The organism is Streptomyces sp. NPDC030245, assembly GCF_055572995.1.
In genome coordinates this window covers 1-394,073 of the sequence record NZ_JBVICF010000010.1, presented here as the reverse complement: position 1 = coordinate 394,073, position 394,073 = coordinate 1, and the positions used below count along the sequence as shown (strand labels likewise).

353 protein-coding genes, 9 pseudogenes and 1 riboswitch are annotated in these 394,073 nt (G+C 70.7%); of the genes and pseudogenes, 225 read left to right on the top strand and 137 right to left on the bottom strand.

Translation table 11 applies throughout. The features are described 5' to 3' along the window. The 7 genes from ACZ4Z4_RS27120 to ACZ4Z4_RS27090 form a co-directional block, all read left to right on the top strand. Positions 1-268, top strand: a 268-nt coding sequence (locus tag ACZ4Z4_RS27120) for an adenosylhomocysteinase (protein WP_468332519.1), incomplete at its 5' end; no start/stop codon positions are given. Between the two features lie 211 nt (positions 269-479). After that, positions 480-1,010, top strand: coding sequence for a TetR/AcrR family transcriptional regulator (locus tag ACZ4Z4_RS27115; protein ID WP_468332516.1), 531 nt, complete (start codon positions 480-482; stop codon positions 1,008-1,010). A 206-nt stretch (positions 1,011-1,216) separates the two neighbouring features. Further along, on the top strand, positions 1,217-2,743 hold the full coding sequence (locus ACZ4Z4_RS27110; protein ID WP_468332513.1) for an MFS transporter: 1,527 nt from the start codon (positions 1,217-1,219) through the stop codon (positions 2,741-2,743). 840 nt (positions 2,744-3,583) lie between these two features. Continuing rightward, positions 3,584-4,660, top strand: a complete 1,077-nt coding sequence (gene mvk, locus ACZ4Z4_RS27105) for a mevalonate kinase (RefSeq protein WP_468332510.1) — start codon at positions 3,584-3,586, stop codon at positions 4,658-4,660. A gap of 588 nt (positions 4,661-5,248) precedes the next feature. Further along, positions 5,249-5,476, top strand: coding sequence for a hypothetical protein (locus tag ACZ4Z4_RS27100; protein WP_468332508.1), 228 nt, complete (start codon positions 5,249-5,251; stop codon positions 5,474-5,476). 337 nt (positions 5,477-5,813) lie between these two features. Further along, positions 5,814-8,033 carry an FAD/NAD(P)-binding protein gene (locus ACZ4Z4_RS27095; RefSeq protein ID WP_468332506.1) on the top strand — a complete coding sequence of 740 codons (2,220 nt, stop codon included), beginning with the start codon at positions 5,814-5,816 and terminating at the stop codon, positions 8,031-8,033. Between the two features lie 742 nt (positions 8,034-8,775). Then, positions 8,776-10,191: a nitrosuccinate lyase gene (locus ACZ4Z4_RS27090; RefSeq protein ID WP_468332558.1), complete on the top strand. Its 1,416-nt coding sequence runs from the start codon at positions 8,776-8,778 to the stop codon at positions 10,189-10,191. Positions 10,192-10,458: 267 nt separating this feature from the next. On the opposite strand, the gene ACZ4Z4_RS27085 is transcribed toward ACZ4Z4_RS27090, so the two are convergent. Further along, positions 10,459-11,082: a hypothetical protein gene (locus tag ACZ4Z4_RS27085; RefSeq protein WP_468332504.1), complete on the bottom strand. Its 624-nt coding sequence runs from the start codon at positions 11,080-11,082 to the stop codon at positions 10,459-10,461. A 613-nt stretch (positions 11,083-11,695) separates the two neighbouring features. Here ACZ4Z4_RS27085 and ACZ4Z4_RS27080 point away from each other — a divergent pair. The 12 genes from ACZ4Z4_RS27080 (at position 11,696) to ACZ4Z4_RS27025 (ending at position 27,872) form a co-directional block, all read left to right on the top strand. Then, on the top strand, positions 11,696-12,760 hold the full coding sequence (locus ACZ4Z4_RS27080) for a polyprenyl synthetase family protein (RefSeq protein ID WP_468332555.1): 1,065 nt from the start codon (positions 11,696-11,698) through the stop codon (positions 12,758-12,760). A gap of 914 nt (positions 12,761-13,674) precedes the next feature. Further along, positions 13,675-15,210: an FAD-dependent oxidoreductase gene (locus ACZ4Z4_RS27075; RefSeq protein WP_468332502.1), complete on the top strand. Its 1,536-nt coding sequence runs from the start codon at positions 13,675-13,677 to the stop codon at positions 15,208-15,210. A gap of 416 nt (positions 15,211-15,626) precedes the next feature. Then, complete coding sequence (qcrB, locus tag ACZ4Z4_RS27070) at positions 15,627-17,336, top strand: cytochrome bc1 complex cytochrome b subunit (RefSeq protein WP_468332500.1); 1,710 nt, start codon at positions 15,627-15,629, stop codon at positions 17,334-17,336. Positions 17,337-18,904: 1,568 nt separating this feature from the next. Further along, complete coding sequence (locus ACZ4Z4_RS27065; RefSeq protein WP_468332497.1) at positions 18,905-19,786, top strand: aromatic prenyltransferase; 882 nt, start codon at positions 18,905-18,907, stop codon at positions 19,784-19,786. Positions 19,787-19,841: 55 nt separating this feature from the next. Beyond that, on the top strand, positions 19,842-20,912 hold the full coding sequence (locus ACZ4Z4_RS27060; protein ID WP_468332494.1) for a methyltransferase: 1,071 nt from the start codon (positions 19,842-19,844) through the stop codon (positions 20,910-20,912). A gap of 96 nt (positions 20,913-21,008) precedes the next feature. Then, positions 21,009-21,923: an aromatic prenyltransferase gene (locus ACZ4Z4_RS27055; RefSeq protein ID WP_468332491.1), complete on the top strand. Its 915-nt coding sequence runs from the start codon at positions 21,009-21,011 to the stop codon at positions 21,921-21,923. Between the two features lie 294 nt (positions 21,924-22,217). Continuing rightward, positions 22,218-22,706: a PhzA/PhzB family protein gene (locus ACZ4Z4_RS27050; RefSeq protein WP_362999721.1), complete on the top strand. Its 489-nt coding sequence runs from the start codon at positions 22,218-22,220 to the stop codon at positions 22,704-22,706. A 35-nt stretch (positions 22,707-22,741) separates the two neighbouring features. Next, positions 22,742-23,917, top strand: coding sequence for a 3-deoxy-7-phosphoheptulonate synthase (locus ACZ4Z4_RS27045; RefSeq protein ID WP_468332488.1), 1,176 nt, complete (start codon positions 22,742-22,744; stop codon positions 23,915-23,917). A gap of 51 nt (positions 23,918-23,968) precedes the next feature. Then, entirely contained in the window at positions 23,969-24,592 is a 624-nt protein-coding gene (locus ACZ4Z4_RS27040; RefSeq protein ID WP_468332486.1) for an isochorismatase family protein, read from the top strand. Continuing rightward, positions 24,589-26,541: an anthranilate synthase family protein gene (locus tag ACZ4Z4_RS27035; protein ID WP_468332483.1), complete on the top strand. Its 1,953-nt coding sequence runs from the start codon at positions 24,589-24,591 to the stop codon at positions 26,539-26,541. Before ACZ4Z4_RS27040 ends, ACZ4Z4_RS27035 begins: the two co-directional genes overlap by 4 nt. 87 nt (positions 26,542-26,628) lie before the next feature. Continuing rightward, positions 26,629-27,336: a phenazine biosynthesis FMN-dependent oxidase PhzG gene (gene phzG / locus ACZ4Z4_RS27030; protein WP_468332480.1), complete on the top strand. Its 708-nt coding sequence runs from the start codon at positions 26,629-26,631 to the stop codon at positions 27,334-27,336. An 11-nt stretch (positions 27,337-27,347) separates the two neighbouring features. Further along, positions 27,348-27,872: a PhzA/PhzB family protein gene (locus tag ACZ4Z4_RS27025; RefSeq protein ID WP_468332477.1), complete on the top strand. Its 525-nt coding sequence runs from the start codon at positions 27,348-27,350 to the stop codon at positions 27,870-27,872. Between the two features lie 81 nt (positions 27,873-27,953). On the opposite strand, the gene wrbA is transcribed toward ACZ4Z4_RS27025, so the two are convergent. After that, positions 27,954-28,565 carry an NAD(P)H:quinone oxidoreductase gene (gene wrbA / locus ACZ4Z4_RS27020; protein WP_468332474.1) on the bottom strand — a complete coding sequence of 204 codons (612 nt, stop codon included), beginning with the start codon at positions 28,563-28,565 and terminating at the stop codon, positions 27,954-27,956. A 230-nt stretch (positions 28,566-28,795) separates the two neighbouring features. Between wrbA and sigJ (ACZ4Z4_RS27015) the strand changes: the two genes are divergently transcribed. Beyond that, the gene (gene sigJ / locus ACZ4Z4_RS27015; RefSeq protein ID WP_468332471.1) at positions 28,796-29,728 is read left to right on the top strand and encodes an RNA polymerase sigma factor SigJ; all 933 of its coding nucleotides are present in this window, start codon (positions 28,796-28,798) and stop codon (positions 29,726-29,728) included. A gap of 52 nt (positions 29,729-29,780) precedes the next feature. Here sigJ (ACZ4Z4_RS27015) and ACZ4Z4_RS27010 read toward each other — a convergent pair whose 3' ends face one another. Beyond that, positions 29,781-30,167 carry a nuclear transport factor 2 family protein gene (locus ACZ4Z4_RS27010; protein WP_468332468.1) on the bottom strand — a complete coding sequence of 129 codons (387 nt, stop codon included), beginning with the start codon at positions 30,165-30,167 and terminating at the stop codon, positions 29,781-29,783. A 177-nt stretch (positions 30,168-30,344) separates the two neighbouring features. Between ACZ4Z4_RS27010 and sigJ (ACZ4Z4_RS27005) the strand changes: the two genes are divergently transcribed. After that, a complete protein-coding gene (sigJ, locus tag ACZ4Z4_RS27005; protein WP_468332465.1) occupies positions 30,345-31,277 on the top strand; it encodes an RNA polymerase sigma factor SigJ in 933 nt (310 codons plus the stop codon). Between the two features lie 140 nt (positions 31,278-31,417). Next, positions 31,418-31,891, top strand: coding sequence for a carboxymuconolactone decarboxylase family protein (locus ACZ4Z4_RS27000; RefSeq protein WP_468332462.1), 474 nt, complete (start codon positions 31,418-31,420; stop codon positions 31,889-31,891). Between the two features lie 64 nt (positions 31,892-31,955). On the opposite strand, the gene ACZ4Z4_RS26995 is transcribed toward ACZ4Z4_RS27000, so the two are convergent. Both ACZ4Z4_RS26995 and ACZ4Z4_RS26990 read right to left on the bottom strand, forming a co-directional pair. Continuing rightward, complete coding sequence (locus tag ACZ4Z4_RS26995; protein ID WP_468332459.1) at positions 31,956-33,416, bottom strand: multicopper oxidase family protein; 1,461 nt, start codon at positions 33,414-33,416, stop codon at positions 31,956-31,958. 194 nt (positions 33,417-33,610) lie between these two features. Next, positions 33,611-34,792: an aromatic ring-hydroxylating oxygenase subunit alpha gene (locus ACZ4Z4_RS26990; RefSeq protein WP_468332456.1), complete on the bottom strand. Its 1,182-nt coding sequence runs from the start codon at positions 34,790-34,792 to the stop codon at positions 33,611-33,613. Between the two features lie 188 nt (positions 34,793-34,980). On the opposite strand from ACZ4Z4_RS26990, the gene ACZ4Z4_RS26985 reads away from it, so the two are divergent. Next, positions 34,981-35,466, top strand: a complete 486-nt coding sequence (locus ACZ4Z4_RS26985; RefSeq protein WP_468332453.1) for an AraC family ligand binding domain-containing protein — start codon at positions 34,981-34,983, stop codon at positions 35,464-35,466. 772 nt (positions 35,467-36,238) lie between these two features. Here the strand turns inward: ACZ4Z4_RS26985 and ACZ4Z4_RS26980 are convergent. After that, on the bottom strand, positions 36,239-36,607 hold the full coding sequence (locus ACZ4Z4_RS26980; RefSeq protein WP_468332450.1) for a hypothetical protein: 369 nt from the start codon (positions 36,605-36,607) through the stop codon (positions 36,239-36,241). Between the two features lie 38 nt (positions 36,608-36,645). Beyond that, a complete protein-coding gene (locus ACZ4Z4_RS26975; RefSeq protein ID WP_468332447.1) occupies positions 36,646-36,942 on the bottom strand; it encodes a hypothetical protein in 297 nt (98 codons plus the stop codon). A 244-nt stretch (positions 36,943-37,186) separates the two neighbouring features. On the opposite strand from ACZ4Z4_RS26975, the gene ACZ4Z4_RS26970 reads away from it, so the two are divergent. Next, positions 37,187-38,365, top strand: coding sequence for a PP2C family protein-serine/threonine phosphatase (locus ACZ4Z4_RS26970; RefSeq protein ID WP_468332444.1), 1,179 nt, complete (start codon positions 37,187-37,189; stop codon positions 38,363-38,365). A 4-nt stretch (positions 38,366-38,369) separates the two neighbouring features. Here ACZ4Z4_RS26970 and ACZ4Z4_RS26965 read toward each other — a convergent pair whose 3' ends face one another. The 5 genes from ACZ4Z4_RS26965 to ACZ4Z4_RS26945 form a co-directional block, all read right to left on the bottom strand. Continuing rightward, positions 38,370-38,594: a hypothetical protein gene (locus ACZ4Z4_RS26965; RefSeq protein ID WP_468332441.1), complete on the bottom strand. Its 225-nt coding sequence runs from the start codon at positions 38,592-38,594 to the stop codon at positions 38,370-38,372. A gap of 81 nt (positions 38,595-38,675) precedes the next feature. Next, the gene (locus tag ACZ4Z4_RS26960; RefSeq protein ID WP_468332438.1) at positions 38,676-39,941 is read right to left on the bottom strand and encodes an FUSC family protein; all 1,266 of its coding nucleotides are present in this window, start codon (positions 39,939-39,941) and stop codon (positions 38,676-38,678) included. A gap of 73 nt (positions 39,942-40,014) precedes the next feature. After that, a complete protein-coding gene (locus ACZ4Z4_RS26955) occupies positions 40,015-40,950 on the bottom strand; it encodes an SDR family oxidoreductase (RefSeq protein WP_468332435.1) in 936 nt (311 codons plus the stop codon). 346 nt (positions 40,951-41,296) lie between these two features. Then, positions 41,297-41,707, bottom strand: a complete 411-nt coding sequence (locus tag ACZ4Z4_RS26950; RefSeq protein WP_468332432.1) for a PNPOx family protein — start codon at positions 41,705-41,707, stop codon at positions 41,297-41,299. Positions 41,708-41,861: 154 nt separating this feature from the next. Continuing rightward, positions 41,862-43,367, bottom strand: coding sequence for an SDR family oxidoreductase (locus ACZ4Z4_RS26945; protein WP_468332429.1), 1,506 nt, complete (start codon positions 43,365-43,367; stop codon positions 41,862-41,864). A gap of 181 nt (positions 43,368-43,548) precedes the next feature. On the opposite strand from ACZ4Z4_RS26945, the gene ACZ4Z4_RS26940 reads away from it, so the two are divergent. Genes ACZ4Z4_RS26940 through ACZ4Z4_RS26925 form a run of 4 tightly spaced genes read left to right on the top strand, consistent with a single transcriptional unit; the run spans position 43,549 to position 47,701 of the window. Next, a complete protein-coding gene (locus tag ACZ4Z4_RS26940; RefSeq protein ID WP_468332427.1) occupies positions 43,549-44,046 on the top strand; it encodes an SRPBCC family protein in 498 nt (165 codons plus the stop codon). After that, positions 44,039-45,661 (top strand): phytoene desaturase family protein, encoded by a 1,623-nt coding sequence (locus ACZ4Z4_RS26935; protein WP_468332424.1) that lies wholly within the window; start codon positions 44,039-44,041, stop codon positions 45,659-45,661. Before ACZ4Z4_RS26940 ends, ACZ4Z4_RS26935 begins: the two co-directional genes overlap by 8 nt. Positions 45,662-45,718: 57 nt before the next feature. Further along, positions 45,719-46,606 carry a short-chain dehydrogenase/reductase gene (locus tag ACZ4Z4_RS26930; RefSeq protein ID WP_468332421.1) on the top strand — a complete coding sequence of 296 codons (888 nt, stop codon included), beginning with the start codon at positions 45,719-45,721 and terminating at the stop codon, positions 46,604-46,606. Positions 46,607-46,666: 60 nt separating this feature from the next. After that, positions 46,667-47,701, top strand: a complete 1,035-nt coding sequence (locus tag ACZ4Z4_RS26925; RefSeq protein WP_468332418.1) for a PHP domain-containing protein — start codon at positions 46,667-46,669, stop codon at positions 47,699-47,701. A 24-nt stretch (positions 47,702-47,725) separates the two neighbouring features. On the opposite strand, the gene ACZ4Z4_RS26920 is transcribed toward ACZ4Z4_RS26925, so the two are convergent. The 6 genes from ACZ4Z4_RS26920 to ACZ4Z4_RS26895 all read right to left on the bottom strand — a co-directional run bounded on the left by ACZ4Z4_RS26920 (position 47,726) and on the right by ACZ4Z4_RS26895 (position 54,586). Next, the gene (locus ACZ4Z4_RS26920) at positions 47,726-49,822 is read right to left on the bottom strand and encodes a xanthine dehydrogenase family protein molybdopterin-binding subunit (RefSeq protein ID WP_468332415.1); all 2,097 of its coding nucleotides are present in this window, start codon (positions 49,820-49,822) and stop codon (positions 47,726-47,728) included. A 78-nt stretch (positions 49,823-49,900) separates the two neighbouring features. Further along, the gene (locus ACZ4Z4_RS26915; RefSeq protein WP_468332412.1) at positions 49,901-50,896 is read right to left on the bottom strand and encodes an FAD binding domain-containing protein; all 996 of its coding nucleotides are present in this window, start codon (positions 50,894-50,896) and stop codon (positions 49,901-49,903) included. After that, positions 50,893-51,492 (bottom strand): (2Fe-2S)-binding protein, encoded by a 600-nt coding sequence (locus ACZ4Z4_RS26910; RefSeq protein WP_468332409.1) that lies wholly within the window; start codon positions 51,490-51,492, stop codon positions 50,893-50,895. The genes ACZ4Z4_RS26915 and ACZ4Z4_RS26910 overlap by 4 nt, the downstream gene beginning before the upstream one ends. A 120-nt stretch (positions 51,493-51,612) precedes the next feature. Then, the gene (locus ACZ4Z4_RS26905) at positions 51,613-51,861 is read right to left on the bottom strand and encodes a DUF6332 family protein (protein ID WP_468332406.1); all 249 of its coding nucleotides are present in this window, start codon (positions 51,859-51,861) and stop codon (positions 51,613-51,615) included. Between the two features lie 118 nt (positions 51,862-51,979). Then, complete coding sequence (locus tag ACZ4Z4_RS26900; RefSeq protein ID WP_468332403.1) at positions 51,980-52,747, bottom strand: ANTAR domain-containing protein; 768 nt, start codon at positions 52,745-52,747, stop codon at positions 51,980-51,982. A gap of 303 nt (positions 52,748-53,050) precedes the next feature. Next, complete coding sequence (locus ACZ4Z4_RS26895; RefSeq protein ID WP_468332400.1) at positions 53,051-54,586, bottom strand: diacylglycerol/lipid kinase family protein; 1,536 nt, start codon at positions 54,584-54,586, stop codon at positions 53,051-53,053. 282 nt (positions 54,587-54,868) lie between these two features. Between ACZ4Z4_RS26895 and ACZ4Z4_RS26890 the strand changes: the two genes are divergently transcribed. After that, complete coding sequence (locus ACZ4Z4_RS26890; RefSeq protein ID WP_468332396.1) at positions 54,869-56,188, top strand: phosphatase PAP2 family protein; 1,320 nt, start codon at positions 54,869-54,871, stop codon at positions 56,186-56,188. Positions 56,189-56,391: 203 nt separating this feature from the next. Here the strand turns inward: ACZ4Z4_RS26890 and ACZ4Z4_RS26885 are convergent, their stop codons facing one another. The 4 genes from ACZ4Z4_RS26885 to ACZ4Z4_RS26870 all read right to left on the bottom strand — a co-directional run bounded on the left by ACZ4Z4_RS26885 (position 56,392) and on the right by ACZ4Z4_RS26870 (position 61,247). After that, entirely contained in the window at positions 56,392-56,622 is a 231-nt protein-coding gene (locus ACZ4Z4_RS26885; RefSeq protein WP_468332393.1) for a DUF5133 domain-containing protein, read from the bottom strand. A gap of 185 nt (positions 56,623-56,807) precedes the next feature. After that, a complete protein-coding gene (locus tag ACZ4Z4_RS26880; RefSeq protein ID WP_468332390.1) occupies positions 56,808-59,087 on the bottom strand; it encodes a catalase in 2,280 nt (759 codons plus the stop codon). Positions 59,088-59,418: 331 nt separating this feature from the next. Then, positions 59,419-60,222 carry a hypothetical protein gene (locus tag ACZ4Z4_RS26875; protein ID WP_468332387.1) on the bottom strand — a complete coding sequence of 268 codons (804 nt, stop codon included), beginning with the start codon at positions 60,220-60,222 and terminating at the stop codon, positions 59,419-59,421. Between the two features lie 305 nt (positions 60,223-60,527). Continuing rightward, positions 60,528-61,247, bottom strand: a complete 720-nt coding sequence (locus tag ACZ4Z4_RS26870) for a transglycosylase SLT domain-containing protein (RefSeq protein ID WP_468332384.1) — start codon at positions 61,245-61,247, stop codon at positions 60,528-60,530. A gap of 2 nt (positions 61,248-61,249) precedes the next feature. After that, a riboswitch (cyclic di-AMP (ydaO/yuaA leader) is annotated at positions 61,250-61,404 on the bottom strand. A gap of 755 nt (positions 61,405-62,159) precedes the next feature. Between ACZ4Z4_RS26870 and ACZ4Z4_RS26865 the strand changes: the two genes are divergently transcribed. Further along, positions 62,160-62,594, top strand: coding sequence for a VOC family protein (locus ACZ4Z4_RS26865; RefSeq protein WP_468332381.1), 435 nt, complete (start codon positions 62,160-62,162; stop codon positions 62,592-62,594). Between the two features lie 24 nt (positions 62,595-62,618). Here ACZ4Z4_RS26865 and ACZ4Z4_RS26860 read toward each other — a convergent pair whose 3' ends face one another. The 6 genes from ACZ4Z4_RS26860 to hemG form a co-directional block, all read right to left on the bottom strand. After that, entirely contained in the window at positions 62,619-63,191 is a 573-nt protein-coding gene (locus ACZ4Z4_RS26860; protein ID WP_468332378.1) for a S1 RNA-binding domain-containing protein, read from the bottom strand. A 12-nt stretch (positions 63,192-63,203) separates the two neighbouring features. Continuing rightward, complete coding sequence (locus tag ACZ4Z4_RS26855; protein ID WP_468332376.1) at positions 63,204-63,965, bottom strand: hypothetical protein; 762 nt, start codon at positions 63,963-63,965, stop codon at positions 63,204-63,206. A gap of 224 nt (positions 63,966-64,189) precedes the next feature. Beyond that, on the bottom strand, positions 64,190-64,819 hold the full coding sequence (locus tag ACZ4Z4_RS26850; RefSeq protein WP_468332373.1) for a hypothetical protein: 630 nt from the start codon (positions 64,817-64,819) through the stop codon (positions 64,190-64,192). A 184-nt stretch (positions 64,820-65,003) separates the two neighbouring features. Further along, positions 65,004-65,453, bottom strand: a complete 450-nt coding sequence (locus tag ACZ4Z4_RS26845) for a YdeI/OmpD-associated family protein (RefSeq protein ID WP_468332370.1) — start codon at positions 65,451-65,453, stop codon at positions 65,004-65,006. 180 nt (positions 65,454-65,633) lie between these two features. Beyond that, positions 65,634-66,242 (bottom strand): mycothiol-dependent nitroreductase Rv2466c family protein, encoded by a 609-nt coding sequence (locus ACZ4Z4_RS26840; RefSeq protein ID WP_468332552.1) that lies wholly within the window; start codon positions 66,240-66,242, stop codon positions 65,634-65,636. Positions 66,243-66,299: 57 nt separating this feature from the next. After that, a complete protein-coding gene (gene hemG / locus ACZ4Z4_RS26835; RefSeq protein WP_468332367.1) occupies positions 66,300-67,760 on the bottom strand; it encodes a protoporphyrinogen oxidase in 1,461 nt (486 codons plus the stop codon). A gap of 233 nt (positions 67,761-67,993) precedes the next feature. On the opposite strand from hemG, the gene ACZ4Z4_RS26830 reads away from it, so the two are divergent. Continuing rightward, complete coding sequence (locus tag ACZ4Z4_RS26830) at positions 67,994-68,770, top strand: alpha/beta fold hydrolase (protein ID WP_468332364.1); 777 nt, start codon at positions 67,994-67,996, stop codon at positions 68,768-68,770. Positions 68,771-68,884: 114 nt separating this feature from the next. Here ACZ4Z4_RS26830 and ACZ4Z4_RS26825 read toward each other — a convergent pair whose 3' ends face one another. The 5 genes from ACZ4Z4_RS26825 to ACZ4Z4_RS26805 all read right to left on the bottom strand — a co-directional run bounded on the left by ACZ4Z4_RS26825 (position 68,885) and on the right by ACZ4Z4_RS26805 (position 73,700). Next, a complete protein-coding gene (locus ACZ4Z4_RS26825; protein ID WP_468332361.1) occupies positions 68,885-69,751 on the bottom strand; it encodes an NmrA/HSCARG family protein in 867 nt (288 codons plus the stop codon). Between the two features lie 44 nt (positions 69,752-69,795). After that, positions 69,796-71,574, bottom strand: coding sequence for an FAD-dependent monooxygenase (locus ACZ4Z4_RS26820; protein WP_468332358.1), 1,779 nt, complete (start codon positions 71,572-71,574; stop codon positions 69,796-69,798). 190 nt (positions 71,575-71,764) lie between these two features. Then, entirely contained in the window at positions 71,765-72,493 is a 729-nt protein-coding gene (locus tag ACZ4Z4_RS26815) for a gamma-glutamyl-gamma-aminobutyrate hydrolase family protein (protein WP_468332355.1), read from the bottom strand. Between the two features lie 12 nt (positions 72,494-72,505). Next, positions 72,506-72,841, bottom strand: a complete 336-nt coding sequence (locus ACZ4Z4_RS26810; protein WP_468332352.1) for a Rieske (2Fe-2S) protein — start codon at positions 72,839-72,841, stop codon at positions 72,506-72,508. Positions 72,842-72,971: 130 nt separating this feature from the next. Further along, positions 72,972-73,700, bottom strand: coding sequence for an SDR family oxidoreductase (locus ACZ4Z4_RS26805; protein WP_468332349.1), 729 nt, complete (start codon positions 73,698-73,700; stop codon positions 72,972-72,974). A 286-nt stretch (positions 73,701-73,986) separates the two neighbouring features. Between ACZ4Z4_RS26805 and ACZ4Z4_RS26800 the strand changes: the two genes are divergently transcribed. The 12 genes from ACZ4Z4_RS26800 to ACZ4Z4_RS26745 all read left to right on the top strand — a co-directional run bounded on the left by ACZ4Z4_RS26800 (position 73,987) and on the right by ACZ4Z4_RS26745 (position 87,309). Next, on the top strand, positions 73,987-74,433 hold the full coding sequence (locus tag ACZ4Z4_RS26800; RefSeq protein ID WP_468332346.1) for a carboxymuconolactone decarboxylase family protein: 447 nt from the start codon (positions 73,987-73,989) through the stop codon (positions 74,431-74,433). Between the two features lie 137 nt (positions 74,434-74,570). Beyond that, the gene (locus ACZ4Z4_RS26795) at positions 74,571-75,272 is read left to right on the top strand and encodes a sulfotransferase family protein (protein ID WP_468332343.1); all 702 of its coding nucleotides are present in this window, start codon (positions 74,571-74,573) and stop codon (positions 75,270-75,272) included. Positions 75,273-75,587: 315 nt separating this feature from the next. After that, positions 75,588-77,126: an alpha/beta hydrolase gene (locus ACZ4Z4_RS26790; protein WP_468332341.1), complete on the top strand. Its 1,539-nt coding sequence runs from the start codon at positions 75,588-75,590 to the stop codon at positions 77,124-77,126. 188 nt (positions 77,127-77,314) lie between these two features. Further along, a complete protein-coding gene (locus ACZ4Z4_RS26785) occupies positions 77,315-78,817 on the top strand; it encodes an FAD-dependent monooxygenase (RefSeq protein ID WP_468332339.1) in 1,503 nt (500 codons plus the stop codon). Then, on the top strand, positions 78,814-80,310 hold the full coding sequence (locus ACZ4Z4_RS26780; RefSeq protein ID WP_468332337.1) for an FAD-dependent monooxygenase: 1,497 nt from the start codon (positions 78,814-78,816) through the stop codon (positions 80,308-80,310). Before ACZ4Z4_RS26785 ends, ACZ4Z4_RS26780 begins: the two co-directional genes overlap by 4 nt. Positions 80,311-80,352: 42 nt before the next feature. After that, on the top strand, positions 80,353-80,895 hold the full coding sequence (gene cysC / locus ACZ4Z4_RS26775; RefSeq protein WP_468332335.1) for an adenylyl-sulfate kinase: 543 nt from the start codon (positions 80,353-80,355) through the stop codon (positions 80,893-80,895). After that, the gene (gene cysD / locus ACZ4Z4_RS26770) at positions 80,892-81,839 is read left to right on the top strand and encodes a sulfate adenylyltransferase subunit CysD (protein WP_468332332.1); all 948 of its coding nucleotides are present in this window, start codon (positions 80,892-80,894) and stop codon (positions 81,837-81,839) included. The genes cysC and cysD overlap by 4 nt, the downstream gene beginning before the upstream one ends. Before the next feature lies 1 nt (position 81,840). Further along, positions 81,841-83,169 carry a sulfate adenylyltransferase subunit 1 gene (locus ACZ4Z4_RS26765; protein WP_468332329.1) on the top strand — a complete coding sequence of 443 codons (1,329 nt, stop codon included), beginning with the start codon at positions 81,841-81,843 and terminating at the stop codon, positions 83,167-83,169. A gap of 2 nt (positions 83,170-83,171) precedes the next feature. Beyond that, a complete protein-coding gene (locus ACZ4Z4_RS26760; RefSeq protein ID WP_468332549.1) occupies positions 83,172-84,302 on the top strand; it encodes an ABC transporter substrate-binding protein in 1,131 nt (376 codons plus the stop codon). Between the two features lie 23 nt (positions 84,303-84,325). After that, complete coding sequence (locus ACZ4Z4_RS26755) at positions 84,326-85,114, top strand: ABC transporter ATP-binding protein (RefSeq protein ID WP_468332326.1); 789 nt, start codon at positions 84,326-84,328, stop codon at positions 85,112-85,114. Beyond that, the gene (locus ACZ4Z4_RS26750; RefSeq protein WP_468332323.1) at positions 85,101-85,982 is read left to right on the top strand and encodes an ABC transporter permease; all 882 of its coding nucleotides are present in this window, start codon (positions 85,101-85,103) and stop codon (positions 85,980-85,982) included. The genes ACZ4Z4_RS26755 and ACZ4Z4_RS26750 overlap by 14 nt, the downstream gene beginning before the upstream one ends. Positions 85,983-86,313: 331 nt before the next feature. Next, a complete protein-coding gene (locus tag ACZ4Z4_RS26745; protein WP_468332320.1) occupies positions 86,314-87,309 on the top strand; it encodes a ParB/RepB/Spo0J family partition protein in 996 nt (331 codons plus the stop codon). Positions 87,310-87,353: 44 nt separating this feature from the next. Here ACZ4Z4_RS26745 and ACZ4Z4_RS26740 read toward each other — a convergent pair whose 3' ends face one another. Next, entirely contained in the window at positions 87,354-87,611 is a 258-nt protein-coding gene (locus tag ACZ4Z4_RS26740; protein ID WP_468332317.1) for a DUF6059 family protein, read from the bottom strand. Between the two features lie 186 nt (positions 87,612-87,797). Between ACZ4Z4_RS26740 and ACZ4Z4_RS26735 the strand changes: the two genes are divergently transcribed. Both ACZ4Z4_RS26735 and ACZ4Z4_RS26730 read left to right on the top strand, forming a co-directional pair. Continuing rightward, the gene (locus tag ACZ4Z4_RS26735) at positions 87,798-87,926 is read left to right on the top strand and encodes a hypothetical protein (protein ID WP_468332314.1); all 129 of its coding nucleotides are present in this window, start codon (positions 87,798-87,800) and stop codon (positions 87,924-87,926) included. An 89-nt stretch (positions 87,927-88,015) separates the two neighbouring features. Continuing rightward, positions 88,016-88,432 carry a pyridoxamine 5'-phosphate oxidase family protein gene (locus tag ACZ4Z4_RS26730; RefSeq protein ID WP_468332311.1) on the top strand — a complete coding sequence of 139 codons (417 nt, stop codon included), beginning with the start codon at positions 88,016-88,018 and terminating at the stop codon, positions 88,430-88,432. 32 nt (positions 88,433-88,464) lie between these two features. On the opposite strand, the gene ACZ4Z4_RS26725 is transcribed toward ACZ4Z4_RS26730, so the two are convergent. Continuing rightward, on the bottom strand, positions 88,465-88,932 hold the full coding sequence (locus ACZ4Z4_RS26725) for a nuclear transport factor 2 family protein (protein ID WP_468332308.1): 468 nt from the start codon (positions 88,930-88,932) through the stop codon (positions 88,465-88,467). A gap of 175 nt (positions 88,933-89,107) precedes the next feature. Here ACZ4Z4_RS26725 and ACZ4Z4_RS26720 point away from each other — a divergent pair, with 175 nt between their 5' ends. From ACZ4Z4_RS26720 to ACZ4Z4_RS26670, 11 genes are all read left to right on the top strand, one after another. Next, on the top strand, positions 89,108-90,571 hold the full coding sequence (locus tag ACZ4Z4_RS26720; RefSeq protein ID WP_468332305.1) for an FAD-dependent monooxygenase: 1,464 nt from the start codon (positions 89,108-89,110) through the stop codon (positions 90,569-90,571). Between the two features lie 63 nt (positions 90,572-90,634). After that, a complete protein-coding gene (locus ACZ4Z4_RS26715; RefSeq protein ID WP_468332302.1) occupies positions 90,635-91,330 on the top strand; it encodes an antibiotic biosynthesis monooxygenase family protein in 696 nt (231 codons plus the stop codon). Between the two features lie 157 nt (positions 91,331-91,487). Next, a complete protein-coding gene (locus ACZ4Z4_RS26710) occupies positions 91,488-91,817 on the top strand; it encodes a TcmI family type II polyketide cyclase (RefSeq protein WP_468332299.1) in 330 nt (109 codons plus the stop codon). Then, the gene (locus ACZ4Z4_RS26705) at positions 91,814-93,085 is read left to right on the top strand and encodes a beta-ketoacyl-[acyl-carrier-protein] synthase family protein (protein WP_468332296.1); all 1,272 of its coding nucleotides are present in this window, start codon (positions 91,814-91,816) and stop codon (positions 93,083-93,085) included. Before ACZ4Z4_RS26710 ends, ACZ4Z4_RS26705 begins: the two co-directional genes overlap by 4 nt. Then, positions 93,082-94,293: a ketosynthase chain-length factor gene (locus tag ACZ4Z4_RS26700; protein WP_468332293.1), complete on the top strand. Its 1,212-nt coding sequence runs from the start codon at positions 93,082-93,084 to the stop codon at positions 94,291-94,293. Before ACZ4Z4_RS26705 ends, ACZ4Z4_RS26700 begins: the two co-directional genes overlap by 4 nt. 68 nt (positions 94,294-94,361) lie before the next feature. Beyond that, entirely contained in the window at positions 94,362-94,631 is a 270-nt protein-coding gene (locus ACZ4Z4_RS26695; protein ID WP_468332290.1) for an acyl carrier protein, read from the top strand. Between the two features lie 13 nt (positions 94,632-94,644). Next, positions 94,645-95,430 (top strand): 3-oxoacyl-ACP reductase FabG, encoded by a 786-nt coding sequence (gene fabG, locus ACZ4Z4_RS26690; protein WP_468332287.1) that lies wholly within the window; start codon positions 94,645-94,647, stop codon positions 95,428-95,430. A gap of 30 nt (positions 95,431-95,460) precedes the next feature. After that, on the top strand, positions 95,461-96,405 hold the full coding sequence (locus ACZ4Z4_RS26685; RefSeq protein WP_468332284.1) for an aromatase/cyclase: 945 nt from the start codon (positions 95,461-95,463) through the stop codon (positions 96,403-96,405). Position 96,406: 1 nt separating this feature from the next. Further along, the gene (locus ACZ4Z4_RS26680) at positions 96,407-97,942 is read left to right on the top strand and encodes an FAD-dependent monooxygenase (protein WP_468332281.1); all 1,536 of its coding nucleotides are present in this window, start codon (positions 96,407-96,409) and stop codon (positions 97,940-97,942) included. 45 nt (positions 97,943-97,987) lie between these two features. Then, on the top strand, positions 97,988-99,583 hold the full coding sequence (locus tag ACZ4Z4_RS26675) for an FAD-dependent monooxygenase (RefSeq protein ID WP_468332278.1): 1,596 nt from the start codon (positions 97,988-97,990) through the stop codon (positions 99,581-99,583). Positions 99,584-99,852: 269 nt separating this feature from the next. Continuing rightward, complete coding sequence (locus tag ACZ4Z4_RS26670; protein ID WP_468332547.1) at positions 99,853-100,728, top strand: alpha/beta hydrolase; 876 nt, start codon at positions 99,853-99,855, stop codon at positions 100,726-100,728. Between the two features lie 25 nt (positions 100,729-100,753). Here the strand turns inward: ACZ4Z4_RS26670 and ACZ4Z4_RS26665 are convergent, their stop codons facing one another. Continuing rightward, complete coding sequence (locus ACZ4Z4_RS26665) at positions 100,754-101,623, bottom strand: sigma-70 family RNA polymerase sigma factor (protein WP_468332544.1); 870 nt, start codon at positions 101,621-101,623, stop codon at positions 100,754-100,756. Between the two features lie 241 nt (positions 101,624-101,864). Between ACZ4Z4_RS26665 and ACZ4Z4_RS26660 the strand changes: the two genes are divergently transcribed. After that, positions 101,865-104,024, top strand: a complete 2,160-nt coding sequence (locus ACZ4Z4_RS26660) for an MMPL family transporter (protein ID WP_468332275.1) — start codon at positions 101,865-101,867, stop codon at positions 104,022-104,024. Positions 104,025-104,208: 184 nt separating this feature from the next. Beyond that, positions 104,209-104,661: a carboxymuconolactone decarboxylase family protein gene (locus ACZ4Z4_RS26655; RefSeq protein WP_468332272.1), complete on the top strand. Its 453-nt coding sequence runs from the start codon at positions 104,209-104,211 to the stop codon at positions 104,659-104,661. Between the two features lie 88 nt (positions 104,662-104,749). On the opposite strand, the gene ACZ4Z4_RS26650 is transcribed toward ACZ4Z4_RS26655, so the two are convergent. Continuing rightward, positions 104,750-105,232, bottom strand: a complete 483-nt coding sequence (locus ACZ4Z4_RS26650) for a VOC family protein (protein WP_468332269.1) — start codon at positions 105,230-105,232, stop codon at positions 104,750-104,752. Positions 105,233-105,430: 198 nt separating this feature from the next. On the opposite strand from ACZ4Z4_RS26650, the gene ACZ4Z4_RS26645 reads away from it, so the two are divergent. The 9 genes from ACZ4Z4_RS26645 (at position 105,431) to ACZ4Z4_RS26605 (ending at position 116,278) form a co-directional block, all read left to right on the top strand. Further along, positions 105,431-105,757 carry a 4Fe-4S dicluster-binding protein gene (locus tag ACZ4Z4_RS26645; protein ID WP_468332266.1) on the top strand — a complete coding sequence of 109 codons (327 nt, stop codon included), beginning with the start codon at positions 105,431-105,433 and terminating at the stop codon, positions 105,755-105,757. Continuing rightward, the gene (locus tag ACZ4Z4_RS26640) at positions 105,754-107,688 is read left to right on the top strand and encodes a hypothetical protein (protein ID WP_468332263.1); all 1,935 of its coding nucleotides are present in this window, start codon (positions 105,754-105,756) and stop codon (positions 107,686-107,688) included. Before ACZ4Z4_RS26645 ends, ACZ4Z4_RS26640 begins: the two co-directional genes overlap by 4 nt. Then, positions 107,685-109,085, top strand: a complete 1,401-nt coding sequence (locus ACZ4Z4_RS26635) for an amidase (protein WP_468332260.1) — start codon at positions 107,685-107,687, stop codon at positions 109,083-109,085. Before ACZ4Z4_RS26640 ends, ACZ4Z4_RS26635 begins: the two co-directional genes overlap by 4 nt. 4 nt (positions 109,086-109,089) lie before the next feature. After that, positions 109,090-110,595 (top strand): glutamine synthetase family protein, encoded by a 1,506-nt coding sequence (locus ACZ4Z4_RS26630; RefSeq protein ID WP_468332257.1) that lies wholly within the window; start codon positions 109,090-109,092, stop codon positions 110,593-110,595. A 24-nt stretch (positions 110,596-110,619) separates the two neighbouring features. After that, a complete protein-coding gene (gene purB, locus ACZ4Z4_RS26625; RefSeq protein WP_468332254.1) occupies positions 110,620-111,909 on the top strand; it encodes an adenylosuccinate lyase in 1,290 nt (429 codons plus the stop codon). Continuing rightward, the gene (locus tag ACZ4Z4_RS26620) at positions 111,893-112,330 is read left to right on the top strand and encodes a GNAT family N-acetyltransferase (RefSeq protein ID WP_468332251.1); all 438 of its coding nucleotides are present in this window, start codon (positions 111,893-111,895) and stop codon (positions 112,328-112,330) included. The genes purB and ACZ4Z4_RS26620 overlap by 17 nt, the downstream gene beginning before the upstream one ends. Positions 112,331-112,406: 76 nt before the next feature. Next, positions 112,407-113,168, top strand: a complete 762-nt coding sequence (locus tag ACZ4Z4_RS26615; protein ID WP_468332248.1) for a response regulator — start codon at positions 112,407-112,409, stop codon at positions 113,166-113,168. A 99-nt stretch (positions 113,169-113,267) separates the two neighbouring features. Continuing rightward, complete coding sequence (locus tag ACZ4Z4_RS26610) at positions 113,268-114,728, top strand: multicopper oxidase family protein (protein ID WP_468332245.1); 1,461 nt, start codon at positions 113,268-113,270, stop codon at positions 114,726-114,728. A gap of 26 nt (positions 114,729-114,754) precedes the next feature. Further along, the gene (locus ACZ4Z4_RS26605) at positions 114,755-116,278 is read left to right on the top strand and encodes an MDR family MFS transporter (protein WP_468332242.1); all 1,524 of its coding nucleotides are present in this window, start codon (positions 114,755-114,757) and stop codon (positions 116,276-116,278) included. 75 nt (positions 116,279-116,353) lie between these two features. Here ACZ4Z4_RS26605 and ACZ4Z4_RS26600 read toward each other — a convergent pair whose 3' ends face one another. The 3 genes from ACZ4Z4_RS26600 to ACZ4Z4_RS26590 all read right to left on the bottom strand — a co-directional run bounded on the left by ACZ4Z4_RS26600 (position 116,354) and on the right by ACZ4Z4_RS26590 (position 120,933). Then, positions 116,354-117,439: a methyltransferase gene (locus tag ACZ4Z4_RS26600; protein WP_468332239.1), complete on the bottom strand. Its 1,086-nt coding sequence runs from the start codon at positions 117,437-117,439 to the stop codon at positions 116,354-116,356. 81 nt (positions 117,440-117,520) lie between these two features. Then, positions 117,521-118,951 carry a nitrosuccinate lyase gene (locus tag ACZ4Z4_RS26595; protein ID WP_468332236.1) on the bottom strand — a complete coding sequence of 477 codons (1,431 nt, stop codon included), beginning with the start codon at positions 118,949-118,951 and terminating at the stop codon, positions 117,521-117,523. Beyond that, the gene (locus tag ACZ4Z4_RS26590; protein ID WP_468332233.1) at positions 118,948-120,933 is read right to left on the bottom strand and encodes an FAD/NAD(P)-binding protein; all 1,986 of its coding nucleotides are present in this window, start codon (positions 120,931-120,933) and stop codon (positions 118,948-118,950) included. The genes ACZ4Z4_RS26595 and ACZ4Z4_RS26590 overlap by 4 nt, the downstream gene beginning before the upstream one ends. A gap of 792 nt (positions 120,934-121,725) precedes the next feature. On the opposite strand from ACZ4Z4_RS26590, the gene ACZ4Z4_RS26585 reads away from it, so the two are divergent. After that, positions 121,726-122,547 (top strand): AfsR/SARP family transcriptional regulator, encoded by an 822-nt coding sequence (locus ACZ4Z4_RS26585; protein WP_468332230.1) that lies wholly within the window; start codon positions 121,726-121,728, stop codon positions 122,545-122,547. 250 nt (positions 122,548-122,797) lie between these two features. Here the strand turns inward: ACZ4Z4_RS26585 and ACZ4Z4_RS26580 are convergent, their stop codons facing one another. Beyond that, positions 122,798-123,832: a ParB/RepB/Spo0J family partition protein gene (locus tag ACZ4Z4_RS26580; protein ID WP_468332228.1), complete on the bottom strand. Its 1,035-nt coding sequence runs from the start codon at positions 123,830-123,832 to the stop codon at positions 122,798-122,800. Positions 123,833-124,332: 500 nt separating this feature from the next. Further along, positions 124,333-125,280, bottom strand: a complete 948-nt coding sequence (locus ACZ4Z4_RS26575; protein WP_468332225.1) for a quinone oxidoreductase family protein — start codon at positions 125,278-125,280, stop codon at positions 124,333-124,335. 82 nt (positions 125,281-125,362) lie between these two features. On the opposite strand from ACZ4Z4_RS26575, the gene ACZ4Z4_RS26570 reads away from it, so the two are divergent. From ACZ4Z4_RS26570 to ACZ4Z4_RS26560, 3 genes are all read left to right on the top strand, one after another. Then, on the top strand, positions 125,363-125,836 hold the full coding sequence (locus ACZ4Z4_RS26570) for a MarR family winged helix-turn-helix transcriptional regulator (RefSeq protein ID WP_468332222.1): 474 nt from the start codon (positions 125,363-125,365) through the stop codon (positions 125,834-125,836). 219 nt (positions 125,837-126,055) lie between these two features. Then, on the top strand, positions 126,056-127,102 hold the full coding sequence (locus ACZ4Z4_RS26565) for a methyltransferase (protein WP_468332219.1): 1,047 nt from the start codon (positions 126,056-126,058) through the stop codon (positions 127,100-127,102). A 246-nt stretch (positions 127,103-127,348) separates the two neighbouring features. Further along, positions 127,349-128,209: an NAD(P)H-binding protein gene (locus tag ACZ4Z4_RS26560; RefSeq protein ID WP_468332216.1), complete on the top strand. Its 861-nt coding sequence runs from the start codon at positions 127,349-127,351 to the stop codon at positions 128,207-128,209. A gap of 27 nt (positions 128,210-128,236) precedes the next feature. On the opposite strand, the gene ACZ4Z4_RS26555 is transcribed toward ACZ4Z4_RS26560, so the two are convergent. Further along, a complete protein-coding gene (locus tag ACZ4Z4_RS26555) occupies positions 128,237-129,145 on the bottom strand; it encodes an aldo/keto reductase (RefSeq protein ID WP_468332213.1) in 909 nt (302 codons plus the stop codon). Positions 129,146-129,281: 136 nt separating this feature from the next. Between ACZ4Z4_RS26555 and ACZ4Z4_RS26550 the strand changes: the two genes are divergently transcribed. Further along, positions 129,282-130,211 carry an ArsR/SmtB family transcription factor gene (locus ACZ4Z4_RS26550; RefSeq protein ID WP_468332210.1) on the top strand — a complete coding sequence of 310 codons (930 nt, stop codon included), beginning with the start codon at positions 129,282-129,284 and terminating at the stop codon, positions 130,209-130,211. A 102-nt stretch (positions 130,212-130,313) separates the two neighbouring features. Here ACZ4Z4_RS26550 and ACZ4Z4_RS26545 read toward each other — a convergent pair whose 3' ends face one another. Continuing rightward, on the bottom strand, positions 130,314-130,856 hold the full coding sequence (locus ACZ4Z4_RS26545) for a hypothetical protein (RefSeq protein WP_468332207.1): 543 nt from the start codon (positions 130,854-130,856) through the stop codon (positions 130,314-130,316). A 198-nt stretch (positions 130,857-131,054) separates the two neighbouring features. On the opposite strand from ACZ4Z4_RS26545, the gene ACZ4Z4_RS26540 reads away from it, so the two are divergent. Then, the gene (locus ACZ4Z4_RS26540) at positions 131,055-131,468 is read left to right on the top strand and encodes a VOC family protein (RefSeq protein WP_468332204.1); all 414 of its coding nucleotides are present in this window, start codon (positions 131,055-131,057) and stop codon (positions 131,466-131,468) included. A gap of 76 nt (positions 131,469-131,544) precedes the next feature. On the opposite strand, the gene ACZ4Z4_RS26535 is transcribed toward ACZ4Z4_RS26540, so the two are convergent. Together ACZ4Z4_RS26535 and ACZ4Z4_RS26530 are read right to left on the bottom strand one after the other, a co-directional pair. Beyond that, positions 131,545-132,309: a hypothetical protein gene (locus tag ACZ4Z4_RS26535; protein ID WP_468332202.1), complete on the bottom strand. Its 765-nt coding sequence runs from the start codon at positions 132,307-132,309 to the stop codon at positions 131,545-131,547. 161 nt (positions 132,310-132,470) lie between these two features. Continuing rightward, positions 132,471-133,466, bottom strand: a complete 996-nt coding sequence (locus tag ACZ4Z4_RS26530; protein WP_468332199.1) for an ArsR family transcriptional regulator — start codon at positions 133,464-133,466, stop codon at positions 132,471-132,473. Between the two features lie 229 nt (positions 133,467-133,695). On the opposite strand from ACZ4Z4_RS26530, the gene ACZ4Z4_RS26525 reads away from it, so the two are divergent. After that, a complete protein-coding gene (locus ACZ4Z4_RS26525; RefSeq protein ID WP_468332196.1) occupies positions 133,696-134,091 on the top strand; it encodes a peptidoglycan-binding domain-containing protein in 396 nt (131 codons plus the stop codon). Positions 134,092-134,256: 165 nt separating this feature from the next. Beyond that, positions 134,257-134,703: a glutaredoxin domain-containing protein gene (locus ACZ4Z4_RS26520; protein WP_468332192.1), complete on the top strand. Its 447-nt coding sequence runs from the start codon at positions 134,257-134,259 to the stop codon at positions 134,701-134,703. A gap of 153 nt (positions 134,704-134,856) precedes the next feature. On the opposite strand, the gene ACZ4Z4_RS26515 is transcribed toward ACZ4Z4_RS26520, so the two are convergent. Beyond that, positions 134,857-135,861 carry a helix-turn-helix transcriptional regulator gene (locus tag ACZ4Z4_RS26515; RefSeq protein ID WP_468332190.1) on the bottom strand — a complete coding sequence of 335 codons (1,005 nt, stop codon included), beginning with the start codon at positions 135,859-135,861 and terminating at the stop codon, positions 134,857-134,859. 94 nt (positions 135,862-135,955) lie between these two features. On the opposite strand from ACZ4Z4_RS26515, the gene ACZ4Z4_RS26510 reads away from it, so the two are divergent. The 4 genes from ACZ4Z4_RS26510 to ACZ4Z4_RS26495 all read left to right on the top strand — a co-directional run bounded on the left by ACZ4Z4_RS26510 (position 135,956) and on the right by ACZ4Z4_RS26495 (position 139,290). Then, positions 135,956-136,189 (top strand): hypothetical protein, encoded by a 234-nt coding sequence (locus ACZ4Z4_RS26510; protein ID WP_468332187.1) that lies wholly within the window; start codon positions 135,956-135,958, stop codon positions 136,187-136,189. After that, positions 136,186-136,608 carry a hypothetical protein gene (locus ACZ4Z4_RS26505; RefSeq protein WP_468332184.1) on the top strand — a complete coding sequence of 141 codons (423 nt, stop codon included), beginning with the start codon at positions 136,186-136,188 and terminating at the stop codon, positions 136,606-136,608. The genes ACZ4Z4_RS26510 and ACZ4Z4_RS26505 overlap by 4 nt, the downstream gene beginning before the upstream one ends. A 102-nt stretch (positions 136,609-136,710) precedes the next feature. Then, positions 136,711-137,112 carry an antibiotic biosynthesis monooxygenase family protein gene (locus tag ACZ4Z4_RS26500; RefSeq protein ID WP_468332181.1) on the top strand — a complete coding sequence of 134 codons (402 nt, stop codon included), beginning with the start codon at positions 136,711-136,713 and terminating at the stop codon, positions 137,110-137,112. A 240-nt stretch (positions 137,113-137,352) separates the two neighbouring features. Beyond that, entirely contained in the window at positions 137,353-139,290 is a 1,938-nt protein-coding gene (locus tag ACZ4Z4_RS26495; RefSeq protein WP_468332178.1) for a YncE family protein, read from the top strand. Positions 139,291-139,361: 71 nt separating this feature from the next. Here ACZ4Z4_RS26495 and ACZ4Z4_RS26490 read toward each other — a convergent pair whose 3' ends face one another. Then, positions 139,362-139,745 carry a nuclear transport factor 2 family protein gene (locus ACZ4Z4_RS26490; protein WP_468332175.1) on the bottom strand — a complete coding sequence of 128 codons (384 nt, stop codon included), beginning with the start codon at positions 139,743-139,745 and terminating at the stop codon, positions 139,362-139,364. Positions 139,746-140,020: 275 nt separating this feature from the next. Here ACZ4Z4_RS26490 and ACZ4Z4_RS26485 point away from each other — a divergent pair, with 275 nt between their 5' ends. The 9 genes from ACZ4Z4_RS26485 (at position 140,021) to ACZ4Z4_RS26445 (ending at position 148,643) form a co-directional block, all read left to right on the top strand. Next, positions 140,021-140,629, top strand: coding sequence for a peptidase inhibitor family I36 protein (locus ACZ4Z4_RS26485; protein WP_468332172.1), 609 nt, complete (start codon positions 140,021-140,023; stop codon positions 140,627-140,629). 118 nt (positions 140,630-140,747) lie between these two features. Next, on the top strand, positions 140,748-141,611 hold the full coding sequence (locus ACZ4Z4_RS26480) for a phosphotransferase enzyme family protein (RefSeq protein ID WP_468332169.1): 864 nt from the start codon (positions 140,748-140,750) through the stop codon (positions 141,609-141,611). A 34-nt stretch (positions 141,612-141,645) separates the two neighbouring features. Further along, positions 141,646-142,530 carry a LysR family transcriptional regulator gene (locus ACZ4Z4_RS26475; protein WP_468332167.1) on the top strand — a complete coding sequence of 295 codons (885 nt, stop codon included), beginning with the start codon at positions 141,646-141,648 and terminating at the stop codon, positions 142,528-142,530. Positions 142,531-142,639: 109 nt separating this feature from the next. Next, entirely contained in the window at positions 142,640-143,698 is a 1,059-nt protein-coding gene (locus tag ACZ4Z4_RS26470; RefSeq protein ID WP_468332164.1) for a tartrate dehydrogenase, read from the top strand. A gap of 35 nt (positions 143,699-143,733) precedes the next feature. Further along, on the top strand, positions 143,734-145,125 hold the full coding sequence (gene dctA / locus ACZ4Z4_RS26465) for a C4-dicarboxylate transporter DctA (protein WP_468332161.1): 1,392 nt from the start codon (positions 143,734-143,736) through the stop codon (positions 145,123-145,125). A 247-nt stretch (positions 145,126-145,372) separates the two neighbouring features. After that, positions 145,373-145,768 (top strand): peptidoglycan-binding domain-containing protein, encoded by a 396-nt coding sequence (locus tag ACZ4Z4_RS26460; RefSeq protein WP_468332158.1) that lies wholly within the window; start codon positions 145,373-145,375, stop codon positions 145,766-145,768. 259 nt (positions 145,769-146,027) lie between these two features. Beyond that, positions 146,028-146,393 carry a hypothetical protein gene (locus tag ACZ4Z4_RS26455; protein WP_468332155.1) on the top strand — a complete coding sequence of 122 codons (366 nt, stop codon included), beginning with the start codon at positions 146,028-146,030 and terminating at the stop codon, positions 146,391-146,393. Positions 146,394-146,518: 125 nt separating this feature from the next. Next, a complete protein-coding gene (locus ACZ4Z4_RS26450; protein ID WP_468332152.1) occupies positions 146,519-147,853 on the top strand; it encodes an NAD(P)/FAD-dependent oxidoreductase in 1,335 nt (444 codons plus the stop codon). 91 nt (positions 147,854-147,944) lie between these two features. Next, positions 147,945-148,643, top strand: coding sequence for a TetR/AcrR family transcriptional regulator (locus ACZ4Z4_RS26445; RefSeq protein ID WP_468332149.1), 699 nt, complete (start codon positions 147,945-147,947; stop codon positions 148,641-148,643). 33 nt (positions 148,644-148,676) lie between these two features. On the opposite strand, the gene ACZ4Z4_RS26440 is transcribed toward ACZ4Z4_RS26445, so the two are convergent. Continuing rightward, positions 148,677-149,462: a DUF1963 domain-containing protein gene (locus tag ACZ4Z4_RS26440; protein WP_468332146.1), complete on the bottom strand. Its 786-nt coding sequence runs from the start codon at positions 149,460-149,462 to the stop codon at positions 148,677-148,679. 300 nt (positions 149,463-149,762) lie between these two features. Between ACZ4Z4_RS26440 and ACZ4Z4_RS26435 the strand changes: the two genes are divergently transcribed. Together ACZ4Z4_RS26435 and ACZ4Z4_RS26430 are read left to right on the top strand one after the other, a co-directional pair. Further along, the gene (locus ACZ4Z4_RS26435) at positions 149,763-150,128 is read left to right on the top strand and encodes a hypothetical protein (RefSeq protein ID WP_468332143.1); all 366 of its coding nucleotides are present in this window, start codon (positions 149,763-149,765) and stop codon (positions 150,126-150,128) included. Next, positions 150,125-150,794: pseudogene (locus ACZ4Z4_RS26430) on the top strand (nucleotidyl transferase AbiEii/AbiGii toxin family protein). The gene ACZ4Z4_RS26435 and the pseudogene ACZ4Z4_RS26430 overlap by 4 nt, the downstream one beginning before the upstream one ends. A gap of 829 nt (positions 150,795-151,623) precedes the next feature. Here ACZ4Z4_RS26430 and ACZ4Z4_RS26425 read toward each other — a convergent pair. Together ACZ4Z4_RS26425 and ACZ4Z4_RS26420 are read right to left on the bottom strand one after the other, a co-directional pair. Further along, positions 151,624-152,117 (bottom strand): annotated as a pseudogene (locus tag ACZ4Z4_RS26425) (RHS repeat-associated core domain-containing protein); the annotation flags it as partial. A 210-nt stretch (positions 152,118-152,327) separates the two neighbouring features. Beyond that, positions 152,328-152,954 (bottom strand): DUF6461 domain-containing protein, encoded by a 627-nt coding sequence (locus tag ACZ4Z4_RS26420; RefSeq protein WP_468332140.1) that lies wholly within the window; start codon positions 152,952-152,954, stop codon positions 152,328-152,330. Between the two features lie 213 nt (positions 152,955-153,167). Here ACZ4Z4_RS26420 and ACZ4Z4_RS26415 point away from each other — a divergent pair, with 213 nt between their 5' ends. Then, entirely contained in the window at positions 153,168-154,112 is a 945-nt protein-coding gene (locus tag ACZ4Z4_RS26415; RefSeq protein WP_468332137.1) for a MerR family transcriptional regulator, read from the top strand. Between the two features lie 76 nt (positions 154,113-154,188). On the opposite strand, the gene ACZ4Z4_RS26410 is transcribed toward ACZ4Z4_RS26415, so the two are convergent. Further along, the gene (locus tag ACZ4Z4_RS26410; RefSeq protein WP_468332134.1) at positions 154,189-154,971 is read right to left on the bottom strand and encodes an oxidoreductase; all 783 of its coding nucleotides are present in this window, start codon (positions 154,969-154,971) and stop codon (positions 154,189-154,191) included. A gap of 110 nt (positions 154,972-155,081) precedes the next feature. Further along, positions 155,082-155,660, bottom strand: a complete 579-nt coding sequence (locus tag ACZ4Z4_RS26405; RefSeq protein ID WP_468332131.1) for a TetR/AcrR family transcriptional regulator — start codon at positions 155,658-155,660, stop codon at positions 155,082-155,084. A 180-nt stretch (positions 155,661-155,840) separates the two neighbouring features. Here ACZ4Z4_RS26405 and ACZ4Z4_RS26400 point away from each other — a divergent pair, with 180 nt between their 5' ends. Beyond that, the gene (locus tag ACZ4Z4_RS26400) at positions 155,841-156,662 is read left to right on the top strand and encodes an SDR family NAD(P)-dependent oxidoreductase (protein ID WP_468332128.1); all 822 of its coding nucleotides are present in this window, start codon (positions 155,841-155,843) and stop codon (positions 156,660-156,662) included. Between the two features lie 26 nt (positions 156,663-156,688). On the opposite strand, the gene ACZ4Z4_RS26395 is transcribed toward ACZ4Z4_RS26400, so the two are convergent. Then, complete coding sequence (locus ACZ4Z4_RS26395) at positions 156,689-157,435, bottom strand: formylglycine-generating enzyme family protein (protein WP_468332125.1); 747 nt, start codon at positions 157,433-157,435, stop codon at positions 156,689-156,691. A 175-nt stretch (positions 157,436-157,610) separates the two neighbouring features. Here ACZ4Z4_RS26395 and ACZ4Z4_RS26390 point away from each other — a divergent pair, with 175 nt between their 5' ends. After that, positions 157,611-158,291, top strand: a complete 681-nt coding sequence (locus tag ACZ4Z4_RS26390) for a class I SAM-dependent methyltransferase (protein WP_468332122.1) — start codon at positions 157,611-157,613, stop codon at positions 158,289-158,291. Positions 158,292-158,526: 235 nt separating this feature from the next. Then, the gene (locus ACZ4Z4_RS26385) at positions 158,527-158,961 is read left to right on the top strand and encodes a hypothetical protein (RefSeq protein WP_468332119.1); all 435 of its coding nucleotides are present in this window, start codon (positions 158,527-158,529) and stop codon (positions 158,959-158,961) included. 11 nt (positions 158,962-158,972) lie between these two features. On the opposite strand, the gene ACZ4Z4_RS26380 is transcribed toward ACZ4Z4_RS26385, so the two are convergent. The 5 genes and pseudogenes from ACZ4Z4_RS26380 to ACZ4Z4_RS26360 all read right to left on the bottom strand — a co-directional run bounded on the left by ACZ4Z4_RS26380 (position 158,973) and on the right by ACZ4Z4_RS26360 (position 162,654). Then, positions 158,973-159,425, bottom strand: a complete 453-nt coding sequence (locus ACZ4Z4_RS26380) for a hypothetical protein (protein ID WP_468332116.1) — start codon at positions 159,423-159,425, stop codon at positions 158,973-158,975. Positions 159,426-159,487: 62 nt separating this feature from the next. Further along, positions 159,488-159,707: pseudogene (locus ACZ4Z4_RS26375) on the bottom strand (IS5/IS1182 family transposase); the annotation flags it as partial. 437 nt (positions 159,708-160,144) lie between these two features. Next, complete coding sequence (locus ACZ4Z4_RS26370; protein WP_468332113.1) at positions 160,145-161,371, bottom strand: beta-ketoacyl-[acyl-carrier-protein] synthase family protein; 1,227 nt, start codon at positions 161,369-161,371, stop codon at positions 160,145-160,147. Continuing rightward, positions 161,368-161,625 carry an acyl carrier protein gene (locus tag ACZ4Z4_RS26365; protein ID WP_468332111.1) on the bottom strand — a complete coding sequence of 86 codons (258 nt, stop codon included), beginning with the start codon at positions 161,623-161,625 and terminating at the stop codon, positions 161,368-161,370. Before ACZ4Z4_RS26365 ends, ACZ4Z4_RS26370 begins: the two co-directional genes overlap by 4 nt. Positions 161,626-161,688: 63 nt before the next feature. Beyond that, positions 161,689-162,654, bottom strand: coding sequence for a 3-oxoacyl-ACP synthase III family protein (locus ACZ4Z4_RS26360; protein ID WP_468332108.1), 966 nt, complete (start codon positions 162,652-162,654; stop codon positions 161,689-161,691). Positions 162,655-163,207: 553 nt separating this feature from the next. Here ACZ4Z4_RS26360 and ACZ4Z4_RS26355 point away from each other — a divergent pair. The 11 genes from ACZ4Z4_RS26355 to ACZ4Z4_RS26305 all read left to right on the top strand — a co-directional run bounded on the left by ACZ4Z4_RS26355 (position 163,208) and on the right by ACZ4Z4_RS26305 (position 176,718). Continuing rightward, positions 163,208-164,044: an SDR family oxidoreductase gene (locus ACZ4Z4_RS26355; RefSeq protein ID WP_468332105.1), complete on the top strand. Its 837-nt coding sequence runs from the start codon at positions 163,208-163,210 to the stop codon at positions 164,042-164,044. Positions 164,045-164,183: 139 nt separating this feature from the next. After that, on the top strand, positions 164,184-166,430 hold the full coding sequence (locus ACZ4Z4_RS26350; RefSeq protein WP_468332541.1) for an MMPL family transporter: 2,247 nt from the start codon (positions 164,184-164,186) through the stop codon (positions 166,428-166,430). Continuing rightward, complete coding sequence (locus tag ACZ4Z4_RS26345; RefSeq protein ID WP_468332102.1) at positions 166,427-167,332, top strand: AurF N-oxygenase family protein; 906 nt, start codon at positions 166,427-166,429, stop codon at positions 167,330-167,332. Before ACZ4Z4_RS26350 ends, ACZ4Z4_RS26345 begins: the two co-directional genes overlap by 4 nt. A 197-nt stretch (positions 167,333-167,529) precedes the next feature. Then, positions 167,530-167,667, top strand: a complete 138-nt coding sequence (locus ACZ4Z4_RS26340; RefSeq protein ID WP_468332099.1) for a lasso RiPP family leader peptide-containing protein — start codon at positions 167,530-167,532, stop codon at positions 167,665-167,667. A gap of 97 nt (positions 167,668-167,764) precedes the next feature. Continuing rightward, positions 167,765-169,627, top strand: coding sequence for an asparagine synthase-related protein (locus tag ACZ4Z4_RS26335; RefSeq protein WP_468332096.1), 1,863 nt, complete (start codon positions 167,765-167,767; stop codon positions 169,625-169,627). Further along, the gene (locus tag ACZ4Z4_RS26330; RefSeq protein ID WP_468332093.1) at positions 169,608-169,865 is read left to right on the top strand and encodes a lasso peptide biosynthesis PqqD family chaperone; all 258 of its coding nucleotides are present in this window, start codon (positions 169,608-169,610) and stop codon (positions 169,863-169,865) included. The genes ACZ4Z4_RS26335 and ACZ4Z4_RS26330 overlap by 20 nt, the downstream gene beginning before the upstream one ends. Continuing rightward, positions 169,862-170,323 (top strand): lasso peptide biosynthesis B2 protein, encoded by a 462-nt coding sequence (locus ACZ4Z4_RS26325; RefSeq protein ID WP_468332090.1) that lies wholly within the window; start codon positions 169,862-169,864, stop codon positions 170,321-170,323. The genes ACZ4Z4_RS26330 and ACZ4Z4_RS26325 overlap by 4 nt, the downstream gene beginning before the upstream one ends. A 135-nt stretch (positions 170,324-170,458) precedes the next feature. After that, on the top strand, positions 170,459-171,079 hold the full coding sequence (locus tag ACZ4Z4_RS26320) for an MFS transporter (RefSeq protein ID WP_468332087.1): 621 nt from the start codon (positions 170,459-170,461) through the stop codon (positions 171,077-171,079). An 84-nt stretch (positions 171,080-171,163) separates the two neighbouring features. Further along, entirely contained in the window at positions 171,164-174,397 is a 3,234-nt protein-coding gene (locus tag ACZ4Z4_RS26315; RefSeq protein WP_468332084.1) for an NACHT domain-containing protein, read from the top strand. 134 nt (positions 174,398-174,531) lie between these two features. Then, positions 174,532-175,488 (top strand): DUF4232 domain-containing protein, encoded by a 957-nt coding sequence (locus tag ACZ4Z4_RS26310; protein ID WP_468332081.1) that lies wholly within the window; start codon positions 174,532-174,534, stop codon positions 175,486-175,488. 111 nt (positions 175,489-175,599) lie between these two features. Further along, the gene (locus ACZ4Z4_RS26305; RefSeq protein ID WP_468332078.1) at positions 175,600-176,718 is read left to right on the top strand and encodes an aminotransferase class V-fold PLP-dependent enzyme; all 1,119 of its coding nucleotides are present in this window, start codon (positions 175,600-175,602) and stop codon (positions 176,716-176,718) included. Between the two features lie 108 nt (positions 176,719-176,826). Here ACZ4Z4_RS26305 and ACZ4Z4_RS26300 read toward each other — a convergent pair whose 3' ends face one another. Beyond that, the gene (locus tag ACZ4Z4_RS26300; RefSeq protein ID WP_468332075.1) at positions 176,827-177,825 is read right to left on the bottom strand and encodes a helix-turn-helix transcriptional regulator; all 999 of its coding nucleotides are present in this window, start codon (positions 177,823-177,825) and stop codon (positions 176,827-176,829) included. 484 nt (positions 177,826-178,309) lie between these two features. Beyond that, complete coding sequence (locus ACZ4Z4_RS26295) at positions 178,310-179,635, bottom strand: MFS transporter (RefSeq protein WP_468332072.1); 1,326 nt, start codon at positions 179,633-179,635, stop codon at positions 178,310-178,312. A 1,117-nt stretch (positions 179,636-180,752) separates the two neighbouring features. Between ACZ4Z4_RS26295 and ACZ4Z4_RS26290 the strand changes: the two genes are divergently transcribed. The 11 genes from ACZ4Z4_RS26290 (at position 180,753) to ACZ4Z4_RS26240 (ending at position 193,245) form a co-directional block, all read left to right on the top strand. After that, entirely contained in the window at positions 180,753-180,962 is a 210-nt protein-coding gene (locus ACZ4Z4_RS26290; protein ID WP_468332069.1) for a hypothetical protein, read from the top strand. A 408-nt stretch (positions 180,963-181,370) separates the two neighbouring features. Continuing rightward, positions 181,371-182,099 carry a TauD/TfdA family dioxygenase gene (locus tag ACZ4Z4_RS26285; protein ID WP_468332066.1) on the top strand — a complete coding sequence of 243 codons (729 nt, stop codon included), beginning with the start codon at positions 181,371-181,373 and terminating at the stop codon, positions 182,097-182,099. 102 nt (positions 182,100-182,201) lie between these two features. Continuing rightward, positions 182,202-183,257, top strand: coding sequence for an AurF N-oxygenase family protein (locus tag ACZ4Z4_RS26280; RefSeq protein ID WP_468332063.1), 1,056 nt, complete (start codon positions 182,202-182,204; stop codon positions 183,255-183,257). A 62-nt stretch (positions 183,258-183,319) separates the two neighbouring features. Beyond that, entirely contained in the window at positions 183,320-184,630 is a 1,311-nt protein-coding gene (locus ACZ4Z4_RS26275) for a KamA family radical SAM protein (RefSeq protein ID WP_468332060.1), read from the top strand. Continuing rightward, positions 184,627-186,129, top strand: coding sequence for a GNAT family N-acetyltransferase (locus ACZ4Z4_RS26270; RefSeq protein ID WP_468332057.1), 1,503 nt, complete (start codon positions 184,627-184,629; stop codon positions 186,127-186,129). The genes ACZ4Z4_RS26275 and ACZ4Z4_RS26270 overlap by 4 nt, the downstream gene beginning before the upstream one ends. Next, entirely contained in the window at positions 186,126-187,229 is a 1,104-nt protein-coding gene (locus tag ACZ4Z4_RS26265; RefSeq protein ID WP_468332055.1) for an Ldh family oxidoreductase, read from the top strand. The genes ACZ4Z4_RS26270 and ACZ4Z4_RS26265 overlap by 4 nt, the downstream gene beginning before the upstream one ends. After that, positions 187,226-188,542 (top strand): ATP-grasp domain-containing protein, encoded by a 1,317-nt coding sequence (locus ACZ4Z4_RS26260; RefSeq protein WP_468332053.1) that lies wholly within the window; start codon positions 187,226-187,228, stop codon positions 188,540-188,542. Before ACZ4Z4_RS26265 ends, ACZ4Z4_RS26260 begins: the two co-directional genes overlap by 4 nt. Continuing rightward, entirely contained in the window at positions 188,539-189,861 is a 1,323-nt protein-coding gene (locus ACZ4Z4_RS26255) for a GNAT family N-acetyltransferase (protein WP_468332050.1), read from the top strand. The genes ACZ4Z4_RS26260 and ACZ4Z4_RS26255 overlap by 4 nt, the downstream gene beginning before the upstream one ends. Beyond that, a complete protein-coding gene (locus tag ACZ4Z4_RS26250) occupies positions 189,858-190,778 on the top strand; it encodes a branched-chain amino acid transaminase (protein ID WP_468332047.1) in 921 nt (306 codons plus the stop codon). The genes ACZ4Z4_RS26255 and ACZ4Z4_RS26250 overlap by 4 nt, the downstream gene beginning before the upstream one ends. Before the next feature lie 59 nt (positions 190,779-190,837). After that, positions 190,838-192,094, top strand: a complete 1,257-nt coding sequence (locus ACZ4Z4_RS26245; RefSeq protein WP_468332044.1) for an ATP-grasp domain-containing protein — start codon at positions 190,838-190,840, stop codon at positions 192,092-192,094. Then, positions 192,091-193,245 carry an alpha-hydroxy acid oxidase gene (locus tag ACZ4Z4_RS26240; protein WP_468332041.1) on the top strand — a complete coding sequence of 385 codons (1,155 nt, stop codon included), beginning with the start codon at positions 192,091-192,093 and terminating at the stop codon, positions 193,243-193,245. The genes ACZ4Z4_RS26245 and ACZ4Z4_RS26240 overlap by 4 nt, the downstream gene beginning before the upstream one ends. A gap of 35 nt (positions 193,246-193,280) precedes the next feature. On the opposite strand, the gene ACZ4Z4_RS26235 is transcribed toward ACZ4Z4_RS26240, so the two are convergent. Next, positions 193,281-194,138, bottom strand: a complete 858-nt coding sequence (locus ACZ4Z4_RS26235) for a maleylpyruvate isomerase family mycothiol-dependent enzyme (RefSeq protein WP_468332538.1) — start codon at positions 194,136-194,138, stop codon at positions 193,281-193,283. Positions 194,139-194,987: 849 nt separating this feature from the next. Here ACZ4Z4_RS26235 and ACZ4Z4_RS26230 point away from each other — a divergent pair. The 3 genes and pseudogenes from ACZ4Z4_RS26230 (at position 194,988) to ACZ4Z4_RS26220 (ending at position 196,447) form a co-directional block, all read left to right on the top strand. Then, the gene (locus ACZ4Z4_RS26230) at positions 194,988-195,230 is read left to right on the top strand and encodes a hypothetical protein (protein WP_468332038.1); all 243 of its coding nucleotides are present in this window, start codon (positions 194,988-194,990) and stop codon (positions 195,228-195,230) included. Between the two features lie 44 nt (positions 195,231-195,274). Continuing rightward, positions 195,275-195,884, top strand: a pseudogene (locus tag ACZ4Z4_RS26225) (IS5 family transposase). An 11-nt stretch (positions 195,885-195,895) separates the two neighbouring features. Then, positions 195,896-196,447 carry a hypothetical protein gene (locus tag ACZ4Z4_RS26220; RefSeq protein WP_468332035.1) on the top strand — a complete coding sequence of 184 codons (552 nt, stop codon included), beginning with the start codon at positions 195,896-195,898 and terminating at the stop codon, positions 196,445-196,447. 16 nt (positions 196,448-196,463) lie between these two features. Here ACZ4Z4_RS26220 and ACZ4Z4_RS26215 read toward each other — a convergent pair whose 3' ends face one another. Next, complete coding sequence (locus ACZ4Z4_RS26215) at positions 196,464-196,943, bottom strand: hypothetical protein (protein ID WP_468332032.1); 480 nt, start codon at positions 196,941-196,943, stop codon at positions 196,464-196,466. A 4-nt stretch (positions 196,944-196,947) separates the two neighbouring features. Next, entirely contained in the window at positions 196,948-197,511 is a 564-nt protein-coding gene (locus ACZ4Z4_RS26210; protein WP_468332029.1) for a hypothetical protein, read from the bottom strand. A 401-nt stretch (positions 197,512-197,912) separates the two neighbouring features. Between ACZ4Z4_RS26210 and ACZ4Z4_RS26205 the strand changes: the two genes are divergently transcribed. Further along, a complete protein-coding gene (locus ACZ4Z4_RS26205; protein ID WP_468332027.1) occupies positions 197,913-198,833 on the top strand; it encodes an oxidoreductase in 921 nt (306 codons plus the stop codon). A gap of 55 nt (positions 198,834-198,888) precedes the next feature. Here the strand turns inward: ACZ4Z4_RS26205 and ACZ4Z4_RS26200 are convergent, their stop codons facing one another. The 9 genes from ACZ4Z4_RS26200 to ACZ4Z4_RS26160 all read right to left on the bottom strand — a co-directional run bounded on the left by ACZ4Z4_RS26200 (position 198,889) and on the right by ACZ4Z4_RS26160 (position 214,212). Next, on the bottom strand, positions 198,889-199,929 hold the full coding sequence (locus ACZ4Z4_RS26200; RefSeq protein ID WP_468332024.1) for a carboxymuconolactone decarboxylase family protein: 1,041 nt from the start codon (positions 199,927-199,929) through the stop codon (positions 198,889-198,891). A gap of 340 nt (positions 199,930-200,269) precedes the next feature. Continuing rightward, the gene (locus ACZ4Z4_RS26195) at positions 200,270-201,619 is read right to left on the bottom strand and encodes a cytochrome P450 (protein WP_468332020.1); all 1,350 of its coding nucleotides are present in this window, start codon (positions 201,617-201,619) and stop codon (positions 200,270-200,272) included. After that, positions 201,616-202,164: a flavin reductase family protein gene (locus ACZ4Z4_RS26190; protein WP_468332017.1), complete on the bottom strand. Its 549-nt coding sequence runs from the start codon at positions 202,162-202,164 to the stop codon at positions 201,616-201,618. The genes ACZ4Z4_RS26195 and ACZ4Z4_RS26190 overlap by 4 nt, the downstream gene beginning before the upstream one ends. After that, entirely contained in the window at positions 202,161-208,004 is a 5,844-nt protein-coding gene (locus ACZ4Z4_RS26185; protein ID WP_468332014.1) for a type I polyketide synthase, read from the bottom strand. Before ACZ4Z4_RS26185 ends, ACZ4Z4_RS26190 begins: the two co-directional genes overlap by 4 nt. Beyond that, a complete protein-coding gene (locus tag ACZ4Z4_RS26180; RefSeq protein WP_468332012.1) occupies positions 208,001-209,140 on the bottom strand; it encodes an enediyne biosynthesis protein in 1,140 nt (379 codons plus the stop codon). Before ACZ4Z4_RS26180 ends, ACZ4Z4_RS26185 begins: the two co-directional genes overlap by 4 nt. Further along, entirely contained in the window at positions 209,137-211,065 is a 1,929-nt protein-coding gene (locus ACZ4Z4_RS26175) for a CRTAC1 family protein (RefSeq protein WP_468332009.1), read from the bottom strand. Before ACZ4Z4_RS26175 ends, ACZ4Z4_RS26180 begins: the two co-directional genes overlap by 4 nt. A gap of 12 nt (positions 211,066-211,077) precedes the next feature. After that, entirely contained in the window at positions 211,078-212,046 is a 969-nt protein-coding gene (locus ACZ4Z4_RS26170) for a DUF1702 family protein (RefSeq protein ID WP_468332006.1), read from the bottom strand. Between the two features lie 77 nt (positions 212,047-212,123). Further along, entirely contained in the window at positions 212,124-213,122 is a 999-nt protein-coding gene (locus ACZ4Z4_RS26165) for a DUF1702 family protein (RefSeq protein ID WP_468332003.1), read from the bottom strand. Between the two features lie 130 nt (positions 213,123-213,252). Continuing rightward, positions 213,253-214,212, bottom strand: coding sequence for a hypothetical protein (locus ACZ4Z4_RS26160; protein ID WP_468332000.1), 960 nt, complete (start codon positions 214,210-214,212; stop codon positions 213,253-213,255). Positions 214,213-214,419: 207 nt separating this feature from the next. Between ACZ4Z4_RS26160 and ACZ4Z4_RS26155 the strand changes: the two genes are divergently transcribed. Then, the gene (locus ACZ4Z4_RS26155) at positions 214,420-215,013 is read left to right on the top strand and encodes a carboxymuconolactone decarboxylase family protein (protein WP_468331997.1); all 594 of its coding nucleotides are present in this window, start codon (positions 214,420-214,422) and stop codon (positions 215,011-215,013) included. On the opposite strand, the gene ACZ4Z4_RS26150 is transcribed toward ACZ4Z4_RS26155, so the two are convergent. Beyond that, the gene (locus tag ACZ4Z4_RS26150; protein ID WP_468332536.1) at positions 214,990-215,457 is read right to left on the bottom strand and encodes an acyl-CoA thioesterase; all 468 of its coding nucleotides are present in this window, start codon (positions 215,455-215,457) and stop codon (positions 214,990-214,992) included. The genes ACZ4Z4_RS26155 and ACZ4Z4_RS26150 overlap by 24 nt on opposite strands. 196 nt (positions 215,458-215,653) lie before the next feature. On the opposite strand from ACZ4Z4_RS26150, the gene ACZ4Z4_RS26145 reads away from it, so the two are divergent. Next, positions 215,654-217,555 (top strand): FAD/NAD(P)-binding protein, encoded by a 1,902-nt coding sequence (locus tag ACZ4Z4_RS26145; RefSeq protein ID WP_468331994.1) that lies wholly within the window; start codon positions 215,654-215,656, stop codon positions 217,553-217,555. Further along, a complete protein-coding gene (locus tag ACZ4Z4_RS26140) occupies positions 217,556-218,773 on the top strand; it encodes a putative PEP-binding protein (RefSeq protein WP_468331991.1) in 1,218 nt (405 codons plus the stop codon). A 74-nt stretch (positions 218,774-218,847) separates the two neighbouring features. Here ACZ4Z4_RS26140 and ACZ4Z4_RS26135 read toward each other — a convergent pair whose 3' ends face one another. The 4 genes from ACZ4Z4_RS26135 to ACZ4Z4_RS26120 form a co-directional block, all read right to left on the bottom strand. After that, positions 218,848-220,503 carry an FAD-dependent oxidoreductase gene (locus ACZ4Z4_RS26135; protein WP_468331988.1) on the bottom strand — a complete coding sequence of 552 codons (1,656 nt, stop codon included), beginning with the start codon at positions 220,501-220,503 and terminating at the stop codon, positions 218,848-218,850. Continuing rightward, the gene (locus ACZ4Z4_RS26130) at positions 220,500-221,069 is read right to left on the bottom strand and encodes a DUF5987 family protein (RefSeq protein WP_468331985.1); all 570 of its coding nucleotides are present in this window, start codon (positions 221,067-221,069) and stop codon (positions 220,500-220,502) included. Before ACZ4Z4_RS26130 ends, ACZ4Z4_RS26135 begins: the two co-directional genes overlap by 4 nt. 202 nt (positions 221,070-221,271) lie before the next feature. Beyond that, the gene (locus ACZ4Z4_RS26125; RefSeq protein WP_468331983.1) at positions 221,272-221,925 is read right to left on the bottom strand and encodes a MerR family transcriptional regulator; all 654 of its coding nucleotides are present in this window, start codon (positions 221,923-221,925) and stop codon (positions 221,272-221,274) included. Positions 221,926-221,955: 30 nt separating this feature from the next. Continuing rightward, on the bottom strand, positions 221,956-222,672 hold the full coding sequence (locus ACZ4Z4_RS26120; RefSeq protein WP_468332533.1) for a helix-turn-helix transcriptional regulator: 717 nt from the start codon (positions 222,670-222,672) through the stop codon (positions 221,956-221,958). Positions 222,673-223,107: 435 nt separating this feature from the next. On the opposite strand from ACZ4Z4_RS26120, the gene ACZ4Z4_RS26115 reads away from it, so the two are divergent. Continuing rightward, positions 223,108-223,911 (top strand): TIGR03084 family metal-binding protein, encoded by an 804-nt coding sequence (locus ACZ4Z4_RS26115; RefSeq protein ID WP_468331980.1) that lies wholly within the window; start codon positions 223,108-223,110, stop codon positions 223,909-223,911. A gap of 84 nt (positions 223,912-223,995) precedes the next feature. On the opposite strand, the gene ACZ4Z4_RS26110 is transcribed toward ACZ4Z4_RS26115, so the two are convergent. Both ACZ4Z4_RS26110 and ACZ4Z4_RS26105 read right to left on the bottom strand, forming a co-directional pair. Beyond that, positions 223,996-224,403: an SgcJ/EcaC family oxidoreductase gene (locus tag ACZ4Z4_RS26110; RefSeq protein ID WP_468331977.1), complete on the bottom strand. Its 408-nt coding sequence runs from the start codon at positions 224,401-224,403 to the stop codon at positions 223,996-223,998. Between the two features lie 560 nt (positions 224,404-224,963). Next, the gene (locus tag ACZ4Z4_RS26105) at positions 224,964-226,151 is read right to left on the bottom strand and encodes an acyl-CoA dehydrogenase family protein (protein ID WP_468331974.1); all 1,188 of its coding nucleotides are present in this window, start codon (positions 226,149-226,151) and stop codon (positions 224,964-224,966) included. A gap of 260 nt (positions 226,152-226,411) precedes the next feature. On the opposite strand from ACZ4Z4_RS26105, the gene ACZ4Z4_RS26100 reads away from it, so the two are divergent. Then, complete coding sequence (locus ACZ4Z4_RS26100; protein ID WP_468331971.1) at positions 226,412-227,428, top strand: alcohol dehydrogenase catalytic domain-containing protein; 1,017 nt, start codon at positions 226,412-226,414, stop codon at positions 227,426-227,428. 158 nt (positions 227,429-227,586) lie between these two features. Beyond that, positions 227,587-228,783, top strand: a complete 1,197-nt coding sequence (locus tag ACZ4Z4_RS26095; RefSeq protein WP_468331968.1) for an acyltransferase family protein — start codon at positions 227,587-227,589, stop codon at positions 228,781-228,783. Between the two features lie 58 nt (positions 228,784-228,841). On the opposite strand, the gene ACZ4Z4_RS26090 is transcribed toward ACZ4Z4_RS26095, so the two are convergent. The 3 genes from ACZ4Z4_RS26090 to ACZ4Z4_RS26080 form a co-directional block, all read right to left on the bottom strand. Beyond that, a complete protein-coding gene (locus ACZ4Z4_RS26090) occupies positions 228,842-230,413 on the bottom strand; it encodes an MFS transporter (RefSeq protein ID WP_468331965.1) in 1,572 nt (523 codons plus the stop codon). A gap of 295 nt (positions 230,414-230,708) precedes the next feature. Further along, positions 230,709-231,470, bottom strand: a complete 762-nt coding sequence (locus tag ACZ4Z4_RS26085; protein ID WP_468331962.1) for a DUF2306 domain-containing protein — start codon at positions 231,468-231,470, stop codon at positions 230,709-230,711. A 90-nt stretch (positions 231,471-231,560) separates the two neighbouring features. Continuing rightward, positions 231,561-231,752 carry a hypothetical protein gene (locus ACZ4Z4_RS26080; protein ID WP_468331959.1) on the bottom strand — a complete coding sequence of 64 codons (192 nt, stop codon included), beginning with the start codon at positions 231,750-231,752 and terminating at the stop codon, positions 231,561-231,563. A 76-nt stretch (positions 231,753-231,828) separates the two neighbouring features. On the opposite strand from ACZ4Z4_RS26080, the gene ACZ4Z4_RS26075 reads away from it, so the two are divergent. The 3 genes from ACZ4Z4_RS26075 to ACZ4Z4_RS26065 all read left to right on the top strand — a co-directional run bounded on the left by ACZ4Z4_RS26075 (position 231,829) and on the right by ACZ4Z4_RS26065 (position 234,452). Beyond that, the gene (locus ACZ4Z4_RS26075) at positions 231,829-233,244 is read left to right on the top strand and encodes an FAD-dependent oxidoreductase (RefSeq protein ID WP_468331956.1); all 1,416 of its coding nucleotides are present in this window, start codon (positions 231,829-231,831) and stop codon (positions 233,242-233,244) included. A 66-nt stretch (positions 233,245-233,310) separates the two neighbouring features. After that, entirely contained in the window at positions 233,311-233,565 is a 255-nt protein-coding gene (locus ACZ4Z4_RS26070) for a phosphopantetheine-binding protein (protein ID WP_468331953.1), read from the top strand. A gap of 5 nt (positions 233,566-233,570) precedes the next feature. Next, positions 233,571-234,452, top strand: coding sequence for a phytanoyl-CoA dioxygenase family protein (locus ACZ4Z4_RS26065; protein ID WP_468331950.1), 882 nt, complete (start codon positions 233,571-233,573; stop codon positions 234,450-234,452). 61 nt (positions 234,453-234,513) lie between these two features. On the opposite strand, the gene ACZ4Z4_RS26060 is transcribed toward ACZ4Z4_RS26065, so the two are convergent. After that, positions 234,514-236,019 (bottom strand): FAD-binding oxidoreductase, encoded by a 1,506-nt coding sequence (locus ACZ4Z4_RS26060; protein WP_468331947.1) that lies wholly within the window; start codon positions 236,017-236,019, stop codon positions 234,514-234,516. A 125-nt stretch (positions 236,020-236,144) separates the two neighbouring features. On the opposite strand from ACZ4Z4_RS26060, the gene ACZ4Z4_RS26055 reads away from it, so the two are divergent. From ACZ4Z4_RS26055 to ACZ4Z4_RS26045, 3 genes are all read left to right on the top strand, one after another. After that, on the top strand, positions 236,145-237,467 hold the full coding sequence (locus ACZ4Z4_RS26055; protein WP_468331944.1) for an RNA polymerase sigma factor: 1,323 nt from the start codon (positions 236,145-236,147) through the stop codon (positions 237,465-237,467). Between the two features lie 606 nt (positions 237,468-238,073). Then, positions 238,074-239,420, top strand: coding sequence for an FAD-binding oxidoreductase (locus tag ACZ4Z4_RS26050; RefSeq protein ID WP_468331939.1), 1,347 nt, complete (start codon positions 238,074-238,076; stop codon positions 239,418-239,420). Positions 239,421-239,585: 165 nt separating this feature from the next. Further along, positions 239,586-240,359: an SDR family oxidoreductase gene (locus ACZ4Z4_RS26045; protein WP_468331936.1), complete on the top strand. Its 774-nt coding sequence runs from the start codon at positions 239,586-239,588 to the stop codon at positions 240,357-240,359. A 358-nt stretch (positions 240,360-240,717) separates the two neighbouring features. Here ACZ4Z4_RS26045 and ACZ4Z4_RS26040 read toward each other — a convergent pair whose 3' ends face one another. Both ACZ4Z4_RS26040 and ACZ4Z4_RS26035 read right to left on the bottom strand, forming a co-directional pair. After that, complete coding sequence (locus ACZ4Z4_RS26040; RefSeq protein ID WP_468332530.1) at positions 240,718-241,803, bottom strand: sensor histidine kinase; 1,086 nt, start codon at positions 241,801-241,803, stop codon at positions 240,718-240,720. Beyond that, entirely contained in the window at positions 241,796-242,485 is a 690-nt protein-coding gene (locus ACZ4Z4_RS26035) for a response regulator transcription factor (protein WP_468331933.1), read from the bottom strand. The genes ACZ4Z4_RS26040 and ACZ4Z4_RS26035 overlap by 8 nt, the downstream gene beginning before the upstream one ends. An 87-nt stretch (positions 242,486-242,572) precedes the next feature. Between ACZ4Z4_RS26035 and ACZ4Z4_RS26030 the strand changes: the two genes are divergently transcribed. Both ACZ4Z4_RS26030 and ACZ4Z4_RS26025 read left to right on the top strand, forming a co-directional pair. After that, complete coding sequence (locus tag ACZ4Z4_RS26030; RefSeq protein WP_468331930.1) at positions 242,573-243,718, top strand: lipid II:glycine glycyltransferase FemX; 1,146 nt, start codon at positions 242,573-242,575, stop codon at positions 243,716-243,718. Continuing rightward, positions 243,715-244,170 carry a GNAT family N-acetyltransferase gene (locus ACZ4Z4_RS26025; RefSeq protein WP_468331926.1) on the top strand — a complete coding sequence of 152 codons (456 nt, stop codon included), beginning with the start codon at positions 243,715-243,717 and terminating at the stop codon, positions 244,168-244,170. The genes ACZ4Z4_RS26030 and ACZ4Z4_RS26025 overlap by 4 nt, the downstream gene beginning before the upstream one ends. A 35-nt stretch (positions 244,171-244,205) precedes the next feature. Here ACZ4Z4_RS26025 and ACZ4Z4_RS26020 read toward each other — a convergent pair whose 3' ends face one another. Further along, entirely contained in the window at positions 244,206-245,549 is a 1,344-nt protein-coding gene (locus tag ACZ4Z4_RS26020; protein ID WP_468331923.1) for a UDP-N-acetylmuramoyl-tripeptide--D-alanyl-D-alanine ligase, read from the bottom strand. A 127-nt stretch (positions 245,550-245,676) separates the two neighbouring features. Here ACZ4Z4_RS26020 and ACZ4Z4_RS26015 point away from each other — a divergent pair, with 127 nt between their 5' ends. Genes ACZ4Z4_RS26015 through vanX form a run of 3 tightly spaced genes read left to right on the top strand, consistent with a single transcriptional unit; the run spans position 245,677 to position 248,409 of the window. Continuing rightward, complete coding sequence (locus ACZ4Z4_RS26015) at positions 245,677-246,666, top strand: D-isomer specific 2-hydroxyacid dehydrogenase family protein (protein ID WP_468331921.1); 990 nt, start codon at positions 245,677-245,679, stop codon at positions 246,664-246,666. Continuing rightward, positions 246,659-247,699, top strand: coding sequence for a D-alanine--(R)-lactate ligase (gene vanA / locus ACZ4Z4_RS26010; RefSeq protein WP_468331918.1), 1,041 nt, complete (start codon positions 246,659-246,661; stop codon positions 247,697-247,699). Before ACZ4Z4_RS26015 ends, vanA begins: the two co-directional genes overlap by 8 nt. After that, positions 247,696-248,409, top strand: coding sequence for a D-Ala-D-Ala dipeptidase VanX (vanX, locus tag ACZ4Z4_RS26005; protein WP_468331915.1), 714 nt, complete (start codon positions 247,696-247,698; stop codon positions 248,407-248,409). Before vanA ends, vanX begins: the two co-directional genes overlap by 4 nt. Positions 248,410-248,711: 302 nt before the next feature. Here the strand turns inward: vanX and ACZ4Z4_RS26000 are convergent, their stop codons facing one another. From ACZ4Z4_RS26000 to ACZ4Z4_RS25985, 4 genes are all read right to left on the bottom strand, one after another. Next, positions 248,712-249,968 (bottom strand): acyl-CoA dehydrogenase family protein, encoded by a 1,257-nt coding sequence (locus tag ACZ4Z4_RS26000; RefSeq protein ID WP_468331912.1) that lies wholly within the window; start codon positions 249,966-249,968, stop codon positions 248,712-248,714. Between the two features lie 11 nt (positions 249,969-249,979). Next, positions 249,980-251,314 (bottom strand): condensation domain-containing protein, encoded by a 1,335-nt coding sequence (locus tag ACZ4Z4_RS25995; RefSeq protein ID WP_468331910.1) that lies wholly within the window; start codon positions 251,312-251,314, stop codon positions 249,980-249,982. 318 nt (positions 251,315-251,632) lie between these two features. Further along, entirely contained in the window at positions 251,633-252,475 is an 843-nt protein-coding gene (locus ACZ4Z4_RS25990; protein ID WP_468331907.1) for a class I SAM-dependent methyltransferase, read from the bottom strand. A 209-nt stretch (positions 252,476-252,684) separates the two neighbouring features. Beyond that, positions 252,685-253,062: a YciI family protein gene (locus ACZ4Z4_RS25985; RefSeq protein WP_468331904.1), complete on the bottom strand. Its 378-nt coding sequence runs from the start codon at positions 253,060-253,062 to the stop codon at positions 252,685-252,687. A gap of 351 nt (positions 253,063-253,413) precedes the next feature. Between ACZ4Z4_RS25985 and ACZ4Z4_RS25980 the strand changes: the two genes are divergently transcribed. The 6 genes from ACZ4Z4_RS25980 (at position 253,414) to ACZ4Z4_RS25955 (ending at position 263,270) form a co-directional block, all read left to right on the top strand. Beyond that, positions 253,414-254,646, top strand: coding sequence for a cytochrome P450 family protein (locus ACZ4Z4_RS25980; RefSeq protein ID WP_468331901.1), 1,233 nt, complete (start codon positions 253,414-253,416; stop codon positions 254,644-254,646). 250 nt (positions 254,647-254,896) lie between these two features. Beyond that, positions 254,897-258,055: an AMP-binding protein gene (locus ACZ4Z4_RS25975; RefSeq protein WP_468331898.1), complete on the top strand. Its 3,159-nt coding sequence runs from the start codon at positions 254,897-254,899 to the stop codon at positions 258,053-258,055. After that, positions 258,052-259,671: a tyrosine 2,3-aminomutase gene (gene cmdF, locus ACZ4Z4_RS25970; RefSeq protein WP_468331895.1), complete on the top strand. Its 1,620-nt coding sequence runs from the start codon at positions 258,052-258,054 to the stop codon at positions 259,669-259,671. Before ACZ4Z4_RS25975 ends, cmdF begins: the two co-directional genes overlap by 4 nt. Positions 259,672-259,725: 54 nt before the next feature. Next, positions 259,726-261,255: a 4-hydroxyphenylacetate 3-hydroxylase family protein gene (locus ACZ4Z4_RS25965; protein ID WP_468331892.1), complete on the top strand. Its 1,530-nt coding sequence runs from the start codon at positions 259,726-259,728 to the stop codon at positions 261,253-261,255. Positions 261,256-261,394: 139 nt separating this feature from the next. Next, positions 261,395-261,751, top strand: a complete 357-nt coding sequence (locus ACZ4Z4_RS25960; protein ID WP_468331889.1) for a YciI family protein — start codon at positions 261,395-261,397, stop codon at positions 261,749-261,751. A 154-nt stretch (positions 261,752-261,905) separates the two neighbouring features. Further along, entirely contained in the window at positions 261,906-263,270 is a 1,365-nt protein-coding gene (locus tag ACZ4Z4_RS25955; protein ID WP_468331886.1) for an FAD-binding oxidoreductase, read from the top strand. Positions 263,271-263,358: 88 nt separating this feature from the next. On the opposite strand, the gene ACZ4Z4_RS25950 is transcribed toward ACZ4Z4_RS25955, so the two are convergent. Continuing rightward, the gene (locus ACZ4Z4_RS25950; RefSeq protein ID WP_468331883.1) at positions 263,359-265,488 is read right to left on the bottom strand and encodes a molybdopterin oxidoreductase family protein; all 2,130 of its coding nucleotides are present in this window, start codon (positions 265,486-265,488) and stop codon (positions 263,359-263,361) included. 299 nt (positions 265,489-265,787) lie between these two features. Here ACZ4Z4_RS25950 and ACZ4Z4_RS25945 point away from each other — a divergent pair, with 299 nt between their 5' ends. The 6 genes from ACZ4Z4_RS25945 to ACZ4Z4_RS25920 all read left to right on the top strand — a co-directional run bounded on the left by ACZ4Z4_RS25945 (position 265,788) and on the right by ACZ4Z4_RS25920 (position 270,612). After that, entirely contained in the window at positions 265,788-267,377 is a 1,590-nt protein-coding gene (locus ACZ4Z4_RS25945; RefSeq protein WP_468331880.1) for a methyltransferase domain-containing protein, read from the top strand. 3 nt (positions 267,378-267,380) lie between these two features. Continuing rightward, positions 267,381-268,700 carry an extracellular solute-binding protein gene (locus ACZ4Z4_RS25940; RefSeq protein ID WP_468331877.1) on the top strand — a complete coding sequence of 440 codons (1,320 nt, stop codon included), beginning with the start codon at positions 267,381-267,383 and terminating at the stop codon, positions 268,698-268,700. Positions 268,701-268,819: 119 nt separating this feature from the next. After that, positions 268,820-269,149 carry a PadR family transcriptional regulator gene (locus ACZ4Z4_RS25935; protein ID WP_468331874.1) on the top strand — a complete coding sequence of 110 codons (330 nt, stop codon included), beginning with the start codon at positions 268,820-268,822 and terminating at the stop codon, positions 269,147-269,149. After that, positions 269,146-269,982 (top strand): HD domain-containing protein, encoded by an 837-nt coding sequence (locus ACZ4Z4_RS25930; RefSeq protein WP_468331871.1) that lies wholly within the window; start codon positions 269,146-269,148, stop codon positions 269,980-269,982. Before ACZ4Z4_RS25935 ends, ACZ4Z4_RS25930 begins: the two co-directional genes overlap by 4 nt. Beyond that, on the top strand, positions 269,976-270,254 hold the full coding sequence (locus ACZ4Z4_RS25925) for a hypothetical protein (RefSeq protein ID WP_468331868.1): 279 nt from the start codon (positions 269,976-269,978) through the stop codon (positions 270,252-270,254). Before ACZ4Z4_RS25930 ends, ACZ4Z4_RS25925 begins: the two co-directional genes overlap by 7 nt. 127 nt (positions 270,255-270,381) lie before the next feature. After that, a complete protein-coding gene (locus tag ACZ4Z4_RS25920; RefSeq protein WP_468331865.1) occupies positions 270,382-270,612 on the top strand; it encodes a hypothetical protein in 231 nt (76 codons plus the stop codon). 162 nt (positions 270,613-270,774) lie between these two features. Here ACZ4Z4_RS25920 and ACZ4Z4_RS25915 read toward each other — a convergent pair whose 3' ends face one another. The 6 genes and pseudogenes from ACZ4Z4_RS25915 to ACZ4Z4_RS25890 all read right to left on the bottom strand — a co-directional run bounded on the left by ACZ4Z4_RS25915 (position 270,775) and on the right by ACZ4Z4_RS25890 (position 278,168). Next, complete coding sequence (locus tag ACZ4Z4_RS25915; RefSeq protein WP_468332561.1) at positions 270,775-270,957, bottom strand: hypothetical protein; 183 nt, start codon at positions 270,955-270,957, stop codon at positions 270,775-270,777. 275 nt (positions 270,958-271,232) lie between these two features. Next, entirely contained in the window at positions 271,233-271,847 is a 615-nt protein-coding gene (locus ACZ4Z4_RS25910) for a hypothetical protein (RefSeq protein ID WP_468331862.1), read from the bottom strand. Positions 271,848-272,326: 479 nt separating this feature from the next. After that, positions 272,327-272,806: pseudogene (locus tag ACZ4Z4_RS25905) on the bottom strand (hypothetical protein). Positions 272,807-273,291: 485 nt separating this feature from the next. After that, entirely contained in the window at positions 273,292-273,732 is a 441-nt protein-coding gene (locus ACZ4Z4_RS25900; protein WP_468331859.1) for a hypothetical protein, read from the bottom strand. A 370-nt stretch (positions 273,733-274,102) separates the two neighbouring features. After that, on the bottom strand, positions 274,103-274,351 hold the full coding sequence (locus tag ACZ4Z4_RS25895; protein ID WP_468331856.1) for a hypothetical protein: 249 nt from the start codon (positions 274,349-274,351) through the stop codon (positions 274,103-274,105). A 10-nt stretch (positions 274,352-274,361) separates the two neighbouring features. Further along, the gene (locus ACZ4Z4_RS25890) at positions 274,362-278,168 is read right to left on the bottom strand and encodes an nSTAND1 domain-containing NTPase (RefSeq protein ID WP_468331853.1); all 3,807 of its coding nucleotides are present in this window, start codon (positions 278,166-278,168) and stop codon (positions 274,362-274,364) included. Between the two features lie 305 nt (positions 278,169-278,473). Here ACZ4Z4_RS25890 and ACZ4Z4_RS25885 point away from each other — a divergent pair, with 305 nt between their 5' ends. The 3 genes from ACZ4Z4_RS25885 to ACZ4Z4_RS25875 all read left to right on the top strand — a co-directional run bounded on the left by ACZ4Z4_RS25885 (position 278,474) and on the right by ACZ4Z4_RS25875 (position 280,507). Then, entirely contained in the window at positions 278,474-279,082 is a 609-nt protein-coding gene (locus tag ACZ4Z4_RS25885; protein WP_468331849.1) for an RICIN domain-containing protein, read from the top strand. Beyond that, complete coding sequence (locus ACZ4Z4_RS25880; RefSeq protein WP_468331846.1) at positions 279,034-279,681, top strand: RICIN domain-containing protein; 648 nt, start codon at positions 279,034-279,036, stop codon at positions 279,679-279,681. The genes ACZ4Z4_RS25885 and ACZ4Z4_RS25880 overlap by 49 nt, the downstream gene beginning before the upstream one ends. A 142-nt stretch (positions 279,682-279,823) precedes the next feature. Beyond that, positions 279,824-280,507: a class I SAM-dependent methyltransferase gene (locus tag ACZ4Z4_RS25875; protein ID WP_468331843.1), complete on the top strand. Its 684-nt coding sequence runs from the start codon at positions 279,824-279,826 to the stop codon at positions 280,505-280,507. Between the two features lie 44 nt (positions 280,508-280,551). Here the strand turns inward: ACZ4Z4_RS25875 and ACZ4Z4_RS25870 are convergent, their stop codons facing one another. Further along, positions 280,552-281,262 carry a class I adenylate-forming enzyme family protein gene (locus ACZ4Z4_RS25870; protein WP_468331840.1) on the bottom strand — a complete coding sequence of 237 codons (711 nt, stop codon included), beginning with the start codon at positions 281,260-281,262 and terminating at the stop codon, positions 280,552-280,554. 1,425 nt (positions 281,263-282,687) lie between these two features. On the opposite strand from ACZ4Z4_RS25870, the gene ACZ4Z4_RS25865 reads away from it, so the two are divergent. The 11 genes from ACZ4Z4_RS25865 (at position 282,688) to ACZ4Z4_RS25815 (ending at position 298,711) form a co-directional block, all read left to right on the top strand. Beyond that, on the top strand, positions 282,688-283,239 hold the full coding sequence (locus tag ACZ4Z4_RS25865; RefSeq protein WP_468331837.1) for a hypothetical protein: 552 nt from the start codon (positions 282,688-282,690) through the stop codon (positions 283,237-283,239). Positions 283,240-283,292: 53 nt separating this feature from the next. Then, entirely contained in the window at positions 283,293-285,611 is a 2,319-nt protein-coding gene (locus tag ACZ4Z4_RS25860; RefSeq protein ID WP_468331834.1) for a hypothetical protein, read from the top strand. 37 nt (positions 285,612-285,648) lie between these two features. Next, complete coding sequence (locus tag ACZ4Z4_RS25855; protein WP_468331831.1) at positions 285,649-286,470, top strand: hypothetical protein; 822 nt, start codon at positions 285,649-285,651, stop codon at positions 286,468-286,470. 1,058 nt (positions 286,471-287,528) lie between these two features. Continuing rightward, positions 287,529-290,399: a CRISPR-associated helicase Cas3' gene (gene cas3, locus ACZ4Z4_RS25850; RefSeq protein WP_468331828.1), complete on the top strand. Its 2,871-nt coding sequence runs from the start codon at positions 287,529-287,531 to the stop codon at positions 290,397-290,399. Between the two features lie 649 nt (positions 290,400-291,048). Next, positions 291,049-292,863: a type I-E CRISPR-associated protein Cse1/CasA gene (casA, locus tag ACZ4Z4_RS25845; protein ID WP_468331826.1), complete on the top strand. Its 1,815-nt coding sequence runs from the start codon at positions 291,049-291,051 to the stop codon at positions 292,861-292,863. A 51-nt stretch (positions 292,864-292,914) separates the two neighbouring features. Further along, complete coding sequence (locus ACZ4Z4_RS25840) at positions 292,915-293,583, top strand: type I-E CRISPR-associated protein Cse2/CasB (RefSeq protein ID WP_468331823.1); 669 nt, start codon at positions 292,915-292,917, stop codon at positions 293,581-293,583. A 1-nt stretch (position 293,584) separates the two neighbouring features. Further along, complete coding sequence (gene cas7e, locus ACZ4Z4_RS25835) at positions 293,585-294,793, top strand: type I-E CRISPR-associated protein Cas7/Cse4/CasC (protein WP_468331820.1); 1,209 nt, start codon at positions 293,585-293,587, stop codon at positions 294,791-294,793. Next, complete coding sequence (gene cas5e / locus ACZ4Z4_RS25830; protein ID WP_468331817.1) at positions 294,790-295,623, top strand: type I-E CRISPR-associated protein Cas5/CasD; 834 nt, start codon at positions 294,790-294,792, stop codon at positions 295,621-295,623. The genes cas7e and cas5e overlap by 4 nt, the downstream gene beginning before the upstream one ends. Further along, positions 295,578-296,288: a type I-E CRISPR-associated protein Cas6/Cse3/CasE gene (gene cas6e / locus ACZ4Z4_RS25825; protein WP_468331814.1), complete on the top strand. Its 711-nt coding sequence runs from the start codon at positions 295,578-295,580 to the stop codon at positions 296,286-296,288. Before cas5e ends, cas6e begins: the two co-directional genes overlap by 46 nt. Before the next feature lie 54 nt (positions 296,289-296,342). Next, the gene (locus ACZ4Z4_RS25820) at positions 296,343-297,920 is read left to right on the top strand and encodes a Mu transposase C-terminal domain-containing protein (protein WP_468331811.1); all 1,578 of its coding nucleotides are present in this window, start codon (positions 296,343-296,345) and stop codon (positions 297,918-297,920) included. Beyond that, complete coding sequence (locus ACZ4Z4_RS25815) at positions 297,917-298,711, top strand: AAA family ATPase (protein ID WP_468331808.1); 795 nt, start codon at positions 297,917-297,919, stop codon at positions 298,709-298,711. Before ACZ4Z4_RS25820 ends, ACZ4Z4_RS25815 begins: the two co-directional genes overlap by 4 nt. Positions 298,712-299,407: 696 nt before the next feature. On the opposite strand, the gene ACZ4Z4_RS25810 is transcribed toward ACZ4Z4_RS25815, so the two are convergent. Next, a complete protein-coding gene (locus ACZ4Z4_RS25810) occupies positions 299,408-299,953 on the bottom strand; it encodes an ATP-binding protein (RefSeq protein WP_468331804.1) in 546 nt (181 codons plus the stop codon). Positions 299,954-300,157: 204 nt separating this feature from the next. Here ACZ4Z4_RS25810 and ACZ4Z4_RS25805 point away from each other — a divergent pair, with 204 nt between their 5' ends. After that, positions 300,158-300,394, top strand: coding sequence for a DUF397 domain-containing protein (locus ACZ4Z4_RS25805; protein ID WP_468331801.1), 237 nt, complete (start codon positions 300,158-300,160; stop codon positions 300,392-300,394). An 82-nt stretch (positions 300,395-300,476) separates the two neighbouring features. Further along, on the top strand, positions 300,477-301,379 hold the full coding sequence (locus ACZ4Z4_RS25800) for a helix-turn-helix domain-containing protein (RefSeq protein ID WP_468331799.1): 903 nt from the start codon (positions 300,477-300,479) through the stop codon (positions 301,377-301,379). Positions 301,380-301,441: 62 nt separating this feature from the next. On the opposite strand, the gene ACZ4Z4_RS25795 is transcribed toward ACZ4Z4_RS25800, so the two are convergent. The 4 genes from ACZ4Z4_RS25795 to ACZ4Z4_RS25780 form a co-directional block, all read right to left on the bottom strand. Next, complete coding sequence (locus ACZ4Z4_RS25795; RefSeq protein ID WP_468331796.1) at positions 301,442-302,254, bottom strand: SAM-dependent methyltransferase; 813 nt, start codon at positions 302,252-302,254, stop codon at positions 301,442-301,444. A 190-nt stretch (positions 302,255-302,444) separates the two neighbouring features. Beyond that, the gene (locus ACZ4Z4_RS25790) at positions 302,445-302,975 is read right to left on the bottom strand and encodes a sigma factor-like helix-turn-helix DNA-binding protein (protein ID WP_468331793.1); all 531 of its coding nucleotides are present in this window, start codon (positions 302,973-302,975) and stop codon (positions 302,445-302,447) included. A 20-nt stretch (positions 302,976-302,995) separates the two neighbouring features. Beyond that, entirely contained in the window at positions 302,996-304,093 is a 1,098-nt protein-coding gene (locus ACZ4Z4_RS25785; RefSeq protein WP_468331790.1) for a helix-turn-helix domain-containing protein, read from the bottom strand. Between the two features lie 157 nt (positions 304,094-304,250). Beyond that, positions 304,251-304,517: a hypothetical protein gene (locus ACZ4Z4_RS25780; RefSeq protein WP_468331787.1), complete on the bottom strand. Its 267-nt coding sequence runs from the start codon at positions 304,515-304,517 to the stop codon at positions 304,251-304,253. An 852-nt stretch (positions 304,518-305,369) separates the two neighbouring features. On the opposite strand from ACZ4Z4_RS25780, the gene ACZ4Z4_RS25775 reads away from it, so the two are divergent. The 4 genes from ACZ4Z4_RS25775 to ACZ4Z4_RS25760 all read left to right on the top strand — a co-directional run bounded on the left by ACZ4Z4_RS25775 (position 305,370) and on the right by ACZ4Z4_RS25760 (position 312,332). Then, positions 305,370-306,014 carry a hypothetical protein gene (locus ACZ4Z4_RS25775; protein ID WP_468331784.1) on the top strand — a complete coding sequence of 215 codons (645 nt, stop codon included), beginning with the start codon at positions 305,370-305,372 and terminating at the stop codon, positions 306,012-306,014. A gap of 20 nt (positions 306,015-306,034) precedes the next feature. Next, positions 306,035-307,087: a hypothetical protein gene (locus ACZ4Z4_RS25770; RefSeq protein ID WP_468331781.1), complete on the top strand. Its 1,053-nt coding sequence runs from the start codon at positions 306,035-306,037 to the stop codon at positions 307,085-307,087. 61 nt (positions 307,088-307,148) lie between these two features. Then, positions 307,149-311,762, top strand: a complete 4,614-nt coding sequence (locus tag ACZ4Z4_RS25765) for a DUF6531 domain-containing protein (protein ID WP_468331778.1) — start codon at positions 307,149-307,151, stop codon at positions 311,760-311,762. Positions 311,763-311,792: 30 nt separating this feature from the next. Then, positions 311,793-312,332: an SMI1/KNR4 family protein gene (locus ACZ4Z4_RS25760; RefSeq protein ID WP_468331775.1), complete on the top strand. Its 540-nt coding sequence runs from the start codon at positions 311,793-311,795 to the stop codon at positions 312,330-312,332. 166 nt (positions 312,333-312,498) lie between these two features. Here the strand turns inward: ACZ4Z4_RS25760 and ACZ4Z4_RS25755 are convergent, their stop codons facing one another. After that, complete coding sequence (locus ACZ4Z4_RS25755) at positions 312,499-313,242, bottom strand: hypothetical protein (RefSeq protein ID WP_468331772.1); 744 nt, start codon at positions 313,240-313,242, stop codon at positions 312,499-312,501. A 422-nt stretch (positions 313,243-313,664) separates the two neighbouring features. Here ACZ4Z4_RS25755 and ACZ4Z4_RS25750 point away from each other — a divergent pair, with 422 nt between their 5' ends. From ACZ4Z4_RS25750 to ACZ4Z4_RS25710, 9 genes are all read left to right on the top strand, one after another. Beyond that, the gene (locus ACZ4Z4_RS25750; protein WP_468331769.1) at positions 313,665-313,919 is read left to right on the top strand and encodes a helix-turn-helix transcriptional regulator; all 255 of its coding nucleotides are present in this window, start codon (positions 313,665-313,667) and stop codon (positions 313,917-313,919) included. 176 nt (positions 313,920-314,095) lie between these two features. Next, the gene (locus tag ACZ4Z4_RS25745) at positions 314,096-315,019 is read left to right on the top strand and encodes a DUF6083 domain-containing protein (RefSeq protein WP_468331765.1); all 924 of its coding nucleotides are present in this window, start codon (positions 314,096-314,098) and stop codon (positions 315,017-315,019) included. Positions 315,020-315,167: 148 nt separating this feature from the next. Next, complete coding sequence (locus tag ACZ4Z4_RS25740) at positions 315,168-316,658, top strand: UvrD-helicase domain-containing protein (RefSeq protein WP_468332528.1); 1,491 nt, start codon at positions 315,168-315,170, stop codon at positions 316,656-316,658. Positions 316,659-317,269: 611 nt separating this feature from the next. Continuing rightward, positions 317,270-317,431, top strand: a complete 162-nt coding sequence (locus ACZ4Z4_RS25735) for a hypothetical protein (protein WP_468331762.1) — start codon at positions 317,270-317,272, stop codon at positions 317,429-317,431. Positions 317,432-317,590: 159 nt separating this feature from the next. Continuing rightward, on the top strand, positions 317,591-318,295 hold the full coding sequence (locus tag ACZ4Z4_RS25730) for a hypothetical protein (protein WP_468331759.1): 705 nt from the start codon (positions 317,591-317,593) through the stop codon (positions 318,293-318,295). A 465-nt stretch (positions 318,296-318,760) separates the two neighbouring features. After that, positions 318,761-319,549 carry a hypothetical protein gene (locus tag ACZ4Z4_RS25725; RefSeq protein WP_468331756.1) on the top strand — a complete coding sequence of 263 codons (789 nt, stop codon included), beginning with the start codon at positions 318,761-318,763 and terminating at the stop codon, positions 319,547-319,549. A 121-nt stretch (positions 319,550-319,670) separates the two neighbouring features. Further along, positions 319,671-320,192: a hypothetical protein gene (locus ACZ4Z4_RS25720; protein WP_468331754.1), complete on the top strand. Its 522-nt coding sequence runs from the start codon at positions 319,671-319,673 to the stop codon at positions 320,190-320,192. A gap of 230 nt (positions 320,193-320,422) precedes the next feature. Continuing rightward, entirely contained in the window at positions 320,423-320,578 is a 156-nt protein-coding gene (locus tag ACZ4Z4_RS25715; protein WP_468331751.1) for a hypothetical protein, read from the top strand. A gap of 27 nt (positions 320,579-320,605) precedes the next feature. Next, complete coding sequence (locus ACZ4Z4_RS25710) at positions 320,606-321,289, top strand: hypothetical protein (protein ID WP_468331748.1); 684 nt, start codon at positions 320,606-320,608, stop codon at positions 321,287-321,289. A gap of 70 nt (positions 321,290-321,359) precedes the next feature. On the opposite strand, the gene ACZ4Z4_RS25705 is transcribed toward ACZ4Z4_RS25710, so the two are convergent. After that, on the bottom strand, positions 321,360-321,494 hold the full coding sequence (locus tag ACZ4Z4_RS25705; protein ID WP_468331745.1) for a hypothetical protein: 135 nt from the start codon (positions 321,492-321,494) through the stop codon (positions 321,360-321,362). A gap of 49 nt (positions 321,495-321,543) precedes the next feature. Here ACZ4Z4_RS25705 and ACZ4Z4_RS25700 point away from each other — a divergent pair, with 49 nt between their 5' ends. Together ACZ4Z4_RS25700 and ACZ4Z4_RS25695 are read left to right on the top strand one after the other, a co-directional pair. After that, positions 321,544-322,074, top strand: coding sequence for an SMI1/KNR4 family protein (locus tag ACZ4Z4_RS25700; protein WP_468331742.1), 531 nt, complete (start codon positions 321,544-321,546; stop codon positions 322,072-322,074). 1,118 nt (positions 322,075-323,192) lie between these two features. Beyond that, positions 323,193-324,233 carry a NucA/NucB deoxyribonuclease domain-containing protein gene (locus tag ACZ4Z4_RS25695; protein WP_468331739.1) on the top strand — a complete coding sequence of 347 codons (1,041 nt, stop codon included), beginning with the start codon at positions 323,193-323,195 and terminating at the stop codon, positions 324,231-324,233. A 56-nt stretch (positions 324,234-324,289) separates the two neighbouring features. Here the strand turns inward: ACZ4Z4_RS25695 and ACZ4Z4_RS25690 are convergent, their stop codons facing one another. The 3 genes and pseudogenes from ACZ4Z4_RS25690 to ACZ4Z4_RS25680 form a co-directional block, all read right to left on the bottom strand. Next, positions 324,290-324,733 (bottom strand): hypothetical protein, encoded by a 444-nt coding sequence (locus tag ACZ4Z4_RS25690; RefSeq protein WP_468331737.1) that lies wholly within the window; start codon positions 324,731-324,733, stop codon positions 324,290-324,292. Positions 324,734-324,895: 162 nt separating this feature from the next. Next, positions 324,896-325,157, bottom strand: a pseudogene (locus ACZ4Z4_RS25685) (transposase family protein); the annotation flags it as partial. A 59-nt stretch (positions 325,158-325,216) separates the two neighbouring features. After that, positions 325,217-325,519, bottom strand: coding sequence for a pentapeptide repeat-containing protein (locus ACZ4Z4_RS25680; RefSeq protein ID WP_468331734.1), 303 nt, complete (start codon positions 325,517-325,519; stop codon positions 325,217-325,219). Positions 325,520-327,073: 1,554 nt separating this feature from the next. Here ACZ4Z4_RS25680 and ACZ4Z4_RS25675 point away from each other — a divergent pair. The 3 genes and pseudogenes from ACZ4Z4_RS25675 to ACZ4Z4_RS25665 all read left to right on the top strand — a co-directional run. Then, a complete protein-coding gene (locus ACZ4Z4_RS25675; protein ID WP_468331731.1) occupies positions 327,074-327,619 on the top strand; it encodes an RNA polymerase sigma factor in 546 nt (181 codons plus the stop codon). A gap of 290 nt (positions 327,620-327,909) precedes the next feature. After that, positions 327,910-328,173 carry a cold-shock protein gene (locus ACZ4Z4_RS25670; protein ID WP_468332525.1) on the top strand — a complete coding sequence of 88 codons (264 nt, stop codon included), beginning with the start codon at positions 327,910-327,912 and terminating at the stop codon, positions 328,171-328,173. 512 nt (positions 328,174-328,685) lie between these two features. Further along, positions 328,686-329,029 (top strand): annotated as a pseudogene (locus tag ACZ4Z4_RS25665) (transposase); the annotation flags it as partial. A gap of 12 nt (positions 329,030-329,041) precedes the next feature. On the opposite strand, the gene ACZ4Z4_RS25660 reads toward ACZ4Z4_RS25665, so the two are convergent. From ACZ4Z4_RS25660 to ACZ4Z4_RS25650, 3 genes are read right to left on the bottom strand one after another with little or no spacing between them, the layout of a single operon-like run. Further along, positions 329,042-329,425, bottom strand: coding sequence for a hypothetical protein (locus ACZ4Z4_RS25660; protein WP_468331728.1), 384 nt, complete (start codon positions 329,423-329,425; stop codon positions 329,042-329,044). Continuing rightward, positions 329,386-329,688: a zeta toxin family protein gene (locus tag ACZ4Z4_RS25655; RefSeq protein WP_468331725.1), complete on the bottom strand. Its 303-nt coding sequence runs from the start codon at positions 329,686-329,688 to the stop codon at positions 329,386-329,388. Before ACZ4Z4_RS25655 ends, ACZ4Z4_RS25660 begins: the two co-directional genes overlap by 40 nt. 43 nt (positions 329,689-329,731) lie before the next feature. Continuing rightward, positions 329,732-329,899 (bottom strand): zeta toxin family protein, encoded by a 168-nt coding sequence (locus ACZ4Z4_RS25650; RefSeq protein ID WP_468331722.1) that lies wholly within the window; start codon positions 329,897-329,899, stop codon positions 329,732-329,734. A gap of 210 nt (positions 329,900-330,109) precedes the next feature. Here ACZ4Z4_RS25650 and tap point away from each other — a divergent pair, with 210 nt between their 5' ends. From tap to ACZ4Z4_RS25630, 4 genes are all read left to right on the top strand, one after another. Next, positions 330,110-332,356, top strand: a complete 2,247-nt coding sequence (gene tap / locus ACZ4Z4_RS25645) for a telomere-associated protein Tap (protein ID WP_468331719.1) — start codon at positions 330,110-330,112, stop codon at positions 332,354-332,356. A gap of 12 nt (positions 332,357-332,368) precedes the next feature. Beyond that, positions 332,369-332,926, top strand: a complete 558-nt coding sequence (tpg, locus tag ACZ4Z4_RS25640) for a telomere-protecting terminal protein Tpg (RefSeq protein ID WP_468331716.1) — start codon at positions 332,369-332,371, stop codon at positions 332,924-332,926. 202 nt (positions 332,927-333,128) lie between these two features. Then, a complete protein-coding gene (locus ACZ4Z4_RS25635) occupies positions 333,129-333,344 on the top strand; it encodes a hypothetical protein (RefSeq protein WP_468331713.1) in 216 nt (71 codons plus the stop codon). A 103-nt stretch (positions 333,345-333,447) separates the two neighbouring features. Next, positions 333,448-333,972: an SMI1/KNR4 family protein gene (locus ACZ4Z4_RS25630; RefSeq protein WP_468331710.1), complete on the top strand. Its 525-nt coding sequence runs from the start codon at positions 333,448-333,450 to the stop codon at positions 333,970-333,972. Positions 333,973-333,994: 22 nt separating this feature from the next. Here ACZ4Z4_RS25630 and ACZ4Z4_RS25625 read toward each other — a convergent pair whose 3' ends face one another. Further along, positions 333,995-336,847 (bottom strand): golvesin C-terminal-like domain-containing protein, encoded by a 2,853-nt coding sequence (locus tag ACZ4Z4_RS25625; RefSeq protein ID WP_468331707.1) that lies wholly within the window; start codon positions 336,845-336,847, stop codon positions 333,995-333,997. A gap of 94 nt (positions 336,848-336,941) precedes the next feature. Next, positions 336,942-337,616 (bottom strand): HNH endonuclease family protein, encoded by a 675-nt coding sequence (locus ACZ4Z4_RS25620; RefSeq protein WP_468331704.1) that lies wholly within the window; start codon positions 337,614-337,616, stop codon positions 336,942-336,944. Positions 337,617-337,780: 164 nt separating this feature from the next. Between ACZ4Z4_RS25620 and ACZ4Z4_RS25615 the strand changes: the two genes are divergently transcribed. Continuing rightward, positions 337,781-337,996, top strand: a complete 216-nt coding sequence (locus ACZ4Z4_RS25615) for a hypothetical protein (RefSeq protein WP_468331701.1) — start codon at positions 337,781-337,783, stop codon at positions 337,994-337,996. Between the two features lie 345 nt (positions 337,997-338,341). On the opposite strand, the gene ACZ4Z4_RS25610 is transcribed toward ACZ4Z4_RS25615, so the two are convergent. Next, positions 338,342-339,217 (bottom strand): pentapeptide repeat-containing protein, encoded by an 876-nt coding sequence (locus ACZ4Z4_RS25610; RefSeq protein WP_468331699.1) that lies wholly within the window; start codon positions 339,215-339,217, stop codon positions 338,342-338,344. A gap of 334 nt (positions 339,218-339,551) precedes the next feature. Between ACZ4Z4_RS25610 and ACZ4Z4_RS25605 the strand changes: the two genes are divergently transcribed. Then, positions 339,552-339,851 carry a hypothetical protein gene (locus ACZ4Z4_RS25605; RefSeq protein ID WP_468331696.1) on the top strand — a complete coding sequence of 100 codons (300 nt, stop codon included), beginning with the start codon at positions 339,552-339,554 and terminating at the stop codon, positions 339,849-339,851. Here ACZ4Z4_RS25605 and ACZ4Z4_RS25600 read toward each other — a convergent pair. From ACZ4Z4_RS25600 to ACZ4Z4_RS25590, 3 genes are all read right to left on the bottom strand, one after another. Beyond that, positions 339,774-340,454 (bottom strand): hypothetical protein, encoded by a 681-nt coding sequence (locus ACZ4Z4_RS25600; protein ID WP_468331693.1) that lies wholly within the window; start codon positions 340,452-340,454, stop codon positions 339,774-339,776. The two genes, ACZ4Z4_RS25605 and ACZ4Z4_RS25600, sit on opposite strands and share 78 nt — an antisense overlap. Next, positions 340,451-340,879, bottom strand: coding sequence for a hypothetical protein (locus tag ACZ4Z4_RS25595; RefSeq protein ID WP_468331690.1), 429 nt, complete (start codon positions 340,877-340,879; stop codon positions 340,451-340,453). Before ACZ4Z4_RS25595 ends, ACZ4Z4_RS25600 begins: the two co-directional genes overlap by 4 nt. Before the next feature lie 156 nt (positions 340,880-341,035). After that, on the bottom strand, positions 341,036-341,167 hold the full coding sequence (locus ACZ4Z4_RS25590) for a hypothetical protein (RefSeq protein WP_468331687.1): 132 nt from the start codon (positions 341,165-341,167) through the stop codon (positions 341,036-341,038). A 733-nt stretch (positions 341,168-341,900) separates the two neighbouring features. Here ACZ4Z4_RS25590 and ACZ4Z4_RS25585 point away from each other — a divergent pair. From ACZ4Z4_RS25585 to ACZ4Z4_RS25570, 4 genes are all read left to right on the top strand, one after another. Next, positions 341,901-342,554, top strand: coding sequence for a hydrolase (locus ACZ4Z4_RS25585; protein ID WP_468331684.1), 654 nt, complete (start codon positions 341,901-341,903; stop codon positions 342,552-342,554). Positions 342,555-342,787: 233 nt separating this feature from the next. After that, positions 342,788-343,771: an alpha/beta hydrolase gene (locus ACZ4Z4_RS25580; protein ID WP_468331681.1), complete on the top strand. Its 984-nt coding sequence runs from the start codon at positions 342,788-342,790 to the stop codon at positions 343,769-343,771. A 185-nt stretch (positions 343,772-343,956) separates the two neighbouring features. After that, complete coding sequence (locus tag ACZ4Z4_RS25575) at positions 343,957-344,889, top strand: NADP-dependent oxidoreductase (RefSeq protein WP_468331678.1); 933 nt, start codon at positions 343,957-343,959, stop codon at positions 344,887-344,889. Positions 344,890-345,186: 297 nt separating this feature from the next. Then, positions 345,187-347,946, top strand: coding sequence for a helix-turn-helix transcriptional regulator (locus ACZ4Z4_RS25570; RefSeq protein WP_468331675.1), 2,760 nt, complete (start codon positions 345,187-345,189; stop codon positions 347,944-347,946). Between the two features lie 166 nt (positions 347,947-348,112). Here ACZ4Z4_RS25570 and ACZ4Z4_RS25565 read toward each other — a convergent pair whose 3' ends face one another. The 3 genes from ACZ4Z4_RS25565 to ACZ4Z4_RS25555 form a co-directional block, all read right to left on the bottom strand. Continuing rightward, on the bottom strand, positions 348,113-348,271 hold the full coding sequence (locus ACZ4Z4_RS25565; protein WP_468331671.1) for a hypothetical protein: 159 nt from the start codon (positions 348,269-348,271) through the stop codon (positions 348,113-348,115). A 290-nt stretch (positions 348,272-348,561) separates the two neighbouring features. Beyond that, complete coding sequence (locus ACZ4Z4_RS25560) at positions 348,562-348,777, bottom strand: hypothetical protein (protein WP_468331668.1); 216 nt, start codon at positions 348,775-348,777, stop codon at positions 348,562-348,564. Between the two features lie 278 nt (positions 348,778-349,055). Further along, a complete protein-coding gene (locus ACZ4Z4_RS25555) occupies positions 349,056-349,940 on the bottom strand; it encodes an endonuclease/exonuclease/phosphatase family protein (protein WP_468331665.1) in 885 nt (294 codons plus the stop codon). Positions 349,941-351,376: 1,436 nt separating this feature from the next. Here ACZ4Z4_RS25555 and ACZ4Z4_RS25550 point away from each other — a divergent pair. The 5 genes and pseudogenes from ACZ4Z4_RS25550 (at position 351,377) to ACZ4Z4_RS25530 (ending at position 353,189) form a co-directional block, all read left to right on the top strand. Next, complete coding sequence (locus ACZ4Z4_RS25550) at positions 351,377-351,649, top strand: hypothetical protein (protein ID WP_468331662.1); 273 nt, start codon at positions 351,377-351,379, stop codon at positions 351,647-351,649. Next, on the top strand, positions 351,646-352,239 hold the full coding sequence (locus ACZ4Z4_RS25545) for a hypothetical protein (RefSeq protein ID WP_468331659.1): 594 nt from the start codon (positions 351,646-351,648) through the stop codon (positions 352,237-352,239). Before ACZ4Z4_RS25550 ends, ACZ4Z4_RS25545 begins: the two co-directional genes overlap by 4 nt. Before the next feature lie 50 nt (positions 352,240-352,289). Further along, positions 352,290-352,649 (top strand): DUF6083 domain-containing protein, encoded by a 360-nt coding sequence (locus ACZ4Z4_RS25540; protein ID WP_468331656.1) that lies wholly within the window; start codon positions 352,290-352,292, stop codon positions 352,647-352,649. Next, positions 352,612-352,743, top strand: a pseudogene (locus ACZ4Z4_RS25535) (DUF6083 domain-containing protein); the annotation flags it as partial. The gene ACZ4Z4_RS25540 and the pseudogene ACZ4Z4_RS25535, both read left to right, overlap by 38 nt. 245 nt (positions 352,744-352,988) lie before the next feature. Next, on the top strand, positions 352,989-353,189 hold the full coding sequence (locus ACZ4Z4_RS25530) for a DUF7660 family protein (protein ID WP_468331654.1): 201 nt from the start codon (positions 352,989-352,991) through the stop codon (positions 353,187-353,189). A 166-nt stretch (positions 353,190-353,355) separates the two neighbouring features. Here ACZ4Z4_RS25530 and ACZ4Z4_RS25525 read toward each other — a convergent pair whose 3' ends face one another. Continuing rightward, positions 353,356-353,652: a hypothetical protein gene (locus ACZ4Z4_RS25525; protein WP_468331651.1), complete on the bottom strand. Its 297-nt coding sequence runs from the start codon at positions 353,650-353,652 to the stop codon at positions 353,356-353,358. 366 nt (positions 353,653-354,018) lie between these two features. Further along, the gene (locus ACZ4Z4_RS25520; protein ID WP_468331648.1) at positions 354,019-354,972 is read right to left on the bottom strand and encodes a ribosome-inactivating family protein; all 954 of its coding nucleotides are present in this window, start codon (positions 354,970-354,972) and stop codon (positions 354,019-354,021) included. Positions 354,973-355,533: 561 nt separating this feature from the next. Here ACZ4Z4_RS25520 and ACZ4Z4_RS25515 point away from each other — a divergent pair. Together ACZ4Z4_RS25515 and ACZ4Z4_RS25510 are read left to right on the top strand one after the other, a co-directional pair. Continuing rightward, positions 355,534-356,307 (top strand): relaxase domain-containing protein, encoded by a 774-nt coding sequence (locus ACZ4Z4_RS25515; protein ID WP_468331645.1) that lies wholly within the window; start codon positions 355,534-355,536, stop codon positions 356,305-356,307. A 568-nt stretch (positions 356,308-356,875) separates the two neighbouring features. Further along, positions 356,876-358,129 (top strand): IS110 family RNA-guided transposase, encoded by a 1,254-nt coding sequence (locus ACZ4Z4_RS25510; RefSeq protein WP_468332522.1) that lies wholly within the window; start codon positions 356,876-356,878, stop codon positions 358,127-358,129. Between the two features lie 39 nt (positions 358,130-358,168). Here ACZ4Z4_RS25510 and ACZ4Z4_RS25505 read toward each other — a convergent pair whose 3' ends face one another. After that, positions 358,169-358,720, bottom strand: coding sequence for a hypothetical protein (locus ACZ4Z4_RS25505; RefSeq protein ID WP_468331642.1), 552 nt, complete (start codon positions 358,718-358,720; stop codon positions 358,169-358,171). Positions 358,721-359,001: 281 nt separating this feature from the next. Between ACZ4Z4_RS25505 and ACZ4Z4_RS25500 the strand changes: the two genes are divergently transcribed. Both ACZ4Z4_RS25500 and ACZ4Z4_RS25495 read left to right on the top strand, forming a co-directional pair. Next, positions 359,002-359,418: a hypothetical protein gene (locus ACZ4Z4_RS25500; RefSeq protein WP_468331639.1), complete on the top strand. Its 417-nt coding sequence runs from the start codon at positions 359,002-359,004 to the stop codon at positions 359,416-359,418. 285 nt (positions 359,419-359,703) lie between these two features. Then, positions 359,704-360,729: a hypothetical protein gene (locus ACZ4Z4_RS25495; protein WP_468331637.1), complete on the top strand. Its 1,026-nt coding sequence runs from the start codon at positions 359,704-359,706 to the stop codon at positions 360,727-360,729. A 244-nt stretch (positions 360,730-360,973) separates the two neighbouring features. Here the strand turns inward: ACZ4Z4_RS25495 and ACZ4Z4_RS25490 are convergent, their stop codons facing one another. After that, the gene (locus ACZ4Z4_RS25490) at positions 360,974-361,969 is read right to left on the bottom strand and encodes a hypothetical protein (protein ID WP_468331634.1); all 996 of its coding nucleotides are present in this window, start codon (positions 361,967-361,969) and stop codon (positions 360,974-360,976) included. A gap of 649 nt (positions 361,970-362,618) precedes the next feature. Between ACZ4Z4_RS25490 and ACZ4Z4_RS25485 the strand changes: the two genes are divergently transcribed. Both ACZ4Z4_RS25485 and ACZ4Z4_RS25480 read left to right on the top strand, forming a co-directional pair. Next, positions 362,619-364,256 (top strand): replication-relaxation family protein, encoded by a 1,638-nt coding sequence (locus ACZ4Z4_RS25485; protein ID WP_468331631.1) that lies wholly within the window; start codon positions 362,619-362,621, stop codon positions 364,254-364,256. A 56-nt stretch (positions 364,257-364,312) separates the two neighbouring features. Next, positions 364,313-364,537: a hypothetical protein gene (locus ACZ4Z4_RS25480; protein WP_468331628.1), complete on the top strand. Its 225-nt coding sequence runs from the start codon at positions 364,313-364,315 to the stop codon at positions 364,535-364,537. 49 nt (positions 364,538-364,586) lie between these two features. Here ACZ4Z4_RS25480 and ACZ4Z4_RS25475 read toward each other — a convergent pair whose 3' ends face one another. After that, positions 364,587-364,742 (bottom strand): hypothetical protein, encoded by a 156-nt coding sequence (locus ACZ4Z4_RS25475; RefSeq protein ID WP_468331625.1) that lies wholly within the window; start codon positions 364,740-364,742, stop codon positions 364,587-364,589. 736 nt (positions 364,743-365,478) lie between these two features. Between ACZ4Z4_RS25475 and ACZ4Z4_RS25470 the strand changes: the two genes are divergently transcribed. From ACZ4Z4_RS25470 to ACZ4Z4_RS25455, 4 genes are all read left to right on the top strand, one after another. Then, entirely contained in the window at positions 365,479-366,102 is a 624-nt protein-coding gene (locus ACZ4Z4_RS25470) for a 2'-5' RNA ligase family protein (protein WP_468331622.1), read from the top strand. Next, positions 366,099-366,581, top strand: coding sequence for a hypothetical protein (locus ACZ4Z4_RS25465; RefSeq protein WP_468331619.1), 483 nt, complete (start codon positions 366,099-366,101; stop codon positions 366,579-366,581). The genes ACZ4Z4_RS25470 and ACZ4Z4_RS25465 overlap by 4 nt, the downstream gene beginning before the upstream one ends. 523 nt (positions 366,582-367,104) lie before the next feature. After that, positions 367,105-367,698, top strand: a complete 594-nt coding sequence (locus ACZ4Z4_RS25460; protein ID WP_468331616.1) for an RICIN domain-containing protein — start codon at positions 367,105-367,107, stop codon at positions 367,696-367,698. A 133-nt stretch (positions 367,699-367,831) separates the two neighbouring features. Beyond that, a complete protein-coding gene (locus ACZ4Z4_RS25455) occupies positions 367,832-368,068 on the top strand; it encodes a hypothetical protein (protein WP_468331613.1) in 237 nt (78 codons plus the stop codon). A 148-nt stretch (positions 368,069-368,216) separates the two neighbouring features. Here ACZ4Z4_RS25455 and ACZ4Z4_RS25450 read toward each other — a convergent pair whose 3' ends face one another. The 3 genes from ACZ4Z4_RS25450 to ACZ4Z4_RS25440 all read right to left on the bottom strand — a co-directional run bounded on the left by ACZ4Z4_RS25450 (position 368,217) and on the right by ACZ4Z4_RS25440 (position 369,634). Then, positions 368,217-368,387 (bottom strand): hypothetical protein, encoded by a 171-nt coding sequence (locus tag ACZ4Z4_RS25450; protein ID WP_468331610.1) that lies wholly within the window; start codon positions 368,385-368,387, stop codon positions 368,217-368,219. A gap of 328 nt (positions 368,388-368,715) precedes the next feature. Then, complete coding sequence (locus ACZ4Z4_RS25445; protein WP_468331607.1) at positions 368,716-369,123, bottom strand: restriction endonuclease; 408 nt, start codon at positions 369,121-369,123, stop codon at positions 368,716-368,718. Continuing rightward, positions 369,116-369,634: a hypothetical protein gene (locus tag ACZ4Z4_RS25440; RefSeq protein ID WP_468331604.1), complete on the bottom strand. Its 519-nt coding sequence runs from the start codon at positions 369,632-369,634 to the stop codon at positions 369,116-369,118. Before ACZ4Z4_RS25440 ends, ACZ4Z4_RS25445 begins: the two co-directional genes overlap by 8 nt. Positions 369,635-369,808: 174 nt before the next feature. Here ACZ4Z4_RS25440 and ACZ4Z4_RS25435 point away from each other — a divergent pair, with 174 nt between their 5' ends. The 7 genes from ACZ4Z4_RS25435 to ACZ4Z4_RS25405 all read left to right on the top strand — a co-directional run bounded on the left by ACZ4Z4_RS25435 (position 369,809) and on the right by ACZ4Z4_RS25405 (position 375,958). Continuing rightward, positions 369,809-371,041 carry a hypothetical protein gene (locus ACZ4Z4_RS25435; protein WP_468331601.1) on the top strand — a complete coding sequence of 411 codons (1,233 nt, stop codon included), beginning with the start codon at positions 369,809-369,811 and terminating at the stop codon, positions 371,039-371,041. 7 nt (positions 371,042-371,048) lie between these two features. After that, complete coding sequence (locus tag ACZ4Z4_RS25430; RefSeq protein WP_468331598.1) at positions 371,049-371,615, top strand: GNAT family N-acetyltransferase; 567 nt, start codon at positions 371,049-371,051, stop codon at positions 371,613-371,615. Further along, positions 371,612-372,154, top strand: a complete 543-nt coding sequence (locus ACZ4Z4_RS25425) for a flavoprotein (protein ID WP_468331595.1) — start codon at positions 371,612-371,614, stop codon at positions 372,152-372,154. Before ACZ4Z4_RS25430 ends, ACZ4Z4_RS25425 begins: the two co-directional genes overlap by 4 nt. 791 nt (positions 372,155-372,945) lie before the next feature. After that, positions 372,946-373,728 carry an MEDS domain-containing protein gene (locus ACZ4Z4_RS25420; RefSeq protein WP_468331592.1) on the top strand — a complete coding sequence of 261 codons (783 nt, stop codon included), beginning with the start codon at positions 372,946-372,948 and terminating at the stop codon, positions 373,726-373,728. Beyond that, a complete protein-coding gene (locus ACZ4Z4_RS25415) occupies positions 373,725-374,681 on the top strand; it encodes an anti-sigma factor RsbA family regulatory protein (protein WP_468331589.1) in 957 nt (318 codons plus the stop codon). Before ACZ4Z4_RS25420 ends, ACZ4Z4_RS25415 begins: the two co-directional genes overlap by 4 nt. A 51-nt stretch (positions 374,682-374,732) precedes the next feature. Continuing rightward, a complete protein-coding gene (locus ACZ4Z4_RS25410) occupies positions 374,733-374,957 on the top strand; it encodes a hypothetical protein (RefSeq protein ID WP_468331586.1) in 225 nt (74 codons plus the stop codon). A 23-nt stretch (positions 374,958-374,980) separates the two neighbouring features. Then, the gene (locus tag ACZ4Z4_RS25405; protein ID WP_468331583.1) at positions 374,981-375,958 is read left to right on the top strand and encodes an L-threonylcarbamoyladenylate synthase; all 978 of its coding nucleotides are present in this window, start codon (positions 374,981-374,983) and stop codon (positions 375,956-375,958) included. A gap of 679 nt (positions 375,959-376,637) precedes the next feature. Here ACZ4Z4_RS25405 and ACZ4Z4_RS25400 read toward each other — a convergent pair. Next, positions 376,638-377,477 (bottom strand): endonuclease/exonuclease/phosphatase family protein, encoded by an 840-nt coding sequence (locus ACZ4Z4_RS25400; protein WP_468331580.1) that lies wholly within the window; start codon positions 377,475-377,477, stop codon positions 376,638-376,640. 462 nt (positions 377,478-377,939) lie between these two features. On the opposite strand from ACZ4Z4_RS25400, the gene ACZ4Z4_RS25395 reads away from it, so the two are divergent. The 3 genes from ACZ4Z4_RS25395 to ACZ4Z4_RS25385 all read left to right on the top strand — a co-directional run bounded on the left by ACZ4Z4_RS25395 (position 377,940) and on the right by ACZ4Z4_RS25385 (position 380,113). Further along, entirely contained in the window at positions 377,940-378,305 is a 366-nt protein-coding gene (locus ACZ4Z4_RS25395; RefSeq protein WP_468331577.1) for a DUF6415 family natural product biosynthesis protein, read from the top strand. A gap of 10 nt (positions 378,306-378,315) precedes the next feature. Beyond that, on the top strand, positions 378,316-378,702 hold the full coding sequence (locus ACZ4Z4_RS25390) for a hypothetical protein (protein ID WP_468331574.1): 387 nt from the start codon (positions 378,316-378,318) through the stop codon (positions 378,700-378,702). Between the two features lie 421 nt (positions 378,703-379,123). Then, positions 379,124-380,113, top strand: coding sequence for a DUF4238 domain-containing protein (locus ACZ4Z4_RS25385; RefSeq protein ID WP_468331571.1), 990 nt, complete (start codon positions 379,124-379,126; stop codon positions 380,111-380,113). A 272-nt stretch (positions 380,114-380,385) separates the two neighbouring features. Here the strand turns inward: ACZ4Z4_RS25385 and ACZ4Z4_RS25380 are convergent, their stop codons facing one another. After that, entirely contained in the window at positions 380,386-380,919 is a 534-nt protein-coding gene (locus ACZ4Z4_RS25380) for a hypothetical protein (protein WP_468331568.1), read from the bottom strand. A 544-nt stretch (positions 380,920-381,463) separates the two neighbouring features. On the opposite strand from ACZ4Z4_RS25380, the gene ACZ4Z4_RS25375 reads away from it, so the two are divergent. Continuing rightward, complete coding sequence (locus tag ACZ4Z4_RS25375) at positions 381,464-381,967, top strand: hypothetical protein (protein WP_468331565.1); 504 nt, start codon at positions 381,464-381,466, stop codon at positions 381,965-381,967. Positions 381,968-382,236: 269 nt separating this feature from the next. Here the strand turns inward: ACZ4Z4_RS25375 and ACZ4Z4_RS25370 are convergent, their stop codons facing one another. The 3 genes and pseudogenes from ACZ4Z4_RS25370 to ACZ4Z4_RS25360 form a co-directional block, all read right to left on the bottom strand. Further along, entirely contained in the window at positions 382,237-382,692 is a 456-nt protein-coding gene (locus tag ACZ4Z4_RS25370; RefSeq protein ID WP_468331562.1) for a hypothetical protein, read from the bottom strand. A gap of 244 nt (positions 382,693-382,936) precedes the next feature. After that, entirely contained in the window at positions 382,937-384,526 is a 1,590-nt protein-coding gene (locus tag ACZ4Z4_RS25365) for a helix-turn-helix domain-containing protein (protein WP_468331559.1), read from the bottom strand. Between the two features lie 106 nt (positions 384,527-384,632). Beyond that, positions 384,633-384,944, bottom strand: a pseudogene (locus ACZ4Z4_RS25360) (transposase); the annotation flags it as partial. Here ACZ4Z4_RS25360 and ACZ4Z4_RS25355 point away from each other — a divergent pair. From ACZ4Z4_RS25355 to ACZ4Z4_RS25335, 5 genes are all read left to right on the top strand, one after another. Next, positions 384,937-385,248, top strand: a complete 312-nt coding sequence (locus ACZ4Z4_RS25355) for a hypothetical protein (RefSeq protein ID WP_468331556.1) — start codon at positions 384,937-384,939, stop codon at positions 385,246-385,248. The pseudogene ACZ4Z4_RS25360 and the gene ACZ4Z4_RS25355 overlap by 8 nt on opposite strands. Before the next feature lie 58 nt (positions 385,249-385,306). Then, entirely contained in the window at positions 385,307-385,663 is a 357-nt protein-coding gene (locus ACZ4Z4_RS25350) for a hypothetical protein (protein ID WP_468331553.1), read from the top strand. A 2-nt stretch (positions 385,664-385,665) separates the two neighbouring features. Next, a complete protein-coding gene (locus tag ACZ4Z4_RS25345; protein WP_468331550.1) occupies positions 385,666-385,890 on the top strand; it encodes a hypothetical protein in 225 nt (74 codons plus the stop codon). 513 nt (positions 385,891-386,403) lie between these two features. Then, positions 386,404-386,544, top strand: coding sequence for a hypothetical protein (locus ACZ4Z4_RS25340; RefSeq protein ID WP_468331547.1), 141 nt, complete (start codon positions 386,404-386,406; stop codon positions 386,542-386,544). 568 nt (positions 386,545-387,112) lie between these two features. Next, entirely contained in the window at positions 387,113-388,123 is a 1,011-nt protein-coding gene (locus ACZ4Z4_RS25335) for a hypothetical protein (protein WP_468331544.1), read from the top strand. 63 nt (positions 388,124-388,186) lie between these two features. Here ACZ4Z4_RS25335 and ACZ4Z4_RS25330 read toward each other — a convergent pair whose 3' ends face one another. The 3 genes from ACZ4Z4_RS25330 to ACZ4Z4_RS25320 all read right to left on the bottom strand — a co-directional run bounded on the left by ACZ4Z4_RS25330 (position 388,187) and on the right by ACZ4Z4_RS25320 (position 392,680). Next, positions 388,187-388,426: a hypothetical protein gene (locus ACZ4Z4_RS25330; RefSeq protein ID WP_468331541.1), complete on the bottom strand. Its 240-nt coding sequence runs from the start codon at positions 388,424-388,426 to the stop codon at positions 388,187-388,189. Positions 388,427-389,876: 1,450 nt separating this feature from the next. Beyond that, entirely contained in the window at positions 389,877-390,167 is a 291-nt protein-coding gene (locus tag ACZ4Z4_RS25325; RefSeq protein WP_468331538.1) for a hypothetical protein, read from the bottom strand. After that, complete coding sequence (locus ACZ4Z4_RS25320) at positions 390,167-392,680, bottom strand: helicase associated domain-containing protein (RefSeq protein ID WP_468331535.1); 2,514 nt, start codon at positions 392,678-392,680, stop codon at positions 390,167-390,169. The genes ACZ4Z4_RS25325 and ACZ4Z4_RS25320 overlap by 1 nt, the downstream gene beginning before the upstream one ends. A gap of 357 nt (positions 392,681-393,037) precedes the next feature. Here ACZ4Z4_RS25320 and ACZ4Z4_RS25315 point away from each other — a divergent pair, with 357 nt between their 5' ends. Further along, positions 393,038-393,373, top strand: a complete 336-nt coding sequence (locus ACZ4Z4_RS25315; protein WP_468331532.1) for an NIPSNAP family protein — start codon at positions 393,038-393,040, stop codon at positions 393,371-393,373. The last annotated feature ends 700 nt before the right edge of the window (positions 393,374-394,073 follow it).

Below are 394,073 nucleotides of genomic sequence, written 5' to 3'. Positions count from 1 at the left end.
GCTCAACCTGGGCAACGCCACCGGGCACCCGTCCTTCGTGATGTCCAACTCCTTCGCCGACCAGACGCTGGCCCAGATCGAGCTGTTCACCAAGCCCGAGCAGTACCCCACCGGCGTCTACGTCCTGCCCAAGCACCTGGACGAGAAGGTCGCCCGCCTCCACCTCGACGCCCTCGGGGTGAAGCTGACCACGCTGCGCCCGGAGCAGGCCGCCTACCTCGGCGTCGAGGTCGAAGGCCCCTTCAAGCCCGACCACTACCGCTACTGACGGGCCAACCCGGCCACCGGCCGGTCAGCCCCGCTCCCGCAGGCCCCCGCCCCTACGGCGGGGGCCCCCAACTCCCGCCCCCGCCAACGCCCTTGACCCGCCACCCCGCCCTGTCGTGCCGTGGCGGGCCCGGCGGGGCGGGGCGGTCCACACCAGTCAGACGCGGCCCGCCGCCCCACCCGCCGGCCGCGTCCCCAACGAAGGAGGAGCGATGCCCACAGCCGCAGAAGGCCCCACCGCCGCACAAGGCGCCACACCGGCAGAAGGCCCCACCGTCGCAGAAGGCGCCACGGCCGCAGAGGGCGCCACCGCCCTGAACGACATCGGCGAGGCGCTGGCCCGGGCCGGCGCGGCCTCGCTGAGCGGTGAACGCGCCCAGCTGGCCGAGGGGCTGCTGCGGGCGGCCCTGTCCAAATGGGAGGACCCCGCCACCCGGCCGCAGCTCCTGGCCGCCTTCAGCGCCGTGTTCGCCGGGGAGGAAGGCGCCGCCCGGATGCGGGACTTCATGTCCCAGCAGATCTTCCAGCAGCTGGCCGCCTCCCTCGACGAGCCGCCCAAAGACTTCCAGGAGGTCGCCGCGGCACTCGGCGTACCGCCCCTGAACATCAACGCCGCCCAGGCCCAGGTGTGGGGGGTGGCCGTGCTGCGCTACGTCGTGAAGCTGGAGCCGCTCGCCTCCGCCACGGTCGACGAGGTCGTCGCCCACATCGCCCCCACCATCCAGCGCTACCTGGTGGGCTGAAACCCCCTGCGACAGCCCCCCGTTCCGCTGTGCGGCACACCACTTGGGGCCGCGCCCTCACATTCGGCGGCGCTGTTTCGTCGTACCGGTGGAGACGGACGCCACCCCGCGAACAGCAGGGGGCGGACAACTCACCGGCACGGGCCGCAACGTCCGCGCGGACACCCTGCTTGGGTCGCACTTTATTCGGAGGAAGTAATCAGGCCATGAGTACTCTCGACAAAGAGTCCACGGGCGGGGCGGAAGCCCCCGCTGCCGACCCGCGGCGATGGAAAGCGCTGGCCATTTTGGCGGCGATTCAGTTCATGCTCGTCATGGATGTCACGATCGTGCTCGTCGCTCTTCCCGAGATCGACAAGGATCTGACCTTCAACCCGACGGGCGATCTCGCCTGGGTGATCAACGGCTATGTGCTGACGGCCGGTGGATTCCTGTTGCTGGGCGGCCGGCTGGCCGACATGTACGGCCGCCGCAAGATCTTCATGCTCGGTGTGATCTTCTTCGGTGTCGCCTCGGCCACCTGCGGCGCGGCGATGTCCTCCGGAATGCTGGTCTCCAGCCGCTTCGTCCAGGGCCTGGGCGAGGCCCTGTGCGGCCCGGCCGCGCTCGGCATGATCCCCGTGCTGTTCCCCGACGCCAAGGAGCGGATGAAGGCCCTGGGCGTGTGGGGCGGCACCGCGGCCCTGGGCGGCGTCATCGGCTCGGTCGTCTCCGGCGCCCTGACCGAGTACGTCGACTGGCGCTGGATCTTCTACATCAACATCCCCATCGCGATCGCCGCGCTGATCCTGGTGCCCAAGGTCATGCCCGAGAGCCGCATGGAACGCGAGGGCCGCAGCGTCGACTTCGTCGGCGCGGTCACCATCACCGGCGGCCTCGTCGCGGTCGTGTACGGCCTGATCAAGGCCGCCGATCACGCATGGGGCTCCTCCACCGTCCTCGTCCCGCTGCTCGCCGGCATCGGCGTGCTGCTCCTGGCGGCCCTGTGGGAGACGCGCATCTCCGACCCGATGGTGCCCATCCGCTTCTTCACCAACCGCACCCGGGTCACCTCCAACGTCGTGACCCTGGCCCTGCTGGCCAGCTTCCACTGCTACGCCTTCCTGCTCATCCTCTACATGCAGAAGGTCCTGCTCTACTCCCCGATCAAGTCGGGCATGGCCGTGGTGCCGCTCGCCTTCGCGATGGGTGCCGGCATGGGCGTGGCCTCCGCCCTGATGCCCCGCATCGGCGTCAAGGCGGTCCTGGCCATCGGCTTCTTCGGCGCCGCCGCGGGCCTGGTCGTCGCCTCCACCCTGGAGGCCGACTCCACCTACCTCAACGGCGTCCTGCCCGGCATGATCGTCTTCGGCCTGTTCAGCGCCATGTGCTATCCGGCCCTGGTCAACGGCGCCCTCTACCAGGTCACCGGCAAGGACTCCGGCCTGGCCTCCGGCGTGCAGACCGCCATGCAGCAGATCGGCGGCGCGCTCGGCCTGGCCACCCTGGTCCCGCTCGCCATCCGCTACACCACCGACCACGTCGGTGACGGCGTCCTGCCCACCGTCGCCCAGTCCGACGGCGCCGCGCGCGCCTTCCAGGTGGGCGCCGTCCTGGTGGCCATCGCCGCCGTCCTGGTCATCCTGCTGATGCAGAAGGTGGACGCCACCCCGCGCAACGTCCTGGCCGAGGCCGACGCCGACGCCGACCCCGACGAGGAGGCGGTGGCCCAGCCCACCACCACCGGCGTCTGAGAGCTGCCGGCCACCCCCGAGCCGGCTTGCCGCACCGCCCCCGGGTCCTGCACCGGGGGCGGTGCTGTGTTGTTTTCCGGCTCTGGGCCGGGGGCGGTGCGGGGGTGGCCCCGGGCCCCGGCCCTGGGGCGCTGTGTTGTTCCCGAGCCCTGGTCCGGGGTGGTGCTGTGTTGTTCCCGAACCCCGGTCGGGGGTGGTGTTGTGCTGTTCCCGAGCCCCGGCCCGGGGCGGTGCTGTGTCGTTCGCGGGCCTCTGTTCGGAGGCGGCGCGGGGGTTGTCCCTGGGCCCCGTCCGGGGAGGGGGCGTTGGGGCGTTGTGCTGTCCTCGGGCAGGGCCCGGGGCGGGCTCGCGCGGGTCGCGGCAGACGGCTGACGGAGCGTCACCCTGCCTGCTGCGGCGCCTGGTTGGCGCCCTTTCCGCAGGCCGGTACGGGCGAGTGACCCACACCACTTCGAGGCGCCCTAGGCGCGGAGTCGCCCCGCGTGTCACTATTCCAGTGCATCCACCCTGCCCAAAAGCATGACAGCGGCGGGGGATTGAGGGCCAAAAACCGCAGGGCGCCGGGCGCCCCCCTTCCCGTACGGCGAGACGATTCGATTCCCGCCGCCCCCGGGGGCTGCGAAGGGAGTGCGGGCCGGCATTCTTCGCCCCGCGCGCCGATATCTTTCGCTTCCCTCGCACTCGCCCGGCGAACCCGTGGCGGCATTCACCCGGCGGTATTCATCCGGTGGCATTCACCTGGTGCCGGGCACCGGAAATGGGCCCCGCCCCAACTCCACGGCGCCTTCGCCGCGGTGTCCTGCCTCATTCCGTCCGACATGTCTGGATGATGCGATCTCCATGCAGAAACGACCAGGGCAGCCGAGCACGCCGACACCACCGCCCCCAGCCCCGGCCTCGGCGGTGGCCCCGGCCCCGGCCCCGGTGGAGGCTTCCGTCCGCCGGGCCCGCACCGTCGGCGTCGGCCGCGCCCACGCCAAGACCATCCTGCTGGGGGAGCACGCCGTGGTCTACGGCGCGCCCGCCCTGGCGCTGCCGGTGCCGCAGCTGCCCGTCACGGCCAGCGCCGGCTGGTCCGCGCCCGGCCCGCACGGCGCCGGGGAGGTCTCCTTGACGATGACCGGCTCCCCCTCCCGGCCGGTGGCCACCCAGGCCTCCGACGGGCTGCGCCGGCTGACCGCCGAGTTCCGCACCGTCATGAACATCTCCCGCGACGTGCACCTCGAGGTGATCCTGGACTGCGCCGTCCCGCCCGGCCGCGGCCTGGGCTCCAGCGCCGCCTGCGCGCGGGCCGTGGTCCTGGCGCTGGCCGACCTCTTCGGCCGCGACCTGGGCGAGCAGCTGGCCTTCGACCTGGTGCAGAGCGCCGAGAACGTGGCCCACGGCCGCGCCAGCGGCGTGGACGCCACCGCCGTCGGCGCCCGTGGCCCGCTGCTGTTCCAGCAGGGCCGGTCCGAGGAACTGCCCATCGGCGGCGAGGGGTTGTTCATCGTCGCCGACAGCGGCGAGGTGGGCCGCACCAAGGACGCCGTCGCGCTGCTGCGCGCCGGCTTCCAGCAGCACCCCGGCGCCCAGCAGCGCTTCACCGACCGCGCCACCCACCTGACCGGCCAGGGCGCCCGCGCCCTGTGCACCGGCACCCTGACACACCTGGGCCCGCTGCTGACCGACTATCACCAGCTGCTGAGCGAGGCCCGGTTGAGCACCCCGCGCATCGACGCCCTGGTCCAGGCGGCCCTGACGGCCGGCAGCCTCGGCGCGAAGATCACCGGAGGCGGCCTGGGCGGCTGCATCATCGCACTGACCCCCTCGGAACAGGCCAGCGCCGTCACCCAGCAACTGCACGCCGCCGGCGCCGTCCAGACCTGGGTCCTGCCCCTGAAGACCCGCACCGACCACAACACGCCCCGCCCCTGACCCGGCGCGCCTACCTGACGCAGGGGTTCCTCGCGGACCCGGGGCACGTCGCGGCTCTGCACCGTTGCGCGGCGGGCGGGGCGCGGCGGCTCGCGCAGGACCTCGTCGTACCTACGTCCCGGTCCTGAACCGGCGCCCCTGGCACAGGGGTTCCTCGCGGGCCTGCGGCACGTCGCGGCTCTGCACCGAGGCGCGGGCGGGGCGCGCGGGCGGTGCGCCCCGGTCCTGAACCAGCGCCCTGGCGCGGGGTTCTTTGGGCCTGCGACACGTCCCGGCTCTGCACCGAAGTGCGGGCAGGGCGCAGAGGCTGGCGCAGGACTTGGTCGTACGTTCCGGTCCTGACCCGGCGCCCCCTGGTGCCGGGTTCTTCGCGGGCGGGCCTGCGGCACGTTGCGGCTCTGCACCGTTGCGCGGGCGGGGCGCGGCGGCTCGCGCAGGACCTCGTCGTACGTCCTCGTCCCGGTCCTGCACCGGCATGCCCTTCGCGGGCCCGCGGGCAGGGCCGGCTGTCCGCGCACCACTACGCACCCCACCCACCGACCCACTCACTCGCACCCATCCATCCGCACACCCGAGAGGAGCAGGCACATGAGCGGCAGCGCAGTACCCGGCACGGGCGCCCGTGTGCCGTCCCGCCGACACCGGGGGGATGACGGCACCACCGGCGCGCCGCCCCGCCCCCGCACCGGGGACAGGGACAGCGCCGTACGCAACGGCACCCCGCGCACCGGCAGCCCGCGCCGCAGCGGTCTGCTGCCGGCGGCGGGCCGGCAAGGAGGCGGCATGGCCGCGGGCCCCGCCCAGCTCGCATGGTGAACGGCTACCGCCCGCCCCGCGACAGCGGATGACGGCCGGCGCACGAGGGACACGCGTGAGGCCCGCGTGCCGGATCACCCCGGCCGCCGCCCGCCCCGCCGTCCGCCCGCTCACCCTGCGCGCACCCGCCCCGCGCCCGCCCGGCCGCGCCCTTCGGCGCACCCCGGGCCGGCCGCCGCCCGGTCGAGGACCCTCCCGGTCCTGCGGGGCATGCGCCCGGAGCATCCTGGGCCACCTGCCCGAGACGGTGCTCCCCGGCCGGAGGCAGCCGGCGCCGCCCCCGCGGCCCGCCGCGCACCCGGTCCGCCCCGTTGCGTGACCAGCAGAAACGGTAGACATGACAGCGACACATCGCACGGTGTGCGTGGTAGGCGCCGGACCGCGTGGACTGTCCGTACTCGAGCGCCTGTGCGCCAACGCCCGCTCGCGGCCCCCGCACCACACCGTCCACATCCATGTGATCGACCCCTACCCGCCCGGGCCGGGCAAGGTGTGGCGCACCGACCAGTCCCCGCACCTGCTCATGAACACCGTGGCCGGCCAGATATCGGTGTTCACCGACGCCAGCGTCGACCTGCACGGGCCCCTGGAGCCGGGGCCGAGCCTGCACGAGTGGGCCCGCGCGCTGGCCGCCGGCGAGATCGGCGGCGACCACCCGGCCGAGGTGCGCGAGCAGGCCCGCACGCTGGGCCCCGACACCTACCCCACCCGCGCCTTCTACGGCCACTACCTGCGCTGGGCCTACGACCGCATCGTGGCCGGCGCACCCGCCACCGTGCAGGTCACCGCCCACCGCGCCCTGGCCACCGCCCTGGACGAGGAGGACACCACCGCGCCGGGCGCGGGGGACACCGCCGTCCCGGGCGCGGAGGGCCTCGCCGTCCCGGCCGCGGAGGACACCACCCTGGGCGCGGAGGGCCCCGCCGTCCCGGCCGCGAAGGGCGCCTTCGGTCACGGCCGTCAGCGCGTGACCCTGAGCGATGGCACCGTGCTGCGGGGTCTGGACGCGGTCATCCTGTGCCAGGGCCATCTGCCGGCCCTCGCCGACGGCGCCGAGCGGGACTTCGCCGCCCGGGCCCGCACCGCGGGGCTGCGCCACATCGCGCCGGCCAACCCCGCCGACGTCGACCTGGACGTACTGGCCCCGGGCAGCACCGTGCTGCTGCGCGGTCTGGGGCTGAACTTCTTCGACTACCTGGCCCAGCTCACCGCCGGCCGCGGCGGCACCTTCACCCGCGCCGGCGGCCGCCTGCTGTACCTGGCCTCCGGCCAGGAGCCCCGGCTGTGGGCCGGCTCCCGGCGCGGCATCCCCTACCAGGCCCGCGGCGAGAACGAGAAGGGCCCCCACGGCCGCCACGAACCGCTGCTGCTCACCCCCCGGCGCATCCAGGAACTGCGCGCCGCCCACCCGCACGGCCTGGACTTCAGAGCCGACCTGTGGCCGCTGATTGCCCGGGAGGCCGAGACCGTCTACTACACCAGCCTGCTCAGCTCGCGCGGGGACGCCGGCCGGGCGGCCCGCTTCCGGGCCGACTACCTGGCCGCCGCGGCCGGGCCGGAGCAGACCGACGCCGTCCTGGAGGGCTACGGCATCGGCGACAAGGACCGTCTCGACTGGGACCTTTTGGCCCGCCCCTACCGCCACCGGCAGTTCACCGGCCCGCACGACTTCACCGGCTGGCTCCTGGACCACCTGCGCCAGGACGTCGCCGAAGCCCGCTCCGGCAACGTCAACGGCCCCCTCAAGGCGGCCCTGGACGTCCTGCGGGACCTGCGCAACGAGATCCGCCTGGCGGTCGACCACAACGGCCTGCACGGCGACTCCCACCGCACCGACCTGGACGGCTGGTACACCCCGCTGAACGCGCACCTGTCCATCGGCCCGCCGACCCGCCGCGTCGAGGAGATGATCGCGCTGATCGAGGCCGGCGTGTTGCAGGTCGTCGGACCCGGCCTGCGGGTGGACATCCACCAGGGCCGATACGCCGTCCACTCCCCGCTGGTGCCCGGCTCGGCGCTGCACGTGGAGGCCCTGGTCGAGGCGCGGCTGCCCGCGATCACGCTGCGCCGCACCGGCGACCGGCTGCTGCGGCAGCTGCGCGACAGCGGCCAGTGCACCGCCCACCGCATTCCCGTCCGCGGCCGGGAACCCTACGTGAGCGAGGGCGTGGCCGTCACCCGGCGCCCGTTCCACCTGATCGACGCGGCCGGCCGGGCCCACCCGCGCCGCTTCGCCTTCGGCGTGCCCACCGAGTCGGTGCACTGGGTGACGGCCGCGGGGATCCGCCCCGGCGTCAACTCGGTGACCCTCACCGACGCCGACGCCATCGCCCGCGCCGCCCTGACCACACCGCCCCCACCCCACACCGACACACCCCCACCCCCGGCACCGGGAGCAACAACGCCCCCGCCCCGCACCGACACACCCCCGCCTCCGGCGCCGGGGGCGACACCGCCTCCGCCCCGCACCGACATACCCCCGGCCCCGTCACCGGCACCGGCGCCCGCCCTGGCACCGACCCGGCAAGCAGAGCAAGGAGCCACCCATGCCCACTGACCCCCCGCCCCCCGCGCAGGCAGAGCCCCCCGCGCAGGCAGAGCCCCCCGCGCAGGGGGCGCCCGCCGCGCCGGGGGCGCCCACCACGCGGGGGGTAGCCCCCGCCGAGGCGGGACCCGCTCGGCAGGTGGTACCTCCTGCCGAGGCAGCACCCGTCATGCAGGGGGCGCCCGCCATACGGGCGGTAGCCCCCGCCGAGGCGGCACCCGTCATGCAGGAGGCGCCCGCCATGCAGGCGGTAGCCCCCGCCGAGGCGGCACCCACCACGCAGCCGGCCCCCGCCCACGCCACCCCCGCCCCGCAGGCGGTACCCCCTGCCCAGGCGGCACCCGCCGCGCAGGCGGCCACCCCCTCCCCGGCGGTGTCCCCCGCCGAGGCGGCGCCCGCTACGCAGGCGGTACCCGCCCAAGAGCCCCTCGCCGCGCAGGCGGCCACCCCTTCCCCGGTGCCGCCCGCCGCGCAGGCGGTAGCCCCCGCTCAGGCGACCCCCGCCCAAGCTGCCCCCGCCCCGCAGGCGGTACCCCCTGCCCAGGCGACCCCCGCCCCGCAAGGGGCGCCCCCCGCCGAGGCAGCGGCCCCCGCCACGCAGGCGGTACCCCCTGCCCAGGCGACCCCCGCCCCGCAAGGGGCGCCCCCCGCCGAGGCAGCGGCCCCCGCCACGCAGGCGGCCCCCGCCCAGGCGCCCCCCGCCCCGCAAGGGGCGCCCGCCACCCAGCCGCCCCCCGCCGCGCGGGCAGCCCGGCTGGATTCCGGGCTGCTCGCGCCGGTCTGGGCCGATGCCCCCGTGGCGGACGCCGTGTCCGACGGCGCGTGGCTACAGGCCATGCTGGATGCCGAGGCGGCCCTGAGCCGGGCCCAGGCCCGGCTGGGCACCGTGCCCGCGGCCGCCGCCCAGGTGATCACCGCCGCCGCCCGCGCCGAGCGCCTGGACCTCGCCGCGCTGGCCGTCCAGGCCCGCCAGTCCGCCAACCCGGTGGTCGCCCTGGTGAGGGAGTTCACCGCACTGGTGGCCGCCCAGGACCCGGACGCGGCCGCCTACGTCCACCGCGGCTCCACCAGCCAGGACATCTTCGACACCGCGGCCGTCCTGGTCGCCCACCGGGCACTGCGCCTGATCCGCGCCGACCTGCACCGGCTCCAGGAGGAGCTGGCCGCCCTGGCCCGCACCCACCGCGACACCCTCATGGCCGGCCGCACCCTGGCCCTGCACGCGGTGCCCACCACCTTCGGGCTCAAGGCGGCCGGCTGGCGCCACCTCGTCCTGGACGCGGCGGACCGGCTCACCGCGCTCAGCGCGCACGCGCCGGTCCAGCTCGGCGGGGCCGCCGGCACCCTGGCCGGCTACCTCGCCCACGCCCCGGGCGCCGACCCCGGCGCCTACACCACGGCCCTCACCCAGGCGTTCGCCGACGAACTGGGGCTGTGTGCCCCGCTGCTGCCCTGGCACGTGCTGCGCACCCCTGTGGTGGAGCTGGCCCACGGGGCCGCGTTCACCTGCACCGCCCTGGGCAAGATCGCGGTGGATGTGCTGTCGCTGACCCGCACCGAGGTCGGCGAGGTCCACGAGCCGGCCCCCGCCGGGCGCGGCGCGTCCTCGGCGATGCCGCACAAACGCAACCCCGTCCTGGCCACCGCCATCCGCTCCGCCGCCCTGCAGGCACCGCAGCTGGCGGCGGGCGTGCTGGGCTGCATGCTGAGCGAGGACGAGCGCTCCGCCGGCGCCTGGCACGCCGAATGGGAGCCGCTGCGCGCCCTGCTGCGGCTGGCCGGGGGAGCGGCGCACCAGGCGGTGGAGCTGGCCGGCGACCTGTCGGTGGACGCCGGGCGGATGCGCGCCAACACCGCCCTGACCGCGGGACAGATCGTCTCCGAGCGGATCGCCGCCGCGCTGACCCCGCTGCTGGGCAAGGCCATGGCCCGCGAGGTGCTGGACGCGGCCTCCGCCCGGGCCGCGCGCACCGGCCGGCCGCTGGCCGAGGCCCTGGCCCAGGACGAGCGCGCGGCGCCCGCCCTGAACGCCGCCCGCCACAGCGACCTGTTCGCCCCCCAGGCCTACACCGGGGCCGCGGCCGCGCTGACCGAGCGCGCCCTGTCCCGCACGCCGCTCGCCGCAGGCGAGCCCGCAGGCCCGGCCGCCGCCGGCGAGCACCTCCGGTGAGCCGGGCGGCGGCCGCAGCCCGCCCCCCCCCGGCCCCCGGACGGCAGCCGGCACAGCCGGCACAACGGGCACAGCCGGGGGAGGGGGGTCAGCGCTGGCGCTGGAGAGCGATCTCAGTGAGCTCTTCTATGTCGAATTCTGAGCGCCCTGGGGTGCCGTAGCGGGTTATCTTGCCCCGGCTCACCCACTTGCGGATGGTCGCTTCGGACACGCCCGTGGCCAGAGCGGCCACATTCGTGGGTACGAGCCTGTGGCGCGGGGGGCGGTTCATGCGGCGTCCTTCCGTTGCCGGTCCATGAGGTGTCGGATGGTGAGCAGTTCGCGCATTTCCCATGAATGTCCTGACGTACAGCCGATACTGCCGCGGACGGCCTGCGCGTGCCGCGGCGAGGTATTGATCGTTCCCGGGCAGTTGTCCACGACGCACCCGATGACGGGCACTTCGCGCTCATCGGATTCCGGGTCGATGGCGCGCAGCGATTCCAGCCGCAGACTCTCGACCTCGTCGGCGAATTCAGCCGCCGGCGGCTGGGTGGTGAGCCACTCCAGATGACGGATCAAAAAGCACGCCTGGTCCGGAACCGAACGGCCCGGACAGACCGCACCGAGCTTTTCCGTGACGAAGCCGGACCACGCGTCGAGGATGCCCGAAATATTGTTCCTGGCGTCGAGTGCGGAAATGTTCAGGTGATCCCGCCTGCGGCTTCCCGACACCTTTGTCGGATTCCGCCGCCGGGACGTCGGAAGAATGTGGTGCAGTCCTTCCTGGTGAAGTCCGGGAAGGGTGCGCAGGTGACGTTCCAGCTGCTCGATGCAGGGGGTGCAGAGGACGGAACCGGCGGCGGCGGGGGTTTCCTGAGCATGGTTCCTGGGGCATGAGTGAAACTCCATTGAATCTCCTTCATGAGCTGACGCGCCCCGCAGCCGGCCCGGAGCGCAGGGCTCCGTGCCGGATGCCGTAGTGAATGCTGGATCGATGGTCCCCGGGGGAGGAGGCGCGGCCGGAGCCCCAGAACATGGGCCGCAGAAAGACGCCGCGATACCGCGGGACGGTCTTTTAGGAAATTCCGGCGTACGAAACGGAGCCGACCCCTCGGGTGCAGGCCCTGATGTGCTCTCTGGATATGGCCGTCATGCGCCTTCCATCCCCCCGTTGTTGCCCCGAACCCCACGGCTGCCTAGCCGCAGCCATGGGTGCACTCGGAGAGTTCCATGAGCGGTCGGGGAGTGTCAACGTGCGTCCCGCCGGGAAGAGAGCGGTAATCCGGCGGCGTGTAAATTTTTCATTTCGTAATCGATCTGCCCTAAAGGGGAACTCTAGATTCCTCTTTTCTGGAGGGAAACTCCAGGGGTTCTTCAGACCGCCCGGCCCCGGCGCCCGCCCCGCTCCCGGCGGGCCGCCGCCCGGGCCGCGACCGGACTCGGCGGCGGCCCCCCGGCCCCCGCCGCTGTTACCGCCCACCCCCCCCGTGTCCGACTTCAACGCAAGGAAAAAGCTGTGGCTATGGAAATGGCCTGTATCGGTAGCGACCAGGAATTGGCCGCATCGGCGCGCCGCACCCGCGAGGAACTGCTGGAGCGGATGGAGGACCGTTTGCGGTCCTTCCTCCGCGCCGAGCACGAATTATGGGCGGAGGTGAACGAACGGGCGGTCGGCGCCGTCACGGCGCTCACCGACCTGGTCGCGGCGGGCGGCAAACGCATCCGGCCCGCCTTCTGCATCGCCGGCTACCTCGCCGCCGACGGCGACCCGGACGACCCCGCGGTGGTGTCGGCCGCCGCCGCCCTGGAACTGCTGCACGCCTCGGCCCTCATCCACGACGACGTCATCGACGCCTCCAGCCACCGGCGCGGCCTGCCCACCGTGCACGCCCGGCACTCCGCGCTGCACGGCCGCAACGGCTGGCAGGGCGAGTCCCGCCGCTACGGCGAGGGCGTGGCCATCCTCGTCGGCGACCTGGCGCTGGTCTACTCCGAGCAGCTGATGGCCGCGGCGCCCCCCGCGGTCCTGCCGGTGTGGAGCACCCTGCGCTCGGAGCTGATGATCGGCCAGTACATGGACATGACCGCGGCCGCCGAGTTCCTGGTCGACCCCCGCCTCTCCCGCTGGATCGCCCTGGCCAAGTCCGGCCACTACACCATCCACCGCCCCCTGGTCGTGGGCGCGAGCGCGGCCGGGCGGGCCGATCTGGCCCCCGCCTTCGCCAAGTACGGCGAAGCGGTCGGCGAGGCCTTCCAGCTCCGCGACGACCTGCTGGACGCCTTCGGCGACTTCGCCCAGACCGGCAAACCCGCCGGCCTCGACTTCCGCCAGCACAAGATGACCCTGCTGCTGAGCTGGGCCATGCAGCGCGACGCCCGCATCCACCGCCTGATCACCGAACCCGGCCACACCCCCGACGAGGTGCGCCGCCGCCTCGTGGACACCGGAGTCCCCGACGACGTCGAAAAACACATCGCCGGCCTCGTCGAACAGGGCTGCGAGGCCATCACCGACCTTCCCATCGACCCGGTCTGGCGCACCGAACTGACCACGATGGCCACCCAGGCCGCCTACCGCACCACCTGACCCCCTCCGGCCCGCCACGGCCGGTGCCGAACGGTGCCGGCCGGTGGGCCCCGGCCGGCCGTGGCGGGCCGGGGCCGCCTCGGCCCCGCGTCCGCGCGGGCACGGGGGCAGGCCCGCGGCGCGCCTCGGGGCCTGCCCCCGCCTCCCGGCCCCTCTGCCCGGTTACGGTCAACTGGCGCCCGGCGGCGTACAGTTCGGCGCGACGGGTCCGCCGCGGAGCGGCTGCGGAAGAGCCCCCGCCGCGATGGACACGCCGCCCCATCCCCGGCACCGTCACCGGCCTCGCACCGGCACGGCAGCACCGGCACTGGCACCGGCATCGTCCCCGCCACCGCCACCGCCACCGCCACCGGCACCGGCACCGGCACTGGCACCGGCACTGGCACCGGTACCGGCTCCGCCACCGGCACCGGACCGATGCAGGAACTGGCTCCGGCACCGGAGCCTGCACCCGCATCGCAGGAACCGACACCGACACCGGCTCCGCCGCCAGCCTCGCCCCGGCACCGCATCCGGCACCAGCGTGACCCCGGCTCCGGCTCAGGCACCGGAGCCTGCACCTGCACAGGAGGAGCCGGCGCCGGCACCGGTACCCCCGCGTGCCCCGGAGCCGGCTGGAGCCGGGGTGCTCGATGTGTGGCGGAGGGAGCGTCGCGGGCGCCTTGAGGCGCGCTTGAAGCCGTGGGCCGGTCCGGGCCGGCCCGTGCCGGGCGCCAAGACGCCGGGAGGGGCCGGGGCAGGGGTGCTCACCAGGCAAGTCGGGCCCCGGGCACGGCTGTTGGGGGTATCCGGCGGCCGGACCGCGGGCGGGGACGGCAGCCGCCGCGCGGCACCGCGCAGTTGCGCGAAGCGCACCGCACGGGCCGCCCCGCCCCGCATGATGCAACCACGAACGCACCGGAAGGGCGGCCAAGATGAGTGGGGACGCACGCGGCGTCGACGGGAGCAGCGGCCGCGGCCACGCCGTGGTGATCGGTTCGGGCTTCGCCGGACTCACCGCGGCCCGGGCCCTGGCCAACTCCGTGGACCGGGTCACCGTGATCGAACGCGACCCGCTGGGCCCCGGCCCTGCCCGGCGCCGGGGCGTGGCCCAGGCCCGGCACACCCACACCCTGACCACCGCCGCCCAGCAGGGCCTGGAACAGCTCTTCCCCGGCATCGGCGGCGACCTGCGGCGCGCCGGCGCCGTCGAGGTCGGCCTGCCGAACGACGCCCTGGTGCTGGGCCCGGCCGGCTGGCTGCCCCGCTTCACCTCCGGCCTGACCATGCTCAGCGCCGGCCGCGACCTGATCGACGCGGTGCTGCGCGAACGCCTGCGCGCCGAGCCGGCCGTGCACTTCCTGCCCGGCCACGAAGTACTGGCCCTGCACCCCGACCGCCACGGCACCGTCACCGGCGTATGGGCGCGCGCCCGCAACCGCCACCGCCCCGGCGGCTGGGACACCGAACACCTGATAACCGCCGACTTCGTGGTGGACGCCTCCGGACGCCACTCACGCGCCCCCGCCTGGCTGGCCGCCCTGGGCTACCAGCCGCCGTCCGAGACGGTGGCCGCCACCCGCACCACGTACGTCTCCAGCGTGTTCGCCCCGCCCGTCGGCCATGTCGCCGACTGGCAGAGCCTGCTGCTCATGGCCGGCCCCGACAACCCCCGCCAGGGCATGCTCACCCCCCTCGAAGGCGGCCGCTGGTCGGTGACGCTCACCCTCCCCGAGGGCGAGAAGCCGCCCGCCGACCACGCCCAACTGCTGCACGCCGCGGGCAAGCTGCGCCACCCGCTGCTGCGCGACCTGCTGCGCACCGCCACCCCGCTGGGCCCCGTCTATGCCTGCACCGGCACCGACAACCGCTGGCGCCACTACGAGAAACTGCGCCGCTGGCCCGACCAGTTCCTGGTCATCGGCGACGCCCTGGCCGCCGTGGACCCCGCCCACGGCCAGGGCATGACCCTGGCCGTGCAGGGCGCCCTGGTCCTGGACCACGTCCTGGCCGGCCACGGCACCACCGTCGGCCTGGCCTACCGGCTGCGCCGCGCGCTGGCCCACCGCCTGGCCCCTGCCTGGCAGGCCAGCACCCGCCACCTGACCACCAGCATCGCCCCCCGCCCGCCGCGCGGCCTGCGCGCCCGCCTGGCACGGCGCTACACCGCCCGCCTCGCGGCCCGGGCGGCCACCGACCCGCACGCCGCGACCCGGCTGCTGGCCCGCCTCCAGGCGGCCGGCCCCCTGGCCGCCGTCCCCCGCCCCCACCCGTCCGCCTCCACCGTCGCGGGTACGTCCGGCCGCCCGGCGCCGCCCAGCATCACCCACGGCGCCCACGCCCGGCGCCGCACCGCCCCGGCCGTCCCGCCCGCCATCGGCATCGCCACCGGCTCCGCCCGGCTGCACCCGGCCGGCTCCTCGGCGCAGTGGCCCGCCCCCGCCCCGGCCGGCGAGGGCCGCCACCCCTGAACCCGAGAACCCAGGAATCCGGAAGCCCGGGAACCGGGAGGCGGCCGCAGGCCGTCCGGGGCGCCGACATAGGCTTCGGGCATGACAACAGCGCAGCAACTACCCGCTGTCAACGCCGACTTGAGCGGCCCCAGGGGGGCGCGCGGCACCAACTCCACCCACTTCTCCGCCCTGTTGGGCGCGCCTGAGACCACCGGGCGACGGCGCCACTTGAAACTCGCTCAAGAAACGGTCGAGTTGAGACCGGATTCCGGCTCGAGCTCGGTTGTCGGGCCGCCGCGGGTGTCGATAGCGTTCGACCCGCTTCAGGGCACGGGCCCGTTTGCGCCGCTGCAGGCCGCCCCCGCCACCGGCTGCTCACCGGCCGGCCCGGGTGTGCCTGTGACCACCGAGCGGCGAGGGGAGGGCGCGCGGGCATGAGCATCACCGAAGATGCGCCGCAGCGGGAGCGGACCAAGGCGCCGCAGGGCGAACGCATCGCCGACTGGGCGGACGGCCGGCTCGGGATCTACCAGTGGCGCACCCTGATGCGCAAGGTCTTCCCCGAGCACTGGTCCTTCATGTTCGGCGAGATCGCGCTCTACAGCTTCATCATCCTGATCCTCACCGGCCTGTACCTGACCATGTTCTTCAACCCGAGCATGGCCCACACCGTCTACGAGGGCCCGCACGTCCCGTTGCAGGGCGTGCAGATGTCGGAGGCCTACGCCTCCACCCTGCGCATCAGCTTCGAGGTGCGCGGCGGCCTGTTCATCCGCCAGCTGCACCACTGGGCGGCCCTGACCATGATCGCCGCGACGATGGCGCACACCCTGCGCCACTTCCTCACCGGCTCCTTCCGCAAGCCGCGCGAGCTGAACTGGCTGATCGGCGTGGTCCTGCTGGTCCTGGTCACCCTGGAGGGCTTCCTGGGCTACTCGCTGCCCGACGACCTCCTGTCGGGCACCGGCCTGCGCATCGCCGAGGGCGTCACCCTGGCCATCCCGCTGGTCGGCACCTACCTGACGATGTTCCTGTTCGGCGGCGAATTCCCCGCAACAGACGTCATCCCCCGCTTCTACAGCCTGCACATCCTGCTGCTGCCCGGCATCATGCTGGCCCTGGTCACCCTCCACCTGATCCTGGTCGTCTACCAGAAGCACACCCAGTTCCGCGGCCCGGCCCGCACCGAGAAGAACGTGGTGGGCCAGCCCCTGATGCCGCACTACGCGGCCAAGGCCGGCGGCTTCTTCTTCCTGGTCTCCGGCGTCCTGGCGCTGATGGCCGGCATCGCCCAGATCAACGCCGTGTGGGTGTACGGGCCCTACCGGCCCGACCAGATCTCCCAGGGCTCCCAGCCCGACTGGTACATGGGCTTCCTCGAAGGAGCCCTGCGCGCCTTCCCCGCCTGGGAGTTCGCTGTCGCCGGCTACACCGTCAACATGGGCGTGCTGATCCCGGCCGTCGTCCTGCCCACCCTGCTGATCGGCATCGCCTGCCTGTGGCCGTTCATCGAGGCCTGGATCACCGGCGACAAACGCGAGCACCACCTGCTGGACCGGCCCCGCGAGCAGCCCACCCGCACCGCGTTCGTCTGCTCCCTGGCCGCCTTCTACCTGGTGCTGTTCTTCGGCGGCTCCAACGACATCCTCGCCGAACGCTTCCACCTGTCCATGAACGCGATCACCTGGGCGGTACGCATCGGGGTCTTCGTCGTCCCCGCCCTGACCTACGTCATCACCAAGCGGATCTGCATCGGCCTGCAACTGCGCGACCGCGACAAGCTCCTGCACGGCCGCGAGACCGGTCGCATCAAGCGGCTGCCGCACGGCGAGTTCATCGAGGTCCACGAGCGCCTGGAGCGCGGGCAGGAGTACATGCTGCTCTCCCGCGAGGTGCCCCGGCCGCTGCCCGCCCCGGTGCGCGAGGACCGCGACGGCGTGCCCAACCCGCGCTCGCGCAAGGACATGCTGCGCCACCGGCTCAGCCGCTGGCTGTCCGACGGGCAGCTGCCCAACCCCACCCCGCAGGAGATGCAGCAGGCCCTGGAACACCTCGACCCCGCTTCCTCCAACGGCCACCTGCCCCCGGCCGCCCGGCCCGACGCCGTGGAGGAACGCGAGCCCGAGCGGCAGCAACCGCACTGACCCCACGGCCCCAGGGCCGGACCACGGACAGCGGCGCGGGCGACCAGGGGACGGGTCACCCGCGCCGCCCCCATGCCCCCACCGCCGGCCAGGCCCCCACTCCGGCGGCACCGACGCCCCCCGCCTCGTGCGGGAACCCCCTGCGCCTGCCGCCCGCCCGCCTCATGTTGGGCACACCCTCGTGGGGCCGGGCTGGTGGGGGAGTGCGGGCGGGGCGGGGAGCCGCCCGTCAGCTGTCAACCAGCGCCCTTGTGAAGCGGGTTGAGCCCGCCCCTCGTATCACCGGAGTGCGCTTGCTTCCAGCTCCGGCGTGCGAGCGCGTCCGGGCCGGGCGGCGGGAGTGGGGTGGGGCCGCGTACGGGCGGGTTGGGCCCACTCCTCGTATCACCGAAGTGTCCTAGCCTCTGGCCTCGGCCGTGAGCGTGTCGGGGCCGGGTGGCGGGGTGGGGCGTATGGGCGCGGGAGCCGCCTGCCAGCAGCAACCACCCGCCGCACGAGTCCAGTTGGGCACGTCCTCCTCGTAACACCGGAGTGCCCTTGCCTCCGGCCTCGACGTGCGAGCGTGTCCGGGCGGGGGAGTCACCTGCCAGTAGTAGCCAACCAGCCGCCCGGTTAGGCGAGTTGGGCACACCCTCGTACGTGTCGGGGGCGGGAGCGGGGGAGTCGCCCGCCGGCTGTCAATCACGTGCCCTCCGGGTGAGGTGGGCCCGCCTTCCTCGCCTCGCCCCGCCGGAGTGCCCCCGCCTCCGGCCCAGCCCGCGAGCGTGTCCGGGCCGGGCGGGGGAGTGGGGGTGGGGCGGCGCGCGGGGTTGTCACCCGCGAGCCGTCAACCCGCCGTCTGGCAAGGACGTCAACCCACCGCCTGGCAGGGCGAGTTGCCCCGCTCCGTATCACCGGAGCGCCCGCCCCGCCCCCCTTCCCGCCCCGCCCCCCTTCCCGCCCCGCCCGCGACCGGCGCCGGTGCCGGTCGCCGGGGCGGGGGGAGTGGGGCGCGTGCGGATCCGTTTGGGGTGACCCACGTCACTTTGTAGGGCCCTTGGTGTGCGGCCCGGCCCGTGTCACTATTTCTGCAGACCTCCCCTGCCCAAAAGCCGTGCCCCCTCCCTGTCGGAGTGAGGAGCCCCTGGCCGCCGGGGAGTTGTCGCACCGCACGGGCCCCAGATCTTCTCCCCGCCCCGCCCTGTCCCGTCCCCGCAGGGCTGCTCGGTGACGGGGCCGCGGCCCGTGCCCCCTCTGACACCCCCCTCGCGGGCACACCGGCCGAGGCCGCCGTGTGCCCGCCGCTGCGCGGTGCCTTCGCGGCCCGGTGCCAGGCCCTGCCGCGCCCGCCCCGCCCTGCCCCGGCGCCTCTCGTCGCCCCCAGCTCCACCGCGTCCGCGCGCCCCCACCGCGTCCGTGCGCCCCACCGCGGGCCGCGCACGCGCTTGCAGGACGATCACCGCCCGGCGCACGGACCGCAGCCGCTTCCACCCGGCTCCCGGCTCCCGGTGCGCCGCCCGTACCGTGCCGCCGCTCACCCGGGCGCCGAAGAATTCACCTATGGAGGAATGATGTCGGGAAACGCCGATGTGGCAGGTGTCTACGCTGCCGTCGAGGAATCCGCCGGGCTGCTGGACGTGTCCTGCGCACGCGAGAAGGTGTGGCCCATCCTGGCCGCGTTCGAGGACGTGCTGCCCACCGCCGTGATCGCGTTCCGGGTGGCGACCAACGCCCGCCACGAGGGCGAGTTCGACTGCCGCTTCACCGTGCCCGGCAGCATCGACCCCTATGCCGTCGCCCTGGACAAGGGCCTGACCCAACAGAGCGGCCACCCCATCGAAAAGCTCATCACCGACGTGCAGCAGCACTGCGCGATCGACAGCTACGGCGTCGACTTCGGCGTCGTCGGCGGATTCAAGAAGATCTGGGTGTACTTCCCCGGCGGCCGGCACGAGAGCCTCGCCCACCTGGCCGAGATCCCCTCCATGCCGCCCAGCCTGGTCGCGACCGAGAGCTTCTTCGCCCGCTACGGCCTGGCCGATCAGGTCGACCTGATCGGCATCGACTACGCCAGCAGGACGATGAACGTGTACTTCGCCGCCTCGCCCGAGGTCGTCTCCGCCCCGACCGTCCTGGCGATGCACCGCGAGATCGGCCTGCCCGACCCCAGCGAGCAGATGCTCGACTTCTGCGGCCGGGCCTTCGGCGTCTACGCCACCTTGAACTGGGACTCCCAGAAGGTCGAGCGGATCGCCTACAGCGTCAAGACCGAGGACCCCCTGGAGCTCTCCGCCCGGCTGGGCGCCAAGGTCGAGCAGTTCCTCAAGAGCGTCCCCTACGGCATCGACACCCCCAAGATGGTCTACGCCGCGGTCACCGCCGGCGGCGAGGAGTACTACAAGCTCCAGTCGTACTACCAGTGGCGTACCGACAGCCGGCTGAACCTTTCGTACATCGGCGGCCGTTCCTGACCCGCACACCCCCGCCCCAAGCCCGGCACCACCACTTCGAAAGGGACCAGCCGCAATGACAACTGAAGCCACCCTCGCGCGCTTTCGCGAATACATGGTGGGCCCCTCGCGGTTCATGAGCCTGTTGTCCGTCTTCGAGCTCGGCCTCGTCGACCGGCTGCGCGAGCGGCCCGGCCAGAGCGCGGCCGAGCTCGGCGAGGCCGTCGGCGCCAAGCCCGACGCGGTCGAGCAGCTGATGTTCCTGATGGTCAAGGAGGGCTTCGTCGCCCAGGACGAGGAGACGGGCGGCTACCGCCTGGACGCGCTCGCCGAGGTCGCCGAGAGCGACCTCAAGCGCGCCCTCACCTACATGAACATGATCAAGGTGGTGGCGCTGCGGCAGCTGTTCTACCTCACCGACAGCGTGCGCACCGGCACCATCGTCGGCCTCAAGGAGCTCTACGGCGCCGGCGAGGGCACCCTGTACGACATCGTCGCCGACCACAGCGACCTCAACGACGCCTGGCTGACGCTGATGAACAACGTCACCGCCAACATCGACCCCTGGTTCTTCGCCAACATCGACGTCCCGGCCGGTGCGCAGGTCCTGGACGTGGCCGGCAACACCGGCCTCGGCGCGATCCACACCTACCGGCACAAGGCCTCTCCGGGGCTGAAGGTGACCACCTTCGACCTGCCGGAGAAGGAGAGCACCTGCCTGGAGAACTTCAAGCAGCACGGGGTGGCCGAGCACTGCTCCTTCATCGGCGGCAACGTCTTCGACGAGATCCCCACCGGCTTCGACACCGTCCTGATCAAGCACTTCCTGGACATGTTCGACAAGGACGACGTCTTCACCATCCTCAAGGGCGTGCACCGCTCCCTGGAGCCGGGCGGCCAGGTCCACATCATGGTGCCGGTCTACCCCGAGGACATCCGGGACACCGACAACTACAACGTCGACTTCTTCCCGGCCTTCTTCATCGGCTGCACCATGGGCCAGGGCGGCCCGCAGAAGATCTCCACCTACCAGAGCTGGCTGGAGGAGTGCGGCTTCAAGGTCACCAAGGCCATCACCAAGGACCCCGCCGAGGTGCCCCGCGACGTCATCCCCGTCCAGGCCATCCTGTGCGCCACCAAGGTCTGACCGGCCGAGCTGCTGACCGGCTGACCGGCTGACCGCATCCGCCCCGCCCGCACCGGGCCCCGCTGCGAACCCGCGCCGAGCGCACATGGAGGAGAGATGTCCCCAGACACTGGGATCGAAGAGGTGTACACGGCCATCGCCGCGGCGGCCCGGCTGGCGTCAGTGCCCTGCGCGCGCGAGAAGGTCCACCCCGTGCTGAGCGCCTACGGGCAGGGCCTGGAGCGGGCCGGGGTCGTCTACAGCATCTCCACCAGCCAGAGCGCCCCGGCCGAGCTCGACTACACCGTCACCGTGCCGGCCGCCGGCCCCGACCCCTACGCCACCGCGGTGCGGCACGGCTTCGTCACCCCCGACGGCCACCCGGTCCACTCACTGCTCCCGCACCTGCAAAACCGGTGCGAGATCAGCGAGTACCTCGTCGACGGCGGCGTCGTGGGCGGCTTCAACAAGATCTACGCGCACTTCCCGCAGGACGTGCAGAAGATCTCCCGCCTGGCGGACCTGCCCGGCATGCCGCCCGCCCTGGCCCGCTGCGCCGGCCTGCTCGAACGGCACGGCCTGACCGACGTCGCGATGATCGGCATCGACTACCCGCGCCGCACCCTCAACCTGTACTTCACCGACCTCTCCGACGAGTGCCGGGCCCCGGAGACCCTGCTGTCCCTGCACCGCGAGATCGGGCTGCCCGCCCCCGGCGAGCCGATGCTGGACTTCGCCCGCCGCTCGTTCAGGATCTACACCACCCTGAGCTGGGACAGCGCCGGCATCGAGCGGATCTGCTACGCCCCGCCGCCCGCCCGCGGCTGGGACCCCGATGCGCTGCCCGCCCCCGTCACCGCGCAGGTGCGGGCGTTCGTGGACGGCGCCCCGCGCGCCTACGAGGGCGAGCCCATCGTCATCGCGGCCGTCAAGTGGGCGCCCGAGGGCCACTACCTCAACCTCGGCCCCTACTACCAGCTCTCCCCGCTGATGCGGAAAGTGATCAGCGCGGTCCACAACCAGGAGATCTGACGCCCCGCCACTCGCGCCTTGCCTGAGCCCGGAATGATTCCGGCTCGGGCAATTCGCTTTCCAGCCCGCCCCCTTTTACCGCCCCAGGGGGCATTCCGTGCTGCTGCCACCGGTGCATGCCCCACCATGCCCATATTAAAGTTGAACGTTACACCTATTCAGTAGCGTAACGTCAGAACGGTGTTGATCTGCCCTGCTGGATCAGGCAAGATCACTCACGGCCGACAGGGGGGGAACACTACGCCTGCCGCGTGTCCCCCCAAATTCACTCAGCAAACACAGAAGGGGACACCCATGTCTGATTCCGCCACGGGTCAGGAATTCACCGACGCCGCCGAACTGCGCCGCCGCAACCGCGCCACCGTCGAGCAGTACATGCACACCCGCGGCCAGGACCGGCTGCGCCGGCACGAGCTGTTCACCGAGGACGGCCGCGGTGGCCTGTGGACCACCGACACCGGCTCCCCCGTGGAGACGGTCGGCCGCGACCGCCTGGCCGAGCACGCCGTGTGGTCACTGAAGTGCTTCCCCGACTGGGAGTGGTACAACATCCAGATTTTCGAGACCCAGGACCCCAACCACATCTGGGTGGAATGCGACGGACGCGGAAAGATCTGCTTCGGCGATTACCCCGAGGGCTACTACGAGAACCACTTCCTGCACTCCTTCGAACTGGACAACGGGAAGATCAAGCGTAATCGCGAATTCATGAACCCGTTCCAGCAGCTCCGTGCGCTCGGCATTCCGGTGCCCGAGATCAAGCGCACCGGAATTCCCACCTGAAAAACCACCCCCACACCGCTGGATCGGAGTACGTCATGGAAGACGTTATACGGGAGATTCGTATCCGCGGGGCATTGCAGCAACCCGACTGGAGCGACCTTTCCCAGCTGAACCGGGTGGGCGAGGCCCTTGCCGCCCGCCCCCCGCTCGTCCAGGGCGACGACCTGGCCACCCTGCGCACCCTGCTCGGCAAGGTCGCCCGCGGCCAGGCCATGGTCCTGCAATCCGGCGACTGCGCCGAGGACCCCCAGGAATGCACCCCCCGCCACGTGGCCCGCAAGGCCGCCCTGCTCGACCTGCTCGCCGGCCAGCTCGGGTTGATCACCGGCCAGCCGGTGCTGCGCGTGGGACGGATCGCGGGCCAGTTCGCCAAACCCCGCTCCAAGCCCACCGAAATCATCGACGGCCTCGAACTGCCCGTCTTCCGCGGCCACATGGTCAACGGCCCCGAACCCGACGCCGAAAGCCGCCGCCCCGACCCCCTCAGAATCCTCACCGGCTACATGGCCGCCGGCGACATCCTCGAACACCTGGGCTGGCGCGAACGGGCCGCCGGCCGCGACACCGTCGAACCCCTGGTGTGGACCAGCCACGAAGCACTGCTCCTTGACTACGAGATGCCCATGCTGCGCACCGACGACAAGGGCCGCCTCTTTCTGGGCTCCACCCACTGGCCCTGGATCGGGGAGCGCACCCGGCAGGTCGAGGGCGCCCACGTGGCGCTGCTCGCCGAGGTCAGCAACCCGGTGGCCTGCAAGGTCGGACCCACCATGGAAGTGGCCGAACTGCTGGCGCTGTGCGAGAAGCTGGACCCCTGGCGCGACCCCGGCCGCCTCACCCTCATCGCGCGGATGGGCGCGGATGCGGTCGCCGAGCGGCTGCCGCGCCTGGTGGAAGCGGTCCGCGAGGCCGGCCACCCCGCCATCTGGCTCAGCGACCCGGTGCACGGCAACACCATCACCGCACCCGGCGGCTACAAGACCCGCATGGTCGACACCGTCGCCCGCGAGATCACCGGCTTCGTCCAGGCCGTCCGCGACGGCGGCGGCATCCCCGGCGGCCTGCACCTGGAGACCACCCCCGACGACGTCACCGAGTGCGCGAGCACCGAGGCCGACCTGGAGAAGGTGGGCGAGCGCTACACCTCCTGCTGCGACCCCCGCCTCAACCCCACCCAGGCCCTGCACGCCGTCAACGCCTGGCCCGCCTGACCCCCACCCCCCCCGCATCCCAGCCACGCATCAAGTCCAAGGACTGGAACCATGACCGGCATACCCCCCATCAGCCCCTACCCCCTGCCCGCCGAGGGCGACCTGCCCCCGGCCGCCGTGTCCTGGACCGCCGACGCCGACCGCGCGGTCCTCCTCGTCCACGACATGCAGCGCTACTTCCTCAAGCCCTTCCCCGACGGCCTGCGCCAGGACCTGACCACCAACGCCGCCCAGCTGCGCGACCGCTGCGCCGCCCTGGGCATCCCCGTCGCCTACACCGCCCAGCCCGGCGGCATGAACGACGAACAGCGCGGCCTGCTCAAGGACTTCTGGGGCCCGGGCATGCGCCCCGCCCCCGAGGACCGCCAGGTCGTCGACGCCCTCGCCCCCACCGAACAGGACTGGCTGCTCACCAAGTGGCGCTACAGCGCCTTCTTCAAGACCGACCTGCTCCAGCGGATGCGCGCCGCCGGCCGCGACCAGCTCATCCTGTGCGGCGTCTACGCCCACGTCGGCGTCCTGGCCACCGCCATCGACGCCTTCACCCACGACATCCAGCCGTTCTTCGTCGCGGACGCCACCGCCGACTTCTCCCACGACTACCACCGCTCGGCCCTCACCTACGCCGCCGAGCGCTGCGCCCGGGTCACCACCGTCAAGGGGCTGTTCACATGACACAGACACCACCCACCCCCACCACCCCCGCCCCGCGGGCCGCCGACCTGCTGGACCAGGCGCTGGACGGCCACGCGGAGGCCTTCGCCCTGCTGCACCGGCCCGGCACCACCGGCCCGGGCACCGTGGAGGTGCTGACCGGCACGGTGTCCCTGCCGGCCACCCTGGCCGACATCCCGCTGCCCGACGCCCCCGCCCCCAACGCCGCCCCCCACCACGAAGTCCTGGTCCTCATGCCCTACCGGCAGCTGGCCGAACGCGGCTTCGCCTGCGCCGACGACGGCACCCCACTGGTGGCCATGACCGTCACCGGCCAGCAGCAACTGCCCCTGGACCAGGCCCTGATGCGCCTGCCCGACACCCCCACCCCGCTCTCGGGCGGCGACTTCGACGTGGACGACGCCGCCTACGAAGACGTGGTACGCCGCATCACCAAGGAGATGATCGGCACCGGCGAAGGCGCCAACTTCGTCATCAAGCGCACCTTCGTCGCCGACATCACCGACTACAGCCCCGCCAGCGCCCCGGCCCTCTTCCGCCGGCTGCTGGAACGCGAATCGGGCGCCCACTGGACCTTCCTCATCCACACCGGCAGCCGCATCCTGGTCGGCGCCTCACCCGAGCGCCACGTCAGCCTCCAGGACGGCACCGCCGTCATGAACCCGATCAGCGGCACCTACCGCTACCCGCCCTCGGGCTCCACCCTGGAAGGCGTGCTGGAATTCCTCGGCGACCGCAAGGAGACCGACGAGCTCTACATGGTCCTCGACGAGGAACTGAAGATGATGGCCCGCATCTGCGACACCGGCGGCCGCGTAGTGGGCCCCTACCTCAAGGAAATGGCCCGGGTCGCCCACACCGAGTACTTCATCGAGGGCCAGACCGACCACGACGTGCGCGACATCCTGCGCGAGACGATGTTCGCCCCCACCGTCACCGGCAGCCCCCTGGAAAGCGCCTGCCGCATCATCCACCAGTACGAGCCCGGCGGCCGCGGCTACTACAGCGGCGCCGCCGCCCTGATCGGCCGCGACGCCCGCGGTGAGCGGGTACTGGACTCCGCCATCCTCATCCGCACCGCCGACATCAACGACCAGGGCCGCATCGCCATCGGCGTCGGCGCCACCATCGTGCGCCACTCCGACCCCGCCTCCGAAGCCGCCGAGACCCGCGCCAAGGCCGCCGGACTGGTCGCCGCCCTCAACGGCGACACCACCACCCGCTTCGCCGACCACCCCAGCGTCCGCCGCGCCCTGGAACTGCGCAACGACACCATCGCCGGCTTCTGGCTCTCCGACCTGCACGACCGCGGCGCCGCCCTGCCCCAGCTGGCCGGCCGCCGGGTCCTGGTCGTCGACGCCGAGGACACCTTCACCTCGATGATCGACCAGCAGCTGCGCTCCCTGGGCCTGCACGTCACCGTGCGCCGCTACGACCAGGACTACACCTTCGAGGGCCACGACCTGGTCGTGATGGGCCCCGGCCCCGGCGACCCGCAGGAAGTCGCCCACCCCAAGATGCACCACCTGCACACCGCCGTGGCCACCCTGCTGCGCGAACAGCGCCCCTTCCTGGCCGTCTGCCTCAGCCACCAGGTCCTGGGCCTGCAACTGGGCCTGCCCCTGCGCCGCAGGAGCGTGCCCAACCAGGGCGTCCAAAAGGAGATCGACCTGTTCGGCACCCCCGAACACGTCGGCTACTACAACACCTTCGCGCTGCTGAGCGACGACGAGGAGTTCACCACCCACGGCGTGCCCGGCGTGCCCGACGGACAGCGGGTCCAGGTCAGCCGGGACGCGGCCACCGCGGAGGTGCACGCCCTGCGCGGACCGGGCTTCGCCTCCCTTCAGTTCCACCCCGAATCCGTCCTCACCCGCCAGGGCCCGCGCATCGTGGGCACCGTCCTGGCCGGCCTCCTGGCCCCCGCCCGCACCCCCGACCCGGCCTGAGCGGGCCCACCCCAAGGCCGCCGGGCCGGCGCCCTCCCCCGAGCGCCGGCCCGGCACCCCCGGACCCTTTCTGCGAAGGAATGACCCATGCCTGACCTGTCCCCGCCACCCGCCACCACCCCCGCTCCCGCGCCGGCCAACGGCCGGTCTGCGTCGCGGCGTTCGGAGACGTTGACGGGCACCGTGGAGGTGGACTTCCCCCAGTTCCGCACCCCGCCGCCGGAACCGATGGGCCTGCTCGCCGACTGGCTGGCCGCCGCCACCGCCCACGGGGTGCGCGAGCCGCGCGCGCTGGCCCTGGCCACCGCCGACGTGCGCGGCCGGCCCTCCTCACGCATCCTGGCCGTCAACCAGGTCACCGAGCAGGGCATCGTCTTCATCACCCACGCCGGCAGCCAAAAGGGCCGCGAACTGGCCGCCAACCCCTACGCCTCCGGGGTGCTGTACTGGCGCGAGACCAGCCAGCAGATCACCCTGGCCGGCCCCGTGCGCCAGCTCCCGCGCGCCGAGGCCGAAGCCCTGTGGGCGGCCCGCGCGGTCTTCACCCACCCCATGTCCACCGTCGCCCGCCAGAGCCAACCCCTGCGCGACCTGGAGCACTTCGAGGAAATCCGCGCCCAGGCCCTTGAATTGGGCGCGCTGGAGCGGCCGCTGCCCTGCCCGCAGGAGTTCGTGGGCTTCTGCCTGGAGCCCGACGCGGTGGAGTTCTGGGCCAACGGCACCGACCGGCTGCACGAACGGCTGCGCTACGACCGCACCCCGGCCGGCTGGACCACCACCCGCCTCCAGCCCTGAACGGAGCCCCGATGACCACCCCGCCCCCCGCCCCGACCACCACCGCCGCCGAACCGGCCGCCGGTGGCCCGGTGTTCACCAGCCACCTCGACCTGCGCGCCCGCAACCGGCACGCCGTGGAGCAGTACATGCAGATCGGGCCCACGGCCCGGCTGCGCCGCCACACCCTCTACACCCAGGACGGCACCGCCACCCTGTTCAACACCGACATCGGCCGCCCCATCACCGTGCGGGGCCGCGACAACCTCAAGCGGCACGGCGAGCTGTCCTTGCAGGTCCTGCCGGACTGGGAGTGGTTCGACGTCCAGCTCTACGAGACGCAGGACCCCAACGTGATCTGGGTGGAGTGCGACGGCGAGGGCACCATCCGCTTCCCCGGCTATCCCGAGGGCCGCTACCGCAACCACTTCATCCACGGCTTCACCCTGCACGACGGACTCATCGCCGCCAGCCGCGAATACACCAACCCCATCGAACACATGCGGGCCCTGAGCATCCCCACCCCCCACATCCAACGGGACTGGATCCCCTCCTGAGGGATCCGGGCGCCCGCAGCACACACCTGTGAGGGGCCGCCGGCCTGTTGGCCGGCGGCCCCTCATCTGCGTCCGATGTCCCTACAGGGCGGTGCGGCCGGCTTTGAGGGCGGCGGCGGTGTCCACGACGCGGCGGGCCTGGTGGCGGGCGGCTTGCAGGGCCACCTCGCCCGGTGCGCCGTCGCCGGCCACGTGCGAGGTGCCATACGGGTTGCCGGACTGGAACTGGATGGGGTCGGTGTAGCCGGGGGGCACGATGATGCCGCCCCAGTGGTAGAAGGTGTTGGACAGCGCCAGGATGGTGGACTCCTGGCCGCCGTGGGCGGTGTTGCTGGCGGTGAACGCGGAGAACACCTTGCCCGCGATCTTGCCCTCGAACCAGAGCGGGCCGGTGGTGTCGATGAAGGCCCGCAGCTGGCTTGCGGGGTTCCCGAACCGGCTGGGCGTGCCGAAGATGACCGCGTCCGCCCAGGCCAGGTCGTCATGGGTGGCCTCGGCGATGTCGGTGGTGGCCTCCCGGTGCTGCACCCAGGCCGGATTGGCGTTGATCGCCACCTCCGGAGCGGTCTCGGCCACCTTGCGCAGCCGCACCACCGCACCGGCCTTCTCCGCGCCCTCGGCCACCGCCTGAGCCAACGTGTGCACGTTGCCGGTCGCGCTGTAATAGATGATTGCAACGTTCACAGGTTCCACAGCTGTTTCCTCTTCTTCTGCGTGCGTGTTCTGTTCCGTACGGGTGATGCCGGGGGGAGATGCGGAGATTCCCCGGCCGGGCGACCGGGGGATGGAGCCCGGCCAGGAATTCGATCTCCGCCTGTACGACGACACAGGCCGTTGTAATGTGAGGTGACGCGCGCCACCCTCGGGGCGATGCCTCGTCGAACGGGTGAAGGCAGGGCGCGGCCAAGGGAGTTGGCGACACCATGAGCATGCATTCCCAGCCGGAGGACAGCCGGCTCGAGCCGGGCCTGAGCGCGGTGCTCAGCGAGCGGCGTCAGCTGATCAACCTCGCGTACCGCTTCCTGGGCTCGCTGGCCGACGCCGAGGACGTCGTCCAGGAGACCTACACCCGCTGGTATGCCATGACCGAGCAGCAGCGGGACGCCGTCGCCGCGCCCGGCGGCTGGCTCACCCGGGTCGCCAGCCGCATCTGCCTGGACCTGCTCGGCTCGGCCCGCGCCCGCCGCGAGCGCTATGTGGGCGAGTGGATCCCCGAGCCGCTGCCCGACCGCATGGAGTGGGTCGGCGGCCCTGTCGACGGCGCCGCCGACCCGGCCGACCGCATCACCCTGGACGAGTCGGTCAACATGGCCTTCCTCGTCGTCCTGGACTCCATGACCCCGGCCGAGCGGGTCGCCTTCATCCTCCACGACGTCTTCCACTACTCCTTCGCCGAAGTCGCCGAGATCGTCGGCCGCAGCCCGGCGGCCTGCCGCCAGCTGGCCTCCTCCGCCCGCCGCCGCATCACCCGCGCGCAGGCCCCCACCGCCGCGCCCGCCCAACGCGCCGACCTGGTGCGCGACTTCAAGCAGGCCTGGCAGGCCAAGGACATCGAGGCCCTCATCGGCCTCCTCGACCCCGACGCCACCACGATCGCCGACGGCGGCGGCCTGGTCAGCGCCGAACTGCGCCCGGTCACCGGCGGCGAACAGATCGCCCAAGTCTTCGCCGGCATCGCGGGCAGGGCCCCCGACCTGACGCTCCTGGAGCGCACCGTCAACGGCCAGCCCGGCCTGGTCGCCCAGCAGGGCGGCGTCACCGTCTCGGTGCTCGCCTTCGACGTGGCCGGCGACCGCATCACCCACATCTGGGCGGTGCGCAACCCCGAGAAGCTGCGCTTCTGGACGGCGGGCTGACACCCGGGCGGCGGCCGCCGCCGCCCGCTCTCAGGGCTGCTGCCGCCCGTTCTCAGGGCTGTTGGGGCGGCGCGCCCAGGGGCACCTTGTAGCTCTCCAGGTGGCTGATCGCGTCCCCGGTGAAGGTGAACACGTCGCAGAAGAGGAACTCCGCGGTGGCGCCGGTCGGCAGGGTCAGGGCGGCCCGGCCGGTGGCGACCACGTGGTCGCCCTCCTCGATCAGCCGGTCCACGGTGATGGACGGGCGCTGGACGACGTCCTTGACCACCACGCCGTCCTTGTTGTGGATGACGCCCCGCAGCGCGTCCTTGCCCTGCACCCGCAGCTGGCCCAGGCTCTCCCACACCACGTCGTCGGTGACCAGGGACAGGACCTTCTCGTGGTCGCCGCTGAGGACCCCGTCGCGGTACTGCTCGACGATGACTTTGTGTCTGCTCATGCCAAATGACTATTTGATACGACTAGGAGGGCGCTGGAATACCGCCAGAAGGTCCCCGCCGGCCCCGCCGCACGGCGGCCCCCGGCCGGTGACAACCGAGGGGGGCGCCTCACATTCTGGGCGGCTGTCTCGTCGTATCCCATGACGGCATTTTCGGCCAAAGGAGCACGCGACACGATGAGGACGCAGACCGAGCCAGAAGACGATCAGCTTGACGCGGACCTGGGCGCGGTCCTGAGCGAGCGGCGTCAGCTGATCAACCTCGCGTACCGCTTCCTGGGCTCGCTGGCCGACGCCGAGGACGTCGTGCAGGAGGCCTACGCCCGCTGGTACGCCATGACCCGCGCGCAGCGCGAGGCCGTCGCCTCGCCCGGCGGCTGGCTGACCACCGTGGCCAGCCGCATCTGCCTGGACCTGCTCGGCTCGGCCCGCGCCCGCCGCGAGCGCTATGTGGGCGAGTGGATCCCCGAGCCGCTGCCCGACCACTCGGAGTGGATCAGCGGCCGCTCCGGCGGCACCGCCGACCCGGCCGACCGCATCACCCTGGACGAGTCGGTCAACATGGCCTTCCTCGTCGTCCTGGAGTCGATGACCCCGGCCGAGCGGGTCGCCTTCATCCTCCACGACGTCTTCCGGTACTCCTTCGCCGAAGTGGCCGAAAGTGTCGGCCGCAGCCCGGCGGCCTGCCGCCAGCTGGCCTCCTCCGCCCGCCGCCGACTGCGCAGCGCCCAGCAGGACGGCGTCACCGCCACCGCCCAGCGCGCCGACATCGTCCGCAACTTCAAGCAGGCCTGGGAGGCCAAGGACATCGGCGCCCTCATCAGCCTGCTCGACCCCGACGCCACCGGCCTGGCCGACGGCGGCGGCCTGGTCAACGCCGCGCCCCCCACCGGCGGCAGCGAGCAGATCGCCCGCTACCTGGTCACCATCACCGGCAAGGCACCGGGCCTGACCATCCTGGAGCGCACCGTCAACGGCGAGCCCGGCCTGGTCGTCCAGCAGGGCGGCGTCACCGTCTCGGTGCTCGCCTTCGACTTCGCCGGCGAGCGCATCAAGCACCTGTGGGCGGTGCGCAACCCCGAGAAGCTTCGCCCCTGGACCACCGGCTGACCCGCCGGCCCGCCCGCCGCGCCGCCCGCCGGCGGTGCGGCGGGCGGGCCGGACATGGCAGGTCACATGGGTGACTGTCACATTTTGCCGGGCTGTCTCGTCGGAGCTGTGTACGCACCAGCACGGCAGAGGAGCCCGACATGGACGCACGCTTGAACCTCTTCGACCACCCGGTTGCGGCCGGCTTCCTCAAGCACCTGGCCTCGGCGGGAAAGGTGGCCTCCCAGGCACCGGTCCCGGCGGCGACCCTGGAGCTGGTCCGGCTGCGCGCCAGCCAGATCAACGGCTGCGGCTTCTGCGTCGACATCCACACCAAGGAGGCCGCGCACGCCGGGGAGAGCGCCCAGCGCCTGCACCTGGTCGCCGCCTGGCGCGAGGCCACCGTCTTCACCGACGCCGAGCGCGCGGCCCTGGAACTGACCGAACAGGGCACCCGCACCGCCGACGCGGCCGGCGGCGTCACCGACGCGGCCTGGGCGAACGCCGCCCGGCACTACGACGAGGACCAACTGGCCGCCCTGGTCTGCCAGATCGCCCTCATCAACGCCTTCAACCGCATCAACGTCCTGACCAACAAGCCCGCCGGCGACTACCGGGTCGGCCAGTTCGGCTGACCCGGCCCCCGGGGGGGAGGGGTGGCCGCCCGCGGCCCTCGCACGGGCCGCGGGCGGCTGCGCCTCAGCTGATCCTCATCGTGGCCATCATGCCCATCGCCGAGTGGTCGAGCATGTGGCAGTGGTACACATACGAGCCCCGGTAACTGTCGAACGTCGCCTGCAGCTTGACCGTCTCGCCCGCCGCGACGATCACCGTGTCCTTCAGGCCGCTCTCACCCGGCGCCGGCGGCTTCCCGCCCCGCTCCAGGACCCGGAACTGCACCAGGTGCATGTGGAAGTTGTGCGGCACCCGCGCATTGGTGTTGGTGACCGTCCATATCTCGCTGGCCCCGAACCGGATGTTGGCATCCACCCGCGCGGGGTCGTACATCTTGCCGTCCATGAACCCCTTGGGATGGGCGACCCCCTCCTCCATCTGCATCGTGATGGCACGCTCGTTGGTCGCGGCGGGCAGCGCCGGCAGCGACCGCAGCACCGCGGGCACCGAACTGGGATCATCCGCCGTGCGCACCACGTCGAACCGCATCACCTGCCCGACCTGCTCGGCGTTGCCGGCGAAGATGATGGTGTTCTCCAGCACCACCTTGCGGCCCACCGCGTACCGCGAGAAGTCGATGACCACATCGGCGCGCTCGCCCGGCGAGAGGATGAAGGAGTCGGTGGTGTGCGGGCGCGGCAGCAGACCGCCGTCCGACCCGATCTGGATCATCTCGCCGCCGTCGGCCAGCCGCAGGCCGATGAAGCGCTGGTTGGACATGTTGGCGAACCGCAGCCGGTACTTGCGGGCCGCGACCTGGAAGTAGGGGTAGGGCACCCCGTTCACCAGCAGCGTGCTGCGCTGCTGGTCGTCCATGGTGTAGACGAGCTGCCCCGCGGTGTCGAAGTGCGCGTCGCGGATGGCGACCACCACGTCGTACTCGCCCTTGGGCAGCGGCAGCTTGTCCTCGATGGCGTCGGTCAGCAGATAGCTGCCGTGCAGCCCGCGGTAGACGTTCTCCGACTCCTTGTGGTGGGCGTGGTCGTGGTACCACAGCGAGGCGTGCGGCTGCTTGTTGGGATAGGTGTAGACGCGCTCGCCGCCCGGCGCCAGGGTGTCCATCGGATCCCCGTCGTTGGCCTGGGTCACCGACGCGCCGTGCAGGTGCACCGAGGTGGCCACGTCCAGCTCGTTGCGCTGGCGCACGATGACCGGGCGCCCGGTGCGGGCCTTGATGGTCGCGCCGGGGAAGTGCCCGTTGTAGGTGAGCAGGTCGGTCTGGATGCCCGGCAGGACCTCCCTGCGCACCGCGCGCATGGTGACGTCGTAGTGATCGGCGGTGGAGGTGCGGAAGGTGGGTCTGAGCACCGGCATCAACGGCATGGGCCGGGTGAACAGTTCGGGAGTGGCCGCCGTGGACGAAGTGGCCTTGGCCGGGCTGGCCTTGGCCGGGTCCACGGCGAGCAGGGGGGTGAACGACGCCCCGGTGAGCCCTACGCCCGCGGCGGCGAGTCCTGTGCCGAGCAGACGGCGTCGGGTGACCATGGTGCCCTCCTAAGTGCGTGAGTGAATGGCACCCGCCGGCCGGCCGCGTCCCGATGAGGGGGCGCGCGGCAGCATGCGGCCGTGCGGTGCCAGCCGCATGCTGCATGCGGCCGTGCGGTGCCAGCCGCAGTTCATCAGCAGCACCTCGAGGCGCACTCGTATCCGCTTCGTCCGCTTCGCCCACCACTGGGCGCTCACCGCAGCAGCCGGCCGGCCAGGTAGCGCTGGAACTGCCACAGCGGGCGCTCCAGATGGCAGAACCGGCCGCTGGAGGGCTCCGGAGCGCTCTCCAGGCCCCGCTGCACCCCCCGCACGGCCACCAGGTCCTCACCCTGCAACACCCGCACCGACTCCCGGGCCGCGGCCAGCTGCTCCTCGCCCGGCTCGGCGCCCGGCGGCACCAGCAGCCCGAAACGCGCCGCATGCGTGGCCGGCCCGGTGGGCAGCCAGCGCACCCACACCGCGGAATCCGGCAACAAGGCCAGCACACACTGCGGGAACAGCCCCACCAGCAGCATCCCCTGGGGCGGCCCGGCTTCCGGCGCCTGCGCATAGGGGGTGAACATGGTGAACCAGCGGCCCTCGCACTCGTCCAGCACCGTGGTGCGCCCGGGCAGCACCGGCTCCAGGGTCTGCGCGTGGGTGCCCATGTGGTGGTAGTTCTCCGACCCGTTCTCCACCGCCACCTTCCAGTTGGCGGGCACCTCCTGCCACTCCTCGACGGCCACCGTCCGCCACTCGGCGAGCCCATAGCCGTCCAACCGCTCGCCCAATCCCGCCAGTTGGGGCTCCAGCGGCGGGGCGTCGGGGTCCAGGCACACCAGCACGAAACCCTGCCACTGCGTCACCCGCGCCGCGGGCAGCCGGCACGCCGCCCGCTCACGCGGACCGAAGTCCACCTTGTTCATCAGCGGCGCACCCGCCAACTGCCCCGCATAACGGCCGTCCAGCCGGTAGGTCCAGGTGTGGTACGGACAGGTCAGCCGCGTCAGCCGGCCGCGCTCGGGGGTGGTCTCCGGCGGCAGTACGTCCATGAAGCGGTGCCGGCACACCCGGGACAGGGCGTGCAGCTCACCCTCCTCGTCACGGGTGATCACCAGCGGCCGGCCCGCGACATCCACCCGCAGATAGTCGCCGGGCGCGGCCACCTCGTCGCTGCGCGCCACACACAGCCAGTCCCGCCCGAAGATGTGCTCCCTCTCGCGCTCGTACCAGGCCGGTGAGGTGTACGCCTGGGGCGGCAGCGTCTCGCCCTGCTCCAGGGGCAGCGCGGCCAGCCGCCGCAACTGCGCGAGCAGGGCGAGCTCGCCCGCTTCGGCGGACCCGGTCGGTTGGATGGGCTGGGTGGGTTGGGTGAGTTCGGTCGGTTCGGTCATGACGGCACCGTTTCCTCTCCCGGCCGGTCGGCGACGGCCTGGGAAAAACGCTAGGCGCCCCGTGCACCCGGGCGAATCGTCGCCAAGAGCGACCCGGCTGCTGCACACTTCGGATGACTTCGCCCCGCCCCTTCTCCACCCCTTCTCCACCCCTTCTCCGCCCCTTCTCCGTCCGCAGGGATGTGCCCATGAGTGAGCCCGCCGACGCCGTCCCGTTCGTCGTCGGCCCCGAGCGGACCGGCGCGCCGGGCCCGGGGCAGATCAGCGTGGTGTGGTCGCTGGGCGGCGCCGGACGCGACCTGGACGCCACCGTCGTACGCCTGGCCCCCCGCGCGGACCTGGGCGAGCCCGCCGAGAACGGGTACGGGGTGCTGCTGTGCGTGCTGTCCGGCGACGGCGAGCTGCACGTGCCCGGCCAGGTGCTGGCACTCACGCCCGGCGCGCTGGCCTGGCTGCCCGCCCGCACCCCGCACTCCCTGCGAGCGGGGGAGCACGGCCTCACCTACACCGCCGCCCACCGCCGACCGGCCACCGTCCCCCCGGCGGCCCCCGGCGCCGCCGGGGAGCCCGCCTGCCTGCTGGAACGGGTCTGCGCGCGGTGCGGCCGCTTGGCCGGCGAACCCGATGCCCGCTACTGCGCCCGCTGCGGGACAGCGCTGTCGACTGCCGGATGAGAGCCCCGGGGGGGAGGGAGGGGGGTGGACGGCTGAGGGGCGAGGGCGGGACGGCGGTGCCGGGCAAGGGGCTGGCGGGCAGGGGTAGGCCGGGCGGGCAGGGGTAGCCCCGGGCGGGCAGTGGGCAGGCCGGGCGAGCGGGCAGTGGGTCGGCTGAGCGGGCGGGCAGTGGGCTGGGGTGATGGGCAGGGGACCGGGGGAGCGGCGGACAGCGGGCGTGGCGGGCGGCACGGGTGCACAGGGCGGCACGGGTGCGCCCTCGTCCCCGTGCGCGGTCTTGCCGTTCACCTCATCGGCGGGTGGCGCCTCACCGGCGGCCGGGTCGGCGCCCTATCGGTGGCCGGGTCGGCGCCCTATCGGCGTTCAGTACCTCATCGACGTTCGGCACCTCATCGGTGGCTGGTCCGGCGCCTCTTCGCCGGTCGGCGTCTCAGTAACGACCGGTACTCTTCGGCGGTCGGCGCCTCAGCAACGGCCGGTACCTCTTCGGCGGTCGGCACCTCACCAAAGACCGGTACCTCATCAGCGGTCGGCGCCTCAGCAACGGCTGGCACCCTCATCAACGGCCGGTACCTCTTCGGTGGCCGGTCGGGCGCCTCACCGGCGGGCGGCGCCTCACCAAGACCGGTACCTCGTCAGCGGCCGGCGCCTCATCAACAGCCGGCGCCTCCTCCGCAGGGAGGCGGTCCACCACCCTCCCGCCAAGGCGGCCGCTGCCCCCGGACAGACCCCCGCCCCCACCCGGCGGGCCGGGGCGGGGGCGGGGGTGAGGTCACCGGTTTTCCAGGCGGAGGCTCACGTCCTTTTCCTGGTCGCCCGAGGCGGAGCCTTCCTCGGTGACGGCGAAGGCCGCCGAGAGCACCGTGACGATCTGGTCGACCGCGACATAGCCGCCCTGCACCGCGGCGGTCACCGGGCCGCTCAGCGACGGTGTCCCGCCCGGCCCGCCGCCCGCCGGGCGGGCGGTATCGAAGACGCCGTTCCACACGGTCGGCCCCGACGAGCCCTCCGCGGGCGCCGGACTGCCGTCCCGGTCCGAGGCGTAGACCGCCTCCAGGACACCGAAGACGCTCCCGGCGTCGTCCGCCGCACCGCTCAGTTCCACCGTGACCCGCGCCGGGTTCTCATCCGCATCGCTCACCGTCGTCTTCCTTTCCTCGCGTTCGTGCTGCTGTGCCCTCAACCCGAGGGCTCCTCCGGCACCGGCGACGCGGATGGATCCTCCGCCGCCGGGGAGTTGCCGCGCCGGCCGGTGCCGGCCTCGTCCGTGTCGGGCACGTCCTCACCCGCCCCGCCGCCCGCGCCCCGCTCCCGCTCCTGGTCCTGGTCTTCGTCCTGGGTCCGGTCGCGGTCGTGGTCCTTGCCGTCCTGGAGGTCCCAGGGGTCCTGTCCGCCGTCGGCCTGCTGGTCGGGCAGGTCCCTGGGCACCGGCGTGCTGCCGTCCGCGCCGGGCGAGGCCGGTACCTGTCCACTCACGATGTGTCTCCTCTCCACCGCTCGGCTCCGGCGGGCCACCGGCTCCCTTCGCCGCCGGCCGTTCCGGAGCTGGGGTGCAGGTACCCGCGCAGGGCGGGACAACTCGTACTGATCACCGTGGACCAACCGCGCCGGATCGGCGACACGGGTGAGCCGCCCCCGCGCACCGGGCAGCCACGGCACGGCGATGTGAGACTGCTCGTGTCGCACGACCCGCCGTGGAGCGCTGTGGAAGGGAGACGACGTGCCGACCTCGGAGCCGACCAGTGGACTCGAGGAGTTCCTCGCGGACCCGGACAACGCGGTCCTGGACCTGGCCGCCGCGGTCGCCCGGTGCGCGGCGGCCCTGGACGTGCCCCAGGCCGTGGTCTACCTCGCCGACCTCCAGCAGCGCCGACTGGTCCCGCTGAGCGACGACGCACCGGCCCACGAGGTGGACGACTCACTGGCCGGCTGGGCCTACCGCACCCTGTCCCTGCGCGTGGAGGAGTCCCCGGCCGGCGGCATGACCGCCTGGCTGCCCCTGCTGGACGGCGCCGAACGGCTGGGCGTGGTCGCCGTCCACACCCCCTTCCTGGACCCCGCCCTGCTGCGCCGCAGCAGAGCACTGGCCGCCCTCCTGGCGATGATGATCACCTCGAAGCGCGCCTACAAGGACACCCTGGTGCGGCGTACCCGCTCCGAACCCATGCGCCTGCCCGCGGAGATGCTCCGCGCCTTCCTGCCGCCGCGCACCATCGGCAACACCCACGTCGTCTCGACCGCGGTGCTGGAACCCGCCTACGAGATCGGCGGCGACGCCTTCGACCACAACCTCACCCGAACGGCCCTGCACGCCACGATCGTCGACGCCATGGGCCACAACCTGCTCTCCGGCCTGACCACCGCGGTCGCCCTGGCCGCCTGCCGCAACGGCCGGCGCACCGGAGCGGACCTGCCCGAACTCCTGGAGACCGTGGACGCGGCGCTCGGCCAGTGGCTGCCCGACCAGTTCTGCACCGGCGTACTCACCCGCCTCGACCTGGCCAGCGGGGTGCTGCGCTGGAGCAACTGCGGGCACCCGCCGCCGCTGCTGATCCGCGACAACCGGCTCGTCGACAAAGCCCTGGAACGCGAGGCCGACCCGCCCCTGGGCCTGGCCACGCCCCTGCGCAGCAGCGACCGCCAGGTGCACGAGACCCGGCTGGAGCCCGGCGACCGCGTGCTGCTGTACACCGACGGCGTGACCGAGGCGCGGCTGTCGGACGGCAGCGAGTTCGGGCTCGAACGGTTCGCCGACTCCATCATCCGCGCCTCCGCCGCCGGTGAGGTGGCGGCGGAGGCGCTGCGCCGGCTCATCCACTCGATCCTGGACGCGCAGCCCGCCCGGCTGCGGGACGACGCCACCATCCTCATGTTCGAGTGGCAGCCGCCCACCCGGTGACCTTTCAGTTGTCCTTGTCCCGCTCGCCGGGCCCGGCGTCCTGGTGGATGTCCTCCTGGGCGGTGGGGCTGGGCGTGAGGGTGTCGCCGGCCTCACCGTCCTTGGCGTGCTCGCGCCGCTCATCGGGTACGGGCCGGGTCTCGGCGTCCTCCACCTCCTCGAAGACCTCTTCGGCCGCGGTCTGCGGGGGCCGCTGCGCGGAGTTCTGCTCGCGGTGGCTGTGCTGCATGGGTGATGTCCCTTCCGGTGTCCGTTCCCCGAGCCATGAGCCACATGAGTCATGGGCCGGGGGGTGTGGGTTGTCGGGTGGTCAGTTCTTCTCGGCTTCCTCGGCTTCCTCGGCTTTCTCGGCTTCCTTGGCTTCCTCGGTCTTCTTCGAGCCGTCGGAGGGGCGGCCGTCCGCCACCACCGCCAGGTCGCCCAGCAGCCGCTGGGTGTCCGCGGTCAGGCCGCCCAGCGCGGGGGTGACCTCGTGGTGGCCGTCCGTCAGGAGCTGGACCAGGCGGCCGTGCGCCTCCTGCGCCGCCTCCAGGGCGGCCTGCCGCTCGGCGGTGCGGTCCACGCCGCCCGGCGGGGCGCTGCCGGTCCGCGCGGAGTCCTTCAGGGCGTCGGCGCGGGCCTCGGCGTCGGCGTAGTCGTCCAGCGCGCAGATGTCCCCGGCCGAGCGCAGCAGGTCGGTGAGGATCTGCCGCGCCTCGGTGGGCACGTCGGTCAGCGCCGGCCGGTCCCGGCTCGTCTCGGCCAGTGTCCGCAGCATCACCCGGACCTGGTCGCTGACGCGGTCCCAGGCGAAGTCCCAGTCCGCGGAGGGCAGCAGCGGCTCGGAGCGGCGCAGCTTGCGGCCCGGGTTGAGGCGGTAGCTCTCGTGCGACCAGCGCCGCGCCGTGCGCAGGTCGGTCACCAGGTCGGTCAGCCGCTGCGCCCGGTCGTGCCAGGTGGCGGCCTGCTCCTGGCCGAAGCCCTGCTCCACGCCGTCGGCGACCGCGTACAGCAGGTCGGCGCTCTCCTGGGCGAGGCGGGCCCGCAGATGCCGCACGTCCCGCCCGTGGACGGGGGGCAGCACCGCGGCGTTCACCACGATCCCGATGACGGCGCCGAGCACCGTCTCGAAGAGCCGGTGCAGGATGTCCACGCCCGTGTACGTCCCGTAGGCCAGCACGAACAGGGCGGCGGTGGGGGCGTAGACGCCCTGGGTGCCGAACCGGGCGTAGCCGCTCAGCAGCACCGTCACCGGCAGCACGATCGCCATCGCGGCCAGTGAGTTGTTGCCCGTCACCATCGCGCCGCCCGCCGCCAGCAGAGTGCCGGTGACCACCACCGCGAGCTGTTGCAGCGCCGAGCGCACCGAGCGGTAGACGGTGCTCTGCACGATGAACAGCGCCGTCCACGGCGCCAGCATCGCCATCGGGGCGCTCCACCACCAGCCGGCCAGCGCCCAGGCCAGCACGCCGGCCCCGGCCGCCTTGAGCGACTGGACGGTGGTGTCCCGCTCGGGGCCCGGCGCGGTCACCGCCCGCCGTGCCGCGTTCCAGATGGCCCGTACGTCCCACGCCACCGCGCGCCAGATCTCGCTCACCTTTTCCTCATGCTCCGCAACGCTTCGACATGCCCGCCACCGGGCCCGGGATGTTTCGAGGTGCCCGGGGCGGTCAGGGCAGGGGGGTGCCGCCGGTGGCGTTCATGACCTCGGCGGTGATGAAACTCGCGTGCTCCGAGGCGAGGAAGACATAGGCCGGCGCCATCTCCGCGGGCTGCGCGGGCCGGCCCAGCGGCGCCTGCTTGCCGAACTCGGCGGTGTCCGGCAGCGTCGCGGGGATCAGCGGCGTCCACACCGGGCCCGGCGCCACCGCGTTCACGCGGATCCCGTCCTCGGCCAGCATCTGCGCCAGCCCCTGGGTGAAGGTCACGATGGCGCCCTTGGTCATGGCGTAGTCCAGCAGGTGCGGGCTGGGCTTGTAGGCCTGCACCGACGTGGTGTTGATGATCGAGCCGCCGCGCGGCATGTGCGGCACCGCCATCTTGCACAGCCAGAACATGCCGTACAGGTTGGTGCGCACGACCCGGTCGAACTGCTCGGTGGAGATGTCCTTGATGCCCTCGGGCTGGGACATCTGGTAGGCGGCGTTGTTGACCAGCAGGTCGATCCGCCCGAACTCGGCCACCGCGCGCTCCACGAGCTGGCGGCACTGCTCCTCCTCGCGGATGTCGCACTCCACCGCCACGGCCCGGCGCCCGGCCGCCTCCACCCAGCGCACGGTCTCGCGCGCCTCGTCGGCCTCGGCGGGCAGGTGGGTGAAGACGACGTCGGCCTCCTCGCGGGCGACCGCGATGGCCACCGCCCGCCCGATACCGGAGTCACCCCCGGTGATCAGCGCGGCCCGGTCCCGCAGCAGCCCGGAGCCGCGGTAGGACTCCTCGCCGTGGTCGGGCGGCGGGTCCATCGCGCCGGTCCACCCCGGCACCTGCTGGTCCTGCTGGGGAAAGTCCGGCCGCGGCCCCTTGGTGGTGGGATCCTGCGGTCCCTGACCGCCACCGCGGGCCTCGCCGCCGCCGTTGCCGTTGCTGTTGCCGGGGGAGTCCTTCATGTGCTGCTGCCTTTCTGTGGCGTGCGGCCGGGCGCGGGACCCTGCCGGGCCCCGCCGCGCCTGCTCCTACCTTCCGCAAGTCCGCGGCACCTCACCACCGGAAAACATCTCGCCTGAAGGCCCGGCCGCCGGGTGCCGCTGCGGTCGCGGCCCCGGGTGCCCTGCCCCCCGACCGGCAAAACGCGCACGACAGGACGGCCTTCCGCCGGACGCCGGCAGGCATGTCCCGCCCGATCGGGGAAAGCCGACCCCCATGAAGATCCTTCTCGTTCTCGTGGTCCTCGCCGTCGCCGTCGCCTGGTACATGAACTCCCGCAAGGGCCGCTGAGCCGCGCGCCGGCCCGCCTCAGTCGCGCACCGGGCGCAGCTCGATGAAGTCGAAGGCCTTCACGCGGCGCAGCAGGGGCCGCAGCGGTACCGGCAGGACGCTCAGGCGTTCGTCCACGAACACCCGCGGGTCGGCCAGCCGGATGCGCCGGCCCCGGGTGTGCAGCTCGCACCCGTGGTGGGCCAGGGTGTTGCGCACCCAGTCCGCCTGCGGCCCGTACGGCAGCGATATGACGTAGTACGGGCCGCGGCGGAACACCTTGACCGGGGTGCGGTAGGCGCGCCCCGAGGCGCGCCCGCGGTGCAGCACGGCACCGAAGCCCGGCAGCCGGGTGAGCACCGGGCCGACCAGACGGTTGGCGAACCTGCGGTTGAAACGGGCCAGACGTCTTCGGACGGGCCGGCCGGAGGCGCGGGCGGTACCGGACATCGACAACTCCCTTGATGGGTCGGGTCGTTCGCACGGCGAAGGAACCCGCCGCGCGGGACGTGTCGGATTGTGACAGCCGGCGACACCCCGCGGACCGACCCCGTCGTAAACCCGGGCCCCCCCTTTTTTCACCACGCCGCGGGGGCGGGCGGGGTCAGTCCGGCTCCCTGCGCGCCGCCTCGGCGATGTTGCGGGCCATGCCGCCGAAGACCACGGCGTGAAAGGGCGCCACCGACCACCAGTACAGGTGCCCGAGCAGCCCGCGCGGGTGGAACAGCGCGCGCTGGCGGTAGCGGGTGCGGCCCGCCGCGTCCTGCTCCACGCACATCTCCAGCCAGGCCAGACCCGGCAGCCGCATCTCCGCCCGCAGCCGCAGCAGCCGGCCCGGCAGGATCTCCTCCACCCGCCAGAAGTCCAGCGAGTCCCCCACCCGCAGGCGGTGCGCGTCGCGCCGGCCCCGGCGCAGGCCGACCCCGCCCACCAGCCGGTCCAGCAGCCCCCGCACCGCCCAGGCCAGCGGGAAGGAGTACCAGCCGTGCTCGCCGCCGATCCCCTCCACCACCCGCCACAGCGCCTGCGGGCCGGCGTCCACCACCAGCGTGCGGTGGTCGGTGTAGAGGCTGCCGCCGGCCCAGTCGGGGTCGGTGGGCAGCGGATCGCTGGGCGCCCCGGGCACCGAGGCCGAGGACCACCGGGTGGTGACCTGCGCCTCCTGCACCCGCCGCAGCGCCAGCCGCAGCGCCTGGACGAAGGGCAGCGGCCGGCCAGGACCGTCGGGCACCCACTGCGCGATGTCGTGCTCCTGGCAGACGACCTCATGGCGCAGCGACTGGGCCAGCGGCCGGGCGATGCCGTGCGGCACGGGCGTGACCAGCCCCACCCAGTACCCCGACATCCGGGGCGTCAGCAGCGGCACCGGCACGATCAGCCGGTGCGGAAGCCCGGCCACCTCGGCGTAGGCCCGCATCATGTCCCGGTAGGTCATCACGTCCGGGCCGCCGATGTCGAAGGCGCGGTTCACCCCGGCCGGCAGGCCGGCGCAGGCCACCAGGTAGCGCAGCACGTCGCGCACCGCGATCGGCTGGATGCGGGTGCGCACCCAGCTGGGCGTCACCATCACCGGCAGCCGCTCGGTGAGATGGCGCAGCATCTCGAAGGACGCCGACCCCGAGCCGATGATGACCGCCGCGCGCAGCACCGCGCTGGGCACCCCCGACGCCAGGAAGATCCGGCCCACCTCGGCCCGCGAGCGCAGATGCGGCGACAGTCGTGCCGCGTCCACCCCGGCCGGGGTGAGCCCGCCCAGATACACGATCCGCGCCACCCCGGCCGCCCGCGCCTGCTCGGCGAAGGTGTAGGCCGCCCGCCGGTCGGTGTCCTCGAAACCGGGGCCGGTGTTCAGCGCGTGCACCAGGTAGTACGCCACCTCGATCCCGCGCAGGGCGGCGGCCAGCGAGGCCGCGTCGGTCACATCGGCGCGGACCACTTCCACCCGACCGGCCCAGGGATGGTCGCGCAGCTTGTGCGGGGAGCGGGCCAGGCACCGCACCCGGTGCCCGGCCGCCAGCAGTTCGGGCACCAGCCGGCCCCCGATGTAGCCGCTGGCCCCCGTCACCAGGACGTGCCGGCCACCGCCGGGGGCCTGTTCGCGTTCGCTCACGTGCGCTGCCGCCTCGTTTCGGTGCCGGGGGAGCGGGGCCGCTTCACCCTGGCAGTCTCACCCGCCGCGGCCCGCCCCGCGACACACACGCCCCCGGGCGCGGACGGCCCCGCTCCCGCACGATGTTGAGACGAGCGGTTCGGGGCACTCGGCGATGACGGCGAGTCAGGGAGGCAGACAGATGGCACAGCGTCATCGACTGATCAGGGTGAGTCCGGCCACGGTGTGGAGGGTCCTCGCCGACGGCGAACGCTACGCCCAGTGGGTGGTGGGCACCGCGTCCTCCACCCCGGTGCGCGGCCACTGGCCCGCCGTCGGCGCGGCGATCGAGTATCAGGTGCGCCTGGGCCCCCTGCGGGCCACCAACGAGACGGTCGTACGCCGCTGCGAGGCGGGCTCCGTCCTGGAACTGGAGGCCAAAGCCGGCATCCTGGGCACCGCCCGGATCGCCATCGAGGTACGGCCCTGGGGCGAACACTGCCTGGTCATCGTGGACGAACACCCGCTGCGCGGCATGGGCGGCGCCCTGCACAACGCCGGCGTGGAGGCACTGATCCAGCTGCGCCACCGCGCGATGCTCGCCCGTCTGGCCCAGGTGTGCGAAGCCGAACAGGAGCACCCGCGCCGCGCCCTGGGCACGGTGACCGGCCCCGCGGGAGGCGGCGAGGCCCATGCCTGACGCGGTGGTGATCGGGGCCGGCCCCAACGGACTGGTCGCCGCCAACCTCCTGGCCGACGCCGGGTGGAGCGTGACGGTCCTGGAGGAACAGAGCGAGCCCGGCGGCGCGGTGCGCCACGACCGCGGCGTGCACCCCGACTTCGTCAACGACCTCTTCAGCTCCTTCTACCCGCTGGCCGCCGCCTCCCCGATCCTGCGCCGGCTGCGCCTGGAGGAGTACGGGCTGCGCTGGAGCCACGCCCCCCACGTCCTGGCCCACCCCCTCAGCGACGGCCGCTGCGCCGTCCTGGACCGCCAGGTCGAGGTCACCGCGGCCTCCCTGGAGGCCTTCGCCGCCGGGGACGGCGCGGCCTGGCACCGGCTGCACGACCTGTGGGACGGCGTCCGCCCCGACATCCTGGACGCCCTGTTCACCCCCTTCCCGCCCGTGCGCTCCGCCGCCCGCCTGGCCTGGCGGCTCAAGGCGGCCGGCGCCCTGCACCTGGCCCGCAGCCTGGTGCTGCCGGTGCGGCGCCTGGGCGAGGAGGAGTTCACCGGCGAGGGCGGCCGGCTCCTGCTGGCGGGCAACGCCCTGCACGCCGACCTGGCGCCCGAGGCGGCCGGCAGCGGCGGCTTCGGCTGGCTCATGTCCCTGCTGGGGCAGAGCTACGGCTTTCCTGTCCCGGTCGGCGGCGCCGGCCGGCTCGTCCAGGCACTGGTCGACCGCCTGCACGCACGCGGCGCCACCGTGCAGTGCGGCCGCCACGTCCAGCAGATCCTGGTCCGCGACGGGCGCGCCGTGGCGGTGCGCACCGCGGACGGCGACACCGTGCCCGCCGCCCGCGCCGTCCTGGCCGACGTGTCGGTGCCCGCCCTGTACGGCGAGCTGATCGCCGCCGAGCACCTGCCCGGCCAGCTCCTGGCCGACCTGCGCCGCTTCCAGTGGGACTTCGCCACCTTCAAGGTCGACTGGGCGCTCAAGGGGCCGGTGCCCTGGCAGGCCAAGGAGGCCGCCGGCGCGGGCACCGTGCACCTGGCCGACGGCGTGGACGAACTCACCCGCTTCGCCGCGCAGCTGGCCATGCACCAGGTCCCCGACCGGCCCTTCCTGCTCTTCGGGCAGATGACCACCGCGGACGCCACCCGCTCCCCGCGCGGCACCGAGGCCGCCTGGGCCTACACCCACGTACCGCAGGACATCCGCGCCGACGCCGGCGCCGAGCACCTCACGGGCGCCTGGAGCCCGGCGGAGCAAGAACGCATGGCCGACCGCGTCGAGGCGCAGGTCGAGCGCTTCGCCCCGGGCTTTCGTGCCCTCGTCCGCGCCCGCCGCATCCTGGCCCCCACCACCATGCAGTCCATGGACCGCAACCTGCACGGCGGCGCCCTCAACGGCGGCACCACCTCCCTGCACCAGCAGCTGTTCTTCCGGCCCACCCCGGGCACCGGGCGCCCCGAGACACCCGTGGCCGGCCTCTTCCTCGCCTCGGCCGGCGCCCACCCCGGCGGCGGCGTGCACGGCGCCCCCGGCGCCAACGCGGCCCGCGCCGCGCTGCGCCGCCGGCTGCCCCTGCTGGCGGCCGCCCAGCGCAGACTCACCTCCCGCGACCGCACCGGCAGCAAACACCCCCACTAGACACCCCCGCCCGCCCCCCCCGGGGAAGACGCCCCCGGCCTGCGAAGGGCCCCCGTCATGCGTGACAGCCCCCTGCGTGAGCGCACCGTGGTGGTGACCGGTGCGGCCCGGGGGCTGGGGGCCGCCCTGGCCCGTGAGATGGCGCGCCGCCATGCCCGCATCGCCCTGCTGGGGCACGAGCGGGCCGCCCTGCAACGGGTGGCGGCCGCCCTGGATGTCCCGGCCCTCGCCCTGGCCGTCGACGTCACCGACCCGGACGCCCTGCACACCGCCGCCGAGACCGTCCGCGCCCGCCTGGGCCCGCCCTCCGTCGTCATCGCCAACGCCGGCGTCGCCGAGGCCGGCCCGATCGAGACCGCCGACCCGCCCTCCTGGCGCCGGGTGATCGACGTCAACCTCACCGGCAGCGCCTTCACCGCCCAGGCCTTCCTGCCCGACCTGCTGCACACCCGCGGCTACCACCTGCAAATCGCCTCCACGGCCGCCCTGGGCGCCGTCCCCCTGCTGAGCTCCTACTGCGCCTCCAAAGCCGGCGCCGAGGCCTTCACCCACGCCCTGCGCGCCGAGACGGCCCACCGCGGCGTGGCGGTGGGCATCGCCTACCTCAACTGGCTCGACACCGACATGATCCGCGACATCCACACCCACCCGGCGCTCGCCACCCCCCGCCTCCTCCTGCCGCCCCCCGCCCGCCGCATCCTGCCCACCGACCAGGCCGCCGCCCGCCTGGCCCGGGCCGTGGAACAGCGCCGCACCAGCATCTACGTCCCCGCCTGGGCGCGCCTGGCCCAGGCCGGCCGGGCCGGGCTGCCGCCCCTGGTCACCCGCCTGGCCCGGGCCCGCTTCACACGCCGCGACCCCGCCCTGCCCCGCACCCGCACCGGACTGCTGGGCCCCGGCGGCCTGGCCGACCAGGCCGCCCGCCGCGACACCCCCCGCCCCTAGCGCCAGGCTGGAACACGCAAACACCCGCAGCCGCCCCTCTTGGACCGTACGGAGGCGCCGATGGAGCCCGCCAAGGCCCTGGACCGCATCGCCTTCCTCCTCGAACGCGGCCGCGCCCCCACCTACCGCGTCCGCGCCTTTCGCACCGCCGCCGACGTGATCGGCCGGATCGGCCCGGCCGAGACGGCACGCCGCGCCGCCGACGGCTCCCTGGAATCCCTCAAGGGCATCGGCCCCAAGACCGCGGCGGTCGTCCGCGAGGCACTGGCCGGCACCGTCCCCGGCTACCTGGAGCGCCTGGAGGAGGAGGCCCGCGCCCCGCTGGCCGCCGACGAGGCCGGCGCCGGGCTGCGGGCGCTGCTGCGCGGCGACTGCCATCTGCACTCCGACTGGTCCGACGGCGGCAGCCCCATCGAGGCGATGGGCCTGGCCGCCCGGGAGATCGGCCACGAATGGGCCGTGCTCACCGACCACTCACCGCGGCTGACCATCGCCCGCGGACTGTCCGCCGAACGGCTGCGCGAACAGCTGGAGGTGATCGACGGCCTCAACGCCCGGTGGGCGCCCTTCCGCCTGCTGACCGGCATCGAGTGCGACATCCTGGAGGACGGCTCCCTGGACCAGGAGCCCGGCCTGCTGGACCGGCTCGACGTCGTGGTCGTCTCGGTGCACTCCAAACTGCGCATGGACGCCGCCGCGATGACCCGCCGCATGGTCACCGCCGTGAGCAACCCCCGCGCCGACGTCCTCGGCCACTGCACCGGCCGTCTGGTCACCGGCCGCGGCCGCCCCGAGTCGCAGTTCGACCCGCAGGAGGTGTTCGCCGCCTGTGCCGCCGCCGGCACGGCCGTGGAGATCAACAGCCGCCCCGAACGGCTCGACCCGCCCCGGCGCCTGCTGCGCCGGGCCGTCGCCGCCGGGACGCTGTTCAGCGTGGACACCGACGCCCACGCGCCCGGCCAGCTGGACTGGCAAATCATCGGCTGCGCGCGGGCCGAGGAGTGCGGGGTGCCGGCCGAGCGGGTGGTGAACACCTGGCCGGCCCAGGACGTGCTGGCCTGGACCCGGGCGAGCCGGGCCCGCACCACCGCCTGACCCCCGCACCCCGGGGCGGCCGGGTCACAGGGCGCTGTTGAGCACCCGGTCCGGGGTGAGCGGCAGCTCCCGCAGCCGCACCCCGCAGGCGTGGTGCACCGCGTTGGCGACGGCCGCGGCCGTCCCCACGATGCCGATCTCCCCGATGCCCTTGCTGCCCATCGGATTGAGGTGGGGGTCCTCCTCCTCGATCCAGTGCGCCTCGATCACCGGCACGTCGGCGTGCACGGGCACGTGGTACGAGGCCAGATCGCACTCCGCGAAGTCACCGAAGGCGGCATCCACCGTGCTGTGCTCCGTCAGCGCCATCCCCAGCCCCATCGTCATGGCGCCGACGAACTGCGAGCGGGCAGTACGGGGGTTGAGGATGCGCCCGGCGGCGTAGACGCCGAGCAGCCGGCGCACCCGCACCTCCCCGCTCACCGTGTCCACGCCGACCTCGGCGAAGTGGGCGCCGAAGGCGTGCCGGGCACGGTCGCTGTCCGCGTCGGCGGTGCCCGCCGTGTCGGCCGTGGCCTCCACGCCCTCCGCCGGCAGCGGCCGGCCCTGCTGCTCCGCCAGGCGTCCGGCCAGGCGGGTGCAGGCCTCGTGGACCGCCCACCCCCACGACGCGGTGCCCGAGGAGCCGCCGGCCAGCGGCGCCGCCGGCAGGTCACTGCTGCCGATCTCGGTACGCACCCGCTCCACCGGAACCCCCAGCGCGTCGGCGGCGACCTGGGCGAGCACGGTCCGGGCCCCGGTGCCGATGTCGGTGGCGTTGACCCGGACCACGAAACGCCCCTCGGGGCAGGCGCGGGCACTGGCCCGGCACGGCGCGACGATCACCGGATAGGTGGCCGCGGCGACCCCGCTGCCCACCAGCACCGGCCCCTCGGCCCGCGAGCGGGGCCGCGGATCGCGCCCGGCCCAGCCAAAGCGCCGGGCCCCCTCCCGCAAACACTCGGCCAGGTGCCGGCTGCTGAAGGGCAGGCCGCTGTCGGGTTCGGTGGCGGTGTCGTTGCGCAGCCGCAGCTCGACGGGGTCGATGCCGAGCGCCACGGCCAGCTCGTCCATCGCCGACTCCAGCGCGTACATGCCCGGCGCCTCCCCCGGGGCCCGCATCCACGAAGGGGTCGGCACATCCAGCGGCACCACCTGGTGGGTGGTGCGGCCGTGCGGCGAGGCATACATGACGCGGGTGGCGGCGGCGGCCGTCTCCATGAACTCCTTGACCCGCGAGGTGTGCGCGCTCACCTCGTGGATCACCGAGGTCAGCGTGCCGTCCCGCTCGGCGCCCAGCCGCACCCGCTGCAACGTGGGCGAGCGGTGGCCCACCACGGCCGCCAGCTGCCGCCGCGGCAGGGCCAGTTTCACCGGCCGGCCCGTCGCGCGGGCGGCCATCGCGGCCAGCACCACGTGCGGGCGCGGGGTGCCCTTGCAGCCGAACCCGCCGCCCACATGCTCGGAGACGACCGTGACCTGCTCCGTGGGCAGCCCGAAGAGGTGGGCCAGGGTGTCGCGGACGGTGGTGGCGCCCTGGCTGGAGTCGTACACGTGCAGCTGCCCGTCCTGCCAGTGGGCGGTGGCCGCGTGCGGCTCCATGGGGTGGTTGTGCAGGGGCGGCACCCGGTAGCGGGCATCCACACGCACCGGGGCGGCCGCGAACGCCCCCTCGGCGTCCCCGCGCACGTGCTCGCCCGAGGTGCCGTCGGAGTCCTCGGGCACGTAGGCGTCGGGATGCCCGGTGCGCAGGGTGACGTCGTGGGGCTCCTCGGCGCAGCTGACCCGCACGGCCGCGGCCCCCTCGCGCGCCGCCTCCAGGCTCTCGGCGACCACCAGCGCCACATACCAGCCGCGGTGCGGGACGCGGGCGTTCTGGAGCACGGCCAGGGTCGCGTCGTCCGGCTCGGCCAGGCGCGGCGCGTTGCGGTGGCTGAGGACCGCAAGGACGCCGGGCAGCGCCAGCGCCGCCCGGTCGTCGAGGCCGGTGACCTCGCCGCGCGCCACCGGGGCCGGCACCGGCCAGGCGTAGGCGCACCCCGGGGGCGTGTGCTCGGCGGCGTACCGGGCGCTCCCGCACACCTTGTCGGGGCCTTCCCTGCGCTCCAGGTCCGCCCCGAGCGCGTCGACGGTGTCCGGCATGAAGTTCTCCCTGCTTGAAGGCTGGGGGCGAAGAGGCGAGGGGACGAGGGGCGTGGGGGAGTGCGGGTGGGGTGGGGGTCAGGGGGTGGGGGGTGCGGTGGCCAGGCGGCGCAGGACGTCGCAGGCGAGGTTGCGGGCCAGGCGCACCTTGTACGCGTTGTCCCGCAGCGGCAGCGCCTGCTCGAGCTCCGCCTCCAGGGCCTCGGAGAACGCCTCCGGGCCGGGCGCCGCGCCCCGCAGCGCCTGTTCGGCCCGCCGGGCGCGCCAGGGCCGGTGGGCCAGCGCGCCGAAGGCGATGCGCACCTCGGTCACGGTGGCGTCCCGGACGCCGAGCACCACGGCCACCGAGGCGAGCGCGAAGGCGTAGGAGGCCCGGTCGCGGGCCTTGCGGTAGGCCGAGACGGTGCCCGCGGGCGGGGGCGGCAGCACTACCCCGGTGATGAGCTCGCCGGGCGCGAGTTCGGTGTCCAGCTCCGGGTGGTCGCCCGGCAGCCGGTGGAACTCGGCGGCCGGCAGCGTCCGCGCGCCGCGGGGGCCCTGCACCTCGACCCGGGCGTCCAGGGCGGCGAGCGCGACCGCCATGTCGGAGGGGTGGGTGGCGATGCACTGCGGGGAGTGGCCAAGGACGGCGTGGTCGCGGTGGACGCCCTCGCGCGCCCCGCATCCGGTGCCCGGCTCGCGCTTGTTGCAGGGCTTGTCCAGGTCCTGGAAGTAGGGGCAGCGGGTGCGCTGAAGCAGGTTGCCGCCGGTGGTGGCCATGTTGCGCAGCTGGCCGGAGGCTCCCGCCAAAAGGGCCTGGGACAGCACCGGATAGCGCTCCCGGATCAGCGGGTGGGCGGCCAGGTCGCTGTTGCGCACCGTCGCGCCGGCCCGCACGGAGCCGTCGGGGAGTTCCTCGACCGCGTCCAGCGGCAGCCGGCTGACGTCGATGAGCGTGCGGGGCCGCTCCACGCCCAGCTTCATCAGGTCGACGAGGTTGGTTCCGCCACCCAGGTAACGGGAGGTGGGCCGGCCGGCGTGGGCCGCGGTCGCCTCGTCGACGCTGTGGGCCCGTACGTACATGAACGACTTCACCGCACCCCACCCCCGCCACCCGCACCCGCGCCCGCATCCGCACCGGTGGCTGCGCCGGTCGCGGCGTCCTTGACGTCTTCGACGGCTTCGACGATGCGCGGATAGGCCCCGCAGCGGCACAGGTTGCCGCTGAGCCGCTCGCGGATCTCCTCCCGGGTCAGCGGCACGGGCGCGCCGGGGGCCGCCGCCGGGTCGGTGACGTGCGAGGGGTGGCCCGCCGCGGCCTCGGTGAGGGCGCCGAGGGCCGAACAGATCTGCCCCGGCGTGCAGTAGCCGCACTGGAACGCGTCGCGCTCGACGAAGGCCCGCTGGAGCGGGTGGGGCCGCTCGCCGTCGCGGTCCCGCAGCCCTTCGACGGTGGTGATGTCGCAGCCCTCCAGGGCGACGGCCAGCAGCAGACAGCTGTTGGCGCGGCGCCCGTCGACCAGGACGGTGCAGGCACCGCACTGCCCGTGGTCGCAGCCCTTCTTGGCGCCGGTCAGACCCAGCTGTTCGCGCAGGACGTCCAGCAGGGTGGAGCGGTGGTCGACGACCGGGCCGCACGGCCTGCCGTTCACCTTCATGGGCACTGGTGAATGGAACACATCGGTTCCCATGGCGCTCTGCTCCCTCGTCCCGGCCGTGCTGCGTGACGTCATCGCGTATCCAGCCTGAGTCAGGACACACGTTCCGGCATGCCGAAACCGCGGGCCGCGCCCGCCGGGCGGAGGGTGGGGTCAGGGTTGCCGGGGGCCCGTGCAGCGCCACAGGACGTGCACGACCCGCAGCACCGCGAGGATCCCGCCGAGCACGGCGCCCGCCAGCGGCAGGGCCCGCTCCCAGCCGGCCGGCAGCTGCCAGAGCACGACCGGACCGGCGATCGCCCCGAACACCACGGCGCCCGCGAAACAGGCGCTGAGCAGCGCGTATCCGATCTCGACGGTGATCGCGTCCCGTTCGGCCTGGCTGCGGCGGCTGCTCCCCATGACACCGAGCCTACGCAAGGCGGCCCGGCCGCGGCAGGCGTCTTGGGCGAGCGCCGCGCACGAGCGGACCGGCGGAGCGGGCCCGCCCTCCGGGCGGGCGAGGGGCCCGCCGCAGGTCCTAGCGGCCCGGGGTGAGGGCGAGCCGGTGCAGGTCCTCCAGTGCGTCCAGGAGGATGGTGTCCTGGTGCCACTTGATCCAGGAGCCCATGGCGCGGCCGGTGGCGCCCAGCGCCCGCAGCTGTGTCTGGGTGAAGCCGGCCAGCGGGCGGGCGTGGTGGGAGGAGATGACACCGCGGACGGTGCCCTGGTCGTCCAGGAGGGGGATGCTGTGGACGCCGCGGCAGCCGGAGGTCAGGATCACCCGGCGCGTCTCGTCGTCGAAGCCGGGTGAGGACTCCACTTCCTTGACGGTGACCTGCCGGCTGGCGGCGGCCGCCCGCGAGCAGGCGGTGTTGCCCTCGACGAACGCGAAGTAGTCGGTGAAGTGCCGGGGCAGCCCCGCGTGTCTGGCCAGGCGCAGCACGTCGTCCTCCAGGAGCTGCACGTTGCCCATGTGGGTCTCGGTCAGGGCCAGCACGCGGCGCAGCGCGGCGCCGAGGACCTCGCCCTGGTTGGCCGCGTCGAGGGTGCCGGTCCCGAGCGCGGCCAGGCTGGGCACCGGGCGGGGGACGCGCCCGGGGAGCCAGGTCCCCGCGCCGGGCTCCGGCCCCGGGGTGCGGGCGACCGCGGCGGCCAGCTGGTGCAGTTTGATGTTGGCCCGCTGGGAGGCCTGGCGCAGCAGCGCGAACGCCGCCTGCGGCTCGGCCAGCCGGTAGCGCTCCATCAGGATGCCCTCGGCCAGCGCGATCCGGGGCCTGGTGCGTGCCTGGACCTCCAGCTCGGCCACCTGGACGCGCAGCCGCTCGGCGGTGGCCCGCAGCTGCTGCCGCTCGTCCCCGGGCGGGGGCGAGGGCTCAGCGGCGGGTTCCTCGTCGGGTGAGGGGGGGCACAGTCGAAAGGGTCGTCAAGCTCTCTCCCCGGGCCGCCCTGCGGCCGCCTCGCTTCTGTGTGAGCCGCACGGCCGGCCTGCCCGCCTCGGCCCCGCCCAGCACATTCCGCAGCCGGGGCCTGCTTCCCACGCATACTGACGTGACCGTATCGGGCCCTGCCCGTCATGTCATGACCGGCCGCGGAGGCCGGGCGCGTGTGCTCAGCGCAGCCACTGCTCCTGGTCGGCGGGGCGGTACAGGGTGATGGCCTTGGGCAGCTTGTCGAGTATCAGCCGCCGGTAGGTGGCGTCGGTCACCTCACCGTCGTAGGCGAAGTGCGGCTCGCCCCGCAGCACCTCCAGCTCCAGCCGGCGTACCTGGGCGGTGGTCAGCACCCGGGAGCTGTGCAGGGTCCCGGTCAGCACGGCCAGCAGCAGCCGGGTGCGGGCCAGCGGGGTGCCGGCGTCCACGGCGCGCACGTCGAGCAGTCCGTCGTCGAGCTGGGTGCGGTAGGTGGGGGCGAAACCGGCCGGGTGGTAGATGCCGTTGCCCGCGAAGAGCAGCCAGATGCTGCGCCGGCGGCCGTTGATGACCACGCTCAGCGGGCTGCCGGTGGCAAGGACCTTGGCCAGTCCCACGGTGAGCGCGGGCCACTTGCCGATCCGCTTCTCCAGCCGCTCCCGGGCGTGCACGAGCTCGGAGTACACCCCGATGCTGAAGGTGTTGAGGAAGAGCTGCTCGGTGCCGGGCGCGCCCGGCACCTCGGGGGAGGAGGCCCGGCCCACGTCGGCGGTGACCGCCTCGCCCGCCCGGATCGCGCGGGCCACGTCCTCCAAGCTCTGGTTGCCCAGGTCCGCGGCGAAGTGGTTGAAGGTCCCGCCGGGGAAGACCGCCAGCGGCACCCGGTGGCGGGCGGCCGTCGCGCTGCCCGCGTTGACGGTGCCGTCCCCGCCGCACACGCCCAGCGCCCCGCCGTCCGCGACGGCCCGCGCCGCCGCCGCCTCCAGCAGCGCCGCCAGGTCGTCCCCGGGCTCGAACACGGTGATCGCCGCCTGCGGCAGCAGCGCGCGCAGGGCCTCGGCGGTGTCCTTGGACCAGGCGACGCCGGAGGCGGGGTTGACCACCAGGTGCAGGCCCTTGCCCTCGGCCAGCGCGGGGGCGGGCCGGCGCGGGGGAGCGGCGGCGGCCGCGGCCTCCGGTTTCACCGGCCACCAGCGGCAGGTGAGCAGTGCCGCGCCCACCCCCACGGCCACCCCGGCGGCCAGCCGTCCCCGGTGGCCGTGCGGGCGGGCGCCGCGCCCGCGCACCTGGGCCAGGCCCGCGGCGAACGGCAGCACGGCCAGCCCGTGCCGCGGCGACTCCAGGGCGATGCCGCAGGCGAAGGCGGCCGCCGAGGCCATCGGGCCGGCGGGCAGCCCGCCGGGGCCGGGGCGCGTGGCGCGCCCGGTGAGCGCGTCCAGCACCTGCACCCGGCCCACCCCGGTGCGGCGCGGCCGGCCGGCCGGCGCGGTAAGGGCCCGGCCGGCCGCCGCGACGATCGCCACCGAGCCCAGGCCGCGCAGCGCCGCCCGGCGCGCGCTGCGCCCGCCGGTGCCGCCCAGCACGGCCGCGGCGCCCAGCCACACCGCCTCGCTGCCCGCGGCCCGGCCCAGCAGGCGCAGCGCGGCGCCCGCCCGCCCGGCGGGCGCTCCGGCGAGAGCCGCGGCCACCCGGTTCCGCGGCCCCGGTATCGTCCCCAGCCGTCCAGGTCGCTTCATACGCTCGCTTCACCTCTGCACCTAGAAATCCACCGCGCGCGAGCGGCCCGGCCCGCGGCGCTGCCTCACCCTAGCCGCGCCCGCTCTTTTGTTCGGAGAGATGGTTCACCCGCACCGCTCCGCTAGCATGATCGAACTCACGACGGTCGCCCTGATAGCCCAACCCGCACCATAAAAAACACGCTATCTCGCACGAAAAGTGAGCCAATAAACTAAAACCTAACAATCGGCAAGCAATTGATATCAATAGCAACGCGAATATTTTCGCAACAAAATCGCAGAATGATATTCTCCGCGCTGCGCAGGCCGCGGGTGCTGCTGTGGACCGCGGCCGGCGTCGTGACCCTCGCGTTCCTGGTCGCCCTGGAGATCGCCGCACGCCACTACGGCGTGCCCGGACCGATCGCCAACCAGGCGCGAGAAGTGATATTCGCCCCCAAATCGGGCCCGCTGCTGTACGCCAGCATGGCGCTGATGATGGTGGTCCTCACCTGGCGGCAACGCGCCGTCGCGGCCGCCGCCGCCGTCGGCATCGACCTCGTCTTCTTCCTGGTGCGCTGGATCGTCGGCGCCGACATGATGTTCGGCAACGGCGCACTGTGGGTGATCCTGGCCCACGGCGTCATCGCCCTGACCCGCCGCACCGGCCCGGAGCGCGTCCTGCTGCTCAAGGGCGTCGGCCTGGGCCTGCTCCTGGTGGCCGGCCGCAAGACCGGCGACGCCTGGCTGCTCATCACCTCCAAGACCCGCCCCACCGTCCTGGACGAGTACGTGGCCACCGCCGACCACGCCCTGGGCAACCCCTCCTGGCTGGCCGGCCGCCTCGTCGAGGCCACCGGCCCCGTCGGCGCCCACATCCTCGACTGGGTCTACATCCAGCTCGCGGTCGCCGCCGTCGCCGTCTCCCTCTACCAGCTGCGCCACGTCGCCGCCGAGCGCCGCTTCCCGGGCCACTACCTCGTGCGCACCTTCCTGGTCATCGGCCTCCTGGGACCGGCCATCTACATGATCTTCCCGGTGGTCGGGCCGATCTTCACCTACGGCACCGGCGCGTTTGGCACCGGCGGCCAGCAGTGGGCACTGGCCGACCTGTGGCCCCACACACCGCCGCCGCTGGACACCCCGCACGCCATCCCGTTCGACGAGATCACCCCCCGCAACTGCATGCCCAGCCTGCACACCGCCTGGGCCACCGCGATCTTCATCCACTCCCGCAAGGGCCCGCGCGTCCTGCGCTACGCCGGCACCTTCTGGCTCCTGGCCACCCTCGGCGCCACCCTGGGCTTCGGCTACCACTACGGCGCGGACATCGTCGCCGGCGTGGTCTTCGCCTTCACCATCGACGCGGCCCTGCGCGCCCTGGACCGCGGCTGGGACCGCCCGGCCGTCCTGCTCGTCCTGCACGGCACCGCCGTCTTCGCGCTGATGCTGGTCTCCTACCGCTACCTGCCGGTGCAGATGGCCGACCGCCCCTGGCTGTTCGGACCGCTCCTCATCCTGGCGATGATCTCGGTGATCCACGGCTACGTACGCACCACCCGGCTGTGGGAACCCAAGAGCGCCCCGGCACAGCAACCCGAACCGCAGCCCGAAATGGTGTGAGCACCCCCGGCCGGCACCCCGGCCATTTCCCCTGGCCCGCTTTGCGCCGGATCCCTCTTCCTTTCCGAACACGACCCGGACACCGGCCAGAACATGAGCACACCGGCGGGTGAAAAAAGGACCGCCCGGTGAAACTGCCTGGCCGCCGCCCCCGACGGGGGCGGCGGCCAGAGGGCCAGAGGGGCGAACGCCTCGCGCCGCTCCTAGGACACGACCAGGGCGGAGCCACCCTCGGGGGAGAGGGCGGCGAGCCGGCTGCGGGCGGCCGCGAGGGCGGCACCTATCTCACGGGTCCCGGTCGACACGCACAGCGTGTAGGCGACGTCCTCCATCCGCTGACGGGCGTCCTTGGTGCCCTTCTCGGCGTGCGCAGCACGCAGCGTCTCGTACTGCTCGACCAGGTTCTTCAGCACCACGGGGTGTGCCATCAGCATCAGAGGCCTCCTCATCGCCACTACTCGCAGGGGGTGTGCACCGCCCCTTGTGCCCCCGATTCAGATCGGCATTCCCCCACAAATCAGCATTGTCACCCCGCTCGGCGCCGCCCTCCAGTCGAGCCGCGGGCCCGGGACGGCGGCACCGCTGCCGCCGTCCCGGGCCCGCACCCGCCACCCAGGAGCTACAGGGCGGGAGTGAACCGCTCCCAGACCCGGTGCGAGCCCAGCAGCCCGGTGACCGCATCGAGGACCGCCTCGGGCCTCGCGCCGCTCACCACGCCCGGGGCGTCCACGGGCAGCCCCGCCGCCTCCAGAGCGGCCGCTCCGCGCCCCCAGGCCCCGATGGCCTTGCCGTGCCGGAACGCCTCCGCGAGCATCAGCAGCAGCCGGGGCTCGACCCCGGTCAGCCGGGCCGCGCCGTCGTCCGCCTTGGCATCCCGCGCCCCGTAGGCGTCGGCCGCGGGAGCGGGCGCCCCGGCCAGCAGGAGGGCGTCGAACTCGATGGACCGGGCGGTGGTGAAGGTGCGCTGCACGGTAACCGGGTCGCCGTCGGGGTCCAGGGTGCCGCCGGCCGGGGCGATGACCAGCGGGACCATGCCCGCGTCCAGGACCGCCCGGCGCACCGCGCGCACCCCCTCCAGGTCATCGGCACCGTCGGTGACGATGCCGACGATCCGGCCGTCCACCGGCCACTCCTGCCCGAGCTGGGACAGCGCCGGACTCGGCTCCACCGCGGCCGGCGGCGCGGTCGCCTCCGGCACCGGCAGGCCCAGGCCCGCCGCGACCTGCGCGCACAGCTGCGGGTCGATGTTGGCCAGCACCTTCAGGCCCCGCTGCTTGATGCCCTCGTTCCAGCACTTGCCGAGCTCGAAGGTGTAGGCGGCCGCGATGTGCTCGCGCTCGGTGGGCGTCATGCTGAGCCAGAACTGCCGGGGCTGGCTGAAGTGGTCGTCGAAGGTGGCCGCCGCGTCCCGCACCTTGCGCGCGGCCGGCACCTCGGCCGGCACCTCGATGTAGGCCCCGGTGTCCGCGCCCGCCAGGAACGGACAGCCGCCGTCCACCGAGTTGGGCCGGTAGGGCGCCGCCCCCCGGTGCACGGCCGTCTGGTGCATGCCGTCGCGCAGCATGTCGTTGACGGGCGCATGGGTGCGGTTGATCGGCAGCTGGGCGAAGTTGGGGCCGCCCAGCCGGCTGATCTGGGTGTCGAGGTAGGAGAAGAGCCGCCCCTGCAACAGCGGGTCGTCGGTGACGTCGATGCCCGGCACCAGATGGCCCGGGTGGAAGGCGACCTGCTCGGTCTCGGCGAAGTAGTTCGAGGGGTTGGCGTTCAGCGTCATCAGCCCGATCGGCTGCACCGGCGCCAGCTCCTCGGGCACGATCTTCGTGGGATCCAGCAGGTCGATGCCCTCGAACATCTGGTCCTCGGTGTCGGGGAAGGTCTGCACCCCCAGCTCCCACTCCGGGAACGCCCCCGCCTCGATGGCGTCGGCCAGGTCACGGCGGTGGAAGTCGGGGTCCACGCCGCCGGTGAGCTGCGCCTCCTCCCACACCTGCGAGTGCACACCCAGCCGCGGCTTCCAGTGGAACTTCACCAAGGTGGTGGCGCCCTCGGCGTTGACCAGCCGGAAGGTGTGGACGCCGAAGCCCTCCATCATCCGGTACGAGCGCGGGATGCCGCGGTCCGACATGTTCCACAGCGTGTGGTGGGTGGCCTCGGTGTGCAGGGTCACGAAGTCCCAGAACGTGTCGTGCGCGCTCTGCGCCTGCGGGATCTCCCGGTCCGGATGCGGCTTGCCGGCGTGGATGATGTCGGGGAACTTGATCGCGTCCTGGATGAAGAACACCGGGATGTTGTTGCCGACCAGGTCGAAGACGCCCTCGTCGGTGTAGAACTTCGTCGCGAAGCCACGGGTGTCGCGCACCGTGTCGGCCGAACCGCGCGAACCGAGCACGGTGGAGAACCGCACATACACCGGCGTCTCCACCCCCTCGGCGAGGAACCCCGCCTTGGTGATCCCCGCGGCGCTGCCGTACGCCCGGAAGACGCCGTGCGCGGCCGCCCCGCGGGCGTGCACCACCCGCTCGGGGATGCGCTCGTGGTCGAAGTGAGTGATCTTCTCCCGCAGATGGTGGTCCTGCAGCAGCACCGGGCCGCGCGACCCCGCCTTCAGCGAATGGTCGGTCTCATACAGCCGCGCCCCCTGCGCGGTGGTCAGGTAGGCCCCCTCCTGGGCGACCTTCTCCTGCGGCACCCCGGTGGGCTGCCCCGTCGGGCTGTAGGTCTGCGGACCGCGCTGGTCGGCCTTGGGCGGCAACGGCTCACGCGGCTTCGTGGGCTCCTCCACCGGCACCGCCTCCGGGCCCGGAGCACCGGGAATCTCGTTTCCGGACCGCATGGCGTTCTGGACCTTCTCCACAGCCTTCTCCGCGGCGGCCGACACGGGGTTCTTCTTCTCGCTCACTGGATTCCGATCGTTCGAGACGGGACCGTGCCACACACAGCCGTGCGTGGCACGCGGCAGGGGCGCTATCGCGAGACGACGGGTACCCCACGACTTCTTGGGGGACACATGTACTGCGCCGTCCGGGCGCCCCATTCCCGCCCCGCCCCGCAGCGTCCCGCCCCGCCGCGTCCCGCCGCGCCGTGCTTCCCGGCAGCAGGCAGCAGGCGTGGCAGTCGACAACAGGCGGCAGGCAGGCCAGTCCGACTGACCTGCCTGTCATCCACCTGCCCTCACCCGCCCGCCGGCCCGGCGACCGGCCGGTGACCGGCACAGGTGTGCCGCCGCGGTCTCACGCGCCGGCAGCGGCGGCGGCCTGCTCCTCACCCCGCGCCTTGGCCGGCTCCGCGCCCGGCTCCTCACCCTGCTGCTTGTCCTGCTGCTCGGCCTTGGCCGGAGTGGCCTGCGCGGGCACCGGCGCCGAACCGGCGGTGTAGAAGACGGACGTGCCCTGCTTGCTGCGCTGGGCCTGGCTCTTGGCCACCAGCCCTTCGAGCGTGGTGCGCACCACGGTCGTCTTGACGTTGCGCTGCGGGTGGGCCCGGCCCAGGGCCGTGGCGATCTCCGCCGCCGAGCGCGGCTCGCTCTGCTCGGCCAGGTGCCCGCGGATCAGCTCGACCAGCGTGGGCTGCGCCGGCTTGGCGGGCTTGGCGGCCTCGCTCTTGCCGGCCCCCTTGCCGGAACTCTTCGCCGTTGCCTTTCCGGCGCCCTTGCCCGCGTTCTTGTCCGCGCTCTTCGCGGCGGCCTTGCCCGGGGCCGTCTTCTGGGGAGCGGCCTTGGTGACCCCGGCCCGCTTGCTTGCCGCGGCGGCGCCGGAGGACTTCTTCTGCGCCGACTTCTTCTCCGTGCGGGGGGCGGGCACCGCGGCCCGCTCCTCCACGGCGGCGGGCTGCGCGGAGGCCGGCACCTCACCCCCGAGCGCCTGCTGGATGCTGACCAGCACCGCGTGGTCACGCTGATGGGCCGCCAACTGCTCCTGGAGCGAGGCGATTTCCGCACCGAGGCGCTGCTGCTCCTTGGTGTTGCGTTCGAGGTCGGCACGGACTTGAGCGGTGTACTGCGATGTCAGTTCGGTGGCGGAGACGTTCTCGGACATGGGGCGCACAACCTTTCCCGGACCTGCGGCCGGAGTTGGAGAGCCTGCTGCACATGTGTGCTTCCCGAGACCGGGGTTGGGGCCCTGGCCTGCGGGGTGACAGCCATATTCAGTACACAGATGCCCTGACACGGCGATAGTACGGACAACCGGAGCGGCCCATTCTCCTTGAGTGGGCTCCGAACTGACCTGCGTTTGCACAGATCCACTGACATGGGCGGCGGCTCCACTACGCCGATGAGCCCCGGAACGCCATGCGTTCCGGGGCTCATCACCGACCGGGGAGGGGGTGTGGGGTGTGCGGTCTAGTAGGGGCCGTTCACGTTGTCGATGGAGCCGTAGCGGTCGGCCGCGTAGTTGCAGGCGGCGGTGATGTTGGCGACCGGGTCGTAGCTGTCCGTCGAGGTGCCGGGCACGTGGTAGGCGGAGAACGTGGGGCCGATGACCTGGAGGAGTCCCTTGGAGGGGGTGCCGGCGGCGGCGTTGATGTCCCAGTTGTTGATGGCCATCGGGTTGCCGGAGGACTCCCGCATGATGTTGCGGTGGATGCCCTCGTAGGTGCCGGGGATGCCGTGCTGGGCCATGATGTCGAGCGACTGCCGGATCCAGCCGTCGAGGTTGTTGGCGTAGGACTTCTTCACCGCGGCGGGCTCGGCGGCGGTGCCGCGCTCGGACCGGTCCGCCCGCTCGGGGGCGGCCGGGGCCTTGGCGCCCAGGGTGAGCTTGATGCCGGGGTGGATCAGCTTCGGGTCGTCGCCGAGGACACCGCGGTTGTCCTGGTACAGCTTCTGCCAGCCGCCGCTCACGGAGTGCTCCTGGGCGATCTCGGCCAGGGAGTCACCCGCGACGACGACATAGGTCTTGGGGGCGGCGGCGGGCTTGGCGGCCGGGGTGGCCGGTGCGGCGGCGGCCGTGGTGGCACCGAGCACCGGGAGAACGAGCACGGCGCCGCCGGTGCCCGCGGCGGCGATGCCCCGGGTGAGCGAGCTGGACTTGGGGCGGCGGTGCTTACCCTTTGCGGGCATGACGCATTCCTCTCCGTCGCCTGCGGGGTGAGCTGTCGGGTTCGGACGGGAGATGTCCGGTCGCAGGACATGCGACTTCACCCCGAGCCGTCCCGGAACCGGGATCGGCGGCTTACCTGGGTCCCCCGCTCCTGCCGTGCGTAAGTGAGTGAGTGTGGGTGGGAGAGTTTCCGGACAGCGGCAGGATTCGGCGTTCCATCCGGATTGACGGTGACGTTAGGCGAGAAAGCCGGTGCGGAACAAGGCCGGAATTCGGGTGAGCGGAATGCACGGGCCCTTGTACCGGGCGACCGGAACTCACCCCCTCTTTGATCAAAAACCCAACTCTCTTTGCGCAGAACGAAAACGCACTCAGCGGCTCGCGGCACTGTGGCCCGTATGGCGTGACGCATTTCACTGGGTGGGGCGCGGCGCGGCCGGGCAGCAGAGGGCGGTATTTCCCTCAAGTGCCCCGCAGTGCAGGCAAAGTCCACGTAAGCCGCTAAAGGCTTAAGGGGGAAGTATTCGGTTGAATCCGGACACACGCAAAGGTTGCTTTTCGTCCCAGAACGGTCATATCGGTGCCGGTGCCGGTGCCGGTGCCGGTGCCGGTGTCGACCTGGCGGGTTCCGCTCCCGGGAGGAGAAGCGGCATCACGGCCGCCGCGGCTCCGAAAGCGGACACCGCGTCAATAACGCTTCCGGTGCGGGCCTGTGGGGGTTCGGGTGCCCGCCGCCTTTTCCATGCGGGCAGGCGGAACGGCAAGCCGGTCAAAGAAAGTGACGCCTGCCCAGAAAAAAAGAGGGGCAGCCGCAGGATTTCCCTTTCCCATTCGGGGCCGCCTCCGCGGACCGGGCAGGCCCGCCGCCCGCCCGGCAACTGCGCCCACCCTGCCGGAAGATGAGCGGCGCAGCCCCCTGCTATCGTGCGCCGATGTCAACGATCAAGCAGTTCCAAGTCACCTTCGACTGCGCGGAACCCGAGCGCGTGGCCCGCTTCTGGTGCGAGGTGCTGGGCTATGTCCTGCCGTCGCCCCCGCAGGGCTTCGCCACGTGGGAGGACTTCCACCGCACCCAGCCCGCCGAGGAGCGGGGCGCATGGGCCGCCTGCGTCGATCCCACCGGGGTGGGCCCGCGCCTGTTCTTCCAGCGCGTGCCCGAGGGCAAGACCGCCAAGAACCGGGTGCACCTGGACGTGCGGGCCGGCACCGGACTGGTGGGGGAGGAACGCCTGGCCGTGCTCGAGGCCGAATGCGCCCGCCTGGTCGCGCTCGGCGCGGTGCGCGTGCGGCTGCTGGCCGCCGACGAGGACAACGAGTCGTGCATCGTGATGCAGGACATCGAGGGCAACGAGTTCTGCCTCGACTGACCCGCCGCCTGCTGTCACCAAGGATTACTGACGCTCGGGTGGGCCCTGCCGCCGGGACAGGGCCAGCCTGCGCCGCTCCCGGTCGATCTCGGTGACGACCACCGTGACCTCGTCGCCCACCCGGGCGGCATCCGACGGGGTCCGCACGGGCGTCCAGGACAGCTCCCGCAGGTGGACCAGTCCCTCGATGCCGTCGGCGACCTGCACGAAGGCGCCGATGGGGACCAGCTTGGTGACCCGTCCGTGCAGTTTCTGTCCCACCGAGATGCTGTCGGCGAATACCTGGAAGGGGTCCGGCCGCATCGCCCGCAAGGACAGTCTGGCCTCCAGGTTCCACGTGTCGAACTGCAGGAACTCGCCCGACACGCGCTGTCCGACCTGCACGACGTCAAAGGCCGTTGCGACGCGCCGCCAGGACAGTTCGGGGATGGTGACGAACCCGACGCCGGGAAAGACCGGGTGATCGGGGCCGTCGTCCAACGCCACGAAGACGCCGAACCGCTCGATCGCCGCGACGGTGCCGGAAAGGACCTGACCCTCGTGCAGTGCTTCCAGGAACGTCCACAGTTCCGGGTTCTCGTCCCGTCCGCCCCTCATGCGTCCAGCCTTTCACGACTGTGCCGGACGCCCCAGCTCGTGCATGGCGATGATCAGGGAGCGTTCGCGGGCGAGGTCGTCATGGATGGTCACCGCCGCCGGCGACAGGTGCTCCACGGCCTCGTCGATGGCCGCCAGCGCCTGCGTGTAGTGGCCCAGGCCGCGGTGAGCCGTCGCCTCGCGGAACAGCGCGATCGGGTCGCTCCGGTCGGCGAACGCCGCCTGGCCCAGGATGTGCAGCATGGCTTGTTCGCGGCCGGCCAGGCCATGGGCCAGCCACAGCCCGTGCAACAGGACATGCAGCGTCTTGGCATGGTCACCGGCCTGCGCCAGCACCTCGTCCATGAGCGGGTATCCGCTGCTGTCGGACCGGGCGAGCAGGGCGAAGGCCCACAACGCCCGTGAGTAGCAGTCGAGTTCACCTCCGCCGTGCGCGGCCAGGGTGTCGAAGAGCTCCTCGATGCCGTGCCGGCGGAAGTCGTAGCGCAGGCTGTTGAGGTAGAGGTGGCGCAGGGCGCGCGCCGCGGTCGGCTCGTCGTACCGGGCGATGTCCTGCGGTTCCAGCAGCAGCAGCGCGCTGCGCCCCATGGCGCGCGCCTGCCACGCGGCGTCGGCGCACACCTCGGCCGACTCCCGCCAGGTGGCTCCCATGCCGCCGAGCAGGTCGGCGAGCAGCACGGGCCAGCACTCACCCTGCGCGGCCGAAGCCGCCGCGGCGGCCCGCAGACGGTCCAGCAGCACCGCACGCCCGCCCGGGACCGTGGCATCAGTCATCGGGTCCTTGCCTTCCGTGGCCGGCACCTGCCATCTGCCGCCCGGCCCCTGCCATCTGCCGCCCGGAGCACGGCGCGGTGGCGGGACGGGACGTATCCCTCCTCACCACCGCACCGCTGCGGCTGCCGAGGAACATGCAGGTACTGTCGCCATGTCACCTGCCGCGGCAGCGGGGCCGGGTAACGGCTGAGCCCGCCCTCTCCACCCGAACGGGCCCCGCCGTGCTACCGCACGGCCCACTTGAGCGGCTCCTTGTAGTACCCCTGCGAGTACGTCACCGCCTTCAGCGTGGCGTCGGCGGGGATGAGGTAGGGCTCGCACACGGTGCGCGTCTCGCCCTTCTTCCAGATGTCGTCGCCCTCCAGGCTCTTGTTGCCGTCATTGCCGACGCAGTCGGCGGGCCGGCTGGAGAGGTCGCCGATGAGGATGAACTTCGTGGCGGGCGCGCCCGCGGAGGTCTCGCCGCTCACGTCGCTCATCACCATCGGCTCCTTGACCGCGGAACCGCCCACGTGCTGGGCCTTCACATAGATCCAGGCGACCTTCAGGTCCTTGTACTTCTTCTGGTCGTTCAGCTCGTCGAGGTCGGCCGGCTTGCCCAGGGTGACCTTCGTCGGCGTGAGGGAGAACTTGCCGGTCTTCTTGTACTTGGTTATCTCCTGCACCGGCCCGGCCTGCCCGAGCTTGAGGTTCTTGGGCGCCTGACCCGCCTCCGAGGCCCCGCCGGCCCCGCCACCGGACCTGCTCTTCTTGCCCGACCCACCGCCGCACGCGGCCAGCGAGAGGGCGGTGACGGTGGCAAGAGCCGCGAGGCCGATGCGCCGGCGGTACGGGGTGGTGCGCTGAGTGCTCATGTGTTCTCTGTGTTTCCTGATCCTGTGGTTCTTGGTTCTTGGTGAAAGGGGCAGGCGGGAGTGGCGCGCGTGGCGCCACGACCGTCAGAGAATGCCATGAGCCTGTCACATGCGCGTACGCGGGAGAGCGCCCGCGGGGAAGCGGGCGCAGGGGAAGGGAGGGGAGTGGGTGCGGGCGGTGTGGTCAGGCGAACGCCTCGTCGCGCAGCGCCGCCACCGCCTTGTCGATCCGCCGTTGGCGCGTCTCGGGCTTCTTCGCGCTCTCGATGGCGTGCACGTGCGCCCTCTTGCGGCTGGGCGACAACCGGTCGTAGACCTTGCGGGCGATCGGGTCGGCGTCCAGGGCCCGGACGAAGTCGTCCGGTTCGACCAGGACGCGGGGCTCGGTGTCCAGGACGAGTTCCACCTCGACCTCCTCACCGGTCTCCACCCCGGCGGCCTCCCGGTTGGCCTTGCTGAAGCCGATCAGATGGCGGCCCCGCATGATCGCGAGCCGGCTGTTCCAGGAGTGCCCGTTGACCGTGATGGTCACGGCCGGCCGTTTGCCTCCGTCGAGCTTCTCCACGACCTCTGCGGGAACTTCCAGGCCCCGCATGGGCTCGGGCGGCTCGACGTAGGTTCGGAACTTCATCATCTGCTCCTGTCGACGTGTCTCGGCGCACGGCGCGACGGCCGCCTGTGTGCGTGCGGTGACCGTGCTGGGTCACATCCTGACGGGGGCGGGCGCCGCGGGGGCGGGGATCGGCGCCATCCGTGTGGCGCAGCGTCAGGCGGCCCGCGCAGGAGCGGGGCGCGGGCCGCCGGACGGCCCCGGTCAGTCGAAGGCCGGCTTGCGGTCCCGGGTGCGCTTGAGCTCGAAGAACCCGTCCGTCGCGGTGACCAGCAGCACGCCGTCCCACAGCTTGGCCGCGGCCTCGCCCCGCGGGACGGGCGTGACCACCGGGCCGAAGAACGCGTTGCCGTCCACGGCGATCACCGGGGTGCCCACGTCGTAGCCGACCCGGTCCATGCCGGCGCGGTGCGAGGCGCGCAGCGCCGTGTCGTACTCGGTGGAGTCCATCGCCGCGGCCAGCTCCCCCGCCAGACCGGCCGCCTCCAGCGCGGCCCGCAGGGTGGCCCGGTCCTTGGGCGCCTTGTCGTGGTGGTAGCGGGTGCCCAGTTCGGTGTAGAGCCGGCCCAGCACCTCGGGACCGTACTTCTGCTCGGCGGCCATGCACACCCGCACCGGCCCGAAACCCAGCCCGGCGCGGTACTTGTGCGGCACGTCGCGGCCCTCGTTGAGGACGGCCAGGCTCATCACGTGCCAGCGCACGGTGAGGGGCCGCTGCCCTTCCACCTCGTTGATCCACCGCGAGGCGATCCACGCCCACGGGCACTGCGGGTCGAACCAGAAGTCGACGGTGCTCACGGCGTCCTGGGGCATCGACATGTCAGCCTCCCTGGGCGGGGGTCCGGTGCTGCGGGCGGGGTGCGGGGCGGCTCATGCCGAGGGAGCGGGGGCAGCCGTGCGCAGGCCGCCGAGGATCTCCTCGGCGGCCTTGAGGGCGCTGGCCACGCACTGGCCCACCCCGACCCCGTCGTAGGCGGCGCCGCACACCGCCAGGCCGGGCCGGGAGGCGACGTCCGCGCGGATGCGCGCCACCCGCTCCAGGTGCCCGACGGTGTACTGCGGCACCGCCGCCTCCCACCGGTTCACCCGGGAGGCCAGCGGCGTGCCGGTGATCCCGGTGACCTCGGCGAGTTCGGCGGCGGCGAGCGCGACGAGGTCGGCGTCGTCACGGCCGAGCAGGTCCTCGCCGCCGCTGCCGCCGGCCTGGCAGCGCACGATGTCCACCTCGCCCGCCAGGTGCGGCCACTTCACGGTGGAGAACGTGACCACCTTCAGCGCCCGCCCGTCCACCGCCGGCACCCGGTAGCCGCTGTGCCCCAGGGCGCGCATCGCCGAGAGCGCCCGGCGCGGGAAGGCGAGCGTGATGATCACGGAGCCGGCGCAGGGGATCTCGGCGAGCGCCGCGGCGGCCCGGGCGCCGCCGGCCCCGGCGAGCAGCGGGCCGGCCCGGCCGGCGGGCGTGGCGACGATGACGGCGTCCGCCTCCAGGTGCTCCGGCCCGGCGGCGCCGTCCACGCTCACCCGCCAGCCCTGCTCGCGGCGTTCGAGCGCGCGCACCGTGGTGCGGGTGCGCACCGCCGAGCCGGGCGAGGCGGCGAGCAGGCCGTCGGCCAGGGTCTGGGGCAGGGAGCCGAGCCCGCGGGCCAGGGTGGAGATGCCGGTGGTGGGTGCCTGCCCGGGCGGCGGCGGGGCGGGCAGCAGCGCCCCGGCCGCCTCGGTGAGCGAGGCGCGCCGGCGCGCGGCGGTGACCAGCGGGGTGAGGGTGGCCTCGAAGGACAGCTCGTCGGCGCGGCCGAAGTAGGCGTCGGACAAGAAGGGGTCCACCAGGCGGTCCACGACCTCACGGCCCAGGCGGGCGCCGACGAGGTCCGCCACCGACACATCACCGGCCCGCTCACCGCGCGGCAGGGTCAGGTCCTGGCGTGCCCGGGCCGTCCCCGCCTCGGAGAGGATGCCGGACCGGTCGAGCTCGTCCAGGTCGCAGGGCACCCCCATGAACTGCCGCTCCAGCGGCGGCCGCAGCTGCTTGCCGCTCCACAGCGCCATCGACTTGGTGCCCGCCGCCACCACCTCCTCGGCCAGGCCGGCCGCCTGGAGCAGGCGGGCGGTCTTGGGGCGCCGGGCGTAGGTCGACTCCGCGCCCTCGTCGATGACGACGCCCGCCAGCTCCGAGACGGACAGCTGCCCGCCCAGCCGGGAGCCGGCCTCCAGGACGGTCACCCGCACCGGCTCCTCGCGCAGGAAGAACGCCGCCGCCAGCCCCGCGACGCCGCCCCCGACGACGACCACATGCGGAACCGCGCCCGCCCGAGCCCTTGTGTTGTCCGCCATACGACCTGCTCCTTCGTGGATACGGTGTCGCATCAGTTTTGAAGGGGTGCCGATAGTCTCGGTTGAGCGTGAGTGGACCCGAAATCGGCCTGTTCCAGGGCCAGTTGAGGCCGCCGGAGCGCCGTGATCGGTGGCGGCGCCGCGCCCGATTCATGCTCAACCCGCCGTCGACCGGGCCGCTGGACATTACCGCTTGCACCGACACACCCATGGACCTTGAGGAGAGTGGTGGCATGCGGAAGGTCGTTTCCCAGGACGGCACAACGATCGCCTGTCGCAGCACCGGCGACGGCCCGCCCATCGTGCTGATGAACGGCGCGTTCCGCGATCACACCATCTTCGACGCACTGGTCCCGGAGCTGGCGCCGCACTGCACCACCTACGTCTACGACCGCCGGGGCCGGGGCCAGAGCGGCGACTGTCCCCAGTACGCCGTCGAGCGCGAGATCGAGGACCTCGCGGCGGTCATCGACGACGCCGGGGGACAGGCGGTCGTCTTCGCCGGCTCCACCGGCGCGAACCTGGCCCTCGAAGCGGCCCTGGCCGGCGTGCCGATCACCAAACTCGCGCTGCACGAGCCCTACTTCCGCATCGCCCCGCACCCCAAGCCCCCGGCCGACTGCATGGACACCCTGCGCACACTGCTCGCCCAGGACCGGCGCGGCGCCGCCGCGGAGTACTGGCTGCGCGAACTGCTGGGCCTGAGCCGTGAGGTCATCGCCGACTGGCGCAAAGCCCCCCTGTGGGCGACGAACGAGGCCAACGCCCACACCCTGCTCTACGACACGACCATCCTGGGCGACTTCGAGGTGCCCGCCGAACGCCTGGCCACCCTGCACACCCCGACGCTGGTCCTCAACAGCGACGCGACCGGCGACTGGCTGCGCGACGCGGCCCGGGCCACCGCGACCGTCCTGCCCAACGGCTGGGGGATGCAGCTGCCCGGCTCCTGGCACCGCATCGACACCGACATCCTGGGCCGGGCCCTCGCCGGGTTCGCCACCACCTGAAGCACACATGGCACCTGAAGCACACGGCACCTGAAGCACACACGGCTCCGCCGCCGCGGCCGGCGTCCCTCACCGGCCGCGGCGGCGGCCCGCCCGCCCCCCCTGGCGGCCAGGTCAGGCCACCGGCACCGTCCAGTGCTCGCGCAGCCAGCTCTCCAGGCCGACCAGGCCGGGCCGCAGACGGCGCAGTTCGGCCATGTCGGCGCTGTAGCCCTCCTGGTCGAGCCAGTCGAACATCGCGGCCAGATCCGGGCGGGCCGTGCGCAGCGGCTCGAAGGAGCGCTGCTCGTAGCGGACCGGGACCCCCGCCACCGCCCCGAACGCCTGGGCGATCTGCGGCCCGGTCAGCTCCGCACCGGCGATCTCGACCTGCCGGCCCAGCCACGCGGCCGGGTCACCGAAGGCATCCGCGGCGAACGCCCCGATGTCACTCGTCGCGATCACCTGGACCGGGACCTCGGGGCGCAGCCACAGCCCCAGCACCAGCTCACCCTCCACCAGCCGGGGGCCGAGGTCCAGCAGGACGTCGTAGAACATGGTCGGCCGCAGCACCGTCGCCGGCAGGCCGAGCTTGTGGATGTGCTGCTCGATGTTCCACTTGCTCCGGAAGTGCGGGATGACCTCGCAGCGGTCCGCGCCGCCCACCGAGCTGTACACGAAGTGGGCCACACCCGCCTCGGCAGCCACCTCGGCCACCGCCTTGCCCTGCCGCTCCTCGCCGGCCACCCCGCCGGGCCCCCGGAACGTCTGGACGCTGAACACCCCCCGCACGCCCCGCATCACCGCACTCAGCGACGCCCTGTCCTCCAGGTCTCCTTGCACGAGCACCGCACCCGCCTCGGCGAGCGCGCGCGCCGCGGGCGCCTGCGGGTCACGCACCAGCGCGTGTACGACCCGCCCCCGGCGCAGCAGCTCGCGGGCCGTCGCACCTCCTTGCCGGCCGGTCGCGCCCAGCACCAGGACCGCTCCGTCTACCGCCACCGTATTCCTCCGTTGTCCATTGCCCTGTTGTCTGTCGCGCGATGTCAGGAAGCGGAACCCGCGCGAACACCGGGGTCGAAAATGCGGGAGAACGCGCTCGCGAGCAGGTCCGCCGGATGCTCGCCGGCGCCCATGCTGCGCCAGGCCACGTGGTTGTCGGGGCGCACCAGGACGGCGCCGTCCCCGGCGACCTCCCGCACCCGCTCCCAGCCGCCCTCGACGTCGGTGAACTCGGCGCCCTGGCCGATGCGGACCGCGTGGATCGACAGGGACAGCTTCTGCGCCACCTGCGCGGCCGCCTCCACCCACGCCTCGCCCTGCTCCCCGGTGATCAGTACGAACCCGGCCGGGGAGCCGGCCAGGTCGTGGGTGGACAGGCGCCGGCCGTCCTGCTCGAGCCAGGCGTGCGGCAGCCGGTGCCCGGGCCGGGTGGTGGGCCGGTACACATCGCGCATCGGCACCCGGGCCGGGGGCCGGCTGCCGTCGGGGACGAGCGCGCCCTGCTCGTAGCTGAAGCCGATCTCGAAGTCGTGCGCCTGGCAGCCGGCGCGGTGGGTGTCCAGGATCTCCGCGGTGCGGGCCCGTACCACCTCACCGATGGGGGTGGGCTCGAAGTACGCGGCGAACATCCGCTGCCGGCGCTGGGCGGGGGCGTGCGGGCCAAGGCCCACCGTGTCCAGGACGGCCTGGTGGTGGGAGGCCGCCGAGACCGCCCAGTCGACGTTGAGCCGGCACACGGGTTGCCGCTCGGCCTCGTAGGTGTCCAAGAACGCGTCGTCGGCGCGGCCCTCGAGCACCGCGGCCAGCTTCCACGCGAGGTTGTGGGCGTCCTGGATGCCGGAGTTCAGGCCAAGGCCTACGGTGGGCGGCTGGCGGTGCGCGGAGTCGCCGGCCAGCAGCACCCGCCCCTTGCGGTAGCGCTCGGCGACCAGCGCCTGCACCGTCCAGTTGGTCACGTGGTGCAGATCCAGCTCCAGGTCGGGCAGGCCCAGCAGCTGGCGCACCCGGGCCACCACCGACTCCTCGTCCAGGCGGTCGGCGTCCATCGGCGGGAAGTGCAGGACCCACTCCTCGCAGGCCTTGCCCCAACTGGGCCCCATCTCGATGAGGTTGGAGCACAGATCCGGGTCGTAGGCGTTGAGGAAGTGGGTGAGCAAGGTGCCCTCCTGCCACCACTGCGACAGGTCGGCGGAGAAGTACGCGGTCGTCACGTCCAGCAGGCCGGGCACGCCCTGCATCTCGATGCCCAGGGCGCCGCCCACCGTGCGCCCGCCGTCGGCGCCGATCAGATAGCGGGCGGTGACCGTGGTGCTCTCGCCGGTGGCCCGCTCGCGGACCTCGGCGACCACCCGGTCGCCGTGGTCGGTGAAGGCGACCATCTCGTGGCCGAACAGGACACGCCCGGGGTTACGTTCCTCGGCGGTGCGGCGCAGGATCGGCTCCAGGCGCACCTGCGGCAGCTTGACCGGCATGACGGGGCCGGCCGCCGCGTACCGCTCGCGCAGCGCGCCGCCGCCGAAGGCGTCGATCTCGTGCAGGTGCCGGGCGTCCAGCGGCTTCTCCCCGGCCAGCGAGGTCAGCCAGCGCAGCTTCCCGAACAGCTCCAGCGGCGCTCCCTGTTCCACCATCGGCCCGTCGAGCCCGTGCTGGCGGAAGATCTCCATCGTGCGCTGATTGAGGTAGTGGGCCTTGGGCACGTGCGCGGTGTCCGCGTGCCGTTCGACGAGCAGGTGGTCCACACCGTGGTCGGACAGGAAGTTGGAGGCGGCAAGACCGCATCCGCCACCGCCCACGATAAGAACCGGAACCTCGACTGCTCCCATTTTCGTCCTTCCGGAAGGTGACAGTCTCACGCTCACGGGGACTGCCGAATGTGCCGGGAATGAAAGGCGACACGGAATGTGTCGTGATCGGCTGTGCGTGCTGATGCGGGATGTGCGCGAAGCATGACCAGGGGTTCTCTAGCCCGGGTCGACGACGGGTGGATCCACCGGAGGGGCCCCGCCGGGTGGTTCAGGTGCGCCGGGCCGCGTCGGCCAGGGCCCGGTGCAGGCGGTCGTCCTCGGTCTGGCCGGCCTCCCACTGCACGCCGAGCGCGAAGGGATGGTCCACCGCCTCGACCGCCTCGACGACGCCGTCCGGGGTGCGGGCGGTGGCGGCCAGGCCGGTGCCGATCCGGTCCACGGCCTGGTGGTGGTGGCAGGCGGTCTTGGGGGTGTCCTCGCCGAAGATCCGGGCGATGTGGCTGCCCGAGCGCACCTTGAGGGCGTGCCGGCCGAACTCGAAGCCGGCGCCCTGCGGGCGGTGGGCGTCGCCGCCGGTGACCTCCGGCAGATGCTGGTGCAACGTGCCCGCGCACCGCACATTGAGCAGCTGCATGCCGCGGCAGATCGCCAGCAGCGGCAGCCGCCTGTCCAACGCGGCGCCGATCAGAGCGAGTTCGGCCCGGTCCAAGTCCGTGCTGCCGACGCGGGTGCGGGGGTGCCGCTCCTGCCCGTACAGCGCGGGATCCACGTCCGGGCCGCCCGGGACGAGCAGACCGTGCAGGCCGCCGACGAACTCCTCGGCGCCGGGCCCCGGCGGCAGCACCACGGGCACACAGCCCGCGGCGGCCAGGAAGTCCACATGTGCCTGGAGCGAGAGGCTCACCACCATGCCGGTGCCCTGCAAGGTGACCGGGACCGTCCGTGCGGTGATCCCGACCACCGGCCTCGCCGACCGCGCTGAGGGTGCTGACTTCATGTCCACCTGTCCCTAGTCCTGGGGGTCGGGCGCGTCCTTGGGGCGGGGTGCCACGTAGACGAAGCCGTCCTCGACCTTCACCCGGTAGGTGGCGATCGGCCGGGTCGCCGGCGGGTTGACGGGCTCACCGGTGCGCAGGTCGAAGCACGAGCCGTGCAGCCAGCACTCGATCGTCGTGCCGTAGACCTCCCCCTCGGCGAGGGAGACCTCGGCGTGCGAACACAGGTCGCTGACCGCGTAGACCGTGTCGTTCCTGCGCACCAGCGCCACCGGTGCGTCCTGGACCTCCACCGCGATCGCGCCGTCGGCCGGGATCTTGTCCACCGGGCAAACCTTGATGAAGCTCATCGCTCCCGCTCTCCTCCCGCATCGCGGTCCGGTATCTCCCGGATCTCACGCGCCGGGCCTCACGTTCCGCCCGGACTCTTGAGGATGAGCCGAGCAGAAGACGAGGTTCATCGGAGTCCGCGGACCCCGCCTACCAGGGCACCGGGCCGTCCTCCGACAGGGACGCCCCCGTGGGGCCCGCGGCGTCCAGCAGCGCGAGGCGGACCGCGATCACGGCGCCCTGGGCGGGCGTGCGCTGCCCCCGGTGGCCGTTGATGTCGGTGGCCACCACGCCGGGATGGGCCGCGTTCACCTTGAGCGGGGTGTCCCGCAGCTCCTTGGCGTAGGCGAGGGTCAGCGCGTTCAGCGCGGTCTTGGAGGACTGGTAGGCGACCATGTTGACGTGCGCCATCGGGGAGGCCGGGTCGGCGTTGAGGGCCAGCGACCCCAGGTGGCTGGACATGTTGACGATGCGCCCGGCCGCCGAGCGGCGCAGCAGCGGCAGCATCGCGTTGGTCACCGTGACCACGCCGAAGACATTGGTCTCGTACACCTCCCGCAGATCCTGTGCGCCCGCCTGACTGGGCGCCCCGGTGAACCGCCCGGCGATCCCGGCGTTGTTGACCAGGATGTCCAGGCGGCCGTAGCGCTGCTCGATCAGGGCCGCGGCCCGGGCCACACAGGCCGCGTCACGCACGTCGATGTGCAGCGGCACCGCCGAGATGCCGCGGTCCGCCAGCACGGCGGCGGCCTGTTTGCCGCGCACCTCGTCCCTGGCGCCGACCAGGACGAGGACACCCCGCTCGCCCAACTGCCGTGCGGTCTCCCGCCCGATGCCCTTGTTGGCACCCGTGATCAGCGCGATCTTGTCGAGGGGCATGCCGGTGATCCCTTCCGTCGTAAAGGGTCTGCTGTCATGGCGGGCCTGACGTCGCGGCCCGGGGCCATGGTGAACGCCGCCGGTGTTCAACTGCGGCAACCCACGGTCGAACACCGCTTGCGCACCGCGCCGTTGGCCACCCCCCTTGCAGGACGGACAGCGCGACGGCAGCCTGGTGCACCGGCACTCGCCGCTGCCCGCCCCCCGCTTTGCCGCCGCCCCCGCGCATCTGGCCGGGAGGCGCCGCGCGACGACGGCGCGGGCCCGACTCACAGGAGACGCCCCGATGCCACCCCGGATGAACAACCCCTCGCTGGTCGTCGCCGACGCCCTGCAACCCCTGCTCGACCTGACCAAGGTCATCGGCAAGGTCGGCGTCCCGCAGCGGACGCTCGACCTCATCCGGCTGCGGGTCAGCCAGATCAACGGCCGCATCTACACCATCCCCGACGACCTGGGGCAGGCCGCCGAGGCCGACACCCGCCTGCCCCAGGTCGCCGAGTGGCGCGAGGCGACCTGCTTCACCCCCGCCGAGCGCGCCGCCCTGGCGCTGGCCGAGGACGCCACCGAACTCAGCGGCCGCGACGACGCGGTGCCCGACGAGGTCTGGCGGGAAGCCGCCGAGCACTACACCGAACAGGAACTGGCCTCCCTGGTCATCCACATCGGCCTGGTCAACTGCTGGAACCGCATCAACGTCGCCACCCGGCAGGTGCCCGCGGCCTGGCGCTGAAGAGCCCCGTCCCCCGCAGGCACCGCCCGCCGGGGGGCGAGGCCTGTCACATCTTCGCGCCGCCGGGCGTCATAGCAGTGACGGCCGGCCCCCGACGCACCCCGCCGACCACCCAGCCGCAGGGAAGGAACCGCACCGTGTTGAAGCTCATCAACGCCGGTCTCGGCAGGACCGGGACCACCTCACTCCAGGTGGCGCTGGAACAGCTCGGATACGGCCCCTGCTACCACATGTTCGACATCGTCGGCGACGAGAAGCGCCTGGAGCAGTGGGAACGCATCATCTGCGAGGGACAGCAGCCCGACTGGGAGACGGTGTTCGAGGGGTACACCTCCGCGGTGGACGGCCCGCCCTCCTTCTACTACGACCAGATCATCAAGGCGTTCCCCGACGCCAAGGTCGTCCTGACGGTGCGCGACGCCGACGGCTGGTACGAGAGCACGTACAACACGCTGTACCAGTTCGTCCTGAAGAACAAGGAGACCCCTCCCGAGCAGGGCACCCGCCAGGCCCGGGTCTTCCGCATGACCAACGTCATGACCTGGGAGGGGCTGTTCCAGGGCCGCTTCTCCGACAAGGACCACGCCATCGAGGTCTACCACCGCCGCAACCAGGAGATCATCGACGCCGTCCCCGCCGACAACCTCCTGGTCTACGACGTCACCCAGGGCTGGGAGCCGCTCTGCGCCTTCCTGGGCGAACAGGCCCCGGCCACCGCCTTCCCGCACGCCAACACCACCGCCAACATGCGCGAGCGGATGCAGCAGATGGCCGCCGGCGGCCCGCCCGCACCCGGGGGTGCCGGCCGCACGGCGCCCGCATCCGACGCAGCGCGCTAACAGCACCCACCCTCTTTTCCCCTTTCCCGCGCTTTCCCGCACTTTCCCCGCACTTTCCCCGCGGAGAGTCGAATTTCCGGCTGCTCCGCGGGGTTTTTCGCGTTTACGGAACCGGCCCCGCCGTACCGGACCGATACCGCCGTTCCAGCCCCGCTCGACCGGTGGTCATTGTTCAACCGTAGTTGTTTTCACGCCACTTCCCGCAGCGGCTAGTCTCACGCCGCCCCCTGGACTTTGCCCGTGAAAACCGGCTCCGCCCGCCTGCCCGCCCGAATACCGGCCCGGCGGCGGACCAGCCCTCAAGAAGGGGATTACGTGAGGAAGTTACTGGCAATTACGGCGGCGGCCGCCACCGCCCTGGCGGGAACGGCCGCCGCGGCACCGGCCAAGGCCCCGGCCGACCGGCCGGCGGCCGGCGTCGCCTGGTCGCCCTGCCCGGACAGCGACCCCGTCGTCGGGGGCCTGCTCAAAGGGCTGGAGTGCGGCTCGCTCACCGTCCCGCTCGACCACGACCGGCCCGAGGGCCGCACCATCCAACTGGCCCTCACCCGCGCCGAGCACACCGCACCCCAGGAGCAGTACCAGGGCATCGTGCTGCTCAACCGCGGCCAGTGGCCCGGCCAGTTCGGACGCGACCTGCCCACCCGGTTCGCCAAGGGCACCTCCGGCCTGTCCCCGGCCGTCGGCGCCACCTACGACTGGATCGGCTTCGACCCGCGCGGCACCGGCGCCAGCGAACCGCAGATCACCTGCGAGCCGGGCTACGTCTGGCCCGGCACCGCCCGCCCCGACCTGGTCCCCGCCACCGCGGCCGCGGAAGAGGCCTGGCGCACCAGGGCCCGCGACTTCGCCGACAGCTGCGGCCGCGCCCACGGCGACACCCTCAACCACCTCGGCACCAAGGACGCCGCCCGCGACCTGGACCTCATCCGCCGGGCCCTGGGCCAGGAGCAACTCACCTACTTCGGCTGGGACTACGGCACCTACCTCGGCTCGGTGTACGCCTCCATGTACCCCCACCGGGTGCGCCGCATGGTCCTCGACACCGTGATGCTCCCCGAAAAGGGCTGGTACAAGGACGTCCTGGAACAGAACGCGACCTTCGAGAAGAGCGCCGAGAACTACTTCTCCTGGATCGCCCGGCACGATGCGACCTACCGCCTGGGCACCACCGCGGCCGCGGTCGAGGCGAAGTACTACGACGGCATGGACCTGCTCCGCAAGGCGCCCGTCGAGGGCCGGATCGGCCCGGCCGAGTACACCGAGATGTTCCTGGTCACCCTCTACCGCCGCTCCGCCTGGAATGGCCACACCAAGGCCCTGGCCGACTGGGTGCTGCGCAAGGACCCCGCAGGACTCAAGGCCAACTTCAACGAACCGGGCTACCCCACGCAGAACAAGCAGGCCATGTACAACGCGGTCCAGTGCACCGACTCGCCCTGGCCGCGCGACTGGCAGCGCTGGCACACCGACTTCACCCGCCAATACCGCGCCGGCAACACCTTCCTGACCTGGTACAACGCCTGGTATAACGCGCCGTGCGCCTCCTGGCCCGCGCCCGCCGACCCCCCGCGCGAGGTCGGCGCCAAGGATGTCGACGCCCTGGTGGTGCAGGGCGAGCACGTCGCCGGCTCCCCGCTGTCGGGCGCCCGCACCCTGCACCGGCGCTTCCCCGACTCCCGGCTGCTGGTGGAGCAGGACGGCTACGAACACGAGACGTCCCTGTCCCGCAACGCCAACCCCTGCGTCAACGACGTGGTCGGCGCCTACCTCAAGGACGGCAGCCGCCCGGCCGCCGCCAAGGGCGCCGACGCCACCTGCCAAGCGGTCCCGCAGCCGGTGCCCACGCCCTGACCCGCACCTTCACCCCCCCCGCCCGTCCGCCCGCCCGTCTGCCAGCGCGTTCAACCGCGTGAAAATCACGGTTGAACGCCCAATCCATCGGCCCCGCTTATGAATTCACCACCGTCATTGCAGCCGAACATGGTGATGTGTAGTTTGACATCGACGATTCCTCAGCCGCCCCGCGTGGAAGGTCAACAATGGAAACTGGCGTAATAATTGTCGGTGCCGGTCCTGTCGGATTGCTGCTGGCCGGCGAACTCCACTTGGGCGGAGTGAATGTCACCGTCTTCGACAAGCTCCCCGCCCCTGCCGGAGAATCCCGCGCGCTCGGCTTCAACCGGCGGGCGGCGGAATCACTGGACCAGCGCGGACTGCTGCCCGGACTCGGTGAATTCCGGTGGGGCCCGATGGGGCACTTCGGCGGCGTCCGCTTCGACCTCGGCATGCTGGACGAGGACCACAGCGGCGTCCTGGGGCTCTCCCAGGCCCGCACCGAAACCATGCTGAGCGCCCGGCTGGCCGACCTCGGCGTACCGGTGCACCGCGGGCATGAGGTGACCGCCCTGCGCGAGCGGGAAGACGGCGTCGAGGTGACCTTCACCGGACCCAAGGGCGTCGGCCGGGCGCGCGCCCGGTACGTGGTCGGCTGCGACGGCCCGCACAGCACCGTCCGCACGGCGGCCGGCATCCCCGCCCGGCAGTGGCAGCCCACCCGCGGCATGTACACCGCGGAGATCACCGGGGTGACGCTGCGCCCGCGGCCCATCGGCGAACGCCTGCCCGGCGGCCACATGGTGGTGTGCACCCCGCTGGGCGAGGGCCGCTACCGCATCGTCGTCCACGACAAGGACCTCTCCCCGCACCAGGACCCCGACACCCTGACGTTCGAGCAGATCGCCGACGCCTGGCAGCGCCTCACCGGCGAAACCATCCACCACGCCCAGGCACAGTGGATGTGGTCCTGCAACAACGCCGCCGCCCTGGCCGACGCCTACCGGAGCGGCCGGGTGCTCCTGGCGGGCGACGCCGCGCACGCCATGCCGCCGCTGGCCGCCTGGGGACTGAGCGCCGGACTACAGGACGCGGTCAACCTCGGCTGGAAACTGGCCGCCGTGCTGGCGGGCCGGGCCACCGAAGCCCTGCTGGACACCTACCACGACGAACGCCACCCGGTGGGCCGGAAACTGATCCGCAACGCCCAGGCGGCCTCCCTGCTCTACCTCGGCGACGCCGACATGGACCCGCTGCGCGCCGTCCTTGGCGAGCTGATGACCCACAAGGCCGCGGCCGCCCACCTGGCCGGCATCGTCAGCGGCCTGGACATCGGCTACGACATGGGCCCGGGGGAGCACCCCCTGCTGGGCCGGCGCATGCCGCCCCACCACCAACTGACCCTACCCGGCGGCACGTTGATGCGTGTCGCCGAGCTGCTGCACACCGCCCGCGGCGTCCTGATCTGCACCGCGGATGCGGACGGCGCGGGCAAGGCCGCCGAGCTCGCCGAGGACTGGGCCGACCGTGTCGACATCGTCACCGCCACCTGGACCCGCGGTCCCCAGCCGGCACCCGAGGCGGTCCTGATCCGGCCCGACGGCTACGTCGCCTGGACCGCGCCGGGCAGCGACAGCGACCTGAGCGACGCCCTCACCCACTGGTTCGGCACCCCCAGCGCCACCCACCCCACAGGAGCGTCAGCATGACCAGGGACGTGATAGTCGTCGGCGCGGGCCCGGTCGGGCTGATGATGGCCGGCGAACTGCGCCTGGGCGGCGCCGACGTCGTCGTCTACGAAAAGCTGCCCGCCCCCGCGCGCGAGTCCCGCGGCGCCAGCCTCACCCGGCGCGCCGTCGAAAGCTTCGACCAGCGCGGACTGCTGCCCAGACTCGGCGCGACCGAACCCGCCGACAGCCACTTCGGCGGCGTCCCCATCGACCTGGACATCCTGGAGGAGGACCACAGCGGCGCCCGGGGCGTCTCGCAGTTCCGCACCGAACGGATGCTGGAGGAGTGGGTGGGCGAACTCGGGGTGCCGGTGCGCCGCGGCCACGAGGTCACCGCCCTGCGCGAGCGGCCCGGCGGCGTCGACGTGACCTTCGAGGGACCCAAGGGCCCCGGGACGGACCGCGCCCGCTACCTCATCGGCTGCGACGGCGGACGCAGCACCGTCCGCAAACTGACCGGCATCGACTTCTCCGGCCCCGAACCCACCCGCGGCTTCTACACGGCCGACGTGACCGGCATCCACACCCGCCGCCGCCGCATCGGCGAGAACCTCCCCGACGGCAGCATGATCATGGCGATGGACCTGGAGGACGGCGTCACCCGGATCGTCGCCTACGAGCGGGGCATGCGCCCCAAGGACCGCGACGCACTGTCGTACACCGAACTCGCCGACGCCTGGCAGCGCCTGACCGGCGAGTCCATCCACCACGGGCAGTGCCGCTGGATCAGCTGCTTCACCGACGCCTCCCGGGTGGCCGCCCACTACCGGCGCGGCCGCGTCTTCCTGGCGGGCGACGCCACCCACGTCCAGCCGCCGGCGATGGCACAAGGCCTGAGCGTGGGCGTGCAGGACGCGGTCAACCTCGGCTGGAAACTGGCCGCCGTGCTGGACGGCAGGGCCCCCGAAACCCTCCTGGACACCTACCACGACGAACGCCACCCGATCGGCCGGCAACTGGCACGCAACGCCCGCGCCGCCATCGAACTGCGCCTCACCGGCCAGGAGATGGCCCCGCTGCGCACCGTGCTGGGCGAGCTGATGACCCACAAGGACGCGGCCGCCCACCTGGCCGGCGTCCTCAGCGGCCTGGGCATCCGCTACGACATGGGCCCCGGGGAACACCCGTTGCTGGGCCGGCGCATGCCGCCCCACCACCAACTGGCCCTACCCGGCGGCACGTTGAGGCGTGTCGCCGAGCTGCTGCACACCGCCCGCGGCGTCCTGATCTGCACGGCGGACACGGGAGATGGCGGCAAGGCCGCGCAGCTCGCCGAGGACTGGGCCGACCGTGTCGACATCGTCACCGCCACCTGGACCCGCGGCCCCCGCCCGGCACCCGAGGCGGTCCTGATCCGGCCCGACGGCTACGTCGCCTGGACCGCGCCGGGCAGCGACAGCGACCTGAGCGACGCCCTCACCCACTGGTTCGGCACCCCCCGCACCACCGCCGTGACCGCCCCGCCCGCCTGACCCCTGCACGCCGCGCGGACGACACCCCCCGACCCCCAGGAGATGCCCGTGACGACCGGAGTTACCGTCTGGCTCACCGGACTGCCGAGCGCCGGCAAGACCACCATCGCCTACGAGCTCGCCGAGTGGCTGCGCGCCGACGGCCACCGCGTGGAGGTCCTGGACGGCGACGAGATCCGCGAGGCGCTCTCGGCCGGCCTCGGATTCTCCCGCACCGACCGCGACACCAACGTGCAGCGCATCGGCTTCGTCGCCGAACTCCTGGCCCGCAACGGCATCCTGGCGCTGGTCCCGGTGATCGCCCCGTACACCGACAGCCGCGAAGCGGTCCGCAAGCGCCACGACGCCAACCACACCCCCTACCTCGAAGTGCACGTCGCCACCCCCCTTCAGGTGTGCAGCGCACGCGATGTGAAGGGCCTGTACGCCAAACAGGCCGCCGGCGAGCTGACCGGGCTGACCGGCGTGGACGACCCCTACCAGGAGCCCACGGCGCCGGACCTGCGCATCCAGGCACACCAGCAGACCGTGCGCGAGTCCGCCGCCGCGGTGTACGCCGTGCTCACCGAAAGGGGACTGTTATGACGCCGACCGTCGACCCGGTCAGGGCCGGCGAGGAGGACGGGGCGAGCCCCTGCGCCCTCTCGCACCCCGACGCGCTGGAGTCGGAGGCGGTCCACATCCTGCGCGAGGTGGCGGGCGAGTTCGAGAACCCGGTGGTGCTCTTCTCCGGCGGCAAGGACTCCATCGTCATGCTGCACCTGGCGCTGAAGGCGTTCACGCCCGCGCCGGTGCCCTTCGCGCTGCTGCACGTGGACACCGGGCACAACTTCCCCGAGGTCATCGAGTACCGCGACCGGGTGGTCGCCGAGCACGGGCTGCGCCTGCACGTCGCCTCGGTGCAGGACTACATCGACCGCGGCGTGCTCAAGGAACGCCCCGACGGCACCCGCAACCCGCTCCAGACCCGGCCGCTGACCGACACCATCCAACAGCAGGGCTTCGACGCCGTGTTCGGCGGCGGGCGCCGCGACGAGGAAAAAGCCCGCGCCAAGGAGCGCGTGTTCTCCCTGCGCGACGAATTCTCCCAGTGGGACCCGCGCCGCCAGCGCCCCGAGCTGTGGAACCTGTACAACGGCCGGCACCTGCCGCGCGAACACGTCCGCGTCTTCCCGCTCTCCAACTGGACCGAGCTGGACGTGTGGCTGTACATCGCCCGGGAACACATCGACCTGCCCGCCATCTACTTCGCCCACGAACGCGAGGTGTTCCGGCGCAACCACATGTGGCTGACCGCCGGCGAGTGGGGCGGCCCCGAGCAGGGCGAGCGGGTCGAGCGGCGGCGGGTGCGCTACCGCACGGTCGGCGACATGTCCTGCACCGGCGCGGTGGACTCCGACGCCGACACCATCGACAAGGTCATCACGGAGATCGCCGCGTCCCGGCTGACCGAACGCGGCGCGACCCGGGCCGACGACAAGCTCTCCGAGGCCGCGATGGAAGACCGCAAGCGCGAGGGGTACTTCTGAGATGAGTGTTCTGACCGACACCACCGTCGACACACTGCGCTTCGCCACCGCCGGCTCCGTGGACGACGGCAAGTCCACCCTGGTGGGCCGCCTCCTGCACGACTCCAAGTCGGTCCTGGCCGACCAGCTGGAAGCCGTCGCCCACGCCTCCCGCAACCGCGGCCAGGCCACCCCCGACCTGGCGCTGCTCACCGACGGCCTGCGCGCCGAGCGCGAGCAGGGCATCACCATCGACGTCGCCTACCGCTACTTCGCCACCCCGCGGCGCCGCTTCATCCTCGCCGACACCCCCGGCCACGTGCAGTACACCCGCAACATGGTCACCGGCGCCTCCACCGCCGAGCTGACGGTGATCCTGGTCGACGCCCGCAACGGCGTCGTCGAGCAGACCCGCCGCCACACCGCCATCGCCGCCCTGCTGCGCGTCCCGCACGTCGTGCTCGCCGTCAACAAGATGGACCTCGTCGGCCACCGGGAGTCCGTCTTCACCGCGATCGCCGAGGAATACACCGCCTACGTCAAGGAGTTGGGCGGCCCCGAGGTCACCGTGATCCCCATCTCCGCGCTGGCCGGCGACAACGTCGTGGACACCTCCGCGCACATGGACTGGTACGACGGCCCCACCGTCCTGGAACACCTGGAGACCGTGCCGGTCGGCCACCACCCGGCGCACTGCTCGGCCCGGCTGCCCGTGCAGTACGTGATCCGCCCGCAGACCCCCGAGCACCCCGACTACCGCGGCTACGCCGGAAGGATCGCCGAGGGCGCCTTCCACGTCGGGCAGCAGGTGCGCGTGCTGCCCTCGGGCCGCACCTCCACCATCGCCGCCATCGAACGCCTGGGCCGGCCCGCCAGGGCGGCCCGGGCGTTGGAGTCGGTGACCGTGCTGCTCACCGACGACCTCGACGTCTCGCGCGGCGACCTCATCGTGCCGGCCACCGACGCCCCGGCCACCACCCGGGAGGTGACGGCGACCGTGTGCCACGTCGCCGACCAGCCGCTGCGCGTGGGCCACCGGGTGCTCCTCAAGCACGGCACCCGCACCGTCAAGGCCATCGTCCAGGACATCCCCTCCCGGCTCACCCTGGACGACCTGTCCCTGGAGCCGCACCCCGGACAGCTCGCCGCCAACGACATCGGCCGGGTCGCGCTGCGCACCGCCGAACCGCTGCCCATCGACTCCTACGCCGACTCCCGGCGCACCGGCTCGTTCATCCTGATCGACCCCGGCGACGGCACCACCCTCACCGCGGGCATGGCCGGCGCGTCGTTCGCCTCCCCGGACACGGCCGCCGACGCCACCGTCCGGGACGACGGATGGGACTTCTGACCATGCCCGCCACCGGAGCGCCCGCCCGCCGCCGCGTGCCGCGCCGCGCCGCCCTCCTTCTGGCCGCCGTGTTCCTGCTGGCCCCCACCGCCTGCGGCTACGGCTCTCAGGCCAAGGACGACGAGGGCGCCGCGAAGATCGCCGCAGGCGCGCAGCGGATCGAGAACCTGGACTCCGTACGCATCGGCTACTTCGCCAACCTGACCCACGGCACCGCACTGGTGGGCAACCGCAAGGGCTTCTTCCAAAAGGCGCTGGGCGCCACGAAGGCGACGTACGCGACGTTCAACGCCGGGCCCTCCGCGATCGAGGCGATCAACTCCGGGTCGCTCGACATCGGCTGGATCGGCCCGTCCCCGGCCGTCAACGGATTCGCCAAGTCGGGCGGCAAGAACCTGCGCATCATCGGCGGTTCGGCCTCCGGCGGCGTCAAGCTGGTCGTCGACCCCGAGAAGATCACCTCCCTGAGCGACGTCAAGGGCAAGAAGATCGCCACCCCGCAGCTCGGCAACACCCAGGACGTGGCCTTCCTCAACTGGGCGGCCGGGCAGGGCTGGCACGTCGACGCGCACAGCGGCAAGGGCGAGGTGACCGTGGTGCGCAGCGACAACAAGGTCACCCCGGACGCCTACGAGGCCGGCTCCATCGACGGCGCCTGGGTGCCCGAGCCGACCGCCTCCCGCCTCGTCGCCCAGGGCGGCAAGGTCCTGCTGGAGGAGAAGACGCTGTGGCCCGGCGGCACGTTCGTCACCACGAACATCATCGTGTCGCAGAAGTTCCTCGCCCGGCACCCCCGAGTCGTCGAGGCGGTGCTCAAGGCGGCGGTGGACACCAACAAGTGGATCAAAGCCCACCCCGCAGCGGCCAAGGCGGCCGCCAACCAGCAGCTGGCCGCCGACGCCGGCAAGGCCCTGCCCCGCGGTGTCCTGGACGCGGCCTGGCGCTCCATCGACTTCACCGACGACCCGCTGGCCGCCACCCTGCGCACCCAGGCCGGGCACGCCGTCGAGGCCGGCCTGCTCAAGGAGCCCGACCTGACCGGCATCTACGACCTCACCCTGCTCAACAAGATCCTCGCGGCCGCCGGACGGCCCCCGGCCGACGACGCCGGACTCGGCGCCGGACGGCCCTGACGCCTTCCCAGGAGGTGACGACCATGACCACGACGCTGGCCACGGCCGGCGCGGGCACCACGACGGCCCGCCACGCCGCCCGCCTCGACCACGTCTCGAAGTCGTTCCCCGGCCCCGCCGGACCCCAGCTCGTGCTGGACGACATCAGCCTCACCGTCGCACCCGGCGAGTTCGTCACCCTCCTGGGGGCCTCGGGCTGCGGCAAATCCACCCTGCTCAACCTCATCGCCGGCCTCGACGATCCCACCACCGGCGAGATCACCACCGACGGCCGGCCGGCCCTGATGTTCCAGGAACACGCCCTGTTCCCCTGGCTGAGCGCCGGCAAGAACATCGAACTCGCCCTGAAACTGCGCGGCGTCGCCCCCCGGCAACGGCGCGAGCGCGCCGAGGAGCTCTTGGCGCTCGTCCGCCTCGAAGGCGCCCACGGCAAGCGGGTGCACGAGCTGTCCGGCGGCATGCGCCAACGCGTCGCGCTGGCCCGCGCGCTGGCCCAGGAGAGCCGCCTGCTGCTGATGGACGAACCCTTCGCCGCCCTCGACGCCATCACCCGCGACGTGCTGCACGACGAACTGACCCGGATCTGGAGCGAGACCGGCCTGTCGGTGCTGTTCGTCACCCACAACGTGCGCGAGGCCGCCCGCCTGGCCCAGCGCGTGATCCTGCTCTCCTCCCGCCCCGGGCGCATCGCCCGCGCCTGGGACGTGGACATCCCCCAGCCGCGCCGCATCGAGGACACCGCCGTCGCGGAGCTCTCCATCGAGATCACCGAACAACTGCGGGGGGAGATCCGCCGGCATGGCCAGTACTGAGACACCCACCGCCAAGGACGGCAACGACCTCGCCGGCCTCGACGCCCTGGAGACGCCCCAGCAGATCCGCAAGCCCCTCACACTGACCCTGCGCGAGAAGGTCCTGCCCCCCGTCACCGCCATCACCCTCGTCCTCGCGGTGTGGCAGGCACTGGTCTCCTTCGACATCGTCGACGACCCCGGCAAACTGCCCTCCCCGGGCGCGGTGTACGAGGTGGCGCGCCAGGCCTGGCTGGAGGGCGAACTCCTGGGCTACATCTGGACGTCCGTCTCGCGCGGCCTGCTCGGCTTTGGCCTCGCCCTGCTCATCGGCACCCCGCTGGGCCTGCTCGTGGCGCGGCTGAAGTTCCTGCGCGCGGCGATCGGCCCGATCCTGTCCGGCCTTCAGTCCCTGCCCTCGGTGGCCTGGGTGCCGCCCGCGGTGATCTGGCTGGGCCTGAACAACTCGATGATGTACGCGGTGATCCTGCTCGGCGCGGTCCCCTCCATCGCCAACGGCCTGGTCGCCGGCGTCGACCAGGTGCCGCCGCTGTTCCTGCGGGCCGGGCGCACCATGGGCGCCACCGGCCTCAAGGGCACCTGGCACGTGGTGCTGCCGGCCGCCCTGCCCGGCTACGTCGCCGGACTCAAACAGGGCTGGGCGTTCTCCTGGCGCTCGCTCATGGCCGCCGAGATCATCGCTTCCTTCCCCGACCTGGGCGTGGGCCTGGGCCAGCTCCTGGAGAACGGCCGCAACGCCAGCGACATGGCCATGGTCTTCGAGGCCATCCTGCTCATCCTGCTGGTCGGCATCGCCATCGACCTGCTCGTCTTCAGCCCCCTGGAACGCTGGGTCCTGCGCAGCCGCGGCCTGCTCGTGCGGCGCTGAACCCGGCTGGAGCCACGCTGCAAACCACCTCGGGCGACGGTCCGACGACCGTCAACTCACCCTCGACCGGGGCTAGAGACACCGCTGCGACGCTCATCCGGAATAAGCGGCAGAAAGGGCACACCGGATGGCTTTCAATGACGGGCGGGCTACGGTGATCGCAGACGGTTCGAGTTCCGCCGAATTACGGTGCGACGAGCCGGTGGCCGGAGACGGAAAAAGCCCCGGAACCGCCCCCGGAACCGGCCCTGATATCGGCCTCTGTACCGATCCAGGAAGCAGCCCAGGAACCGGCCCGGAAATCGGCGACCAGAACATTGAGAAGACCCCGGTGCAGGAACTCCCGGTCCATGCCCTCTCGCCCGGACTGCACCTGCGCCAGGCCGGAATCAACGCCGCGTATCTCCAGCTGCTCGTCGAGGCGTCGGGCCGCCCCCAATTGCCGCCCGTGCTCGTCCAGAAAGACGGCTGGCGGATCATCGACGGGCTGCACCGGCTGGAGGCCGCGAAACTCTGCGGCGACCACAGCATCAAGGCGCGGCTCATCGACTGCTCGGACGCCGAAGCGCTCGTGATCGCCATGAAGGCCAACAGCGCGCACGGACTTCCGCTGTCCAAGGCCGACCGTATCGGCGGGGCCGAACGCGTCCTGCGGGCGCACCCCGAATGGTCCGACCGCGCCATCGCGAGCGTCACGGGACTGAGCGCCAAGACCATCGCGGCCCTGCGCGAGCGCTCCGCGTGCGCCACCCCGCCGGGCGGCCAGCGCCTGGGCCTGGACGGCAAACTGCGCTCGGTGAGCGCCGGCGAGGGCCGGCGCCGCGCCGCCGCCTACATCACCGCCCACCCCGACGCCACCCTGCGGGAAGTCGCCCGCGAGACCGAGGTGTCCCTGGGCACCGTCCACGACGTGAGCGCCCGGCTGCGCCGCGGGGTCAGCCCCGAACGCAACGGACTGCGGGGGACCGGCGCCCGGCTGACCCTGCACCCGGCCGACCGGGCCGCGCAGGCCCCGGCGGCCGGCCACGCCCGGACGCCGGACGCCGAGGACTTGCCGCCGCGGCGCACCGCCCCGGCCGACGAGCCGCCCGCCTGGGAGACGGTCGCGGCCAAGATCGCCAACGACCCGTGCATCCGCTACACCGCCGGCGGCAAGGAGTTCCTGCAATGGATGGCGCTGCACGCCACCGACCCCGACGGCTGGCGCGAGCTCGTGGGCGCCGTCCCGCCGCACTGGGTCGGCGTCATCGCCCCCATCGCGGAGCACGTCAGCAAGGAATGGAGCCTGTTCGCCGAGCGGCTCAGGGGCCGGCACGGCGCGGTGTGAGCCCCCTACGGGGTGATTGTGAACCCCGTCGGGGTGATGCCGTGTCAGGAGCCGGTCTCCAACTGCCGGTCCAGCGCGCGCTCCACCGGGCTCAGGGCGACCTCCGGGCACAGCCGCTCGGGATGGGCCCGGGGCGGGCCCGCCGGCTCCCGGGGCGCCGTGCCGCACCAACCGCCGGAGGGCGGGCTGTCGGGGGGCGGGCCGGCGCCGGGCGGGCGCCAGGTGCCCGCCATGTAAAGGGCGCCGTAGGCCTGCAGAGCCGCGTACACCTCGCGCCACAAACGCCTGATCAAGCCGGGCATGACAGTCCTTCCGAAAAGGCGCGGCCACAGCGGCCACCGTGGCCGCAGCGGCCGCGGTCGACGCGGTGTCGAGGCGGATTCGAGCCGTCCCTCCGCCCGGCCTCGAGAGGGCCTTGCCACCGTGGCCGGGTGGAGCAGTCGTGCTCCGCGGCCCCGCGGGGCGCACGGTCGCAGGAGGAGAGGCCCATGGACGAGGCCGGACACGAGCGGCACGACCGCGCCGGTGAAGGGGGCGCGCCGGTGCTCCGGCTCGCCGGGGTGGACGACGACGAGGACGAGAGCGCCGAGCCGCACGTGGTGCGCGGGATCGACTGACCAAGTCCCCTTCCCGGCCCGGCCCGCAGGCCGCGACGGTGGTGTGCCAGGGCGCGCTGCGCCGGAGACCGAAAGAGGAACCCACGACGATGACGCTCTCCCCGCGGCGCGCCGGCACGACGGCGCTGTCCCCCTCGGCCCGCGCGTTCCTCACCGCGCCGCACACCGCCGTGCTGAGCACGCTGCGCCCTGACGGCTCGCCGCATCTGACGCCCGTGCGCTTCACCTGGGACGAGCGGGCGCACCTGGCCCGCGTCCTGACGGTGAACACGACGCGCAAGGTCAAGAACGTGCTGGCCGCGCCGTCCGCCCGGGTCGCGCTCTGCCAGGTGGACGGCTTCGCCTGGGTCACCCTGGAGGGCACCGCCCAGGTCCGGGACGCCCCCGACCGGGTCGCCGAGGGGGTCCGCCGCTACACCGAGCGCTACTTCGCCGGGCCGCCGAACCCGCCGGGACGGGTGGTCGTGGAGATCACGGTCGACCGGATCACCACCCTCAACTGCTGAGCGCGCCGGGCCCCCTGACGGTGTGCGGGGCATCAGCCGCGCGCCCCGGGCGGCACCCCGTCCACCCAGATCAGCCCGAACGAGAGCCGGGTGAGCCGCCAGCCGTCCGCGGTGCGCCGGGCCGAGCCGCTCACCGAGGTGCCGGTGGTGAACAACTCGGGCCCCTCGCCGCCGGGATGGTGGACGTGCGTGGAGAGCAGGTTGGCGCGCAGGCTCGCCTCGTCGCCCGCGCAGTCCACCACCGCGGGCGAATTCAGGTGCTGGGTGCGGGCGAAATGCGCCAGCGCGCTGACGTGCCACTGTGCGAGCCCGTCCCTTCCCTCGTGCCGGCTCAGCGGAAACGCGACGACGGCGTCCTCGGTGAACAGAGTGCGCGCCCACGCGTCGTCGAGCTTTTCCGTGTCCAACGCCAGCAGATAGCGGTCCAGCAGCCCGCGCACGGCAAAGGCGTCCACCATGGCCGTGTCCGGAGTGAAGGCTTCGGCTTCAGTCGAGGTCATGCTTGAGAATGCGCCCCCAAAGGCACCCCGACCAACCCCGCCTGCAAAAGATCTGACATTCCCCGCACATTTCTGTACTGGACTGCAAAAGCGTTGCACAGGCGTCCCTTTACCCGCCGCTCCGGCGCTGTCCATACTCGTAAAACATCAACCAGAAGAGGGCGGATGGACGACGATGGACAATTATGACGCGGACGTGATCATCGTAGGCGCGGGTCCCACCGGACTCATGCTCGCCGGTGAGTTCGGCCTGCACGGAATTTCCGTTCTCGTGGTCGACAGGCTCGCCGAGCCGATGCGGCAGTCACGCGCTCTTGGCTTCTCCGCGCGCACCATCGAGGAATTCGGGCAGCGCGGGCTGCTGGACCGCCTCGGCGAGGTCGACGTCATCCCCGGCGGGCACTTCGGCGGCGTACCGCTGGACTACCGGGTGCTCAGCGGCGGTTCCTACGGGGCGCGGGGGATACCCCAGTCCCGCACCGAGGCGATGCTGGCCGGCTGGGCCACCGAGCACGGCGCCCGCATCCGCCGCTCCGTCGAGGTCACCGGCCTGGACCAGGACGAGGACGGCGTCACGCTGCAACTGGCCGGGCCCGACGGCGGCCGGCTGCGCGGACGGTACGTCATCGGGTGCGACGGCGCCCGCAGCGCGGTGCGCCAGGCAGCCGGGATCGACTTCCCCGGCACCGAACCCGCCATCGAGCTGCGCTTCGCCGACATCGCCGGGGTGCGGCTGCGGCCCCGCTTCGCCGGCGAGCGGGTCCCCGACGGCATGATCATGGTGCTGCCGCTCGGCCCGGACCGCTGCCGCATCATCTACTACGACCGCACCGAGCCGCTGCGCCAGAGCGCGGAGCCCATCACCTTCGCCGAGGTCGCCGACACCTTCCAGAAGCTGTCCGGCGAGGACATCCACGCCGCCACCCCGCTGTGGGTGAGCTCGACCACCGATGTGAGCCGGCAGGCCGCCCAGTACCGGCGCGGACGGGTCTTCCTGGCGGGCGACGCCGCCCACATCCACCTGCCCATCGGCGCCCAGGGCATGAGCGCCGGCGTGCAGGACGCGGTCAACCTCGGCTGGAAACTGGCGCTGGTCCTCAAGGGGCAGGCCCCCGACACGCTGCTGGACACCTACCACAGCGAGCGGCACCCGGTCGGCGCCCGCATCCTCACCAACACCCTGGCCCAGCGCATCCTCTACCTCGGCGGCGAGGAGATCACCCCGCTCCTGGAGGTGTTCACCGAGCTCACCCGCTACGAGTCGGTCCAGGCCCACCTGGTCGGCATGGTCACCGGACTCGACATCCGCCACGACGTGGGCGCGGGCGAGCACCCACTGCTCGGCCGGCGCCTGCCCGACGCCGAACTGACCTGCGAGGGGCAGCGCACGAGCGTCCACGACCTGCTGCACACCGGCCGCGGCGTCCTGCTCGACCTCGGCGGCGACAGCGCGCTGCCGGCCACCGCCAAGGCCTGGTCGGACCGCGTCGACCTCGTCACCGCCGAAGGCGGCCAGGACCTGCCGGACGCCCAGGCGATCCTGCTGCGCCCCGACGGCTACATCGCCTGGATCACCCCCGACCAGGGCGCCGAGACCCTGCCCCGCGCGCTGGAGCGCTGGTTCGGCCCCGCCGCCTGAACCCCCTCCCGCACACCGGCCCCACGGACCGCATCCACTCCTGACAGGAAGTGACATCCCGCCATGCCCTACATCTCCACCCAGGACAACCACCTGACCGTCCTCAACCTGTTCACCACCGACCGGCCGGAGAAGCAGGACACACTGATCCAGGAGATGCGGAAGATCGTCGACACCGCGGCCTTCGACGGCTGGATCTCCTCCACCGTCCACGCCGGCCAGGACAGCCCCGGCACCGCCAACTTCATCCAGTGGCGCAGCGGCGAGGACCTGGAGAAGCGGTACGCGGGCGAGGAGTTCAAACACCGCACACTGCCCGTCTTCCAGGACATCACCACCTCGATCCGGCTGCTCCAGAGCGAGATCGTCCACACCCAACGCCACCCCTCCCAGGGCGAGGCCACCGAAATCTCGCCCGACCGCGACGACCACACCGTCATCGAGATCTTCAAGGTCGCCGAAGGCAACCAGGACGAGCTGATCACGGAGCTCGGCGAGGGCCAGTCCTGGCTCGTGGACGTCGACGGCTACCGCTCCCACAGCGTCTTCAAGGGCCTGCGCGCCCGCTTCCTGGACGGGCCCTTCGTCGTCGTCTACTCCCAGTGGGCGAGCAAGGAGCAGTACGACGCCCACCGCCACCAGGCCCTGGCCCAGCAGTCCGAGACCCGCCAGAAGTCCGAGGCGCGCATCAACGCCCTGAAGACCGACAGCGACTGGAACTCCTACCGGGTCATCCACACCCGCGCCGCCGGCGCCTGACCCCGGCCCGGCCGCGCGGGCCGGCCCCTTGAGCACACCCGGCCCCGGCCGCCCGCCGGGGCCGCACAACCCGGCCCGCCCCGGGCCGCCCGACGCCGGCCCGCCGGCCCTGCCCCTGTCGTGCCCAGCGCCCGGCGCCCACCGCAAGGAGCGAGGTATGCACAGCACGCTGATCGTGGCCCGGATGGCGATCGACTCCAGCCGCGACGTCGCCGCACTGTTCACCGACTTCGACACCACCGACATGCCCCACCGGATGGGGACCCGGCGCCGTCAGCTCTTCGCCTACCGCGGCCTCTACTTCCACCTCCAGGACTTCGACAGCGACGACGGAGGCTCCCGGATCGAACTGGCCAAGGACGACCCGCGGTTCGTCAGGATCAGCGAGGACCTCAAGCCGCACATCGAGGCCTACGACCCGGCGACCTGGCGCTCCCCGGCCGACGCCATGGCCCAGCGCTTCTACTCCTGGGAGGCCGGCGCATGACGCAGCGCCGCGTGGTCATCACCGGCATCGAGGTCCTGGCCCCCGGCGGCCTGGGCCGAAAAGAGTTCTGGCAACTGCTCAGCGAGGGCCGCACCGCGACCCGGGGCATCACCTTCTTCGACCCCGCCCCGTTCCGCTCCAAGGTGGCGGCCGAGGCCGACTTCTGCGGCCTGGAACAGGGCCTGACCCCACAGGAAGTGCGGCGCATGGACCGCGCCGCGCAGTTCGCCGTGGTCACCGCGCGCGGCGCGGTCCAGGACAGCGGCGCCGAACTGGCCGCCCACCCGCCCCACCGCATCGGCGTGGTCGTGGGCAGCGCGGTGGGCGCCACCATGGGCCTGGACAACGAATACCGCGTCGTCAGCGACGGCGGCCGCCTCGACCTGGTCGACCACCGCTACGCCGTGCCGCACCTGTACAACTACCTGGTGCCCAGCTCCTTCGCGGCGGAGGTGGCCTGGGCGGTCGGCGCCGAGGGACCCTCCACGGTCGTCTCCACCGGCTGCACCTCCGGCATCGACGCCGTCGGCTACGCCGTCGAGCTGGTCCGCGAGGGCTCCGCCGACGTCATGGTCGCCGGCGCCTCGGACGCCCCCATCTCACCGATCACCATGGCCTGCTTCGACGCGATCAAGGCGACCACACCGCGCCACGACGCGCCCGCCACGGCCTCACGGCCCTTCGACAGCACCCGCAACGGCTTCGTGCTCGGCGAGGGCGCCGCCTTCTTCGTCCTGGAGGAACTGCACAGCGCCCGCCGCCGCGGCGCCCACATCTACGCCGAGATCGCCGGCTACGCCACCCGCTCCAACGCCTACCACATGACCGGCCTGCGCCGGGACGGCGCGGAGATGGCCGAGGCCATCCGCCTGGCCCTTGACGAGGCCCGCCTGGACCCCGGCCAGGTCGACTACATCAACGCCCACGGCTCGGGCACCAAGCAGAACGACCGGCACGAGACGGCCGCGTTCAAAAAGGCGCTGGGCGAGCACGCCTACCGGGCCCCGGTCAGCTCCATCAAGTCGATGGTGGGCCACTCGCTGGGCGCCATCGGCTCCATCGAGATCGCCGCCTCCGCGCTGGCCATGGAGTACGACGTGGTGCCGCCGACGGCCAACCTGCACACCCCCGACCCCGAGTGCGACCTGGACTACGTGCCGCTGACGGCCCGCGACCAGCGGGTCGACACCGTGCTGACGGTCGGCAGCGGCTTCGGCGGATTCCAGAGCGCCATGGTCCTCACCAGCGCGCAAAGGAGCACCGTATGACCCCGGTCGCGGTCACCGGCATGGGCATCGCCGCCCCCAACGGCCTGGGCGCGGCCGACTACTGGGCGGCCACCCTCGGCGCCAAGAGCGGCATCGGCCGCATCACCCGCTTCGACCCCTCCGGCTACCCCGCCCAACTGGCCGGCGAGATCCCCGGCTTCGAGGCCGCCGACCACCTGCCGGGCCGGCTGCTGCCGCAGACCGACCGCGTCACCCGCCTCTCGCTGGCCGCCGCCGACTGGGCGCTCGCCGACGCCGGGGTCGATGTGGCCGCCTTCGACCCGCTGGACATGGGCGTGGTCACCGCCAGCCACGCCGGCGGCTTCGAGTTCGGCCAGGACGAACTGCAAAAACTGTGGGCCAAGGGCAGCCAGTTCGTCTCCGCCTACCAGTCCTTCGCCTGGTTCTACGCCGTCAACAGCGGCCAGATCTCCATCCGGCACGGCATGAAGGGCCCCAGCGGCGTCGTCGTCAGCGACCAGGCCGGCGGCCTGGACGCCCTCGCCCAGGCCAGACGCCTCATCCGCAAGGGCACCCCGCTGATCGTCAGCGGCGCCGTGGACGCCTCGGTCTGCCCCTGGGGCTGGGTCGCCCAGCTCGCCGGCGGCCGCATGAGCGACAGCGACGAACCCACCCGCGCCTACCTGCCCTTCGACCGCGACGCCCGCGGCTACGTGCCCGGCGAGGGCGGCGCCCTGTTCACCCTGGAGCCCGCCGAGGCGGCCCGCGCCCGCGGCGCCACCCTCTACGGCGAACTCGCCGGCTACGGCGCCACCATCGACCCGCCCCCGCACAGCGGCCGCCCCACCACCTTGCGCACCGCCATCCGCATCGCCCTGGACGACGCCGGTACCGGCCCCGGCGACATCGACGTGGTCTTCGCCGACGGCGCGGGCGTACCCGAACTGGACCGGGCCGAGGCCGAGGCGATCAGTGACATCTTCGGCCCCGGCCGCGTCCCCGTCACCGTGCCCAAGACGATGACCGGCCGCCTGCACTCCGGCGCCGCACCGCTGGACGTGGCCTGCGCGCTCCTTGCCCTGCGGGCCGGCGTCATCCCGCCCACCGTCCACATCGACCCCTGCCCCGAGTACGGCCTGGACCTGGTCCTCTACCAGGCCCGCCCGGCCGCCCTGCGCACCGCCCTGGTGCTGGCCCGCGGCCACGGAGGGTTCAACTCCGCACTGGTCGTACGCGCCGGACAGTGAACCGCCCGCCCCGGCGTCGGCACACCGCCGCACCGGCCGGGCCCAAGACGTTAAGGAAGCACACCGCCATGAGTGACCGACCCTTCACCCTCACCGACCTCAAGCGCATCCTCGTCGAGGCCGCCGGCGCCGACGAGACCACCCAGCCCGACGACGACATCCTGGACACCACCTTCGCCCTGCTGGGCTACGAGTCGCTCGCCCTGCTGGAGACCGGCGGCTGCATCGAGCGCGAGTACGGCATCTCCCTCGACGACGACACGCTGACCGACGCCCTGACCCCCCGGGAACTGATCGACACCGTCAACGAGCGGCTGGCCGCCGCCCGCGCGGCCTGAGAGGACACCCGCCATGACCCAGTCCACCTCCCGCGTCGCGCTCGTCACCGGCGCCACCAGCGGCATCGGCCTGGCCACCGCCCGGCTGCTGGCCACCCAGGGCCACCTGGTCTTTTTGGGCGCACGCACCGCAAGCGACGTCATCACCACCGTCAAGTCCCTGCGCAACGACGGCCTCGAGGCCGAGGGCCAGGTGCTTGACGTGCGCGACGGCGCCTCCGTCACCTCCTTCGTGCAGGCCGCCGTCGACCGCTACGGCCGCATCGACGTCCTGGTCAACAACGCCGGCCGCTCCGGCGGCGGCGTCACCGCGGACCTCACCGACGAGCTGTGGGACGACGTCATCGACACCAACCTCACCAGCGTCTTCCGCATGACCCGCGCGGTGCTCACCACCGGCGGCATGCGCAACCGGGACCGCGGCCGCATCATCAACGTCGCCTCCACCGCCGGCAAGCAGGGCGTCGTCCTGGGCGCCCCCTACTCCGCCTCCAAACACGGCGTCGTCGGCTTCACCAAGGCCCTCGGCAACGAACTGGCCCCCACCGGCATCACCGTCAACGCCGTCTGCCCCGGCTACGTGGAGACCCCCATGGCCCAGCGGGTGCGCCAGGGCTACGCCGCCGCCTACGACACCACCGAGGAGGCGATCCTCACCAAGTTCCAGGCCAAGATCCCCCTCGGCCGCTACAGCACCCCCGAGGAAGTCGCCGGCCTGATCGGCTACCTGGCCTCCGACACCGCCGCCTCCATCACCTCCCAGGCCCTCAACGTCTGCGGCGGACTCGGCAACTTCTGACCGCCCCGACCCGCCCAAGGAGCCACCGTCATGACGACGCGTCAGGTCGAACACGAGATCACCGTCGGCGCGCCCGCGGCCACCGTCTACCGCCTGCTGGCGGACGTGAGCCACTGGCCGCAGATCTTCCCGCCCACCATCCACGTCGAACGCCAGGACACCGGCGACCACCACGAGCGCATCCACATCTGGGCCACCGCCAACGGCCAGGCCAAGAACTGGACCTCGCGCCGCACCCTGGACGCCCGGGACCTGCGCATCGACTTCCGCCAGGAGATCACCACCGCCCCGGTCGCCGCGATGGGCGGCACCTGGATCGTCGAACCGCTGGGCGCCGCCCGCGCCCGCGTCCGGCTGCTGCACGACTACCGGGCCATCGACGACAACCCGCAGGACCTGGAGTGGATCGACCGGGCCGTGGACACCAACAGCACCTCGGAACTGGCCGCGCTCAAGGACAACGTCGAACACACCCACGCCGCCGAGAGCGAGGAACTCCTCTTCTCCTTCACCGACACCGTGCACATCAACGGCGCCGCCAAGGACGTCTTCGCCTTCGTCAACGAAGCCGACCGCTGGCCCGAGCGGCTGCCGCACGTGGCCACCGTACGCTTCGAAGAACCCGCCCCCGGCCTTCAGATCCTGGAGATGGACACCCGCGCCAAGGACGGTACGGTGCACACCACCAAGTCCTACCGGGTCGCCCTGGACACCCACAAGATCGCCTACAAGCAGGTCACCCTGCCCGCCCTGATGACCCTGCACACCGGCGTGTGGACGTTCACCGAAACCGGCCCCGGCACCACCGAGGCAAGCTCCCAGCACACCGTCTGCCTCAACACCGCCAACATCGCCAAGATCCTCGGCGGACAGGCCACGGTCGCCGACGCCCGCGACTACGTACACAGCGCCCTGAGCACCAACAGCCGCGCCACCCTGGGCCACGCCAAGGACTACGCGGAGCGGAAGCGCTGAGGTGGCCGCCCACGACGCCGACCGCACCCGCCGGGCCGGACCCGGCCGCACCGACGTGATGGACACCCAGGTCATCGTCGTCGGCGCCGGCCCCGTGGGACTGCTGCTCACCGCCGAACTGTGCCTGCACGGCATCCAGGTGGCCGTCGTCGAACAGCGCCACCGCCCCACCAAGGAGTCACGGGCCTCCACCCTGCACGCCCGCACCATGGAGATCTTCGACAGCCGCGGCCTGCTCACCGACCTCGGCCGGGCACCCACCGAGGCGCGCGGCCACTTCGGCGGCCTGCCCCTGGACCTCACCCTGCCCGGCGCCTACCCCGGCCAGCACAAGGTGCCCCAGACCAAGACCGAATCGGTCCTGGAGGAGTGGGCGCTCTCGCTGGGCGCGGACATCCGCTGCGGCCACCGGCTGCAACTGCTCGACCTCACCCAGGACGGCGAGCGCGTCGAGGCCGAAGCCGTCGGCCGCGACGGACGCCCCGTCCGCCTGCGCGGCCAGTACCTGGTGGCCTGCGACGGCCAGGACTCCACGGTGCGCCGCCTGACCGGCGCCGACTTCCCCGGCCGGGCGGCCGCCCGCGAACTGCTGCGCGCCGACGTCGAGAACATCGACATCCCCGACCGGCGCTTCCAGCGGCTGCCGCACGGCCTGGCCATCGCCGCACGCCGCCCCGACGGGGTGACCCGGGTGATGGTCCACGAGTTCGGAGCAGCCGCCCAACAGCGCACCCGGCCGCCCCGGTTCGAGGAGATGGCCGCCGCCTGGCAGCGGGTGACCGGCGAGGACATCAGCGCCGGCACCCCCCTGTGGGTCAACCACTTCGACGACGCCAACCACCAGCTCGCCCAGTACCGGCACGGCCGCGTCCTGTACGCCGGCGACGCCGCCCACCGCCAGATGCCCATCGGCGGCCAGGCCCTCAACCTGGGCCTGCAAGACGCCTTCAACCTCGGCTGGAAACTCGCCGCCGTCCTGACCGGCCATGCCCCCGAGGACCTGCTGGACACCTACCACCAGGAACGGCACGCCGTGGGCAGCGCCGTCCTGGCCAACATCCGCGCCCAGGCGATGCTGCTGCTGGGCAGCCGCGAGGTGGAGCCGCTGCGCACGCTCCTCGCGGAGCTGCTGCCCCACGAACAGGTACGCACCCGCCTCGCCGCAATGATCAGCGGCCTCGACATCCGCTACGCCGGCTGCGCCTCCGGCCACCGCCTGGCCGGCCTGCGCCTGCCGCACGCCCGGCTGCGGGTGGGCAGCTCCACCTGCACCACCCTGGAACTGCTCAGGTCCGGGCGCGGGCTGCTGCTGGGCCTGGAGGGCCGGGTGCCGGCCGTGGGGGAGGGGTGGGCCGACCGCATCGACCTGGTGGCGGCCCGCCCCGAGCCGGACGGCGAGGCGGGCGAGCTGGCGAAGGTGGCCGCGGTGGCGGTGCGCCCGGACGGCTACGTCCTCTGGGCACAGGACACCGGCGCGCAGCCCGGCGACGACGGCCTGGCGGCCGCCCTGGAGCGCTGGTTCGGCACCCCCCGCTGACTGCGACCGACAGACCAGATCCGAGCGAGGAGAGGCAGGACAATCATGGCAGGGACAGCGGTGGACACCGACGTCATCGTGGTCGGCGCCGGACCGACGGGGCTGATGCTCGCGGGTGAACTGCGCCTGGGCGGGGCCCGCGTCACCGTCGTGGAGCGCCTGGCCGAACCGACCGGGCAGTCCCGGGGGCTGGGCTTCACCGCCCGGGCCATGGAGGTGTTCGACCAGCGCGGGCTGCTGCCCCGGTTCGGACAGGGCGAGACACTCGCGACCAGCCCCCTGGGCCACTTCGGCGGAGTGCAGTTCGACTACACCACGCTGGAGGACGCGCACTTCGGGGCCCGCGGCATCCCGCAGAACGAGACCGAGGCCGTCCTGGAGGCGTGGGCACTGGAGCTCGGCGCGGACATCCGGCGCGGCTGGGACGTCCTGGGCCTGGCCGAGGGCTTCCTCGACGGCGACCATGTCGAGGCCACCGTCGCCACCCCCGACGGAACCCGGCAGCTGCGCGCCGCCTACCTGGTGGGCTGCGACGGCGGACAGAGCGGCATCCGCAAGGCGGCCGGCTTCGACTTCCCCGGCCTGCCCGCAAGCCGCACCATGTTCCTGGCCGACGTCGTCGGCTGCCACCTCAAGCCCCGCTTCCTGGGCGAGCGGCTGCCCCACGGCATGGTGATGGCGGCCCCGCTGAAGGAGGACGTGGACCGCATCATCGTCTGCCCGCACGGCGTCCCGGCCCGCGACCGCGACGACGACGTCACCTTCGCCGAGGTCGCCGCCGCCTGGCAGCACATCACCGGCGAGGACATCAGCGCCGGCAGCGCCCAGTGGGTCTCCTCCTTCAGCGACGCCACCCGCCAGGCCGGCACCTACCGGCGCGGGCGGGTGCTGCTGGCGGGCGACGCGGCACACATCCACCTGCCGGCCGGCGGGCAGGGACTGAGCACCGGCGTGCAGGACGCGGCCAACCTCGGCTGGAAACTGGCCGCCACGGTGCGCGGCACCGCCCCGGCCGGCCTGCTGGACACCTACCACGCCGAGCGGCACCCGGTGGGCCGGCGCCTGCTGATGAACACCCGCGCGCAGGGCATCGTCTTCCTGGGCGGCGAACAGGCGGACCCGCTGCGCGCCCTGTTCACCGAACTCCTCGAACACGACGAGGTCAAACGCCACCTGGCGGGCATCGTCAGCCACCTCGACATCCGCTACGACGTACACACCCCCGCCACGACCGACACACCCGGCACCTCCGGCACCCCTGGGACCCCCGGAGCAGCCCCCACGCAGGACGCGGCGCCCTCCGCCTCCGCCCACCCCCTGCTCGGCCGCCGCCTGGCCAAGCGCCCGCTGACCGGCGCCGACGGCGAGAGCGACACACTGCGCCTGCTGCACCCGGCGCGCGGTGTCCTGCTCGACCTGGCCGACGACGCCGGGACCCGTGACATCGCCGCCCGCTGGGCCGACCGCGTCGACGTGGTGACGGCCACCGCCAAGCCGGCGGAGGGCGCCAGTGACGTACTGGCCGGCCTGGACGCGGTCCTGGTGCGACCCGACGGCCACGTCGTCTGGACGGGCCAGGGCTCACCGGACGGCCTCGCCGGCGCACTGGCCCAGTGGTTCGGCGAGGAACGAGCCGCGTAGTGGCACCCGCCCCGGGGCCGGCCACGGCGGGCCCGCGGCGCGGGACACCGACCGGCGAGGAGCCCGCCGGTAGGGGGCCCACCGGCGTGGAGGCCGTCGGTAGGGAACCTACCGGTGAGGAGGCCGTCGGCGTGGAGCCTGTGGGTAGGGAGGCCGTCGGCGTGGAGCCTGTGGGTAGGGAGGCCGTCGGCGTGGAGCCCGGCGGTAGGGGGCCCACCGGCGTGGAACCCTCCGGCAAGGAGGCCTCCGGCAAGGCCCCGCCGGCCGCCCTGGCCGGTGAGGTACGCCAAGTCGTGCTGGACGCGGGTGGGTTGGCCCTGTCCGCCCTGCTGTGCGAACCCGTCGGCGCCGTCCCGCGCGCGCTGGTCGTGGCGGTGCACGGCGGTGGCATGAGTGCGGGGTACTTCGACGGGGCGGCCCGCCCGGAGCTGTCCCTGCTGCGGCTCGGGGCCCGGCTGGGCCACACGGTGCTGGCGGTGGACCGCCCCGGCTACGGCCGGTCCGCCGCCGCGCTGCCCGGCGGGCTGCCGGTCGCCGAGCAGACCCCGCTGCTGCGCGCGGCCGTCGCCGACTTCGCCCGCCGCCACCGGGTGGGCGCGGGCGTCTTCCTGCTGGCGCACTCCTTCGGCGGCAAGCTGGCCCTGTCGGCCGCAGCCCACGCCCGGCCCGGCGACGGGCTGCTCGGCGTGGACGTCTCGGGCTGCGGCCGACGGTACGCGGCGGGCGCCGAGGAGGAGGTGCGCGCCGGGCGGCCCGGAAACCGGCGCCGGCACTGGGGTCCGCTGCGGCTGTATCCGCCGGGCACCTTCCGGGCCAGTGCGGACGTGGTGGCGCCGATGCCCGCGCGGGAGGCGGCCGACCTGGCGTCCTGGCCGGGCGCGTTCGACCGGATCGCGGCCCGGGTGCGGGTGCCGGTGCGGCTCACCTTCGCCGAGCACGAGGGGTGGTGGCGCCAGGAGGAGGCCGAACTGGCCGCCCTGGCGGCCGCGTTCACCGCCTCCCCGCGCGTCCTGCTGGAGCGCCAGCCGGACGCGGGCCACAACGTCAGCCTGGGCTGGACGGCCCGCGCCTACCACCTGCGGGCCCTGGCATTTTTGGAGGACTGCCTTCCCCCGCCCGCCGCACCGGCCGGCCCCGGAACCTGACCGGCCGCCCGCCCTCGCACCTCGCTCAGGCGTCCAGGACCACGATGTCCAGTTCCTTCAGCCGCTCGGGCCCGGCCACCAGGTCGATGGCGGTGATCTTCCCGTCCTCGATGGTGAAGTTGAAGACCACGATCGGGCGCGTCTTGGACTGCCACACGGCGCCCACCGAGCCGTCGATGAGCGCGATGCGGGCCGCTTCGGCGCCGCCGGAGAAGATGCGCGCCACGCCCCGGGCGCCCTCGGTCAGCGGCGCGGCCCCGATGCGTACCGCCGTGTCGTCGGCGTGCATGGTGGCATCGGGGGCCAGCAGGGTCAGCAGCCGCTCGAACTCGCCGCTGCGCGCGGCGGTCAGGAACGCGTCCACGACCTTGTGCTGGCGTTGCAGGTCGGGCAGGGGAGAGGCACCGTGCACGCGCCGGCGGGCGCGGCTGGCCAGCTGCCGGGTGGCCGCCGGGCTGCGCCCGATGATCGCGGCGATGTCGGCGAACGGCACGGCGAAGGTGTCGTGCAGGACGAAGGCGAGCCGCTCGTCGGGGTCGAGCGTGTCCAGGACCACCAGCATCGCCAGCCCCACGGAGTCGGCCAGCACGGCCGCCTGCTCCGGGTCGGAGAGTTCCTCGGTGCGGGGCTCGCCCGAGGGTTCGGCGTGTTCGGCGAGGAACTCCTCGCGGCGGTTGCGGGCGCGGAGCATGTCCAGGCAGACCCGCCCCACCACCGTGGTGAGCCAGCCGTCGAGGTTCTCCACGCTGTCGCTCTCGCTGCGGTGCAGCCTGATCCAGGCCTCCTGCACGGCGTCCTCGGCCTCGTCGGACGAACCGAGCATGCGCTGGGCCACGGCGCGCAGCCGCGGACGCTTCTCCTCGAATGCGCGTGCCAGCCGTTCGTTTTCCTGCATGACCACCGTCGTCCCCTTCGATCCCGGTCGGTGCGTGACAGACGCCTGTCACATCTTCGCGCTGCCGGGCGTCATAGCAGTGACGAACGGGACCACCCGCGTGTGACGGGATGCGGAAGCCGCCGGCCACGGCAGGCTCCGCGCCCCTGGTCGCGCTCTCTCCCGGATTCAGCTCGGAGCTGTCGAGAGCAGGCTCCCTGACCCTTTGCGAGCATCCATGACAACTCTACGTCAGCGACCAGTGACGCATGGTGACGATTCGGGGGGTGCGGCCGGCCTCCTGACCCGTTACGCCCGGATGGTCAGCGGCCGCCGCTCCAAGTGGGCCGTGCTCGTCATCTGGCTGGTGCTGATCATGGCGGGCGGCTCCCTCGCGGCCAAGCTGGGAGACGTCCAGGACAACGACCCCGAGACCTGGCTGCCCTCCAGCGCCCAGTCGACCCAGGCGGTGGAACTGGCGGAGAAGCACTTCGCCGACAAGGACAGCAGCACCGCCATCGTCATCTACGCCCGCGGCGGCGGACTCACCGACGCCGACCGGCAGAAGATAGCGGCGGACCGCACCGAACTGGAGAACGACGTCGCGGTCGGCGACGTGCCCGAGCCCGAGGTCTCCGAGGACGGCAAGGCCGCCTTCCTCAGCTACCCGCTGCGCACCAGCCCCAGCGACAACGCGGTGCTCACCGACGCCGTGAACGAGTCCGAGGACATCGTCAAGGGCGGTGCGCCGGACGGCCTGGACATCCGCGTCGCCGGCGAGGCCGGCAGCGTCCGCGACTTCGCCGAGGTCTACAGCGGCATGGACGGCGCCCTGCTGGGCGCGGCCCTCGGCGTCGTCGCCCTGCTGCTCCTGCTGACCTACCGCAGCCCCGTGCTGTGGATCGTCCCGCTGCTGACCGTCTTTTTGGCCAGCCAGGTCGCCAGCGGCGTGGTCTACCTGCTGGCCAAACACGCCGGCCTGCTCGTCAACGGACTCAGCGCGTACATCCTGATGATCCTGTGCGTGGGCGTGGGCACCGACTACGCCCTGCTGCTCATCGCCCGCTACCGCGAGGAACTGCACCGCCACGCCGACCGGCACGAGGCGATGCAGATCGCCGTGGGCCGCTCGATGCCGGCGCTGGCGGCCTCGGCGGCCACCGTGGGCGTCGCCACGCTCTGCCTGGTCTTCGGCAGCATGAACTCCACCCAGGGCCTGGGCCCGGTGGTGGCCATCGGCATCGCGGTGGTCTTCCTGGCGATGACCTCGCTGCTGCCCGCCCTGCTGGTCATCCTGGGCCGCTGGACGTTCTGGCCCTTCGTGCCGCGCCACACCCCCGGCTACGACGCGAGCGTGGAGAAGGAGCACGGCGCCTGGGCCCGCGTGGCGCAGGCCGTGGGCCGCAGGCCGCGCGTCATCTGGGCCGCCTCCCTGGGCGTCCTGGCTGTCCTGGCGCTCGGCACCACCACGGTGGAGACCGGCCAGACCCAGGCCGAGCAGTTCACCAAGACCGTCGACTCCGTCGAGGGCCAGCGGCTGCTGGCCGAGCACTTCCCCGCCGGCTCCTCGGCGCCCGCCGACATCTACGTGCCCGCCGCCGGTGCCGGCGCCGCCCTGCGGACCGTCCAGGACGTCTCCGGCGTGGAGTCCGCGGCCACCGAGCGGACCGCGGGCGGCTGGACCCACCTGACGGCCGTGTTCGAGGACGCCCCCGACAGCGCGGCGGCCAAGGACACCGTCGAACGGCTGCGCACGGCCCTGGACCGGGCCGGGGGAGAGAGCGCGGACGCCGTCGTGGGCGGCCAGACCGCGATCGTGCTCGACACCTCCGAGGCCCAGAAGGACGAGGAGATGCTGCTGATCCCGCTGATCCTCGCGGTCGTCCTGCTCATGCTGGTCCTGGTGCTGCGCGCGGTGGTCGCCCCGCTCGTCCTGCTGGCCTCGGTGGTGCTCTCCTACGCCTCCGCCGTCGGCGCGGCCTCCCTGCTCTTCCACGCCATCGACTACCCGCGCATCGACCGCGGGCTGCTGCTGATCGGCTTCCTGTTCCTGGTCGCGCTCGGGGTGGACTACACGATCTTCCTGATGGCCCGGGTCCGGGAGGAGGTCAAGCTGCGCGGCCACCGCGAGGGCACCCTGACCGGCCTCACCGTCACCGGCGGCGTCATCACCTCCGCGGGCGTCGTCCTTGCGGCCACCTTCTGCGTCCTGGCCGCCATCCCCACCGTGGGCTCGCTCCAGCAGGGCCTGCTCATCGCGATCGGCATCCTGCTGGACACCTTCCTGGTGCGCAGCCTGCTGATCCCCGCACTCTCCCTCGGCATCGGCCCGCGCATCTGGCGCCCGGGCCACCCCGAGGACGAGGCGCCGCCGGCCGGCGAGCGCCCCGCACAGACCGCCCGCGTCGACGTCGGCACCTGACCGGCGCGCCGGACGGAACGGGCGCCGCGCCGGATTCCCCCGCGGCGCGGCGCCCGCCCCCGCACCACCCCGCCAGGTCCACCCCGGCCCGGTGGCCCGCCGCTGTCACACATGTCCGCCCCCGTTCGTCATAGCAGTGACGCCGCCCGAGCGGCGTCGGATATTGATCGAGAGAGGAAGAACCATGGAAGCGCGCCTGCAGAACCCGGCGATGATCCTTGACGCCACCCAGCCTGTGCAGGACCTGTACAAGGCGATCTACTCCGGCGGGGTCCCCAAGACGACCCTGGACCTGGTCCACCTGCGCGCGAGCCAGATCAACGGCTGTAGCCCCTGTGTGGACTCCGGAGCCCGTGGCGCCCGCAAGGCCGGTGAGACCGAGGAGCGCCTGTTCGCCGTCGCCGCCTGGCGGGAGACGAACTACTTCACCGACGCCGAGCGCGCCGCGCTGGAGCTGGCCGAGTCCGCCACCCGGCTGGCCGACCGCAGCGACCCGGTGCCCGACGACGTGTGGGAGCGCGCCAAGGCCCACTACGACGAGAAGGGTCTGGCGGCCCTGATCCTGATGGTCTCCCTGACCAACTTCTTCAACCGTCTGAACGTGACCACCAAGCAGGTGGCCGGCGCCTGGGGCTGACCGGCCGGGCACGGACACGGCTGAGGCCGGCCACCTCCATCGGTGGGCCGGCCTCAGCCGTGTCCGTCTGCCGGTTTGAGGGTCCGGCTCAGCCCTCCTGCGCCGCCCGCCGGGCGCGCGCGCCCCTGGCCGGTACGAGATTGATGCGCCACGACACCCCGAACCGGTCGGTCAGCCACCCGAACCGGGCACTGAATTCATACCCGCCCGCCGGCATGATGACCTCACCCTTCTCGCGAAGCGCCGTGTAGAGGCGATCGAATTCGCTTTCCGATTCGCACTGCACGTATATCGCGGTCGCGGGGGAGAACTCATACGAATCCCACGGCGCAAGATCGTATCCAACGGCCCCGGGCGGCGGCATGTTCGTACACATGAACATTTGCCCGTCGAGTGTAAAGACGGCGTGCTGAAGTGTTCCTTCCTCCCATCCCGGCTCCCCGGCCCTGGCCCGGATCATCCGGTGCACCTCGGAGTTGTCGAAGAGCGCGGTGTAGAACTCCAGCGCCTCCTCGGCCCGGCTCCTGAAGGTCAGGAACGTCATCAGTTTCGGACCCGGTGTCGCAGGCATCGTGGCTGCTCCTGTTCGTGGTCGGTGTCCGGCGTCGGCTTCCCGGCCCGACGGTATCGGTCGCCCGCCACTGTTCAACCGAGCATTTCTCCGGTTGAACAAAGCAGTCGAGTAATCCACCACCGAAGCTCATGGAGTGGTCGAGACCCCGTCGTAACGATGTGGGCGTCTCGAACCGACCCGAAGGGTGAGTGTTCCGTGAGCGAGAACGCATTACCGGCGGCGAAATCCGCCCGTTCCCAGCGGATCGCCGCGCGAACTCGCGGCGAGAACTGGAAGAAGCCACCGCGCCGCATAGAAACCTCGGAGTGCATCACCTGCGACAGCTGCCTGCGCAGCTGCCCCGAGGAGTTCGGCGCCATATTCGACCGCGGTCTCGACGTCATCATCATTCCCGAACTGTGCTCGGGCTGTCCCGCCTGCGTACTCGAGTGCCCCGTCGACTGCATCTACGTCGACGAGGACTGGGACCCCACCGACGCGAGCCTGTGGAGCCACATCGAGCTGTCCTCGGACGCCTCGTGAACGGGCCGGCCGAACGCGAGAGCCGCCGTGCCGCCAACGCCAGGAAACGCGTCAGCCGCCGCCCCAGCAGGCTGGGCACCCCCGCGGGCACCGCCCCGGGGCCGGACCGCACCCGCGAGCCCGGCGCCGGGTTCCCCGGCCTCCTAAAGAGGGTCTGGGAACGCGCCCGCACCGCGGCGGACCTGCGCACCTGCGTGGACACCCTGCTCAGCCTGGACGGGCACGTGCCTCCCGAGGTGCAGCTGCGGGCGCTGAGCACCTCCGACGAGGCCGCCTTCCGGGCGCTGTGGCAGCTGACCTGGCGCCCTCAGGCCGACGATGCCGCAGACACCGGTCCCGATACGGCCCTCGACCTCATCGAGGCCGCCGAGGAGGAACCCGTCTTCGTCGGCGAGCTGGCGCTGGCCACCACCGGCCGGATCCTGCTGCGCGGCCCCGCCCAGGGCCCCCTTAACCGCCGCGACCTGGTCGGCGGGGTCGTGCGCGTGCCCTGGTCGCTACAGGCCGCCCGCGCCTACCACGCCGAGCTGAACCGCGCCGCCGCCCGCGCCGCCGCCACCCTGGCCGACTGCCGCGCCTGGCTGGAACGCCAGGGCGACAAGGGCCGCGACGCCCTCCTGGAACAGGCCAAGGAAGCCGCCCTGCGCACCGCCCCCTTCGTCCTCTACCAGGAGCACCGCCAGTACACCAACTTCCGCGAGCAGAACAGCCTCACCGGCAAGACGCTGTGGCCCGGACATCCCGACTGCGTCCTGAGCAGCCTGCAACAACTGCCCCTGGAACTGTGGTCGGACCACGACGTGCAGCTGGTGGCGGGCCTGACCCTGCTCATCCGCTCGGCCGGCTTCGGCCGTGTCGAGGAGGCCAACGGCACCCAGCTGAGCCTCGACCACGTCGCCGCCATGCTGGAGCGCATCCGCCGCTCCTACAACGGCGTCCCCGGCGAACCGGTCGCCCCCGCCGCCTCGCCCACCATGGAGGACCTGCACACCCTCGCCGAGGCACTGGGCACCCGCCGTCGGCAGGTGATCCGCCAGGCCCCCCTCTACCGCGAGATCCACGGCACCCTCATGCACAAGGTGGAGCGCATCGCCGCCCCCGCCCAGGGCGCCCGCCGGCTGGACGAGGAGATCAGCTGGCACCTTTCCGGGCGCCTGCCGCTGCACGGCGCCACCCTGGACGAACTCGGCCACAGCGCCGCCGCCGATCCCACGTGGCTGGCCCGGCCGCACGGACCCTACGGCACCGGCCTGGAAGCCCTCGTCCACGCAAGCGTGACGGCTGTCGCCGCCGCCTGCGACGTCGACTTCGCCATGAGCCGCGGCATGCGCTCCCTGCCCGCCCTGATCGACGCGCTGCACACGGAGAGCTGGGCGGAGATCTGCGGCTGGGACATCACCCACTACTTCTGCTGCGTGGTGCCCCGGCCCCGGGCCCGCGCCCACTTCGGCGGCTCCACCGAGGCGGTGGCCGACGCGGCCTGGGCGATGTCCTCGCGCATGCAGTACAACTCCTGGCACTTCGTCCCCGGCAACCTGCCCCGCCACCCCGCCGTGGTGGCCCGCGACCACTTCGTGCCGCCCACCATCCCCGACATCGCGTTCTTCTCCGACCAGCACCACCACGGGCACGTCAACAACAAGGTGCGCTTCTCCATCCGCGCCCCGCAGCCCGTGGAGGTGGCTGGACGCACCTTCAACGGCTTCGTCGACCTGCGCCTGCTGCGCTGCGCGGGCACCGCCTTCACCGAACAGGACCTGCTCGCCGCCCACCGCGTCGCGCGGTTCATCGCCCGCGCCACCACCCTGGCCGCCGAACTCGCCCTGGCCGGGGCGCCCGTGCGGGTCACCGCGTTCGACGCCGCATGGCACTGGCAGACGATCACCGCCGCCGGCCCGGCCTGCCCCGACCCCCTGGGCACCCCACGATGACCGCCGCCTCGTCGATCGGCGAGCTCACCGAGCGCCTGCGCCGCAGGGAGAGCACCGTCACCGAGCACGTCCAGCACGTGCTGAGCGCCGTGCGCGAGCAGGACACCCTGGGCGCGTTCGTCACCGCCGCCGGCGACGAGGCCCTGCGCGCCGCCGAACAGGCCGACCGGCGCATCCGCGAACGCGGCACCGACGCCTGGCACAGGGCCCCGCTGCTGGGCGTCACCGTCTCGGTCAAGGACCTCCTACAGACCCGCGACCTGCCCACCACCCGCGGCTCCCTGCTGGAAAACCGGCGCGCCCGCAAGGACGCCCCGGCCGTGGCCCGGCTGCGCGCGGCCGGCGCCGTCATCATCGGCAAGACCACGACCTCCGAGTACGGCTGGAGCGCCGCCACCGTGGGCCGCCTCACCCCGCCCACCGCCAACCCGTACGCGCCCCACCTCACCGCGGGCGGCTCCAGCGGCGGCGCCGCCGCCGCCGTGGCCACCGGCCTGGGCGAGGGCGCCCTGGCCACCGACGGGGCCGGCTCCATCCGCATCCCCGCCGCGTTCTGCGGCGTGGCCGGCTACAAACCCTCCTACGGCCGCGTCCCCTACGTCCCCAACGGCGTCGACCGCCTCGCCCACCAGGGCACCCTGGCCCGCACCGTCACCGACGCGGCCGCCCTGGCCGCCGTCGTCGCCGGCCCCCACCCCGCCGACCCCGACTCCGGCCTCGGCTCCATCGACCTGCCCTCATCCCACCCCTGCCGGCGCATCGGATGGATCGAGTACGAGGGCACCACCGACGAGATCCGCACGGTCAGCGAACAGGCGATGGCCGCCCTGGCCGGCCAGGGACACCGGGTCGAGCGCGTCCAGGTGCGCTGCGACGACCTCTACCCGGCCCTCGTGGACATCCTGGCCGCGGCCGAAGCGGCCGGCACCGCCCGCGAGGACGAAGAACACTGCGACCCGGGCCGCCTGGAAATCGTCCGCTACGGCCGCACCCTGAGCGGCACCGCCCTGATGCGCGCCGAAGAAGTCCGCCAGCAACTGCGCACCCGGCTGCGCGCGGTGATGCGCCGGCACGCCCTGCTGGCCATGGCCACCGTCCCCATCGAGCCGTTCGCCCTGGACGCCATCGCCCCGCCCTGGGCGGCCGACCCCCGCGACCTGCTCTGGCTGGCCTGGTCACCCGCCTCCTACCCCTTCAACATGACCGGCCAGCCCGCCGTGACCCTCCCGGCCGGCCTGACCGGCTCCGGACTGCCGGTGGGCATCCAGCTCGTGGGACCCGTCGGCGCCGACGACCAGGTCCTGACGGTGGCCCGCCGCCTGGAGCGCGAGCTCGGACCGCTGCCCCCGCCCCGCGCCCGGCACGCGCTCGTCCCCGCCACCGAAAGGACCCCCTGAAACCATGTACACCCGGTCATGGCGCCCCCTCGCCGCCCAGGACGCCGTCGGCACCCCCTCCTTCGTCGCCGACCACGGACTGTGGAGCGAGGAACAGCTCGCCGCCGCCGAACAGATCGAGGCCGACCTCGCCCACCTCGACTTCGTCCGCCTGGTCTTTGCCGACCCGCACGGCCTGGCCCGCTCCAAGACCCTGACCGCCGACACCTTCCGCTCCGTGCTGCGCAACGGCATGAACTTCAGCCCCGGCCCCTTCCTCTTCGACACCGGACACGCCATCGCCGTCGACTTCCTGGGCGAGCCGGGCCTGGGCGTGGAAGAACTCGCCGGCGCCGGCAACTTCCTCCTCGTACCCGACCCGCTGACCTTCCAGCCGCTGCCCGGCAGCTCGCCGCGCACCGCCTGGGTCATCGGCGACGAATACCTGCGCGAGGGCAGCGCGCACCCGCTGTCCGCCCGCGCCGTCCTGCGCCGCCTGGAAGCCGCCTACCACGCCCACGGCCACACACCGGTGGTGGGCCTGGAAGTCGAGTGGTACCTCACCCGCCTGCTGGAGAGCGAACCGGGCAACCGGGGCAACGGCTTCGGCCTTCAGGGCCAAGCCCCCCACGTCGCCCCGCTCAACGCCGGCTACCAGTTCAACCTCGACGCCCGCTACGACTCCGTCGCCCACCTCACCGACCCGCTGGCGATGCACCTGAGCGCGCTCGGCCTGCCGCTGCGCTCCATGGAACACGAATCGGGCCCCGGCCAGGTCGAGACCACCTTCAGCCCGATGTCCGCCCTGGACACCGCCGACGCGATGCTGCTGTTCCGCACCACCACCAAACACTGGTGCGCCCGGCGCGGCCACCACGCCTCCTTCATGTCCCAGCCGCGCCTGGACGCCTTCGACCCCAGCGGCTGGCACCTGCACCAGTCCGTCCTGGACACCGCCGACGGACGCAACCTCTTCGCCGCCGAAGGCCCCGCCGGCGGCCTCTCCCCGCAGGCCAAGGCCTACGCCGAGGGCCTGCTGGCCTGGAGCCGGGAACTGTTCATGCTCTCGGTGCCCACCGTCAACGGCTACCGCAGGCTCAACTCCCGCCACACCCTGGCCCCCACCCGCATGGACTGGAGCACGGAGGACCGCAGCGTCATGCTCCGCGTGGTCGGCGGCGGCACCGGCGCCCACATCGAAAACCGCAGCGGCGAACCGTGCGCCAACCCCTACCTCGCCATCGCCGCCCAGCTCTTCGCCGGCCTGCAAGGCCTGACCGGAGCCACCGGGACGGACAGCGGCGAACCGCCCGCGGCCACCGCGCAGCACGTGCCGCAGTCCCTGCACGAAGCCCTGGACGCCTTCCGCACCGGACGCGCCGCCCAGCTCCTCGGCCACCCCCTGGCGGCCTGCCTGACCCGGCTCAAGGAGAGTGAACTGCACCGCTACCAGACCTGGTGCGCCACCACCGGCACCGACGACACCCACGTCACCGAATGGGAACAGCGCGAGTACTTCGAGGCGTACTGACAACCGGAGAACAGAGGACGTCGCATGCTTGCCCGATACACCCTGCCCGAGATGGCGGATCTCTTCTCCGACCAGTCCCGCTACGCCACCTGGGTCCGCGTCGAGATCCTGGCGACCGAGGCCCAGGTGCGCCTGGGACGCGTCCCCGAAAACGCCCTGGCCGACATGTGCCGGGCCCCGGTGCCGCTCGCCCACCGCATCGCCGAGATCGAGAAGGACCGCGACCACGAGGTCCTGTCCTTCCTGGCCGCCTACTGCGAGAACATCCCCGACTCCTCGGCCCGCTGGGTCCACCTGGGCATGACCAGCTACGACCTGGTGGACACTGCTCTTGGCCACACCCTGGCCCGCGCCACCGACCTGCTCACGGCGGCCGGCCGGCGCCTGCGCCGCACCCTGGTGAGCAGAGCGCTGGAACACTTCGACACCCTCATGGTCGGCCGCACCCACGGCATCCACGCCGAGCCGACCACCTTCGGCCACAAACTCGCCGGCTACGCCTTCGCCGTCGACCGCTCCCTGCACCGGCTGGCGGCCGCCCGCGAGGCCGTCGCGGTGGGCACGATCTCCGGCTCGGTGGGCACCTACGCGCTCATCGACCCTTTTGTGGAGGAGTACGTGTGCCAGGCGCTGGGCCTGGGCATCGAGCCCGCGCCCAGCCAGGTCGTCGCCCGCGACCGGCACGCCCAACTCGTGCAGGCCGTCGCCGCGCTGGGCGCCTGCGTCGAACAGATCGCCCTGGAGCTGCGGCTGTTGCAGCGCACCGAGGTCGCCGAGGTCGAGGAGCAGCGCGCCCCCGCCTACCAGGGCTCCAGCGCCATGCCCCACAAACGCAACCCCACCACCAGCGAACGGCTGTGCGGCCTGGCCCGCCTGCTGCGCGGCTACGCCACCACCGCCCTGGAAGACGTCGCCCTGTGGCACGAGCGGGACCTGGCCCACCAGTCGGTCGAGCGGGTCATCCTGCCCGACAGCCTGGCCGTCGCCCACTTCCAGGCCACCAAGGCCCAGGAGCTGGTGGCGGGCCTGCGCGTGAACACCCAGGCGATGCGGGCCGCCCTGGAGCGCACCGGCGGCCTCATCTACAGTTCGGCCGTCCTGGTGGAACTGCTGGGCGAGGGCACCGAGCGCGAGCACGCCTACCGCTCGGCGCAGACCGCCGCGAACCGCACCGCGGCCACCGGCACCCCCTTCACCGACGCCCTGGCCCACGAGGGCGTCGAACTGCGCCAACAGCTGCGGCCCGAACGGTTCCTCATCCACCACGACGTCATACGGCGGCGATTGGAGAAGCTCGATGAGCTGGAAGACTGAACGCGTCAACGGCGCCGACCTCGACCTGGACGATGTCCTGGCCGTCTACCACGCCTCCGGGCTGGGCGAGCGCCGGCCCGTGGAGGACCGCGAGCGGATGGCCGCGATGGTCCGCGAGGCCAACCTCGTCGTCGTCGCCCGGGAGGCCGACGGCACCCTCATCGGCATCGCCCGCAGCATCACCGACTTCGCCTACGTCACCTACCTCTCCGACATCGCCGTCATCCGCCGCCACCAGCGCTCCGGGGTGGGCACCGCCCTGCTGGAGGCCACCCGCCGCCAGGCCCCCGACGCCAAGGTGGTGCTCCTGTCGGCCCCCGCCGCCACCGGCTACTACCCGCGCGTGGGCTTCACCCGGCACGACTCGGCGTGGGTCCTGAGCCCCGGCCGGCCCCTCACCGGGCCGCCCACCCAGCCGTAACACGAGCCCGCACACCCGGGCCGCCGCAGACCGCACCGGCGGCCCGCCCGGGCACCGCACACTCCACGGGGGAGGCATGAGCCACATTCCGTCACCGGCACTGCTGGAGCCCTTCGCCCCCGTGCCCGAGGCCGCCCGGCCCGCCCCGCCGGGCGCCCCGGCAGCGGCCCGGGCCCCCACCGGCCTGCGCATCCTGGTGGTCGACGGCGACAGCGCCCTGGCCGGCTCCCTCACCGCCCAGCTGCGCCGCCACGGCCACGACCCCGTCGGCGTCCGGCACGGCAGCGCCGCCCTCGAGGCCTACGAGGACGTCGAACTGGTCCTCCTCGACCTCGACCTGCCCGACCTGGACGGCCTGGAGGTGTGCCGGGCGATCCGCGAGGTCAGCCGGGTCCCCATCATCATCGTCACCGCCCGCCAGTCCGAACTGGACTGTGTCCTGGGCCTGCACGCGGGCGCCGACGACTACGTCACCAAGCCCTACGGGCTGCGCGAACTCATGGCCCGTATCGAGGCGGTGATGCGCCGCACCCGCTGGCAGCCCGCCGCGGCCAGGGAACTGGACCACGGCCGGCTGCGCATCGACGTCGACTCCCGCCAGGTCACCGTCGACGACCGGCCCGTCGCCCTGACCCGCAAGGAGTTCGACCTGCTGTGCCTGCTGGCCTCCCAGCCCGACACGGTCATCCCGCGCAAGCAGCTTTTGCAGCAGGTGTGGGGCGACTCCTGGTCACGCCGCACCATCGACACCCACGTCAGCAGCCTGCGCGGCAAGCTCGGCGCCAGCGGCTGGGTCGTCACCGTGCGCGGGGTGGGCTTCAAACTCGGCACCGGATGAGCCCCCGCCACCCCCCCCGAACTCCCGCACTGCCACACCCTTTCGCCTTTTACGCCCACGCCCGAGCCGGCCGCGGTGCCCACCAGCCCAGGAGACACCATGATCACCCGACGCAGTGCCCTGAGCGCCACGCTCGCCACCACCGGCGTAGCACTGACCGGCGCCGGCCTCACCCCGCTCCTCGCCGCCCACGCCCGCCCCCGACCCGCCCCGCGCACAGCATCCCCCGCCCCCGCGGCGGCCTTGGAGAAGTTCCGGCGCCCCATGCCCCTGCTGCCCGTGAAGCAGCCCCACAGCCGCACCGGCAAAGCCGACGTGTACGTGATGACCATGCAAGCCGCCCGCGCCCAGATCCTGCCCGGCGCCCCCACCGACGTCCTCACCTACGACGGCCACTTCCCCGGACCGGTCATCAAGGCCCGCACCAACCGCCCCGTGCTGATCAGACAGCGCAACCGCCTCACCGTGCCGACCGCCGTCCACCTGCACGGCGCCGCGGTGCGCCCCGACAGCGACGGCGACCCGATGGACGTCATCGAACCCGGCGAGGACCGCCTCTACCACTACCCCAACCGGCAGCCCCACGCCCCGCTGTGGTTCCACGACCACGCCCACCACCTCGAAGCCGAGAACGTCTACCGCGGCCTGTCCGGCTGCTACCTGCTCACCGACACCACCGAACGCGCCCTGCCCCTGCCGCGGGGACGCTACGAAGTCGTCATCGCCCTGCGCGACGCCCGCTTCGACGCCCAGGGCCAACTCGCCTACGCCATGGGCGACCGCGGCCGCAACACCCTGCTGGCCAACGGCGTGCCCTACCCCTACTTCCAGGTCGCCGCCCGCAAATACCGGCTGCGCCTGCTCAACTCCTCCAACCAGCGCCGCTTCGAACTGCGCCTGGCCGACGGCGGCCCCCTCACCCAGATCGGCTCCGACGGCGGCCTGCTCACCGCCCCCCACACCACCGACCGCATCGCACTGTCCGCGGGCGAACGCGCCGACGTCATCGTCGACTTCTCCCGCTACCCCGTCGGCAGCGGCGTGGTGCTGACCAACACCACCGGCAGCGGACCGGCCCAGGACATCGGCGAAGTCCTGCGCTTCGACGTGGTGCGCACCGCCGCCGACCCCAGCGAGATACCCGACCGGCTGCGCACCCTGCCGCCGCTGCCCCGCCCCGACACCGAGCGCGAGGTGGTGCTGCGCATGGACGAGGGCGGCGAACACCCCGGCGCCTACATCGACGAGAAGGTCTTCGAGCCCGGGCGCGTCGACGCCCGCATCAAGTTCAACACCAGCGAGATCTGGACGGTCACCAACGCCAACGCCCGCGCCGAACACAACTTCCACCTGCACCTGGTGCAGTTCCGCGTCCTGGAACGCGCGGGCCGGCCGCCGGAGCCGGGGGAGAGCGGACTGAAGGACACGATCTTCCTCGCCCCCGGCGAAACCGTCCGCCTCCAGGCCGTCTTCGACACCTACCGCGGCCACTACCTCTACCACTGCCACATGTTCGAGCACGGCGTGCGGGGCATGATGGCCACCATGCACATCAGATGACGCGCTCAGGCCACAAGGAGGAGCCCGTGGACGCGCCGCCGGGCGAGGAGGCCGAGGGGACCAGGCACGGCCCTGGGCCACGCAGCGTACGCCTCGCGCTGATACCCCTGCTCCTCGCGATGCTGCCCTCCTCGCTGGGCACCACCATCGTGGCGACCTCGATGCCGACCATCGCCGGTGAACTGGGCGGCACCGCCTACCTGTCCTGGGCCGTCACCTCCTACACCCTGGCCGCCGCGGCCTCCGTCCCGCTGTGGGGCAAGCTCGGCGACATGTACGGGCGCAAGCGGTGGCTCGTCGTGGCGATGTCGGTGTTCCTGACCGGCTCCCTGCTGTGCGGGCTGAGCCAGGACATGCCGGAGCTGATCGCCGCCCGCGCCCTTCAGGGGCTGGGCGGGGGAGGGCTCGCGGTCGGCGTCATGGCGGTCATCGGCGAACTGATCCCGCCGCGCGAACGCGGCCGCTACCAGGGCATGATCACCAGCGTCATGGTGTTCTCCATGACCGTGGGCCCGCTGATCGGCGGCGCCCTCACCGACTGGGTCGGCTGGCGCTGGGCGTTCTGGGTCAACCTGCCCCTCGGCCTGCTGTCCCTGGTCCTGATCGCCCGCCTGGTGCGGGTGACCGGCCGGCGCAAGAAGGCCCACATCGACTACTGGGGCGCCCTGCTGCTGGTCGTGTGCATCGTCTCCTTCGTGCTCGTGGTCACCTGGGGCGGTGTCGAACACGCCTGGGACTCCACGCTGATCGTGTCCCTTGGCCTGCTGTCCGCCGCGGCGCTGGCCGGCTTCGTCCACGCCCAGTCCCGCGCCACCGAACCCGTCCTGCCCCCGCACCTCTTCCGCCGCCGCAACTTCTCCCTCATGGCCGCCCTCAGCTTCACCAACGGCTTCGTGATGTTCGGCGCCGTCCTCTACCTGCCGCTCTACCAGCAGGCCGTGCACGGCCTCTCCGCGACCGGCTCCGGCCTGCTCCTGCTGCCCATGCTCGCCGCCCTGGTGCTCGCCTCCCAGCTCTCGGGACGCACCGTCGCCCGCACCGGCCGCTACAAGACCTTCCAGCTCGGCGGTTCGGCCGCCACGCTCACCGGCACCCTGCTCCTGTCCCACCTGGGCACCAACACCTCCCGCCTCACCGCCGCACTCTTCATGGCCCTGCTCGGCGCCGGCATGGGCTTTCTGGGGCAGAACGTGATGACCGTCGCCCAGAACAGCGTCGACCCGCAGGACGTGGGCGTCGCCTCCGCCGCGATGACGCTCTTTCGCACCCTGGGCCAGTCGGTCGGCGTCGCCGTCATGGGCACCTTGTTCAACCACCGCGTACGCGAGGCGATGAGCGGGCACCCCGGCGCCGCGCCGGCCGACCGGCTGGACGCCGAAGGCATCGGCCGCCTGCCGGCCGGCCTGCGCGCCCTCTACCAAAGCGCCGTCGCCCAGGGCGTCCAGGGCGCCTTCCTGCTGGCCACCGGGGCCGCCGGCCTCGCCCTGGCTGCCGCGCTCCTGGTCCGCGAGGTCCCCCTGCGTACCCGCAAGCAGCCACAGCGGCGCTGAAACAGAAAAAGGCCGGCGCCGCGGCCCGAGAACAGTCGGGGACCGCGGCGCCGGCTTTCCGGGGTGCCGGCCCGCTCAGCGCGGGCTCGCCTCCACGATCGAGATCGCCGCCGGCGTCTGCACCACGCGCTCCAGTCGGAAGCCGGCCTTGCCCAGCAGCTCGGCGTACTGGTCGCGGGTGCGCTCCTTGCCGCCGACCAGCAGCATCAGCCACAGGTCGACCAGCTTGCCCGAGTGCGGGCCGTTGACCTTGTCGGGGATGACCATCTCCATCACCAGCAGACGGCCGCCGGGCTTCATCGCCTTGCGGACGTTGCCCAGGATCTCCAGGGCCTGCGGCTCCGGCCAGTCATGCAGGATGTGCTTGAGGATGTACGCGTCACCGCCCGCGGGCACCGCGTCGAACAGACCGGCCTCGGTGACCGTGCACCGGCCGGCCACGCCCTGCTCCGCCAGGAAGGCGGCGGCGTTGTTGGTGCCCACCCGCGGATCGCACAGGATGCCGCGCGCCGCGGGCGTCTTCTTCAGGACGCCGGCCAGCAGATCGCCCCGGCCGCCGCAGAAGTCGACCACGGTGCCGTAGCGCGCGAAGTCGTAGGCGGCCAGCAGCGGCTCGGTCTCCGTGCCCGACATCGCGCCCATGCCGTCGGTGAAGATGGCCCCGTACTCCGCGTTGGCCTCCAGATACTCGAAGGCGCCCATGCCGCGCAGCTTGGGCAGGCTCGGCTCACCGGTGCGCACCGCGTCGACCAGGTGGCCCCAGTCCTCCCAGTGGATGGGATGCCCCATCAGCCGGGCGATGCCGTACATGGACATCGGGGCGTCCTTGAGCAGCGCGCGGGCCATCGGGGTCAGCGCGAACCGCCCGTCCTTGTGCTCGGTGAAGATGTCGTAGGTCGCCAGCAGGCGCAGCAGCCGGTGCAGCGCCTCGGGGTCGGCGCCGGCCCGCTCGGCGATCTGCGCCGGCTTCAGCGGGCCGTCCACGAGGGTCTCCGCGACGCGCAGCTCGGCGGCCACGTGGATGGCCTGGCTGACCATGGCGCCCTGGACGAGTTCGAGCAGGGCGAACGGCGGCGGTGCGAGTCTGCGCGTCAGGCTCTGCAGAGCGGCGCGCACGCTTTCCACGGCGCGGACGACACGGGCGGGCGGCAGTGGCGGCATGGCATTCCTCCGGCTGGACGGTTGCTGGGACGAAAGGGAACAGGGACAAAAAGGGGGAGCCGAATGGGGCGGCGTGCCGGGTCAGTCCCGCAGCGCGCGGTCCACCAGCGCCCCCGCGGCGCCGGTGTACTGCCGCGGATCGAGCAGGTCCGCCAGCTCCTGGCCGCTCACCACGCCCTTCAGGCGCGGCAGTTGGGCCAGCACCTCGCCGAGCGGACGGGACTCGGCCCGCGCCCGCTCCAGGGCCTCGCCCAGCAGCTCCTTGGCCGCGGCCCGGCCCAGGCGGGGCGCCAGATACGCCGCCACACGCTCCGAGACGATCTGACCGGCCGTCATGTCGAGGTTGGCGCGCATCCGTTGCGGGTGCACGGTCAGGCCCGCCGCGAGCTCGGCGGCCGCGTGGGCGGCGCCCCCGGTCAGGCGCAGGCACTCGCGCAGCGGCTGCCACTCGGCGTGCCACAGCCCCGCCGAACGCTCGTCCTCGGTGGGCAGGCACTGCACCAGAACCGAGCTCAGCGCGGGCACCTGGACCGCGGCCGAGCGGATCAGGGTCGCAAGGACGGGGTTGCGTTTGTGCGGCATCGCCGAGGACACGCCCCGCCCCACCCCGCCGGGCTCGGCGACCTCACCGATCTCGGTACGGGCCAGGACCTGCACGTCCGCCGCCATCTTGCCCAGGGCGCCCGCGGTGTGCGCCAGGGCCGCCCCCAGGTCGGTGACCGGCGTGCGCAGCGCGTGCCAGGGCAGCGCCGGGCGGGCCAGGCCCGTCTCGGCGGCGAACGCCGAGGCCAGCTGCTCCACCACCGTCGCCCCGCTGCCGTCGCCGGAGCCGGGCGCGGCCTGCGCCGCGTACTGAAGGTAGCCCGCCAGCGTGCCCGCCGCGCCGCCCAGCGACACCACAAGTCCCTCATCGGCGACCCGCTCCAGGCGTACGGCCGCCTCCAGGACCAGCTGCCGCCAGCCGGCCGCCTTGAGCCCGAAGGTGGTGGGCACCGCGTGCAGGGCCAGGGTCCGCCCGGCCATCACCGTGTCGCGGTGCCCGGCCGCCAGCCGGGCCAGGGAGGCGGCCGTGGCCCGCAGGTCGGCGAGGATCAGCGGCAGGGCCCGGGCCGCCACCAGCATCGCGCCGGTGTCGAAGACGTCCTGGCTGGTGGAGCCGCGGTGCACATACTCGGCCGCCTCCGGGGCCCGCCGGGCGACCAGCTCGGTCAGCGCGGCCACCACGGCGACCACCGGGTTCGCCGTCTGCCGGGCGGCCAGGGCCATCTCCCGTACGTCGAAGTGCTCGGCCCGGGCGGCGGCGGTGATCGCCTCGGCGGCCGCGGCGGGCACCGTGCCCAGGCGGGCCTGCGCCCGGGCCAGGGCCGCCTCCGCGTCCAGCATCGCCTGCAACCAGGCCCGGTCCCCGACCGCGGCCTCCACCTCGGTGCCCACCCGGACCGGCGACAGCAGCCCGGCATCCGGCTGCACCGCGGGCGCGGACCGTGCGCGGTCGCTGTGTGTCGTATTCACGGCTGCACCTCTCTCGTCTCGCGCGCGGGAGTTGTCCCGGGCGTGGGCCGCGGGCCGGGAGCCGCCGCGGGCAGCGCGAGGACCGCGCCCGCGATGGCGTCGGAGTCCTCCAGCGTCACCGAGCCCACCCCGGGCCGGATCCCGGCGGCCGTGACCCAGTGCACCGACTCCGTGGGCACCCCGTAGGCGAAGCGCCGCGGATGCGCCGCCCCGGCGCCGCTCAGCAGCCGGTAGGAGCGCGTCACGGCCAGCCCGCCCGTCTCGTACTCCTGAACGCGGTAGGGGGCGCACTGCCCCGACTCCAGCAGCTGCCGCAGCAGCGGGTCGGCCGTGCGGCGCAGGTCGGTGTCGGGCAGCCGGGCCTCGATCAGCGCGGTGGCCCGCACCCGCACACCGGGGATCCGTGCCGACGTCCCCACAAAGCCCGCCCCCTGCCCCGCACCGTCCCCGCCGGTGGTGGTGACGCGGATGCCGGGACAGGACACATCGAGCACCCCGGCCTCCATGAGCGCGAGCATCTCCTCCACCCGCCCGGCGGGCGGCCCGATCGACAAGTACGCGTTCAGCGGCGTGTACCAGCCCTCCAGCTCGTCGCGGTGCGAGGCGGCCGCCAGACCGCCGTGGTCCACCGCCAGCCGGATCTCGTTGCGCAGATCCCGCAGCACGTCCAGGGCGGCCTTCAGCGGCCCGCGCACATTGCCCCGGCGCGCCTCGCGAACATCGCGCACCAGGTACTCCCGCAGCCAGCCCCGGAACTCCGCCAAGTCGGCGAAGCGACGAGGCCCGTACGGACGGGCGATGGCCTCCCAGTCCCAGCGCTCCCGCTCACCGATCCCGGCGCCCGCCAGCACCTTCTCCCGCGCCCGCCCCGGCGCCGCGGCCAGGAAACGCGCGGCGAACCGGGCCACCGCCGCCCGGTGTTCGCCGCGGGCGGCCAGCAGCGCCTCGTAGTACACGCACTGCACCTCGGTGGAGATCAGCGGCCACAGGTCCTCGGCGAACCGCAGCGGCCCTTGGCCCGCCGCGCGCAGCGCCGCGACATGCTCGACGGTCAGCAGCCGCGGCCGGTAACGGCCGTGGGCGCCCTTCTCGTTGTCGCCGCGCGAGTGGTAGGGCACACCGCGCCGCGACCCGGCGTGCAGCCGCGGCTCGCGCCCCGAGGGCCGGTAGACCAGCCGCCCTTCGACCCGCTCGAACCTGCCGCCCCTGCCATGGGTGAACAGCGACATGTAGTCGAAGAAGTTCAGGCCGAGCCCGCGCAGCAGCACGTCCTGGCCCGGCGCGATGCGCGAGAGGTCCACATCGGCGGGGTTGGCCGGAGGCACGTAGACCAGAGCGTGCCGGGCGGCGAACTGAGCCAGCTCACGCTCGTGTTCACCCGCGCGCACGGGCAGATGCCCCTGCGCGAGCACCACCGCCGACAGCCCGCCCAGCCGCCTGCCGTCCTCCAGCACCACCACCTGCGCCCCGCCGCCGGGCCCTTCCTCCTCTTCCAGGGCCACCGCCCGCACCCGGTGCACCCGGATCGCCACATGCACCGGCGCGTTCGCCACGACCTGCTGGAACGCCCAGGTCAGATACCGCCCGTACAGGGCGCGGGTGGGATAGGTGTCCGGCCCCAGCGCCCGGGCCTCGGCCAGCACCTCCGGGTCGTGGGGTGTGGCGGGACCGGGCGCGACGGCGCCCCGGCCCAGCGCCCTGGCCCACTCATAGAGGCTGGGCCCCTCCTCCAGCGGGCCGCGGATGCTGACACTGCCGTCGGTGTACACCGTCACCTGCGAGGCGACGGTGTTCATCAGCAGATGCGGCGACTGCGCGGGCCGCCACACCCGGCCCGCACCGGGCGGCTCGGGATCGACGACGTGCACGGTCACCCGCTCCCACAGCGGGGACTTCCGCTCCTGCGCGCAGACCCGTTCGAGCACGGAGAACCCGCGCGGGCCGGCTCCGACCAGACACACCTGGGTGTGCCGGCCGCTCACCAAGGTGTGCCGCCCGGCGCATCGCCGTGAACCAAGGGACCTGTGGGCATGGTCGCGTGCTCCTTGTCGCGGAGGGCATACCTGGCCTGAGAGCAACCGCCGAGCGGTGCGCACCCACACTCCCGACGGGTTCAGGAGGCCTGCTCAACCAGCACTCGCGTCCCGGCGGAGCACCGCGTGAACCGACAAGGGCGATACGGGAAAAACGATGCGGGAAAACAGCGCGGCACCCCGAGCCGACGGCAGCCGGCGCATCCCGTCCGGATCACCCATGGGGGAGAAAGCGCATTCTGCGGTCCTGGAGCGCTCTCACGCGATTATCGGAACTCCGCCGGCAGGCGCGGGCGCAGGAATGCGTGAATGCGGACATGGCGCCGCCTCGGACGCCACTCCGTCCGCCGCGGCGGACAGGGCACAATCCCGCAGACCTTATTACACGCGCGCACGGCAGGGGAGACCCCAGGTACGGAAGGACAGCGGAGGTATTACCTCCGCTTCAGCCGGGACCGCCTCACCCTTCCCCCAGGGAAGCACTTGCCGCACCCGCCAATGAGTCGACACAATTCCGCTGGCCCGTGAGCTATCGGTGGACAACGGCGAAAGCCACATCAGCGGGATACCTGAAAAGCGGTGGAGTATCTGCGGATCCGGGCCGCATCAGCGGCTGACGTACCCCACGGATCGGTGAGCAGAGAGAGGCTGTGAAGTCTGCCATGCCCCATGCACATGCGCTGCAGATCAGATTCGGTGCCGGCTCGCAAACGCGAAGCCGCCGGATTCTAGGAGGAATCTGTGAGGGTAAAGGTCCTCGGCCCGCTTGGTGCCGATGTTAATGGTGTGAGTGTTGTGCCAACCGCAAGCAAGCCCCGGCAGATCCTGGCACTTCTGGCCCTCTACCCGAGGCGGGTCGTGCCGATCTCGACACTCATGGAGGAGATCTGGGGAGTCGACCTGCCCGCGAGCGCCATGACGACCCTCCAGACGTACATCCTCCAGCTGCGCCGGCGCCTCGGCACGGCCATGGGGCCCGACGCCCCGCGCAGCGCCAAGGACGTCCTGGTCACCCGGTACGGCGGATATCTCCTCCAGATCCCGCCCGAACAGGTCGACGTCCACGGCTACGAACGCCTGGTGGCCGCCGGACAGCGCGCCTTCGACAGCGGCGACGACCAGGCGGCGGCCACCCTCTTCCGGCGCGCCCTGGACCTGTGGGACGGGGCCGCACTGGTCGACGTGCGGATGGGCTGCGTGCTGGAGATCGAGGCCACCCGCCTGGAGGAGAGCCGCCTGGTCACCCTGGAGCGGCGGATCGACGCCGAGCTGCGCCTGGGCCGGCACTGTGAGTTCCTCGCGGAGCTGAGCGACCTGATCGCACGGCACCCCCGGCACGAGGGCCTGCACTCCCAGGCGATGGTGGCGCTGTACCGCTCGGGCCGGCAGGCCTCGGCCCTGGACGTCTACCAGAGCCTGCGGGCCCGCCTGATCGAGGACCTGGGGGTGGAGCCGTCGCCGCAGTTGCAGCGGCTTCATCAGGCGATCCTCACGGTCGACCCGCGCCTGGACGTGATCGCAGGCCCCCGGCCCTCGTCCACGTTCGACCGCTACGCGAGCTGAGCGGCCCGGCGACCGCTACGCGAGCTGAACGGGCCGGGCAAGCAGCGCCGTCGGCGGCATCGGCAGGCCCCCGGGGAGGACGTTCTCCGCGGGGGAGATGCCGCCGACCAGCCACCCAACACCGCAGGGGCGGCCCGCACGGGCGAACCGACTGCGGCCCGCACGGGCGAACCGACTGCGGAATTTCCTCAGTTCGGGAGCCGGCGCCCACGCCGACGGGCACGGGCGGGCGGCCCGGGTCCCGCGGGCCCTAGGGGGAAGCCGGCGAACACTCGTCGCAGACGAGCTCCATGCGCATCGCTATGCAGTTCCACTGCGCCGCGCACGCACGGGCCAGCGCGGCGATCTTCCGCGCCTGATGCGGCGGAGCTTGCAGCACCAGACCGGGATCGGTCTTGCGGATGATGCGGGCCTCCAGCCAGCGGATCATCTCCCGCCCGTCGTTGCTGTACTTCAGGGCGGGGTCCCGCTTCAGCGACTCGAGCTGGGCGAGGGTGTCGACGAGCACACCCATCGCCTCGAAAGCGCCCTGCGGCACCCGAGGCTTCGCCGCGGCGCCGGACGGTGGCCCTTCCTCCCTGCACAACCGTTTCTGCGCGTCCCGGGCCGCGGGCACGGACATGCCCGCCGTCTCGGCGGCCTCCCGGGTCTTCCGCAGGACGATGTCCGGCTCCTGGTCCGGAATTCCGACGGTTTTCTGCCGCCCCTTATGGGAATTGAGCGGCCGGACCCGGCCGTCGCGCCCGACCCTCAAGGGGGCCTGGGCGATCTGTCCCGCGAATTTCCGGCGTAACACCCCGACGGTCTTCCCGGAAAGCCCGGTCTTCACGGCGACCGCCCGGTCCGACCACTCGGGGAAACTCTCCAGGATCTTCATCGCCGACTTCTTGCGGTCGGAGAGGGAAAGGGCGAGGCCGTGCTTCAAGTTCAGCTCGACGGCCAAGAGGAACGCTTCACGGTTCGATCCCTCGAAGAAGCGGACCTCAATGGTTTCCCGGCCGTTCAGCCGCGCCACGTGCAGCCGGTGCATTCCGTCGATGACCTTCATGGTCGAACGGTGCACGATGATCGGCGGAAGTTTATCGGGGCAGGAAGCCAGCGTGCGCACATGATCCTGGTCGACACCGCCGAGACGAGGGGAATCCGCGTCGCGGAGCAGGTGGATCGGAATCTGGGTGATTGAAGCGGAAACTTCGGTCGAGTGGCCGGGCCCGACGGGCCGGCAGAACTGATCTTTAGGAAGTTCCCCCCCAGGGGTGGTCTCCCCTGGCATTCCGATCATCACGCTGCTTCTCCTCCCCCGGACCGAAGCGCATAACGCGGCGAGAGTATCATGAGATTCCGCCATGAACAGAGAACTCTTCCGGGATTTCATGCAATTGCGTTATGCCCCTTTTTTCCGGAGAACGCCTGTGGCGGCAGAGCCCCCGCGCACCCGCCGGAACGCCCGCGGGACGCCCCGCCCACGCCCCTCGTCCGCCACCCCGCCCCGCCCCTCAACACGCCCGGGAGCAGCGCCGACCCGCCCGACCCGCCCCCGCCGCACCACCCCGGGCCCCCGCCTCTGCGCCCGGCCCCCGCACCCCGCGCCTTCCCTCCCGCCGCCCGCCCGTCGCGCCCCCACACATTCAGCCATGTGACGCCCACCCCGAGAGTCGATCTCCGGCGTACGTGTTTGTGAACCGCGAAGCGGGGTGGGGGCTCCGACTGCGACGAGGCCGCGGGGCTGTGGGGGCCTCCCGGCCGCAGAGGCCACGCGTTTCCCGACGCGCCTCGGCTTCGCTGTCAGGGCAGCAGGACGACCTTGCCGAGGTTGGCGCGGGCTTCGATGATCTCGTGTGCTCGTGCCGCGTCGGCCAGCGGAATGCGGGCGTGGACGGCCGGCTGCAACTGTCCGGACAGGGTCAGCTTCCACAACTGCTCGCCGTGCCGGTCGTAGAGCTCGCGCTGCGTGCCGGCAAACCTCGCCATGGTGAGCCCGGTGATGGTTTTCGACCCTGCCAGGAGGTCGAAGGCCGGCACGGTGCCGCCGCCCGAGTTGAAGAAGACGAGCCGCCCGCCGGGTGCAAGGGCCGAGACGGCGCGCGGGAGCAGCTCTCCGCCGACTCCGTCCAGGACCACGTCGACCGGCTCCCCCCAGTCTTCGCTGTCATAGGTCACGACCTCGTCGGCGCCCAGACCGCGCAGGAACTCCGCCTTGGTGTGCGAACTCACGGCCGCGACGACCCGTCCGATGCCCTGGAGCTTGGCCAGTTGGACCGCGAGATGTCCCACTCCGCTCGCGGCGCCCGTGATCAGGACCGACTCGCTCGCAAGAGGGCGGGCCGTGGCGAGGGCGGCGAAGGCGACATGTCCACTGCGCATCAGCGCGACGGCCTGGACGGCGGTCGCCCCCTCCGGTATGCGGCTCGCCATGAAGCCGGGGGCGATGGCGAGTTCGGAGTACGAGCCGCCGCGGAAAGTGAGCGACGTGACGCGGTGGCCGACCTCGAAATCCCTCACGTCCGGACCGAGCGCGATCACCGTCCCGGCGACCTCGCCTCCAAGGACGCCCGGCAGCGGCGCCCTGGCGTCTTCTCCGCCTTCTCCGCGCACCTTGCGCACGGAGGGAAGGGTCACGCCGATGGCTTCCGTGCGGACCAGCAGTTCCCCCGGGCCGGGCTCGGGGGCCTCCGCGTCTTCGACACGGAGCACTTCCGGACCGCCGTGCTCGTAGAACCGGACACGCCGCATACACACCTCCAGATCATTGGGGGACCCAACGATAACGAGGAATCGTAGGGGCCCCCAATGATTTTCTGGCTACTCTGGCTCCATGCCCGAGACCCCCCGCGCTCCCGCCCGTATCCGCTCCCTGCCCAGCTGGCTCCTGGGCCGTGCCGCGGCCCGGGGGCACCGACTCGTCGCCGAGGCCCTCGCTCAGGCGGGCATGCGGATGATGCACCATGCCGTCCTGTCGGCCGTCGCCGAATTGGGTCCCGTATCGCAGGCCGAGCTGGGCCGCAGCCTGAACATCGACCCCAAGGACATGGTCACGATCCTCAACGACCTCCAGAACGACGGCCTGGTGACCCGCGCGCCGGACACCAGGGACCGCCGCAAGAACGCCATCTCCCTTTCGCCGAGCGGAAAACGGCGCCTGCTGCAAACGGAGAAACTGGGCCGTGAGGCGAACGACGAGCTGACCGCCGCCTTGACCCCTGCCGAGCGAACCCAGCTCATGGCTCTCCTCTCCCGGATCGTCGAGCAGGAAGAGCCCTGCGCCGAGACCGCCCCAGGGGGCGAGTAGCAACTCGCCGCGCATGCCCGGGAAGACAGTCGAGCGCACGAGGACGGACCCGACTGACGGACCCGACTGACGGAGCCGGCTGACGGGCCCAAATCCGGGAGTCGTTTGTGCCCGAATATCCCACTGTGGCCGGTGAGTCGGACGGTTAGCCTGACTCCACTCGCGCGGCCGGCCGGTGAGAGCCGGCCGCGCGCCGGCCGGAGCGGAAGGGGAGCACCTGTGGCGAACGAGGACACCAGGGAAGCCGAGCAGGCGGCCCGAGGGCACGTGGCCCAGCTGGCCTTCGGGAACATGGTGGTCCAGACCCTGCGCGTCGCGACACGGCTGAAGGTGTTCGACCTGATCGGCGACGAGGAACGTACGGCCGCCGAGGTGGCCGCAGCGGCCGGCGCCCAGCCGCAGGCCATGAACCGGCTGCTGCGGGCCCTGGCCGGCCTCGGCCTCCTCACCGAGCGGGCCCCGGGTTCCTTCGCGGCCACGCCCGCGGGCACCCTGCTCGACACGGGCCGCCCCGACTCCATGGCGGCCCTGGTGGGCATGCTCACCGACCCCGAGATCCTGCGCCCCTGGGAACTCCTGGAGCAGGGCATACGGACCGGTGCCAGTACGTTCGAGACGGTCTTCGGCCAGGACTTCTTCTCCTACATCAAGGAACGCCCGGAGCTGTCCGCGCAGTTCAACACCGCGATGAGCCAGGGCACCGCGGCGACCGCCGCCGCGCTGCCGCACGCCTTCGACTTCGGCCGGTTCGCGAAGGTCACCGACGTCGGCGGTGGCGACGGCACACTGCTGACCGCGGTGCTCCGCGCGCATCCGGCCCTGAGCGGAGTCGTCTTCGACTCGCAGGAGGGACTCGCCCAGGCCCCCGAGAGGCTGCGGGAGCACGACCTCACGAGCCGGTGCACCCTGGTGGCCGGGGACTTCTTCAAGTCGGTGCCCGAGGGGTCCGACGTCTATCTGATCAAGAGCGTGCTGCACGACTGGTCCGACGACCTGGCGGCGACCATCCTGCGCAACTGCCGCGAGGTGCTGCCCCCCGACGGGCGGGTGCTGATCGTGGATCCCGTGCTGCCCGAGATCGTCGACCCGCGGACCGCCGGCCTCACCTACCTGAGCGATCTCCATATGCTCGTGGGCGCGGGCGGCCGGGAACGCACGCGCAAGGACTTCGAGGAACTGTGCGCCCGGGCGGGACTCACGATCGTGTCGGTACGCCCGATCGACGAGGCCTACGGGTTCGGCCTCATCGAGGCGAAGGCGGCGTAGCCGGGCCCGCCCCACCCCTGGCCCGACCGGGCGACGTGTAGTCCGCGCCGCTGGACATCGCCCCGCCCACACCCGGACGCACCGGCTCGACCCCAACACGATGCCACCCAGGGAGAACTGGGCACGGCGACCTGTAACAGCCCTCGAACGCGCCCTCGAACGCGCTTCGAAGGGCGGGGGGAGGAGGGCCGGATAGGGTGACATCCGCCGACTGGCAAGGCGATGGGGGCAACGGTGCGCATAGCGGTGACGGGGGCAGCGGGAGGCCTGGGCGGGCGGGTGGTGCAGTTGCTCGCGGGCCGGGACGGCGTGGACGTCGTAGCGGTCACCAGGCGGAAGCTGCCCACCGCGGCGGTGCCGCCGGGGGTGGAGGTCGCCGTCGCCGACTACGCCGATCCGCCCGCGCTGCGCGCGGCGTTCAAGGGCGTGGACACCCTTGTCCTCGTCTCCAGTGACGGGCCCGACGCGCGGATGCTGCTGCACCACCGCAACGTGGTCGCCGCCGCGGCAGCCGAGCGCGTCGGTCACGTGGCGGCGCTGAGCAGCATCGACGCCGACGCCACATCCCCGTTCTGCTACGCCGTGGTCAACCACCTCACCGAGGACCTGCTCCGGGCCTCCGGCATCCCGTACTCGTTCGCCAGGGCGGCGCTCTACATCGAGTTCTTCCAGCACTGGCTCACCGAGGCCCGCACGACCGGGCTGCTGCGCCTCCCGGCTGCGGACGGCCGGATCTCCCTGGTGGCCCGTGACGACGTGGCCCGCGCCCTCACCGCACTCGCGACCGCAGAGCCGACCGGCCGCCACCATGACATCACCGGCCCGGACGTGACCGACCTGGCCGGCATCGCCTCGGTCGCGGCGACGGCATGGGGAAGACCGGTCACGTACGAAAACATCCCACCGGAGACATTCCACACCCAGACCGCGGCGACCGGCCTGGACCCCTGGTGGGGCTACGCCTTCTCCTCCATGTTCGCCTCGGTGCGCGAACAGCGCTGGGACCGCGTCTCCAACGACTACACCCAGCTGACCGGCTGCCTTCCCCTGGCACTTGGCGATGTCCTTCGTGGAGATCGGGGACCCGTGGGCGCGACGGACTCGTAGAGGCCGCGGTGCCGCGTCGGTCCTTGCTCATGCCGTCTCGTGGTGGAGGGGATCCAGGGCGGTGAGTTCCTCCTGCGACAGGCGCAGGGCGCCGGCGGCGACGTTCTGGACGAGGTGGTCGAGGTCGCCGGTGCCGGGGATGGCCAGGACGTGGGAACCCTGGTGCAGCGTCCACGCCAGCCGGATCTGGGCCGCGCTCACACCGTGGGCACGGGCGACGGCCTGCACCTGCGGGCTGTGCTCGGTGCTCGCGCCGGCGGTGCGTCCGGTGCCGGCGATCGAGTAGAACGGCACGAACGCGATGCGCTGTGCACCGCACAGGTCCAGGAACTCCTTCTGCTCGGGCGATGCGCCGATGCCGTACATGTTCTGGACGCAGACCACCGGCGCGATGCGCTGGGCCTCGGCCAGGTGGTGGGGGCGGATGTTGGACAGGCCCAGGTGACGGATGAGTCCGGCCTCGCGCAGGTCGGCGAGTGCGCCGAAGCGTTCGGCGATCGAGTCGGTCCCGACGATGCGCAGGTTCACCACGTCGAGGTGGTCGCGGCCGAGCTGGCGCAGGTTCTCCTCGACCTGGCCGCGCAGCTGCTCGGGGGTGGCGTGCGCCAGCCACTGGCCCGAGGGGTCGCGGCCCGGCCCGACCTTGGTGGTGATGACGAGGTCGTCCGGGTAGGGGGCCAGCGCCTGGTTGATCAGCTCGTTGGCCGAGCGCAGCGGTGAGAAGTAGAACGCGGCGGTGTCGATGTGGTTCACGCCGAGCTCGACGGCCCGGCGCAGCACACGGACCGCCTGGCCGCGGTCGCGTGGTACGGCATCGGCCGCGAACGCCTCGCCGTGCTGCGGCAGCCGCATCGCGCCGAACCCGATCCGGTGGACCGTCAGGTCGCCGAGCTGCCAGGTGCCCGATGCCGCCGCGGTGATCGTCTGTGAGGTCATGGCGGGATGATCTGCGCACGGTAGGCTGGCCGGCCATTGATTCAGGCATGGGTGAATCCATCGAGGAGGGGTCGTTCTGGCGGAGCTGGCGTTCTCGACGAGCGATCTGGCGCGGGTGCGTTTCGCGGTCTCACCCATGTGGGAGGTCGCGCCCAGCTTCCGGCTGCTGCGATCCGGCACCGCGCATCCGGTGCACCGCGCCTGGGCCGAGCAGGTACGCCCGCGTCTGGTGGCCGCCGGGCTGGACCGGGGCTGGCTCGGCGAGCTGGTCCCGCCCGGCGGCGGTTACGTCCCCGACTTCCTCAACCCGGCCCCCACCGGCCCGGCGCCCGCCCCGGCGGCAGAGTGGGCCGCGATCCGGGCCGCGCCCGCCGACCGAGTGCGCCGGGACCTCGACCACCTGGCCCGCCACCAGGGAACCCTCGGCCCCCGGCTGCGAGCCCTGCGCCAGGACCCGCAGGCACTCCTCGCCAAGGTCACAGAAGAGCTCGAAACCTACTGGGAACTGGCGCTGGCCCCCTACTGGGCGCGCATCCGGGCGGTCCTGGACGCGGACATCCTGCACCGGGCCCGCCTGGCCGCCGAGCACGGCGCCGGCCACCTCCTCGACGACCTGCACACGTCCGTGAGTTGGGACGGCAACGCGCTGCGGATGGCCCACCGCAAGCAGCCACTGACCCGCACGACGGCGGGCACGGGACTGCTGCTGATCCCCTCGGCCTTCACCGGACCGAGGCTGCGCACCCGCACGACACTGCCGGATCCGCCCCAACTCGCCTATCAGGCACGCGGTGTCGGCTCGCTCTGGCAGGCGCGGCCCGTCCCACGGGCCGACACCCTCCGCGCCGTGCTGGGCCGCTCGCGCACCCTGCTGCTGACCGAGCTGGAGATCCCGGCCTCCACCACACAGCTGGCACACCGCACCGGGCTCTCCCCGGCCGGGGTGTCCCAATGTCTCACCGCACTGCGCGACGCGGGCCTGGTGAGCGCCCACCGGGCCGGCCGTTCCGTCCTCTACGCCCGCACCACCGCAGCCGAAACCCTCCTCCAAGCGGCCTGCGCCTGACCGCACGCCGGACCGGCCGTGGCTCACCGAGCAGGGCGGACAGGCCCGCGTCGACCTCGCGCGCGCCCGGGCAGGTGCCGGGGCCCGGGGCGATGCGGGGGATCACCCCACCGGTTGATTCGTCCGCTCCCGCAACGCCGAGGCCATGAAATGGCAGCGCTCCTTGTTGCGGCGCCGCATCCAGAGGATCCAGCAGCAGAACGCGCCCACACCGGCAGCGAAGAGGAGCGAGGGGACCAGCGAGCCGGTGGCCGTGCCGAGCACGAGCATGACCACCGCGATGAAGCCCATGACGCCCAGCCAGTACGGCAGCCACCGCCCTGTCCGCTCCAGCCGCCTCTGGTGTTCGGCGACCAGACGTCGCATCGTCGCCCGTTCCGCGGGGTCGCTCGGCACCTCGCGGTGCCGGATCCTGCGGTTGAGCTCGGTGACCGCGCGGGGGTGCGAGCCGACGGCGCGGCTGATCCCGCGGCGCTGGAAGACAAGGCCGGCGACGGCGGCCCCGGTGTAGATCGCACCTTGGATCAGCCAGCGCGCGGGATGTGTGTCGGGCCGGAACAGGGCGATGATCCCCACGCTCAGCGGGAAGATCAGCAGTGCCTGCGCGAACAGGCTGCGGTCGAGCCAGCGCCTTAAGCCGTGCACGGCCGGTGCCTCCTTGGAATCAACGGGCTGGTGCTCTCGTGCCGAGTGGCCGGGTACCCCGGCCGGGCGGGGGTATGGGCGGGCGCCGTTGGTGAGCCGACGGATTCCGCGGCGCCCGGTCCGCGCACCAACTGGACGCCACAGCAAGCGGCTTGCGACGCCGGCCGGGCCGGCGGGGGCTTGTGGCAAGATCGCGGGATGCTACGACTCACCGACTTCATCATCGACTGCCCGGACACGATGGAACTGGCAGCCTTCTACTCCGAGGTGGTGGGGCTCCCCGTCAAGGAGGGCAGTGACGAGAACTGGGCCGGTATCCGGTTCGGCGAGATCGAACTGGCCTTCACCAAGGTGGAGGAGTACCGCGCCCCGCAGTGGCCCGGCAACGAGCACCCCAAGCAGTTCCACCTCGACTTCGAAGTCGACGACATCGAGGCCGAACAGCACCGCGTCCTGGCCCTGGGTGCGACCCTGGAGCGGGACTGCGTCGACCCCGACGGCTACGGCTTCCGCGTCTACACCGACCCCGTCGGCCACCCCTTCTGCCTCTGCCGCAACAAGGGTGTCACCTGGACCGATCAGGGCCCCCGCTGGCCCGAGCGCGACCAGTAGGCCGCGGCAACGGGCTCGCGGCAACGGGCTCGCGGCAACGGGCTCGCGGCAACGGGCTCGCTCGCAGGAAGGGTCCTTACCGCACCACGACGTTGTCCGCGGCCGAAGTCGACGGCCCGGTGGTGGTGTTGCCGTAGTACACCCAGCGCCACGCGCCCGTCTTGGACGCCTTCACGGTCGTTCTGAGAGCCCCCGAGCCGTTGGCGCGCACCTTCTTCACCGTGGTGTAGGAGGTGGCTCCGCTGGGCTTGAACTGCAAGGTCACCAGGCGGCTTCCGTAGGAGCCGTACTTCTTCGTCTCCCAGTTGGCCCGCGTCACCTTGCCGGTCACGGTGATGGTCCTGCCCTTGGCCACCGGCTCGGGCGCGGCGTTCACGCTCAGGCGGGAGTTGCGCTTGACGTAGGCGGTCAGGCCCTTGTCGTCCGTGTCACCGCCGCCGCCCTTGAAGCCGACTTCGGCCGCCACCTTCCAGGCTCCGGCCTCGCTGTTGCGCATGTCCCACACGCTGGGGTCGAAGTACATCGTCTCGTCGAAGTCGCAGACGCCCCTGCTCACCTCGTGGCAGTCGCTCGTCTCGATGGCGTGCCACAGTCGTTCATCGGTATTGCCGCGGTACAGGAACACCGCCGACCACTTCCACTTGTGGGTGGTCGTCATCCGGAAGGAGGTGGGCACCGCGACCTCCTCGGACACCCCGATCACGATCGGCTTGCCGCCGTTCACCTGGACGCGGGTGAAGGAGACCCCGCCCTCGGCCGCCCCGGCCGGCACCGCGGCCACGCCCGTGAACACCGCCGCGGCGCCACCGGCCACGACAGCTCTCCAGACCTTCTTGCCCACTTGATCTCCGATCCCTGCATCTCTGCATCGCTGTACTTCTGTGTCTCTGTACCGAAGGCGCCGGAAAGCCCTCCTCCGGCGCCTTTCAGACAGGCGGGGTCGACACGGGGTTGCGCACCCGTGGATCACGATCGGGCATCAAGGACCGAGGCCGGCGGTCCTCAGGCGGGGAGAGAGGGCTGATGGCCGTTGAGCAGGGCGATGCCCAGGGGAGTGGCGGTGTGCAGGACCGTGTTGCGGTGGCGGAGGCTGCGGACCAGAGCGGCTTCGCGCAAGGCGGTGAGGTGCCGGCTGGCGTTGGGGGGCGTGGTGTGGGTGATGCGGGCCAGTTGCCGGGTGGTGGCCGCACCGTTCGCCGCCGCGCCCAGGAGCCGTGCCCGGGTGGTGCCGAGCAGCATGGTGAGGGGCTTCGGCCTGCCTCCGGGGCGAGCGGGCAGCGCCCAGTCGAGATCGTGGTCGATGGGGTGGACCAGGACGGGCGGCAGCCGTGGGTTGAAGAGGCTGGTGACGTTGTAGCGGCAGAAGAAGGACGGTTGCAGGACCAGGCCGCGCCCTTGCAGATGCATCTCCTGGTCCACCGGATAGTCGAGTTCCAGCACCGGATGGCTCCAGCGCGCCGTGGGATGCAGGGTGCGGAACAGGACTTCCCAGCCGCCGTCCGCGAGGACTGCCGTGCGACGCGCCCGGTCGTGGTGCACCTGCGTGCGGATGCGGTCCCAGTGGGGCGTCAGGCAGGCATCGAAGTAGCTGTCCGTGGCGTCCGCGAGACGCCCCAGCGTCTCGGCGTCACCCTCCGCGAGCTGGGCGCACCACGACGGCAGCCGCACATGAGGATTCTGCCGGCGGAACTCGCCCAGCTCGGTGCGGATCGTCTCACGGCCGGTGGAGCGGAACGCCTCCATCTGCGCGGCGCGTGGGGCCCCTTGGGCGGGTGTGAGGAAGTCCGGGCAGTAGCCCTTGGCCGGGGCCAGCGAGGACAGCAGCCGAACCGACGCGGGGAGGCGCGGCAGGGCCTGGGCACGCCACGGCCCGAAGACCACCCCGGTGTCGCGGCGCTGGAGCCGGTGCAGACTGATCGACACCTCCCACAGCGCGTCGGGTTCGTCGGCCAGCACGGTTCGTGCCAGGTCGTCTCCCGTGAAGTGAATCCTCAGCATGGCCTGTGCCCCCGTGCCCCCGTGGCTGACTGGCTGTGCCGGTCTGCACTTCATGCTCCGGGGCCCGGCGGGTCCGGTACCAGATGCTTTTCGGGCTCGGTTCCCCCAGCAGGAGGAGGCAGCCCGCTGACCAGGAACATTGCGTCCAGACGTACGCAGGTGTCGGGCGCCGCGAGCAGCGCTCCACACTGAGCCGCGAAGCACGCATGGGGCAACGATCGGAGGAAGCATGAAGTCCGCGTACGCTCGCTCGCTGGCCGCACTCGTCCTGTCCGGAGGGGTACTGTTCGGCCTCGCCGCCGCTCCGTCACCGGCCGCGGCACAGGCCGACCAGTCCACCGCCTCGACCACCTCGACGGCCTCGACCGCCTCCACGGCGATGGAGCCCTGCGGCCGCTACGACGGCACAAGGCTCACCAAGTACGGGCAGTCCAACATCCGGGTCTGGGAAGTGCAGTGTCTCCTCAACTACTACAGCGCCTTCCCCGAGTGGCTGGAGCAGGATTCCGATTTCGGGCCGGCCACCCTCAGGGGCGTGAGGTGGCTACAGAGCTGTGCACGCATCACAGTCGACGGTGACGTCGGCACCGACACCTGGCGGGCCCTGCGCACCAGTTCCTGCTGATCCGGAACGAGAGATTGTCACGCACGATTCCGTGGGAGCCCGGGGGAGCGGGAGCCGATTCCTCCGGGCAACCCAATGCAGATCGATATCAGTCCCAGGAGCATGCCGGTCTGTGGAGCATGCCAGTCCCAGGAGCATGCCGCTCTGTCGATAGCCTGCGTCACCATGATGCGCGCCTGGATCCCGCCGATGCTGTTTGTGCTCTGTGGCGGCGCCGTCGCGACCGGGGCGGCCCTCAGGGGGAGTTCCGGCACAGCGGTGGCACTGCTGCTGGTGTTCCTGGTGCTCGCGGGCGTGAACTCGCCCCTGCTCTTCCCGCGGTCGACCGGTGCGCGGGAGGCGCAGCGCCGCAGCGCGGCCGATGGGCGGCCGGTCGTCCTGTGGCGGCCGGGCTGCAAGTACTGCATACGGCTGCGCATCCGGCTGGGCCGCGACGCCCGTCGGGTGCACTGGGTCGACATCTGGCGGGACCCGGCGGCAGCCGCCGTGGTCAGGGCGGCCAACGACGGCGATGAGACCGTGCCGACCGTCATCGTGGCGGGCCGCCCGCACACCAACCCCCATCCCCGATGGGTGCGCGACCAGCTTCCCCCAGCCACCCCTGCCGGGTGATCAACAACCACACCCCCGTGAGGCACCAAGACCAAGCTCAGAGCCTGAGCCGATTTCTCCCCGGCCGGTCTGCAGGACGTCGAGCAGTCGGGGGAGAGGGACCGGCACCAGACCGCCACCGCGAGCCGAGCCCGCCCGTCCTCCAACCACCGTTTAACCAGGGCCAGGGCCAGGGCCAGGGCCAGGGCCAGTGTCAGCGCCGTACGCCCCGGCCAGCTCGGCGACCGCGCACGCCATCTCCGCCCGGGCCTCGGGAGGCCCCACGACCCGGACGTCGGCGCCGAACTGCAGCAGATGGCGGATCGCCTCCACGACCGGATAGACGACTTCCACCCGCAGCCACTCCTCACCACCGGCCGCCTCCGGGACGGGCGGCCCGGCGAAGTGGCCGCCGGCGATACGGGTCACCATGTCCAGCCGCTCCCTGCGCACCCGGACAGTGATCTGCACGCCACCGCCACGCTCTTCCACCTCGCGGCGCAGACCGTGCCAGACCTGGGCCAGCTCCACGCCGGGCCGGCGGCGCACCGCGCTCTCGACGACATTGACGTGCGACAGCCTGTCGGTACGCAAGAGCCTAGGCCTGCCCCTGTGGTCCGCGACCAGGTACCAGGTGCCGGCCTTGGCCACCAACCCGTACGGATCGACGGTGTAAGTGCGCAGCTTGCTCTGGCCGCTGTGGCGGTAGCGCACCCGCAGCCGGCGGTCGCTGAGGACCGCTGCGTACAGCGCCTCCAGGCCATGCTCCTGGCGGGGCGCGGCACGCCAGCGATCCGGCTCGACGAGGATGCGGCGGCTGGTCAGCTCGGCCGCCGGGCGGTGCGGGGCGGGCAACGCGGCCATCACCTTGCGCAGCGCGGAGCCAAGGGCCCGGTCGAGGCCGAGCGCCGAGTGCGCACTCTGCGACGCCAGCACGAACAACGCACGCGCCTCATCGGTGGTCAGCCCCGTGACATCGGTACGGAACCCCTCCACGAGCCCGATACCGCCCGCCTTGCCGCGCTCGGCGTACACCGGCACACCGGCCGCCGACAGGGCTTCCACGTCACGGTAGATGGTGCGCTGTGACACCTCCAGGCGCTCGGCGAGCTCCCTGGCCGGCACCAGGCCACGGTGCTGGAGCAGCAGCACGATCGAGAGCAGACGGTCGAACTTCACCCGCGCAGAATATGACGGCCCAAACATGACGGCCGATGTCATATAACCCCCTCAGGATCGCTTCCGTTGCCACCGACGAAGGAGCGGAAAAACTGTGGAGCGACACGACATCGAAGCCTTGACCGCCCCTACGAAGGGTCCGGCGCTGTGGCCCGGCCGGCAGGGTTTCGCCGCCACCGGCTGCCGCCTCGACCACCACACTCCCGGACGCCGTCTCGATCACCACACTCCTGGACGCCGCCTCGACCACAACACTCCCGGGCTCCGCCTCAACTACGCCATCCCGCCGCACACGCCCGGCGCCCTCACCGGTGCGCAGACCTCATGACACCGTCACCCGCACACGCCACCCCGACGAACCGCCACCGGTCCGCCCTTCCCTCGCTGCGCCGCCTCCTCGCCCTCGACGCGGCCGGAATGATCACGTTCGCGCTGCTCTACCTCGCCGCCTCCGGCCCTCTCGCCCGGCTCCTGGGCGTCGGCGAGACACTGGTGCTCACCTGCGGCGCCCTGATGCTGACGATCGGCGTCGGCGTCGCTCTGGCGGCCCGCCGCACTCATCCGCCCACCGCACCGGTACGCCTCGTCATCGCCACCGGCGCCCTGTGGGTGGCGGCGAGTGTCGCCTCGCTCGCCCTGGACTGGTGGGAGCCCAACCCGGCCGGCACGGCGTGGACGATCCTGCAAGCCATCCCCGTCACGGTGTTCACCGTCCTGCAACTCACCGCACTGCGCGCCAGAACCTGACCCACCCGCTGCCCACCCCACCTCACCCCACGCCGAGCCCGGCCTGCCGACCGACCGGCCGGACAACGCCACCACCACCGCCACCCCCGGAGCTCTCTCCCCATGACCGCACACACCCCATCCACCGACCGACCGGCGACCCGACCGGCGACCACACCGGACCCGTGCGTCACGTTCATCAACGTATTCGACATAGCCGCCGAACACCTCGACGCGTTCATCGCACAGTGGGAGCAGCGCGCCGCGCTCATGAGCACCAAGCCCGGCTTCCTCGACTCCCGACTGCACCGGGCCCACTCGTCGCAGACCCGCTTCCAGCTCGTCAACGTCTCCCACTGGGAAAGCCTGGACGCCTACGAAAGGGCCGGCGCGGACCCCGAGTTCCACCGACGCACACGAGCCGCGGGCGAGAACCCGCACACACCGGTCACGCCACACCCCGGCCTCTACGACGTCGCCGTCGAGTTCTCCGCCGCACCAGCACCACCCGGGTGCCCACGCTGACTTCGGGTCGTCGGCAGGCCCCGAAAGCGTGCACCGCCGCGGCCGGTCTCCACCCCGGGACCCACCCCGGGACCCACCCGGGGAACCCCCTCCCACCCCCCTTGTCCCCGCCATGCCATACGCTGCGCCACAGCAGCCGCACCCCCTCCCCCTGACCGCACTCCAGCGGTCGTGCGAGGTGGCGCGCGGCGCTCTCATCTCCCGGCCATCCACCGGGATTCTCTGTGGGGGTACAACACTGTGCGTACGCGCACCCTTTCGACCGCGACCGCTCTCGCGGTGCTCTTCAGTTCGGCGGCCCTGAGCGCCGTCACCGCCGCGCCCGCGACGGCCGCCACCGCCGTCGTCGCAGCGCCCGGCGGCATCGTCGCCGACGGCGGACTCAAGCGGGTCTTCGTCGGCGACCGCACGGCCGGGAAGGTACTGGCCGCCGACTACTCCGGCGCGCTCACCGGCTCGGTCAGCGGCATCAGCGGGGTCTCCGGCCTCGCCCTGTCCCAGGACGGCTCCACCCTGTACGCCGCCGCCGAAGGCAGCAACGAGATCGTGGCCATCGACGCGGCCACCCTCGCCATCAAGGCGCGCTACGCTGTCGCCACCGACACGGGCCCGCGCCACATCGCCTTCGCCGCCGGCAAGGTCTGGTTCACCTACGGCGACCAGTGGGACGGCGACCTCGGCTCCGTCGACCCGGCCGCCGAGCCGGCCACGGCGGTGCAGCTCGGCCTGTTCCCGCAGGCGCATCCCGGAATCCACGATCCGGCTCTCCTGGACACCGACCCGTCCGCGCCCGGCCTGCTGGCCGTCGGCCAGACCGGCCTGTCCTCGGACTCCATGGCCGTCGTCGACGTCTCCGGCAACGCACCCCGGATGACCGCCTACTACCAGGGCGACTACTCGCTGAACGACGGCATCGGGGACATCGACCTCGTGCCCGACGCCGCCCAGGTCCTGGTCAACGGCGCCCAACGCGACGCCTACGCCGACGGGAAGTTCACGGCCGCGGGCGCCTACCCCGCAGGGCAGCGCGCCGACATCGCCCCGAACGGGCTCGTCGCCCAGGTCAACGGCGCCAAGGTGGCGGTCTACCGGCCCAACGCCGCTCGCCCGGTCCGCACGTACTCCAACGGCAGCGCCGGCACGGCGGCCCTGCGGTGGGCACCGGACTCCTCACGGGTCTTCGCGCTCGTCGAGGCGGGCGGCGGCTACCGCCTCAAGGTGCTCACCGACCCGACGCTGAACGCCCCCACCCTGACGGTGAGCGCCCCCTCGACCGCCACCCGCGGCAAGAAGCTCACCGTGCAGGGGAAGATCACGGCCACCGTGCCGCTGCCCAGCGGCACCAAGCTCCAGGCCACCCGCACCGACCTGGAGAGCCCCGACGGCAAGGCGCTGCCCGCCGTCACGGTCAAGGCGGACGGCACCTTCAGCTTCACCGACACCCCGCCCGCCGGCGGCAAGGTGACGTACCAGGTCACGTACGCGGGCGACGCCGAGCACACCAACGTCACCGCGTCCGACAAGGTCGAGGTCTCCCGCACCAAGGCGACCCTGACGCTGAACAACAACGGCAAGACCTACGGCTACGGCGCCGACGTCTCCTTCACCGCGCACCTCGGCTCGACGTACAAGAACCGCACGGTGGAGATCTGGGCGAACCCCTACGGTGACGACAAGCCCAACAAGCTGATCAGAACCGCAAAGGTCAACTCCGCCGGCAACCTTGCCGCCACGGTCGACATGAAGCGGGACACCACCGTCACCGCCGTCTACAAGGGTGATGCCCGCACCGCGCCCAAGACGGCGAAGTCCACGGCCTACGCCAAGGTCAACATCTCGACCTCCGTGGCCAAGCACTACAAGAAGGCGAAGATCGGCTCGACGACCTACTACTGGTTCCACAAGCGCACGGACCCGGTCCTCACCACGACCATGAGCTACTACAAGGGCCGCAAACAGCGCTTCGACCTCCAGGTCCGCTCGGGCGGCAGATGGCACTCTGCCGACTCGCAGTACTTCCCGATCGGCACGAGCGGCGCATCGGCCGTCACCCTGGAGGGGCCGGACCAGTCCGGCATCAAGGCACGCATGCGCTCCACCTACGTCAACGGCTCGTCCGGCGACAACGTGAACTCCACGACGCACGGCGCATGGAAGTACCTTTACTGGACCAACTGAGCGTGTAACGCCGCCAGTTCGCCCTACGACCCGACAAGGGCCGTAGGGCGAACTGTGTCCGTCCAGCCCGTTCAGGCTGTCGGCACGCGGTCCAGGAAACCGTGCACACTCCGGATCCGCCCGTCCTCGGCCAGCGTGATGACGTCGAACCCGGCCACGGGCGCGGACCCGTCCGCCGGCGACACGAGCTCCCAGCTGAAGCGCGCGATGTCGTGGTGCCCGTCGACCGTCCCGGTGCGGCGGAACTCGAAGCCGGGGAACTGCTCGTGGGCGCCGTTGATGACGGCGGCGACGCCCTCGTGCCCGCGGACGTCGGCCAGCGGATCCGTGTAAGTGCCGTCCTCGGTCCAGGCGGCGGCCACGGCCTTGCTGATGTTCTCGGCGCCCTCCACGTTCCAGGCCTCGAAGTAACGGGCGACGGCGGTCTCGTACGCGGCGCTGTCATGTGCGGTCATGGCGGACCAGCCTCCTGTGAGGTCGTTCTCGGCTTGCGGGGCGATGACCCAAGACTGCCGCCCGCCAGTACGACGGTCGATTACGTCCGGGGTAATGCGTGGGTATTGCGTGGCCGAAACCACCGTCGTCCACAGCGCCTACCGCGAAGGTTTACCCCGGCTCAACTCCAGGGTGGACGCAGTCACTTGCCCCCCAATGGAATCTTCTGAGGGCGCCGCGAAGGGCGGCGACTCCAGCGGAGGACCGAACCGCGAAGAGGCAGGGGGAAGAAGACATGGCAGTCAAGAAGGGCCGTATCGCCATCGCGGCGACAGGCGGGTTGCTCATGCTCGTCACGGGCGTGGGCACGGCAGAGGCAGGGTCGGGATCGGGATCACCGGCGGCCTCACGCTTCGCCCAGCAGGCCGAGTCCGCGCGCCTGACCAGCGCGCAGACCACGGCGTTGCAGGCGGAAGTGGACGGCTACCTGAAGAAGATGGGCGGGACCCAGGTCGCGCTCAACAAGATCGACCTCAAGGGCAAGGGCGAGGTTCTCGTCGCCCTCCCGGGCGAGGCCCGCCCGCGCGACTTCGCCTCCGGCAACGGGATGCGCGCCGCCGCCGACCCGTGTCTTTCCTCGGGTGTGTCCGGGAACTTCTGTGCCTACCAGAGGGACAACTACCAGGGCACCCGGATCGATATGTACCAGTGCAACACGAAGTACTACGTGTCCACCTGGGGCCGGGGCGGCTCCTGGATCAACGACCAGACCCGCAACGTGGAGAGCCGGCGGGCCCGGATGTACAACCCCAGCGGCACCATGATCTACAAGACCCCGCGGGCCTACAGCTCGGACCCCAACGGCGACTGGATGCCCGTCCGCTACGTCATCCCCTGCGGCTGACAGCCCCCTGCACTCAACGGCGCCCCCGGTCCGGCCCGGACCGGGGGCGCCGCGCCGTCCGCCCCGGTCGAGGGTCCACGACGGGGCCCTCACCCACCATCCATGCCAGGATCCGAGGATGGAGATTCCCGACGTCACGCGTGCGATCGCGGCTGCGACTTCGCTCGCCGCATCACTCGACCTGCCGGCCGACGACGCGATCGTCCTGCACAACTCGAACAAGCTGGCACTGCGGCTGACGCCCTGCGACGTTTTCGCCCGGGTCGCCCCGGTGGGGCAAGAGGTCGCACGGTTCGAAGTCGAGCTCGCTCAGCGACTGGCCGAGACCGGCAGCCCGGTGTGCCCCTTGGAGCCCCGGACGGACCCGCGTGTGCACACGCGCGATGGCTTCGCGGTGACACTGTGGACCTACTGCGAGCCCGTGACACCCCACACCCCACCGGCCGACTACGCCAAGGCACTGGAGCACCTGCACGCCGGCATGCGCACAATCGCTATCCCGAGCCCACGGTTCACCGACCGCATCACGGAGGCGGAGGAAGTTGTCGCCGACCCGCACCGCTCGCCGAAACTCACCGAAGCGGACCGAGCCTTCCTCAGCGGCCAACTGGCAGGCCTGCGACGAGCGATCGCCGAGAAAGGCGCCGCCGAGCAACTGCTCCACGGCGAACCGCATCCGGGCAATGTGCTCAGCACGAGAAACGGCCCGCTGTTCATCGACCTGGAGACATGCTGCCGCGGCCCCGTCGAGTTCGACCTCGCCCATGTCCCCGAGGCGGTCTGCGCGCACTACCCCAACGTCGACAAGGAGCTGCTGGACGACTGCCGCCGGCTCGTCCTGACGATGGTCACCGCATGGCGTTACGAGATCGGCGACCAGTTCCCGAACGGGAGGCGCTTCGGGGAAGAACTGCTGCGCGCACTGCACGCCGGTCCTCCTTGGCCGACACTCGACACGATGGTCAAGCGAGTGGGTCCATGACCGCGTCCGGCGCCGACCAGCGAAGATCGAAGCCATGGATATCCGGAAGTTGGAGTACTTCCTGGCCGTCGTCGACCGCGGGGGTTTCAACCGCGCCGCTGCGGCGCTGTACGTGTCGCAGCCGTCGCTGTCGCAGGCTGTGCGGGCGCTGGAGCGTGATCTGGGTACGGAGCTGTTCCATCGGATCGGGCGCCGCGCGGTGCTGACGGAGGCGGGCCGGGCGTTGATCGAACCGGCCCGTGCGGCGGTGCGGAGCCTGGAGGTCGCCCGGGCGAGCGTGGCGTCCGTGCACGCACTGCGGGAGGGGCGCCTCGATGTGGCGTCGATGCCGTCCCAGGCCGTCGAGCCTCTGACATCGTTGATCCGTTCCTTCGCCCGGCACCATCCGGGCGTGACGGTGGCGGTCAGGGCCGTCTTCACGGCCAGGGATGTCGTCGGCGCGGTGCGGACCGGGGCCGCGGAGCTCGGCCTGCTGGCGTCGGCCGGGAGGGTGCCGGACACGGAGGTCCGCGCGCAGGTGCTGGGGGAGCAGCGGTTCGTACTGGTGGTACCGCCGGGCGGGCCCTTCGCCGGCCGGGAAGCGGTGGCGTGCGAGGAACTGGCGGGCCGGCGGCTGATCGTGGGACAGCCCGGGACGGGCATGCGGGCGTACGTCGACTCCCTGCGGGACCGGGGCATCGACTTCAGCGTGGCGGCGGAGACGGAGCACCGGGTCGCACTGCTGCCGCTGGTGCTGGCCGGGGTCGGGCTCGCGGTCGTGACGGATGCCTGGCGGGAGATCGCCCGGCGGACGGGGGCCGAGGTGCTGGACATCGAACCCGCGACCGCGCTGAAGGTTGCACTGATCAGCCGCCGGGGTGTCCTGTCCCCGGCGGCCGCCGCCTTTTGGAGGATGGCCGTCCCCACAAGCACTGACTGACAGACGGCGGTTGCCCGGCAGGCGGCCGGTGCCTGATAGGCGGCCGCTATAAGGGAGATCCGGTTTCGGTCTTGGACGCCTCCCCGGGCGCGTTGCTGGAATCGAAGGCATGACGAACCACCGCATCGCCCTCATCCCCGGTGACGGCATCGGCACCGAAGTACTGCCCCCCGCGCAGCAGGTACTCGACATCCTCGGCCCCCGGCACGGCTTCACCCTCTCCTACACGAGCTACGACGACTGGTCGTGCGAGCGGTATCTGCGCGAGGGCGCCATGATGCCCGACGACGGCCTGGCCCAGCTCCGCGACAAGGACGCCATCCTGCTGGGCGCGGTGGGCCATCCCGCGGTACCCGACCACGTCTCGCTGTGGGGACTGCTGATCCCGATCCGCCGCGGCTTCCGCCAGTACGTCAACCTGCGGCCCATCCGAGTCTTCGAGGGCATCGACAGCCCGGTGCGCGGGGCGCGGGCCGGCGAGGTCGACTTCGTCGTCGTCCGGGAGAACGTGGAAGGCGAGTACAGCGAGGCCGGCGGGCGGCTCAACCGCGGCTTCCCGGACGAGATGGCCGTACAGGAGGCCGTGTTCACCCGGGCCGGCGTCACGCGCCTGCTGGACTACGCCTTCGGGCTCGCGAGGCAGCGCAAGGGCCGGCTGACCTCGGCCACCAAGTCGAACGGCATCGTGCACACCATGCCTTTCTGGGACGAACTCGTCGCCGAGCGGGCCGCCTTGTTTCCGCAGGTCAGTTGGGGTCAGGAGCACATCGACGCGCTCGCGGCCAAGTTCGTCCTCGAACCGGCCCGCTTCGACGTCGTGGTCGGCTCCAACCTCTTCGGCGACATCCTCAGCGACCTCGCCGCCGCGGTGGCCGGGTCCATCGGTGTCGCCCCGGCGGCCAACCTCAACCCCGAGCGGGAGTTCCCCTCGATGTTCGAGCCGGTGCACGGCTCCGCCCCCGACATCGCCGGCCGGGGCACCGCCAACCCGCTGGGCGCGATCTGGTCGGCCGCCATGATGCTCGACCACCTCGGCCACCCGGAAGCGGCCAGGGACATCACCGATGCGATGGCCGCGGTCCTGGCCAAGACCGACGTACGCACCCGGGACCTGGGCGGCACCGCCTCCACGGCCGAGTTCACCGACAAGCTCCTCGAACTCCTCTGAGCCCGCGTCCCCGTTCCGCAACGAGGAGAAACGCCATGGCAGCATCAGCATCAGCGCAGCCGCCCGCAGCCCCAGCACCACCCCCGGCCGCAGCGGCCAGGAAGCCGTGGTACCGGCAGCTGTACTTCTGGGTCCTGACCGCCATCGTCACCGGTGTCCTCACCGGCTGGCTGTGGCCCTCGGCCGGCACCGCGATGGAACCCGTCGGCACCACCTTCATCGCCGCGATCAAGATGCTGATCACGCCGATCGTGTTCGTGACCATCGTGGCCGGCATCGGCGGCGTCGACAGCCTCGGCCGGGTGGGCCGGGTCGGTCTGAAATCGCTGCTGTACTTCCAGGCCGGCACCCTCGCCGCCCTGCTCATCGGCCTCGTCGCGGTCAACGTCTTCCGGCCCGGAGCCGGCGTCCACGCCCACCCCGGCGACCTCCAGCTGACAGGAGATGCCGGCCAGTACGTCAAAGACGGTCAAGGCCAGTCCTGGTGGCACTTCCTGACCGACCTCGTGCCCACCAGCGCCGTCGGCGCCTTCGCCGAGGGCAACATCCTCCAGGTCATCTTCTTCTCGGTCCTCTTCGGCATCGCCCTCAAGGCCGTCGGCCCGGTCGGCGAGCCCCTCGTCGAGGGCATCCAGCGCCTGAGCGCCGTCATCTTCAAGATCCTGCACTACGTCATGCTGGCCGCACCCGTGGGCGCCTTCGGCGCGATGGCCTTCACCATCGGCGAGTACGGCTTCTCCACCCTGACCAGCCTCGGCCGGCTCATCGGGCTCTTCTACGGCACCTCGGCGTTCTTCGTGCTCGTCGTCCTCGGCGCGGTGACCGCCGCGCTCAGGATCAACATCTTCCGGCTGCTGCGCCACCTGCGCGAGGAGTTCGTCCTCGTCCTTGGCACCTCGTCCTCCGAGAGCGCCCTGCCCCGGCTGATGCAGAAACTCGAAGGGCTCGGCATCCGCCGCGACATCGTCGGCCTGACCGTCCCCACCGGCTACTCCTTCAACCTCGACGGCAGCTCCATCTACCTCTCCCTGGCCGCCGTCTACATCGCCCAGGCCACCGACACCCCCCTGAGCATCGGCCAGCAACTCGGTCTGCTGGCCGTCATGATCCTCACCTCCAAGGGGTCCGGCGGCATCACCGGCGCCGGGTTCATCGCCCTCGCCGCCACGCTCACCACCGTCGGCACCGTCCCCGCCGCCGGCATCATGCTCGTCTTCGGCATCGACAAGTTCATGTCCGAATGCCGCGCCCTGACCAACCTCGCCGGCAACGCGGTCGCCACCCTCGTCGTCGCCCGCTGGGAGAACGCCCTCGACACCGCCCACGTCAACAGCGTGCTGCACACCGGAAAACCCCACCCCACACCCGCGCGGGACCACCCGGCAGCCACCCTGCCCATCGAGTGCACCAGGGGCCCGTCGGCGTGATCCCGACGTGCCCCGGAGGCCCGAACCGGCAGCCCAAGGAAACCACCACCGCGCGCTACGACGACGGTTGACGCCGCAAACCGTGAGGGCAGGCCCGCAAACCAGGGGAGTAGCCAGAAACCACCCCTCGGTTTGACGTATCCCGCCGCCCGTCCACCTAGCGTGGAGTGTGCCCGGGCATCCCATCCCATCCCAGGCGGCCGCGGAGCCGCCCCTTTCACCAGTTCACCAGGGAGTTCACATGCCCATGCACCGCACTGCCGCGACGCTGCTGGCCGCGGGTCTCCTCGCCGGGACGGCGGTCACCGCAGGCGCCGCCACCGCGTCGGCCGCGCCCTCACCGGCAGCCACCGCGTCGACCGCACCGTCCGCGTCCCTGGCCGCCTGCGCCTACTACACGAACTTCGGCTACTACTGCCGTTACGACGTCAACAACACGTACGCCGACTACGGCGACCGCGGCAACAAGGTCAAAGAGATCCAGGCGATCCTCCAGTACCGCGGGTACAACATCGGCCGCTACGGAGTCGACGGCGCGTTCGGCGGCGACACCCTCAAGGCAGTGAAGACGTTCCAGCGCACCTGGGGCCTCGACGACGACGGCATCGTCGGCCCCAAGACCTGGGCGCGTCTGCGCGGTTGAGTCCCAGAGCGCGGCACCGGAACAGCGAGACCGTTCCGGTGCCGCCGGGACGTACGGCCTGGCTGGTGGCTGCTGGCCGGGGGAGAGGCGGAAGCCGGGGCGCGTCGGCTGAGTACGGGCCACGAGCGGATGAGTATCCGCGCCCATGCCGCGGCAGGGCGGGCGGGGCGAGGATCGTACACACCGACCACACCGACCACACCGGTCACACCGGTCACGCCGGTCACGCCGATCGCACCGGTCACGGAAGGAACCGACGATGAACCCCGGCACCTACGCGCGCTTGTACGGCCCCGGCCCTGCTCAGCCCGCACCGCGCTCCGGGCACAAGGGTCTCGTCGTGGTGGCAGGCGTGCTGTGGGCGCTCACTCTGGCCTCGCTGACCTGGATCACGCTACTCGTGGCTCTGGTCGCACTCTGGGGTGCGGCGGCAGGCGCGGACGCCGGCGCCTTCGTCCTGCGGTACGCAGTGATCGTCGCCGGCGCCGCCGCAGCCCTGGCCGCCCTGGTGTCCGCTCCCGGCATCCGCCGTCTCCCGTGGGCAAGCCGCCTGTTCCTGACGGGAGTTGTGGCCTGCCCGGTCACCACCGGCCTGGCCTTCTGGTCCTGGTCCTCCACCGGCTGACCCGTGGGGGAGCGCGTCGTCGCGGCAGCGGCAGCCCATTTAACATAACGTCTGTTGCGATAAATCCTGAGCCTCGGTACGGTGCGGTCATCTGCTGTACTTCAGGACGGGAAACCGGAATCACCATGGACGACGTTGCGACGAGCGGGGCCGGCCTGACCGGCGTGAGGTACTCGGCGTTCTCCGGCTGGGCCGACCGGCCCGCCGATGTCGCGCCGATGCTGGAGGGCGAGCTCACATGCGACGTCGCCGTCGTCGGGGGCGGTTACGCAGGGATGGCGGCGGCGCTCCGGCTGGCCGAACGCGGCGCTGATGTCGTCCTGCTGGAGTCCGGGTCCTGCGGATGGGGCGGCAGCTCACGCAACGCCGGATACTTGTCGAACGCGCTGGCAGGTGATCCGCAGCTCCTCAACACGCTGTACCCGCGCCGACTGCCGGGCCTCCTGCGGTACGCCGACAGCGCGGCGCATTTCACCGAGGACCTGATCGAGCGACTCGCCATCGACTGCGACTACGAGCCGACGGGCAACGTCATCGCCGCCGTCTCCCCCGGGCAGCTGCGGCGCACCAGGCGGAACGCCGAGATCCTGCGCGGTGCGGGAGCGGACGTGGAGTTCGTCGAGGGCCGCGATTTCGGCCTGCCCGGAACGTTCCTCGGCGGTGTCTTCGAGCGGGCTGGAGGGCTGCTGAACCCCGGAAAGTTCGCCCTCGGGCTGCGCGAGGCACTTCTCGCCTCGCACGTACGGACGTACGAACGGACCACCGTCCACGCGATCGAGCCGCACGCCTCCGGCGCCGTCGTCAGCACGGCCGCAGGCCGCGTCCACGCCGAGCGTGTGGTGCTGGCCACCAACGCCTACTCCCGCGACCTCGCGATCGCCCCGAAGCGGATGGTCACGCCGGTCTGGACCAGCCTGGTCGAGACCGAACCGGTCGCCGCCGAACGGTTGGCAGCGACCGGCTGGACCAGGCGCGTCGGCATCATCACCCCGCACACGATCCTGGAGAACTACCGGCCCACTCCACGCGGCACCATCATGTTCGGCACCCGCCGGCTGCGGACGGCGCACGGAGCGCTGGGCGCCCGCGAGCCGGACGACGCGGTGGTGGCGGACCTCGTCCGCGGCTTCCACGAGCGGTTCCCCTCCCTCGGCGACGTCGCGCCGCAACGCGCCTGGGGCGGCTGGATCGCGATGACATCGTCCCTGCTGCCGATCGCCGGAGAGGCGGCGAAGAACATCTTCTACGCCATCGGCTGCAACGGCCACGGTCTGGCCCAGTCCCCGTATCTCGGGACGCTGCTCGCCGACCGGCTCGCCGGCGATCCGATGCACGAGGATCTCCGCGCCGTATGGCGTACGCGGCCACGGTTCGCCCCGTCCGTCCTCAGCGCGCCGACCCTGCACGCCGCCTGGGCGATCGACCGCGCATCGGACCACCTCCACCGCCGCACGGCCTGAGGCCGCCCCGGCCCGGCCAGGCCCGGGAGGCAGCACCGCCGCACCCTTTACCGCAACAGGTGTTCCGTAAATGCTGTGACAGAATCACCAGGTGCCCGAGAACCCGACCCCGCAAGCGACCGGTGACGACACACCCGCCACAGCCGCACGCCGGGGGCGACCGACGGGCGACCACGAGGCCAAACGGGCCCAACTCCTGAAGGCCGCGGCCTCGGTGATCGCACAGGAGGGCTACGCCCACACCTCCATGCGCAAGGTGGCCCAGCGCGCGGGCTGCACGACCGGGACGCTGACGTACTACTTCGCGAACAAAGAGGAACTGGTCACCGCAGTGACCGAGAGCCGCTTCGACGGCTTCGACGCGATGCTCGCGACCGGCCCGGACCAGCCCGACATCAGAACGGTCCTGGGCCGGTGGCTGTCCCGGGCCACCGACGACCCCGAACTCTGGCCCGTCATATCCCAACTGCTCGCGCACGCGCGGTACGAGCCGGCCTTCGCCGCCGTCATCGAGCAGCGCTACGCCCGCCACCGCCGGGCGCTCGCCTCGCTCCTGCGGGCCGGGCAGGCAGAGGGGACCGTCCGCGACGACATCCCCGCCGACCTGCTCGCCGACCAGCTCGCCGCCCTCGGCGACGGCTGGATGATGATGTTTCCCATCGAACCCAAGAGGTTCACCGCAAGTCGGGTCCAAGCCCTTCTCGACGCCGCCATCACCTTGATCACCCCGCCGCCCGGCCCGCCCCGCACGCCCGGTGCGCCCGCTGCCCGTCCGCACACGGACACCTGACCGCGCCGCGAGCGCCTGCCTCGCCGCGCACGGTCAGGCCATTTCGACGTAGCGGTGGACCCTGTCGAAGCGCCGGGCCGCCACGTCCCGGCGGCGGATCACCCAGTGGGCGACGCCGGAGTCCAGTTCCGTGACGTCCTCGCCGCACCTCCAGCTGGCCAGAAGAGCCCAGTCGTCAGCGTCAGCGTCCTGTGCGTCGCGGGCGTAGTGGACGGGGTCGTTCTGGGGCGAGACCGGGTGGCCGCCGATTTGCAGGGCCCAGGCAGGACGGCGGCCGCCCACGTGCGCCCAGGCGTCGCTGAGTTCGTCGGCGAGTTCGAACTGCTCGTCCTCGGGGAAGTCACCCCACCTGTCGAGGGCGAAACTCTCCGGCATCGGCGCGCTCGGCTGGTGCCAGACCGTGCGCAGCTCACGCGGCCGGTACGGCTCGCGCCAACTGTGCTGAAGGGGCCTCCGGGTCGTCGGGGCCCCGGCGGGGACGTACAGCACCGCGTCGGACACCTGCCCCCCGATGCCATGCATATCGGTGCCGGAAAAGAGAAGCAGGTGGCCCTCGGCGGGAAGCGGGAGGCCGGTGGCGTCCGGCGGAAGAGCCGCGAGGTCGACGGAGGCCACGAAGTGCTCGGCCGGCCCCGGCACGCCGTGCGGCAGCATGGGGTCGCCGCCGATCCGGGCCACGAGGGGACCGTCACCACCCTCCGCCAAGTACGCTGCCGGCCGGGCGATGCGTATCCATTCCTCCACCTCCTCGGATGGCAGATCCTGGGAGGCCGCCTCGGCCCGGAAGCGGTTCACTCTGTCCATGCTCACATCGGTCACCGGGTCACCCTAAGGGGCTCATGGTCGGACAGCGGAGGGACCGAACTCACCTGCAAACAAAGCTCTTTGGCGCTACTGACCTCTGGTTCACTGTCCGGGTATCCGTCGCTATGGTTCGTTGAGGGGTGCGAGTACGAGTGTGCTCTACCTCGCTCTCCTCTTCGGTATCGCGACTCTCCTCAACCTGATCGCAGTGCACGCCCACCTTGACGGGCCCGTACTGGTGCACGGGAGCTACTTCTAACCCAGTTCCGGGCGCTTGTGGTGACCACGAAGGCGGCCGCGGGAGATACTGGGGGCATGGCCGAGCAGTCCGTGTCTTTCCCCGTGCCGAACGCTTTCGACGTGCTGTGCGCGCAGTACGCCGCGCGGCTTCCCGCACGCCTGGAGGACTTGGCCGGACCCACCCGCGGCACGGTCGACCTGCCCTTGCACGTGGCCTGGTCGGGCCGCCGCTCCTACACCCTGGACCAGCCCCGCTCCCGCATGAGCCTCTACCGCACCGTCCTGGCCGAGAGCCAGCACCAGGACCTCATCGACTGCCTGCACCGGGACCTGCTGATCGCCCAATGGCCCGCGCTGCGCACCCTGATCAGCCGCCCGGCCCGCCACGCGTGGGAAACCGCCTTCCCCGAGCTGGCCACCACCGCCACGGCGGCCGCGTGAACCTGAGCGACCTGCACCGCCGGCTCCTGGCCGACGTCCTGGCCATCGGCACGTCCTACCCCCTGGTCATCACCGGCGGCTACGCCGTCCAGGCCCACGGTCTGGTCGACCGCCTCAGCCAGGACCTGGACGTCGCCACCGAGAACCCCGCCCCCATGGACGACATCACCCGCACCGTCAGCGACGCCTCCTCCAGCGCGGCTGTCAGGTCCGGCAGATCGAGACCAGCCCGCTCTCCGGCCGGCTCATCGCCGCCGACCCCGCCACGGGCGAGGAATGCGAGATCGACATCCTCAAGGAAGCCCTCTGGTCCCCGCCCACGGAGACCGAGCATGGACCAGTCCTGGCACTCGATGACGTGATCGGCACCAAGGTCCGTGCCCTCGCCGACCGCGGCGCGGTCCGTGATCTCATCGATGTCCACGCCGCCTCCCGGCACCGCACCACCGCCGACCTCGAGATGCTCGGCCGCCGTCACGCCCGCTTCGAGTTCAGCCTCCACGACCTGCGCGACCGCCTCAACGGAGCCGAGTGGTGGGACGATGAGGACTTCACCGCCTATGGCCTGAACCCCGGCCAGGTGACCGCCCTGCGTACCTGGGCCTGGTCTGGTCAAGCGACATCCAGGCCCGACTCCATGCCGAGGAAGGCATGGACGACAGCTGAGGGCCGAGCGAGCCTGCATCCGCTCCGGCTCGGCAACCACCTGCGAGCGATACCGCACTCAGCATCCCATTCACCCACTGCTCGGATTCCCCGGTCTCCCCAGTTCGTCGAGCCACCGGCTGCCGGTGGTCTCAGGGGCAGTCGAGCCAGCAGGCGAAGGTAGGCCGGGCGGGAGCGGGTCAGCCACGACCGCATCGATGCCCCGCTGGCGCACCACCCTGGTCGCTGCTCGGCGGATGTACCTCGCTTCGCCGTAACCGCAGGCCAGGGCCTGGGCCGAAGAATCAGCTTCTGCTCCTCGCGGCCTGACGCCTGATCATCATGCTGCCGAGGAAGAGACCGAAGCCTGCGGCCGTCGCCCCGGCCCCCAATAGCCAGTAGTCGCTCTGAGTGATGCCTATGAATATGAAGAGACCCCCGATGAGGGTTGCCAGAACGGTGAACAGGGTCAATTTCACTTCGGGTCTCACAGGGTTCCCCTTTGGCAGATCGCTAGGAGTGGCCGCGGGCTTCCCGCAGCCACTCCCGGTCAAGCGTCGCACATGATAAAAACCGTGGCGTGCGCTCTACCCCACCCTCCTCAGTCCTGTCTCATTGCTGTCGAGAGCCTCGCAATCGCTGCACCCTTAGAACCAGGTAGGTCAACAGGGCAGCAGTGAACACGGCCAAAACGACAGTCCGAAGCGTGACCCAGAGCGGGCCCTCAAGGTCAACGTTCACTGCGAGTAAGTTGAGGAGAGTCGCGATACCGAAACTACTCCACGCCCAGTCCCTGGCTCTTATCTCCTTTACGGACGGCTGGGAATGGGTGCCAATCGCGCCTTCCTTGTCAGTCCTGCAGATACCAGGCCGGGTTGTAGGATTCATTGAGGTCATTCAGCTCGTCTTTCAGCGAATTGTCCGTGTCGCTCAAAGTGGCGTCGATGTAGCATCCGGCGGCCAGAAGGGGGACGCCACCCTTCTTCCAGAGCAGACCGTTGGGGTCGATGCGATTGATGGGGTCGCCGTCGGCGTAGAGGTATGGGTTCTTCTCTTGGCCGGAGGGGTCAGGGCTGTTGAAGCGGCCGATGTTGGGGTGCCGGACTCGTCCGTGACCGCGACGACGGAGCCGAGGGCGTCGGTGAGGTAGAAGTACGTCTTCCCGTCCCGGGTCATGGAGTTGAGAGTGCCCCCGGGCTCGCGGTTGAAGCCCGCGTCCACACCGGCAGTTGAGGTGGCCGACAGCCCCAGCGGTCCGTTGTGGAAGCGGGCGTCCCCGAGCTTGATGCGCTCGCTCTCGTCGGTCGAGCCGTAGCGGCCCTCGTAGGTCTTGCCTGCGACGGTGAACCAAAGGGGGCAACCGCCACTGCGCGAAGATGGGGCGCCGGTGTACCTGAGCCAGGGGCGACTGTCGTCGTAACCGAGTTCGCCACGTTGGCCGGGAACGGGCAGGCGGTTGGCCCGTGCAGGGCCTGGGTGGGCGGGCTCTGGACAGGATGAGCTGCTTCGGGGGAGTGACGTCGTCGGCAGTGTCGGGGGCCTGCAAGGCCTGTGCTACCAGGTGGACGGGGGAGAGGTGCGGGTGATGACGGCGGGCAGGCGCCCGCTCTCGATGGTCTCCTGCGGGAGAGACAGGCCGAAGTGTGCGCCGATGACGGTCAGTACTCGGCGTTGCTGTTCGTGTGTCGACAGTTCTTCGTCCATGCCCAGCATGTCGTCTATGGAGCCTTGTGGAGCGATTACCCCGGCCTCCTCAAGGGCCGGGCGCAGCAGGTCGGGCTGGGCTCCTGCGGGGTCGTAGCCGGCGCCCAGCTCGAAGTGCAGCCGTACCTCGCCGTCGGAGTGGTAGCTGAAGAAGGAGGGCGGGTCGTCGGTCCGTGGATCGAAGATCAGTATCTCGGCGCCGCGGGATACGGCGGGGTCCAGGGCCCAGCCTTCGCTGCCTCCGCTCTCCACGACGAACGCCCAGTCGCCGGCTTGGCCGATGAGTCCCGCGCAGTAGACCTGGGCCAAGTCGACCATGGTGGACGCTTCCTGGAGGGTGGCAGCCGGTTGGATCTCCACCGGCTCGTGATCGGCCATGCGCTCCGCCAGCTGCTGGGGAGTGAGGCCGCGGGCACAGGTGATGTTCAGGTCCTTGGCACGCCACGCATCGGCGATCCACTCAAGGCTGTCAGGCATGGCCACCTTTTCTCTGTCGGTCGGGGAATGCGTGGCCGGTGGGGGCGTGACGGCTGCGGGCGCCCTTCGGCGTTCAGTAACCTACGGCTTGGACGCTGCGCAGGTCACGGCTGGCTTGGACGCGTAGTCGGCGGCGTGTGTGAGGTTGCACCTTCCGTAGCGGCATGTGGTCCGGTGGACTCAGTCCCCTCCGCTCAGGAAAGGCCCCCGCAGATGCACGCGTCCTTCATTCCGCCGCGCCAGGTCAAGATCGGTGATGCGGCGGCCTTCGTCGGCACGACGCCGCGGGCGATCCGGCATTACCACGAGATCGGTCTGCTCCCCGAGCCCGAGCGGGGCGGCGACGGCCGGCGCCGTTACGGCTACGACGACATGATCCGGCTGCTGTGGATCCGCAAGATGGCCGGCGCCGGGATCGCCCTGGACGACATCCGCGACGCCTTCACCACCACAACCACCACTATCACTGCCACCGCCTCCGCCGGCACAGACAGCGCGGACGGCATCGAGAGCACCCTGGAGCGGCTGGAGAAGACCCTGACGGAGCAGGAAGCCGAACTGCGCCGGCAGCGGGCCGCCGTACGGCGCATGCGTGCCGAGGGCAGCCGGATGGGTCTGCTCTCCGGCATCGTCACCGACCGGCTCAAGAACCTGCCCCAAGGCTCGCTGCACCAGGAGGAGTTGGACACCCTGCTGGTCACCGAGCGCATCTTCGGCCCGCTCGGCGCGGCCATCCAGGCCACCCGCTTCATCGCCCTGGCCACTCACCCCGGCTTGCGTGCCGAAGCGGACCGCGTCGACGCCGCCGAGGAGGCACTCGACGACACCGTCACCGTCGACGATCCACGCGTGGCCCAGGTGGCCGCCCAGCGGCACGCCCTGGAAAGCGCCCTGCTGGCCTTCGTGGAGGAATCCGGGCTGGAGCAGGACGTGGACGCGCTGCTCGACGCGTGGGACGCCGCGCGCCCCGAGACCACCGATGATGAGGAAAACGACGACTCCAGTGTCGCGGCGGAGGAATCGGCCCGCATGAGCGCACTTGAAGCGATCGGCAAGATGCCCTACGACTTCTCCCCGGCCCGCCTGCGCGCCATGGAACTGGCCGAACTGGCCGAACTGGCCGCGGAACTCTCCGCCCAGGACTCACCCGCCTCATAAGCAGGGCCTTGTGCACTACGGTCCCCGTGTGGCTTCAGGGCTGTAGGTCACCGGCGGCCCGAGCGCACCCGCCGTGTCACACCGTCTTGATGCCGCCGCCCTCGATGACGTAGTCGGCACCAGTGACGCTTGCTGCGCGATCGGAGACGAGGAAGGCGACGACGGACGCCACTTCGTGGGCCTCGACCATGCGGCCAGTGGTCATACCCATGGCCGCGGGCACCCCGGCCACGAACTCGCGGTGCCCCACACCGTTCATCTGCGCGAGACGGGCACCGAAGCCGTCGGTGTCCTCCCACATACCGGTTCGCGTCGGACCGGGGGAGACGGTGTTCACCCGTATCCCCTGGGGGCCGAACTCCTCCGACAGTGCTTTGCCGAACGCGTTGAGCCCCGCCTTCGCGACGCCGTACTCGATCGGGCCCGTGCCCGGCAGGCGCGCGCTCATCGAGGAGATGTTCACGATCGCACCGCGGCGCTCCAGGAGGCTCGGCAGCAGTCGGCGGGTGATCCGGACGGTGCCGAACAGGTTGACCTCGAAGCTGTGCGCCCACAGCGCGTCGTCGGTCGCGAGGAACCCGTTGAGGGTGAACGTGTCGCCCCCGCCGAGGTTGTTGACCAGGATGTCCACCCCGCCGAGTTCCGCGAGCGCCTGTGTCTCCAACTCCTCGGCACCTTCCGGGGTGCTCAGGTCGACTGCGACCGGGTACGCGCCGGCCTCCTTCAGCTCGGCTGTGACCGTGCGGGCCGCGCCTGCCACGTGGACCCCTTCGGCGACGAGCTGCCGGGTGATCGCCAGGCCCACGCCTCGGCTGGCTCCGGTGACGACCGCGGTCTTCCCGGTGAGATCGAGCTCCATGTCAGGCTCCCTAGAGAGTACTTGAATTGTAGGTACAAAATTCGCCCGCAAAAGAGGCGGCGCAAACCGGCGCAAACCGGTGAGGCCGGTGAGAGGGGTGGCGCGTCGGCCTACAGCGACGCCATCGCGGCGTCCACGACCCGCCTCAACTGCGTGGCGTCCTCGGCGGTCTTCGCCAGTACCCGCATGCCGATCACTGTCGCGAGCAGCCAGGCGGCCGTTGCCGCCGCGTCGTGGTCGGCTGCGATCTCGCCGGCCCGCTGGCCCTCCTCGATGGTCGCCCGGAACGCGTTCTCCGTACGCGCGAACATCTTGCGCACCGTGGCCGCCGCCTCGGCGTCCGAGGTGGCCAACTCGGCGGCGGTGTTGACGGCCATGCAGCCGCGCCGGTCCGGGTCGTCCAGGTCGAGTTCGACCAGCGCCTCCAGCGCACCCCGCACGCGATCCTTTGCCGAACCGGGGTGGTCGAGGAGCGCCTCCAGCCACGCGGCCTGCGAGTCGCGGTAGCGCATCAGGGCCCGCTCGAACAAGGCATGCTTGCTGCCGAAGGTGTTGTACAGGCTGCCCTTGCCGATGCCGATTTCGTCGACGAGGTCCTGCGGGGTCGTCGCGGCGTACCCCTTGCGCCAGAACACGTCCATCGCGCGCTCCACCGCCACGTCCGGATCGAACTGCTTCGGCCTGCCCATGAAGCTCACCGTAGCACCATTCTTGACCTACAGGTAAAGAATGGGGGAGTGGGTGTGCAGCTGCCCTCCTCGGGGGCGAGACGATACGAATCGTATTGCTGCCTGTGGCGAGGCGCCCTAAGGTGAAGCGAAACGAGACGGGCCGTCCATATTGTGGAGGGTCGTGGAGGGTGGGGCGCCATGGCGACTGCAAGAGTGTGGCTCATCACCGGTGCATCCCGCGGTCTGGGCAGGGCGTTCGCCGAAGCCGCCCTGGCGGGCGGCGACCGCGTAGTGGCTGCCGCCCGCGACATCGAGCCTCTCGGTGAGCTGGCCGCGAAGTATCCCGGTCACCTGGTTCCGCTCTCCATGGATGTCGCCGACCGCCAGGGCGTGTTCGACGGGGTGGAGCGGGCGGCAGCCGCCTTCGGCGGGCTGGACGTCGTCGTCAACAACGCCGGCGGAATGCTCTACGGCATGGTGGAGGAAGCCACGGAGGAGCAGATCCGGGCGCACATGGACGTGAACTTCTTCGGCGCCGTGTGGGTGGCGCAGGCAGTCCTTCCCCACCTGCGCGCCCGGGGCGGCGGGCGGCTTCTCCAGGTCACCTCGATGGGCAGCGGCGGCGGCATGGCCACCGTCGGCTTCTACGGTGCGGGCAAGGCCGCACTGGACTCCGTGAGCGAGGCACTCGCGATGGAGGTCGAAGGGTTCGGCATCAAGGTCACCATCGTGCAGATGGGCGGCTACAACACCGGCTTGTTCACCACCGGCACCACGAACACCGAACCCCTGGCGCGGTATCAGCCCCTGCGCGCCGAGATGGAGGCGATGTGGGGCGACGCGGTCGCCCCGGAACCGGACACCGCCGCCCCCGTCATCCTGAAGCTGGCCGCACTGCCGGACCCGCCCCGGCGGCTGATCGTCGGCAGCCAGTCCTTCGACCACGTCCTGGAGATGGCCCAGGCCCAGGTGGATCTGTACCGGTCCTGGGAGCACCTCAGCCGTCTTGCCCCCGGTTGAGGCCGCACCATGACGCGCGGTTCTGCTCAGGCCGGTGCTGCCAGGCGGAAGCCCACGCCGATCGCTTCGAGGTCCGGATCGTAGGCGCCGTGGCGGCGGGCGCACCGGGCCAGGTCCCGGTCGTGGCGGAACGCGCCGCCCCGGGTGACGTGCCGGTCGAAGGCCCAGTCCTCGCTGCGCGGCACCTCGGCGGGCGCGCCGGGGTAGGGAGCGTAGAGGGTGGAGGTCCACTCGTCGGCGTTGCCCGCCATGTCCAGCACCCCGAAAGGGCTGGCGCCCTCGGGGAACGAACCGACCGGCGTCGTGGTGCCGATGCCGAGGTCCACCAGATTGGCCAGGCCGGTGCGGTACTCCTCGCCCCACGGGAACTCCCGGCCGTCGTCGCCCCGCGCGGCTCGCTCCCACTCGTCCTCCGTGGGCAGCCGCACACCGAGGCCGAGCCGCTCCCCGAGCCAGCGGCAGTAAGCCGTCGCCGCCTCCCAAGCGACCCCGATGACTGGATGGTCCGCAGGCGCGTGCGGCTGTGGGGCCGGTCGGCCGGTGGCCGCTGCGAAGAGTGCCCACTGGCCGACGGTGACCGGGGTGCGGGCGATCCGGAACGCCGGGACGTGGATCTCCGCGCGCGGCGCCTCCTTCATGTACCACTCCACCGGCACCCCGGTGTCCGCATAGCGGCGGGCCACAGCCGCCACCTCGTCGACCGGCGTACCCCGACGCAGCACCCCGGCCGGAACCGGCACCCAGTCCACCTGCTCCACCTGCCCCACCTGCATGGCTCCTCCTCGGCTCGCGCGGACGACCTCATGATCACCGAGGTGTTCGGGGCGGACATCGGCCGATGGACCTACCTCGACAGCGACCTTGGAACTACCTCGCCCCGTGGGCGCCGTTTTGCCGGAGCGGCAACAGGACTGGCGTGACCGGGCCATGAGGGATGACGTTGGGCCCATGGCCGACAACACCACTGCGGGACCGCCCGCGTCTGACACTTCCTCGCCCGGTGACGGATACGTCGGAGACCCCGCCGTGCGGGCGGAGTGGGACAGCCGCTACGCCGACCGGCAACAACTGTGGAGCGGCCGGCCCAACGGTGCGCTCGTGGCCGAGGTCGCCGGGCTCACGCCCGGGCGGGTGCTCGACGTCGGCTGCGGCGAGGGCGCGGACGCCGTCTGGCTGGCGCGCGGCGGCTGGGACGTGACCGCGCTCGAGGTCTCGGGCGTGGCGCTGGAGCGGGCGGCCGGGCACGCGCGGGACGCAGGCGTCGCCGTCCGCTGGGTACACGCCGCGCTGACGGAAGCGGCGCTCCCACAGGCCTCTTTCGACCTGGTCTCCGCGCAGTATCCAGCCCTGCTGCGCACCCCCGACGCCGCAGCCGAGCGAGCGCTGCTCGCGGCCGTCGCGCCCGGCGGCGTGCTGCTGCTCGTCCACCACGCGGGGATGGACACCCAGCAGGCACACGACAGCGGCTTCGACCCAGCCGACTACGTCTGGCCCTCCATGGTCGCCGCGCTGCTCACCGACGACTGGCAGGTGGAGGTGGACGAGCAGCGGCCCCGCGTGGCACCCGACGGCGGCGCGGGCGCGCACCATACCGATGACGTGGTGCTGCGTGCGCGACGGCTGCGCTGAGCCTCTCCGCTCACAACGGGCCCGGCAGCCGGGCAGACCGGCTTGAGTCACGACAGTCCTGTTGCTGAGGAGGTGCTCCTCACGGTGGCGAGACCACCCTCTTGCGATGCCACGGCGGACGCATGAATGGGTTCCGGCCAACTTGATCGTTCCTGAGTACGCGTACTCAGGTAGGCGGACGAGCACCCCGGCAGACTGTGGCGTCCATGACAGAGCAGAGCAGTGAGGAGCAAGCGTGGACCGGACGAGAAAGGCCCTGGCCGTAACAGTGCTGACCGCCTGTGCGCTGGCGGTTGCCGGAGCGGGACCCGCCGCCGCGGCCGGAGGTCCCCTGCTGCCCCACCCCGGTCCCGAGGGCCTGGTGTGGGTGGAGGAACAGACGGGTGACGGCGGTGTCGCGTCCGGGGGCGCCTGGGAGGGTCTGCCGACCGTCCTCACCGTCGCGTGCGAGGGCGGCGGTGATGTGCGGGTGACGATGCGGTCGCAGGAGGTGGAGACCGCGGCGTTCTCGGTCGACTGCCCGGCGGGGGCCGCCGGGGTGGGTTCGGTGACCATGGATGCCGGCGTGGTGCGGCCAGGGTCCTTCTCCATCGGGGTTGACGCCTCGTCGGAGGAGATCCGGTGGGCATTGACGGTGACCCAACCGGAGCAGCAGGAAGTCGCGCGATAGGCACAGAGGCGTCATATCCAGTCCCTGCGGCAGGAGTTGAGCACTTCCTTCCCCATTGCCCCAGCACACCGTGACGACTGCTCATGGCCTCGGTGCCTCCTGGACAGCAGCTGGTGGCCCTGGGACAGCAGCCGCACGCCGCCGATGTCCTGGAAGAGGCCGCCCGCCCCGGCCGGCACCGCGACGTGCAGCCGGTCACGCAGGTGGTCGGCGATGACCCAGTGGCCGCGGCGGGTGCCCGCGCCCATCGCGGCGAGCGCGTCCAGCCCGGCGGTCATCGGCTCGACGGACACCGCATCCCAGCCCGAACCCGCGCCGCACGCCAGCCACTGAGTGCGCATCCTGGCACGCTGCCATCGGAGCTCCTTGTCGGCAGTGGCCTTGGCCGGCTCGTGCCAGGTCGGCGCCGGGGGTTTGGTCCTCTTCTTCTTCGCCGTCGGGCCGGCGGCGGGTGGGTTCGCCACGGCGCTCTCCCTGCTGATTGCCTGTCACGTCTCCTTCAGACAACTCGCCTTCGTTCGGGTTCGATCACGGGCCGGATCCCGCGTCGCCAGAGCAGGCGACGGTAGATGTCACGGTCGTAGCCGCGGTCGGTCAGCAGCGCGTCGGGGCGTCGGCGGGGTCTGCCGACCGGCACGCGACGGCCGGGATCTCGTCGGGCGGGGCAGCGGTTGGGTGATGTCGTTGCGGTTGCCGCCGGTCAGCGACACCGCGAGCGGGATGCCCTGGGATCGGTCGAGGAGGTGCGGGTGGGGCGTGAGCAGGCGTTGGGTCGTCGTTCGGCTGCCTCTGGCGGCCGCTCCCACTCCGGGGGCCGGCGTTCTTCCCCCGCGCGAGGGTGCGGGTCCACTTGCGGCAGAGGCCGCGGCCGATGCTCCCGCCGACGGCGAACGCGCCCGGGGTGGGGCGGGGGCCGCCCGTAAGGAACCGGGCCCACGAGTTGGGCAAGAGCGTGTGGTTCACTCTGCCGCTCACCGGCCCCGGGCGAGCCGACGTGACTCCGCCCTGCCCGCGCGAGGAAGAAGCTGCCTGAACAGCAGGACGCAGCCGCCTGCACAGCGGGACGCTCGCCGAGCTCTGGCCCGACGCCCACCCCGAACTCGTCAGCACCCCGCGTTGCCCGCCGAACTCCTCAAGGATGCGGGTCGGCGAGAGGGCCCAGGTGACGTCGTCACCATGTCCGTCATGTTGCGGTGAAGGCCAGAACGACGTTGTGGCCTCCGAAGCCGAAGGAGTGGCTCACAGCTGTGCGCACGGCCTGGTGGCGGGGCTGTTTGGTGACGCAGTCGATGTCGAACTTCGGGTCGGGTGCCACGAGGTTGGCGATCGGGGGGACCAGGCGGTGCTGGATGGTCAGGACGGTCAGGGCTGCTTCGATCGCACCGGCCGCTCCCAGGGTGTGGCCCAGTACGCCCTTGGGCGCGGTGACGCTCGGGCGGTGCGGCAGCACCCGGGCGATCAATCCCGCTTCGGTGGCGTCATTGAGAGGTGTGGAGGTGCCGTGGGCATTCACGTGGTCGACGTCATGGGGTGTGAGGCCGGCCTGGTCGAGTGCGGTGCGCAGGGCCGCTTCGGCGCCGGTGGCGCCCGGCGCCGGCGCGGTGGGGTGGCAGGCGTCGGAAGTGCTGCCGCAGCCGGCGAGGAGGGCGCGTGGGCGGGCTCCGCGCGCCGTGGCGTCCTCGGTGCGTTCCAGGACGAGCACTGCGGCCCCTTCGGCCATGACGAAGCCGTCACGGTCGGGTGCGAAGGGGCGCGATGCCGCCTCGGGCCCTTCTCCGCCGGGTGACAGTGCGCCCATGCGCTGGAAGCCGGTCGTCGTCACACGGCTGACGGCGGCTTCCGTGCCGCCCGCCACAGCGATGTCGCAACTTCCGGTGGCGAGCAGATCCCGGGCGATGGCCAGGGCTGTCGCGCCGGAGGCGCACGCGGTCGCGGGAGCCAGGCTGGCACCGCGGGCACGCAGGTCGATGGAGACCTCACCGGCCGCCAGGTTGGGAAGAATCATCGGGATGGCGAGGGGGGAGACCATGTCGGGGCCCTGGTGTTCCAGGCGCTGATGCTGTTCCTCCCACTTCGCGGTGCCGCCCATCCCGCAGCCGATGACGACCGCCACGCGGGCGCCGTCCCAGGTGCTGGAGTCGAGGCCGGCGCTGTCGACGGCTTCGCGGGCCGCCACGACGGCGAGTTTCGCGGACCGGCCCATACGCCACGCCTTGCGCCCGAGGCCGCGGTCCAGCTCCTCCTCCGGGACCGGTACGCGGCAGGAGAAGTCGACCGGCAGGCCGGCCAGTTGACTGTCCCGTGCGGCGGTGCCGCGGCCCTCGCAGACCGCTTCCCAGGCGGCGTCGGCCCCCAGTCCGGCGGGGCTGACAAGACCCAGGCCGGTGACGGCGATTGCCGGCGGCTTCACCGGGCCGCCGTCGGCTCGGTGAGCAGGGCGCGGAGGTGGTCGGCGACCGCGGCGAGCGTGGTGTCACCGGTGGCGTGTTCGCTCTGGATTTTCACGCCGAGGCGTTCTTCGAGAACGAGAGCGAACTCCGCCAACGCCAGGGAATCCATGTCCAGTTGCCGCAGAGTGGTCTGTGGATGCAGTTCGCTTTCCGGGATACGGAAGGTGGAGGTCAGGGCGGAGCGGACGGTCTCGTATGTGTCGGTGTCGGTCATGGGGCGGATTCTCCTGTCGTCGCGCGGGGCGGGGGAAAGAGTCGGACGGGCCGGGGCGGGGCCTCACCACTGGAGGAGGACCAGTCCGGCGGAGGCTCCGCTGGCGAGCCCGAACAGGGCCACGAGGTCGCCGCGGCGCAGCCGGCCGAGCTCCACGGCTTCGGCGAGTTGCAGCGGCAGGCTCGCGGTGGCGCAGTTGCCGTAGCGGGGGAAGGTCGCGATGACCTTGTCCGCCGGGATTCCCAGCGCCTGGCGGATGGAGTGGGTGAAGGCGACGGACGGCTGGTGTACGCAGAACAGGTCGATGTCGTCGATCGTGCGGTCCATGGCGCGCAGCGCCTGCGGTACGGCCGCTTCCATGCCGGCGAAGGAGGCGGCAAGGGCCGCGGAGTCGAAGTGCACGGCGAGAGTGCCCGGGTCGGGCGTCATGTAGGGGTTGCTGACGGTGGCGGTGGGCCAGCCGGCGGAGTTGGCGGTGAAAGAACTGCCCAGGACCCCGGGTTCGTCGCTCGCTTGCAGCACCAGTGCCGCACCCAGGTCACCGAGAGCGAGGGCGGGCAGCAACAGGGCGAGCTCGGCGCGGTCGCCGACCGGCAGCCGGGACAGGGCGCTGCCGCGTTCCCCGGTGACGATCAGGATGCGTGCGTACTGGCCGGCGCGGATGAGCGCGTCGGCGACTTCGACAGCGTTGAGAACCGCGTTGCACGCGTTGCGCACGTCCAGAACAGGTGCGGTGACGCCCAGCTTCTGGGCCACGATGTGGGCGGTGGCGGGCTCCTCCACGTCCCCGCTGGTCGCGGCGAAGATCAGCAGGCCGACGGCGCCCGGGGACAGATCGGCCTGGCTTAGGGCGCGTTGTCCGGCCGCGGCGGCGAGGTCGGAGGGCCAGGTGCCCGCGGGCGCGACACGGCGCTCTTCGAACCCGTACATCTGCCTCAAAAGGCCGGGCAGCAGCCGCACACCGGGGTTCTGGGCGCGCAGGGCGGCCTCGATCTCGCTGCCGCTCTGCCGCTTTGAGGGTGCGTGCACGGCGACATGAGTGAGAGCGCTGTGTGGCCTCATCGCTGACCTGTGCGGATGGTCAACACAGACCTCCTTGCCGGACGGGGGAGGGGCGCGGCGCCGGCGGGTGGACACGGAACGGCACGGCGCCGTCTGCCGCGCGGACTCATGCCCATCGCGCCACACGCCGGATACGGTCCGCGGAGCCGCCGCGATGGCTCAGGGCGCGCAGCCCGCACGTGTACGGGCACCCTGCTTGGCGCACTGCATATGGGCAAAAGTGTCGCAAACGCACATTCAGCATCTTATGCAACATAGTCGTGCAAAACAGGTCTATTCTCGTCGAGGATGTCGGCATGTCTGCGCTCCCTTCCCCCCACCCTCCGCACGGGCGTGCCGCAGTTCCGCCCGGGGGCTCATGGGTCGCGACGCGGCCGTGCCCGCGTGCCGTCGGCGCGTCGCGAACTCGCCCGACGGCAACCGCGCTTGCAGCGCACGCCCCGCCTTGATCCGCCCGGGGCTCGACATGCCCCCCGCCCCGCCCCGCGCCGACCGTGACGGCCCGTCGAAGGAGAGTCTGATGAAGAGCGTCGTCGTCACCGGTGCCACCAGCGGCATCGGCAGAGCCACCGCCCTGGACCTGGCCGCCCACGGCTACCAGGTCATCGCCACGGCCCGCAGCACCGGCCAGGCGGCCGAACTCCTCGCCGCTGCCGCCGAGCGCGGGCACTCGCTGCACACCGTGCTGCTGGATGTGACCGAGGCGGGCTCCTGCACGGAAGCCGCCGCCGAGATCACGGAACAGACCGGCGGCGGCCCCTGGGCGCTGGTGAACAACGCCGGCCTCGCCCACGCCGGAGCGTTCGAGGACGTCAGCGAAGAGGCGGCACGCGCCGTGCTGGAGGTGAACGTGCTGGGCACCGCCCGCATGACACGCCTGCTCCTGCCCGCCATGCGCCGCCAGGGCGGCGGCCGCATCATCAACATGAGCTCCGTGGGCGGTCTGCTCGCCCTGCCCTTCAACGGGTGGTACTGCGCGAGCAAACACGCGCTGGAGGCCCTGACCGATGCGCTTCGCATGGAGACGGCCACCAGCGGGGTGTGCTGCACCCTCATCGAACCCGGGTTCATCGACACCCCCATGCTCCAGGGGGGACTCGCCGCCATGCCGACCGGATCCCGCTACAGCGAGAGCTACGGCACAGCACGCCGCCTCATCACCACGGCCTCCCCGACCGCCCCCGAGGCCGTGGCGCGCACCGTGCGACGGGCCCTCACCGCCAGAGCGCCACGCCGCCGCTACCGAGTGGGACGGACCACCGCCTTCACACCGTTCATCCGCATCCTCCCCCAAGCCCTGGTGGATCACGTGGCGTGCCGTGCTCTCGGGCTGGCCGCCGCCCAGGGCCCGCGATGAGCGCAGGACACCGCCTGACGGCCAGGACAGATGTGGTGCGAGTGATGGGGCACTGATCGGCCCCTGCCCGCCCAGGCCAACACCGGCCACGAGGCAGAGGAGTTGAGGACGGAGGAGTTGAGGACAGTGGGCCGTGACCATGCGTAGTTCCCGGCTTCGTGACCAGTGGATGGTGCTGGCAGCGGCCGCTGTGCTCGCAGCTGTCTGCGGCTGGTTCGGCTCCTCGGTGGAGCAGCTGTTGTCACCGGGCGGCATCGTGCCGGCGGCGACCGAAGCCGCCCGGGCCGACCGGGCACTGCAACAGGGATTCGCTGCCGCACCGCCTCATCTCGTGCTCGTCGCGCGCCCCACGGACGCGACACGCTCGGTGGAGGACCGGCCCGCAGTGGCCCAGGGACAGCGACTGGTACGACAGCTCACAGCCGACCGGTCGGTCGCGCGGGTCGTGTCCTACTGGCAGACCGGAACTCCACAACTGCGCTCGGCGAACGGGCGCAGCGCCCTGACCCTGGTGCGCTTGCGCGGCCGGGAGCAGGAGGCGACGCGGGCCGCGGAGCGGCTGGTGCCCCAACTGGCCGGACGCCACGGCCCGCTGGAGGTGCAGGTCAGCGGAGAGGCCGCATCGCGTGCGGAGGCGGCACGGCTGGCCAGGCAGGATCAGATCCGGGCGGAAGCGCTGGCCCTGCCGCTGACCGCGCTGCTGTTGCTCGTGGCGTTCGGCTCAGCCACGGCCGCCCTGGTGCCCGTCGTCGTCGGCATCCTGGCCATGCTCGGCGCCTGGGCCGCCCTGCGGCTGCTCACACTCGTCACCGAGGTGTCGGTGAGCGCCTCCAACATCTCCTCCGCGCTCGGTTTCGCCCTCGCCGTCGACTACAGCCTCTTCCTGCTCGCCCGCTTCCAGGAGGAACAAGCAACCGGAGCCGGCCCGGACGTCGCACTGCGCGTGACGATGCGGACCGCGGGCCGGGCCGTGCTGTTCTCCGCGGCCACGGTCATCCTGTCCCTGGCCTCGCTGCTGGTCTTTCCCCACACCATCTTGCGCTCGATCGCCTACGGCGGGATCGCGGTCACCACGTTCGCCGCCCTGGCAAGCCTGTTCGTCATCCCCGCGCTCCTGCGCGTTCTGGGCCACCGCATCGGCGCACGTGGAACCCGAGCGCGCCGACGCCGGCGCCGGCGCCCGCGGGCCCGGGCCGAGGAGCTGGGGGGCTGGGGACGGGCGGCTGAACTGGCCCAACGGCGGCCGCGCCTGATGGCCGTGACCGTCACACTGGTACTGCTGGTGCTCGCCGCCCCCCTCACCCGCCTCCAGATCGGTCTCTTCGACGACCGTGTCCAACCCGCCTCCTCCACCGTCGCCAAGGCCGGAACACAACTGCGCGACGACTACCGGACCGGGGCCCTGATCACCCCCACCACCGTGGTCCTGCCGCGCTTCGACCCCTCCCAGCGGGCCGCCGCTCTCGACGCCTACGCCCGGCTGGTCTCCCGGCAGAAGGGTGTGGACCAGGTGCGGACGGTCACCGGCTCCTACACCCGTGGCGGCCGTACGCCACTGAAGAACGCCGAGGCCGCCGCCTACGCCTCATCCCGAGGCGTGTACCTCGCCGTGGCGACCCCGGGCGAGCCGTACTCCACAGCCAACCGGGACCTCGCCCGGACACTGCGGCGACTCCCCGCCCCCGGCCCCGGTCTCCTCGTCGGCGGCCCCGGAGCCGTCCTGAACGACGTGCAACACGCCCTCGCCACCCGCCTGCCCTGGTGCCTGCTCCTGGCGGGAGCCGCACTCCTCACCCTCGCCCTGATCCTGACCCGACGGCCGGTCATGGCCCTCAAGGCGCTGCTGCTCAACACGCTGAGCCTGACGGCCAGCTTCGGTGCTCTGGTGTTCGTCTTCCAAGAAGGCCACCTGGCCCACCTGCTGGGCGCCCCGCCCACCACCGGCAGCACGGACGTGCTGATGCCCGCACTCATCTACGGCATCGCCTTCGGCCTGTCCATGGACTACGAGATCCTCCTGCTGTCCCGCATCTGCGAGGAATACGAACGCGGCCCCAACCCCAGCACCGCCGTGGTACGCGGCCTGGACCGCACCGCACGGCTGTTCACCTGGGCCGCGCTGACCCTGGCCGTCGTCATGGCCGCCCTGGCCACGTCCGAGCTGGTCATGCTGAAGATCGTCGGCGTCGGTCTCGCCCTGGCGGTGCTGCTCGACGCCACCGTCGTCCGCGGCCTGCTCGCCCCCTCTCTGCTGGCCCTGGCCGGGCGCGCCACCTGGTGGACCCCGTGGCCCCGCCGGCCACCTCCCGCCGAACCCGCCCCACCCGCAGCACCAGCCCTCGCCGGATCGGCCGGCCCCCTCCCGTCAAGGAGCACCCCGCGATGACCGACCAGACCCAGCGCCCCGCCCGCAGCCCGCACACCGTTGCCCAGCGACTGCTCAACGCCTCCGCGGCCCATGCCCCCGATCCCCACAACGACATCGACTGGAACGCCCCCCTGCTCGAGGACGCCTTCTTCTGGCCACCCGAGCGCCTCGCGCTCTACGGCACCCCACTGTGGGAACGTCTGGACCGCCGGCAGCGTGTCGCACTCTCCAGGCATGAAGCGGCCCACATGGCGCAGATGGGGCACTGGTTCGAGCTGGCCATCATCCGCATGCTCGCCCGGTACCTGATGTCCCGCCACGTACTGGACGTACGGGCCTACTACGCGCTCACCGAGATGGCCGACGAGACCCGGCACATCACGATGTTCGGCCGGCTGCTGACCAGACTCGGCTGCCCGCACCACCCCGTCCCCGCCCGCGTCCGGCTGCCGCACCCGGTGGCGGCAGCCGCCTTCCAGGACATCACGACCTTCACCAGCACCCTGGTCGTCGAAGAAGTACTGGACCGGTTCCAACGCGAGGCGGCCCTGGACGAACGCGTACAACCCCTGGTGCGCTCGGTATGCCGCCTGCACGTCGCCGAAGAGGCCCGCCATGTCAGCTTCGCCCGTACCGAGCTGCGCGAAGCCGTCGCGCACGCCTCCCGCGGACACCTGGCCTTCCACCGCACGCTGACCGCTCTGGTCGCCTCCCACACCGTGCCCGCGCTGCTGCGCCCCGACCGCTACGGCGATCTCGGTATTGACCCCGTCCTCGCCCGACGCCAGGTACGCGACAACCCCCACCACCGCGCCACTGTGCTCTGGTCCGGAGAAAAGCTGATGTCCTTCCTCACCGAAGTCGACATCATCCGGCGCCCTCAGCATCACCTGTGGCGCCGATGCGGACTCATGGCCTGACCTTCCGCGCATCTCTCTGAGCCCGAGATCCAGTGAGCGCCGGTGGTGTACGTCCCGGCGCGGGTGCCGGGTCTCAGGCCAGGTTTCCCTCTCGCGGGTGGATTGACCCGGCGCTGCTGGCTGTGCGGCACACGGATCTGCCTAACTTGCCTGCGGGAGGCGGAAGTTCCGTCTCCGTTCAACCGGAGGTGTTCACTGTGCAGGAGACCGTGCAGGGCTTCGAGACCACGGACGTGTACGAGCCGCCGATGCTGGCCGAGGCCGGACAGTATGCCGAGCTGACCCAGGGCGAGTTCGGGGACTGGCCCGACTTCCCGGTGGGCCTGTGGATCTGATGATCCCGGCGGGTGCCGGTCCGGGCCGCAGGGCCTGGGCCAGCACCCGGTGCCACGCCGCCATGCCGTCACTCGTTCCCCCTCTCTGGAGATTCCGATGGATGCCCCGCCGGCCGGCTGGTTCGTCGTCCTTCCCGACCGCGAGCTTTCACCCGGCCTCCTCGATCGTCTGCGGCGCCTCGCCGGCCCGGCCGTGCTCCGCGTCGTGCCGCACGCTTCCGGCCGCCCGTGGCTGGCCGGCTGCTGGCCGGAAGAGGAGCTGACCGCCTGCGCCGTCGGTGACGTGCGCCTGGCGGTCGCCGGGACGTGTTCCGTGACCCCCGCCGAGCTGGCCTCGCGGGCACGGCGGATCAGCGACACCGCGCACGTCGAGCCGGCGCTGCTCGACGCCCACGGCTGCTTCCACGTTCTGGCGTCGGTCGCGGGGCAGACGTACGTGCGGGGCAGTTTCTCCGGGCAGCGCAGGGTGTACCGGGCCGAGGCGGGCGGCGTCACGGTCTGCGCCGACCGGGCCCGCGTGCTCGCCCACCTGACCGGGGCGGAGCCGGACACCGCCCAGCTGGCGCTGCGGCTGACCGGGGACACCGTGCCGCACCCGCTCGGCTGGGGCGCGCTGTGGCGCGGCGTGCACGCCGTACTGCCGGATTCCGCCGTGGAGTTGGCACCCGGCGGCGAGGTGCGCACCCGCCGCTGGTGGCGGCCCCCGGCGGGCGAACTGCCCCTCGAGGAGGCCGCGGCCGGACTGCGGCAGGCACTGGAGCAGGCGGTCGCGTTGCGGGTCCGTGAGGACGGGTTGGTGGGCGCGGATCTGTCCGGCGGCATGGACTCCACCTCGCTGTGCTTCCTGGCGGCCCGGGCGGGCGCCCGGCTGGTCGCCGTCACGATGGACGCGGGCCCACCCGCCGGCGAAGACCTCCGCCACGCCACCAGAGCCGCCACAGACCTTCCCCGCATCGAGCACCTGGTGTTCGACACGGCCGATCTGCCCGCCCAGTTCAGCGGATTGGACAACCGCGTGGACCTGGGCGACGAGCCGTCCGCCGTCGTACGTACCCGGGTGCAGCAGCGCTATGTGGCCGCGCAGATGCGGGCGCGCGGGGCCCGGCTGCGGTTGTCCGGCTTCGGCGGGGACCAGGTCATCCAGTCGCAACCCTCGTACGTGCACGGTCTGCTGCGGCGCTCACCCGCAGCCGGCCTGCGCCACGCGGCCGCATGGCGCGCGCGCCGCCGCCGGCCCCTCGGGGCGCTCACGAGGGCGCTGCTGGACCGGGGCACCTACGCCGCCTGGCTCACCGAAGCCGCCTCACTGCTGCACACGCCGGTATCCGGAGACGACCTGCGCTGGGGACTGCGCCCCTGCCTTCCGTCCTGGGCGAGCGAGCAGACCGTACAACTGTGCCGTGAGCGGCTGCTCGACGCGGCCCAGGACGACGCCGCCGAGCCGCTGCACCGTGACCGCGGACGGCACGCCTGGCTCGCCGCCACCCAGCGCGGGGGCAGGCTCGCCGGCCACCTGGCCCACTGCGGGCAGCTCGACAGGCTGCCGTACCACAGCCCGTTCTGCGACGACGCCGTGATCGCGGCCGCGCTCGCCGCCCGCCCGCACGAGGCCGCCGGCCCCTGGACCTACAAACCGCTCCTCGCCGCCGCCATGCACGGCCTGGTGCCCGAGACCATCCTGGGCCGCACCACCAAGGACCACTTCGGACACGAGTGGTACCACGGCCTGCGCCACAACCGGCACACGCTCGCCGCCTGGGCCGAGGACTCCCGCCTGGTGGCCACCGGCCTCGCCGACGAAACCGCGCTGCGCCGCGCCCTGCTCGCGCCCCACCTCCTGATCGGCGGGATCGCGGAGTTCGAGACCACGCTGGGAGTGGAGGCGTGGTTGCGCAGCCTTGAGCAGCAGCGCACACCGGACGGGACGAGGGAGAGCAACAGTGCACCGACTGCGTGCTGATGTCACCGCCTGCGCCACCGGCGACAGCATGGTCCTGCTCGACGAACGGGCCGGACGCTACTGGCAACTGAACGCCACCGGCGCCCTCGTCGTGCAGGCCCTGCTGGACGGCGCGACGCCCGAACAGGTCGCCGAACGGCTCGCCGCCACCCGCCCGGTCACCTCCGAACGCGCCACCGCCGACGTGACGGCACTGCTCGCGCACCTGATGAAGGCGAAACTGGTGACCGACTCATGAGCCAGATCCTGGACACCGACGGCACCCGTCCCGGGCTCGGCACCCGGCTCACCGTCCACACCGCCGTCGCCGCCGCCCGGCTCCTCACCCGCCTGCCGCCACGCCGGATCCGCGCCGTCCTGGGCCTGGCCCGGCGAGGAGCCCGGCCGGCCCGCTACGACGACGCCCTGCGCGCCCGGCGGGAGGTGACCGCCGTCAGCACCCTGTGCGCGGGCCGCTACTGCCTCCCACGCTCCCTGGCCACCGCTCTGCTGTGCCGCATCCGCGGGACCTGGCCCACCTGGTGCAGCGGAGTACGCACCGCACCGTTCGGGGCCCACGCCTGGGTGGAGGCCGAGGGCAGACCCGTCGGCGAACCCGACGACACCGCCACGTACCGACCGATGATCACCGTACCGGCGGCAGACCGCGACGGACCGTTGCGCACCCGGTGCAGGAAGAGTCAGGAAGAGTACTGACCGGATCGCGCGAAGTGCCGACGGCCCGTCCCGGGACGGGACGGATGACGCCGGAGCGGGCGGCGGACCGCGCACGCCACGGGTCGTGACTGTCCGGGGGCCGGTTCGTTCAGCCGGTCATGGAACCGACGCCTGGTGCCAGGGCCTCCTGCCGCCGCTACACGCAGCCTCGCCGCCACCGGCAGAAGCACGGCCCGGCACGCGCCGGCGACGCGGCCGGTGCGCCGGCGCTGCCCTATCCGAGCGGCTGGTTCTGCGTGGGCGCACCGAACGGGGTGCGCCTCCCCTGCTGATCGGCCCGGCCTTCACCGGCGCGGCCCTGGCCTGGGCCGCTTCCTCCTGGCGCAGGGCCGTCTGCTGGAGCACTGGCCTCGCCACCGCCTGGTCGTCACCGGTGCACTCGTGCAGGCAACTGCGGTCGCGTCGGCCGTCGTCGGGACACTTCCCGGCACGCCCGCGTACACCGCCGCATCGGCCATGGTCATCGCGGCCGTCGGCATGGGCATGTATGCCCCTTCCCTCACCGTGCTCTCACTGACTCACAGCCCGCCCGGCCGACGGGGCTATGCCGGCAGCGCGATGCAGACCACCCAGAACCTGGGTCAGGTATCGGTGCTGGGTGCCTCCTCGGCCTTGTTCCACGCCTGCCTGGGCGCCGGCTCAGCCGAAGCTGCCGCCTACGGCGCCGCCTTCGGAGTGCTCCTCGCGCCGTGCATCCTGGCCGCCCTGCTTGCCGCCCGCGCTCGCAGCACGTGAGCCGAACCGATACCCCCGTGAACCAATCCGGCCCCGGCGCGGGTCGCACCGGCGCCTCTCTCCCGCCGCGATGACGGGTCGGGGGTGGGGATCAAGGAGGTCCGTCCAGGAGACTGGTTCGGGGAGTCGGCACCGGCACCGGGGGGCAGACGTGTGGGGCTGAGTTACCAGGACGCTGTCCGGTTGCTCGGAGGGCGTGAGGACGCCACCGTCGCCGCGCTCGACCGGCTGACCGGAGGGCTGCTGCTCGCGTCGACGGCCACCGGGTCCGGGTTCGCCGCCGGCCTGTTCGACGTCAGGGGCGAACTGTCCCGGCTCGGCGCCGGCCTCGTGCACGGCCTCGGCGCACGAGCGCGCGGCCTCTCCCGCTTCGAGCGCGGCGAACGGCTGGCGGCCGCCCACGCCGTGGTGGTGCTCTCTGCGTACTTCGAGGTGCTGGCCGAGTCCGAACTCGTGGTCTCAACACAGGACTTGGGGCTGAGCCGTGCTGAACAGGCGGCGCTGGCCACGGGTGAGCGGCCCGACTCCCGGCGCCTGCACGCCCTGGCCGACGCGTTGCTGCGGTCGGACGTGCCGATACCCTCACCCCACCGGTCGTACGAGGAAACCCTCACGACGCTCGGCGGGTTCTACCGGCGGCTGTCGGGCGAGGTCACCCGCTTCGCGGCCGGGCTCACCCTCTGGGACGAACTTGACGACACCCGCAGGCACCGCTTGGAACAGATGCTGTCCGACACTCTGCCGGGGCGGGCCTGCGCCCGGTACGAGGAGCTGTTCCGGCAGCTCGCCCTGGACTTCCCGGAGGTCGCCTTCTGGGCGAACCTGGTCGACCACCAGGCTACGCGGACCCAACTCCGGTCCCTGCGGGCCGGTCTCGACGAGCTGGGCCGGGCCCTCTCCGAGCTCGCCGCACACCGGACCCCCGACACCTGGATCGCCGGGCTGGCCCGCGCCCACGCCGCCGTCCTCGACCGGCCCATCCTCACCTCGCGGGACGTCCTGGACGGACTGAGCCTCCCCGCACTCGCCACGGCCTACGTCAGTCCGGACTTCCGGGTGGCCGAAGTCGGCCCCGCCGACCGGTTCGCCGAGGAGGCGTGGTGGGCCGAACAGCGGGTCCGTGCGGACCTCGACCACTTCCTGCTCGGCCACCTCACCTCCCCGCGGGCCACCCGCGCCCCGCTGGTCGTCCTCGGCCAGCCGGGGTCGGGCAAGTCCGTCTTCACCCACGTCCTCGCGGCACGACTGCCGCCCGCGGACTTCCTCGTCGTACGCGTGGAACTGCGCGACGCGGCCGCCGAGGCGGATCTGCAAACACAGATCGAACAGGCCGTACGGTCGGCCACCGGAGAGGCCCTGACCTGGCCCGAGCTGGTGCGGCGCGGGGCGGGGGCGCTGCCGGTCGTCCTGCTCGACGGCTTCGACGAGCTGCTCCAGGCGACGGGCGCCGGCCAGAGCGACTACCTGCAAAAGGTCGGCGACTTCCAGCGGCGCGAGGCGGCCCAGGGGCGGCCCGCCGTGGTCGTCGTCACCAGCCGCACCGCGGTCGCCGACCGGGCCCGGCCCGCGCAGGACATGCTCGCCCTGAGCCTGGAGCCGTTCAGCGACGCCCAGGTCACCTGGTGGCTGCGGATGTGGAACACCACCAACGCCACCGGCTTCACCGCCCGCGGTCTGCGCCCGCTGGAACCCGAAGTGGCCCTGCGCTACCGAGCCCTGGCGTCCCAGCCGCTGCTGCTGTTGATGCTCGCGCTCTACGACGCCGACGGCAACGCGTTGCAACGGCGCGACGCGTCGCTGGGGGAGGGGGAGCTCTACGAACAACTGCTCACCAGCTTCGCCGCCCGGGAAGTCCGCAAGACGGCCGCAGGCCTGGCCGAGGAAGAGCTCGCCGCTGCGGTGGAACGGCAGCTCACCCAGCTGTCACTGGTCGCGTTCGCCATGTTCAACCGCGGGCGGCAGTGGATCGGCGTGGCCGAACTCGACGCGGACCTCTCCGCACTCGCCCCGGATGCCCAGCGGGCCCGCGCCGCGCCCGGCCTGCGGGCCACACTGAGCGCGGCCGACATCGTGCTCGGCCGGTTCTACTTCGTCCACGAGTCGCGGGCGAACCGCGACGGCCTGCGCCTGCGCACCTACGAATTCCTGCACGCCACCTTCGGGGAGTACCTGGTCGCCCGGCTCGTCACGCAGGAACTGGACGATCTGGCCGCCGCGTCGAGCGCCCCGGTGCGCCGCGCCCGGCCCGCGGTGATCGACGACGCGTTCCTGCACGCCCTGCTCTCCTTCATGCCCCTGACCACCCGCGGCACCACCGTCTCCTTCGCCTGCGAACGGTTGCGCGCTCTGCCGGAGCCGCGCCGCCACGGCGTGCGCGAGGTGCTGCTCGACCTGTTCCGGCACGCCGGGCGGGCACGGCACGACACCCGGTACGGCGACTACGTGCCGAGCAGACTCCCGGTGACCTCCGGCCCCGCCAGATACTCCGTGAACCTGCTGGTGCTCGCCGTCGCGACGGCGGGCAGACTCACCGGCCGCGAGCTGTTCCCGCAGGAGCACGACGTCATACCGGCGTGGCGGGCCGCCGCGCTGCTGTGGCGTTCGCAGTGCCCCGAGGAGGCGTGGGAAGGGCTGGTCGCCACGCTGGCGCTCGAACGAGCCTGGGAGGACGGCCGACGGGAGATCACACTGTCGCTGCAGTCCGACTCGGAGCCCGCCCCCGGGCCGCTGGACGCGCACTGGACGTACGACCGCGACGCGGACAACCACTTCCGGAAGAGCGCGCGGCGGGACGGCGGCTGGTTCTCCTGGATCTCGCACCAGAACGCGTGGCTGCGGGTGCAGTCCCACTTCCTGTGCGATGTCCTCGACGACATCTTCGCCCATGCCCTCGAGCCGCTGGCGGGTCCGTGGGACACGGCGGTCACCACCTTCTTCGACGACGGGGACAAGCCGCCCGTCTCGGCGGTCCACGCGATGATCACCCTGTGGCTGCGCGTCGACCAGGACTGCGGCCAACGGGAATTGACCGCGGCCTTCGACACCTGTCTACAGACGGCCCTCAACAGCTTCGCACCCAACGACCACGAGACCCGGCGACGCTTCCGCCTGATGTTCCTGCGGCGCCTCGCGGCGGACTGGCCGCGCCTGGAACCGCAGTGGGTGGCGCGGGCGATGCGGGCCATCCACGACGGCGGCAAGGACGCAACGGTCGACGAGGGCTCACTCTTCCGCGACGTCGCCGATGCGGTGCTCCCCGAGGCCCTGAAGGCGGCACACTGGGCGGTCGAGGGACCGGGCCGGGTCTGCGCCGACTGACCCGCCCGAATGGGATGAGGTGGGGTGAGGTGGGATGAGGCCGGGTGCGCGGAAGGCCGCACCGATGCTCGGCGTCGCGAACCGTACCCCCCCCAACACTGCGCCAGGTCCCAGCACCCTGATGAGATGGCCGGATGAACAGATCCCCTTCTCCCCGCCCATCCCTCGCCACGACTGCGGCCTTACCCGTCTCCTTCGCCGCGGCCGCTCTACTGCTTACTGCCTGCGGGACGGAGGGCGCGGACACAGGGCACTCCGGCACGAGTACGGCCGCGCCCTCGTCTTCCGCACAGGTCGACGATCCGGGCAAGGACGGCGTACGCGTCACCTCATTGACCTTCGCGACAACTTCCCCCGCGCCCACCGTCAGCTCGCCCGTCTCCGCCGACGGCCTCGACTCGGACTCGGGGATCGCTGCCGCCTACGAAGTCACCAACGAGGGCGCGGAGACCCTGACTTACTCGGCCGTCTTCACCTTCCTGAGCCGAGACGGCGGGGCCGTCGTCAACCAGACCGTGACCGTGCGCGACGTCGGCCCCGGAAAGACCCGGAGAGGCACGGTTTGGGCCGGAGTGCTGCCGCCCACCGCACCGCGGGTGACCCACGCCAAGGTGCTCAAAGTAACCAAGGTCCCCGCCGACGAGGCGCCGGCCGGGGCAGGCACATGCCCGGCCTCCGGGGTCCGTGTCAGCGCCGATCAGGGCGACGCGGCGATGGGACTGCGCGTCGTCGGGCTGCACCTCGAAAACTGTGGCAGGCGGCCCTACACCGTCGAGGGCTACCCCTTGCTGGAGCTCCTGGACGAGGACCGCAAGCCCGTCCACGGCGTCAGGATCCTCAAGGGCAGTGGCGAGATCACCACAGGTGCCGGGCCCGACGAGCCACCCCGACCCGTCACGCTCGGGCCCGGCGAATCGGCTACCGCCGACTTGGTGTGGCGCAACACCACCGAGTCCGGTACGCCGGTGAACGTGTCATACGTACGGGTCCGGGCGAAGGCCGACGCCGCCCCCGTCACGGTGACCCCGAACCTCGACCTCGGAACCACCGGGAAGCTCGGGGTCAAACCGTGGGAGAAGGCGGAGCCCTAGGGGGTGGCTGTCCGATGGTGCGGGGGTGCGGGGGTGCAGGGGTGCGGGCAGCAGGGTTCTTGACCGCGGAGCGGCGCAGGGCGCCGTGAACTCCGCCCCGTGGAGGGCAAGATGGCCCCCATGGAACTGCACGCCGCATACGGACTCAGCCGGATCATCAACGCGCGAGGGACCTATACGCCCCTCGGTGTCTCACGCAGTGGGGACGGCGTCGGTGCCGCGGTTGCCGGGGCGCTGTCGGAGTTCTTCGTGATGGACGAATTGCAAGAGGCGGCCGACCGGGCCCTCGCGCGGTTCACCGGGGCGGAGGCGGGGACCGTCGTGCACTGCACGGCCTCGGCGATCACTCTCGCCGTCGCCGCCGCGATGACGGGGGAGTCCCCGGAGCGCGTCGAGGCGCTGCCCGACACGACCGGCATGCCCGGCGCAGTCGTTCTGCCGGCGGGGCACGCGGTCAACTACGGGCACTCCATCGTGCAGGCCGTCCGGCTGGCGGGCGCGGTCCCGGTTCTGGTGGGGACGGAGAGCGGGTTCACGCTGGAGGACCTGGAGAGGGGGCTCGCGCGGCAGGACGTCGCTTGCCTGCTGCTGGTGTCGTCCCGTCTCGTGCGCGGGAACGGTGCCGAGCCGGCCGACGCCGTGGTGGTCGCTCATCGGCGCGGGGTTCCCGTCGTTCTGGACGGTGCCGCGCAGGACTTTCGGGTTGGCGAACTTCTCGCCACCGGTGCGGACTTGGTGGCCATCAGTGGCCAGAAGTATCTGGGTGCGCCGACCGCGGGCCTGGTGGTGGGGCGGGCCGGGCCGGTGGCGGCGGTGCGGGCGCAGGAACGGGGCATCGGCCGTGCGATGAAGGCCAGCAAGGAGGCGGTGGTCGGCGTCCTCGCCGCGCTCGAGGCGCGTCAGGAGCTGGACATGGCGGTGTGGCGGCAGCAGCAGGCGGACAAGGTGGCGGACTTCGTCGAGCGGGCCGGTGCCGTCCCGGGCATCACCGCGTCGTCCGTCCCCGACCCGACCGGCCTGCCCTTCGCCCGCGCCCGGCTGGTGGTGGACCCCGCCGTGTCGGCCATGGATTCGGCCGCCCTGGACGAAGCGCTGCGCGCCGGGTCACCGTCGATCTGGGCCATGCCCGGCCGGCGGGACGCGCAGGAGCTGCTGTTCGAACTCGTACCCCTCACCCCGGACGAGATCGACGTCATCCTTGACCGCCTGGCCGAACTGCTGGCGCGGTGACGGCCGTTGGTGGGGGCGGGGGGTGAGGGGTGCGCGGGGGGATCGGGGCTGCGGTCGGCCCTCGGGTGATGTTCGGCAGCTGGGCGGTGGCGTGTCCGCCGCCGGCCGTCAGTTGCGGTGCGCGGGGAGCCAGCCGTTCTGGACCGCGTGGACGCCCGCCTCGAAGCGGCTGCGTGCCTGGAGTGCGTCCATGAGTTCGGCCGCGAAGCGGCGGGCGGTGCGGGTGGAGACGCCGAGGCGCTTGGCGATCGCATCGTCCTTCAGCCCCTGGGCGAGCAGCCGGAGGGCCTCGCGGTGCTGCGGGGTGAGGCCGTCGGTGTCCCGTTCCACCGTGGGTACCAAGGGCTTCGCGGCCTGCCAGGTGCTGTCGAACAGCTCGCACAGGGCCGTGATGACGCCCTGACCCGTGAGGACCACGGCGCCGAGGCTCGCGTCCGCGGGGTCCAGAGGGAGGACGGCCTCGGTCCGGTCCGCGATGATCATGCGGATCGGCAGGCTGGGAGCGGTGCGGACGTGGCCGCCGCGCTCGTGGAGCCACTGGACGTGCCGGAGCGTGGGCTGGTGGTTGCGGATGCTGTCCAGGTAGACGGTCCGCACGGTGACACCGCGGTCCAGCAGGGTCGCGTTCGGCTTGCGGCTGGCCTTCAGGTCGCTCTCCGCATGGGCGCCGCCCGGAGCGAGGGTCATGATCTCGTGGCGGACGTCGGAGGCGAGCCGGGCGAGCCGGTCGCGTATCTCCTCCGCGCCGGTCAGCTCCTCGGTGTGGAAGCCGGCCGAGGGTCGGTGCAGGGACGCGCACTCCGCGACGAGTTGCGCGGCCGCGACCCGCGCCGTCTCCAACCGTTCCTGGTGGGCGGCGAGTTCGGCCTGCTGGCGGGCGAGCAGCAACTTCATGGCCTGTTCCGGGCCCAGTACGCGAAAGGCGCTGTCGGCCTTGGCGGACGGCCGGACGAGTGCGAGGGAATGGAGCCGGTCGAGGCAGTCGCGTAACCGGTCCTCCGGCAGGGCGAGTCGCTGGGACAGTGCGGATATCCCGTCGTCACGATGGTCCAGCATGGCGCGGTAGACGCGTTCGGTGTCCGTGTCGAGTCCGAGTGCGGCCAGCATGAGGTGTGTCTCCCGAGGGGTGTACGTGTCCGGAAAGGCGTGGAGGAGGGAGGTGCGGTGGTCTCCGCGACGGTCGGGGCAACCGGTCGATCAGCCTTGGGGTGGTCCTCCGGACACGGTGTGACGTCTTCTGGTGTGTGCGTGGCGCATGGAATGAACTTCCGATGCGTGCGTGATCTTGTCAAGGTCGCCTTTCGGCCCACGAATTCGTCCGTAGCGGGCTGTCGAATTCGGCCGTCCCTGTGCGGGACCGGGCCCGTGCGGGCGGCTTCCGCCGTTCGGCCGGCAGGGCGTCAGGGACGTACTGGCGCTGTCCGGCGCCGTGGAGGGCCGGGCTGACCATGACGGATGCCGAACCGTCGGCGGCGCGCGACGATGTGGCGGGTCGCGGGCGCGCGGCCTGCGGTCCGCTCGTGCCCGTGATGTCGCGCCGGGCGCGGGGTTGCGGGGCCTGTGATCAAGCCTGCGCGCGAAGGCGCATTCTTTACGACGACGGATTGGCCTTCGGCACGGGGGTGGCGGACGGCCCGGGTGCGGTCGGCGTCTCTTCCGTGCCGGACGCCGAGCGTGCCCCGGCCCGCAGCCCCAGCGCCCAAGCGGCCGCGGTCGTCAGGACGCTGAGGAGACCGGCCGCCAGGAACACCGGGCGGGGATCGCCGTCATTGAGCGTGGTGAGCGCGCCGCCCGCCAGGGCCCCGACCGGGCTCGCCGCCAGCGCGGCCACCTTGGCCGTGGCCGTGACCCGGCCCAACAGGGCGCGCGGCACCAGGCGTTGGCGCAGCGTGCGGATGAGTACCACCGCTGTCACCGTGGAACCCCCGAGCAGCAGATTCAGCACCAGCAGCGGGACCAGGGAGGTCGCCACGCCCAGGGACGCCAGTGTGGTGCCCAGGCAGGCCGCGCTGAGTGCGATGAGGGTCTCGTGCCGCATCCTGCGGCCGAGCCGGATGGCCACCGCGGTGCCGAGCACCCCGCCCACGCCGCCTGCCGCGACGACGGCACTGGCCTGGGAGGCGCCGAGGTGGAGGGTGTCGCGCAGGTAGAAGACCAGGAGGTAGCCGACGGCGAGGAAGAGGTTGGCGCTTGCCTGCAAGCAGGTCACCACGAGCACGACCCGCAGGGACCGCAGACAGCGGAACCCCTCGACCAGGTCGCCCCGCACTCCGCGCAGGGCCTCGCGCAGCGGCGGGGAGGGGGCCCGGTGCGCCCGGTCCTTGCCGCGCAGGACGTGCAGGACGGAGACGAAGGACACCGCGAAGGTGCAGGCGTTGACCAGGAGGGCGACCTGGAGGCCCCAGAGCGCCGACAGCACGCCGACCAGCCCCGGGCCGACGATCTGCGCGCTCTGGTTCGCGGCCTCCAGGAGCGAGTTCGTACGGACCAGGCGTTCCTCCTCGACCAGGTCCCGTACCGCCACGGTCAGCGCGGTCTCGAAGAACACGCCGGCCCCCGCCGCGACGAACGCGAGGGCGAGGATCACCGGGACGGCGAGCTGGGAGGTGGCCGCGAGTACGGCCAGGGAGAGGAAGATGCCGAACCGTACGGCGTCCATGGTCAGCATGACGCTGCGGGGGTCGAGCCGGTCCACCAGCGCACCGGCGGGCAGGCCGACCAGCAGATAGCCGACGGTCCGCGGGATGGCGGCCAGCACCGCCGCGTACGGGGATCCGCTGACCTCGAGGACGAGCAGGGGGATCGCGAGGATCGCGAGGCCGTCGCCGATCAGGGAGACGCTCTGCCCGCCGAGGAAGACGCGGAACGCCAGGGGCGAGGGGCGGACGGGCGCCGCTGAGGGCAAGGCATTCGGCATAAAGGCTGTGTCTCCACCGGTCGTTCGGCTCTCTTCGGGCTGCGAAGTCACGAGTCGCGTCAGGGGAATCGGTAGAGGGTGACGGCATCGACCCGCCCTGAATTCCCGGTTCTCCGTGGAATTCGTGGCGTCGCACGCTCAGAACACGATGCGATCGGGGAGCGGCCCCCATCAACCCCTTCGGCCTGGACGGTATCGGCCACTGCATTCATCGGCCAGCCACGGAACCATCCGGCGGCGGCCCGGGGGAGGGGCGCCGCGGCTTTGCGGGTGGTGTATCAATAGTGCGTCGGATGACGGACGTACGGCCTGGGTGTCAACTGCCGGTGAATCGGGCCGCGCTGTGTGGAAGCTGTGTGGAACACGTGCCTCACCTACGCTGACGTCGCGCGCGTGTGGGCGGCCGGCGGGTACGCGGGGCCGTCTGCGGCCGGGACCGCCGTCGGCCCGAGCAGCACAGGCGCATCGGCCCGGCACGGCAACATGGCCGAGCACAGGAACACTGAGCCGACACAGGAACGTTGGCCGAGCACAGGAACAGTGGCCCGGTACAGGAACGTTGGCCGGGCACAGGTACCTCGGCCGAGCACAGGAACAGCCGAGCACAGGAACAAGGGTGATGGGGAAGGGGGAGCCATGTATCTCGTGCATGTCCGTCTGGACGGACCCGCTGATGTACCGCTGCCGACGGGGACGAGAGCTGCCTTGACCTCCTGCGCCGAGCCGGGGGACGGCCTGGAGCACGTCAGCGTGGACCCGGACGGGCCCGGCGGCCCCGTGGTCGGCCTCTTCCTGACCGCGCCGAGCCTGGCCGTGGCGGAACGGAGGGCCGCGGCCCTTTGCTCGCGCTCATTCGCCGCGCATTTCCCCTTGGCGCCCTTCCGGATGGCGTCGTGCGGAGTGGTGCTGGTTCCGGAGTTCTGGGACCGCATGGCGTCCCCGTCACCCGTGGACGGGATAGGACACAACATGTTCCGTCCACCGGATCCCCCTTCCGAAGGGGACGGTGAGTTGCGAGAGTAGGGGCACCGGAGAGGCGGGGAGAGCCAAAAGCACTCCGAGCGGATTCCGGAAGTTCTCCGAAAAAGCAGAACGCAATTCACCGAAAGGCCGTTCCGTGAGACTCACCCCGACTTTCAGGACTGTCGCAGCCGGCTGCATCGCGCTCGGCGCCCTCCTCATGGCTCAGGCGGTCTCCCCGGACAGTGCTCAGGCCTTCACCCAGGTACGTCCCGAAAGCACGTCCGCCGCCACCGTGCCGGCGGGCGACCTGCCCCTGCTCACCCCGGGCGTGGTGCACAGCGCCGATGTGACCTGGGGCAGTTGAGCCCGGGCGCTGTCCCCACCCCCGCCCCGCGGGCCGGGTGAGCGCGGCGCCCCTCGTCGTACGCGACCACGCTCCGGCCCGTCTCCGTGACACCCCGCATGAGCGGGAGGCGTGCACGGACGCCGGCCCACGCCGCTCACGGTGACGTGCCGTCACCCTGCCCGGCCGCAGTGGTCTTCCCCTCCCCGGTCGGCGCCGAGCCGCCCGGCACCCGCAGCGCCCCGGGACGTGTTCGCCGAGCACGAGCACCCCCCTCGGCCGTGCGCCGCACCTCCCGCACCTCCCGCACCTCCATTCCTCAGTCGAGCCCGCCCCCGGCGCGGCGGCGGCTTCGCGCGCCGCCGCGCCCGGCCCATGCCTTCCCATGCCTCCCCCATCCCCAGGAACCGACATGGAGCAACGCAGACCATGACGACTGCTCTCACCCCGCGCACCCAGCAGGAACTCCTCGACCAGGGCTACACCCTGCTCGACGGCATCACCACCGACGAACAGGCCGCCACGGCCCTTCAGGAGCTCGGCGCCCTCATACCGCAGTACGACGGTCAGCTGCGCTATCAGGTGAAGGCCGCCCCCGGCTTCGAGGACCGGCGCTACTCCAAGAGCACCAACACCATCCTCGTGCACACCGAGGCACCCGGCTGGAGCCCGCCGCCCCGATACCTCGCGCTCCACTGCCGGGTCCAGGCCCGGTGCGGCAGCGGACAGACCGAACTCGCCGACGCGTACGCCTTCATCGCCTCCCTCAGCGAGGAGGAGCGCCGCACGGTGCACGGCGAAGCCATCGACTGGGTGGGCCACAACACCGGCGGCACCGGCACCGCCGGAGTGCGCCGCCCGGTGGTGGAGAGCACGCCCGAGGGCCGTGACATCGTCCGGTTCAGCTACAACCTGCTGACAGCCGGCCACTACGACCCTCCGGTCGACGCCGACGTACCCGCCGACGCACTGCCGTTGGGCTCCCTGGGACGTGAACTGGCCGTGCGGGCCGAGACGTTCTTCCGGGACAACAAGGTGTCCGTCCTCATTCCGGAGGACTCGATCCTCGTCTGGGACAACCAGCGGATGCTGCACGCCCGCTCCTCCTACAGCGACGCGCGACGCCACCTGACGCGCTACTGGCTCCAGGAGTCCTAAAAGCCTGTCGTCGAACCCGGCCGTGGGCCACCGGGCGCCGCCGCACGGCGAAGCCCCCACCACCCGCGGTGCCGGCCGGCACCGCTCCCCGTGAGGAATGTGATGAACAGCGACACCCCGATCCTTGAAGGCGGCCCCGAAGACGCGGTCGGGCAGGAGATCCCGGACTCCCCGCTCGCCGAGGGCCCTCCGCTGCCCGAGGGCATCCCGACCTTCGACCCGAACGACCCGGTGGAGAACGCGGTGATCCGCCGGCTCGTCGGCAACTGGCACCGCCGTGCCACCGTCAAGCGGGACGAGCCCGACCTCGACGAACTGTTCGACCTGTCCCGCGCGGACTACCCCGTGCAGATCCTGCCCTTCCGGGACCACCCGACCTTCCTCGGCCTGGACCCCGACAAGCGGGCCGAACTGCTGAGCTGGGCGTGGATCGCGTACAACCGGCACACCGTCATGGCCGAGCAGAAGGTGGCCAACCCCGCGTTCGCGCTGGTCATGGAGGGGGAGTATCCGGGCCTGACCGGGGAGGCGCTCAACCTGTCGCTGGCCCAGGCGATGGTCGACGAGCAGTACCACACGCTCATGCACCTCAACGCGAGCGCGGTGACCCGCAGGAAGCGGGGGCAGGCCATGCCGGACAACGCGCTGCCGCTCTCCCACACCGCGCGCGTCCACCAGGAACTGCGCGACCGGGCGGGGGAGCGCTGGGAGAAGTCCCTGACGACGCTGGCCTTCGCGACGGTCTCGGAGATCTCCATCAACGCCTACCTCGACCTGCTCGCCGAGGACACGACGATCCAGCCGATCAACAGCACGACCGCGAAGCTGCACAACCGCGACGAGTACTGCCACGCGTCCATCTCGCACGTGCTCGCCGAGATGGTGTACCACCACCTCGACACGCGGCAGCGCAGGTACTTCCTGGACATGCTGATGGAGGGTCTGGACGCCTTCGTGGCCAACGACTACACGACCTGGCACCGCATCGTCGACCTCGTCGGCATCGACGGCGGGCACGAGATGCTCGCCGACTGCCAGGCGGACACGGGCCGTGCGCGGCTGGTCCGCGACTACACCGGACTGCACAAGCTGGTGGAGCAGATGGGCGTGGCCGACCAGGTGGACTTCGACTGGTCCCGCTCCCACATCGCCCACTGACGCTGCCCGGCACGCGACCGGTGGCGGGCACCCCCGCCACCGAGGACCCATGAGGATTTGGTGTGAAGACCTACTCCCACGAACGCCTGGCGGCGCTCGCTCGCGACCGCGGGATGTCCGAGGAGTACCTGCGCGACCTGCGGGTCGTCTCCTCCGTCCTGCCCTTCAAGGTGAACGAGTACGTCGCCGACCAGCTCATCGACTGGTCGGCGGCGCCCGACGACCCGATCTTCCGGCTCACCTTCCCGCACCGCGACATGCTCCCGCCGGACGTCTTCGACAACATCGCCGCCCTCCACGACAGTCAGGCGCCGCGCGAGGTCCTGCGCAAGGCCGCCGCCGACGCCCAGGAACTGCTCAACCCCCACCCCGGCGACCAGCTCGAAGCCAACGTGCCGACCCTGGACGGACGCAGGCTCGACGGGCTCCAGCACAAGTACGACGAGACCCTGCTGGTCTTCCCCTCCCAGGGCCAGACCTGCCACGCGTACTGCGGATACTGCTTCCGCTGGGCCCAGTTCGTCGGGGTGGCCGAGCTCCGGCAGGCGCTGCGCTCACCCCAGGACCTCACCGGCTACCTGGCGAACCACCGCGAGGTCACCGACGTCCTGTTCACCGGCGGCGACCCCATGATCATGAAGACGGCGGTGCTGAAGCGCTGGATCGAGCCGCTGCTCGACCCTGCCATGGAGAGCGTGCGCACGCTGCGCTTCGGCACCAAGGCGCTCTCCTACTGGCCGGCCCGCTTCACGAGCGACGCCGACGCGGACGATCTGCTGCGGCTGCTCGAACGCTGTGTCGCGGCCGGCCGGCACGTCGCGGTCATGGCGCACTTCTCCCACCCCAGGGAGCTGGAGACCCCCGTGGTGCGCGAGGCCATCGCCCGGGTGCGCTCGACCGGCGCGGTCATCCGCGCCCAGGCACCGCTGATCGCGCACGTCAACGACCGCGCGGACGCCTGGTCGCGGATGTGGCAGCAGCTCGTGGAGCTCGGCGTGGTGCCGTACTACATGTTCGTCGAGCGGGACACCGGCGCCCGCAGCTACTTCGGTGTGCCGCTCGCGAAGGCGCTGGACATCTACAACGACGCCATCCGCGGCGTCTCCGGGCTTGCCCGCTCCGCCCGGGGCCCGGTGATGTCGGCCTCGCCGGGGAAGGTCCTGCTGGACTCGGTAACCGAAGTCGCGGGGGAGCGGGTCTTCTCGCTGCGGCTGCTCCAGGCCCGTGACGCCCGGCTGGTGGGGCGGCCCTTCTTCGCGCGGTACGACCCGGAGGCGGAGTGGTTCGACGACCTGCGCCCCGCGCTGGGCTCCTGGTTCCCCGGGCAGCCGGGCCCCGACGTGTCCCAGCCGTCCGGGGCGGGTGGCCGGTGAGGGTCACCGCGCACGAGGCCAGCCTGACCCAGCGTCACCTCTGGCGCTCCGCGCGGGAGGCCATCCCCGTCACGCGCACGCTCATCGTCGAGGCGGAGCAGGACGGCGTGTCCGGCTACGGCGAGGCGTCCTGCTTCATGACGGACCACTACAACTCCGGCCTGGAGCGGATGCACGCCGACCTGCGGCGCACAGCGCCCCTGCTGGCCACGCTCGACGTGTGCGGGCCCGACGGCGACGCCGACACCCTCTGGCAGCGGCTGGCCGCCGAGCTGCCCGACGCCCCGTTCGTCCTCGCGGCACTCGACTCGGCCCTGCACGACCTGCGGGCCCGCCTGCTCGGCGTACCGCTGTGGAAGTCCCTGGGCCTGGACCGGCCGCAGAACCTGCGCTCCAGTTACAGCATCGGCCTCGACACCCCCGAGGCGATGGCTGGGAAGCTGCGTGAGCGGCCGGGCTGGTGTGCGTACAAGGTGAAGCTCGCGGACCCCGGCGACCTCGGCATCCTGCGCGAACTGCGCCGCCGGACCGACGCGCCCTTCCTCATCGACGGCAACTGCGGCTGGGACCCGGACCGCCTCGTCCCCGCCCTGCCCCACCTGCACGACCTGGGGGTGCGGCTGATCGAACAGCCCTACCCCCGCGCGGCCTGGGACGACGCCCGCACCCTCAAGGAGATCAGCCCGATCCCCGTCATCGCCGACGAGAGCATCACCTCCCCGGCCGACCTGGACGCCTGCACGGGCGCGTTCCACGGCATCAACGTCAAGCCGATGAAGGCGGGCGGCCTCACCCCGGCCCTGGCCATGCTGCGCGCCGCACGGGAACGCGGCCTGCTCACCATGCTCGGCTGCATGCCCGAGTCCGCCGCGGGCGTCTCCGCCACCGCCCACCTCGGCGGCCTGGTCGACCACCTCGACGTCGACGTCGTCGACCTGCTCGCGGTGGACACCGGAGACGGCCTGAGCCTCGACGCCACCGGCCACGTCACACTGCCCGACCGCGCGGGCTCCGGATACCTGCCCGACGCCACGGCCCACGGCTGGTCCGTGCACCACGTCCCGGCCGCGAGCGCGCGCCTCGTACGCCGTCAGGTGCCGGACTGCGCACCGGGCACACCGGGCGTCGGTTATCCGCAGGACGGCCACCCCGCCACCCGGCACCTCGCGGCCATGCTCCAGGGCCGCGCGGTGGGCGCCGCCTCCCTGTACGCCGAGGGCCCCCCGGCCGGCCACGACCTGCCGGACACGCGCCCCGGCCGCGCCCGGCGCCTGTACGGCATGGCCACCCTCGACGAGGTCCGCGGCACCGGTGCGGGCAGCGCGCTGTTGCGCACCGCCCTGACCGTCGCGGCCCTGGACGGCGCCGAAACGGTCTGGGGCCACGTCCCCGACGCGGCCCTCGGCTTCTACCGCAAGCACCGTTTCGACGTCCTCGGCCGCCCCCTGGACCTGCCGGGGGCCGGTCCCCACCACTTCGTGCACAGGAGCACCCGTTGACCACCCACGCCCCGGCCGGCACACCCCCGGCCGAGCCCGCGCCGCCCGCCACGGGCCGCGCCATCCACCCACGCCAGGCCCGGCAGCTCGCCCGCGAGGCGTTCATCGCGGCGGACCTGCCCCCCGAGCAGGCCGACCAGGTGGCCGACGCACTGGTCACCACCTCGCTGCGCGGCATCGACACGCACGGCCTGCGCCTGCTCCCGCAGTACCTCACCGAGCTGTCCACCGGGGTGGCCCGCGCGGCGGCGGAACCGGCCGTCGTGCGGGACAGGGGCGCCGGACTGCTCCTGGACGCCGACGGCTCCCTCGGTGTCCTCGCCGGACTGGCGGCCGCACGGCTCGCGGCGGAGCGGGCCGCCCACTACGGGGTGGCCGCCGTCGGCGTGCGCAACTCCAACCACTTCGGGGCCGCGTCGGTCTACACCCGCACCCTGGCCCGCACGGGCCTGGTGGGCATCGCCGTCACCTCGGCCGCCTCCCGGGTGGCGCCGTACGGGGGCGTCGAGCCGCTGTTCGGCACCAACCCCATCAGCGTCGCCGCGGGCGGCGGCGACGAGGAGTTCGCCCTGGACATGGCCACCAGCCAGGTCTGCTTCGGCGAGGTGAAGCAGCGCAGGGCCGAGGGCCGCGGCCTGGACGACGGCTGGGTCACCGACCGCGCGGGGCGGCCCACCACGCACCCCGAGGAGGCGTACGCGCTCTCGCCGCTCGGCGGATACAAGGGGCAGGGCCTGGCCATGGCCGTCACCCTGCTCGGCGCCGTCCTCACCGGCACCGCACCCGACTGGCGGCTCTCCCAGGTCGGCGAGGGCGATGCCGGAGCGAGCCGCGGCATCGGACATCTCGTCCTCGCCCTCGACCCGGCCGCGTTCACCGGCGCCGACAGCTTCGCCACCGGCCTGACGGACCTGCTGACCACGGTGCGCACCGCGACCGCCGCGACGGACCGGCCCGTGCTGGCCCCCGGTGACCCGCAACGCGCCCACGAGCGGCACCGGGAGGCGTACGGCATCCCCCTGGACGCGGGCACCGCCGCCGCCCTGGACGCGCTCGCCGCGCGGCTGGGCCTGCCCGGGACCCAGGAGGCGCCCGCGTGATCCTCGTCCTGATCAGCCCCCGCCAGGCCGGGCTCCCGTTCGCCCAGTGGCTGCCGGAGGAGGCGGGCAGGCTCGTCGCGGTCACCGCCGAAGGCGCCCCCGTCGGCGAGGGCTTCGCACACGTCCTCACCGTCCCCGACTACACCGACGACGACGCCGTGCTCACCGCCGCCCGTGCGGCCGCCCGCACCCACCCGCCCCGTGCCGTACTGGCGCTGGCCGAGGCCGACGTCGAGCGCGCCGCCCTGCTCCGCCGCGAGCTGGCCCTGCCCGGCCTCGACAGCACCGCGGCCGCCGCGTACCGCGACAAGGTCCTGATGAAGCAGTACGCGAGCGCCGCGGGCCTGCCCGTCCCCGCCTTCGCACCCGTCGCGAGCGTGGACGACATCACGGACTTCATGGCCGCCCACCCCGGCCGGGCCGTGGTCAAGCCGAGAAGCGGCTCCGGATCGACGGGCGTGCACGTGCTCGACACCCCCGGCCAGGCGGACGCACTCGCCGAGCAGGTGGCGGGCGGCTCCTACGAGGTCGAGGAGTTCGTCGACGGAGCCCTGCACCACGTGGACGTCTTCCGGGCCGAGGGCGAGCCCGTCGCGGCCGTCGCCTCCCGCTACACCGGCGCCGGGTGCCTGACCCACTGGGAGGACGCCCCGCTCGGCTCGCGCAACCTCGACCCCGCCGACCCGCTCCACGAGCGCCTGGTCGAAGAGACATGGCGACTGATCGACGCGCTGCCCTCGCCGGACACCCTCTGCGCGCACGCGGAGTTCTTCGTCACCGACAGCGGCCGGATCGTGCTGTGCGAGGTGGCCGCCCGGATCGGCGGCGGACCGATCCCCGCCATGCTCCGCCACATCCTGGGCACCGACCCGCGAGAGCTGTGGGCCCGCGTCGAGTGCGGGCTGCCCGTCGCGCTCGACGCCGTACGCGACCACGCGCGCACCGCCCCCCGCGCCGCCTTCTGCGGCATCCCGCCCAAGCACGGCCGGGTCCTGCGGCTGCCCGAACCGCCGCCCGGCGCAACGGACTTCGTCCTCAACACCCGGATCGGCGACGACTGGAGCGGGGAGCGCTACCGGCTGCGCAAGTCCGGCGACTTCCTCGCCACCTGGGTGATCACCGACCCCGACCCGTCCGTCCTGGACAGCAGACTTGACGCCACCGCGCAACTGGTCGGCGCGGGGTTCGGCTGGGACGAGACCGACTTCGGCCGCGACGACACCGAGCCGCCGCCCGCGCCGGTCCCCGCCGCGCCGGTCCCTGCCGCCTCGGTCCCCGCCGTGTCGGGCCGCAGCGAAGGAGGGGCGCGATGACCACGACGGCGGCCACCGCGCACCACGGCTCGTACACGGCCCGGCTGCTGGCGCCCGGCGATCACCCGGTACACGAGGACGCGACCGGGCAGGCCGGCACAGGGGAGGGCGGCATTGGGCAGGGCGGCACCGGGCAGGGTGGCTCCGGCCCAATCTGGGACGACCCCCGCTGGCTGCGCTTCACCGCACGCACCGACCTCCACGAGACGCACTGCCTTCAAGTGCTCGAAGAGGACCGGCCGGTGGCCCTGGCCACCCTGCTCCTCACCCACAAGCCCGGCGGGCTGCTCTTCTACGACGCCCCCAGGCTGGCAGGCACCGCCTCACCCATGGCCGAGCCCGACCTCCTCGACGAGGCCGAACGCGACCAGTGGGACCGCCTCACGGCAGCCCTGCCCGAGGACCGCGCCGGCCACTACCCCTCCCTGGCCCTCGCCACCTTCGGCAACCACCACGGCGTGGCCCACATCCACGGACGCTCCCCGCAGCAGCGCCAGTCGGTCATGGCGGCGCTCCCCGCCCTCCTCCAGCAGATCGCGGACCAACTCGGCTGCCGCAGCACGGCGTTGCTCTACGTCGGGGACCCCGAGGCAGAGGCGGTGGACGCCGCCGCCACCCGTGCCGGCTACCACGCGACGCTCCTCGGCGCCGACGCCGTACACGAGTTGCGCGCCGACGACTGGGAGCAGTACGTGGCCGGGCTCAGCAGCCGCCGCCGCAGAGGACTGCGCAAAGAGGTCACCGCCTACGAGGACAGCGGCTTCCACACCGTGGCCACCACCGGACCGGAAGCCCTCGACGACACGGTGACCGCCCTCCAGGTGGCCCACCGGGCGAAGTACGGACTGCCCGGCGGACACGAGCGCGTGCGCCGCGACTTCGACGCCCTGCGCGAGGAGATCGGCCAGTCGTGCGTCGTGCTCGGCGCCGCCCGTGAGGACCGCGTGCTCGGTTTCGCGCTGTACCTCAGGGCGGGCGACGCCCTCTTCCTGCGCACCGTCGGCTTCGCCCCCGGGGCCTCCGGCTGCTACCTCGCCCTCACCTACCACGAGAGCGCCCGCTGGGCGCTGGAGAACGGCATCCGCCGCATCCACTACGGACTCGCCACCTACGAGGCCAAATTCCAGCGCGGCTGCGAACTGCGGCCCCGCTGGGGCTGGTTCGCCTTCCACGGCCCGGACGCCGAGACCTTCCACCAGGTGCTGGACCTCCAGTCGCGCAGCATCGAACGCCGGCTGGAGCGCGTCGGCAGCCCCGCCGCCCCGGTCCCCTCCCGCACCCTCCCGCCCTCCTCCACCGTTTACGGAGCCGCACGATGAAGCTCACGCCCACCAGCGACATCTGGATGGACGGCAAGTTCGTCCCCTGGGACCAGGCGCAGGTACACGTCCTGACCCCCAGCCTGCACTACGGGTGGGGCGTCTACGAAGGCATCCGCGCCTACCCGACAGAGCAAGGTCCGGCCGTCTTCCGGCTGCGCGAACACCTCCAGCGGCTGCACGACTCGGCGCGCGTCTACCTGATGGACCCCGGCCACAGCGTCGACGAACTCACCGAGGCGTGCCTCGAACTGCTGCGCCGCACCGGCCTGGAGAGCGGCTACCTGCGCCCCCTCGTCTACCTCGAATACGGCACCATGGGCGTCGCTCCGCGCCTGGACAGCGCCAGGGTCGCCATCGCGGCCTGGCCCTGGGGCTCGTATCTGGGGGAGAAGGCCGAGCAGGAGGGCTGCCGGCTGATGGTCAGCAGCTGGCAGCGCAACGGCGTGCACGCGGTGCCGCCCCTGGCCAAGGCCACCGGCGCGTACGTCAACTCCGCGCTCGCCAAGGTCGCCGCGATCCGCGCGGGCTACGACGACGCCCTCATGCTCACCCCCGCCGGCCACGTCGCCGAGGCGTCCGCCGCCAACGTCTTCGCCGTACGCGACGGAGTGATCACCACCCCGCCCATCAGCGACAACATCCTGCCCGGCATCACCAGGGACACCGCCATCACCCTCGCCCGCGACCTCGGCCACGAGGTGCGGGAGCAGAGCCTGACCCGCAGCGAGCTCTACGTCGCCGACGAGGCGTTCCTCACCGGTACCGCCGCCGAGATCGTCCCCATCGCCTCGGTCGACGACCGCCCCGTCACCGCAGCGGGCAGCGGACCGATCACGCGGCGACTGCGCCAGGCGTTCCAGGACGTGGTCCACGGCCGGACGGCCGACCCCCACGGCTGGCTCACCCACCTCTGACTACGGCCGTACGCCAACTCCCAGCGAGCTTCCAGCTATTCCCAGCGAGGTAGACCTTCATGTCCGAGCACGTCCTGGTCATCGGCAGCGGCCGAGACCTGCCCACCCGGCTGCGCCGCGCACGGGCCGGCACCCGCACCACCGTCATCTGCCGTCTGGACTACCTCTCCAAACTCCGTGAGACGACGGAACACACCCGGATCATCGGGGTGAGCCCCGAGGCACCGCACGACGAATGGATCGCGCTCGCCCAGGCCGTGCACGCCCGGCACCCGTTCACCCGGATCGTGGCCTTCGGCGAGCGGGACCAGGACAAGTGCGCACTCGTCGGCCAGGCGCTGGGCCTGGCCGCGCACTCCCCGCACACCACCGCGCTGGTCTACGACAAACACGCGATGCGGGCCCGGCTGCGCGAGGTCGGCATCGACACCACGGCCTGCGCCCAGGTGTCCGACGTGGAGGAACTGCGGGCGTTCCTCACCGCGCAGGACACCCCCTGCATCGTGAAACCGGCCGACGGTTCCTTCAGCAAGGGCATCACCCTGGCCCGGCACGCCGATCAGGCCGCCGACGCCTTCGCCCGGGCCGGCGGCGCACCGGGGGAGACCGATGGCACGCCGGTCCTGGTGGAACAGTTCCACGAGGGCCCGCAGTTCAGCGTCGAGGCGTTCTCCGAGGACGGCGACCACCAGATCGTCGCGATCACCCGCAAGTACTCCGACCCGCTGAACTTCGTCGAACTGGGCCACGTCAGCCCAGCTCCCCTCACCCCCGCCCAGGAAAAGCAGATCCACCACTACGTGGAACGCATCCTGGACGCCCTCGGCATCACATCCGGCGCCACCCACACCGAAGTCGTCCTCACCGAGAGCGGACCGCAGCTGATCGAGACGCACGTCCGCATGGGCGGCGACGAGATCCCGGCCCTCGCCCACGACGTCACCGGAGTCGACATCGCCGACTGCCTCATCCGCCACACCCTCGGCGAGAAGGTCCTGCCCGGCATCCGCGCCGCACTCGCCACACCGCGCACACCCCGCAGTTCGGCGATCTGGTTCGCCGCGCTGCCCGCCCCCGGAGTGCTCACCGAGACCACGGGACTGGACGAGGCCCGCGCGACACCCGGAGTAACCGAAGTACAGCTACTGTTCCCGCCGAACGCCACCGTCGACACCCTGCAATCCTCCACCTCCCGCGTCGCCCACGCCCGCGCGATCGCACCGAGCGCCGACGAGGCACTGGCCGCCGCCCAAGCCGCGATCAACCGCCTCACCTTCCACCTGCGCGTACACGCCGCAGACCAGGGAGCACTGTGACGACCTCACTGCCGCGCCCCACCACCCCGCCGCACCCCCAGCGCATCACCCTTGCCGACTACCACGACGCGGCCCGCGACGTCCTGCCCGCCCCCGCCTACGACTACCTTCAGGGCGGCGCGGCGGACGAACGGACCGTGCGCTGGAACGCCGAGGCGTACGAGCGGCTGGCGCTGCTGCCCCGGGTCCTCACCGGCACCGCGGGCGTGAACACCCGTTGCACCCTCTACGGCACGGAACTCCCCACTCCCATCCTCCTCGCGCCGACCGCTTCGCACGGCCTGTTCCACCCCGAGGCGGAAGCGGCGACCGTGCGGGGCGCCGCCGCCGCGGGAACCCTCACCACGGTGAGCACCTTCTCCACACTGACGCTGGAGGAGATCGGCGCCGCCGCCACCGCCCCCTGGTGGTTCCAGCTCTACGTCCAACGGGACCGCGCCCTCACCAAGGACCTGGTGCTCCGGGCCCGCGCGGCCGGCGCCACCGCCTGCGTCGTCACCGTCGACACCCCGGTGACCGGTCTCCGCGAAAGAGACCTGCGCAACGGCTTCGCCCTCCCCTCCCACGGCACCCCCGCCAACCTGACCGACCACACCGCGAAAGCGAAACCACCCCGCAACGCGGCCGACCCCACGCACCACCACGGCATCCACGACCCCCGGATCGACCCCGCCGTCACCTGGTCCGACCTCGAATGGCTGCACTCGGTCTCCGGACTGCCCGTCCTGGCCAAGGGCATCGTGCGCCCCGACGACGCCCGCCGGGCCGCGGAGTTGGGCATCGGCGTCTGGATGTCCAACCACGGGGGCCGCAACCTGGACACCGCGATCGCCCCGCTCGTCACCCTGCCCGCCGTCGCCGAGGCCGTGGCAGGCCGGGTCCCGGTCCTCATCGACGGAGGCATCCGCCGAGGTACCGACGTGGTGAAGGCACTGGCACTCGGCGCGGACGCGGTGGCGATCGGCCGCCCCTACATCTGGAGCCTGGCCACAGCCGGCGCGGAGGGGGTCACCGCCGCCCTGGCCGCCCTGCACCGAGAAACGGAACTGGCCCTGACCCTCCTCGGCGCCCCCAACCTGGCGGCCCTGACCCCGGACCTCGTACAGGCACTCGGCCCGGCCGCGAACGGGATTGGCTGCGCACAACCGTGAGCGTGGGCTGGAGAGGCCCGTCGGTAGTCGTCGGGTCAGTGGATGATGGAGAGCACCTGGCAGGCGGCTTCGGCCAGGCCCCGATCACCTTCGATGCGCGCCGCGTCCAGGGCGGCCGCAGGGGTGATGGCTCTGGTGCACAGGCGCCAGGCGGTCTCGGGGGCGAGGCCGACCCGGGCGGCGGGCCGCTCGGTCGGAGCCGGGGCCAGAGACCACCGGTCGTGGGTCGCGGTGACGCTCCAGCTCCCGCCGGCCGGACCGTCGACCTCCACCCGGACCTGCGCACCGGCCTGTGCGTCGATGTCGCGCAGCGTGTGCGGCAGGGCGCGCATGAAGGTGTCGAGGACCACCGACAGGACCTGCGGGTCGGGGTCGGTGGGCCGACCGACGGCGTGCCGGATCTGCTGGCGGTGGGTCCAGAACTCCGTGAAGTCCCGGGCGGTGTCCAGCCAGCGCGGCGCCGGGTCCACCCCGGCCCATGACACCCCCAGCGACGGCCCGCCCGGGTCGGTGCCCTGGTAGAAACGGGCCGCCTGCGCGCCGGCCACCTCCAGCATGTCGGTCAGCACGGGCGGGCTCACTCGGCGGTGAGCTTGGACCCATTCCTCGTTGATGCGGTGGATGAACGCCTCCAGGCCCTCGCCCGGGGCGAAGACCGGGCCGTCCCGGTGGCCGTCGCGGTCCCGGGCCAGACGCCCCACGCAGTCGCCCAGCAGGTGTGCAACCACATCCCGCACGCTCCAGCCCGGCACTGCGGCCTTCTCCCAGTCGGCGGCCGCCATGCCGCGGAGCATCGCGACCAGCGTGGCGTGCTCAGGGGCGAACAGCGGGCGGGTATCAATGGGCGCACCGAGCCAGGCAAGGCCCGGCAGGCCATCAGGGTGTGGACTCATCACCCCACTCTGCCAACCAAACCCCACCCGCACAGGCATGAACCTCGAATCTCCAGCTGGGCGCCCCTTGGAGCGGAGGTGCATGGTACGGCAATGGATGACGGCCAGTCGTATGGAGTACGCGAGGCAGAGTGTGGCCAGGATGGGGAGGACGATCAGGGTGGGGTTCACCCAGGCCGGGACCAGGTCGTAGCCCGCGTGGCACTTTTCGTGCAGCGGGTACCATCGCCCGAACTCGCGGAAGTGCGCACTGCGATACGCCGAGTCGTAGGCCTGGCCTGCGCTGTGGCATTCCTCTTCCGTGTCCAGCCCGCCGGCGAAGGCGCCGATGACGTAGGTGATCCCGGTCCCCAGGAGGAGGATCACGGCGGTCACGGCGAATCAGAGGGGACTGCGGCGCCATCTCCCGGCGAACAGCGGGTAACACCAGAGCCCGATGAGGACAGCTACGAGGACCAAGAGGATGCTCATGGAGTAACCCTGCCGGTTCTTCCTGCCCTACCTGGCCTCCGGCGCCCGCTTCGCGGCCGGGTGGCATGTCGGGGTGAGACCTCAGAAGGAAAGGTCCTCTGAACCGTTACGCCCAGTGAGGGAGACTGCCTCGTTCGCACTGCGTAGCGGTTCGGCCCACGTGGTTGATGTCTTGTTGCGGCTGCCTTTCGCTCTGCACTTCGACATGGGGCAGGTGCAAGAGGGCGGTATGCCGACCTATTGGGTGAGCATCCCGTACGTTCTCGGACTCAGCGTGCTGTCGGAAGTGATCGCGTTCTTGGCCATCGGGCTGGTCCGGGGCTGGGGGAGTTGGCGCCCGACTGGATCCCGTTCATCGGCGGAAGACGCGTTCGGCCGATGGCGGCCTTTGGCCCCGCTGCCCTCGGCGGCCTGATACTCACGCTCCTGTTCACCACTGTTCCGCTCGGCGAGGGTCGTGAGCTCGCCCTTTACGGCGTCATCGACACCGTCGAATACAGCAATGCCGCCTGGGAGACGTTGGCGACGGTGTGTGTGACCCCCATTGCCGCCTGGGGGCCCGTCACCCTCGCTCTCGCGATCGCCTACTACCGCCGCCGAACCGTCGCCATCGCCAAGTGAGGGCGGGGCTGTTGATGCCACGTGTCCCTGACAGGTCGTGAGAGTTGTTCGAGCGGGTCGTGCCAGTGGCGCCGGTACGGACACAAGGAGGCGGCCGGCGGCGGTACGGCGACCGGAACGTACTGGCCGCGATCTTGTTCGTGGCGGCCTCCGGCTGTACGTGGAGACAGACGCCGGAAGCATTCGGGCCATCGTGGTCAACGGTGTACCGGCGCTTCGCTGAGTGGAGCCAGGCTCGGGTGTGGGCCAAGCTTCATTGCCTGCTCCTGGACGAGCTCGGCTCGCAAGGGAATCTGGACTGGTCGCGGTGCGCGATCGACTCAGTGAACATGCGGGCCCTGAAAGGGGGGATCTGACGGGCCCGAATCCTGTGGATCTCGGTAAGAGGGGCTCGAAGATCCACTCACTGACTGATCGGTCCGGTCTGCCTCTTTCAATTGGGATCTCCGCTGCAAACACCCATGACGGTCTGGGACTTGAGCCGCTGGTGCGGGGCATACCGCCAATCCGGTCCCACCGTGGCCCCCGACGGCGCCGTCCCGCCAAGCTCCATGCCGATACGAACGTAAGGCCAACCACTTCTTGGCCTTCGCAGGCATCGCAGCAACCCTTATCTGCTACGGCCGTCTGACCAGGGGGCGCACTGCTCGCTAGCATCGCTCCTCATGATCGCAGTGGTCGTCACCATCGGGCTGGCGTTCGTCGGCTATGTCGTCACCTACCTCAACGGCTTGCGCCTGTCGCAGCGTCAAGAACGTCTCGCTCGTATGAATCGCCAGCTCAGCGACTTCTACGGGCCCCTGTTCGCCCTCACGGAAGCCAACAGCCGCACGTTCGGCGCGTTCGTGGAGCGTCATGCTCGCCCTGGCGGAACGTCACCGTTCGATCACGAGACCCCGCCCACTGCAGAAGAGCTCACCGAGTGGCGGCTGTGGGTGACTACCGTCTTTCTTCCGAACATCCAGGCCATGCGCGACCTGGTCATCAAACACGCGGATTTGTTGAGTGAACCAGAGATGCCTCCGCTTCTGCTCCGACTGTGCGCGCATGTGTCGGGCTACGAGATCACAGCCGCCCGGTGGGCACAGGGAAACCACGACCAACACCTCTCGGTGGTGTCGTTCCCCAGCGAGGAGCTCGCCGCCTATGCGCGCCAGGGATTCGCCACGCTGAAGAAGGAACAGGCCCGCCTGCTGGGGCAACGGCAGGGGAGCTGACCAATTGCAACGACGTCTAAGCCGCAGTGCGGCGCCACCAGGAGCGAGACCGGAGGCGAGGTCCGTGATCCCTTGGCGCCAGGTGCCGGTGGGCCACGACGGCGAGCAGGGCGTAGGAGAGCACCATCAGTACGACAGTGACGACCCACGTACGCGAGCCGGTCGGCTCGTAGACCCGCCCCGCGTTGCCCACGTCCACCGCCGGCGCCGTCTGTCCTGCCTTGAACGAGTCCCGGCCGCTGCCGAACAGCTTGACGCCCTCGGTCCGCACGGTGCCGTCGGTGGAGCGGAACGTTCCCGACCACTCGCAGCTGGTGTGCCCGGCGTGCCCCACGCACACGAGCCGGGCCGCGGTGAAAGTGCCCCGCGGCCCGTCCGCGGTCGCGGCCCTGGCGGCGTTGCCGAGATTCGGCACGGTCAGCCAGAACAGCAGGACTCCGGCCACCAGGAGCAGCAGGGACACGAACCCCGAGGGCTTCCTCCCGCTCGTGGCCATGGGGTCAGTCCCTCGGTGCGCAGGCGCACCGCGCGGCGGCGTTGTCCGGCCGGTTCGCGCGGGTGTGGAAGTACATCGCCACCACCATGGGGACCGTCACCAGGGTGTTGTAGAAGAGGTGCAGTTCCACCCGGGGCGCGATCAGCTGGATCAGACTCGTCGGCTGGGCCCTGCCCAGCAGGTGTGCGCCGGCCAGGACCTGGCACAGGAGCAGCAGGTGCTCCATGTGGTGCCACACCTGGATGCCGAGCGACACCTTCCACCAGGTGCCCGAGCGGCCGGTGAAGCCCGGACGCAGGAGGAACAGGCCGACCATCATCACCAGGGCGTAGCCGTAGTGCATCCATTCCGAGGTGATGAGCCACGGGAACGGGATCCCGAGCACACCGCGCGCTTCGGGGATCGGCCAGCCCATGACGTAGATCTGGTACGCCTGGACCAGGTGCTCCGCCCAGTGCGCGACGACGATGAACAGGAATACGCGCAGGCCGAGTTGATGGTGGTGGCCGTTGAGGGAGTCGATCCCGCCCCGCAACGTACGCGGTGGTGCTCCCGTGCTGATGGCCATGCTTGAACCTCCACGGTCGGGGAACCGTGGCTCATCACACCAGGCTCGCGTGCGCGGGAGCTTCTTCCTCCGTGCTCTTTACGAGGACCGGTACGCGGGCGTCCGCGTACCCGTCCGAGCGGCTCGGGGTCGCGCCCCCGGTGTGCGATACGCCGGCCGTGCGGGCCCCGGCCGGGCAGACGTCCCTGCTCAACGGCTTGATCGCGGAAGAAGCCGACGGCCCCGTCCCCGCACGTTCCCGCACGGGGGCCGGCGCTCCGCCCACGGCAGGGGGGCGTTCTTGAGGCCCGGCGCGCAGTGGCCACCGACGGCCCGGGTCACTAGTTTCTCGCGAACTTGCGAACTCGCGAAACGCATCGCGCGCGGGTGGCTGAGGCGACCCACCCAGGAAGGGGCGGCGGATGAGCACCCGGCGCACGTGGAGCACGGCCGACATCCCGGACCGGGCCGGCACCACCGCGGTGGTCACCGGCGCGAGCTCCGGCCTCGGGCTGTGCACGGCGGAGGAACTCGCCCGGCGAGGCGCCCACGTGGTGCTGGCCGTACGCGACCCGGGCCGCGGGGCCGCCGCGGCGGACCGCATCCGGGCCCGGGTCCCCGCGGCCACCGTGACGGTCCGGCAGCTGGACCTCGCCGACCTCGCCTCCGTGCGGGACGCGGCGAAGGAACTCCGCGCGCAGTTCGCCCGCATCGACCTGCTGATCAACAACGCGGGCGTGATGTGGAACGACCGCGCCCACACCCCGGACGGACACGAACTACAGTTCGCCACGAACCACCTCGGTCACTTCGCCCTCACCGGCCTGCTCCTGGACGCCCTGCGGGCCGCACCCGGCGCACGCGTGGTGACGATCAGCAGCTACCTCCACAGGCTGGGGCGCATCGACTTCCGCGACCTGCACGCCGAACGCGGCTACAGCCGGTACCGGGCCTACAACCAGTCCAAGCTGGCCAACCTCATGTTCGCCCTCGAACTCCACCGCAGGCTGGCGGAGTCGGGGGCGGGCCTCGCCTCGCTCGCCGCCCATCCAGGGCTGGCCGCGACCGGCCTGGGCCGGAACTTTCCGGCCCCCGTGCGCAGGGTCGGCTCCGTGCTCGGGCCGCTGGTCCTCCGGCCCGCTCACCTGGGGATGCTGCCCGGTCTGCGTGCCGCCACCGACCCCGGGGCGCGGGGCGGTGAGTACTACGGGCCGCTCGGCGTGACCGAGACACGGGGCGCGCCCGGACTCGTCCGCCCCGGCAGGGCCGCCCGCGACCCGGAGGCCCGGCGTCGCCTGTGGGAGGAGTCCGAACGCCTCACCGGCGTCCGCTACCCCTTCTGACGCCGCGCCCGGGGGACGCCGCGACCGGGCGGCCCCGCCCGTGCCGGGGCCGGTTTCACGCCGGACCGGCCCGGCGGGGCAGGCGGATCCGGCCGCCGATGTGCACCGCGGTGGTCAGGGCGGCGTAGGACGTGAGCTCGATGAGTTTACCGTCGGTGGGGAACCGGGCCCGGAAGGCCGCGACGTCCTGCGGGAGGAGCTGGTACGGCGCGAAGGCGGTCAGCAGTGCGAGCCGGGCGGCCGGCACGTCCTTGGCCGGCAGCGCCGACACGGCCTCCTCGAGCCACCCCCGGCCCGGCCCCGGGACCGATCCGTCCCACCGGTCGAGGCGCGAGCGCAACCGCTCCCGTACCGCTTCCGGCACCCAGCGCGCCCCCTGGTCCACGGCGGCGAAGGCCCGCCCGAAGGCGTCGGCCACAGAAGGACTGCCCAGGGCCCACTCCAGTCCGGGGGGCAGGGGCGCCGGGGGCAGCAGGCCGAGCGAGTCGCCCGGCGCCAGCGGGCCCGGCGCGACGGGACGCATGGCCAGGGCGGTGGTGCGCATGATGGGCCCCCGCAGCGGCACCGGCGTCCGGGCGGGCATGGGGGAGTCGGCCAGGAAGAGGCTCACCATGCGGTTGATGTAGTGGAACGTCACCACGACACCGCAGAGTTCCGGCGCCTGCGCGTTTGTGAACGGGAGCGGGGCGGCGCTCACCGCCGGGCCTTCCCGGTCGTGCCGCCCGGCCGCCCTGGCCCACTCGACGATCCGCGAGACCGTCCTGTCCGGCGGCAGCGTCCCCAGGACCGCCTGGTGCACACCGACGCAGTACGGGCAGTCGTTGGCGCGGGAGACCTCGGTGGCGACCGTCTCCTTCACCGCGCGGCTCACCACACCGTCGGCGAGCAGGGTCTCCCGCAGCATCAGCCAGGTCGCCGCCAGCGACGCGGCCGCTGGCGAGTGGAGGGCCACGGGTGGTGCGAGCACCCCGAACTCCCGTTCCGTGCGGTGGTACACCTGCGCCACCAGACCCCGGGCACGGCGCGGGGCGACCACCTCCACGTACCGCACCTGCCGCAGGGAGCCCCGCAGCACGGCCCGCACGAGCGGCCTCATCGCCACCCCTCCCTCTGCTGTCCCACACGGATTCCCTTCCCCGGGGACCACGTGCCCCCGGTGTGTTCCGCCCCCTGCCTCGGCGCGATGCCGCCGGAAGCCAGCCCCAGCCGCTCCACCAGCAGACGGACCAGCGCGGTGGCCGTCTCCTGAGCGGTGGACGTGTACGCGGCGGGCGAAGCCGCCGCCGCGCCGGGGACGGTGCCGGCCGGCGGCTGTACGGCGGGTGCCGTCCGCCTCCTCACCGGGGCGGGCCCCCGGTTTGTGCGGACCCGCGGCGGACGGTGCCGGACGCGAAGGGGCCTTCTCCTGCGGCCCCTCGGGTGCTCCCGCTCGTCCATCAGGCCGCCGCGCTCACCGTCATCGGCAGTCCGCCGCGCATCCGCAGCGACAGCATGGGCTCGGCGACCGCCCGGTGCCCGGGGACGGTCCGCAGGTCGAGGTCCCGGGTGACCAGCGCGGTCACGAACACCGCTTCCATCATGCCGAGGCTGCTGCCCACGCAGAAGCGCGGTCCCGCGCCGAAGGGGAGGTAGGCGTACCGGGGGCGGCTGGCCACCGCCTGCGGATCGAAGCGCTCGGGATCGAAGCGCTCGGGGTCCTCCCACAGACGCGGATTGCGGTGCAGGATGTACGGGCAGATCAGCACGTCGGCCTTGGCCGACACCGTGTATCCGCCGACCTCGTCCCGCTGCCGGGCTGTCCGGGGCAGGATCCACACCGGCGGGTAGAGCCGCATGGCCTCCTGGACGACCTTGGTCGTGCGGGTCAGCCGGTGCAGGTCGGCGACGTCCGGGAGGCGTTCGCCCAGGACGCTCCTGGCCTCCTCGCGGACAGCGGCGCGGATATCGGGATGACGCTCCAGCAGGTGCAGCGTCCAGCCCAGGGTGCTGGCCGTCGTCTCGTGCCCCGCGAGCAGCAAGGTGACCAACTCCTCCCGGAGCCGCCCGCGGACCTGCCGGGGCCGCCTGTCCCGCCGCCGGGCGGCCCCGATGATCCGGGACAGCGCGTCGTCGCCGGGCTCACCGTCGGCCATCCGCGCGCTGCGGTCGGCCACCAGCAGATCCGCCACCCGGTACAGCTCCCGGCGGGCCCGGCGGAAGCGGGCCTGCGCGGGCAGCGGCAGCCAGGGGGAGACCACGCCCTGGGAGACCATCTCCCGCATCGCCTGGTCCTGCACCTCCTCGAAGGCGGGCGCCAGGGTGTCCTGGGAGGTGAGGTCGGAGTCGAGCAGCGTGCGGCCCAGCACACCGAGGGTGAGCGAGGTGACCTCCTGAAGGACGTCGACCGGACCACGCCCCTCGTGGGCGCGCAGCAGGGCGACCAGTTTGGCGCCCTCCTGCGCGACGGCATGCGCCTGCCGGTTGATGCGCCCCGGCTTGAACGCGGGCTGCACCGTCTGACGCTGGGCCCGCCACACCTCGCCCTCACTGGTCAGCAGGCCGTCACCCAGGACCCGGCGGGACTGCACGAGGCCGATGCCCTTGTGGTAGTTGGCGCTGTTGTCGGCGAGGACGTGTTTGGCGTAGTCGGGCCGGTTGAAGACGTAGAGCTTCTTGGGTCCCATGGAGACCCGCACGGCGTCGCCCAGGGCGGCCGCGTCCTGCATCATCCCCAGGCGGTTCACCACGAGCTTCCTCAGCAGCCCCGGCAGCGCGGTGACCGGCGGGCCCGGCGGGTCGATCCTCATGCCACCTCGCCTCCACCGGGTTCCGGGGCGAACCGCCGGAAGCGGCCGCCGGCGAACAGCAGGGCCTCACGGAGCGGCCAGCGCACGGCGGAGAGCACCTCGCCCAGAAAGATCGTGTGGTCACCGCCCTCGTACAGCGTCTTCTTCTCACACTCCAAGTGCGCCACGGCACCGGCGATCAGCGGGGCGCCGGACCTCGGTCCGGGCCGCCAGCCGACGGCGTCGAACTGGCCGGCCCCCACGGGACGCGAATGGTCGGCGAAGTGGCGTGCCACGGCCTCCTGGCCGACGTCGAGCACCGACACCGAGAACGTCCGCGAACCGTCCAGGCTGCCGTGCATCAGCGCGTCCTTGCCGACGCAGACGAGCACCAGGGGCGGAGACAGGGAGACGGAGGTGAACGAGTTGGCCGTCATGCCCCGCGGGGAGTCCCCGCCGACGCTCACCACGGTGACCCCGGTGGGAAAGGTGCCGAACGCGCCCCGCAGTTGTTTTCGGTCCTCCAGGTCGACGCGTTCCATCGACGCAACAGTTGTCGGGATCATGTCTGCCTCCCTGTCAGCGGCCGGGAGCCGGCCCGTGCCGTCCCCCCGGCCATGGCGCCGTCCGGTCCTTCGGCGAGGAAGGCGAACACCGCGGGTTCCAGGGCGTCGCGCAGCGCCGTGACGAAGGTGGCTATCCGCAGTCCGCCCGCGGTGAGGACCACCCAGTTGTCCCGGTGCGGCGGAGCCAGGGTGAGGGGCGCCCCGGCCATCAGCCCGGCCTTCCTGAGACACTCGACGGCGCCCCACACACGCGTCGCCGCGGTGTCGGGGGCCTCGCCCGTCTCCTTGGCCACCAGAGCGGCCAGCTCGGCGTGGTCCCCGAGCAGACCCGCCCATTCGGCGGTGCCGCGTACGCAGACCGCCTCGATGTCGCAGGCCACGGTCCGCGCGGCGGCGACCCCGAGGGTCACGCCCAGGCCGTGGGCGGCCGAGACCCGGCGGCCGTCGGCCAGTTCGGGGCGCCCGTCGGGCCGGTAGCGCACCGCGGCGCTCTCGCCCAGCGCGCGCTGAACGGCCCGAGCGGTGGCCGCACGCCGCTCGTCCCTGGACTGTCCGGCGCCGGGCAGGTCCGGTTCGACGGCGACGTCGAGATGGGTGCCCAGCACCTCCTCCAGAGTCCGCTCCAGGTAGGAGCCGAGCAGCGGGGCGACCCACGGCCCCGAGCCGTCCGTCTTGCGGACGGCTTGCAGGGTGAGCCCCTCCCACCGTTCGACGACGGTGCCGTCGGCCGTGCGTACCGCGATGTCGTACACATAGGTGTCGCCGTCCCGGTGGCGCTCGGTGGCGCAGTAGCGCACCTCCCGCGGCAGGCCGTCGCCGGCGGCCATCGGGTACAGCCGCTCGATGCCGGACGGCAGCAGGGTCGCGTCGGGGACGCACACCTGGTTGCCGTGCATCAGCGCGTCCCGCATCCCCGGATCGGCCAGCAGCAGGGTGTCCGGCAGGAAGCCGGCGAACCAGCCGGACGGCGCGGCGAGGGCCACATCGGCGTCGACGTGCCGGGCGGCCGCCCGGTGGAAGCGGCGCAGCCGCTGGAAGCGCTCGCCCTGGAAGAGGACCCCGCCGTACAGGTCGGCCGCCGGCTCCAGCGGGGCGGCCGGGACGTCCGGGCCGGCCTGGGCCGGGGGCCCCTGCGGGATGTCGGCGCCGGAGTAGACCAGCCGGGCCCGGAAGTGTTCGGCGGCGAAGCCGGTGTCCTCCGCGTGGATGGCCACCTCCACGGTGTCGGTATCGGTGACGGTGGCCGCGATCCGGATACGGGTGGCCCCCGCGGGCGGCACCACGATGGGCCGCAGGAACCGCGCCCCCTCGATGACCGGTACGTCGCCGCGTCCGGTGACCGCGGACGCCACCTGGACCATGGCCTCCATCCCGATCACCGCGGGCAGCAGCATGTTGCCGTCCAGGAGGTGGTCGGCGAGGTAGGGATCGGTACCGCCGTTCAGTTCGGCCTCGGTGACGAGCTCGACGCCGTGGTAACGCACCAGCGGGGTCCCGGTGAACCGCAGCAACGGCATCGGCGGGAGGTCGCGGCGTACCGTCGCGATCCCTTCGGTGCGTCCGCTGATCACCGTCACCACGGGGGCGTCCGGGTCCGAGATCAGCCGCAGCAGGATCTCCACGCCCTGGTCGGGCGAGATCGGGACGATGCCCTCGCGGGAGAGGGACTCCACGACGGAGAGCGTCTCGCCCATGCCGACACCCGACCACACGGACCATTCCATGCACAGGGCACGGCAGTTCGGGTGGGTGCGGGCGACCTCCTCGGTGAGGTCGGCCAGCCATTCGTTGGCGGTGGCGTAGTGCGCCTCGCCGCGCAGCCCGGACCGGCCGATGATGCTGCCGAAGGTGACCAGGAGTTTCAGGTTCTCCTCGCCGACGGCGTCCAGGACGGTGCGCAGCCCGTCGACCTTGGGGGCGAACGTGGCGTGGAAGGCGTCCATGCCCAGGCCGTTGAGGGAGGCGGGCTCGTTGCGGCCCGCCCCGTGGAGCACGGCGGTGACGGGGCCGAGCGCGGCGGTGAGTTCGGCGACGGCCGCGGCGACGCGCACCGGGTCGGTGACGTCGGCAGCGGCGTAACGCACCGTCACCCCGCTGTCCTCCATCCGCCGCAGGTTCGTGGCCAGGTCCTGGTCCTGGGCCGGGTCCGAGCGGCCGATGACAGCCAGCTTGACACCGGTCCGCCGGGCCACGGCCAGGGCACACTCGGCGGTGATGCCCTTGCCCCCGCCGGTGACGAGCAGGACGTCGGAGCCCTTGAGGACCTGGTCGGTGCGCCCGGCGCGGACCGGCAGGGCGCGGAGCACCGGGACGCGGCGGGTGCCGTCCGCGGTGAGATGGACCTCGCTGAAGCGGGTGGTCGCCGCGACCTCGGCGGCCACCCGCTCCGCGGCGCCGTCGGCCACCGGGGTGTGGACGACGGTGGTCCGCAGGTGGGGTGCCTCCAGGTGCAGGGTCTTGGCCAGTCCGGCCGCGCCCCGGCCGTGCTGCACCAGGACGAAGCGGCGCTCGCGGTCGCCCGCGAGGGCGGCCTTGGCACCGTTCAGCGCGTGTTCGATCTCCTCCCGGGTGCAGGTGGGCGGCAGGCAGACCAGGACCCCGGAGCCCACCGCGGCGTTCTGAAGGGCGTTTTGCACGTCCTGCGCGAAGGAATGGCCCTGGGTGGTGAACACTTCCCAGGAGCCGTCGCCCCCGCCCGGCAGCGGGGCGGGCAGCGGCACCTCGTCGAGGTCGACGGCGAAGGGGCGGGCCCAGGCGGCGGCGCCGGCCACGACGGGTGCGGCGCCCGCGCCGCCGTCCCCGGTCTCGGCCAGGGCGGTGAGCGCCTCGGCCAGTTCGGTCATCGTCGCGGTGGCGAAGTTGGTCGGTACGTGGGTGGCGGCGAGACCGAGCCGGGCGGCGGCCTGATTGACGATCTGACCGACCGTGATCGAGCTCATGTGCAGGTCGTCCAGGAGACTGCTGTTCCCGTCGACCAGCTCGGGCGGCAGCTCCGCCCGCTCGGCGACCAGGGCACGCAGCACGTCGAGCGCCGACTGTCCCGCCGGGCCGTCGGCCTGGGCGGTGACGCCGTCGCCCGCCTCCTCGGTGCGGGGGCCGCGCGGGGCGGGCAGGGCGACATCGGGCGCCTGCTCGCAGGGGTTGGCCAGGAAGCTGAACCGGGCGCCGACCTCCAGCGGCCGGGTCAGCCGGTCGTTGAAGAGCCGCTCGTGGATGAGCGGGACGCCCAGCACATAGGCGGTGCCGACGACCTGGAGCAGTCCGCGCAGGGACTCGTCGTCGGTGTTGAGGGCGATGGCCGGTACGTCGGCGGTGGCAGCCGCCATGCCGGTGAGCACCCGCCCGGGGCCGACCTCGACGAACAGGTCGGCATGGGGGGCGGCGGCCCGTACCGCCTGGGTGAACAGCACCGGGTCGGTGATCTGCCGCCGCAGCAGCTTGGCCAGGTCGGTGTCGCTGTCCAGTTCGCCGCCGGTGACGGTGGAAACGACCCGGCGGTGCACCTCGGCCACGTGCGCTGTGGCGAGCCAGTCGCCGAAGGCGTCGGCGGCCGGAGCGACCAGCGGCGAGTGGAAGGCGTGCGAGACCGCCAGATCGGTGCAGGCGACACCGGCTTGTCCGGCCCGTGCGGTGACCGTGGCGATGGCGTCGACACTGCCGGCGACGACGGTCTGCTGGGGGCCGTTGTAACCGGCGATGACGACGGACAGCTCCTCGATGAGTTCCCCGGCCTGCTCGGGGGTGGCGGCCAGCGAGACCATGGTGCCCGAGGCGCTGTGCTCGGCCATGGCCGCTCCGCGGGCCCGCGCCGCCTCCAGCACCGTGGTGGCATCCAGGGCGCCCGCCCAGTGCAGGGCGGAGAGTTCGCCCAGGCTGTGGCCGACGGCGATGTCGGCCTCGATGCCGAGCGCCTCCAGGACGCGCAGGCCGGCGGTGGAGCCGGTGACGATACGGGGCTGCGCCACGTCGGTGGCGACCATGTCGCCGGTGGCGGGCAGCGCGGCCCGCCGGTAGACGTCGGCGGCCTCGGTGAAGCGGCGGGCGAGTGCGCCGCCGCCGGTCGAGGTGCCCGAGCCCTGGCCGGGGAAGAGGAAGCCGATGCGGGCGCCGTCGCTCGCCCGGCCCAGGACGGCACGGCCGTCGGAGGACAGCGTGAGGCCCTCGCCGCCGTCCGACGCGTCGTCGGCCAGCCGGCGCAGCCGCAGTTCGGCGTCCCGCGGTGAGGTGACGACGGCGGCCGCCCGGTGGGGCAGTTCGCGCAGTTCGCGCTGGAGGGTGGCGGCCAGGTCGGCGAGCTGGGCGTAGGAGAGCGTGCCGGCGAAGTCGGCGACCTGGAGGAGGCGTTCCTTGAGCGCCTGCGGCGACGCGGCGTCCAGGAGCAGCAGTTCGGCGTCCTGGAGCGAGTTGGCCAAGGTGGTGGCGCGGCGGCTGGTGGCCTGCCGCCCGGCGGGGGCGGCCTTGTCGAGTACGACATGGGTGTTGATCCCGCCGAATCCCATGGCGGTGATCCCGGCGCGCAGCGGCGAGTCCTTGGGCCAGGCCTCCGCCTTGCGCAGCACCCGCAGGTTGGCCGACTCCGCGGTGAGCAGCTCGTGCGGGTCGACGCAGCCGATGGCCGGTGGCAGCATCGCGGCGTCCAGGGCCATCGTGGCCTTGATCAGCCCGGCGATCCCGGCGGCGGCCTTGGTGTGACCGATCATGCCCTTGATGGAGCTGATGACGGCGCTGGGGGCGGCGGGATCGGCCTGGGCACGGGCCCCCATGATCGCCCTGAGTTCGGTCGCGTCGCCGACGGCGGTACCGGTGCCGTGGCCCTCGAAGAGCGGCACGGTGTCGATGCCGAAGCCGGCCCGTTCATAGGCGCGGGCCAGAGCGAGCCGGTAGCCGCTGACCTCGGGGCGGGTGATGCCGCCCTGTCCGTCGGAGGAAATACCCCAGCCGGCGATCGAGGCGTAGATGCGGTGTCCGGCGGCGAGGGCGTCCTCTTCGCGCATCAGGACGACCATGCCGCAGCCCTCGCCGGGCCAGAAGCCGTTGGAAGCGCGGTCATAGAGCCGCATCTCGTCCCTGGCGAGCGCTCCGGTCTTGGCGAAGCCGATGATCTCGAAGGGGTCGATGGACAGGTCGACGCCCCCGGCGACAGCGATGTCGAGGTCCCCGTGCAGCAGCGAGGTGGCGGCGGTGGTGACCGAGAGGAGCGAGGACGAGCACGCGCCGTCGACGGTGTAGCCGCCGCCGTTGAGGTCGAAGTGGTTGCAGATCCGGCCGGCGATGGTGTTGGACAGGCCGCCCGCGAGGGTGTCCTCGTCGACGGCGGGGAACGGCTTCTTGTAGGCGTCCTCCACTCCTTCGAGGAACGCGCCGAGGCGCTCCTCGTCCCACTCCTGCCCCTTGAGGGCGTCGGCGAGCACCCGGCGTACGTAGGGCCAGCGCAGCCGCATCATGTTGGCGCGGGCGAACTCGCCGGTGAGGGTGTTGCCGACGACGACGCCGGTGCGCTCCTTGGGCAGCCCTTCGCCGGCCGGGAAGCCCGCGTCGGCCAGCGCCCGGGTGGCGGTGTCGAGCGCGAGCCAGTGCGTGAGGTCGGTGGAACGGTAGGTGCTGCCCGCGATGCGGTGGGCGATGCGGTCGAACTCCCACCCCTCCAGGACGGCGGCGTTACGGGTGTAGAACTTGTCGGGGGCCGTGGGGTCGGGGTCGTAGTAGTCGTCCAGGCGCATCCGCACGTCGGGCAGGCGGCGGAAGGCACGCCGCCCGGCGACCGCGTTCTCCCACAGCTCGCGCGGGGTGGTGGCGTCGGGATAACTGCACGACACGCCGACGATCGCGATTCGGCTCATCCTGGCACCGCCACCTTCTTCTCCTGCGTCGCCGCCCGGAGGGCCGCGCACTTGCCGTGGAAGCAGGTGCCGTTGCGGCACGGGTCACCGGCACGGACCGCCGTGACCGCGCCTGCGGCAGCGCCGTCCGGGGCGGGAAGGGCCCCGGCGGCCGGTACGGCGGCCTGCTCTGCGGGTTCTGTCGTGCCCCGGCGTGCCAGGGCCTGCTGTGCCTGCTCGTCCGCCGCCGCACGCTGCCGCGCCATGAAGTGCAGGCCCCACAGGTAGCCGCCGCGGATCAGGCAGACCAGGGCGGTGGCGAAGAAGATGCCGTAGGCGATGCCGAGCCCGGTCAGCACCCCGTACATCGCGGCGACGCCGGCGCCGAAGGCGATCTGGGAGGAACGCTTGGAGGGGGAGGTGCCGGGGTCGGTGACCATGTAGTTCGTGAACAGGACGAAGGCCACCCCGGTCATCATGCCCAGCGCCGCGGGGATGGAGGTTCCCATCACCCAGCCGCGGATGACCGCCTGGAGGACGAACCCGACCAGCCAGGCGCCGATCAGCCACATCCGGCCCGTCAGCTTCGCGTTCAGCATGGTGCCCAGGACCAGGATGATCGCCGGGAGGACCCAGTCGGCGGGGCCGTACAGGTACTCGGTGAAGTGGTAGGGCGGGGCGATGCTGGCCCACGGGAAGAGCAGCAGGATCACCACGATGCCGAAGTTCGACGGGTTCATGTAGTGCCGCATCCGCCCCTTGAGCGGGGCCCGCAGCACCCACTTGGTGCCGACGGCCACGATGACGCCGAACACCAGGACCCAGACGCGGTCGTTGACGTACGTGAGCATGTTCACCGCGAGAGCGGTGATGTGCGCCGGGAAGAGGAACTCCACCATCCCCTTCACTCCTCCGCCCGCGAAGCGCGGTGCGCGCTTCTCGGTCCTGGCGCCGACCGCCTCCAGGCCGATCTCCACCGTGTAGGCGGTGGCCAGCGCGATGAACGGCCACAGCCAGGGCTGTTCGAAGCCGAGGAAGGTGTACCCGGCGATGTTGAGGACCGAGATCGAGATCGCGAACCGGCGCAGTGCGGTGACGACCTTCACGTCGTGCCGGGGGGCGGCAGCCGTGCTCGCCTTGGTTTCGGGCACGGTCACTTCTCCTTCACGTCGGCGCCGAGTTCCAGCGAGTGCCGACCGGGCGCCAGCTTCAGATCCTTGGTGTGCACCTTTCCGGTGCGGTCGCGCCAGGTCAGATGGGTCCGCAGCGGGCCCTGACCCTGTTGGCCGAGGCCGATGTGCACGTCCTGGCTGCGCTTGCCGGAGTGGCCGCTGCCACCGTCGACGCGGCCCAGGCGGGTGCTGCCGTCGGGGAGGGTCACGGTGACCTGCGCGCCGACCACGGGCGAACCGGTCTTGTCGGTCAGAGCGAGGTTCAGGTAATCGCCGGTGGCCCGGCTGGTGTTGCGGTGGAAGACGGGGTCCTCCCACTGGCGTGCCACGACCATGTCGAGGCGCCCGTCGCCGTCGGCGTCGCCGGTGGCGATACCCCGGCTGGGCACCGGTACGGCCAGGCCGAGCTGCTCGGACAGGTCGCTGTAGGCCTCGCCGTCCTTGTTCCGGACGAAGAAACGCATGTGCTGGTCGCCGGCGAGGTCGTCGCCCTCCTCCACACGCGGCCAGAAGCGGGGGTGCTTGACCAGCGCGTCGTTGGCGGTGGCGAGCTCCTGGAGCTGGGCCCAGCGGTTGCGCTTGCCCTTGACGAAGCCGACGGCCTGGGTGATCTCCTGGACGCCGTCGTTGTCGAAGTCGCCCGTCTTCACGTCCCAGCCCCACCCGGACCAGGCCAGGCGCAGCGGCGCGCTCTTGTCCTTGTAGGGGGCGACGCCGTCGCGGAAGCGGGCACGCAGGTCCGACTTGTCACCGGCGGTCGCGATGAAGGCGAAGTTCGACTCCTGGATGCCGAAGGACGTGGTGATGTTGGAGACGAAGGCGTCGTACAGGCCGTCGTTGTCCAGGTCACCGAAGTCGATGCCCATGCCCTTGAAGGAACTGCGGCCGATTTCTTTGGACTTCGGGACGGTCGCGGTGTGCTCGGCCTTGACCTCGCTGAACTTGAACGTGCCGGGAGTCGACTCGTTGTACAGCAGAGCCGAGGTCCCGAAGTCGTGCCCGAGATACATCTCGGGGCGCTGGTCCCCGTCCAGGTCGGTGGCCGAGACCGCCAGCGTCCAGCCCTGGTCGATGCCCTCGGGCAGGACGTCCTCGACCTGCTCGTAGCCGGAAGCGGTCCAGCGGAAGAAGTGGCCGCCGCCGCCGTTCTGGGCGTGGGACAGCGAGTCGTTCATCGTCACCCCGCCGTCCACGGTGTCGTCCAGGACGGGGCTGTCGGGGAAGTAGTTCCCGATGTAGATGTCGTTGTGCCCGTCACCGTCGAAGTCGGCGACGGTCGCGGCGTTGGAGTTCCACAGCGGACCGGTGTAGTCCCTGCCGGCGTCGCCGGGGACGAGCTCGACGGGCTCGAAGCTCTTGGGCGCCATGGCCGTGGTGTCCTTGCCCGGCTCCTTCTTCGCCTGGAAGATCACCGGGGTGCGGCCCCAGTAGTAGACGAGCAGGTCCATCGCGCCGTCCTCGTTGAAGTCACCGGGGACGCAGCCCATCGGGGCCATGGTGCCGCTCGTGGGCAGCGGCGCCAGGTCGAGCGTGAACGGCGCGTACGACGCGCTCTTGCGGCCGGGCACCGGCGCGGGGGTGACCACGGCCTGGTCGATCTGCGGGTCGGTGATGCACAGGTCGTTGGGCAGGCCGTCGCCGTCGAGATCGTTCATCGCGACACCCGAGCCGACCGAGGAGATCCACGCCTCGATGTGCTTGTACGCCTTGTTGACCTTGCGGACACTCTGTTTCGTATATCCGCCCGGCATGGATATCGCCATCGGCTTGAAGGAGAACTTCTCCGCAAGCTCCGCTTTATCGGCCGCACTCGACTCATCCGGCTTCACCGCGTAAAAGGTGCCGACCATGAGAATGAGTGCGACGACTCCGGGCGCCTGCTTGCGCAGCCAGGAAATCGGGTGGGTCATGCCAGCGCCTTTCTACGCGTGCGGCACGGAAGTGATCTCGGCGGCGATGTGCTGCCGCCAGATCTCGAACGCGGGAATCTCCCCGCCGTCGCAGCCATCGGGCGCCGCGTCGGTACACACCCGAGCGGCTTCGTCGGGTGTCCGGCCGCCGCACAGGACACGGGCTGCGACATGCGTGTGGCCGGTCGTCGTCCCCGCCCGCTCGCGCGCCTCGCAGGCGAACGCGGAGCCCTGCGCCAGGTTCGGCCGGTGCTCACCCGCGTGCTTGGCGAAGCGCCGCAGCTCGTCCTCGTCGGCACTGCCCGCGTAGGTGCAGGCCAGCCCGGCGCCGGCGTACAGGTCGCCGTGCCGGTGGGCGGGGTAGGCGTCGATGAGCTCGGCGACGAGGTCCGGGTCGGTGCCGCCGACGAACCACAGGGCGCGGCCGATGCCCTGGTCGATGACGCGGGCACTGTAGGCGTCCGGCCCGCCCTTCCAGCTGAAGGGGTGTTCCAGGCCGGGGGAGCGGACATAGGCGTCGGTCTTGAAGTACGCCTGGTGGAAGCCGTATCCGTCCAGGATCAGCCAGCGCAGCACCGGATCGGCGCGGGTCACGTCGGGCCACATGAACCGCGGCAGTCTGGCCATCGCCCAGCCGATACCGACATGGATCATGTAGTTGTGGTGGCGGCCTCTGCCCTCCAGGATCCCGGTCAGCCGCTTGGTGCCGCCGGTCAGCGCGTCCAGCATGACGGCACCCATGCCGGCGCCCTCGTACGCGAAACCGCGAAAGTCCCGGGGGATCGTCTCCAGCCAGTCGACGGCCTGGTCCGCGGAGCGTGCCTCGACCGCGTAGGCGTATCCCTGGAGGAAGCTCGTGCCCACCGTTTCCAGCTGCTGCTTGGCCTCCGCGTTCTTGATGTGGAACCCGCGTGTTTCCAGTTGCGTTTCCCGCACATTGGGCGTGAGGACTCGGCGCCTCAGCGCACGCATCATGGACACCTGAAATACCGCCCCTCGATCCTTTGCCTGAATTCCCGTTCGCTAGACGAAGATATTCGACAGGGGTGCCCGCGCGGCTACTCCAGGAATGCTTGACGCGAATGCGCGGTGAGTTGTTCACGCACCGCGCGGCGCCACAATTCATAGGCCGGGACATCACCGGCCGCGCCCGGCCCCGGCGCGGCGGCGTCGGCGAGCGCGGCCGCCGCCTCGACGGTGATCCCGGCCAGCGCGTGCAGCGCAATCCGGGTGTGCTCGGGAACGGTGGCGGAGAAGTGGCGGGCCTTCGCCGCGAAGACGGCGCCCTGCGCCACATGGCCGTACAGCTCGCCGGCCTCCACGCGCAGCGCGGCCAGTTCGTCAGCCGTGGCACAGCCCGCGAAGGCGGCGGCGAGTCCGACGCCCGCCCACAGATCCGGCGTACGGTCGAAGGCGAACCTGCGCACGGCGGCGCTGACCTGCCCGACGCGCGCGCCGTGGATGAACCACAGGGCGCGGCCGATGCCCTGGTCCACCGCCCGCCGGAAGTAGTCCGGGTGCCCGTCCCACGCGAAGGGGGTGTCCGCACGCTGGTCCTCGACCCAGCGGGCGTGGTCGAAGTAGGCACGGTCGAAGCCGTATCCGTCGACGGCCAGCCAGCTCATCGGCGGATAGAACTCCTTGCCGTCGAGCTCCTTGGGCACGACCTTCTTCCACAGCGGCCGGGGCAGCCGGGCCATGGCGAACCCGATGCCGATGTAGTTGAGGAAGATGTGCCGCCGCCCGGCGCCCTGGAGGAGCTCCCGGGTGCGTCCGCCGCGGCCGGGCAGCGCGTCCCGGACGACCGAGGCCATGGTCGCCCCCTCGTACGCGAAGCCCTGCACCTCCGGGTCGACCAGCGAGAGCCGCCGCTCGATCTCCCACAGCTCCTTGGACTCGATCCCCCATTCGAAGCCGGTCACCACGGCCTGCGGGATGGCCTCCAGCTGCCTGGTGGCAGCGGTCTCGACCACCGGGAACCCGCGTCCGGCGAAGCTCACGTCACGCAGGGACGGAGCCATCAGAAGTCTGCGTACAGAGCCCATTGCCGTTGCCACGCGGCGCCTCCTCGGCCGGCCACCACGGCGGTGGCGGGGGCCCCATCGTCAGTCGGCGGCGCGGAGCACGGCATCTTCGGTCATGCGCACACCCCGGCCCGCGACCGGGGCCGGGCGGCGTGCGACGCCGTCAGGCCGCCCACGGCGCGATCGGGTACCAGGGGATGATCTCGCGGCGTGCGAGCAGCCTGACGTCCCAGTACAGGAAGGTGAACACCCCCGCGACGATCAGGGTCACCGCGGTCACGGCAGCCACCCGGCCCGGCCCGGCCGTCATCCAGCCGGCCAGCCGGCCGCCGGCGAAGTAGACCATCAGGAAGAAGAGCACCGCGATGACCACCACGTTGCCGACCGACTGAAGCACGAACACCGCCGCCCCGTACAAGGGGTTGCCGCTCTCGGCCGCATCGCGGAAGAGCCGGCGAAAGAGCGGATACGGCCGCCCGATGAGGAAGCCGCCGACCAGGACACCCATGAACACCGTCCGGGCGTGCGGGAAGCGGCGGTCCCACCGCGCGAACGGATCACGGGTGTACCCCAGGGCGCTGAGCCCCAGCCAGAACATCGCCAGCCCGATCACCCCGAACGTGACCATCGACTGCACCGATCGCGCCGACAGCTCACCCGGAGCGCTCTGCGCCTCGGAGAACTGCGGCATCGACGTCCCCACCAGGGCGACCACCGCCCCGTACACCGCCGAGACCACGGCCATTCCCACGAAGAGCCGGCCCAGCGGCCTGAGCGCCCGCACGGCCCGGCCCGTACGGCTGTGCACGGTCCCCAGCATCGGGGCGAGCGTGCCGAACACCGCGATGTTGCACGCGGTGAGGGTCCCGGCCAGACCCGACGCGAAGGCGAAGGCCGTCCCGGCCGCCGCCGAGGCCAGCGGGGCCGTCTCCGGATCACGGCCGAGAACCGACTCCGCCACATTGCCGCCGACCGTCTGGTCGACGAACTCCGCCGACCAGATCACGGTCAGCAGGAAACCGGCGAGCGCACCGAGGACCAGCAGGAGCCCGCGCCGCCGCACCTCGTTCCCTCCGGTGCCGACGCCGCTTTCACGAACCGGTAAACCATCGGTGTCCGCCACAACAGAGCTCCCTTGTCACCCGTCGGATCCGGCGACAGCGTAAAGGGGAGCGGCGGCGGTTCCTTCTTCACGCTTGCTCTCTTCCGCGCACGCGCCGCGGACGAGAGCCGCAGTGAAGTGAAGTGAGCAAGACGGGAGTTGTGCGCGCACGGCGCCCTCAGGAACATGGACGGGTCCACCGCCCGGACGACAGACGAGGACGTGCCCATGCCCCACATCACGCTCGGCAACGACGAGCCCGGCATCCGCGGCCTGATGGCCCACCGGCCGGATACCGCCGCGCCGCTCAACCACCTCGCCAACGTGCTGCTGCGGGAGCCGGCCTCCCTCAGCCGCGGGGAGCGCGAACTGATCGCGGCGTACGTCTCCCACCTGAACAGCACGCCCTTCTGCGCGGGGACGCACGGCGCGGCGGCCGCCGCTCAGCTCGACGGCGGCCGGGACACCGTCAGGGCCGTGTGCGCCGGCCCGGACAGCGCACCCGTCACCGCCCGGCTGCGCGCCCTGCTGCGGATCGCGGCCGAGGTGCAAAGACATGCCCGTCCGGTGTCCGACGAGGCGGTCGCCGCGGCCCGCGCCGAAGGGGCGACGGACAGCGACATCCACGACACCGTGCTGATCGCCGCGGCCTTTTGCATGTACAACCGCTACGTCAGCTGCCTGGCCACCGACATCCCGGCCCAGGAGGACTACTACGACGCGGCGGCCCACCGCATCGTCGGACACGGCTACGGCACGGGCCCGCACCAGGACCGCGTCCCGGACACCTCCGCCGCCTCAGCCCCCGTGCGCGGAGGCTGAGGCCGGCATCTGCGCGGCGTACGGTTCCAGGGCCAGCCGCAGGGCGTCGGGCACCCTCGTGGGCCGGGTGTCGCCGTTGGGGCCGCGCATGCAGGCCACCCGCTGCCGGCCACGGGCCACCAGCTTCTCGCCGCCCTCGTGCAACCGCACGTAGTCGAAGGTGAAGACGAGCTGCGTCTGGGTCAGCTCCTCCAGACGCATCTGGATCGAGAGCTGGTCGAAGGCGGTGATCTCGGCGAAGAACTCGCAGCTCACCGAGACGGTGAACAGCTTCAGGTCCTCGCGGATGTCGTCGAGCACCTCGGGGGCCATCTCCAGCAGGAACATCTCCCGGCATCGGCCCTGCCAGCGGACGTAGTTGACGTAGTAGACGTTGCCCACCAGGTTGGTCTCCTCGAACCCGACGAGATGGCGCAGTTCGTAATAGGGCCGCACGTCGGCCATCAGCGCTTCCTTTCCGTCACGGATCCACCGCCAGGCCCGGTTCGCAATCATGGGAAGGGACCCCACGAATACGATGGAGGAGCGTGCGACGACCGGCATCTCCCGGCTTGCTGAGGGATCTTCGCGCCGGACAACACCAGGAGAGGCAGCACATGGCCCGCACCGCCGGCAGCCCTCGGGCCATCGGGGAGACTTCATGAGCCGAACGGGCGTGCGCCCCAGAGTGCTCGTCGTGGGGGCGGGCCTGGCCGGCACCGCGACGGCGATCCGACTGCTCCACTTCGCGCGAAGACCACTTGAGATCGTCCTGCTGGAGCGCCGCCCCGACTACCGCTCCGCCGGAGTCGCCTACCACCGTGACGGCAACCCCTGGGACCACGTCTTCAACATCCAGGCCGGCCGCATGTCCGTGTTCCGCGAGGACGTCCTGGACTTCATCCGCTGGGCCAACCACGAGGCCGACCGCCGGGACTGGCCGCACCCCTGGGCCGCACGGGAGTTCACCGAACACGGCCCGGCGCCCCGCCGCATCTTCCAGGACTACCTCGACGCCCGGCTGGCCGAGGCCAGAAGGGAGTCCTACCCCGGCGTCGACCTCGTCGAAGCGGACGGCGAGGCGCTCGACCTGGACGCCTGCGACCGGGGCTTCGAGGTCACGGTGGGCCACCTCTCGGCGAACGGCCTCGACGGCCTGCGCCCCGGGCCGCTCCCGCACACACGGGTGCTCGGCACGGACCACGTCGTCCTCGCCACCGGCCCCGAACTCAAGGACCCGCCCTTCGCCGCACAGGTCGCCGGCCACCCCTCCTTCATCCGCAACCCGTACTCCACCACCGCGATCCGCACCCTCACCCACCTTCCGCCCGACGCCACCGTCGCCCTCGTCGGATCCGCGCTGACCGCCTACGACTCGGCAGGCATGCTGCTGCGCAACGGCCATACCGGGCGGATCCACCTCATCTCCAAATCCGGCACGATCTTCCGCACCTACCCCGACACGCACGAACACGGCGTGCTGCGGCTGCCCCGCCCCGAACCCCTCCTCGCGCCCTACCGCAACCGTGAGGAATTCCTGGCCAGGGTCAGGACCGCATGGCGGACAGCGTGCTCGACGGTCCGGGAGAACCACCCCGACATCGACCCCGCGATCATCTCCGAGCGTGTCGCCAAGGCGTGGGAGCCCTACCTCCCCGAGGCCATCGAACGCATCCCCACCACCGAACTGCGCGGCCTGCTCGACGAGTTCGCCACCACCATCGCGGCCCTGCGCGTGGGGGCCGTGCAGTACACGATGGGGGTCATCGAGCAGGCGATGCGGCCACCGGACGCCACGGTGCGACTGGTCCTGGGCAGGGTGCGGGAGATCACGCCCGCACCCTCCGGGCGGCTGCTGGTCTCGGTCGCCGCCCAGCACGACAGGCGCCACGTCGAAGCCGACCTCGTGGTCTGCAACTTCGGCAGGGAGCCCGACTACGCCAAGGTCGCACAGCCGCTCTGGCGCAACCTCCTGCGCAAAGGCATCGCGTCCCCCCACGAGCGCACCGGACGCGGCCTGGAGGTCGACGCATGCGGCACGCTGCTGGGCGCCGACGGCCGGCCGGCGGGTCCGATCTCCACGGTCGGTGCGCCGCGCGAGGGCGACGAGATCGTCCGGCACGGCCGGATGGGCGCGTTCACGTTCAACCTCGCCGCCATCAAGAACCACTCGGTGTCCGTGGCCGCCCACGTGATCGAGCAGCTGGAACTGCGGCAGGACGGCCTGAGCGACCTCGCGGCCCGACACCCCCACTACCGCAGCTATGCCAGCAATCCGGAGGAAGCGGCCCGGGCAGCCCTGGAGGAGTCTGTGGTACTGGAAGTGCGCAGGCTGGCCACGCGTGAACGCGGGCGAAGACAAGCACTCGACTCCCGCCTGAACGCGAGCATTCCATCCCCGAGCGGCCTTCCGGCGCTTCCCAGGGACGTCTCCCGGCCCGACCGCCTGATGAGAGCGGTCGTCAACCGGGTCGCCGTCGAACGGCTCAACGACGTCTCCGTGACACCACGGCAGTTACGTCGCCGACTGGGGATCGGGAACGACGAGAACCTGGAGGGCTAGTTGAACGGGAACGGGCGGCGGATTCCGGGATTCCTTCTGGCCGGCGGCACCGAGAGCGTGCTGCAGGGCATCTGCAACCGGACACGAACTCCACGCCAGGGCACCATCCTCGTCGCCCCTTCCCTCGAAGCCGGGCTGTACGACGCCATCGTGGCCGCGCGCGCGGTGGTCTGCGGCTCGGGCGGACTGACCGGTCACATGCAGTCCCTGTGCCGCGGCAGGGGGATACCCGTGCTCCGCGTCGACGAGGCGGACCTCGCCGACCTGGTCGGCGAGGTGACGCTGTACCTGGAGAGCGCCTCGATCGTCGTCGGACCGCAGCAGTCCGCGCAGCCCGCGGCCCGCACCCCCACCCTGGACGACCTCGGCTCGGCGTGCGCGGTCATCGCGGACCTGCGGGACATCACCACCATCAACGCCTGCGGGCCCGACGCCGCACGGGTCGGGTCCTTCTTCATCCGCGAGGAGTTCCTCTGCCTCGCGCTGGGCCTGAGCCCGCTCGACGCCATGGCCGGCGGCCCCGCCGGCACCACCGCCTACGGACAGGCCGTCGCGGTACGGCTGTGCGGCTTCGTCGAGGCGCTCCTGCCCGGCCAGCGCCTGATCCTGCGGATGCTCGACCTGCGCTCCGACCACGCGGCCGACGTCACCGAGACCGCCCCGGTCGCCGTCGAGCCGAACCCCGAGATGGGCCTGCACGGCGCCCGCTGGCTGCTCGGCTCCGTCGCCTACCGCGACGCGCTGCACACCGTACTGTCCACCCTGCGCGCACAGCTCGGCGACGAAGCCGACCGGGTCGGGCTCTCGGTGCCGTTCGTCAGCGACGAGACGGAGTTCTCCCGGCTCAGGGCCCATCTCGACCTGCCGGACGGCGTTCCCCTGTCGGCGTTCATCGAGACGCCCTCCGCCGTGCACGCCACCGCGGCGATGTGCGCCGCGGGCGTCAGCGAACTGTTCGTCGGCATCAAGGACCTGGTGCAGTTCTACCTCGCGGCGGACCGGGGCAACCACCTGGTCGCCGACTCCTACCGCACCCGCCACCCGGCTGTCCTGGACGGGGTGCGCAGGGTCGTGGAGTCCGCCCGCGCCGCGGGCACCCCGGTACGGGTCTTCTCCCTGGCGTCCGATCTCGGCCACTACCTCGAGAACCTGCCGACGCCCGACGGCTACATGATGTGCACCGCCGAACTCCGGCAGATGCTCCTGCCGTCCCGCTGACCACGTGTCCTGGGGCGGGCGCGGGGGAGCGCGCCCGCCCCAGGAGCTGTCCGCCCCTCGGGCGAGTCTGTCGGCTACTTACGGGTGAGCAGGGGGAGTTGGTTTCGCACGCCGGCCCGGCCCGCGGTGCCGCCGTCGGGGGTGGGGGCGCCGTAGGTGACGTCGACGCCGCGTTCGCGGGCCGCCCGGACGATCCCGGGAACGGCGCGTTCGGCGAGCGCGGAGATGGTGAGCGCGGGGTTGACGGTGAGGGCGCCCGGTACCGCGGAGCCGTCCGTCACGAAGATGCCGGGGTGGCCGCGCAGCTCGTGCCGGTCGTCCAGGGCGGAGGTGTGCGGGTCGTCGCCGATGCGGCAGGACGAGAGGGGGTGGACGGTGTAGGCGCCCACCACGTCATTGGTCCAGGGCGTCACGCGGGAGAGGCCGTCGCGTTCCAGGATGTCCTTGACGACCGCGTCGGATTCGTCCCAGCCGCGCAGGGTGTTGGCGCTGGGCCGGTAGGAGATCGGGCCCCGGCCCAGCATCTGCTGCGAGATCCGCACGGCGTTGCCCGTGGGCGGGGGCGGTCCGAAGACGCCTTCGTTGTCGTCCTCGACCATCGTGAAGATGGTCAGCCAGGAGCGCCAGCGCCGGACCAGCTCGGTCTTCTCCGCACCGAACCAGCTGGGCTTTGGGGCACCGGGGACCTGGGCGAGGATGGTGCCGAAGCCCGGCGGGAAGTAGAGCTGTTCCAGGGAGAACCGGGAGTGTTCGGGCAGGCTGGCGTCGAGGTTGTCCCAGCTCGCCACGACCGGGCCCTTGCCGATCTGGTTGGCGAGGTAGGCGATGTCGTCGCCGCGGTCCAGCCCCAGGAGGTCGCGGGCGCGTTCCTCGTCGATCACCGCGTTGTTGAGCCGCTCGCCGTTGCCGGAGAAGTAGCGTCCGACGGCGTGCGGCATCGCGCCGAGGTCGGCCTCCGAGCGTTGCAGGATGACGGGGGTGGCGCCGGCGCCTGCGGCCAGGATGACGATCTTGGCTTCGATGACACCGCTGCCGTTGGTCAGGCGGTAGTCCGTGTCGTCGATGGTGTTGTAGTGGACGCGGTAGCCGCCGTCCGCGGTGCGGGTGAGTTTCTGTACCTCGTGCAGCGGACGGATCTCGGCGCCGTGGGCGCGCGCGGCGGGCAGGTAGTTCAGCAGGAGCGAGCGTTTCGCGTCGAATCGGCAGCCGGCCATCATCCAGTTGCAGTTGGTGCACTTGGAGTTGTCCACCGCGGTGGGGACCGGATTGGCGGTCCGGCCGGCGTGGTCGCAGGCCGCGGCGAAGAGACCGCCGGCGTAGCTGACGTCCTGCCAGCTCTGGGTGGTGATGGGCAGGGCCTCGCTGACCACGTCGTACCAGGGGTCCAGGACATCGCGGTTCAGGGCGGCCGGCCACATGCGGCGGCCGATGCTGCCGGTGCGCTCGAAGACGAAGCGGGGTGCGCGGGGCATCGCGGCGAAGTAGACGACGCTGCCTCCGCCGACGCAGTTGCCGCCGAGCAGGCTCATGCCGTCGCCGACGGTGAAGTCGAAGATGCGGGTATAGGAGGAACCCAGCAGGAAGTCGTGCTCGAAGTCGTTGGACTCCAGCCAGGGGCCCCTCTCCAGGACCGTGACCTTCGCCCCGCCCGCGGCGAGGTGGTACGCGGTGATGGAGCCGCCGAAGCCACTGCCCACGATCAGCACATCGGTCTGCTCGGTCGCGTTCACGCCAGACTCCCGGAGGGTGTGGTGTCGGGGTGGAGCCGGGCGAGGGGGCGGCCGTAGGAGAATTCGGGGAAGCGCCACTTCCCGTCTTCGGCGGGGGGCGCGAAGCCCAGGGCGGCCAGGCCCGGGTGCCCGGCGGCGATCGCCTCGGCGGTGTGCAGATGGGCGCCGGTGTCGAAGGCCATGTTGCTGAACAGGGCGAGGCTGACCCAGATGTCGCGTTCGGGGTGCCCGGGAGCGGTCAGGATGCTCACCAGGCGCGTGCGCTCGGCGTAGGGCAGGGCCACGAAGGGCGGCACCGCGGGGTCCGCGTCGGCCGGTTCCGCGCCCGCGTACAGCCGGGCGTGGGCGTTCAGGGCGTCGGCGAAGTCGTCCAGGGACTCCGACAGTCCGGTGGCGGGGGTCTGGAGCAGCTCCAGTGCTCCCGCCGCCACCGCGCCGGGACCCGGGACGACGCCGGCCACCGCCCGGTCCCCCTCGAACCGCTTCGCACCGGGGACTATGGTGTCGGCGAAGGCCTCCAACGTGCTGATCCTGTCCTGGTCTGGCAGCGTTTGAACGGATGGCATTCCTTCTCCATTTCGGCGCGTGGGGCGGCATGGAATCGGCGGCGACTCGTCGAGTCGGGAACCACTCCGCACAGATACTCCGCCGTGGGGAGGGGCCGGGCATCTCTGCCGTTGCTGCACCGATCTCGTGGTTGCTCGGATTCCACTTCGCGTGAACGTTCAATGAGTGGGTGTGGCCGGCCGGCGCCTGCGGCGGCTGACTTCAGGCGCGAGGCGTGGTCTCGTACCGGCGGGCGGCTTCCTCCGCTTCCGCGATGCGACGCAGGCTCAGCAGTATCGGCTCGTACAGGACCGTCAGGGCGATGGCCGCCTCCAGCTGTTCGCCCATTGACGGGTACCGCTCCGCCGCATCCAGGACCGGGGCGGCGAGCCGGCCCGCCGCACACGCGTAGGGCGCGAGGTCCTCGACGGCGCACGGATAGCCGAGGCGCAGCAGGGTGCCGATCGCGGTCACGAGCATCCCGTGCGCCGGCGATGCCGCCGCGGACTCCCGGCCGGTGTCCCAGCCGAGCCGCTCGAGCAGGGTGTCGGCCGTCTGGCGCGCGGCCTTTGCCGCCGGGTCCCTCGGCGGCGGCCCGGCGTCGTGCGGGAGCGCGGAGACGGCGGCCGCCAGGCGGATGTGGCGGGCCGTGGAGGCGTCCTCCACGGCGGCGAGGGCTTCCCTGGCCACTGTCATGGGCATATTTCCCACGTGGACGAGTGCCCGGACGAGCCGCAGGCGCCGCAGATGCGACTCGTCGTACTCCGCCTGCGTGGCCGTTACCCGTCGGCCTGCCCGCAGCAGCCCTTCCCTCAGGTAGTACTTGATCGTGGCCGTCGGCACTCCGCTCTTTCTGCTCAGTTCGGCCAGGCGCATGGGCTCACCCCACCTGGCCGCGGCGGGGGATCATCCGGCGACCCGGACGATGTCCGTCTCGAAGGCCTCCGACCGCACGCGCTGGAGTGCCACCAGTATCGGGGGATCGAGAATCCGCATACCCCGCAGCCGGAAGTCGGTCGGCCCGAGCGGCGCGTCCCGGCGTACCTCCAGCGGGCCGAGGGAGCCCACGTGAACCGCTTGATCCTCCGTCAGGGCTTCGCAGGCATGCCCCGGCACGGAATGTCCCAGCAAGAACCACGTCCCGGCCGGAACCTCTGTTATCTCGAAAGGTCCGGGGAAGGGGAGGACAGTGCAACTCACCGGCCTGCCCTCGGGTACCCGGGTAGGGAAAAGGCCGAGGAATATCAACCCCAGGTCCGCGCGCTCGGGTGCGGTGACCGAGCCGTATACCGAACCGCCGGCGTCCTGCTTTCCGGCAACTTTTACCGACGTGACGAATCCATTGAACCTCCGGTAAGCGGAGGGTGACACTCCGACGCTGCCGGAAAATCGTGAACTGAAGGTTCCCACACTGCTGTATCCGACCATATGGCTGATAGCGGTGACCGTGAGATCGGTTGTCAGCAGTAACCTCTTCGCCTCCCGAATACGCATCGCCGAAAGGAAACGGCCAGGTGAGACGCCCGTTACCCTCTGGAATTCTCGGGAGAAATGAAACTTGCTGTACATGGCGAACCCGGCTATGTCGTCAATGCTCAGCGGCTCAGAGAGGTTCTCCCGCATAGTCTTGATGGATCGCTCGACGGCATCGACAATGGTGGGCACCGCGCGTTTCCCGCTCTCCATTTACCCCTCCCAGGGCAGTGAGAAGGCGATCAGGTCGGTTAAATTCGAGGGGCCATGGGGCCACCGGACGGGGGACGACCTAGAACGCTCACAGCGGAATGGACGTTAGCAGTACGTCTCACATCCGAACAAGGATCCGTTTTATGTTTCGAATGTATAGACCATGGGAATATACGCCCACCCGTCGGAGTGCCTTAGAACAGCAACATCGGAGATGTTACGGGCCTCTTTGACTTCCTCCACGATGCGGTTCTCGACCGCTTCCGGCCTGATCTATTGCTGCCCGGAGTGAGCATCGGGAGAGAAGGTCCGGACGGCGGCCTGCCACACACTGGGTGCCGGAGGATATCCGCAACGAGTGGAGGGAATTCCATGGCGAAGCAGAGGGACGTCCTGGCGGATCTGGTCGAGGAAGGGCGCGGGATCGACGCTCTGGTCGCGGGGCTGAGCGACGCCGAGTGGGCCACGCCGACCCCCGCCGAGGGGTGGACGGTCGCCCATCAGATCGCACATCTGACCATGGTCTTCGAGCTGGCGGAGAAGGCCGCCGCCGACGCCCCGGCCTTCGAGGCCAAGGTCGCCGGGCTCGGGACGTCCTTCGACGCGGCGGTCCAGCAGGGGCTGCGGCCCTACCTGGCGGACGGCCCCGCCCGGCTGCTGGACCACTGGCACACCCAGCGCGCCGCCACCGAGCGGGCGCTGTTCGCCGTCGGGCCGGGGCAGATCGTGCCGTGGCTGGTGCGTCCCATTCCCGCCGCGGTGCTCGCCGCGGCGGGAATGATGGAGATGTTCGCGCACGGCCAGGACGTGGCGGACGCCCTGGGCGTGCGGCGGACGTTCACCGACCGGATCCTCCACGTCGCCGAATTCACGGTGCTGACCTGGGACTTCGGTTATCAGTCGCGTGAGCTGACGGCGCCGCCGACCGGGTTCCGCTTCCGTCTGACGGCCCCCTCGGGGGACGTGTGGGAGAGGGGGCCCGCCCAGGCCCGCGAGCTCATCGAGGGCCCGGCGGTGGACCTGTGCCTGCTCGCCACCCGGCGGCGCCACCGTGCGGACCTGGCCCTGACCGCCACCGGCCCCGAGAGCGACCGGTGGCTCGACATCGCGCAGGCGTACCGCGGCCCGGCGGGCCCCGGCCGGCGGCCGGGGCAGTTCACCGAGGTGCCCGGATAATCCGCCGGAGGGGGCGGGGCAGACGAAAGGGCCGGGGGCCCGGGCGAATGGCCCCGGGCCCCCGGCCCTTTCGGCGAAGCGGTCTCAGCCGGCCGGAGAGTTCTGATAAGCGGCGAGCTGCCAGCCGTTTCCTTCCTTGACGACCACCCAGGTGGCCCGAATGGCCCGCTCTGCCGATACCTCCTTTTCTCCGGGCAGCAGAATTCCTCCCGCGGTGACAAGAACCGCGGAGTCCGGGCCGAGGGGCTCAACCGAAATCGGCTCACCGGTCACGCGCGTTCCCTTGAAGGAGCCGGCGAACGCCTCGGTCATGAATTCTTCGACGGCCTCGCGGCCCTTCTTGAAAACCCCGGGCAGGATCATCGTGCCTTTCTCCGTGAACACCGCGGCGAACTTCTTGGCGTCATGGCTCGCCCACGCCGCGACAATCCGCTGCGGGACTTCCGCCGCACCCGCCTGGTCCGCACGGGCCGATCCGGTCGCTTTCGACATCGTCATCTCCCTCTGATGCGCTTGTTTCCCGTCCGCGACAGCGTGGCAAATTCCTTCGCGCCGGGACAACTCCGACGGTGCCATGGTGCGGTCGCCGTCATTTCGATCCCGATACCGGACCGTTCCGCGCTTGCGTACGTATTCCTGACCGGTTGTCCGGCACGGCGAGGCGCCGGCCGGCGGAAGAGGACCGGGAAGTGCGCGACAGGAGCGGGAAGCCAGAAAATATACGAACAAATTCAGCCGCATGTGAATGCGGTGGATCACAGGTGGATCACTGGAAGCAGACCGCTCCACGGTCACCGTCGTCCATGCCGCCGCCTTTCCGCATTCATTTCCGGTGCACACCGCCGTCGGCGCGTTCCCCACGCGCCCCGCGCTCCGCACGGGCCGGACAGCAGAAAAAGCGGCGGCGAAGCGGAATCACAGGAACAAGACCGACGGGAGCGGGACGCCCCGCACGAATTTCGATTTCCTGGTGCGTCCCCGCCCCCGTCCCCGTCCCCGTCCCCGACCCCGACCCCGCCCCCGCCTCGGCCCGGCTGAGAAGAGCAGGATGCTCAGAGGTACTGCGTGTTGGGGGTCAGCCCGCACAGGATGCGCCCGTACAGCTCCAGGTTGGTGTTCGGGTGCATGATGGCGTGGAGATTCAGCGTCTGCACATCGCGCTCGATGCGCTGGATGGGCACATCGGTGTAGATCGACGAGGCGCCGCTCGCCGTGTTCAGGATGTCGACGGCTTCCTTCGACCGCTGGCACGCCGCGCCCGTGTCGAGCCGGACGCGGGCGCGCTCCTCCAGCGTCCACGGCTCCCCGGACGCGTTCTTGGCGTCCACGAGGTCGGCGATGCGGTACACGTGGAACTCGGTCTCGTCGATCTTGACCTGTGCCTCGGCGACCTGGAGGTGGGTGAGCGGGGCCTCGCTCTGGTCGGCGTACTCGGTGTAGGTGATCTTCCGGCCGGGCAGCCGCTCGAAGAAGACGTCCTTGGCGCCCTTGGCCAGACCCAGTGCGGTCGCGCTGACCGTGGCGCACGCCGTCGGCATGATCGGCGCCCGGTGGATGAGCGCATCGGCGTTACTGCCGTGACCGCTGTGCCCCTGGAGGATGCCGCCCAGCGGGATGTACCAGCCGTCCGGCACGAAGACCTCGTCGGCGACCGTACTGACACTGCCGGAACCACGCAGCCCGGCGGTGTGCCAGTCGTCGACTATCTCCAGCGAAGCCAGCGGAATCAGGGTCATGACCGGCTGGTGGCCGCCGTCCGGCATGGCCAGCACCGCCGCGTTGGTGTTCCACTTGCTGTGCTTGGCCCCGCTGTTGAACGCCCACCTGCCGCTGACCACGATGCCGCCCTGCGCCGGCACCGCCATGGCCGTCGGACTGATGATGCCGCTCACCAGGTCGTCCGGGGAGGCGAACACCTCGTCCTGCACCGCATCGGAGAAGAGCCCGGCGACCCACGCGCTGATGGACCACACGCCCGCGGTCCACGACGCGGACCCGTCCCCCCTGCCCAGCTCCGCCAGCACCTCCACCTGCGTGCGCATGTCGGACTCGTAACCGCCCAGGCGGGCGGGGAGCCGCGTGCGCAGCAGGCCGGCCTCCGCCATCGCCTTGATGGTGCCCTCGTGCAACTGGCGGTTCTCCTCGGCCCAGTACGCGTTCTTGCGGAGCGTCGGCACCAACTTCGCCGCGCGGGCGACAAGGTCGGCTCGGGTCGGCGAGACAAGCTCAGTGGTGTCCACAGATTCTCCTCGGGAAGCGATGACAGGGGGTCGGCGGGCACCCGGTGACCGGAGCCCTGGATCACCGTCGCAGGCACCGCTGTACGTCACATCTCCAGAATTGCGGGGTGCGCTCGGGCGCTCACGCCCGCGTGCGGAACGCAGGGCGCGGGCGGCCGAGAGCAACCGGGAAGATGCCGGGCGCCCGAGCGGCTGTGAGGCTGACGCCGGTCGAAGCCCGCAGCACGCGCCGAACGCCTGAAGCCGGAGAGTGGACGCCCATGAAAGCAGCCGTCATTCCCGCGATCAACGCCCAGTGGGAGATCCAGGAGGTCGCCACCCCCCGGCCGGGCCCCGGCGAGGTCCTCATCAAGGTGCACGCGTGCGGGCTCTGCCACAACGACATCTGGGTCGCCCAGGGCGTCTTCCCCTTCCCGTCGTGCGAACCGGCGATCACCGGACACGAGGCGGCGGGCGAGATCGTCGAACTCGGCCCGGGCACCACGACCCGCCAGGTCGGCGACCGGGTCGGCACCACCTGGGTCCAGGCCGGCTGCGGCCGATGCTCCTACTGCCGGCGCAACCTGCCGCTGACCGGCCAGTCCGGCATGATGTGCGCGGCGCCGACGATGACCGGCCTGACCGTGCAGGGAGGCCACGCCGAATACCTCTGCGTGGCCGCCGCGAGCACCGTGCTGCTCCCCGAGGGGATCGACTACACGACGGCCGCGCCCGTCCTCTGCGCCGGCTACACGGCCTGGAGCGCGCTGCGCGTGAGCGAACCGCAGCCGCACGAGCGGATCGCCGTGCTCGGCATCGGGGGCCTGGGGCACATGGCCGTGCAGTACTCCCGGGCCTGCGGGTTCGAGACCGTCGCCATCACCCGCTCGCCGGACAAGCACGACCTCTCCGCGCGGCTCGGGGCCGACCTCGTCGTCCGTGACGGGGAGGAACTGCGCGAGGCCGGTGGCGCCGACGTCGTCCTGGTGACCGGCACCTCGTACGAGGCCGCCACGGACGCGCTCCAGGGACTGCGGGTCGGCGGGCGGATCGTGCTGGCCACCATCGACCCCTCCGGTTCGTTCGCCATCGGCCCCGCCACACCGTTCTGGGCGCGGGGCCAGCGCGTGCTGGGCGCCACCCACCACGGGCTGCGGTATCTGACCGAGGCGCTCGACCTGGTCGCGGAGGGCGCGGTGACCCCGATGACCGAGGTCTTCGCGATGGACAGGGTCGCGGACGCGGTCGACAAGGCGGCGAAGGGAGAGGTCCGCTTCCGGGCCGTCGTGACGTACTGACGCGCCGTCAAGGCGGACTGACAGCACGCCGAGAGAAGTTGGACGGAGAAATACCGCACTTTGGAAGACGCCGGCCCGTGGCGGAGCCCGGACAATCCACTTCCGAGACCGGTCGTGGCTCTCTCCAGGCCCCCTTTCTGACTGCGAGGCAGGTACATATGACAGAGGCAACGGCACCCATTGCGGGCAGACTTCCCTCCCTGACCGCGTTACGCTTCGTTGCCGCGTTCCTGGTCTTCGTCTTCCACGCGCACTACTTGGGCATATTCGGCGACACCTCGGTGCAGGACGCGTACAAGTTCGTCACCAGCAGCGCCGGCGGAATCGGCGTCTCGTTCTTCTTCGTGCTCAGTGGATTCGTCCTGACCTGGGCGGCGAAACCGGCCGACACGATGGGGAGTTTCTGGCGCCGGCGGTTCTTCAAGATCTTCCCGAGCCACGCCGCGGTCTGGCTGATCCTCTTCGCCATGCTGCTCGTCTCCGGCACCACGATCGAGGCCGGGCCCGCCGTGGCCAACTTCTTCCTGGTGAACGCCTGGGTGCCGGACATGGACAACCTCATGTTCGCGGTCAACGGGGTCACGTGGTCGTTGTCGGCGGAGATCGCCTTCTACCTGCTGTTCCCGTTCCTGATGCTCGGCATCAACAAGATCCGGGCCGACCGGCTCTGGTACTGGGCCGTCGCTGTGTCGGCGGTGGCCCTGTCGGTTCCGCTGCTGTCGAAGACCTTCCTGCCGGATGCTCCGATGTTCCCGGCATACGACCAGTTCTCTTGGCCGCAGATGTGGTTCGCCTACCAGTTCCCGCTGGTGCGCTGCCTGGAGTTCGTCGTCGGCATCCTCTTCGCCCGCATCGTCCTGAGCGGACGGTGGATACGCCTTGGCCCGGGGCCGGCCGCGCTCGGCGTCCTCGCGGTGTACGTGGGAGCCCTGTGGCTGCCCGAGCTCTGGTCGTTCGCCGCCCCCTACTCCTTCCCGCTCGGGCTGCTAGTCGCGGCCGCCGCCGCCGGTGACCTCGCCGGCCGGGAAACACCGCTGGCCCGCCGCCCGCTGGTCTGGCTGGGGGAGATCTCGTACGCGTTCTTCCTGATCCACCTCAACGTGCTGAACTCGGCGCAGGCGGCGTTCAAGGGGGAGTGGATGGGGTACGGCGCCTTCGAACGGACCTCGTGGAGTACGCCGGTGGCGGTGCTGTTCCTGCTGGGCTGCCTGGCCGTCAGCATCGTCCTGGCCTGGCTGCTCCACCGGTTCGTCGAGATGCCGGCCATGCGCAGATGGTCCAGGTCCAGGTCGCGCCGGGCGCCGGTGCCCGCGGTCGGTACCGATGGGGTCAACGCCCCCACGACCACGGGCTGAGCCGGGCCCGGCGCTCCGCCCGGTCCCCGGTGCGGCGGGTACCGGGCGCCACGCCTGGTCAGGATTCGGCGACCTCGGGGCGGCTTTCGGTGGCCGGATCCAGCTCGTCGGAGGCCGGCGGCGCCGTTTCCTTCTGGCCCAGCGTCAGCCACGCGAGGGCGAAGATGACCGCGATGATCACGATGCCGACGACGGCCACCACGTTCAGTCCGTCGGTGAAGGCGCCGCGGGCCGTGTCCAGCAGCGCCTGGGCCTGGGCGGCCGGGAGCCCGGCGGCGGCGTCGACCGCTTCGGCCAGCGTCTGGCGGGCCTCGGCGACCGGGGAGTCGTCCATGCCGGACTGGTAGACCGCGCCGCCGACGCTGCCGAGCAGGGCGAGTCCAAGGGTCGAGCCGAGGAGGTTGCTGGTCTCCGACATCGACGCCGCCGAGCCCGCCTTCTCGGGCGGGGCCGCACCGACGACCATGCTGGTGCCGAGCATGAACATCGGCGCGATGCCCAGCGCCACCAGCGCCACGCTCAGCGACACCAGGCCCGGACTGCTGGACCTGGTCACCGTGGTGAGCAGGACCAGACCGACGAAGCACAGCACGAGTCCGCCGAGAATCGCGGTGCGTGGCTGGATCCGCCGGACGATCACCGGCGTGATCAGGACGCCGGCGGCGATGCCCAGGCCGGTCGGGGCCTGCCACAGCCCGGCCTCGGTCGGCTCAAGCCCGAGCACGCTCTGGATGAACTGGCTGGTCAGCAGGCCCAGCCCGGCCAGCGTCCCCGAAGCGAGCAGCATGGCCAGCAGCGAACTGCTGAACTTGACGTTGCGGAACAGCCGCAGGTCGAGCAGCGGATTGGACAGGCGCAGCTGCCGGCGGGTGAAGACGACGCCGAACACGACGCCGACGGCGATGGCCACGGACGCCCCCACCGGTGAGCTGTCGTCGCCGCCGGCGGCCAGCTGCTTGATGCCGTAGACCACCGGCAGGATCGCGGCCAGCGACAGCACCACGCTCACCAGGTCGAGACGCTTGGCATTCGCGTCGCGGTACTCGGGCAGCAGCAGCGGGCCGGCGACCAGCAGGACCAGCATGACCGGGATGCTGATCAGGAACACCGAGCCCCACCAGAAGTGCTGCAACAGGACCCCGCCGATGACCGGGCCCAGGGCGGCACCCCCGAAATTGCAGAACGCCCACAGCGAGATGGCCGTGCCCATCTGCTTGGGGTTGCGGAACATGTTGCTGATCAGGGCGAGCGTCGAGGGCGACAGCGTGGCGGCGGCGACGCCCAGCAGCGCACGGGCGACGATCAGCATCAGCGGGCTGGTCGAGAACGCCGCGAGCAGCGAGGCGACGGAGAAGGCACTCGCACCGATCATGAGGAGCTTGCGACGGCCGATCCGGTCACCGAGCGTACCCATGGTGATCAGGAAGCCGGCGAGCATGAAGCCGTAGATATCGGTGATCCACAGCTGCTCGGTGCCGGTCGCTCCCAGGTCGGCGCTCAGATGGGGCAGCGCTAGGAACAGGACACCGATGTCGAAGGCGACGAGCAGCGTGGGCAGGGCCAGCGCGGCCAGGCCCAGCCACTCCCGGCGCCCGGCCAGCGGGGCCGTGTCCTGAGTCGTGTCACTCATGTAGATCCTTTCTCGTTCACCACGGCGGATGGCACTTGCGCGCGCCGTTACCCGGTAGTCGGAGCAGGTTCCGGAAATCCGACACGGGCGCGGGAACGAGGGGACGCGCTGCGTACGAGCTCGGGGCCGCTGAGAGCCTGTGTCATAACCCCGGCCGGGTGGGCGTCGCCTGGCACGCACGCTCGCCGCGTTGCCGAAACGCCCTAGTAGCTCCGCTACGAGGCCGCTTCGGCGCCTTGCGATCGCACGCACCAGGCGACGCCCACTGATCCGACCGGGGTTATGACACAGGCTCTTACTGGCGGATCGCCCCGGTCGCCGGGTCGAGCCGCCCGATGTGCGGGTCCTTGGCGCCTCGGCGCGCGGTGAACTCGAGGTAGGCCTGCGCGATCAGCAGGTGGAGGATCCACACGCCCCAGCTGGTGGCCTCGACCAGGATCTGGATGTTCACCTCCAGGCCCCAGTTCAGGATCATCCAGGCGACGATGCGGCCGTAGGTGGTGAACAGCGCCAGCGAGAAGCTGTAGATCATCCAGCGGCGGTGCTCGGCGTAGCGGCGCTGCCGGGCCTTGTGCCAGGCGTACAGCGTCGTGCCGAGCCACAGGACGGCGCCGCAGGCCAGACCGGTGCTGCCTTGGTTGGGGCGGTGCGGGACCAGCACGAACAGCACGATGAGCGTCGTCGGGATCACCGCGCCGAACACGTACACCCGCCCGGTCCAGCGGTGGACCTTGGGGCGTGTGCGGCGCAGGTGGGGCCAGGCCTGGAGCATCATCGCCACCAGGGCCAGGTTGCCGGTGACCACGTGTGCGACCAGGAACGCGAAATGCGGCTCGAAGCCCGGGTCGAGCTGGCTGCGGGAGACCTCGGAGTCCGTGGCGAAGTAGTGGGGGAACGAGTAGAGCAGGTTGAACAGCACAGCCACGCCCACGACGGCGTACCAGGGGTAGTACCTGTTCCACCAAGGCTGTTCCGCGGGTGCCGCGGGCCGTTGGTCGGTGTCGGGGTCCTCCGGAGGGGTCATCTGGAGGCCTGTCTGTTGCCTGTTCTGAGACATGCCTGTCCTCGGCTCTCGCGGCTGGGGAGAAACGCAGGTTGAGTATCGGACCCGAGGTTCCCGGCGGGCATCTTCGTAAGTGCTGTTTTTTCAGGGCGGGTTCGGGCCGCGAGCGGCCCGCAATCCAAGAGATGCCTGGTTGCAGTCGCAGAGCACATCGTGAACCTCATGGGCGACGGCGGCCGACGCCGCGATCCGAAGGCTGCCCACACCAAGACGCTCGACGCGATCACCTGCGCGCAGCAGGTCCGGGAGCTCTTCCGCTTCCGGCGTCACGCTCACCCGCTCGGTCCCCTTTCACGCCGGGCGGCCGGCCGAGCCCCGACATCCCCGGCACGATCCCCAGGAGGTGGGCAAGATGCCCCAGGAAACACCCCGGCCGGCGGCCGACGGCGACCCGACCCGCGCCGTCGTGCTGGGCGGCAGCATCGCCGGGCTGTTCGCGGCCCGTGTGCTCGCCGAGGCCTACGACGAGGTCCTGGTCGTCGACCGGGACACGGTCACCGGCGTCGACGGCCCGCGCCGCGGACGTCCCCAGGGCAAGCACATCAACGCCATGCACGTGCGCGGCCGGGTGGTGATGGAAGAGCTCTACCCCGGCATCACCGACCAGCTCATCGCCGACGGCACCCCGATCGGCGACTACTCCGGCTCCGTCCGCTGGTATTTCCGCGGCCGCCCGGTCAAGCGCGCCGACATCGGCTACATCGCGGTGCCGGCCTCGGCGCCGCTGATGGAGCGCCGGATCCGGGAACGCACGGCCGAGCTGGCGAACATCCGGTTCCTCGAACGCTGCGACATCCTGGGCCTGACCGCCACCGCCGACCACGCCCAGGTGACGGGCGTCAAGATCCAGAAGAGCGGCGAGCCCGGCGAGGAGATCACCGCCGACCTGGTGGTCGACGCGACCGGGCGCGGCTCGCGCACCCCGGTGTGGCTCGAGGAGATGGGCTACCCGCGCGTCGAGGAGGACCGGACCAACATCGGGCTGGGCTACGTCACCCAGAACTACAAGATGAAGGTCGACCCCTACGACGGCGACCTCGCGATCATCGCTGTCGCCTCCCCCGACGTCCCGCGCGGCGTCATCTTCACCAAGACCGAGGGCGACAAGACCCTGATGACCGTCTACGGCATCCTCGGCGACCACCCGCCCACCGACCAGCAGGGGCTGTACGGGTTCGTCGAGCGCCTGCCCGTCCCCGACATCCACGAGGCGCTGAAGCACGCCGAGCCGCTGGACGAGCCGGTCGCCTTCCGCTTCCCCACCACCCAGCGCCGCCGCTACGAACGGATGAGCCGGTTCCCGGCCGGCCTGCTGGTCATCGGCGACGCGGTGTCCTGCTTCAACCCGGTCTACGCGCAGGGCATGACGGTCGCGGCGATGTCCGCCCTCACCCTCCGCCGCCACCTGCACTCCGGCGCCACGCCGGACGCGCGGCAGTACTTCCGCGACCTGGCGCGCGAGGTCATCGACCCGCCGTGGGAGATGACCCGCACCGTCGACCTGGGCTTCGACGGCGTCGAGGGCAAGCGGGACCTCAAGGTGCGGATGGGCCAGCGCTACCTGGCGATGGTCCAGACAGCGGCGACCCGCGACCGCGCGGTGACCCGGGGGTACATGCGCGCCGCCGGGATGCTCGACCGGCCGGAACAGCTGATGCGCCCCGGCATGATCGCCCGGGTCCTGCTGAACGCGCTGCGCGGCCCGGCCGGACCGGCCGGCGCGCCCCCGGCCGCGGCTGCCGTCGCGAGCCGGCCGGTACCCCGCTGACCGGCCCCCGCCGTGCGGGCACGCCCCCAACACCCCATACCTCTCAATGCAGTCAGGAGCAGTGACATGACCACTCAGCAGCCGTCGGCCACCGCGGACATCGCCCAGCGGGTCGCCGCCATCTGGGCCGAGGTCCTCGGGCCGGGCTCCGACCGGCCCGGCGCCACGTTCGTCGAGCTCAACGGACAGTCCATCGCCGCCGTGCGGATCGTCGCGGGCCTCGAGGAGCAACTGGGCATCACGCTCGACGTCGGCGACCTGTTCGAGGACCCCGACCTGGAGACCTTCACCCGGGGCGTACTGGCCCGCGTCGAGGGATGAGCGGGATGGCCGAACTGACCCACGTCACCCCCGCCGCCCCGCTCGACGAAGTCGTCGAGATCCTGGAACGCGACGGAGCGGTGATCGTCGAGGACTTCGTCGATTCCCGGACGCTCGCCGCGCTGCGGGCGGACTTCACCCCCGGCCTGGAGATGGCCGGCTACAGCGAGAGCGGCTACGACGGAAAGAAGACCAAGCGGCTGTCCAGCCTGTTCCAGCGCTCGCCGCAGCACATGGCCCGCGTGGTCCTGCAACCCCAGTTCCTCGGCGCGGCCCGGCGCCTGCTCCAGCAGACCACGCACATGTGGATCGGCAAGATCCGGATGGAGGTGACCCCGAGCATCCAGATCAGCTTCACCCAGGCGATAAGGATCGACCCGGGCCAGGGCCGGCAGCCGTTGCACCGCGACGACGCGATGCATCTGTGGCGGCACCCGGGACCGCCGTGCCGCCTGCAACTGATGCTGGCGATGACCGACTTCACCAGCGCCAACGGCGCGACCCTGGTCATCCCCGGCAGCCACCACTGGGACGACGAGCGGGCCCCCGCCTACGCCGAGGCACTCCCGGCGGTCATGCCCGCCGGCTCCGCCCTCCTCTGGCCGGGCGGCGTCTACCACGGCGGCGGAGCCAACACCACCGACTCGCCGCGGTACAGCCTCTCCGTCGCGCTCGACCTGGGCAACCTGCGGCAGGAGGAGAACCAGTACCTCGCCGTCTCCCGGGAAACCGTGCTGACCCTGCCCGAGGAGGTGCAGCGGCTGCTCGGCTGGGACCGTTGCCCGCCCGGCCTCGGCCAGGTCGAGACGCAGGACCCGCACCTGCTCCTGGAACAGACCCAGCAGGAGCTCGCCACCAGGCCACGCGGCGCGAATCCGCTGACGTAGCGCTCGTCAACCCCGACCGGCCGGTGCGCCCTCGCGAAAGCGGGCGCACCGGCCGCGGCGTCTACCGGGGCAGGCGGACGGACAACCCGTGCCGGAACACATCGAGCGGGTCATAGACCTGCTTCGCGCGCTGCAACCGGGCGTAGTTGCCCTTGAAATACAGCGCGGACCAGTCGACCCCCGAGGTGTTCCACCCGGGATCGGCCAGGTCGGTGTCGGGATAGCCGATGTAGGAGCCGTCGTTGGTGTCGTCGGGGACCGGCACGCCGCCGGAGTGCGCGTAGACGTCCCGGTAGTACGCGCGCACCCACGCCAGATGCCGCTCGTCGTCGGCCGGGTCGGTCCACGAGCCGGTGCTGTAGGAGGCCTTGAGGACGCAGTCGCGCTGCGCCACCGCGGTGGCGTCCGGGGCGACGGCGTTCACCGCGCCGCCGAAACCGGTCAGGACCAGGCAGCCCATGGGGTTCTCGTAATCCGACGACGACAGATGCCGGTGGATCGCCGTGATCTGCGCGTCGGAGAACCCGCGCCGCAGATAGCCCGCCTTGTTCTTGTACCGGCCCCGCGGATCGCTGGGCCAGCTGTAGGACGGCAGCCAGACGTCCAGCCACGGCGAGGTCTCCGAGGTCGCCGACACCGGTTCGGCCTCGATGCCGCGGGTGACCGCCGCGGTGTGGGCCTCGAGGACCTCGGCCGCATCCGGTGCGTCCTCGGGGATCACCGAGGTCAGGACGAACATGGAGCCGGAGCGGTGGGTGATGATCAGGTTGCTCCACAACGCCGTGGCCGCCGTGCCCGGCTCGCTGTTCCGCTCGTACCAGGTGCAGTAGTTGCGCAGCAGGGTGCGGAAGTCGGCCTCCGAGACCGCCTCCCAGGACCACGTGGTGTCGCGGCGCAGCACCGCTCGCGGCGCGCGGGGGAGCTGCCGGGCCGGGATGCCGTCCGGCGTCCCCGGCGTGCGCAGCCAGTACTTCGTGACCACACCGAAGCTGCCGCCCCCGCCACCGGTGTGCGCCCACCACAGATCGTGGTGCGGGTCGCCGGGCCGGTCGGTCCCCACCACCGTCCGGGCCCGGCCGTCCGCGCCGACGACGACCGCCTCGACCGCCGTGACGTGGTCCACCACCAGGCCGTCGCGCCTGGACAACGGACCGTAGCCGCCGGCCGCGATGTGCCCGCCGGCGGCCACCTCGAAGCAGGTGCCCGCCGGGATGGTCACGCCCCAGCCGTCGTGCAGGGTGCGGTACACGTGGTCCAGCCGCGCCCCCGGCTCCACCACGAAGGCGTCGCGCCCGGCGTCGTGGCCGACGTGGTTCAGCGCGGACAGGTCGATGAGCACCTCGACGTCCCGGTGCGCGGTGAAGTCCTCGAAGCAGTGGCCGCCGCTGCGCACGGCGACCCGCCGGCCGGCGTCCACGGCCGCCTGCACCGCGGCCTCGACGCCGACGGCGTCGGTGACGAGCCGGACCTCGTCGGGCCGGCCCACGAAGCGATGGTTGTAACCCTCGACGAGGGCGGGATAGCGGGGGTCGTCACGGGTGACGACGGCGGCGGTCGTGTCCGTCATGGCGGCCTTCCTCAGCGGCGGTTCGCGGTCCTGGCCCCGACCGTGCCACCGCCCGCGGGCGCCGGGCATCTCGACGTGTGCGCACTTCGTCGGCCGGTCGAGTACCCCGCATATAGAATGAGCTGGTGCGTTCCGATCAACGCCTGGAAAGCCTGCTCGCGGAGCTGCGGCCCTCGGTCCTCGGCGCCCTGGTCCGGCGCCACGGACAGTTCGACGGCTGTGAGGACGCCGTACAGGAGGCGCTCGTGGCCGCCGCCACCCAGTGGCCGGCCGAAGGCGTCCCGGACAATCCGCGCGCCTGGCTCCGGACCGTCGCCGGACGCCGCCTCACCGACTACTGGCGCAGCGACCAGGCCCGCCGCACCCGTGAGGTCACCGTCGCCTCGATGGCACTGCCCGAGGAATCAGTGGCCCCGGCCCCCGACGACGAAGGTCTCGTCTCCGCCGACGACGACACCCTGATGCTCCTGTTCCTGTGCTGCCACCCGGCGCTCACCCCGCCCTCACAGGTGGCGCTGACCCTGCGCGCGGTCGGCGGCCTGACCACCGAGGAGATCGCCCGCGCCTTCATGGTCCCGCAGGCCTCGATGAGCCGCCGCATCTCCCGCGCCAAACAGCAGATCAAGGACGTCGGCATGACCTTCCGCATGCCGCCGGAACCCGAACGCCCCGAGCGCACCCGTGCCGTCCTGCACGTCCTGTACCTCATCTTCAACGAGGGCTACACCGCCACCGCCGGCCCCGATCTGCTGCGCCCGGACCTGACCGCCGAAGCCATCCGGCTCACCCGCCAGGCCCACCGCCTCCTGCCGGACAACGGCGAGGTCGCCGGGCTGCTGGCGCTGATGCTCCTCACCGAAGCACGGCGCCCGGCCCGCACCCTGGCCGACGGCGCCCTCGTCCCCATCGCCGAGCAGGACCGCTCCCAGTGGAACGGCGCCCTCGCCAAGGAGGGCCTGGCACTGGTCGTCGAGGCACTGGCCCGCCCCGGCGTCGGCCTCTACCGCCTACAGGCCGCCATCGCCGCGGTGCACGTCGAGACCCTGGAAGGCGGCGAGACCGACTGGCCGCAGATCCTGGCCCTGTACGACCTGCTGGAACAGATCGCCCCCGGCTCCGCGGTGCGCCTGAACCGCGCGGTGGCGATGGCGATGGTCAAGGGCCCCCGCGAGGGCCTGCGGCTGCTGGAGCCGCTGGAGCAGGACCGCTGGATGTCCGGCAGCCATCGGCTCAGCGCGGTGCGGGCGTACCTGCTGGAGATGGACGGCGGCCTGGACAGGGCCCAAGAGGCGTACCGGACCGCGGCACGGCAGACGGCGAGCGGCCCGGAGCAGCGCTTCCTCATGGAGCAGGCGGAGCGACTGGGGGCGGCCCTGGAGGCCGGGGCCGGGCGGGGGAGCGCGGCTGCCGGAGCGCGGGGGACGGCGAGCGGGGCCGACAATCGGTGACCGGCGGCCGGTGACGGGCAGTCGGTGTCCGACAGTCGGCGACCGGAAGTCGGCAACTGGCAGCCGGTGACCGAGAGTCGGTGACTGGCAGCCAGCAACCGACAGCCGGCAACTGGCAGCCGGCAGCTGGCAGCGGGCGAGCAGCTCCGGCATGACCCGCACCGGCAGCCGGTGACCGGCAGCTTGGCAACTGGCAGTCGCAACTGGCAGTCGGCGACTGGCATCCGGTGACCGGCAGTCGGTGACCGGCAGTCGGCGACGGGCAGTTGGCAACTGGCAGTCGGCGAGCAGCTCCGGCATGACCCGCACCGACAACCGGTGACTGGTAGTTGGCAACTGGCACCTGGCAGTTGGTGACCGGCAGCCCAGCAACTGGCAGCCGGTGACCGGCAGTCGGCGACCGACAGCCGACGACCGGCAGCCGGCGACCGGCAGTCGGCGAGCAGCGCCGGCATGCCCCGCACCGAGGCCCAAGCAACCGCATCGAGCGCCTTGAGCCCGCGCCGCCGCTGCCACCGAGCACTCTGGCGGATGCCCGCGCGGCCGCCCGGCTCGCACCCTGAGAAGCCGGACCGCCCGGACCGCCCGGACCACCAAGGGGAGTTCATGCTCGACACCGCGCCCATCGCCTTGCCCGGCGACCCCCTCTACACCGCCGCCACCAGCGTGTTCAACCTCGCCGGCCCCGCCCACCCCGCCGCCGCGCTCACCGCCACCGGCCCCGCCGACATACAGGCCGCGATCCGCCGTGCCTGCGCGCACGGCCAAGGCGTTCGCGTCCACACCACGGGCCACTCCGCCGGCGCGGCCACCTCGATGACCGGCGCCCTCCTGATCCGCCCCCTCCTGCCCGGCGGCGTCGCGATCGACCCCGGCCGCCGGCTGGCCCGCATCCCCGCGGGCACCCCCTGGAGCGCCGTCGTCCACGCCGCCGCACCCCACGGCCTCGCCGCACCCCACGGCACCTCGGGCACCGTCGGCGCCATCGGCTACCTGCTGCACGGAGGCGTGAGTCTCTACGGCCGCACACTCGGCCTGGCCGCCAACCACATCCGCGCCATCGAACTCATCACCGCGGACGGACAGGAGCGCCGCGTCAGCGCCACCGAGGACCCCGAACTCTTCTGGGCCCTGCGCGGCGGAGGCGGCGGCTTCGGCGTCGTCACCGCCGCCGAGATCGACCTCTTCCCGGTGACCGAGCTCATCGCCGGCGCCGCGTTCTGGCCGTGGGAGCACGCCGAGGCCGTGGTCGGCGCCTGGTACGACTGGACGCTGCACGCACCCGACGAAGTCTCGACCTCCCTGCGCGTGATGAACCTGCCGGACCTGCCGCAGATCCCGCCGATGCTCAAGGGCGGCCCGGTGGTGTGCGTCGCCGGCGCCGCCCTGACGTCCCCCTGCGCACGCGACCTGCTGTTCCCGCTGCGCCGCATCGGCGAGCCGGTACTCGACACCTGGCAGGACTGCGGCCCCGAACTGGTCCCGGACGTCCACATGGACCCCGACGAGCCCGGCACCTTCATCGGCGACCACCTGCTGCTCGCCGAACCGGGCCGCGAAGGAATCGCCGCGTTCCTGCGGATGACCGGCGAAGGCTCCGGCTCGCCCCTGATCGCCGCCGAACTGCGACAGCTCGGCGGACGCCTGGCCGTCGCCGACCCGGCCGGCGGCGCACTGAACCACTTGGACGCGCGCCTGGCCTACATGGGCGCCGGCGTCCCCGAACTGCGCGGCACACCGCAGGAGATCCTCGGACACTGCGACAAGGTGCGCGCCGCCCTGAGCCCGTGGGACACGGGCCGGACCGCGCCCGGCTTCGTGAAGGGCCTGGACCGCCCGCGCGGACACCTCTCCGCAGCCGACGTCCGCGCGGTCGAGCGGGTCCGGGCACGCGTGGACCCCGACGGCCTGTTCCGTGGCGACGCGATGCCGGAGACCGTCCTCGCGCCCTGACCTCGGCACGCACGAAGACCTCGGCACGCACGAAGACGCCCGGCACCTCACGCCCTGCGATCGTCAAAGACGCGCCCCCCGCGACCGCGGACCTCCGCGCCCGAGGTCCGCCGTCGCCGGCACCCGCGCATTCCCTCGCGTTCCCCAGTAGGAAGGAAGGCACAGATGCTCTCGGACAAGGTGATGCTGGTGACCGGCGTCGGCCCCGGCCTCGGCCGCGAGATAGCGGTCCGCGGCGCCGCGGCCGGAGCCGACGTGGTCCTGGCGGCCCGCACCAAGACCGTCTTGAAGTCGGTGGCCGCCGAGGTCGAGTCCCACGGCCGCCGGGCGCTGGCGATCCCCACCGACATCCTCGACCCCGACGCCTGCCGGGCGCTGACCGAGCGCGCCCTGGACACCTTCGGCCGGGTCGACGTGTTCGTCAGCAACGCTTTCGCGCCCCCGGCGATGGGCGACCTGGCGACGATGGACCTGGACGCCGTGCGCGCCTCACTGGAGACGGACGCCCTGGCCGCGCTGCGCCTGGTCCAGCTCCTGGCGCCGACCCTGACCGGCCACGCCGGTTCCGTCGTGATGGTCAGCTCCGCGGTGGTGCACCACTCCCGCCCCCACTTCGGCGCCTACAAGACCTCGAAGTCGGCGCTGCACGCACTGGCCGGCAGCCTGGCCACCGAGCTGGGGCCGAGCGGCGTCCGCGTCAACACCGTGGTGCCGAACTACATCTGGACCGAGGGGCTGAAGAACTGGTTCGCCAGTCAGGCCGCTGAGCGGGGGGTGACAGCGCAGGACATCTACGCCGAGACCGCGGCCGCGTTCGACCTGCGCCGGCTGCCCGACCCCGGGGACGTCGCCAACGCGGTGCTCTACCTGGCATCGGACCTGGCCAGGGCGGTCACCGGCCAGAGCCTCAACGTCGACGCGGGCGAATTCCACTCCTAAAGGTTGTCCCGTATCGGCGGTGCGACATCGACGGTTCTGACACAGGAACCGAATGAACTGTGGTGCGTCGCCGCGTTGCCCGCCAGTGATCACGACCGCGAGGACGTGTCCGGCGGCGTCGGCGGCCAGGTGGAGCTTGGTGCTCAAGCCGCCGCGCGAGCGGCGTGGGTGTCTGTGGTCGAGACATGATCTCGCGGCGCCGCGGGCGGCATCGTGGCGTCACGGGCCGTCTTTCGAGTTGGAGGTAGCGCCATGGACACTCTCAGGGTGACGATCAGCGTTCGCCGGAAGAGTGGTCCGCTGCAGCGAGCCACCGGAGGCAGAGAGTGTCGGGCGGTCCCGGTCGGTGGCTTGGGGCTCACCCTCCTGATGCCGCGGGCAGTTCCACGGTGATGCGAAGCCCGCCGGCTGGGCGTGGGGTGAGCGTGAGGGTTCCGTCGTGTGCCTCGGTGATGGTCTTGACGATGGCCAGGCCCAGGCCGACGCCTGCCTGGTCGGTGTGGATGCGCTCGGTGCCGCGCTGGAAGGGTTCGGTGAGGGTCGCGACCAGCTGGGGGGTGAGCTGCTCGCCGGTGTTCTCCACGGTGAGCACCACGGTCTCGGGGTGGACGCCGGTGTGGAGCCATACGGTGCCCTGTCGCGGGATGTTGTGGACGATCGCGTTGTGGAGGAGGTTTGTGGTGAGCTGCAGAAGGAGCGCGGCCGAACCGTTTGTGAGGGCGATGTCGCCGCTGGTCTCGAGGGTGACACCCTGCTTTTCCGCGAGCAGGTGGAGCGTTTCGGCTGCTTCCTCTGCGACGAGTGACAGGTCGACGTGTTCTCGGGTGAAGGACCGCTGGTTGGCACGGCTGAGCAGGAGCAGTGCCTCGGTGAGGTCGATGGCCCGGGTGTTGATGGTGTGGAGGCGGCCGACGAGTTTGCCGCTGTCGTGGTCCGGATTGGCGCGGGCGACATCGATGAGGGTCTTCGAGATCGCCAGCGGGGTACGTAGCTCGTGCGAGGCGTTGGCGGCGAATCTCCGCTGTTCCGCGACGTGTGCTTCGAGCTGGGCGAGCATCATGTCGAAGGCGTCGGCGAGTTCGCGGAACTCGTCCTTGCGGCCCGGCAGACGGATTCGGTGGGAGAGCGATCCGGTCGCGGCCGTGCGGGTGGCATGGGTGATTCGGTCCAGGGGGGCGAGCATGCGTCCGGCGAGGAGCCATCCTCCCAGGAGGCCGAATACCAGGAGGAACACCATTGCTGCGGCTGCTGTTGGGGCGAAAGCGCGCAGGAAGAGGGTGCCCGGGTTTTCTCGCACCGCCCCCGACTCGTTGGTTTTCAACCACCCCGATCGCAGGAGGAACACTCCCACGGCGACGAGCAGCAAGGCCCCCGCGAGCATGAGGAATCCGGCGTAGCTGAGGGTGAGTTTGAGGCGGGCGCTCAGGCCGGGTCGTCTATCCACGGTCACCGCTCCCACGCCCGGGTGTTGTGTCGACGCGGTAGCCGACGCCTGGCACGGTGGTGATGAGCCAGGGTTCGCCGAGGCGTTTGCGCAGGGCGGAGACCGTGATGCGTACGGCGTTGGTGAACGGGTCGGCGTTCACGTCCCACGCGCGCTCCAAAAGCTCTTCGGCGCTGACGACGCCGCCTTCGGCGGCGACGAGGACTTCCAGGACCGCGAACTGCTTGCGAGTGAGGGCGACGTAGCGGTCGTCGCGGTAGACCTCGCGGCGGAACGGATCGAGGCGCAGGCCCGCGCTCTCTCGAACCGGCGGCCGGTTGTGGGCGCGCCTGCGATCGAGGGCTCTGAGCCTGAGCACGAGTTCCAGGAGTTCGAAGGGTTTGGTGAGGTAGTCGTCGGCGCCGAGTTCGAACCCGGATGCCTTGTCGTCGAGACGGTCGGCGGCGGTGAGCATGAGGACGGGCATGCCGCTGCCGGAGGCGACGACGTGTTTGGCGATCTCGTCGCCGGAAGGGCCGGGAATGTCGCGGTCGAGGACGGCGATGTCGTAGGTGTTGATGCTCAGTAGTTCCAGAGCTGTGTCGCCGTCAGCGGCGATGTCGGCCGCGATCGCTTCCAGGCGCAGGCCATCGCGGATGGCTTCTGCCATGTAGGGCTCGTCCTCGACGATCAAGACACGCATGCTCTTGAGGTTACGAGTCGGCACGTATCGTCGGCGTATCGAAAATCGCATACGTACTGGCAACACCGCAATGCATTGACTGGCGCCATGCTCTACAGCGAACCAATGCGAACTGCAGCCGGGAGTCCGGTCGTCAGGCCGATCAGCGCCGCCGAGCACATGGCGTTCGTGCGGGCCCAGCGGTCAGTCAGCTTTCTGCAGACCCCGGCGTGGGGCCGCGTCAAGACCGAGTGGCGCAGCGAGTCCCTCGGCTGGTACGACGGCGGGCGGCTGGTCGGGGCCGGTCTCGTACTGCATCGCCCGGTGCCGCGCCTCGACCGCTTCACCCTGGCCTATCTGCCCGAGGGGCCGGTGATCGACTGGACCGGCGAGATCGATGCATGGCTCGATCCGCTGGCGGCATATCTCAAGGAACGTGGCGCCTTCGCCATCCGGCTCGGCCCGGCGGTGCGGACCGACACCTGGGGCGCCGCCCAGGTCAAGGACGGCATCGCCGACGCGGGCATCAGGCGGCTGACCGAGATGTCCGGCCGGCGGACCGACCCGGTCGGCGCCCATGTAACCGGCCGGCTCAGCGGCGCGGGCTGGCTTCCGCAGAGCCCCGAGGACGGCTTCGGGGTCGGGCACCCGCAGTTCAAGTACGAGATTCCGCTGGCGGGCAGGACCGAGGACGACGTACTCAGGGGCATGAACCAGCAGTGGCGCCGCAACATCAAGAAGGCAGCCAAGGCGGGCGTCGAGGTCACGGTCGGTGAGGACCTGAAGGCGTTCCACGACCTCTACGTCCACACCGCCGAGCGCGACCGCTTCACGCCCAGGCCGCTGCACTACTTCGAGACCATGTTCGCGGAGATGCGGGCCGAGGACCCCGAGCGGATCAGGCTCTATCTGGCCCGCCACCAGGGCGATCTGGTGGCCGGCGCCGTCCTCGTTCGTGTCGGCGCCCACGCGTGGTACTCGTACGGCGCCTCCGCCACCGAGAAGCGCGAGGTGCGCGGCTCCAACGCCTGCCAGTGGGCGATGATCCGCGACTCGCTCGCGGCCGGCTGCGACGTCTATGACCTGCGCGGCATCACGCCTACGCTCGATGCGCAGGACCCGCACGTCGGTCTCGTCCAGTTCAAGGTCGGCACCGGCGGTCAGGCGGTTCGCTACGTCGGCGAGTGGGACCTGCCGCTGCGGCCGATGATCTACCGCGCCTTCGACCTCTACATGAGGCGGCGCGCACGATGAGCATGAGGATCCGACCGGCACACCGCGCCGACGCCTCAGCCGTCAGCGAGCTGCTGGTCCAGCTGGGCTATCCACGGGGCAGCCAGGAAGCGACAGCGGACCGAATCCAGACCTGGGCCGAGGATCCATCCGGAGCGGCTTATGCAGCTGTGGTCGGCGACACCCTGCTCGGGGTCATCGCCGTCCACGTCTGCCCGTTCTTCGAACGGGCCGGCTCCTGGGGCCGGATCGTGGCCCTGGTGGTTTCCGATCGGGCACGTGGCCGCGGCGTCGGCTCTCAACTTGTCGCGGCCGCGGAGTCCTTCGCCGCCGCAAGCGGATGCCTTCGCATGGAAGTCACCAGTGCGGATCGTCGGCACGATGCACACGAGTTCTACCGGCGCTGCGGATACATCGACCAAACGGGGAAGTCTTCCCGATTCCTGCGAGACCTGCCAACAGGTGGATCCTGACCACGCCGTCGAGCGTCCGCTCCCACCTCGCCGAACTACGCGAGCGCGGCGGCGACCTCGTCGAGGCGCGCCGCGCGGGATGCCTTGACCAACACCACATCGCCGGTCGTGAGGTGGCCGCGCAGCCAGTCGACGGCTGCGTCGTTGTCGGCCAGCACCATTGACCGCTCGCCCGCACCGTCGGCGATCGGCCGAGCGGCCTCGCCGACCGCCACCACCGCGTCGGCCCGGGCGGCGGCGTACGCCCCGACGGCGCGGTGCTCGGCCTCGCTGTCCTCGCCGAGTTCGAGCATCTCGCCCAGGACGGCGATGCGGCGCCCGCCCTCGATGGCCGCCAATGCGTCCAAGGCGACGCGGGTCGAGTCGGGGTTGGCGTTGTAGGAGTCGTTGAGCAGCGTCGCTCCGCAAGCCAGGTCGCGCGGTTCCATCCGCCATGGCGACAGCGAGACGGTCGCCAGCCCCGCGGCGGCCAGGTCGAGGGGGACCCCGGCCGCAAGTGCTGCCGCCGCGGCAGCCGAAGCGTTGAGCGCCTGGTGGGCACCCAGGAGCGGCAGCGTTACGGGGGCCGCGGCGCCGACAGCGCGTAGCGTGAACGAAGGCCGGCCGAGCGGGTCCAGCTCCAGGTCGAGCGCCCGTACGTCGGCGTGGGCCGCCTCGCCGAAGGTCAACACCGGACCGTCGGTGAGCGCGCGCATCGCCACCACCCCGGAATCATCGGCGTTGAGAACGGCGGTGCCGCCGGGTGCCAGCCCCTGCACCAGTTCACCCTTGGTTCTGGCGATGGCGGCGCGCGACCCGAACTGGCCGAGATGGGCCACGCCGACGTTGAGGACGACGGCGATGTCGGGTGCGATCAGGCCGGTGAGTTCGGCGATGTCGCCGACATGGCGGGCTCCCATCTCCAGGACGAGGAACCGGGTGGCTGCCCGGGTGCGCAGCATGGTGAGCGGCACGCCGAGCTCGTTGTTGAGCGAGCCGATCGTGGCGACCGTCGGCCCGGCACCCGAAACCACGGCCGCCAGCAGGTCCTTGGTGCCGGTCTTGCCCTGCGAGCCGGTCACCCCGACGACGGTCAGCCCGTCGCGCAGGCGGGCCACGACATGGGCGGCGAGCCTCTGCAGCGCGGTCTGGACGTCCTCGACGACGACGGTGGGCAGCGTCGTGGGCCGGGAGCCGAGCACGGCCGCCGCACCTGCCCGCCCGGCCTGTTCCGCGTAGTCATGGCCATCGACGTGCTCGCCGGCGAAGGCGACGAAGAGGCCGCCCGGCTCGGCCTGCCGGCTGTCGAGCACGGCCGGCGCGGTCACGGTCACGGAGCTGTCTCCCTCGGTCTTCCCGCCGACGATGGCGGCGATCTCGCCGAGGCCGAGCGGGATCATGTCGATTCCCTGGACGTCATGCCTGGTGTCTTGTGTGTCATGTCTCCAGTCAAGGCAGTGGGTCGTATCGCGGGCATATCGAAAAACACATACGTCCGGGCAACAGCACGCCGCCTTGACTGGAGGCATGACACACAGCGAAACGACCCGCATCACCATGTACGGGTGTGGTCCGGACGAAGCGGTTCTGTTCCGCGAACTGGCGCCCGGCCTAGGTGTGCAGCCGACCATCACCGACGCGCCGGTGTCCGAAGCCAATGCTGAACTGGCAGCCGGAAGCCGGTGTATCAGCGTCAGCCACAAGACGCCCATCACCCATGCCACTCTGCATGCGCTCGGCCGAGTCGGCGTGGGCTATATCTCCACACGGAGCATCGGCTGCAACCACATCGACGTGGAGTATGCGGACAGCATCGGTATTTTGGTCGAAAACGTCTCCTACTCGCCGGACAGCGTGGCCGACTACACGCTGATGCTGATGCTGATGGCGGTACGGGATGCGAAGTCCATCGTCCGTCGCACCGATTCGCACGATTACCGGCTGAGTGAAGTGCGCGGGAAGGAACTGCGCGATCTGACTGTCGGAGTGATCGGGACAGGCCGTATCGGCGCGGCGGTCATGGACCGGCTGCGGGGCTTCGGCTGCCACATCCTGGCCCATGACAACCGTCCCTTCGATCGACCCGTGACTGCTGTCGAGCACGTTCCGCTTGATGAATTGCTCCGGCGAAGCGACCTGGTCACGCTGCACGCACCGCTCACCGCGGCCACACACCATCTGCTGAATCGGCAGCGCCTGGCGCAGATGAAGCCCGGCGCGTTGATCGTCAACACTGGACGTGGTGCGCTCATCGACACCGAGGCCCTGGTGCAGGAATTGGAGAGCGGTCGGCTGAGTGGTGCGGCACTGGATGTCATCGAAGGCGAGGAAGGCATCTTCTACGCCGACTTCCGAGACAAACCCATAGAAAGCAAGGGGCTGTTGAGGCTGCAGGAGCTGCCGAATGCGCTCATCACTCCGCACACCGCCTACTACACGGATCACGCCCTGCGCGACACCGTGGAGAACTCCCTCACCAACTGTCTGACATTCGAAAGCAGGAATCACCATGCCTAGGCTGAAGGTCGGCATCATCTTCGGGGGCCGTTCCGAAGAGCACTCCGTCTCCGTCAAGTCGGCGCGAGAGGTGTCCCGGAACCTGGATCCCGAGAAGTACGAACCCTTCTACATCGGGATCACGAAGAGCGGTGCCTGGAATCTCTGCGACGGGCCCGAAGCGGAGTGGGAGAAGAGAAACTGCCGCCCCGTCATACTGTCGCCGGACAGCGACGTGCACGGACTGCTCATCCTGGGGAACGGGAGCTACGGAACGATCCGTCTGGACGTCGTACTGCCCGTGCTGCACGGCACACTTGGCGAGGACGGCGCGATGCAGGGACTGCTGGAACTCTCCGGCATCCCCTACATCGGCTGCGACATCCAGAGTTCCGCTCTGTGCATGGACAAATCCCTCGCCTACACAGTCGCCCGAAGCGCCGGTATCACCACGCCGAATTTCTGGACCGTCACGGCGGACGAATCCATCGATCCCGCCCGGCTCACCTATCCGGTCTTCGTGAAGCCGGCCCGGTCCGGATCGTCCTTCGGCGTCACCAAGGTGTCCCGGGAGAAAGAACTTCCGAGTGCGGTGGAAACGGCACGGCAGTACGACGCGAAGGTGCTGATCGAAGAGGCGGTCTTCGGCAGCGAGATAGGCTGCGCCATCCTCGGGAACGAGTCGGATCTGATCGCGGGCGAGGTGGACCGGATCGCACTCTCGCACGGATTCTTCAGGATCCATCAGGAAGACGCCCCCGAGACCGGCTCCGAGAACTCCGTGGCGATCGTTCCCGCCGACATCCCTGAGGAGTCGCGGCTACGCGTGCAGGAGACGGCCAAGGAAGTGTACCGGGCCTTGGGGTGCAGCGGTCTTGCGCGGGTGGACATGTTCCTCAAGGAGGACGGAGAAATAGTCCTTAACGAGGTCAACACCTTCCCCGGCATGACCTCGTACAGCCGTTATCCGAGGATGATGGCCGCAGCGGGACTGCACCTTCCCGAAGTGATCGACCGGATGGTGTCCCTCGCCCTTACGGGAAAAAGCCGATGATCCCGACGGAGTCGGCGCAGGGTGACTTCTTCTTCGTGGACGAGCTGATATCCGGAATACGCTGGGATGCCAAGTACGCCACGTGGGACAACTTCACCGGAAGGCCCGTGGACGGATATCAGGCCAATCGAGTCGTCGGCACAAGGGCTCTGTGCGCAGCCCTGGAACGGGCCAAGGAGCAGGCCGAGACACCGGGGTTCGGCCTGCTGCTCTGGGACGGCTACCGCCCGCAGCACGCTGTCGACTGCTTTCTGCGCTGGTCGCAGCAGCCGGAGGACGGCCGGACCAAATCGCGGCACTACCCCAATATCGGCAAGGACGAGATGTTCGAGAAGGGATACGTGGCCGCCAGGTCGGGCCACAGCCGGGGCAGCACCGTTGACCTCACACTCTATGACGTGGCCACCGGAGAGCTTCTTCCCATGGGCGGCGCCCACGACCTGATGGACCCCATCTCGCATCATGGCGCTCAAGGGATCACACCACTCGAAGCACAGAACCGGCAGCACCTGCGTTCCCTCATGGAGACGTGCGGCTTCCATGCATACGAGTGCGAGTGGTGGCATTACACGCTCGACGACGAGCCCTACCCGGACACCTATTTCGATTTCCCCATCACGTGGACCCTCGGCTCGCGATCGTGGAGCCGTGCGAGGCACCAGGGATCCGCCGTTGAGGCAGCCCCCGCCACACCACTGCGCGCGGTCTGATCCGGATCGCTCTCCACGCCACCTGGGAACTGAGAGCGGTGCACCGGCCGCTCACCTCCACACCACAGACACCGAGCCGGTCGACGGAAACCGGCTCCCCGACCGAAGAGGCCCAGGCACCCCCGACGGCCGCCGACGAATCCGCAACGCACCAGCCCCGAGTCCGCGCGGGTTGCGGGCCAGCAGATGGTGCGGAAGCGGGCAACGCAGTGCTACACGTCGGTCCGATGGAGCACAGGAGGGCGGCGTGTCGGAAGTCCCGTGCCGGTGGTCGTCGGCGACCACCGGCACGGGCGCGGGCACTACGCGTGCGGTGCGGGCCGACGACGCGCGCCCGCCAGCCTGAGCTGGGCATACCCACGGTTGGCCACGGTGGTGAGCAGCACGGCGGAGCTGGCGTGCGTACGCCCGGTGGAGAGGTCGCGCCAGATCCGTTCCAGGCGCGTTCCCTCCCGTACGGCATGGCTGCCGGCGGTCGGCTGGAGTATCTCGTCGACGGCCCGCCACGCCAGGTCGGTGGCCTCCCGGCAGGTGAGCGCGATCCGCACGTCCTCCTCGGGGGTGAACGCCCCGACCGGCAGTGCGGACAGCTCGTGCCAGCGCCGCGACGCCGCGAGCACCAACGTCTCGGCGGCGTCGATCATGCTGCTGGCCTTCCCGTACCAGAGCTGGAAGTCGGGATCCTCCGCCCTGGGCAGAAACGGCGGGACGATCGTGGTGCGGGAGAACATCAGCTCCGTGTACGCGTCCAGCGCGCCCTGGCACATGCCGACCGCGATGTGCGCGCCCTCCAGGGCCATCGAGCTGGCCGGCGCGCCCCCGTACTGCGGGTGCGCGTGCAGCTCGCGCCCCGGGGTGCCCTCGGTCACCGAGATCTCCTCGAAGTCGACCTCAAGGGCGAAGTGTTCGGGGATCCGCCCGCCGGAGATCCGGATGCTGTGCGAACCGCTGCCCTTGAGGCCCAGCTGCCCGCCCCAGTCGTCGAGCATCTCCCACTGATCGCGGGGCGCGATGAACAGCAGCCTGCGCGGCGGGCCGGCATCGTCCCCGGCGATCACGGTATTGCCGATCAGGTGCGTCGCGTACGGCGCGCCGGAGCAGTACCGCCACACCCCGTCCAGGACCCAGCCGCCGTCCTCGGCGCGCCTGGCCGTTCCGTAGGGGGCGTTGACCAGCGGTGCGATGAAGTCGCCGCCGCCGAAGATCTCGGCCTGCGTCTTTTCCGGGAACATGCTGCCGGCGAACAGCGAGTGCGCCGCCCCCAGGCAGAACATCCAGCCGGTGGACGGGCAGGCACGGCACAGGACCATCGCGACCTGAAGGAACGTGTCGAAGCCCAACTCGTAGCCGCCGTACCGCTTGGGCACCGTGATGCGGTAGAAGCCGGCGTCGCGGAACGCCTGATGGGTGTCCTCGGCGTAGTAGGTCCGCTGCTCGGTCTCGTGCTGGCGCGCCACCAGCGAGGGCACCATGGCCTTGGCCCGCTCGATCAGCACGGCCGGGGTGACGTCGGCCTCGAAGGTTGGGGCCGCGCTCCGCGCGGCGTTCGTGTCGGTCACGGCGCCGGCCCTCAGATCGCCGAGTCCGGGCCGGCGACCATGTCGCCGATCACCTTGAGGAACCCCGCCGCCTGCTCGTGGACCTCGGCCTGCTCGAAGAGGTGCCGGCTGAAGCTGAGCCCGCCGACCACTTCGCTCTCGCTCAGGTGCATCGACCAGATCATGCCGTCCGGAGTGTCGGAGCCGAGCGGCTGCGGGATGACCCGCCGCCAGATCGCCGTGTACGTGAGGTCGCCGATCTGCTCGCCCTGCATCAGGTAGGGCGGCTGGACGGCCTGGAAGAGGGTGGGCACCGCGTCGGGGCCGGCCGAGGACATCAGCTCGGGTGCCTCGGCCAGGACGTGCAGCAGCGGCAGTTCGTGCGAGAAGGCGCCGATGCAGGCCGCCCTGGTGCGGGCGATGACCTCGCGGAAGGTGCGGCAGCCGGCCAGATTCACCCGCAGCGGGCAGAAGTTGAAGAACGATCCGACCGTGGACTGGAAGCGGCGCTCACGGCCCGGTGTGAAGGTGGGCACCACGAGGTCACTCGCCCCGGTACGCCGGTGCACGAAGACGGTGAACGCGGCGAGCAGCACCATGAACGGCGAGCTGCGCGTCGCCTTGGCCAGCTGGATCACCTCCGCGCTCAGCTGCGCGTCGGTGGTGAACCGGTGGTAACTCGTCGCGGGGGACTGCCCGGTGGGGTGTACCGGCGCGACCAGAATCCTGGCGTCGCGCAGCGTTTCACGCCAGTACGCCCGGGAAGCGGCCACCACCGGCCCGTCGGCCTCCTCCTGCTGCGCGGCGACGTAGTCCCGGTACTGGGCCACCTCGGCGAGTTGCGGCTCGTTCCCGGCCGCGCGCGCGGTGTAGCACTGTGCCAGGTCCCGCAGGACCACCTGGATCGACCAGACGTCGGCGGCACTGTGGTGGGCGCACAGCACCAGGACGGAGTCCTGCTCGTCGAAGCGGCCGAGGACGGCCCGCAGCAGCGGGACCTGGTCGGCGGGGAACGACCGGATCTCCGCCTCGATCATGAGCTGTTCGGCGCGCCGGTCCCTCTCCGCGCCCGGCGGCTCGTCCAGGTCGACCAGCTTGAGCTCCGGCGGTACGGCGGGCAGCACGCTCTGCGCGCCCCCGTCCTCCAGCCGCACCACGGTGCGCAGTGCCTCGTGCCGCTCGACCACGTCGGCCAAGGCCAGGCGCAGGGCCCGCACGTCGACGCGGCCGTGCACCCGCCACGCGAAGGCCTCGGTGTAGTGCGGCCCGAACGGCCCGGTCTTGAAGCCTTGGGCGAACATGCGGAGAAACTGCTGCTGTAGTGAGAGCGCCGCAGTGGTCTGCGGGGATTCCGAAGTCGTGGTCATATGAGCTCTCTCCTCAGAAATGGCGGAGCGGCCACGCCCTGGTCGTCGCCGCCTGCGCGGTGGCCGGGCACCGCGCAGGCCCGTCATGAACGGGTGGGCAGGCCGGGGTGGTGCGCGCCGCGGAAGATCTCCTGGGCGGTGGGCTGGGCGGTGGAGAACAGCGGGTCGTCGTCGGCCGGCACGGTCGGGCCCAACGGATGGGGCAGCGCACTGCTGCGTGGCCGCGTCCGATTCTCATCACCGCTGCGAGGGCCGCGCATCTTCGTGCTTGCGCCCGCCCACGGCCGGCGGTCCGGCCCGGGGCCGCGTCCTGGCGGGTCAGTTCCGGGGCTTTTGGACGGTGATGACCGCGTAGCCGATCTGGTCCGCCCCCGGTGCGAAGAAGTTCTCCAGCGTCTGGCGGAGGGTGCGGACGGCGTCCTCGCCGAACCGGCCTGCCAGCTCGTCGTGGCGCGTGTCCACGGCATGCAGGTACTTGGGTCCCATCCCGAACACCCGCGGCCCGCACTGAAGGTACTCCGCGGGCTCGAACCCGGCCTTGCGCAGGGTGTCCAGCCACTCGGCCACCGACAGCATCCGCTTGGCCCCGAAGTCGGCGGCGAACCGGCCGGCGGCCTGGGCGCCGAGCCCTTCCCGGGTCGGCTCGGTCAGGGCCAGCAGGCCGCCGGGGCGCATCACCCGGTGCAGACCGGCGAGCGTGTGCCCGAGGTCATCGACGTAGACGAGGGACTCCATCGCCACCACCGCGTCGAAGCTGCCGTCGGGGAAGTCCAGCGAGCTGTAGTCGCCGACGCGGAAGGTGACCTGGCCGGCCAGCCCGGCCGCCCGGACGCGGGCCCGTGCCTCGGCCACCTGGCGGGTGCTGATGTTGACGCCGGTGACCCGCACCCCGTACTCGGTGGCGAGCTGGATGGCCGGGGCCCCCAGGCCGCAGCCGACGTCGAGGACGTGAGCGCCCTCGCGCAGCCGCAGTGAATCGGCCACCTTGCGGGTCAGCCGCTGTGCCGCCTCGATGAGCGGGGCCTCGTCCTGGTCGTCGTACCAGTAGGCCAGGTGCACTTGGCCGTCGTTGAACACGTTCGACATGTCGGACGACTCGTCGAACATCTCGGCGATCTCGCCCGCCTCCGGCGTCCGGCCGGTGGTTGTCGCGCTCTCCATGGCTTCCCCTCTCGCGCCGGGACCAGGTCACCAAGCCCTGCCCCAAGGTCGCAGGGGCGGCAGGGGCGGGCATCTTCCTGGTTGCGCGGTCGCCGCGGGCACCCGGCTTTGGGCAGTGCGCCGGGGCGCGGGGCGGTGCGAGCGGCCGGGGGAGGGGATCGGGCGGCCCCGCCGCCCGGCCGGCGGCCAAGGCGGCGGTCACACCCGGTTCAGGCGCCGGCGTCGGGCTTCGGCGCGAATCCGTCGTGCAGGATGGGCCACATCTCGACCGGGCTCTCGCGCGCCCAGGGCATGTCCGCCGCGATCTCGCGGGCCCGCTCGGCCGACTCCACCTCCAGGATGTAGAGGCTGCCGACGAATTCCTTGGCCTCCAGATAGGGCCCGTCGGTGGAGAAGGGGGCGCCGTCCTTGTTCCGTACCAGTGAAGCCTCGCTGCTGTCGCCGAGGCCGTAGGCCGCGAGCAGCTCCCCGGAGGCCCGGTAGCGGGAGTTCCAGGCGTCCTGCTCCGCGATCTCCTTGTCCAGCACCTCGGCCGGGATCGAAGCCCACTTCTCCTCGTTGCCGTAGATCATGAGCAGGTACTTCATGTCAGCCCTCAGCCTCCTTGGGCCTCACGACGACGACCCGAACGAATATGTGAAGTTCGGTGGAAGTGACCGGCTGGATCACGTTACTCACCTTACGAAAGGCCACTGTACGAGATCAACAACCCGCAGCTCGGGAGGGATTCGGGCGCGGCAGCAGCCGGCCGGGGCAATGAGCGGACGCTGACCGTCCGCCCGGGACCCGCACCTGCGCAAGACGGGACCCGCACCTGCGCAAGACGGGCCCCGCACCTGTGCGAGAACCGAGTCCGCACCGTGGAAGACGCCCGCGACGGCGCCCACTGCACACCCTGGAAGCGACCGGAACTCACTCCGTCAGCACAGGAGGCAGACGTGGACGACGATCCGCTCTTCGTCATCGACCCGGCCGGGACCGACATCCACGGCGAGGCGGCCCGGCTCCGGGCCCGCGGGCCGGTCACCCGGGTGCTGCTGCCCGGCGGGGTCGAGGCCTGGTCGGTCACCGGCTACCACGCCGCCCGGCAGGTCCTGGCGGACGAGCGGTTCGCCAAGAACGCCCGGCGGCACTGGCCGGCGTACGCCGAGGGCACCCTCGGCCCGGACTTCCCGCTGATCGCCTGGGCCCGGATGGACAACATGTCCACCGCGGACGGTGAACCGCACGCCCGCCAACGCCGCCTGGTGGCCGGCGCGTTCAGCCCGCGCCGGATCGCCATGCTGCGACCGCGGGTCGAGCGGATCGTGACGCGGGCACTGGACGAGCTCGCCGGCCACGCGGACGAGCGGCCGGACGAGCCGGTCGACCTCAAGACGCGGTACGCGCACCCGGTGGCCTCACGGGTGATCGGCGAACTGCTCGGCGTACCCGACGGCGACCCCGACGGCATCCTGGACCGCGCCGGATACGTCGAGCCGAACCCGCGCAAGGCGGCCGCCGAGTTCGCCGCGCTGCGCAGCAAGATCGAGACCCTGGTCGCACAGAAGCGCCGGGAACCGGGGGAGGACCTGATCAGCGACCTGATCGCGGCCGGACCGAGCCGGTGCCCGGCGTCCGCGGCGGCGGACGGATCCGATGCCGAACTGGTGGGCCTGGCGCAGCTGATGCTCAACACCGGCGCCGAACCCGCCAGGAACCTCATCACGAACACCGCACTGGCACTGCTGACCCGGCCCGGCCAGCGCGCCCTGGCGGCGGGCGGTGAGGTGGGCTGGGACGACGTGGTGGAGGAGACGCTGCGCACCGACGCACCGGTGGCGCACCTGCCGTTCCGGTTCGCGACGCAGGACGTCACGATCGCCGGCGTGACCATCTCGCGAGGCGACCCGGTGGTGGTCGGATACGCCGCGACCGGCCGCGACCCGCAGCTGCACGGCGACGCCGCGCAGGAGTTCGACGCCCGGCACGCGGACAAGCGGCACCTGGCGTTCGGCCACGGCGTCCACCGGTGCGTCGGCCCGGCGCTGACCCGGATGGAGGTGCGCATCGCGGTGGAGGAGCTGTTCACGCGCTTTCCCCGGCTGCGGCTCGCGGTGGAGCCGGAGGAACTGGCCGGCCAGGGCACCTTCATCATGAACGGCCGGCGCGCGCTGCCCGTCCACCTCTGAACCGCCACCGCCGGCCCGGCGGGACACGACGTGAGTGCTGACAGCCGGTCAGCACAGGCCGGTGTGTGGGCCGGTGCGGGCGGATGGCGACCACAGCCGCACTCCAGGAGATGCCGCTGCCAGGCGCGCTGGCCATTGTGTAGTCAGGAAGCCGCCCGCTGTGAACCAGCGTCCCGACGTGGCGTCGTGCGCGGTCCGTCCCACCCCCCTGCCCCCGAGCACCGTGCCGAGCGACTGATGGAGGCTGTCCATGACCGACCCCGCGTACCGGCACGTACCGGCGACCGAGGTGCAGCAAGGGCTGTGGCTGTTGCACGCGCTCGGCCAGGAGCCGGCCCCCCGATGCCGGACCTACCGGGTGATCGGTGACCTGGACGTGGCGGCACTGGCCAAGGCGTGGCGATCGCTCACGGACCGGCACGAACAACTGCGCTCGACGCTGGTCCTGCGGGACGGCGTACCGGTGCGCAAGATCTGGACGCGCCCCCCGGCGCGGGGATTTCGGCTGCGCGAGGCGGCCGGCGGCCCGGCCGGCCCCCACCGCGCCCCGGGCGGCGGCGAGCTCGATCCGGTGGGCGCGCCGACCGGGGCCCAGCTGACGGTCACACGCCGCGGCCCCCGGCAGTACCGGGTGCGCCTGGCGGTCCCCGCCGCGTTCGCCGACGAGGACTTCCTGGACACCCTGGTCGAAGAACTCTCCCAACTGTGCGCGGGCCAAGCCCTCCTGACAGACACCCTCCACGCCGGGGCGGCCGCCGCCGAAGCCGACCCCGCGCAGGCACTGGCCTGGTGGGTCGACGCGCTGACCCCGCTGCCGAGCGAACTTCCGCTGCCCGCGGACCACCCCCGCCCACCCCGGGCCTCGGGACGGTGGGGCGCGGTCAGCGCCCCGGCCGACCCGCAACTCGGCCGCGCCGTCGCACGCTTCGCCGAAACCAGCCGCAGCAGCCCGCCCGTCGTGATGCTCACCGCGCTCCAGATCCTCCTGCACCGCTACACCGGAGGCGACCGGGTCGCCGTCGCGATACCGGTCTGTCAGGGCGGGACGGACCCGGCGACGAACACCCTGATCCTGCCGGCCGACATCGCGGCGGACCACACCTTCACCGACCTCCTGGAACGCGGCACCGCGCTGGCCGCCGAGGCCATGGCACGGCGCACCGTCCCGCTGGCACGCGTGCTCGGCGCCCTGCCGGTCGTCCGCGACGCGCGGCGGGTACCGCTGGCCGATGTCGTGTTCGACTACCGGGGGCGGCCAAAACCGGTGCTGACCATCCCCGGCGCGGTCGTCGAACCCTGCCCCGAACACGCCGGCCCGGCACCGGCCGACCTGCTGCTGCGCGTCGACGACAGCGGCGGCGGACCGGCCATCACCCTGCTGTACGACGCGGACCAGTTCGAGCCGGAGACGGCCCGGATGATCCTGCGGCAGTTCCGTACCCTGCTGCGGCACGCCGTCCGGGCCCCGGAGACCACTGTCGGTGAGCTGACACTCGACAGTCCCGGCAGAGCGGCCCGCGCCGCCGGCGAGGCCGACCGGCGGGCCGAGGACAGGGCACCCGGACACACGGTCGTGGCGGCGATCAGCAGGCGCGCCGCGCAGGACCCGGACGCGGTGGCCGTCGACGCCCACGACGGCACACTGACCTACCGCACGCTGTACGCCACCGCGCTACGGGCCGCCCAGGAGCTGCGGGCCGCCGGGGTGCGGCCCGGTGACCCGGTGGTGGTACGGCTGCCGGTGGGGGCACGCCAGTACGTCGCACTGCTCGCGGTACTGGCGGCCGGCGCGCACCTGTGCTGGTTCGGCACCGCCGACAACGGAGACCGCGGCCGGACCGTCCTCGAAGGACTGAAACCAGTGGCGATGGTGGTGGCCCCCCGGACCACCGCACCCACAGAAGCCGCCGCCCCCGACGAACTCCTCGACTGGTACCGCACCACCATCGGCGGCCGGATCCTCACGCTGGAGGAGCTGGACCCGGCGCCGCGCCCACCCGCCCTTCCCGCACCGCCCCCGGGCCTGAGCGACCGCGCCTACGTCGCCTTCACCTCCGGCACCACCGGCGTCCCGAAAGGCATCGCCCACACGCACGCCACCCTCGCGCAGTTCACCACGTGGATGGCCACCGAGTTCGAGATCGGACCCGGCGTACGCGTCGCGCAATGGGTGGCCGCCGAGCACGACCCCGCCCTGGCCGAGACCTTCGCCACGCTCACCTCGGGCGCCACGCTGTGCCCGACGCCCGAGAAGATCCGCGCCCACCCCGAACGGCTCCTGGACTGGCTGGCCGCCGAACGCATCGGCGTACTCCAGACCGTACCGAGCTTCGCCCGCGAACTGCTCCGCGTCCTCACCCAACGCCGCTGCGCCGAACGACTGGGCACACTCAAGACCCTGCTGCTGATGGGCGAAGCACTGCCCGGCGAACTCGCCGAAGGGCTGCTGGCCGCGCTGCCACTGGTCCGCATCACCAACCTCTACGGCCCGACCGAGACCGTCGCCGCGACCTGGCACCCGGTACGCCGGCGGACAGCACACCCCACCGCCCCACCGGCCGCTACACCGGTCACACCGGCCGCCGCCCCGGTCCCCATAGGACGCCCCATCCCCGGCCGCGGCGTCCTCATCGTCGACCCGTCAGACCGCCTCTGCCCCGCAGGTGTCACCGGCGAACTGGTCATCACCGGGCCCTACGTCGCCGACGGCTACCTCGCCGACCCCGGCCACACCGCCTTCACCCGCCACCCGGCCACCGACGCACCCTGCTACCGCACCGGCGACCTCGCCCGCCGCCGCCCCGACGGCACCCTCGAATACCGCGGCCGCAAGGACAGCCAGATCAAGCTCTACGGCAGCCGACTGGAACTCACCGACGTCGAAGCAGCCCTGACCGCGCACCCCACCGTCGCCGACTGCGCCGTCCTCGCCACCACCGACCGCGACGGCCTGCCCGCCCGCCTGGTGATCTGCGTCGTCCCCCACCAGCCCTCCGACGGCCGGCCACCGGGCTCACCCAACCAGTGGCGCACCCACCTGCGCCGACGCTTCGGCCACGCGCTGCTCCCGGCCCTGTACCGCACCCTGGACCGTCTCCCGCGCACCGTCACCGGCAAGGTCGACCGCGCCCAACTGGCCCGCACCGTCACCGCCGCCGAACGCGACGCGGCGGCCCGGCGCCCCGCAGCCGGCACCGAGGCCGACCTCGCCGCGCTCTGGAGCAGCCTGCTCGGCGCACCGCCGGACCATGTCGACCAGAGCTTCTTCTCCGCGGGCGGCACCTCCCTGCTGGTCCCGCAACTGCTGCACCAAGTGCACCGGCGCTTCGCGGCCCGCGTGAGCGTCCCCCAGTTCTACGCCCACCAGAGCCTGGCAGCCCTGGCGGCTCTGATCGACCGAACCCGATGAAGGAGCACCCCGTGCCCACCACCCCCGTCAGCACCCCCGCCGTCCTGGACGGTGAAACACTCGACATCCCCGCCGTCCGGCGCGTGGCCGAACAGCGGGCCCAGGTGACGCTGACACCCCAGACACTGGCCAAAGCCGGCAAGAGCCGCGCCGTGTTCGAGGACGTGGTCCGTGCCGGAACCCCGGTCTACGGCGTCACCACCGGCTACGGCGAAATGATCTACATGCTCGTCGACCCCTCGCGGGAAACCGAACTCCAGACCAACCTCGTCCGCAGCCACAGCGCCGGCGTCGGCCCCCTCTTCCCCCACGACCAGGCACGTGCCATCGTCACCGCACGCCTGAACGCCCTGGCAAAAGGCTACTCGGCGGTCCGGCCGGAAATCCTGGAGCGACTGGCCCTGTACCTCAACAACGACCTGATCCCCGCGATCCCGGAGATCGGCTCGCTGGGCGCCAGCGGAGACCTGGCACCGCTGGCACACGTCGCCGCCACCCTCATCGGCGAAGGCTACTTCCTGGGCCCGGACGGCCCGCGGCCCACAGCACCGGTGCTGCGCTCGCTCGGCATCACACCGCTGGAACTGAAGTTCAAGGAAGGCCTGGCACTGATCAACGGCACCTCGGCGATGACCGGACTGGGCGCGCTGATCATCGACCGGTCGCTGGAGCAGGTACGGCACGCCGAGATCGTCTCGGCACTGCTCGTGGAGACGATGCGCGGATCGATGGCACCCTTCCAGCCCGAGGGCCACGACATCGCCCGCCCGCACCCCGGCCAGATCGACACCGCCGCGAACATGCGGGCCCTGCTGCGCGGCAGCGAACTCACCATGGAACACGCCGACCTGCGCCGGCAGGTCGCCGCCGCCAAGGAGGACAAGGACGTCACCCGGACCGAGATCTACCTCCAGAAGGCCTACTCGCTGCGCGCGATGCCACAGGTCCTCGGCAGCGTCCGGGACACCCTCACCCACGCCACCGCCCGGGTACACACCGAGCTCAACTCCGCGAACGACAACCCCCTGTTCTTCGAGGACCACGAGGTCTTCCACGGCGCGAACTTCCACGGCCAGCCCGTGGCCTTCGTCATGGACTTCACCACGATCGCCCTGACCCAGCTCGGCGTGCTCGCCGAACGGCAGCTCAACCGGGTCCTGAACCGGCACCTCAGCTACGGCCTGCCGGAATTCCTGGTGGCCGGCGACCCGGGCCTGAGCAGCGGGTACGCCGGAGCACAGTACCCGGCCACCGCCCTGGTCGCCGAGAACCGCACGATCGGCCCCGCCAGCACCCAGAGCGTGCCCTCCAACGGCGACAACCAGGACATCGTCAGCATGGGGCTGATCGCGGCCCGCAACGCCCGCCGGGTCCTGACCAACAACCAGCACATCCTGGCCGTGCAGTACCTGGCCGCGGCCTCGGCGGTGGACGTCTCCGGACGCTACGAGGGCCTGGGACCGGCCGGCCGCGCCGCCTACGACGCGGTGCGCTCCCTGGTGCCGCCACTGCACCAGGACCGCTACATGGCCGACGACATCGAGACGGTCGCCGCCGCCCTGACCCGAGGGGAGTTCATCACCGCCGTCGAGGACCGCGGCGTGGAACTGCTGTGACACCGCCGTCCGCCGGCCCCGGGCCCGGCGGACCGACAGGAGGGCAGGACAACCATGGCCACTCGGCCCATGACCGGCCAGGAGTACGTGGAAAGCCTCCGCGACGCCCGCGCGGTCTACGTGTACGGCGAACGCGTCAAGGACATCACGACCCACCCGGCGTTCCACAACCCGGTGCGCATGACCGCCCGGCTCTACGACGCCCTGCACGACGACCGCCACCGCTCCGTCCTGACCTGCCCGGTCGACGGCGGCGGCGACGGATACACCCACCGCTTCTTCACCACGCCGCGCAGCGCCGATGACCTGGTCGCCGCACAGGGCGCGATCGCGGCCTGGGCCCGGATGAGCTACGGCTGGATGGGCCGCAGCCCCGACTACAAGGCGTCCTTCCTCGGCACCCTCGGCGCCAACGCCGACTTCTACGGGCCCTACGCCGACAACGCCCGGCGCTGGTACCGCGAGTCGCAGGAGAAAGTCCTGTTCTGGAACCACGCCATCGTGCATCCGCCGGTGGACCGCGACCGGCCGCCGGACGAGGTCGCCGACGTCTTCGTGCACGTCGAGACCGAGACCGACGCGGGACTCGTCGTCAGCGGCGCCAAGGTGGTCGCCACCGGCTCGGCACTGGCCCACTACAACTTCATCGCCCACTACGGCCTGCCGATCCGCAAACGCCAGTTCGCCCTGGTGGCCACCGTGCCGATGGACGCCCCCGGCGTGAAACTGATCTGCCGGCCCTCCTACACCGCGACCGCGGCCGTGGCCGGCAGCCCCTTCGACTACCCGCTCTCCTCACGGCTGGACGAGAACGACACCATCCTCGTGATGGACAAGGTGCTCATCCCCTGGGAGAACGTCTTCATCTACGGAGACCTGGGCAAGGTGCAGATGTTCACCGCCCGCTCGGGCTTCCCCGAGCGGTTCACCTTCCACGGCTGCATCCGCCTCGCGGTGAAGCTGGAGTTCCTCGCCGGCCTGCTCTCCAAAGCACTTCAGGTCACCGGCGTACGCGACTTCCGCGGCGTGCAGAGCCGCCTGGGAGAGGTACTGGCCTGGCGCAACCTCTTCTGGGGACTGTCCGACGCGGCCGCCCGCAACCCGCTGCCGTGGAAGGACGGAGCGGTCCTGCCCAACGCGGACTACGGAATGGCCTACCGGTGGTTCATGCAGATCGGATACCCGCGCATCCGGGAGATCATTTTGCAGGACGTGGCCAGCGGACTGATCTACGTCCCCTCCAGCGCCGAGGACTTCCACAACCCGCAGACCCGGCCCTACCTGGACAAGTACGTCCGCGGCTCGGGCGGGACCACGGCCGTGGAACGGGTCAAGCTCATGAAGCTGCTGTGGGACGCGATCGGCAGCGAGTTCGGCAGCCGGCACGAACTGTACGAACGCAACTACTCGGGCAACCACGAGAACACCCGGGTCGAGCTCTACACCAGCCAGCTGGCCTCCGGCCAACTGGCCGGCTACGAGGAGCTCGCCGAACAGTGCATGTCCGAGTACGACCTGAACGGCTGGACGGTCCCCGACCTGGAGTCCTTCCCGGACCTGAAAAACCTGATCAACCGGCCCTGACACCACGGCACACCCCGGCACGCCGGAAAACCCGGCGCCCCCGGCAAAAAGCTCTCCCCACGATGTCCTCTTCCCCAAGACGGCTCCGACCTATAGGCAGAAGCGTCCGCACCGGACGCCGATCACAAGGAGCCCGACCATGAAGTACATGCTGCTGATCAACCTGGACCCGAAGGTCACCGAGGCACAGACCCAGGAGGAGCAGGCCGCCGTGGGCGCCGCCCACGGCAAGCTGATGGACGTCCTCAAGGAAGCCGGCGAGTTCGTCGCCGCGGAGGCCCTGGGCGAGCCGGCCCAGACCACCGTGGTCCGGGTACGCGACGGCAAGACAGCCACCTCCCAGGGCCCGCTCGTCGAAGCCGAGCAGTACTTCTGCGGCTACTACATCGTCGACGTCGCCGACAAGGAGCGTGCGATCGAACTCGCCGCCATGATCCCCGACGCCCAGTGGTCCGCCGTCGAGGTCCGCCCGTTCTTCGTGCCCGAAGAGGGCTGACACGCCGGTCGAGCCCGGCTGGCGGCGGCCGTCTCCGCCGCCGGCGCACCGCGCGCCGAGGCATGTCCTGATCCACGTCTCGGCGCCGACTGACAGGTGTAGGAAGAGGAGCGCGCCGACGGGTGCTGCTCGACCAAAGAAGAAAGAGACCAACATGAACAGCGACTTGGACCCCGCGGACATCGCCTGCCTGCGGGCCGAAATCACCGGCGAGGTGTACGTGCCGGGCGACGAGGGATACGACGAACTCACCGATCTGATCGTCCACACCGGGCACCCGGCCGTGATCATCCGAGTCCGCGACAACGACGACGTGGCCCGCGGCATAGCTTTCGCGGTCGAACACGATCTGGAGATCTCCACCCGCAGCGGCGGACACAGCAACGCCGGCTTCAGCACCAACGTCGGCGGCATGGTCCTGAACCTGGCACTCCTGGACTCCGTCGAGGTGATCGACGAGTCCAAGCGCCTGGTCCGCCTCGGCGCCGGCGCGCAGTGGGAGCAGGTCGCCGACGCGCTGGCGCCGCACGGCTGGGCCTTCACCTCCGGCGACACCACCAGCGTGGGCGTCGGCGGCCTGCTGGTCGGCGGCGGCATCGGCTGGCTGGCCCGCCAGTACGGCCTGGCCCAGGACAGCCTCGTGGCCGCGGAAGTCGTCACCGCCGACGGCCGCACCCGCACCGCCAGCGCCAAGAAGAACCCGGACCTGTTCTGGGCGATCCGCGGCGGCGGCGGCAACTTCGGCGTGGTGACCTCCTTCACCGTGGTGGCACAGCCGGTCCCACAGGTCTTCTTCGGCCAGATCTCCTTCGCACCCGAGGAGACCGAAGCCGTCCTGCGCGGCTGGGCGGCCCACATGGAATCCGCCCCCGAGGAGCTCACCGCCACCGCCATGTGCTGGCCCACCTTCGGCGAGGCCACCCCGCCCCTGGCCATCGTGGTCTGCTACGCCGGCGGCGACGAAGCGGCCGCCAAGGCAGCCATCGACCCCATCCGCAAACTCGGCACCGTCGTGGACGACCAGGTACGCCTGATGCCCTACGGCGACGCCCTCCAGCCCGCGAGCGACCTTCCCCCCGGCTGGCGCCCACGGGTCCGCAACCGCCTCACCCCGGCCCTCACAGAGGACCTCGCCACCACGATCCTCACCGAACAGGCCAACCTCGAGAACCTGTACGTCGAGATCCGCAGCATCGGCGGCGCCCTGAGCCGGGTCCCGCAGGATGCGACCGCCTTCCCCCACCGCTCCACCCAGGCGATGGTCATGGGCGTCCTGCTCGGCACGCCCGAGGGCAACGAGCCGCTGCTGCCCGCCTACGAAGCGTTCTGGTCCGCGCTGGCCCCCTCGATGTCCGGCGCCTACAGCGGCTTCCTGAGCGACATCCTCCCGGCGGACGTCGACGCGGTGTACCCGCAGCAGGTGTACCGAAAGCTGGCGGTGGTCAAGCGCAAGTACGACCCCTGCAACATCTTCCACCTGAACGTCAACATCATTCCGGCCGAAACCGACCAGGACTGACCCCGCTCACTCACGACTCGCGGCGCCGTGCATCACGCACGGCGCCGCTCGGCGTTCAGAGCCTGTGTCATGACACAGGCTCTCACCCTCACACCGGCAGCACTTCCACCGGCACCCCGTTGAACACCGCGTTCCCCGACACCGGGTCCACCACCAGCTCATCGGTCAGCGCATTGGCGTTGACACCCGCGTTCTGACGCGCCACCGTCTGCCCGCTGTCCTCGTGACCCCAGCCGTGCGGCAGGCTCACCACCCCCGGCATGACCGTGTCGGTGGCCTCCACCAGCACCTCGACCTCCCCGGCCGCGGACCGCACCCGCGCCCGCTTGCCCAGCCCGAAGCGGGCCACGTCCCGCGGATGGATGTGCAGCGTGCACCGGTTGCTGCCACCGACCAGCGAGGCCACGTTGTGCATCCAACTATTGTTCGACCGCAGGTGCCGGCGCCCGATCAGCACCATCTCAGGAGCCGGATCCCGCAACCGCCCCAGCAGCCGCGGCACATCGGCGGCCAACGCCGCCGGCGCCACATCCACCTTCCCCGACACGGTGCACAAGATCTCCTCCAGCCGCGGCCGCAACGGGCCCAGGTCCAGACCGTGCGGAGCCTGCCGCACCGCCTCCAGCGACAGCCCGTAGGACCCCAGCTTCAGCAGCGCATCCAGCATCCGCTCGGTCCCGTCCGCGCCGTCCAGCCCCTCACGCAGCTCCGGTGCGGCCGCGAGCAGCTGCCCCAGCAGCATCTCCTCACCCGCCTCCGGGCCCACCTCGGGACCCTCACCACCCAGGATCAGCAACAGCTGCGCCAAGATCGCGGCCTCCGAACGCTGACCGTCGCCCAACGGCAGCACCGGCGGGGAGTAACGCGCGTAATTGCGGACCATGATGATCTGCACCAGGAAGTCGAAGTGCGGGCTCTGCAAGATTCGCGGCGGCGGCAGGATCACGTTCGCGTGCCGCGTCGTCTCATTCAGGTACGGATCGACGCAGACCATGAAGTCCAGCCCCGCCAGAGCCCGCGCCAAGCGCGGCGCGCCCGGCGCGGACAGCGCCGGATTGCCCCCCACCGTGACCAGCGCCCGCACCTGTCCCTCTCCGGGCGTCTCGATCTCATCGGCCATCGTGGCCACCGGAAACTCACCCAGAACCTCCGGCAGGCCACGCACTCGGCTGTGCCACGCGCCGGTGGCGAACGGCTGCCCACTGCGGAAGATCTCCAGCCCCGCGGTCTTGGCGAACATGACACCGCCGGGCCGGTCCAGATTTCCCGTCAGCACATTGATGACATCCACCAGCCACTGCGCCGTCGTACCGAACTCGGCGGTGCAGGTCCCGATCCGGGCGTAGACGCACGCGGACGGCGCCGCCGCCACCTCCCGCGCCAGCCGCACCGTCGTCGCCGCCGGCACCCCGCACGCCCGCTCCACCGCCTCCGGCGTGAAATCGCCCGCCAGCGAGCGGAGTTCGGGCAGCCCGGTGACCTCCATGTCCACCGAGACCAGCCCCTCGGCGAACAGCGTGTGCACGATGCCGAACAACAAATACGCATCCGTCCCCGGGCGGATGAACAGGTGCTCGTCAGCGAGCTCGGCCGTACGGGTGCGCCGCGGATCGACGACCACGACCTTGCCGCCGCGCCCCTGCACAGCCCGCAGCCGGCCCTTGAAGTCCGGCGCCACACACAGCGAGCCGTTGGACTCCACCGGGTTCGCCCCGAGAATCAGCATGTAGTCGGTGCGGTCCAGATCCGGGACGGCCACGGCCATCGGATCCCCGAACATCAGCCCGCTGGCGACGTGCTTGGGCATCTGGTCCACGGTGCTGGCCGAGTACACGTTACGGCTGCCCAGGACCTGGGTCAGCGGCTGCCGGTAGAGGAACCCGGCCATGGTGTGGAACGTCGGGTTGCCGAAGTACAGCGCCACGGCGTCGCGGCCGTGCGCCGCCATGGCCGCACCGAGCCCACGGTGCACCTCGGCGAACGCCTCCTCCCAACTGGCGGGCCGCAACTGCCCATCGACCCGGACCAACGGACGCGTCAACCGGTCCGGGTCCTCGTCGAGTTGACCCAGCGCCGCCCCCTTCGGGCAGAGGAAACCCTTGCTGAACGGGTCCTCCCGGTCACCCTCGACCCGCAGTACGGAACCGGCGTCGTCCAAAGTCAGCCGTAACCCGCAAGACGTCTCGCACAGTGGGCAAGTCCGCAGCGCAGTCCTCATGCTCGCTCCCGAGTTCAAAGGTGGGCCAACGCCCCAGGCACAGCCCCCAGACGCAGCGGCGCAGGCACAGCCCCCAGGCGCAGCGCTCAGGCCACCGCCGGCCAGGCCGCGCGGACCACGCCGGCGGGACAAGCGGACCCAAGCCGCCGCACGGCCCCATCGCCCCAGACGCTAGCAACGGCACGCCGCCGGCCCTTCTCGCTGCATGCGCAGGAACACCGAGGTTGGGCACTCCCGAAGATGCCGGCCACCACCGGCCAGGCAATCGTGGGCACACACCCGCAAAGGAGAGGATCTCCATGCCCCCGAACGCCGAGCCGGCCACCGCCACCGCCGCCGGACCGCTGACCGCCTTTCGCGAAGCAGACTCCGAAGCGCTGGCCGAGGCGTTCCACCGCCTGGTCGCCACACTCTGGACCGACGGCGCACTGAACGATCCCGCCTCGGCACGACAAGCCGTCCCCGGCCTCCTGGCCGCCTGGAACGACACCACCGCCACACACCGCGGTTATCTCGCCCTCACCCTCGGCCTCCTCGTCGAAGCCGAATACCCGGCGCTCGACGGCCCCATCGCCACCGCCGTACGACACGGCCTGGACCCCCTCCTCGACGAGGTCCGCGGCACCACCACCGTCACACCACTCACCCTCGCACTGCTCTATCTGCTCTCCCACTTCCCCGACGACCGCGCCCGCGTCCACAGCGCGTTCAGCGGCGTACCCCTGGACCCCGACGACCGCACCCGGCTGGAGCGCGGCCTGACCCGGCTCAACCACCTCGACCCCGACCTGGGCCGAGCCTGGCCCTCCCCGCACGACTGGGACATCGACGAACAGGAACGGGACTTCGACCGCGCCTGGATCAGCACCCTGACACCCCAACAGATCACCGCGACCTGGGACGACGACACCCGCACCCTGTGGGCCACGGCCGGCGCCAAAGCCCTGTGGTCAGTGACCGCCGACCGCATGCCCACCCCGGTCCTCGACCAGAACCCGTACTGGTCCGCCCCGCACCACCCGGCAGTCACCACCGACCCCACCACCTTCACCCGCCACGCCACCACACTGCGCTGCCCCTCCTGCCACAGCGCCCTCACCTACCAGCACAACGGCGCACACTGCCAGGGCTGCGCCACCCGCTACCCCCTCATCCTCGGCGGCATCCTCGACCTGTCCCGCCGGGAGCACTCCGGCGCCGGCGTCAGCGACACCACCGAAGACATCGACGCCGACGTGCTCCAGAACGCCGCCGTCATGAGCACCGTCGGCCAACACTACGAAACCGGGCTGCGCCCCGCCTTCCTGCGCGTCATGGGCCAGAACTGGGACGGCCACATCACGCCGGCCATCGAGGACGCCTACATAGCCGACCGGCTGCGCGCGGCCGCCGCCCACACCGATGCCCCCGTCCTGGACCTCGCGGCCGGCGCCGGCCGCTGGACCTGGGTGGTCACCGACGCCGTGGGCGCCGACCGCGTCATCGCCCTGGACCTCAACGACGCGATGCTCCACTGGCTGCGCGGCCGGCTGCCCCACGTGACCGCCGTCCGGGCCAACGCCCTTGAACTGCCCGTCGCCGACAACAGCCTGACCGCCGTCAACTGCTGGAACGCCCTCCAGGCGATGCCGGACGCGGCCCAGGCACTCGCCGAGATCGGCCGCTGCCTGAAACCGGGCGGCATCCTGACCCTGATGACCTTCCGCTGGGCCGACGACCCGGTGTACCGCTACTTCCAGCGCTCACACATCTTCCCCGCCCGCCCCGAGGGCTACCTGCTCTTCGAGCCGCAGGAGATCCGGTCCTGGCTGGCCGCCGCCGGTCTGAGCGTCATCGAGGAGTCCGGCTCGGGCACGTTCGTGTTCCTCACCGCGAAGCGAGAGGGCTGAGACGTGGCAGCCGGCAACCGCACCGTCGTCGACATGCTGCTCGCCGACCACCCCTTCGAAGGCTTCCTGGACCCCGTACGCCGACGCGCCGCGGAGTTCGGCACAGCACACCCCGAGTACGAGATCCGCATCTCGACCTACCGGTACTGGACCCGGACCGGCCGCGAGGACTTCATCAAAACCCTGGACCAAGGCCGCGTACCGGCCCTCGTCGACGTCTACTTCACCGAGACCCAGCACGCCCGCGACGCCCGCGCCGCGACCGGCGGCCCCCTGTTCACCCCGGTAGAGCGAGCCCTCAACGCACGCCGGGAGATCCTCGGCGAGCCAGTGGTCCTCGACGACCTCGTCGACAGCGCCCGCCGCTATTACAGCTACGACGGCGAACTGGTCTCGATGCCCTTCAGCGTCTCCACCGGCCTGCTGTACGCGAACATGACGATGCTGCGAGCAGCCGGAATCACCGAGGTACCCCAGGACTGGGACAGCCTGGAGACCGCTTGCAGAGCCCTCGTACAAGCCGGCAACGGCCCCTCGCACGCCATCACCTGGGCCATCGACGGCTGGTTCTTCCAGGGCGCCGTATGCCAGCAGGGCGGCCTGCTGGCCGACCACGCCAACGGCCGCTCGGGCCGGGCCCAGAAAGTGGATTTGGCCTCCGACGAGCTCCTGGCCTGGACCACATGGTGGCAGCGGCTGCACAGAGACGGCCTGTACCTGCACACCGGTGCCGCCCAGGACTGGGCGGGAACCTTCAAGGCGTTCACCGAAGGCCAGGTGGCCTTCCTCTGCAACTCCTCCGTCATGGCCCAGCCCGTGGTCTCGGCCGCAACACAGGCCGGCATCGACGTCGCCGCCGCCGGCCTGCCCCACAACGCCGCCGTACCGTACGCCGGCGACATCCTGGGCGGCGACTCCCTGTTTCTGGCCTCCGGCCTCCCACCGGAAGTGGAGGACGGCGCACTGGCATTCCTCCAATACCTGCTCAACCCGGCAAGCGCCGCCGCCTGGCACAAGTCCAGCGGCTTCATGCCGACCACCCGCGGCGCACACCGCCTACTGGAAACAGAAGGCTGGTTCACCCACAAGCCACACCACCTTGAAGCCACGAAACAACTCGACGCCTCCAACGGAACCCCAGCCGCAACCGGCGCCCTCCTCGGCGAACTCGCCACCACCCACACCGACCTGATCCAGGCGATGACGGACGTACTGGAACAGGGCACCGACCCCGCAAAACGCTTCGCACAGGCCACAGACACGGCACAACAACGACTGGACGCCTACAACAGACGCGTCGCGATGGGCCCTGCGACGCTGTAGGCAGTGAACCGAGGGCCGACGAGGACCGACCAGGGCCAACACACCCGACACCCCGCGCCCCCAAACCCTAGACAGGCCATATATAGCCTATGTAGAGTACGAGTATGAGTAGTCTGCGCATGACCCTGCAGACCCAACTGGTGCTGCGGGCCTTGCTGGAAGACCCCGCCAGACAGCGCTACGGCCTCGAGCTGTGCGAGCTGGCGGGACTGCCGTCGGGCACGATCTATCCGATCCTGGCCCGCCTGGAACAAGTCGGCTGGGTGGACAGCACCTGGGAAGACCCCGCCGTACACGAGGAAGCCGGCCGCCCGCGTCGTCGCTTCTACCGGATCACCGAGGACGGCGCCGAGCACGCACGGGACGCCCTCGCCCGCGCCTACCGCGCCCGCAAACAGCCCCTGCCGGGCTGGGCCGCCCGCCCGATCGCGGACGGGGGAGTGTCATGAGGGCCCGGCGCCGGTCAGCGCCCCGACCGAGCAAGCGCCGCTCCGCCGCCCCGTCCCTGGACGACATCCTGGCCGTCGTCCGTAAGCACCACCCGGACGCCGACACCTCGCTCATCCAGCACGCCCACGATGAGGCCGCCGTCTGGCACGCGGGCCAAACCCGCCGCAGCGGCGACCCGTTCCTCACCCACTGCCTCACCGTCGCCGGCATCGTCGCCGACATCGGCATGCCGGCCCCCGTGATCTGCGCGGCTCTGCTGCACGACGTTGAGGACAGTCCCTGCCCGCCGGACCGCGTGGCCGAGCACTTCGGACAGGAGACCGCCGATCTGATCGCAGCCGTCCGCACCGCGAAGCTCAGCACGATCCCACTCGCCGCCCTCCACTTCGGCACAGCAAGGCCGGCGGGGCTCCAGCCCACGCGTGAGGAGGCCGTGCTGGCCATTCGCCTCGCCGACCGGCTGCACAACATGCGCACCATAGAGTTCGTCGCCCCGACCAGGCGTTACCGCGTCGCCCGTGAAACCGTCGATGTCATCGCACCGTTGGCACGCGCGGCAGGCCTGACCGACGTGAGCCGGGAACTGCACGACCTCTCCTCGGGCGTCCTCCAGCCCACATCCACCACCGCGGTCACCACACGCACGCTGTCCATGCTGACCCTGCTGCTTCCCGCGCCGACACGCGCACGGTGGCGCGAGGAATGGCACGCCGAAATCGCCACCCTCCCCACCCGCCGCACCCGTACCCGCTTCACTCTCCGAGTCCTGCGCAGCACCCTCAGGCTGTCGTGGACACTGCGCCGAACAGCCTTTAGGGAACGACCATGGTGAGCACCGCTGCCCGCATCGGCAGCGTGGTGGGTGCGGCGGCCGCTTTCGCCCTCGCCGCGGCCCGTGGCGGCCTGTCCGCCTGGACGGCCGGAACTCTCACGGCAGGAACCCTTGTCCTGGTCGCGGTCGTCCTGTTCATCCCCAGCGAGACGCCGGCCCGCCGACTGAGTCAGCTGATCAAGGCATGGCGCGGCCCCGCCGAAGATTCCGCCAGGCCCGAGCCGGTCCAGCCCCCTGCGGCTCCACCCCCGCTCTCTCCAGACGGCAGATGACAGGCGGCCCGGTCCCGCGAGACGCGCACTGCCGTTCACCACTTGCCTCCGCGAGCCGGAGCCGCAATCCAGGGCGACCCTCCGCACCGCCCTGGGCGGCAAACGCCGTCTGCACGACAGCGTCGGCATGGCCATGAGCCTGGACGTACTGGCTTGTGCGTACGTTGCCTGTGACCACGCCGAACAGGCCGCCCGCATCCTGGGCATCGGCGAACAGGTCTGGCACACCCTCGGCACCCCCAGATGGGCTCACCCGAACTCGTCGCTGCCCGCACAGCATGCGAGCACCAAGCCCGCCGCCTCCTCGGAAAAAACTCCTTCGAGACCGCATTCGACGCCGGATACACCACCGACCTGAACACCGGCATCACCAAAGCCCTCACCCCACCAGACACCCCCCGCCCCCACAGCCTGACCGCCCGCGCCTCCTCGTCATGCTCCCGGACAGACACGGCCCCCAGGCACCGGTACGCGCCGCTGCCACATCTGGCTGCTTGCCTGCCGGACCACTTCGACTCGTCTAACTCTTCTGTCGCCTGCGCCCCGCACGGGTGAGATACAGCGCACCGGCCGACGCCAGCATCAGCAGGCCACTGGCCACGCTGACCAGCGTCTCCCGCATGCCCTCGAAGAGGAAGCTGCTGGAGACGTTCACAGGGACAGCGACGGCAAGCAGGGCCCAGAGCAGAGGCTTCATCTTCACGAGGGCTGCTGTCCTTCGGCCGGGAGCGGGGCGTTTCCTGGATCGATTATCCAGCGCGGAACACGTGCCCAGGCTGATCAATTGTCCATGCCCCATACCGGACAACGCCCAGTAGCACCGCCAGGACAATCAACGCCGCCTGCGCCACCGCCAGGCACGGCAGGGCGCGCCCCAGCGCGCTGAAGCTGAGCGCCACATTCCGTGTGGCTGCCACCTGGTCGGCGATCGAGTGCCGCAGAGCAGCAAGCACCTGTGTGCGGTGGCTGAGAGCCGTTTCAGGAGAAACCGGCCCCCACGCCGTCGAGCCGCACCAGGGCGAGTCCGGGCGCTTCTGCGTCCGTGATCAGTGTGGGCGATGCCGTCACCCCGCTTGAGCTCCTACTCGAGGTGCCGTCCGAAAAGCTGACGGAGGAACACGTCGTCCTCGGGGTCGGTGACGTCGCCGTCGATGCCGTCTCGCTGGACGATGGCAGGGTCAAGTCGATCGCCCGGGTCGCCTGGCCCGCCTGCCCGCTCTCGGCGTCCCGGGGACGGCTGGGCGTGATCATCAGCGCGCACGCACTGTGGTTGGCCACATCGATGAGCGTGGTCAGCTCCTTGGCGGTGGGCCGGCCGTCGTCGCCGCGGGCCAGAATTCGCAGCAGCGTGGTGTCTGCCTGGGTCACCTGTCCCGGCCGCAGCACGACCTCGCGCCCGCCATGGGGCAGCGGCGGGGCGGAGGCCAGAGCGGCCCGGGCCCGTGTCGGCTGGCCCAGGGCATCCCCAGGGCATCGGCCCCGCTCCTGGCCCGCTGCCGAGAGCTCCGCCGGCTGCGGAGCGGGCAAGCGGGACCACACCGCGATGTCCTCCGCCACCATCCCCGCGGCGACGGCTGCGGTGGCGGCGCCCACCAGGGCGGTTGAGCAGGGCGGCACTCGCTTCGTCTGGCCAGTTGAGCATCGACCGGGCAGGTCCCCGGGGGACAGCTACCGGTCGAGGTCGGCGTGTATCCCGCGCAGCTTCAGCCGGGCCTGCAGGAACTCCATCTCCGGCAATGTCCCCACCAGGCCCTCGTGGCTCAGTTCCCTGACCAGCTGGCGAGCCTGCGACAGCGAGGCCTCTGAAACCTCCCGAAGGACCTTCAAAGCTGGAAGGAGGCTGGGAACCGAACCGACCAACCGCAGTCTGCTGGGCTCGTGCGCTGCGAGCAGAGCCTCCCGGACATCCTCAGGCGCTGGCTCTGGACCGGCATGCTCACACATGTAGGCACCGCAGGACCCGCAAGAGAACTCCGAGTCCCACCACAACTCATCGCGAAGAATGAACTGGTTCACCCGCCGCACCGCCATGCTGCCGCACTCGCAAGGCGATGCGATCCTCGCTGTCCGACTCACTCGGGCTCCCCGATGTTCCACTCCCGCGGCAGATCCTCACCGCAGAAGACGCAGACGAAGTCCTCCTCCCGCACGATGTTGAGCTCCCGGCAGGAGCAACATCGGCGGAAGACCACTTCGTGCGTGAACCCGGACGGCCGCTGGATCCCGATCCGGTCCAGGGCCGCGGCCACGGCCGGCCATGAGCTGACGTCCGGGCAGTAACCGGTCGACTGGTTACTGACCTCCTCGACCACCCACCGCCCGGCCTCCTCACAAAAGCTCATCTCACCGGCGCTCAGCACCTCGCCGCCACCGGCACACACCACGTGCTCGCTGCGGCGCGCAGCCAGCCGCAGCACCCCGCCGCCATCGACGACGAACGTGAACGGCTCGGCCAACTCATCCTCGGGCATCGCCGAAACCTACTCGCCGAACTCCGCCGCCGAGCGGATGCTCCGACCATCACCCCCACCCGCCCGAACGAGCGCCTTCAGACCAGCCGGACCCACATACCGATACCTCCGCCCCCACGTCTCCACGCACACCAACCTAGTGGCTCACACAGCCAGGGCCTGGGGAACTGCGCCCGGGTGCAGACCGTGACCGCTGCCAGGACGAGGCAGCGGCCTCGGTGACAGCTCGAACTCGAGGGCGACGAGGCCTTTGAGCTCGTCTGCGAGGCCGTGCCCCCTCCGCCTTCACGCCCAGCGCTCACCCGATGTCGCCACCCCGGGCCACCGTCCGATACAGTAGATCTTGAACTGGTCGCCACAACACGCGGTGTCCGGTGATGCGTTGGTGGTCCAAGGAAAGACGCCCCGCTTCCTGCGGGGAAATGCAGGTGCAAGGCCTGCCCGGCGCTCGATCAGAGGCCCGTACACGCACAGCGTGTACGGGCCTCTTGCCTTGTGATGCTGCGGGCCCCGTCCAGTGGCGGCCTACGGTCTACCGCGTGCCTGCTCTGTGGATCAGTCGAACGTCACCAAGCGCCGGCGCCACAGGCGCTGACCCCCGTGTTGTAGTTGGCGATGCAGACACGCGAGCCCGCATTGGTGCCGTTCCAGTGGAAACCGGTCTTGGCCTGCGTGTTCAGGATCCAGTACGAGTTGGAAACGGCCTTCCAGTTGTAGCCGCCGGAGCCGAGACGCTTACGCTCGAGCCACATGACGCATTCCTGTCCCCAGGACTGGCCGACCCCCTGCACGTATCCGTCGGTCGTGCGCTTGTTCAGCCAGCCCTTGCAGGAGCCGACCGTCACGTCCTTGCCGGGAATGTACTGGATGGCCTGGATGCCCACATCTGAGGTGGACACGGCCGAGGGTGTGGTCTCCTGCGCGTGGGCCTGACTCGTGGCACTGAGTGTGGTGATCAGTGCGGCCGCTGCTATGGCGTAGGCGCTGGTCTTGCGTATGGCGGTCATATGCCCTCCCTCGAGTCGCGGGCGTCCGAGCCCGCAGGTGCAGATGCTGAGCGACGCCCCGCAACAAGGTGCAGGTGGACGGGGTGTCTGACATCGAGTTGAGCCGCCTGTGCGTTGTTCAGCACCCCGGTTTGATGCCGCTGAACAATTTCGGGTGCGGCAGTACACACGGGCTCGTACGGGTTCGATGGCCGGGAGTGTGCTTGTCGCGCCAGATGCCGGACTCGGAGCGTGGCCGCAGTTGGTCATCCGGATGTTCGGGGGGGACCGGGGTGGGTCGTCGGGAGGAGGCCGTGGACCCGGTCGTGGGGTTGGTGCAGCAGTACGCGTTCGAGTTGCGCAAGCTGCGCCGGGAAGCGGGCGCTCCGACCTATCGAGAGGTGGCGAAGAGCGCCGGCGAGAAGCTGCCGTCCCTGCCGGTGACGTTGGCCGAAGGACGACGCGGATTCTCCGTATCGCGGGCTCGCCGCGCGCACCCGGTGCGTGGACGCCGCTGTTCGACACACGCGAGCGCGGCCTTGAGGCCCTGGACGGCGAAGCTGGGGCCGACGGTGTGCTGCAGGTGCCCGGTGAGCGTGGCCGCGACGAGCTCGCACTGCTGCTGGCCAAGCCCGTCCATGACCGTTGCTTCAACGGCCCGCGCAGACGTTGCGATAGGGCACATCAGGGATGTACTTCTGCCAGTCGGACCGGGACAGACCTCCGTGGGCGCGTGCGCAGACGGAGGCGGTCACCCGCTCGGTATCGACCGCGAGGGAGCGAAGGGCGCTGTGCCGGCCAGCGGCGTGGAGCGTGCGGCCGTCCGCGGAGAAGGCAAGGGCGAGCACGGCGTCGCCCGGCATCGGCAGGGAGGTTCCCAGTGGTTGGCGGGAGGCGGCGTCCCAGAGTCGCAGCGTGCCGTGCTCGCCCCCGACGGCCAGGGTCGTGCCGTCGGGGGAGTAGGCCAGTGCCGTGACTGCCTCGGCGTCACCGGGGCCCGGTCGTGCGCGGGCGTCGTCGTATGTTCCTGCGAGTGTTCCAAAGGTCTGCCTCACCGTGCCGTCCCAGAGCACGACCCGTCCGTTGTCCGCGCCCGCCGCCAGGTGCTTGCCGTCCGGGCTGAAGGCAAGCGCAGTGGTCTCTTCCGCGGGGAGCCCGTTGGCCGCGGTCCGGCCCGAAGGGAGGGCGGAGCTCTGGCCCGGGGCGGCGAGCAGCCGCCCGTCGGGGCGTATCGCCAGTGGACTGCGGCCCGACGATCCCCCGGTCGCCCGCGTGCTCCAGGCGCCCCGCGACGTTCCGGAGCTGTGGGACAGGCGGCCGGCGGCTGTCTGCTTCGCCCGCACAGCGTGTGAGACGTCCCAGGTCTCCGTGGGCTTGCCGTCCCACCGGCGGATCAGCAGGGAGCGTCCGTCGGGGGTGAACGCGAGGCCCGCCACCGGGGCATCCTTTTGGGAGGAGGGCATGCTGAGCGAGCGGGGCCGGGAGTTTTTGCGCACGTCCCACAGCGTGACGGGCCCGGGTTCGCCGGGTTTGCCGTCGGCGTCGAGCGTGATTCTCGTGGAGGCGAGGGCGCTGCCGTCAGGGCTGAGCGTGAGCGCGATGTGACAAGTGTCGCCGCTGAAGAGGGGCCTTTCCTTACACCGCACAGCAGGGGTACGGGAGATCAGCTTCCCGTCCGGGACGCGCCGCACCTCGAGCCGCGCGATGTCCTTGTCGCGCCGCTCAAGGGCCAGCACCCGGCCGTTTGCACTGAAACCGCCCTGGGCTGCGGGCTTTTTGCTCCAACTCCCGGACAGTGCAGCACCGTAGGACAGTGTCCGCACCGCGACATCGGTGCTGCCCAGCTCGCTGAGGTAGCGGATCACTCCCGCGCGCACGTCGAACCGCAGAGCGGTGGCCAGCTCATCGGTGAGTGGGACACGGAGGACCGGCGTCTTGGAGTCCTCCGCCCGCCACAGCAGAATTTCCTTGCCGTCGGTGGCCACGACGAACATGCCGTCGGGGCTGAGGGCCGCTTCCTGCAGCCCGTTGTGCCGGATACGGGTCCGCTCCCGCCGCTTGTCCATGTCCCACACCCGCAACCCGTGTGCCGTCCGGGACATCAAGCCACGGCCATCCGGGGTGAAGTGGAGCGATGACTCTTCCTCGCACGCGGCTCGTTGGTGTGTGCGGGGCCACGGGCCGGGCCGTTTCCGGTGCGCGGCCACGTCCCACAGCTGCACAGGCCCCTGGCGGCCCGAGCACAGGGCCAGCAGGCGGTCGTCCGGGCTGATGGCCCATGGGGCTGCGGCGGAACCACGCCGCTCGAAGCTCACCCGCCGACGTTCGGTGTCCCAGAGCGTGATGCCGCCCGTGTCCCCCTCACCGAGCACCATGCGGCCACCGGGCCCAAAAGAGTAGACCGACTCAGCGCTCCCGAAGGGCGCGCCCATGGGCTTCCCGGTCCGCAGGTTCCACAGCCGGACCCGATCACCCGACGTCGCGATCAACCGGTGCCCGTCGGGGCTGACAGCCACCGCTGTCTCGTCGTCGAGGGGGAGGGGCGGGCCTGCCGGCCGGTGTTCGGCGACACTCCACGCCCGTACGACACGGTCGCCCGCTACGACGGCGATGCGGCCGTCCCCGCTCAGATACGTCAGGCCCATGGGTTCCACGCCGGGAACCTCGTAGACGTCCTGCTCCCGCTGGGACAGGGCGCCCAGCAGCGCTGCGCGGGTTTCGATCGTGCCGCTCAGCGTCGCGGCGGCCGCGCTCAGCCGCATCGCCGTGACCGGATCGGAGGCACGCATGCTGTCGGCCACCGCGGCCACCCGCCGGGCCACCGCCTCCTGGTGGTGCTGCTCACTGGTCCGGCTCTGCTGCCAGGCGATGGCACCCGCCACCAGCGCGAGCGACACCAGCAGCGCCACCACACCGGTCACGGCGTGCCGCAGCCGCCGCGCGCGGGCCCGCGCCGTGGTGCAGGCATGCAGGAAGTCCCGCTCCAACGCCGTCAGCTCGCCCTGCTGTTCAGCGGTGGGGAAGAACTCCTCCGTCTCGGTGAGCTCCGTACCGCGCAGCAGGGACCCGCTGTCACGCCCGCGCTCTTGCCAGTGGCGTGCGGCCTGGGTGAGGCGCCGGTGGCGGCGCAGTCGCTCCCGGGCCTCGTCGATCCACCGGTACAGCCGGGGCCATGCGGTGATCAGGGCTTCGTGGGCGAGGTCGACGGTGGTCTCGTCCAGGATGATCAGCCTGGCGCGGGCCAGCGTGTGGAGCAGTGTGGAGGCCTCACTGCCCGCGGGGCCGGCGCTGTCCAGTTCGGTCCGGTCGACGGGGCGACGGGTGTCAGGGGTGCCCTCGCCCGGGGTGATCAGGCGCAGCAGGATGCGGCGGGCGGTCTCGGCCTGGGGTTCGGTGAGCCGGGTGTAGAACGCCTCGGCTGTCTGGGCGATGGCGCCGTGGATGCCTCCGACCGCCTCGTACACCTGGAGGGTCAAAGTGCGGCCCCGGCGGCGGCGCCAGGTTTCGAGGAGAGCGTGGGACAGGAGCGGCAGACCGCCCGGCTCTTCGCCCACCTCTTCGATGAGGCGATCGGTCAGGGCACGCTCCACGATCAGACCCGCCGCCGCGGCGGGTCTGACGATTGTTTCGCGCAGTTCGGACGGCGTCATCGGGGCGACGGGCAGGCTCGCCTCCCGGATGACCGCGGCCAGTTCCTCGTGTTCCAGACAGCGGGCGTAGAAATCGGCCCGCACTCCCAGGACCACCCGCAGCCGGCTGTTGCCGTCGCGGGCGGACATCAACAGATCGATGAACGCCCGCCGTTCCGCCGGGTCGTGGCAGAGGGCGAACGTCTCCTCGAACTGGTCCACGATCAGCCAGGTCTCCCCTGACCCCGCTGCCGGGGTGAAGAGCCTGGTGTGATTCCGCGCCGGCCGGGCCCCGGGGGTGAGGATGCGAATCGCCGCCGGGCGCAGCGCGGCGTCCTCCGCCTCCCGCAGACAAGGAATCAGCCCGGCGCGCAGCAGTGAGGACTTGCCGCTGCCGGAGGGGCCGAACACGGCCGTCACACGGTGGGCATGGGCCAGGCGAACGAGGTCGTCGGTCAGGCGGGCGCGGCCGAAGAACAGGTCCCGGTCACCCGCCTCGAAACGCACCAGCCCGCGATACGGCGCTTCGGCCGTCTCCTCCCGCGGGACGTGAGCGCGGGCGTCCACCGCCTGTTGAGCCTCGCGCCATCGCTCTTCCCACTCCGCCCTGTCTCCTCCACAGGCCTCCACGTACGCCAGTGCCACGGCCAGGGACGGCAGCTTCTCTCCCGCGGCGGCCCTCGACAGCGCCGTCACGGAGTAGCCGGCCTTCCGCGCCATCGCCCGGTAGGTCGGAGCGCCCGCCTCCTGGCGCACCTTGCGCAACGCGTACGCGAACTGCTCCACCGGCCCCTGACCCGGATCCACCGGATTCTCGCGACGACCCACCCCAGCCTCCCCCGCTGATCATCTCCCCCGGCTCCGCGCGGACCGCCCCACCACCGCAGGGCCGCCTGCGAGCCCTCCGCACCACGGCGCCACCGCGAAAGTTTTTGTTGAGTACCACGTCAGCGGGGTGCTGAACAACTCGACGCCCGCTGAACTCAGTGGTGCAAGGCCGCAGTCGCCCACGTCAACGGGGGAGGGCGGCTGCGGCCGTGCATCGACGACGAGCAGGCCACCGGTCACGCCGCGGCCGCTCGCGCCGAGAGGCTCGACGCACGTCGGGAAGCGAAGAAAAGGGGACAGAACGTATGCGCACGTTGCCCACCCTGCTGGCAGTGGCGGGGACAGTCGCCGCGGTGGCCCTTCCGGGCTCGGCCGTGGCTCTGGCCGACCCGGGCGGCCCACCGGCCGGGCCGGACGCGGCCCGGACCGCGCGGACAGCACTCACGCGGGACACGGCGTTCGCCGGCGCCGATCTGCAACCCGTCGCCGGGCGGGACAACATCTACTACCTCAAGGCCAAGCACAGCGGTAAATGCCTGACCGTGCGCGGGGCCAGCCATGCCAACAACGCGGTCGTCAACCAGTACCGGTGCGTCAGCGGCGCGAAGAACCAGTGGTGGATCGTCTACGACGGGGGCGGCCTCGCCCGACGGTTCACCAACTTCGAGAGCCAGAAGTGCCTCTCCCTGAAGGGTGGCCGCACAGCCAAGGGCACGCCTGCGGTCCAGCGCGACTGCGAGGGCACTCCTGACCAGATCTGGTACACCATGCCGCCCTACCGCGAGGGGGAGATGGCCCGCTCCGGAGGGAAAAGGTGCCTGGACGTGCAGGGAGCCAGCAAAGCGGACAACGCGCCGGTGATCGTGTGGAACTGCAACAGCAGGAGCAACCAGAAGTGGGCGGGCGTCGGATGAACATGACGTACGAGCGTGCAAGGGCCGTACTCATCGCACTGACGGCGACCGCGACGCTGGGCACACTGGCCAGCGGTACGCCGAGCAGTGCCGCTGGGGCGGCAGAACCCGACGACCGCACGACCGCTTCGGCGAAGGCCGCGGCCGCGGCCGCCCAGAACATCAGGTACGTGGTCGCCCGGCACAGCGGAAAGTGCCTGACCGTGCGCGGGGCCAGCCGTGCCAACAACGCGGTCGTCAACCAATACCGGTGCGTCGGCGCCAAGAACCAGCAATGGCGCCTGGAAATGATCGGCGGTGATCCGAGCCTGGGCAGCGCGGTCCTGCGGAACATCAACAGCAAAAAGTGCCTGACCGTTCACGGGGCCAGCACCGCCAAGGGCGCCAAGCTCGACCAGTACACCTGCGTGGGCGCCCCCAACCAGACGTTCTCCTTCATACCGGCGGTGATGAGGAAAACCCCGCTGTTCACCCAGCCGCTCAGCGGGGGCAAGTGCGTCGACGTGCAGGGGGCCAGCAAGGTCGACAACGCTCCCGTCCTGCAGTGGAACTGCAACCGAAGGCAGAACCAGGCATGGGACCTGACCCGGCGCCCCTGATCCCCGCAGACGTTCCAGAAGTCCCGTGAAGAGCCCACGGAAAGGCCGTCCGCCGGCCCGGCTGGACGGCCTCTTCGCCCTGGCCGGGAAAGATTGACCGGAACCAGCCCGGCGCGGGGCCGTGCCCGCCAAGATGGTGCGGATGGCAACCACGGCAGACCTCTGGCACCATTTCGGCCGCACCCGAGCCGAACGCGACCGTGCCGTTTCTGATGTCTTCCACTGGAACTGGAGCCAGGACAGCGGCCCCACCTGCGAAGTGCTGGGCGATCTCACGGGACGGGTGGTTGGTGATCTTGGTGCGGGAGCCGCCCGGCACGCCGCGCATCTAGCCGTCCACCACGGCCCCGCCCAGGTCGTCGCCATCGATGCGTCCCCGGCGCAGTACGAGATGGCCACCGACCTGTTTGCCCACCTCGCCCCACGCCTGCATATCGTGTGGTCCGACGCCGTGCCCCACCTCCGGGCGGCGAAGAGCGGCTACGACGTGCTGTACAGCGTGTTCGGAGCCGTCGACTTCACCGATCCGCGCGAGCTGCTGCCGGCAGCAGCAGATGCATTGAAGCCGGGCGGGCGACTGGCCTTCTCCACTCTGGCCCACTACCTGAACGGCGCTCCAGCCCAACCGGAGCTGGTGGCAGCCGACATCCCCGCGAAGACCCCCGGGGGCGAAACGGCCTCGCTGCGACGCTGGGTCCTCCAGGAGCAGGTATGGGGCAAAGCCCTCGACGAGGCCGGATTCACCAACATCGCCATTGCCATGCTTCCGGCAAAGCCCGACGGGCCGCGAGCGGCAGCCACGCTGCTCGTGACCGCTGACCGCTGACCGGCAGCGCTGACCTACGTCCGCGACTGCGCCGGGGTCGGACGTTACCCGAGAGCCTCCTGGCGAGCAGCCTGGACCAGGGCACGCATAGCGGCGCGATCGGGCTTCTGACTGCCGGTCAGCGGCAGCTCTTCCAGGAGCAGGATTATGTGGGGCGCGTGAGCCGCTCCGCACTGTTCCGTGACCCATCGTCTGATCTCACGTCGGGCGAGCTGGGACTGGGGGGTGGTGACCACCGCGGCACACACCCGTTCGCTGTTGTCGGGTTCGGTGACGCCGAACACCGAGGCCGCCCGGATACCGGGATGACGGAGCAAGGCGCTTTCGACCTGCGCGGGAAAGACCTTGTCGGACTCGGTGAGGATGACGTCGTTGCAGCGTCCGACGGTGGTGAGATAGCCGGCATCGTCGAGATGGCCGAGGTCGCCGGTGTGGAACCATCCATCGCGCAGCACTTTGGCCGTTTCGCGGGGCTGGTGGTGGTATCCGGTCATCACGGAGAGGCCGCGCACGCAGATTTCGCCGGTCACGCCGCGGGGCACGGGCTCGCCCGTTGCGTCGAGGATGCGGACCTCCGTACCGGCCACCGGCCGTCCCACGGTCGTCAGCAGCTCCGGACGCCGGTGCTCTTCAGTACTGAGCACAGAGATCTGCCCGGCTTCAAGGGTGCCGTACGACTGGGTGACGACGGGCCCGAGACGGTGCAGAGTTTGGCTGATGCGCCCTCCATCCCGACTGATGACCACGTCAGCCATTCGCGTACGACATCGGCCCTGGTGGATGAGGGGCACAGCGTCGGCGGCGCGGTGAGCCGACGGGCGGCGAACAATGGCGCGGCAGACTTCCCGGACGGCTTCCTTGGTGGGAAAGCGGGTCGCACCGATGGCGATGCCTCTGGGTACGGGTGGGTCTCCATTCGGGCTGCGACTTCTCGCTTTGATGTCACTGACAGTTCTCGTTCGAGTGTGATGCGTCTTTGCTGTTCAGGGCAGAGAGGTGGTGACGCCGAGTGAGAAGTCTTAGTGACGTGGTACGAGAAGCCCCAGCGCGCTGAATCGAGAAGCCCTTAGGGGGCACCGTCTGACCTGCTGTCCTATTTGATCTTGCGGGGTCGAGAGCTGTGGGCGATGACTGAGTCTCGACTCGCTTGGCGAAGGTGGCGCGGCTGGACGACCGAGGAGGCGTCACCGTGGACGGACCCCCACGCGTGTGGGGAGCACGCGTCCGGGCACAACGACGTGATGAGCTCCGTCGACAGACCCCCACGCGTGTGGGGAGCACGGCGGGCGGATCGTCGTGCCGTTCGGCAGCCTCGACAGACCCCCACGCGTGTGGGGAGCACCCTTACTAACCTGCTGGTTCATGGGTCGAGTGGTCGGATTTTGCTTACTTTAACCGAACTTGCTGTACCCGATAGGGCACTTGGAGCGGGGCAGACTCGATCTTCCGATCCTGAGGTGCCCCGAGGGGCAGCGAGTGGTGGATTATGCAACCGCCCCGGCCACGCGGTCATGGAAACCCCCTGGCCTGACGGCGGTTGGGGTGGCTTCCTGCTCCGCCTTACTGGCGTGGTGGGGTGCACGATGTGGGCGGTCCGGTTGTTGCAGAACGCTGCCCTGGCCGAGAACTTATCGCTATGCCGCAGTCCTATCGGCTCTCGGCTGATCATTTTGAGGCGTCAGTAAACTCCTGAGGCTTTCGTTGCAGTTGATTCTGGCCGGAAAGCCGAACAGGGGGGATGGTCTGCGACACACTTGCTCAGTGAATTCTACGATTATCCGTGCATTGCTTTCTCCGCTCACCAGTTGGAAAGCGGTACGTGTGATGCAGAGGTCGAACTCAGGCATGTCGTTCGACGTGGCCTGGCGGTCCTGTCGGGTCACCGCCTGCCCCGATGAGCTCGGCTATCGGGCTGCGGGGCACTGCTCCCAACCAGTCCAGCGGGCACAGGAGTTACACGAGCTGCCGCCGCCACATGAGTCACACTAGCCGCTTTGGGCTCCCTCTCCATCACGCCTGTCAGGACAAGATCGACTGTTACGGAGAAATTCAGCTAGAAGGGCGCATGTCCGTCTCTTTTGAGCCGCAGTTGGTTGAATCGCCGCGTGGCGGGCTGGAGGGGCGCTAAAAATGAGACTCCCTCTTCTGGGCCCGCTGCTGATTGTTCGGAAGGAATTTCCATGTCCGATGCCTCGGACCTCTCACTGGTCGCCGGCAGCGCCCTGCCAGCCGCATTCACGTTTCTCTTCCAGCGGCTGGAGGCTGCTCTGGACCGCTGGCGCTCCGGCCGGACGGCGCCGCCAGCCCCAGAGACCGAGCCGGCGGTCCCCGCCGAACTGGTAGGTGACTTGCAACTGCCGCTGCGCATCGACACAGACCGTCTTGAAGACCGCCTGCCAGTGCTGCAAGCCTTGGCACTCGCCATGGCGCACTACGCTCGCGAACCACAATCGATCACCCAGGGCGACGCGTTGCTGCTGCAGACTCTCGGCCAGGTCCGTGCGGCTTTGGAAGATGTCTACGGCCAGCGGTTCACCTTCCAGGGCGAAGACCGTGCGCAAAGCGGGCCCCGCAGCGAACACCACTACGACAGCGTGGCCGGTGAGGTGACCGGCATGGAGGCGCAGGAAAGCATCCGCGGCTCCGCAGCCAGCATCATCCGGGCCAAGCGCGTGGAAGCGGGCGCAAAGGTCATCGGGATGAAGGCGCCGAACATCGACGGCCGTAGCTGACCGACTCATGACCGTGCCAAATTCCGCCCACCAGGAAGAAGAGGAGCCCGTGCATGTCCGAGCCCGAGCCCGGCGTCCCCCTCGACTCGCCCGCCGACGCCACGGCGCAGGAACGTGACGTAGCGAGCCGCACGCCCGAGCCGGGCCCCGCGGACGATCCATCAAAGGAGAAGCCCGAACAGTCCCCTCTGGCAGGCCCGGCGGCAGACACGCGCGACACTCCCGCGGAAGGCACCGAAGCCTCTGCACCCCCGCAGGCTCCTGCCGGCACGACAGCCGACGACACCGGCACACCATCTTCCGGTACGGGGCCCACGGCCCAGCCAGCCCCACCGGCTACCGACACCAGCAGCCCGCACACCAGCGTGCACGCGGACGCCAACTACGGCACCCTGATCGGCACCTTGATCGAAGCTGTTCAGCGTCACAGCGGCGCACCCCTGCCCCCGGAATGGGTCAGGGAACAGCTCGCAGCGTACGTGCCGATGGCCAACGAGAGAGAGCTCGCGCAGCTCCTCGAGGAAAACCGGGTCCTGGTGCTGAGCGCCGAGCACTTCGGCAGCGGCCGCTGGACAACTGCGCTGCATCTACTCACCACCGTGCCCCGCGAGCCCCTGACCCTGCGCCGGGTCCGCCGGGACGCTGGCGACAGCTTCAGCATGGAAGGGCTCAAGGGCCAAACACGCACCGGATGGATCCTGGACCTGCGGGAAATAGAAGAACGCATCCCCGCCAGCTGTGACTTCGGCCTCGAACTGAAGCAGAGCGGTGGCCTGCGCGATGACAGCTCCTACCTCATCGTCCTCACCAGCAGCACGCTCTGGAAAGCCATCGGCAAGGATGCAGGTGACCTGGCCCGCACTCCCCAACCACCCCGCCCCGCAGAGCTCTTCACGGCCCATCTGCGTGCGGCCGGAATCGCCGACCCGGGTGCCTGGGCCAATGACCACCGCTTCAGCCAGGAACTGTCCCGGCTGCTGCGCCCGGGACAGGTCAAGGAATGGGCGCAGGTCCTGGTTCGGGTCCTCAGCCAGCTTGGGGATCCCACCGGACAAGACGTCCAGCGCGACACCGAGGGCTTCGAAAAAGTCTTCACCGCCGTCAGCCACGCCGTATCAGGCTGGATGGACACCCTGGCCAAGTGGCACTCGGCCCCCGGCCGCACCAGCTACGACCGCAACTATCTGCTGCTGACAGCCGTCTACGACGGCGACGTCATCGACAACGTGCACGACAAGATCGCCTCCCTGGCGCGAGCCCTGGGGGAGAAGAAGGACGGCGCGCGGCGGCTCAGGGGCCAGCAAGGGCCAGGGCTAATCCAGCTGGCACGCCAGGTCGAAGCGCAACCGCTGCCCGACGGCACCCTCCGCTTCCCCGGGCCCGGCTTCGCCGAGGCCGTGGTCCGCTACTTCTGGCGGGACCGCCCCGAACTCACTGCGGACTTCACCCAGTGGACAGCCAGACTGTGCCTGCAACTCAAGCCAGCACAGCGCAAACAGCTCGCACAGCGCATGGCCCCCTGGGCCCTGCACCACGCCAAGGCCGCCCGCTCCACCAGGGTGTTGCACCTGGTGGCCGAGGACTGGGCGCAGGACCACACTCTGGCCCCACACGCACACGACCTCCTAGTCGCAGCCGCTCTGGACGCCGAGATCGGCCAGCTCACCCGCACCGCCACCAACAGGTGGGCCCTGCACAGTGACAGCAGCGCCCGCCTCCTGCAGACGCTGGCCCACGTCTTTCAGACACTCGCCCCCGCCCACCCCGCACCGATGCTCCGCAGCCTGGGCGACCTCGCCTGCTCCAGCAAAGACGGCGTCGCCGACGCCGTCGGCGCGGCCATCAACGCTCTCTGGGCGGATGATGAGATCCGCCCGCAGGCACTGGACACGCTGGACCTGTGGTTCACCAGCGACCACAAGGGCCTGCAGCAGTCCGCCTCCAGTGCCTTTATGCACCTGGCGCTGCAGCACGACGCATCGGGAACGCCCGTCCTGCTGGAGACGGCCGAGGACTTCCTTCCCGCCTGGGTGGTCCGCGGCTGGCGAACCGCCCTGGAACACGAGAAGCCCACCAAGCTCGCCGACCGGGCCTGTGCAGCCTGGCTGGACGCAGCGGCCACGTCCCACCCCGACGTGGCACAGCAAATCACCCGCACGCTAGTACAAGCCGTCCACGACACCCCCGGCGACTATCTGCGCGGCCAGCGCTTCCTGAACCTCGTCCGGCTGGCAGAACGCTGGCTGCTGACAACCAACAACCCTGACAAAGAGACAAACCACCAACTTCACGCCGCGCTGATGCGCAACGTCCGCCTCGCTGACCCCCACCAGCCATCCGCGCCGGAACAGGATGACCCACGGGGTGCTTAGAATCTGGCCCTGGCTGGCGCGGCGGGGCCCTCTGAGCGTGGACTTCACCGCCGCCAGCTCGGACGAAGGCTTCACCTTCAGCGTGCACACCGAAGGCCGATGGCGCACCAGGAGCCGCCATCACGACCCGGCCGCGGTCGCGGCATGCCACGTAATCGATGAAATTACAGAAATGGCGGCTACCGCCTCCATCAACGATGCCCCAGCGCTCGAACACCTCGCCAACGCCCGCCTGGGCCACCGCACGGCCCTGCCCGATGCGGCAGTGCGTCTGGACTGGGCCACCGCCCACATACACGCCAGCCCCGAGGACGTGCACGCAGCCCAAACCCTCGCACGCCTGCGGGCCAGCGCACGCGCAGAGCACGACCGCACACAACTGCGGATGGCCCAGGCATCGGCCTACCGCGACCACCTGCGTGAAGACTCCACCCTCGTCCTAGCCCAGATGCTCCTCGAAGCACCCGAGAAGGTCACCGAGCAAACCATCGAGATCATCAATCAGGTGTCCGAGCACGTCGCCACCTATGCGCCCGGCGCTGCCTGGGTACAGACCGCCCGCCTCCTTGATAAATGGTTCGGAGAACTACCTCTGGACGCCAAGCGCTTCATCATCGACCGGTTCTGCACGGTAGCCATCGAATTCGGAGGCGAACAACTCGCCCAACGCCTCAAGAGTGCCCACAACGCCACCTCGCCCCCTGCGCCCGCGACCACGGCAAAACCCGAACGCGCCTGCAACATCAGCCCCAACCTACACACCGCCACCCAAGCCACAGCCCGGGATGCGGACGAGCCAGGCCCTCCAGTCGACACGCCCGCGCAGACGACCTCCTCACTGGAGGCGGAGACCACATAGCCTCCGCGCGAAGGGCTTCGGTAGGACGCCGTAATCACCGAGGCGGCGCCGCGACTGGAAGTAAACAGGGCCCGCGACGGCTTAATGTTGAGGTGTCGAACTCAGCGAGCCTACGTCGCGTCGCGTGGATACTCCTGCGAGACAGCCCCGGCGCGTTCTCGCGTGCGCTGTTGGACTCCATGTGCTGGTGCTTGCCCTCGCCATGAACCGCCTCAACGGTATCGACCTCCACCTTCAGAGACTGCGTCCCCCTACCTAAGCCAGCCCCTCGCTCGACTGGCAGGTCGATGCGTTTTGCTATCTGCCCCCACCTCTCCGGTACGCTACCCGCTGCGACTGTGCATGGTCCTGAAGTTGGCCGGGGTGTAGAGCCGCACGGCATGCGGCTACAGCCACCGTCGGGCGAACTTTCACCGCATGGGACGAACTGCTACGACGACTTTTGTGACGCGGCGGAGCACGTCACGCGCGCAGTGAGAACGATGCAATCGACGAGTTGCGGATTCTCTCGGATGCACCCCACGCATGTGGGGGAGAACTGCAGGCTGCGCACCGCGTCGGCATCGTCGGTGGACAGACCCCCCAGTGCGGGGACTACCGCGTCGCCCGGGGGCAGAAGGTGACGGTCACCGCCGCACCCCCGCATGCGCGGGGACTAGGTCATCAGGCCTGCGGCCCAGCGAGGCGTCCACGCCGCACCCCCGCATGCGCGGGGACTACATGACGAGGTCCTGTTCGGACAGGACGTCACGGGCCACACCCCCGCATGCGCGGGGACTACTCGGCTTCGCGCTGGCCGGCCCACTTCGTCGTCGCCGCACCCCCGCATGCGCGGGGGGACCCTACCTGCAGTTTTGCAGGCCAACAGGCCGATTTTCACTTACTTAGGTTATGAGTGCTGTGATGACCTGGACGAGTCTGCCACAGGCGGGTGCCGCACTGGTACCAGCTTGCTGGGGAGCTGTTTGCCGGGCGGACGGAGTCTGCAGACTGGTATGTGAATGTCTGCTGTCTGCGTGGCGGTAGGCTGCCAACGGCCTGCGGTAGTTCACTAGTTGATGAGCGGGGACTGGTTCGTGGGAGTGTGGGAGGACGCCCGGAACGGCGGAATCGATGTGACGCCGTGGGGAAAGTTCGACCGTGGCGCGCTGGCGGTGTACTCGCTGCTGTTTCACCTGCTGGATGTAGCGGCGGTAGCGGGTGCGGTGTGGGACCGGTACCTCACGCGCGGACAGCGGCGGCTGATCGCCGACGGGCTGGGTGTGACCCTGGCTGAGGCCCGCTGTCTGGTGATGTTCATCGCGGGGCTGCACGATTTGGGAAAGTTATCCGCTTTCCAGCGGCAGGAGACGATCGCGTGGGCCCGGGTCAGTGACGAGCTCCAGGCGGACACACAAGGTTGGCAGCGTGTGCCGCACGAGCGGGCGTCTATGCACGCTGCGCTGCATCTGCTGGCGGAGGCCGGTTATGCCGTGGACGGTTCGGACAGTCCCGGGGTGCGGTTGGCGCAGGTCCTCGGTGGTCACCACGGCCGGTTCCTGCAGCTCGATCTGGACGGTGCGGCGTCGGCCGCTCGGGTGCGTGTCACGCTGGGCGGGCCCGCGTGGCAGGAGCTGCGTCGCCGCTATTTCGCTCTCGTTCGGCACCTGACCGGCGTTACGGCGGTGCCCAGCCAGGTATCTGCGCCGGCCGCCGTGCTGATTGCCGGAGTCGGAATCATCGCGGACCGGCTGGCCAGCCAACGCCATCACTGGCTTCCCAAAGCCCTGGCGCCCGCTTCCGGCGCCGGCGAGCACTACACGCAGGCCGTGCAGGACGCCCCCCGGTTACTCGAGCAGTCCGGCCTGCCCCGCATCACACTGCCGGAAGTGCCCTTTGCGCAGGCGCACCAAGGCCTGCACGACCCCAACGACCTGCAGGCCGCGCTGATCGAGCAGCTCACCGCTGCAGTGGGGGAGAAGGGACCGGGCATCGTGGTGGTCACCGACGCCACCGGCGGAGGAAAGACCGTCGGCGGGCTGGAAGCGGCCCGCATCTTCAACGCTGGCGGCGAGACGGCCGGCATTGCCTGGCTGCTGCCGACGACCGCCACCGCGGACGCCGCCTACGACGTCCTCGAGTCCTACGTGGCGGCGCACCGACCTCTCCATGCCCCGGTCTCCCTGGTCTACAGCCACAGCTACCGCAACTCCGCCTACAGCGACCACCGCCTCCGTGACCACGAGCCGTCCACAACTGACGAGTTCTGGTCCGACGGTGCCGAGGGCGGGGCTGACCCGGGTGAACGGCCTGAGGAACGGGTGACTGTACCGGACGGCTGGCTGCGGGGCTGGGACCGGGCGCTGCTGGCCCAGTTCACCGTCGCCACCCACGACCAGGCCCTCATGGGCGTCCTCCCCGTGAGGTTCAGCGCCCTGCGGCTACTGGCCCTGTCCGGGCGGACCGTCATCGTGGACGAGGTCCACGCCATGACCCCGTTCATGCGGCAGATGCTGGGCCGGCTGCTGCACTGGCTGGGTGCTGTGGGCTGTCCGGTCGTCCTGCTGTCCGCCACACTGCCCGAGCGCGCCAGCCGTGAACTCGTGCGCAGCTACCTGGCCGGTGCCGGCCACCCGCATTCCGTGACGGCCGGCCTTGACTGTTCCCCTGGTTACCCCGGCTGGCTCTTCGCCGCAGCCCGCGACGCCAATCTCACCCGCATCCACCCCCCGGCTGCCGCCGCCCATGCCAAACGCTTCCGCCGCACCGCCGAGATCCGTCTGCATCCCGTACGCCATCCTTCCTGCACCGACCCCGCAGACGCACCCGCCCGCACCGGCCGCCTGGAGCGCATCACCAGCGAAATCAGCCCCGTCATCAAGAACGGCGGCTGCGCGGCCGTCGTCTGCGCCACCATGGCCGACGCTCAAAACACCTATGAACACCTGCTCGCCCTCGACTGGCCCGGCGGCACCGACGGTCAGCTGCTTCTGCTGCACGCCCGCATCCCCGAACACGAACGCGAAGCTGTGACCCGCCGGATCCGCACCGCCCTTGGACGCTCCAGTCAACGCCCCGCCCGCCTGGTCATCGTCACCACCAGCCTGCTCGACCTGAGCCTCGACATCGACGTCGACGTCATGGTCAGCGACCTGGCCGCCCTGCACACCCTCCTGCAACGCCTGGGCCGCCTGCAGCGCTTCACCCCGCTGCGGGCCGGTCACATGCGACGGCCCGGCTGGCTGCACCACACCCCCCGCCTGCACGTCCTGCAGCCCACCGACCACCAGGGCCAGACCCTCATCCCGCCAGCCTGGCGCACCCTGGAGTACCCCTTCCTCACACACGCCACCGCCGACCTCCTGGTCCGCCGGCCCGGCCAGACCCTGACGCTGTGTCTGCCCGACGATGTTGCGCACCTGGTTGAGACCGTGCACGGGACAGCAGACGAACTTGCCCGCACCAACCCCAACCTCCAGCGGCGCCATGCCGCCTACCAGGCCCGCCGCCGCACCGAGGAACACCACAGCGAGCTGCCCCTGATACCCACCTGGCAGCACACCCTGTCCCTGTCCGACCTGCACCGTCAGCACCTGCGCGCACGCGATGCCGCCACCCGCCTGGGCATCCTGCCCAGGCGCCTGCTGCCCGTCTACCACACCGCCGCCGGTCTCTCCCTGAACGCGGCAGGCACCCGTCCGCTGCCGACAAAGAAATTGACCACCGCGCAGGTCCGCACCATCCTCCAGCACACGCTGCCCGTCCCCGCTGCATGGGTCGCCCAGCGGCACGAGGGCCACCGGGTTCCGCAGCCCTGGACGCGGCACGCACTGCTCGCCGACCTTGTCCTGCTCCCGCACCACCCCGGGGCGGCCGACGAGCCGGTGCGCTTCGGCCGCCACACGCTGCGCCTCGACCCCGTACTCGGACTGGTGCACCATGCGGACTGAGGCGAAGCCGCCAACTTCCCTGCGCTGCCCTCGGCTTGACGCGCCTCCCCTTGGGGAGATGGCTCGCCGTTTCGGCCAAGGTCCTCACTAGGCCGGTCGGGCCCGGTGCTGATCCGCAGGCCGGGCGCGCCGCCGCACACACGGCCGCGGGGGCCGTTCCGTGACCTTGGGCAATGACCGAGCGCGGACCCACCGCCGCCGACAGGCGAGTCCGCTGGGCGTTCAAGAGCACCGACGTGCATCGCCGGAGCCGCACGGCTGAGAGCGTGGGCTGCTGCACCGGTCAGGGCCGTGCGAGCCGGCCACGCGGCACGGCCCGCCGGCAAAGATCGTCACCGCCAAGTGCCGGATGCGCTGGGGGCGTTGGGTTCGCCAGGCAGCTGCCGCCGCAGGCTGCCTCATCCACAGCTCCGCGGCGGTCGGGCCGTCCTGTGCCCGCCCCGGAACACCACCCGCCCGCCGCGCGATGGCCTGAATTGCGGTCAGATGCGCTGGCAGAGGAACCGCCCTCACGACATCGTGAATTACCGTGCATGACAAGATGCGCCGACCGGAATGCCTTTTCCGTTCCGCGAGTCGAACGAACCGGCCAGTAATCAAAGAGTCAATTATGTGGCTCAGGGGCGCTCCGCGCATGGTTATTATATGAATGCGACCCCGGGGCCTCGTTCGGAATCCGGGTGAGTCGCGTCTGCCGTGCCGCCGGTGCCACACCCCAAGAGCCCTGCGCGTGTCAGTCAACAGCCGACCCCCGTGCGAGTCGGCCCGGTGCACCCCAGCAGCGGGGCAACTCTGTCCTCCGCGCGCTGTTTTGGCTGCCGCAAACCCAGAATGCGGCCATCGCCACCCTCAGGGCTGCACCGAAACCCTTCCTGTCTTTCCTGTGCTTTTGCTGCCTCTGGCCGTCTGGAGCCATCCCGTGCCTACCCCGCGATATGCCACCGACGAAGAGCCCTGCATTCCGGTCCTGTTTTTGAACGGACGTCAGGAGTCCTTAGGGTGGCGGAATGTGCTGCTGCGCGCGCACACCATCGAGGACCTGGCCCTGCCCCTGCCGCCGGCCGCCTCCGCCGCGCTACGCCTGCTCGTCGCCATCACCGCCCGCCTGAGCGGACTGGATGATCCGGAAATGAGTGCGGGGCAGTGGGCAGCCCGCCGCCGAACACTGCTGAAGCAGCCGGACGGCTTCGACCCCGCACGCGTGCACGCCTACTTCGACCAGTACGTCTGGGACTTGTTCCACCCCGAGCGGCCGTTCCTGCAAGATCCGCGCCTGAGGGTGCAGTGCACAAAACGAGCCGGTGTGAACAAACTCGTCTACGGTCGGCCCGAGGGCAACAATCTCGCCTGGCGCAGCCCACATACGGACACCGATCCGCAGCCGGTTCCCAGCGACCAGGCCCTGTGGCACCTGCTCATCCACCACTACTACGGCGCTGCGGGGGAGAGCTCGGTCCGTGCCGTGGGCGGCCATCGGACCGGCAGCGCGAAAGCCGGCCCGCTGCGCTCGACCGTCTCCTTCCACCCGCTGGGCCGCACCCTGTACGAAACCCTCCTCGCCGGCCTGCCCCCACCCGCCCAGGCCTGGCCGGACGCCGTGGACCGCTGCCCGTGGGAGGAGCCCCTGCCCGATCCCGCAGCCGCCCCGCCACCAGTGACCTGGCCCGGCCGGCTCCTCACCGGCCGCTCCCGCCACGCCCTCCTCCTCATCCCGGCATCCGACGGCCGCCACGTGGCCGACGCCTACGTCACCTGGGCCACCCAGACCCGCCTGCCGGCCCTTGATCCCTACCTCGTCTACCGCGTCGACACCGGCCCGGGGAAGTCCTTCACCGAGCGGTACAAAGCCCGCGCCGCGGACGCCGACCGCGCCCTGTGGCGGGACCTGGACGCCCTGCTCCTGGCCGGCGATGAGTCCTCCGCCCGCAGCACCTACGTCCGGCGTCCCGACGCCTTCACCTCGCTCAACGACCTGCCGCCCGAGACCCGCGCGCACCTCCGCGTCCGCGTGCACGGCTTCGACCAGCAGCCCAAGACCGTCAACCGCACCTGGTACACGGCCATCACCCCACCGATCTGGCCCCACACCCAGGAACACGACCCCGCCCAGGCCGAACGCGTCACCATCTGCCGCCAGGCCGCCGAGCAGACCGGCGCTCTGCTGGACGACGTCTCCGCCCAGGCCTGGCGTACCACCACCGGCACCGCCTCCGTAGCCGGCCGCCCCACCCGCCCGCCCCGGCACCTGCCCGCCTGGACCCGCCGCGCCCGCACCCTCTACTGGCCGCGCGCCGAGACCACGTTCTGGAGCCTGCTCGCCGACCCCGACCGCAATGCCCGGGCCGCCTTCACCGCCGATGCCCTCACCGCCCTCACCGCAGCCACCCAGCCGGCAATCGACCAGTACTTCAACGCCGCGGAAGCCATCGCCCAGGCCAGCACGCGGCTGCGCCGCGGCCGCTGAAACCCCCATCCCGAGCCCGTCAAGCCCTCTCCTGTCGCAAAGGCACCCGCTATGCCCCCCACCACTGCACAACGCCGGGCCCACTACGACGACTTCGTCGCTCAGATCATCACGCTGTGTGAGAGCAACGGCATCCGCGCGGACCTCGTCTCGGGACGCGGCCGCCCCACCGAGGAGTGCGACCGGATGCCCGAACACCTCGCCCACCGCGTCGCCGGCTTCGGAGCAGCCCGCGCCCACTACACCGTCGCCAGCCTCATCGCCCTGCAACGCGATCTGCCCCACCAAGAGGGCCCCTACCTGCCGGACACCGCCCTGAGCGACAGCAGCACTGACCAGCCCCCCGACACCACCGGCCCGACCCAGCCGACTCCACCGCCACCGCAGGCCGACACACCCACGGCAGACGAATACACGACACCAGCCTGGCGGATGCGTCCCAACCTCGGCACCCACCTCGCCATCGCCGCAGCCCGGCACGGCTTCGACCCCGCCCGCATGACCGGCAAGGTCAAAACCCTCACCAAACTCGGCACCCCGCTGCTGCACCCGGCGCTGTTCAGCCTCGTCACCCGCCTGCACGGCAAGGACGCCGCCCGCCTCGACTTCGCCGTCCTCCTGGAGGACCTCGCCCGGTGGGACTACGACCACCAACACATCGCCGCCCGCTGGCGCACCTCCTACTTCACCACCCTGCACGCCCTTGACCAGGAGCACTGACATGCCCGCCCACCCGCCCGCCCGCTACCTCGACCTGCACGCCCTGCACCCCCTTAGCGCCTCACTGCTCAACCGCGGAGAGGACAACGAACCCAAGACCCTGCTCTACGGCGGCACCATGCGCGCCATGGTCTCCTCGCAGGCCTGGAAACGACCCATCCGCCTGCGCCTGGAAGAAGACCTCGACGAGCACGCCGCCCGCACCCGCATGCTGCCCCTGCGCCTAGCCGACGCCCTGCGCGCAGCCGGCTGGCCCGACGACCTGGCCAGCTTCGCCGGCGCCCAGGTTGTGCGCTCGGCCACCAAGGACGGCCTGAAGACCGAGGAGACACAAGGCGGCATCACCTCCGCAGCCCTCTACATCCCGCGGGACATCATGGACGACCTCCTGACCCTGTGCACCGAGCACCGCCAAGACCTGCAGGACGCCCTGCAGGAGCAAGCCGCAGCCAAAGCCGCACCACAGGCCAAGACCAAGAATCCCCGAGGCGGCAAAGCCAAACCCCCGGCCGTCCTGCCCACCCAGCAGGTGGCCGCACTGCTCCGCCGACGCACCGCCACCATCAGCCTCTTCGGCCGCATGCTCGCCGAAATCCCCGGCGCCCACGTCGACGGCGCCGTCCAGATGGCACACGCCTTCACCGTCCACCAAAGCGACCCGCAACCCGACTACTTCACCGCCGTAGAGGAGTGGGGCGCACCCGGCGAAACCGGCAGCGCCCACCTGCAAACCGCCTTCTTCACCACCGGACTGCTCTACCGATACGCCACCGTCAATCTCACCGAACTCACCCACAACCTCAACGGCGACCACGACCAGGCCCTGCACCTGCTCTCCCTGTTCGCCGAGGCGTTCATCGACGTCATGCCCGGCGCGAAGAAGACCTCCACCGCCCCGCACACCCTGCCCCACCTCATCCACTACGCCCTGCGCGACCGCCGCCCCGTCTCCCTGGCCGCCGCCTTCGAACGCCCCGTCCGACGCGCCCCCGGCGGCGGCTACACCCAGCCCGCCGCCCTGGCCCTCGCCGAACACACCGCCGCCCTCAACCAACTCCTTGGCACCAAGCGCCGCCACGCCCACGGCTACGCCACCGCCCAGGCCGATGACATCGACCACCTCGGCCAGCGCCACACCTCCTTCGACGCCCTGACCGACGCCCTCACCCAGGCCGCCGCCCAGCCCGCCACGCCGGCAGCCCGTGCATGAACGGCATCCTGCTGCGCCTGGCCGCACCCCTGATGTCCTTCGGAGAACACGCCGCCTTCGCCTACCGCGACACCCTCGCCTTCCCCACCCGCTCCGCACTCATCGGCCTCTTCGCCGCCGTCGAAGGACGCCCCCGCGAAGAAGCCCTCACCCCCGACCCCGCCACCCAAGCCACCCCCTACAGCGACCTGGAACTCACCGTCCGCGTCGACAGACCCGGCACCCGCCACACCGACTACCACACCAGCGGAGGCGGCCGCCCCCACAAGCACGGCCTGCGCACCAGCAGCGGCAACTACCGCCCGCAAAAGGCCTCCACCCACATCAGCCACCGCGTCTACCTCGCCGACGCCGTCTTCACCCTGGCCGTACGCGCCCCCGACCCCCTCCTCGAGCGCCTGATCACCCGGCTGGAACAGCCCGCCTTCGCCCCCTACCTGGGCCGGCGCGCCTGCATCCCCGACGAACCCCTCCTCCTGGGCGGCATCCGCCCCGACCCCATCGACCACCTCCTGCGCCACGTCCCACTCAGCCTGCCTTCGCCGCCACCCACCGGGGCCACCACCACAGCCGTGGATCTCATCTGGGAACACCCGCCCCACCACCTGCCCGCCGCCCGCTCCCACCGCGAGATCGCCGACGTCCCCGTCGATTTCGCCCCCACCCGCCGCTTCCACCACACCCGCCGCATCTGGATCACCACCGAAGACCTGCCCGCCGCCCTGTACACCCCGCCCCCCGCACGCACCGCACTGGCCATCTACCTCGGACAGGAGAGCGCCCCATGGCCACCGCCCCCGACGAAACCATCCCCTTCACCCTCACCCTGACCCGGATCCGCCTCAACCGCCGCAGCCAGAACGCCCGCCGCGACCTGACCGACCCCACCAGCCTCCACAAACGCGTCATGCTCCTGGCACCCGACCACCTCGGGGAGCAAGCCCGCAGAAAAGCCGGCCTGCTCTTCCGCCTGGAAGACGCCACCGCGCACACACCTCCCACCCTGTTCATCCAGTCCCACCAGCCCCCTGACCTCACCCGCCTGCCCTTGGCCTACGGCACCGTTGAAACCCGCGACCTCACCCCCGTGCTGAACGCCCTCGTCCCCGGCCGGCGCGTGCGCTACCGCATCACCGCCAACCCCAGCCGCCGCCGCACAATCCCCACCGGCGACCCCTTCTTCGCCGACCTGACCACACGCCACCACGACGAACCCCTCCACGGCCCCGACGCCCTCGCCTGGTGGCAGCGCAAGAGCACCCACGCAGGACTCACCCCCCACACCGCTGACCTCACCCCCCTCCACCACTCCCGGCGCCCCATCGTCAAAGAATCCGGCGCACCAGATAAACCGCACATCTTCCGGCACCAGCTGACCCGCTTCGACGGCCAGGCCACCATCACCGACCCCGACCGGCTGCGCCACGCACTCCTCGCCGGAATCGGCCGCGCCAAGGCCTACGGCGCCGGACTGCTCTCCCTCGCCCCCGCCTGACGCCACCCCGCCCCCGCCCTCCCCAACCCCACCGCAGAAAGAGCACCCGCCACCGTGCCGGCCCCACCCCCACCCGACAGGCCCTACGACCTCACCGCACTGCGCGCCGAAGCCGTCCGGCGCCTGCTGCGCCTACGCGAAAACCACCGCCTCACCCACCACGACATCCGCATGGTCGCCGCCGGCTTCTGCGTCCACTGGCGCACCGTGCACCGCTGGATGGACAACGCCGACGCCCACCACGGCACCTACACCCCCAACGAACGCCAACGCTTCACCCTCACCCCGACCATGCACAACGCCCTGGCCCAATGGCACGGCAACATCACCGCCGCCTACCGACAACTCAAAACCGACGGCCTCCTCGACACGAGCCTGGCCACCTTCCACCGGGCCGTGAACCGAGAACTCAGCCCCGGCCAGCGCGCCGCCCTGGAGGGGGGAGAAGCCGCCCGCAGCCACCACGACGTCCACCAGCTGCGCCCGCACGGGCACCGCAACGACGTCTGGGAGACCGATCACGTCGAGGCCAGCGTCTTCATCAACCTCGACGGCCACCGCAACAAACCCTGGATCACCTGGTTCATCGACCACGCCACCGCAGTCATCTGCGGCCTGGCCATCACCCCCCACCAGCCCAGCCAGGAAGCCATCCTCGCCGCCAGCCGCGACGCCATCCTGTGCGGCGACCACCACCGCCCCTTCGGAGGCATCCCCACAAAGGTCCGCGTCGACCGCGGCCGCGACTTCCTCAGCACCGCCGTCGACGAAGCCTTCAAAAAATTTCGCACCGAACTCATCGTCCTGCCGCCCAACAGCCCCCACCTCAAAGGCACCGTCGAAGCCCTCAACGCCGCCGTTAAACACACCCTCTTCAAAGGCCTGCCCGGCTACAGCCATACCCCCGCCAGCCGCCACGACAAACGCGGCCAGCCCCTATGGCACCTCGAGGAACTCCTCGACTTCGAAACCTTCGTCCGCCTCACGCTCGACTGGGTGCAATGGTGGAACAACGACCACACCATCGCCCGCCTCAACCGCCGCACCCCCGCCCAAGCCTGGACAGCCGACCTCACCCCCATCGACACCCTGAACCCCCAGGCCCTGCACACCTACACCCTCCTGCACCCCGGCCGCCCCCTGACCATCACCAGCAAAGGCGTGCGCTGGAAGGACGCCTACTACGTCGGCGACTGGATGCACGGTCACAGCAGCGCAGGCGAACGCGTCCGCCTGCGCCACGAGGCCAACCACTTCCACGAAGTCCACCTCTACGACGCCGACACCCTGAGCTACCGCGGCCCCGCCTACCGCAGCGACGAGATGACCCCCGAACAGTCCCGGCGCCTGCAACGGGCCCGCCAGCGCGAAGCCGACCGCTACGCCGCCAAAGCCCGCCGGGCCCGCAAGGACGCCCGCCTTCGCTACGCAGCCGCCACCACACCTGCCCCGCCCAAACCCCTGAACCGCCTCTCCGCCACCCAAGCAGCCGCTGAACTGCGCGAACTCCCCACCCGCACCCCGGACGCCCACACCGAAGCCCGGCCCGACCTCCTGCACCGGCCCGCCCCCACCTCCGCACGCTGGACCCCACCCCTGCCCACCCCCGCCGACGACCAGGACACCGTGTGACCACCACCCCCAACGACCCGGCCACCAACCGCAACTACCACTACCTCGGCCTGCCCGGAGCACGCGCCATCCTGACCCAAGCCAGCGAAGAGACCTACGCCAACCTCCTGACCACCCTGCGCGCCGACGGCGGCAACGGCGCCATCATGTGCGTCCACGGAGGCGTCGGCCTGGGCAAGACCTTCGCCGTCGGCAGCCACCTCGACGACCTCGCCCCCCACACCACCCTGCGCATCAAACTCAGCTCCTCCAAGATCCAGGCCCTGCGCGCCACCCTCTACAAGAAGCTCGAACTGCCAGGGCAGCCCCCAGCCGGCAGCACCCGCTGCGAAACCATGATCAAAGAAGCCCTTGCCGAAGCCCCCCGCGTCCTCGTCGTCGACGAAGCCCAGTGGCTCGACACCCGCGCCTTCGAATTCGTGCGCGAACTGTATGACGACGAAGACACCCGCCTCGCTATCGTCCTGATCGGCGCCGAGAACTGCTACCAGAAAATCAAGAACCGGCCCGCCCTCGACTCCCGCATCCTCATCTGGCAGCGCTACACCCCCCTGGCCCCCAGCGAAGTCCTCACCGTCATCCCCCAGTACCACGCCTTGTGGGCGGATGTCCCTACCGACGACCTCCTGTGGATCGACGACCTCGCCTGCCACGGCAACTTCCGCCAGTGGGCCAAAATCACCTATCTCCTGCACGAAGCCACCACCAACCCACCCCACCCGGCCTACAGCCGAGACCTGATCCGCGCGCTCTTGAGCCGCATCGACCCCACGCAACGCCACACGGGCTGAACGCATTCACGACAGCGCTAGAGCGCCACAGAAGCGACCGACGGAGCCGAACGTCGTTGGCTGCCCCGACCTTCTAGGCAAGGAAGGCAACCTGCTCTGGCTCTACCTCGGTGCTGCGGGCAACCGCCTCGACACCGACTGCGGCCCCATCCCTCATCGGCCCCGCTGGCTGGAAGAACCTGGACCTGTTCGCCCCAGGCGACACGAACGGCGACGGACTCGCCGACCAGGCGGCGTAGGTACGCGCCGGCCTCAACTTCGGCGCGGCTGCCACCCCTCTGATCACCTTCTCAGGAGACGCGGGCGGCAGCGGACAGGGCTTCGACCTCTGGTCCGCAGCGACCATGCCCTGTGACGCTTCCTGGACCTCGGCAGCGGAAGCGGTGGTATGGCCAAGATCAGCGACGGGTGGGGGATGCCAAGCCATCAGCTGACACAAACAGATACTTGAAGCGTGTGGCAGGCCTCAAGGCATGCCACACGCTCAGAAAGACGAGTGCCGCAACCACCAGCGGTCCGAAGCCAAGTAATGCGACTCGACACAGCCCTACACGGAGCAATTCCTCCACTGCTCAAGGCCGCACGTTTCTTTGAGTGTGGACGATGATTGGCGCTGGCATGTTGGGTGTCCGCGAAACGCCGATGCCCGCACGTGCCGACTGCGGTGGGTCAGGAGAGAGGGGGTTGGATGCTGGTTCAGCGGGGCGGTATCGGGAGGCGGGCCCAGATGGTTTTGCCCTGCCCGTCGGGGTCGGAGTAGCCCCAGCGGGTGGTGAGGGCGTCCACGAGGTTCAGGCCGCGACCGTGTTCGGTCAGGGAAGCCTGATGCTGGGGGACGGGGGGTGCGGGGCTGGGGTCCGCCACGACGCATATCAGGGCGCGTTCGGAGCGCATCAGGCCCAGCCAGGCCGTGTTGGAGGCGCTGTCGGCGTGTTCGAGTGCGTGATTCATTGCGTTGGTGGCCAGTTCACCGGCAACGATGACGGCGTTGTCGGCGAAATCAGCCAGTCCCCATTGGCCGACAACGCTGCGGGTGAACTGTCGAATTTGCCGGATGCCGGCGGGATCAGTGCCGAAGCGGCGGGCGGCGAAGCCGGCCGCGCTGATCCCCAGAGCCAGTCCCCAGTCGGGAATATCGGACTGTACGGGTGTGCCGATCTCCTGTGGTTTACGGTCCGCCGGACAGGGGGCGATCTCAACTCCAGCGCTCTCACACAGGGTGATCAATGCGGGTGCGCTCACGGTCGGTTCCCCCCGGAAGACGGCAGCCGCGGGCTCGACATACTGCCCCGGCCGGAACCAGTATCCTCGCCGCCCCGCCCCAGATGCAATTGCATGGCCGATTGCATCCGGACGAGAAAGGGCGGGAACGTATGTACCCATCCGTGCCGGGCAGCACGGAAAGCAAGGTCACCAAGGGGTCGACGAGCAGGGGGGACGACCAACATGAGTGATTACGCAAACGGCGTATGCGCGGATGCACTGCAAGGCGTCACCTGGGTCAAGAGCCGCCACAGCGGTGCGGAGGGCAACTGTGTGGAACTGGCCGCACTGCCCGACGGGGGAGTGGCGTTACGCCACTCCCGCGATCCGCACGGACCGGCTCTGATCTATACGTGCGGTGAGATCGCAGCGTTCCTCGCGGGCGCCAAGGAGGGGGAGTTCGACTCCCTGGCCGACTGAGGCCGGATAGCGAATCACCGGGCACCGCAACCCCGCTCCTGGGAAACTGACATTCGTCGTCAGTTTCCCTGCAGGAGTACACATGCCCGCCCTTGAGCCGCTGGATGAGGCTTCCTACGCACACTGCCTCGCCGTCGCAGACCGCAGCCCGACGGCCCTGCGCATGGTGATCGGCCAGATCCTGCGTGAGACGCGCAACGCCGCCGCCATCGGAACGGAGAGGGCCAGTCAGTACATCGGCGGTTCGCAGGCCAAGCTCAGCCGCCTGGAGCGGGGTCTGGTTCCCGCCAAGAAAGGCGATGTTCTCGCCCTGCTCCAGCTCTACAAGGTTACGGACACCGTGACGCTGACGCGCTTTTGCAACCTGGTGGACCGCTCCCATGAATCCGGCTGGTGGCACCGCTTCGACGAAGTTATGCCCGAATGGTTCCCCAAGTTCGTCGGGCTGCAAGAAGCCGCTGACATGATCCGCACCTACGAAGTCACGCTGGTGCCGGGCCTGCTGCAGACGGCGGATTATGCCCGGACCGTCATCCGCCAGGGCCGCCCCCTGGATACCGAGCGGGAGATCAGCGACCGGGTCGAGCTGCGGCGCGCCCGCCAGAACGTACTCACCCACGCCGAACCGCCCCGGCTGTGGGCGGTGATGGACGAAGCCATCCTGCACCGGCCGGTCGGCGGTGCCCAGGTCATGCGTGCCCAGCTCAGACACTTGGCGGCCATGGCCCGCAGTGACTTCGTCACCCTGCAGATCGCGCCATTCGCCCAGGCCTTCTGTGCCGCTCCGGGCTTTCCCATCACGCACCTGCGCTTCGACTACCCCGGCCTTCCCGACATCGTCTACCTCGAGCAACTGCGTAGCGCCACCTATCTGGACAAGCGGGAAGAGACCGAGCACTACCGCAGTGTTCTGGACACTCTCGCCGCGCAGGCCTTGGATCCCGACAGCAGTCTGCACCTGCTGGACGAGGCCGCGAACGCCTGAACGCCGCGGTCGCGCCACCACGGACCCCAGGGCCCACCCCGCCACCTTCACGTACCCAAGACTCACCCCAACCGCACTACTCCGGCCAACTCCTGCCACTCGTGGGATTGCTGCCGCGGAGCCAGCTCGTCCTGCCCCAGCCAGAGCGTCACGTCCGCCACACCGGGCGCCAGCACCGGCCACCCGGCGAACAGTGCCTCGACCTCCTGCGGCGTGCGCACGTGTTCCCAGCCATGCACCCGGAGCGCCCGCATCAGATGCGCGATATCTGCACGCAACTGGCCCTGGCGGCTGGCCGGCTGGCTAGCCACCCAGAAGCTGCCCGGCGCCAGATGCCGGGCCGTTTCAGCGAGCAATCGGGCGATCGCCGGATCCCGCAAGTGCTGCAGCACGGACACGAACAGCACCGCCACCGGATGGTCCCGGTCGATGAACTCATTGGCCGCCGTCCGGCGCAGCACCTCCGGCGCCTGCCAGCTGGCCGCCCGCACCATCTTGGTGCTGCGCCCGTTCTCCAGGACCGCCCGGCCGTGCGCGACCACCAAAGGGTCGTCATCGACATACACCACCCGCGCGTCCGGATGCACTTCCTGGGCCACCGCGTGCACAGTTACTGGCGTGGGCAGCCCCGCACCGAAGCACAGGTACTGCCGCACCCCGAACCGTTCAGACAAACGGTGGACCGTGTGCAGCAGGAACCGGTGGCTGAGTGTCGCCAGCACGCGTGCGCTGGGAGCGAGGGCCAGCAACTGCTCGCACGCTGCCCGATCGGCGGGGTAATGGTCCTTGCCGCCCCGCAGATAGTCGTTCATCCGGGCCACACTGGGCAGAGCGATATCAATGAGGTCAGCCGGTGGCACGCGTCTGGCAGTCATCCCGCCCTTTCACCCCGCTGCACCGTGTCGACATCACAAAGGTCGGTGCATGCACTCCATCGTAGGCAAGGGGGCCAAGGAGGAAACAGATTGCCTCACAATGGCCCCCCGAACGACTGAAGTGCGCTAGGAAACAGTGCACCAGAGCGAGTGCCACCGGCGTGCGCAGGCGACCGAAACGGAAGCCGTACTATCCCTTTGGTAAGCCACCTCCCTGCTGCAACGCGGGCAGGGCGCGTTCAGCCATCCGCAGATGGCTGGCCAGGGTCGGCTCCTCCACACCCATCAAGGCGGCAGCCTGCGTTTGAGACAGCCGTAGCCGGCAGTGCAAAATCACCGCATCGGCCTGAGCCGCGGGCAACATCCGGTGCATTTCGTCGCCCGCCCCGCCATTCGCCTGCAGAGCCGTGGCGATGAGAGAGTCCAGAAGCCGCCAGGCCACCGCCGCCGGACGCGAGCTGCTCAAGACGTTGGCCCAGTCGGCCCGCAGGCGGCCGAACACGGCCTGAACGATCTGCCCGCCGGCCTGGCGGTCCCGCAGCCGCTCGCAGGCATACCGCAGATAGGGTTCCTGGTGCATCTGGCGAAACGCCATGAACTCCAGCCCCACCACGCCTGCCCGGCCCGGATCACACGGGCCGACCGCGGCCGAGCCGCTGGGCATCCGGCGCCGGGGCGCCGAGGTGAACGGGGCGCCCTGACGGCGTGAGAAGACAGTCATGACCTCACTCCCAACTCCGGCTAAGGCTTTTCCGGCGGCATGCGCCCACTGCGCTGCGCCACGTCGGTGCACGGTCCATCCGGCATCGGTGCAGGATGCACCGGCACCGGGTCCAGACAGACCAGGAAGGCGTAGTGAACGGCCTCCCACAGCGGCCGGATATCAGCCGGCCACCCTCCCATCGCGGTCACCAGGGCCGAGGTCGCCTCCCACTCCGGCACCATCTCCCCTTTAAGCATCTCCTCGATGGACTGCGTCGTCAGCACGCCGTGGGAAGCCCGGCCCAACCGCTCCAACTCAGGCCCTCCGGCCGCCAGGTACAGCCCCCGCAGCGCGGCCTGCAAACGCGTCACCGCATCGCCGAGCGCCGGGCGGGCCGGAGCGGTCATCCCGTGTGCGCTCTCCCACAGCACCAGCAGCTCCTGCGGATCACCTCCGCACAGCCGGGTCAGATCACACACCACCGGCCAGGCGGGCGTGCGTTCACCGGACAGGATCCGCGAGATGTAGGACGAGGAGAGCGAGGTCTGCTCCGCCACCTCTCGGATTGTCAGCTCGCTCGAGCGGTGCAGGTGCACCAGCGCTGCCGCCAGCTTCCTGCTTGCCCGCTCTGCTGCAGGGGTCAGCACCCTGCCCGTGTCACCCTCGCGTGCAGCCGCATCAGGGCGCGTCTCTGCACGCTGCAGAGCACGGCGCTCCATGCGGCGCTGCACCTCGCTCTCGGCCCACCGGTTGCGTGCGGTGGCGGCACTCACTCCGGCCGCCGAGGCCACGCGCACCCAGTCCGCCCCCTGATTGCGGGCATCATGCACAGCCGCAGCCGTGTAGTACTCCACCTCCTTGGCCAACTCCGCAGCGCGGCGAAGAAGGTCCTCCACCGGCCGGCCGTCGCATTCGGCCTCCAGCAGACGGGCTGACAGCACCTGCAGGTCTTCGGCGATGCGCCGTCCCAGCGGCAGCGCGCTGCGCGCCCGCTGCTCACGCACGCCGTCCCGCTTGCGCTGGGCCTTGCGGCGGCAGGCGGCATCACAGTACTCCCGCTTGCGCCCCGGGCCGACGGCCTGCGGCAGCGGACAGCGGCACTGGCGACAGACGCCGCGATCGGGGACGTGCCCCATGATTCCTCCCTAAGTGCAGGTCCTTTGCCCTTACTCCGCAGCGCTGCACCGCACCGCGAAGGAACCGCGCCCTCCGCTTTCGGGGGTGCAGAGGACTGGTGGCGCCGGGGGTGCAGGAGACCGGTGACGGCGTTCCGCACCCCCGGGCGCACAGGGGTCAGGACAGGCGAATCCGCTGGTAGCGGAAGCAGGAGTGACGCACCGCCCACGTAAGGGAAAGGGCCAGCGCGGTGCTCGCGGGCGTCACCCACGTCCCGTTGATCAGGACGATGGGAAGGACGAGGAGCGCCAGAAAGACGCTCGCCTGCAGCGTGACAGCCCAGGCACTGATGGTCCGCGTTTCGCTCCGCGCAAATCGCGGAATGTTAACGTCGGAGCCAGTTGCCGCCTCACTTGATTCGGCAAACAAAAGCCGGTCGAGCATGGGGATCAAGTCCCCTTTCTTGATTGGAAGCGAGTGGGGCCCCGGATTTGGAATGTCAGCCCGGGTCCGGGGCTCCTCGTACGAGAAGAGACGGTAGTCGCTCCCCGAGAAGCACGGGTATATAAAGCGGACATCGCACAAACTTGTGGCGTACAGCGGCGAAAAATACCGGAAGAGGTACGAGGCGTTCAGGTGTGCGAGTAACCTTCCGGAAAGCAGCGAAAGCAGCCGGTCAAAAACGTACACAGAACTGACGTCGTGGCATCCAGGCGCTCAGGCGCGCTGCCGTCCCGCTGCACACTCGCCGGCAGCCATGCCCGCCGGACTCCGTCAAGGCGTCTACCCGTGTCGCGGCGACGCCCATTGCGATCACACGACGCAACACCGGCCTTTCCTGCCCGGTAGCAGGGCACACGCCCTTCGCCGTCGGCTTGGCCCTCGCGTCGGTTACGGAATCTCCCGGCAGCCGGGACGGCTGCCGAGCGGCCTGCGCTCCTCACCTGCCTGTTGGTCGTGGACCCTGACCGCGCTGCGCACCGCCGAGACCCGGGGCGTCCACCGCATAGGCGGCAGCGTCAACTCGCCGCCTCGCCCGGGGAACAGAGGGCCTCTCCGATGCGCCTCACGGTCTCGTCTGGTCCTGGTTCTCACCGACAGGGCCTGCCGAGACGTTCGCTTTAGGAACGCTGTCTTCCTTTCCATGCAGTGATGTGAGGGTTGCGCAGTCCAGCGGCGAAGGTTCTCGGCCACCCGGTCACCCCGACGCCGGGGCGGGGAATCCCCTCGTGAAACCATCTGCACCGCAGGTAGCGTCAGCTACTCAGAAACCTCACACCTCCCAGGAGTTCAGACGTGACTCGCCGTTTCCTGTCCGTTGCGGTCGCCATCACCGCGAGTACCGCGCTGCTGCTGACCGGCTGCAGTTCGGGTGGCGGCGACGACGACACGCCCGACAAGATCAAGGGCGCCGGGGCAGACACAAACAGTTCGGCCTCTGCCGGCCCGTCGGCGAAGCCGGGCGGGGCCAGGCGACCGGACATCACGCTGCCCAAGTCCTTCCAAGTCTCCTTTGTCGGCTGGATGAACAGTGATCCGAAGCTGCAGGCCATCTTGGACGACGGCAAGGAGCGACTCCGTGCCTCCTACGCCGCGATCATCAACAAGGACCCGCGGGACGATGCCTTCACCTTTTACAGCGAGAGCGACGCGCTGCGGACCGGCACCGAGTGGATCAAGGGGTTCACGGACAAGAACCTCGTCCTGATCGGCAAGGGCCGGGTCTTCCAGCCGCAGCCCCGCATCAGCCCGGACGGTTCTGGCACGCTCTTCTACTGCGTGGACGAGGGCAAGGGATCCACCAAGGACACCAAGACCGGCAAGGTCACCGCCACCCCCGCCGACGACGCCCTCGTGCTCTACCGCACCAAGCTACGCAAGACCAAGGAAGGCGTCTGGAAGACCACGATGGTCCAGACGGAGCGCGGAGCCTGCAAGTGAGGAAGCCGTCCCCTCGCACAGTGACGCTCACCGCAGCGTCCCTGGTGATCACGCTGCTGACACCATCGGCTGCCTTCGCCTGGGGAACGGACCCGGGAGAGGGTGCCAAACCGCCCGCCGGGGACAGCGCCAAGGGCACGGCCAGCGGACCGGAACTGGGGGCCGAGGTCACCCGCACCCGCATCGTCGTCACACAGTCCGGCGGTGGCACGGCCAAGCCGTCGGCCGGCAGCCTGGCCGCTGCCGACCCGAACTGGAAACCGCCGGCCTGCTGGTACGAACCACTCGCCACACCGCAACAGCTCAAGGACGCGACGGAGAAGATGAACAAGGGCGACCTGTTCTCCGTCAACTTCGGTCGCCGCTGGGGCAAGGACCTCCTCGTCGACGCCTTCGACAAGGGCGATGCGACCTTCACCGACACCCCGACCAAGAACTACAACGTGGGCAAGAAGGGCATGTTCTGGCGTGCGGTGGCCCGCCAGGACCGCGCGAACGACCCCGAAATCCTGGACTGCTCAAAGAACTTGTTCTGGCAGAACGACGGCACCGTCCCCGACGACCCGAACGCCCCCACTCCCGAAGTACTCGCGGCCTACGCCTACGACAAGATCCGGGTCCCGGACACCAAAGTGGAGCTCAAGCCGCAAGGCAAGTCGACGGTGAACCTGCCCACCTGGGTGTGGCTGGACAAGGCCGTCTACAAAGACGTCACGGTACGCGCCTCCCTGCCCCACACCGACCTGTACGCGGTGACGACCGCGAAACCGGTGGCCCTGCACCTGGACCCGGGCACCGGCGACGCGAAGACCTTCCCTGCCTCCGGCGACTGCCCGGTCAACGCCGACGGCTCCATCGGCACTCCCTACACCAAGGGCGCCGCCCGGCAGGACCCGCCGTGCGGCATCGCCTACCTCCGCGCCACCGGCGGCGAGCCGTACCAGCTGAAGGCCTCCGTCACCTGGGAGATCTCCTGGAAGGGAACCGGAGAGGCCCAGGGGAAGCTGCCCAACGGCACCTTCGAGACCACCCAGGACATCAACGTCCAGGAAATCCAGTCCATCAACCGCTGAGTGACTACTCACCGCAGGCGCCCTGACCGTCAGGGGCCGATCCAACCGGGGGATTTGAATCGTGTCGCACCGTCCGTCGGACTGGCATGTCCTGGACCTGGACAAGGATCCGACACCGGGCGACCCGCACCGGGTGCGGTCCCTTGCCAAGAACCTGCACGACTTTGCCGACGACGTCGGCAAGGTGCTGCGGGACATCAAGGGGATGGCGGGCGAGGACGCGATCCTTCAGTGGGCGGGCAAGACGGCGGACGCGTTCACGGAGAAGTTCGAGCACGCGCCGGACAAGCTGAAGAAGCTCAAGAAGTCCTACGAGATGGCGGGCGACGCGCTGTCCGCGTACTGGCCGGAACTGGAGCGCGCCCAGACCCTCGCCGACAAGGCCCTGGTCAAGGGCCGCGAGGCGCAAGCGGATCTGTCCTCCGCCAAGTCCCGGCTCACTTCGGCCGATTCCTGGGTGGAGAAGGCGGGCAAGGAAGCCGACAAGTACAAGGACGACGGCGGCTCCAAGAGCAAAGACGTCCCCAAGCCGGATCCGGACAAGGTCCGCGCCGCCACCCGCAACGCCGCCTCCGCGGAGAAAGCGCAGAAGTCCGCCCAGGGCGATGTCGACTCCGCCAAGAGCGCGCTGGACGCGGCGAAGAAGATGGCCGAGGACGCCCGCAAGATGCGGGAAGAGGCGGCCGGGACCGCGAAGCGGAAGATCGACGAGGCGTCCGACGCGGGGATCCAGAACCGCAAGTGGTGGGAGGAGATCGGCGACTGGGTCACCGACAACTGGGACGCCATCGTCGCGGTCTGCAAGGTCGTCGTCGCCGTGGTCGGCGTCATCGCGATGATCATCGGTGGTCCGATCCTCGCCGCGATCGTCATCGTCGCCGGCGCGATCGTCCTGGCCGACACTCTCAGTAAATATGCGAAAGGCCAAGCAGGCCTATTGGATGTCGCGTTCGCCGCCCTGGACTGCATCCCCGGCATGAAGGGCATCACCACCGCCGCCAAACTCGGCAAGGGACTGAAGGGCCTCAAGGGCTTCAAGACGGCCCGGACCGCGCTGAAGGACGGCGCGAAGGGCGCATACAACCGGGTCAAGAGCAAGATCAAGGGCTGTGGTGACCCGGTTGATGTGGCCACCGGCCAGATGTATATGACCCAATGCGACGTCAGCCTGCCGGGCACCTTCCCGCTGGCCTTCACCCGCCGGGTCGCCTCGGGCTACCGCAGCGGCGGCTGGTTCGGCCCGAGCTGGACCTCCACGATCGACCAGCGTCTCGAAGTCGACGAAGACGGCGTCGTGTTCGTCACCGAGGACGGCATGCTACTGGCCTACCCCCACCCTGAAGGCCCGGACACACCGGTGCTGCCCGAGGCTGGGCCGCGCTGGCCGCTGGAGCGCCTGGACGACGGCGGCTACCGCATCACCGACCCTGTGAACTGTCACCATCGCCGCTTCGCGGCTCCCGCCGACGACGTGGCACTCCTGATACAGATATCCGACCGCAACCACAACACCATCGACTTCGTCTACGACGCCGAAGGAACACCGCAGGCGATCTGCCACAGCGGCGGATACCGCCTGAGCCTCACTGTCGAGGACGAACGGATCACCAAGCTCAGCCTGACGGCCCTGGACGAGGCCGGCGCCGACACCGTGATCAAGCGGTATAGCTACACCGGCGGCAACCTCACCGCCATCACCAACTCCTCGGGCCTGCCGCTGCGATTGACCTACGACGAACAGCTGCGCATCACGTCCTGGCAGGACACCAACCACAGCCGCTACGACTACCGTTACGACGACCAGGACCGCTGCATCGCTCAAGGCGGTGAGGCCGGCCATCTCGCCAACACCTTCACCTACGACGGCACCGATCCCGCCTGGCCCGGTTGCCGCATCACCGACGTCACCACGCCAGCCGGCTCCACCTTCCGCTACGTCGTCAACGACGCCTGCCTGATCGTCGCGGAAATCGACCCGCTGGGCGCCAGCGTCGTCACGGAATACGACACCCACCAGCACGTGATCGCTTCAACGGACCAGCTCGGGCGTACCACCAGACTCCAGAACAACGACCTCGGCCTGCCGGAGACGGTGATCCGCCCTGACGGCGGCACCACCCGCTTCACCTACAACGACCTGAACCTCACCACGGCCGTGGAGCTGCCCGACACCACCGTGTGGCAGTACACCTACGACGAGGTGGGAAACTGCACCGCCCTTACCGACCCCAACGGCGCGACGACGCGTTACGCCATCGGACCGCGCGGCGAGGTCACCGCCGTCACCAACCCGCTCGGCGAACAGGTGGAGGCAGTCTGCAACCAGGCCGGACTGCCGGTGACCGTCACCGACGCCTCCGGCACGGTGAGCCACCACCAGTACGACGCCTTCGGGCGGGTGGTGGCAATCACCGGCCCTACCGGCGAGGAGACCCGGCTGACGTGGTCGGTCGAGGGCCAACTCCTGTCCCGCACCAGCCCCGACGGTGCGACGGAGTCGTGGTCGTTCGACGGCGAGGGCAACTGCATCTCGTACACCGATCCGCTCGGCGCGACACTCCGCTCCGAATACGGCCACTTCGATCGACTGACGGCCCAGACCAACCCGGACGGCACACGCCACACATTCAGCTACGACGCCGAACTGAGGCTGACCGCCGTCACCAACCCGCAGGGCCTGAGCTGGGCCTACCACTACGACCCGGCCGGACAGCTCGTCGAGGAGACCGACTTCGACGGCCACACCAAGTCCTACGAGTACGACCCCGCCGGACAGCTCACCCGGAACACCAACGCCGCCGGGCAGACCATCACCTACCGCTACGACTCCATCGGCCAGATGGTCGAGAAGGACATCGACGGTCAGGTCATCGCCTTCGAGAACGACCTGTGCGGCCGCCTGGTCCGGGCCACCAGCCCCGATGCCACCCTGCACTTCCAGCACGACGCCGTCGGCCGTCTCATTGCCGAGACCATCGACGGCCGCACGCTCGCCACCTCCTGCGACGCCGCCGGCCGCCGCACCCACCGCACCACCCCCGCCGGCGTCACCACCGCCTACGCCTACGACAGGGTCGGCAACTACGAAGCCCTCACCGTGGCGGGGCGCGCCTTCTCCCTCCAGCACGATGCAGCGGGCCGGGAAATCCAGCGCAGCCTGGGCGACCGCTTCACTCTCGCCTTCGCCTGGGACGGGCAGAACCACCTGACCGGCCAGACCCTCACCGTGCCCGGCACCGCCCGCCCGCACATCCAGCGCACCTTCACCTACCGCGACGACGGACACCTGACCGCCGTCACCGACCAGGACACCGGCCGCCGCACCTTCACCCTCGACCAAGCCGGACGCGTCACCGCCGTCAATGCCGCCAATTGGAGCGAGACCTACGCCTACGACGACGCAGGCAACCAGACCTACGCCACGTGGCCCGACCACCACCCCGCAAACCAGTCCCGCGGCCCGCGCACCTACACCGGCACCCGCCTGACAAGTGCTGGCGACACCCGCTACGAATACGACGCGGCGGGACGCGCCATCCAACGGCGTAAACGGCGCCTGTCCCGCAAGCCGGACGTCTGGCGTTACACGTGGGATGCCGAGGACCGGCTCACCTCCGTCACCACCCCCGACGGCACCCAGTGGCGGTACATGTACGACCCGCTCGGCCGGCGCATCGCCAAACAACGGCTCACCGCCGACAGAAGCATCGCCGAGGAGACCCGCTTCACCTGGGACGGCAGCACGCTCACCGAGCAGTCCACCCACCTCGCCGGTTCCGCCGAACTGATCACCCTCACCTGGGATTACGACGGACTGGCACCCCTGTCGCAAACAGAGACGAAATCCCTCGCCCAGGCACCCCAGCAGGTCATCGACCAGCGGTTCTACGCCATCGTCACCGACCAGATCGGCACCCCCACCGAACTCATCGACGAAAACGGCCAGATCGCCTGGCGCGCCCGCACCACACTGTGGGGCACCACCGCCTGGAACCAGAACGCCACGGCCTACACCCCGCTCCGTTTCCCGGGCCAGTACTACGACGGCGAAACCGGCCTGCACCACAACTACTTCCGCCACTACGACCCGGAAACGGGCCGCTACCTCACGCTGGACCCTCTGGGCATCGACCCGGCGCCGAACCCGGCCGCCTACGTTGACAACCCGCACACCCAGGCCGACCCGCTCGGTCTCTCCCCCTGCGACGAAGCCGATGTCACCTGGGGCGGCCGCGTCCAGTACGGCGCACCCGGACCGGGCGGTCGCGCCACCGGCATGCGCGCCCGCCTCGAGTCCGACATGACGGGTGGGACGACGAAGCCCCCGGACAAGGTCCCCGGCTACGAGAAGTACAAGAAACTCAACAAGACCCACCTGCTCGGTGCCCAGATCGGCGGCTCCAACAAGGACCTGCGCAACTTCGTGACCATGCACCGGAACGCCAACTCGCCGGTCATGAAGAAGATCGAAGACCAGATCAGAACCGCAGTGGACGCGGATGAGATCATCGACTACAAGGTCACGCCCATCTACCGGACCAACGACCCCAGCGATGTCGTCCCCGTGGCGCTCACTTTGGAGGCGCACGGCAACCGCGGCTTCTCCTTCACCCCCTACGAAGGCGGCAGCAGCACCAACAGCATCACCATCTTGAATGTCCCCAAGCCCAAATAAGCACCCTCAAGGAAAGGAAGACGACCCCCGATGCACCCCGCCGTCGAACGCCTTGCCGCTCTCGTTCCTCCCCCCGGCCCCCGCCGCTCACGAGACTGGGCTGCCGCAGAGCAGCGGCTCGGCACCGCCCTGCCGCAGGACTACAAGGAACTCGTTGAGACCTACGGAGGCGGAGTCTTCGACGAGACCATCTGGCTCCTGGACCCCGCATGCCCGGACGAGGACTACAACCTCCTCGACCAGGCCACGGAGCGGGCAGAAGTCCTGGCCAACTTGTGGGAGACCGAAGCCAAGCCGGCACAACTGCAGGCCGGCAGTCAGGCCCAGGTCCTGCCCTGGGCCTACATCGAGGGAAGCGGCGCCTACCTGTACTGGCTGCGACGGCCGGAACAGAAGCCCGACGAGTGGGAAGTCATGTTCAACGAGGGCCGGGGGCCGGAATGGGAACACCACCCCCACCAGTGCACACCCTTCCTCCTGTCCGTCCTGACCGGAGAGGCGGACACGGTGTACTTCCCCGACTTCCCCCCTGCTGAGCATCAGTTCGACTCCAACGACGACATCCTCTAAAATCCCCGGGCCGCTCTGCCCCCAGTAGTCGCAGTGAGGGTTGCCTGCCGGGCTCACCGAGTGATGTCCGGCTGTCGGCTTCACAGTGAGTCTGCTGGCCAGAGCGATGGGTCCACAGGCGGTGACCGCCGCAAAGCCGCAAAGTGGCAGCGTTGCGCGAGCGCGCTCAGGTCTGTTCCGGCAGCTGCCAGCACGTTTCGCCTGCTTCGGGGTCACGGCGCCAGGACACCAGGGTGCGGATACGGGCGAGCTGGTCGAGGAGGTCCGTAAGAGGCCCGGGAGCGGTTGCGCACAACCAGGTGAGGTCGTCGGCGCAGGCGCGGCCGAGACTGGCCTCGGTATGGACCGCAAGGATCAGGGCGGCCAGCTGTACGGACGGCGGGGCCTCGCGGGGAACTGTCAGGGGGACGGGGTGCAAGGCCCAGTGAGCGGCCCGCGCCCGTTCCTCCCGGCCGGGCGCCTGGGCAAGCACCGCGGCGTCCAGTAGCTGAGCGTTGGTTCGCCCGCGCCGCCGGCGGGTGCAGCGCAGCCAGCCGGCGTGCTCGAGCTCGTGCCACGGGGCGGCGTGGGAGGCCAGGCGCATGCCGCGCAGGAATCCTTCCGGGAGTTCCACGCGTCCTTGGCGGTCGGCGCGCAGCGCGCACTGCAGGGCGAGGAGGCGGGCGGTGGGGGAGGAGAAGCGGGGCAGCGCCGCGGCCAGGTAGGTGAGTATCTCCTTCACCCGCACGCGTTCATCCGTCCCCGGCGGCCGTCCCGTTGGACGGCTTCGCCGCCGGCGGGAGACCTCAAGGGACGGGGCGGTGGAGAGCGTGGCGTCGGGGACCATCGCGGCGTGCGCGGTCGCGGCCGCGCAGGCCGCGCAGGTATCGGCCAGGCGCCACAGGCGCCCGCCCTGGGCTCGCGTGAGCACCAGCCGTACAGCGCCGGAGCAGCCGCGATGGCGTGGATGCCACCCACAGCCCCGCTCGTGGCACTGGCAGGTCCGCAGATGCGACGGCAGTACGTCACGCCGGGCGTGCCGCGCCAGATGAGCCAGCACTGCCGAGCGTGCCGAGTCGGCCGCAAGGGGCCGCGGGTCACGGGGGCAGTGCGGGCACACCAGTACCGGCCCACCTGCCCCGGGCCGCAGCTCCACGCTCCAGATGCGCCGCACCCTCGTGTGCGTCGTGCAGAGCCTCATCGGGTGCGCTCCTCCCGCCTGATCGCGCCGTCATCGGATGACGAGCGCACACGCTAGTGCAGACCTCTGCCCTGCCGCAGAGGTGCCGACCTGCGGAAATAGGGCAGAGGTCTGCACTGACAGGGCAGGGTGCTGCACCTTCGGATGGTGGGGTGACGATCTTCCCGCCCGACCCGAACCTCACCGCGCTGCGCCTGGAACTCGCACGCCTGAGGGCCGAGCGGGGATTCACCTACGACGAACTCGCCGAACGCAGTGGCCTGGCCCGCCGCACCCTCATCGAGATCGAGCAGGGCCGCACCATCGGCAGCCTCAAGACCTGGCACGCCCTCGCTCACGCCCTCGACGTCCCCGTCGACCGCCTACTGGGCACCCTCTGCGACGACCACACCCCACCCGGCGCCTGACCTCCCGGCTGGTCTCCCCGCTTTGGCTGGAGCCGTCAAGACGCCACCCAAACGAGCAATCGCAATAGAACAAACACTCCCTGTCTCGCACACCCGCCCCCATCCGCTGGGCCATTCGCTGGATATGCCGCCGCCGCCTCCATGTCCGCGGCGTGCCGCCTGGCACGTTTCCCTCCATGCACCCGCACCCCCCGAGCACGGCCCGCCACTGGGACGGCAGCCCCCTCGCCCCACGCCGCCACCGCTCCCTACGCGTGTCCGCAACCAGCCCCAGCCGCCTGCTGCGCACCGGGCAGCACAGCCGCTGCCACACATGCGGCAACCGCATCGAGTGGTACCAGCGCAACAACCACCGTCCCATCGCCCTGCACCCGGCCGAGTTCGCCAACACCGACGTACCCGACTCCTGCCGGTGGCACCTCAGCGGCGGCATCGCCTACCGCCACAGCGACAACAGCGCCTGGTGCCGCACCCCGCACGCCGTCCTGTGCCCACGGCGCACCATCACCACCCGGCTCACACCCCACCTGCAAGACGTCCGACGCCACCTCGCTGTCCGCACCCGTGCCCTGATCGACACCGGTCTGTTCACCCCGCCCGCACCGGCACCCGCACCGGCCCCGCGCGAAACGATCCCGGACAGCTGCATCCTCCGACCGGTCGTCCAGCTCCTATACACCCGCTACCTCGCCGACCACCCGCTCCACACCATCCGGTGCGTGGCCCAGACCCGCACGCGCCACCGCTGCCCCCACCTGATCCTGGACCCCACAGCCCCGGTCGGCGCCTGGGTCCTCCTGCCCGCCAGCTCTCACCCCGCCCGCCGCCAATTCGCCCTGCCCGACGGGCTCATGGCCATCTACGACCTCAGTCACCTGCCCTACGCCGAACAACTGCGCTGGCGCGCCCAACGCTGCCCCGCACATGCCGCCGCCCACAGCGCCGCCGACCTCGCCTTGACGGCATGGCAGGTCTTCGACCCTCTGCTGCACCACCACCACATCCACACGCGCCTGCCCGTGCCTGCGCCCAGCGGCCGTCACGCGGCGGGGAAGCGCCGCGAGCCCTCAAGAACCTCCTGGCCGGCCCGGTCCCGCTGACCCGGCGGAGACCGCACGCCCACCGCAGGCAGGACTGCCCAAACTCCGCCGTTCTCGACTGCGGGACGTACGACACGCCCCAGCGCTGCCAACAACCCTCAACTCCAGGCGGCCCGTCCGCCTCACCTCACCCCGGAGCACCGCCGTGCTGACCCTGACCGACGAGCAGACTGCTGCCGCTGATACCTTCCGCGCCGGGGACCACCTGGTCCTGCAAGCCGGCGCCGGAACCGGAAAGACCACCACCCTGGCCCTGCTCGCCCAGGGCACCCGGCGCCGCGGCCGCTACCTCGCCTACAACCGTGCCATCGCCCGTGACGCCACCACACGCTTTCCGCCCACCGTCACCTCCAAGACGGCCCACGCCCTGGCCTACGCCGCCCTCGGTCACCGCTACACCCGACGTCTGAACGCGCCCCGCCGCCCCGCCGGACAGGTCGGCCAAGCCCTCGGCATCGCCAAACCGGCCCGCCTGGGAGAGCGCGATGTGACACCACGGACCCTCTCCTACGCCACCTTGCGCACCGTGACCCGCTTCTGCCACTCCGCCGATCCGGCCATCACCCGCCACCACGTACCCCGCCTGCGCGGCCTGGAAGACCCCGACCACCATGCCCAACTCGCACGTTTGATCGTGCCGTTCGCCCGCAAGGCCTGGGCCGACTTGCAGCACCCCGACGACGGAGCGGTCCGCTTCGAGCACGACCACTACCTGAAGATCTGGGCCCTCCGCCAGCCCACCCTGAGCGCCGACTACCTTCTCCTGGACGAGGCCCAGGACACCAACCCCGTCGTCGAGCAGGTCTTCCTCAACCAGCGCAGTCACGCCCAGTTGGTGATGGTCGGTGACTCCGCGCAGGCCATCTACGGCTGGCGCGGCGCCAAAGACGTCATGACCGGCTTCGACGGCACCGCCCTGACCCTGTCGCAGTCCTTCCGCTTCGGCCCCCACCTCGCCGCCGAAGCCAACCGCTGGCTCCAGATCGTCGGCGCCCCCATCCGTCTGACCGGCACTGACACTGTTCCCACCGAACTCGGTCCCCTCGCGCGGCCCGACGCCGTGCTGTGCCGCACCAACGTCGGAGCCCTGGCCGAAGTGATGACCCTGTTGACCGCTGGACACCGCGTGGCACTCGTCGGCGGAGGAGAAGGCCTGCGTGCCCTGGCCCTGGCCGCCCGCGACCTGAAGGAAGGACGCCGCACCGCCCACCCCGAGCTAGTCCTGTTCAGCTGCTGGGGCGAACTGCAGGACTATGCCGCCTACGACCCGGCCGGAGGCGACCTGCAGCCACTGGTCGACCTCATCGACACCCACGGCCCCGAAGCCATCCTCACCGCCGTCGCCCAGCTCACCCCCGAGGAGCAGGCAGAAGTCACCGTCTCGACCGCTCACAAGGCCAAGGGCCGCGAATGGGCAGAGGTGAAAGTCGCAGACGACTTCACCCCGCCTAAGGACAGTCAGGAGCGCGACGGCCAAGGCCAGCCTCTGCCCGGCCCGATCGACGACGACGAAGCCCGCCTCGCCTATGTCGCCGTCACCCGCGCCCGGAGGCGCCTCGACCTGGGTGGCCTGTCCTGGATCCACGACCACCCAGACACACCTGCCACAGGTAACGGCGGGCTGCCTACACAGGCCTGATGAACCCTTCCCCCTGGTCGGTCACTTCACAGGAGCAGAGCAGCGTTGCCCCCTCCAGCAGGAGTCTGTGCGCGTGCTGCCGTCCGGACGATGGGATGCCACGGTAACTAGCCACTTGAGCCGCTGTCCTCGGCGAACTCGATCAGTTGGTTCACCAGCTTCGTGGCGAACGAGTATCAGACGTCAAAGGTCGTGGCCTTCGTCGAGGGGCGGGCTTCACGGGTGTAAGCGAGGTCGAGACGTAGCGTTCGCCCGCGGGGCACTGCGCGAGTAGTCACGGGTCTGCTCGAGATTCCAGGTCTCGGTGTCCTGGTCAAGATAGTCGGCTGCGGCCTGTAGACCGCTCCACCAGGCATGATCTTCATGGACACCAGGCTGCGGCAGAGTCATTTCGCCGACGGGTCCGAACTCGAGCTGGGTGACGACGAGGGACCCGGTTTCGGACTCAATGCTGACCGGGACGTGTCCTTCGGTATCGGCAGGCATTTCTAGGGCGCGGCCCAGATGGGATGATGACCTGGGCCTTGATGGCGGGCTGGAGGCTTAGGAGGTACAGGTGGTAGACGTTACCGGCCACCACGGTGGCCGTCGTCCTTCTGGCTATTGCACTCGTGATCGTCATCGCACTGCTGGCCTCCGCCGGCGCGGGCAAACTCGCCCGCCTGGAGGGCGCTGCGTACCCCGCCGCCCTCACCCGGGCCGCCACCGTCTTCGCTGTGCTTCTCACTCTCGCCGCGACGGTGACCGCGGCCTTTACAGCACTGTTCGCTTGAATCGCCGGACGGATGTAGTCACCTAGTCGTATGGAGCAGGCGGACTGCCCCAGCCGCGGACTGGCATGCCCGCTAGCGCCGTTGCCCTGGGAGCGCGTCAACTGGTACCCGGCCAGATGCCGGGCGTGGCAGCCGCGCTCTCGCGGGTTCTGGCACGCTGTGACCACGGCCGTCACGCTGCACGAGCAGACCTTGATCATGAACGACGCCGAGACCGTCGAGCTGGAGGTCGACCTCATTGCCGGCTGGACCGTGCGGCCGCCCGGTGCGACGACCGGGTGCTGCTCGACTCCGGCCGGACTGCCCGCCCTGCGCGGAGGGCGGGCCAACCGCGGTGCCCAGCGCAGCGCGGTCTCGGCCGCCGTGGACGCGGCGATACTCAAGGCCTCTGAGGCTGAGCGCAGCGTGGCCGCCGACCGGAAACTGCACGAGCGGGTGACCGCCCTGACCGCCCATCCGCGTGCCCGCGAGTACGAACGGGCGCAGGTCCGCGTCCGGCAAGCTACCGCCGAGGCCGAGGCCGAGGCCGAGGCCGCGGCCGCGCAGCTGGCCGACGTCACCGTGGACGAACCGGCGGCTCCGGTAGTGCTGTCCGTGCTGCGCCCGGCCGCCGTCGCCCTCGCTCCGGAGCTGAAGTCCGCGGACGTCGAGGTCGTCGGCGACCAAGAGCTGGTCCTCGAGGAGCTGACTTGGGAGCAGGTCCTGGACTGGCGCAACCGCGCTGCCGGCCACCAATGGTGTCCGACCGCATCCATCAGTACTGCGAGACGTCGGCGTAACGCCTGTTCACTCGGGCGTTCGTCGCCCAGGTACGACGCCTGGCCCGCCTTGAGTACCTGGATCTCGGCTGCTCGGCTGGGGTAGGCATGAGCGAGGGCGAGACGTTGAATGCGGCCTGGCCCACGTCCGACTGCGGAGCGGGGATGGGTGGAGCAGCCCGCTCTGCGGCGATGGCCATTGATGCCGATGCCCGAGCGACCTGCGGCCGCACCGGACGTCAGCTCGAACTGTTGGCGCCCGTTGGCGTAACGTCACTCACGCCTCGTTTTCCGCCGATCTGTCAGGGAGTTCACTCCTCTGCTTACGTCGAATGCCCTCTCCTCGTGACGCCTCCCCCTATGACATAGCAGCACAAAACCAACCATGTGTTACTGCTTTGGAAGGGCGTGACACTGCCTCTCCAATGCGACTTGCGGGAGGCGGTACAAGGGAAAACTTAAATGGCTGAAACACCGTTGTTTTGCAACCCTTTGGTCACCGGTGGTGTCCTGGCTAGGATCCGGCAGGTATCGATCACTCCAGACATCACACCCATAGGGGACCAGCAGGATGAAGCGCCTAAAGACCGCGGCCATCGGCCTGGCTGCCATGGTCACACTCGCGGCAGCCAGCCTTCCAGCGACCGCCTCAACCAATAGTGAGCCCGATACGCAGGCCGCCAATCCGGCCTACAGGATTTTGAAGCACCTTGACTATTACGGCCCGGGGAAGGCGTCTCTGAGGGTCGGTTACTACCAGTTAATGGTGGACCGGGGCTTCGGGTGGAACAAGATCAAAAAGAAGCACAACATCACGAAATATGCGGCCGTCGAGTTTGTCGCCAAGTCCCCAGTCAGGAAAAACATCGGGGGAGAGACCTACCGATCTACGGGTTACGCTCAGAAGTACAGATGCCGTAACCGTGTATGCCACATCGAAAGACAGAAAAAGGTGCAACTGACCATCAATCAAAAAGAGTTGCGTGACGGTCAGGATAAGGGCGTCATCACTATGTACTGCACGGGCGTTGTTTGGTGCCCGAACTGGGTCAGCAAGGCTCTGGCCAAAGCGAACAACCGCGTTGCCCCTGAAGAAGAGGGCGTAATCCCAGAGAATGAGGCACCGGACAACGAGGTGCCACCCTCGGACGGCTTCGACCCGGAGGACGAGAGCACTGTCGCGGAAGAAGACGACGTCGTGGAGGGAAATATTCCCGCGGACGAGGATGCCGAAGATGGCAGCGAGTATTACGTGCGCTCCTACGAACCGCTCAGCGCCACGATGTCCTTGGAACAGATTGAGGCCACCGACGGCATGATGTCCGTCGGAAGCCGTAGTCTCCCGGAGCCCGCCGCCTAAACGGCTGCCGCCCACGAGGACCGGTATCTCTACGCCAAAATCCAGGAAGCCTCACGTACCCTACTGTCCCTGGCCCCAACGGGTCGGGGACAGTGTCCTCGCGCTATCTGAAGGAGGCTTCGTGGCCAGCCCTGACAGCGAATTCCTCTCCCGCTCTTCCGAAGTTGCCTTCGACCTGGGACTGGATGGATTCCGCATTTCCGCCATCGAAATGCGATCCCGGCAGGTGACTTTCACTGCGATGGACGGCCCGGTGGCCCCTCCCTCGTATCTCGAGGGAGAACCTCCCGTGCCCGGGCGCGCGGGACGGCGAGAACACGACTGGCAGCCCGCAGTTGACGCACCCGCATGGATGGTCATGGCTTGGCTGCTGGAAGACATGTCGACTTGGATCACGCCTCTCGCCGAGGACCACACCCTGGTGCTCGGCTTCGAAGCCCCGAGTCAGGACTGGTGTGACGTACTGCTCCTGAACGGGGACGACCGCTATCGGGTACGCATCCGCCTTGCCCACCGGCACGAACTGTTGGATTTCCCCGGGATGTACTTGCGCGACATGTTCTCTGAAGGACGACAACGCGCCTACATCTCCCCTGAATCCGGGCCGAACGAACAAGTAGTGGATCTACGTGACGTCTGGTAAAGGCCTTGAGTTGCAGCTCGCTGAGCCGGACCAGGCCGGTCAAGCAGTGGTCGCGGGCCAGGCGTAGGCGCGGCACCAGCAGCGCGCGGTTGGGGTGGCGGCTGCGGTGGTGGACACTGCTCGCCGAGGGCGTCGTGCGGTCCTGCATCTGACCGTGGATCACCGGGTCATCAAGGGATGGCCATGCCGAGTGGGCTTCGGAGAAGTGGGACGCGCTCATCGACAAGGGCATGAGACTCACGCAGAAGGAGATCGAGAGTGATCCGGTGTTCTCCCCTGTTGCCGAGCTGGAAGGCCCACTTGGACTTGGTGGTGAAGACCAGGCCGTGGCGGCTGCCCTTCCAGGCGTCGCCTGCGGCCTTCCTGTCGGTGAGCTGATTCTCTGACCCGGACCGACGGATACCGTGAGGGGGATGCACAACGACCACCATGACCTCTCCTGGATCGGCGAGCACGCCTGCGCCGACGTGCCGTCTCGCGACACACCGGGTATGCGTGAGGGGATCTCGTTGACCGCGATACGTGGCATTGACACGCCCGCGTGGCTCGACCGCCTGGGCGCTGTCACGACCGGGATGCCGGTCGCGTATCGGGACTACACCATCCCGGACGACGTCGAAGGGTCGGTCGCCATGGTCGGAACCAGTGGTGACTGGTCCTTTGTCCTGGAGGACGGGGACGCGGCCACGGTGTTCCTGTCCCAGTTCGACAACGATGACGTTCTGTCCCGTGAAGGAGAGGAGATGGTGTGCGTGACGCTCAACCGCCACGATGCGCCTGCCGTGATCCTCTACTCCTCTCCGGCCGATGACCGGATGGCATGGTCGGCTGATTTCGGCACGGCGTTCCGGGACGGATACTCCGCGCTTCCCGAAGACACCGCGGCTCGCCTGTCCGTTCTTGACGACAGGCTCGCTGCTCACGGTGCCGTCCATGCCCGGCTCGCTCCTGCGGCCCGTCCGTGGTCGGAGACGGGCCTGTCGGACTGGGCGCCGGCCGTGTACCGGGCCGTCGGCAGCCTGAGCGGCATCCGGATCGACCGGGACGCAGTCGAACAGGGACAGCTGTCCGCGGTGGTACTGCCGGAGCCCGTGTAGACGCGACCAGGACACAAAGAGGGGAGGGGCGGCACCCCTGGCTGGTGTGCCCCCCTGTGCTGTTACAGGGTCAGCTCGTCTTCATGGTGCACTTGAAGACGCCGTTCTTGTCCTCGCAGTCGCCGCTCATGCCGGTCTCGAGCCAGTACGCATCACAGTCGTCGAGACGGAGCTTCTTCGCGAAGCCCGCGGAGAACGCGGACATGGACCCGGAGCAGTGCGGCCCGGTTTCTCGGGGCCCATAGGATGCGCTCGTGGCGCAGTTTGATGAGGTCAAGGCGACGTTCTGGGGCGAGGGCCGGTACGGGGTCCAACTGCCGTTGACCGACGCGGTCGTTCAGGATGCCGAGTGTCAGCTCGGTGTCCGTCTGCCAGCTTCGCTGCTGGAGATCCTGCGAATCCAGAACGGCGGTGCGGTGGCGGAGCTGTGGAATGCGTTCCCGACCGATGTGGCGACGTCGTGGAGCGAAAACCACGTTCCGCTCGACGACATGATGGGCATCGGCCGTCACAAGGGCCAGTCGTCTTTGCTGGACACGGCATATCTGGTCGAGGAATGCGGTCTGCCGTCCCCGCTGGTGCTGTTGTCCGGTGATGGTCACTGCTGGATCGCTCTCGACTACCGCAGGTGCGGAAAGCGCGGGGAGCCGTCGGTGACGTGGTTCGACGTGGAAGACGAAACGGAGCTCCCGCTGGCCGCGGACTTCAAGACGTTCGTCGAGCGTCTGGTTGCGGCCACGTCGCTCGATTCCGGCGCCTCGGAGGGTGACCGGCCGGCGTCATGATCCGGCTCTGCCGAGCCTGCCCGGTTCGGGGCGCTGGGGCTGACAAGGCGCCAGTAGATCTCGCGCTGGTCGTGTCCGGTATTGCCTGGCACGGTCCGCCGGTACGACCTTTGCCCTCGCCCGGGTGACACTCCACCCGAACCACCCTCGGCGCCCGACGGATCCCGGTATCAATAGGTGTTCTTCTTCCTCAACGCCGCAGGTCAGGACCAGTGTGGTGCCCGTGGGGCAGAAATAGCCGTTCCTCAGCCGCGTTTCTGCAACGGGGATACCGAACAGCACTAAGTCCAGGATGTGTGATTATGCCGGAAAGGCCGATGATCACGGGCGTCCCCGTCTTGGCCCAAGCGCCACCACCAACTACCAGTGCAGCCGTCCGTCGTGGGCTGCGGCAAGAGACCCGTATTCGTCCCGCTGGTTGAAAAGTGTCTAGTCAACCGCGCGTGGCGGCACCACAAAACCTGAGGCAGAACCACTACTGCTTGACCCGGTGGCCCGGTGAAACAGGGCCAGGAAGAGTGACCCGACCGTCGGCGCGAGGCCGGTGTCCCGGGGACAGTTTCAGGTTCATCTCACACGCCGCGGCACATGCTCCTCCCGCCGGCTGTCCCGGGTGCACCGATTGCAACGCTCCTGTCCTGAAAGAGCGTTGACATCGCTTTTGACTTAATGATCATGTGGGTTCGCCTCCGAACACGTTCGGTGACAGACCGACCACGACCTTGTGAGAACAGATGCAGACAGCAAGTCGCCCATTACCGTTCCGTAGACGTTGGGCCGCGGTTTCGATCGCTGCGGTCCTGATATCGGTGGCGCTTCCGGCTTCCTCCCAGGCACTCGACGAGCCTGCCCCTCAGATGGAGGTCGTCACCACTATCGGGCCGGCCGGTGCTCCACGGCCGACCCTTGAGGGCCTCGGGGAGGATGCCGCCGCGTCACGTGCCACTTCGGCGAACACGGCGGAGCTGACGCAGCCTCACGCCGCCCTGGAAACTCTCGGGCCCGCCGGGCGGTGGGCACCGAAGTCGAAAACTCCGTCCTCGACCGCACCGCTGCCTACGTCCAGCGGCCCGGCCCGGCAGGCAGCGGCACCCCCCTACCCGGACCCGCCGCGGACCATGACCAAGAAGGAATGCCTCAAGGGCCTGGAAACGCACGAGAAGTTCTACATCAAGTCCCGGTTCGCGGTGTGCTCGGGCTCCACCCTCAACTCGGTCTGGTCCATCAACGACCGGCCGTCCGGCGAGAGCCAGATAGCCTTCCTGTCGGTGGGCACCATCGCCGAGGGAAGCCGGACGGTGAACTTCCGCCACTACTACCGGTTCGAGGCCGTCGGGCAAACCGGGGCACCCGCAATGATCATCACACCGAAGGTATCGCTGCCTCAGACCTGGCCGGCCAGCGCCCAGATCAGTCAGGGCGGGGATTTCCCCTCCGCGCAGAGCTGGGCGACTCTCGCCGCACAGCCCGAACCAGGGTTCTCCCACAACCTCACGGGCAAGACCGGTACGGGCTCTGGGCGCGATGACGCCCTGTTCACCATCTTCCAGCCCGACCTCACGGTGAAGTACCCCGCCGGCTGGCAGGTGAAAGGGCCGACGCGCGCCACACCGTTCTTCCTGGCTCCGCGCTGGGACAAGGCAAGCTACTTGGCCGGATCCAGGGCCGACGGCGGAGCCTCGTTCAGTTACGCGGTAGCGATGCCCTTCAGCACCAAGCCCGGAGCCAAGGAGCGACTCGCGGCCCAGCACATCAAGGACGCCTACACCAAGCCGACGAAAACTGAGCCAGCAAACACCAAGAAGGACATCCCTGGCCGCACCGCCAGCCGCCCCCTCACCCGCCTGTTTCACGACAAAGAACGCCGCGAGGCCAACCGCAGGGAGGCGATCAAGGTGTGCAAGGCCGAGTGGGGGGCCGGATACGCGGAGGGCGGGAAGAAGCAGTGCGATGAGTTCCCCTTCTCCACCACCTACGAGGGTGCTGCCCAAGCACTCAAAAAGTACGATCCGCAAGGCAAAGCACCCAAGAAGAACTTCTCCGCCCGGCCCATTCCCAAGGAAGACAACGGAGCCGGCGGAAATATTATGAGCGGCTTCTACTCCAAGAACCGCATCATTGACGGGCCCGACGACGGATTCATGATCAAGGTGTCCTGATCAAGGTGTTCTGATGTGATGCCGCTGTGGACGGAGGCCATCCGCCCACAGCGGCATCACACTGGCCAGAACTGCAGCAGGAACCGCTCCACGCCCTTCGGTACGCCCTGCTCGGCGAGAGGAGCGACTGCTTCCTGCCCCACTACATGAGCCCTCAGCCGCCACCGCCGTCCCGCCACACCAAGGTTGATGTCATGCTCGTCCGGACCGCCTGCCGTGTGGAACTGCAGCTGCCCCGAGGAAGAGTCCAGCTCCGCTTCCCCCGTCGCCTCCCACAGCGCACTTTGATCCGGCGCAGGCGGTGAGTCCCAGACTTCGACCGTGAACGCGGCCCAATGGGTGTGACCGCCTGTTCTGATGTCCACCCGCCCGTGCTCTCCCACGACCAGCCCTCCCTCACCCTCAGGCCAGTCGTCGATGATGTCCTCGTCGGCATCCTGCAACCAGAGCAAGAACCGCTCAACCAGGACCGTGAACTCGTCGCGATGAACCAACGCCACGTGGACTCTCCCCTCACTCGCGTCACTGCCCCACGACGCTACCCGGGCCATGATCACTGTGGCAGTCGATGCCAAGACAATTCGCTCTCCGTCCTCATCGTTAAAGCGTGTTGCACAAGGCTGCGTTCGGGCAGGTCAGAGCCAATGAGGGCAGTTCTCTGATCATGATGCGAGGGCGAGGTTGTGCATGTGGGCGACGGCCTGGATGGCGTGGTGGAGGCCGTCGCCGTGTTGCCGGCAGCCGCGGAGGATCTTGTAGTTCTTCATGCGTCCGATCACATGCTCCACCCGCGCGCGGACCACTTGCGGTGGGCGGCATTGTCGTCTTCCTCACCCGCCAACAGTGCCCGGCGGGGGCGTTTGCGGTGCGGCACCGCACCATCCCGCAGTTGAGGTAGGCCCCGTCACCGAGCGGTGTCCATCCCGCCCGAAGGCCCGACGCTGCCGCCGTGTGCCCCACCCAATGAGGACCGAGGGCCAGGGTCAGAGCCGACTCGCTGACCGATCTGGTGCCCGTCCGCCACGTACCCGGTATACCCCCGGGCTCACTTCGTCGGACTGCTCGCGGACTACCAACTCCAACCCTAAAGGCCACAGGGTGGCCCGGTTCCAGGTTGCTCCTGGCGGCAGACGCACCCCCCTGGCGAGTAGCTTCGCGCCGGTCAGCTTCGCGTCGCGCAGGATCGCGTCGGTGAGGTCCGCGCCGCGCATATTCGCTTCGGTGAGGTTCACGCCGTGCAGGTTCACGCCGCGCTGGAACGCGCCGGGCAGCTTCGCGCCGGTCACGAAATCGACGTTGCATCCGATGTCTGCGTGGGTGTGATCGCACAGGCAGGTACATCGTTTGTGCGCGACTTCCCAGCCGATTCCGGTGGGGCCGTGGCCCAGGAGCTGGATGAGGTCGGGGCAGGGCGGGCCGTCGGTGGTCTCCAGCCGTACGGAGCCGCCTACAGCGTGCCAGGCATCCGTGCCGTTGATCGGGCCCGGCCCGGCGGTCGCCCGGATGCGGCGGAGCAGGGGCGAGTAGATCGAGGGCGGATCGCAGGGCGAGGCGGTGGCTGCGGCGTAGGCGGCGCGCTCCTCGGCTGTCCACTCCGGCTTGGGCTGCAGCAGGTCGTAGTCGGGGCGAAGCGGTTAACGACACGATCCCACCAGTGGGGGTTGAAGCCGGTAAGCAGGATGCTGGCCGGCATGCCGGGGCGGTACAGGCAGATGCCGTCCCTCTCCCTGCGGTACCGGAGGCCGGGCACGCCGATAATCCGGTCTTGGGGGCTTGAGAATTCGTCGTAGCCGTTCAGCCGGGGGAGGAGGAACTCGGCCCAGTAGTAGGCAACATACGGCTCATTGGCGAGCCGGAGGCCAAGCTGGTCCTCATCTGGCCGGACCTGGACGATGCCCAAAGGGTGCTCGCAGACACCGCCGATCTTGCAGCAGGCGAGGAAGACCGCGGCTCGACTGCCCCTGAGACCCCCGGCAGCCGGTTGCTCGACGAACTGGGGAGACCGGGGAATCCGAGCAGCAGGTGAATGGGATGCTGAGTGCGGTATCGCTCGCAGGTGGTTGCCGAGCCGGAGCGGATGCAGGCTCGCCTCGGTCCTCAGCTGTCGTCCATGCCTTCCTCGGTATGGAGTCGGGCCTCGAGGCCGCTCGACCAGGCCAGGGCCCAGGTACGCAGGGCGGTCACCTGTCCGGGGTTCAGGCCGTAGGTGGTGAAGGCCAATGTCCGAAGACGATCAGCCCCAGACGGTGCTTCATGGGGCACCCGGGCCCTTCGCGGCTTGCTCCTGCTCCGCCGTCGGCGGCATGAGGCGGACGCCGGTGATGGGCCACCGACGTGCTCCACGGAATCTGCCACGCCTGTCGACGTAGGAACGAGCCATCGTTTAAGAAGTTCACCCGATCAGGTGATCGGGTGAACTTCGCAGGGCGGTGCTGCTCCGAGTTGGGGCAACGGCTGCTGTGAAGCGGACGGGCAGGCCCGGCCGTCGGCGGCAGACGGCCGGGCCCTGGATGTCAGAAAACGGGGGCTTCGGCGCCACCTTCTACCGGAGCGAGGGCACCTGTCCTTGCCGAAGAAGGAGGAACACAGCGTCGTGGACAGCACAGTTGTCAGTGCGGCAGTGGCCGCCGTCGTGTGCGCGGCCGGGTGTGTCGCCCGGCTGCTCAGGGCCCGGATCGCCACCCGGGCCCTGTTGGGCAAGGCACGCATTGAGGAGGAAGGTCGCACGGCCCGGATCAGGGCACTGGGTCAGGGCGGTACCTTGCAGGAACGGGACCAGGCGGGGCGTCAACTGGCTGTGTACCAGGGAGTGGTGGCGAGGGGAGAAGGCCGTGGGCCGCATGGCGGATGACGCCGCAGCCGTGCCCGGTGCACTGGAGCAGCCAGCGTCGGCAGCCGATGTCGGCGGCTCCTATCAGGAGGACCGGGCCTACCTCATCCGGTTCCTGCTGCGCCATGGGGCCACCTTCCCGGAGGCCGAGGACGCGGTACAGAGCGCGTTCGTGGAACTGATGCGCTCACGGCGGCCGGTGCGCAGCCCCCGGGCCTGGCTGCGCACGGTCGCCCTGCGGGCCTTTTTGCGGCAGATGGTCCCCGAGCAGCCCGAACAAGACCTCACGGATGGTCTGGCGGCGACGTGCGTGGACTGGCGCACTCCCCTTCAGGCCGCGGAACTGGGCGAGCAGCAGCGCCGGGTCCTGCATGCGCTGGTCCAACTGCCTTTCAAGCAGCGCAGCGTGATGGCCTGGCACCTCGACGGGTTTGCCACCGGGGAGATCGCCGAGGCGATGGGCCTGGAGAAGGCCGCGGTCCTGCAGAATCTCTCGCGGGCCCGGCGCACTCTCAAGCAGCAGCTCGGCATCACCGACCGAAGGAGGCCGAAGTGAGTGACATCCGGCGTACTTCAGACGACGAACTGGGCCTGCTCCTTGACGAGATGGACACAGCCCTTCTGGCGGCCGTCCGCACACGGCTCACCGGCCCGGATGGTGGCGCCGAGCACGGCGCAGTGCCCGGAACGGAAACAGTGCACGAGGACATCATTCGGAATGCCGACGAGACACTCGACCATGCGCTCGGAACGACCGACGATGCCCTGTTGACGGCTATTGAGAACCGTGGCCGGCGCACCGCCCGGACAGGCAACCAGCCACGCCCAGCTGGCTCCGGCGTATCGGTGCCGGAACCGGATGGGGATTCTGAAAATTCCAGCAGGCAGGAGAACGGTCTCACGACCGGGACAGTCAAGTGGTTCAATGCCGAAAAGGGGTACGGCTTTATCGCCGTCGACAGTGACCCGCCCGTCGACGTCTTCGTCCATTACAGTGCGATCCAAATGGACGGATACCGAACCCTCGAGGAAGGGCAGCGCGTCGAATTCTCTATCTCGCAGGGGCAGAAAGGGCCTCAAGCAGCCGACGTGAGGTATGTGAACGGATAAGGAGTCACACCTCCACACGCTGATGTGCGCTGTGGTATGCGCTAGCCCTCGGCCGGGACGCGTGTAGACGAGCCTTATGGCAGCTCGGGAGGGGACGGGGCCTTTATGGGGTGCTGAGCGGGAGAGTTGTATGTCCCAGAGCGGGAGGAGGGGCGGTTTCCTGGGTGTTGTTGCGGACGTAGACGGTGAGGCGGGGGAGAGGGCGATGCCGTCCGCCGCGCGGTGGGCTCGTTTGCGGTCGCGGCGGGTGTCGGCACTCGGCGCGGGGGACTGCAGTGCCTTGCGGACGGGCCGCCAGTCTCCGGGCTTCACCTCCAGTGCAGCGATCGCCGTGTCGTGCCAGTCCTGTGGGCGGTCTTGTTGGGCGAGGTCGAGGGCGTGGAGGACCTCGGGCAGGATGCCGGAGGTCGGACGGGCGGGGGAGTCACGGATGTCGTCGGTGTGTGGTTTGACGGCGGTGCCTCAGACGGTGATCCGCTTGTCCATGAGAGTGCCGTCCAGCTGCTGGCGGGCGAGGTCGACTTGCCGACGCCCGCGGCCTGAAGGCATACGCAGGCTCCTCACCCATCACCAGAGCCTCTGGTAAGAAGTCGAGCGTCTCCCGGCGATGGGTGAAGAACGACCGGCTCGTCCACGCCGGCTACCTCTGGGCCTTCGCTGCCATCACTCGATCACCTGCGGCCAAGGTGCACTACCGGCGGCGCCGCGACCACGGGGATTGGCACTCTGCGGCTCAGAGGAACTCTTCAACCGCATGATCGGACAGCTCTACTGCTGCCTGCAGCACAACTGGGCCTATGACGAGGCCGTGGCCTTCTCAGAGGCCGGTGCCGCTGCACAGGCGGTTGCAGCCTGACCTGTCGAGCCTTCACCGGACAACGCGAATGTCTGGCAACACCGAGGCGTCCACGCCTTCCCGGGCGAGAACGGTCCGCGCCAGATCCCGGACAGCACTCCACCCGGGGTCGCTGGCAAGAGCCGCTGTCGTCCACTGGTTCGTGGCTTCGTCGCGTGTCATCCCATCGAAGATCGAGTCGATCACCCGCAGGTCGGGCAGCGAGTCACGGCCGATATGCCCGTCCTCCATCAAGCGCTCGGCCATACGGAAGGCGTGATCGAAGTCGAGTGCAATCTCGTCCGTCACGACACCGTGTTTCTCCAGCCACGTTGTCTGGTCCGATGCCGGTGCCGCCATCACCGTCAGCGACTCGATCAGGAGGCGCCGGCGAAACGAAGAACCGTGAGTATCCACAGCGGGATCATCCCACTCGTCCCAGAGAGAGATCCGCCTGTTCGACCGGCCCCCAGCAGCCGACTTGACCCGTTAACCGCCTGAGGTGTCTCCGCTGTCGTCACCGTCACGACCTCGATCCGGTGACCTGCCCGCCGGTATGCGCCAGACGGCGTCCGGAACTCCTCCGGGGCGGCGAGAGCGGACTCCACCACCGCATCGAACCCGTGCACCCGGACATGCTCCTCTACCTCGCCCTGCCACCGGCACGTGTCCGGACGCACCCCTCACGCCAGCAGTGCGGACGTCGGCGGCCTGGAACTCGGCCTACCGGGAGTGCACCGGCTTGTAGAGGTCGCTGCAGATCCGTACCGCACCGCCTCGTCGGCCCAGCGCCGCCTGTACAAGGTCAGCGATCAGGGTCTTCCCCGCGCCGAGCTGCCCGCGACCACAACGACGACGGGGTGGGGATGTGAGACAGCCGCGTTCGTGCACGCAGGAACGATCACCTGCTCCAGCACCTGGCGGCTCTCCGTCTCGGGCAATGCACCCAGCACCCTGCTCTCACCTACCCGTCCTCCCAGCGTCAGCCGTGCATCAGTTCAAGGTCAACATAGCGGTCGTACGCGAATCGTACGGCTTAAGATCGTCAAATGTACGCGGTATGAACGCTTTGGGGGTTAGGGTGTCCGCAGGAGGTGCTTCATGTCCGAACTGTTCGACGCGGTCGATGCGCTGCTCGCGTCCCGCGCGGTGCTCCCGCCGCCGGTGGAGCGCAAGCGGCTGCGAGCCGCGCACGGCCTGACGATCGACGAAGTGGCCACCGCGCTGAAGGTGCGCCGGGCCACGGTGTCCGGCTGGGAGGCCGGCAAGACCGAGCCCCGCCCGCCCGAGCGCGACGCATACGCCCGGCTGCTGGACAAGCTCGCGGAGCTCTACCCCGCAGCCCCGGCCGACACGGCCACGCCCGCCCCTGACGCCGCGGTGTCGGCCGCGTTCATCGCCGCGCCCGCCCCGGCCAAAGCGCAGACCCTGTCGACAGGAGAGGCGTCCGAGGCTGCGGCCGTGACTGCTACCGAAAACACCCAGAGCCCTGCTCCTGTCGCCGCTGCTCCCGCGGCCGCGCCGCGTCCGGCGTGCACCACCAGGCCGTCGTCGACGTCGAGCCGCCCGGGTGCAAAGAAGGCGGCCCCGGCCAGCACCCCCCCAGGCGGCGCCAATCCGCGATTCGAAAACGGGCCGCTGGCGGTCGTCGACGTCGAGGACGGGAAGGTGCTGGCGTACTGCACCGGCGGCCTGGTCCTGGACGTGCCTGCCAAGTCCCTGCCGTCCCTGGTGGACTGGACGCTCAAGGAGGCCAAGCTCGGGCAGCCGAAGCTGTCCGGCCCGGGAAGACCGGCCGACCCCCTGCTCGTACTCACCGCGGCCGCCCTGGAGCGCTACGGCCTGCCCGTCGCGCTCACCGAGGAGGAGAAGCACGCCGGGCGGATCCCGGAAAGCCACAAGGTCATTAAGCAGCTGACCCGCGCCGACTGGAAGCTGACCAAGCGCGGGTTCGGGCCGTGGGCCCGGATCTACCGTCCGGCCAAGGGATCGGACCGCCAGTGCGTGCAGCTGTGTATCCCGTCGTGGAACGCCCTGGACGCCCGGTTCTGGGGTGCCGCCGCGCAGCTGCCGCCAGCGGAGCTCGCCCGCGTCCTGGGTATGTACGCCTCGAGGGTGATGACGCCGCGTGGCTCCACCGCTGTCACCGGCCTGGAGCTGATGACCGCGCTGCACCCGCCGACCCACGCCGTGCGCGATGAGGAGACCGGCGTCCTGCGGCAGGCCGATACCAAGACACCCGGGTCGCTGGGCAGCGACCCGGTGGACTGCGCGCCGTGCGAGGCCCCGGACGGGCACCCGCTGCTCAAGAATCTGCCGCGCTTCCACGTGCGCGGCCCGGCGGACAAGCTGTTTGAGGAGGCGTACGACTGGGCGCGGCCGATGACCGATGCCGAGTGCACCCTGCGCTACCTGGTCGGCATCGACGTCAACATGGCCTTCGCCGCTGGCGCGAACGGGCTGAACGTCGGCCTGGGAGAGCCGACGCACGTCAAGGCCCCCGCGTTTGACCCGAAGCTGCCCGGCTCGTGGCTGGTCGACCTGTCCCACGTCGACCTGTCGAAGGTGAAGGTTGGCAAGGAGTGGGTGGAGCTGGACGGCTCGCTGTTGCCCTCCCCGTTCACGCCAAAGGGCGACCGGCCGACGGGCCCGGCCTGGTACGCGACGCCGACCGTCGCCTACGCCCAGGAGCTCGGCTACGAGGTGCGGCCGATCGAGGCGTGGGTCCGCTACGAGAACGGCCGTTACCTGGACGGCTGGTACCAGCGGCTGCGTGACGCCTACCTCGCCACGATGGCCGACCTCGGCGTCGACACCGACATGGAGTCGGCCGACTTCCTTGCCGCGATGGACGGCTACAAGGCCCGTGACCCGGAGCTGGCGATCGTCATCGCGGCGATCAAGGCGACGGTCAAGGGCGGTCTGGGCAAGCTGCGCGAACGGCCCCGGGGCGAGGGCTGGCGGCCGGGTGAGCGGTGGCGGGCGCTGGAGCGCCCGACGTGGCGGCCCGACATCCGGGCGGCGGTCATCTCCCGCACCCGGATCAACCTGCACCGCAAGATCGTCAAGCATGCGGCGTTCACCGGGCAGTACCCCATCGCGGTTCTGTCCGACTGCGTCGTCTATGCCGCAGGCGGCGAGAGCCCGCTGGACTTCCTGCCCTACCGGGACGGCAAGCCGCTGCCCGGCGGCTTCAAGCTCGGCGTCAACCCCGGCCTGGTCAAGCACGAGGGCACCCAGTCCGTGCTGTGGGGCGAGGAAGTCCGCGAGCGGTTCAACGCCCCGGACCTCAACCTCGCCCGGTACATCAAGGACGGCACCGTCACCGACGCCGACAACGGAGAGTAGGAGAAGGCCACCATGAGCCTGATCGGGGACGGCCTGGAGAAGGCGGTGCAAAAAGCGTTCACCCGCCCGGCACCGAAGTCGGCCGGCGCGCAGATGCGGTATCTGGTCAAGCAGCTGGGCGGCACCAAGGCGGTCGCCCAGTTGCTGCGGATCTCCCAGCGCACCGTCGAGCGGTACGTGAAGAACCAGATCAAAAGACCCCGCCCCGACCTCGCCGTGCGCCTGGAGGGCGAGGTGAAGAAGCGGTGGCAGCCGCAGATCCGGGCGAAGGCCAAGGCGAAGGCGGCGTCCACCGACGGCATCGTCATCGACACCCGCGCCCGCCTCGGCTACACCGCGCCGATCGGGTCGACGGATCAGGACCGCATCCGACACCTGACCGTCGCCCTGCCCCCGCAGTACGCCGCTCGCCTCTTCAACGCCCAAGAGGCTGGCGCCAGCGACGCCCAGCTGCAGGCAATCGCCGCCGAAGCGCTCAAGGAGGTGTACTTCCAGGACGGCGGCCGCCGCGCCGGCTCCCTGGAGGAGGTCCGCTTCACGGACATCGAGCACCTCGAGTTCGAGCTGTAGGCCGTCCGTACCCTGAACAGTCTGTGCGCCCGGACAAGTTGGTCCGGGCTCACGTGTGCGACGCCGGTGGCGGACGTACCTGCCGCGGCCTCGCAGGTGATGTTTATCCACCGGTGGATCGTGCGTGGGGGCAGGGCGGTCAGATATCCACGACGAGGAGCCGGGTGAACCGATCGTTCCGGATGGGTCATATGATCGACGTATGGGTGTTCACGTTGTCCGCTCGAAGGTTGCCTGGGTGCTGGCCGCTGTGGTGCTGGTGGGCTTCGGGGCCGTCGCCCTGTCTCCCGTGAAGACCCAGTGCACACTGTCATCCGAGCCCTACGGATCCCACTACGTTCCGTCCGATGCCCAGCGCTCCGGGCAGTCGGGTGGTTGTGGTGAGGAGCGCATGCGGTTCCAGACCTGGATCGGATGATCGCCGCGTGAGTACGGACGGGTCGGGTGATCCGGCGGAGCTCTGGGCACAGGTCACGGAATGGCTGGCGGACCATGCACCAGGTGATGCCGGGACATTGCGTGTGGGTCTGTCCGACCGGGAGATCGCACGGCTGGAGGAGGGTCTGGGCCTTCCGGTCCACCGTGACCTGCGGTCGTTGCTCACGCTGTGCGGGGGGTGCCGCTTCCCGGAGTCAAGTCTGGACCCGGGCGCCTTCTTCTTCGGGTACGTGCTCCTCGACGTCGACCTGATGCTCGCCGCTCACCGGGAGCTTGTCGAGATGGCAGAGGACGCGGCGGCAGAGGGCTCCGCCGACTCCGCGCCGGTCTGTATCGCGCACCCCTCCTGGATCCCCCTCGCGCGGGACGTCACCGGGGACATGATCTTCGTCGACCATCGTGCGGGGCTCGAAGGGTCTGTGGGCGGCATGTCCTTCGGCGACCCGGCGCCCACCGCCCTATGGCCCTCCGTGGGAGCGATGCTGCGGGACATGCTGGAGGCGCTGCGGTCGGGTTCGGCCGTGGCCGCGATGGACGGCCTGACGCCACGCGTGCACGAAGGGCACATGGTGCAGTGGGAGGTGCCGCGCGGCCGGCTCACCCCGTGAGCCGGCCGCGGGCAGTTCCTTCCTAGAAGTTGCAGACGGTGTTGACGTCGCAGGACTCGAAACCTGTCCTGACCCAGTACGCGTCGCTGTCGAGCAGTCTCACGTCCTGGGTGAACCGCCCGAGGTCACCCCCCGCGGCCGTGTTCTGCGCGGTCGTGACGGCCAGGCGGCCGCACACCTCCTTGTAGGTGGGGTAGGCGTAGTTCTCGTCCAGTTTGACGGTGTAGGTGCCGTCCCCGTTGGCGAGCGCGTACATCTGCACGCACTCCTTGCCAGAGGCGACCTGGGTGCCGCCGCTCTCCTTGGACTTGGCGAACGGGTACTCGTCGCAGCTCTTCCCGATCGCCTTGCTGTTCGGCTTCCATTCCGCAACGGCGAGCTTGCAGATGATGTTCCGGTTGTTCCTGGCGGTCTTCTCGTTGGCCTCGCGGTGGAGCGGCTTCTTGTGCCTCTCACTGCCCGGGTGCGAGGCGAGCTTCTCCTGCATGGCGTAGTAGTAAGCCGCAGCAGCCGGGTACTTGGCCGTGTTCAGCGGCAACGTGGGGGTGGTGTGGGGGAAGACGCAGCCGGTGTTCCCCGCGACCTGGTTGTCGCATCGGATGTCGAAGGCCTTGTCCCGCCAGCTGTTGTTCGCACTGCCCTTCATCCCGGGCCCGCTCCAGCTGGTGTCCCAGGTGAAGTGCAGGGTGCCCTGGCCGCCCGCAACCTTGTTCCAGCTGTACGTCTCCGTGCGAGAGACAGAGTGTGTGTCGTGCTGGGTGAACGTGGTACTGCCCGACCACGGCCCCAGCTTGTCCTTTGTGCACTCGCTCGTGGCCCAGCAGGTGTTGACATAGTTGTCCAGGGTCAGGCTGGCCGCTTCGCCCTGAAGGTCAGGCAGTGAGAAGTCCGACCACACCGTGAACATCTGCGACTTGGGATTCAGTTCGATCTGCTGGGTCACGTGGACCGTGCCTCCGCCGACCACCGCGCCGTCCTTGTTGGTGACGTTGACGGCGTAGGTGCCGCGAATGCAGCCCTCGGTCCGGGTCGACTTCGATGCCGTACCGGAGAGGGAGTTGCACCAGCCGACCGGGCCCGACGAAGCAGCCCGGACCGAGGTCTTGCCGAGCGACCGCCTGGCCTTGCCTGTGGAGACCTTGAAGGGGCCGGCGCAGATGCGCAGTCCCTGGTCCGTCGGATCGGAGCACCGGTCCGCCGCTCTTGTCGCGGGCGAGGTGCTCCTGCTACGGGCGCCGAGCGCGAGAGCCGAGGTGGGGGGCGCCACGTCCTGCGGCTTCTGGGCGGCGATGTTGTCGATGTCGGGCGCGGTGGGGTTCTCGGCCTTGAACTTGATCGTCGGGAAGTCGCCGAAGTCGCCCGGCTTGACGGCGATGGCGCCCCAGGCGATGTCGTCGTCGCCGGTGCCGTCGGAGGTGGTGTTGGTCAGAGTCACCTCGGGTGCCTGATCCTTGAAGTTGTAGGCTCCCAGCGACACCCACTTTCCCCGGTTCGCCTTCTGATCGACGGTCTTGTCGACCGTCCCGAACGGAGTGGTGACGTGATAGACGGCCTTGCCTGTCTGGGCCCCGGTGTCGGGTATGTGCGCGTAGAGCCTGGCTCCTCCGCCCTTGACGGCGCTCCCCAGCTTCCAGGTGCCCTTCACCGTCATGAGCCCGCCCTCACCGCCGAGGTGGTCGGTGTCCCGGGTGTGCGCGTACCAGAAGTGGCCGCCGTAGCCGCCGCCGATCTGGTGCAGGTCGGCCTTGGCCTCGTAATGGGTGCCCAGTGTGCTGGGGTTGAAGGTGAACCGGAAGCTGCCGGCCGAGTCGACCTTGCCGCAGTCGCTCCAGGTCTCGGTTCCCGCGGGCACGGAGGCGATGACCTGCGAGCCGGCCGGTGCTCCCGAGCAGACGGGGGTGCCGTCCTTGAGGCGCGTCCCGCGCCCGGGTTCCTTGATCAACGTCTGGTACTTGATCAGTTCGTGGCCGCAGTCGTTGTCACAGTTGGTCTTCCAGGTGGCGTTGGGCTTGTTCCACCAGTACTGCGCGTAGCACTCCTCCGTGCCGCAGTTGGGCGGCGACGTCGGGTCACAGTTGTTGTCGCTGTTGCAGAAGGTACTCAAGGGCGGCGAGACCTGGCTGCGCTGTCCGGTGCTGGTCCACCAGGCGGGGCGGAAGCCGGCCGAGGAGAACCCGGACTCGCCCGGCCAGTCCTGGCGGCCGTCGGTGCCGTAGGAGTATCCGGTGTCGATGGACCAGGCGGCCCAGCCCATCACCTTCTCCTCGTAGGGCCAGTCCTGGGGGTGGGCGGCGTCGTGGTTGGCCTCGGTGCCGTCCACGTCCGTGTCCATGAACGGGTGGTTCCAGCTCTTCTTGTACATGGGGTTGGCCGGGTTGTTGTACCAGCCCAGACCCCAGTGCCCGTCGTTCTTGGAGGCCTCCGACGGCGGGTTGAAGCCGAGGTTGTAGTTCCACACGGCGGTGAACCAGTTCTCCACGCGGGAGGGGTCGTCGTTGTTGACGGTGACCTTCTGGCCGTCCTTGTGGACCTCGTTCCACTTGTCGGCCAGGATCTTCATCGAGGCGGCGATGTTGGTCGCGTAGTCGACGGCGATGGCCTTCTGCCGGGCCGGGGAGAGGCTGGTCTCGTGCGGTTTCTCGTGCCCGGGCAGGCGCATGCCGTCGGTCACCTGGCCGACACCGTAGCCGCAGTCGGACTTGTCCCAGTTAATGTTCCAGTACGAAGCGGGCATGCCCGGGTCGATCTGATGGCCGTAGTAGCCGTCCACCGCGGCGAGCGGGCTGCCCCTGGGTGGCGTCGCCGGAATCTTGAGGGGCGCGAGGTCGTGGCAGCAGTTCGTAAGGGCGCAGCCGGGCCAGTTCAGCCGAGACAAGATCCGGCACCCAGTGGCCCGGAAGCATGTCGGAGCCCTCGTGGTGGCGACGGCACCGGGGGCTCCGACAGTTCCGGGCGCGGGCTTCAGTCGGTCATGGGGCGGCGGTGTACCGGACGGGGGTGTCCTTGCACTTGCCGGAGGCGTAGACGGCGATGGCGTCGAGCTCGGCCGGGTTCGCTGCGAGATCCCAGCGCAGCTTGGTGGACACCCATTCGGAGATGTAGCGGCAGTGCGCGGCGGGCAGAGGCGGCAGCCACTGGGCCGGGTCCTGGTCGGCCTTGGCTCGGTTGGTGCGGGCGGTGACTGCCACCAGCGAGGCCTCGGCGCCGAGGTCGTTGGCGTAGGCCTCGCGGCGCTCCTTGCTCCAGTGGGAAGCGCCGGAGTCCCAGGCTTCGGCAAGTGGCACCATGTGGTCGATGTCGAGCGCGCCGGCGTTTTCGACCTCTTGGGCGTCGTAGTACGAGACCCATTCTCCGCCGGAGATCTTGCAGCCCGACTTGACGGTGGGCGCCTCGCTGGCCTCGGCGATCAGTACCTCTGCCCGGGTGTTGCAGCCGTCGTCCTTCACCGCGCCGGCGTTCCAGTGCTTGAAGGCAGAGCGTTTGTATCCGCCGCGGTTTTCATCGGCGACCGGGATGCGGTGCACGGCATCGGCCAGGGTCGTGGTCTCGGTGGGAACGGCCTGCGCCTGTGCGGGTACGGGGGCGAGGAGCGGTGCCAGGGACAGGCTGAGCGCGGCGAGGCCGCGGCTGAGGTTCTTGATCACGACGGCAGGCTTACCGTCCGCAGGCCTGTCTACCGTGTGCTTGAGCCGGGTGGAGGAGGAGATTCACCGCAGAAACGTTGCGTCTGGATCCGCTGACGCTCTCCTGCGACTCGGGCGGCGCAGGCCAGGCTGCGGGCTGGATGTGTCCGCCGCACTCTGGACACATGGCCGCTGATTATCCCGTCGTCGTTGACCCGCCTGATAAGGACGGCGGCAGGCGTGTCCGGATCGACGGGACGATCTCCGGACGTGCCTTCTCGGCGCAGGATGTAGCCGCGTTTATGCAGGAGGCCGGTCTGCAGAGCTACGACGAGATGGACGTCGTGCGCTCGCCGCTGATCGAGTGGCAGGGCGGCGGGTCGGACGTCTGGACGGTGTGACCGACCGGAGCAGTCCGCCGCGCACGCCTTCGTGTGCGGCCGGACGCTGGCGGGGTGGAGTACCCCGTCGCTGTCGCGCTCGCCGAGAGCGTGCCCCGCCTGCCCCAGGGTGAGGGCTGGTGGTACTAGCCCAAGTTCGATGGTTTTCCAGACACTTGGCTGTGTCTCATACGGTGCGACGGGGCGCGAAAGGGGGGAGGCGCAAATGCAGGAACCTGATTGGGCTTGCGCGCCCACCTGCCTTGTGCGCGCGCTCGGGTCATCGAACCGGCCGAAGTGGGCGTAGACGACCGTTTCCGCCCCCGGCCCGGCTATGGATCTACGTCCGCTGAAACGGGTCCTCTCTCACCGCGTGCCCGTGTGCATGCGGGAGAGCTGCTTGCGGATACGGGGGTCGTCCTTCAGGGCGGATGGAAGCAGGGTGGTGTGATCCCATTGGGTTTCGAGGAGTTGGTCCGCGCTGATCTTGGCAGGCTGTTCGGAGGCCGGGGCTTCTGTGTCAGAGTCGCTTTTGCCGTTGCCGCTGGTCTTGCCTTCGATTCGCAACCAGGCGCCCCGCAGGTCTGCGCCCTTCAGGTCGGCGCCGAGGAGTTGCGCTCCGCGCAGGTCCGTGCCGCGCAGGTTGGCCCTTCGGAGATCGGCGCCTTCCAGTCGGGTGCCGACGAGATGGGTTCCCGAAAGACGTGCCCGGGGCAAATGTGCGTTGGCCAGGTCGGCACCGGAGAGGTTGGCGCGCTCCAGCCTCTGCCCGTTCGCCCCTGTCTCTTCAGCCCCGGCCGGGCCTGGCCGCACACCGATGTAACGCAGGTGCGTATCACGCAGATCGACCCGGGCTGACTTGTCATGGACCGGGTTCCGTTGGGTGAGCGTTTCGAACGCTGCCCGCACGTCGGGGGCGGGCCGGCCGCCAGCGTCCCGCTTCGTCCCGCCTCCGGCGGCCGGCGCACGCGTGCGGACATACCCCGAGAGAACGTCCACAACGGCTGGCTGATCGCGAGGCGAGTCTTCCATAATCCGCCGAAGTGCGAGGATTCCACCGAGGCGCACCTCGTCGGCCTGGTCTCCCAGGTTGCCCACCGCGGCGTTGAAGCGGTCGGTGATCTGCCCCTCTTTCGTCAACGCCCTCTCCTGCCGGGTCTGATCATTGGCCTGCTGCGTCTGGACACTCGAATACCAGAGGCCGGCCACCGCCACCAAAGACGCGATCAGGATCGATACCAACTCGATGCGCCGCGCCCAATCCAGACTCCCTGCACCATGCTGAGGGCCGGGTGCACTCCTCGGCGGACGAACGGGTCTGCCCCCCGAGCTGGGACGGGCAATAAGGCGATGAGGGCGAGGTAACCGCGTGCGGCGGGCTGGTGTGGAAGACATACCACCATCCGACTCCGGATGCCCGCCGCACTGCAGCGGGTTCCGCTTAGCGCGCAGCTCGCCCCCGGCGCGATCCGTCCTGCGCCCTGGTCCGTGCCGGGGTTCTCGCCGGAGGCGGAGACCTGTGGTTACTGCGCTTTCCGGTGGCAGAGACGAGCGACCGTTTCCGTCCCCCGTCTTCATGGGCGCTGTGCACCGTCAGTGCGAGAAAAACCCTCGGCGGCCCGAGCTGGTGCCCACGGCGGCCGCGGCCGCTGGCGCCTTCGACACGGCCCTCACCAACGGCCTGGCGGCGATCGTGGCCCACGAGCGGTCCACCCAGCTTGCCTACGACAACGGGCGCATCAAGTCTGCTTCGGCGCTGCTGAAGGTTGTCGAGGAAGCAGCCCTGGTGACGGGCCTGTCAGACCGCGATGAACAGCTGCGGCAGCTGCATGAGTTCGACAGCGATGGCCCGGTATCGCTCGGTCGGGATCATTGAGAGGAGCTCGGCCTGGATCTGCTCGGCCGGTTCGGTGGGAGAGATTCCAAGCATGCTTAGTGCCGTCGCGAAGGCTTGCCGGTCCTCGTCGGAGACGGACCGCGAAGACTGCCTCCATGCTTTCCGCAGGCGAACGGGCACGGCACCCTCGAAGTCCATGCCGTCGTGCCAAAACCGCCCCTTCGCGAGCATGCGCCACCCGGCGGGGATCCGTTCGCTCAGGTGCAGGCTGTCGCCGGCTTCGGGTGCGGCGTGCGGGCGGTGGATGGACCCGTCGATGATCCTGGCCTGGACGTACAGGTCCGCTAGTGGATGCCGGTGGTAGCCGACGCCGGGCATCTGGACTGCTGTGCGACGGAGTTCATCCTCGTGCTGCCAGACGACGTGCAGGTGCTCAGGGGCATCTGCGCATCTGTCTGGGTGGTAGTTGACGGCGCCCCACGGTTCGCCGAGGAGTGTGCCGTCGTCTTTGATCAGAGCTTCCTCCTTGAGTTGCCGAAAGACCGCGAGGGTGACCTGCTTGCCTCGGATGGTGAGGGCCTTCACCTCGACGGCGGCGGTGGTGATCGTCGCGTTCTGCGGAGTAAGCCGTTCGCCTGTCACGACGACTCCTTGCTGGTGGGGGTGAGGGCGAGGCGGTGATGACTCGTGTGGATGCTGCGGAGCAGGTCGCCCCAGTCGGTGTGGATGAGCCAGTCCTTCTCCATGAGGTGAGCTGTCCAGTCGAGGAGTCCAGCCCAGGTGTCGATCCGGTGCGCCTGGATGCTGTAGGCGTTGGCGTTATGGCTGGGGTCACAGTCGTGGTGGTGGGCCTGCCATGGCACTTCCTCCGGGTAGTCGAGCAGGTCTCCCGCGCTGACTATTTGTCCGCCGGCGAGAGGCTGGCCTTCGGGGATGGTGTGCTTGCGGGTCCATTCGGCTGCAGCTGCGAGTGCGGCATTGACCTGTTCGTTGTCGATCCAGAGATAGCCACTGTCATCTTCAATGGGCTTCTTGCAGGCATCACAGATGAGCTGGAGGTCTGCCATGTCGCTCCTAGGCGGTTGAGGCCGTCTGTGGTGTGAAGGTACGGCCATCGACTAGCAGATGTCCCAGAGTTGGAGCAGGTATGTTCCAGATGGTGGCCGGGCACTTCGAAGGCGCGTATATCGTCGGGGCGAGCCGGTCGCCGACTGAGTAGTCCATCACCTGGGGTTGTGCCGCATGGGGGGTGTCAGCTTGGTGGAGACGATCCTGTCGGCCACGACCGCGAGCACGCCGAAGAACAGTGTGCCGATGGTGATGTCTATTTCCACGCAGAGAACGGTTATGTGCATCCAGGCCCCTTGTGAGTCTGGGAGCCTGCTCGTCGCGACTCCGGCATCCAGCGAGCGGGCCCCGTCCGCCTGGGCCCGGGTCGTCCCTTCGCGGGAAACTCCGGGCCTAGACACAGAGAGGGCCCAGATCTCCTGCGGAGGAAACGGGGCCACGGGGGACCCTTCTACAGCCAAAAACGGGCCCGCGGTTCCATGTCCGCATGGTGAAACGGGTGGGGTGCCTTGTGAGGTTGTGAATCCCCTTTTCTGAGAGCTGGAACTTCCACTGCGACGGGGCCGGGCTCGACCGACCCCTGTAGGAGCCGGCTGCCGGGCTGCCGGGGCAAGACCGCACCGGGCCGCCGCTCCCCGCTCGCCGCCCTGCAGCCAAGTCCCGCCGGCGAGGACCGGGTACTGCCGGCGGAGGCCGGGCGGATCGCCGAGGTGGGCCGGGCGACTGCAGTGGACTGGCGCCACCGCCACGGCGACTTCCCCCAGCCCACCGACGGCACCGACGTCCACCCGAAGTTCGACCGCCGCGCCGTCGTCGCCCGGCTTCCCGCCCACGACAAGATCGCCCTCCCTGCCCAACCGCCACGGCAAGAACCGTTGCAGTACCGGGTACCGGCTTCAGCAGTACTACGTACCGGCATAGGCGAACATCACCGATGCCCAGGCAACCGGCCGCGTGGGAGCTTCGGTTCAGCGGCGGAAAGCGAGCGCCGCGACCGATACGGACATTGGAGCAACCCCCATGGCAGCCAACGGCATCACCTACACCGGCCTTGACGCCCTGCTCACTCCCGAGGAGTCGGTGCTGCTGCTGATCGACCACCAAGGCGCCCAGTTCGCGGGCATGGGCAGCGCGGACACCAACCTGGTGGTCAACAATGTCACCGCCCTGGCGAAGGGCGCCAAGCTGTTCGACGTGCCGACCATCCTGACCACCGTGGTGAAGGACCGCGGCGGCCGGATCATCCGTCAGTTGCAGGACGTCTTCCCCGACCAGGAACCGATCGACCGCACCGCGATCAACACCTGGGAAGACCAGCGCGTCGTGGACGCCGTCGCCGCGACCGGCCGCAAGGACCTCGTCATCGCCGGCCTGTGGACGGACATCTGCCTGGCCTGGCCCGCCATTCACGCCATCGCCGACGGCTACCGGGTCTTCGCCGTGACGGACGCCTCGGGCGCCACCACGACCGAGGCCCACGAACGCGGCGTTCAGCGCATGATCCAGGCCGGTGTCGTCCCCACCTGCGCCGGCACCGTCATATCGGAGTGGCAGCGGGACTGGGCCCGGGAAAAGACGGTCCCCGGCATCACCGACATCATGCTCCAGCACGGTGGCAGCTTCGGCACGAGCCTTGCCTGGGAACTCCAGCTCCTCGGACTCGACCAGGCGTGACGCCGGCCCGAATCCACGGGCTTCCCGCTCCTCCCGGGGCCACCGGCCGGGGCCACCGGCCGGTACCTCCTCCCGCCCCCGGATTTCCCGGCCCAACCGGGGACCGGCCTACCCGGCCTCCCGCTCTCCCGGCCGGCCCCGGCGTACCGGGGCCGGCCCTCCGCGGCCCGGGGTCGGCACCCCGGGGCCCAGAAGCCACACCCCTCACCCCCCTGATCGAGCAGGAGTCCGTCATGACCACCGACAGCAGCCCCGGACCACCGCCCCCCTTCGACCCCGAACTGGCCCAAGCACTCGGCCCCCTCTCCGCGATCATGCCGCCCACGGTCCTGCCCGGCATGATCCCGGCCGTACGACGATCCATGCGCGCCATCAGACCGTCCGACGAGGACCTGCGCCGAGGCGGCGCCATCGAGTACGAGGAGCGCACGGTGCCCGGCCCGGCCGGTGCGCCCGGTGTCCCGCTGCTGATCTGCCGCCCGGCCCGGGCACCGGCACTGCTGCCAGCGGTCTACTTCACCCACGGCGGCGGGCTGGTCCTCGGCGACAACCGCAGCCTCCTGGCCGAGATGCTGGACTGGGTGACAGACCTGCGCCTCGTACTCGTCTCGGTCGAATACCGGCTGGCACCCGAACACCGCTACCCCGCAGCACTGGAGGACGTCCACGCCGGCCTGCTGTGGACCACCGAGCACGCCCGCGCGCTGGGAATCGACCGCGATCGGCTCGTGGTCGCCGGTGCCAGCGCGGGCGGCGGCCTCACCGCCGCACTGTCCCTGCTCCTGCGCGACCGGGGCGGCCCGCAGCCCACGGGGCAACTGCTCGTCTGCCCCATGCTCGACGACCGCGACGACACTCCCTCCGGCCGCCAGATGGCCGGCAAGGGAGTGTGGGACCGCACATCGAACAACACCGGCTGGAGCGCCCTGCTCGGGGACCTGCGAGGCAGCCCCGACGTCCCCCCTTACGCGGCGCCGGCACGGGCAACAGACCTGTCCGGACTGCCACCCGCCTTCATCGACGCCGGCTCGGCCGAGACGTTCCGCGACGAGGCCGTCACCTACGCGACACGGATCTGGCAGGCCGGAGGCCAAGCCGAACTCCACATCTGGCCCGGCGCCTTCCACGGGTTCGACGCCCTCGTACCGCACGCCACGCTCTCCGGTGAGGCCAGGGCGGCCCGGGTGCGCTGGCTGCGTCGCACTCTGCCCCTGTGACCGGAGGCCGCTGCTGTGACCGGGGACCGCCGCCCCCCGGCACGCGCCGCCCCCGCGGCACGTCGCCGCACACGCACGCCACCGGCCGCTCCGGCCGACGCGGACAGACCGCACCACACCGCACGACCACCCCACCCACCCACCAACCCGCCCGCGCCCACAACGGGGCAACCGAGGAGAACACCGTGAAAGCGCTCGTCGCGCACACCTACGGACCGTTGGAAAGCCTGGACTTCACCGACCTGCCCACACCCGTACCAGGCCCAGGACAGCTCCTGGTACGGATGGAGGCCGCCGCACTCAACGCTATCGACCAAGTGCTGATCACCGGAAAGGCACGCGGAACACTGCCGGTACGCCACCCGTTCGTCCCGGGCGTCGACGTAAGCGGTGTGATCGAAGCCCTCGGCACCGGTGTCACCGGCTTCAGCACCGGTGAGTCCGTCATGGCCTGGAACGGCGTCCACTCCGGAGCACTGGCCGAGTACACGCTGGTAAACGCCACCGCCGCGGCGACCGTACGGCCCGCCGGTCTCACGGCGGCACAAGGAGCCGCACTCCCGACCGCGGCCCTGACCGCGGCGGCGCTCCTGGACCTCGCGGACGCCGCCGCCGGCGACACCGCACTCGTAGTGGGGGCCAGCGGGGGAGTGGGCTCCCACCTCGTGCAGCTCGCCGACCGGGCGGGCCTCGTCGTACTCGCCACCGGCCGCCACGACGACCAGGAGTTCCTGGACGGCCTGGGAGCCCGCCACCCCATCGACTACCAGCACGTGGACATCGCGCAGGAGGCACTGCGACTGGTACCGGGCGGAGTCGATGTCGTCTTCGACCTGGCGAACGCCGGGCCCACGCTGGAGAGGACCGCAGCGGCGGCACGAAGGGGCGGCCGCCTGGTCTCCCCGCTGGGCGGACCGGCCGCCTTCGAACGCGGCGTCACCGCCGTCTACGGCGGGACCACCACCCCGGAAGGCAGACTCGCCTCCTTGGCCGCGCTGGCGGCCACCGGTGAACTCCGCACCCCCATCGGCGCCGACTACCCCTTCACCGAAGCCCGCCGCGCGCTGACCGACTTCGCCACCAAGCACATCCGCGGCAAGGTGACCGTCACCTTCTGACCCGGATGACCCAGATGACGCGCACCAGCGGCGGGACCCGACGGTGTGCGCATCGACCGGCCCCGGCCCTCTTCCCGAGTCCCCGGCGGCGCGCCCGCCGCGACCCGCAGGACGCCACCGGGCCTCAGAAACCCCCTCGTTGACGGCCCATCAGCCATGTCATAGGCTCCTGACCAGGGGGTATCACCACTGTCCGAGACAGTGCCGTGTGGCTTCGCCGGCCGTCCCGGGCAGGCCCGACGCCCCCGTCCTCCCGGAGGCCGGACACCGAGGTGCCACGGTGGCGGAGGACCATCGATGCCCACCCCCCACCTGCCGCCGCAACGCCGGGTGCCCCTCGGCCGCTCCCGCGAGGCCCAGGTGCTCGACCGCCTCCTGCACCGGGCGCGCGCGGGGCAGGGCGAGGCCATCGTCGTACGCGGCGAAGCGGGCATCGGCAAGACGACGCTGCTGGACTACGCGAGGACCGCACCAGGAGTGCGGACCCTACGGGCGTCCGGGGCCGAGTTCGAAAGTGAGCTCGCGTTCGCGGCACTTCACCAGCTCTGCGGCCCCATGCTGAGCGTGCTGCGGCGGCTGCCGGACCCCCAACGCGGCGCACTGGAGGCGGCCTTCGGGCTGAGTACCGGCACACCGGACCGCTTCCACCTCGGCCTTGCGGTGCTCAACCTCCTCTCCGAGGCCGCGCAGAGACAACCCCTGCTCTGCCTGGTCGATGACGCCCAATGGCTCGACCGGGCCTCCGCGCAGGTCCTCGCCTTCGTCGCCCGCCGGATCCAGGACGAGCCGGTCACGGTCGTCTTCGCCGTCCGCGAGCCGGCAAGCGGTGACGAACTGGCGGGGCTGGCGGAACTCCGGCTGGGAGGACTGGCCGACACAGACGCCCGAGCACTGCTCGACTCCCGCTTCCGGGCACCACTCGACCCCCAGGTGCGCGAACGAATCGTCGCCGAGTCCGCGGGCAACCCACTGGCACTGCTCGAACTGCCGCAGACAGCGGACCTGGCAGGCGGTTTCGCACCGCCGGCGGCGGCGCCCGCACCGGGGAGCGTCGAGGCGAGCTACCGGACACGACTGGAGGCACTGCCCGCCCCGACCCGCCTCCTGATGCTGACGGCGGCAGCCGAACCCATCGGGGAACCCTCCCTCCTCCACCGCGCCACGCAACTCCTCGGCATCGCCCCCCAAGCGGCGACGCCGGCCGAGGACACCGGGCTGCTGACCATCACCCCATGGGTCAGGTTCCGCCACCCCCTGGTGCGCTCGGCCGTCTACCGCACCGCGCCCCCGGAAGACCGCCGCGCGGTACACCGGGCGCTCGCCGAGGTCACCGACGACGACCAGCCCGACCGGCAGGCGTGGCACCGCTCCATGGCGGCGGCCGGCCCCGACGAAGAGGTCGCCGCATCCCTCGAACGCTCCGCGGAACGCGCCCGGGCCCGCGGCGGCAGCGCAGCGGCCGCCGCGTTCCTCGAACGGGCGGCCACCCTGACGCCGGACCCCGACCGCCGTGCCACCCGGGCACTGGCCGCCGCGCGCGCCAAACGGGACACCGGAGCCGCCGACGCGGCCCTCGCCCTGGTGGCCATGGCGGAGACGGACCTGAGAGCCGACGACACACCCCGACGGGCCGAAGCGGCCGCCCTCCGCGCCCGCGTCTCCTTCGACAGGAAACGCGACGACGAAGCGGTGACAAAGCTGCTGCGCGCCGCGCAGGCGACGGCCCACACCGACCCGGCCGCCGCCCGCGAACTGGTCCTCGACGCCTTCGCGGCGGCCGTCTTCGCCGGCCGGTTCGCCAACGGGGCACGCCTCCTCGACGCGGCCGGCGCAGCACGGGCCCTACCACCCCTCGGCCGGCCAGCCCGCCCCCTCGACCTGCTCCTCGAAGGCCTGGCCACCCAGGTGAGCGAGGACTGCGCCCCCGCCGCCCCGCTGCTGCGCCGGGCCCTCGACGGCTACCGCCGCGCGGGCAACGGCGACGAATACGGGCTGGGCGAGGTGTGGATGGCCTGCAACGCCGCGATGGACCTCTGGGACGACACCGCCTGGCGGACGCTGGCCGACCGGCAGATCGCCCTCTCCCGGCGACGCGGCGCCCTGGCGGACCTGCCGGTCCTGCTGAGCTTCCGCGCCCTGGCTCACATCCACGCCGGGGAGTTCAGCCACGCGGCGGCACTGGTGGACGAGACACACACGATCGCGGTCGACGCCGGGGCACCCCCCGTGGTGTACGTCGATGTCTCCCTCGCCGCCTGGCGCGGGGACGAGACCGCGACCACCGCCTTCGCCGACGTCGCGACACGCGCCTCACACGAGCGGGCAGAGGGCCGACTGGCCAACGTCACCGAGTACGCCCGAGCCGTCCTGCACAACGGTCTGGGCCAGTACGAGGCCGCGATGCGGGCATCGCGCCCCGCCTGCGACCTCGACGAACCGGGCTTCCACTCATGGATACCCGTCGAGTTCGTGGAGGCCGCGGTACGAGCCGGCCGCCGCGACCTGGCCCTCCCGGTCCTCGAACGCCTCTCGGAACGCACCGCGGCCAGCGGCACCCACTGGGCGGCCGGGGTCGAGCTGCGCTCCAGAGCGCTGCTCACCGACGGGCCGGCCGCCGACGAGCTCTACCGTGAGGCCATCACCCGGCTCAGTCACAGCGAAGGAACGGTCCACCTCGCACGCGCGCGACTCCTCCACGGGGAGTGGCTGCGGCGCGCGGAACGCCTCACCGAGGCCCGCACCCAACTGCGCACCGCCCACGAGGAACTCACATCGATCGGCGCCGGGGCGTTCGCCGCACGAGCCGCCCGCGAACTGGAGGCGTCCGGCGAACGCGTACCGCAACGCCAGACCGGAACACCTAACCCGCTCACCCCCCAGGAGTTCCAGATCGCCCGACTCGTCGCCACCGGCGCCACCTCCAAAGAGGTGGCCACCCAGCTCTTCCTGAGCCCACGCACGATCGACGCCCACCTGCGAAACATCTTCAAAAAGCTCGACATCACCTCCCGCCGCCAACTCCGCGACCTCCCCCTGACGGTGGGACGGCCCGAGTAACCGAAACCGACCCGAACACCCCGCCACCCGGAGCGGTCACGCCGGGCCGGGCCGCAGGCCCTGGGCCCACCCGGACCGGTCACCCCGCTCAGTGCGAAGTGCTGCCAGCCCTGCCAGGTCGTCACCGTCCACACTGCGCCTGTCGGCCCGTGGCCGTCCGGGGCGCTCATACCGTGCCCTGTTCGGACGTCCGTTCCGTCTGCCGCGACAGGACTGCCTTTCGCTCCCGGGCGGGGGCCGGACACCACTTGAGAGCTTCTTCCTCGGCGTCGTAGAGCCCATAGCCGGTTACCGGCACCCCTGGGCCGTCCACGGTCTTGTCCATGGCGAGGCCTTCTGTGTCCTGGTCGTGGTCGAGGCCGTCGAGTCTGTCCCCTTCCGGGCCCATGGCTCCCGGGGGAAGAAAGCGAACGCGCAGACCGGGACGCGGGCTTCGACACGCGGTTCGGTTGTGCCCCCAACCCGATCACGCATTCCGGCCCGGGGGCGAGGGCCTCGGCAGATAGCGGTCCGACCATCTGCCGGGCGGGCCCTCTCTCGCGCTCGTGGACAGAGCGCTCTCTCCGGCGTGGTTCGCGGGATGGAGCGCTCGGACTGACGGTCAGTTCGACGACTTCAGCTGTTCTCGAGGTTGCGCATCGGGTTGTCCTTCTGCTGGCCTTCGGAGTAGGACCCCTTCTCGGATTTCATTGTCTCGTCCAGGTCATCCGAGTTCTGGTTCTGCTTGTCCTCGTCGTCGCCGGTGACGATCTTCTTTGCCTGGTCGGCGGCTTCACCGAGTCCGTCTTCGATGCCCAGGGGACGGTCCTCTCGCCGGGGAGCAGATACCACACCAGAGTGGTACAGGTGCCCCATACCCGCATGTGCCCGCCTGTGTACGGGAACCGTCGCCCACCCGCCTGCCTACGGTTGGCGACGGCACCTGTCATCGTCACTGTCCGGCCGAGCGGGGACGTCCCCGGCCGGTGCACGACACGGTGCGGGACCGGCCTGTGCACGGGCCCCGCACCGGCAGAAGCCAGCGGTCCCCCCGGGCGCCAGGGATGAGCCGCATGGTCACGGAGTGCGCAGGCGGGCGCCGGATCTGCTCCCACGGGGGTGGTTGCCCTTTACACGAAGCGGCAGGCGGTGGTCGAGGGTGTGGATGCGGTTACGTCGCTGACGACGACGCGGTGGTCCACATTGCGGGTGTTGCGCAGGTAACAGGCGCGGGAGTTGATGCCCTGGTGCAGCAAATAGTCGAACTTCTTGCCGGACTCTTCCTGGGTGCCATTGCACAACTTGTGCCATGTGCTGCCGCAGTAGGGGTCGACGTCCCGGTAGGCTGGGTTCTCCTGCCACACCGGTTTCATTTCGTTGTACCAGGGCTGGGTGTTGAAGTCACCGGCCAACAGGGTGCGCTGGTGGGGACGTGCCGCCGCGACCAGGGCCTGTATTTGCTTGGGGCGGCCCGCAGCGCCTTTGTGGCTGTTCAGGTGTGTGTTGAAGATTTGCACGGTGCGGCCGGCAAGCTCGGTGGAAAAGGTGCTGTAGCCTCGTTTCTCGTTGTCGTTGTATTCCTTGGCGTACGGGACGTTCGCGTAGCCGCTGACGCGTGTGCCCTTCGCGACGAGAACGGCCTGGCCGAGCTCTCCCCCGCAGAAAATATGGAAGTTGGACGTGCCGGCCATGAACTCGTAATCCAGACCGATAACTTTGAGCCGCTTGGCGGTGAATTTGACTTCATCGTGACAGGACTCTTGGAGCAGCACGATCTGGGGCTTGAACTTCTGAATTTGTGCACTCAGCAGGGCAACACCGCTCTGCAGGTCCTGTCCGTGGGAATTCCAGGTCATGACCCTGTCCTTGATGACGGCAGCCCTGGCGGTCGGCCCGGTGTCGGACCTTCTGCTTGTCTCGGCGTCTTGGGCATAGGCGGGGGCGGTCAGTCCCGCTGTCACCAGCAGTGCCAGTGCCGCCTTTGCGGCCAGAGTGCCGCCCTGTGGGATCTTCACTTTGTCTCCTTCTGCGTGGGGCGGGTGGTCGAGCTGCTCGCCGGCTTTCGGATTCGCATCTGCGGCGCAGCGGCTTGCGATGGAAGCTTGCTGCGACGGTTGTGAACGCCACAACATGTCCCCAGTCCGGGACATCGCGTCTCGTGTCCGTACTGGTCAGGAACCTGTCCGGGACCTGTCCGAAGGAGGGCGTGGCTGACGCTGGGCCGGCAGCGTCATCGCCACCCGACCCCGCGGGCAGTGGGCACGAGCTGAATCGGCGCGGGGGCGTGCCTGTTTCGGGGGCCGGGGGACGCGCGCTGCGTAGTCTTCGAGCCCGGACCCGCTGAGCCCGTCAGCGTGACCCAGGGACGGACAGATCCCCGGGCCGGTGGCCATGCACCTGCGGCAGCGACTGCAGCGGCCCGCACCGGGTAGCGGTGCACTGTCCCGGCGCCGGAGCAGCTGCTTGCGTCTGAGCGATGTTGTGGCCGCACTGGTCCGTGTGGAGTGAGTCTTCGCAGGCCACGCCGGAGGGAAGTAGGCGCGAATATGCAGCGCTGCGCCAGCGAGAACACGTTTACGCATGACCTCTCTTCCCTTCTCTGAGATGCGGGAGCACAGCGGATTCTGTGTACACACACCGTCGCCATCCGGCCTTGGAGAAACCTTGGGGAAACCATGAACCTCCAGGTCCGGGACCTGCGCCTGGCCGTGCTGCTCCCACAACGTCACCGCGCAGCGCCAAGATGACCAAGCAACGGCTGCGGACCCTGCAGGACCTGGACGCCGCGGCGACCCTGCTGCACGAGGCTGGATTGCGGTTTGCAGTACCGCCGCCGACCCCGAGGGCGACATCTGCGCGATGCTCGACACCATGGACGTCGGCCCGTTCCACGCCGCAGCGGACACGGTCAAACTCCTCGCGCAGGAGCCCGACGACGGCGCCGAGCAGATGCTGGCCGCCGCTACAACATCATCGCCCGCTGGCGCGAGGGAGACGCCCTCATCCCGGCCGACTGGCTTGCACGCTGCCCCTTCGCGACGGCCGAGTAGCCGCAACGTGAGCGTGACCTCGCGGACCGCAGGTGACGACCCTGCGGCTCGGCCCTGCGGATTTTCCTGGTACCGGATCAGGGCGGAAGCGGGTGCGGACCATACCAGCCCTTCCTCGGTGTTCGACGTGAGTTGGCAACCTTGCCAAGGTCGCTGCGCGTGTCGTGTTTCCTCTAGTCAGCCCGAGCGCAGCCGTGAGCCTGAATGCCGCGCACAACGGACGATGCGCCCCAGCCGGCCGTCCGCGCCCTGAAGGCCTGACCCGTGAGGAGAAGACACATGAAACGCCTGCTGAAACGGCCCTGCGCGATGCTGGCGAGCATGCTCTCCCTACCGCCAGTCATCCCCACAGCGCACTACCACCACCCTCGCCACCCGGGCGGGGCACCGGAGGTGATCGCATGACGCACCCCGCAGGCGCCGACGAGCCGGTGTCCCGTGTACTTGTCTCCGAAGACCGGGCTGCAGTGGCTCTTGAGGCCCTGGTCGCCGAGCACCGCCTGGAGATCGAGGAATGGGACTTCACGCAGCTCGACAGCACAATCGGCGACCGCATCGTGGCCATCCACCACTCCAGGGACGATAGGACGATCACGGTTGCCATGAATCAAGATCCCCGCCTGCGGCTTGAGGCCGTCAGCCGGATCCTCCTTGAGATGGGAGAGCAGCCATGACCACGGTCACGCGCCGCCAGCTCAGCCTCGTGCCCGTCCGGGTGCGCCGTGGCACCGCCTGGCCCGACAAACCCATCGTGCTTCGCCACTCCGCAGCCGGGACCATCGTTGAGTACGATCCCGAGCGGGCATCTCTGGACGCGGCCACGATGCTCACCCGCGTGGGCCTGCGCATGGAGGGATACACCCTTGGCGAGATCCTCCTCGAAGACCACGACCCCCAACTAACCGCTCTGTACCGAGACTGCTCCAGACTCCACCTGGACGTGGAGCATACCCAGGGGCCGCGGATCACCGAACCGACCGTCGTCGACCACGAAGGCGACTGGTCCTACCTGGTGCCCCAACGATGGGACTTGGCCGATGCGCTGCAGCGGCTGCCCGCCGCGTTCGCGACCGCCCGGCCGGAGATCGCACGCGAGTTGGAGCGGCTCGAGGAGGCCAAGCGCACCACCCAGGGTGTGATCGACCAGGCCATCGACCTAACGGCATCCCTCATTCTGCAGACGGGAGACGTGCAGGGCGTCTACGACGACGTGGTCCGCTTGCTCGACGGGGCAGGCCGAGGGGCAGCCCAGTCGACCTGCTGACCCCTCGCAGGGAGATTGGAGCATGCGCGCTTTCAACGTCAGTAATTGGGGTGCGGACGCAAGCAAGTTCTCCTCAGCGCGCCAAGCCAAAAGGAGCCGCTGGGCGGGAGGTGCGAGCCGGACGGCCAGAGGCTCGGCGTGCCCCCTGCACCAGCCCGAGGAACACCTCACTCTGCCGTGAACCGCTCCTGGCAAAACACCCCACGAAGCAGTCGGCACTCCCGCCCCTGCGGACAGCCCCCACCAGCCCCGGCCGCAGCGCCCGCTGCCGCCGCTGCGGCCACCGCATCGACCTCCACCAGCGCACCAGCCCGCGGCCCATCGCTCTGCACCCCGCCGAACCGGCCACCGCCCACGTCCGCATCCAGCCGCTGGCACCTGAACGGCGGCCTCGCCCACCCCTACTCTGACGCCAGCAAATGGTGCCGCATCCCGCACGTCCTCCTGTGCCCCGCCCGCCCCCACCTGCACGCTGACCCCCTTCCTCGTGACCGCCCGCCGTGAACTCGCCTCCTGATCGACGCCGACGCCTTCACGCGCCCACACCACGGCCTGCAGACACCTCCTCGCGCCCGCGATCCAGCACCCGCCGACAGGCGGGTCGTGCAGATCCTGCTCGTGCGTTACCTCGCCCTCAGCCCGCTCGACACCCTCCGCGTCGCTCCCACCCTCGTCCGCCACCGCTGCCCCACCCCGGACGTTCTCCTGCGCTATGCAGGACTCTTACGGGGCAATACTCATCGCCATGGATGCCGCTCTGGTTCAGACAGTCGGCGGCCTGCCGTCTGCTGTTCCTCTCGGCCCGCTGCCGAACACCACTGCTTGAGGCTTTGGCGGCGTGGATGCATGACTCGCCGGCCTGGTACCAGAACCAGGGGAAGAAGTTCCCCGACAGCGGAGACTGGACCTTCCTGGCGCGAGCACTGCAGGCCGCCACCGTTTATGAGTGAGCCTGTCTTGGACCCCGTATCGAGGGTTCCAAGACGGTTTACCGTCTTCGAACCTCACATGATCGCGTGCCCGTGACGGGACTGGCGGGCAGGCCCCTCTTCAGGCCCCAGCGGATCGGTCCTGGAACCGGGCCGGGACGAGGCCGTGGCGCCGATCAGCCGATTGTCACTGGTCGAAGGCACCGTTCTGCTCCAAGCCATCCATGAACTGCTCGTGCACCCTCAGCTCACGCCCTCTGCCCGGGCTCGTCAGAACGATGGTCTTCGCCTCCGCGAGCGACGTCGGACCCGCCCCCAACAGTTCACGCGTGATCACCACCGCATCAAGCACCTCGACCTGCCGCTCATACAGCAGCCGCTGCACGGCAACCATCCCGTCGTTCCCTGCCAACAGCGGTCGGCACTCGTCAGCGAGCGCTTCTAGGCGGGCCGTCCTCTCCGGGCTGAGCCCTCTGATCGTCATCGCGCTGTTCCTTCCCTCGCGGATCCGAACTCCTTCCCGATCATCCCGGACGCTCGAACATCAGACTGCCTTTATTTCTCGGTTTCTGGCACAGGTTCCGTGCAGCAGTGACTGAGCGTTGCGAGCCGGGAGGTGGCTGCCTCGCTGGTCAGTACTGGATTTGATCCAGTCCTACGAGGTTAGGGTGCTGATTCACGAACCGAGGGGAGCTGACGTGCTCGACAGACCGCTGAGAGCCCGTCTTGGAACCCTCAACGGAGGCTCCTAGACGGTTCTTAACCCAGCTCCAGGAGAGCAGCCGAGCGGCGGACCGACAAGCAACCACCGTGACCGACGACGTGTGTGACGCGGTGGTATGGGCCAGGATCAGCGTGCGGAGTGCACTTGGATGAAGGGAGCGATGCGCGGCCCGGCCGTCCCGCGCCACATGTCCTCATAATTCCTGTACGTCCGGCCGTCGACGGTCACAGGCCGCGGGGTGTCCCCCCGCATGTCGCGGTAGGTCAGGCTGGACAGCGCCGCCCACCGGGTTTGCAGGTCTACGCCGAAGTTTCCGAGGTGCGAGGGGTTGCTGCCGTCGCTCGAGTCGTACCCGTAGCGGAGGACGTTGGTGATGCGTCGCTCGATCCAGCCGAAGCGGGCTGCTTCCGATGTGGCGCCGATGATTACGGCAAGGTCTCTGCGGTAATCGCGCTGGTTACCGTCACGTACCTGCCGCAGACGCATGATGGAGTTCCAGAAATTCGTCGAGTGGTACTCGAAGTTGCCCCTGGTCTGGCCCGCGTCCAAGTAGCGGTACCCGCCTTCGTAGTTGAGGCTGTTGAAGAGCGGGGGCGTCGCCGCTCCGGTTGCACGCTGCATTTCCTCCGCGAGGTACCCGCCAGTGTCGCTGAACCGCCAGTGGACGCCGTCGACGGAGAACCCGATGAGGTAAAGGTCGCGCGCGCGGAAGTACAGAGCGACGTTGCACCGGAACCTGTCCCAGACGCGCATCTCGATAATGTTGTTATTTTGCTCCGTCTGGGCGAGCCACAGGTGTGGGCCGCGGACGTAACCGCTGGCGTGCGCGCCCAGATTCCGGAGCTCATCAACCATGAGTTCGTAGCCACGGGCATTGGCGCGCGACGCCCCAGTCTCCCCGCTCCCAGGGTAAGTCGTGTCATAGCCCGAGATGTTGAAATCGATGACGGACCAGCGCCGAGTGGTGTCCGCATGTGCTGGTGCTGCGGCTAGTCCCTGCACTGCCCCCAAGGCGGGGAGTGCGAGCACCGAAGCGCCGAACTTCGCGAACAATCTGCGAGACATTGCCTTTTCGGCCATGAACGTACCTCTCTGATGGGGGAGTTGGTAGCCAGTGGAAAGCGGTACGTGGCTCCGCCGCCCTCGACCCGGAGCAGCACTCTCCTTGATGCCGCTCACGCCCGGCTCACGGCTGGCTTACGTACCGCTGATGCGAATCGTCATCGAACCGATGCGCCGCCCTAGTCGCGTTCTTCCGGGCCCGACCCGCAAGAAGAAGGCGGCCAGGCGGGCAGGCGCCCTCCGGGTCCCGGCTACGGCGCAGTACCAGCCGCCGGTGCACCGCATGGCGACGGCGCGGAGGCGTCGACGGGACAGCAGCGGCGGCACTGAGCAGCCGAAGCGCGGCCCACTCCTCCGCAGCGGCGGCCTCGGGTGCCGCAAACCATCACGCCGACAGAGGCACTACACGTCAGGAGAAGCGCAAGTGCGGATGCTGGGCGCTGGCTCATCGCGAGCGCGGTCTTGGCCGGTATTCCGCCGCGGGTCTGCTGGTGTTCTTCTCCCTGCTCGGCGCTTGGATCATCACGCTGGCGCGGCTTGCTGGCTCCCCCCAGGCCGGTTTGAAGACGGGTTCTGAGCGTGAAGGGGCAGCGCCTGGACGGGAAATGGGGCTCGATCCACACCACGGCCCTGCACGAGAACACCGTGGCCGCCTCCGCGCTCTACAACGAGCTCGTTGCCGCGGAGGTCTGCGAGGCGCTCGGGCTGGCGACCGAGCCGCGCATCGTCACGCCGGGGCGCCGGCCGGTGATGGAGATTGCCGGGGTGCCGCACGAGCTGATCCGCTGGACTTCCCGGCACAGCGACCAGATCGCCGCCTGTCTGGCCGAGCTGGAGCACGAGTACGTCACCGCCGTCGACGACGACGGCGAGCCGCGGTTCCTGCCCGTGGTTTCCGAGCGGGCCCGCGCCAAGCTCAACGCCATAGCCGCCCGCAAGACCCGCCCGCCCAAACAGTCGGCCCGGCCGCTCGCGCAGCTGCGCGCGTGGTGGAAGGCGAGCGCGATCCTCACCTCCGGTGTCACCGCCGACGTCATCACCTCCCTCCTCGAGCACGCCCGCGCCGCAGCCGCGGCGATCCGGGCCCGGGTCGCCGCCGTGGTCGACATAGCGCTGGCGGCCGTCGACGTCACCGCAACCGTGTTCGTGATGAACAAGGGCGGCCGCTTCCACCGCCGGCATCTGCTCGCCGAAGCCCGCCGCCACCTCGCCCTGGTCCTGCGCGGCCACCGCCGCGACCCCGGCCTGGACGACCAGGTGGTGGCCGCCGCCATCTCCACCCACTGCCTGGACATCAGCGAGTCGAAGACGATCCGCGGCCTGGAGGCCGGCTACCGCCTAATCCCCATCTAAGGGCGGCCCGAGCCAGTGCAGGAAGCTCCGGGCTGTTCGAACAGCAGGGCCGTCATGCCCGAACCCATCCGGACATGCGGTGTCTCGCTATAGGCCGGCGGACGCCCTGCAAGTGGTGGTGGTCTCGTGGGCGCCGGGCGGATGCCTATACCGCCTCCGACCTCGATGTCTCGGTGTAGACCGAGCACCGCTCGGCGCCTTCGTCGCCGCCACCACGTTGTTCCTTCGAGGGATGTTCAGTGGGGAACGGCTGTTGGCGCCCGTCGGCGCTGGACGGACGCTTGACGTCCCTCCAGGCACACGATGCCTACCGAAAGATCGGCGTCGTCCAGCGTCGACGGACGTCAACACCCACCGCGAGTCCACTCGTTGGTGTTGGTGGTGCGAGCCCGCCGCACGGCGACCTCTCATAAGCCCCGAGCCGTATGAGCTCCCGGCTAGACCGAGGCCCGTGGGGTGCGCTGGTGTCACGAACGGCTACTGAGGTGGCGGACCGACCCTCGTGTCGAGTCCTGGGATTAGGGAGCTGCGTGGCACGCATGTGCTCGTGACCAGCACAAACCGCACTATGGGGAGGAACATTTTGATCTATTGCGGCATCGACTGGGCCGAGCGCACGCACGACGTTGCCTTGGTCGACGACAGCGGGCAGTTACTGGCAAAGCGGCACATCACCGATGACGCCGCAGGCTACAGAATCTTGCTGGATCTGCTCGCCGAATACGGAGACACCGCGGAGAACCCGATCCCAGTGGCGATCGAGACCTCCCGCGGCCTGCTCGTGGCCGTGCTGCGGACCGGCAAGCGGAAGGTCTTCGCCATCAACCCGCTGGCCGCCGCCCGCTACCGCGACCGGCACTCCGTCTCGCACCAGAAGTCTGACCCCGGAGACGCCCTGGTCCTGGCGCACATCCTGCGCACCGACATGCACGCCCACCGACCGCTGCCCGAAGATTCCGACCTTGGTCGCGCAATCGCCGTCCTGGCCCGTGCCCAACAGGACTCGCTCTGGAACCGGCAGCAGCTTGCCAACCAGCTGCGTTCCCTCCTGCGGGAGTACTACCCAGCCGCCTTGGCGGCCTTCGAACCCTGGCGCACCGGCTTATGCCGGCCAGAGGCCCGGGAGCTCCTCAGAGCCGCCCCGACGCCGACCCGCGCGGCGAAGTTGACGCGCACGCAGCTGACGGCCGCACTCCGAAGGGCCGACCGCAAGCGAGGCATTGAGGAGGAGGTCGGCCGACTCCAGGACGTTCTTCGTGCCAACTGGGCCCATCAGCCACCGCTGGTCGAGGAGGCGCTGGGCAAACAGATGCTCGCTCTCCTGGTCCAGTTGGAGGCCGCCTGCACCGCCGCCGACGACCTCGCCGAGGCGGTGGCAGAGGCTTTTCCTCAGCACCCGGATGCTGAAGTGATCTTGAGCTTTCCGGGGCTCGGCATCCAGCTCGGCGCCCGGATACTGGCCGAGATTGGCGACGACCGGAAACGGTTCGCCGACGCCCGCGGCCTGAAGGCGTATGCCGGCGCCTCGCCCATCACCCGGGCCTCGGGCAAGAAGTCCAGCATCACCCGCCGACGGATCAAGAACGACCGCCTCAATCATGCTGGCTACCTCTGGGCCTTCTCCTCGATCACCGCCTCACCCGGCGCCAATGCCCACTACCGGCACCGCCGCGACCATGGAGACTGGCACGCCGCTGCCCAGCGCAACCTCTTCAACCGCATGATCGGCCAGCTCTACCACTGCCTCCAACAAGGTCATCGATATGACGAGGCACTGGCCTTCCCGGCTCCGCCCGACGAGGTGGGCACAGCGGCCGCCTAACCAGAGGCCGCATCTCGTCGGCAGCGGTCAGGAGCATGCCTAGCGGGGCAGGCGGCCCAACACAGCACGAAACCTCGCCTGCCCTGCCGTGACGCTCGCGTCCCACAGGCCTGAGGCGTCACCACGCAGCGAGAGGGACTGGAGCCGTTGTTCCTCGGCGAGGAAGCCAGCACCTGCCACGTTCTGGTCGAGCATTCCCATCGCGGTGAGCGCCGCATGGCCGCAGGACACCGCGTCGTCAGCATTTCCCGAGCCGTGGGCCAGGAGGGCATACCGCAGGCAGAGGGCAGCGAAGAAGGCGTAGGTGTCGGCGACATCGGTGATCCCCTCCTCGTTGGGCTGAAGCTCTGGGAACCGCTCCAGCTGGCGCACGCCCTCGGCGGCGTTGGCGAGCGGCCGGTCGGCATGCCAGAGATCGCGTACGGACTCCGCATAGAAGTCCAGGTCGGCTTCCCGCCCCGGCGCGCCCGCCCGCAGGCCCACGAACAGTGGCGCCATACGTTCGGCGCAGGCGGCGGCATACAGGCGGATCGCCTCGTCACCCCCGTCACGAAGTGCCTCCGTAATGGCCCCTTCCACCAGCGTCTCCATGCCCCGCCCTCATCCCGTTCGAACAGGTCGACAGGCTACACAGCGGGCTGAGGACCGCCGCTTGACGAGTTAGGCGCCTGAGGTGTCTACACCGCACGGTGGGACCTGGCCGACCTCCCCGCCCGCCGCCGACCACCCACTGCCGGGCCCGACCCGGACCGGCAGCCCCCGGCCGATCCCGGCGAGCCGGCTGCGCCCCGGCCCCGGGCCAGGAGACGGGGGAGTGGGGGATTCCCCGCATCCCGCTCCAGTACGACCGTGCCGTCCTCGCCGGTGTGGTGGTGCGCGAGAAGCTGCGCACCACCACGACCGCCGCCGGGCGGGGCCGGGCGTACGACGTCGTCGCCCACCAGCAGGCGGCAATGCCCGAACAACTGCTCACGCCCGAGCCGGCCGACTCCGAGCGCGACGGACAGGAGCAGAAGCCCGGCAGCTGCGAGGCGATCGACATGACAGCGCTGCGGGCCCTGCGGGAATCCCGCACAGACGTGGAAGCCCTCGATCTCACCGCCGACCGGTTGCGCCGCCTCCAGGACGCGTTCGCCAAGGCGGGCGACGACGCCCGCGCCCGCTCGGACCGCCACACCCCACAGGCCGAAACCGACGCAACACGCCCGAGACGCCAGGACGACCAACACACGCACAACCCCCAGCAGCAGGACCCACACCAACAACCACAGGCTGGCCCCGGCCGCTGACCTCACCCACCGGGCGCACCAAGGAGAGCTGTCGGCGCCGTACCCGGACGAGTGAATGAGCCGCCGCAGCGGCCAGCCAGGTGCGGCGGCACGCCGTCCCCACGGCACACTGCTGTGCGGCCCCCATCGGTGGGCCAGCATCCGCAAGGTGCGCTCCGGCCAGACGCCCCGATGTCCTACAGCGGATGCGAAGGAGCCAGGCCCCGACCCCATTTGCCGCAGTACGCAACCTGTTCGCACTACCTGTGCGTACCGGGGCCGGACGGTTCGCAGTCAGGAACGCTCATGAGCCACGGAGACCTCCTCACGCAGAAGGCCCGCTACCGCTCCCGATGCACCGGCATCGGGCACCAGGCCGGCCTCCAGCACCTCCAAGCCCTCCAAGGGCAGGACCCGGTGCCGACCGCCAACCACGACCAGGCCCGCCTGGAGGCTGCCGTGTTCGAGCGGCTGGGCGGCACGATCGACTACTGCGCCCATCCCGCCGGCGTCGCGCGTGTTCATCCCGGCGCCGACCACCTGGTCGTGGAGGTCGATCCGAAGCTCGGTCCTGAGCACTCGCTGCCGGAGCACTGCCTTCAGGCTCTGCTGCCGACCCGGTACACCGGGCCGGACGAGGATGAAGGGCGCGAGCCCGGAGGCATCGCCGGGGTCAGGGTCCTCGGGGCTGACGCAGCCGGCCTCCACCTCGGACTGGCAGAAACCCACGCTCGCGTCACGATCGCCGGGCCGGCCCCCGAGCAGTGGGGGACCATCGTCACCCGGCACCGGGCCTCATGCTCCGACCACGACCTCATCCCCTTGTGGGACGAGCCCACGATGACCCCGTTCGAGTCTGCCTACCTGGCAGCCGACCCCACCTGGTGGGAGGAACAAGCAGACCAAGCGTGGGTAGCCAGCGGCCTGCTGCGCCGCGTCGCCCTGTTCCACACGGTGACCAAGCCGTACTCCCTCAAGTACTGGCCGCACGGACTGGGCTGGAAGTTCGAGCTGCGCTACGAACACGACGTCCCGATGGACCACGAGGCGCTCCTCGCGCACCTGACCCACCCGGTATGGGGAATGCCGCTCCAAGCCACTCGCGAGCACTGCGTGTGTAAGCCCTGCGACTGCGACAAGGGAGCGGAGCGCAACTGCTGGTACACCCTCGGCACGGGAGAAGGACGCCGCGGCGAGATCGGAATCCACTTCCGGCGGGCCCGCGCTGGCCGTGACGTCGACCATGAGTACGAGCGATTGGTCGCGGCAGGCGCTGACCCCAAGTGGCTCGCACAGGCACTCCCGTCCCTCCACCGACGTTCAGCCGCCTAGAACACCTTTCCGGCCCTCGGGCCCGTCCCGGAGCCTCCGGCCGATATCGGCGAGCCCCCCCGTGCACCGGCCCCCGCCCTCGGGCCAGGACGCGGGAGAATGGGAGGTCCCTCGCATCCCGCTCCAGTACGACCGCGCCGTCCTCGCCGGAGCGGTGGTCCGGGAGCGGCTGCTCCACTCGATGCGCTCCACCGGCCGGGAGTGGACGCCACCGGGTGGAGCCGCCGCTCCACCCGTGCGTCGGCTATCCGACTTCTGTCGTGGTGTCGGCTTCAGTCTCTTGCTTGAGGAGTAGAACTTCACCGCAGAGGATGTAGACGTTCAGGGCGCACATGTTGGCTGCGCGGAGCGCGACGTCGGCGTGCACACCCTTGCTGGTGAGCTTGTCGAACGCGGCGAATCTGGCGTGCAGGCCCTCGGCCATGGCGATCGTCGCCGCGGAGACGTTCTTGCTCTCGTTCGCGATCTTGATGAACTCGAATAGGCGGCTTCGGTAGGAGGCCTGGTCGAGCTTGTAGCCTGCGGCGGAGGGCTCTGCCTGAGCCGGGAGGACCTGGCCGACCACTGCCTCCAGGATTCGGCGGCAGGTGGTGAGTGCCTGCGACAGTTCCTCGCCGGCCGGGCGGGTGTGGTCCTGGTCGGCTGCCTCGTTCAGGCGGCGGTAGAGCGTGTTGAACCGTTCGATGAGGTCCGGCGCGTGCACGCTGAGCAGACGGTCTACCACGGCCTTGTAGTCGCCGAAGATCGAGTCGTTGATCGAGCTGTAGCCGAAGCGCCGCTCCCACTCGCACAGATAGGCGAACGTCCGATGTCGGGTCAGCTCCTGGACTTTCCTGAGCATTGCCGCGTTCTCCAAGGAGCTCGGCGACACATTGTCGGAGGGCTCGAGCATCCCGAGCAGGTAATCGATCTCGCTGAGGGAGTGCCCTGCGATGTGAGACTCGGGGTTTTTCCTGTCCAGGGTGCGGTCGCTGAGGTACTCGCGCATCGCGGCCTCTGCGGGACTGTCCGCGGATGCCCACAGGGCGGGGTCGGCCATCAGACGCCGTGTCGCCTCGCCGTTTGCTTGTGGGTCACCACCTGAAGAGTGCAACTCCATCCCCAGCCGTACCGCGACTTGGGAGTCGCCGGCCAGACTGGCGATGCGTATAGCTCGACGGACGGAGACAGTAAGTGGACGGTCGTCGAATTCGTCCAGAGCGATTCGCACCAGCGTCAGGATCTGGTCAGCCGAAGTCATCCACTGAATGTAGCCGCCTAGTCCGACACCTCGACCTGCATTTTCGATGGTTGGGCCGCCTGCTGCTCCGTCCATTCGCACGGCGACACCCGCCTCCCGACCCCTTGTCCGGGGTGGTCGGCCCGGCCACGAACCCGGCCCTGACCCCTTGTCCACCTCTGCTACCGCCCCGGCCACCGCCGCGTTTCTCCTTGGCCACGTCCGCTACCGGCCACGGTCAGACCGCGGACAAGGGGGTCGGTTGCACGCTGCTCCTTCGCAATGACCGCCCCGGCCGGGGCAGCGAAGGAGAGCAGACGATGACGACCACACACCCGAGGGCCGGGCAGCGGCACCGCTTGGGCCGATCACACCGGGAGGCCGGCCCGCGCCGGGCAAGCCGAAGGGGGCTCCCTGGGTGCCCACTTCGAAGGCCCCTTGGGACCCCCCTTTGGTGCCCGGCATCCCAGGCTGGAGAAAAACCCCTTGTCAGGGCCGCAATCGGCGCGAAAACTGCGCCGTCACAACCCTCTTCTCTCCTCTTGTTGTCCGTAGTGGAGGAGAGCATCGGGTTCCGGGGGGCCCGGACGCCCTCCCCGGCCGGGCGCGGCCAGCGGCAGCAGCGGCGGTCGGCTGGCGGCCGGTCGCGAGCGACGAGGGAGCAGAGCTGATGGCGGGGAAGCGGAAGAACAACCCGGCGGGGTCGACGAACAGCTACCGCGGCGACGTGCTGCGCGTGCTCGGGGTTCTGAAGGTGGCCACGGCTGATCAGATCCAGCGGATCGGCGCTCCGCACCTGACGTTCCGGCACGCCGACAAGCCGACCCCGTCGAAGCAGAAGCAGGCCCGCACCGCCTCACACACCGGCGCCCTCTCCGACATGCGCAAGCACGGCCTATCCGAGAACGGCGGCTCCACCGACACGGGAGACAGGCTGCGGAACCTGACCCTCAAGGGTCTGGAGGCCGCCTCCTACGAGCTGCGGCGCCCCGTGACGGAGATGGGCTCCACCGCCCGCGGCGCCGGTTCCAGCGGGGCCTCCCACCCGATGGCCGTCAACGAGACGGTGATCGCACTGCTGCGCCCGAAGCCGAACATGACCAAGCTCACCGACGACCCGCCGCACGTCCGGGCCGCCGTCGACGCACCCGAGGGGATCGGCACGATCACCTCGTACTGGACCGAGGTCCCGCTGCCCGCCACCGGCACCTGGAACACACCCGGCAAGGGCGGCGCCCAAGCCGACCTGCTTGTCACCGCTCCGCAGGACGGGGTGCCGCTGCTGTTCATCGAGGTCGACAACTGCCATGAGACCGCGGAGGAGCTCGCCGACAAGCTGGAGAAGTACGCCCGGTTCTTCCGCCGCCGGGTGAAGGACACCGATGGCACGGAGCGCCCGATGTGGCGCACCCGCTGGAGCGCTCCGGCCACCTGGACCGGCGACGCGGCGCATCCGCCCGTGCTGCTGGTGTTCAACCGGATCGGCGAGCGCAACCCCAACCGCACCGTCCCACGTCTGCAGGAGCTGACCCGGCACCTGTGGCAGGGGGAGCGGGAGAAAGGCTTCCACATCTACGACGGCAGCATCCCGATCATCGCGACCGGACTGAACCAACTACGCGAGCACGGCCCGGCCGCCCCGGTGTTCCTCCGCTTCGGCCGCGGTCACATGCAGTCCCTGCTCGAAGCGATCGGCAATCCCCGCCGCGAGGCGGCCGAGGCCCGCGCCCGCGCGGAGACCAGGGCCCGCCAGGAGGAGCACCAGGCGAAGCTGCGGCGGGCAACCCGGGAGCAGGCGGCGAAGAAGGCAGCCGAGCGTGAGGCCCGCCGCCCCGTCTGCGCCGGCTGCGGGGCGAAGTTCACCGACGAACGATGGGCAGCGGTACAGGCAACGGACTGGAACGGCCCAACGGACTCCCATCCGCACCTGTGCGACGCCTGCAAGCAGGCCAGCGCCGTCACCCAAGAAGCCGACCGTCCCGAGCGCCCGGAGCCACTTCCCGGCTGGGCCAAGCAGAAGCCCTTCCTGCGCTACGCCCGTCGTCCGAGGTGTACCGAGTGTGGGGCGGCTTTCACCGACGAGCGGTGGCAGGCGGTGGAGCGCGTTGGCTGGGGCAGCCGCCCCCCGGAGGCCAATCCGACTCTGTGCGGGGGCTGCGACCAGCAGAAGAAGGCAGGAATTGAGCAGTCCTGGATCGAGCAGGGCTGGACGGTCAGGTCTCGGCACCAGGATCAGGAGCAGGAGCGGGGCCAGTCCGTGCCCGAGCAGAAGACCGGGGGAACCTGGCTCTCCCGCTTCCGCAGGTGACGCATGACGCCCCGGGCTGATTCGCCCACCGAACAGGTCCGGGCACGCTGGAAGGCGTGAGCAGCGCGTCGATCGTCGTGCACCGGCCCTCCGACTCGGGCGGCCGGAGAGTCACCGTGCACCACAGCGGGCGCGACGAGATCCTGGGCACCGCCTACAACGACCACGATCTGATTGTGTTCCTCGAGGGCGCCGGCGTCGCCGAACCCGAGGACATCTGGGACGACCCGCAGTGGGTGGAGTGGCGTGGCGGCCCCGCCCACCAGTTCCACGCCGCCTGATGGAGGCGGTGGGGCCGGGTGCAGCATGTGTCCTCGGCCCCACCGCTGGTCAGCCGATCAGGTTGTGCAGCGCGGGCAGGCTCACTCCAGCGGCCCCCAGGCCCGTCGCGACGGCTGCGGGCACGGACTTGTCGTGGAGGAACATGAGACCGCCCATGACGAGGCCGATGATGACGGCGGCCAGGAACACCACGGCGGCGTGCACCGACAGCAGTGGGGTCTGCGATGGCGTCCCTGCGCTGGCAGGGCCGGGCGGTTCGGGTCGGTCGGGTATGGGGGAGCGTGGGTGCGGTTCCCGAGGCATCGGGAGTCTCCTACGAGGCGGAGGAACAGAGACGACGGACACCTGTGGTGGTGTCGTCCGCGTGGGGGTGGCGCGCGCCTCGCGGTCGGCGGTCCTGCTGCGGCTCTCTGAGGAGCGTCCCTGTGGGGCTTCGGCCCGGCCCAGGGTGGGTGTGTTCAGCGTAGTGGTGATTGGCGCGGGTGTTGCCCGGGGTGTCTGGCGGTTGGTCATCGGTACTGCCTCCGGCGAGAGTTCGAGATAGCGGGCGGGACAGTGACAGGGCTCATCTGCTTGTGTCTCCTCCTCGGGCACGGCTCCTGCACCCCGAAGGGCCGGAAGCCGGAACACGACGAAGGCCCGGACACCTGGTCCGGGCCTCGTGCTGTCGCAGTCCCCTAGTGAGTTGAACGTAAGAGCGCGCTGGAGGTCACGCTTGGCAGACGGCGGGAACGCCCGGCCCATGCGGCGCACACTGGGACCTCACCCGGCTGTTCCACGCCCGCAGCCCGCCTGGAGGCGCCAGTGCTTCCACTGCGACGGGGCCGGTTTCGCCCGGCCCTTGTGGGAGCCGGCTGCCGGGCATGCCTGAGCGGCCGAAAGAAGAACGCCCGCGCTGCACGCCGTGCTTACTGCGGGCGCGACGCGATGATGGTCCTCGATGGACACCTTCTTCACGCCCGAGAAGCTATGGCCAAGCGGCGGGCCCTACCCGCACTTCCTGGTCCTGCTCGACAAAATGCCCGCATACCGGTCCTACGCCCGGGCCCACGCGTCCTTCCTTGCCGGGTTTCCTCACCTGAGCGTGGTGCCGGAGGAGTGGCTGCACGCCACCGTCCAGGGCGTCCAATATCCGGTAACAGCCGTGCAGTTGAAGCAGCTGCGTGCCGCCGCCGCGGCTCGCCTGGAGACCATGCGGCCGTTCACCGTGCAACTCGGCCCGGTCTGGCCCGGCATCACCGCGGTCACCGCGGCCGTCTACCCCGAGGAGGGGATGACGGATCTCAACGACCGGGTCCGCGCCGCCTGCGAAACCGTCCCCGGGATTCGGCTCCGGCCGCGCGAGACCCGGTTCTGGCCCCATACGACGCTGGCCTACGCCCGGCACGACAGCTTCGATGACCGCCTCCTGAACCGGGAACTGCGGGCACTGCGCCCCGAGCGGGTCACGCTCATAGTCGATCGGGTCCATCTCGTTTCCCAGCGCCAGGATCCGCACCGCGGCTACACCTGGGACGTGATTGAGGAGTTCGTGCTCCCCGCCGGCGGAAGAATAGGCGCATGACGATGACGACGCTCACCGAGCGGTCCCATCAGTGGCAGGGCCAAGGCGGCCCCGCGCAGTGGGACCAGGCACGGGACCGTACCCGCGAACTGATCGGGAGCCGTCTCGAAAAGTTCAGCGATCACGACAGTGACGCGACAGGCGCGGACGGCATCTGCGGGCTCGCCACCGCCCTGTACGTCATCGCCGTCTCACGTGGCATCGAGGCCAGGGACGTCTCCCGGGACGACGTCGATGAGCTGATACGGCGGCGTCCAGGCGAGAAGGACCCGGACATCGTCCTTCGATGGGAGACCCACCTGCAGTTGGCGGGCCACTACCTTGAGCACCCCACCGACCCGGTCGCCGTCCGGTGGCGCGCCCTGCGCGTCATCCACGACCCCGACGACGAGTACGAGGACTCGCTGGTGCGCCACGGCCCGGCCCTCCTCGAGGGGCTGCGCTACGTCCTGTCCCCGCATGTCGCGCTGACGTTCTGAGAGACCGTCTTTGAACTCCTGTTGATCTCGTATACGCGCCACGGCGGAGGACTCCCTACGCACTAGGCACTTGGTTCGCAGTGGCCCGGCAGCGGGCTCTGCAGAGAGCTTTCGGGTGCTCTGCGTTCCGCTTCGTTACCCTTTGCAGGAGGGGGTGGCGGGCGGATTCTGCCGGTACCGGGCGAGTCGCACTTCCTCTTCACGGCCGCGGGCGCCGCGCTCCGGCCTGACAGAGGGTGGGTTGTGGTGTCCAATTCGGAGATGGTCGGCACCGTCAGCGTGGACCGGTACGAGCGGATCGTGGCACGGCTGCGGGATGCGGTCGAAAAGTTGTAGGCCCGCTCGTCGGTTCAGGCCGGAACGAGGGTTCCTGCGCATGGACAGTCCCTTCTGTCTGTGTCTCTACCCGCGCGACCTGAGCGCACTTGTGAGACGAGATGACCTATTCATTCGTTCGTGGCGATGGAGCGTGTCCAGTTGCGTGGGCGGGGACGCTGGGATTCGACCGACGAAAGGAACCCTGATGGCAAAGCGCATTTGGCGAACTCTCCGGCCCGCTCTGACTGCTGTCACGACGTCCCTTTTCCTGTCGCTGCTGGCTGTACCGAGCTCAGCGGACGACCTGCCCGAACAGGAAATCTTCAACCGGGCCAACGGGGCCCGTGTGCTGACGGACCAAGACAGCACCGACAACGGCACCAATCTCATTGCCGCCCGCCACGGAGACGCGGACTACGCCTCCAACAGGTGGAAGTTCATCGACGTTCCCGGACCGTACTGGGTGATCAGTAACTACAAGAGCGGAAAGTGCGTCCAGCCGGACAGCAGCAACCAAGGCGTGGCGGAGAGGGCCATGGTCCGACTCCAGCCCTGCGACACCGGCAACCCTCTTCAGCAGTGGCGGCTCACCCAGGACCCAGCGACCACCCCCGGTGAGTTGCTGAACTACCCCAGCCCCAGGTCGGACAATGCCGGAGCGATGATCCAGCCACGGGAGAACCGGAAGCTGGCCATCGCGCTCCAAGGACCGGGCTTCGCCCAGTGGACCAACCTCATGCTGCTGCGGGCCGAGCCCGCCGCCGACCGGCTCTGGCAGATCAAACCGCACACGTCCTGACCACTCCGCTCCGGCCCCAAGTCACAGACGGCCGCCGCGCACAGGAGGCTCGCTCCAGCCACCCGTCGCACCGGGCTCGCCCTGCGGGCGCTCTGCGCGACGGTGGACTGGATCTGCCTGCGAGGACGGCATCGTGCTGAACTTCCCCACGGTGCTGGTCCACCACAACACCTCGCTGGCCGAGGGGCTGGCGCTGACCCAGGGCATCTACCAGGAGGGTCTTCGTGGCTTCGCCCGCATGCGCGAAGGCCTCGCGGCCCGGGATGATCCAGGGCTGAACTGGTACCTCGAAGACGCCAACGCCCTGCTTGCCGGGTGGCGCCACTGGAACAGCAGCACGGCACGCCACCGAGGGCACTCGATCATGTGAACTCAGGTCAGGCGGGCCGCAGGGCGGACTGCGGGCGCGGCGGGGCGCCGTTCGGCCGCACGGCGGGGCGGGTATTGCTTTACCGTGTTGTAGGGGACGTCGATGTCCTCCGACAGCCGGTGCAGCCACGCCGACACCGCTCAGCAGGTCATCCCTTCGCCGCGCGGCCGCCGTGCTCCTGCATTGGGACCACCTCCAGCGCGCCGTCGCCGATGATGAATGAACTCTTCGACAACTCCTCGACCGCGGCACGCAGTGTCTCCACGATCTGCCCGTACCGCTCGGCGCTGACGTGGCCGACCTTCTGCGCGCTGGGCATCGCGCCGCCCCCTGCCAGACCGGAGCACGACCCCATGGCCGTGAACCGAACCCCGGCCCGCCCGGTACCGGCAAAATCCGCCCGCCAGCCGACGCCGCACCACCAGGGCGGCTGAAGCATCCGCAAGCTCTCCGCAGAACCCTCTGCCAGGTCACTGAGCCCGAAATGCCATGAGCGCCTCGTTCCCCCTGGCGAGAAGCGTGTTCAAGATCAACAGAGGTTCAGAGATGGGTTCTGAGTGGAGAAGCCCCCGGCGGCGCTCGATGGAGCGGCCGCCGGGGGCTTCGTTCGCCGCCCGGGCCCTCGGGGGGAGGCGCCGAGAGACGGCTCAGGGAGAGACGACGACCGTCGCCTCGTCGGTGGGCCCTGCGGCTTGTAGCCGGTCCAGGCGCTCGTACAGGGCGCGGACCAGCCGGGCTCGGTTCTGCACCCGGTGCAGTCTGGGACACGGCTGAGATAGGCGGCCTTCGGCCTCCCGCAGGATCAGCTCGGCGAACACGCGACGCCCGTCGTCCTGGGGGAGATGCTCGGCCAGCTCGCGTACATCGTCGGCGACCGCGCGCGCCGCCCCCGCGAGCAGGAGACCGACCTGTTCGTAGGCGTCGGGCTGCAGCGCCTGCGGGTCGGACCACGCCAGGACGGCCCTGAACAGCTGCTCGTGGGTGGTGCGATCCAGCGGCAGGTCCGCGTCGACTACGCCCGAGGGGGCGTACAGCGCACTGTGACGGTCACTCACGAGGCAGGAGCCTTTCGGGGGTGGTGGGCGCATCGGTGCTCCGCAGATGGGCGGCGAACCGCTCGGCGTCGATCAGGGCGGGCGGCTTGCTGTCGCGCGGGTGACTGATCCAGTCTGCCGAGATCGTGGCGTCCTCGTGCGTGCTCGGGATGAGCAGCTGGTGCCCCTGGGACAGCAGCCGCACCCCGCCGATGTCCTTGAAGGCGTCACCACAACCGGTCGGCACCGCGACGTACAGCCGGTCGCGCAGATGGTCGGCGATGGCCCAGTAGCCACAGCGGGTGCTCGCACCCATCGCGTCGAGTGCCTCCAGCCCGGCCGCCATCGGCTCGACGGACACCACATCCCAGCCGGTGCCGCAGGCCAGCCAGTGGGTGCGTGTTCCGCCGCGCTGCCACCGGATCTCCTTGCGGGCGGTGACCCGGGCCAGCTCGTGCCACGTCGGCGCCGGAGGCTTGGTCGGCTTGGTCGTGTTCTTCGCCGTCTGGCCGGCGGCGGGTGGGTTCGCCACGGCGCTCTCCCTGCTGATTGCCTGACACGTTCCGTCCAGACAACTCCCCTCCGTGCGGGTGGGATCAGGTCAAAAGGCGGGCAGTTACCGACTGAGAGGCGGACAGTTTTACCTACCGGAAGGGCGTGGCGGGACTACCGTCGCACCACGGACACACCCGCCGCGGGGGCACCCATGGACACCCAGCGCAACGCCATCTTCGCGAACCTGCTGCGTGAGTACGGGTACAGCCACCGGGGCTTGGCCAGGGATGTCAACCGCATCAGCGGGCACATCTTCGGGCGGCCCGGCGCATGCACCGACCGGGACGTGCGGCGCTGGGCCGCGGGCAAGGTGCGCTGGCCGACCGCGCGTTACCTTCTGCCTCTCGTGGAGATTTTCGACCGGCCTCCCGAGGCGATGGGGTTCGTGCCCCGTGGCGCGAGCAGCCGTTTGCCCACCCCTCCGCCCTGGGCTGCCGACCGGGATGAGGAGGCAGATGTGAAGCGCCGCACCTTCGTGGTCGGGTCCACCGCCGCGTCCGTCGCCCTGGTCCTGGGGCTGGAGGAGACACCGGTCAGCGGGCGGCTCACCTTCACCGACATCCAGCGCATCAACGGAGCGATCGGGCGCCTGGACGCGCACTTCAACGCGATCGGCGGCGGCCCGCTCCTCACGGTGGCCACCGCTTACATCGGCCGACTGCGCGACGCTGTTGACGGCTGCACCTACGGGCCCGGCGTCGAAAAGGCCCTTCACGCCTCCATCAGCGGCCTGTACTCCGCCGCCGGATGGGCCGCGCACGACGACGGCCAAGACGAGGCGGCCCGCCTGCACCACGCCGCCGCCCTGCAAAGCGCGATCCTCGCCGACGACAAGCGCGGCCAGGCCCGCGCCTGGTCCAACCTCTCCATGCAGGCCCGCACCGAAGGCCGCCACCGCGAGGCCCTCCAGATCAACCGCGCCGCACTCAACTCCCGCCAGGCCCGCCAGGACCCGCGCATCGCCGCCCTGCTCCACTCCCGCCTGGCCATCGGCCACGCCCGCGCCGGCGACTACCGCGCGGCCGCCCGCTCCGTCCTCGCCGCCGAGGCCGCCCACGACCGCTTCGACACCGCCGAGCCCCCGCCGCCCTGGCTGCGCTTCCTGGACGCCGCCGAGATCACCGGGCTGTCCGCCATCGCCCACAAGGCCATGGGACGCCTGCCCGACGCCGAAGTCGCCACCGCCCAGGCCCTGCAGCTCCTCTCCCCGAACATGCGCCGCAACAAGGCGTACTACGGCGTCCAGCTCGCCGAACTCCAAGTCGCCCAGGGCGACCTGCACCGTGCCCATGCCACCGCCGCGGCCGTGGACACCTCCGCCCTCAGCAGCCGGCACATCAGCGACCGGCTCGCTGCTGTCCACCGCACCCTTGCCACCGCCTAGGAGACCCGTGACCGAGATCGACATACGGCACTACGACCACCGCGACGCCGCCGAACTGCGCCCGCTGCTCTTGCAGGTGTACGCCGAGGTCTACGCGAAGGCCGCCGAGAACGATCCGTTCGCCTCCGTCGACCGCTTCGCCCAGGGCCTGGACGGATGGACGCAGCGGCCCGGCTGGAGCTGCGTCATCGGCTACACCGCCGACGACCAAGCGGTCGGCTACGCCTACGGGGCACCCCTGCCCAAGGACGCACGGTGGTGGCGCGGACTGCTCACCGAGGTGCCCGCCGACGTCGTCGCCGAGACCGGCACCCGCACCTACGCCCTCTCCGAGCTGATGGTCCGCGAACCCTGGCGCAAGACCGGCACCGCCCGCCGCCTGCACGACGCACTGCTCGAAACGCGCACCGAGGAACGCGCCACGCTCCTGGTCGACCAGACCCACCCCAAGGTCCACGCGCTGTACGAGAGCTGGGGATGGCAGACCCTCGGAGACCTCCGTCCCCACATCCCCGACGCACCGCTCTTCCACGCCATGCTGCTCCCGCTGCCCGGCCAGGGCGGCCCGCGATGACCGCACGCACCCTGTACCTCATCGCCTGCGCTGCCCCGCCCGCCCGACGCCTCCACATCCCCGTCCGCGCCGCCCAGGCCGCTGGCTGGGACGTGTGCGTCATCCTCACGCCGTCCGCGTACCGATGGCTCAGCGAGGACACCGAAGGCGAGAACGAAGCCCTGGAGGAGCTGACCGGCCACCCGGTGCGCTGGCAGTACAAGCTGCCCTCACAGCCGGACGTCCTGCCCGCCCCCGACGCGATCCTCGTGGCCCCGCTCACCAACAACACTCTCGCGAAATGGGCCACCGCGATCAGCGACACCCTCGCCCTCGGCCTGATCACCGAGGGCATCGGCCTCGGCCTGCCGATCACCGCCCTGCCCCACTTCAATGACGCCCAGGCCGCCCACCCGGCCGTGGCCGGTCACGTCGCCTTCCTGCGTGAAGCGGGCGTCGCCGTGCTGCTCGGGGAGGGCGGATTCGTGCCCCACAAGCCCAAGCATGGCGACCTTGACGCCTACCCGTGGCAGGCCGCCATGAACGCCCTCCCGGCCTGACCATCGGTCAGCAGATGTAGGACAGGGTCCCGGGGCCGGTGCCATGGGGCACGATCTCGCTGGTTCGGGGCACGCGGCCGAAGCGCCAGCCGTGAAGCCGCGCAGCCGGTTCGGCATCACACGCCGCCGGTAGCCGGGCATCTGTGCCCCCGGCCGGGCAGGTCACGCGGCGGGGGTGATTGCTGGCTGAAGGCCGCCTCGCCCGTCGTCACCGCCGGGCGGAAAGATCGACCCAGATCATGGATGTCATCACCGAGAGGGAGGAATACGCTGCTGCATCCGAACGGCTGGCTCATGCTGCATCCTGCCGTGGCCGGAGCAGACCCAGGACGGCTGGGGAGAGTGCGCTCTGGCTATCGCCCCGCAGATGATCCCCCGCAGCCTGGTCAGCAAGGAGGCGGGCATCGCGCTCCGGGCGGCGCTCGTCCGATGGTCTTCGCAGCGCTTCCCCTCCTTGTTGCACGGTCAGTAGGTGTTTCTCTTCCTCAACGCCGCAGTTCAGAGCCAGTGTGGTGCCCGTGGGGCAGAGGTAGCCGTTCCGCAACCGCGTTTCTGCAACGGAGTTACCGAACGGTGTTACGGCCAGAGTTGTGTGGCTATGCCGGAAAGGCCGATGATCACGGCCGTCCCCATCTTGGCCCAGGTGCCGCCAGCTACCAGTACATCCGTCTGGCCTGGGCTCCGGCAAGAGGCCCCTGATCATCACGATGGAGGTTGAAAAACACCTAGTCAGCTGAAGTGTGAGGTGTGCTGGTCGTTAAGGTGGACATGCGGTGCGAGGGGAGGCTGGGGTGAGGGTGATGCGCATGTTGGCGACACTTGACGAGGTCGGCGCCGGTGACCATGTCTGTCAGGTGCTGGATCCTGCGGACGACGTCATGGACCGCAGCCGTGCTTTCGTCGCGGACGGGGATCTCTTCGGCGACAAGGTGCTGATCGTCGGCCCGGCCTCCCAGCCCAGCACGGCCTTTGCCCCCATGGTGCTCGATCCCGCCCGGCTGGACGGTTCCCTGATCTCCGCGGTACGGCGCGAGGCCGCCAGCGCCGAGCGCGAGGGATACCGCTCACTGCGCGTACTGCACCACGTGACCTGCGACCGCTTTCCGGGCGGCGTAGAGCAGTTGCTGCGCAGCGAGCTGGACCTGGAGGAGTTCGCCGCCGACAGCGGTGCTCTGGTGCTGTGCGCATACCAGGGGGGCGACTGGGACGCTTCTACACTGGAACAGATCAGGTGCGTGCACCCCCACCACCTGGGCAGCCGTCCGGCGTCACCCGCATTCCAGGTGTACCGGACGGGAAAGGACGGCTGGAGTGTGAACGGGGTCATCGATGCCGACGGCGCGCCCGCCTTCGGCGCCATCCTCGGCACGCTGCTGCAGCAGACGGCAACGGTGCGCCTGCTCTGCCACGCCCTGGACTTCTTCGACGCCGCCGGGATGAGCACCCTCGCGGACACGGCCAGATCCCTGCCGGACCGCAAGGTCGTACTCGAGGGCACGAACGAAACCGTACGCCTGGCCTGGGAGCTGTCCGGCTTCGCAGACCCTTCGATCCCGGTGGTGATGGCGCCATGACCTCCTCCGACCCCCGCACCGCGCCTTCACGGCCCGGCCAGGGATACCGGCACGAGCTGTACCCCTACGCCGGCCGGGAGGAGTTCCTCGAAGGCACCGTGGGCTTCATCCGCGAGGCCCTCGACGGCGGTGAGGCCGTCGTCGTCGCGGTCCCCGAGGACAAGGCGTCCCTGCTGCGCGCCGAGATCCCCGGCGACGGCTCGGTGCGCTACGTCGACACCACCAACGTGGCGCACCGTCCGGGCCGGCTCATCGGAGCCTGGCAGGAATGGATCAACGAGCACGCCGCCCAGGGCCGCCCGGTGCGCGGGATCGGCGAGTCGCCGTGGGAGGAAGCCCGCTGCCGCGCCGAGGTGGAAGAGCTGCGCTATCACGAGTGGCTGCTCAACAAGGCCTTCGCCAACGGCCCGGCCTGGTGGCTGCTGTGCCCCTACGACACCACCGGCGAGAACGCGGCGCTGGAGCACATGGTTCGCTGCCACCCCGAGATCCGCAGCGACGGCCGCACCACACCCACCGGCTTCGACCCGCACGTCCCCTTCGACTTCGCCCCGCTCACCCACCCCTGCGATCCCTATGAGGAGCTCACCTACGCCAGCGGTGACCTGCCCGCCCTGCGGGAGAAGATCACCGCCTGCGCCGAACAGCACGGACTGGTCGGTCGGCGCCTGCGCGAGCTGCACCTGGCCGCCACCGAAGTGGCCACCAACAGCATCCGGCACGGCGGAGGCCAGGGCGTACTGCGCACCTGGAGCGAGGACCACCGCCTGGTGTGCGAGTTCCGCGACGCCGGCTACATCGACAACCTCCTCGCCGGCCGCTCCCGGCCCGAGCGTACGCAGATCGGCGGGCGGGGCCTGTGGCTGGTGCACCAGCTGTGCGACCTCGTCGAAATCCGCTCCACACCGGACGAGGGCACCACGATCCGCCTGCATACCGAACTGCCCGGCTGACCTGCCACGCCGTCCAGGTGACCTGCTTGCCCGGCGCGCGTTAACCCCGGCATGACCACGAAGACGGTGGCAGACGTGCTCCTGCCCGCCGGCGTCCAGCGCGGCGGAGGAACACAGCACCAGCCGGCGGCCACCGAACCGATTTTCACGGGCCTGACCCGGCGCTGGGAGGCCTTCGGGCGTACGGTTCCCGGCAGGCCGGATGCCGTGTGGGACCGCCTGGCCGGGCGGTCGCCGTGGCCGGGCGACAGCCATCGCGCACCAGGGTCGGCGTGAGCGACACATCTAGGATTGCGAGAGTGACGGCAAGAACCAGTGACATCGAGAAGGCGGCCGGTGTGCTGCGCGCCGGCGGCCTGGTGGCCCTCCCGACCGAGACCGTCTACGGTCTTGGCGCCAACGCAGAGGACCCCGCCGCCGTCTCGCGCATCTTCCAGGCCAAGGGACGTCCGCCCTCGCACCCGCTGATTGTCCACATCAGCGGCGCGGAACACCTGCACGACTGGGTCCAGGAGGTACCCCAGGCGGTCCGTCTGCTGGCCGAACGCTTCTGGCCGGGGCCGCTGACGCTGGTCCTGCGGCGCGGGCGCCGGGTGCCTTTGGAAGCAACAGGTGGCTTGGAGACGGTGGCCGTGCGCGTGCCCGACCACCCCGTCGCACTCGCGCTGCTGTCGGCCTTCGGCGGCGGTGTCACGGCCCCGTCCGCCAACCGCTTCGGCTCGGTCAGCCCCACGACCGCGGACGACGTCCGTGCCGAGCTCGGCGACGCCGTCGACTTCGTGCTGGACGGCGGCCCCTGCCAGGTCGGTGTCGAGTCGACCATCGTCGACGCCACCGGGGAGGCCCCGAGCATCCTGCGGCCCGGCGGGGTGACGCGCGAGGACCTCGAAGCGGTGCTGGGGTGCCCGCTTGCGGTCCCGGCAACCAGCCGCATTCGGGTGCCGGGCCAGCATCCGTCGCACTATGCGCCGCGTGCGCGGGTCGTCCTGGTCGAGCCGGAGAAGGTCGTCGCCGAGGCGAAGTTGGCGCAGGAGCTGGGGAACCGGGTCGGCGTCTTTCTTCCTGCCGCCTTTGCTGGCGCCCAGGTGACGGCACACGCGGTAGTGCAGGTTCCCGCTTCGGTGGCCGCCTACGCGCGGGGGCTGTACGGGTTCCTGCGCGAACTCGACCAGCAAGGGTGCGACCTCATCGTCGCGTCCCTGCCGACGGAGGAGGGGCTGGGACTGGCGATCGCCAACCGGCTCCGCCGCGCCGCGGGACCCCGGACCACCGTGTGACCAGCGCCGACGCCCTGCCCTTACTGCTCCCGGATGCGGGGGCCGGGGTGAGGTTCTCCCTCTACTCGAAGCCCGGGCCACCATCAGCAGCGACGCCCTGTACGGGCTCACGGGCGGCGCGCAGGCTTCACGCCGATATGCAGTGTTCCTGTTTTGCTCGCACCGTCGCCTGCCGTTCCGGCTCAGCCTGTTCCTGGACTGGGCCGTCACCGCAGGACTCATGCGCTACAGCGGACCGCCTACCAATACCGCCACCGTGAACTCCAGCACTGGCTACGCCAGCACCCCGAGCCTCCAACCGTGCCCTAACTATGCAGCCGCTACCGAGGCCCACACGACCAAACAGCCGAGACTGGGCATCCGCACGGGAAGGCGTCGCCACGACGCTTCTCCGAACGGAGCCCTCCGCGCTCCCACCTGACCTCGCTGCCCTGAACTGTGAAAAGAGGATGTGAAACAGTTCTAAGCAGCTGCCCATTCGAGTCCGAGGTCGGCGAGCGCGGCGGGTTTGTCGGTGGTCAGCTTGGCCCGGCGGCTCTTGTGTTAGACAGGAACGCCCCGAACTTCACCTCCGTCCCCTCGGGCAGCGTCTCTACGTGCCTGCGGGGGACGGTCAGGGAGCCGGTGCGGCTCTTGTATTGCGTCAGGGCTGCCGTGGCATGGTTACGGTCCGCTGCGCTCAGCGGACCGTAAGGTCCGCCAGCAGGCCGTAATGGTCGCTCGGCCAGACCCCGCCCACCGGCGTGTCGAAGACGCGCTCGCAGCCGATCACGGACAGGCCCGGCGTGCCGTCGCCCCCGCCGACCAGAATGTGGTCGATACGCTGGAACGGCCACCACGGGTCCCTCATAAGGTCGTTGTCCGGCGTATAGGTCACTGGGGCTGGCTGCCCGGGGTGGGCCTCGTTCCAGGCGTCGCGAAAGCATACGCTGATGCCCTCAAGGGACTGCTGCCCGCGCCAGAAGCGCATGCTGGCCGCGTCCGGGTCGGCGTCCATGTCGCCGGCCAGCACTATGTGCGGTTCCGGCCGCTCCGCCAGGAACCGGGCGGCGACCACGGCCTGCAGTTCCCGCTCGCGCTCATGGTCGATCTGGAAATCCGGAAAGTGATTGACCAGCAGCAGCGGCGCGAACGGCGACGGCGCCTCTACCCGGGCCACCAGCGCGGTACAAGCGAAATCGCCAGTGCGGGACGAGACGTTGTAATCCAGCTCGTGCACCTCGTTCAGCGGCCAGCGGGAGGCTACCGAGATGCCCTGCCCGTCAGCTTCCCGGGCGGCGGAGTGCACCACATGGTAGTTCTCGCCGAGCAGGTCCCGTACCTGGTCATAGTCATCGGTTACCACCGTTTCTTGCAGGGCGACCAGATCCGGCCTCAGTTGCGCAAACCCCTCGGCCAGCACCTTCCGGCGGGCCGACCAGTCACCTCGGACCCCCCACACGTTGAGCGTCACTACACGCATATCACCAGGGGTGCCCCAGGACTCGCACATGATGCGGTGCAAACCGCGATCGGTCATGCCAGAAGGGCTCGCGTTGGACGAGCGGGAAGCGGGCCCTGCCGAACATTTGACGCTCCATCCCGGCCCCGGCGCTGGGTGTACTCGTCCATGCACACCACCCAGCCGACATCGAGCCGGAGACCTGAGCGATCACCATTAACACTCGGAGGGGGGTTTGTTGGTGTGCCGGGTTGTTGGCGGCCTGGGGTGTTGTGGGTGTGTTGAGAGGCGGAGTTGGTGGTTCGACGGGGGTGGCCGGGGTGTGTGGGCTGGGGTTATGTGTTCTGTGCTGAGCGGGGCTGGGGCTGTTGTAGGTAGTTCTAGCGTGTAAAGGGCTGGCTGGTGTTTGTGCTGGTCAGGGGTGTTCTGCCTGTCTGGCAGGCGGGCCTATCGGCCTCGGCGGGGGCGGTGGTAGGTTTCGGCGAGGTGGTCGAGGCGGATGGCTTCGAGTGATCGTTTGGTGATGCGTTCGGTGCCGTCGTGGATGGCGGTGATGGCGTCCTCGCCTGGAAGGACCCGGACCTCGCTCCCTGCGGCTACGAGCAGATCGCCCTCCAGCTCACCGGGCACGCCCGCGCTCTCGCTGCCGACGTCCGGCGGCTCGCCGCCGCCCTGCCCAAGAGCGACGGCCGCGGCGCCCTCGCCGAAGTCATCCTCCGCGAAGCCGACGGACGCCTGTCCGCCCCGCTCCAGGGCACCGCGTGCTGCGTCCAGAACCGCGCCCGCCTCGTACAGGCCCTCTACGCCCGGCTGGACCGCCTCACAGAAGCCGTGACCGCCGCCAGGCAGTCGACAAGACCCCACCAGACCGGGAACAGGGGGAACACCGTCAGCGATCTCCGGTAGATCTGGTGGCATGAACCTCAAGGACCTCAGTTCGCTGATGGAGCGCCGTCAGAACGGCGGCCGCAGCTTCGAACGTTTCCGCACTGATCCGGCCTTGGCCAACCTGCGGTGGCCGGACGAAGTGCTGCGGGACTTCCTCTTCGAGCGCGGCGACCACGGCCCCTTTGTGGACGATTACGGCCACCTCGAGCTGAGTGCGATCACCTGGACGCTTCAGACGATCCCGACCGCGGACTTCCACACCATGCCGACCGGTGAGAGCGAAGCCGGACTGATCGAGCACGTCGCACAGCACCCGGTGCACTGGGTCAAGGTGCGACCCCCGGAAGTCGGCCGGCACTGGAAGACCACGGGACGTGGCTGCGCCCGCCGCTCCTCATCGACCGGCGCCTCCTGAATCCGGTGAACAGCGGATTGCAGGTCCTGGAGGGCCGGACCCGCGTCGGTGTCCTGCGTGGCCGTCTCCGAAAGCAGCTGCACGTCGCCCCCTAGCACCAGGCATGGGTGGGACGTCCGTGAGAACCTGCCGCGTCTCGCTGCGCACGCTGCGAGCATCGAGGTGTCTTCGAAGGAAGAGCTGCGGATGACTGAGAAGACGTCTGTTCCCGGGCCGCGCCGGGACCTGGCCATGCACAACGACTGGTGGGTGTTGGGTTGGGAGCACGTCCTGCCCGTCAGGGCTTCCTGCTGACCATGCTGATCCGGTCGGCGTGCCAGCCCGGTTTCACCGGCTCCCTCTACGGCTGTCGGGCGATCACGCGCTGAGGGCAGACGGAAAATGCGTCTCGCCTGTCGGACCTGATTGCCACACTGGGCGTATGAACGAGGGATCATCCAATCCGTGGCTGGTGGCGGCGCAGCAGATCGATGCCCGGATCGAGGAACTGCGGCCCGAGGCCAATCGCCACGTGGTCGGCCAGCACGTGATCTCCAAGGTGCTGCTCAAGCGCTTCGCCACTCCGTTCGGCAGCCATGGGTTCAAGCTCGTGCCCTTCGACCTTGACCACCCCGACCGTTTGCACAAGGTGGCGAGTCCGCGCGAGTGCGGCAAGGTCAAGTACTTCGCCCGCTTCGCTTCCGCCTCCCTGGAACAGGTGTGGGGCAAGCTTGAGACACGGATACCCGAGGCCGCGCGCGCGGTGGAACGGGGCGACGTCTTCCAGCACGAGCAGCATGTGCAGACCCTGAAGGACCTGATCGCCCTGCATCTGGTCCGCTCGCTGCACTTCCGCAACGTCCATGAACGTACCTTCGCCAAGGTCTACACCGAGCACCGCACCGCCCTGCTTACCGATCAGTCCGACCTGCTGCGCCTCGCGGTACTGCAACGTAGCGGACTTCACCTTCCCGGACCGCAGGGCCTGGCTGCGGCGGCGGACCAGATCTTGAGTCCGCACCTGACGAACTTCAAGAACGGCGCGGACTTCCGGGCGCGGATCGAGGTCACCTTCGACAAGGCGAAGGAGATGATCAGCAGCGCAGGGTTGGAGATCCTGGTGCCCGCGGCTGGGGAATTCCTCCTGGGCGACACCCCGGCCCTGGCTATTCAGCAGAGTGAAACCAGAACCACTTTCCCTGTTGCAATTGGTGACTCCACCGCGATCGTGTTGCCTTTCGGCCCCAAGCATCTCTTGGTCGGCAGGACGCCCCGCAACGGTATGAGTACTGCCACCGAGGAGACGGTCGGATTCCTCAACCGGCTTCAGATCGAGGCAGCGCAGCAGCGCGTCTACTTCCGGCCTCGCAGCGGCCAGGAGGCCATCGTCCGTGGTTATCTCAAACAGGGCGGCCGGAGTGCCAGGAGGTAGCGGCTTCACTTCTTGCCGTGGGCTGTCACGGTTGAGGCGGAAGGCTCCTCGTCACCCCGGAAGTGCTGAGGAGCTGAACGAGGAGCACCGCGATGTGGACGGCGGCCTTGGTGGCTTCCGGGGTGATGGGTGCGCTGGTCTGTCCTCCGGGGTGTCGGTCGCGGTGTCCGTGCCAGAGGAGTTTCATGAGGGAGAGGATCGTCTCGACCTTGGCGGGGACTGCATTGTTGTCGAGGATCACCATCAAGTAGGCCGTTGCGTTGCGATCCAGTTCACGGATGACGGAGCCGAGGGTTCGCCCGGGGATCGGCGCTCGCGTACAGGGGGATCGCGACATCTTCCACCGCCCGCACCGCATCGACGTAAGCGCCACTTGCGTCGGGGTGCAGGGCGTACGCCTTGGCCCAGGAACTGCGTAGATAGAAGCTAGCATCGTCGCGGCCGGAGGATTCGGCCTGCTGCATGGCCATGAGGGCGGAGTCGGCGACGGTGGCGTCGACAACCCGCTCCAGGCCGGCGTGCGAGGCATCGTCGGCCTCGCGAACTTGGTAGGCGGAGGCGGCATCACCGAGGAGCGCGTCCAGTGTGTTGACTGGATCCACGAACTTCGGGGGCCTAGAGAGTACTGCCGCCAAGGGAGAGGCTGAGTTCGGGTGCTTGACGAGGTACTCGTGATGGGCGACCTCACCGACATCGAGGTAGAGCAGACAGTCGACGACGTCGAGAAGCAGGTTGACGGGCACCCTGGACAGATCACGTGCGCTCGACGGGAGACGGCCGTCGAAGGCGTGGGTGTTGCTGCTCAATCTCAACGCGGCTACGACGCGGTGGACAAGGGATTCCGTCACCACCGACTCGCCCCGGTCGCCCCGTAGTTCGGCAGGGGAGCAACCTGGGATCCTGCGCGAAGAGGGCCAGCGCCGACCCCTTTTGGGATCGGTCCCCTCACTCACCGGAATGGGCTTTGCCTCGATGATTACCTGAGCTGCTTGTCGGTTAGAAGCAGGAAGTCGACGGCGCAGCCGTGCGTTTTGCGAGGTCGCTGAGGGCGCGTCGCCGGCGAGATACTTGGGCTCGCGCACAGCCTCGATGACGTCGCCGAGTCGCTGTTGACCGAATGGCGAGGTGGCGGCCCCAAGAGTGGGGACCGCCGCCGGGAGGTGAGCTCTCGCACGCCCTAAGCGTCGGCACCCCCGTCACCGAGGGTGAACGTCAGAACGGCCAGGTCGGCGCCGAGCGTCACAATGAACACCCTCTTGCGTCCGCGCCGTACGGCGCGGACGCAAGATAAAGAACAAGCTGAGTAGCTGGCGCGAGAACCTATGATTCGAAGGTGACTGGCGGCATTCCGTGCTCTGGGCTCCCGTGGCACCATCCGATGGTGTGGAGTGGTCGAGTCTGATCGGGACGGGGCTCGGGGCCGTGCTCGGGGTGGGTGCCACGTTGGTCGGCGAGCACGTGCGATGGCGGCGCACCGCCCAGGACAACAGGCTGCAGGACCGCCGGAACCTGTACGCGGACTGTCTCGTCTCCTTCCGCCAGGCACACGAGGCGATGCGCCTGGCCGCCGACGAGGAGTATCCGAGCCCACAGGCGAGGGCGGCCAGGATCCGGCAGGTATACCAGGCATCGGGCTGTGACGAGGCACGGGAACGGCTGCTTCTCACAGCGAGCGAAGAGGTGACGGCGGCGGTCGACGCGATGTACACCTCGCTCCGCAACATCCGCGAGGTACTCGCCTCCGGCGCCACCGTCCCGACGCCGGACTACCAAGCAGCCAGACAGGCACACAGGGACACGACATCAACGGTTCGCGATGTCCTTCGCCGCCATCTTCGCTCCCTCGACATCTGACCCGCTGTGGTCCTTAGCGCAGCCGTTGACCAGGCTGGAGGCGGCATCTCCTTGCATTCGCAGGTTGTTGGGCCGTTGCGGTCAATGGCCGCAGGTTCCCGCACAGCTACTGACCGGTGTCGGGTGCGGGCCTGCCGGCAGCGGCGGGCGGTGTGGGTGTCCCGGCAGGTTTTGTTACAGCGCTCCGGTAGGTCGAGGGGCCAGGGCTGCACGGCGCAGGCACCGCAAGCCGGTGGCCCGCGGTGCCCGGTGCGGCGCTTCTGGCCGGATCAGCAGGTGGAGCTGCGGACCTTGGCGAACGCGTTGTTGGCGACCTTGACGTAGATGGTCTTCTTGTTCTTGCGGTTGTACTTCTTCGAGAAGTCGGAGCCCGGGGTGAGCTGGAAGTCGACCTTGAAGCAGCGTCCCCTCTTCACCTGGAAGACGTCCCAGTCCTGAGTGCCCTTGGTCCGCTCTCCGGGGGAGAGCCAGTTCCTCTTCTGGTTGCCGCATGTCGGCTTTTTGGTGGTGTAACTGCCGGTGCTCCCGCTGCTCTCGCACCAGTTCTTCAGGGCGTAGAAGCCCTTCCCGCTGTCGTTCCAGGTCTGCGAGCACAGGGGCGGTCGGCACGAACCGCCCGCGCTCGCGGTGGGCGCCGGGCCCGCCAGGGTGGCGGCGGTCGCGAGCGCCGCCACGGTGGCTGCGGTCCTGACGTGCTTGAGTACGGGATTTGCGGACACGGTCACGTTCTTCCCCCTTGTACGGTGGCTGGCCCCGCTCGGGCGTTGACGGCTGCAGCGGAGCCGGCGGTTGCCGTCCGTTGTTCTCCGGCAGCCGGGCGTATCGCGTATTGCAGCTTTGCGGGCATTCACGACGATGCGGTTACTGGCACCGGTCGTCTTCTATGCTCCTTTTCCGGCTATTCCGGTAACCCCAGGCTAGGAGAACCCGCACTGGGCGACCACGGTGCACGGTGCTCAGAAACAGGCGTCAGTCGTGCACGGTGCTCACCGCGGTCTGGATCTCAAGGATGTGCAGCGCGTGGACGATGTCGTAGACGCCGGTGCCGTGGGTGAGCAGATCGACGCCCAGCACGGCCTCGGCTGTGCGTAGATGCGCCCGGATGGTGTTGCGGCTCACCCCCAGCCGATGCGCGGCCCGTTGGGCGTCGGTATTGGCGTCGAGCCACACCTGCAGAGTGCGCCGATGCCGGGCTTGAAGGGAACCGAGGAACGTCCCAGCCCAGGCGGCGGCGGGTACGGTGCGCAGCAAGTCATCCAACGTGGGCGGTGGCTGGTGGTGGTCGTCGGCCGCGGAGCCGGCGCAGGAACTGCTCAGTGCGAGGGCCAGGTGAACGGCGGCGCGGCAGCGGACGTCCTTGAGGTTCTGGCTGAGGGCCTGTTCCGCGTGTTTGAGATGCGCGGTGACGGTGTTGCGGCTCAGCCCGAGCAGGCGAGCCACGCCGGACCGGGGAGCGACCATCACCAGGCGGGTGATGTCGGCGCTCGTTTTTGGGACCGAGTCCAGCGGCCGCAGAAGCGCGCGGGCCCAGTGGGCGGCGGGCTGTTGGGGAAGGATGCTCACCAGTGGTGTCCGGCCGTGATAGAAGGCCACGCGGCCGGGAGTGGCACGGGCCGCAGCCAAGGCGTGGGCAGCCTGACCGTACGCCTCGGCGGTGGCCCCCAAAGGGTGCGCACCGCTGATACCCAGCATATAGCGCGGGTTGTCGCGTACCAGGCAGCGCAGCGTCTCACTCAGCGCGGGTGCCCGACCGCCCGAGTGGTCTTCTCCCGCGTCGTCTGCGACGAGGCAGATCAGATGTTCTTTGAAGACCGGGCAGTGAACCATCAGGTCCGGTCCGTGGTAGCCGGAAGGGTCCTCGTGGGCCTGGGTGATGCGGTCACGGTCGGCCGGCGGACAGCGCAGGAGATGGACGCGCAGCCGGTCGGCCTCCAGCAGTGGCGGCACGGCCCCGCTGGTCATCCGGCGGGCCAGCATCGGCCCTTCCGCCAACAGCCCGTGCAGTACGGCGAGCCGGAGCTGACGCGCTTTGCGTTGATAGTCACGCTGGAGACGGCCGCTGTCACCGGCTTGGCGCAGCAGGGTGAGGACGCTGCAAGTGTGGGAGATCAGAACAGCTGTGTCCGGAGGCAATTCCTCGGAACAGACGACTACCAGCACCGGGCGGGGCTCGGGCAGCGCGAGTGCCTCGCATCGGACATGCAGCCCTTCGGCCTGGGTCGCGGCCGTGGCCAGCCGCCCATCGCGCACCCGCGCGAGAAGTGGCGCCATCGGCCGCAGCGTCCTTGAGGGAAACGCCGCGGTGGACGACTCCACCGTGCGCACGTCGGGAGCGATCAGTGCGATGTGGGCGCCGGTCTGCCGGCGCAGCCACTCCAGCACCCTTCGCGCGTTCGGCTCGGCTCCGCATACGGCTTGGCGTTGCACCTCGTGCAGCAGCCCGCCCAGCCGCCGGTCCTGTTCCAGTGCCTGCGTGGTGCCGATGGCTCCGCCCCTCTTCGTGTGCTTCTCTCCATCCCGGGCAGCCTTCCCTCCCTGATGTTCGCCCGAACGGGCCACAGAGGGCCAACGTCACCGTGCGCCCCTCGTCTGAGCTTGTTCTTTATCTTGCGTCCGCGCCGTACGGTGCGGACGCAAGATAAAGAACTTCCCAATGACGATGTCGAGCCGCCGTCGTGACGGTTGGTAGTACCTGATAGCACTCTCCGTCGCGGATCATGGCCCACAAGACGTTGGCCCGTCGACGGGCCAACGCCAGCAGGGCCTGTTTGTGTCCCTTTCCCTCGTTCCGCTTGCGCCCGTAGTCAGCCTGGGAGGCGGAGCAGGTCCTCAGACTGGCCATCGCGGAGAGGTAGAAGGCCCGGAGTAGGCCGCGGTGGTAGCGGCGTGGTCGACGCATGTTGCCGCTGACGCGGCCGGAGTCCCGCGGCACAGGTGAGAGGCCGGCGAAGGATGCGAGTCGGCCGGCCGTGCCGAAACCAGTGCTGCTCACTTACGAGCAGGTCCGCGCCTACGAACTGCCCGCGACCGAAGGTAAGCACGGCGACCCGCGCTGGCCAGCCTTCGCCCGCCGCTACGGGCTTGACCCCCGCCGCCCAGTGCAGTGGGAGGTGGAGGCGCTGGATCCGGACGAACTCCAGCACCTGGTCCTCGCTGCCGTCGCCCCGTACGTCGACCGCGACGTCCTCACCCGGCAGATCGCCCGCGAAGAAGAGCAACGCCGCGCCCTGACCACCTTCCTGGAGGGCTGGGGCCCGGCGAGCGGGGGAGAACCCTCGTAGTCGCCGTTCTCGCTCTGGGAGACTGAGGGCCACCATTTCAGCGGCGAGGAGCGAGCGCATGGCGGCGAAGACGGATCCGGCGCAGTTGGTGCGTCAGGCCCGGGACATGATCGAAGAGTTCAACCGCGTGGTGCTGGACGACGCGAAGGAGCTGTCCGCGCCCGCGCTGTCGGAGACCACCCAGGCGCTGAAGTCATTGGTCGAGCGGCTCCCGCAGGCGTTCGAGCAGACCGCCGACGTCCTGGAACTCCTGGCCAAGAGCGATAAGGTCACGGTCGAGCGGGGCGACGTGAAGACCGAGGTGGCCACGACCGCCGCGGAACTCCGGACGGTCGCGGCCGAGGCCGACAGCGAGCAGCTGGGCAAGAGCCTCGCCAACCCGGCGTCGGCCCTGTTCCTCATGGGCGGCCGCTGACCATGACCGACCTGCCCTCACCCGAAGAGGTCGAAGCTGCCCGCACGTCCGCCGGCGGCTGGAAGCGCGACCAGCTCGCCGCTTGGGGCGTTCCGTGGCCCCCGCCGAAGGGCTGGAAGGACGAGCTGGCCGAACGCTGGAAGGCCGCCCGCCCGGCCGGACCGCCGGCGCCCCCGCCCACCCCGGCCCCGGCCGACTTCGCCCAGGACACGCTCGACTTCGGCTGACCCGCCAACAGCGGGGCCGGACAGGATCACCCTGCCCGGCCCCGCTGCTCGTTCCCGACTGCTCAGTGCCTGTGTTCGGAACCCCTCCGAGGTGGGCCGGGACGGCGCCAACGCCTGCAAATGTACGACTCCTTAGACCTTAGCCCAACCACCTCCGTGCGCTAGCCAGCGGGACGCAGTGACATGAAGTCGTAGCGCGGACGACAGGACTTGTCGAACGAAGCCAGGCTCGTGTAGTCGGCCGGTCATGTCTGCAACACCCTGCTTCATGCTGCCCATTCGAGTCCGAGGCGCGACATGCCTAGCGCTCGCTCGAAGGCGCTCCAGCGCGAGGGGCCACGCCGATTCCGGCATGGCCCCTCGCGCTCATTAGGCCGCTCCTTCCGCGGCCGTCCACTCCAGCTCGAAGCCGGGCTGCCCGACGATGTGGCGCCACGGCACAACGCGGGTAACCGGCCAGTAGCGGCTGCGGCTGACGAAGCCTGGCCCATGACCGACGGAAGAGGTCAGGCTGTGAATCACCTGTATCTGGCTGCAGACAACCCGACGCCGTTCTGGCCCACTGGCGCGATCATGCTCGTCGTCATCACGCTCATCTCCGGATCGATCGGCGTCTGGCGTACTCGCAGGATGAAGAAGGGCAAGAAGTACTAGGACGCCATGACCCCCAGCCGGGTCGCGGCGCCTAGCTCACGCCGCCCATTCGAGTCCGAGGGCGGCCAGCGCCCGCAGTTTGCCGGCTGTGATGGAGCAGTGGTCTTCAGAGGACTGGAGTGCTTTGGTCTGGTGTCCCGTCTTTGGAGTGGGATTCGGGATAGCTGAGGCCGTTGCGTTTAGGCGTGATGGGCGTGGGCTGGAGGCGTGTTCGGTTTGGTTGTTCGGGTGTTTGGCCTGCGGTCCGGTAGTTGCGTGGGATTGATCTTGGTTTTCTCGTAGGCGTGATGGGACGTCTATAGGAGGCTGCGCTCTCTGAGGGTGCGGGGTTGCGGATGATGCTGGCCAGTGGCGGGTGTGCGTGAGGAAGACCCGGAGCGGGTCGTTCGCGTTGAGAACCTGCTTGTGATGCCGACATGTCAAAGGGGGCTGAGTCGTGGGCGTGAGCGCTTCCCTGGCGTGCGGCAGCACCGTGAACGGGGTGGGGCTGAAAAGTGACGCGTGAGTAGCGGACGAGCAGAGCAGGCGTCGTTGCGTGATCTTTCGTACGCAACCGGACGGAGGCGGCATGACGACGCAGACACAGCAGGTGCAGGACGGCGCCGAGTCCGAGGTGCCGATCGAGGCGCCGGAGCCTGCCGGGGCGGGTGTGATCCGTCTGTGCGATCCGGCAGAGGACCGGGCGCGGGTGGGCTGGCACCGCATCGGCGGCTCCAACGCGGTGGGCCGCTGGCGCGCTGACGCACACCTGGTGGTCGACATCGACGAGCCGGACGGCGACGGCAAGCGCCGGGTGCGGGGCCAGGTGCGGGGCATGGCCCACCACCGCGTCAGCGAGAGCGGGGGCGCACCGTGGAAGCGCACCGGAACGTACCGGTCGCGGGGCTGGCTCAAGCTGCTGCGGCGGGACACCAACGGCCACTTCACCATCGTGGTCGACGAAGCGGAGAGCTTTCGGGACAATCCCGGCCTGGAGCCGGTGGTCCCGGTCACGCTGTCCGCGAGGGTGGATGCGGACCGGCTGGGCGACTACGCCTTCCAGTGGACGTTCGGCACCGACGAACACCACGGCACCGGAATCCTCACCGGCGCCCGCGTCCACGGCCGCCGGGTGCTCTTCGTCCCGCCGTCGATGCGGGGCATGGAGTTCGGCACGCTGCGCGACCCGCGCAGCGGACGCCACCACAGCACAGGTGACAGCCGCACCACCGCGCACCATGTGGAAGCCTTCGCGCAGATCACGACCCGTCGCGCCTCGGCCACCGAGACCGAGGTCAGCACCGAGGTCACCGCCTCCTGGAACCTAGGCCTCATATCGGACCCCAGCGCCACCGATATCCGCGTCACCAGCGCCCTGGAGCGCTACGACACCCGCACGGACCGCTGGCGGACAGCAGCCTCCCACCACCACACGGTCCACAAGCCCTTCGGCTCGCTCAACGCCATCGGCGGCCAGCTCACCCACACCGTGCCCACCAGCGAACTCAACCTCTACCGCTACGTCTGGGGCTGCGCCGACGCCAGCCAGCAGACCAAACTGCACAAGACGGTGCTCCCCATCTACCGGCGCGCCACCTGACGTCAACACCTCCGCGCACCGGCCCGCGGTCTCCCGCCGACCGACGTGCCCCGGAACTGTGGATCATGCGTCCGGCACCGTGTCGTGCGACGTGCTGTCTCGGCGCCCCGAGCAGGCGAAAGAGACCGCGGCTGCGCGAGGGTGCCAGGCCCGGGTGGCGCCTTGCAGGACCGCTTCCCGGACCTGGTGCGCGCGGCCGCCGTCCTGCCCGAGGGCCTGGTGCTCGACGGCGAGCTCGTCGACCAGGACTGTGGTCGAGGGGCGGGTGAGCACGGCCTCGGGGAACATCGGTACAGCGGCCATTGGTGAGAACGATCTTGTTCCGGGGCGGTCGCCTTTCACGGTCCAGCGGTTGCCTGGGGCGTTCCGAAACCCCATGCCGTCGGACATTGCGCCGTATCTGCGTGAGAGCTGGCAGGGCGCCAACGTCGACGGCCTGTAATTACCGTGAGCTGCCCCCGGACTGCCGGTGACAACAGCAAAGACCAAGCCGCTCAATCACACCGCTTAAGACCGACCTTGAATCTCGGGTTCAAAGATCCCCGCCCCACGCACACGTAGGTGCCCTCCCGAGGGCCTGGACCGCCACCCAGGAGGGCACCACAAACGAGGCGCCCCTACATTGCTTCCATCTGTTCAAGAACGGAGCCTTCAGAGCCAGGGCCCTGCGACTTCGCGTCTTGCTCCGGACGCTCGCCCTTGCTCTGCTCGCGCTTGGGCTCCTGGCGGGAACGCTTGCCCTGCGCCTTTGAGGCAGGGTCCTGTCGATCTTGCTTACCCACGACTACTCCTCTGGTTGGTCTGGGCTGGCCCCTCCCATGCTGGGACCTCCACCGCGGAGCTGCATCTGGAACTTTGCCCGGCTTCTTGAAGAGCCGTCGCCGCGGCTGTGACCTGACGGGCTCGTGCCTGAGAAGCCGCCTCGGAACCCCCAAGCAGGCTCCGAGACAGGTTCTGAGCACCAGGAGCACGACCAGGCCGTGCCCGAACAGAAGGCCGGTGGCACCTGGCTCTTCCGCTTCCGCGGCTGACGTCCGGACGGATACCACGGGCCGGGCAGGACGTCCTGCCCGGCCGTGTCGGCTACTCCCAGGGCTTCGGTAGCGCGTGCCACAGGGTTCTGAGCCAGTCGGGCGGGTTGGTGAGGAACTTGTCCACCAGCCGGGCCGTGATGGACCGGGCGGCGCCTTCGGCGGCGCCCTGGCCTATCGCAGCGGTCAGGCCAGCACCGGCAGCGGCTGCTGCGGGGCGGGCGCGGGGGCAGGCGGCTGGACGGGCGCGGGAACGTTGTCCCGGGTCATGATGCTGCTCCCTTGAGCAGAGGGATCGAGGACAGCGGACACCTGCGTGGTGTCGTCCGCGGGGGTGTGTGCCGCGCGGTCGGCGGTCCTGCTGCGGCTCTCTGCCTGAGAGCGTCCCTGTGAGGTCTCGGCCCTGGCCCAGGGTGGCGTGTTCAGCGTAGCGGCGATCGGTGCGGGTGTTGCCCCGGGTGTCTGGCGGCTGGTCATCGGTACTGCCTCCGGCGTGAGTTGGACAGGTCGGGCGGGACAGTGACAGGGCGCAGGTGCTTGCGTCTCGTCCTGGCGGGCACGGCTCTTTCACCCCGTGGGGCCGGAAGCCGGGATCCGGACAGCAGCGACTGGGAGAAGAGTTTCCGGGGCACGACGAAGGCCCGGACGCCTGGTCCGGGCCTTGCGCTCTCGAAAGGGGTCTAGTGAGTCGACTGCCAGTAAGGGAGTCGGAGACCTACCGTCTACTCGTGCTCTCCCCGGGAGCGGTTGGCGACCCAGTCCGGATCGCGTACGGGCACCGGCACCGGGGCGTCGGTGGCCGGGGCGCGCATGATGCACCAGCTGGTACGCGGCGCAGTGACGGCGTGGACCAGGACGACGACGGCTTGGCGGGCGGCACCGCCCCGTGCCCACGCCCCGGTGAAGCGGACCTGATCGGCCGCCCAATCGCCCAGCCGCTGCCACGGGCGCAGCCGCCCGAGCAGATAGCCGGCCGCGAGCGCGGCGCCCGCGGTGACGACGACGCCCACCATCAGGACCACCGCATCCCGATCGCGGACAGCTGCTCGATCCGCTCCGGTGTCAGCGTCGCGGCCCGGCTGCGCTGGTTGCTGATCCAGGCGCCCAGCTTGTGTTCTCGCTCCTCCTGGTCCTCGCCGACGATCCGCTCGATGTGCTTCCTGGGGACCTGAAGGTGCCCCTCACGCTGGTAGAACTGCTTGGCGGCCTCGTAGTTCATCGCCCACTTGTCGGCCTGTGTACGGCGCTTGGGCTTCTCGTTCTCGGCTGCGGGCTCGATCCCGAGGACCTGCTCGCACAGCCACTGCTGCACGGTCGTGAGCTGGTCCCAGCCGAGCCGGACCGACTGCACCCACCGGCCGAGGTCCTCGCCTTGGCGCACGACGTCGCCCGCCGTGGTGGGCAGCGCTTCGCCCGCGTCCAGGTGCATCCGTACGAGGTGGAAGCACCGCTGCCACGTCACCGGCCACGAGGGGCACCAGGAGGCGTCGATCTCCTCCAGCTGCTCGCGCCGCATCTCCGACAGCGCCCCGGCCGACGACTCCACCGGCAGCCCCTCCGCACGCCGCTGCTCGATCTCCTGCGCCTTGCGGGCGGCGGCCCGCGCGTTCTTCAAAAAGATGCCCACCCGGTACCCCTGGAAGGTGGCGTCCAGCGGGGCCAGGAGGTGCCCGTGTTCGGCCGCCCACCCGCGCGCGGCGGACAGACCCTCCTCCCACGCGACGTCGAAGTGCGACCAGATCATGCCGAGCTTCTCCAGCTGCGCGACGCGGTCCTCGTCCATGCCCCCGCGGGCGTAGAAGCGGCGAGCGTCGGCGGTCCACTGTCCCAGCGGGAACCCGGCGAGCGAGGCCGGCCACCCCGCGCCCTCCGCCTCCTGGTCGTCGGCGACGGGCACGCGGAACGTGAACGGCACGCGAAGGTCACCGTACTCGCGGGCATAGATGACGGCCGCCTCAACCCCGCGCCGCCAGTGCTCGTGCTCCGGGTTGAGGACCCGCAGGTTGATGAACGCGGCAAGGGCGGCCGGATCGCGCGGCGTGGAGAACTTCAGCAGGGCCTTGGCGGGGGCACTGACGTCCCCCGAGCCCTCGCCGCTCCCGCCCGTGCTCTTCCCGCTCTCGTCCTTGCTGACGGGCTTGTAGCGGCTCGGGGCCTGCTGCTCCGCGAGGCTCTCCACGATCCGCGCGTCGTGCGCCCGCAGAGCCTCCAGCAGCTTGGCCAGCCCGCCGAACGCCCGGCTCGTGAGCATGTTGTCCGCCGTCTCGCCCGGCCCGAGCAGGACCGGCACGACCAGGCTGGCCATCTTGCCCTCGCCCGGCTGCATCCGCAGCGCCCGGCCCACGGCCTGGACCAGGTCGGGCATCGAGCCACGTACGTCGGCCCAGTAGACGGAGTCGCAGTGCTTGGTGTCGACGCCCTCGCCCAGGACCTTCACCGAGCACAGGAAGCACTTCTCCACGACGGTGCCGTCCGTGGCGATCCCGGCCGCGAACTCGCCCAGCAGAAGCCGCCGGTGGAGCGGCTTGTGGTCCCCGCACAGCCAGTCCGCCCAGATCGTCTTCGGGTACAGCTCGGGGTCGGATGCGTGCAGCTGCGCGGCGACGTCCGGAAGGCCGGCGGCGAACGCTTCGGCCTCGCGGACCTGGTGGTGGAACACGAGCGTGCGGCGGAAGCCCTCGTCGGCCGACGCCTTCACCAGGGCGGTCTGCAGCGCGGCGAGCCGGGCCCCGCGGACCTCTGCCGAGCGGCCTTCGGCGCCCAGGAGCTGCGCGGCCTGGAGCGCGGTGTCGGTGACGTCCACGCATACGACCTGGTAGGGGGCACAGATTCCCCGGTCGATGGCCTCCGAGAGCGTCAACGTGAAACAGCGGCTGCCGAAGGGGCCCTCGGGATCGTCTTCCATGCTCGCGACCAACTCGCCCGGGGTGCCGGCCTCGTCCCCGAGCTGCCACAGCCGGGGCGTAGCCGTCATGTACAACCGGCGCAGGGACGGGATCTTCTGGTTGCTGTGGACGACCGCCCACGGCTTCCCGATCCGGCCCGAAACGCGATGGGCCTCGTCCACGACGATCAGGTCCCAAGCCGCGAGGCCCCCGGCGTGCGCCCGCTCCAGCGTGCCCAGACCGAGGCTGGCGTACGTGGCGTACACGGTCACCTTCTCCAGGCCCCGCGTCCACTCCACCAGCTCGTCCACGTCCGTGGTGTTGGGGAAGGACACCTCCTCACCACGCAGTGAGGACACCCCGATCATCGGCCCCCGGCGGCCCCCTTCGCGCCACGCGGCCTCGGTCTGGGCGAGCAGGTCCAACGAGGGCACGAGCACCAGCACACGGCCCGCGTGGAGCTCCTCCGCGCTATGGACCGCCACCCGGGTCTTCCCGGACCCGGTCGCCATGATCACCTGTGTCCGCAGACCCCGCTCCGGCACAAGCGATCTTGCAGGCAATTCGAGGGCACGGAGTACCGCGTCAATGGCTTCTCGCTGGACCGCCTCCCGCTGATCAGTGCGGCCTGTGCTCGCCATATGTGCTCGCCTTCTCCTGGGGTGTCGTCCGGTCAGTTGAGTGGCGGGATAGGTCCAACCTGCACCTAGAAGAGCCACAAGGGCGATGGTTGGACTGACGCGATCGGCTGGTTGCTCCTCCTCGCCGGAGCACCGACAAGGCCGGGTGATGGATATCGATAACCCTCTGGATCCGCCCGGAGGTGGTCCACTCTGACTCCAGAGTCTATCCGACTACATAAAATGAAGCACAGCGAATGATGCGACCTCTCACTCTTCTGTTCCTGCGCAGACCCTCGGCCTTCACGGCAATCTGCATGCCCCCTCCGGACACGGCATCAGCAGTCTGCTGACCCCGATGGCCACTACCCTCACAAGATGATTACTTGCGTGGTCGAGTACGTGATCGATCCAGCAGAGATCGAGGCGTTCGAGCGTTTCGGGCAACGCTGGATGGAGCTGGTCGACCGTCACGGCGGCACACACCACGGGTACTTCCTGCCCGCGGAAGGCGCCAGCGACAAGGCGCTCGCCCTGTTCAGCTTCCCCAGCCTTGCCGCGTACGAGGAGTACCGGACCCTGTTCGGCAAGGACCCCGACTTCATCGAAGCGGACAGCATCAGAGACGAGAGTGGTTGCGTACTGCGCTACGAGCGCACCTTCATGCGTCCACTGCTCCCCGGCACCTCGCCGCCAGCCTCCACCGCACCGTGATCCCTGCCCGGCCCTTTCCGGTCCGGGCATCATTCTCCTCTTTCTGCCGAGTGTTCGGTGAGGGGGGTGGATGGGGGTACATGGGCCGGCATGGCACCGAAGAGTGAACACCTCATGCCCCTGCGGGCCGTACGCCAGCTGCGCCGGACCCGCCCCTTTTACACAGGAGGCGCCCTACTGTGGGCGGCTACCGCCCTCTGGACGGGGTGGACGCACCCAGGGAGCCGGCAGACGTGGGTCTCCCTGCTCTTCCTGGCAGTCTTCACCGGCCTGCTCGCCGCTGTCTCCCTGTGGCTGCACCATCTCCAGGCGGCCCCTGGACGTAAACCGGCACATCACGCCGCACCCCAGCGGGCTATTGCCCCCGGCCACGTGAACGCCTGACCCCACCCCCTTGTAGCCAGCCCGGCCCGCGCCAGCGGGCCAAGGACTGAAGGCGCAGCCGGAAGTCCCGTGCCGGGGGAGCGCAGCGGACCCGGCACAGTCGGCCTGGAGCGAAGCGGAAGGCCGACCACGGGACGAAGTCCCGTCAGCTCCGAGAGCGCAGCGAACGGAGCATCAACCCCTTTGCTACGCAAAGGGGTTGATGTGGGTTGCGCAGCAACCCACTAGCGCTCGCGCGGAGCGGGAGCGCAACACCCGTGCGCAGCACGGGTGTTCGCTTGCACATCGCGCAGCGATGTGGTACCCGCTCCGCGGG

Bases quoted from the DNA above. Each gene is read 5' to 3' on its own strand.
- ACZ4Z4_RS25320 (WP_468331535.1), bottom strand. From the start codon at position 392,680: ATGGCGAGCACAGGCCGCACTGATCAGCGGGAGGCGGTCCAGCGAGAA.
- tpg (WP_468331716.1), top strand. From the start codon at position 332,369: ATGAGCCTGATCGGGGACGGCCTGGAGAAGGCGGTGCAAAAAGCGTTC.
- ACZ4Z4_RS27115 (WP_468332516.1), top strand. From the start codon at position 480: ATGCCCACAGCCGCAGAAGGCCCCACCGCCGCACAAGGCGCCACACCG.
- ACZ4Z4_RS25785 (WP_468331790.1), bottom strand. From the start codon at position 304,093: ATGGGGCACGTCCCCGATCGCGGCGTCTGTCGCCAGTGCCGCTGTCCG.
- ACZ4Z4_RS25805 (WP_468331801.1), top strand. From the start codon at position 300,158: ATGAGTGATTACGCAAACGGCGTATGCGCGGATGCACTGCAAGGCGTC.
- ACZ4Z4_RS26325 (WP_468332090.1), top strand. From the start codon at position 169,862: ATGAGCCAGATCCTGGACACCGACGGCACCCGTCCCGGGCTCGGCACC.
- ACZ4Z4_RS26740 (WP_468332317.1), bottom strand. From the start codon at position 87,611: ATGCCCGGCTTGATCAGGCGTTTGTGGCGCGAGGTGTACGCGGCTCTG.
- ACZ4Z4_RS26030 (WP_468331930.1), top strand. From the start codon at position 242,573: ATGCTCTACAGCGAACCAATGCGAACTGCAGCCGGGAGTCCGGTCGTC.
- ACZ4Z4_RS26390 (WP_468332122.1), top strand. From the start codon at position 157,611: ATGGCCGACAACACCACTGCGGGACCGCCCGCGTCTGACACTTCCTCG.
- ACZ4Z4_RS25995 (WP_468331910.1), bottom strand. From the start codon at position 251,314: ATGACCACGACTTCGGAATCCCCGCAGACCACTGCGGCGCTCTCACTA.
- ACZ4Z4_RS25840 (WP_468331823.1), top strand. From the start codon at position 292,915: ATGCCCCCCACCACTGCACAACGCCGGGCCCACTACGACGACTTCGTC.
- ACZ4Z4_RS26930 (WP_468332421.1), top strand. From the start codon at position 45,719: ATGCGTGACAGCCCCCTGCGTGAGCGCACCGTGGTGGTGACCGGTGCG.
- ACZ4Z4_RS25990 (WP_468331907.1), bottom strand. From the start codon at position 252,475: ATGGAGAGCGCGACAACCACCGGCCGGACGCCGGAGGCGGGCGAGATC.
- ACZ4Z4_RS26450 (WP_468332152.1), top strand. From the start codon at position 146,519: ATGGACGACGTTGCGACGAGCGGGGCCGGCCTGACCGGCGTGAGGTAC.
- ACZ4Z4_RS26810 (WP_468332352.1), bottom strand. From the start codon at position 72,841: ATGAGCTTCATCAAGGTTTGCCCGGTGGACAAGATCCCGGCCGACGGC.
- ACZ4Z4_RS26905 (WP_468332406.1), bottom strand. From the start codon at position 51,861: ATGGGGAGCAGCCGCCGCAGCCAGGCCGAACGGGACGCGATCACCGTC.
- ACZ4Z4_RS26505 (WP_468332184.1), top strand. From the start codon at position 136,186: ATGACACCGTCACCCGCACACGCCACCCCGACGAACCGCCACCGGTCC.
- ACZ4Z4_RS26850 (WP_468332373.1), bottom strand. From the start codon at position 64,819: ATGAGCACTCAGCGCACCACCCCGTACCGCCGGCGCATCGGCCTCGCG.
- ACZ4Z4_RS25705 (WP_468331745.1), bottom strand. From the start codon at position 321,494: ATGTCCGCGTTCTCCGCGGGCTTCGCGAAGAAGCTCCGTCTCGACGAC.
- ACZ4Z4_RS25760 (WP_468331775.1), top strand. From the start codon at position 311,793: ATGCACCCCGCCGTCGAACGCCTTGCCGCTCTCGTTCCTCCCCCCGGC.
- ACZ4Z4_RS26520 (WP_468332192.1), top strand. From the start codon at position 134,257: ATGATGCGCGCCTGGATCCCGCCGATGCTGTTTGTGCTCTGTGGCGGC.
- phzG (WP_468332480.1), top strand. From the start codon at position 26,629: ATGCCTGACCTGTCCCCGCCACCCGCCACCACCCCCGCTCCCGCGCCG.
- ACZ4Z4_RS26820 (WP_468332358.1), bottom strand. From the start codon at position 71,574: ATGGGAGCAGTCGAGGTTCCGGTTCTTATCGTGGGCGGTGGCGGATGC.
- ACZ4Z4_RS26845 (WP_468332370.1), bottom strand. From the start codon at position 65,453: ATGATGAAGTTCCGAACCTACGTCGAGCCGCCCGAGCCCATGCGGGGC.
- ACZ4Z4_RS26635 (WP_468332260.1), top strand. From the start codon at position 107,685: ATGACCGCCGCCTCGTCGATCGGCGAGCTCACCGAGCGCCTGCGCCGC.
- ACZ4Z4_RS26295 (WP_468332072.1), bottom strand. From the start codon at position 179,635: ATGCCGAATGCCTTGCCCTCAGCGGCGCCCGTCCGCCCCTCGCCCCTG.
- ACZ4Z4_RS26985 (WP_468332453.1), top strand. From the start codon at position 34,981: ATGAGTGAGCCCGCCGACGCCGTCCCGTTCGTCGTCGGCCCCGAGCGG.
- ACZ4Z4_RS26620 (WP_468332251.1), top strand. From the start codon at position 111,893: ATGAGCTGGAAGACTGAACGCGTCAACGGCGCCGACCTCGACCTGGAC.
- ACZ4Z4_RS25490 (WP_468331634.1), bottom strand. From the start codon at position 361,969: ATGACTTCGGCTGACCAGATCCTGACGCTGGTGCGAATCGCTCTGGAC.
- ACZ4Z4_RS26075 (WP_468331956.1), top strand. From the start codon at position 231,829: ATGCCCCAGGAAACACCCCGGCCGGCGGCCGACGGCGACCCGACCCGC.
- ACZ4Z4_RS26455 (WP_468332155.1), top strand. From the start codon at position 146,028: ATGAACCCCGGCACCTACGCGCGCTTGTACGGCCCCGGCCCTGCTCAG.
- ACZ4Z4_RS26910 (WP_468332409.1), bottom strand. From the start codon at position 51,492: ATGGGAACCGATGTGTTCCATTCACCAGTGCCCATGAAGGTGAACGGC.
- mvk (WP_468332510.1), top strand. From the start codon at position 3,584: ATGCAGAAACGACCAGGGCAGCCGAGCACGCCGACACCACCGCCCCCA.
- ACZ4Z4_RS25965 (WP_468331892.1), top strand. From the start codon at position 259,726: ATGGCCACTCGGCCCATGACCGGCCAGGAGTACGTGGAAAGCCTCCGC.
- ACZ4Z4_RS26485 (WP_468332172.1), top strand. From the start codon at position 140,021: ATGGCAGTCAAGAAGGGCCGTATCGCCATCGCGGCGACAGGCGGGTTG.
- ACZ4Z4_RS25695 (WP_468331739.1), top strand. From the start codon at position 323,193: ATGACCAAGAAGGAATGCCTCAAGGGCCTGGAAACGCACGAGAAGTTC.
- ACZ4Z4_RS26210 (WP_468332029.1), bottom strand. From the start codon at position 197,511: ATGGCCATCAGCACGGGAGCACCACCGCGTACGTTGCGGGGCGGGATC.
- ACZ4Z4_RS26755 (WP_468332326.1), top strand. From the start codon at position 84,326: ATGACCACGACGCTGGCCACGGCCGGCGCGGGCACCACGACGGCCCGC.
- ACZ4Z4_RS25710 (WP_468331748.1), top strand. From the start codon at position 320,606: ATGCACAACGACCACCATGACCTCTCCTGGATCGGCGAGCACGCCTGC.
- ACZ4Z4_RS25920 (WP_468331865.1), top strand. From the start codon at position 270,382: ATGGCCATGAGCCTGGACGTACTGGCTTGTGCGTACGTTGCCTGTGAC.
- ACZ4Z4_RS26480 (WP_468332169.1), top strand. From the start codon at position 140,748: ATGGAGATTCCCGACGTCACGCGTGCGATCGCGGCTGCGACTTCGCTC.
- ACZ4Z4_RS26600 (WP_468332239.1), bottom strand. From the start codon at position 117,439: ATGCCGCCACTGCCGCCCGCCCGTGTCGTCCGCGCCGTGGAAAGCGTG.
- ACZ4Z4_RS25895 (WP_468331856.1), bottom strand. From the start codon at position 274,351: ATGGACGGGCTTGGCCAGCAGCAGTGCGAGCTCGTCGCGGCCACGCTC.
- dctA (WP_468332161.1), top strand. From the start codon at position 143,734: ATGGCAGCATCAGCATCAGCGCAGCCGCCCGCAGCCCCAGCACCACCC.
- ACZ4Z4_RS25795 (WP_468331796.1), bottom strand. From the start codon at position 302,254: ATGACTGCCAGACGCGTGCCACCGGCTGACCTCATTGATATCGCTCTG.
- ACZ4Z4_RS25565 (WP_468331671.1), bottom strand. From the start codon at position 348,271: ATGGACAAGACCGTGGACGGCCCAGGGGTGCCGGTAACCGGCTATGGG.
- ACZ4Z4_RS25975 (WP_468331898.1), top strand. From the start codon at position 254,897: ATGACCGACCCCGCGTACCGGCACGTACCGGCGACCGAGGTGCAGCAA.
- ACZ4Z4_RS26475 (WP_468332167.1), top strand. From the start codon at position 141,646: ATGGATATCCGGAAGTTGGAGTACTTCCTGGCCGTCGTCGACCGCGGG.
- ACZ4Z4_RS25945 (WP_468331880.1), top strand. From the start codon at position 265,788: ATGCCCCCGAACGCCGAGCCGGCCACCGCCACCGCCGCCGGACCGCTG.
- ACZ4Z4_RS26840 (WP_468332552.1), bottom strand. From the start codon at position 66,242: ATGCCCCAGGACGCCGTGAGCACCGTCGACTTCTGGTTCGACCCGCAG.
- ACZ4Z4_RS26870 (WP_468332384.1), bottom strand. From the start codon at position 61,247: ATGCCCGCAAAGGGTAAGCACCGCCGCCCCAAGTCCAGCTCGCTCACC.
- ACZ4Z4_RS26205 (WP_468332027.1), top strand. From the start codon at position 197,913: ATGAGCACCCGGCGCACGTGGAGCACGGCCGACATCCCGGACCGGGCC.
- ACZ4Z4_RS26310 (WP_468332081.1), top strand. From the start codon at position 174,532: ATGAACAGATCCCCTTCTCCCCGCCCATCCCTCGCCACGACTGCGGCC.
- ACZ4Z4_RS26885 (WP_468332393.1), bottom strand. From the start codon at position 56,622: ATGCTGATGGCACACCCCGTGGTGCTGAAGAACCTGGTCGAGCAGTAC.
- purB (WP_468332254.1), top strand. From the start codon at position 110,620: ATGCTTGCCCGATACACCCTGCCCGAGATGGCGGATCTCTTCTCCGAC.
- ACZ4Z4_RS26675 (WP_468332278.1), top strand. From the start codon at position 97,988: ATGGCAGGGACAGCGGTGGACACCGACGTCATCGTGGTCGGCGCCGGA.
- ACZ4Z4_RS26435 (WP_468332143.1), top strand. From the start codon at position 149,763: ATGGCCGAGCAGTCCGTGTCTTTCCCCGTGCCGAACGCTTTCGACGTG.
- ACZ4Z4_RS26415 (WP_468332137.1), top strand. From the start codon at position 153,168: ATGCACGCGTCCTTCATTCCGCCGCGCCAGGTCAAGATCGGTGATGCG.
- ACZ4Z4_RS26940 (WP_468332427.1), top strand. From the start codon at position 43,549: ATGGCACAGCGTCATCGACTGATCAGGGTGAGTCCGGCCACGGTGTGG.
- ACZ4Z4_RS25385 (WP_468331571.1), top strand. From the start codon at position 379,124: ATGAACGAGGGATCATCCAATCCGTGGCTGGTGGCGGCGCAGCAGATC.
- ACZ4Z4_RS26230 (WP_468332038.1), top strand. From the start codon at position 194,988: ATGGCGGCCTTTGGCCCCGCTGCCCTCGGCGGCCTGATACTCACGCTC.
- ACZ4Z4_RS26420 (WP_468332140.1), bottom strand. From the start codon at position 152,954: ATGCCTGACAGCCTTGAGTGGATCGCCGATGCGTGGCGTGCCAAGGAC.
- ACZ4Z4_RS25330 (WP_468331541.1), bottom strand. From the start codon at position 388,426: ATGGCCGCTGTACCGATGTTCCCCGAGGCCGTGCTCACCCGCCCCTCG.
- ACZ4Z4_RS25470 (WP_468331622.1), top strand. From the start codon at position 365,479: ATGGACACCTTCTTCACGCCCGAGAAGCTATGGCCAAGCGGCGGGCCC.
- ACZ4Z4_RS25875 (WP_468331843.1), top strand. From the start codon at position 279,824: ATGGCAACCACGGCAGACCTCTGGCACCATTTCGGCCGCACCCGAGCC.
- ACZ4Z4_RS27060 (WP_468332494.1), top strand. From the start codon at position 19,842: ATGACAACTGAAGCCACCCTCGCGCGCTTTCGCGAATACATGGTGGGC.
- ACZ4Z4_RS25570 (WP_468331675.1), top strand. From the start codon at position 345,187: ATGCCCACCCCCCACCTGCCGCCGCAACGCCGGGTGCCCCTCGGCCGC.
- ACZ4Z4_RS26655 (WP_468332272.1), top strand. From the start codon at position 104,209: ATGGAAGCGCGCCTGCAGAACCCGGCGATGATCCTTGACGCCACCCAG.
- cmdF (WP_468331895.1), top strand. From the start codon at position 258,052: ATGAAGGAGCACCCCGTGCCCACCACCCCCGTCAGCACCCCCGCCGTC.
- ACZ4Z4_RS26025 (WP_468331926.1), top strand. From the start codon at position 243,715: ATGAGCATGAGGATCCGACCGGCACACCGCGCCGACGCCTCAGCCGTC.
- ACZ4Z4_RS26805 (WP_468332349.1), bottom strand. From the start codon at position 73,700: ATGCCCCTCGACAAGATCGCGCTGATCACGGGTGCCAACAAGGGCATC.
- ACZ4Z4_RS25925 (WP_468331868.1), top strand. From the start codon at position 269,976: ATGGTGAGCACCGCTGCCCGCATCGGCAGCGTGGTGGGTGCGGCGGCC.
- vanX (WP_468331915.1), top strand. From the start codon at position 247,696: ATGATCCCGACGGAGTCGGCGCAGGGTGACTTCTTCTTCGTGGACGAG.
- ACZ4Z4_RS25520 (WP_468331648.1), bottom strand. From the start codon at position 354,972: ATGGCCGAAAAGGCAATGTCTCGCAGATTGTTCGCGAAGTTCGGCGCT.
- ACZ4Z4_RS26235 (WP_468332538.1), bottom strand. From the start codon at position 194,138: ATGAGTCCACACCCTGATGGCCTGCCGGGCCTTGCCTGGCTCGGTGCG.
- ACZ4Z4_RS25505 (WP_468331642.1), bottom strand. From the start codon at position 358,720: ATGGAGACGCTGGTGGAAGGGGCCATTACGGAGGCACTTCGTGACGGG.
- ACZ4Z4_RS26925 (WP_468332418.1), top strand. From the start codon at position 46,667: ATGGAGCCCGCCAAGGCCCTGGACCGCATCGCCTTCCTCCTCGAACGC.
- ACZ4Z4_RS27025 (WP_468332477.1), top strand. From the start codon at position 27,348: ATGACCACCCCGCCCCCCGCCCCGACCACCACCGCCGCCGAACCGGCC.
- ACZ4Z4_RS26215 (WP_468332032.1), bottom strand. From the start codon at position 196,943: ATGGCCACGAGCGGGAGGAAGCCCTCGGGGTTCGTGTCCCTGCTGCTC.
- ACZ4Z4_RS26735 (WP_468332314.1), top strand. From the start codon at position 87,798: ATGGACGAGGCCGGACACGAGCGGCACGACCGCGCCGGTGAAGGGGGC.
- ACZ4Z4_RS26070 (WP_468331953.1), top strand. From the start codon at position 233,311: ATGACCACTCAGCAGCCGTCGGCCACCGCGGACATCGCCCAGCGGGTC.
- ACZ4Z4_RS26530 (WP_468332199.1), bottom strand. From the start codon at position 133,466: ATGCTGAGGATTCACTTCACGGGAGACGACCTGGCACGAACCGTGCTG.
- ACZ4Z4_RS26785 (WP_468332339.1), top strand. From the start codon at position 77,315: ATGGAAACTGGCGTAATAATTGTCGGTGCCGGTCCTGTCGGATTGCTG.
- ACZ4Z4_RS26730 (WP_468332311.1), top strand. From the start codon at position 88,016: ATGACGCTCTCCCCGCGGCGCGCCGGCACGACGGCGCTGTCCCCCTCG.
- ACZ4Z4_RS25870 (WP_468331840.1), bottom strand. From the start codon at position 281,262: ATGGCTGACGTGGTCATCAGTCGGGATGGAGGGCGCATCAGCCAAACT.
- ACZ4Z4_RS25935 (WP_468331874.1), top strand. From the start codon at position 268,820: ATGACCCTGCAGACCCAACTGGTGCTGCGGGCCTTGCTGGAAGACCCC.
- ACZ4Z4_RS26350 (WP_468332541.1), top strand. From the start codon at position 164,184: ATGCGTAGTTCCCGGCTTCGTGACCAGTGGATGGTGCTGGCAGCGGCC.
- ACZ4Z4_RS27085 (WP_468332504.1), bottom strand. From the start codon at position 11,082: ATGGAGTTTCACTCATGCCCCAGGAACCATGCTCAGGAAACCCCCGCC.
- ACZ4Z4_RS25335 (WP_468331544.1), top strand. From the start codon at position 387,113: ATGACGACGCAGACACAGCAGGTGCAGGACGGCGCCGAGTCCGAGGTG.
- ACZ4Z4_RS26995 (WP_468332459.1), bottom strand. From the start codon at position 33,416: ATGGTCACCCGACGCCGTCTGCTCGGCACAGGACTCGCCGCCGCGGGC.
- ACZ4Z4_RS25485 (WP_468331631.1), top strand. From the start codon at position 362,619: ATGGCGGGGAAGCGGAAGAACAACCCGGCGGGGTCGACGAACAGCTAC.
- sigJ (WP_468332465.1), top strand. From the start codon at position 30,345: ATGAGGACGCAGACCGAGCCAGAAGACGATCAGCTTGACGCGGACCTG.
- ACZ4Z4_RS26950 (WP_468332432.1), bottom strand. From the start codon at position 41,707: ATGTCCGGTACCGCCCGCGCCTCCGGCCGGCCCGTCCGAAGACGTCTG.
- ACZ4Z4_RS26090 (WP_468331965.1), bottom strand. From the start codon at position 230,413: ATGAGTGACACGACTCAGGACACGGCCCCGCTGGCCGGGCGCCGGGAG.
- ACZ4Z4_RS26615 (WP_468332248.1), top strand. From the start codon at position 112,407: ATGAGCCACATTCCGTCACCGGCACTGCTGGAGCCCTTCGCCCCCGTG.
- ACZ4Z4_RS25510 (WP_468332522.1), top strand. From the start codon at position 356,876: ATGGGGAGGAACATTTTGATCTATTGCGGCATCGACTGGGCCGAGCGC.
- vanA (WP_468331918.1), top strand. From the start codon at position 246,659: ATGCCTAGGCTGAAGGTCGGCATCATCTTCGGGGGCCGTTCCGAAGAG.
- casA (WP_468331826.1), top strand. From the start codon at position 291,049: ATGCGACCCCGGGGCCTCGTTCGGAATCCGGGTGAGTCGCGTCTGCCG.
- ACZ4Z4_RS26860 (WP_468332378.1), bottom strand. From the start codon at position 63,191: ATGAGGGGCGGACGGGACGAGAACCCGGAACTGTGGACGTTCCTGGAA.
- ACZ4Z4_RS26335 (WP_468332096.1), top strand. From the start codon at position 167,765: ATGGATGCCCCGCCGGCCGGCTGGTTCGTCGTCCTTCCCGACCGCGAG.
- ACZ4Z4_RS26665 (WP_468332544.1), bottom strand. From the start codon at position 101,623: ATGCAGGAAAACGAACGGCTGGCACGCGCATTCGAGGAGAAGCGTCCG.
- ACZ4Z4_RS26045 (WP_468331936.1), top strand. From the start codon at position 239,586: ATGCTCTCGGACAAGGTGATGCTGGTGACCGGCGTCGGCCCCGGCCTC.
- ACZ4Z4_RS27110 (WP_468332513.1), top strand. From the start codon at position 1,217: ATGAGTACTCTCGACAAAGAGTCCACGGGCGGGGCGGAAGCCCCCGCT.
- ACZ4Z4_RS26245 (WP_468332044.1), top strand. From the start codon at position 190,838: ATGTCCGAGCACGTCCTGGTCATCGGCAGCGGCCGAGACCTGCCCACC.
- ACZ4Z4_RS25860 (WP_468331834.1), top strand. From the start codon at position 283,293: ATGTCCGAGCCCGAGCCCGGCGTCCCCCTCGACTCGCCCGCCGACGCC.
- ACZ4Z4_RS26540 (WP_468332204.1), top strand. From the start codon at position 131,055: ATGCTACGACTCACCGACTTCATCATCGACTGCCCGGACACGATGGAA.
- ACZ4Z4_RS26130 (WP_468331985.1), bottom strand. From the start codon at position 221,069: ATGCCATCCGTTCAAACGCTGCCAGACCAGGACAGGATCAGCACGTTG.
- ACZ4Z4_RS25495 (WP_468331637.1), top strand. From the start codon at position 359,704: ATGAGCCACGGAGACCTCCTCACGCAGAAGGCCCGCTACCGCTCCCGA.
- ACZ4Z4_RS26550 (WP_468332210.1), top strand. From the start codon at position 129,282: ATGTGGGAGGTCGCGCCCAGCTTCCGGCTGCTGCGATCCGGCACCGCG.
- ACZ4Z4_RS26175 (WP_468332009.1), bottom strand. From the start codon at position 211,065: ATGACCCACCCGATTTCCTGGCTGCGCAAGCAGGCGCCCGGAGTCGTC.
- ACZ4Z4_RS26700 (WP_468332293.1), top strand. From the start codon at position 93,082: ATGACCCCGGTCGCGGTCACCGGCATGGGCATCGCCGCCCCCAACGGC.
- ACZ4Z4_RS26570 (WP_468332222.1), top strand. From the start codon at position 125,363: ATGCCCGAGACCCCCCGCGCTCCCGCCCGTATCCGCTCCCTGCCCAGC.
- ACZ4Z4_RS27080 (WP_468332555.1), top strand. From the start codon at position 11,696: ATGGAAATGGCCTGTATCGGTAGCGACCAGGAATTGGCCGCATCGGCG.
- ACZ4Z4_RS25865 (WP_468331837.1), top strand. From the start codon at position 282,688: ATGTCCGATGCCTCGGACCTCTCACTGGTCGCCGGCAGCGCCCTGCCA.
- hemG (WP_468332367.1), bottom strand. From the start codon at position 67,760: ATGGCGGACAACACAAGGGCTCGGGCGGGCGCGGTTCCGCATGTGGTC.
- ACZ4Z4_RS26460 (WP_468332158.1), top strand. From the start codon at position 145,373: ATGCACCGCACTGCCGCGACGCTGCTGGCCGCGGGTCTCCTCGCCGGG.
- ACZ4Z4_RS25800 (WP_468331799.1), top strand. From the start codon at position 300,477: ATGCCCGCCCTTGAGCCGCTGGATGAGGCTTCCTACGCACACTGCCTC.
- ACZ4Z4_RS26365 (WP_468332111.1), bottom strand. From the start codon at position 161,625: ATGACCGACACCGACACATACGAGACCGTCCGCTCCGCCCTGACCTCC.
- ACZ4Z4_RS26035 (WP_468331933.1), bottom strand. From the start codon at position 242,485: ATGCGTGTCTTGATCGTCGAGGACGAGCCCTACATGGCAGAAGCCATC.
- ACZ4Z4_RS26830 (WP_468332364.1), top strand. From the start codon at position 67,994: ATGCGGAAGGTCGTTTCCCAGGACGGCACAACGATCGCCTGTCGCAGC.
- ACZ4Z4_RS26100 (WP_468331971.1), top strand. From the start codon at position 226,412: ATGAAAGCAGCCGTCATTCCCGCGATCAACGCCCAGTGGGAGATCCAG.
- ACZ4Z4_RS26145 (WP_468331994.1), top strand. From the start codon at position 215,654: ATGAGCCGAACGGGCGTGCGCCCCAGAGTGCTCGTCGTGGGGGCGGGC.
- ACZ4Z4_RS25425 (WP_468331595.1), top strand. From the start codon at position 371,612: ATGACCGCACGCACCCTGTACCTCATCGCCTGCGCTGCCCCGCCCGCC.
- ACZ4Z4_RS26200 (WP_468332024.1), bottom strand. From the start codon at position 199,929: ATGAGGCCGCTCGTGCGGGCCGTGCTGCGGGGCTCCCTGCGGCAGGTG.
- ACZ4Z4_RS25930 (WP_468331871.1), top strand. From the start codon at position 269,146: ATGAGGGCCCGGCGCCGGTCAGCGCCCCGACCGAGCAAGCGCCGCTCC.
- ACZ4Z4_RS25580 (WP_468331681.1), top strand. From the start codon at position 342,788: ATGACCACCGACAGCAGCCCCGGACCACCGCCCCCCTTCGACCCCGAA.
- ACZ4Z4_RS26695 (WP_468332290.1), top strand. From the start codon at position 94,362: ATGAGTGACCGACCCTTCACCCTCACCGACCTCAAGCGCATCCTCGTC.
- ACZ4Z4_RS26125 (WP_468331983.1), bottom strand. From the start codon at position 221,925: ATGCGCCTGGCCGAACTGAGCAGAAAGAGCGGAGTGCCGACGGCCACG.
- ACZ4Z4_RS27040 (WP_468332486.1), top strand. From the start codon at position 23,969: ATGACCGGCATACCCCCCATCAGCCCCTACCCCCTGCCCGCCGAGGGC.
- ACZ4Z4_RS25545 (WP_468331659.1), top strand. From the start codon at position 351,646: ATGACCACGGTCACGCGCCGCCAGCTCAGCCTCGTGCCCGTCCGGGTG.
- ACZ4Z4_RS27095 (WP_468332506.1), top strand. From the start codon at position 5,814: ATGACAGCGACACATCGCACGGTGTGCGTGGTAGGCGCCGGACCGCGT.
- ACZ4Z4_RS27055 (WP_468332491.1), top strand. From the start codon at position 21,009: ATGTCCCCAGACACTGGGATCGAAGAGGTGTACACGGCCATCGCCGCG.
- ACZ4Z4_RS26285 (WP_468332066.1), top strand. From the start codon at position 181,371: ATGACGACTGCTCTCACCCCGCGCACCCAGCAGGAACTCCTCGACCAG.
- ACZ4Z4_RS26865 (WP_468332381.1), top strand. From the start codon at position 62,160: ATGTCAACGATCAAGCAGTTCCAAGTCACCTTCGACTGCGCGGAACCC.
- ACZ4Z4_RS26280 (WP_468332063.1), top strand. From the start codon at position 182,202: ATGAACAGCGACACCCCGATCCTTGAAGGCGGCCCCGAAGACGCGGTC.
- ACZ4Z4_RS27045 (WP_468332488.1), top strand. From the start codon at position 22,742: ATGGAAGACGTTATACGGGAGATTCGTATCCGCGGGGCATTGCAGCAA.
- ACZ4Z4_RS26410 (WP_468332134.1), bottom strand. From the start codon at position 154,971: ATGGAGCTCGATCTCACCGGGAAGACCGCGGTCGTCACCGGAGCCAGC.
- ACZ4Z4_RS26060 (WP_468331947.1), bottom strand. From the start codon at position 236,019: ATGACGGACACGACCGCCGCCGTCGTCACCCGTGACGACCCCCGCTAT.
- ACZ4Z4_RS26610 (WP_468332245.1), top strand. From the start codon at position 113,268: ATGATCACCCGACGCAGTGCCCTGAGCGCCACGCTCGCCACCACCGGC.
- tap (WP_468331719.1), top strand. From the start codon at position 330,110: ATGTCCGAACTGTTCGACGCGGTCGATGCGCTGCTCGCGTCCCGCGCG.
- ACZ4Z4_RS26650 (WP_468332269.1), bottom strand. From the start codon at position 105,232: ATGCCTGCGACACCGGGTCCGAAACTGATGACGTTCCTGACCTTCAGG.
- ACZ4Z4_RS26110 (WP_468331977.1), bottom strand. From the start codon at position 224,403: ATGTCGAAAGCGACCGGATCGGCCCGTGCGGACCAGGCGGGTGCGGCG.
- ACZ4Z4_RS26890 (WP_468332396.1), top strand. From the start codon at position 54,869: ATGATATTCTCCGCGCTGCGCAGGCCGCGGGTGCTGCTGTGGACCGCG.
- ACZ4Z4_RS26185 (WP_468332014.1), bottom strand. From the start codon at position 208,004: ATGAGCCGAATCGCGATCGTCGGCGTGTCGTGCAGTTATCCCGACGCC.
- ACZ4Z4_RS25725 (WP_468331756.1), top strand. From the start codon at position 318,761: ATGAAGCGCCTAAAGACCGCGGCCATCGGCCTGGCTGCCATGGTCACA.
- ACZ4Z4_RS26525 (WP_468332196.1), top strand. From the start codon at position 133,696: ATGAAGTCCGCGTACGCTCGCTCGCTGGCCGCACTCGTCCTGTCCGGA.
- ACZ4Z4_RS26300 (WP_468332075.1), bottom strand. From the start codon at position 177,825: ATGCTGGCCGCACTCGGACTCGACACGGACACCGAACGCGTCTACCGC.
- ACZ4Z4_RS27050 (WP_362999721.1), top strand. From the start codon at position 22,218: ATGTCTGATTCCGCCACGGGTCAGGAATTCACCGACGCCGCCGAACTG.
- ACZ4Z4_RS26815 (WP_468332355.1), bottom strand. From the start codon at position 72,493: ATGAAGTCAGCACCCTCAGCGCGGTCGGCGAGGCCGGTGGTCGGGATC.
- ACZ4Z4_RS25585 (WP_468331684.1), top strand. From the start codon at position 341,901: ATGGCAGCCAACGGCATCACCTACACCGGCCTTGACGCCCTGCTCACT.
- cas3 (WP_468331828.1), top strand. From the start codon at position 287,529: ATGAGCGGGGACTGGTTCGTGGGAGTGTGGGAGGACGCCCGGAACGGC.
- ACZ4Z4_RS26015 (WP_468331921.1), top strand. From the start codon at position 245,677: ATGACACACAGCGAAACGACCCGCATCACCATGTACGGGTGTGGTCCG.
- ACZ4Z4_RS26875 (WP_468332387.1), bottom strand. From the start codon at position 60,222: ATGTCCGAGAACGTCTCCGCCACCGAACTGACATCGCAGTACACCGCT.
- ACZ4Z4_RS26155 (WP_468331997.1), top strand. From the start codon at position 214,420: ATGCCCCACATCACGCTCGGCAACGACGAGCCCGGCATCCGCGGCCTG.
- cas6e (WP_468331814.1), top strand. From the start codon at position 295,578: ATGGCCACCGCCCCCGACGAAACCATCCCCTTCACCCTCACCCTGACC.
- ACZ4Z4_RS25955 (WP_468331886.1), top strand. From the start codon at position 261,906: ATGAACAGCGACTTGGACCCCGCGGACATCGCCTGCCTGCGGGCCGAA.
- ACZ4Z4_RS25400 (WP_468331580.1), bottom strand. From the start codon at position 377,477: ATGACCGATCGCGGTTTGCACCGCATCATGTGCGAGTCCTGGGGCACC.
- ACZ4Z4_RS25415 (WP_468331589.1), top strand. From the start codon at position 373,725: ATGACCTCCTCCGACCCCCGCACCGCGCCTTCACGGCCCGGCCAGGGA.
- ACZ4Z4_RS26395 (WP_468332125.1), bottom strand. From the start codon at position 157,435: ATGCAGGTGGGGCAGGTGGAGCAGGTGGACTGGGTGCCGGTTCCGGCC.
- ACZ4Z4_RS26990 (WP_468332456.1), bottom strand. From the start codon at position 34,792: ATGACCGAACCGACCGAACTCACCCAACCCACCCAGCCCATCCAACCG.
- ACZ4Z4_RS26405 (WP_468332131.1), bottom strand. From the start codon at position 155,660: ATGGGCAGGCCGAAGCAGTTCGATCCGGACGTGGCGGTGGAGCGCGCG.
- cas5e (WP_468331817.1), top strand. From the start codon at position 294,790: ATGAACGGCATCCTGCTGCGCCTGGCCGCACCCCTGATGTCCTTCGGA.
- ACZ4Z4_RS26115 (WP_468331980.1), top strand. From the start codon at position 223,108: ATGGCGAAGCAGAGGGACGTCCTGGCGGATCTGGTCGAGGAAGGGCGC.
- ACZ4Z4_RS26120 (WP_468332533.1), bottom strand. From the start codon at position 222,672: ATGCGGGAGAACCTCTCTGAGCCGCTGAGCATTGACGACATAGCCGGG.
- ACZ4Z4_RS26065 (WP_468331950.1), top strand. From the start codon at position 233,571: ATGGCCGAACTGACCCACGTCACCCCCGCCGCCCCGCTCGACGAAGTC.
- ACZ4Z4_RS25460 (WP_468331616.1), top strand. From the start codon at position 367,105: ATGGCAAAGCGCATTTGGCGAACTCTCCGGCCCGCTCTGACTGCTGTC.
- sigJ (WP_468332471.1), top strand. From the start codon at position 28,796: ATGAGCATGCATTCCCAGCCGGAGGACAGCCGGCTCGAGCCGGGCCTG.
- ACZ4Z4_RS25390 (WP_468331574.1), top strand. From the start codon at position 378,316: ATGAACCTCAAGGACCTCAGTTCGCTGATGGAGCGCCGTCAGAACGGC.
- ACZ4Z4_RS25595 (WP_468331690.1), bottom strand. From the start codon at position 340,879: ATGGCAGACCTCCAGCTCATCTGTGATGCCTGCAAGAAGCCCATTGAA.
- ACZ4Z4_RS26195 (WP_468332020.1), bottom strand. From the start codon at position 201,619: ATGAGGATCGACCCGCCGGGCCCGCCGGTCACCGCGCTGCCGGGGCTG.
- ACZ4Z4_RS26895 (WP_468332400.1), bottom strand. From the start codon at position 54,586: ATGAAGCGACCTGGACGGCTGGGGACGATACCGGGGCCGCGGAACCGG.
- ACZ4Z4_RS26685 (WP_468332284.1), top strand. From the start codon at position 95,461: ATGACGACGCGTCAGGTCGAACACGAGATCACCGTCGGCGCGCCCGCG.
- ACZ4Z4_RS26490 (WP_468332175.1), bottom strand. From the start codon at position 139,745: ATGACCGCACATGACAGCGCCGCGTACGAGACCGCCGTCGCCCGTTAC.
- ACZ4Z4_RS26400 (WP_468332128.1), top strand. From the start codon at position 155,841: ATGGCGACTGCAAGAGTGTGGCTCATCACCGGTGCATCCCGCGGTCTG.
- ACZ4Z4_RS27000 (WP_468332462.1), top strand. From the start codon at position 31,418: ATGGACGCACGCTTGAACCTCTTCGACCACCCGGTTGCGGCCGGCTTC.
- ACZ4Z4_RS25525 (WP_468331651.1), bottom strand. From the start codon at position 353,652: ATGACGATCAGAGGGCTCAGCCCGGAGAGGACGGCCCGCCTAGAAGCG.
- ACZ4Z4_RS26555 (WP_468332213.1), bottom strand. From the start codon at position 129,145: ATGACCTCACAGACGATCACCGCGGCGGCATCGGGCACCTGGCAGCTC.
- ACZ4Z4_RS26250 (WP_468332047.1), top strand. From the start codon at position 189,858: ATGAAGCTCACGCCCACCAGCGACATCTGGATGGACGGCAAGTTCGTC.
- ACZ4Z4_RS26150 (WP_468332536.1), bottom strand. From the start codon at position 215,457: ATGGCCGACGTGCGGCCCTATTACGAACTGCGCCATCTCGTCGGGTTC.
- ACZ4Z4_RS25605 (WP_468331696.1), top strand. From the start codon at position 339,552: ATGGGCGCTGTGCACCGTCAGTGCGAGAAAAACCCTCGGCGGCCCGAG.
- ACZ4Z4_RS26470 (WP_468332164.1), top strand. From the start codon at position 142,640: ATGACGAACCACCGCATCGCCCTCATCCCCGGTGACGGCATCGGCACC.
- ACZ4Z4_RS26355 (WP_468332105.1), top strand. From the start codon at position 163,208: ATGAAGAGCGTCGTCGTCACCGGTGCCACCAGCGGCATCGGCAGAGCC.
- ACZ4Z4_RS25780 (WP_468331787.1), bottom strand. From the start codon at position 304,517: ATGCTCGACCGGCTTTTGTTTGCCGAATCAAGTGAGGCGGCAACTGGC.
- ACZ4Z4_RS26095 (WP_468331968.1), top strand. From the start codon at position 227,587: ATGACAGAGGCAACGGCACCCATTGCGGGCAGACTTCCCTCCCTGACC.
- ACZ4Z4_RS25590 (WP_468331687.1), bottom strand. From the start codon at position 341,167: ATGCACATAACCGTTCTCTGCGTGGAAATAGACATCACCATCGGCACA.
- ACZ4Z4_RS26050 (WP_468331939.1), top strand. From the start codon at position 238,074: ATGCTCGACACCGCGCCCATCGCCTTGCCCGGCGACCCCCTCTACACC.
- ACZ4Z4_RS25715 (WP_468331751.1), top strand. From the start codon at position 320,423: ATGAGACTCACGCAGAAGGAGATCGAGAGTGATCCGGTGTTCTCCCCT.
- ACZ4Z4_RS26760 (WP_468332549.1), top strand. From the start codon at position 83,172: ATGCCCGCCACCGGAGCGCCCGCCCGCCGCCGCGTGCCGCGCCGCGCC.
- ACZ4Z4_RS25885 (WP_468331849.1), top strand. From the start codon at position 278,474: ATGCGCACGTTGCCCACCCTGCTGGCAGTGGCGGGGACAGTCGCCGCG.
- ACZ4Z4_RS27035 (WP_468332483.1), top strand. From the start codon at position 24,589: ATGACACAGACACCACCCACCCCCACCACCCCCGCCCCGCGGGCCGCC.
- ACZ4Z4_RS26800 (WP_468332346.1), top strand. From the start codon at position 73,987: ATGCCACCCCGGATGAACAACCCCTCGCTGGTCGTCGCCGACGCCCTG.
- ACZ4Z4_RS26965 (WP_468332441.1), bottom strand. From the start codon at position 38,594: ATGCAGCACAGCCACCGCGAGCAGAACTCCGCGCAGCGGCCCCCGCAG.
- qcrB (WP_468332500.1), top strand. From the start codon at position 15,627: ATGAGCATCACCGAAGATGCGCCGCAGCGGGAGCGGACCAAGGCGCCG.
- ACZ4Z4_RS26715 (WP_468332302.1), top strand. From the start codon at position 90,635: ATGCCCTACATCTCCACCCAGGACAACCACCTGACCGTCCTCAACCTG.
- ACZ4Z4_RS26765 (WP_468332329.1), top strand. From the start codon at position 81,841: ATGAGTGTTCTGACCGACACCACCGTCGACACACTGCGCTTCGCCACC.
- ACZ4Z4_RS26345 (WP_468332102.1), top strand. From the start codon at position 166,427: ATGACCGACCAGACCCAGCGCCCCGCCCGCAGCCCGCACACCGTTGCC.
- ACZ4Z4_RS25550 (WP_468331662.1), top strand. From the start codon at position 351,377: ATGACGCACCCCGCAGGCGCCGACGAGCCGGTGTCCCGTGTACTTGTC.
- ACZ4Z4_RS25530 (WP_468331654.1), top strand. From the start codon at position 352,989: ATGCCGCTCTGGTTCAGACAGTCGGCGGCCTGCCGTCTGCTGTTCCTC.
- ACZ4Z4_RS26935 (WP_468332424.1), top strand. From the start codon at position 44,039: ATGCCTGACGCGGTGGTGATCGGGGCCGGCCCCAACGGACTGGTCGCC.
- cysC (WP_468332335.1), top strand. From the start codon at position 80,353: ATGCCCGTGACGACCGGAGTTACCGTCTGGCTCACCGGACTGCCGAGC.
- ACZ4Z4_RS25635 (WP_468331713.1), top strand. From the start codon at position 333,129: ATGGGTGTTCACGTTGTCCGCTCGAAGGTTGCCTGGGTGCTGGCCGCT.
- ACZ4Z4_RS26020 (WP_468331923.1), bottom strand. From the start codon at position 245,549: ATGATCCCGCTCGGCCTCGGCGAGATCGCCGCCATCGTCGGCGGGAAG.
- ACZ4Z4_RS25675 (WP_468331731.1), top strand. From the start codon at position 327,074: ATGGCGGATGACGCCGCAGCCGTGCCCGGTGCACTGGAGCAGCCAGCG.
- ACZ4Z4_RS27075 (WP_468332502.1), top strand. From the start codon at position 13,675: ATGAGTGGGGACGCACGCGGCGTCGACGGGAGCAGCGGCCGCGGCCAC.
- cysD (WP_468332332.1), top strand. From the start codon at position 80,892: ATGACGCCGACCGTCGACCCGGTCAGGGCCGGCGAGGAGGACGGGGCG.
- ACZ4Z4_RS26255 (WP_468332050.1), top strand. From the start codon at position 188,539: ATGACCACGACGGCGGCCACCGCGCACCACGGCTCGTACACGGCCCGG.
- ACZ4Z4_RS26710 (WP_468332299.1), top strand. From the start codon at position 91,488: ATGCACAGCACGCTGATCGTGGCCCGGATGGCGATCGACTCCAGCCGC.
- ACZ4Z4_RS26855 (WP_468332376.1), bottom strand. From the start codon at position 63,965: ATGACTGATGCCACGGTCCCGGGCGGGCGTGCGGTGCTGCTGGACCGT.
- ACZ4Z4_RS26720 (WP_468332305.1), top strand. From the start codon at position 89,108: ATGGACAATTATGACGCGGACGTGATCATCGTAGGCGCGGGTCCCACC.
- ACZ4Z4_RS25345 (WP_468331550.1), top strand. From the start codon at position 385,666: ATGACCGACCTGCCCTCACCCGAAGAGGTCGAAGCTGCCCGCACGTCC.
- ACZ4Z4_RS26190 (WP_468332017.1), bottom strand. From the start codon at position 202,164: ATGATCCCGACAACTGTTGCGTCGATGGAACGCGTCGACCTGGAGGAC.
- ACZ4Z4_RS25615 (WP_468331701.1), top strand. From the start codon at position 337,781: ATGGCCGCTGATTATCCCGTCGTCGTTGACCCGCCTGATAAGGACGGC.
- ACZ4Z4_RS25315 (WP_468331532.1), top strand. From the start codon at position 393,038: ATGATTACTTGCGTGGTCGAGTACGTGATCGATCCAGCAGAGATCGAG.
- ACZ4Z4_RS27010 (WP_468332468.1), bottom strand. From the start codon at position 30,167: ATGAGCAGACACAAAGTCATCGTCGAGCAGTACCGCGACGGGGTCCTC.
- ACZ4Z4_RS26085 (WP_468331962.1), bottom strand. From the start codon at position 231,470: ATGTCTCAGAACAGGCAACAGACAGGCCTCCAGATGACCCCTCCGGAG.
- ACZ4Z4_RS25790 (WP_468331793.1), bottom strand. From the start codon at position 302,975: ATGACTGTCTTCTCACGCCGTCAGGGCGCCCCGTTCACCTCGGCGCCC.
- ACZ4Z4_RS26955 (WP_468332435.1), bottom strand. From the start codon at position 40,950: ATGAAGGACTCCCCCGGCAACAGCAACGGCAACGGCGGCGGCGAGGCC.
- ACZ4Z4_RS25410 (WP_468331586.1), top strand. From the start codon at position 374,733: ATGACCACGAAGACGGTGGCAGACGTGCTCCTGCCCGCCGGCGTCCAG.
- ACZ4Z4_RS27100 (WP_468332508.1), top strand. From the start codon at position 5,249: ATGAGCGGCAGCGCAGTACCCGGCACGGGCGCCCGTGTGCCGTCCCGC.
- fabG (WP_468332287.1), top strand. From the start codon at position 94,645: ATGACCCAGTCCACCTCCCGCGTCGCGCTCGTCACCGGCGCCACCAGC.
- ACZ4Z4_RS25350 (WP_468331553.1), top strand. From the start codon at position 385,307: ATGGCGGCGAAGACGGATCCGGCGCAGTTGGTGCGTCAGGCCCGGGAC.
- ACZ4Z4_RS25950 (WP_468331883.1), bottom strand. From the start codon at position 265,488: ATGAGGACTGCGCTGCGGACTTGCCCACTGTGCGAGACGTCTTGCGGG.
- ACZ4Z4_RS26305 (WP_468332078.1), top strand. From the start codon at position 175,600: ATGGCCCCCATGGAACTGCACGCCGCATACGGACTCAGCCGGATCATC.
- ACZ4Z4_RS25960 (WP_468331889.1), top strand. From the start codon at position 261,395: ATGAAGTACATGCTGCTGATCAACCTGGACCCGAAGGTCACCGAGGCA.
- cas7e (WP_468331820.1), top strand. From the start codon at position 293,585: ATGCCCGCCCACCCGCCCGCCCGCTACCTCGACCTGCACGCCCTGCAC.
- ACZ4Z4_RS25465 (WP_468331619.1), top strand. From the start codon at position 366,099: ATGACGATGACGACGCTCACCGAGCGGTCCCATCAGTGGCAGGGCCAA.
- ACZ4Z4_RS26575 (WP_468332225.1), bottom strand. From the start codon at position 125,280: ATGCGGCGTGTCCGGTTCTACGAGCACGGCGGTCCGGAAGTGCTCCGT.
- ACZ4Z4_RS25745 (WP_468331765.1), top strand. From the start codon at position 314,096: ATGCACCCGCACCCCCCGAGCACGGCCCGCCACTGGGACGGCAGCCCC.
- ACZ4Z4_RS26630 (WP_468332257.1), top strand. From the start codon at position 109,090: ATGTACACCCGGTCATGGCGCCCCCTCGCCGCCCAGGACGCCGTCGGC.
- ACZ4Z4_RS25435 (WP_468331601.1), top strand. From the start codon at position 369,809: ATGGACACCCAGCGCAACGCCATCTTCGCGAACCTGCTGCGTGAGTAC.
- ACZ4Z4_RS26780 (WP_468332337.1), top strand. From the start codon at position 78,814: ATGACCAGGGACGTGATAGTCGTCGGCGCGGGCCCGGTCGGGCTGATG.
- ACZ4Z4_RS25985 (WP_468331904.1), bottom strand. From the start codon at position 253,062: ATGAAGTACCTGCTCATGATCTACGGCAACGAGGAGAAGTGGGCTTCG.
- ACZ4Z4_RS26220 (WP_468332035.1), top strand. From the start codon at position 195,896: ATGATCGCAGTGGTCGTCACCATCGGGCTGGCGTTCGTCGGCTATGTC.
- ACZ4Z4_RS26750 (WP_468332323.1), top strand. From the start codon at position 85,101: ATGGCCAGTACTGAGACACCCACCGCCAAGGACGGCAACGACCTCGCC.
- ACZ4Z4_RS25450 (WP_468331610.1), bottom strand. From the start codon at position 368,387: ATGCCCAGCGCGCAGAAGGTCGGCCACGTCAGCGCCGAGCGGTACGGG.
- ACZ4Z4_RS26725 (WP_468332308.1), bottom strand. From the start codon at position 88,932: ATGACCTCGACTGAAGCCGAAGCCTTCACTCCGGACACGGCCATGGTG.
- ACZ4Z4_RS25325 (WP_468331538.1), bottom strand. From the start codon at position 390,167: ATGGTGGGCGTCGTCGTCACCGCGGGCGCCGCGCTCGCGGCCGGCTAT.
- ACZ4Z4_RS26920 (WP_468332415.1), bottom strand. From the start codon at position 49,822: ATGCCGGACACCGTCGACGCGCTCGGGGCGGACCTGGAGCGCAGGGAA.
- ACZ4Z4_RS26500 (WP_468332181.1), top strand. From the start codon at position 136,711: ATGACCGCACACACCCCATCCACCGACCGACCGGCGACCCGACCGGCG.
- ACZ4Z4_RS25900 (WP_468331859.1), bottom strand. From the start codon at position 273,732: ATGACCGCCATACGCAAGACCAGCGCCTACGCCATAGCAGCGGCCGCA.
- ACZ4Z4_RS26705 (WP_468332296.1), top strand. From the start codon at position 91,814: ATGACGCAGCGCCGCGTGGTCATCACCGGCATCGAGGTCCTGGCCCCC.